Consider the following 461373-nt stretch of genomic DNA (forward strand, 5'->3'; position numbering starts at 1 on the left):
TGATCATTGTTTTAAAGCCGCAGAAGGAGTGGAAGACCAAAAAATCTTATGATGAGCTGGCAGACGAAATATCAGAAAGGCTAAAATTGATTCCCGGGGTATTCTTTGAGAAAAACCAACCGATACAGATGCGCTTTAATGAACTGATGACAGGCGTCCGGCAGGATGTCGCGGTGAAAATTTTTGGTGAAAACCTGGATTCTCTTGCGGTTTATGCCGATAAAGCGGGCAAAGTAATTCAATCTGTTGATGGGGTTACTGCTCCACAAATTGAACGTACCGGAGGACTGCCGCAGATCAATGTGGAGTATGACCGTACAAGAATGGCCAACTACGGACTGAATGTTGAGGATGTCAACAATACGTTAAGTACGGCTTTCGCCGGGAAATCTGCCGGTCAGGTTTTTGAGAACGAAAGACGTTTTGATCTGGTCGTCAGACTCGACAGTCTTCACCGGACCAATATTGATGATGTCAACAGCCTGATGATCCCAACGGGTTCTGGAAACCAGATCCCGCTTTCACAAGTAGCGAATATCAGCTACAAACTCGGCCCGTCACAGATCAGCCGGGATGAAGGGAAACGCAGGATTGTCATTGGATTCAACGTGAAAGACAGGGATGTGGAAAGTGTAGTAAAAGATATTCAAACTAAGCTGGATAAGCAAGTGAAATTGCCTCCAGGGTACTACTTTACCTATGGCGGTCAGTTTGAAAATCTCCGGGCCGCAAGCAAAAGACTGATGATTGCGGTTCCGGTTTCGTTACTACTGATATTTTTCTTGTTATATTTCACATTCCGTTCTTTTAAGCAGGCTGCGTTAATCTTTACCGCAATTCCCATGAGTGCAATCGGCGGTATTTTTGCACTGCAGATCAGGGATATGCCGTTCAGTATCAGTGCGGGGATTGGTTTTATCGCCTTGTTTGGCGTTGCAGTTCTGAACGGGATTGTTCTCATAGGCACATTCAATCAATTGGAAAAGGATGGCGAAACAGATATTCTAAAGCGGGTTTTTGAAGGAACAAAAACCAGACTGAGACCGGTTCTGATGACGGCAGCCGTAGCTTCGCTGGGATTCCTTCCGATGGCCATTTCCACAGGAGCCGGAGCGGAAGTTCAGAAACCTTTGGCAACAGTGGTTATAGGTGGCCTGATCACTGCGACTTTCCTTACGCTATTTGTTCTCCCGATGCTGTATATTATTTTCAGCAGCCGGTTCAACCGGAAGAAAATGAAGATGAAACCTTTGACAGCGATTATTGTATTAGGATTTTTATTTTCCGGACAAACTTTAAATGCTCAAAATATAAAAACATTATCGGTGGAGCAGGCGACAGAAATAGCTTTGAGTAATAATTATTCAGTAAAAACGAAAGATCTGGACATTAAAGTTTCTGGAGCTTTGAAACCCACAGCCCATGAACTTCCAAAAATGAATTTCAGTGCGCAGCTTGGACAATACAACAGTCCGAAGTTTGACCAGTCGTTTTCCATTTCTCAAAGTATTCCTTTCCCGACTTTGTTTAAGGCAAGAAAGGAACTTATTGCTCAGGAAATAAAAGGAAAAGAGATCAATAGAGAAATTACTGTTAATGAGCTTGCAAAACAGGTCAGAACGTATTTTTATCAGATTGAATATCTACATTACAATCAGAAGAAACTAATGAAACTTGATAGTCTGTATCAGGATTTTATCAGGATTGCAACCGTCAGATTTAATGCAGGTGACATCAAGAAAATAGAAATCAGTACAGCAGAAACACAGAAAGGTGAGATTAATCTATTGTTAAATCAGAATAAAATCTATCTTGATAATGCTTACAGAAATTTGAAAACGCTTTTAAACACAGATGATCAGATTGAGATTCCGCTTAGTGAAAATTATCATCCACTGAAAGCAGAGTATGTGTTGGACAGCACTACAATTGCCAATCATCCAACTGTCAAAGCATTTTATCAGGAAATGGAAATTGCCGAGAGAAATAAAAATGTGGAGAAATCGCAGGGCTTACCTGAATTCAGTTTGGGTTATACGAATCAGTCAATAATTGGTTTTCATACCGTGAATGGACAGGAAAAATATTATAATGCAGGGAACCGTTTTAATGTTGCCAACATTGGTATATCAATACCGTTGACGTTTGGAGCAACCAAAGCAAGAATTCAGTCATTGGATTATCAGAAACAAATGGCAGAAACCAATGCAAAACTCCAGCAAAAGCAATTGACGGTTCAACTTGAAAATGTATTGAACCAATACAAACAGGACATTCTGCAATATGAATATTACGTTGGTCAGGCTTTGCCAAATGCCGAAAAAATTGTGAAAGCTGGTCAGCTCGGTTATAAAACAGGAGAAATCTCCTACGTAGAATATCTTTTTGCATTGCAGACCGCAACCAATATTCAGCTCAAATATCTGGAATCCATTCAGCAGGTCAATCAGTCTGTGATCAACATTAACTCTTTAATCAATAAATAATATGAAACAACATATCATCTGCATCGCCTTTGTCTTGATTTTTCTCGTAGGCTGTGGAAAAAAGGATGCTTCAACTGAAGTGGAAGGCGAAGTGAAAACCGAACAAACCGAAGAGCACGGCGAAGAAGCCCCGCAGACTATCGCAAGCCTGACCGAAGAGCAAATGAAAGCGGTGGGCATAACTCTGGGCAAAATCGAGATGAAAGAACTGACTTCTACCATCAAAACCAATGGAGTACTTAGAGTTCCCAATAATAATAAAGCGACTGTCACGTCGATGTATGGCGGAATTATTAAAACTTTGAATGTACAGATTGGGGATTTTGTAAGAAAAGGACAGGTAATTGCCTCCATTTCAAATCCGCAATACATTCAGTTGCAAGAGCAATACCTGACCGTTAAAAGCAGGATTGCATTTGCAGAACAGGAATACAGAAGACAGAAGGAATTATTTGATCATGATGCCGGCGCAAAAAAGAACCTTCAAAGTTCAGATGCTGAACTGAAAACCCTGAGAACACAAAGATCATCTTTACAGAAACAGCTTCAGATGATGGGAATCAATCCCGCCAATGTCAATAATGGAAATCTGCGATCCGGTTTAGTGATCACATCTCCCATCAGTGGAACAATCAGTACTATTTCTGCACAAATTGGAAGTTACATTGATATCTCATCGCCCGTTGCAGAAGTAATAGATAACGGTTCCCTGCATTTGGATTTGCAGGTTTTTGAAAAAGACCTCCCAAAAATGAAGGTGGGACAAATTGTTCATTTTAAATTGACGAACAACCCGGAAACCGAGTACGATGCCAAGATCTACAGCATCGGATCTTCATTTGAAAATGAAAGCAAGACCATCTCAGTACATTGTTCAGTAACCGGAAACAAGACGGGCCTGATCGATGGGATGAATATTACCGGAATCGTGAGCCTTGATAAGAGTACAACGCCTGCAGTACCTAATGAAGCGATTGTAGAAGCGGACAGTAAATATTATATTTTTATCAGAACAGACAAAAAACAGGAAGGCCGCCACAGAGAGGAAAGCGGGCATCCGGACGGAAAGAAAAGATCTGCAAAAGAACCTGAACTGACTGATTTTGAAAAGACAGAGGTGGTAAAAGGTTCTTCTGATATGGGTTACACGGCAATTACTGCAATCAATGAAATTTCAGCAGATGCGGATGTGGTTGTAAAAGGCGCATTTTTTGTCAATGCAAAACTGAGCGATCCGGGCGGGCACGAACATTAATTTTAAGATGCCGGCAATGGAGCTTAAACATATTTAAGGCCATGAGGAGAACCGGCTTTGTGATGCAGCACGCAAGGGTAGCGGTATCTGTCCGCTTACCTACCGGCGCCGGGAAAAGCCTTGTGAAATTGAGTTTTTTTAAGATTTGTAACCATAACCAAATAAGTGAAGTGAAGTGAAGTGAAGTGAAGTGAAGTGAAGTGAAGTGAAGTGAAGTGAAGTGAAATAAAATGAGCAGTCTTATTATGGCCTGAAATAGATGCAGATACTGTTTAAATATAAAATCAACCGGTAACTATCTATGCAGAAATACGCTCTCTGCCGCTTATGTAAAAGCCATCTTCCTTGAGATGGCTTTTTTCATTGTATAAATCAGATCTGGTTTTTTCGGAAAGCGTTCAGATCAGGAAATTTAATAATTATTCCGTTACCTGAAAAAATCCTGTGGCCACCTTTATGAATTCCTGAAGTTTTTTAGGAACATCAAGTTCGTCAGCTTTAGACATGCTTAGAACTTCCGCAGCTTTTTTCCCATCGGCTACAAGCTCAACCCAATGTGGATTAATGATAAGGCCGTGTCCCACAGCAGCCAGTGACAATCCCGTTTTAATGGCTTCCACTGCATCACTGCCTTGTGTGATGCCTCCTGCAGAGATTACCGGAATTCTCTGATCTACGTGATCCAGGATCAGTTTTAAAATCGTTGCCTCTCCGTTTTCATCATCCACCGGCTTTTGAGTCAGCAGATCAGCCAGTGAAACATGCAGGTAATCAATTCCTGATGCAATCAGTTTATCAATCAGAGGAAATGTATCTTTCACGCCGTAGCTTTCCGGTTCTTCAGGTGAGATCCTGAAACCAATCAGGAACGGTCGGTCTGCATACTTGTTGATCACATCCTGGATCTCCTTGATTACTTCTACCGCAAAGTTCATTCGTTTTTCCGGAGACCCACCCCAATGGTCAATCCTTTGGTTATAATATGGCGAAAAGAAATTCTGTAACAAAAATCCGTGAGCGCCATGGAGCTCTATGCCGTCAAAACCTGCTTTTATGGCCCTGTGAGTGGTTTCCCCGAATGCTTTTACCATTTTCAGGATTTCTTCATGCGTCAGTTCATGCGATACGGTTCCGCCCGCATAAAAAGCTGACGGCGTCAAGGCTACGGGACTCGCACTTACCGGGATGCCGTCAGGGATCAGTTCTGGAACAGCTTTGTTTCCTGCGTGATAGATTTGAAGTATTGCAGGGGCTCCGCCGCGTTTGGCCGCGTTCGCCAGTTTTTCAAGACCCGGTAAAAAAGAATCATCACAGGAGGCATATTCATTGGGGAAGCCAATTCCGTTTGCCATTACTCGGGTACAGCCTGTAATAACCAAACCAACGTTTCCGCTTCGGGCTTCATAATGCCGGATTTCATCATCTGCCACGGTATAGTCATCATTGCTTGCCCAGGTTGTCATGGGAGCCATTGCAATTCTGTTTTTGGTTGTGATTCCGTTTTTAAAGGTAAAGTTTTCAAATAATTGTTGGGTTTCCGTATTCATTGTCAATTTTATTTTAAGTTGAAAAAGCGGGTATTATTGATTGTCTTTTTTGATTTTAATGCAAAAGCACAGCCGGGCCAGGTTGCCTGCAGGTACAGAAATGCCGGAAAAAAAATTTAATTCAGATTATTCTCCCTGAAAGCATTGGGAGCAACTCCAACTACTTTTTTAAAAAGTCTCGCAAAATAATTTGCATTTTCAAATCCGAGCAGAAAAGAGATTTCCGAAATATTCATTTTGCCTTCTGACAATAGATTTTTAGCCTCTTTTATCAGATGGAGATGTATCAGTTCGAGTGCCGTTTTACCGGTTTCCTGTTTAAGAAGATCGCTAAGGTAGCGGGAAGATACATTCATTTTATCTGCCATATACGTAACAGTCGGCAGACCGTATTGCCTGACTGTATTTTCATTGTAATATGCATCAAGCAGCTGTTGGAATCTTCCGGCACATACTCCGATTGTTTCGATGTGGTTGATAAACTGCCTTTTATAAAATCTTTGCGAATAGGTAAGCAGGGTTCCTAGATGTGCCAGAAGGATCGCCTTGCTGTAATCATCGGTGTTGTTATGTGACTCTTTGTGCATAGTCCGGGCCAGGTTCCAGACGGTTTCCTCTTCACTGGGAGACAGATACAGGGCTTCATTGGTTTCATAATCGAAATAGCCGTAATTTTTCATCTCTTTGAACAAGGCGGTACCTGATAGAAAATCTTCTTTAATGGTTATTAAAAAACAGCCATCCTCTGATTTTACATTTTTAAAAGTAACGGTCTGATTTGGCCTGAAGAAAATCATTTTGCCCCGCTCATGGTCAAACTTTCTTTTGCCGTAAGTAATGTCCCCCGAAACAAAAGTCTGAAAAGAAATGATATAAAAATCCGCAGTGAATACAATATCCTCGATGCTTCCATCGCTTTTATGTCCAAAAGTGACGCTGAAAAAAGGATGTTCGGGGGGGTGCACCCCAATGTCTCTGTTGAAACTGCCGATGTCTTTATAATATTTCATAGCCGAAGAATATACTGTTATTTATATTGCAAATGTCGGATTTTTAATGATGTGATGTGGATACAAAAGTAGGAGGTTGCAGCACATTTTTACGAAAAACAATTTTGTTACAGCGCAGTCTGTTTGTTGATAAATTACCATTTTTTTAGATTGGTTTATTTCTAAAACAAGCCTTTCTTTAACGGCTTTCCCAAAACAGCGTCATTTAAAAATACAGAACTTAAGATGATAAAATAGGGTATGAAAGTATATTCATTTTCAGATTAAAGGCTGATTTTTATACATTATTTTGGCTTTATTTAAAAAAATATTATCTTTGCACAGCTCTTAGGATGTGTATATTTTTAATATTAAATACATAATACAAATTTTTTTTTATCCAATTTCATCTTAATGTATTAAATTATTTAATTATAATTTCACTTATATTTAATATAACATAATACAGTTATGGGTATTTTCGTAAAATAATTCACCGTCATATGAAAAGATTTAATTTTTTATTATTCCTTATTGTTTTTTTTATTAAACCCCATGAGTTTTATTCGCAGCAAATTGACAGACTGTATTTATCTTTTGCTGCAACAGGACGCGTCTATGACATAACGGGCATTACCGGTACCGTTTCACTGCCGGCTCCGCTGGCTTCACCGGCCCCTGCTAATTTAGGCGATCTCAGTAACCTGGGAGTAGGTTATGATAATCCCGGAGGAAATCCCAATTCAGTAGTGTTTATCCATTCGGATATCGCGGCTAACAGCGTGGTTTATAAAAACGGCGCGCCGGTTACCCCGGCCACTACGCTTCCCAATGCCAGCATAGGGGGAATCGGGACCAACAATGTACCGGGAAATTACTTCGGAAGGGTATACGGTTTCCAGTCCAATACCAAAACCCTGTACCCGATCTATCCTTCTGGGGCAACCGTGCCCATTACCGCCGCTACAGGCGATACCGACTGGAATACAGGAACCACGTTTGGAACTGATACGTTCTTTGATTATGAGAATAATATCTATACATTCCTGAATAATTCCGCGAATACGGCAAGATATTTATACAAAATATCCATTGCCACAGGAATTGCTACAAAAGCTTCCCAGATTACCGGCCCTGTTGCCACCATTTCCGGCATCCGGGGAATGGCTTACCTGAACGGCCTCGTATATACGGCTTCCCTTCTCGGGGCTTCCGGCGGAACAACAAATACGATCCAGATCAATACCATCAATATTTCTACAGGTGTTTCCAATACCGTGGCCACCATTAATGTCGGAAGCAATTTTGCCAACCTCGATTTGGCATCAGTCCCTTATTACGTCCCGTTTACCTTTACCTGTAACGGAGCGGCATTTCAGGGAAATTCCACATTTTCTACAGGATATGCGTCTACAAGGACCGTAAGGATTCCGGTGAGTAATGTGTACGGTCCCGGTACTTACACCATTAATGTGTCAGGTACAGATTTTGCCACCACTTCCCAGAATGTTACGATTAATACAGGCACTACCTTTATCGATGTGCCCGTTACTTACAACGGAACCGGTGCCGCAGGCCAGAAAACGGTGACCATAAGGCTGGGGAACTCTTCAACCGTCTGTTCGGTTACTGCAACCGCTGAAGCATCGTTCGGATGTAATGCCAATATGTACCTCTCACAGAGCAATACGCTGTACAGGGTCAATACCGCATCAAACCCCTTCACGTATCCTGTCGTAGGATCTTATACCAGTAATATCAACTCAATCGGAATCAACCCTGTGGACGGGCTTATGTACGGAACTGTGGAAAATACCAATACGATTGTAAGAATCAATGCTTCCGGTACGTTCACTTTGCTGGGTGCCGTATCCGGATTGCCAACCGGTGTTAATTTTAATGCCGGCGAGTTTGACCCGACAGGAAACTACTATGTGAAACAAACAGGATCCAATAATATTCTGTACCGCATTAATATTGCAGCCATGACTGCCACTTCATTAACACTCTCACAGGCTGTGAATGTTTCAGATTTTGCCTACAGAACGACAGATGCAAGACTTTATTCGGTATCTACGGATACGGACGGACGGCTTTTGTCAATTGACCTTTCAACTTCACCTGCAACCGTTGCGTTTATCGGGTCCAACAGTACAGTAACCCCTTTCGGAGCCATGTTTGCCTCATCTACCGGCGAGGTTTATGGTTCCCTCAATACCGGAGGTTTTTACCAGTTCAACCTTATCAACGGACAGAGAACACTGATCTCGTCATCTCCTGCCAGCACATCGAATGACGGCGCCCATTGTATTACTGCGCCGATTGCTTTCAGTGCAGATCTTTATACAACGATAACGGACGGCGTATCTACCTATGCACCGGGAACGTCTTTAACCTATACGGTTGTTGTCGGAAACAGCGGACCTTTCGGGGTTCAGGGGGCAACGGTTTCCGTACCTGTGCCTGCAGGAATTCCGGCAGCTAATATGACGTATACTGCTACAGGTGCCGGCGGTGCCGCCAGTCCGGTTACCGGGACACAGACCGGTGCCATTAATGATGTGGCCAATTTACCGCTGAACAGTACGGTTACTTATACCATTACGGTAAATATTCCGGTGACGTATACCGGAAATCTGACCAATACGGCTGCCGTAACCTCTCCGGTAAACAGCACGGACCCGAATACCGCCAACAATACGGCAACGGATACCAACGTGCAATCCGTTTGTTATAATCCGGTGACCAACACCGCTGCGGGAACCGATACCCGGCTTGGAATAACATTACAGAAAAACGCCAGTGTAGGGATTGGGAACTGGCCGTTTACCCGTAAGTCTGCGCATATGGCAATAGAATCCAATACACAGGGATTTGTGGTTACCCGTCTTGCAACAGCTAATTTATCAAACATCACAACACCCCAGGAAGGAATGTTGGTTTTTGATACCACAGCAAAATGTTTAAAAATCTATTCGGATGGTGTCTGGAGATGTTTCTCGGTTCCATCATGCCCTTAATAAAAAATATCAGCAATGAAAAAAGGAAAAATTTTCACAATCGCTTTACTTGCTTTTTCAGCTTCTGCATTTTCACAGGTTATTATGGGAGATGCTATAGGTACAGCAGCAAACAAAACCAGTGTATTGCTGGAATTCGCAAATACCAATAACAAAGGAATTATCCTGCCTTACGTCAGAACATTGCCTGCAGCTCCCGCACAGGGAACTTTATTGCTGGATGCCGTTAATGCGGCACAGGCGCGGGTACGGTACTATGACGGTACCTCATGGATCGATATGAGCGGACAGAACGGAAATATCACTTCCGTTATGGCCACACAGCCTGCTTTAGCGGAAACTGCCAGTGAAAAATTCATCATCGGCGCTGCCTCTTCTTCCGCAAACGGCGCCGTAGTGCTGGAGTCTGCCAATAAAGCCATGGTACTGCCCACGGTTACGGATGTCAATAACATCCCAAGCCCGTCCCCGGGGATGATGGTATACGTCAATAAAACCGGTGCTAAAAGATTGGCCGTTTATAATGGCGAAAGATGGTCATTCTGGGCGGCACAGTAAATATAAAAGAACATGAATTAACAGGGGAGTCCGGCTCAATATGAGCCGGACTCCTTTAATTTAGTCGTCAGCCGTTTAAACTTTTTGCCCTTGTATTGTATGATCGTCTTTTAGGATTTATTTTGAAGATTGTTGAAGTCACAAAGTTTTCATCTCAAAGGATATGATGGAATAAAAAAATATAAAATACCGTGATGCTTTTACTATAATTTGTATTATTCTTGCTTAGGCCTTTGTCCCGTGCCAGACCATAAAGGGAACCGGCTCTGATCATATAAAAATAAAATACGGTATGAACTTATATAATACAAAAGAGGTTGTTGATGAAATTTATTACATTGAAAAAAACATCAGGCCACTGTCACCTGAACCGACAAAAAGAATTTTAATCACCGGATCTACAGCAGGAATCGGGTTTCTTACTGCAAAAACTTTGATCATGAAGGGCTATAAGGTTGTTGTGCACGCAAGGAATGAAGAAAGGGCAAAAGATGCCAGAAGAGATCTTCCTGAAGCGGAAGCAGTTGTAACCGGCGATCTGTCGGACTTAAAGGAAGTTAAAAAGTTAGCAGGCGATATCAATGCACTGGGTACTTTCGATGTCATTATCCATAACGCAGGTGTATATGATGCCCGGAGCTCCGGCAATGCAATTCTGAATGTCAATGCTTTGGCCCCGTATATTCTAACGAGTCTGTTGAAAAAACCCAGGCAGCTTATATATCTCTGCTCAGATTTGCATCTCGGAGGAAATTTAAAGCTGCAGTCTATGCAGGATAAATCTTCTGATATCAATTATTCAGACTCAAAATTACAGGTGCTGGTTATGTCTAAAGCGGTAAGCAGAAAGTGGAGAGACGTAAAAGTTAATGCTGTTAACCCCGGCTGGGTAGCAACAAAGATGGGTAAATCAGGGGCACCTGATGATTTGCGCCTTAGCTACGGAACCTTAGTATGGCTGGCAGAAGGAACAGAGGAAGGAAGTAATGTGACCGGTCAGTTATTATTTCAAAAGAAAATTGAGAAAAATTATAACCTGGCAGCAAATGATCCGGCTACGCAAGATGCTTTACTGGAAACATATGCCAAGGTTACCGGCGTGTCTTTCCCAAACTGATAAAAATACTGTAAGATTTCCTGAGCAGAAACTCAGGAAATTTTATTTTCAATACATTCTTTCTATTTAAATGTATTAATGCCCGGATAGATCATGTTCAGTCCTGCAATAATATATTACTTCAAACCTCTGAAATTGACTTTGTTTTTAATGTCAGGATAGAGAGAAGCATCTGTTTTAAATCCGGTGAAAGTCAATACCCTGATTATATAGGTTACAAAGAAGAGTAATATCCGGAAAGTAATTTCATGGGCAAACCGAAGTTTAAAAAAATCAGAAAATCAGAATGCTCAACAGAAACTTTCATCCGTAAAAAAATGCAATCTGTACGCATTGATTATATTCATAACCCTTTTCCGGCAGCAGATTATCTGCAGGATTTTAATGATAAAACAAATATTAATACAGGCTTAATACGGTTAAAACATTATTTGGGTACTTTTGTGCAACAGCGCTTCTAACTCTTTACAACCGTAAAAAATGGATAGTTTTAACGAAATATATTCCGCATATAAGCACAGGGTGTTCTTTTTTGTGGCTAAATATGTTTCAGACGAAGAAGATATTGAAGAACTGGTGCAGGATATTTTTATGCATGTCTGGAAATATGCATCCCAAACAGGTTCTGCATCCCAAACTGAGGCAATTATCTTTAAATCTGCCAAACAGGAAATTTCCAATTTTTACCGAAAAAGAAAAATGATTTTCGTTCCGCTGGAAAATTCTAAACATACCTGTTCCGAAGAAGGCCCTGAAATTGAAACTGAAATACAGCAGGAAGACCAGCTGAAAAAAATAGAAAATCTTCTTGAACAGGTTCCCGAAAGAAGCCGTGAATTCTTTATCAAAAACAAAATCCAGAACCTGAGCTTATTTACCATTGCACAGGAAAATGACATTTCCAAAACTGCCGTTGAAAAGCATGTGAATAAAGTTCTGAAGTTCTTAAGGACGAATCTGAAGTTTTTCTGAAAAATCATTTTTCAGGTTTTTTAAATATTTCCTGATATAATAACCTGTGTTTTTTACTTTCTTAATTTGAATGTAATATTAACGTGTATGAACAAATCATTAAATGAAAAAAATACAGGTTGACGATTTCAATGCTCCTGCGTATTCTCTTATAAAGACCAAAGAATACAATGGATTTTGAAAACCAGTGGAAAGCGGTAAGCAGAGAAAACCGTACAATGGCGCACGCAGCAGACCAAAGAATCCGGAAAGGCCTGGAGCGGAGAATTCAGCTTAGAAGAAACAGGGGGAAATTCCTGGCCGTTGCAGCGGTACTTGTGCCGCTATTCATCATTACAGGGTTATATTTTCCTGGAAATGAAAAGTCCTCTCCGGTACGGAAAGAAATTGTTTTTCACACTTCAAACGAAAAGAAAAACTTTGTTTTACCGGACGGGACAACCATTATTCTTGAACCTCAAAGCGAACTGAAGCTCGCACAAGATTTCGGGTCAAAAACCAGAAGGGTCTCCTTTACGGGAAAGGCGTTTTTCAGCGTGGCAAAAAATAAAAACCTGCCCTTTATTGTTGATGCCAAAGGTTTTAAAGTTCAGGTGTTAGGCACCCGGTTTACGCTGGATCAAAAGGAAAATAACAGAGTTTATCTGCAGGAAGGAAAGGTAAAGGTAGAATACAAAGGCCATACAACCTATCTTTTGCCTAAAGAAACTTGGTTTGCCGGCAAAGACGGAATTGAAAAGCATTTCTATGACCTGGATGTGGAAAGGAAGTTTGACTTTAATGATGTGAAATTTAGTGAAGCGGTATCAAAACTGGAAAAAACATATCATATTACCATAGATTATCCGGCAGAATTCAAAAATAATATCATTGACGGAGACATTACCGGAAACCTGGATAAGGTGCTTCAGACCGTGAGTTTCCCATTTAATCTGAGAACCGTAAAAAAATCTGAAAACAGGATCATCCTGAAAAAATAATGCAACGGTAATGGGGGTTACCGATGCATTGGATAAAAACCAGTCAAATAACAACTAATTTTAAGCAAAGCTATGAAAAAAACAACAATTAGCATGATGTTGTTGGGGCTTTTGTGTGCACCACAATTGTCCTTCGCAGAGGCTAACAAATGTTTTCAACAATCCGTGAATCAACGGAAAACATCTTTAATCAAAGTTTTCGAGAAACTTTCAAGGACGCACGGCGTGAAATTCTTTTATTCTGTTTCAGACCTTAAAGATATCCAGGTGGATGATTCCGCTGTTAATTATCAGTCGCTAACAGCTTCTTTGGATTACCTGAAAAAAAATGCGGGTCTTGATTTTAACGTAAACCAGAAAACAGTAACCGTCCGTCTCAATCCGGGAATGGCTGCCAGAATCGGGCGTGAGAAAGCAATTCAGTCGCTGGGTGACGCAGCTATGGTAAAAGACACCGCAAAATCCAGAGAAAAGACAATTGACGAGGTGGTATTGGTTGGCTACGGAAAACAGAGCAGGAAAAACAATTCGGGGTCTATTTCTTCCATTGATGAAAAGCAGATGAAAGGAATTGCTTCCGGCAACTTTGGTGACATAATCGCGGGAAAAGTAACCGGAGTACAGATTACCCAGGCAAATGCAAATCCGGGAGGCGCAACATCGATCCGGATAAGAGGAATCGGAACTTTAACGGCAGGCTCGAATCCTTTAATCGTGGTAGATGGACTTCCTTTGACGGAAGGTTCAAATTTAAATGCCATCGATCCTAATTCTATTGCAAAAATTGATATTCTGAAAGATGCGGCTTCTGCCGCAATCTACGGTTCAAGAGGAGCAAACGGCGTCATCATTATTGAAACCAAGCAGGGACAAAAAGGAAGAATGAATGTTTCCTTCGATTCTTATTACGGAATGCAGATGAGAAGCGATAACGTAAAACTGGTCAATGCCTATGATATGGCCACTTTTCTGAAAGAAGCCCGGGACAACAATTATCTTTCTAAAGGAGCCAACAGAAGCATTGATGATGATACGGCCGTAAGAAAGAGTAAAGGAGCGTCTTTAAGAGAATTAATCCCTGATTACTTAGCGCCGTATCTGGCAAAACAACCGGGTTTAACCGATACCGACTGGTTGAATACCGTGATGAAACCCGCACCCATCAGCCAGACTTCTCTGAATATTACCGGAGGAAGCGATAAAAGCAAATATGCGTTCACCACCAGTTATTTTAACCAAAAAGGGCTGGTAATCGGTACCGGTTACGAAAAATTTTCTACCAGCATCAACTTATCAACGGATCTTACCGAAAAATGGAAAGTCGGGGTCACCATGACGCCGTCTTATGCAACAGGAACCATCAATGCAGGGAATTCAAGAAGCTATAATCCGGTGCAGATGGCTACAACCATGTATCCTTTTTTCAAAGTCTATAATGATGACGGAAGTTTAGCCATTTCCCAGCAGATTTTAGGAAACACTGCAACAGACGGAGCTTTGGTAGAAAATCCGGTTGCTGTACAGGAAATGACGAACCGGAAGTATACTTTATTTAAAACCTTCGGAAATATTTTTACGGAACTTGAAGTACTGAAAGGCCTGAAATACAGATTTTCCGCAGGTGGCGACTATTCAAGCTACGAATATAATTTTTTCGACCCCTCTACGGTAGGCGCATACAGGGCTGCTGCACCGGATGTTACCTTTGCCAACAGGACACAGTATACCCGTAAAAATTATTTGATTGAAAACCTGCTTTCTTACGACAGAAAATGGGGTGCCCACAGAATAGACGCGATTGGCGGACAGTCTTTTCAGCAGGAAGACAATACGCAGCTTTTTACGGAGGCAACGGCATTTCCGGACAACAGCATCAGGAACATTGCGGGCGGGACGGCTTTTAAAAATACACTTACACAGTACAAATGGCGATTGCTATCCTATTTCAGCAGGGTAAACTATACCTATGACAATAAATACAATCTGATGGCTTCCTACCGCAGAGACGGCTCTTCACGCTTTGGGAAAAACTCAAAATGGGGGGATTTCTATGCCTTTTCTGCAGGCTGGACGGTAAGCAATGAAAATTTCTTTCCTGAAAACGATCTGGTGACCGATCTGAAGCTGAGATACAGCCTGGGAAGCAACGGAAACAACCAGATCCCGAATTTCGGGGCGCTTTCTTTAATGAATCAGGAGAATTATTCTTTTGGAGGGATCTTAGCACCGGGCTATGCCACGGCTACTGCTCCCAATCCGAACATCTCATGGGAAAAATCAAGATCAAATAACTTCGGAATCGATTTTTCCCTGTTTAAAAATACGTTGAATATCTCTGCGGATTATTACATCCTGAACAGGGACGGTTTATTACTGGATGTCCCCGTTCCACAACAATCGGGCTTCAGCACCTCGCTTCAGAATATCGGGAAAATAAAAAATTCCGGTTTTGAACTGCAGATTGCTTCAAAAACCTTTACTATCGCTAAAGATTTTACCTATTCGGGAAGTTTCAATTTTTCAGCCAATAAAAATGAAGTTTTAGCCCTGGCCAACGGCCAGAACCAGATTATTACCGGAGAAAATAATTTCTCCATTACCAAAGTCGGCGGTTCCATTGGAGAAATGTATGGATACAACATCATCGGAATCTATAAAAACCAGGCAGAGATCAGCAGTTCGCCTCATATCACCGGAACATTGGTGGGAGATTACATTATGGAAGATTTAAATAATGACGGCAGAATTGATGTGAATGATAAAAGAAGTTTCGGAAGCGGAGTTCCAAAATATATCATTGGATTTAATAACAATTTCAGGTACGGAAATTTTGAATTAAGCTTCTCTTTATACAGCGAAATCGGGAAGAAAATCTACAATGCAGATGCAGTCACTACTTTAGAATCCGGTGAAGGATTTGGAATGGCGTCACAGTATTATTTTGACAACAGATACAATGCGGTAAGCAATCCGGAAGGTTTTTTCGGAATGCCCAATATGAATTTTTCAAACAATAGAAAAGAAGCAAGAACATCCAATCTTTATTTCAAAAATGCCGATTATGTGAGATTGAGATCGCTTCGTCTGGCATTCAACTTATCACAGTCAATGCTTAAAAACATCGGTATCGAAAACGCACAGATATACCTTGTGGGAAACAATATTATCACCCTCTCAAAATATAAAGGAATGAACATCGATGCGACCTCTGACAATGTTCTTACACAGGGTTTCGATCAGGCGTATTATCCGGTGGCTAAAATTTATTCTATGGGCTTTAATCTTAAATTTTAAAATCATGAAAAAAATATTCATTACAGTATTCAGTCTTTCAATCATCTGTTCCTGCTCATCTGACCTTTTGGATGTGAACCCTGAAGCGCAGAAAGTTTCTTCACAATTCTATACCAATTCCACAGAAATTGAGCAGGGTATCATTTCCGTGTATGGCGCTCTTCAGTATACAGGCCAATATCAGTTGGGGATGCCTGCTTTGGGAGAATTGCCTTCAGATAATACCTATGATGAGGTTCCCGCCAATGATGCCTTTACATACGGTGAGCTGGATTTTTTCACCATTCAGCCGAATAACAGCCTGATTGCCAGTGCCTGGAAGGATAATTATATCGGAATCCAGCAGGCAAATATTATTCTGACAAGAATTAAGGGAATTCCTGACATGACAGACGCACTGAGGAATACAAGAATTGGTGAAATGAAGTTTCTTAGGGCACTGATGTATTTTAATCTGGTCAGGACATTTGGCGATATTCCGTTGGTTTTGAAGGAGACGACCAATGTCAACGAATATTTTGGTCAGCCGCGAACTCCCGTTGCAGAAGTATATTCAGCGATAGAAGCCGATTTGAAGGAATCCATTGATCTTTTACCGGCAGCTGCAACGCAGAAGGGCAGGGTAACGAAAGGGGCCGCTCTGGGGATTTTGGGCAAAGTACTGTTGACCCAGAAGAAATTTACGGAATCTTTAACCTATTTAAATCAGGTGGAATCTTTAGGGTATCAGCTTTTAACGGATGTTACCAAAATCTTTGACGTTGCCAACAAAAACAATAATGAAATTATTTTCGATGTGCAGTTTGCCTCAGGATTAAACGGAAATTCGGAAGGAAGCACGGCCTTCCAGATGTTCAGCCCTTCCGGATCGGTTTCCGGGGCAAAAGGGCACAATCTGCCGACTAAAGAAGTATATAATCTTTACACAGCGGGAGACACAAGGCGTCCGGCGTACATAGGGCTCACTTCGAGCGGAATCCCTTACAGTAAAAAACTGGTAAAAACATCCAATACCATTGCGGATGGCGGAAGCAATTTCGTGGTCCTGAGATTAGCCGATATTTTTCTGATGAAGGCAGAATGCTATGCTGAACAGAATGATTACCCCAATGCCAATTTATATTTGAATAAAATAAAAACCAGGGCCGGGATTCCCAATGTGAATCTCTTCACCAAAGAACTTTTGCTTAATGAGATCGACCATGAAAGAAGGCTGGAATTTGTAGGGGAAGGGCACCGATGGTTTGACCTGCTGAGAACCGGAAAAGCCATCCCGGTGATGAAAGCACATTTTACCGGCAATCAGGGCTACAGTACGGCACAAATTGACGCGCACCACCTGTTGATGCCGGTTCCGCAGGGCCAGATCAATACAGATCCTGCAATTAAACAGAATCCGGGATACTGAAAAATTTGACATCCATTTTAAAAAATTAAATTTCAAAACTATTTAAACCTAAAAGAATCCTTCCCGGGCCGTCAGTATAAATTTTTTCAGATCTGCCTTCCCGGGTCGGGACTTTATTAAAAAAATCAAGAAGATATGCAAAATCATAAATTACTTTTGCTGCTGTTTATTGCAGCTTCATCATTTTTCCAGGCACAGATTAAAAAAGTTTCCCTATCTGAATTTCCTGATGACAGGGTAATGGTGGTTGCCCACCGTGGCGACTGGCGGGAAGCTCCGGAAAATTCGGTATGGGCAGTAAAAAAAGCTATTGAAAAAGGCGTTGATATGGCCGAAATAGATCTTGCCATGACCAAAGACAGCGTTCTTGTCCTCATGCATGACAATACCATAGACAGAACCACAACGGGAAAAGGAAAACCATCTGATTTTACATTGTCCGAAATTAAAAAGTTTAACCTGAGGGACGGACTGGGGGTGGAAACCCAGATGAAAGTCCCTACATTACAGGAAATTCTGGAAATTTCTGACGGAAAGATCCTTTTGAATCTGGATAAAGGTTTTGATTATATCAAACAGGTTTACCCGTTGGTGAAAAAACGCAATATGCTTGATCAGATCTTATTTAAAGGACATGAATCTTACGCAGAATTCAACCAAAAATATGGCGGCATCAAAAATGAGATTCACTACATGCCGATTATAAAGCTGGGTAACAGCGAAGATCTCAAAAAAATTGAAAATTACATGCGCAGTTACAGAGTGTACGGTTTTGAATTTACCGTGGGGATGACGGAAAAGAACCTGATTGATTTTAAAAAGCTGAGGAATAAAAAAATTAAAATCTGGGTAAACTCTTTATGGCCCCATCACAATGCAGGGAACAACGATGATCTGGTACTGGAAAATGCAGATGTGTATGATTGGTACATCAATAAAGGGGTAAATATCATCCAGACCGATCGTCCGAAAGAATTGATTGAATATTTAAAGAAAAATGATCTTTATTATTAACGGGCAAGCATCTGGAACCGGCAAAAGCAGGGATACCAAATCCTGTATCAAAGCGAAATGAGGCTTAACGTTTAAAGACCGGTAAGCTGGTTTATTTTCCGTTTTTTATTTTCCACTGGAACGGAATCCCGGCAACCCTGTTATGTATTGAATGATTTCAATCGGGAGGCATACAATAAATCAGCTGAATGGTTTACCTTTATATCATGAAAATTCTAATTATTGAAGATGAAATTGAACTGGCAGCCAGTATCGCAGAATATCTTTCGGGTGAGGAATACCTATGCGAGTTCGCTTCAACGTTTTCAAATGCAATGGATAAGATTGACGTGTTTGAGTATGATTGTATTGTGCTGGACCTTATGCTTCCTGACGGGAACGGGCTAAAGATCCTGGAAGAACTTAAAAAGCAGGAAAAACAGGATGGCGTTATTATTGTTTCCGCGAAAAATGCCTTGGAAGACAGGATCAGCGGCTTAAAAATGGGGGCTGATGATTACCTCACGAAGCCTTTTCATTTATCTGAACTGATGGCCAGAATTTATTCCATCATTCGCAGGAGGAATTTTAATAATGCCAATATTGTCAGGCAGGATGAACTGCAGGTTGATATTCTTGCCAAAACGGTATTTATTGATAATCAGCCGGTAAGCCTTACCAAAAAAGAATTTGACCTGCTTATCTATTTCATTGGCAACAAGAATAAAGTAATTTCCAAAAGTACACTGGCTGAACATCTTTCAGGTGACCTGGCTGATATGCTGGACAGCCATGACTTTGTGTATGCCCATGTAAAAAACCTGAAGAAAAAGCTTTATGATTCAGGTTGCAGGCATTACCTGAAAACAGTTTACGGCACCGGCTATAAATGGATTGAAACTGCTGAAAATTAAACATCATTCATTCATTATTCATCATTAAATTATTATGTATTGAAACCCCTGTTAAGCAAGACCACCAGGCCTTTCCTTGTCTATGTCCTGATTATTCTGGTCATCAGCATCCCCGTATATTACCAGGTAATTGACCAGATCTGGAAGGCTGAACTTGATGAACATAATAAAACCATCGCCCAGAAAACAGCTTATGAGTTCAACCATTTAAAACTTACGGACGAAGAACTTAAGAAAAGCATAGCGCTCTGGAACCGCATACAGCCTGAGACCGATATTAAAGAGATAAAAGGCAATCCCCCGCAGCAGGATATCTATTCCACTACCGAAAAAACGAAGCCTTTTGCCGCGGAACCGGAAATTGAGCGTTACCGAAGATTGGAGACCGTAGTCTATTTAAACGGCAGGCCCTTTGTCTTTATGGTACAGACAAATATTGAGGAAACAGAAGAAACTATAGCCGTGATTGCGCTCACTACCGTTTTTTTCTTTGTTATGATCGTACTGGGCCTTTTAATACTCAACAGGAGACTTTCCGAAAGCGTCTGGAAACCCTTCCGCCAGACTTTGGAAAATCTGAAAGGTTTTAACCTTAACCATCAGCAGAGTCCGGTTTTTGAAAAAACAGATACCCTGGAATTTGAAGAACTGCACCAGTCTTTACACGCACTTATTGCACAGAATATTTCTGCATTCAGGCTGCAGAAGGATTTTACGGAAAATGCCTCCCATGAACTGCAGACGCCCCTGGCCATTATCAGGCAGAAACTTGATGTGCTGATGCAGAACAAAGACCTCACCAGGGATCAGTACCATATTGCGGAAGATATACACAAAGCACTGTCACGCAGCTCAAGGATCAATAAAAACCTCTTGTTGCTGGCAAAAATAGACAACAGCCAGTTTGATAGGTCAGAAACAGTACGGCTCAACCTCTTGGCAGGGCAGGGCATTCATCTTCTGGCAGAGCACTTCAACCAAAAAAACATACAGGTCCGGTCTGATATCTATCCTGAAATCCACACCCAGGGAAATGCTGATTTAACGGAAATACTCATTACCAATCTGCTGATGAATTCCATCCGGTATACGGCAGGCGGCGGTTATGTCTCTGTAACTTTGAGGGAAGGCCTGCTCCAGGTATCCAACACAGGGAATGAGCCGCTGGACCGGCAGCAGCTGTTCAAAAGATTTTCGGGCAGTGCCTCAGGAACCGGAACGGGCTTAGGCCTGGCCATCATCAAAGAAATCTGTCTGTTCCATAAGTGGGATATAGATTACCGGTTTGAAAATAGCAGGCATATTTTTACCATTATCCTGTAAATTCTAAATATATTCAAAATTGGGATCATTTCTTTGCTTTTTAATTAAGCAGAAATATGATTACAAAATCAAATATCCGGAAATCGTACGATCAACTTATTCACGGAAGGTTTTCAGCCTTTTTCAGTATCCTGGCGCTTTATCTGATTTTATGCCTGGTTATAAGAACCCTGTTTTTGGTATGGTCGTGCAAAAATGCAGAATTGAACGTAATGTATATCATCCGTGCATTTTCAACGGGGCCCCTTTTTGATCTGATGATGGGACTGTTTTACCTGTCGGTATACGGAATTTACCTCTTTCTGTTACCCAGGAGGTTTACAGGGTCTCTGTTTGATAAAGCCTTTACCTTTTTTTATTTCTTCCTGCTTTTTATGATTATGTATTTCAGCTTACTAGCGGAAATCCCTTTCTGGGATGAATTTGGGGTAAGATTTAATTTTATCGCTGTTGATTATCTTATTTACACCTATGAGGTAGTGGAAAATATCAACCAGTCTTATCCATTGCCGCTCATTGTTTCAGTACTGGCGGGCTTGGTTGTGGTTACCTTCTTCGCTTTATTCAGGCTCAGGGTTTTCCACAGGGCTTTTACGGATAAAATTCCATTTTCCAGAAGATCGTTATACTTTTTCCCTGTTGTACTGGTAACCGGGCTTCTGAGTGTTTTATTAAATAACAAGCAGGCCGATTTTAGCAATAACCTGGTCGTTAACGAACTCGGGAAAAACGGTGCATTTTCATTTATTTCTGCATTCCGGTCAAATGAACTGGATTATGATGTGTTTTACCCGAAGCTTTCCCATAAGGAAGCATTTTCGCTGGTTAAGAAGGACCTGTTACAGGCAAACCAGCGATACGCCACACAAAATTCTGACGATCTTTCAAGGTTTACCAAAGGCAGCGGCAGCGAAAAGAAGCCCAATATTATTTTAATCGCTATTGAAAGCTTTAGTGCTGATTTTCTTGCTGCTTTCGGCAACAGGGACCATCTTACGCCGAACTATGACCGGCTGGCCGGGGAAAGTATTTTCTTCACCAATCTGTATGCAACCGGCACGCGAACCGTCAGGGGAATGGAAGCGCTTACACTGTGCATCCCGCCAACACCCGGCAACAGCATCGTCAGGAGGCCGGATAACGGGCATCTGTTTTCCATTGCTACAGTCCTGGAAGAAAAACGTTACCAACCCTATTTTATCTATGGTGGGGACGGCTATTTTGACAATATGAATAATTTCTTTGGTGGCCAGGGCTTTGATATTGTGGACCGCAACCGGGGAAACCCGCTCTCTGACGGTATCAGAACTGCAAGATTTGCTATTCCAGACAGTGAAGTAAGTTTTGAAAATGCGTGGGGAATCTGCGATGAAGATCTTTACAGGCAGTCTGTAAAATATGCTGATAAAAGCAGCAGGGAGAACAAACCGTTTTTTCAGTTTGTCATGACCACTTCCAATCATAAGCCTTATACTTTCCCTTCCGGAAAAATCAGCCTCCCGCAGGGGGACAGGAATGCAGCTGTACAGTACACCGATTATGCTTTAGGGAAATTTATTGCCGCCGCGAAAAAGAAAGCCTGGTTTAAAAATACAGTTTTCGTTATTGTGGCAGACCACTGTGCCAGCAGTGCCGGAAGGTGGGAAATTAATATTGCCCGGCACCATATACCGGCCATTATCTACAACAGCGGGGAAAAGCCTGGGGAAATTAACCGGCTGGCCTCTCAGATCGATCTGATGCCGACTTTATTCGGTTATCTGCACTGGAACTATAACACCAGCCTGTACGGCAAAGATATTAACCAGATGGGTACAGGGCAGGAAAGGGCCTTTATCGGTAATTACAGGACATTGGGTATGCTGAAGAATAATCTGTTTACCCAGATCAACGACCGAAAGCAGATTAAACAATTTACGGTATCAGGCAAAGACCGGTCATTGTCTGAAGTGAACTATAAAAATGATGATCTTGTAAAGGAAACGATATCCTTTTACCAGACCGCCAGTGAGAGATTTAAAAACGGGAAAATGAAAGTGCATTAACCCGCCTTCAGGAGCATGCTTCAGAAATAAATTACATCAGGTACCGGCTTTACGTCATAATTATTTAACGTTAACCTTTTTTATATGAAAACAGTATTCATCAGTTTGCTCATATTTACCACGTGCATTCAGAATCTATGCGCACAGGACAGCCTTGCCAATACCCGGTTGCAGGATTCCGTCTCTCCTTTAAAAAATAATCTTCAGGATCCTGTATACAGGTTGAGCTATAAAAAAATGATCGTACCGGCCGTTTTTATCTCTTATGGTGCCGCAGCTTTAAGCATCAGGAGCCTGAAAAACTTAAATGAATCTACCCGGTTTGAAATAAGCGAACATCAGCCGGACCATATCAGGCTGGATAATTATACCCAATTTGCCCCTGCAGCGCTGGTATACGGCCTAAATGCAATGGGTATACAGGGAAAGCATAACCTGCAGGACCGGAGCATCATCTACGGAACTTCTTTGCTGATCACCACGGCAGTTACGTTCCCTGTAAAAAATACCGTAAAGGAAGAAAGGCCGGACCGATCCAACAACCTGTCGTTTCCATCCGGTCATACAGCGGTAGCTTTTGCCTCCGCACAATTTATGTTTCGTGAATATAAGGATACGGACTTCTTATTGGGTATTTCCGGATATTCCTTCGCGGTCTTCACCGGGGTATACAGGATGCTCAACAATAAGCATTGGCTGGGAGATGTGGTTGCAGGCGCGGGAGTCGGTATTTTATCTACTGAACTTTCTTACTGGCTGTACCCGAAAATCAACAGCCTCCTGACAGGGAAAAATAAAAATTCCCATACGGTGATTATGCCGTATTATCAGAATGGGAATGCCGGGATCGGCTTCATAAAGAATTTTTAATCCATATAATCGATGCTTCTCCATAGTATCCTCCTTTTTATGGGAACCATTATTGCCTTCTGGGTGAGTGCCATCTGCGGAGGCGGCGCCAGCCTGCTTTTGATCCCCATCCTGAATCTGATTCTTCCGGGTTCCGTGGTCCCTTTTTCACTGACCGTCGGAACCTTTGCCGGCTCAGCTTCAAGAATAGCCGTCTTCAGAAAACACATTAAATGGCCCATCTTCCTGTGGTTTGTTCCTTTTTCAATTCCTGCAGTAGTGCTGGGAGCCTGGCTCATCAAATTTGTCAACCCGGATTATCTGCAGCTGATCGTTGCCTTTTTTTTGATTTTAAACCTTCCGGAATTATTCAGATCCGGAAAAATTGCAGAAAACGGAAAATATCCCAAATTCTTACTGATCATCCTTGGCTTTTTTGCAGGTTTTGTTTCAGGGATTACAGGGGCAATCGGCCTGCTTTTCAACCGCTTTTACCTGAAATACGGATTGAGCAAGGAGGAAATTATAGCTACCCGTGCGGCTAATGAAATAGTTCTGCATTTCATTAAGCTCATTATCTACATCACGATCGGCCTATATTCCAAAACAGCCTTGTGGCTGGGCTTAACAATTGCTGCGGCAACAGTTATTTCTTCCTATACCGTTAAATATATCCTGCCTTACTTAAGTGAGGCCCTGTTTCGGAAAATCGGTTACGGAGCCATGGTGTCTGCAGGCATGATTCTTATGGCAGGAACGGTAGAAAAGATTATTGCCCGGGATAAGATTTCCGTTTCCAGGATCAGCCGTAATCATGAAACCGAATCTGTCATTTCTTGGAGAAACACGGATTTTGTCATTGAGTTTGCTTTTGACGACGGGTTCGAAGTGGAAAGGCCGGTACAGCCGGAAGAACTTCCTGCTCTGCTAAAGCAAAATTATTACCATCTTGAAGAACATTATGACCGCATCCATCTGGAAAAAGTGTTCACGGTTACCCAAAAGCCAGAATATGAATTTTACTGCTATAAAAAAGGGCAGCTGGAAAAGTTTACATATACGGATGAAAACCGTTAAATTCATCAGGATGATGAATGTCGTTTTTTGGGACGCCGCTTTTTTATTTCCACAAATTTCCAATAACCTGTACGATCAGGAATAACAGCAACAAGGTAATCATTAACAGAAAACTGGTAATAAAAAATCAGTGTAATTCTGCGATGGCTTAACCGTCATATGCATCAAATGCTTTTTGCTGCCTATAAATACAGCCTGTGTATGAATATTAGTAAAAAAATGAGATTCCATTGATATAGTGCAACAATTATCATATGAACACGACAGCCCGTTCTTGCCCATCCTGAATGTCAAAGCACAATAAAATCAATTTAATTTTTAATTAATTAATTAATTAATGTTTTACGATAATTAATTATATATTTGCATTAACAAATTAATTGATTATCTTATGAATCACAGTAAGAACATTTCAAAGGTGCTGTATTATTTATGCATCTTATTATCGGCAGGCTATCTCCTTACGTTCATCTATTCGGTATTTTGCCTGTTAACCGGTTTTGCCGTTACTCCCTATAAGGAAGATCTGTATCTGCATATTAATTATCCTTTTACAGAACAGCCATTTCTAAACATCGAAAACAATTATCCCTATATCACCTTATCGTTTTTACTCGTCTTATTAACATACGGTATCTTTTTCTGGTTGTCAGCAAAGGTGTTCAAAGTTTTCTTTCAGTCGAAATTATTTACCGCGGAAAATATATTACACCTTAAAAGATTTTACAGCTATAACATTTTCTTTCCGCTCCCTATTGTCATTACGACAAGTTTTTTTGTGGAAGTAGAAAGCATGATATGGGGACTTGTTTTCATCCATTTCATGTTAGGAATTTTCTGTTTTTTCCTTGCCAATATTTTTAAACAGGGGTTACATTTACAAAACGAACAAGATCTATTTATATAAAAATGCCAATTATCATCAACTTAGACGTTATGCTTGCCAAACGAAAAATGCAGAGTAAAGAATTGGCAGAGAAACTGGGCATCAGTACGGTAAACCTCTCCGTTCTTAAAACGGGAAAAGCAAAAGGTGTGCGTTTCGATACACTGGAAGCAATCTGTAAAGCGTTGGAATGCCAGCCCGGAGATATTCTGGAGTACAAAGAAGAATAATTAAAGATTTCAGCAAGCTTTTGTGACTTTCAGTTTAAAAGCTTTGCCATAAACATTTTTACATACAACCTGAAAAGCAATGGGAACGTTGCCAGGATTTCTGTTACCTAAAATCAATCTTATGAACACCTTAATCATCAACAATCTAAACCTCACTTACAAAAATGGTTTTCAGGCCATTAAAGACATTTCTTTAAAGATAGAAAACGGTATGTTCGGTTTATTGGGACCTAACGGAGCCGGAAAATCATCTTTAATGAAGACCATCGTAGGCCTGCAGAAGCCGACTTCGGGAAATATCATCTTCAATGGCGCTGATATTTCTGAAAATCCGGATGGCATCAAAAAAAATCTCGGATTCCTCCCTCAGGATTTCGGCGTTTATCCCAAAATATCGGCTTACGATCTTTTGCAGCATATTGCCATTTTAAAAGGAATTACAAACAGTTCCGAAAGGAAACACCAGATTTTAAACCTGCTGGAAAAAGTCAATCTTTCCGATTTTAAAAACAAGGAGGTTCATACCTTTTCCGGAGGGATGAGACAGCGTTTCGGCGTTGCACAGGCCCTGCTGGGAAATCCTAAAATCATTATCGTTGACGAACCGACTGCCGGTTTAGACCCTGAAGAACGAAACCGTTTCAATTCATTGCTCAATGAGATCAGTAAAGATGTGATTGTCATTCTTTCGACCCATCTGGTTGAAGATGTGCGGAATCTTTGTTCAGAAGTTGCCATTATCAATCAGGGTAAACTTCTCAGGCAGGGAAATCCAAACGAACTGATTGCTGAACTGGAAAACAAAATCTGGTCAAAGGCTATAGATAAAGACCAGTTGGAAAGTTATCAGTCCAATTATAGAATCATCAGTCAGCAATTAATTGAAAGAGAATTGTATATCACTGCATTTTCGGAACAGCAGCTTCCTGACTTTATGCCCGTAAATCCTTTATTGGAGCACGTTTATTTTAACACGCTTACTCAAAAACCTTAGTTATGAATGCTTTATTTTTATTCGAAGCCAAACGCATCATCAAGCGCTGGCCTGCATACCTTGTTGCCTTAATTTTAATATTAACCGGCATTTTTTGCGGAAACCAGTTCAATCTTACGGTTGGAGAAGGGATTTATTTAAATTCTCCTTACACCATTGGTTTTATGACGGGATTGTTGAGTCTGGTCATTATCTTTTTTGCGGTCATTTATGCCGGCCAGGTTCTTTTTAAAGACCGGGATTCAAAATTCGATATTCTTATTTTCTCGTATCCATTTTCAAAACGAACTTATGTACAGGGGAAGTTCCTTATTTTTTTTCTACAGACTTTCTTAAGTTTTGCATTCTTAATGATCGGATTCGTAACCGGACAAAATTTGCGTACAGGAAGTGAAATCCAACCTTATTTTAATTTCTGGCATTATTTCTACCCTCTTTTGATCTTCGGAGGAATCAATTGTTTCATAGTATGCAGTTTTTTGTTTTTCATCTCGTTTACCACGAAGAAAAAGCTTCTGGTTGTCGTTGGCGGGTTGTTTCTTTACGTTTTGTATATGATTATTCTGGTGTTTTCCAATTCGCCGTTTATGGCAGGAAGCTTGCCGCAATCATTGGAAACACAGCAATTATCGGCACTGATTGATCCTTTTGGAATCTCATCTTACTTTTTTGAAGCAAGAACCTTATCCGCTCAGCAGAAGAATGAATTGATTGTTCCTTTTTCAGGTTACTTATTGATCAACAGAATCATTTTTCTGATGATCTCAATGCTGTTTTTGATATTGACTTACAGATTGTTTTCATTCTCCATGCTTTCTCAAAACAAAAGTAGAAGCAGGAATAAAAACCAGATAACCGGTGTATCTTTTCATCATACCTTAGGGCAGTTTACAACCACAGAATCAGGATTTGGAATTTCTGCCGGGATAAAGTCCGTTTTGTCGTTTGCGAAAATCGATCTCATTTACCTTTTTAAAAGCATCACCATTGTTGCCGCTTCCATATTGCTTTTATTTTTTATCGGAATGGAAATGTACGCCGAAATCGAAAAAGGAATCCGCCTTCCCCAGAACTATGTAAGTTCAGGTTTGATGTCGTCTGCGATTTCGGAAAATTTCCATTTGTTTGGGATGCTGATTGCTGTTTATTTCATCAACGATTTGTACTGGAGAAGCCATTCATCGGGATTCTCACTGATTGAAAAATCCACTTATTTTTCTAAAAGCAAACTGAGCGGGCATTTTCTTTCCATCAGTATTTTACTTTTCTTCTTTACGGCTGTCTTGATTTTGGAAGGTTTGGTATTTCAGCTTATTTACAACTATTTTTATATTGACTGGAATGCGTATTGGGGAACAGTGCTTTTCAATGCTTTTCCGCTGATTCTTCTCTCAGCGTTTATGTTATTGATTAATGACAATATCAAGAATCGGTTTGTCGCTCTGGGCGTCTCTGTTCTTGCGGGTTTTACTTTTGCAGGACCGGTATCAAAAAAGATCATTTCCTATCCGCTGTTGAGGGTTTTTTCAGATTATAAAGGCGTTTACAGTGATTTTAACGGATATGGAATCTATGAATCGGCTTTCGCAGAAAGGCTTTTATTCGGATTAGGTCTGGTAGCTTTTTTATGGCTGATGAATGAATCGATTAAAACCAGAAAATGGAATGTCAGACAAATCATTTTCACAGTCATTTTATTATCTCTCGGAATCTTTACAGGAAGCCTTTTTATGAAAGGCTACATTCCACAAAATGAAAATGAAAAATTAGTACAATCGGCTCAATACGAAAGGAAATTCAAACACTATGAAAATCTCACACAGCCAACGATTACAGATGTAATCACTGAAATTCAGCTTTATCCGTCTGAAAGATCCTATAAGATCAGCGGAACATATAAATTGGTCAATCAGGCCAATAAACCTGTTACCAGGATTTTAATTAATTTCCACCCGGATCTCAACATTGAATCTGCAGTTTTTCGCACAGGTTCCGAATCAAAGAAGATCGGTCAGGAAATCACTGAAATTTCTTTACATAAACCTTTGCAACCCGGAGAAACGGCAGATCTTGATTTTAAAATTTCCTATTATTGGTCGGCAGTTAATGGTCACGATTCATTCAATTCAATTATAGAAAACGGATCTTTTATGAGAATCAGCCGGTATTTTCCAACGTTCGGTTATCAGGCGTCCAAAGAAATTGAAGATGAAGGAAAACGCACAGAATTTAAACTGGGGAAACAATCGGAATTAAAAAAATTGGAAGCTCCTGAAGTATTTAAAAAAGATTTCATCAACCTTGATATGACCATTTCCACAGAAAAGGGCCAGACCGCTGTAGGAACAGGAGATCTGATTCAACATTTTGTTAAAAATAAAAGAGCCTGTTTCCGGTATAAAGCTGAAAATGTTCCTTTCCGTTTCGCTGTTTCTTCTGCAGAATACCAAACGAAAACTACCGTTTACAAAGGAATAACCATCAATATTTTTTATAATCAAAAACATCCGGAAAATGTGAATCATCTGATTGAAAATGCGAAACTCACTTTAGATTACTGCAACCAAAATTTCGGTAAGTATCCTTTCAAAACCGTCAACTTTGCAGAAATTTCTTCCTTCACGAAAGGTTTTGCAGCAACCGCTTATCCTTCCTCTGTTTTTATGACGGAAGACATGCTGTTTCACGCCAATATTCATGCAGATCAGAATCAGGATGTCATCAATGAGCTTGCAGGACACGAACTTTCGCACCTCTGGTGGGGAAACAGCCGGATTGATCCCGACGACAGAGAAGGCGCAGTAATGCTGACCGAAACCTTGGCCATGTATACCGAAATGATGCTTTACAAAAAAATGCACGGAAAAGAGAAAATGATAGAGAAGGTAAATATGCACCAGCAGATTTATGACAATGAAAAAGGCTTGTCAGAAAACCAGCCTTTATATAAAGTTACCGGTGAAAATACGCACATTTCTTATTCAAAAGGCTCGGTAATCATGGTGAAATTAAGCGAATTGATCGGTGAAGACAAAGTAAACGCTGCCCTTCACAGTTTTCTTCTGCACAATCAATATCCTAAAAAACCCACCGGTTTGGATTTACTGGAAGAGTTTTATAAGGTAAGCCCTGATGAAGAGGTGAAGAAAAAAATCAACGTTTTATTCAGATCAAAATAAATTTTAAACTTATATGTCCAGGAGTCTTAGTAATGATGGTTGTCATTGGATTTCCTGGAATCCGGAGCAGAGCGTACTGTTCAATTTATTTATAAAACAGTACAAGAGATCAGGTTATATTCGTTTAAAATACTGAAATATTTATAAAATCAGCAGGATATGCCGGGAATCGGTTGAATATAGCCTTGTTCCTATACCTGAGATTCCTGCTTTTCCCTTGCTGATAAAGGGAATGTTACAGGTGAAGAACATAAAAAAGTATATCAGTTAAACGACTTTCTGAACTCCAGAGGGGAAAGATTGGTCTTGGTCCTGAAAAGTTTGCTGAACGACTGCGGGTGTTCAAAGCCCAATGCGTAAGCAATTTCCGAAACGGACAGGTTTGTTGTTGATAATTTTTCTTTTGCTTTTTCTATAATGGCATTCTGGATGTACTGCTGGGTGTTCAGCCCCGTCAATGAGCTCAGCATATCACTCAGGTAGCGTTGCGACAGCCTGAGTTCCGTGCTGATATATTTCACGGACGGCAAACCGTTTTCCAGACTGTATTCTTCAAAATAGCGGTTTAAAAGTTTGTCCAAAGATGTTATGATGTCATGGTTAACTGCCTTTCTGGTGATAAACTGCCTGTTGTAAAAACGGTTGCTGTAGTTCAGTAACAATTCTATCTGCGACACCAGCACATCCTGGCTGAAACTGTCAATATTGTTATGTAATTCATTGGTGATCGTAACCAGTAAGCTGGCTATGACTTCTTTTTCTTTTGCCGATAAAAATAAGGCTTCAGAAACATCGTAAGAGAAAAAGCCATACTGATTGATTGTTTTTCCCAACGGATGATTCCGGATAAAGTCCGGATGGAAATACAAAGCCATCCCTTCATAGCTTTCCAGGTCTTCCGGGGGAAAAACAATTTGTTTCGGCTTCAGGAATGCCAGTCCGCCTTCTTCAAAATCGTAATATCCCTGTCCGTATTTTATGTGTCCCCTAAAGCTGGGCTTAAAGGAAATCTTGTAGAAATCAAGACTTACTTTCTGCCCTTTCGGAAATAGTTCAACCGAAACCGTATTGTAATCAACCAATGCAATCAACGGGTGCAATGGCGCAGGAAATCCCAGCATGCGCACAAGCTGAGAGATGCTTTTAATGTGATTGATGTCAGGTTCCTGTTGCATTTTCTTTTTACGAATGTAATCAATTTTGTTTTGACGGGCGAATTACAATGTCGCCAACTTCAACATCGCTTGGTTGGCTTACTGCATAAATTACGGCATTGGCAATGGCTGTGGGATCTATGGCAACCTGGTCCATTCCCTGCTGGACAGCTGTTTTCATTTCTTCGTTTTTAATGTGGTTTGCAAAATCCGTTTTTACGAATCCGGGCGAAATGCCTGTAATGCGCATGGTTCCGTCTGATTCCTGACGAAACGCTTCTCCAATTGTACGGATGGCATTTTTAGTTCCTGCATAAACGCCCTGCATGGGGACAATCTTTATTCCTGAAGTTGAAATGATATTAACGATATGTCCCGACTGCTGCTGCCTGAAAACGGGAATCGCAGCCGCCATCCCGTATAAAACCCCTTTCAGGTTAATATCGATCATTTCTTCCCAGCCGTCAAGGTCCAGCGCGTCAACTCTGCTTAACTGGCTGATCCCTGCGTTGTTTACCATGACATCCAATTTCCCGTACTGCCTGACTGCTGTATCCACCAGTCTAACCAGATCGGCTTTGTTCTTTACATCGATTTGAGCAAAGATGGCGTCACCCCCTTTGCTTTTAATTTCTTCAGCAATTTGTTGCAATTGTGCCGTCCGTCTTGCCCCCAAAACAACCTTTGCGCCGTTTTTCGCCAATTCTACGGCGATGGCTTTACCGATTCCGCTGCTTGCACCGGTAACAGCAACCACTTTTCCTTTGATATTTTGCATTGCTGTAAGTTTGTTATTTGTCTATCTGTTTTTCTAAAAATTCAGGATAGCGGTTGCCCGCAAGCGTGATTCCATTGACTGTCGTATTAATTTTTGCAAGTTCATCAGCTGTTAATAGGATATGTGTGCTTCCTATGTTTTCCTCCAGCCGATTCAGTTTCGTAGTCCCTGGGATGGGTACGATCCAGGGCTTTTGAGCCAGCAGCCAGGCCAATGCCAGCTGTCCGGCAGTAACATTCTTTTGCCGGGCAATTTCAGAAAGCGCATCCACCAAAACCAGATTGGCTTTTATATTTTCTTCGGTGAAACGGGGAAGTATATTTCTTCGGTCGGCATCCTCTAATTTTGAATTTATGGCACCTGTGAGAAAGCCTTTACCCAATGGACTGAATGGAACAAAGCCAATTCCCAACTCTTCCAAAACGGGTATGATTTCCTTTTCCGGTTCGCGCCAGAACAGAGAATATTCGCTCTGCAATGCCGATACAGGTTGAACGGAATGGGCTTTCCGGATCGTTGCAGCACTCGCTTCAGATAAACCGAAATATTTTACCTTGCCTTCCTGTATCAGGTCTTTTACGGTTCCTGCAACATCTTCTATCGGAACATCAGGATCAACCCTGTGCTGATACAGCAGATCAATGTAATCTGTTTTTAATCTTTTTAAAGAGGCTTCGGTTACTGCTTTTATCGTTTGGGGCCTGCTGTCTAAACCTACTGCCGGCCTGGCCTCTTTACAGCCAAACTTTGTGGCGATTACCACGTCTTTTCTGTAAGGCTGTAATGCCTCGCCAACAATTTCTTCATTGGTGTACGGTCCGTAAGCTTCTGCGGTATCAAAAAATGTAATTCCTCTTTCAACTGCATTCTGAAGTAAGGTTATGGCATCTTTTTTATCAAGACCTTTGCCGTCTAAAAAGTTTAAACCCATACAACCGAAGCCCAACGCGGAAACTTCCAGTCCGCTATTTCCCAATTTTCTTTTTTGCATTTTCCTTTTTTTAATTATTCCTGAAACTGATTTTATTTTCTACTGCAAAATTCATAATTATTGTTCTGTAAAAAGTAGCCGGATTGGTATGAGTTGTAGTTGGATTATGTACACTGGATTTTAGGGTTAAGTTTTGTCTTGTAGTCAGATATTAAGTGATTACTACATCTGAATCGCTTATCTATAACACAATGTCAGGTTCTTAAATCAAAAGCAGGATTGTTTTTTAATTTGGTTTGTTATTAACGTTTCGGGCTTTGCAATAGTAGGGCAGACGCCACACGCATGTTCAATCTTGCGTAAAAAGCTGAATTGAAGAACGACAGTCAGCTACCTTATTTCTCAACAAAGTATTCAGGGGAATTTTGATGTTATGGTAAATAAGCATTGTATCATTTATATTGTATTCCACAAAACGGACAGGCCGCGGATGGGCCTCAGAGATCTCTAGCTGATATGCTTTCATCATCTTTGTCACTATTGGATCGTGATAATGGAGTAGTGGAAAGAAATATAAAAAGCAATGTAATTAGTCTCATCCGGATATTTTTACTGTATGACTGATATATACAGATAAAATAATTTTATTGCTGATCGTAAAATTAAAATGTTACTGCTCAATAAAGCGGTCTTTATTGCCTTTTTAAGGGATAATTTCACTTCGTTAAAACTTTCCGGATCTGGAGACAGTTATTCCTGAAGCTGTGCTTTAATAAACAAACGGCTGAAATCATTTTTGTGGATGTAATGGATCATTCATCTTGTACACCCATAAGGTAGATGAACAGCGGACCGGGATTCCGCAGGAGAAACCTGCACATCTTTTCAAAAGATATTACAGGACGAATTGCGAGGGACAGAAATTTACTGGATTGGAATTAGGTTCGGTTAGAAAATTACCGGCAGGGACGTTAACATTACCCCGGACCTTTATCTCTACAATCAATTTACCTTCAGTCATATATAGTCACTGATCTGTTTGTGGAAAAGTTAAGCGGCAGGCTGCTGCATATACAATCTTTGGAAGACTTATGCTTGTACAGTAGCATTAGCAAAGCATTTTATATCTGTTATATTGCTCATTGCCCATTTTTTCCCTGATGTAATCATCCTCAATTATATTTCTTTTATTGTTAATAAACCGGATAAATGAAGAGGTTTTCTGGCATTCTTTCATACCTTTTGACTGCATGGCACTTCTTAATTTTTCATCCGTTATTTCATTCAGCCATTCTTCATAATCATGTTCCGAAACATTTACCTGGAGATCATAATATAAATAAACGGCATTGGTATAGGAAATCTGTAAAGTGTGATATTCTTTATTATTTTCAGCAAGGTATTTAAGAAAAAATTCCTGCTGGGTATTATTATACGGTAAAGGGTGTTTTGGGTGTATCATGTATTTCAGTTTAATATTTCATTATTAAATTCAGTCTTTTACCTTATCTGTAATTTTTATGCTAAATTATTGATTATGTGATAACGAATTATTTAATTCCAATAGATAAAATTAGATGACGTAATAATTTAATTCTACTTTAAGGATATGATTTTTTTTCTAAGAAGATAATATACTTGACTATAATTCATTCATTTAGATTAAGCAAGCATGAAAATTGACATGAAATTTAAAATGTTGGATACATTGAAAAGATAACCCTGATTTCAGCTCTATATTTTGATCGGTTACTCTGTCAGTTGGTTTTTTAATTATTTTTAGTCAGGCAGGTTATATGCATTTTATATTTACGGGAAAACAACTTTCATTTTCTGATACCACAGAATATTTTACAGCCGGTTCATATTTTCAGGAAATAGAGAATTACCTTGTCGCGGGATTGCCATCTGTTGCCTTTTTAAATCATTATACATTCCTGCGTACCTATCCATTTACATTATGGTATGGCTTCACGGGTCACTTCAGGTCAACAAGCACAAAGCATTTCACATAACAGAATAGGTATAAATTGTAAGTCTGTAAAAGGGCCGGGCATACCAGTAACCGTACGCTGTTGTCTCGCTACAAATACAGATTCTTTTCCCAGACCATCAAAACTGCTGAAGATGCGATAGTAAGGCTGATTCTGTCCAGGCTTTAACCTGTGATATGTCTGAAGCCGGCATCAGGAATTCATAGAGGTACAGATCTTCTGCATAATGGGATCTTTCCTGGCTTTCCGGTTCCGGGAATTTTAATAATCTTTCTAAATACTAACTACTAACTGCAACTGCCAGTATTCCTTTGAAGCATGCGGGTATTCCGGTTTCTTTCAATAGAATCTTATCTGTATATAGTTAATATTGAGTTAAATAAATAGTGTATGCAATTTCTATAAACTATTTTAAATAAGAAACTTTATCATCTAAATTTCTGATATCTTTTCTGATCTGCAGAAACATATCCTGCAGATTGTAATTTTCATGATAATCCGGCTGAAAATCTTCCGGAAAAATCCCGGAGGCATACTGCCAGATTTCTACAATTTCTTCTGAAGGAATATCATAGGGCTGGTAAAAAGGGTTATCGGCGGCCACGGTTACAGCTCTTTTATTTCTTTGCTTAAACCTTTTGTAGGATATGCCTTCATTAAGGGTAACAAAAACATAGCTTTTATCCGGCTTCAGGTCTTCTATGTTCTCAACATATTGCCCGATGATATAAGAACCGTCTTTAAACGGCGGCATCGAGTCCCCCTGTGCCGGGAAGGCCCGGTATTTCCCGTTTGTTAGGAAAGGCAGGGAGATCTGCTGCAGGCTTTCGATATACTCCGGATCGCTGTACCCCGATAAATAGCCCATGGAAGCTTTCTGGGTGACAATCTCAATATAATTGTTTCCATCCCGGTCTATGACCACCGGCAGGACAATTCGGTTGTCAGGCAGCTGCAGAATATCCTCCAGTGGATATTTACGGATATCGACAGTCAGGAGCAGGTCGATACTCAGGTTGTAATACTTGGAAATCCGGATCAGTACCTCGTAAGGAGGCTCCGACCTCCCGTCTTCATATTTGGAATACCTGACGCGGCTCAGCAATACGGCATCTGCCGTTTCCTGCTGGGTGGCTTTCTTTTTAGCCCTTAAAAGCCTGATGTTATCTGAAAAAACTGACATTGATACAATTTGTATCAGCAAATATACAAAAAATGATACAGATAGTATCTAGTTTTGTAAAATGAACCGTGCAATTGTACATATGGACCTGGATGCATTTTTCGTATCCTGCGAAACACGAAGCAACAGCGCCCTGAACGGCATCCCCCTGATCATAGGCGGGGGCGACCGCGGGTTGGTGGCTTCCTGTTCCCATGAAGCGCGGAAGTTGGGGGTACGCTCTGCTATGCCCATCCGGATGGCACTCCGGCTCTGCCCAGAGGCCAAGGTCATTAAAGGGGATTATGAGCTGTATTCCAACCTATCGCATACGGTAACTGAAATTATTCAGGAGAAAGTCCCGGTGATGGAAAAATCAGGCATCGATGAATTTTATCTGGACCTGTCCGGGATGGACAGGTTTTTCGGCTGTTACCGGTGGACGCAGGAAATTGCGGCGGCCGTTACCAAAGAAACGGGGCTTCCGCTCAGCTTTGCCTTGTCTGCAAACAAGACGGTTTCAAAGATCGGGACCGGCGAGGCTAAACCCGGCGGGAAGCTGCAGATTCCGGAGCTGGATATCCGCCCTTTCCTGAACCCTTTATCGGTAAAGAAAATACCGATGGTAGGGGACAAAACTTTCCGGCTGCTTTCAAGGATCGGGATCCGGACGATCCATACCCTTTCCGAGATGCCGGTCCCGGTCCTCAGGCAGATGATCGGGGAAAGCGGGAAAGACCTCTGGAAAAAAGCCAACGGGATCGATGAAAACCCTGTGGTCCCGTATTCTGAGCGGAAATCCATTGCTACGGAACAGGTCTTTGCCACTGATACCATTGATATCCCGGAATTAAAAAGGATCCTGAGCGGCATGTCGGAAAAGCTGGCCTACCAGCTGCGGCAGGAAAAATGGCTCACTTCTACCGTGGCAGTCAAGATCCGCTATGCCAGTTTCGATACCGAAACCCGGCAGAGCCGGATAGCTTATACTTCTGCAGATCATACCCTGTCACGGGTAGCCCTTGAGCTTTTTAACCGGCTATATACCCGGCGGATGAGAATCCGGCTGATCGGTCTCAGGTTTACAGGCCTGGTCCACGGGAGCCACCAGATGAACCTGTTTGAAGACACTGAAGAACAGATGAACCTGTACCAAACCATGGATGAACTTAAAAACCGGTTCGGGGCAGGTGCTGTCGGCAGGGCTTCGGGTTTTGATTTTGAAAAATAAACAACACTAAACTTTTTTATTATGTATCTTAATTGCCATTCTTTCCACAGCCTGCGTTACGGGACCTTATCCGTAGAAGAACTTGTACAGAAAGCCAAAAGCCTGGGCATCAAAGAACTGGTGCTTACGGATATCAATACCGTTACGGCTGTTTACGAATTTAAAGATGAATGTGAAAAGGCCGGGATCAGGCCCATTGCGGGAATGGAAGTCAGGAAGGAAAACAGGCTGCTGTATATTGCCGTGGCCCGGGAATTTTCCGGGATCGGGGAAGTGAACCGTATGATGACCGCCCATAACTGCGACGGGCAGGAGCTTTCGGAAAAGGCACCGGATTTTGAAAATGTATCGGTTATTTATCCGCTGGAGAATATTCCGGCGGTACTGAAGGACAATGAATATATCGGGATCCGGGAGGAAGAACTGAATTTACTGATCCGGCCTGAACTGGAAAAACAGATCGGACGGATGGTCATCCTTCAGCCGGTGACTTTCAGTTCCCAGAAAGAGTACAACCTCCATCTGATCCTCAGGGCTATTGATAACAATACGCTCTTATCCATGCTTTCAGAACAGGATATCTGCCGGAAATCAGAATACCTCAGGCCGGAAGGAGAGGTCAACAGTGCCTTTCAGTACCATCCTGAGATTATTGAAAATACCAAAAAGCTGCTCAGTGCATGCAGCTTTGAATTTGAGTTCGGCAAAGTCCGTAACAGGCAGTGTTATACGCGGTCCAAAGCCTCCGACCTTAAAATGCTGCGTAAGCTGGCCTATCTGGGACTGGAGAGGCGCTACGGGCTTAATCATAAAGAAGCGCAGGAAAGAGTAGATCGGGAACTGAAAGTGATCGACAACCTGAATTTCTGTTCCTATTTTTTGATCACCTGGGACATTATCCGTTACAGCAACCGTATGGGGCTGATGCATGTAGGGCGGGGGAGCGGGGCCAATTCCATTGTCAGCTACTGCCTGGGCATTACCGATATCTGCCCTTTGGAGCTTGACCTTTATTTTGAGCGGTTCCTGAACCTGAACCGCAATTCGCCGCCGGATTTTGACATCGACTGGAGCTGGCAACACCGGGATACCATTCTGGAGTATATCTTTGACCGTTACGGAAAAGAGCATGTGGCATTCTGCGGGACCAATGTACAGTTTAAATACAAATCGATCTTGCGGGAAGTGGGCAAGGTGTTCGGCCTCCCTAAAGAAGAGCTTGACGGCCTGGCCAATAATTCTCCGTACACCCATGACCTGAACTCCGTTGTGAAGCACGTCCACCGGTATGGTGCCATGATGGAGAAATTCCCGAACCAGCGGAGCATGCATGCCTGCGGAATCCTGATCTCCGAAGAACCGATCACCAATTTTACCGCCCTGGAAATGCCCCCGAAAGGCTTCCCTATCGCACAGTTCGATATGGACACAGCCGAAGATATCGGTCTTGAAAAGTTTGATATCCTTTCCCAGCGCGGACTCGGCACCATCAATGATACGGTGGAGCTTATTAAAAAAACCAGGGGCATTACCGTGGATATCCGGGATACCACCTTATCAAAAAACGAAGCAAAGGCAAATGAATACTTGGCTGCAGGGAACACCATCGGATGTTTCTATATTGAATCCCCGGCCATGCGCGGGCTTTTGAGAAGGCTGAAATGCGAAGACTACCGGATCCTGGTGGCCGCTTCCTCAATCATCAGACCCGGCGTGGCGCAGAGCGGAATGATGCGGGAGTATATTTTCAGGCACAACCATCCGGACCGTTTTGAGTACTTTCATCCGGTGTTTGAAGAAAACCTGAAGGAGACCTACGGCATTATGGTCTACCAGGAAGACGTCATTAAGATTGCGCAGTATTTCGGAGGGCTTGACTTGGCGGACGGCGATATCCTCCGCAGGGCCATGAGCGGGAAAGAAAGATCGATCAAGAAGCTGCAGGAAGTGAAAGCCAATTTTTTTGCAAAATGTAAGGAACGAGGACACTCTGAGGCACTCACCACAGAAGCGTTCCGGCAGATCGAATCCTTTGCCGGGTATTCCTTCTGCAAGGCACATTCCGCATCCTATGCCGTGGAAAGCTACCAAAGCCTGTACTTAAAAGTCTATTACCCGCTGGAATTCATGGTTTCGGTGATCAACAACCAGGGTGGCTTTTACCGGACTGAGGTATATATCCATGAAGCCCGGATGTCCGGTGCAAACATCCAGGCGCCCTGCGTAAATGAAAGTGATTTCCTGACCACACTGAAAAATAAAGATATCTATCTTGGGTTCATGCTCCTGCAGGGGGTGGAAACGAAAACAGCGCATAGAATAGCTGAGGAGCGGGAACGGAACGGAAAATACCGGTCACTGCAGGATTTTATCCGTCGGGTACCTGCAGGCACTGAAACCGTACAGACGCTGATCTTTATCGGCGCGTTTCGCTTTACCGGCAAGCCTAAAAATGAGCTGCTGGTTGAAGCCCGGATAATATTTACCAACTTCAGGCCTGAAAACCGCGGGCTTATGCTGATTGAAGAACCGCTGCAGCAGTACAGGCTTCCTGAACTGAAAAGGGCGCCTTTTGAGGATGCCTTTGATGAAATCGAAATCATCGGGTTTCCGGTTTCCTGCAGCCCTTTTGATTTATTACAGACGGAATACCGGGGCTCGGTATTTGTAAAAGACCTCCCGCTCTACCATAAGCGCCAGGTAAAGATGCTGGCCTACCTGATTTCCAGGAAACACGTCCCTACCAGAAAAGGAGCTATGTATTTCGGGACCTGGATCGATGCGAACGGCGAGTATTTCGATACCGCCCATTTCCCGGACAGCCTGAAGGAATATGATTTCAGGGGCGGCGGATGCTACCTGCTGCTCGGCACCGTGGAAATTGATTACCATTTTCCTACCGTTACCATCCACAAGATGGCAAAAATGCCGATGATCCCTGATCCCCGGTATGCTTATGACCTGGAAATGCAGTACGATGTCCATAAACGGATCAGGGAAGATGTCAGTATGACCTCAAGAATGCCGTATCCGCAGGCCCAGGAAATCAACATGCCGAGGCAGAAGTTTAAACGTTGAATAAATAAAGTGTATAGGTGATTTTAGCATATTATTTTGCCGGTATACTTTGAAATCTAACGGCAGTCTGTTAAATTAATTCCGGTTTAATAAAGCTATTGTAATGCTGAACTTAATGAAACCAGCTGGATGATTTGTGAAATCCTTTTTATCACTGCTTTATTTTTCTGCTTATGGAATTTCAGGTAAGTTTAAAAACCCTGTAATTTCCAGACCGACATTTGTTAAAATATTCTTTTGATCGGGAACAGCTGTATATAACCTTAACATCCGGATTCAGGTTCCGGATGCCCGTAAGCAAATTTAAAGAGGCAAATTAATATCCGGGTTACTGTATTGAATTATCAGGCCTTGAGCTTTCATTAGAAATACAAACAGTCCCACTCACTATCGGTGATGATGAAATTACGTCAGCTACTTCAGGTACTGATCAACTTCATACATCCAAAGATTTCCGTTTTTATCCAAATCCGGTAAAATCAGCATCAGATATAGAAAACGACAGCCCGATAAATAAACCGGAATTATTTGCTTTAACAGCAACAGGACAGCATGTTTTAAGCAAAACCGTAAATGCCAGGTCTGTTCAGGTTGATTTATCAGATTTACTTACGTTTAAGGACATGCATATCGTTTTGGGATCTGTTTATATTTCAATGCCATCATCCATAATATCATTGGTTTTTAAGATTATTGTACGCTGCCGGGCTAACCGGTTTTATAAATGTTCCGTCACATTAAGATACGGTGGCAGCCTTAATGGACGCCTGTAATTTTCAGAAGCATCAGACCTATCTGTCTTTTTTCTGTTAAACCTAAACAAAAAAACTCTTTTGTATTATTTTAAGGCAGGTACGGTATTTGAAGCTGTTAAAAATACCTGACAGTGGCCTGTAGCATTAAATTATTGCCTACCACATCATCAAAAAAATAAATTATGAAGATATTAAACAATTTTTGGGGAATACTTAAAGGAACTTACAAAGACTGGAGCGCACGCGATTTAGGCACGGAAGCCGCCAGCTTGGCATACAGCGCCATTTTTTCAATCCCGGGTCTTCTGATTATCGTGATCTGGATTACGGGAATTTTCTTTGGCGAAGAAGCGGTACGCGGCGAGATTACAAAACTCATCGGAAGCATGATGGGAAAAGATGTGGGGAAGAGCCTGGAAGAAATGGTTGTAGGAGGCATGGTGGATAAGAAGAACGTGGTGATGAAAATCATTGGGATCGTTACGCTTGTCTTTGGTGCCACATCATTGTTTTTTCAGTTTCAGAAATCCCTCAACAAGTTGTGGGATGTGACGGCTGCACCGAAAAAAGCGTGGGAAAAATACCTTCTTGACCGCGCGAATTCCCTGGGGATGATTGTTGTTATTGCATTCCTTTTGCTGATTACCCTGCTTTTAAGTTCTTTTATCGGTCTTGCCAATGATTGGGTGATCCGCCGTTTCGGCCTTGAAACCCTTATTCTTGTAAACGTCATCAATATTGTGGTGGGTCTGCTGGTTACCCTCTTCCTTTTCGCAGCTATGTTCAAAATCCTGCCGGATGTTGAACTGCAGTGGAAATCGGTCTGGGTAGGAGCGGCCGTAACAGCGGCACTTTTTACGCTGGGAAAATATATCCTGACTTTTTATTTCGATAAATTCAACCCCAGTTCCTCTTTCGGTACGGCAGGAACCATTATTTTACTGCTTCTCTGGATCAATTACAGCTTCCAGATTATTTTTTTCGGGGCAGAGTTCACCAAAGTATATACCAAAACAATGGGCTATAAGCTTAAGCTTTCAAAACATGCAAAATGGAGCCCTCAGATCGTTCCGGAAGAAGATGCTAAAGAGGTGGTATCCGGTATTGAATCTTCGCACGATACGGCAAATAAAACAGCGAATGATACCATGGTTTAACTAACCAATCAGTCCTGCTGCTGAAAACAGTATTTACAGTAGAGATTATTAAGGATTTGTGAATATCCGGAGCCCATGTGTAATGATAAAAAGGAAAATAATTCCTGTTATCTGCAGAGGGAGGGTCTTTTTTATCCTAAGGTCTTAAATTAATTCAGTTCAATCTCCGCCCGGTCATTCGGGCGGAGATTTTTTATACCGCAGGCTGCAATTGTATTTCTTTCCGGCAGCTGATTTATTTTTACGGAAAATCCGGCAGGCATCAGGGAAAACTTACGGTGATAATGTAAATGCCGTATCCTTATTTTCCGTCAGTCAGGATCCCGATTTCAGCGGCTGTGCAGACATTCCCGGATACCAGTCCGGCAGCCGTAAAGCGGATATAGCGGGCCGCAACCGTTTCCCTGAATACTACCTGCTGTTCCACGGGGTTTGCCTTGATGTTAGAAAATTCCCCTTCTGCTGCACACTGCCAGTGTACACCGTCCGTACCGGTTTCAATCCGGTAATGGCTTACGGTTCCGCTTACGTTTCCGTCCTGGCGGGGAAGATAGGTGAACCCTCTCAGGTTCTGATTTTTGCCGGTATCAATCACCATCTGTACAGGTGCTGACGGAGAATGGACCTGGGAACTGATCCAGAACGTTTCCGGATGGTCATCAACAGCATAGACCGCCGGATGTGCCGTATCAGAAGACAGTGGCTGTATGATTTTCCAGCCTGATTTTACGGGACCGAATGCAAGGAAAGCCGTTTCACTCTGCCGGCTGCCGCGAACGGATATTGCTTTTACCGTTCCGTCATGAACCATTATGAAAGGTTTACGGTACCGTAAAGATTTTGAAGTGGGAGCCATGCCGTCAAGCGTATAATAAATGACGGAAGAAGGCTGAGGGGAGGATAGGGTGACTTTTCCTTCAGAGCTGCGGCGGATTACAGGCTTTTCAGGCATTTCGGGTTCATTGTACAGTCCGAAATCACTTAAGGCCACTGCAACGGGAGACTGGGTAATCTTGAGTTTCACTCCCGCCGTGGTAATCCTTTTCGGAAGGCGGATAAGCCGGTTGGGCCCGATGCTGGTGGAGGCGGCAATCTTTTCCCATTTCCCGTTGAGGAGCGCTTCCAGGGTAAAAGCTTCTATGCGCTGCCCCAGCTTTATATTCTCCCGCAAACGGATGACGTTGAACGTTTTTTCAGCAGGCAGCATGACCGTGAGTTCAGGCAGGTGTACTTCGTCATCGGTGGCCCAGTACGTATACCGGTCCGGGTCGAGCAGATGCTGCGGTCCGTATCCAGAGAGATTATTTCCCCTGACATTACTGGCATGCAGTGCCGCCCCTTCCGCAAGATTCAGGGCAAAAGTCTGTTTGAGGAGCTTTCCGAACTGCCGGAGCGAATTTACATCTTCGGGATTCAGCAGGCCTTCCGGGTTGGGTGACAATCCCAAATCAAGGCCGGCTCCTCTGCCGACACTCCTGTAATAGAGGTCCAGCAGTTCGGCGGGTGTCTTTACCCGGCTGTTTTCGCGGGCATGATAAAACCATCCCGGGCGAAGGGATACATCACACTCAGCAGGCATCCAGTAGGTTCCGTTGCGTGTACCTTCGGTTGCCATTTCATATTTGGTGAAGCCGTTGGCCGGCTTCTTTCCGTCTTCAGGGCTCTGCGGGTCATATGTAGCCCAGCAGGTTTCCCCGGCATGCCCCGCTTCATTTCCCACCCACCGGACATCCGGGCCTGCATCCCCGAAAATCACGGCTCCCGGCTGCATCTTCCGGGTAATGGCCCAGGTGGAGTCCCAGCCGTAATACGCAGCGCGATCAATTTTCCGGGTCTCGCGGGTATTTCCGTAATATCCGTCTCCGCCGTTGGCCCCGTCATGCCAGGAAATAAAAAGGTCGCCGTAACGGCTGTACAGTTCCCGGAGCTGTTCCCGGTACAGGTCAACATATTCCGGCGTTCCGTATAACGGGCTGTTGCGGTCCCATGGGGAGCAGTAAATCCCCATTTTCATCCCGAGTTTTTCACATGCTTTTTGATATTCTTTTACCATGTGCCCTTTTCCGTTTTTCCACGGGCTTTTGCGGATGCTGTACTCCGTGGTTTCCGTAGGCCAGAGGCACAGGCCGTCATGATGCTTGGCCACGACGATCACGCCTTTGAATCCGCCCTCTTTTGCCGCGGACACAATCTGCTCCGCATCAAACTTAGAAGGATTGATCAGCGAAGGGCTTTCATCCCCGTACCCCCATTCCCGGTCGGTATAAGTCCCGGTGCTGTAGTGGATGATGCAGTACATTTCCATTTCATGCCACCTCAGCTGTGCTTCGGAAGGCAGGGCACCGTAAGGCGGCAGAGTATCCTGGGCACGGCAGGGCAGCATGCCTAAGACTAAGATAATACCGGCTGTAATGATCCGTTTTCTCATGGTTTTTCATTGTTGGGATTATGGTCATGGTCCAGCATCGGGTGATCTGATGAAAGGAGCTTTGTGTGGCTGCTTTTCAGCTCATCAAAAACAAGTACTTCATTTTTCCCTTTTCTGAGCCAGGAAGCGGGCACGTAAATGGTCTGTTGCGGACCGATATTCCAGTATTTGCCCAGGTTATGTCCGTTCAGGAAGACAAAGCCTTTTCCAAAATTGCGCATATCCAGATATGTGTCGCCCAACTGCTGAAGGGTAAAAGTACCTTTGTATAGTACCGGACGGCTTTCCTTCATATCCATTTTTTCGCTGAAGGAAAATTTTCCTGTGTTTTTAAAAGGGAAACAATACATTTCCCATTCGGATATCTCCTGGCCGTCAACAGAAACGGATTCTGTAATCCCGTGGCGGTTATCATTGAGGAAAGGGCCGTAGTTGATGCGCCCGTTATTTTCCACCCACAGATCCAGAACGGACTCCGTAGAAATTCCGGTCAGATCCATAGTATTCTGGTTCAGCCTCCGGTCAAGGCTTCCTTTATAGCTGCCGTTTATATACACTTGGGCATAGTCCCTGAGCTCCTGAAGCTTCAGCAGTCCTCCTTTTTTGATCCGGGTGCGGTATAAAACAAAACCGTAAGCCTGGTCCAAGTCTTCAAAAGATAAGGGTTTGTCGGAACGCCGGGGCAGCGGAAGCTGACTGAACAGGTCTGCATACTGTTCCAGTGTAATATCCGGGATTCTGATGGCGGGTTTCTTAACAGGGACCGGCGGCAGTGACTGCCCTTCAGGAAGATATCCGGCAATCACCTTCCTGAAAGCATGGAATTTTTCGGTAGGGTTCCCGGCCTCATCGAGCGGCGCATCATAATCATAACTGGATACCTGTGGCGAATAAGGCATTTCTTTGTTCATATTCGCCCCGTTCATAAATCCTCGCGTGGTACCGCCGTGGAACATATACATATTTACGGATATTCCGGCGGCCAGCAGCTTATCCAGTGTTCTGGCCGATTGTTCTGACGATACATCCGCATGCTTTTTGCCCCAGTCGTCAAACCATCCGGGATACCATTCCGCCACATAGTATGGCCCTTTTCCATTATGGTAGGTATTGATGAGTGCCTTCACCTGTGCCGGATCCTCCAGTCCGTTAACGGCCGGAAGGTAACCGGGCAGATAGCCGGCAGGCATTTTTTCGGCACCGTCGCAGGTAAAAAGGATCCCGTCGAACCCCGCTTCCCTGAAGATCTTCCGGTTAAGGTCCATATAGTTTTTATCATCACTGTAGGACCCGTATTCGTTTTCGATCTGGATCATCAGGATATTGCCGCCGCGGGTAACCTGAAGCGGAATCAGCTGCTTCGCCAGTGCTTTGATATAGCGGGTATAGGCTGCTATAAATTTAGGATCGGTACTCCTTACTTTCATATCCCGTTCTTTCAGGAGCCACCAGGGATACCCTCCGAATTCCCATTCCGCACAGACGTACGGACTGGGGCGCAGCACCACCCACAAGCCTTCCTCACGGGCCGTCTTTACAAATTCGGCGATATCGCTGTTCCCGCTGAAATCATAGGTTCCCGGGGTTTCTTCATGCACGTTCCAGAATACATAGGTGCCTATCGTATTAAGGCCCATCGCTTTGGCCATCTTCATGCGGTCGCGCCAAGATTCCCTGGGGATGCGGGGGTAATGCATTTCCCCGGAGATCATCTGCAGGGGCTTTCCGTCCAGCAGGAAGTCGGATTTACCGAGGGTAAAAGTATGGCGGCCGGGCTTCTGGCCGTAAGAAAAAGTTCCTGCGCAGGAAAAGAACAGCATACACAGTATCGCATACAGTCTGTTCATATTTTTTGGTACCATATAAGATTCAGGCTTAATTGATTTCATCGTTCACCATACTGCAAATATAAACATGTGGTACTGAAGATACATTACTATTTTATATTTTTCAGCTCAATATACGCTTCCCTCAAAACAGCATCATTTAAAACTACTGTTTTTACAGATGGAAGCGCAGATAGGGCAGTTTGGATGTACATCAGTTCTCAAAGATAAAGTATGTCAAAAAAAAGCTTTCACTGTACAAAAATTACAGTAGAACTTACCTTTGAATATACGGTAATGAAAGATATGACTGCAGAAAAGCTTAACAGGATGGACTTAATTTCCCGGAAACTTTTTAAAAAAATATATTATCTCTTTTCAAAGCCTGTAAAATAACCGGCATTAAAAAAACTACCTGATCCATTAACCGGGCAGACATAATCCGGCCGGCTTACTCAGAGTACTTAGTATAAAGATAAGATTTATATTAATTATCAACAATTAATTTAATTTTTTGAAATGATTTATTGTTTTTTTGGTTTTAACAGGGCGGGGATTTTTTATGACAGGCCTCCGGCTGCAGTGCATTGTTGATGTAGGTGAAGGGCTTTCAGTGTTAGCTGCCATTGTTAATTATCCTTGGTGAAGAATGACAGAACCTGATGGTGGTGGTGATGCCTGAAGCTTTTGAAGACAAAGGCGGCCATGCCGTTATTTTTACCTATTTTTAAATGCACTTAAAACCATATGTTATGCTGCCCAAATACCGTTACCTGTTCTTTGCTGCTGCAGCCATTCTGGTCCTATCTGCGGGAACACTGCTCTTTACTTTGCTGTCCGGCAGTGACCCGGCTCCTGATTTTGAAGAGAAGAAAAAAGACCTGAACGGCATATTCTCCACCTATAACGGGAAAGTGTATGCCCTGGTGCCGAGCAACGGTTATTATGAGGTCAGCGGTGCCCGTCCGGAAACGTTCAGAATCCTGTCCGGTGAATACCGGGATTCCCATATCGGTTATGACGGCCGGTATGTCTATGCCGGAAACCTCATCCTGAAAGACTTACGGCCGGACCGGACTATTGCGATCGGGAATAATTATTATACCGACGGCACCACCACCTGGTACTGCAGCGGTATTTCGGAAACCGACGAATCGTTGGGTGCTCTTGCTTACACCATACAGTTTACCGGTTACCGGTGGGGCCTGAATGCGAAGCCGCAGAGCTACCGGTATCCCTCAGTGGAGCTTCCCAAAGGCGGAAAGTATCAGCCCAGGCTGGGCCAGGACATCGCAGTCAGCAGCCGGCAGGCATTCTATAAAGGACTGCCGATGCCTGAAGCAGATCCCGGGCAGTTGAGGCCCCTGATGATTCAGTACCGGGAGAGAGGCGAACGCCCCGGCGTTGATTATTTCACCGACGGAAAGCGGGTGTACTACCACCATCAGCTTCTGTCGCTGGCTTACAGTCCGGATCTTTATGAATTGGGGATTGAAGGGGACCTGCCCTCAAGAAATACCTATCTGTTGGATCACCGGAGCGGAAGGGTATATGTGGACGACCAGCCATTTGATCCGTCGAAAGCCCCTTACCGTTTGTTGGGCAGGTCGCTGATCCATTCCGCTCACGTTTTGTTCACGGCGAAGGACGGTCTGTATTTCTACAATGCAGAAAATAAAGAAACGGAACGGGCCGGCGACCATCCTTTCGGGCAGCAGCCGGTAGAAGAGATGGCACCGGACGTATTCAGGAGCGGGGACAAGATCTATTACCTCTCGGTATCAGAAAGCTGGGGCCGGAAAACGGGGCTCCAGAACCGCAGGACCCATCTTCAGGAACTTGATGGTGTCAGGGCTTCGGAACTGCGTAAGTTCCCTGGCGGAAATCCCGCTTACGGAAGTGTATGGCAGTCGGGCCACCGGTATTTTTATTTTGATGCGCTTGGAAGCTCGCAGCTGATGCAGTCAGCACTTTATGAAATCAAGGATGCCTCCGTTGCCCGGCAGTTGACCGCTGCAGCTGACCTGCGGAGCGATGACCTCCGTGACCTCATGGATTCCGGGGCACTGAAAGAGGCGGGGAGCACCACCGTGGTTACGGCCACCACCGATTACCGGAAATTCGGGAACCTGGCGTACTGGATCATCGGCGGCATCGTGCTGATTCTCCTCCTCAGTTTAACCATGAAAAATAAGAAAAAGGCCTGATCCAGTAGAGCCGAATCCCGGAAGCCTGTGAGAAAGGGCATAAAAGACATCTATTCCGGGGCTTGCGCTGCCCCTAAACCTGAAATCTGATTCCGGCAATACCTCTGCGGCAGGATACTTGTATTGGATGTGTGGTATCAGGATAAAGTCGGGAAAAGGGGCATCCCTTTCGGGCACTTTAGGCTGATCCTTAACCCACGACACCATTAATTTAAATTATATCCATATGGAAAAAATTATCGGCATTCTCGCAGGGAGCCTGCGCAAAGAATCATTCTCAAAGAAAATAGCCCAGGCCATCGTACCGCTGGCCCCGGAAGGCTACCGTTTTGAAATTATTTCCCTGGACGGGCTGGAAGTCTATAACCAGGATTTCGACGACCACAATGAAGTTCCGGAATCTTACAAAGTTTTCCGGGAAACCATGCACCAGGTGGACGGCGTTATGTTCATCACGCCCGAATACAACCGTTCCGTGCCCGGTGTCCTGAAAAACGCCCTCGATATCGGTTCCCGGCCTGCCGGCAAAAGCGTTTGGGACCAAAAGCCTGCCGCCGTCTTCAGCAATTCCCCCGGCAACATTGCCGCCTTCGGGGCCAACCACCACCTGCGGCAGAGCCTCGTCTTTCTGAACATGCCGGTCATGCAGCAGCCGGAAGTCTACCTCGCAAAAGCCAACGAGCTATTCGATGACAGCGGGCCCCTGAAAGAAGGGGAAACCAAAAAGTTTATCGAAGAAGCGGTGGAGGCTTATATCAAGTGGTTTGATAGGAATGCGGTAAGTAAGTAAGGTATTTTTGTAAGCACACAAATTTTATAATAGTCCGGTAGTTTACCGGGCTGTTTTTTTTTGAAATAAGCGTATCGTATCGTCGTGCTGTGATCATTTATTTACGGATTCCCGTAATGGTGAGAATTGATTTTTTATTTATATTTGGGAAAACTTTAACCAATGAAAAATTTCTTTTTCTGTAAAAAGATTATATAATGCTCTCCTGAAAATTAAAATTTTCTTTATAATATCATCTATATAGTAATTTCATTTATAAAGTCTAATTTAAATAGGAAAATATTTTTTATTTATATTTGAAAAATAAAACTAAAAACGTTGACTCAACCTAATCAAAACCCAGAACAAAAAGCCCGCGACCAAATTGATGCCATGCTAAAAGAAGCTGGCTGGCACATACAATCAAAGAATGATATCGATTTTAGTGTAGGATTGGGTGTTGCCATTCGTGAATATCAAACCAGTGTTGGCCCGGCCGATTATGTGCTTTTTGTTGATCGAAAACCTTTGGGATTGATAGAAGCCAAAAAGGAAGATGAAGGTCATCGGCTTACTGTTGTTGAGGAACAGTCAAAAGAATATACAACTGCAGCACTTAAGTTTTTCAAGAATACAGAAGGTTTAAAATATATCTATGAAAGTACGGGCGTTGTTACCCGCTTTACTGATTATACTGACCCAAAACCTCGGGGCAGAAATGTTTTCAGTTTTCATAAGCCGCAGACTTTGCTGGAGTGGTCGAAAAGAGAAAAAAGTTTAAGAGGAAGGTTTGCTAATTATCCGGTGTTGGATGAGACAAATTTGCGTCCTGCACAGATTATTGCCATTAATAATTTAGAAAAATCATTTAAAGGAAACCGACCAAAAGCCTTGATTCAAATGGCGACGGGTGCCGGAAAAACCTTTACTGCCGCCACTTTTATTTACCGCTTACTGAAATTTGCAAAGGCTAAACGCATTCTGTTTTTAGTCGATACCAAAAACTTAGGCGAACAAGCCGAGCAGGAGTTTAGGGCATATCAACCGCAGGATGATAACCGCAAGTTTACGGAGCTATACAATGTGCAACGATTGACTTCCAGTTATATCGCTAAGGAAAGTCAGGTTTGTATTTCTACCATTCAGCGGATGTATTCTATTTTGCAGGGCGAAGAAATGGACGAGGATGAAGATTTAGTCAATCCCAATGAAAATTCAGGCTGGATAGAAAAACAACTGGCAAAAAAAGATGCCATTCCGGTTGCTTATAATCAAAAAGTTCCCATCGAGCAATTTGATTTTATTATTATTGATGAATGCCACCGTTCTATTTATAACCTTTGGAAACAGGTGCTGGATTATTACGATGCATTTCTGGTGGGCTTAACCGCTACGCCTTATAAAAGAACCTTTGGTTTTTTTAATGAAAATGTGGTAAGCCAATATACTTACGAAGAATCTGTCATTGATGGTGTGAACGTTCCTTACGATGTTTATTTAATCGAAACCGATATTTCTACAAGAGGTGCCTTGATAGAAAAAGGATGGTTTGTAGACAGAAGAGATAAATTATCAAGAGCCAAGCGCTGGCAACAGGAAGATGAAGACACCGCTTATTTGCGCAATGATTTAGATAAAAAAGTGGTCAACATCAGCCAAATCAGAACGATTATTACGGCTTATAAAGACGCGTTGAGAAAAGATATTTTTCCCAATCGTTTTGATGAAAATGGTGAATATGAAGTACCTAAAACTTTGGTCTTTGCCAAAACCGACAGTCACGCCGATGATATCATCAATATTATAAGAGAAGTGTTTGATGAAGGCAATGATTTCTGTAAAAAGGTAACCTATAAAATAGAAGAAGACCCAAAATCGGTGCTGAACCGTTTTAGAAACGACTATTATCCGCGTATTGCCGTTACGGTAGATATGATTGCTACCGGAACCGATGTAAAACCTTTGGAGGTATTGCTGTTTATGCGGGATGTGAGAAGCATCAATTATTTTGAACAAATGAAAGGGCGTGGTACCCGTACCATTTCTGCCGATAAATTAAAACTGGTGACCAAAACTGCCGATGCTAAAACACACTTCGTGATTGTAGATGCAGTAGGTGCCACAAAATCTAAAAAGACCGACAGCCGTCCACTGGAACGTGCGCCAACCATTCCGTTAAAAGATTTGTTGCAAGCTGTGACGATGGGTGTGCAGGAAGAGGATGTGTATCTTTCGTTGGCTAACCGATTAATTCGTTTGGAAAAACAACTTACCGATGCCGAAAAAGAAAAAATACAGGAACTCGCAAAAGGCAAAAGCTTAAAGCAGATGACCCGCGAACTGATTGAGGCTTTTGATGCCGATGTTATTGCCGATAAAGCAAAAGCCATCATTGCACAAATACCTGTTGATGAACGTACGCCTGCAAAAGAAGCAGAAGCCAGAGCCGAAGCGCAGGAAGCTTTGTTGAGAACTGCGTCACTAACCTTTAACGGCAAACTTAACGACCACATCGATAATGTGCGCAAACAGCACGACCAGATTATTGACCATATTAATCTGGATGAAGTGACCAAAGCAGAATGGGACACTGAATCGGTAGACAAAGCTAAAGCCTTGATTAACGATTTCAACGAATACCTGAAAGCCAATAAAGACGAGATACAGGCGCTGAGTATTTTTTATGACCAGCCTTACAACCGCCGCAACATTACTTTTAAAATGATAAAAGAGGTAATGGACAAACTGAAACTGGAAAAACCGCTGTTGGCTCCGGCTCACGTTTGGACTGCCTATGCGGGGATAGAAGAAGTGAAAAGCGACTGCCCGAAAGATGAACTCACAGCATTGGTTTCTTTGATTAGAAAAGTGTGTGGCATAGATGAAGAGCTGAAACCTTTTGATAAAACCATTGACGAAAATTTTAAGCGTTGGATTTTTGCCCAAAATGCCGGACAGCACAACCGCTTTAGCACCGAGCAAATGGAATGGCTGCGAATGATTAAAGACCATATTGTAAGTTCGTACCATATTGAACTGGATGATTTAGATTATAACCCCTTTGACAGCAAAGGCGGAAGAGGAAAGATGTACCAATTGTTTGGTAACGAAATGGATAGTATTATTAACGAATTAAATGAAGCATTAGCTGCATAATGAGAGAAGATTGGATAGAATGCAAATTTGGAGATATCATAACTTTTAAAAATGGATACGCATTTAAAAGTACAGGGTATTTAAAAAGTGGAATTCCAGTTATAAGAATTGGAGATATTAAAGAGAATGAAGTTCTTATTGAAAATGCAATTTGTGTCGATGAAAATAAAGATTTAAAAGAATATGAAATAGTAAAGGATGATATATTAATTGCCATGTCAGGAGCAACAACTGGTAAGTTTGGTCGCTATAATCTAAATGACAAAGCATACTTAAATCAACGAGTAGGCAATATAAAACCCATATCGGATAAATATATTTACAAATCATTTTTATATTATTTATTAAGTCAGCTTAAGAGAGAAATAGAAAAGAGTGCTTATGGTAGAGCACAACCCAATATTTCTTCAAAGAAAATTGAAGAACTAACTATTGCTTTTGCGCCCCTTCCCGAACAACGAGCCATTGTTAAAAAATTAGAAAGTTTATTTAGCAGTTTAGATACGGGTGTTACCGATTTAAAAAAAGCACAACAGCAATTAAAAATTTACAGGCAAGCGGTTTTGAAAAAGGCTTTTGAGGGGGAGAAAAGAGAACAGAAATTAATTAATATTTCTGACGCACTTGGTGGATTTGCTTTTAAAAGCCCGGATTTTTTAGAAAAAGGAATTTATCAAGTTATTAGGATTGGAAATATTAGACCTGATTTAATTAGGTTAGATTCTAATCCTATTTTTGTTAATGAACTAAATGATAAGACAAGAAAATATCTTTTAAAAGATAATGACATTGTTATATCACTTACTGGAACAAGAAATAAAAGAGATTATGGCTTCTCAGCTTTAGTTAAGAATGAAAACCTTTTACTGAATCAGCGCTTGGCTGCGATAAGGTTTAATCAAGATTGCAATCCAAAGTACTATTTGCATTACTTTTCTACTGATTATTTTAAAGATGATTTCTTCTCGGCAGAAACTGGAAATACTGGGCAAGGAAATGTTGGAATGAATGCTATCAAAGAAACTTTAGTACCATTCCCTTCGCTTTTAGTTCAAAACGAAATTGTCAAACAAATAGAATCCCGTTTATCCGTCTGTGATTCCATAGAACAAAACATCAAAGAAAGTTTATTAAAAGCTGAAGCCTTGCGCCAAAGCATTCTTAAAAAAGCATTTGAAGGTAATTTGTTAACCGCACAGGAATTGGAAGAATGTAAAATGGCAAATGATTATGAACCTGCGAGTGTGTTGTTGGAAAGGATAAAAAAAACCAAGAACAGTAGTTTTTTAGTTTGATTGTTAATTTTTTTATTAGTTAATTATCAATCAAGTGATTAGAATAATTTTACAACTTATGAATCTACACCAAAATAATAGCACATCTTATGAATAGACTAATAATTCAAGAACAACTTTCTACATCATTAGCCGTTTTCGGTAGCAAACTAAGTATCTTAAGTTCAAATAATGAATTTTCTTGGAATATATTAGCAGAAAGCATATTTATTCCATTTTTGAATGTTGTATTAGATTGCAATTTAAAAAATGAAAATATAGAACAATTTACTAATGTTCCATCTATTGATTTGGCGGACAGAAAAAAAAGAATATGTGTTCAAATTACATCAACCGGAAGCTTTTCTAAAGTTAAAACTACATTAGAAAAGTTTTTTAACAATTCTTTAGAGAATGATTTTGAAAAACTATACATTTTAGTTTTAAAAGAGAAAAAAGGTTTTGAGATAAACGAAAGTCAAAATGAACAATTAAATGATATTATTCAAGATCGAATTGAGTTTAATAGTAACGTAAACATTTTAGATTTTGGGAAGTTGTATGTGTTAAGTCAGAGAATTGAAATTGACGTCTTAATAGAATTAAATCAAAAAATTGAGAAAGAGTTGGGTGATTTAAGTTCACAGCTCATCAAAAATAGTCCTGTAGTCACATTATTATTTGATGACGAGATTGTTGAAACTGCTTATAAAATTGTAAAAGGTTTATTAGAGCGTGATATGCGAATAAGATATTTTTCTGAAAAATTAGAAAAAGAAATTGAAAAACGTGGTTTAAAATCCGATTACTGTCAGCGTTTATATGATGTTTCTAAAGATAGTATCGCAACATTAATTCTATCAACAGCAAATTTTATAAAGAGGATAGACAAAAATCAAATATCTTCTTTTGAAAACGAAACTCTTAAGAATCAACATTTAAAGCATATATTGGTGAAATTTGATTATCATTCATTTAGTACCTATGATTGGATATCGCCTATTGTTCGTAAGGGAACATATCAAGATCTTAATTTTATAATTAATTTTGCTAGTAATGAACTTCATAAAGTAAATCAAGTAATCGAAATTCAAGATTATTCTGATTTTGAGACAATAATAAAATTATACGATAGTAGAGCAAGTTTTGCAGAGGCAATTAGCGCTAAAAATTCCAAAAAGAAAATTGGATATAAACTTTTGCCTGCTACGGATAATGTTATGGGGGTTACGACATACTACTTATTTATACCTAAAGGAAGTTCTATTACACCCACTGCAGAACAGTTCTTTGCTGACAATCCCATGTTAAAATCTAAAAAAGATAACATTCTACTTTTTCTGCCGAAGGAGAGAAATCAAATTCGATTAGACGAAAGATTAAATAATGCAAAAAAAGTCTTTAAACCGAAAAGAGCATTTTACATTGATGAATTCATTAGTGAACATTGTGCAAGGGGACTGATGGATCAAGACTTAAGTAAAAAATTCAATTCGACAAAGAATTTCATTCAACCAGAATTAAAAGCTATAGAAGGAGAATTATCGGATTTTGATCAGATTGAAAACTGGATAATGTCTGATTTCGATCCTATTTTGGTAATCACTGGAGGCGGAGGCATAGGAAAAACTACATTGGCAAGAGAGATTGCTGATAGATATTATGAAATAAACACGAATGCTAAGATAATTTTTATAGAAGCTTCAAATCCTCAAGTTATAAATAAGTTAACTGGATTGTCACAACGCAAAAATCTAGATTTATATGATTTTTATGATGCTATGGATACAAGTTCCAAGATAAGTAGAGATTTATTTAGAGTGACAATTGATAACGGAAATCTGCTTTTAATTATTGATGGTTTAGATGAAGTATTTTCTAGAATACCTGACTTTGATGTGGAATATTTTATTAAAAGCGTCAGCAATGATTTTGTAAAACAGATAGGTGTTGGCAAAGTTTTATTGACTTGTCGAACATATTTTTGGAAGGAGCAGATTTCTAAAGAAAATAGCATAAATCATTTTGAAATCGAACCATTCAATATTGAGCATGCAACTTCTTTCTACGAAAAGAAATTCACTGATGAAAAGCAAGTGAAGAAGGCTCTAAAATTATTAGCAGATCTAAATATTGAAAGAGAAGGAAATAAAAAATTTTTACCATTTGTAGTTGATATTGTTGGCGAAATAATAGAGTCTGACAACGAAATTTTAGAGATTCAAGACGATGAAAATTTAAGTTACTTAAATACTAAGAAACAAAATGATTTTATTGTTTATAGAATATTAAAAAGAGAAAAGATTAAGATTGGAATTGACATTGATAGCCAAATACAATACTTAATACATCTAGCTGTTAATTATGGGGGTGTAATAAAAACAGAGGATATAAAAAAACTATATAACTCAAACTCAAAATTCAATATTGATGACGCGAAACTTGAATCATTAAAATCTCACCCTTTGATTAACGTTAATAATAATCAGATAGGTTTTAAATATGATTTTTTTGAATTATTTTTTAAAACAATCTATCTCTCTCAATTTATCTCAATAGAAAATACTGAAGGAATTAATAGACATGTAGTTGAAATATTATTGCAAGAGGGTAAATTTGGATCGAGTTTATTTTATGAAGTTGCAAAACGAAAGGAAAATAATTGGAATGAAAATGATATATTAAAGATTTCAGATCTAATAGAATCAGTAAATAATTTTGACTTTTCAGTTTATAGGGATGAGGTACAGGTGAAACACCAAATTAAATCATCTTTTTTTGCGTTATCACTCGTCAATAATCAACTAAATTTCAATAATCAAACAGTAACAAATACTAATCTGCTTAAATTGATGTTTGGAACTAATACAACTATTAAAGGCTTATCACTGGTTAATTTTGGTATTCTTGATGGAAATATTAAGTTTGATTTTTCTGATTTACAGTTCGAAGATGCATATTTTGACTCCTATGACTCATTCTGGGAATGTAAATTCAATGAGAAAACAGTTTTTATTGATTCAACATTCTTAAACATGGCTGAGTATTCTAGGTCAAGTTCCAGAGGAATATCACATCAGATTTTCATAAATCCAAGACATGATTTGACCTTTGATAATTATTTTCAAGATCAAGATCAGGATGATGCATCTCTGAGAAAAAAGATTGTACATTCATTATCTAAATATTTCAAAATATTTTATGGAAATGGCGTATTGCATGACAAAGGCAATAAATCTGTTATTAATATACATTATCATTCTAAATATAGTAAAAATCTGCCATTAAATATTATTGAGAAAGTCCTAATCGAATCAGGATTTTTAACAATTGTGTTTGAAAGAACCAAAAAAGAAGATGTTTCTTCTATTGACCAAGAATTTACAGAGGATGTTGTTAAATTTCTCCATGAAGGTGTTGAATCCTTAAAGATGAAGAGAGTGATAGACTTAATGTGCTTATCCAACGCTAAAAAAAATTAAAATGACAGAAGCAGCAATAGTATCAAAAATATGGAATCTGGCTAATGTAATGCGCCACGATGGAGTTGGGTATGGAGATTATTTGGAACAAATCACCTATCTGCTATTTCTTAAAATGGTGGATGAATTAAATAAACCACCTTACAACAGGAACCTAAAATTACCACGACTGAAAGATGTAGAAGGTAAAGAAGTGGAAGGCGCAGAGGTTTGCTCGTGGGAGAATTTAGTGTCAAAAAACGGTGCAGAACTGGAGTCTTTTTATATTCAGGCATTGCGTTCACTTGGAACGGAAAAAGGAATGTTAGGACAAATCTATGTAAAGAGTCAAAACAAAATACAGGACCCTTCTAATCTGCAACGCATCATCACGATGATAGGCAAAGAAGAGTGGAGTTTGATGGGCGCTGACGTAAAAGGTACTATTTATGAAGGTTTGCTGGAAAAGAATGCAGAAGATACAAAATCGGGAGCAGGACAGTATTTTACGCCAAGAGCATTAATCAGAACAATGGTAGCCTGTGTACAGCCTAAACCAATGAAAACCGTGATAGACCCGGCTTGCGGTTCAGGCGGTTTCTTTTTGGCAGCTTACGATTGGTTAACTGAAAACAATAAATTAGACAAAGACGAAAAATTGTTCTTAAAGAACAGTACTTTTCACGGCAATGAAATTGTAGCAAGTACACGCAGAATGTGTCTGATGAATTTGTATCTTCACGGTATCGGGGAGATAGATGCAGAGCCATTGGTCAAATCTAACGATGCACTGATTGCAGCCTAAAGTCAGACTTACGATTATATTTTAGTCAATCCACCATTCGGTAAAAAAAGCGGAATGACCGTTACCAATGAAGATGGGGATATTGAAAAAGAAGATATTAGCTACAACCGTCAGGATTTTTGGGAAACCACGAGCAATAAGCAGTTGAACTTTTTGCAGCACATCAAATCCTTGATGAAGATTGATGGGGAAGCCGCAGTTGTTTTACCTGACAATGTTTTGTTTGAAGGCGGAGCCGGAGAAGAAATCAGAAAGCAACTTTTAAAAACAACAGAATTGCATACGATTCTACGCTTGCCGACAGGTATTTTCTACGCCAATGGTGTAAAAGCAAATATTTTATTCTTCAATAACAAACCCGCCAATAAAGAGGCGTGGACCAAAGAAGTTTGGTTTTATGATTACAGAACCAACGTTCATCACACCCTAAAGAAAAAGCCGTTGGCAGAATCTGATTTATCAGATTTTGTAGAATGTTACAATTCATCCAACATCCACAAGCGAAAAGAAACCTGGAGTGAAGAAAACCCCGATGGTCGCTGGAGAAAATACAGCTACGATGAAATCATTGCCAGAGATAAAACAAGTTTGGATATCTTTTGGGTAAAAGACAAAAGCTTAACCGATTTGGATAATCTGCCTGATCCTGATGTTTTGGCACTGGAGATTATTGATAATATCGAGGCAGGGTTGGCGAGTTTCAGAGAGATTGTGAGTGAGCTGGAGAAGGGTGAAGAAATAAAATAAATAAACAAAAATGAAAGCATTTATATCTTACAGTCATAAAGACGAATCTTATTTGGAACGTCTTAAAGTGCATTTGACCCAAATGAACAGAGATGGACTGATCAGCGAATGGAACGATAAGGAAATACATGCCGGCAGCAGCCTGGATGATAGCATCAGTGATGCGCTTACTTCTTCCGAGCTGTTCCTTGCATTGGTAAGCCCGGATTATATAGCGTCAAACTATTGTTATGAAAAAGAATTTAGAACAGCTTTACAAATGCACGAAGAAAAAAAGCTGATTGTTGTCCCCATTATTGTAGAACCCTGCGATTGGCAGAACGCACCATTTGGTAAAATAAAATCTTTGCCTAAGGACGGTAAAGCGGTAGCAGAATGGACAAATGCCAATAATGCTTTTTTAAATATCATACAAGAGTTAAGACGATTATTAAATTCGTCGAAAGCATCAGTTCCCGTTCAAAATATCCAAGCTGTCGGAACAACTGAAAAGGTAGTAAGGGACTATAAAGTTAAAAGGACATTTAGCGAAGTTGATAAATACAGTTTCAGAGAAGCCAGCTATAAAGAAATAAAAAACTATTTCAATTCTTCTATTTTAGAATTGGATTCCCTGGAAAATCTGCAGGCTCTTTTTACCAATGACGGAAAAGGTTTTTTTACTTGCCTGATCTCAAACAGGGCAAATAACCAAGACCGATATTTAACAGTACAGATAGGAGGTGAGGGACAAAGACATTATGGTGATTTAAGCTATTCATTTTCCGATCAGATCAGTACCAATTCAATACAGATGGATAAGGTGTATAGAATTGACTATGATGATTATCATCAGTTTTGGACTAAAAACTCTCCGATGTTTGGTTATTCAGGTGATTTAGACAAGCAATTAACGGCTCATCAGGTTGCGGAAGAAATCTGGAACGAATTCATATCGCAAGTAGGGGTTTCGATAGGATAAATGAAATTTAAATAATTACCTATTTAATTAAATTATACAATTTGGGTGAAAGTTTAAAATTCTATGGATAAACATATAAAATTATTACAGTAATACTGATGATACGTCGAGTTCTTTACTGGAGTAATTAGGATAAACAATAAAAACTAATAATTATGAATTACTGGAAATTAGGTTGCAGATGGGGAGCCAAGCGTTTAGGCTTCCCACTATTCCTGGATATTTTACAAAAACACAAGATGGTCATTAGCTGGGAAGATAGAGATTATGGAATAAATAATCCTATTTTATTAACAGATGGACATACCTCTCTTGCATTTGCTATTACTAAGTCTGCGGCTAAAACTTTAAATGAATTCCCCCATATTATAGAAGATTTAGAAGAAAAGAAAATCTCTATGGATTATGGTCTTAGAATTTATGACGCAGATATTAAACTTATTCCTGAACATTTACAATTTCAATACAGTTTAGTGCAGGGAATTTGTGAAATACAGCAGCAGGATGCTATTAATAAATTTAAAAAAGTCATAAGTCAGAGTACAAAGTTGGAAAATTTTGTGCAGGAAGTAAATTTACTTAATTATAAAAAGCAAATTATCTTACAAGGTCCTCCAGGAACCGGAAAAACCCGTGAAGCTAAAGAATTAGCACGCCAAATGTTGGGTTTGAACAATATATCAGATTTAGAAAATAATGACCAATTTAAGCTGATTCAGTTTCATCCTAGTTATACGTATGAAGATTTTGTAAGAGGAATTGTCGCTAAACCGGATGATGAAGGAACTGGATTAATCTATGATGCAGAAAATCGAATATTTGCAAAGTTGGCTAAGGAAGCTTCAATAAATTTTTATAATAGTTCAGGCAACGAAACAAATAAAGTTTCAGACGTTTGGATTGAGCAAAATTTTGAAGATTTTAAAAATGACATAGAAGGAAACCTTAATGAAGAAGGCTTTGCTTTATCTGATAAAATTAATATTTTTAAAGTAAGAGGAAAGGACTTTTTATATGGTAGAGATTGGAAAACTCCTGGACATTTGAAATTTGAAGAGTTTAGAAAACTTATTAAAGCCGTCCTTAATCAAGAAATTACCTTACAATCTCCAAAACTGGACAAAGAGAAGTTTGTACACTCACATTACAGATTCACTTACTATAATTCTCTTTTACAAAAATTCTTTGAGAAACATCCATATAATACAGAAAGTCAAAATGTAGATCCTAAAAATTATGTTTTGGTAGTCGACGAAATCAATCGTGCTAATCTTTCTTCAGTTTTAGGAGAATTAATTTATGCTTTGGAATATCGAGGTGAGGAAGTAGAATCTATGTACGAAGTTGGCGGATCACAAAAACTAATCCTTCCTCCAAATCTTTATGTTATAGGAACAATGAACACAGCAGATAGAAGTGTAGGTCATATTGACTATGCGATCAGAAGAAGATTTGCGTTTGTAGACGTTCTACCTAAGAATTTAAAAAAAGAAGATGGGCTGGAAAATTTTGATGAGACATTATTTACACAAGTTAAAAGTTTGTTCACAAAAGATGAGTACCAAACAAATTCAGATTATCTTGCTGATGAATTTAAACCGGCTCAAGTAGCGCTTGGACATTCTTATTTTATTGATAAAACAGAAGATGGAGGTTCAATGGATATCCGCTTAGAATTTGAAATAAAACCCATCCTCAGGGAATATGTAAAAGATGGAATTTTAAAACCGAGTACTTTAGAAATAATTGAAAATCTTGGAAAATAAAATACTGCTTCTTAAAGAGCACAATCATTTTTATTATAGCGGATGTTGTCAGGAATATCTAAAGGAAGTTTATGATTGGAAAGATCATTTCGCTACTCCCAAATCATTTCTTTTCAGGAATAATGAAAATGCCGTATGTTTTAAAGTTTCAGCAGATGTAAAAGAAAATCAGATTGACTTCTTACAATTTGAAACATCTTATTACATTGGCTTGCAATATATTCCTGAGTGGAATATGCCTTTATTGGTAGAGCCGAAGATGAATAATGATAATCATCAGCTGAATTTTATCAAGATGTTGACCGAAGCATTGCAGGAACCAGAGAACTTTAATCACCTGGACGGATTGATGGAAGTGGATTTCAATTCTGAATGGATTGAAGTGCCGTCAAAACACAGGGTTGAACTGACTCCTTTTCTGATTATTCAGTTTTTGATGGCAGTCAAACAGATTGTTATAAAGGGCTTAAAGAAATCATATTACCAAAAGACTGAGAATCTCAGAAGCAGAGTAAAAGGTAAGATATTGGTCGGTCAGCAATTAAAACAGAATGTTTTTAAACATCGACTTACTCATACCGTATGTTCTTTTCAGGAATTTGGTTTTGATACGGAAGAAAATCGGTTTCTCAAATATGTTTTGCAGATTATTTACTCGTATGCTGGAAGCTTAGAACCTGTTCTCAAAGTTCAGGTATTAGAATTGGTACATTATAATTTTGCTGCTTTTCAACAGGTGAACAGTAAGAAATTTACATCTTATGACAAAATAGAAAGTAATCCCTTTTATAAGGTTTACAACAATGCATTCGGCTTGGGAAATCAAATTTTGAAAATGATAAGCCATAGCTATGGAAGTATAAGTAGTGATAACAAGAAACATCCGCCGCACTGGATCGATATGAGTAAATTATTTGAACTATATGTTTTTAAAAAACTCAGAGAAATATTTACCGGCGCCAATGAGGTGAAATATCATGAAAAGAAGCATTATCAGGAATTGGACTTTATCATCAATGAAAATAAAGAGAATGGAATAAAAGCGGTAGTGGATGCCAAATACAAACCCCGTTATAAAAATGGGAGTCCTGCCAAAGAAGATGTAAGGCAATTGTCTGGATATTCCAGATTGAATAGTGTTTATGAAGAATTAGGAATTAATGATGATCAGGTTATTCCAGTGTATATTATTTATCCGAAAGGCTTAGGAGAAATATCAGATAATCAGAAAAAGCAAAGTGAGGATATTGAAATTGATTCTAATAATCTGATCAAAACCATTTTACAATCATCTGTTCAAGAAGTGAAAGCTTACAGGAAAATGTATATGCAGGAAATTCCGTTGGAAACTTTGCCATTGAAAGAACAGTAAAAAATCATTTTAGTCCAATCAATTATGCCCCACCACCACAACATCGCCCTCCTCGAAGACAACTCCAAGCATCTGGAAAAGCTGGAAGCTTATCTCAGCAAGATTCCCAATGCCAGGATTGTGCTCAGGATCCTCCAAAAACTAAAAAATAATTATTAATCTTTTAATCTAAGAATTATGGCAAAGAAAACAATTAAACCACAGGATAACGAAGCAAATATGTCTAATCCAAACAAAGGAACACCAGAAACTAATAGGCAGTATGATCAAAACCAAGGGAATCGTGGGAAACAATTAGACGCTAATAATAAGAGTAAATCTTAGCACCTATGCAATAACCTGAGAACGCTCGCAGGTTGTTTTTATGTTAAACAAATTTGTATTTATGAGAGGCTCAATACTTTCAATTACCTATCTTGCAGCTTCAACCGCATCCCATGGCCTTAAAATACTACCTCATCATCATAACCCTCTTTACATTCCTGTCATTCGGATGGGATAAGCGGCTGGCAAAAAACGGACAGCGCAGACTGTCCGAAAGTATTTTGCTGATCCTCACATTTTTGGGAGGTACCTTTGGAGCATTGCTCGGGATGACTTTTTTCAGACACAAATACGCCAAAAAAACATTTATCCTCAAATGGGTATTGGTGGTTGCAGTACAGTTGGGTCTTATTTTTATTTTGAAAGAACATCTGACGGATCAGCGATAAGTAATTTTTTTATTTATCCTGAATAAGTTTTTCCAGCTTTTCGATCATTTCTTTTTGCTGTTGAAGCATGCGCTCATATAACTCTACCATTTTATCAACGGGATTAAATGTACACTGGATGTTTTCAGCGGTTGCATGTGCTATTGATCCATCATGAAATGTATTCGAAATAATATTAATTGCCTGCTCCTCATCAAAATTCTGAAAAGCCTTTACAGGAATTTTTAAAACCTCCGATATTTTTTGCAGCAGGGACTCATCCACCACTTCTTTTTGTTCCAGTATAGAGATTTTCTTCTGGTTCCAGTCTTCGCCCAGGTCAAAGGCCAAAGCTTCCTGCTTGATGCCCAGCATTTCCCTGAAGCGTTTAACGTTGCGTCCCTGATGTATTTTCTGTTCCATGTGTTTTTATTTTTATCAGCGTAAATATACGGCGGTTCCGGTAAAATCCGTAAGGTAAAATAAAAAATTATTCCGGTAAAAATCCTGATTTCCCTGACTATAATATCCGTTTCGGGAATAGCATACCTGCCTGAAATTTACTAGTCACCGGTTCTCGATACAAATTTCTACTCGAATTGGCGGACAATGATAGTGCACTGTTTTGAAGCAAAAAGGTTTTTACACCGTCACTTCGAGTAAGGGAGCAAAGCGCAGTGTATCGAGAAGTAGTTGATTAAAGACAACTTTTAGTTGACAGTTCACCGATTCTCGATACAAAATTATTTTTCAGATAATTTTTACTCGAACTGACGGATAATGATAGTACACTGTTTTTAAAGCAAAAAGGTTTTTAATACCGTCACTTCGAGTAACGCAGCGAAGCGGAGTGTACCGAGAAGTTGTTAATTAAAGACAACTTTTAGTTGACAGTTCACCGGTTCTCAATACAAAATTATTTTTCAATAATTTCTACTCGAACTGACGTCTGCGGTTTATCAATCGACGTGATTGTTTATTTTAGGTTTAACGACCATTAAACTTTCAGCGTCAAGCAAATTGAAAAGAAGAGGGCCGCTAAAAAAAGTTTTATGTCCGAAGCGCGGCGGTAATAGTGATCAACAGACCTATATTAAATCCGCACAAACCTAACAAAGTGGTTCGACGACCAATGGGAGTCAATTTTTAAACTTTTTCAGCGTAGGCTCAATTTGTAGCGTAAAAAGTTTTGGGGTCTTGATCTTTTGGTTCTTTTGTTTCAAGACAAAAGAATATGTGAATTAATAGCACCAACTTCTCGATACAATTTTTCTTCGAAAAATCACTCGAAGAGACGGCAGCAGCCCATCAATCAACGGAATTAGCTTATCTGGAAGTATCTGATTGACATTTTTGCGGTTGGTCGTTCACCGGTTCTCAATATAAATTTCTTCAGAATTTCTACTCGAACTGACGCAATAAACAAGTTGAGCACGCAAGACCTTCATTTCAGCAGAAGACCATTAATTCAAAATCCCGGAAACCGGGATCCGTACCGCATACTCGCTCCCCAGGTACCGCGGATCACCATGCTTCTCAGACCAGAACCCGTCCAGGACATCGGAACCGATGCAGCGGTACACAACAGTCCCTTTGTAGCGGTGGTGATCCTCGCCTTCGTAGCTGAAATTAATGACTAAAATCCCGTCTTTGTAAAACCCGGTGCCATGCTGCTCATGGTCGCCGATCAGCCATTCGGCAATGATGCGGTGGTTTTCGTCAAGGGATAACGTGAGGATCCCCTGATAAGAGGAGGATCCCGGTGCCTCCTGGTTGCTGCTCCGGACAGTGTAGCTGCCCTCCAAATCCTGTACGGTCATGTGCTCTGTTTTTGTATTTTGTTCTGCAAATTTAAGAGAGTTTTCCGGGATAAACCCGTTTTTTCATCAACGGCAAAGCGGAGGTAAGATAGTTTACTGTTGTTTTTTTAGATTTGTCCTCATGCTGTATGCCGTATCCATCATCAATACAGTCACTTTTGCCCTCTTCGGCATTGACAAACGGAAGGCCGTGAAGCACCGTAAGCGGATACTGGAAACTTACCTGCTCATGCTTACTTTCCTGGGCGGAACTGCAGGGGCCACTATAAGGATGTTTGCATTCAGGCATAAAATTTCAAAGCAATCGTTTTTATTGAAACAAGTTTAATTATCATTATTCAGGGCATAATGCTTTATTTTTTGAACTGGTATTTTTAAGAATTATTATAATCTGATGACGCTTAACCGCTGATGCCTGCGGCGTTTTTGTTTAAATATTGATTTTCCGGCTCTGATTTTTTCCTTTAAATCATATACTCATTGCCCAGCATAGAGATGGCTGAAAAGTACGGTGTTTTAATTTCCTCATTATGAATTTGTTAATAAATAAAACTTCATGATGAGTTTTTAATTAAAAATCACTATTTTTGCACCCGTAAAAATCTTTTATGCAAAACATTAGAAATATTGCGATTATCGCACACGTTGACCACGGGAAGACGACTTTGGTTGACAAAATCATCCACGCTACCAATATTTTCAGGGAAAATCAGGAGAGCGGGGAATTAATTATGGATAACAATGATCTTGAAAGAGAAAGAGGGATCACGATCTTATCCAAAAATATTTCTGTTACTTATAAAGGCACGAAAATTAACGTAATCGATACACCCGGTCACGCCGATTTCGGTGGTGAGGTAGAAAGGGTATTGAAAATGGCAGACGGGGTTATTTTGTTGGTGGATGCCTTTGAAGGACCAATGCCGCAGACAAGATTCGTGCTTCAGAAAGCACTGGAATTAGGATTAAGACCGTTAGTGGTAATCAATAAAGTAGACAAGCCGAACTGCCGTCCGGACGAAGTTCACGATCAGGTATTCGACCTGTTCTTCAACCTTGAGGCTACCGAAGAGCAATTGGATTTCCCTACGTTCTACGGTTCTTCAAAACAGGGCTGGTTCAATACTTCCCTGGAGCAGACCGAAGATATTTTCCCGTTACTTGACGGTATCTTACAGTATGTTCCTGCGCCTAAAGTAGCGGAAGGGCCGCTTCAGATGCAGATTGTTTCCCTTGATTTCTCTTCTTTCTTAGGAAGAATTGCAATCGGGAAAGTAATCAGAGGGGAGATTAAAGAATCCCAGTGGATCGGACTGGCACAGGCAGACGGGAAAATCGTAAAAGGAAAAGTAAAGGAATTGTACGTTTTCGAAGGATTAGGAAAGAAAAAAGTAGCCGAAGTAAAAGCCGGGGATATCTGTGCCGTAGTCGGTTTTGACGCGTTCCAGATCGGTGATTCATTCGTAGACCTTGAAAACCCTGAGCCATTGCCGAGAACAGCGATTGACGAGCCTACGCTGAATATGACATTCTCTATCAACAACTCGCCTTTCTTCGGAAAAGACGGTAAATATGTAACGTCCAATCACCTGAAAGAAAGACTGACGAAAGAACTGGAGAAAAACCTGGCATTGAGGGTTCAGCAGACCGATGATGCCAATACGTTCCTGGTTTTCGGTAGAGGGATCCTTCACTTATCCGTTTTAATTGAAACAATGAGAAGAGAAGGATATGAAATGACCATCGGTCAGCCGCAGGTAATCCTGAGAGAAGATGAAAACGGACAAAAACTGGAGCCTTACGAATCTTTGGTGGTGGACGTTCCTGAAGAATTTGCTTCAAGGGTAATCGACCTGGCTACCCAGAGAAAAGGGGACCTTCACATCATGGAAACCAAAGGGGAGATGCAGCATATGGAATTTGAAATTCCATCAAGAGGTCTGATCGGATTACGTTCCCAGATGCTTACGGCTACTGCCGGTGAAGCCATCATGGCGCACCGTTTCACGGAATACAAGCCTTTCAAAGGAGCCATTCCGGGAAGAAGCAACGGGGTACTGATCAGCAAGACCCAAGGGCCTGCTACGGAATATTCCATTGCCAAGCTTCAGGATAGAGGTAAGTTTTATGTTGATCCGGGTGAGGAAATCTACGCAGGGATGATCATCGGGGAACAGAACAAGCCTGGTGACCTGGTGGTAAACATCGTGGAAGCAAAACAGCTGAACAACATGAGGGCTTCCGGAAAAGATAAGGATACCGGTGTGGCGCCTAAAATTTTATTCTCACTTGAAGAATGTATGGAATACATCCAGGGCGATGAAGCCATCGAGGTAACCCCGAACTTCATCCGTATGAGAAAGAAAGTGCTTTCTGAAGAAGAAAGAAAAAGAACGGAAAGATCTGCGAAAGCATAATCAACCGGTCAAAAATTAAAACATACGGTTCTCTGCAGCATTTATGCTGATGAAGGCCGGTGACCATATTAACCTTCCGGCACAGGGCCGGAAGGTTTTTTATGGATATATTGTAAATCAAACTGATTGTATTCTGGAACATAATCAGCCATCCTTCTTAAATAAAGCACCTGGTTTAAATCCAGGATTGCCTGAAGTCTGGACAGCATTACAAAAAAGCAGGAACCGTTTGGGTTCCTGCTTTTTTGTATATTTATTTTTAGTGTATCTGTACTATTTGCTCCAGAATGTCCATTCCCTGCCATTGTATACCGCAAGCTGGTTATTGGAAGTAACGTACACAACCATACCTGCGCTTGGATTGACAATATCGCGATAAGAGTTGACCCTGGGCAGTATCATCGCTTTATTCGTGTCAGCCAGTACAAGGATGCCGTTGGTGGTATCGGCAGGCGTTCCGCCGATCCGCGTACCGGCCGTGCTGATTTCCGGATCCGCGTCGGGTACATTAAGTACAGCTGGGATTCCGGCTCCGTTGGATAGGTCAATCCAGCCGGATATGGCGGTTGCATCCGCCGCTGTCCCGATGCCGTATTTCAGTTTCTGGTCTGAGCTGTCAAAGATCATGGTCCCGGGTACGGAGGCCGAGAGCGTTGTGGTATTGGTTACCCATGGCAATATCATTCCCTTGGTGCCGCCTGTGGCATTTCCGAACTCTATTGATACAAATTCATTGGCAGGAGAAGCGGACGGACTGGTTTTACCCACCGTAATCTGTCCGGAAAGCAGTGCCGCCGCACATGCTGCTGTTGCAGTTATAATTTTTTTCATAATGGATTTATTGGTTAAAGTCGTCACAGGTTTGGTTTGTATAACAATTCCATGAAGAACCGTCGTAAAGTTTAAGGCAGTTCAGCGTGGTATCAAACACCATCATCCCGGCTACAGGCACTGCAATGGCAGAAATCTGTGCAGTGGTCAGCCTGTTGATAACCAAACCTTTGGTCTTGGCATCCAGTGCAGCATAAGCCCCGTTCATTTTCATCGGCCAGTTGCCGTTAGCGGTTCCCGCTCTTCCCAATGATGTGATGCCGAAAGTGGTGGGTGCTGCAGTTCCAATGGTAACAGCAGGGCGGAAGCAACGGCTGCATTCAGGATCTCCCTGCGCGATCAGCTTGCTGGTTCCGATATCCTGGCCCACCGTCATGGTAGGAGAACTCATCACACCCGCTGAATTACTGGGGTTGGAAGTTGCATTGTAATTGTTCCCGGCACCGTTGACCAATTGCGGGATCCCGTTGGCGTTTGTCGAAGTACTGATTACCTGTGAAGGCGTTCCCGGAGTGGAACCGTCAAAAGTCACCTTGATCTGTCCTCGGTAAGCATAATTGGGATCTGTGGTGGGAAGGGTAAGCGGGTGTACCTGGTTATAACGGACACCGGCACTGCCTTCCAGCGCATCCGGGCAGCCGTCTTTGTCAGAATCCGTATCCAGGCGGTCTACCACTCCGTCGTCATCCGTATCCAGGTCTACCGGAAGCTGGGAACATACATTGGTAAACCTGATGCTCTGTTCATTGACGGCTCCTCCTGTTGATGCCGTATAGCCGAAGTAGACTTTGCTTACCCCTCCGAAATAACTCGTTATCGGGTTAGCGGCAGGAAATGTATAAGATCCCGCGAGAACTCCGCTGACCGTATAGGAAAGTGTTTTTGAAGGAAAATCCCAGGTTACCACAACCGTATGCCAGACACCATCCTCAATATTGCCCAGGTCCACCGCGGTGGTCAGCATTCCGTTGACCTGGTCGGCCGAAGTCCAGATCTGCCCGTGATCATTGGGGATGTCACCAAGCACCGGCCCGTTGTCATAAGTGTCGATTTCAAGCACGATTCCGTTGGCGATTCCCTGGGCGCCGATTCCCTGGCCTGCGCCTCCCGATGCATCAACACCGTCAGGAGAGTTCTGGAATACGGTAGCCAGCCCGTCGGCCCCGTTGTCGTCCGTTCCAAGATAAGCATCATATGTCAGGACAAAACTCCTGGCGAAATTTACTTTTCCGTAGGTCCATGCCTGGCCGGACTGGTAATTGGTGGCAGCGGTGATACGGATCTCCTCATTATTGATCTGGACTGCGCTTCCGTCCAGTTTGAAGATGTCGGAGATTTCAGCATTCAGCCCCCGTTCAACACAATCCGGAATGCCGTCATTGTCGTCATCAAGATCTATGGAATTCGGGATTCCGTCCCCGTCAGAATCCAGGGTTTGTGCATGCAGTGAACAGCCTGAGATAATTAACAGGATAACACATAAAGATTTAAATTTTTTTGTCATATAAAGTGATTTGGTTAAATTTTTTTTACATTTTGCAAAAATATCAATTAAATTGTAAAATATACATACCCAATCATTGAAAAAATAGATTTACCTACTTGGGCATTAAATATTTATTGCTTAATTTCAATGCAGGCCGAACCCAGCTTAAAATGTAATCCGTATCAATGATACTGTCATGTATTTAGAAAGACCGGCAGACACAAGATTCCTGATTTAAAATGTACTTGAGAAAAAACAGAGAAGTAAGTATCCACTGCAACTGCGGCTGAATTTTTGTATAAAACCAACCATGAGCCGGCTAAAACATTTATTTTTTCTTACAGCAATGGCAGGGATTATTGTTTCCTGTGACGGACTGAAAATGACCAAAAATATTTTCGAAACCTCTGAGCGTGCCAAATACGAGCGGAGCTTTTCAGGAGCCGACAGCCTGATGGCCCAATGGAAATCCGGCTTTACGGCAGCTGCATCCAGCAAACTCAAAATAACGGACGGCACCTCGCTGACCATAGCTCCACCAGGCAACGAAGTTCTACATGCGGCAGGCTACTCCCTGGAACTGAAAAAAGGTGACCTTCTGGTGATTGAAGCCGTAACCGCAACTCCGGAATCAAAGATCTTTACCGATATCCTGGAAGAAAATACCGATACAGACAAGCCGGAAAGCGGTCTGCTTAAAAATAACCGTTTTACCAGATTTACTGAAAACAGCGGCTGGCATAAAATCATCATCCAGCCTGAAATAGGGTACCGCGGAACCCTGGAGCTGAAGATCTATACACAGCCGTCCCTTGCTTTCCCTGTAGCCGGAAAAGCCAACCGTGATGTACAGAGCTTCTGGGGCGCGAGCCGTGACGGCGGAGGCAGGAGCCATGAAGGGGTGGATATTTTTGCATCCCTCGGAACACCGGTAGTTGCCGTAACCGACGGGTTTGTGACCCGGACCGGAAACCAGGGCCTTGGAGGAAAGCAGGTCTGGCTGCGGGATGGTGTATTGGGGAATTCCTATTATTATGCCCATCTCGACAGTGTAATGACAACGGATGGCAAACAGGTAAAAACCGGCGATACTCTCGGCAGGGTAGGGAATACAGGAAATGCCGCAGGCGGGCCGACCCATCTGCATTTCGGGATTTATACAGCAGGCGGAGCCGTAGACCCTTATCCTTATATCCGCAAACGGGAGGCTCCTGCATTTAAAAACGGTTCAAAAAACATTTCAGGACAATCTATTAAATCCGGGACCACGCTCCGTACGGGCCCGGGTTCCCAATATGATGCGGTGATAAAAGCAGAGCGTAAGACATCCGTAAAAGTACTCGCCGCCATCGGGTCATGGTGCCACGTCAGGATCCCGGATGGTACGGAAGGTTTTGTTTCTGCTGAAAGGATACAGCAGTAAAGAAAATTTCTGTCAGATTCATTGTTTCTGTCTGTCAATTTTCTTGTTTTATTTCTTCTTGTTTGAAATTAAAAACCCTCTTCCTGTTCAAATAAAAAGAATAATATTATTTTTGTGCCATGAACATCCGGAATATCAAGCAAACTTTCTTTTTTCTTTCCGCAGTGACAATGGCTTCCTGCGCTTCACAAAAAGCCAATACCACCGTAAGGAAACCGGTTAGGGAATCTAAACCTGCCGCTCCTGTAAAACCTGTAACAGCAACTGCTGGAGTAACTATACCTGCAGAAGAGGTTTTCCGAACCAGCCTTCCTGAAATTAAAAGGGAATTCCGAGGTGCCTGGATTGCCAGTGTAGCGAACATCAACTGGCCGTCAAGAAATAACCTGACTGTTGACCAGCAAAAAGCAGAAGCCATTAAAATGCTGGATCTCCTTGAAGAGAACAATTTCAATGCTGTCATTTTTCAGGCCAGGCCTTCTGCAGATGCCCTGTACACCAGCAGTATAGAACCCTGGTCATACTTCCTGACCGGACAGACTGGCAGGGCGCCGTATCCGAATTATGACCCTCTCCAGTTCTGGATTGAAGAAGCCCATAAAAGAGGAATGGAGCTTCACGTATGGCTGAATCCTTACCGCGCCCATCACAGCAACGGCGGTTCCGTCAATAGCCTGTCCATGGTCAATAAGCTTTCCGATATTGTGATCAGGCTGAGAAACGGGATGTACTGGTTTGATCCTGCCAACCCAAAAACCCAGGGCCATGTCTCGAATGTGGTAAAGGATATTGTAAAAAGGTATGATATCGATGCCGTACATTTCGATGATTATTTTTATCCGTATGCTACCTATAACAACGGTACCGACTTCCCGGATTCTGCCAGCTGGAATGAATATGTGCGGAACGGCGGTACTTTAATCAGAGCCGACTGGAGAAGGGATAACGTAAATAAATTTGTGGAAAGGATTTATAAGGAGATCCATGCAGAAAAAAACTATGTGAGATTCGGGATCAGTCCGTTCGGGATCTGGAAGCCCGGATATCCGCAGGGCGTGGTGGGATCTTCGCAGTATGACGAACTGTATGCCGATGCCAAATTATGGCTGAACAAAGGCTGGGTAGACTATTTTTCGCCGCAGCTGTACTGGCCGGTGGAATCCAAAGGACAGCCTTTTGAACCTTTGCTGAGCTGGTGGAAATCTGAGAATATATTGAACCGCCACCTCTGGCCGGGATTAAATACAGTAGAGGTAAAAGCTTCTGACCGTCCCACAGAAATTAAGAACCAGATTGAAATCTCCAGGCAGGTACTGGGCAATGATGCCGGGGAAATCCACTGGAGCATAGCAGGACTTACAAAAAATGCAAATATGCTTCCTGCCCTGAAAAACGGGCCCTATAAGGAAAAAGCCCTGGTGCCCAAGACGCCGTGGCTGAAAACGGTTCCGATCCAGGCACCCACCTTATTTATCAATGATAACGGCAGTTCCGCACAGGTAAGCTGGAGCACTAAAAATATCAGCCAGGTCTTCCAGTGGGTCCTGTTTACCCAGTACAGCGGAGTATGGGAAACGGAAATCCTGACACTGGAACAGCTCTCCAAAGAAATCCCCAAATCTAAAGACGGCAAAATCCTTAATGCCGTAGCGATCAAAGCCATCGACCGCCTGGGCAATGAAAGCGACTATACGGCGAAGAAAGTAAAATAGCTTATTCAAAGAACAGTAAATAGGTAAAAATTCCCTTCCTTACATTGACATACCAAAATAAACCGGCCCATGTGAAAATGAGCCGGTTTTATTTTAGAATAACTATAAATTATATGTGTAATATCCATCATTTCAGCAGTTTATAAATAGGATTTATTCTGTTCCCCGGAATGCATGGGTCACGGAACCATTTTTGTACTATGATCATGACAATCATTAAAATAACATGCAATTATGAATACCAACAGACTTTCACCCAGGCTCGAACAGGCACTCAGTGACCAGATGAATACAGAAGATTTACAGTCCCGCGTATATTTTTATTATGGGATCTGGGCTGCTGATAAAGGGTACGGTGGAATTTCAAACTTTTTATTCCGTCATGCCCAGGAAGAAAGGGACCATGCCGTAAAATTTATGCAGTATGTGCTTAACAGAGGCGGAAAACCGAAAATTAAGGAGCTTCCTGCACCGGGTGAAGAACCTACAAGCCTTACCCATTGTTTCGATCTTGTTTTCAAGCATGAGGTAGACAATACAACATCAATATATAATCTGGTTAACATTGCATTTGAAGAAAAAGACTGGGCTTCCTGGAACTTTCTGCAGTGGTTCGTAAAAGAACAGATTGAAGAAGAGACATTTGCGATGAACCTGATTGATAAGTTAAAAATAGCCGGAGGAGACAGGGCAAGTGATGAATCCCTGTTCAGCCTTGATAAAACACTTGAATCCCTGCCAGATGATGCTGAGCAGGCACAGGATGCTACAGGAGCCAATCCGTAAGAATAAAACCAGATGAAATAAATTTTTGATGATCTGCCGGTATGCCGGCAGATTTTTTTATTATGAAACTCCCTTTAAAATTACTATCTTTGCACACCTTTATTTTTAACATGCAAGAAGCCGGAAGCCGATTGCTAAAAGCTAAGAAAATATGAAATGTGGAATCGTAGGCTTACCGAATGTTGGTAAATCAACCCTTTTTAACTGCCTGAGCAATGCCAAAGCCCAGTCTGCAAACTATCCTTTCTGTACCATTGAGCCTAACCTCGGAACGGTTTCCGTACCGGATCACAGGTTATTCGAGCTGGAAAAAATCGTAAAGCCTGAAAGGGTGCTACCTGCTGTGGTAGAGATTGTGGATATTGCAGGCCTTGTAAAAGGGGCAAGCAAAGGGGAAGGGTTGGGTAACCAGTTCCTGGCCAATATCCGGGAGTGCGAGGCGATCATCCATGTATTAAGATGCTTTGATAACGGGAATATCATCCACGTAGAAGGTTCCGTAGACCCGATGCGCGATAAGGAAATCATTGACATAGAACTTCAGTTAAAGGACCTGGAAACGATTGGGAAAGCTGTTGATAAAGCAAAGAAATTTATCAAGTCCGGGAAGAAAGAAGACATTCTAGCGTATGAAACCCTTCAGAATCTTCAGAAATTTCTGGAGGATGGTAAGAATGCAAGGGAATTTGCAATGGATGATACCACAAAAGTTATTATCAGTGAAGTTCAGCTGCTGACCAACAAGCCAGTGCTCTACGTGTGCAACGTAGATGAAAACTCAATTAAAAACGGAAACGACTGGATTCCTAAGATTGAGGAAATGGCTAAAAATGAAGGTGCCGAAGTGGTAGTACTGGCGGCACAGATTGAAGCCGACATCAATGAACTTGAAACTTTTGAGGAGAGAGAAATTTTCCTTGATGAACTGGGACTTACAGAACCGGGCGTGAATCGTCTGATCAGAAAAGCCTATGACTTACTGAAGCTTCAGACGTATTTTACAGCCGGAGTGAAGGAAGTAAGAGCCTGGACGATCGGGCAGGGCTGGACCGCTCCGCAGGCTGCAGGAGTAATCCACACCGATTTTGAAAAAGGGTTCATCCGTGCGGAAGTCATCAAATTTGATGATTATATGACGTATGGTTCCGAAGCCAAAATAAAAGAAGCCGGAAAGCTTTCCGTAGAAGGAAAAGAATATATCGTGAAGGACGGTGACATCATGCACTTCAGGTTCAACGTATAATATAGGAATATTAAAGTTAGTTATATAAGAAAGGCGCTTTCAACATGATGTTGAAAGCGCCTTTTGCATAGATTTAAATTACGGAATGATCTGACATTGTAACTTTCCACAGAATGGCCCGTACTTTTTATATTCTCCATTTGTCATATCAATACCTATTTCTTCTCCTCCTGTGATTGACCGCAGTTGTTTTTTGTCTGATTTTTTTCCATCGCTCAAATTCTGATGCTTCATAACGAATAATTTTTAAGGACTTGACCGATGCTCATTCAGAAAATAAAGACATACCTCTCACATCTCATAAAAAAGTTACAAGGCAAAACCCAAATGTTTTATTGCTGAAAATAACTTATTGCTTACATTTGAATGTACAGTCCCTGACTATGAAAAAATAGTCTGTCCTATATATTTGAAGAATATTTTCCCCATTAAGAAATTAAACTTTTCATGATGAAAATAATATATTTTATTGCTTTTATTTTAATGTTTTCATGTTCCCGAAATGTTGAAGACCGATGTTTTGCCAATGATTACGAGCAGATTTTCAAATCATATACGGAGAAAGAGCCGTTTACGGTAAAAGAGATCCTGAAGCATAAGCCCGATTATATCGAAATAACAGATCTCAAAAAATATCGGACTTTTAAAGAAGACAGTATTCAATTAAGGCATCAAGACGAATCAGAAGAACTGTCAGAGAAAAGATGGAAAATCCATGAGGAGGAATATGAAATTTTTAAAGCAAAATTTTCGGATCAGTTCTTATTCTCCCATAAGCAGCAGACCGGCAATATTACCTATGCTCTTGGAAACAATGATCTGGGATCCTGGTTGCTGAAAATTGAAAATAATAAATCCTATGCGTATTTCTTGGGATTAAGTTTTAGTCATTACTATATTAATGATATTCAGGATAAATCTATTATAGAAAATGGTTTCCTTCAGTTGCAGGGAAGCTTGGTAAAAATTGTAAAAGTTGCCGGGTTACCCGGATATGACGATTATTCGGCAATAGGTGACGGGAAATTATTTAAAATAAGTTTAAAAGAGCTGACAAGAGATTCTGATGATGACGGCTATAATGATATCTTCGAGCAAAGTTTCGGGCTGAACCCAAACAGCAAAGATACTGACGGAGACGGCATGAGCGATTTTGTTGACCTCAACCCTATGTTTGCATCCGTGAAAAATAAGTTTACGGAACTTTACGAATTATTGCTTCCCACTTATGCGCACACTACTGTTGATTTGAAAGAACTGCATTATACATTTACTGTTTTTGAGAGCGATTGTGACTATTTCCATCAGGTCAGCCCGGATGAACGGATTTTATTTATACCCGAAAGTGAGAGACGCAAAACCTTTTACGTAAATATGACAGATGTTACCAGAGGCAATATTTCCAAGATCAGGAAAGATAAAGCCAATCCGGACAGATTTTATATCTCAAAGTCAGGAAGCAGTTTTGAAAATGATTATGCAGCCGAGTATAAAAACGGCAAATGGATTTTAAAAATTATAGGTGGAATTATTATTTAATTTTTACTATAATGGTTGTATATTTGAATTTTACAAACCGGAATGATGGAAAAAACCGCTCATACCTCCCACAGCTCCCTGGAAGATTTCTATCAGGAAATGACCCACAAGCTTGGCATTGGAATCGACAGTATCCTACCGAAAGGGCTGCAGAAAGAAATCGGCCACTTTAATGTGTTTGATATTGCCCAGACCATTCGGCAGGTAAAACTAACCTCCCAGATGCCTTACAACAGGAGAAAGTACTACAAGATCAGCCTGATCCGCGGAAAAAACAGGGCAGAATATGCCGATAAAATTATCAAAATTAAAACCAATGCGCTGTTGTTCGCTACTCCGAAAGTACCCTATCACTGGATTCCCGAAGATACCGAACAGTCAGGGAGCTTCTGTGTGTTTACCGAAGATTTTTTGATCAAAGACAAACCGTACAATACACTGCAGGACCTGCCGATTTTCCGGCCCGGGTCCGTTCCGCTTTTTGAGATTGATGATGAGCTGGCTGATGAAATAGAAGTTCTGTTTGCAAAAATCAAAAAGGAGATCGCTTCCGATTATGTTTTTAAATATGACCTGATCAGAAACTATGTGCTGGAGCTGGTGCATTACGGCCAGAAGCTGCAGCCTGCTGCAAAGCTTTCTAATTCAGGTGATGCTTCCCTTAGGGTGGTTTCCCTGTTTATTGAGTTGCTGGAACGGCAGTTTCCCATAGAATCGCCGGATCAGCAGCTTCAGATGAAAACAGCGAAGGATTATTCAGACCGCCTGTCCGTTCACGTAAACCATCTGAATAAAAAGCTGAAAGAAAGCACCGGAAAAACTACCACGGAAATCATTGCAGAAAGAGTGGTGCAGGAAGCTAAGATCCTGTTAAGACAGACCCGGTGGACAGTTTCGGAAATAGCATATGCATTGGGATTTGAAGAGATTGCGCATTTCTCGAATTTCTTTAAAAAGAAAACTTCAATGACTCCATTGGAATTTCGTTCGTGATTTGAATTTTACAAATTACCGTTTGATTAAAGCAAATATTTGCATCCGGGAAATGCTGAACTTTGCGGTATTAAAACCAATTAAAAAATATGGAAACTAAAAGAAAAATTGCATTAGTTACAGGCGGAAGCCGCGGCCTGGGAAGAAATTCTGCCATAAAAATCGCGGAAAAAGGCCTGGACGTCATCATTACGTATAAAAGCAACCGGGAGGAAGCTGAAAAAACAGTAAGTGAAATTCAGGCGATGGGTAGAAAAGCCATTGCCTATCCGCTGGATACTAAAGATATGAAGAGTTTTGATGCCTTTGTGAAAACCGTAGGCGATCATCTGGAAGAAAATACCGGCAGCAGGAACATTGATTTCCTGGTGAATAATGCAGGAACGGCTTTGTATTCCCCGATAGCCGAAGTTACTGAAGAGCAGCTGGATGATGTAGTGGATATTCATTTTAAAGGCGTGTTTTTCCTGACACAGAAATTTTTGCCCTTCATCAACGAACAGGGCGGAATTATCAATGTTTCTTCCGGTCTTGCAAGGTTCGCGCTGCCGGGATCTTCTGTATACGGTTCAGTAAAAGCCGGCGTTGAGATGCTGACAAGATACATGGCCAAAGAGTTGGGACCGAAAAAAATTAAGGCGAATGTAGTGGCTCCAGGTGCTATTGAAACTGATTTCGGAGGCGGAAGAACCCGTGATGATGAACAGGTGAACGCCATGATTGCAGGGGCTACCGCATTGGGCAGGGCAGGAGTCCCGGATGATATCGGGGGTGTAGTGGCTTTTCTCTGTACGGAAGAAGCACGCTGGATCAACGGGCAGCGGATCGAGGCTTCCGGCGGGATGTTCTTATAAAAAAGACGGTGGCTGGTATACCCTTGCCACCGTTTTTATTTATAGTTTTGACAGATTTTCCAGTGCTCTTTCCAGTGTTTCCTCTTTTTTTGCAAAACAAAGCCGGATCACATGCTCGTTCTTTTTATTTTTATAGAATGAAGAAAAGGGCACACTTGCTACTTTATGGGTAGCCGTCAGCTCGCGGGCAAATTCAAAATCATCTTTATTATCTGAAATCCTGTCATATTTCAAAGCCTGGAAATAAGTTCCCTCGCAGTCCAGCACTTCAAAAGGTGTATTGGCCAGTCCCTTTCTTAAAAAATCCCTTTTTTTCTGAAAGAAGCTGTTAAGATAAAGGTAATGATCCGGATTTTTCATGTATTCTGCCAAAGCCAGCTGAAGCGGTGCATTCACGGAAAATACATTAAACTGGTGGATTTTCCTGAATTCATCCGTCAGGTTCTTCGGAGCGGCGCAATATCCGATTTTCCAGCCGGTCACATGAAAAAGCTTGCCGAAAGAAGCTACCATAAGGCTTCGCTCTTTTAACTCGGGATACCGGCAGATGCTCAGATGCTGTTTTCCGTCAAACACGATATTTTCGTATACCTCGTCACTCAGGATCAGTATCGAAGTTCCTTTTACGATGCCGATTAATTCCTGAAGGTCCTGTTCCTTTAAAATCTTTCCTGAAGGATTGTTCGGATTATTAAGAATAATCATTCTCGTCTTTTCGTTTACCAGCCCTTTTACGGTAGTCCAGTCGATTTCATATTCCGGCGCTTTCATCTCGAAACGTTTTACAATGCCCCCGAAAAGTTCCACCGTAGGTTCGTAACAGTCATAGGCCGGCTCGAAAATAATGACTTCATCATCTTTTTTTACAAAAGCGGCAATTGTGGTAAAAATAGCCTGTGTGCCGCCTGCTGTTATGGTGATTTCAGATTCAGGGTGGTAAACGGCCTGATGGCTGTTTTCAATCTTTCCGGCAATTTCTTCCTTCAGGTTCATCATGCCGCCCATCGGCGCATACTGATTGAAGCCTTTTTTGATGAAATGTTCTGCATGCCCCAGCAGTTCAGGATCCGACATGAAATCCGGAAACCCCTGGGAGAGGTTGATCGCTTCATGTTCCTGGGCCAGCTGCGTCATCTGGCTGAAAATGGTAGTTCCTACATCGGAAAGCTTGGATAATGGAAGTTGTATCATTAAAATGAATTTATACCGAATTTAATTTAATTTTTGAAATAATCGGTAAAATGCCGGAGGGTAAATTTTTCAGTCTGCTTAATTTTTTACATTATTCCGGCATATGGTTTAAATCAATGGACAGAATTTACCGGCATGGCAAAGCTTAAATGATTACAATCAATAGATTATAAACCTGCAGACCCGGTTAAAAATTTTCAGGGAAATAATTTCGGAAAAGATCACACCTGTGATGAAGCTCAACATGCAGACAGAAAGGCTTTCAGAAGATAAGAGATGCAGTTTATTCAGGCAATGGAACAACTTTGCGGGCAAGTACTGTAGGAAATTGTAATAAATTAAAAAATAATACGTTATATTTGTATATAATCCGGTAATGTGCCGGAATATTTTACAAGCTCCTTATTCCAACACCCGATTTTAGCATATCTGTTTGTTCGCGTTAGGTAGATCAAACATACAATATGTCACAAAAATTAAAATTTTCATCAGCCTGCGGTTCAGGTTTTTACGCAACCGTCCGGAGCAGGGTAGACCAGTTTTTTATTCAGCATCAGCTAAGCCAGCATGCCAACGCGCAAATGTGGGGCAAGACTGTATTTTTCCTAACGGGGTTCACAGGAATTTACCTTGTCATGATTACAGGGCTTTTGTCTTTATGGGTACTTCTGCCGCTTGCAGCAGTATTGGGCATGTTCAGTGCTTTTGTAGGGTTCAATGTCTGCCATGATGCAATACACGGCGCGCTTTCCGGAAATAAAAGAGTGAATAAAATATTCGGGTTTATCTTTAACCTGATCGGTGCCAATCCGTATGTCTGGAGCATAACCCACAATGTGGTTCACCATACCTATACCAATATTCCCGGGCATGATGAAGACATTGAGGTAGCACCGGGATTGATACGGATTGCTGAAGAAGACGAAGTAAATTCCATCCAGCGGTACCAGCATTGGTATGCCTTTCCTTTATACAGCCTGGCCTCTCTGTCATGGGTGTTCCGGAAAGATTATGTGAAATTTTTCCAGAAAAAAATAGGTGCGCACAAGAACAAGCACCCGAAGCGGGAGTATTTCAATTTGTTTTTCTATAAAGCACTGTATTACTTCCTGTTCATTGTACTGCCCTTACTGGTGCTGGATATAACTTGGTGGCAGTTCCTGATCGGCTTTCTGATTCTGCATATTGCCGAAGGCTTAACGATGGGACTGGTCTTTCAGCTGGCCCATGTGGTTGAAGGTACTGATTTTCCGGTGCCTAATGAAACCGGACAGATGGAAGAGGCGTGGGCAGAGCACCAGATGCGCACAACAGCCAATTTTGCAACGCACAATAAGCTTGCTGCATTTTTTCTCGGCGGGCTGAACAGGCAGATCGAGCATCACCTGTTCCCTAAAGTATGCCACATCCATTACGGGGAAATATCCGCTATTGTAAAAAAGACTGCCATGGAGTTCAATCTGCCTTACATTGAAAATAAAAGCTTTTTATCTGCGCTGCGCTCGCATTTTTTAACGCTGAAAAGATTCGGCAAAGAGGCAGCTGCTCATTAATGATTAAATGCAGCAAGGATTTACAGAGCTTGTATAAGCAGAATCAACAGATTGATTACCGCTTGAAAATAAAAAGTCTGCCTTATGCATAAGGCAGACTTTACTATCAGAGAAATACGCTATTTTGAAATCAGAAGTTTGTAAGGATATATGACCTTTCCTCAATCCTGAGGTTTAATGAATTGATTTTAAGACTCTCGCAGCCTGGTCCGCCTTCTCATCGGATTCACTTGGACTTGAGGTATAACCGGCTGACAATATCTTTATAAAGAGAGGATGATGCCGGTGCAGTTATAATTTAAAAGCTAAATCCTAAGCCATCGAGGCCGGCCTGGGATTTAAGCAATTATTAATTTAGGATATTTTTTAATCCTGAACCATCATTTTTTTGCTGTCGATATTTTTACCGCCGACAGTCATCTGATAGACGTAAGCTCCTCCCTGCAGGCCGGTAAGGCTGATGCTTCCGTTTCCTTTTTCTTTCAGGGCAATGGTTTTTACCAGCTGGCCGGAAATATTATAAACCGAAACCGATGCATCACCTGATTCTTTAGGAAGGTAATACCTGATGCTGGTTTCACCTCTGGCAGGATTGGGTGCATTCTGATATAATTTTGCTTCACCGGAGCCTGAACTCAGGTCAGCGCTTACTTTATTCAGCTTTAATAGTTCTTTCAGTTCCCTGATTTCACTTTTAAGCACGTCGATCTGATCCTGAAGCCCTGCTTCTTCCTGACCTGCGGTTTTTGTAATGATGCTGCTTGCCACCATGACATTTCCGTTGGCATCCACTACCAAAGCCCTTCCGCTTCCGTTGGGCAGGTTCTGCAGCCTTACCGTTCCTACCGTATGGAAATTGGCTGTAGGTGCGATTGTTCTTATACCGACCTGCTGGTCTTTGATGAGCATGGTAGGCGTGGTGGAAACTCCTAACATGATGGAATTGGGAATATTATTCGTCAGTTTTGATCCTCCGCCGCTTCCAGAACCGATGACAAAAGATCTGTTTCCAGCGGCAATCAGGTCGATCCCGAGTCCCGCTGAATAGGGAGATTTAAGTTCTACGCCCACCCCGATGGCGAACTGGTTGGCATCCATAATCGTATTTACCCATCCCAATGCAACGGATTTCCCGGCTTGGTTGATGATGCGGTTTCCCTGGCCTGCTACAATGTTGGCGCCTCCTGCGTCAGACAGGTCGTTCTGCCATCCGCTGACCATGGAACTGTTGGCATTCGAGCCTAAAACATTTCCTAAACCGGCAACAATACTTCCTTTCGCTTTGGCAATATTGGTATTGTTGGAGCTTTCCACAAAGAAGGATCCTGACTCATTCAAGAGTGCCTGCCCCGGGTTTGAACTGCCTCCGTCCACCCTTAGGTAAAGCGGTGCGGAATCAATGGTCCCTACGTAGTTGGAGCTGTTGATCCCGAAGTTTCCGTTAACGTCCCAAAGCTGGGCATTGACGGCTGCTGTTGAGAAAATCATCGCTGCTGCGATCAGACTTTTCACATGGAATAGACTTTTTTTCATATTGGTAATATTTGATATTTGATTGACTCAAAAGTACCAAAGTATTATCCGTCAGCCTATTCCAAATGATCAAGTGTTTTTAACAATTGAGCAAGTGTCGATTTTTTTCAAATAAACGGGATATATTTATGCAATGGCGTGTAAAAATTCATGTTTCTTTCGTATTGATACATCCAGTACTGAATTATCGGTCATTACTACCTGCCCGCCTTTTCCTTTGATGTATTCCTTCAGGTGCTCAAGGTTGATCAGATGTTTGTGATGAATCCTGAAAAAATTGTATTCGGAAAGGTGCTTTTCAAAATCATACAGTGTTTTGGAAACCATCACCTTTGATTTGTCAGATAAGTAAATAAAAGTATAATTGGAATCTGCCTCGCAGCGGATGATTTCATCAATATTTACCCTTTTGAAACCCTGAAGGGTAGGAAGGTTGATCTTATTGTGAATAACATTGCCCAAAAGGGCTGCTCTCTGTCTTTTCAGGTTTTCGACCGCTTTGTTGACGGTAATGACGAAATCAAGGTTTTTTACAGGTTTCAGCAGGCAGTCGGTAACCCCTTTTTTAATGGCCTGGATCGCTGCGGTTTCAGAATCGGTAATAAAGATGATTGAGGAGAGGCTTTCCCTGAATTTCGAAAGCATTTCAACAGCTGTTTTATCTGGCTGCAGGATATCAACAAATAAGAGGTCCGGGGAGTTTTTACAGAGGTAATCGTACGCGTGCTGTATACTGTCTGTCCGGAGGTCGATTTCAAATTCCGGGAATTCGTCTTTCAGCAGCAGCGCAATCTGCTCGCCGTTGTTTTGCTCATCAATAATGCAGGCATGGAGCGTGTTTTTCATGGTGTTTTCGGTTTGTTGTTTTTATTTAAAGTTTGTTCATCCTAAGTCATGGTCATTTGTATTTATTTTTGTTATGCATAGCAGCTAAAAAAGATCAGGCTGATTTTTTTTATAATGCAGATGTACCGTAACATTCTCTTTTTCACCTGGTATTGAATAATGTAAATATAGCTTTTCATTGATAATTATACAATACTTAATGATAAATATTAGTAAAAAATGAATTAAAAATTTCGGATAATTTTTCACAATTTCGTACTTTTGTATGTTTGCTGAAATAACATATGTCACAAGAAACAAATCCAATCTATTCCGAAGATAATATCAGAACCCTTGACTGGCAGGAACACATCCGCCTCCGCCCCGGAATGTATATCGGGAAACTGGGAGACGGCTCTTCCGCCGATGACGGGATCTACATCCTGCTTAAGGAAATCCTGGATAATTCCATTGATGAATTCAGGATGAAATCCGGTAAAAGGATTGAAATAAAAGTAGATGACGGTAAAGTTACGATCCGGGACTTCGGCCGGGGAATTCCGCTGGGAAAAGTAGTGGATGCCGTCTCAAAAATGAATACCGGAGGTAAATATGACAGTAAGGCCTTCAAAAAATCGGTAGGGCTTAACGGGGTAGGGACCAAGGCAGTCAATGCGCTTTCCGAATATTTCCGCGTACGGTCTTTCCGCGAAGGAAGAATGAAAATTGCCGAATTTTCCCGTGGACTGATTACAGAAAACCATGAGGAGAAGGATACTTCAGACCGCAACGGTACGGAAATTTCTTTCGTTCCGGACGGGGATATTTTCCTTAACTTCAAATACAGGAAAGAATATATTGAGCGGATGCTGCGCAATTATGCGTACCTGAATCCCGGGCTGAAGATACTTTTCAACGGTGAAACGTTCTTTTCTGAAAACGGACTTAAAGATTTGCTGGATGAAGAGCTGGAAAGTGAAACCCTTTATCCTATTGTTCATTTAAGGGACAGCGATATAGAAGTTGCCATCACGCATACGGATAAATCCCAGACGGAAACCTATTTCTCGTTCGTCAACGGGCAGAATACTACGCAGGGAGGTACCCACCTGAATGCGTTCCGTGAAGCGTACGTAAAAACCATCCGCGAGTTTTTCAATAAAAACTTTGATGCGTCCGATGTAAGGAAATCCATCGTGGCGGCAATCTCCATCAACGTGGAAGAACCTGTGTTTGAATCCCAGACCAAAACAAAGCTGGGATCAAATGACATGGGCCCCAACGGACCCACGGTCAGGATATTCATTATCGATTTCCTGAAAAGCAAACTGGATAACTTCCTGCACAAAAACCCGGAAGTGGCAGAGGCGATTCAGAGAAAAATCCTGATCTCCGAGCGTGAAAGGAAAGAGCTTTCCGGAATTCAGAAACTGGCCAGGGAAAGGGCTAAAAAAGTCTCGCTCCATAACAAGAAGCTCCGCGACTGCCGGCAGCATTACAATGACCAGAAAAACGAAAGAAAAGGCGAAACACAGATCTTCATCACCGAGGGGGACTCCGCTTCGGGATCCATCACAAAATCCAGGGATGTTGAAACACAGGCTGTATTTTCCCTGAAAGGAAAGCCGCTGAACTGTTACGGATTGACAAAGAAGGTCGTGTATGAAAATGAAGAATTCAATCTTCTCCAGGCCGCTCTGAATATCGAGGAAAGCCTTGAGGATCTGAGATACAACCAGGTTATTATCGCTACGGATGCCGATGTGGACGGGATGCATATCCGCCTGCTGATGATTACGTTCTTCCTGCAGTTTTTCCCGGACCTGATCAAGAACGGGCACCTTTATATTCTCCAGACCCCTCTGTTCAGGGTAAGAAACAAAAAGGAAACCAGATATTGCTACTCTGAGCAGGAAAGAATCAAAGCACTGAATGAATTAGGCAAAAATCCGGAAATTACGCGTTTCAAAGGTCTGGGAGAGATCTCACCTGACGAATTCAAGCATTTCATCGGGAAAGATATCCGCCTGGAACCGGTAGTGGCAGGAAAAGACCAGACCATAGAACAGCTGCTGGAGTTCTACATGGGGAAAAATACCCCGGACCGCCAGTTGTTCATCCTTGAAAATCTGGTGGTTGAAGATCCGGATATCAATAAAAAAGAAATCCTGAGTGAAGCTGAAACCGCTGATGAAATTAACTGATATCCTGATTTTGTACAGAAATTAAAAAATGCTAAAACAAACCAAACCAATACTATGAGACTCAGCAACCGTAACAAGACTTCGGTTTACAGCTTCGTCAACACCCTGCTGATCATGTTTTTAATTGCAGGAATAGGAGCTTATTTTTTAGAGGAATACAGATTTGATATTTTAGGGAAAGAGAGTTTTTTCCTGATTCTTGTGCCGCTCTTGCTGATCCTTTTTTATTACCTGAACGGAAGGCAGATATTTGAGTATGACAGTGACGGGGAGGCCCTCCATTTCAGGAACAGGAATATTGTCCCTTTCATACAGAAACCGCTAAGCGACGAGTTCCCGAAATACAAACTGCTGAAATACGAGGTAATCGATATGTTTTTCATGAAAAGGTTATACATTACCATCTCCAGCAAAAACAGCGGTTCAACCATTTTAAAGTATGAAATTTCATATCTTACCAGAAAAGAAACCAGTGATTTAAAGTTCTCATTAAATAAAGTGGTAAAAACCAATAACGAGAAAAAGAGTTAACAATACATGATGACAGAAGAAAATCCGCAGGAAGGTGAAAGCTTAAAGAAGGTTTCCGGGCTGTATAAAGACTGGTTTCTGGATTATGCTTCTTACGTAATTTTAGACCGGGCCATCCCGTCGGTATATGACGGTTTCAAGCCTGTTCAGCGAAGAATCATGCATTCCATGCGCGAGCTGGAAGACGGGCGTTACAATAAAGTAGCCAATATCGTAGGGAATACCATGAAGTATCACCCGCACGGCGATGCGTCCATTACCGATGCAATGGTGGGCATCGGACAGCGGGAACTGCTGATCGATACCCAGGGAAACTGGGGGAATATCTACACCGGGGATTCTGCAGCCGCAGCAAGATATATTGAAGCAAGGCTGACCCCTTTTGCGCTGGAAGTGGTATTTAATCCCAAAACTACGGAGTGGGCCAAATCCTACGACGGAAGAAACAATGAACCGATTGATCTTCCGGTAAAATTCCCTTTGCTGCTCGCGCAGGGTGTCGAGGGAATCGGGGTAGGGCTTTCCACGAAAATACTGCCCCATAATTTCAATGAGCTGATCAATGCTTCCGTAGCCCATTTAAAAGGAAAAAAGTTTGAACTTTTCCCTGATTTCTTAACGGCGGGTTACCTGGATGTTTCCGAGTACAATGACGGCCACAGAGGCGGAAAAGTAAGGGCACGGGCGAAAATTTCGCCTTTGGATAAGCATACCCTTATGATCACGGAGCTTCCGTACTCCAAGACGACCACCGACCTGATTGATTCTGTTCTGAAAGCCAATGAAAAAGGCAAGATCAAAATCAAAAAAATTGAAGACAATACTTCAGATAAAGTAGAAATACTGATCCATCTTCACAATGATGTTTCACCGGATAAAACCATTGATGCCTTGTACGCTTTTACAGACTGCCAGGTGACGATTTCACCCAATGCCTGTGTTATTGTAGGCGACAAGCCGATGTTCCTGAATGTATCTGAAATCCTAAGGAGAAATACGGAGCATACGGTATCGCTGCTTAAAAAAGAACTGGAGATTGAGCTGCATGAATTGCAGGAAAGCTGGCATTTTTCTTCCCTGGAAAGGATTTTTATTGAAAACAGGATCTACCATGACATTGAAGAGGTGAAAACCTGGGAAAATGTCCTGAAAACCATTGACAAAGGCCTTAAGCCTCACACTAAGCACCTGTTGAGAGCTATAACGGAAGAGGACATCCTGAAGCTGACTGAAATCAGGATCAAAAGGATTTCAAGGTTTGACCTGGATAAGTTCAAAGAAAATATTGCTGCCCTGGAAGGCAAAATAGAGCAGGTAAAACACCATCTGGGGCATCTTATTCAGTATGCGATCGATTATTACCTGAACATCCAGAAAAAATACGGAAAAGACCGGCAGCGAAAAACGGAACTCAGGATTTTTGATACCATTGATGCAACAAAAGTTGCCGTGGCCAATGAAAAGTTCTACGCCAATTTCGAGGAAGGCTTTATCGGGACGTCCCTGAAAAAAGACCAGTACTTATTTGACTGTTCGGATATCGATGATATCATTACGTTCAGGAAAGACGGAAGCATGAAAGTGGTGAAAGTGGAAGCCAAGACGTTCATCGGCAAAGATATCCTCCATGTAGCGGTCTGGAAGAAAAACGACAGGCGTACGGTTTATAATATGATTTACCGTGAAGGACGTGACGGGCCCTATTATATGAAACGCTTTTTCGTAACCGGCGTTACCCGGAATACGGATTACCCTTTGGCTTCAGATAAAAAAGGCTCGGAAATGTTGTATTTTTCAGCCAATCCCAATGGTGAGGCAGAGACCGTAAGTGTGCTCATGAAGCCCAACCCGAGAATCAGAAAGAGCAAGATGGATATCGACTTTTCTGAACTGGCCATCAAAGGGCGTGACACAAAAGGGAACCTCGTTACCAAATTCTCCATTAAAAAAGTAGACCTGAAAGAAGAAGGGGTTTCTACACTGGCCCCGAGGAAAATCTGGTTTGATGATACGGTGCGCAGACTGAATGCAGACGGCAGGGGATCTTTGCTGGGAAATTTCAAAGGTGACGACAAAATCTTAACCATCAATACAAACGGCGAAGCCAAACTGATTTCTTTTGATCTCGGAAACCGTTTTGATGACCAGTATCTGGTCCTTGAAAAATGGCGCCCGAACCAGCCGGTTACCTGTATTTATTTTGATGGTGAAAAGGATATTTATTTCATCAAAAGGTTCTTATTGGAAAACACGCCGAACATTCAGACCTTTATGCCTTCCGAACACCCGAAATCATTCATTGAAACCATCATCGTTTCAAACGGTTCAACAGCCGAAATCATTTTTGCCAAAGACAAAGGCAAAGACCGCGAGCCTGAAACCGTGAATATTGATGAATTTATTGCTGTAAAAGGGATCAGGGCCATCGGGAACCAGTTTACGAAGTTCAAGGTAAAATCCATCAATTTTACCATCCCTGAACCGGAAGAAGAAGAGCCTGAAGCCGATGAAGAACCGGAACCTGCAGGCGGCTCCGAAGAGGACGGTACCATCGGGGATCTGTTTCAGAGTGAGGACGGTGCATAAGTAATTTCAGCCGGTGTAAAAAATATCTGCTTAAAAAAAGTTAAATAAACAAAAGAAGACCGGTTTAACAGCCGGTCTTTTTTGTTTATTCAATCTTATCAGATTTACAGGTTTTGACATCTAGGGCATATTCCGCTGATTACCAGATTATAGTTCCTAACTGTGAAATTTTTCGGAAGTTGGATTGCCGGTGTAATATTTTCAATGCATAGCACGGTTTTGCAATTTTCACAGTTAAAATGAACATGATCATGACTATGATGGTCTGTATGGCATATATTGTTGCATTTTGCGAAATTTACGACCCCGTCCACATTAGTTATTTTATGAATATTTCCTTCTTTTTCAAGGCGTTCAAGTACTCTGTATATAGTGACGCGATTACAGAGATCTCCTATTTTTCTTTGGATATCCGCATGGGACAAAGCAACCTCCGAACCGTTGATGATATTCAGGATCTCAGTTTTTGCGTGGGTATTTCTGATCTGTTTCATATATTTCGGAAGGATTAATTGTTTATACAGTAATACAAATTTACGGATAATTTTAATGTAACCTGCCTTGATGAAATCTGCTGCTGAACTGTAATAACATTTATTTGCGGACATTAGTTAAGCATGGATCGCAGAATAATTAAATTCCATCACATCGCATAATGTAATGTTAATATTAATTCTTTAATGCGACTTTGTTTCATTAATTGTTTTTTGCTAGATTTGTATCCTTAAATTTTTTATATGAAAACAGTTTTATTGACAAGTATTTTTATGGCATGCCTTTTTGATGCCCAATCCATACAAAATCCCTGTACTTCAAACCTGGGTGGTGACATAGATCCTTCCTTTATTGAGATAAAGATTAATTCTACCCCTTTTAGTCATCAGACGTTTTCTTCATCAGGCATTTTTTATCATGATTACCCGGCCTCGGGAAATACGACAGCAACGCTCACGGCCGGGCAGACGTATCAGATCTATACTTCTACCTCTTCAGAAGCTGTAATCGGTATGTGGCTCGATACCAACCAAAATAATATTTTTGAAGCGCAGGAGTATAAGCAGCTGGTCAATTCCATGAACACCCAGAATACCGTCTCCTTTACTGTACCTGCCTCTTCTGCCAACGGAAATACAAGGATGAGGATCCGATCCAGGGCTTATGGAAGTGCCATCAACCCAGGAAATTTACTGTACCTGCCTCTTCTGCCAACGGAAATACAAGGATGAGGATCCGATCCAGGGCTTATGGAAGTGCCATCAACCCAGGAAATGCATGCTCGTCATTCGGATCCGGAGAAACAAGGGATTACACTGTAAATATTTTGGGAACACAACTCGGAACAAAGGAAATTTCTTTGGGTAACAATATTGAAATTTATCCTAATCCTACAGCAGATCTTTTACATATCCAAGGCAAAGAGTTTATATTACTTTTAGAAGTCTATAATATGGAAGGCAGAAAGATTAAAAGGCAGACTATTAATAATTCTAATATAACCATTGATGTTTCCGCATATGTGCCGGGAGAATACCTTGTAAAGATTTTTACCCGCACAAATAACAGAACATTTAAAGTTTTCAAAAATTAAGAACCTGTCCATTGTAACGTGGGTAATTTTGTATTTTCAGACCTTTTAAAAGCTAAAAAGGCTAGAGGAAGAGGAGGTTTTAAAGAATAGCATAAAACTTGCGTAGGAAATATAGAAATTAAACGTTAAAAATGAATATCCTTATTTTAATCATCGTCATTACGGCCATTATAAGCTTTGCCGCACCAAACGGAAGCAGCAATTTTGAGAAATATAAATTCAATGTAGGAGCAATCAGCAACCGGAAGGAATACATCCGTCTGCTTTCGGCAGGATTTCTTCATGCTGATCTCATGCATCTGATATTTAATATGTTAACTTTGTATTTCTTCGGTCCGGTAATTATTCAGGGATTCGGAAACTTCGGTTTTCTGCTTATTTACTTCGGATCCATTTTACTGGGAAATATATTTTCACTGTTTATTTACCAGAAGCAGCCCTGGTATTCCGCCATCGGAGCAAGCGGCGGGGTTTCAGGCATTTTATTTGCCGCCATCGCCATGATGCCGGATATCGGAATCTACATGTTTTTTATTCCAATTCCTATTCCTGGCTATATCTTCGGTCTGGTATATTTCGCCTATTCGGTTTATATGATGCTGAACCCAAGCCAGCATGACAATATCGGGCATGCTGCGCATTTGGGAGGTGCATTTTTCGGGCTGGTCTATGCTGTGCTTACCCAGCCTCAGGCTGCAGTAGCAAACTCTTTATACATCGGTATTATGGCATTGCCGCTGATCTATTTAAGTTATGAAATCTTTGTAAGGAAAAGGATCGGATAATCATTCTCTTTATAAAATGAAAGTCAGCAGATCCGGCATATTCACTATACTGTTTCCATACGGTGTAAATGCTTATGAATATCCCTGATTTTTAAAAGATTCATTTTGATCGAGGTTATTTTTAGTTTGAATCGTGTCGGTAAGTACATGCGACGATGAACTTATGATTAGGAACAATCCTGAAATGAGTTTTTTCATAAGAATCGGTTATTTAAATTTAATTATAACTGGAAAGCGGTCAGGGTCTGAAGATATTCTGCATAAATTTATATGACACAGTATATCACTATATTTGATCAGGAAATTAAAAAATATTTAACATTAAGGCACCTTATTAAGGTGCTTTAATGTTAAATAAAAAAACTGATAACTATAAATACCTACTATGAATAGGTTTTAATATCTTTAATCTAAATGCGTTTTTAGCGCTTACTAAACCTGCCGCGGTGAATGCGCCTGATTCAGGAAAAACTAAAAAGCTTTAAGAATGAAAAAGATATATCTCCGGAGAGCATGGCAAAAACATTAGAAGTTTCTGTAGAAGAGATCAAAGATTAAATTGCAAAATTTCCTTTTCAATTTGATAATTCTACTTTATATGATCAGTCAGGAAGTAACATTCATTATTACAATGTTGCTGATTTCTTTATAGAAACTCAAAAAAAATACATCAGAAAATCAGAAGAAATAAAAATTTTAAAGAAAGAAAATGAAACACTGAAATTCAGAATAAAATAATCAGCAATTAATTTATTTGCTTCCAAAAATAAATCTGTCATTCTCAGGGAAGTTTTATATAAAAATATCTTCAGAAAATTCAAAGGTTTTGAAACTCAATATCAGATAGCCAATGTCACAGGCGTTATTGTTTCATTTTTTGAAAAACAAAAAGCCGCCCCAAAAACTGGGACGGCAGGCCATATAAAATAATCAATTTTACTTTTTAATAATCTTGTGCGCTGAGCTTCCTTTATCCGTTTTAATCCGGACAAAATAAAGGCCGCTTTGAAGGCTGCTCATATCAATGGTTTTGTTATTGCCTCTGATATGTTTTACAGTATCTCCCGCACTGTTGGTTATTGTCACCTGTTCAACCGTATCCGGAACAGTAATGCTGAAAAAGGTTTCAACAGGGTTTGGATAAATTGTAACATTTTCTGCAACCGTATTTTCCTGAGTGGACAAAACTGAGGAAGCATATTGGGTTTTAATGTAGAACAGGTTGGCCACACTTCCTTTTGTGATGGAGTGGGATCCTGCAGCTACCGTTGGAATTGATACGATTCCCGAAGAAGCCGTGTAAGAAACATTATCCACCTTCACCGTTCCGCTGAATGAAGGATCGAAAACCAGTGTTAAGGATGATGCCGCAGCCGTGGTGTATGTGATTCCTGTTGCTGATTCTAATTTCAGGCGTTTTGTCAGGGTTAATCCGTCGTACGTTGCCATACCGTCGGTAGAATTGATATTTGCAGACGTGAAGGTATAAAATGAACTGGTAAGGTTAGAAACAGAGAAATTGTGGATTTCATTTCCCTGAGGGTTTGTCCCTGACCCTGGCGTAACTGAAATGCTTCCTGTTCCTGAAACGGCTGTTCCGGCTGTACCAGAGGTCATTATTGTGAAATCAAGGTCAGCGGTAGGCGTTCCTGAAACCGTAACCGTTTTGGCTGAAGCATTTTTAACAAAGCTGATTCCGGAAGCCGGTAAACCTGTAACCGCTGCATCCGTTGCTGTTCCGCCCCACGTAAAGACCATAGGGGTAATGGCCGTTCCTGCTGTGACAGCCTGGTCATTGTTTGAAGGAACAGCAAGGGTCTGGGAACTTGCAGAGGCTGAAGAAATTCCCTGTACATAGACCAATGAAGAGACATAGTTTTGCAGCACGGCCATTAATCCGGTATTTACAGAAGAAGAGGTATCATCGTTGGCATTGCTGAAAGTCCAGCTGATATCTCCACCGGAAACCCTTCCGGAATACTGCATGACCTTATCTTTTGCAGCCGTCGGGGAATCCGGGACCAGAGTATTGACATAGAGCGAATTATCTGTATCAAAGTTGTTATATGTACCGTTCCCCTGGAATGCCTTGATGGTATTTCCGAGCACTTCATTTCTTGAAGCAGATACATAAGCATCAAAATGACTGGCTGCTGTTGCCGCATTATAAGGAACGAAAGCCGTCTGACCGGTCATGTAGTTGTTGAATGCCTTCACCACACCGCCGTTTTCACCCGAAAATGTTCCGGGAGCGCCATTGGCAACGTCTGTTCCCTGTTTTGAAGTAAGAATCGGGTATTTTGCATTTCTGAAATAATTTCCCTCCACGAAAACCGAAGAGCCCAGGGTAGAACCTACTCCATATTTAGAATTTCCGTCATAGTAATTGTTGTAGACGTGGGCAGAATAATAGCGCACTCTCGGATGTCTTGAATCTGAATGATCAAACCAGTTGTGGTGGTAAGTGATGTAAAGGCCTGCGGTCGTTCCTTCACTTAAACCCAGCAAACAGCTTTTTCCGTTATCCCAGAAATGGTTGTAGGAAAAAGTGACATAGGTGGATTTTTTAGCATCCAGCGCCCCGTCGCCTTTTTCCTGATCGGCATCAGAACCGGGAGCACCATAAAACAAGTCGTTATGGTGGGCCCAGATATAGCTGTTATTCTGCTGTAAGCTGAGGTTATCACCTTCCGAAGCATTGGTCAGCATGAATCCAAGATTTCTCACTTCTATATTGGTTGCGTTTTTAATACGGATTCCCCAGCCGTTTACCAGTGCATCATCACCAACACCCTCAAAAGTAATTGAGCTGGCATCGATATTTTTATTTTCAATCACGGCATCGCCATTCAGAAGATAACCGGGATCTGTTACATTTCCCAACAGTCTTATGGCCAGAGGCCTTGTATCCATGCCTTTTTTGAAACCGTCCAGAATACTCTGAAGACCGACACAGGGATTTGCATTGGCTCCTGTAACATTCAGTGAAACTGTGTTTTTAGTATCCTGTGTCACGTAGATGACCACAGCGTTTGCTTTTAAGGTTCCATTCAGGTTGTAAGCTCCCGGAACCCTGGCATTGTGATGGGCAAATCCGTTTCTGTCATGAGCAAGAACGGTCACCGTACCGGAAACCGCAGCCGCACCCTCTACATTCCCTGTTACCGGGACCACTTTAACCGTATAGTTTCCGGCGCTTAATCCTAAAATATCCGCCCTGAAATAAGTGCCGTAGCTTCTTATAAGCTGTGTATCAATAGGTTTATCGGTAAATCCGCCTCCGGTATAATACACTTTGTAGCTGTCAGCCCCGTTGACAGGGTTCCATTTGACATAAGCAGATTCAAGCCAGCCTGTTGCCTGGGTAATGGTTACCTGTGCTTTCAGAAGGAAAGGACTGAAAAGCATCACAAAATAGATCAATATTCTTTTCATAGATTAGTAATTTTTTGGTTGTTTTAAAATGAAATATTTAATGTGTAATCGATTACACACAAATATATGTAAATAACCATTACAAATCATTTGGCGGTGAAATTCATTTGAAAAATGTCTTTCAGGGTCCGGTTTTAAAGGGATTCCGTAATTATTTTAGAAATATGTTAATCGTATAACCAGGTGGCAATAACATCATACCCATTTCCTGAAAAATGAATAATTAAACAAAGAAAAGGTTTAATTAAGAAATTTATATTTGAAAAAACAAAAAAATCCGGTCAAGGTAATTAACCGGATTTTATCCTGACTATTGACAGGCTGGAAACAGATTTTTTATAATGGGAGTTTATAATTTTCAGATAGGTACGTTTGAAATTTCCGGCTGATTATTTTTCACCAAAAACAAACCGGTCATTTCCCGATAAATCCTGGATTAGGGCAGCCTCCGTGAAATTACGGTACAGTTCCAGCGTTTCAGGGCCTAATTTCTGATTGATTTCCAAAAACAGCATCCCGTTTTCATTAAGGTGTTTTTCAGCATCTTCTGCAATCTTCCGGTAAAAGATAAGCGCATCGGAAGTAGGGGAGAAGAGGGCCATTTTCGGTTCAAATTCCTTCACGGAATCAGCAATTTCTTTTTCTTCTTCGATACCGATGTACGGCGGGTTTGAAATAATGATGTCAAAATTTTCATTCAGGCTGTAAGTAAGGTAATCTGCTTGGATAAAATTTACGTCCAGCTTATGGAACGCTGCATTTCTCCCGGCTGTTTCCAGGGCCTTTTCAGAAAAATCAACGGAAGTTATCCGGGCTTTTGGAAAGTGTTTTTTTAACACCAGAGGAATTACTCCGCTGCCCGTTCCGATGTCAAGGATTTTTATATCCTCCCTCCATAATTTTGAGCTGTGGATGTTCTTGATCGCCAGTTCCAGCAGCTCCTCGGTTTCAGGCCTGGGGATCAGTACATGTTCATTTACAAAGAATGTCATGCCGTAGAATTCGGTTTCACCCAGGATGTGCTGGTACGGCTTCTCGGTTTTCAGTTCTGAGATTACGTGCAGAAGCTTTTCTTCATCATCCTGCAATAGTGCCTGGCCGGAAAATTTCCTTTGATAAAAAGGATTGAGCCCTACGATTTTTCCAATAAAAACAGAGCACAAAAAAGCACTTTCCGAATCTATGTATATTTCCGAAAGCTGTTCCCTGAAATATTTTTTAAATTCTCCTACTGTCATCTATCTTGTAAAAACCAGTTTTGTATCCGTTGATTTTTCTTCATCAATCATGTAGCCTTCATAATTGAATGCCTTTACATCATTCAGGGTTTTGGCATTGGTTTCCGCACAGAATCTTGCGACCATGCCCCGGGCATGCTTGGTATACACCACAATGGTTTTGAGTTTTCCCTCCTTCAATTCATAAAACTCGAAATCAATAATCTGATGACGGATTTTTTTACGGTCGATGGCTTTGAAATATTCCTGGCTTGCCAGATTCAGGACAATCTCATTCTTTTTGAGTTCGGAATTCAGCTGATCCGTTATTTTATCCCTCCAGAATTCATACAGATTATTGTATTCATCGAACTTGAAAGGGCGTCCCATTTCCAGGCGGTACAGCATAACTTTATCAGAAGGTTTTAAAAGGCCGTACAGGCCTGAAAGGATCCTGTGGTTTTTCTGTAAGTAATCCACAGCACTTTTATCCAGTGTCTTGGCATCCATGCCTCTGTATACCTCACCTGTAAAAGCATACAGGGCAGGAGCGGATTGTTTTGCCGTAGGTTTTGCATCCCATTTCTGGTTTCTTTCCCAGTTTTCGTCCGCCAGTTTAGGCGAAATTTCCATCAGTTCAGAAAGATATTTCGGGGATTTGTGCTTTAAATGGGAGTGTATGTAAGCTGCGTCATCAATGAATTTAGGAGTCGTGATTCTCAACAGGTCCGTTGAATTTTCGGTGTTCATTAATTTGGCGGGCGATGTTATTATTTTCATAAGGTTACAATACAGATAAATGTTTAACGTTAATAAAATTCATGACCATCAGTGATACGAAATCATACATGAAGTGACAGATGATGAGAATTTTTATATTTGAATACCGTTTGTAAAAAACAGCAAAAACAGCTCCGATAAAAAACGGGACCAATACCTGGCCTATCGTTCCGTAGGTACTGTGGAGGATCCCGAATAAAACGGCAGGAATCAGGATTCCGGAATAGCGACTGCTGTATATATTTTCAATCCGCGGCTGCATATAGCCGCGCATCAGGAGTTCTTCCACAACACCTGCCGTAAGGCAGGTTATTATGATTAACGAATAATTGTTCCTGAAAATCAGAGCCAGGCGCATCAGCTGGCTGCTGTTTTTTTCATGGGTTGAAATTTTAACAAAAGTATTAAGAAGTGCACCTCCTAATAGGCAGATAAAGTACAGGCTGATTACGGCTCCGATGTAAAAAAGTACAGAATAGGATTTTTCTTTCCAGAGCAGGAAATACTGTTTCTCAACAAAAAGACTGTACAGGAAGACAATGATGGCCACCAGCCACAGGATCATCCGGGAATAAAAAAACTTCTCTGAAGTAATCTCTGCTGTTCCCGCCATCATATTGACAACAGGAAAGATGTAAAGCATAGCCGCAGCCAGCAATACAAACGTAAGCAGGATGCCCAAGGCATATTTTCCGTTAAGACTCATAAATTAAATAAATAAAACCACAGCTGATTCCGGAGGATAAGCTTATTTTTAAATATCTCCCTTTCCCTGTCTTATGATTTCAGGTTCTCCTGAAGTAAGGTCCACAATGGTAGAAGCGATATTATCGCCGTATCCGGAATCAATAACGATATCTACCAGATGACCGTACTTTTCTGCAATCAGTTCGGGATCTGTGGAATATTCAATGATTTCATCATCGTCCTTGATGGAAGTGGAAGCAATCGGATGCCCTAACTTCTCAACAATAAGTTGCGGAACCGGATGGTCCGGAACCCGGATCCCGATTGTTTTATGGTTTTTATAGGCGAGCGGTAAACTTTTATTGGCTTCAAGGATAAAGGTAAAAGGCCCCGGCAGGTGGCTTTTCAAAAACCTGAAAACGGAAGTGTTGATAGGCCTTGTAAAATCTGAAAGGTGGCTGAGATCATTACATATAATGGAAAACTGAGCCTTTTCAAGCTTAAGCTTTTTAATCTGGGCCAGCTTTTCCATTGCTTTTATATCAAAAATATTACAGCCCAATGCATACACCGTATCGGAAGGATAAATAATCAGTCCGCCGTTATTTAATGTTTTAACCACCTCATCGATAAGGTTTTCCCGTGGATTCTCAGGATATATTTTCAATATTTTTGCCATACCCCAAAGATACGAATATTAAAATAATTTTCATAAAAGTCTTTAATAGTCAAGAAAAATTAGGATTTTAAAAATATTGTCGTATATTTGCAGTCCAATAACGCGGGATGGAGCAGTAGGTAGCTCGTCGGGCTCATAACCCGAAGGTCATCGGTTCGAGTCCGGTTCCCGCTACTAAGTTAGTGCTTTCGGTAAGCACTCTAAAGATACACCGCGGGATGGAGCAGTAGGTAGCTCGTCGGGCTCATAACCCGAAGGTCATCGGTTCGAGTCCGGTTCCCGCTACTAAGTTAAGTGCTTTCGGTAAGCACTCTAAAAATACACCGCGGGATGGAGCAGTAGGTAGCTCGTCGGGCTCATAACCCGAAGGTCATCGGTTCGAGTCCGGTTCCCGCTACTGCAGAAAGAGTATTACAGATTTGTAATACTCTTTTTATTTCTCCATACAGTGACTTTTACATCATGCTTTTAATGGCTTAATTTATGCAGTTGAATAAACATATCATTAATAAGACAAGCGTATGTATAAGAAAATCCTTGCAGGTTTAGGAGGTGCCGTTGCACTCAGCCTGCTGCACGAAGCCATCAGGAAAAATTTTGACAATGTCCCGGAGATCAATAAAGTGGGGGAAGAAGCTTTAAATAAAGCGCTGGATAAAGTGGATATGAAGGTTACCAATCACGAACAGCTGTATGCGGCTACATTAGCCGGTGATGTCATCGGGAACGGGATGTATTACGCAGCTACGGCTACTACCGGTTTCAATATTGCTTCCGGGGTTTTAATGGGACTGGGTGCAGTAGCCCTTCCTGAGAAAATGGGACTGGATGATGCCCCGGTTGCCGAGAATAACCAGAAAAAAATAATGACGGTTGCCTATTATCTTTTCGGTGCGGTTGTTACCAAACTAATTTACGATAAAATTAAGTAACTGAATACCGGATAATTAAAAATGCCACAAATTAATTTGTGGCATTTTACATTTTCTTAAGGGCTGAAGCTTTATGCACCGCTGATTTCCCTGTCTTTTCACTCATTACTTCATATTGCGGTTCTTCTTCAGACGCACGGCGCTGCCTGTTCATAAACGTAAAATCCTTTGTATGGATGTGGGTAATCTTTCCGTGGGTTTCCCCGAAGCTGGAATTCCATCTTACCATATCTCCTTTTTTTAAACTGCTCATTCTGGTTGTTTTTGAAATAAGTTCAGATGATTCACTTATCATGCCATAACTATTGATTTGCTGTTTATTTCCGTCAGCGGATACAAAAAATCCCGCTTTGGACAAAGCAGGATTATTATTTTAATGATATTAATTCTGTTGAAATTATTCAGCTGCCAGCTGATTGAAAGGCTTAAGCGCATTATCATCAGCCATGGTCTGGCCTATAAATTCTTTTTTCTGGCCTCTTTTCATCCTGTTGGCTGCATCGCCTCCGCTAAAATAAGAATCATTCAGTTTTGTGGTGACTTCAGCAGGGTTGAATTCAAATTTTGTATCGCCTTCTACACCAAGGTAACCGTTCTTTCTCGTCAGGTTGGTAATATAGTTGTTGTAGTTGATCAAAGTGCCTCTGAACATAGAGGTATGGTATTCCATACACTTTTTGGCTTTCTTGGAAGCGTTGTTAAGGATACAGTTGTTCATGTTCCCGCGGTACAGGCGCCATTCCAGTTCCACTTTCCCGTATTCTTTGGCTAAAGCTGTTTTTCCGTTCGCAAGGATATTCGGATCGCTTTCTTTTTCGCTTATTTCCTTTAAATGCTTGATCACTAACGGAACGGTATTTTCAATTTTGTTTTTCGCTTCCCCTACCGCACTGAAATCCGCTGCCGGAGAACCTTTCTTCTGGGCTGTAGTAAAGTTAAAAATGAATAGCAATAGTACAATTAATAAATGATATCTTTTCATGAGAAATTTTTAAAGCACTAAAATAAATATATTTTCTGAGTTAAACCGACTTCATTTTAATTTTATGTAATAAAAATTAACAACTTTTAAGAATTTCAGCTCCAATCATCAGCTTTGCTGTAAAATGATCAGGCAGTAATTTAACTTTTTGAAAATGTAACAAATCTTATGAAAATTTATTAATCTGGTTATCAGTTGATTAAATGAATTCTGTTTTTATCACTAAAAAAATAGTTGTCCGTATTGATTTTATTTCTACATTTGTATCACTAAGGAATTAGTGATACGGATTATTTGAATCTGTATGAGAATAATGATAAATTAAAAGGATATGAAAATTCAGACATTGACAAAAGCAGAAGAACAGGTAATGCAGTATTTATGGAAACTCGAAAAGGGATTTCTGAAAGATGTTCTGGATCTTTTCCCGGAACCGAAACCGCATACCAATACCGTTTCTACCATTTTGAAAGTATTGAAAGAGAAGGAATTTGTAGACTACCGCGTATACGGAAGGCAGCATGAATATTTTCCGCTGGTTTCAAAGGAACAGTATTCCGGGAAAACCATGAAAAGCCTTGTGAAAAATTATTTTAAAGGCTCCTACAAAAGTGCAGTTTCATTTCTGGTGGAAAAAAACGAAATGACGGTAGAAGACCTTGAACTGTTGCTAAGCGAACTCAAAAACAAAGATTAACAGCCTATGGAAACTCTGCTTCTGTATTTTGGGAAAGTTATTGTATGTTCCGGTATAACATTTTTATACTACCGGCTGTCTTTAAAGGACAGGACGTTTCATCACTACAACAGATTTTATCTTTTGTCTGCGATGCTGATTTCGATTCTGCTGCCATTAATAAAGATAGAGGACTTTACGATTGAAGTAAGCAGCAGCGTCTACCGCCTGATTGATAAAGTACATAATTTTAATAACTACAAAAACACAGCATATGATCACATTTATTTTAGGATTATTTTTTCAGCTCTGGGATTCATTTCTTTCTTCTTTCTAGGAAGATTCATCTACGGGATTGTCAGGATCGGGCAGCTTAAAAGCCGGTTTCCGAAAGAGCATTTCGGCGGGATCAACTTTTACCGGACCAATCTGGCTGAAGCACCGTTTTCCTATTTCAGAAATCTGTTCTGGAAAAATTCCATTATGCTGGACTCGGATATCGGAAAGCAGATTCTGAAGCATGAAATGGTACATATTGAGCAGAAACATTCTTTCGATAAAATTTTTATCGAGATCATTACGTCAGTATTCTGGTTCAATCCTTTTTTTTACCTCATCAGAAAAGAAATCAGTTTAATTCATGAATACCTGGCGGATAAAAAAGCCGTCAGGCAATCGGACACCAAAGCATTTGCGCAGATGCTCTTAGCCAGCCACTTTTCCGGAACAGCGTTGCCGGCAACCAGTCCGTTTCTTAGTTCAAACCTTAAAAAACGCCTTAAAATGTTACAGAAACCAAAAACCAGATTCGGGTATGTGCGTAGAATTTTTGCATTGCCGGTCGTATTTTCAGTGGCCTTTGCCTATATGGTAAACGCGAAAAATCAGGAAATCAAAGCAACGAATATAGAAATCGAGAAAACCGTTTCCCGGATTGAGAAACAACAGGATGCGCGCATTAAAACGGATACCGTGACACCTGATGCTTCAAAAACACGGACAGCAGTAGTTCCCGGTGTCTCTAAAAGATCAGCCGATGAAAAGAAAATTGCAGATTTGAGCAAACAGATCCAGGAGCGTACCGCAACCTTAAAAAAGCTTAGTCCTGAAAGCAAAGATTATGACAGTTACCTTGAAGAAATAGGAAAACTATCCGGAGAGATCGGTAAAATTGCAGGCTCTGAAAAATTTCTTAAATCTGTAATGGTAATAAAAACGGACGGCAGGGATGTAAATATCAACGAATATTTCAAATCTGCGGAGTGGAAGGATAAAATCAGGAATATTGGAAATATGAAATATGAAGAAATACCGGAACTGCCCGAAATTCCTGAACTTAAGGTTGACCTTCCCGATCTTCCGCCGTTAGCGGTAAATATACCCAATACACCGAAAGTACAGATCTATTCTTTCAGGGACGCAAAAAATGGGAAGTGGTCCCCTGAAATGAAAAAAACATTCAAATTATCACGAACGGGAAACAACGGATCTGCTGCAGATGTCAGGAAAAGAGCCGAGCTGGAAAGGAAAAGGGCGAAAATTGATTCTAAAATAGCAAAGGTTTATAAAGAGCGTATAAAGTTAGAAGCTGAAAGAATGGCTTTGAACGGAAACAGAAAGGCTATGGTATTCAGCAACACGTTTAAAAACTTTCCGGAAGGTAAAATGTTAAGGATCAATGCTGACAACATCATAATCAACCAGGGTAATCAGACGTTGAATGCTTCAGGTATCAAAAGCATTGACGGAGCCGATAACATGAGGATATATTTTGACGGCAAAGAAGTTACAAAGCAGGAACTGGAAAGCTTGAATCCTGATAAGATTAAAAGCATGAATATCAACAAGAAAAAGGTTGACGGCGGAGAAACCTCCGGAGAAATTCGTATTGAAACTAAAAAATAACCATAAAAACCCGAATATAGCTCCTGTCAGTACTGCAAATTTCAGACTTGTTGTGATGTGCTGACAGGGCTTTTTTATTTAATCAAACAAAACAAACAGACAAACAAACAGCATTTATGAAAAATATACTACTGCTCTTTTTATTTTTAAGCATAACCACCGGTGCACAGAACCAGCGTTTTACCTATAACTACCAATTCATCCCGGATTCCACCAACGTTTCTGATGTTAAAAGCGAAATGATGAATCTGGATGTCTCAAAATCCGGATCTAAATTTTACAGCTATATGGTTTACCGCTCAGATTCTCTGATGAAAATTGATCTTGAAAGGCAGATGGCATCTTCGGGATCGATTAACGTTAAGTCTGATGACCGGAAAGGCCTGGTGCGGTACACGGTCTCAAAAAAATACCCAAAGTATGAAGTCTTTTTGCACAACAGGATTTTAAGGGACCAGTACAACGTTTCTGAAGAAAGGCCGATGATATGGAAAATAACTTCAGAAAAACTGAAAATCGGGGAATGGTCAGCGCAAAAAGCAGAAACTGACTTCGCCGGAAGGCATTGGTATGCATGGTTTACCACAGATATCCCGATTCAGGACGGACCTTATAAATTTCACGGGCTTCCCGGGCTTATCGTAAAAATGGAAGATAAGACGCTGTCTCACCGTTTCACTTTGCAGGCTGTGCAAAACATCAGTTCCATTCCGGAAGAGATCTTCGGGACTAATGAAATTCCGGTGAATGCCAAGCAGTACAGCAAACTTTTAAAAGACTACGAAAGCGATCCTACAAAAGGGCTTAAGCAAATGCAGATGGGCGGAGCGATAATGATTATGAAAGACGGGCAGAATGCCAGCATGAAAAACCAGGAAGAGCGCATCAAAGAAAGAATGAAAAAGGACAATAATAAAATCGAACTTGAAAATATTTAGAATAATGAAAATTGTTTTTACAGCATTATTTTTAGTTACAGGACTCAGCATTTTCGCACAGAACCGGTTTTTCTATGAGTACAAATACATTCCGGATTCCAGCAACAGGGAAGACGTCAAAACGGAGATGATGCTGCTGGATATTGATAAAAACGGCTCCAGTTACTACAGCCGCGATAAATTCATTGCCGACTCCACATCAATGGCAAACCTTCAGAAACAGCTGAAGGGCGGATCCGGAAACCTGAATGTCAACCGCAAAGACAATGCCGGACAGGTAGGCTATAAGGTAACGAAATCATACCCCGACTATAAAACCTTCCTGATTACCAGAGTTTCCATGGATCAGTATAAAATCATAGAAGACCGGAAACCCGAATGGAAGATCCTTCCGGAAAAACAGAAAATCGGTGCGTACAATGCCCAGAAAGCAACAGCCAGCTATGGCGGCAGGGAATGGGTTGCCTGGTTTACTACAGAAATCCCGTTCCAGGACGGGCCTTATAAATTCTACGGGCTTCCGGGACTGATTGTACAGATTGAAGATACTACAGGCTCACACAGGATGACTCTACAGGGCAACAAGAAAACCGAAGCTTTCGCAGCCCTCAGTGAAACGGAACTGCCGGGAAATGTAAAGATCATGGGAATCGGAGGGAAGGAAATTGAAGTAACCGAAGACCAGTTTAAAAAAGTATGGAAAGCCTACGTTAATGACCCTTCCAAGAACATGAGGGAAATGATGATGCGGAACGGCGGAGATAACAATAACACCCGGGTTACCTTTAAGGTGCAGACACAGGACGGAAGAGAAATCACAGATCAGAACCAGGTATTCAGGGAAATAGAGAAAAATACAAAAGAATCTCTGGCCAAAAACAACAATCCCATAGAACCGGATCTATATAAGTAGAATATGTAATTTTATTGAAAGCAGGGTGAAAGTCATTTTTCATCCTGCTTTCTTTTTGCTATATTTAATCAATACATCTTAAACGTCAAACATAAAATAAGAATTCATGACAGAAAAGGAGAAATGTGAAAACGGGCTTTTATACGATGCCAATTACGATCAGGAACTGATTAATGAACGGATGGCAGTTAAAGACCTCTGCCTGGAATACAACCGGCTGAAAAATTCCGATACGGAAGCAAGAGGAACACTGATCAGAAAGATTGTAGGGAAAACAAAAGACAATATCTGTATCGAGCCCAGTTTCTGGTGCGATTACGGTTATAATATTGAGGTCGGGGATCATTTCTACTCCAATCATAACCTGGTGATCCTGGATTGTGCTAAAGTGACCTTCGGGGACTATGTGTTCATAGGCCCGAACTGCAGTTTTTATACCGCAAGCCATCCGCTTGACGTAAAGCAGAGAAACCAGGGCCTGGAATCGGCTCATCCCATTAAGGTGGGCGATAATGTATGGTTCGGAGGGAACGTTGTCGTTTTACCTGGAGTTACGATAGGGAATAACTCCGTAATCGGGGCAGGCAGTGTCGTGACGAAGGATATTCCTGATAATGCAGTAGCCGTAGGAAATCCCTGCAAGGTTATAAAGACGGTTGAAAACTAAAAAATGAATTAATAAACCGGGGCGCGGAAACAAAGTTTCCGCGCCCCGGTTCTATTTCAAAAATGCGGTTATGCTTACGCTAATTTCTGGGAATCTGAAATAAACTGGGCCAGTCCGCTATCTGTTAACGGATGTTTCAGTAAACTCAAAATCGGAGGAAGCGGCGAGGTGATGACATCGGCACCAATCTTCGCACAGTCGATAATGTGCATAGAGTGACGGATAGAAGCTGCTAAAATCTCAGTTTCGTACATATAGTTATCGAAAATCAGTCTGATTTCCTGGATCAGGTTCAGTCCGTCTGTTGAAATATCATCCAGCCTTCCCAGGAACGGAGAAACGTAAGTTGCGCCTGCTTTCGCGGCCAGCAATGCCTGTCCCGGAGAGAAAATAAGGGTACAGTTGGTTTTGATCCCTTTATCTGAAAAATATTTTAATGCCTTGATCCCGTCTTTGATCATCGGGATTTTTACCACGATATTCGGGTGGATCGCTGCCAGTTCGTCACCTTCTTTAATCATTTCTTCGTACGTGATGGAAAGTACTTCCGCAGAAATGTCTCCGTCTACGATTTCGCAAATGGCTTTATAATGGTTTTTAATTGCTTCAGATCCCTGAATGCCTTCTTTGGCCATCAATGAAGGGTTTGTGGTTACCCCATCAAGGATTCCAAGGTCTTTTGCTTCTTTAATCTGCTCTAAATTAGCAGTGTCAATAAAAAATTTCATTTGTTTACAGATTTATCTGGTGCAAAGATAAACATTCCTTCCTGAGTGTAAAATTTATTTGGTTAAGGTTTCATGCAGATAAATTAATCGTATTAAATGCGATCATTTAAAACAGCTAAGTTTTTTAAGATTATATGAATTTCTTATAATTTAAAGCTCCTTATGGTCATTGTATCAGCTTTATGAAAATGAAACATAAAAGAAGACCCTGAAATTTCAGGGTCTTCTTTTATTATGAATTCAGGGCTTTGCTGAGTTTTACGGCATCCTGGTTGGAAGGATCATACTGTAGCGATTTGGCAATATAATCTTTTGCTTTGTCAGGATTGCCCTGCTGTTCCGCAAAAGCGACATAGAAGTAGGCATATGCCAGGTTTTTCCTGTTCTGCTCAACCTCTTCAGGTTTTACCGTGGCAATGTATTTTTCATAGGCAGCTTTTGCATTGGCATCGTCTTTAGCTGACTGGTATGCATAGGCCTGGCTGTAATATGAAGGTGCCCAGTCCGGCAACAGGGCGGATATTCTTTTCCATGTATTAACGGCATTGGCCCAGTCTGATGCTTCCTGATAAGCTGTAGCAAGTTTGGCTAACGCCTCTGTATCTTTTGGATTGGTCTCTATTTGTTTTTTAAGTTCTTCTACAGCCGGATTTGAAGTCTGGCTTGTTGCCGTAGCTGTAGCAGCAGCACTGTCCGTCTGGGTGGTCTGGGCACTTGTAAAGCCGGCAGCTCCGATAAACAGTAAGGCCAGAAAAAGATTTTTGATATTCATTTTAGTCGTTTTCATAATTCCCGTATTTAAAATTCTGTAGTTTTGAAGTCCAATAATAATTCCGCAAATGTCCGGATTTTAGAACCTTTAAGTTTTTTTTGAAAATATTAACAACACTCGTGTTTATTTTATATTAATTTTTGATTCGTTGCGGTTTAACTATCTTTGTTACTTAAGAATTTAATCAAGGAAATGTCTATGAATATCATACTGGCTTCAACCTCCACCCTTTTCGGGGGGGAATATTTAGCATATTTAAAAGAAGAAATCATCAGCTTATATGAAGGAATTGATGAACTGGTTTTTATTCCGTTCGCAAGGCCAGGTGGGATTTCCCATGATGACTATACGGCAAAAGCCCGTTCTTTCTTTGAAACAATTGACATTAAAGTGAAGGGGCTGCATGAATTCGATGATACAGTTGAAGCAGTGCATAACGCAAAAGCTTTTTTTACAGGGGGCGGAAATACCTTTCTGCTGGTTAAAACCCTTCATGAAAAAGGACTGATGACTGTTCTGAAACAAAATGTGGAAAGCGGCAAACCTTACCTAGGCTGCAGCGCAGGAAGCAACATCGTCGGACAGAACATGAAAACAACGAATGATATGCCGATTGTTTATCCGCAAAGCTTTGATTGTATGGGGCTTGTTCCGTTCAATATCAATCCGCATTATCTGGATCCGAACCCGGGCCTGAAACACAACGGTGAAACCCGGGAAACCAGAATCAAAGAATTTTTAACGCAAAATGATACAAAAGTTGTCGGGCTCCGTGAAGGAAACTGGATCAGGAGAACCGGAAATAAAATTACGGTGGAAGGAACTGAACTGACCCGGATTTTTGAACAAGGAAAAGAGCCTTATGAAATAGAAGCAGGCTCAGACTTATAAATTACTTTGATTATATTTGAATACAGAATGCGATACCGTACAGGGTAATAGTGAGAAGACTGAACCAACCGGCCTGACGAAGCATCTGCATTCAGAAAACAGAACCTTAATGAGAAAAACATTCGCCGTCCTTATCGTCATAGTATCAACACAGATTATTTTTGCCCAGAATGTTGCTCAGAAACTGGAGGCCGCTGCGAAAAGCCTGATGGAATCTTCTGCGGCCGTTTCATCCAGCCTGTCCTTGTATGTTTCTGATGAGAACGGAAACCTTATTTATGAATACCAGGGAAACAAAGGGCTTTCCACAGCATCGACACAAAAAATATTTACTGCAGCTGCAGCTTTGGAAACCCTTGGTAAAAATTATACTTATAAAACAACTTGTGGCTATTCGGGCACAATTTCAGGAGGAACCCTGAACGGCAACCTGTTTATTTCTTCCACCGGAGATCCTACCCTGGGAAGCTGGCGGTACGACGGCTACAAACCTGAAAACTTCAAGCAGAAATTAACTGCTGCCATTAAAAAATCCGGGATTACCAAAATTTCCGGTGACCTGGTAATTGATGATGCTTATTTTGATCACCAGACCATTCCCGGAGGCTGGCCTTGGGACGATTTAGGGAATTATTACGGAGCCGGGGTATGGGGCATTAACTGGCGCGAGAACCAGTTCGATATCAACATCAGCGGAACGGAATTCAAAAGCTTTTCCTATCCGTTGGAAGGGGTAAAGTGGCTGAATGACCTGAAAGTGGCCGGCAGCTCAGACCAGAGCCTGATTTTTACGGCACCGCATTCTGATGTGGCATTGATAAACGGAACTTTACCTCCAAAAACAGTTACGGTTTCAGGGGCCACGCCGGATCCGCCGTTACAGTTAGGCATTGAAGTACAGCAATGGTTGAAGGAATCAGGAATTGCATTTTCAGGGAAAGTAATCACAAATTCCCGACTGGAAATTGAAGGGAAGAAACCGATGGGATTCCCGAAAAGCAATACCATTCTTACTTATGAATCGCCTGCGCTGGATAAAATCGTTTATTGGTTTTTAAGGAAAAGCATCAATATGTACGGTGAAACGTTAATCAAAACATTAGGGAAAGAGAAAAAAGGAGATCCCGGCTTTAAAAGCGGCGTTGCTTTTCTGAAAGAGTTCTGGAAATCAAAAGGGATTAACCCGAACATGATCAATTTTGCAGACGGAAGCGGACTTTCGCCACAGAATTATGTTTCGGCAAAAGCGGAAGTACAGGCTTTGTTGTATGCTAAAAAGCAACCGTGGTTTGACGTATATTACGAAGGATTCCCGACCCAGGACAACGGGCTTAAAATGAAAAGCGGAACCATGAGGGATACAAAATCTTTTGCAGGCTGCCATACCTCAAAAGACGGGAAGAAATATGTGTTTTCAATCATTATTAACAATTATCAGGGAAGCGGGAGCACGGAGCTCCAGAAAATCCTGAATGTTTTAAAATAAACTGTTTTGAGGAAATCAATACTGTCAAGGCTTAATAACTGGATTATTTTCGTGCTGATGACCATTGTGGTATTAACGGTGGTTATTGCTTCAACCGTCCTGATCAATTTTCTTCGCAAAGAGGAAATCAAAAGGGTGGATATCTTGGTAAGCGCAGTGAAATTCCAGCAGGAAGCCACCACGCCGAATCTTGAGGTCCAGGGACTGATTCTCCAGATTTACAGCTCCAATACGACCATACCGGTAATCATCCTGGATAAGGATAACCAGATCATCGAACATAAGAATATTCCTCAGGAAATAGAGAATAATCCTCAGGAAATTGTAGCGTTTGCCAAGAAAATGGCAAAGACCTATCCGCCGATAGAACTTAAGTTCCCCAACAATAACAACCAGTTTGTTTATTATGACAATTCCCCTTTATTAAATAATTTACGCTATTCGCCTTATATTTTAGGATTTTTCATTCTGTGTTATTTCCTGTTCTCGTTCTGGTTTCTGAGAACGATCAAAAAGACTGATGAAGGCTATCTCTGGGCCGGACTGGCCAAAGAAACCGCACACCAGATCGGGACCCCGCTGTCATCCATGATCGGCTGGATGGAAATTATGAAGCTGGACACTCCGGAATCCGAAGGCGTACATGAGATCGAAAAAGATATTGAACGGTTAAGGACAATCTCCGAACGGTTTTCCAAGATCGGTTCTGTGCCTGAGCTGAACGACCGGGATTTTAACGCCACCATCCGGGAGAACTACGATTATCTGAAAACAAGGATTTCAAGAAAGATCAATTTCGGGTTGCACCTTCCCAATTATAATATTTCGGTTCCCCACAATAAGATCCTGATCAGCTGGGTGATTGAAAACCTGGTTAAAAATGCCGTTGATGCCATGAAAGGGGTAGGGTCAATTTCCATGACGGTAACCGAACGCAACAAATATATTATCATTGAGGTAAGGGATAACGGAAGCGGAATGACAAAACAGCAGGCCAGCAATGCATTTAAGCCCGGGTATTCAACTAAGAAACGCGGTTGGGGACTTGGCCTGTCACTGGCCAAAAGAGTGATTAAAGAATACCACAATGGCGACATTAAAATTGCGCAGACTGAAGTAGGAAAGGGCACCACTTTCAGGATTACAATCAGGAAAGCTTAAAGATTATCATCATTTTAGTCATTTAAAGGAAAGATAATAAGTCTGATGATATAACTTTCGGGCATATTTTCATGTATTTTTAATCTAAAAATAAGAGAAAATAGCTATGAAGCGGCTGAAAATTTTTATGGAGTTCCGATCTTATTTTCAAAACAAAAAAAAGCGGAGAATTTTTCTCCGCTTTTTTATTGCTTAATGGTATGTTGAATTGAATGAATCACTTTTTCCCTGTGAGCCACTGATCCTGCAGTTTCTGCTCCGCAGCAGTAGGATTTGCTTTGAAGTTAAGAGTTTCCATCGTCATTTTATCCAGAATAGCTTTCCCTTTAAGATCGATCTTCTCAGATGCTGCGCCGTTTTTTCTCAATACGGTTACTGTTACATTCTGGCCTTCCTTAATCGTTTTGGAATAATTGATAAAGTCTTGGATATTCTGTACATTGATGGTTTTTCCGTCCAGGGCAACAATTTCGTCGGTAATTTTAAATCCGATGCTTTTTGAGAACGGCGATAATGCAGAGCTCTCATCAAATATAAACGTATTGTTCTTGTCATTATAACCGGTCTGGTTCGGGTCTTTGATAAACCAGAAGAGAGGCGGTGTTTCCTGCTTTTTCATTTCCACGCCTACCATGTTCAGGTATTGTGCGTAAGGAGTCGGCTGGTCTCCCGCAATGTATTTGTTGTAGAAATCTCTTACCTGCGGATATCCGGTAACCGCTACCAGTTCGTCAATCAGCTTGTCATCCTTGAACGGTTTGTTTTCCCCGAATCTCTGGGACAGTTTCCGGATCATATCCCGGTAGCCCATTTCACCGTTAGACAGTTTTCTTAATTCAATATCAAGGCACATCGCCAGCAGTGTCCCTTTTTCATAAACGTTTCTGTACTGGTCTTTGTATTCATCCTTAAGAATGTTTTTACTCATTACCGTAAAAGGCATGGTATCGTTGTAATTCTTGGAATTGGTAATTTTTTCATTGATCCTCTGCAGGAACTCGTTTTTCGTAATCAGCCCTTCCTGGATCTGGAACAGGTTGGCAAAATATTCCGTTCCGCCTTCGTACATCCACAGGTGCTGGGACATTTTCGGGTCTGCATAATCAAAATAATGGATTTCTTCAGAATGCGTTTTCAGAGGGTTCACCGTGTGGAAGAATTCATGGGAAACGACATCCGTAAGCGTTTTGTCGATGGCTTCCTTCGGCATCATCTCAGGCAGGACCACACTGGTGGATTCATGGTGTTCAAGTGCCCCGAAACCTTTGATCTGAGGCCCTTCGGTTCCTGCCAGATACAGCATGATCGCGTATTTCTTATTGGTGTTCATGTCACCGAGGAATTTTTTCTGAGCCATGACCATTTTTTCAAGATTATCCTTGAAATCAGCAGCTTTATATTTCCCGGATGGGGAATAGACACCCAACACCAGATCCATTCCGCCGGCATTAAAGGTGGTATAATCCGGTTTCGTGTACATCAGCGGCGAGTCGGTAAGCTTGGCATAATTGGCCAAAATGAACGTATCGGTAGATTCAGACTTATCCTGATCAACCAGTGCCGTAGTCCCGTAAAAATCTGCCGGTTTCTGAATCACGAGCTGGTAAGGAACATCCTGCATATTATCAATATATCCTACAAAGCCATGGGTGTTGACCAGGTATATTTTTCCCGCTTCAATATCCGTTCCTGACGGTGAAAATACCGCTTTATGTTTTGACGTATCCGCTTCATCATCAAAGCTGTCATTCACCAGATACGTAACTTTGGTTAAATTCTGGGCATTTTTAAGAGAATAGGTATTGTCACCTGCCTTGGTAAAAGCGAGTTCTTTTCCTTTATTGTCGAAAAACTTAATGCCTTCCACAAATCTTCCGTAATCATCCACGGAATAGGTTCCCGGAACGGTTTTCGGAAAATGGAATTTCACATCCCCTGATTTCATTTTGGGGAAGTCCATGGTAACGGCAACCTGGTCGTTTTTTACGTTCACCAGGTCAATGGTGGTTTTTATTGACTGGGCATTTGCCAGAAAAGCAGTCAAAAAGCCTAAACTGAGGGCTGTTTTTTTCATTGGGTTTTATTTATACAGTAGTTAGTTGTGTTCAGGGGGTATTTTGTTACAGCCAGCCGTGCTAAATTTTTCTTAAAGCAAGGCGGCTTCTTCATGATGAAAAATAAAAAGTAAAACAGCGTCTGCCGTTTTATCTTATCTTATTTTATTATTGTACTTTTTTATAATTGATATAATAATTGGGGTTGAATGCTACGGGAGTTCCCTTTTTCAGCTTTACGGTCTGCCATTCTTCTGTAGGGTTGATGGTCTGTTCTCCATCGATTCTTACAGGGAGCTTCAGCCCTTTTACAACCTGGGTGTAGCGAAACTTCAGTTCTTCCCCTTTCTGCGAATACTCTAACACCGGTATTTTCGTAGTTCTCAGATACTGGTTGAACACGCCTGAAAAATCAATTCCCGCTTTCTTGGAAATATAGTCCTCAACCTGCCGGGTAGTAACCGTCTGATGGTAAAAATCTTTATTGAGGCCTCTCAGGATCTGTCTGAATTTATCATCGTTGTTGATAACCTGGCGGATCGTGTGGAGCATGCTTGCCCCTTTCGGATACATATCCCTGCTGCCTTCGTTCCTTACCCCGTATTTTCCGATAATCGGAATGTCATTGGCAATTATATTTCTGATTCCCAGGGCATAAAGTTCCGCCGATTTTTTATCCATATAGCGCTCGGTGAACAGAACCTCAGAATAATTGGTAAAGCTTTCATGGATCCACATATCCGCCTGGTCCTTTGCCGTGATATTATTGGCAAACCATTCGTGGCCGCTTTCATGGATAATAATAAAATCCCAGTTGAGCCCGACACCCGTGTCCGAAAGATCCCTTCCCATATATCCGTTCTGGTACCCGTTTCCGTAAGCTACACTGCTCTGGTGCTCCATGCCTAAGTAAGGGGACTCCACCAGTTTGTAGGAATCTTCATAAAAGGGATAGGGCCCGAACCAGTATTCAAAGGCGGAAAGCATGGGTTTTACCTGCTGGAACTGCTTTTTTGCTTTGTCCAGGTTATAATCCATCACCCAGTAATCAAGGTCGAGCTTTCCTTTTTCGCCGTTAAAGGTATCTTTAAAATTCACGTATTTCCCGATATTCGGGATGATAGAGTAGGCATTGATGGGGTTTTTCACTTCCCATGTATAGGTAGTCTTGTCACCGGTTGTTTTTTTGCCGGTCATCCTTCCGTTCCCGATTCCAACCAGATCTTTCGGCGTAATGATCTTCATGACGATTCCCTGGTCCGGCTCATCGCTCCAGAGGTCTTTTACCGGCAGCCAGATTGAAGCGCCGATCCCTTCATCCGCCACACTCATCCACGGGTTTCCTCTTTCATCCTTTGTGAATACCCAGCCGCCGTCCCACGGGGCTCTTTTAGCAATCACCGAGTTTCCGGAATAGGTAACATCAATCGTATATTTTTCTCCTTTTTTAAAGGTTTTATGGCTTTTGATCCAGATGAAATCACCGTCCTGCCTGTAATCCGCTACCGGGAAGCTGGCTTCCACCTTATCAGCTTTCATCGGCTGCTGCAGGTCAACCTGGAAGGTAGGGTCTGTCACATCTCTAATGATCTCAAAACTGATGATATTGTTTCCTTTAATGCTCTTTTGTGCAAAATCCGGCTCCACGGACAGGTCATATTTCTTCACATCCCAGAAATTGCGGAATTTGGTATCGGAACCTTTCAAGGTATCCAGAACCGTATAAGTGTCTCTTTCATAGGTTTGACCGAAAACCAATACCGAAGCAAATAAGAGCGTATATGAAAATTTTTTCATCTGAATTAAATTAATTGACTAAAATAAAGAATTAATCGACGCCAAAATAATTTAACATCAAAAATCTATTCTGATAAGACGGAAAATACAGCGTTTTTTTACAGGTTACAATATACATATCCGTATTGATTATGATACTGAAATTCCTGTTCACCGGAGAAGGGTGTAAGTTTTCAGTAAATTTTAGACAGAATATTACTTTTTAAGCCGTGGCCGGTAAATTTTTAAATACTGATCAGATTACAATCAACAAAAATCCCGCAGAATCAGTCTGCGGGAATATATTTTAAAGCTTCAGTACAGTATCTTATTTATTTCTTAACCGGTAGGATTCCGGCAGCCTTCTGAACCTTTTTGTAGGTGTATGAGCACATCAGGATGCTGAATTCATACAGGAAAAGAAGCGGCAATGCGGCCATCAGCATACTCAGGACATCCGCAGGGGTAATAATAGCAGCCACTACCATAATCAGGACAATGGCATGCCGGCGGTAGGTTCTCATAAACACCGGCGTCAGAATTCCTATGGTCGTAAGGAAATAAATAAGCACCGGAAAGAGGAAAATAACACCCATTCCCAATACTACCTGTAAAAACAGCGTAGTATAATCACTCAAATCATAAAGCGGGATAATAATATCCGAAATCTTAAAAATCACCCCGAAATTAACAGCAAAGGGGAGGATTAAATAATATCCGCACAAAACGCCCATCATGAAAAGGATCCACACGGAGTTGATGATAAAAATGGAGTTTTTTCTTTCTTTGGGATGCAGTGCGGGGCTGATGAACCTCCACAGTTCCCAGATGATATAAGGGAATGCCACAACAATGCCTCCGAAAATAGAAACGGCCATCATCACATTAAACTGCTGATAGAGCTTGCTCGCACGTACGGGAAAATCTTTGGGAAGACGGATGCTTTCTTCACCCAGGATCATCCTGGAAAAATGGTTCACCATTTCAAAAGTCAGAAAATCGTTTCTGGTAGGGCCAAAAAACACATGGTCCATAATCCAGTTGATATTATAGCCGATAATAAATGCGGCAACGATAATTGCGATAATCGAACGGATGAGATGACCTCTTAATTCACCAATATGCCCAAAGAAGGACATGTCTTTAACATCACTCACAGAATAATATTTTTACGGATTCAAATGTATGAAAAAAGTTTTAGTAAAGCAGGACGTTTTACAGTTTAAAGTTTTACAGACAAAGTATTGAACAGTTAGTGAAATCATTCGTAATTCCCGGATCCTAAATCACAGCTTCTTGTTTCAATGTTCATTTCAGTTAATAATTCATCGGCAATTTTGTTTATTTTTATCCAGCGTTTATCCGAATTGAGATCAACTTTCTCTAAAAACCATTCGTCCTCACTGATTGTTGACGCTGCTTCTTTCAGCCGTAAAAGTTTTAGCACGGCCGTTTTTTTGATCAGGCCATTTCTCAGCATACTCTTAAAGATTCCTTCTGTAAAGACAAATTCCATATCTTCTTCCAGTCTTCTGAATGGAAAATCCTCAGATGTAACGGCATTGAACTTTTCAGTATTATAAGTGCTCAGAATTAAAACTTTTATCAGGATCTTAAAATAATCAGCAGAATTTTCATCAAAAGTTTCATCTGAGAAATGATTTGGGATTTTCTCCTGCTTTTTCTTTCTCGTGATGTAATAAGTCTGCGGCTGGTTATTGATATAACCTCTTAATAAATAGATCGAAAGGCCTGCGAGAACGAATAAAAAGTACATAACAGAGTTTAGTTGATTCCTTCATCCAAAAGCTTGTGCAAATCGATAATACCGAAATATTTTCCATTTTCAGTCACAATCAGTTGTCCGATATTATTGTCTTTTAAAATTTTCATGGCTTCTTTTGCCAGAGCGTTTCTTTCGATCGTCTTCGGATGGGCAGACATAATGTCTTTAGCCAGAACCTTTGAAATATCATCGCCTTTCATCAGCATCCTTCTTAAATCGCCGTCGGTAATCACGCCGATAATCCGGTCTTCATCAGTCACCACGGTAATTCCGTGCCTGGATGAGCTGATGGAAATAATAACATCTTTTACCGTTTCCTGTTCGGTAACCTGCGGTTTTTGGGAAGACAGGAAATCGTCTACTTTAGAAATCAGGTTCTTCCCCAGGCTTCCGCCCGGATGGAATTTTGCGAAATCATTGGCTTTAAAATCATTCATTTCCATCAAAGAAACCGCAAGGGCATCGCCAAGGGCCATCTGAAGGGTAGTTGAACTCGTAGGAGCGAGTTTATTCGGGCATGCTTCCATATCCACATGGGTATCGAGGACAACGTCTGAAAATTCCGCGAGCTTGCTGTTCCTGTTTCCCGTCATGGCAATCATGGCGGAAGAATATTCTTTAAGATACGATACCAGGTTTACAATTTCCGGTGAGTTTCCTGAATTAGAAATGCATAAAACCACATCCTGCTTCTGGATTACGCCTAGGTCCCCGTGGATGGCTTCCGAGGCATGAAGAAACTGTGAGGGCGTTCCGGTGGAATTCAGCGTAGCTACGATTTTATTTCCCACATGGGCAGATTTTCCGATGCCTACAACAATCAGTTTGCCTTTGGCAGCATGTATGATTTCTACGGCTTCTGCAAATTGGTCGTCAAGTCTGCTTTTTAGTTTTTCAAGTTCAGAAATTTCAATTTCCAGGGTTGTTTTTGCAATTGAAACGATGTTGGCTCTCTCCATTTTACTTTTTGATAGATCTGTAGAAACGCTTAGAAAATAGTGTAATTCTACAAGAGTTCTGAATATAAATTTTATTTTTAATCCCTGTGTTTGCTTTTGTGTTAAGCAAAAAATGTATAACTTTGGGATAGATGCAAATTTAGCAATAGAAAATTAGATGAGCGCAAAAAAAGCCAATTTATCAGGCGAATTGAAGAAATATTTCGGGTTTTCTACTTTTAAAGGCCAGCAGGAACAGATTATTGAGGACCTTTTGGAAGGTAAGGATATATTTGTACTGATGCCTACCGGAGGTGGGAAGTCCTTATGCTATCAGCTTCCGGCTCTTATTTCAGAAGGTACGGCAATTGTAGTTTCACCTTTAATCGCGTTAATGAAGAACCAGGTGGATGCCGTAAACGGCCTTTCATCAGATGATGGTGTGGCCCATGTTTTAAATTCATCATTAAACAAAACACAGACAAAACAGGTATTTGATGATATAAAAAGAGGAAGGACAAAACTTTTGTATGTTGCACCTGAATCCCTGATTAAAGAAGATTACCTGGAATTTTTAAAAGAGGTGAAAATTTCTTTTGTGGCCATTGATGAAGCCCACTGTATTTCAGAATGGGGGCATGATTTCAGGCCGGAATACCGGAACCTTAAATCAATTATCGATAAAATTGCGGATGTGCCGGTTATCGCGTTAACTGCTACTGCAACGCCTAAAGTCCAGGATGATATCCAGAAAACACTGGGGATGACGAATGCACTGGTGTTCAAAGAAAGCTTCAACAGGCCCAATCTTTATTATGAGGTACAGCCTAAAGTGAATATAGACCGATCCATCGTTAAGTTCATCAATCAGAATAAAGGGAAATCAGGAATCGTGTACTGCCTCAGCCGGAGGAAAGTGGAGGAGTTTGCCCAGCTTTTACAGGTAAACGGAATCAATGCGCTGCCTTACCATGCAGGCCTCGACCAGAAGATCAGGGTAGCAAACCAGGATAAGTTCCTGATGGAGGAAGTGGATATCATTGTAGCCACCATTGCATTCGGGATGGGCATCGATAAGCCTGATGTGCGTTTCGTTATCCATTATGATTTCCCGAAATCCCTTGAAAGCTATTACCAGGAGACCGGACGTGCAGGCCGTGACGGAGGCGAAGGCCACTGCCTTGCCTTCTATGATCCTAAAGATATTGAAAAACTAGAGAAATTCCTTGCCCAGAAACCGGTCTCAGAACGGGAAATCGGGCTGCAGCTGCTGAACGAAGTGGTGGGCTATGCCGAAACTTCCATGAGCAGGAGGCAGTATATCCTTTGCTACTTCGGGGAAAATTTTGATCCGGTGAACGGAGACGGCGCCAGAATGTGCGACAATTCTACAAATCCGCCTAAACTTAAGGATGCAACCAAAGATCTCATAAGAATACTGCAGCTGATCCGTGACACAGGAGAGAAATTCAAGTCCAAAGACCTGATTTCCGTGGTTACCGGAAAAGAAAATGCGGTAACCAAATCTTATAAGCTTGAGCAGACCTCTTATTTCGGTTTCGGGAAAGAGGAAAAAGACAACCATTGGAAAACGGTTTTAAGACAGGCAACGGTCCAGAGCTTTTTACTGAAAGATATTGAAACGTACGGGGTCTTAAAGATCACGGAAAAAGGGAAACAGGTCCTGAGCGGAGAACTTAAACCCTCATTTTTAATTGCCGAAGACCGGGAATTTGACCTTACCCAGAGCAAAGCGGAGAGCGACCAGATCCAGATGCAGTCCGGAGGCGGATTAGACCAGAACCTGTTCACTTTATTAAAGGAACTCAGAAAAAAGGTGGCCAAAAAGTACGGCATCCCGCCTTATACCGTGTTCATGGATCCGAGCCTTGAGGATATGACGGTTCAGTACCCGGTTACCTTAGAAGAAATTGCTAAAATTTACGGAGTCGGAGAAGGGAAGGCCAAAAAATACGGTAAAGAGTTCGCAGATTTCATCAGTACCTATGTAGAAGACAACGCCATTGAGCGTACCCAGGATATGGTGATGAAACAGGTGGCCAACAAATCCAGCCATAAGGTTTTTATCATCCAGAGCACGGATAAAAAAATTGATCTTGAAGATATCGCCAGAGCCAAAAACCTTTCGATGGATGAGCTCCTGAAAGAAATGGAGCGTATTGTTTACCAGGGGACCAAGCTTAATATTGATTATTATATTGAAGATAACTTTGATGAAGATATTGTAGACGGCTTCATGGAATTCATGAATGAATCCGAAAGCGACAGCATGAAGGTTTTGCTGGATGAATTCGGTGACGAGCTTTCCGATGAAGAGGTAAGGATGCTGAGAATAAAATTCATCAGCGATGTTGCCAACTGAGCATTAACAGATTTTAAATAAAAGGAATTTTTCTGAGAAGAGTTTCTTTTTGTTTATAGATCGGTTTTTCTCAAAAGATGCAAGGGCATCTGTAATGAACAGGATTAAAGTAATTTTTGCCGGCGATAAAATCTGCTGTTGATCCAAGAACAAAACTTTTTTACTAATTTTACACTGATGAAAAAGATTTCTGTTATGTTTATTCTGCCGGATCTGGAAACCGGAGGCGCAGAAAGAATTGTTACCACCATTGCCAACCATCTTTTGCGGGACCGGTTTGAACCTAAGATCCTGCTTCTGCGCAAGCGGGGAGGATATCTCAGTCTGCTGAGAGAGGATGTGGAGATTATCGATGTGAAAACAGAAAGAATCAGGCATTCCTTAAAACCTATCTTACGGGAAATTTACCGCAGGAAACCGGATATTGTATTCTCAGGCTTTGGCGAAGTAAATGCCTATCTGTCTTTATTTATTAAGGTTTTCCCGAAAACGAAATTCATTGCCCGGGAAACCAATGTGGTAAGTGAGCACGTAACCCGGAAAGAAATAAAGTTTTTCTATAATTTTTACAATAACTATCAAAAGATCATTGCCCAGAGTGATGATATGAAAAATGATCTGATTGCGCAGTTCAATATCAAACAGCACAAGATTGTCAAGATCAATAATCCCGTTGATTTTGATTTTATTGATGCCAGGCTTAGAACTTCCGTAAGGCCTGAAAGTTTCAGGCATAATTACAAAAACATTGTAGCCATCGGAAACCTGTCTGCCAGAAAGGGTTTCGATAACCTGCTGAAAGTATTCTCAAGGCTTAAAAATGAAAATATCCTGCTGCATATTCTGGGTGACGGCAAAGACCGGGATATGCTGCACCAGATGAAAGATTTTCTGGGACTGGACCAGGTTATTTTCCACGGAAAACAGGAAAACCCGTATCAGTTCCTGAGACATGCCGATCTGTTCATTCTGTCTTCGAGATACGAGGGCTTCCCGAACGTCCTGCTGGAAGCCGGAGCCTGCGGAACCTATTCCCTGGCCAATAACTGTCCGGGCGGAATCAATGAAATCATTCAGGACGGGACCAACGGAGAAATTGCGGATATTGAAAACCATGAAGATTTTGCACAGAAGATTATCAATGTCCTGCATCAGAGCCATGAAAGAGATTCCATAAGGGATTCCATACAATCAAGGTTTTCAAAAAACATCATTCTGAGTGAATATGAAAAGGTTTTACTGGATCTGATGAAATAAATAAATAAATAAATAAATAAATAAGTAGGATGAATGGGTTTGATGAATTAAAGCGGAACAGATACGTCAAAAAGATGCATTCCAATGCTATTTTTGTGATTACCGGTCAGATTGAACGTGAAGAAATATCAAGATAATCAGTTAATATCGTTCATCAGATTATGATAACAGAAGGTGTTTCTTTTTCAGGGATCGTTGCTGCATTTTTCTGCAGCGCACTGCTGCTCTCTAAAAAGAAAAATCTTTCATCTGACTTTTATCTTATGGCATGGTTGTGGGTGGCAGCTGTTAATTTAGCCTACTACCTGTTTCCGGCACTGCTTCCTGACCAGCTACAGCCTTTTGGTTTTGCCCTTCCGGTTCTCAGCGTGGGAATGCTTTATCTGTATGTTGTTTCCCTGACATTTAATATAAAATTCCGGCTCAGTTATTTTATAAAACATTCCCTTTTCTTTATTCTTTACAGTTCGGGGCTTGTTATTTTTTCGGCCTTTTGTGAAAAGATAGCATTTAAGAATGGCATCCCTTATTTTATGAATAGACAGTCAAGGGGAATGCTGGATTTCCTGACTTTTCCTATGGCCGTTGTTCCGGTGGTTTATATTGTTTTGTGCTTCCTGGCGCTGAAAAAATATCAGAAAAAGCTCCCTGAATATTATTCCGCACTGGAGAAAATAAGCCTCAATTGGCTGAAATATATCTTGGTTTCCTTAATTATCCTTTTCATCAGTGTTTCTTTAATCATTGCATTAGGTTCAAAGTTGAAATCCATTCCTCCGGACAAGATTTTTAAGATCGTTGCTGTTATCCAGAGTTTGTATGTATGGTGCATTATTTTTTTCAGCCTTAGGCAGAGCCTTATTTTTAATCAGCAGGTGGTTATGGACGATTCCGCTGCAGATAAAAAGGATATAAAAACAGACTCAAAGGATAAAAACCGGTCAGCTGAAATTTCTGAGAGTTTGCTGATGTTCATGGAAACAGAACGTCCGTATCTGGATGAAGAGCTTAGTCTGCAGAAATTATCGCTTCTGGTAAATATTTCTGCCCACCGGCTTTCTGAAGTAATTAATCAGGATCTTAATACCAATTTCTACAGATTGATCAATGCATACCGGGTGGAGGAAGTGAAGAAAAAATTAAGAAATCCTGAATTTGATAAATATTCTATTCTGGGAATAGCCTTTGAATCCGGATTTAATTCCAAATCAACGTTCAATAAGATCTTTAAGGAGGAAACCGGTATGACACCGTCCGAATTTAAGAAGTCCGGATCTTCCGAAAAGAGTCCTAACCGGTAACTTAGGACGATTCAAGAGGTATTTAAGAGGATTTTTGCCATAAAAAAAGTATGGATACACCTCTTCATTTAACGAACATTATTGTTCATGTTATCACCGGGAGCATAGCACTTGCAGTAGGGTTTTTAATCTTATTCAAAATCAAAGGAACACCTCTGCATCAGAAGCTCGGGTATCTTTTCACACTGTGCATGGTGATTGTTGTAACCACAGGAGTTTTTGGCGTCATTGTATTTAAAAGGAACCTTTTTCTACTGCTTATTACTATTCTGGCGGGCTATAATACCTATTCGGGTTTCAGGATCTTAAAGGAAAAAACCAATCGTTTTTATTTGAAAGATCTCGCGGCAATGCTGGCAGCGCTGGCCATAGCAATCATTTTTACATATTATCTTAGGTTAATCGGTTTTTACTGGGATCCAGTAGTCATTTTTTCAGGGGTCGGATATCTGTTAATGGTTATTTCTTATGATATTCTCCGGTATTGTATTCCGGCGTCACGATATGGTAATTTGTGGCGTTATGAACATTCAAGTAAAATGATAAGCGCGGTGGGAGCTCTTTTTTCAGCATTTATAGGAACGCTTATGCCGGATTATAAACCGTACAGTCAGATTCTTCCTTCATTATTTATGACATTGGTAATGATTTTTTTTAACATTCAGATCTTCATAAGGTTAAAAAGGATAAAGTGACCGCCCTGTTTAACTTTGAAACTTATTCATTGCTTTTTACTAATTTTACCCTTTAAAAATATCGAATGAAAATCCCGAAAATAGGATGTGCCTGTGAAAAACCCGACTCGAACTATACCGAATACAGAAGCTCTGAACTCGGCATAGACCCTACCAACGGAAGATACGCGGAAGTATCCGTTCAGCAATGTAAGCTCTGCCAGAGAATATGGATCCGTTATTTTGTAGAATCTGAAAGCTTTTCAAAATCGGGAAGATGGTACAAAGGGATCGTTTCAAAAAAAGACCGCCCGCACATTACCCCGGAGAATGCTGTTGATTTTCTGGAAAGCCTGGAGTGGTACGTATACGGAGGTTCCTATTTTGAAAGCACGGGAACATTCGGGCAGGGTAAAATGAATGTAGATTTATAATTTTACGTGATGCAAGGGACATATTTGTCAGAACAGTTTTGCATTCATCATGATTCCTGATCCCTGATGAACGTCAGCCTTTTAAGAAATTTTGACGAATCTCAGTTGGGCACTTGGTAATTAATCAGTAAATTTGTAAGCATTAAGAAAGTTAATAATAACAAATTCATAAAAATAACATGAGTCAATTCGATGTTACCGTAATCGGTTCCGGTCCTGGTGGTTATGTTGCTGCAATCCGTGCCGCACAGTTAGGTTTCACAACAGCAATTATTGAAAAATATCCAACCTTGGGCGGTACCTGCCTTAATGTAGGATGTATCCCGTCTAAAGCACTGTTGGACAGCTCTGAGCATTTTGAAAATGCCAAGCACAATTTTGCCGGTCACGGAATTATTATCAATGAGCCCCGGGCTGATATTGCAAGAATGATCGAACGTAAGAATGAAGTGATCAAGCAAAATACGGACGGAATCAGCTACCTGATGAACAAAAACAAAATTACTGTTTTTGAAGGCGTGGGAAGCTTCGAATCTGCCACTCAGATCAAAGTAACGAAAAACGACGGTTCTGCGGAAACCATCGAATCCAAATATACCATTATCGCTACCGGTTCCAAACCGACTTCTCTGCCTTTTATTACGTTAGACAAAGAAAGAGTAATTACGTCTACGGAAGCTTTGAACCTTAAGGAAATTCCTAAGCATTTAGTGGTAATCGGCGGCGGGGTGATCGGTCTTGAACTGGGTTCTGTTTACCTGAGACTGGGTGCCCAGGTAACGGTGGTTGAATTTATGGATAAGATTATCCCTGGAATGGATGGTGCTTTAAGCAAGGAACTTACCAAAGTCCTTAAAAAGCAGGGCATGAAATTCATGCTTTCTACTGCCGTTTCTGCCGTGGAAAGAAACGGGGATACCGTAAAAATCACAGCCAAAGACAAGAAAGGAGAAGAAGTAACCGTTGAAGGTGATTACTGCCTTGTTTCTGTAGGAAGAAGGCCTTTCACAGACGGGCTTGGCCTGGAAAAAGCAGGTGTTGAGCTTGATGAAAGGGGCCGGGTGAAAATAAACGACCATCTGCAGACCAATGTTTCCAATATCTATGCAATCGGAGATGTGATCAAAGGAGCCATGCTGGCGCATAAAGCGGAAGAAGAAGGTGTTTTCGTAGCTGAAACGCTGGCCGGGCAGAAACCTCACATCAATTATAATTTAATCCCGGGCGTTGTTTACACATGGCCTGAGGTTGCCGGGGTAGGTAGAACCGAAGAGCAGCTGAAAGAAGAAGGTGTAGCCTACAAAGTAGGGTCTTTCCCGATGAGAGCATTGGGAAGAAGCCGTGCGAGCGGGGATGTTGACGGACTGGTAAAAATTATTGCCGATGAAAAAACGGATGAGATATTAGGAATGCACATTATAGGAGCCAGGGCGGCGGATCTTATCGCAGAAGGGGTTATTGCTATGGAATTCCGTGCCAGTGCGGAAGATATTGCAAGAAGCTCACATGCGCATCCGACTTATGCAGAAGCGATTAAAGAAGCAGCATTGGATGCTACGGCAAAAAGGCCGATCCATATGTAAGATCTGATTAAAAGATTTAATCATTTAAATAGTTAAGAATGAAGAGAGGCCTTTGTCTCTCTTTTTTCATATATTCAGTTAAAATTTTTTTATGAAAAGCAGGTTTTTCCTTTTTTTGATGGTATGTTCCGGGCTAGCATCAGGCCAGGATATAAAACCCATTACAAAAGCGGTTGCAGAGATCAGCCAAATTAAGAATTATAAGGTTAAAACGGTTCCGAATTCCTATTTTACAGATCAGGGAAAAACCACTGATAACGGGATTGAGCTGAAAGGGTTTTACAGCAACGGACAGCTCAGGAAAATGGAGCATTTTGCAGGCCTTTCCGCATGGAATATCGTAACACAATACTTCCTCTCAGAAAAAGGCGAACTGATTTTTGTTTATTCAAAAAAGTACCGGACCCTGAATGAAAACGGATCCATGAAGAAGCCTGAAAAGATATCGGAAGCACGATATTATTATATTCGTGGCAAGCTTGTGAAAAAGCTTAAAGTTCCTGCTGAACAGGACCCTGAAACCAATTACCTGTATGAGGCAAAAATACTTGAAGAAGATTTAAGGCGATATAAATAGGTTGAAATTTCCAATTTCCGTACCTTTGTCAGCTAATTTATCATTCAATGCAAATAGGAAAGACACAGACTTTAAAAATTTCAGAAAAAAACAGTTCAGGATGGATTTTGGCCGACGAATCAGGCGAAAAGGCTTTTCTGCCTAAAATTTTCACTCAGGATGATAAGGAGGTTGATGATGAAATTGAGGTTTTTGTGTACCAGGATGACAGTAAATTAAAAGCCACTACAGAAATCCCTTTGGCAGAAATAGGGGAATTTGCCGTAATGAGCTGTGTTCAGAGCCTTCCGAGCGGGGCGTTTATGGATTGGGGGATCATCAAAGATTTATTTATCCCTTACAAGCAGCAGAAAACAAAAATCATTGAAGGAAAAAGATATCTGGTTTACCTGTATATTGATGATGAACTCGAACTGATTACCGGGACTACGAAATTCAAAAGGAACCCGCAGTACGAAGATCTGCCTTTCGCAAAGGGCGATAAAGTGGAGCTGTTAATGATGAACGAAAGCGAACTGGGCTGGAATGTGGTGATCAATAAAAAATACATCGGATTGATTTATACTTCTGATGTGTTCAAAAAGCTCTATCCTTTATCCGAAGAAACAGGCTACATAAAGGCCATCCGTGAAGACGGGAAAATAGATGTTTCCTTACAGCCTGAAGGTTTTGAAAACATTGATGAGTTCAAACAGAAAATCCTGAATAAGCTGGAAGAAAACTACGGTTTGCTTTACCTTTCAGACAAATCAACCCCCGAAGAGATTAAAGATGAGCTTCAGATGAGCAAGAAGAACTTTAAAAAAGCCATCGGCGGACTGTATAAAGATAAGGTGATTGATCTTTCAGAAGATAAGATCAAGTTATTATAACAAAATAGATAAAAATAAAAACGGGCAGAAAATTCTGCCCGTTTTTATTTGTTTGTCATTTTGATTATTCCCTGTTCTTAATCAAAAGCCAGCCGGTATACAGCCTTCCGTCTGACACTTTAACCGTGTACCAGTAATTGCCTGTCGGAACCTGTGTTCCGTTTAACTTTCCGTCCCAGGACATCGGCTTTTTGGTGGTTGCTTCTTTAAATACCGGGAGACCTTTTCTGTCGTAGACATTTACTTCGGTTCCCGGGTAATTTTCAAGTCCGGCAATTTTCCAGTGGTCGTTATACCCGTCGCCGTTCGGGGTAAAAGCATTCGGGATACTGAAAATCGAGAAACGTTTCTGGCCGATGATACACCCGCCTTTGGTTCTCACATATACGGTATATTCGCCTACGGGCAGATTCATGAATACATTTGAATCCTGCCAGGTGAAATTGTCTAAAGAATATTCAAAACTTCCTGCCGCAGAAAGAATAACCGTTGCAGTACTGTTGCTGATATGAACAGCTGTAATTTCCGGCAAAGCGGTATAGTTTACCTGAACAGAACCTGTATTCTGGCAGCCTAAACTGTTGGTTACCGTCACCGAATAATTCCCCGGTGCAGAAACAGTAACAGACTGGGTGATTTCGCCTGTACTCCACAGGTAAGATGAATATCCGCTTCCGGCATCCAGGACAACGCTTTTGCCGTTGCAGAAATCAACTTTTTCAGGAAGGTTCACCTTCGGCTTAGGGTTCAGGGTTAAGTTTAGCCTTACCACTTTAAAACATCCGTCCTGTGTGGAAACTTTCACGTGAATGATGGTGGTGCCGATGTTTAAGCTGTAACCGGAAGGGTTTGCAATGGCATTTCCTGCATCGTCCGTATACGCAAATGTATAAATACCAGGATTGGCAATAATATCATCCTGATAAGAAGTCAGGTTAACCGTCATTGATCCTCCTGTGGTACTGTTGCAAAAGATTTCTGAATAATCATTAGCCGGTACATTATTCGCGGAAAGGGTTACGGAAACAGCAAGCTTCTCAGATTCACATGAATTCAGGGTCTGGGTAACAAAATAAGTAGCACCGTAGACCAACGGAGTGGTTAACGGCAGAAGGTTTCCTGCTGCATCATAGAATTTTAAAGCAGTACCTGTAACGGCCAGATTCGCTAAAGTCGGATTTGCAGAAGCACAGAAATCCTGAGCTGTATTTCCTGTCGGCTTTGGGGTTTCATTTATCGTAACCTGAATCGAAATGGTATTACTTTCACATCCATTGATTGTCTGGGAAGCGTAATAAGTCTGCCCGTTTACCAATGGAACGGACGGGGCTAAAAGCATTCCTGCTGTATTATACCATTTGATGTTCTGTCCGGTAACCTGAATATCCGGGATCTTAGGATTATTGGTTTTACAAAAAGTCTGCTGCGTATTTGTCGTGGTTGGCAGGGCCGGAGCGGTTACAGTTACATTTTGGTTTTGTGTTGATGTATTTCCGTTTCCGTCATTATAAGTCCAATGGATAATATATGTTCCCGGAAGCGAATAGGAAAGAGGATCTGTTGTTGTGGCTGTAATGGTCCCGGCACAATTATCCGTTGCTGTCGGAATAGCTGAAACAATCGTATGGCAATCTCCTGTTATGTTGGGAAGCGTTGCTGTATTTGGAATTGGGGGAATGTTATCACCCACAACAACGTTTACGGTAAAACTTCCGTCACAGGCTCCTGAACCTGTAACCTGGCAGGTGTATGTTCCTGCATTGGCTGCAGTTGCATTTGGAATTGCCGGGTTTTGCTGGGTTGAGGTATATCCGTTTGGTCCTGTCCAGCTGTAAGCTGCTCCGCCTGTCGCATGTAATTGCAGGGTTGAATTGGCACAGACAGGAGAGTTGGATGACACAACAGCAGAAGAAGTGCAATCCTGAAATTTAGCGATAAACATATCACTTCCTCCTCCCGGAGTTTGTTGAAAAGTTCCTGGGGTTGCAATGCCTGATGTATTTCCTCCTGACATTCCGGTTAAATAGATAGCGCCTTCATTATCTTTTATAACTTCACCCTGCTGTGTTGCTCCGTTTCCGGTATAATAAGTTCCCCACTCTTTAATATTATTCTGGTTATACTTGATCATAAATGTAGATGTATACGTCGCAGGCATTCCCATATAAGCTCCCGGTGTTGAAATATCCGGTTGTCCGTTTGAGTGTAAACCTGTGAAGATAACATTTCCGGACGTATCTGGATAGGCCAAGAGTTGAAGGCCAACCGGAAAATCAAAATAACTTTTTAAAATGGTATTAGCAGCTAAATTTATTCTCCATATCCCGGGCTGTCCCAAAGGAAAAGCCGTTGTTGAATATTTTCCGGGAAGAATTAGTATATCATTCACGATTCTGCCTTTTATCACAAATTCATCTCCGGTATTCCCGTAATAACTTGATCTTAAAATGGTGTTACCGGATTTTGAAAGTTTTATATAAATACCGTCTGATCCTCCTCCTTTTACCGGTTGAAAAGCATTTACCATTGGAATATCTGATGATAGAGTGGCACCGATTATGTCAAGATGATCAACTGAAGACATAATTTGTAAAATTGAAGTGGAGCCGTCATTTTTGCCGAAATAGGTTGCCCAATCTGTATTTCCGGTAGTTGCATTGACAGAGGCTAAAATACCATCAGTATATCCTAACGGTGTGGACTTTGTTGCCTGCATGGCATTTACCGTTGGAAAATCTAAACTGAAAGCGTATCCGCCGATATATACATGGTTTTGATTGTAAGAAACACTGTAAAGCTTATCCTGACTGCTTGAAACAAACTCTTTTTCAAAAACCAGGCTTCCGTTATTATTAAATTTTACCAAAACAATATTGTCATTATAAGCTGCTCTCTGGACGGCTCCTCCTGCATAAATATTAAAGTTTTCATCAAAATCAGCATCCATAAAATAGTCTGTCATCCCAAAGCCATAATAGGTTCCCCAAAGTTTTTGTCCGTTCTTGGTTACTTTTATCAGAAATGCATCAGTTCCTCCGGCCATATTTTGCTGATAAGTACCGGAACTTGCAAAATTATTATAGCTTGTTGTAGATCCGATGAGATAGCCCGTGTTCTGGCTGTCGGTTCTAATCCTCCCATAATCATCACCCGTCCCCCCAACATGGCTTCCCCAAATTCTCGTAGGAACAGGATCAATAACAATTGTCTTATCAGAAGTATTAATCGGCGCATTAAATCCAAAAGTCTGGTCTCCAAGGTCTTTAAAAGAAACATCGATGTTTTCTTTTTTATCTGAAGAAATCCAGCTGTTAGGAATATTCTCAAACATTTCACCAAAACGGACTTTCATTAAAAGCTTGTTATCTTTAACAGAAGTTGGAGCCCCGTTAAATTTCATTTTAATATCTGAAATTTTTCCGCCGGGATTAATGATGAAATTATATTCAACAGGCTTCAGCGTATCGTCAGGTTTAAAAAAGACCAGATCAATATTCGGATAAATATTTTTATAGGAGATTTTTCTGTAACGGTGAACATCTGTTACACCTTTGGGCTTGTTTGGAATATTGTAATAATTGTCATAATCCATAGACTTTCCTTGCGCAATAATCTTTACCTCTTTATTTGAGTTAATTAACTCAATGTCAATCCTGTGAAATTGGTTTTCATAAAGAAATTCATCATAATAATAGTCTTTTGCAACAACCGATTGGTCTTTTCTAAACTTTGATGAATTAGGGTTTACCGTTTTCTTTGTTTCATATACGTCATAAGAAAATCCGTTTTTTCTCAGCTGAACATTCAATCCCTGAGATAAGAAAAGATATTTGACATCCGGATTTGCTTCTCCTTCCTGATCGATGATCTGGCCTTTGTTTTCGTAAAAGAAATAATCATTGTTTTGAGAGCTTATTTTTTGTGAGAACAGCAAGCTACAGGAGAATACGGTAAAAAGAAGCAGGATTTTTTGCATCGGTTATTAATTTTCGGCAAATATATAAAAACGCTCTGTTTATTATAGATTAAGAACCATTAATCTGATGATAAACTTCTGAAACATGATTCATCTCATACAATTTTGTTTAATTATTTTGTTTAACAATTTTGTCAAAACATATGATTGGTTTATATTTGCACAAAATTGTTTAACAAAAATGTCAAAACAAGAAAAAAAAGACCAGACCCAGGAACTGATAAAGGAGACTGCAAAGAATTTATTTTTTGTGCAGGGGAAATTTAACGCCACAACGCAGGAAATTGCAGATGAAGCCGGCGTAAACAGGACACTGATTAATTATTATTTCAGATCAAGGGATAACCTGATCCAGATTATTTTTGATGAGGCGCACCGGGTGGAAAAAAAGAAATCTGAAATCATCATGACTTCCGATCTTCCTTTTAAAGCTAAAATAGCACAGTTTATTGAGGGAAGCTTGTCAACAAGCCTTCAATATCCTTATCTGGAAACCTATATTGTTTCACAGATCAATAAAGGAAGCTGCCACAAAAGAGATGTGGAAGAAGATGAGCTAAAAAAGCTTTATAAAGATATTGAAGAGGAAATGGAGCTGGGGAATATAGAAAAAATGGCACCTGTACAGTTTCTGCTGAACATGATCTCACTTCTGGTATTCCCGAGTGCCGTCCGGCCTTTATTTTTAGAAAACCTGATGATTACCGATAAAGAGTTCGATAAGATCATTTCAGAACGGAAAGGGATCATTCTCAATATGTTATTCAAAAAATAAAAAAGGTTAAAGTATTTTAAAAAATGATCCGTCATGCAGAAAGCATTGAAGAAGTAAAATTGCATTAAAAAATAAACGAAGTTAAAATTATGAAAAGAAAACGTATAACTGCAGATAAGCTGAAAATCGGGATAGCTGCTGCATTTATGATTTTCGGTTTTTCATCGGTGTCTGCACAGCAGCAGGTTTCTCTACAGGAAGCCATCAAACAGGCACTACAAAACAAAGCAGAAGCTAAAAAAGCTGCTTTACAGATTAAAAAAGCCGAATATAAAATTGATGAAGCGCGGGCCGGCGCTTTGCCACAGATCAGTGCCACGGCAGGCCTAACCTATAATCCGGTTATCCAGGAATCTCTGCTTGAATTCGGAGGAGAGAGGATCAGGGCACAGCTGGGGCAGCCATGGAGCTCAACCGCATCTGTACAGGTTCAGCAGGCAATTTTTGACCAGCGGGTTTTTACAGGTCTTAAGGCGGCAAAATCCACGAGAGAATTTTACGTTTTGAATGCCCAGTTAACGAATGAGCAGATCATCGAAAATGTAGCCACAGCTTATTATCAGGTCTTTGTACAGGAAGAAAACCTTAAAACCGTTGAGGCCAGTTATGCAAATACGGAAAGGGTGAGGAATGTGATAAAAAGCCTTGTAGACAACGGCCTGGCGAAATCCATCGACTTAGACAGAACAAATGTTCAGCTGACGAATATCGGGTCCAACAGACAGACACTGGTTAACTCTGTGGAGCTTTCAAAGAATGCTTTGAAGTTCTATATGGGTGTTCCGATCAGTACCGATATTGAACTTGAAGAAAAAACCATTGAGCCAAGGCCTGAGCTGGCAGCATCTGTTGTAAACCTGGATGACCGTACTGAAGTGAAAGTTTTAGAGAAAAATAGAGAGCTCCTGATATACAATAAAAAAGCAACCGAAGCCTATTTGTACCCTACAGTCGGTTTGGTAGCCAATTACGGCTGGGCCGGACAGGGAAGGAGGTTCCCGCTTACCAACGGCATCAACAGCGGCGTATTGTGGAGTGATTATTCAGCTATCGGACTGAACATCAATATCCCGATTTTCACCGGCGGTTCCACAAAGGCAAAAATCAATCAGGCGGAAATCGATATCCAGGATCTTGACCTTGATATCCAGAATACCCAGCTGAGCTTAAGCCTGGATTATAAAAATGCAGTGACCAATATTGAGAATACACTCATCAACATCGAAAGCATGAAAGGCAACGTAGGCCTGGCCGAAAGGGTTCAGCAGAATACACAGTCCAATTACCAATATGGCCTGGCAACGCTTACCGAAGTTCTGGATGCTGAAAATGCACTGACCCAGGCAAAACAGAATTATGCCAATGCATTGTTGGATTACAAACAGGCGGAAATTAAATTAATCAAAGCAAAAGGAGAATTAAACACACTACAAAACCCGTAACAGTTATGAAGAAAACTTTAATATATATCATCGTAGCGGCTGTACTTATCGGTCTGGCAGCCTATAAAATTGTTGATAATAAGAAAAAGCAGGAGACAGAAGTAAAAGAAGTGGCCAAGCAGGTTGACAAAATCAATGTTAACGTGATTACCGTTTCAAGAGAAAATATTAATACTGATTATTCCGCAAACGGAACTTTTATCCCAAAGCAGGAAATGCAGCAGTCTGCTGAAATTTCAGGGCGTATCGTAAACGTTCTGGTAAAAGAAGGCTCAAGGGTAGGAGCAGGGCAGGTATTGGCGACCATTAAAAGGGATGCCATTGAAGTGGATGTTACCCAGGCGCAGAATAACCTGCAGAATGCCATTTCAGACAACCAGCGTTACGAAAATGCATTCAAAACAGGCGGTGTTACCAAACAGCAGGTTGACAACTCAAGGTTACAGCTGAAAAATGCACAGGCAGCATTGAGGGCTCAGGGTGTAAGGGTAAATGATGCCAGCATCCGTGCAGGGATCAGCGGTACCGTTAACAAAAAAATGGTGGAACCGGGAATGGTTGTCGCTCCGGGAACGGCTTTATTTGAAATCGTAAATATCAACAGCTTAAAACTTTCGGTTCTGGTTGACGAAAGCCAGATCGGAAGAATACAACTGGGCCAGGAAGTTGCTATCAATGTAAACGTTTTGCCTGAAGAATCTTTCAGCGGAAGAATTACATTTATCGCTCCTAAAAGTGATGCATCTCTCAATTTCCCTGTTGAAATTGAAGTTCAGAACAGAGGAAACCTGAAAGCAGGGATGTATGCCACCGCTTTATTTAAAACAAATAACGGCGCTGAAACTCAGAATATGTTAACGGTTCCTGCAGAAGCTTTTGCAAACGGGGTAAGTTCAGGACAGATTTTTATCGTTCAAAATGGAACGGCTAAAATGATCACTGTAAAAACAGGGAAAGTGTACGGCGATAAAGTACAAGTCATCAGCGGGCTGAACGGTGGTGAGCAGGTAATTACGAGCGGACAGATCAACCTTGACAACGGGTCAAAAATCAATATCGTAAAGTAACAGAAGAATGAAGTTAGCAGAAATATCCATCAAAAGACCTTCCCTGGTCATCGTATTATTTACGATTCTGACATTGGGAGGTTTATTAAGCTACTCCATGATGGGGTACGAGTTGATTCCGAAGTTTGAAACCAACATGGTAACAATTTCCACGGTTTATCCCGGAGCTTCGCCTTCTGAGGTGGAAACTTCGGTAACCCGAAAGATTGAAGACGCCGTCGGTTCTTTGGAAAACGTAAAAAAAGTAGAATCTTCTTCTTACGAAAGTTTATCGGTAATCATGGTTCAGCTGAACACGGGAGCTGATGTAAACTATGCTTTAAATGATGCTCAGAGAAAGGTAAACGCTATTTTAGCAGACCTTCCGGAAGATGCAGATCCGCCTTCACTTCAAAAATTCTCTCTGGATGATTTACCGATCATGACGCTGAGTATTTCAAGTGATAAACTGAACAGCAAAGAGCTATACGACCTTTTGGATAAAAAGGTGGAACCGGTTTTCTCCCGTGTAAACGGTGTGGCCCAGGTTGACCTTGTCGGTGGACAGGAAAGGGAAATTCAGGTGAACCTGGATGAAAAGAAAATGCAGGGTTACGGCGTTGCCATATCAGATGTACAGCAGGCGATTCTTTCTTCCAATTTGGATTTCCCGACGGGAGCTCTGAAGACGAGAACTTCGAGATCTACCATCAGGCTTTCAGGAAAATACAGAGATATTGCCGAAATGAACAGTCTTGTAGTATCCAATAAAAACGGAGCTCAGGTTCGTTTATCAGACATTGCAACGGTTTTCGATACGCAAAAAGATATTGAAAAGGTAGCGAGATTCAACCAAAATCCTACCATTTTACTTCAGGTGAAAAAACAGTCTGATGCCAATGCAGTATCAGTTTCTGAAGCCGTGCAGAAGACAATTGAGCAGGTTCAGAACAATTATAAAGTTCAGGGGCTGAACGTTGCTATTGTAGATGACAACACAGACTTTACCCTTGAGGCCGCAGACCACGTGATTTTCGATTTATTCTTGGCGATTATCCTGGTGGCAGTGGTAATGCTGTTATTCCTTCACAACATCAGGAATGCATTTATTGTAATGGTTTCGATTCCGGTATCGTTGATTGCAACGGTGATCGGGATGTATCTGATGGGCTATACGCTAAACTTAATGAGTTTGCTGGGGCTTTCACTCGTTGTAGGTATTCTTGTAGATGATGCGATTGTGGTATTGGAAAACGTTTACCGCCACATGGAAATGGGGAAGAGCAGAATCCGTGCAGCATACGACGGAGCTTCGGAAATTGGATTTACCGTAACCGCAATCACAATGGTAATTGTGGTGGTATTCCTGCCGATTGCAATGAGTTCAGGTCTGGTTTCAGACATCCTGGCGCAGTTTTGTGTCACGGTAGTTATTGCCACACTGTTCTCATTACTGGCATCATTTACCATCATCCCATGGTTATCTTCAAGATTTGGAAAATTGGTTCATTTGACCGGTAAAAATCCTTTCGAGAAATTTATTCTCTGGTTTGAAAAGCAGCTGGATAAATTCACGCACTGGATTACAGGAATTTTGGAATGGGTTTTAAAAACAGGTTTAAGAAGGGTTATGACTGTTGTTCTTACATTTGTACTTCTGATTGTTGTGACAATGGGATTAATGGGTGGCGGATTTATCGGGGGAGAATTCTTCCCGAAAATGGACAGAGGTCAGTTCCTTGTTCAGATGGAATTGCCTAAAGATGCTTCCGTTGAAAAAACAAACCAATTGACTTTACAGGTTGAAAAATATCTGAGAAATGATAAAGATGTAGTCGATATGATTACTACAGTTGGTCAGCAGTCATCAGGTTTCGGTGGGGCGCAGGCAACTTTATACCAATCAGAAATTCAGGTAATTCTGGTTGATAAATCTGAACGTAATGAAAGTACAGATATTAAATCGGCTAAAATTAAAAGAGCTTTAGAAGAAAAATTCACCGGAGTTGAGTTTAAAACAGCACCAATCGGATTAATGGGAGCAGATGCCGCACCAATCGAAATGGTAGTTACTGCTCCTGATAATGCAACGGCAAACAAAGAAGCCAACAGAATTCTTGCTTTGCTTAAAAAAGTTCCGGGCGCCGTAGATGCAGAATTATCTTCTGACTCAGGAAACCCTGAAGTGCAGGTGAATATCGACAGAGATAAAATGTCTTCTTTAGGTTTAAATCTTTCAAGTGTCGGGCAGACCATGCAGACTGCATTCTCAGGAAACACAGACGGAAAATTCAGAGCCGGGGAATACGAATATGATATCAACATCCGTTTTGGAGATGCCAACAGACAGTCAATTGATGATGTAAGAAACTTAATGTTTACCAATCCATCAGGCGAGCAGATCAGATTGAGCCAGTTTGCTGATGTGAAAATGGGATCAGGGCCAAGTTTGCTGGAGCGTAGAGATAAAACGGCTTCCGTAAAAGTGAAATCTAAAGTGGTAGGTCGTGCAATGGCTGATGTTGCCAACGAATGGGCAGACCAGTTTATGACAAATGAAAAAACAAAACCAGCCGGAGTAAATTACCTCTGGAGTGGAGATATGGAGAACCAGACAGAAGGTATGGGTACTTTAGGAATCGCTTTACTGGCGGCTATTGTACTGGTTTATCTGGTGATGGTTTCGCTTTATGATTCGTTTGTGTATCCGTTCGTGGTATTGTTCTCCATTCCTCTGGCATTGATCGGGGTAATGATTATCCTTGCCATTACCGGAAATACCATCAATATCTTTACGATGCTGGGGATGATTATGTTGATTGGTCTGGTAGCGAAAAACGCAATTATGATTGTCGATTTTGCCAATATGAGAAAAGCAGCAGGTGCAAGTACGCATGACGCTTTGATTCAGGCTAACCATGCACGTCTCCGTCCGATCTTGATGACAACGATCGCAATGATCTTCGGTATGATCCCGATTGCGATTGCAAAAGGGGCAGGAGCGGAGATGAACAACGGATTGGCCTGGGTAATCATCGGTGGTCTGACCTCATCATTATTCCTTACCTTAATTATTGTTCCTACGGTTTATTCACTATTCGATTCAATGTTGAGAAGAATGGGTAAACATGAAACAGTTGATTATGAAGCTGAAATGAAAGCAGACTATGAACATAAAGAATTAAGTGAAGACGGTTACACCCCGAAACACATAGATTAACCAATATACCAACCTTAATTAACCTGAATCCGCATCAATTTGATTGATGCGGATTTTTTTATGTACAAAAAATTGTTTCGCTTTTACCAAGTTTCTTGCCATAAGGATTTATGAAAAAAAATTACAGTCTTTTTAGAATTCCAGGATTTTATAGTTCTTTCTTTTATTAATGATTTTTCTGTTTGCCTTCAGGTCATAATCGCTGAACTCGATAAGTACCGCATCATTTTCTTTATCGAGAAAACAGGATATCCTGCCGTTTTCAGAAAAATCAAAATCCATTGTGCATGCAGATTCTATCTTTTTATTTTTAAGATTATAAATAATTAGATTATTTTCTTTCTCTTTTGTTACTACCGTAATGGTATCTTTCAACGGGGACAGCCCCCATGAAAAAAAATGGTTAATCTGTTTCTTTAAAGTTTCTTCCAGCATAAATGTTTCATGGGTTTCAAGATTTTTACAGAAGGTATCACTAATTCCTGGTTTTGAATAAAAAATGCCATCAAAAGAATCAAAATGACCGGCATTGAAATAGCGGTCTTTTCCAGTCAAAAAAACTTCTTTTCCGCTAATCAGGTCTATGCTTGCAATGACCTGTTCATAAGGATCGACTTCCGAAAACCATTTTACAAGAATAAGACGGTTGTATTTTTTAGACAAAATATTATGACAGAAAATCTCTCCTCCGTAGATCGCATCTCTGAAAATTTCCTTCCGATTATTCAGTACCGCGATCTGATAAAAAGGAGGTCCCATCCGGATTTCTCCGGCATAAGTGCTCTGAATACAGACATTACCATCTTTAATATTACTGTCAAGATAAAATGGATAGAGATTTAAAATAGAACTGATATATTCTTTGTTTTCTATAACCCTTGTATTGATGTGAGGCTTGTTTTTAAATATTGTTATCAACGTTTTCTTTCTTCAGATTTGATTAAATCAGGATTATCTCAGATATTCAAAACACAGGTTTAAAGACGCTGTGATATGCTGCTCCAGTTCCAGGTCATTTTCCAGGGGATAATGGAATTCTTTCGGATTCACGAAAACATTATTGTATTTCGTCCGTTCACTGGCTCCGTCTACGTCAATATTTAAGGGTTTTGCCCTGTTCACGGTGGGCAGGCCTTTGGACGTAATCTTGGATTCCACACATCCAACCAATGCGCCTCTTCCCAGAATGTCAAAGCATATCGCGGTATAAATTCCGTTGGGAACGGCTTGTCCGGGCGGCAAGATACAAGCGTACAGGACATTTGGGAAATTGCTGAAGCCTTTGGATATTTTCACGGAAAGCTCAGTGTCTTTGAAAGTCGGATACCGGTTTTCAAGCTCGGTTTTAAAATCGAGGAGTGTATCGCGGATATTTCCTAACGCAGGATCAAAGACCCTCAGCGAATGCCCTTTGATCGCCGGATTGACCTGCCTGAATTCGCAGATGGAATTGAAATAATAAATCATAGGATGTAAGTGAATACGAATATAGGCATATTAAAAAAACTGTAATCATTACTTTATAAAGTAAATAAGAAAGACTTCCGGAATCAACCGAAAGCCTTATTATTTTTATTTATGATGTAGAAAAGAATTAATCTGCCATTACCTCACCGGATTTCCTGTAGATGAACTTTCCGTAAATATGCCTTCTGGCAAAACGGCTGGCCGAATCTGAATTTACCATTTTGATGTATACATTCCTTGGCACCCCGATATATTCGAACATTTTCCCGTTCAGGTGCTGAACTTTCAGAATCTGTTTCTCCAGATAGAAATCGGTGATGATGGAGGTGGTAATCGTTTCCGTGTATTCTTCCTTATATTTTTCCTGCGTTTCCGGGTTGATGCTTACCAGAAAATGATAGGCTTCAATGATCGATTTGCTTTTCTCTTCCGCTTCCAGCTGCCCAGCTTCGTCATTTACAAATTTATCAGGATGCGTATCTTTCATCGCATTTCTGTAGATGGTTTTCAGATCTTTCAGGGTAGCGGTATTGTCTACGCCTAAAAGTTTTCGGTGTTCGCCAATTCTTTTCATACTATATAATCCTTATTTCGGGGTGCAAAATTAAGCTTTTAAATTGTAAAAGTGTAAGTTATTCATAATTAATTCTTTATTCTTTTTCATAAACAGTAGCAATAAATTTTGCAGGTATCCATTCTCCCTTTTTACTGTTCTTATCTTTTAATTCTCTAAATAAAATATAAGGACCGTCAATTGTCATAGTATATTGATCCCGGTTTTTTAAATTAAATTCATTTGCAACATATGAAATACTAAATTCCTTTCCATTAACAAGCTTTTCAATTTGTGGTCTTAAATAATGATCAATAGCTCTAGGAGAGGAAAACGTTTCATTTTTAGGAAATTGTAGTTCAAAAGAACCCTCATAAAGAAATGTTGGTTTACTTATATATAAAGTTTTTTCTTGTTTTAATATTTCAGTATTAAACTTATTGAATTCTTGTTCATTTTTAAATTCCTGTTCATACCATTTATAAGTCAAAGGATATTTTTTTGCTAATTTTCCTAAAATAGAAACATCGAATTTATAACTTTTTCCATTCATGTGTACATTATGGAGCGCTGGGCTAATGGAAATTCTATGAAATTCTTTATTTGCCCTAGTTAAAAGAATAGTGAAATTATTTTGTTCCCATTCATTCTTGGTAGTATCACCGTATTCAACTGATTCAATTAAAGAATCGATTACTTTTTTATCTGTAATTAAAAAGTTATATTTTTTGTAGATTTTATTTTTATCCCATTTAGGATACATTCCAATTATTTTAACTGAATCTGTATTAACTAATTTATCAAATTTTAAGATTTTGTTTTGACTATGAATATTTTGGCTAAATGCTAAAATAATAAACAAGATTGTTTTCTTCATTTCTGTTTTTTAATTAGACTCTCCAAATTTATTTATTTTTCAGCCTTTAAAAATTAAATTATCTTTATAATTTGAATTCTTCTTGAGAATCTCCAATATTTTTGGGACCATCTAAATAGAGAAAAATATTTTCCTTCTATCTTAATTATTACAAAACCTCCCTCTTCAACACATCAATCTGCTTCCCAATAAACCCTGCCTTATCCTTTTTCACCTCTTTTAAAATCATCGCCTGGCTTTCAGGAATAATCGAATATTTTTCTGCCCAGAGGTTGATTTCAATCAGCAAAGGCATAAGGTCGATCCCTTTTTCGGTGAGTTTGTACAGGACTTTGGCTTTGCTGTCAGGATGGTCCTGTTTGGTGATGATGCCGTTCTGTTCCAGCATTAGGAGGCGGGAAGCCAGGATATTGGTCGCTATTTTTTCGTCGGATTTCAGGAAATCCCCGTAGGTACACTGCTTGGAAAACATCAGGTCCCGTACAATCAACAGAGACCATTTGTCTCCCCATACATCCAATGAGCTGCTGATCGGGCAGTCTGATCTCTTTTTTGAAGTTGACATAAAAATAAAATTAAATAATTAAAATAAATACTTGCATTTTGAAAGTAATTACATAGATTCGTACTTGCGAAACACAAGCAAATTTACTCAATTAAATGCAAAGTACAATGGAAAATCCACTTTTTAAACATTACGGAAACAATACCTTGAATCTCAGTAATCGCATGGTCATGGCTCCGATGACCCGAAGCCGTTCAGACAATCCCGAACATAAAGCCACCGGACTCACTGCAAAATATTACCGGCAGAGAGCAACAGCAGGGTTGATCATTACGGAAGGCACCTTCATCAGCCCGGAAGCGGTAGGTGTTGTCAATGTGCCCGGAATCTATACTCCGGCACAGATTGAAGGCTGGAAACTGACGACGCAAGCTGTTCATGAAGAGGGCGGCAAAATATTCGCACAGCTTTGGCACACAGGAGCCTATTCGCATCCTGATTTACACAACGGCAAAAAACCGTTGGCTCCGTCCGATGTCAATCCTGAACAGCAGATTTTTACGGCAAAAGGATTTCAGCCATCGCACAAGCCTCAGCCGATGACCACAGAAGATATCAAAAGAACGGTAAACGATTTCAAACAGGCTGCACTCAATGCTTTTGAAGCCGGTTTTGACGGGGCAGAGCTTCACGGGGCCAACGGATACCTGCTGCAGCAGTTTTTCAGCAAGAACAGTAATTTAAGGACCGATGAATACGGCGGTTCCGTAGAAAACAGGGCAAGGATTCTGTTTGACATCCTGGATTCGATAAAAGAAGTGGCCGACATCAGGAAAATCGGAGTCCGCCTAAATCCTTCACTCAACGGCATTATGGGAATCCTGGTGGATGATGAAACCATTGAGCTGTATCATTATATCGTTAACCGCCTCAATGATTATGATCTGGCATATATTCACCTGATCGAGCCCTTTACCGATGTTTCAGGTAACGCCTATGCAATACAGGAAGTGGCAAAATATTTCAGAAAAATATACAGCGGAACCATTATCATCAACAGGGCTTTCACCAAAGAGACAGCCACAAAGGTTCTGCAGGACGGCGATGCCGATCTGGTATCTTTTGGAGTTCCGTTTATCGCCAATCCGGATCTGCCGGAACGTTTCAAAACAGAGGCGCCGCTTAACCAGCCGGACCAGGCAACATTTTATACCCCCGGCGAAAAAGGATATACCGATTACCCGGCGCTGAACAATTAAAAAGATCCGGGCGAACGGCCGGGCTTTCCGCTGTATCTTTTGTTGCACAAAAGGATGCCGCTGCAATCCCTGTCGCAATCCCACAACCTATCAATATTTGACATTCAAACAGACAAAAAAATGAAAACAACAGGAAATACAGTATTCATCAGTGGCGGAAGTGCCGGAATCGGCTTGGCCATCGCAAAAAAACTTCATGCGGAGGGCAACATCATCATCATCAACGGCAGAAATGAAGAACGCCTTCAGAATGCTTTAAAAGAACTTGCGGGCGCAACAGCAATTCAGGGTGATCTGTCTTTGGAATCAGACAGGCTCCGGATTACAGAAGAACTGAAGACCAACCATCCCGGACTGAATATAATCATCAACAATGCAGGGGCAGCATTCGCCTATCTGTTAAACGAAACCCGGAATGCCCATGAAAAGGCTGCTGCTGAGATGAATACCAATTACTTCAGCATCATTCATTTTACAGAGCTTTTGCTTCCTCACCTGCTACAGAAAGCAGAGGCTGCGGTAATCAATATTTCTTCTATATCCGTTTTCGGAAGCCATAAAATGTTGCCGACCTACGGGGCCACTAAAGCTGCCCTGCACAGTTACACGGTTGCTTTGAGGCAGACGTATGAAGAACAGGAAAATATCCGGATTTATGAAGTTTACCCGCCGTTGGTAAATACGGAATTCTCTGCAGAAATCGGAGGTGCCAACGGGATCCCGCCTTCTGAAGTTGCCGATGAACTGTTGGCTGCGCTGGAGAAAAATCAGTTTGACGTTCCGGTAGGGGATGCCAAAAAGTTTTTTTCACAAAAACCTTCATAAGCAGATATCTAATGTCACTCTTCATCAGAAAATTTTTATTGATATGGCATTCCTGATGAAGCGTTTCTAAACTTAATCAATCAATCATGGAATTAAAAGGAAAAACGATTCTGATTACCGGCGGAGCTTCCGGTATCGGCCTCGAAGCAGCAAAACAGTTTCTGGAAATCGGGGCTAAAGTTATAATCACAGGGCGTAACCAGGATAAACTGGACAAAGCCAAAAAGCTGTATCCTGAATTAACAGCCATAAAAAGCGATTTGGCCAGTCCTGCTGATGCTGAACTTCTTTACAGCAGAATAAAAGAATCGGGAGGGATTGATATTCTCTACAACAATGCAGGCGTACTGGTTCCGACGTCCAATTTGGGTAAAGCAGACGATAAGCACGCAGAAAGTGCGGCTTATGAAATGGAAATTAATTACCTGGGCGTCATAAGGATTAACAATATTTTTATGGATATGCTTAAATCAAGAAAAGAAGCGGCCATAATCAATACAACATCCATTTTAAGCATGGTCCCTTCTCTGATTGAAGCGACTTATTCATCCTCAAAAGTGGCGCTTGCTTTTTATACGGTCTCACTTCGTGAACATATGAGGATTATCGGAAGCAGTTTAAAAATATTTGAATTGGTCCCGCCATTGGTTGCTACAGAAATGACTGCAGAACGGAATGATAAGAAAATAACTTCCGAAGAAATGGCAAAAGGCCTTATCAAAGGATTACAGGGAGATGTTTACACCATTCGTGTCGGAGACGCAAAAATATTTGATCCAATCCGAAGATTTTTCCCAAAACTGGCTTTTAAGATTATAAACCCAAAAAAGACCGATCAATTTTTAAAATAAAACCCGGAATATGAAAGCATTCAGCATCAGCCGTTATCAAAAAGAAAGTCCGCTTGAATTGGCAGACCTTCCGGAACCGGTTATAAAAGACAATGAAGTTTTAGTTGAGATTCACGCCGCCGGTGTCAATCTTTTGGATTCAAAAATAAAGAGCGGTGAATTTAAACTGATTTTGCCGTATAAGCTGCCGCTGGTTTTAGGCCACGATGTTGCCGGCATTGTTGTAAAAGCAGGAGCCAAGGTGAAAAACTTCAGAGTGGGTGATGAAATTTATTCAAGGCCCTCAGATTTCCAGATCGGCACTTTCGCAGAATATATTGCTATTCATGAAAAAGATGTTGCTTTAAAACCTGAAAACCTTTCAATGGAAGAAGCGGCTTCAATTCCACTGGTCGGATTGACAGCATGGCAGGTTTTGGTTGAGAAATCAAAGATGCGGAGAGGACAGAAGGTTTTTATTCAGGCTGGATCCGGCGGCGTGGGAACATTTGCCGTTCAGCTTGCGAAACATTTGGGAGCAGCCGTGGCAACGACAGCGAGTGAAAAAAGTTTTGAATTTTTAAAAAATCTAGGTGCAGATGTTTTGATCGATTATAAAACACAGGATTTCGAAGATATTTTAATTGATTATGATGTGGTGCTAAACAGCCAGGACAGCAAAACACTCGAAAAATCTTTTAATGTGGTAAAGCCCGGTGGAAAAGTTATTTCAATTTCCGGCCCGCCCACACCTGCGTTTGCAGAAGAGAAAAAGTTACCCTGGTATATGAAACTGGCGACCCGGTTTTTAAGCAGTAAGATCAGAAAAATTGCCAAGAAGCGGCATATCAGCTATTCTTTTCTGTTTATGAGAGCCAGCGGGGCACAGCTTTCGGAAATCACCGGCCTGATCGAAGCCGGAAAAATTAAACCGGTCATTGATAAAGTTTTCTCTTTTGATAAAACCAATGATGCCTTAGCCTATGTTGAAAGCGGCCGCGCCAAAGGAAAAGTCGTGATAAAGATGAAATAAGGTCTAGCTGACTTTAAACGTTATTCGATTATAGAATTCAAACCTGATCAGATTCAAATCAGGGCAATACGCCCTGATTTATTTATCGTAACTCAGATTTATTTTAACTAAAACTATTGTTCCTGCATGATCTGCTTTCCTAAAACAAACTTTAGTAAATCTGTATTTATTCAGCCCTTTGATAAATATGCGTAAGTTTAGCATTCTTAATGAAATCCTCAACGGAAGTATTTTTGTTGCTGTTTTTAGAAGTAAGCTCAAAATAGTAAGCCATCATACTCGGGAATTTCGGATCGTTACACTGCACCTTAAATCTTCTTACTGACGGGTCAGAACTTAGAAATACCAGTTCTGAAACATTGCTCAGTTTAATATTATTGACTTCAAAAGCGTCTTTCCAGTTTTTCTGCAGCTTGGCAAACCTTTTCTGCGTCCGGTCACTGTCTTCATTTTCAAATTTATCAATCTGGTAATCGGTTAACAGCTGCGGATAAACCAATCCCTCCTGCAAGAGTAATTTAACAGTTTTGTCTGACGCATTATAAAAAATGATTTTATCGTCAAAAAGAACCTGGTTGTTATTAACCGTGATCTTTCCTGCGAATTTTTTATAATTTTTCTTTTTATAATCATTTTTAAAATGTTCGGTAACGGCTTTGTCTTTCGGGCCTGCTTTTTCTGTTTTCTGTCCGAAAACAGGAGCTGCTAACAGCAATGATAAACTTATGGTATATAGAAATTTCATATTTTTTGATTCAAATGGGTTTATTCTTGATCCTATAAAACGTTTTTAAGCCTCAGATATTGCAGCAGCATAATGGTTTTTGCATCTTTCATTTCCCCGGAATCAATCATTTTCAGGGCTTCCTCAAACGAAAGTTCCAGCACTTCAATATTTTCCCCCTCATCATCAAGTCCGCCGCCGTCTGTAATTTTCATTTCCGTTAAATATTCGGCAATAAAAAAATGAAGGATTTCCGTTACGGAACCCGGCGACATATAGGCTTCGAATATTTTTTCAATATGGGAAATCTTATATCCGGTTTCCTCTTCTGTTTCCCTTCTGATGCAGTCTTCAGGATCGTCATTATCCAGCAGTCCTGCACAGGCTTCAATCATCATTCCCGTCGGATTTCCGTTGATAAAGGTGGGCAATCTGAACTGGCGTGTTAAGATTACTGTACCGGCAGCCTTGCTGTACAATAGAATAACGGCTCCGTTTCCCCGGTCGTAGGCTTCACGGCTTTGCTGTTCTGTGGTCCCGTCTTTTTTCCGGATATTAAAGGTTACTTTTTTCAGCGTGTACCAGTTGTCTGATAAGATTTCGGTTTTTTCTATATGTACGTTTTTATCTTGCATAGGTTTTATAATATGGATTAAATTATTTTATGGCCGGTTATTTTTTAATAAATCTTCCAGCGCTTTTTTTAAATCCGGAAATTCAAACCGGAAGCCTGTTTCAAGGATTTTTCCGGAAGATGCTCTTGAACCTTTGAGTACCGCATCAGACAGTTCACCGAATACCAGTTTTAATACAAAAGCCGGAACATTCGGCATGAATAACGGCTTCTTGAGTATCTCCGCAATTTTTTCCGTAAGCTCTTTATTGGTAGTATGTTCAGGAGCCACGGCATTAAAGGCACCCTCCATTTCAGGATTCTTTAAAGCAAATTTATACATACTGCAGATGTCCTTAATATGGATCCACGGCATATACTGTTTTCCGGTTCCCAGCGGTGAACCTATTCCCATCTTTATGGTCGGAAGCATTTTCTTTAAAGCCCCGTCCTTTTCAGACAGTACAACAGCTGTTCTGAACTTGATCACCCGTTCAGCGATATTATGTTTCTTAAATGCATCGGCTGCTTTCTCCCACTGCACGACAACATCGCTTAAAAAGTCATTTCCCGGGCCGTCTTCTTCAGTAAATATTTTCTCTGTGGTCTCGGTTCCGTAATAGTTGATCCCGGATGCTGAAATAAATGATTTAAGCCTGATTCTTTTTTGTTCCAAAGACTTTAAAAGCAGGCCGGCAGAATCTATACGGCTGGAGATCAGTTCTTTTTTCCTTTCATCAGTCCATCGTTTTTCAGAAATATTAGCTCCTGCCAGATGAATAATATGCGAAATCCCTTCCAGGGCTTTTTCATCAAGGGTTCCTTTGCTGAGATCCCATTCAAAGTCATGGCCATACCTCTTTTTCCGGGTCAGGAAACGGACGGTATAATCATTTTTAAGCTGCTTTGACAGTTCGCGTGCAATCAGCCCGCCGGCTCCGGTAATCAGGATAATTTCCTTCATATCAATTAAATCATTTGGTTTAATATGCGTTTTTACGACTGCTTTTTTACAATCAGTACAAAATCTTCATCCAGAAGTTTATAGCCATAGTCATAGATAAATTTATATTCAGAACCGTTTTTATAAACCTTGAGATTGGTGAAATACTCAAAATCAAAACCCAAGCCATCAAGTTTTGCCTTTGTTACTTTTGTTTTTCCCTCAGTATTTACTTCGGTAAGAAGTCTGTAATTTCTGCGCAATTTGTTGTTGATATTCCGCATCAGGTTGCTGGAGTCTTTGTTCTGCTTATTGTTATAGGCATTCCGGCAGGCATCGTTGCAGAACTTTTTATCTGACCTTCCGATAATTTTTTCGCCGCATTCGAGACAGTTCATCTTTTTATTTTTTCATTTTGTGCATGTGTATGTTTTCTTTTAAGTGGTCTCCTGAATAGGGAATGGACAGGATATCTTCTGGTGGATGTGATATTATTGAAAAAAAGGGCAGCAATCAACAGGATGATACAGCCTGTAAGCACCGGAGAAAGTACATACCCATATCCCAGTTCAGGAATTTTCCCTGTGGAGCTTACTGCAATCAGCGCTGTTGCTCCGCCGGGCGGATGCAGCGTTTTGGTATACTGCATCAGGACAATGGAAAAAGCAACGGCCAGCGGTGCAGAAAGCCAGATAATATCCGGAATTAACTTGTAAACGGTAACACCCACCAATGCCGAAATAATATGTCCGCCCACGAGGTTCCTGGGTTGGGCCAGCGGGCTCTGGATGGCGCCGTAAATCAAAACACTCGAAGCACCGAAAGAACCGATGAGGAAAATATTTTCTGTTACAGATAAGGTATGCGACTGAATAAAAGCAATAATCCCGATTCCGAAGAAGGCTCCCAGAAAAGACCAGAAATGTTCCTTGTAATCTACCAGGGTCTCCCGGTAAATCACATATTTTGAAACCCTCAATGTCCTTTTTATCGTCTTCCTCATATCACCAAAGATACATAATTATCCGCTTGAAAACGGATGAGTTTTACCTGATGAAAAATTATTCGTTTGCAAACGACTACAAACGGATTTAAATAATTTTATACCGACTCAGGTTTGTTTTTTCTTCAACCTTTGTCCCAGAGATTTGAGAAAAAAGTGAATGTCTCTGATCTGAATATTACTATTAACATTAAAAATTAAAGTTATGTCACTAAGAAACAAAGTAACATTAGTAGGTTACACAGGAAAAGAAGTTGAAATGATCAGCTTTGAAAACGGAAATTTAAAAGCAGCTGTATCTTTGGCTACAAGCGATTACTACACTAACGCAAAGGGGGATAAGGTGGAAGAAACACAATGGCACAGCCTCGTTGCTTTCGGGAAAACCGCAGAGATTTTTCAGAAATATGTTACCAAAGGAAAAGAGATTGCAGTGGAAGGCAAGCTGACCTACCGGTCTTATGATGACAAAGACGGTATAAAAAGGTATATCACGGAAATAAAAGTAGATGAAATCCTGCTTCTGGGAGGTAAATAATTTAAAATGCCTAATCATGAAAGTGAAAATATTTAAAATCAGATTACCGGAAGAATTCCTTCACAAGGACCAGAAAGCCCTGGATGCTTTTCTGATAGCCAAAGAAATCATAAAAGTAGAAACTGCTTTTGTGAACGATGAAAATTACTGGTCTGTTGTATTGTATTTTGAAGAGCTGAAAGCTACGCAGGATGTGGTAAAAGATGCAAAAAGCGTCAAATATTCCGCAGACAGTGAGGAACTGAATGATGACGAAGAGAAAATTCTGGATGCCCTGAAGCTTTGGCGCTCCGAAAAGGCCAGGGAAAACAATCTCCCGACCTATTTCATTGCTACGAATAAAGAACTGACTTCGGTTGCCAAATACAAACCGGCCAAGAAAGAGGAACTGCTTGAAATCAAAGGTTTCGGAAAACATAAAATAGAAAATTACGGAGAAGAGATCCTGGAAATATTAGAAAGTACCTGAAGGTAGAAACACAAGTGATGCGAGATGATGGTGATGATGAGAGCTGGAAGATTAATTTCTTTCAGCTTTCTAATATCTTATATCTGTAGTAAAAGTCTTTTCAATTCCTTATTTTTGCAATCTTTATACATATTAACTATCATTTATCAATTATATAATGAAACCAGGTTTAGCAAAAGGCACAAGAGATTTCACCGCATTGGAAGTTTCAAGAAGAAGGTTTATCATCAATACATTACAGAAAAATTTTGAACTTTTCGGGTTTCAGCCTCTGGAAACGCCAAGCTTTGAAAATCTTTCTACCTTAACCGGAAAATATGGCGAAGAAGGGGACCGTCTGATTTTCAAGATTTTAAATTCAGGAGATTATACAGCAAAAACAAATCAGGAAGACTGGGAAAATAAAAGCCATCAGAAGCTCACTTCACAGATTTCAGATAAGGCCCTCCGTTATGATCTTACCGTACCTTTTGCAAGATTCGTGGCCATGAACTACAACCAGCTTACGTTTCCTTTCAAGCGTTACCAGATCCAGCCGGTTTGGAGGGCCGACCGTCCGCAAAAGGGAAGGTTCAGAGAGTTCTATCAGTGTGATGCAGACGTTGTGGGAAGCGAAAGCCTTTTACAGGAAATAGACCTTGTTCAGCTGTATTTAAAATCATTTTCAGATTTAAAAGTACCGGTTACCATCCATATTAACAACCGTAAAATTCTTTCCGGACTGGCAGAATATGCGGGAATTACTGATAAATTAATCGACTTTACTGTTGCTCTTGATAAACTTGATAAAATCGGGAGAGACGGGGTAGTAAAAGAATTACTGGAAAGGGAAATCAGTCAGGAATCAATCGATAAGCTTGATTTCCTGTTTACGCAGTCTGACAATGCACTGGAAAACCTTCAGCTGCTGAAAGAAAAATTTACCGGAAATGAAACTGGCTCAAAAGGTGTTGAGGAATTGGAAACGGTCATTACACAATCTTTACAGCTTGGTGTGGATATTCAGCAGTTGGTTTTTGATATTACACTGGCGAGAGGACTGGACTATTATACCGGAGCTATTTTTGAAGTCAAAGCCAATAATGTACAGATGGGATCCATCGGCGGTGGCGGAAGATACGATAACCTGACGGAAGTTTTCGGTGTAAAAAATATTCCCGGAATCGGTATTTCTTTCGGACTGGACAGGATTTACCTGGTGATGGAAGAGCTGGGGCTTTTCCCTGAAGAAGCGGCTTCTAACATTGAATACCTTTTCGCAAATTTCGGAGGTGATGAATCCCTGGAAGCCTTAAAGTTAATCAGGCAGCTGAGAGAAAAAGGAATTTCTGCAGAGTTGTATCCCGAGAATGCAAAAATTGGAAAGCAATTTACGTATGCAGAAAAGAAAGGCATTAAAAACCTGGTATTTTTAGGTGAGGAAGAAATTAAAAACGGAAACGTAACTTATAAGAATCTTGAAGCCGGGGAACAGAAAACCGTTTCTCTGGAAGAGTTCTTATTCTAAGTTAAAAAAAATCAAAGCATTATTAATTGACAATGCTTTGATTTTTTTAATACTTACTATTATTCCAATGGTCATTAATCCAGTTTCTGATATTCAATTGACTATGAATATTGCCTGGAACTTCATATCTGATCATTTTTTCAAGTTTTGTTGCAGACGGCTTTGTACTTAAATTCCATAAATCACAAAGTTTATTTATGAAATAAAGAATTTCATAACCTTCTTTTCTATTTAATAGCGTACTGTCCGGTTCACCGGTAGCTTTTGGATTGTCAGGACTTATTGCAGTCCATGAATAATCTGTAAAATAAAGATCGCTTTTTGTAATTAATGCCATAGTAAAATTTTATTTAAATGTAAACTCATATAAGTCGGCTTTCTTATGGATTACCGTATTTTAGAAAGATTTATATTTCAGATCTTTGAAGTTTGGTTTGAGCATACCAATGAAATAACTTAAAGATATTTCATTCATTTTTGACCCATTAATCAGATATAATTTTGTATTTTGGAATATTATAAAACTAAAACCGGATGAACAATATTTGCGGATTGTGCGGAACACCTTTAACCTCTATGGATACGCTTTTGGGTGAAAATAAACTGGCAGACGGACATATTTTATGTAACAAATGCCTGAATCAGGCTACTGAAATCAATAAAGATGTTGCCGGTAATCTTAAACAGCTTTTTCTTCCTGAGATCCGGGGAATTATTCTTCAGGGTAAAATAGGGGGATTTGAAAAGCCGGACGCTTCACACGTTGCTGATTTTAAGAATAACGCCGATGCCACCCCGAATTTCGGATTCGGAGAGGCAACAACCAGGCTGGACAGCATTCAGGACCAGATTGTAGCACTTAATGCAAGACTCAGTATTTTTGCCAATGCAGAAGTAAAGGAACTGGTAAATGTCCTCGACGGAGATGAGAAATTAACGGCAATTGCCGAAGGGCTGACGATCCCTGACAAAGTGGAAGGGCTTATTTTCTCTACCCAGAAAAGGGTTGTCTTCATCGATAAGAAATTCTTCGGCAATGTACAGAAGGATGAATATCTCTATCAGCATATTTCCTCTGTGGATCACCTGGAAAGCCTTCTTTATTCAACGCTCAAAATATTAACCAAAGGCGGGTCTGCTGCAGAATTTAAGCTTCATAATAAAAATGATGCAAGAAATTTCTGTAATGCCGTACATGCCTATATCAACGGGCCATCAGGGAAACAGCCTGTCCAACAACAACAACAACAACAACAACAACAAATCCGGGCTTCATCTTTCGATATCTATAACCTGTCCGCTTCAGAATCCGTATTCCCGCAGAACACTCCGAAACCTGTTCAGCAAAGTTCATCAGACGTAAAAAAAGAATCAGCTGAAGTTATTTTTGAGCAGCTGGAAAAGCTTGGAAAATTACGTGAAATCGGAGTTTTGACGGAAGACGAATTTGCAGAACAGAAAAAGAAATTACTGGAAAGGCTTTAAAATAGAATTTCAAAATCGTATTTTACATTAAATATCAAAATTATGAATGATCATTGCGGATTGTGCGGAAATATACTGACATCGATAGATCGCATGCTGGGTGAAAATAAGCTTTCAGACGGCAATGTCCTCTGCAACACCTGTCTGGAGAAAGCCAGTACATTAAATCAGAAATTGCTGTACGACCTTCACCGTTTCAGTATTGATGATGTTAAAAAACTGATGCAAAACGGGACCGTAATAACAGATGCAGATCAGGTTAGCCAATCCCAGTCACATGAAATCATTCATGCTGAAAACCCGTCTGCAGCTTCCTCTGATCAGACAGATCTGATGCCTGATGACAGGGGTTTTTATAAAAGGAGATTGACAGAAATAAGGCACCAGCTGAAACAGGTTAATGCCAACCTTTCTATGTTTACCCGCGGGGAAATCAAAGAGCTGCCGAATATTCTTGCCGCCGACGAACCTGTTTTAGCCATTACAGATGCCCAGTTTTTGAATACGGTAGATGCAGGGATTCTGCTGGTAACTCCTAAAAGAATTGTTTCTGTTTCCAAAGCCATGTTTAAACCGGTAAAAGTTAGTGAGTTTAACAATGAAACCATCAATGAAGTAAGCTTTGTAAAGAATTTTATATCTCCTGTTATTAAAATACACACCAATGAAAAAATTGTCGAATTTGAATGTTTTTATGATAAACAGGACGCAGAAATTTTCTATGGCTTCATTGAGAAAATCTACAATCAAAAAAAGTTTCAGAAACAGCAGGATTCCATAAAAGCCGTTTCTACCGATATTGTTCTTGAACAGCTTGAAAAACTAGCCCGATTAAGAGAAAACGGAATTTTAACGGATGAAGAATTTGCAAAACAGAAGCAGAAACTTTTAGAAAAATTATAGTGTAAAAGATAATATTGCTTATCCTATTGTTCTTTTTGAAATATAAGTCCTGAAAAAATTACTAATTTAACGGTTAGTATGTAAATGGATTGCCTGGCCTGAATATAATCATGACCATTTCAATAAAAAGCCTGTTATAGGAATGTATGAAGGCACCCACGAAGATCAGTCTGCAGATATCCTTCAGGAGTTGCGTGACGCGGAACCATCCTTTGATGTATTGCAACGCCTGATCAATAACGGAAGGGCAATAAATCATAAAGCACTTTAAAGAATTCAACCGGTTCCCCTGGCCGTATTTCCTGCATGCAAAAGAGTTTAAGGAGAAGGGGAAGTGGAGAATTATGAAATTCAAAAACAGCATATCCTTAGTCTATACCATCGGCGCAGAAAAAAAGCCATCACAATAAAATATTGCGATGGCTTTCCTTATATATGAATGTTAAAATAAACTAGTATTTATTTACTTAACTAACAGCTCCCTGTGCTTTATTTACAACATCATCAGCTTTATCCTGAGCCTGTGAAGCTACATCATTCGCTTTGTCCTGAACCTGAGAAGCCACACTATTGGCTTTATCCTGAACTTGAGAAGCTACATTGTTAGCTTTGTCTTTTAAATCACTGCTCCATTTGTTAAGATTATCTTTAGCAGTATTGATTTTATCTTTTACCATTTGCTTATCTTCATCAGAAGAGTTTTTGTATTTCCAGTATGCTAATGCACCAATACCCACTAATGCTAATAAACCTTTTGTTTTATTTCCCATGATTTCTATCTTTTAAATGTTAATATTAAATTTGTTATGGTCAATCATGTAAAATGTGTGCCAAAAAAAACAAACGACTTATAAAATAATGTTAAAGTTAATTAAATACTTCGCAGTTCTCTCCGTCAAAACTTGCGAAAACCATGGTAGGATGGGAATCCTGATGGTAAATATTACCTTTGTTGTCAACGGCAATTGCACCGGCAAAACCATCAATGGTTTTTAATTCATCAAAAGTTTTTATAAATGCATCTTCCAGGGACAGTCCGTCAGTTACCCGTGTTACAATTTTTGCAGCTGTTGCATTGCTTACGATATCTTCCCCGACTCCGGTACAGCTTACCGCACAGGATGAATTGGCATAGTTTCCGGCTACCGTAGCAGAATCTGAAATTCTTCCCGGAAGCTCAAAGCCTTTTCCCCCGGTAGATGTAGCGGCAGCTAATTTTCCGTCTTTGTCAATGGCTACACAGCCTACAGTCCCTTTTCCTCCGTTTTTCAGTTTTTCTTCATATTCTTCCCGTCTTTTCGGGATTTCAGTGGAAAAATTTTCGAAGCCATGCTCGGAAGCATATTTTTTTGCTCCGCTGCCTCCCAGGATACGGTCATCTTCCTGCATCAGTTCCCGGGCGACAAAAACCGGGTTTTTTACATCCTGGATATTAATAACGCCGCTCATTTTCTGGGTCTCACCATTCATTACCGCTGCACTCATCCGGATGATCCCATCGCCTTGGATCTGGGAACCTGTGCCGGCATTGTACAGTTCATTATTTTCCAGTAGTGAAACGGCATAAGCAACCGTGTCCACTGCAGAATTGCTCTGCAGATATTCGAACGCATTCTGCACAATCTCTTTTAAAGAATTCTGTTTGGCAGTTTTCACTTCGTGGCTTTGGTCGCTTTCCGAGAAAAACCCGCCGTGGATGATTATTTTCATAGGTATTAATGGATTGGTAATATTGATGTTAGTAAGAGAACAGATCATGATTCTTGAGATAATCTCTGATTTATTTTCAGGAATTAAAGTCAAAGATCCTGCGGAATCGGGTTATACTGGGAATTTTCAATGGTTAACGTTTTCGTGGTTAAGTCATAATGATCATTCATAGACATTACATGAACCGTTAAGTTATCAATGGAAATGGGTTCGCCCAGGTTGATGTTCGTAAGGTTGGTGTCTTTAATAAACCGCCCGTCCACAAGGATTACCAGTCCGGAACCAACCGCAGTCATCACATCGTTATGGATAAAAAGCCCTGTATCTTCTCCCAGACCGATGCCCAGCGTTCTCGGATTGTTTACAACTGCCTGAAAAAGCCTGCCGATTCTTCCCCGCTGCACAAAGTGGGTATCAATAATAACATTATCGATCAGTCCCAAACCCTGAGTGGTTTTGATTTCCCCTTTCAAAAGCGATTCTGAACTGCTTCCCTGATAAATCATATTTTCGGAAGCCGCCGCGGCACCGGCAGAAGTCCCGGAATAGATAAAATCCTGTTCCTGGTATTTTAATAAGATCGTGTCGTGAAACCGGGTCCCGCCTAAAATAGACGTCAGCCTCAACTGGTCTCCTCCCGTAAACATCACAACATCCGCAGCATTGGCCCGGGCCACAATAGCGTCAGAATTGGCTTCTTCACGGTTGTGGATATCCAGGACATTAACATTCTTGGCACCTAAAAACTCAAATGCCTTCTTATATTCCGAGCCTACAATCTGAGGGATCTGTGAGGCCGTTGTAATAACTTCAATAACAGAATTTTCCTTAAGCTTAGATTCATTAATGATTTTTCGGAGTATTCCCCTTTCAAAGAAATTCAGGTTTTTTTCTATATTCTGATCAAAATCGGTTTCAGCAAAACTGCCTTTGTTGACAGCGCCACCGATAACAATTAATTTTCCAACAGGTTTCATCATAGAGTGCAAAGTTAGAAAATAATTAAGAGGTGAAAAAATCCACAGCAGGTTTAATTCGGTTTTGAGGATTTTAGAATTACTTTAATTTTTAATTTATTTTTTATAAATGTTTAATCATGGTATGGTTTCATTTAGGGTTTTGCATTATCTTTGATTTCTGATGGACTTATCGTTAACTATTAAAAATGCAAATAGACTATGAAAATTGAGAAAATACAGGCATTGCGCGGCCCTAATATATGGAGTATCAGAAGAAAGAAGCTGATACAGATGAGGCTGGATCTCGAAGAGCTGGAAAATTTCCCCACCAATAAGATAGACGGCTTCAGGGAAAGGATTGAAAAACTGATGCCTTCATTATACAGCCACCGATGTTCCGAAGGCTGCGAAGGCGGTTTTTTCCACCGCGTGGAAACAGGAACCTGGATGGGGCATGTTATTGAGCATATTGCATTGGAAATACAGACGCTGGCCGGTATGGAAGTAGGTTTCGGAAGGACGCGTGAAACAAGGACGCCGGGCGTTTACAATGTTGTATTTAATTATATCGAAGAAAATGCAGGAATCTATGCAGCGGAAGAAGCAGTGAAAATTTCAGAAGCTTTAATTAAAGGTGAAGAATATGATTTAAATGCCTGTATCCAAACCTTAAAGGAAATCCGCGAAAAAGTCCGCCTGGGCCCTTCTACAGGAAGTATCGTACAGGAAGCGGTTTCCCGTAAGATACCATGGATCCGTTTAGGTAAAAATTCTCTTGTCCAGCTGGGATACGGTGTAAACCAGCAACGTTTTCAGGCCACAATTACCGGTAAAACAAGCTCTATTGCAGTAGATATTGCATGCAATAAAGAATTAACCAAAAGAATGCTCCATGATGCCGCGATCCCCGTGCCGACAGGCGACCTGATTATGGACGAAGAAGGCCTGGACAGCGTCGTAAGGGCCATAGGCTATCCGGTTGTGATAAAGCCGCTGGACGGGAACCACGGAAAGGGCTCTTCCATCAATGTCAATGACTGGGAAGCGGCAAAAGTGGGCCTTGAACATGCTCAGCAGTTTTCCCAGAAAGTAATTGTTGAAAAATATATTACAGGCTATGACTTCCGGGTACTGGTCATCAACAATAAAATGGTCGCTGCGGCCAGACGAGTGCCTGCCCATGTGGTAGGGGACGGCGAGATGAATATTCAGCAGCTGATTGAAAAAGAAAATAAAGACACCCGAAGAGGTTATGGGCATGAAAATGTTTTAACCGAAATCCAGGTTGATAAAGATACTACGGAGCTTCTTGAAAAGCTTCATTATAACTTGGAAACCATCCCACAGAGAGGGGAAGTGGTATACCTGAAATCAACAGCCAATCTTTCTACAGGCGGAACTTCCATTGACGTAACGGATATGGTGCACCCTGAGAATATTACCATGGCTGAAAGGATTTCAAAAATCATCGGTCTGGATGTATGTGGAATCGATATTATGGCACAAAACCTTACGCAGCCTTTAAAAGAAAGCGGAGGAGCCATTATTGAAGTCAATGCTGCTCCAGGATTCAGAATGCATCTTGCACCGAGCGAAGGATTACCTAGAAACGTAGCTGCACCCGTTGTTGATATGTTGTATCCTCAGGGAAAACCTTTTACCATCCCGATTATCGCTGTGACAGGTACCAACGGGAAAACAACCACTACAAGGCTAATTTCACATATCGTTAAAAGCAACGGCTACAGGGTAGGTTTTACCACGTCGGACGGGATTTATATCCAGAATACCATGCTTACCAGAGGCGATACTACAGGCCCGATGTCTGCTGAATTCATTCTGAAGGACCCTACGGTGGAATTTGCCGTTCTGGAAACAGCCAGAGGCGGAATCTTACGCTCCGGGCTCGGTTTTTCGCAATGTGATATCGGTGTTTTAACAAACATTGAAGAAGATCACCTCGGATTGAATGACATCCACAACCTGAAAGACCTGACACGGGTGAAAAGAGTGGTTCTCGACAGTGTAAAGAAAAACGGCTGGAGCATCCTGAATGCGGACAATGAATATTCCATGAAAATTGTAAATGACCTGGACAGCCAGGTAGCTATTTTCAGCATGGATGAAAATAATCCCTACATCCAGAAGTTTGCAAAAGAAGGCAAAATTACCTGTGTATATGAGGAAGGTTTTGTAACGATCAAAAAAGGAGACTGGAAGATCAGGATCGGGAAGGCCAAAGATTTCCCGATTACAATGGAGGGGAAAGCTAAATTTATGATAGAAAATGTGCTGGCCGCAAGTTTATCCTGCTACCTCTACGGCTTCGGAATTGAAGATATTTCGAATTCCCTGCGTACTTTTATTCCAAGCGCACAGCTGACCCCGGGAAGGCTGAATGTTTTTAAATTCAAGAATTTTAAAGTACTGATCGATTTTGCACATAACCCTTCAGGCTACAAGGCCATTGAAGATTACCTTAAAAATGTTGAGTCCACAAAGAAAATAGGGATTATTTCCGGAGTGGGAGACCGTCGCGACGGTGACATCAAAGAATGCGGGAAAATTGCCGGCAGGATGTTTGACCATATTATCATCAGAAACGAAAAGCATCTTCGCGGAAGAACGGAAGATGAAATTAACGGACTGATTATTGAGGGAATGCAGTCTTCAGGAAGAAACGTCAGCTATGAAACTATTCCCAAAGAAATCGATGCTCTGAAGCATGCGATGGGAATGGCAGAAGAAGGGACTTTCATTACAGCCCTGAGCGATGTGATTTCAAATGCGATCGAGCTTGTACAGGAGTACCAGACAAAGGAATTGCTGGAAGAAGACAAGGCGTAAGCCGTAATCTGTAATATAAACAATAAGATAAAAAAATATAAAATCCTTTCAGCATTTAAACGCTGAAAGGATTTTTATTGTTGAATAAATCAATCAGGGACTATTCCTCTGCAAAAAATGCATTGGAACTGCCGATCCAGATGGCATCTTTTTTATTGAAATCCACATTCACCATATCGGCTTTCGTCATTCTCCCGAGATTTTGCAGTAAAATAGGACGTTCATCTTGCTCCCTCCAGATGTAAAGCAGGCGGATTTCCGCTTTTGAAAATGATCCGTTAATATCTTCAAAAACAGGTTCATAGGTTACTTTCCTCTGTAGAATATAATTTTGCTGATCTTCAATAGCATCGGTAATTTCTTTGGTCGGATGTAAATTGACTCCGCTTCCGGCAAATGAGAACAGCGGTTTAAGGACAAAATCTTCAAGGTTTTCACCGTCCGGGAATTCATGAAGGAAATAACTTTTCGGCACAAACTGATGTTTTAAAAACGGCAGTAAAAATTTAGAGATTTTAAAGAACCAGTTTGGATGGGTCACCCAGGTTATGTCTACTTCTTCACGGAAATCAAACTCGGTTTTAAGATCAGGGATCCGGTCTAGTTCATCAAAAATCACACGGTTGTAAATTCGTTTGATCTCAGTTAATTTACCGTCATTTTCATAAAACAGCTTTCTGCCTTCTTTTTTTATCCGGGTAAGGCAGACGGTTTTTATTCCCAGCAGTTTCTCAGTTAAGAGGAAGTCGATGACTGTTTTCTGCTTTTCAGGATAAATTTCCAAGAGAATCACATGCTCGGACTTTTCTTCTCCGATAATCAGTTCCTTGATATAATTTCTGAACTGTTCGTGGGGCATCTCATTGCGGATCTCCGACAGAAAGGGGTACACGTCACAGAATGTATCTTCAAAAATTTCCTGGAAGGCATATAATGAAGGGAACGCCTGCAGCTCAATCAACTGGGGCTCGATGTCTCCGTTTTCATTTCTGCAGATCCCGAAATCAATCGTAAAAAAATGAGGCTGATCCGTATCATCCGGTACCCGGCAGTTATCAGGGACTGCTCTCTGCAACGTTTCTTTAGGCAGGGATCTGATCTGGTCAATAATACTGTCGCTGGCATCCAGTAATTTTGATTTGAATTCTTTGGTCAGGAACATCGGGCTTTCGGAAATCCTGAAGGCCGGTTCCAGACCGCTTTTCTGCTTGAGGATTGCTTTTACCTGATCATATTTTTCCTGTGAGAATTCCTGGTTGAACTGCTTTCTGTATTTCGGGATCATACTTTTCTTTGTGATTTTAATTTTAAAATGCTTTTAAACCATCGTTCCAGCTTGTTTCAGGATATTTTCTTTTGCAAACTGTAGAAATCCAGGAATAATCTGAGCCTGGGTTAAAAGGATCTTGTCAGGATCATCGATCCGATCAACGGTTTCAAGGTATTTTTCCATACCGAAGCTGTCAATCATCGCCTGTTTGTTTTTTTCATCTTTCAGGTTTTCGATCATTCCCGCAGGGTTGGCTTCAGGATGAAACTGGGTGCCGAAAATCTCTTCTGAAAAACGGATGGCCATTACGGCCCTTTCAAGATGAATATGCGGACGGAATTTTTCGATGCCGACGATTTTCATTCCCAGCGCTTCAATACGCAAATGGTCAGGTTCAATAAACTGGTAGGCTCTTGAATCCACAGCATAAAAAGGGTCCGGAAGGTTTCCGAATAAAAATTCCTGCCTGCCGTCTTCGGTTTTATGAACCGGCATTACGCCGAATGAATATGACTTTCTTTTGCGGATATTCCCCAGTTTCCAGTGGATGCTGGCCAACTGGAAGGAGTGGCAGATCAGAAAGAGATATTTTTTGGATGCATGGGAAGCATTGTGTTCAAAAATCTGATCCAGAAAATCAGAAAACCGGTCTTCCCATTCCAGGCCTTCCCTGTGAGGGTCTCCCGGGCCTCCTGAAGATATGAATATATCAAAATCATGAATATCAGGGATCTCATTTTTAAAACGCACATCAAAGGTACTGACTGTCACGTTTTCACTGCAGTTTTCCTTAAATGCTTCTGAAATCTCTGTTATGTTTTTAAAGCCCTGATTGACACGGTTGTTGTTCATGTCCAGCAAAGCCATTCGAATATCCTTCATACCAAACCTTATATTTTTACAAAATTAATCAAAATGTTACCATGCATTTTCGTTATGTGTTATGCCGTACTCTGTTTCTGAAATCATGTAATCCACTACTTTCGTCAGTTCTCCTGTTTCCTTCAAAACCCTGAGCTGACGGTCTGCACCGGTACCGTGTTCCAGGATTTTCCAGGCATATTCCACTTCTTCCCTGCATCCAAGGTCATCTACCACATCATCGATAAACTCAAGCAGTTCTTTCAGCAGATCCGGATAAGGCACAGATTCTTCCTTGCCGAAATCAATGAGATGGGCTTCAATTCCGCTTTTCGAAGCCCTCCATTTATTTTCATTCAGCAGTAACCTGCGGTAGCTCCTGAAGCTTAAGTTCTGTTGGTGAAGCTTATAAATCTTGGCTACCAGGCTCTGCATAATGGCAGCCATGCAGACGGTTTCATCAATCCTCAGCGGCATATCACAGATTCTGAACTCAATGGTAGGGTAGAACGGGTGAACCCTCAGATCCCACCAGATTTTCTTGGCATTATCAATGGTTCCCGTTTTTACCAAAAGGTCTACATAACTGTCAAATTCAGCCAGGGAGTTGAAGAAGCTCGGGATCCCTGTTCTCGGGAACTTTACGAAAATTTCCTGTCGGTAGGATTTGAAGCCTGTATTTCTTCCGATCCAGAAAGGGGAATTCGTGGATAATGCATAGACATGCGGAAGAAAATAACGCATGACATTCTGAATTCTTACCCCTTCTTCACGGTTGGGGATCCCGATGTGGACATGAAGCCCGAAAATAAGGTTTCCGCGGGCCACATCGCCCATGTCGTCTACAATTTTGTTGTAGCGTTCCCCGTTGGTAATCGTATTATGCTCCCAGTTTGAAAAAGGATGCGTCCCGCCGCCGGAAACCCGGAGGCCCTGTTCATGGGCCGTCCTGATCAGGTGTCTTCGCAGGTTGGTCAGTTCCGTTTTGGCCTCCTGAATATTCTGGCAGATGCCCGTTTCCATTTCAATCATGGACTCATGCATCTCATGTTTCAGGTTTTCACTTAAAACGGCTTTCCCGCCTTCAATGATCTTTGAAACATGAGATACCAGATCCCTGCTTTCAACATCAATAATTTGATATTCTTCTTCAATTCCGATCGTAAACTGATGCATGGTTTGTGCTTTTAATTGTATGTTCTTATTGTACAGAATCCTTCACAAAAGTTCCCCAGGAAATATTCGGTTTTCCGGGAACATATTCTTTCGCTTTTTCAACAGCCAGTTTCGCAGCATGTTCTACAATCCATGCGAAATTCTCTTCACCTACTGCATTTCTGTCGGCATCCGGAGCCGGGTTACAGAAGTCGATGGCATACGGAATCCCGTCTTTTACCGCAAATTCAACGGTATTGAAATCATAGCCAAGCGCCTCATTCATTTTAACAGTGTAATCATGGATGGTTTTCAACAGCTTTTCCCGTTTCTTACCTTTTGTCTTATGCGTGGTTGCATATCGTAAATGCGGTTCATTTCTCGGTTCGTAAGGCATGATGTGTACATATTTTTTGCCTAAGCAGTACACCCGGTAATAATCCTCAAAAATGATTTCTTCCTGCACCATCATAACGAGCTGCTCTGTCTCACCTAATTTATTCCACAGGTCTTCCGGGCTTTCCACACGGTAGACATTTCTCCAGCCGCCGCCGTCATGGGGCTTCATATAAGCCGGGAACCCTACATAATCGAAAATATAATCCCAGTCGTGAGGGAACTTCAGGTTTCTGAAAGAGGTTTCCGAAGTATTGGTCGGCCTTTCATGTGAAGGCAGCAATACCGTTTTCGGAAGCGGGATTCCGAGCTTGGACATTAAAGCATTGTTGAAAAATTTTTCATCTGCGCTCCACCAGAACGGATTATTGATGACATAGGTCCCGTTCAATGCTGCATTTTTAAGATAAGCCCTGTAAAAAGGGACATCCTGGGAAATCCTGTCGATAATGACTGCATACCCGTAATCTTCTCCCTGTTCCAGCTTATCAATAGTTACCGGTTCGGCAATGATTTCTCCGCCTCCCAGTTCATTTACTTTATCGATAAAAGCCCAGGGAAACGTATCTTCCATACCGAATAGAATTCCAACCTTTTTTGCCATAACTGAATGTTTTTTAATATTTTATGTTTGATTATAATTTTTTACGAAAAGAATGTTCCGATGAAAGTAGGGAAAACCATGCGCCACAACGGCCAGTCGTGGTTGATCCATCTTCTTTCGTCATACCAGAAATCAATTCCTCTTGCCGTTAAGACTTCTGCCATTTCGATATTTTTGTCTTTACAGATATCCTGGTCTGAAGTGCTTAATACAATATGCATATGCCTGTATTTCCAGGCCTCGTCATTTTTCACAAATTCTTTCGGGCAGTTGAAGTAAACCAGGTCATCAGAATACCCGTCCATGAAATTCCGGATGCTGAAAGCTCCTGAAAGGCAGAATAAATGCGAAACGACATCCGGAAATCTGAAGGCGAAATTGGCAGCATGATACCCGCCGAAACTTGCACCTGCCACGGCGACCCGGTGCGTCTTGTGGAGCTTTTGTATGTAAGGGATGAATTCCCTGATCAGAAACTGTACATATTTTTCATAATTACGGATTCTCTGCTGCGGAGAAATGTTTTCATCGTAAAAGCTCCAGCTATCGATGGTCTGGATGTTATACAGCTTCACTTTTCCCTGTTCTACAAACCAGTTGATACTTCCGTTGAGATGGAAATCATGGTTCTGTGTATATTGCCCCTGAGAAGTGGGGAACATAATGATTGGATGACCGTAATGTCCCGTTACCTCAACTTTAAGGCTGGTTCCTAAAATGTTTGAATAATAATCCGTATGTTCTATCTGCGGCATTTTTTTTTATTTTGAATGATACTTTTGAAATTATATGAATTTAATAAATTCAATTCCTCCTGGTTAGCCGTTTTTAACAATATCTAATACAATCGTTTTAGGTCTTGGATGTTCTAAAACAATATTTTCTTTAAATTGCCATTCTGAACCAGGCTGATTTGCATTTGTGGAATCAACAAATTTGTAATAAGCTTTGCTTTCCTACTTTTCAGATTTAATTGGTTCTAATTTACTTATTAAATCCGATTCTTCAGGTAGCTTAAATTTTATAAAATCAATAATTTCCTTAATATTAATGTCTCTGTTCATTGAAATTATGAACTGGGTTTGCTTTTCGGAGGAAGGATGCTGAGCATTTCCGAATGGATCTTTTCCGCAGCTTTATCCAGGCGTTCTTGAATGATCTGAGCGCTTTTTGATTTGTATACGATTCCTGCGTGATGTTCGATCGGCAGGAATTTTACGGCCTCCTTGCATTCAAACTGACGGTAATCTGCCTCTTTATCTTTGATCAGAGCGATGATTAATCCTGAGTAATAAGCGGTGGATTTCGGGATTTTATATTTTTTTTCCCTGAGTAAAGCATTTTCTATTTTTGCCCATTCCCGCCAGATGTTAATATTGCTTGAGGCTTCCACCAGATCAGGAATATGCGCGCCTCCGACTCTTGAAGAAGTCTCCAGGAAGTAATAAGTGCCGTCTTCTTTGCTGCGGATGAACTCTGTATGTGTGGCCCCGTTCATCAGTCCGAAACTGGAAAGTACTTTGGTGTTGGCTTCTTTAAGCGCTTTGTATTCACCGGATGATTTTCCCAGCGTTTTTGTCCTGAATACGCCGCCTTCATGCGAAACTTCCATAGGCGGGGCGAGATATTTTGAAGCGGATGTAAAAACAATTTCTTTATTAAAAGTAAGGCTGTCTACATGGTACACATCCCCGGGCTTAAAGCTTTCCAGCAAAAACAGATGCCTGTCTTCTCCCAGATGTCTCAGGGCATCCCAGAGGTCTTCCTTGGAGTTCAGTTTTTTAATTCCTGAAGCGGATGCTTCCGAACGCGGTTTCAGTACCCATGGAGCAGGAACTGTATCTGCAAAATCGTTTACCTCATCATTATTGAAAACTGCCGTAAACTCAGGGACATTGATTCCCGAATCTTTTGCTTTCTGCCTCATTGCCAGTTTATCCCGGAAATAACGGTGCGTGGTCTGTCCCATTCCCGGGATCCGGAAAGTTTCCCTGATGAGGGCCGCTTTTTCCACATCGTAATCGTCAAGTGCAATTACCGCATCCACTTTTCTGGTCTGCATCAGGTGGGAAAAGCCTTGTACAAGGTGATCCAGGTTCCACACGGAAGGTTTTATTTCAGGCATGTAGAAAATTTCATCAATAGCATGCCATGGCCAGTTTTTATCTTTAAGGTTTTCTGAAGTTATTAAGATAACGGTATTACCGAGTTTATTCATTTCATCCATGAAGTCATAACCCTTGTAATAGCACGAAATACATACTATCGTTTTTTTCTCCATATAATGTTTATTAGCTTTTGGTGAATTTTCAAAAATAAAAGTGTTTTTTAATTAAACACTTACCATTGAAATGCAAAATACAATAGGTATTTGAGAATTCCTCTATCAAGTATACAGAGATTTTTTTTAATAAACTAATTTTTAGTGATAATTTTCGATTAAATCTGCCAGTAACTGGACTCCGAATCCGGTTGCCGCTTTCTCTTTTGCATATCCTACAGTACCGAATGCAACACCTGCAATATCGAGATGTGCCCATCTGGGATGGTCTTCTGTAAACTGCTCAAGAAATTTTGCCGCTACAATACAGTCTCCGATCGGTTTCATGGAAATATTTTTAAGATCGGCAACATCAGACTGGATGTCATCTTTCCAGATGTTCCAAAGCGGCAGGTTCCACAGCCTCTGGTTGGTTTTGTCGCCGGTTCTGATCAGGAGGTCCTTCAGTTCGTCACTGTTGGAAAACAGTGCCCCGCAGGTATCCCCGAACATTCTTACTGAACTCCCGGTAAGCGTGGCAAGGTCAATCAGGAAGTCTGTCTTATAGTTTTTTACCAGGTAGGAGAGTGCATCTGCCAGAACCATCCTGCCTTCTGCATCGGTGTTCAGAACTTCAATCGTTTTGCCGTTATAGGCGGTAACGACATCACTCGGAAGGAAGGCTTTTTCAGAAACGGCATTGTCTGTTATGGGCAGAACAGCAATGATATTTACCGGCAGCTGCATTTCCGCGGCATAAATAAGTGTTCCTAAAACCGCTGTTGCCCCGCCCATATCGGATTTCATGTAATGCATGTTATCCGGATTTTTTAAAGAAACCCCGCCGGTATCAAACAAAACACATTTCCCGACAAGACCGAAAGTGGTGGCATTTTTAACGGTTGTCCTGTATTCCAGAATGGTGAACGCAGCATCGTAAGCACTTCCCTGGTTAACGGCGAGATAAGCACCCAGGCCCAGTTCCTCGCATTTTCTCCTGTTAAAAATCGTATATTTTAAATCGTGCTTTTTTGCAAAATTTTTAAGGTAGGCACTCAGGATATCAGGTTTCTTAAAGTTGGCAGGTTTGTTCAGCCATTCCTGGCAGGCCGTCTGCCCGTTGCTTAAAGCTTCGGTTTTCCGGCTGATATGATCTAATTTTTTCTGACTCAGATTTTCAAAATGAAGCTCAAATTTTGCATTCCAGAATGCATGGTCTTTTTCGAATGGATAATGGTAAGTTCCGTTCAGCAGGCCTTTAACGAGTTCCTCAAACTGCTTTTCGTTCATGAAATCTGCTACCACAAGGGTAGGTACTTCCTGCAGGTTTTTTTTCTGAGCTTGCGAAAACTTAACAGCCACCTGCTGGATTTCAAAATTCTGAAGCGTAGATGTCCCGATACCGATGAAATAGGCAATGCCTTCTTCATGGGTATGGATGAAAACTTCATTTTTCCTGCCGGTGAAGAACGTGGAAATATTTTTATTGAAATTTTTCCCGGTCTTTATCCATTCTTCTTCAGTAAATATATGGAAGATCTGAGTATAGGATTTATTTTTTTTATTGATGAGTTTCATGCCTGTTAATTTTTAATGCTTTGCTGATGGGGCTTTACTTCCACCGGATTTTCTGTATTGTTGTAAAAAAGCCATTCGATGGCCCTTGGGAATTCCTGGGACCAGTAAAATTCACTGTGGGTGCCTTCAGGATTGATGTTCGTACGGAATTCAAAATCAAACAGGTTTTTCTTTTCCCACCGTTTGAGGTACTGCTCAAAGACCTGGATCCTTTTCACCATTTTGGAACCCTCCTGTTCGCCGCCGTAGAGGTAGATTTTAGTACTGAAAGGAGTCCTGAAATTCATCATCGGAAAGTTGTTGTTCGGCTCTACCCAGAGAGACGGTGAAAAAATCAATAATTTGGAATAGACTTCAGGATAGAGAAACCCGCTGTAAATACTGATCAGGGCACCCAGGGAGCTTCCCCCGATGCCCGTGTTCTCACGGTCTCTTTTGGTACGGTAGTTCTGGTCTACAAAAGGTTTTAAGGTATCGGTAATAAAACGGATGTACTTTTTCCCTTCCGAACCGTTGGCCACATGATCATTATCGAAGATGTATTCTTTGACCCTTTCCTCGCTGCCGTGTTCTATGGCAATAATGATAATGTCCCCGCGGCCGTATTCTGCAAGAATAGAAAGCTTTTTGTCGATTTCCCAGTTGCCGTACCCGCTCCCTTCATTAAAAAGGTTCTGGGCATCCTGAAGGTACAGCACGGGATAATTTTTATCCGAAACATAATAATCATAAGGCAAAAGCGCCCATACTTTGCGCGAACGCTCCAGCTGCGGAATATAAAACGCTTCCGAGATAATTTCTGCAATCGGGAAAAATTCCTTTTTGAAAGGCCCCCAGTTAAATCTCCAGTTTTCTACTTTATCCGCAGTTTTCCCTGCATATTTTGATGCTTTTCTGTTGGGGGTAATGTTCCCGTAGGAATCCAGTTCCACATTTTCCCAACCGCCTTTGGCAAACTTATATTCGATATGATCCGGCAAAACCTGCGGGTCAATTTCAATATAATAATTCCGGGCGTCTGACTGCTTAAGCTGAAAGCGGTAATCCTTAGGGTTCCAGTTGTTGAAATTTCCTGTAATAAAGATCGCTCTGTCATCATTCGCTTCCGTATAAAGTTCAAACCTCATCATGCGTGTTTAAAATTCTGAGTGCTAAATTTATAAAAAAAACTTTTAAATCTCATTACCATTAAAGCCTTAAAAGGTGATTAAAAATTAATATATTTGATCAATACAAATCATAGTGTGCGGTTAATATAATAATAACTTCATTAATAATTAACACGCACTGCTGTTTGTTTTGGTACTTTCAGAAAATATAAAATTAAATCAAGCCGTAATGAATTCGGTTAAGACACATACACTTTTTACGGATCATGATATTTACCTTTTCAAGAAAGGCAGTCATTACAAACTCTATGAAAAATTCGGGGCATATTCCGTTGAAAAAGACGGCGTAAAGGGAGTTTATTTTTCCGTGTGGGCTCCCAATGCGAAGAAAGTTTCGGTGATTGGGAATTTCAACAGCTGGGACGCTCAGGAGCATATCCTGTTTCCGAGATGGGACAAATCCGGCATCTGGGAAGGGTTTATTGCGGGTTTAACCTGGGGGACGCTGTACAAGTACGCGATAGAAACTGCCCTGGGGGAAATTCTTGAGAAAAGCGACCCTTATGCATTGAGCTGGGAGCAGAGCCTCCAGGCTGCCTCACTGGTCTCCACCACCTGGTATGAATGGGACGACAAGGAATGGATGGAAAACCGCTGGAAAAACAACAGCCTGAAATCGCCTGTTTCCGTCTATGAAGTTCACCTGGGTTCGTGGATGAGAAGTCATGATCACCCTGAGCGTTTCCTGAGCTACCGCCAGATTGCGGAAAAATTAGTTCCTTACCTCAAAGAAATGGGGTTTTCCCATGTAGAATTTATGCCGGTCATGGAATATCCGTATGACCCCAGCTGGGGCTACCAGATTACCGGTTTTTTTGCCGCAACATCACGCTTCGGGTCCCCGCAGGATCTGATGTATCTGATTAACGAGCTCCACCGGAATGAAATCGGGGTAATTTTAGACTGGGTTCCGTCCCATTTTCCGGGTGATGCCAACGGGCTGCACCGGTTTGACGGTTCTTTCCTGTATGAGCATGAAGATCCCAGAAAGGGCTTTCATCCCGACTGGAAATCCTATATTTTCAACTACGGAAGAAATGAAGTAAAATCCTTTCTTGTTTCCAATGCGATGTTCTGGCTGGACAGGTACCATGCAGACGGTTTGCGTGTGGATGCGGTAACCTCGATGCTCCACCTCGATTATTCAAGAAAAGAAGGCGAGTGGGAGCCCAACATATACGGAGATAATGTAAACCTTGAAGCCAAAGCGTTTCTACAGGATTTCAATAAAGCGGTTTATAAAGAGTTCGGAGACCATATCATCACCATTGCAGAGGAAAGCTCGGATTTCCCGATGCTGACCAAGCCTGTTCATGACGGCGGCGTAGGTTTCGGAATGAAATGGATGATGGGCTGGATGCATGACACATTGGATTATTTTAAAAAAGATCCGGCAGAAAGGAAATTTTACCACCATAAGCTCACCTTTGCTTCGATGTATATGTATAATGAAAATTATATGATGCCTCTGTCCCACGATGAAGTGGTGCACGGAAAAGCAAGTATGATCTATAAAATGCCTGGCGACGAATGGCAGAAATTTGCGAATCTCCGGGCCCTGTATGTTTACATGTTCACGCATCCCGGTGCCAAGCTTTTATTCATGGGAGATGAGTTCGGGCAGACCGGGGAATGGAACTTTACCCGCAGCCTGGACTGGCATGTGCTGCAGTATCCTGTGCATAAGGGCCTGCAGGCCCTGGTTAAAGACCTGAACCACCTCTACAGAAACGAAGCCGCTTTTTATGAAAACCAGTTTGACAGCAGCGGTTTTGAATGGGTGGAAGCTGACGATCAGGAAAATTCAGTGTATATCTACTTGAGAAAAGGGAAAAATAAAGATGACGTTTTTATGGTTATCCTTAACTTAACACCGCGGGTTTTAGATTATAAAATTGGAGTGGAAGCCGGAAGCCGGTGGGAAGTCGTCTTTAATTCAGATGATGAAAAATATGCGGGAAGTGGTGTAAAGCCGGATATTTTTGGTGAACAGCCCGAAGCGTATAAAGGATATCCGAAATCAATCAGCATAAAGCTGTCTCCGCTTTCAGGCATGATTTTAAAGAAAAAAGGCAAAAAATACACACAGAGCAGAATTAATAAACGCAAAAGATAAAGCAGAACAATGATCATATATCATCTAAGCACGGAATGTTATCCGGTTGCAAAAGTGGGGGGATTAGCCGATGTAGTAGGGGCTTTGCCTAAATATCAGAATAAAATTAACGGAATTGATGCCAAGGTGGTAATGCCGTGGTACAATAAGCCTTTTGTCTCAGATCATGAATTTGATATCGTTTTTGACGGTTTTATCCATCAGGGGCCTAATATGCTTCAGGTTCAGGTATTGAAAGAGAAATCCGATACCTTGGGATTTGAGCTGTATCTGGTCAGGATTCCGGGATTGCTGGACAGAGATAACCCATATGGATACCAGGATGAAAATTTCCAGTTCCTGGGTTTTCAGCACGGCGTACTGCACTGGCTGAGCGCGATGCAGATCCGTCCCGATGTTTTGCACTGCCATGATTACCACACGGCACTTGTACCCTTTATGGTTGAAAACTGCCCTGAATTTTCTTTCCTGAAAGGTGTTAAAACAATCGGGACCATCCACAACGGTGAATACCAGGGAATGATGAGCTGGGAAATGGCGGATTATATGCCTGGATTTGACCGGTACCGATGGGGACTGCTGGACTGGAACGGGCTGATCAACCCTTTGGCGAGCATGATCAAATGTGCACACAGTTTTACAACAGTTTCCCAGGGATACCTTGAAGAACTTTTTACTACCTTCAGGGGATTGGAAAGCCTGGTGCGTTACGAATCCGGAAAGGCATACGGAATTATCAACGGGATTGATGCGGAAGTATGGAACCCTGAAACCGACCCGATGCTGGATTTTAATTTTAATCCTAAAAATGCGGTTGTACAGAAAAAGAAAAACAAGAAAAACCTTTGCAAGGCATATGGCTTAAGGCCGGAACTTCCCTTATTTGCTTTTATCGGGAGGTTTGCTACGGAGAAAGGAGCTGATTTACTGCCTGATATTGTTTCGAGAAGCATTAAACAAAGTTTCGGAGGCTTGAATATCATGATCCTGGGTTCCGGAAATTCCTACATAGAAAATAAGCTGAAAGAATACGATTATACCTACACCAACTTTGCTTTGGATTTAGGCTACAAAGAACATCTTTCCCATCAGATTTATGCTTCGGCAGATTTCTTACTCATGCCGTCAAGGGTTGAGCCGTGCGGACTGAACCAGATGTACGCCATGAAATACGGCACAGTTCCGATTGTTTCCTATACGGGGGGCCTGAGAGATACGGTGCAGGACATTTCAACAGGAGGCGCAGGCATCAACTTTACGTATCCCGGAGTAGATGACATTATCCATGCAATAAGCAGGGCTTTAATGCTCTATAACCAGAAAGGAATGATGGAAAATCTTGTCCATGCCAATATGGGTTTTGACTTTGCCTGGGAAAAGTCAGCGGAGAAATATATCGCTTTATACAACAGTTAGACAAAATCATGAAAAATATATCCTGTATAGGGGTGTTTGGTTTAATGTTTGCCGTTCCCATTGGGATCGGTGCCCAGAACAATATGCCGATGACGGTATTGCATAACCGGCAGGCAGCAGTGAATGAACAGCAGCGGCTTAACCGTTTTATTGAATCCAGTTACAGGAATTATTCTTCTGATTCTGAAATGCGGTTAAAAATGAGTTATAACCAACTGTCGAGGATCGAAGAACGGATAAAGAAGATAAACGCAGAAATTGCAGAAGAAAAAGCCGGGTACGGACAGACAACAGATCATGAAGAAAAAATAATCCGCCGCAAAGCCAGATTGGATAATCTTTACAAAGATAAGTCTAAAGTTCAAAACAGGATAGACCGGTTGGAATCATCGGGCAGGAAAACGGAAAAAATAAAAACGGATACACTAAAATAAATTAATATTAACTCAAATATAAAAACACAGCATAATTTATGAACCGCAATGTTATATCCATTGTTTTAGGGGGTGGCAGAGGAACTAGGCTTTTTCCTTTAACGTATACGAGATCAAAACCGGCCGTGCCAATTGCAGGCAAATACCGTCTGGTAGATATTCCTATTTCCAACTGCCTCAACTCGGGGATGAATAAAATCCTTGTTCTGACGCAGTTTAACTCAGCGTCATTAAATTCACACATCAAGAATTCCTATCATTTTGACATTTTCAGCAAAGGTTTCGTGGATATCCTGGCAGCAGAGCAGAACGTGGAAAATGAAAGCTGGTATCAGGGAACAGCCGATGCCGTAAGACAGTCGATGAAGCATCTTGAAAAATATGATTATGAGTATATCTTGATTCTTTCCGGTGACCAGCTGTATCAGATGGACTTCAAAGAAATGCTTGATTTCCATATTGAAAAAGGCGGTGACGTAACCATTGCTACCATTCCCGTCAATGCCAAGGATGCAACAGGTTTCGGAATCTTAAGTTCCGATGATGAAGGCAATATCACTTCTTTTGTTGAAAAGCCCGGTTATGATATGCTAAACGGCCTGCAGTCTGAAGTATCAGAAGAAAATAAACATGCGGGAAAAGAATACCTTGCTTCCATGGGGATCTATATCTTTACGAAAACGATCCTGAAAAAAATGTTTGAGGACGGAGCCGGGGACGATTTCGGGAAAGATATTATTCCCAATTCAATTGGGAAATATACTACATTAAGTTATCAGTATGAAGGGTACTGGACAGACATAGGAACTATTGAGTCATTCTACGAGGCCAACCTGGATCTTTGCCAGGACTTCCCGCAGTTCAATCTGTTTTCCGCTTCGCCTATTTATACCAGAGCTAGGATGCTTCCTCCTTCCAAAATAAATGGGTCTTATGTAAGTAAGGCGGTTTTCGGGGACGGATGCATCATTATGGCTGATAAAATTGAAAATTCAGTGATCGGTAACAGAACGAGAGTAGATAAGGGAAGTACCATCGTAAATTCCTATGTGATGGGTGCGGATTTTTATCAGGACACCCTTGAAATTGTGAGTAATGACAGGGAAGGACGTCCCAATATGGGGATCGGAAAGTACTGTTATATCGAAAAAGCGATTTTGGATAAAAACTGCCACATCGGTGACAATGTCAGGATCATCGGCGGCAAGCATCTCAAAGACGGCGATTACGGAACGCATTCGGTGCAGGATGGCATTATTGTAGTGAAAAAAGGGGCGTATCTCAACCACGGTACCCACATTGGATAATTTAAACAAACATACCGCAGAAGTGATCAATATATTGGTCACTTTTGTTATTTGTATTACATTTGTACGATGCGTTTTTTTAAGATCATAGCGGTACTGATAGTGTTGATGATCGGGGCTTATACGGCTTCGATGTATTATTTTGTGGATGAAAGCAAGGATTTCAGGGTAGAAAAGGAAATTGATTATCCCGTTGAGAAAGTTTTCAGCCAGTTCAACAACCTCCAGAACTTTACCCGATGGAATAATTTCTTCACCGGTTCCCCTACCATCGATATCGATTACTATACGCCTTATGAAGGCCAGGGAAGTTCCATCAGCTATACTGATCCGAAAAAAGAGACCGATGGCGAAATGTTTATCCGTTATGAAAACCCCAATAAAACCCTGAGATACCAGCTTTTCGAAGACCGCAATGAAAGTCCTACCCTGGTGGATGTGAAATTTAAAGCGGTTTCTGCGGAAAAAACCAAAATCACATGGATTGTACATACCCCCAAATTATCAGTTTTAAAACGGGTCGGAAACTTCTGGACTGAAGACCGGTTTGCCGAAAATATTGATAAAAGCATGGCAAACCTTAAAAATTCCTTGGGAAATAAAGTAGAGAAAGACAACCAGATGGCAGCAATAAAATATGACAGCATCATGGTTGAGAACGAAGAAGAAAAACTGTTGCTCGGGATCAACGTCAGTACCTCTAATAAGAAAGACGCACTGTACCGGAATATCGTAATGAATTATAATAAAATGTATACTTATACGACGATGGATCTGGGCAAAAAAGATGATGAATTCGGTTTTCCTGTGCTGATTACGGATGCGGATAATTACAAAGACAAGGAAGTATCGTATTTCCTTGGGGTCCCTTTATCCAAAAAGTTTGGCATAACGGACAATAACTTCAGTTTCAGGACGCAGAATCCTACCCGGAATTATGTAATGTACTACAAAGGTAGTTATGAGGCAAGGGTAAAAGCGCTGCAGCAGTTAATCCAGAAAGCCAAAAAAGATGAAATGCGGTTTAATGACATCCGCCAGACTTTCCTTGAACGCCCGGTAGAAGATCAGCAGGTCAATATGAAGCTCTCATTATCAGTATTTAAGTAAATCTCCCGGAATTCTTCCGGAATAAATCTTTTATGGTTTTTTAATAGTTTAAAGGCTGTTCTACCTCGGTTTTTTTTATTAAATTTGAAGATTAATTCTACTAACAAATTTTAATAAAAGATAAACTGTAATAATGGACAGATTTTCATTCCTAAACGCAGCTCATTCTCAGTTAATTGAGGATTTATACCAACAATATTTAAAGTTCCCGGACTCTTTAGAACCATCATGGAAGGCCTTTTTTCAGGGCTTTGATTTTGCGTTGGAGAACTATGGGGATGATGATGATATACAGTATATTCAGACTTCTGCAGCTCCTGCGCCTGCAGCACAGCAAATTTCCCAGGCCGCTACCGGTGGCGAAGTACCGGAGCATATCAAGAAAGAATTCAGGGTGGTAAACCTTATTGAAGCATACAGGAGCAGAGGCCATCTGTTTACACAAACCAACCCTGTAAGAGAAAGAAGGCACTATACCCCAACACTGGACATTGAAAATTTCGGCCTGAGTAGCGCGGATCTTCAGACAAAATTCAACTGCGCTCTTGAAACAGGGATGAAAGAGCCTGCCACTTTGCAGGAGCTTATCAAGCACCTTGAAAATATTTATTGTGATTCTATCGGTGTAGAGTACATGCACATCAATAACGTTGAAGAGAAAGATTTTATTAAAAAATGGATTCAGGTTAATGAGAACCATCCCAGTCTTTCAGCCAACGAAAAAACAGAAATCCTGTTAAAATTAAACCAGGCGGTAGCATTTGAAAATTACCTTCATACAAAATTCGTAGGGCAGAAGAGATTCTCTCTGGAAGGAGGTGAAACATTGATCCCGGCTTTGGACCAGCTGATCTCAAAATCTTCACAGCTGGGTGTTGATGAAGTGGTGCTGGGAATGGCCCACAGAGGAAGGCTGAATGTGTTATCCAATATTTTCGGTAAATCGTACAAGCAGATTTTCTCTGAATTTGAAGGAAAGGAATTTGAAGAAGATGTCTTTTCCGGTGATGTGAAATACCACCTGGGTTCATCCAAAACGGTTAAAACCGCTTCCGGCGAAGAAGTTTCCATCAATTTAACGCCAAACCCGTCTCACCTTGAAACAGTGGCAGCCCTTGTGGAAGGGATCTGCCGTGCGAAGGTAGATAACAAATACAAAGGAGATTACTCTAAAATATTACCGATTGTCATCCACGGGGACGGTGCTATTGCCGGACAGGGAATTGCTTACGAAGTGGCCCAGATGATGACGCTGGAAGGTTACAAAACCGGAGGTACGGTTCATATAGTAGTCAACAACCAGGTTTCTTTTACCACCAATTATGCGGATGCGAGATCTTCGACTTATTGTACAGATATTGCCAAAGTAACGGAATCTCCTGTAATGCACGTAAACGCAGATGATGCGGAAGCAGTGGTCCACGCGATCCATTTTGCTGCAGATTTCAGGGCTAAGTTCGGTAAAGACGTATATATTGATTTACTGGGATACAGAAAATACGGTCACAATGAAGGGGATGAGCCGAGGTTCACGCAGCCTAATTTATACAAACTGATTTCAAAACACCCGAACCCGAGAGAAATTTATAAAGACAGGCTTCTTAAAGACAGCATAACTTCAAATGACGTTATTGCTAAAATGGAAGCTGATTTCAAAGGGCTTCTGGATAAGGATTTTGATGCCTCCAAAGAAATCGAGAAAAACATAATGGATGTTTTCATGTCCGAAGACTGGACGAAATACCCGATTGCAAAAAGAGGTGCCGTTCAGGAAGCTGTTGATACGAAATACGACCTGGAAAAACTAAAAGAACTGGCGATTAAAATGTCGACACTTCCTTCTGATAAAAAATTCATCAATAAAATTACCAGGCTTTTTGAAAACAGGATCAAAGCAATCGAAGGGAATTCTCTAGACTGGGCTTTGGGAGAATGGCTGGCCTATGCCACCCTGCTTACTGAAGGCCACAACATAAGAATTTCCGGTGAAGATGTGGAGAGAGGAACATTCTCCCACAGGCATGCGGTAATAAAAACAGAGGATACCGAAGAAGAATACGTCCCGTTACGACAGGTTTCCGAAAGCCGGTTTGATATTTTCAATTCCCACCTTTCCGAATATGGTGTATTAGGCTTTGATTACGGCTATGCAATGGCTTCTCCGAATACACTTACCATTTGGGAAGCTCAGTTTGGGGATTTCGTTAATGGTGCCCAGATTATTGTAGACCAGTACCTGGCCGCAGCAGAGGAGAAATGGAAGATCCAGGACGGACTGGTGATGTTGTTGCCTCACGGATCGGAAGGGCAGGGTGCAGAACACTCTTCAGCCAGACTGGAAAGGTTCCTTACCCTTTGTGCCAATGAAAACATGGTGGTGGCAAATATTACATCGCCGGCCAACTATTTCCACCTGTTGAGAAGACAGCTGAAATGGCCTTTCAGAAAACCGCTGATCGTAATGAGCCCGAAATCCCTGTTGAGACATCCGAAAGTGGTTTCCCCGCTTGAAGATTTCTCAGACAAAGGGTTCCAGCCAATTTTAGACGATCCTACTGCAGATCCTGAGAAAGTGGAAAAACTGGTTCTCTGTTCAGGTAAGCTGTATTTTGAACTGCTTGCTAAAAAAGAAGAACTGAATGCTGAAAATGTTGCCTTGGTAAGATTCGAGCAGCTGTATCCTCTTCAGGCAGATGCCATTGAAGCGGTATTCAGCAAATACGGAAACAAAACATCCATCGTCTGGGCTCAGGAAGAACCGGAAAACATGGGCGCCTGGTCTTATATCTTAAGGAACTTCAGAGATACCGGAATTCAGGTAATAGCTCCGGTTCCAAGCGGTGCCCCGGCTCCGGGAAGCCATAAAATGTTTGAAAAGAACCAGAACCTGGTAATCAACAGGGTATTTGACAGAGACGATGCTCCGGCAAAAAGACCTGTAACAGCTTAATTTAAATAATAATCAATCAATAAAAAATAAAAAATACGATATGTCAGTTTTAGAAATGAAAGTTCCTTCACCGGGCGAATCAATTACAGAAGTTGAAATTGCAACCTGGCTTGTGAAAGATGGTGATTACGTAGAAAAAGATCAGCCCATCGCTGAAGTGGATTCAGATAAAGCGACACTTGAACTGCCTGCTGAAGAAAGTGGTATTATTACTTTAAAAGCTGAAGAAGGAGATGTGGTACAGGTAGGACAAGTGGTGTGTTTAATTGATAGGGATGCTGCAAAACCTTCAGGTGATGCGGGCGCTGCTCCGGCTGCTGAAGCTCCGAAACAGGAAGAGGCCCCGAAAGCGGCTGAACCGGCTAAACAGCAGGAAGCTCCGAAACCTGCAGCACAACCACAACCTGTAGCGGCTGCAGCCCAGACCTATGCAACCGGTGCTCCGTCCCCGGCTGCCAAGAAAATCCTTGACGAAAAAGGAATCGATGTCTCACAGGTTTCAGGTTCCGGAAGAGACGGAAGGATTTCTAAATCTGATGCTGAACTGGCAGCGGTTCCTGCATTGGGAGGAAACCCTGTGAGTGCTACAGGATCCAGGTCTACAACCACAACCAAACTTTCCGTTCTCAGAAGAAAAATTGCTCAGAGACTAGTTTCTGTGAAGAATGAAACGGCAATGCTGACAACTTTCAATGAAGTTGACATGTCTGAAATTTTCAGACTGAGAAAACAATATAAAGAAGAATTTGCCCAGAAGTACGGAGTAGGGCTCGGCTTCATGTCTTTCTTCACGAAAGCGGTAACCAGAGCTTTGCAGATGTATCCTGATGTAAATGCATCAATAGACGGTGATTTCAAAGTAAATTATGATTTCTGCGATATTTCAATTGCTGTTTCCGGTCCTAAAGGACTGATGGTTCCGGTATTGAGAAATGCTGAAAATATGTCTTTCCAGAGTGTTGAAGCTAATATTAAAGATTTGGCTATCAAAGTAAGAGACGGAAAAATTACGGTTGATGAAATGACAGGCGGTACTTTTACCATTACGAATGGCGGTACTTTCGGGTCTATGCTTTCTACACCGATCATCAATCCTCCTCAGTCTGCGATTCTGGGTATGCACAATATCATCCAGAGACCGGTTGCTGTTGACGGGCAGGTGGTAATCCGCCCGATGATGTATGTGGCCATGTCTTATGACCACAGAATTATCGACGGTAAGGAATCTGTAGGTTTCCTTGTAGCGGTAAAAGAAGCAATTGACAATCCGGTAGCCGTTTTAATGGGCGGAGACGAAAGAAAAGGTCTGGGTCTGTAATCAATCAGGCTAATTGCATATAAGTTACGGTCTCGCCTCAAAAAGGCGAGATTTTTGTATCTCTTATTATAAATACGAGCATGATGTTTTCACAGACTACCTCAAATATCAAAGTTTCAGTAATTCCTGAATATGATAGCAAGAACAGTTACCCCTCGGAAAACAGATATGTTTTCAAGTATAATATCACGATCGAAAATGACGGGGATTTTCCGATAAAAGTACTGAAAAGAAAGTGGCTTATTTTTGATGTGGGTTTTGGGTTTACAGAAATTCTCGGCGATGGGGTCATCGGTTTAACACCTGAAATTCCTGTAAATGAAAATTTCACTTATTTTTCAAATGTCATGCTGCGTTCAGGAGTTGGCCATATGAGCGGAAAATACCTGGTAAGAAATACAGAGACCGATGAAAATTTTGAAATAGATATCCCCAAATTTAACTTGCTGTCTGAAATATTGAGCAATTAATTAAGCCCGGTGTATTTAATAATTGTGAATTTTAATAATAAATCTAAAGCTTTTTAATTTTTAGTTTCATGTAATCTGATACTTCATCATTACTCGTCAGGAGCAGTTTTTCAAAAGCCAGTAAAGAAATTTTGGCGCATACTTCGGCATCATCTCCTGCTCTGTGGTGATTGAATTTTATATCATGGTATTCCGCAAGGTTTTTCAGGCCGTATTTAGGCAGATAATTCCATGATTTCTTTGCCAGCTGGATGCTGCACATATAATTCATTTTTGGCGTAAACATGCCATAATGATTAAGGCAGCCCCGCAATACTCCGGCATCAAAACCTGCATTGTGGGCAATCATTAAAGTTCCGTACATCATTTCCTCAACTTCATACCAGATCTCATCAAAAGTGGGTGCATCTTTCACATCATCCGGAATGATTCCATGCACGTCTACGTTAAAAGGGCTGAAATAGGGAAAGCTTGGCGGTTTGATCAGCCATGTTTTTGTTTCCACGATTTTAGAATCCTGTACGATGCATATGCCCAGCTCACAGGCTGAGTTTCTTTCATGGGTGGCTGTTTCGAAGTCCAGTGCACAAAAATCCATTAGATTGATTTAAATTGTTTGAATTAAGGCTATTTTCTTCCTAAAAAATGTTTAAAGATCAGCCATTCGGACTGGTAAAACTTTTTTTTCTGGTGCTTCTGCCGGCGCTTCCACGTTCCCGGCACCTGTAAATAAAATGAGGAATGTGCCCTCCCGACAGCCCAGAAATGAGTGAGTCCGTATTTGTATCCGAAGTAGGCCGCAGCAAACCCGTCAAGGCAGAGCCTTAAAAAAAGAGTACTGATCAGTTTTGGGAAAGGAAGGTTCTTCAGCATCATAGACAAGTTATTCCTGATATTCAGGAATGTTTTTTGAGGGCTTTGCTTATTCAACGTACCGCCTCCGACATGGTAAACTTCAGATTGCCCGGTATAAAAGATTTTCTTTCCCGAATTGATTAACCTCCAGCAAAGATCAATTTCTTCCTGATGTGCAAAAAACCGTTCGTCAAAACCGTTCTGTTCCCAAAAGTCTTCCGTCCGGATAAATAAGCAGCAGCCGGAAGCCCAGAAGATTTCCGCTTCATCATCATACTGTCCTTTGTCTTCCTCTATATCATCAAAGACCCTTCCCCTGCAGTACGGGTACCCCAGGTTATCGATTAAGCCTCCTGCAGCACCGGCAAACTCAAAATATTTTCTGTTGTCAAATGATAAAATCTTAGGCTGGACGGCTGCAATTGACGGGTCTTTTTCAAATACCTGCAGAACAGGTTCAATCCAGTTTTCGGTAACTTCAACGTCAGAATTCAGTAAACAGTAATAAAGATAAGGATCATTGATCTTTTTTAATCCTTCGTTATAGCCTCCTGCAAAGCCGTAATTTTTATTGTTACGGATAATTCCTACCGAGGGAAAATGAGTTTCTAAAAATGCAGCTGAATCATCTGTAGAAAGATTATCAATGACATAAATATCTGCATTTTTAGAAAACCGGACAACCTGAGGAAGAAACTTTTCAAGCCAGTTCTTTCCGTTCCAGTTTAAAATGACAACGGCTAACTTTTGGGACATGCGATCTGTTTTTTAAGAATCAAAATTTTTAATGGCATCCTGATATTTCCATTTCCTATGTGACCAGAGATAATTATCAGGGCGTTTATGAAGCGTATTTTCCAGCAGCTTATGGAATTTTTTAACGACTTCGTGCTCTACAAATTTTTCTCCGTCGGGCTCGATTCTGTGATAATTTATCTGATAGAATCCTCTTTTTACCTTCTTCATCTCACAGTAAATGAAAACAAGATCCATCCGGGTGGCCAATTTATCGTATCCCGTAAAAACCGGGGTCCTCTGGTTCAGGAATTCCAGTCCGTAGGTAATATGCGAAAAATGAGGGGTCTGGTCTGCCACAAATAGATAGACAGCATTACCGTCGTTTTTGGATCTGAAGATACGAAGAATAACTTCTTTGGCTTCCAGTGCTTCATTACCGAATTTGTTCCGGATCATTTTCATCTGGTCTTCCCAGAAACTGCTTTTCACCCTCCGGTATACGGGATGGCTGTGTTCCTGAGGAACAATGGTTGCCAAAGCATTCATCCATTCCCAGTTAAAGACATGCCCGGCGAGCAGGATAATATTTTTCCCTTCTGTTTTGGCATCCTGGAAAAGTTCCTGGTTGATGTGCTGCATCCTTACCCTGGCTTCCGTTTCAGATATAGTGAAAGATTTAATGGTCTCCACAAGATAATCGGAAAAATTTCTGTAGAACTTTTTCCTGATCGCTGCAATTTCTGCATCAGATTTTTCAGGAAAAGAATTTTTAAGATTCTGGGTAATTACTTTTTTTCTGTACCCGACAAAATAATAGTTCAGAAAGAACATGATATCCGAAAATATGTATAATATTTTCAGCGGAAGCTTTGAAATTAAATTTAATATCTTGATCAGGAAATTCATAAAACAGGCAAATTTACGGATAATAAAATTATGGTTCTCTTTTTGCAGGCAATAAGTATTATTTTTTTATTTTTATGATATGAAAAAAGTATTGTTAACAGCATTTTTAGGATTCAGCAGTATTGCTTTTTCCCAGGAACTCAAAGATAAACCCGACGAAGCAAAGAAAGCGGATAAAACTTTATGGGTACAGGCAGACCATGCAGAAATGGATGCTAAGAAAAAAGCGGCAGAAGAGAAGGCGGGGCTGCCTAAGCCCTATGACCCGAAAGCTGATGCAGAGAAAGACATCCGCAGCTTAATAGCGAAAGCTAAAAAAGAAAAGAAGAACATCATGATCCAGGCAGGGGGAAACTGGTGTATCTGGTGCTTACGATTCAATAATTTTGTGCAGACTACCCCTGAACTGAAACAGATCGTAGATAAGAATTACCTGTATTACCATCTTAATTATTCTCCGGATAATAAAAATGAAAAGGTTTTTTCTGGATATGGAAATCCCGGGGATAAATTCGGATATCCGGTTTTTATAGTCCTTAACAAAGAAGGGAAACAGATTCATATCCAGCCTAGCGATGTTCTTGAAGAAGGGAAAGGATACAGCCTGCAAAAAGTTAAAGACTTTCTGGAACAGTGGAAAGCCAACTGATAAAAAAGAAGCCGTCTTCCAAGGAGACGGCTTTTTATATGGCGATAAATCGCTTTTTTATTAAGCTTCTTCAGATTCGGCAGGCTTAGCTTCTTCTTTTTTAGGAGCAGCAGGAGCTTGTGGAGCAGGAGGAGCGTCAGATACGATATCGAATTCGAAATTGTACTCAACGTTTCTGTGCAGTCTGATGTTAGCAGTTACTTTACCTGTTCTTTTGATTGTGTTCCCAGGAATTTTGATGTATTTCTTGTCAACAGAAACTCCGGCTTTGGCAAGAGCAGCAGAAAGATCTGCATTGTTGATAGATCCGAATAATTTGTCACCAGAACCTACTTTTGCAGGAATAGTAATAGAAGTTTTCTTTAATTGATCTACTACACCGTTTGCTGTAGCGATTAATTTAGCTTCTTCTTCTTTTCTGGCTTCCAAAGTAGCTTCCAGAGCTGCTTTGTTTTTAGGTGTAGCCAAAAGTGCGATACCTTGAGGAAGCAAGAAGTTTCTAGCATAACCAGGCTTTACACTTACCGTGTCAAATTCAAGGCCTAAGTTTTCTACGTCTTTTTTTAGGATAATGTCCATTGTTGTTGTCCTTTTTTAGATCTTAGAATTATCTAAAATCAAGTTAGAATTAATTATTTATTCAGCAACAAAAAGCCAGAAGCGATGCGCTAATGGCTGATTGCAATTTTTATTTCAATAAGTCAGCTACGTATGGTAGTAATGACAAGTGTCTTGCTCTTTTGATTGCAGCAGAAACTTTTCTTTGGTATTTTAAAGAAGTTCCTGTGTATCTTCTTGGTAAGATTTTACCCTGCTCGTTTACGAACTGTAATAAGAAGTCAGCATCTTTGTAATCAACGTGCTTAATTCCGAATTTTTTGAATCTACAATATTTCTTTTCAGATTTTGTATTGATATCAAGCGGAGTAAGGAATTTTACTTCAGATTCTCCTCCAGCTGAGGCTTGTTTAGCCATATCATCTATTGCCATGTCTTGTCTTTTTTAAATAGGGGTTAATAATTAAGCTCTAGCTGCTTTTACTTTTGCTCTTCTTGTTACAGCATACTCAATAGCGTGCTTGTCGAGTTTTGTAGTCAGGTAACGGATTACTCTCTCGTCACGTTTGAATGCCAATTCCAGATCAGCTACTACAGAACCTTCACCTTTAAATTCGATTAAAGTGTAGAATCCGTTTTTTTTCAATTGGATAGGATAGGCTAATTTCTTTAATCCCCAGCTTTCTTTAGCAACGATTTCGCAGTTCTTTTCTTTGATAAGATCTTCAAATTTTTTCACTGCTTCCTCCACCTGTGCGTCAGATAGAACGGGAGTTAAAATGAAAACAGTTTCGTAATTGTTCATAATGTAAATGAATTTGTTATTTATTTCGAGGTGCAAAAGTAATGAATATATTTATAATAAGCAATATCTCACTTAATTTTGTTGATGTTTCTAATAGGTATTTCTGGAAGTACAGAAATGATATACCACTGAACAGTCTGACGCCATATAATTTATAAAGGACTGGTTTGGTTTATTCAATCTGATATGTTAAGCCTCAGTTATTATAAAACAAAAACCTCCGGAACATCCGGAGGCCTTATTTTGAAGCCGGTAAAAATTACTTATTACCAATTTTTGCTCTTTATATTTCCGTATTCAGATCCCAGTTTTGTAGGTAATCGTGAACATGTTTCAGCATCATCCCGCCTAAGGATCCGTCTACCACCCTGTGGTCATATGAGTGAGACATGAACATCAGCTGGCGGATGGCAATTACATCACCGTCCTTAGTCTCAAGAACAGCAGGTTTCTTAACGATGGCCCCGATTGCCATAATGGCAACCTGCGGCTGAGGAATGATAGGGGTTCCCATAAGGTTCCCGAAGCTTCCTACATTGGAAATCGTGTAGGTTGCACCCTGGGTATCTTCAGGTCTCAGTTTTTTGTTTCTCGCTCTGTATGCCAGGTCGTTGATTGCTTTTGCCAATCCTGAAAGTGACAGCTGGTCAGCATTTTTGATTACGGGAACGATAAGGTTTCCGTCCGGTAAAGCCGTTGCCATACCGATATTGATGTTTTTCTTTTTAATGATGTTATCTCCGTTCAAAGAAACATTGATCATCGGGAAATCCTGAATCGCTTTTACAATCGCTTTCACGAAAATCGGCATGAATGTCAGTTTCTCGCCTTCACGTTTTTCAAAAATATCTTTATGCTTATTTCTCCATTTTACTACGTTGGTAACGTCTGTTTCTATGAAAGAAGTTACGTGCGGGGCAATATGTTTGGCTTTCACCATGTTTTCAGCAATGATTTTTCTCATTCTGTCCATAGGAATGATCTCGTCACCTGCCGCAACCGGAATGGTAGAAGCCGGAGCTGAAGTTGCAGTTGCAGTTGCTGTCGGCTGCGGAGCGGAAGCAGGCTGTTGTGCAGGTACTGCCTGCGGAGCCGGCTGATTTCCCCTGTTGCTTACATAAGCTAAAATATCTTCTTTGGTAATTCTTCCTTCCAGACCGTTTCCTTTAATGGATTTAAGTTCAGTTTCGGAAATATTTTCCTGCTGTGCAATTGATTTTACCAGGGGAGATAAATATAAATCTCCGGAAAACTCCTGTCCTGATGCAGCAGGCTGTAAAGGCTGTTCAATAGCATGTAAAGTCTCGGTATCAGGTGCAGCAGCGGCTGTTTCGGTCTTTGTTTCTTCCGAAGCTGTGTTTCCGCCTTCTCCTTCAATCTCTAAAATAGCAATAGCTTCACCTACCTTGGCAACCTCGTCTTTCTGTTTCAGGATCTTTACGATTTTCCCCGAAACCGGTGTCGGAACATCTGAATCTACTTTATCGGTTGCAATTTCCACTACGGAATCGTCTTCGTTTACACGGTCACCTTCACTGAACAACCAAGTGATAATTGTCGCTTCCATAACGCCTTCGCCCATGGAAGGAAGCAATAATTTGTACTCTGCCATTTTTAATTTTTAGATTTTGACAAATATATAAAAAAAAACGATTTTTTTATGAAATATTAAATGTTAGAAAAATTCAATATAAATATTTTCTCCCATGTTGAGTCCGAACAAAGTCTTGGCCCCGTTATTTTTACTTCCTTTGTAAATGGTAAGCTCCAAATGCTGGCTGTCATTGAAGATTGCCGCAGACTGCCCATGGAATTCAGTTTCCCTGTCCCAGTCTGAAACCACTTCCGTATGGCTCCCGAATACCTTTGAAAGGGCAAGATTCCTGAATTTTATGGTGAAACTTTCATATCCTTTCCCAATGGTTTCAAATAAATCTTTATTGATATTTGAGATTATATTTCCGAAATTATCAATATACATTACCTCGCCGATAATCATCTTTTCAGAATCATTATAAACCGGTTTTGGAAACATGAGCTGCTTTGCAGAATCAATTTTCCGGCCGATTACCTCCGGAAGCCCGCCATTGGCAAGGTGCACAGCTGCAGGAACGAAAACATCACTCGATGTAAAACTGACAATATCATCAAACCTGTTATTAAGGGTGATCTCATAGATGGCCTCGGGCTTGATGTCAAAAAAAACAAGGCTCACCAGCCCGTTATCAGCAGCAATAAAATAATGCCCGTCTGCTTTACAGACGATGTTTTTCCGGGATTTATGGTGAAAACTGTCAACAGAAAGTATATGGATGGTTCCTTTCGGGAAATGTTTATAGGCGTTTCTTACAATATAAGAAGTCTGTACAAGGTTAAATGCCTGGATTTCGTGGCTGATGTCAACAATATGAACATCCTGATTCAGAGAAAGGATGCTGCCCTTTACAGCGGCAACTCTGTAATCCAAATTTCCGAAATCTGAAGTAAGTGTGATAATTGACATGGAATTTTTTCTGGAATAATAGAAATGCAAATTTATCTAAAATAAAAAGAAAGCCGGGACGATTGTGGAAAAGAATTTGATATAAATTTCAAAAAAAGCTTTACATTTAAAATCTAAATTAATAAATACTGCATGTTTGAATTAACATATGATTTGGAAGATATCGATGCGAAAATCTTCTATGGAGTTAATAACCAATATTTCAATGTCATTAAATCTACTTTTCCCACGCTTAAAATTACAGGCAGGGACCATCATATATTTGCCATGGGAAATCAGGAAGCCCTTGATATCTTCAGACAGAAACTTGATGATATTGTCGGGTTTATATCCAAAAACAATTCTATCGGCCTGAAAGATGTCGAAAATATCCTCAATATTAAAGACGAAAACGAAAAACAGCTGGTTTTTGATCAGGACATTATCGTAAAAGGCGTCAATGGAAAAGTTATTAAGGCAAAGACCACCAACCTTAAAAAACTGGTAAAAGAAACGGAGAAAAAAGATATGGTTTTTGCAATAGGCCCTGCCGGGACGGGGAAAACCTATACAAGTGTAGCTTTGGCAGCTAAAGCATTGCGAGATAAATCGGTAAAAAGAATTGTATTGACAAGGCCGGCAGTGGAAGCGGGGGAGAGCCTGGGTTTTTTGCCGGGCGACCTTAAAGAGAAGCTGGATCCTTATTTACAGCCTTTATATGATGCGCTCCGTGATATGATCCCCCATGAAAAGCTGGAAGGTTTTATAGAAAAGAAAATAATCGAGGTGGCGCCGCTGGCTTTTATGAGAGGAAGAACCCTGGATGATGCATTTGTAATCCTGGATGAAGCACAGAATACCACACATTCCCAGATGAAAATGTTTTTAACCAGAATGGGAATGAACGCCAAGTTTATCATTACCGGAGACCCGAGCCAGGTCGACCTGCCTCCGAAACAGCAATCCGGCCTGAAAGAAGCCATGAGGATTCTGAAGGATGTTAAGGAGATCGGGTTTGTACACCTTACGGAAGAAGACGTCGTAAGGCATCCTGTAGTGAGGAAAATTATATTGGCTTACAACAGCGAGGATAAAAAACAAAAAGGCGAATAATTTAATGTAATGACATTGCTGATTAATAAGCACAGGACGATTTATCGTTCTGTGCTTTACTTTTTAATATGAAAAGTCATTTGATTTTGATATTTGAAAAAAAATGCTATTTTTGCCCCGGATTAATTAAAAACTATTTAATACTATGAAAAAATTTATACTGATGGCAGCTGTGGCTGTAATGGGAATAAGTGTGAACGCCCAGGAATTTAAATTCGGGCCTAAAGCCGGTTACTCCTTATCGATGTTAAAATCAGAAGGTGATGGAGAATCTTACAAATTTGATTCAAAATCTTCTTTTTATGTTGGTGCTTTAGCTGAATATAAATTCAGTGATAAGTTTGCTGTACAGGGAGAGGTTTTATATTCTCCTATTGGTGGTAAACAAGAAGAATCTGTTACTTATTCTGAAATGGGAGTTACAGTAACAGGGACTGAAAAGAGTGATTTTAAACTGGGAACTGTACAGATCCCTGTTAGCGCAAAATATTATGCGACTGAAAATTTAGCTTTTGGTTTAGGTGTTAATTTTGGAATTATTACTTCTGCAAAAGTTGAATTAACGGCTACACTTAGCGGAAACGCACTAGGACAAGCGTTTGAGGAATCACAGGGAACTACTGAAGATATTAAGGATGAAGTAAAATCTTTAAATCTTGCTCCATTTGTTGGCGCTGAATATACCCTGGAAAATGGTTTATTCTTCGATGCAAGATATAATCTGGGAGTATCTAACCTTATCAAAAATCCTGAAGGAAATGAAACATTAAAAAACAGTTTCTTTCAGATTGGTGTAGGTTTCAAATTCGGTGGCAACTAAGAATTTATTTTACTAGAGAATACAGAGCGGTACATTTTGTACCGCTTTTTTTTATGTCTGTATGTATTGCTTTTCCTGAACAAATATTTCTGATGGACTTCTGATAACATTTTCCAGCAGCTGTTTAAAGTCGGAAATAAAAAAGAGCTGATCCTGATTATAACGTATAAAGCTGACCTGTTATATGCTTTTTTTGTAAATTCAGGTATCAGGAGTACGCCGTTCAGCCCTATTCAGATAAAATCAATTTTTTTTTAAATCAGTCATATTGAGCTCCCATTGAAGAATCTGAGTTTTTATGTCATGAAAATTATGAAAAGCCGGGAAGCCCGTGTTTACTGGGATTACAGCTGAAAATTACCAATATTTTCCGATGATATTAATCACATTAACAAATTTTAATATTCGATACTGCTGCTGTACATTTGCCCTCAGAAAGTATTAAATTTTTAAAAAATGAAAAAAGTATTATTGGCAGGTGCGGTTGCACTTTTCGGTTTATCCAATGCTCAGATTGCCAAAGGAACTGTTTATCTATCAGGACAGGTAAACTATTCTTCTGTAGACAACAGAGAAAACAACGATGCTAAAACTGAAAATCTAAGAATTATTCCTACTGCGGGTTTCTTTGTAGGGAACAATGTAGCTGTTGGTTTGGGAGTTGGATATAAACAATCTACTGATAAAGTTACACTTACACAGTTCTCAGGTCCTTATACACTTAAAACAGTAGGCAAATATACGGAAGATGCTGTTGTTGTAGCTCCTTTTGTAAGAAAATACTGGACAATTGCAGATAAGTTATACGTCTTCGGACAGCTGGAAGTTCCTATGGAATTCGGAAATTACAAAACGGAAGCTACCCGCACATTCACAGATAATGTAAATAACGGAGTTGAGAATCAAAGCGTCTCCACAAAGACAAAATATACATCTGTAGGTGTTAATATCAAGCCAGGTTTGGATTATTTCTTAAATAAGAACTGGTCTATTGAAGCTACAATCGGTGAATTTGGCTTTAATACTTATAAGCTGGATGTTGATGGTGCTGACAACCGCAACGATTACAGATTCGGTTTGAACTTATCTTCGGTAACATTCGGAGTTAAGTATGTTTTTGCCAAATAATAAACAAAGCATATACGTGTAAAGTCCTGGGATCTTATTCCAGGGCTTTTGTTTTATTACCCCCATATCATGTATAACGGAAAAACCATTAATATGGTAGTAATTTCGCTGAAAATATAAGTGTATACCGAATAAATTATATATTTTTGCACAGCTTAAAAATCCTTTGTTACCAAGCCAAATTACCGTCAAATAACATGAGAAAATAACGAGGAACGATAAGTGATATTCCGGATCAGACACGTTACCGTATTATTTCCGGTTGATGGTATACGGAATAAATAAAGATCAGATAAATTATATTTTAAATAAATAACTATGAAAAAACTATTATTGGCAGGTGCTGTTGCACTTTTCGGTTTGTCAAATGCTCAAATGACCAAAGGGGACTGGGTATTCAGTGGAAATACCGGTCTTGGTTTCAACAGTATTGATACCAAAACTAAAGTAGAAGGCCAGACATATGACGGTGCTAAAGTGAGCACATTTTCTGTGACTCCGTCTGTAGGGTATTTCGTTATTGACAAATTAGCAGTAGGGATTGATTTAGGCTTTACAAGCATCACAACAAAAGAAGAAGGTGATAAATCTACAATCTCCAACTTTTCTGTAATGCCGACTGCAACTTATTATTTTATGAACAGCAGCAAATTGGTTCCTTTCTTAGGGGCAGGTATCGGATATGCATCCGGCAAAACAAAAGAAACATATTCTAATGTTTCACAAGAATTTACTACTAACGGTTTAGCATGGAAAGTAAAAGGAGGGGTTACTTATATGGCTACACAGTCTCTGGGTATTAATTTAGGGGTATCTTTCGATCAGTTTGCTAACAAAGAAACTTATTTCGGAACTGAATATAAAAATACAGTTAACACTTTTGGTGTAAACGTAGGTTTCTCTTATTTCCTTAAAGCCAAGGCTCAGAAATCTGATAAATAAGAATTATTTTTAAGATCAATAAAAATCCGGTTCGTTTCTGAACCGGATTTTATATTTTGATATAATGATAATGAAAATAAGTAATTTTATTTTATTTTACTAAAACCATTCTTTCTGATTTTGAACATAGGTCCTGTCAAATTCTTCATCAGATTTGGTCAGGTAGATTATACCCTCGATAAATCCGATTATCCCAACGATTCCGCAGGTTACCAATCCTAAAACCAATTGAATGATCCCAGCTTTTGTGTAACCCAGGTAAAACTTATGAATACCAAAAGTACCCAACAGCAGTCCTAAAATACCGGCAGCTACTTTCTTCTCAGATCTGTAAGGCTGAAGATAATTTCCTTGTCTTTCATTAATTTCCATATAATTTTTTTTGTAGTGTTTTTATTTAATTGATGGTTGGGTAGCTTATTTACCGAACATTCCGCCCATTCCGGGCATATTCGGCATTTTACTCATCATCTGCATCATCTGTTTTCCCTGAGGCCCCTGCATCATCTTCATCATTTTGCCCATCTGGTCAAACTGCTTCATCAAAGCATTTACATCTTCAATTTTTCTGCCGGCTCCTTTGGCAATCCTGTTTTTTCTCTGGGTATTGATAATGGAAGGCCTCCTTCTTTCGTCCGGCGTCATTGAGTAGATAATTGCTTCGATGTGTTTAAAGGCATCATCGCTGATTTCCACATCTTTGATCGCTTTTCCAACGCCCGGAATCATGCCCATCAGGTCTTTCATATTCCCCATTTTCTTGATCTGGTTGATCTGCTTCAGGAAATCGTCAAAACCAAACTCGTTCTTGGCAATTTTCTTATGGAGTTTTTTCGCCTCTTCTTCATCAAACTGCTCCTGGGCTCTTTCTACCAGGGAAACAACGTCTCCCATTCCCAGGATCCTGTCGGCCATCCTTTCCGGATAAAAAAGATCCAGAGCCTCCATTTTTTCCCCTGTGGAAATAAATTTGATCGGTTTCTCCACTACGGAACGGATGGTAAGTGCCGCTCCGCCACGGGTATCGCCATCTAATTTAGTTAAAACAACCCCGTCAAAATTTAAAGTTTCGTTAAATGCTTTTGCCGTATTCACAGCATCCTGTCCGGTCATGGAGTCAACCACGAATAACGTTTCGCTGGGCTTGATTAAATAATGAACGGTTTTGATTTCATTCATCATCTGCTCATCAATCGCCAGACGGCCTGCCGTATCCACAATCACCACATCGTGGCCGTTTGATCTGGCAAAATTAATCCCGTTTTCAGCAATTGTGGAAGGGTTGGTTGAACCTTCTTCCGTGAAAACAGGAACCCCGATCTGTCCGCCCAGTACTTTAAGCTGGTCGATTGCAGCCGGACGATAGACATCACAGGCTACCAAAAGAGGTTTTTTATTTCTTTTTGTTTTCAGATAATGAGCCAGTTTCCCGGAAAAGGTGGTCTTACCGGAACCCTGAAGGCCGGCAATAAGAATCACCGACGGCTTTCCGGAAAGGTTGATGCCTTCCTGGGAACCTCCCATAAGGTCTACCAATTCATCATGAACGATTTTTGTCATCAGCTGTCCCGGAGTGAGCGAAGTGAGAACATCCTGTCCCAGTGCTTTATCCTGAACTCTCTTGGTAAGATCCTTGGCAACTTTATAATTAACATCGGCATCTACCAATGCTCTCCGGATCTCTTTTACGGTTTCCGCAACATTGATTTCCGTGATTTTTCCTCTTCCGGAAATATTGTGAAGTGCTTTGTCTAATTTATCCTGTAAGCTGTTAAACATATGTATTGTAAATTATAGGTCTGCAAAAATAAGGAAATTTTAGAATATCCAAAGTCTTTATTTTGTAAACTATTAAACACTGTGTGTAGGCTTCCCATTTTCAGTACTATTCAAAAGTAGTAATTTCTGTTAATATTTTGTTGTTGTTGTTTAATGTGGGAAAGTGGTCAGGAAACAGCCTTGGGTTTGCCTTTGCTTGCTGTCCATTTTTCCACATCACAGGTGATAAACCACCCAATGCATCGTGCGGACGATAATGGTTGTAATCTTCAACCCATTCTTGCGCTACCTCTCTTACTTCATCCAGACTTGAGAATAAATAGGCGTCCAAAACTCCTTCTCTGAATGATTTATTAAACCTTTCGATCAAAGAATTCTGCGTAGGTTTCCCCGGCTGAATGTAAGCAAACTTGATATCATTCACCAAACTCCAGGTCTGGATAAGGTGAGAGATAAACTCCGGCCCATTGTCCATCCTTATGGTTTTTGGCTTTCCATAATGGTTTACTAAGTGTTTCAGAATCCAGACCACACGGCTGCTTTTGATGGAATAATCGGCTTCTATGTGCAATACCTCACGGTTGTAATCATCTATAATATTAAAAGTCCTGATTTTTCTTCCGTTTTCTAAAACATCACTCATGAAGTCCATACTCCAGCTTTGGGTAAAACCTTCCGGAATGGACAGTGGTTCCTTTACTCTGGTGATCTTCCGTTTTTTGGATTTTCTCCTTAAGGATAATACTGCCTGTTTATAAATCCTGTGAAGCCTTTTATGATTTACCTTCACGCCTTGGTTACGAAGCCTATGGTAATATTTCCAGAACCCGTCACGGGGATGACTTTCTGTCAACGACAGCAACTGTCTGTAAAGCACCGTGTCATCTTTGATGCTTTTATAAGCCACAGAACTCCGGCTAATCCCAAGTATCCGGCACGCCCTGCTGATACCTATTTCTGACTCTGCCTGCAGTTCTTCAATTAAAATTCTTTTGTGGCAGGGCTTTAAAGCTTTTTTCAATAATATACCTTGCTGCTTCTAAGTCCAGGGCAAGGTTGGCGTACATCCTTTTCAGCTTCGCATTCTCTTCTTCCAATTGCTTGAGTCGTTTTAGCTCACCGGATTCCATCCCACCGTATTTGCTCCGCCATTTATAGAAAGTCTGACGGCTGATGCCGTTTAAACGGCATAATTCCTCACTGCTGGTTCCTCCATCGTAGTCCTTCAAAATCTTAGCTATCTGCTCAGGACTGAATCTACTCTTTTTCATATTCTATTTACAATTTAAAGTTAATAATTTTATACTTTTAAACTGTACTGTTTTTCGGGGAGCTTACAACATACCTATTAAATTTATATAGAGAAGTTTAAAGATTAGAAGAATAAGAGGAGGTATAAGTTTATCAGAAACGGCATATGGTATAATTTGTTTTACCGGGTATACAATAATGGTCAGCTTATGGTAATGTGGTTTACCCTATTTGATAATCATATAATTTGAAAAAGATAGGCGAATGGCTTCAATCCATTCAGATTATGAGTGCAAATAAAATATTTTTCTCTCCCACAAACATTATATTGGTTAATATTTTATGTAAACCATTTAATTAATTGAATTTCAGTGTTTTGTGAAATATCATCTTTAATAGCAAAATGACATTTATATTTATGATTGATAAGTATCTCTTTTAGAGAGTAGATATTACTATTTATTTCAGCCTTATCGTTATTTATTTCAAAGGAATTAAGGTCAATGCTTAAACCATGTCCTGAAGCCTTAAGAATCGCTTCCTTTTGTGTCCATAAAGATATAAAATCGGAAATAGCATTTTGAGAAACGTTTATATAATCCCATTCGAACTTAGTGAGAAAATTTTTAAAATCATTAATATTGATATCTTGTAATTTTTCTATATCAATACCTATCTCATTTATATCTGTAACAACGCAAATAACAATATCATCACTATGTGAAATATTAAAAAAGACCTGTTCTTTTTCAAAATAAGGTTTTCCGTTTACATTATAGGCTAAATGTTTAATACTTAAATTTAAATCAAATGTTTTAAGAAGGATGCCTAATAGTAGACGCCCTATTATTGATGCCTGCGTATCCTGCCAATTTTTATATTTTAAAACTTTCTCTTGAAAGTCTAATGGCATTTCAAGGAGGTAATTATTTAGAAAAAAAGGATGATGTTTTTTATCAAGATAAGAATATAATATTTTTAGCATTTTTATTTAACAGATAATATTCCTGAAAAAATAAAATATCTGACCCTTTGAATTAATAAAAAGTCAAGCCGTTCGAGAAAGTCATCCATATCTTTTGATCCCGATTGCCGTGAAAATACAATGAGATTTTCATAAGGTTGTGATAGAAGAAAAGATTTTAAGTCATTAATAGCTTTTTCTATTTGGATCGGATGGCGGAAAGTGCTTAAAATGATACTTTCCAATCCTAAATAATACTCGTTTAATTCATTTTTTTCGTTAAGCATAATGATATATTCACAATCATCAGCATCTTTCTGTAAGTTTTGCTTTAAGAATTGTTTGTCTGAAGCATAAGTCCAATTCCATTTGCTATGATTTACATGTACATTTTTTGATATTTCTGCAGGTTGTTGCAGTAACCAATGGTCATCATGGTCTAAAAACCTAAGAGATTCTTTTTTATGCAGAAAGTTCTCAATGTATTTATTTATATTAGACTCTTTATCAGAAGTTTTAATATTGTATCTTTTCTTTTCCAGAAGATAAATGTCTTGTAATTGATAAGCAATTTTTGTTCCTTTAAAATTCTTTAATACATTCTCCACAAACTCAATAAAGCTATTGGTTTCCGGAATGTTTTTAACTTCTGTATTAAGATATTTACTTAATATTCTGGGAAGTGATTCCTGTAAAAAATCCAGAGTTCTTTTAAAAAAATGAGATAATATGATAATTCTTACTTCTGTAAGCTCATTAAATGAAAGTTCATTAGTTTTTATTGGGCCATATTGAAAAGGTTCCAGTATATTTTTTGAATCAATATTATTATTTAAAAGTTTTAAAAAGAAGTATACTTTTCCCAGTTCTCCAAATAGAAGTCCTCCAGATAGATCGTCAGGAGTTAAACTTTTGTTAAAACTTGTAATAATGGATTCTAATTGTAACCGATTACTAAATGAGTTATTGGTTTTGTATTGTTTTAAATAAAATAGACCAATACCGCTGAGACCATTGAATAATGATGTATTTTTTAGTGTGACTAGAGCTTCCTCTGGCATGGGGGAAGTATTGTATTGTTCCCATGGAAGCAAAATACCTAATAAACCTTGACTCCAGCTGTTTTCATATGTTGGAACAGAAAGTGAGGATTTATTTTCAAGATATTGATTAATAAATGTAGAGAATACTTCATTGTTCAAAATATCTTTTTCAAGGTTTTCGAAATTATTCTGTTGTTCATTCCAATGTGAATGGATATACTGATCAATGTTTTTAATAATATAGTTGATTCCAGCATTTTCTGAAATACTGTTGATGGTTTGTAGTGAATATCTTATACCTGCTGCTCCAAAAGCAAACCCTACAGAGTTTTTTATATTTATTTCTTCATATTCTTTCCAAGATATTCCATTTTCAGAAACTTCACAACGATTTAATAACTTGAGATAAATTAAACTAATGTACTCAAGGACCTTTTTGTCACCAGTAAGATGATAAAGGTTTACAAAGGTCAGTAATGTCCCGACCCTACCATTAAAAATATAGTCGCTTGTATAAGCGGAGTTTACAAATTCTTCAATATTATATGGCTCAATAAGTTCTAGACTGTAATTAAGATATTTATGATCATTAGTAATTTCAAATAATTGAATCAATGTATAAATCACTCCGGATCTTCCAGTATAAAGGGAGTAATCCTGTGAGGGATTTTGACGACAATAAGCTAACAAATCGTTAACCATTGTTTCAATTTTGTCCAGACTTATAATTCCAAGATGATAAAATTCTGTCATAATGAGGATAATCCCACTATAACCACTGCATAAGCTTTCAGGAGCTGTATAAGTAATGAAATTATTGTTTTTCTGATATTGATCTTCCCAGTTTTTAGGGGTAAGAGATGCTAATTGTGAACATATTTTATTAAGAAATTCTAATAGATCTTTTTTTTCCTTGTGATCTATTATATTTCCAATAGCCTCATTATCTATTATACTCATGTTTTATAATTGCTTGGTCCTTAGTAGATTAATTATTTCATAGTAATATTCTGGAAAATCATTTAAAAGTCTGTGTTCCAAAATTTCATTGATTGTTGGCAGACCTTTATAAAATCCTACAGTATGAATAAAGCTCACTGTATTTGGAACTTGAGTGAAATTAGCAATACCATCAAATGATGGATTGATATCTGAAATGAAAGGATTGACTGTTTTATTTAATTTTTCAGCTAGAGCATTGAATAAAAACTGTTCGTAAACTGTATTGAACATTCCGATATCAATTTTTTCCAAATGTGAAATATTCCTATCAATAAACTCAAATGCACAATGTGTATATTCCTTAAAAAATTCGATGTCATTTCCTCCAAATAACCCAGCATTTACCGAAATTATTTTATTGTTTTTCTCTATAGAATCAAATAAGACTTGAGGAACATAGTCAAAGTTTTCCTTCAACTCATTAAAAACTTTATCATAAAAGAAAAAACCTTTTTCAAAGTTTTGGACTATTAAGCTAGATGTTTCCAGTGATGAAGGAAAAGGTTTATAAATATAAATATCACTATCAATGTGAATAAAGGGCTCTGTCTGTATTTTATATGCATGTAATTTTCCAACTGCCCAGAGATCCGGATGATAGTGATTGAGTTCATCAAGAACTACCGTAACGTTTGTATAAGGAAGTTTAAGTTTATTGATTAGAATGTCATATCCTTTTTCATCTGTAACTAGTTCTACTTTTTCATAAAACTTTCTTAGCTGTAAACAACTTAAAGCCCAGCTCATATAATTGTGTTTTTTCGTAAGCCATCCTCCTTTATTTCTGTCAGTAGAATTAATTTTATTATTCTTAAAAGTTGGTTTTGTCCAAAAGCTTTGAATTATCTTCATGAGACGGTTAAAATTATGCGCCAAAAATATAAAATTATTTTTAATTAAAAAGTGCTGTAATTCAAAAGAGATTTATATTTTTGGGGCGAGAAATTAATTCTCTGCATTATAGAGATAAAAGGGAATGGAACTTAACATAATATCATGCCGTAGAGAATTAATCTGGATTTATAAGGCACATATTCGGTATGAAAAAAAAACTAAATGAAGATTTAAATTCGATCGCAAATGATACGATGGAATTCCTGAACGAAATTGCAAATAGTTATCCTTCTGCTATTTCTTTAGCCTCAGGAAGACCAGATAGTAGATTTTTTAATCTTGAAAAAATTGATTACTATATCAATACTTACCTCAATTTTATTTCTGAAACAAAGAAAAAACCTCTGAATGCTCTTCTTTCAAACTTAGGGCAGTACAGTGAAGCCAGTGGAATTATCAATGAAATAGTTAGTAAATACTTATTGGTAGAATATGGATTGGAAACTGCTCCAGAAGATCTTCTTATCAACGTAGGGACACAGGAAAGTCTCTTAATTTCAGTTCTTACATTATGTAGCAAAAACAATGATGTTATAATTGTTGAAGATCCCTGTTATGTAGGGATAAAAAACTATGCCCTTATTGCAGGTTATGAGATTTCTGGAGTAAAGCTAAATGCAGACGGAATGTGTCTGGAAACTTTGGAAAAAAAGATTCTTAAATTTCAGGAAATAGGCAAGCATGTCAAAGTAGTATACGTTGTTTCTGATTTTCAAAATCCTTCCGGAATCAGAATGTCTGTTGAGAAAAGGAAACAAATAATTGAATTAGCTGAGAAGTATGATTTTTTTATCCTTGAAGATAATGCCTACGGAGATTTTTGTTTTGTTAATGAAATGTATCCCACATTAAAGAAATTAGATAAGTACCGGAGGGTAATTTATCTGCACACATTTTCTAAACTTATTTACCCTTCTGTGCGAATAGGTGTAATGGTTGCGGACTATAGATTTGAGGATGGAAGCAGATTAAGTAATCAGCTGAAAAAGGTGAAAGGCTATACTACAGTCAATACTTCTTCTATCAATCAGGCTATTATTGCCGGGATTTTAATAGATAATAATTTTTCATTAAGGAAGTATAATGAAAAAAAGATAGAAAACTTAAGAGAAAAGAAGATACTGACTTTAGATGCTTTACATAAATGTTTTAGGACTAATAATGAGGAATGGTGCAAAAATGTAAAATGGAATGACCCGGAAGGAGGTTTTTTCATGGTCATTGATCTGCCATTTGATGTAACAGAGCATGATGTTATAGCCTGTGCTGAGAGATTTGAAGTGATTTTTACACCGATGTTTTTTTTTCAATTAGATGAAATTAACACGAAAAATATAAGAATTGCATATAGCAATATTAAAGAAGATAACATAATAATTGCAGTTGAGAGACTTTACAATTTTTTTAAAAATAAGATTGAGAATGGAAAAACAAAATATTGAATCCGAACTTCACAATATCAAAATTGAGTTTGTTGAGTTTTATGTTGGAACTGCAAAAGCTGTTGTGTACTGGCATGTTAAAGCATTAGGCTTTAAGGTAATTGCATATTGTGGCCCTGAAACAGGAAATACTGAAAAGGTTTCTTATTTAATTACAAAAAATGACATCAAATTAGTAATTACATCAGCCATTAACCCCATTTCACATCACATACTGTCTTATGTAAATTTACATGGTGATGCAATTAAACGAATTGGTATCAAAGTCAACGATATTACTACTTATTTTAATAAATCTGTTTCAAAGGGAGGAATTCCGATTGAGGGGCCTCAGGCTTTAAGAGGTGATAATGGTATTGTAGAGTATGCTGTTTTAAAGCTATTTGATGATAATGAAATATTTCTGATAGATAATAGCGGATATTTTGGTGATTTTATGCCGGGATTCATAAATGTAAAAGCTGATTGGCTGGATATTGAAGAAGAAAATTCAGAAATATGTGAGATTGATCATATTGCATGTGCTTTAAGGATAAATGAAATGTTTCTTTGGGAGAACTATCTGAATAATATCCTTGCTTCGAAGACTATTGAAGAGTATGATGAAAGAAAAACCATAGATAGTGATAAGAAAATAGGGATGTATTTAAAAGCTTTACAAACCCAAAATAAGAAAATAAATAAAGTATTGGTTGAACCTGAACTCAATAAGAAAAACCAGGTTCAATTGTATATCACTGAAAATTATGGCTCAGGGATTCAGCATTTAGCATTTAAAACGAATAATATCTTTAAGACTGTTGAGGTATTAAAGAGGAACGGCGTAAAGTTTAATAATTATCCCGATTCCTACTACGTATCCTTACAGCAGAAATATCCCGATCTGGATATCCAAGATCTTAAAAAATATGGAATCCTGTGTGACGTCGACGAGAATTCTTTGTTATTACAGACCTTTACATCTCCTATTGGAGACAGGCCAACTTTTTTTTATGAGTTTATTCAGAGAGTTAATGATTATGATGGTTTTGGATTAAATAATATACAGGCATTGTTTGAAGCACTGGAAAGTGAAATCATAAAATAACCCTATGAATAATATAAGATCTGGGCTTTATGAATTGAAATCAATTGTCGGAGCTGAAAGTATATTACCCTATAATGAGTCGGATGAGCATCCTGTAGAAAAAGATTATTTTGACACTCAAAATCCATTGGCAGTTATTGTTCCCAATAATGCAGATGAAATTTCAAATATTATGAAATTTTGTTATGCAAATAATTTGAAAATAACCATTAGAGGAGGAGGAAGCAGTGTGAATGGTGGGGTAATGTCATGTGGAAGCGATATTATTTTATCACTAAAGAAGCTGAATAATATTATAGAGATCAATGAATTCGAAAGAATAGCAGTTGTAGAAACAGGTGTTGTAACAGAAGTATTACAAAAAGAAGTAGAGAAGTATGGATTAAGCTTTCCTCAGAATATCAGCAGTGCAGGAATGAGCTTTATTGGAGGCAACATTGCCATTAGAAGTGGAAGTCCGAAATCTTTTAAATATGGTACAACAGCAAATTATATCCTCAATTTAGAAGTAGTACTTCCTAATGGAGAGATTATATGGACAGGGAAAAATGTTAAAAAAGATTCTTCCGGATATAACCTAACGCAACTTTTTACAGGCAGTGAAGGTACGTTAGGGATAATTACCAAAGCCGTTATTAAACTTATTCCATTGAAAAAAGAATGGCTTTTCTTTATTCCATTTTCATCAGTAAGTCTTCTGTATGATTTTATTAAAGAAGTACTCACATTGGGTCTGAATCCTTCAAGTATTGAATTTTTGGACGCAAAAGGTTTTGATCTGGTTTGTAGTTATCTTAAAGATACAAGAATGAAGCTGGATGCCGGATCTTATCTGTGGATGGAGTTTGAAACTGAAGTATGGCAGTCAGACCTTCCTGAATTAGAAATTATCAATCAATTGATCTTTAAATATTCTGACTATGATGTTTTGTTGGCCGAATCCTCAAGAGAAAGGGAAGATCTCTGGAAATATAGAAATAAAATAGGAGAATCCTGTCTGGACTATTGTGAGTTTGTAGATTATGATTTTTCTATTCCGTTTTCTGTTTCGCAGGAAGTATATGAAAAAATAACAACACTTCTTGATGAGTTTAATTTTGAAGGAATAATAGTTGGACATATTGGCGATGGAAATTTCCACATCAATGTTTTTAGGGATAGAAATTTATCCTCAGAAGATTGGAACTCAAAAATCAACCAATGTTTTATAAAGATAACTTCTGTCATCGTAGATTTCGGAGGTAGTATACCTGGTGAGCATGGTGTAGGTTACCTGAATAAAAAGTATTTTAACCTTTCGGTTGGTGAAACACAGATAGGAATAATGAAAGAAATTAAAAAAATTTTTGATCCTCAGGGCATTTTAAATTTTGATAAAATATTTTAATAAACATTGAACACTACAACTAAAATTTTAGCTTTACCTTTTGCGGGGGGAGGGAAACACTCATTTTATCGGTTTGCCGAAAAAGTTCCCAATTTTCATACTTTAGAGTATCCCGGGAGAGGGACTCGATTTAATGACCCTTCTATTGACGATATAGAACTTTTGCTTGAGGATTTATTGCAAGTTATTTTACCTCATATAAATGCTTCCCATAAATATTTTTTGTACGGGCATAGTATGGGAGCGCTACTGGCCTATCTGATATCTCATAAAATTGAACGAAAAGGGTTAAAATTACCTTCTAAACTAATTGTTTCTGGCAAAAATTCTCCTTGCTGTGCAAGAAAACGTGAGAAAATTTCAGATTTATCTTCAGATCTATTTTGGGAAAAACTGAAATCTTATGGCGGAATCTCTGATGAAATTATCGCTAATGAGGACATTCGAACCTATTATGAGCCTATCATTAAATCAGATTTTAAAATCGTGGAAAATTTTGAATACAAGCAGATGAAGCCTTTGTCAATACCCATTGACGTATTCTATGGTGATAACGAAGAGGTAGAAGATTATGAGATTATAAAATGGCAAGATAAAACATGTAAAAATGTTAATATCAAAAAGATGAAAGGAAACCATTTTTTTATATATAAACATGAACCTTATTTAGTTCAATACTTTAACAAATTACAGACAATCATTTAAAATTTATATATGATAAAGATATCCAGGAAAAGAATACTTATGCTTTTTCTTTTTTCCATACCTAATACTATTTTTAGCTTTTTAATGCTTCATATCATAAATAGTGTTGTTACAGATGGCGTTTCTATTATTAAAGAATATAAGGGAATCGTCTTTTTTCTAATGGCAATATTATCGTATATATTTACACTTTTATTTCAAAAAAGGCTCATATTTCTTTCCAAGAATTTTGTGTACGACAATGAATTAAAAATATTCCAGGCATTGCAAAAAACGTCTTTAGATAAAATTGAAAAACTGGGAACAGAGAGAATATACAGTATTGTTGAAGATATTAGAGTGTATATATTTTTACCGGATACAATGGTTACAGCATTAAATTCTTTTTTAACACTTCTGGTCTATATAGGATATCTTATTTATATATCGAGCTTTTCTACAGTTATTATTGTGATTCTGCTGATTTCTATGATTACGTGTCACATTATAGTCGGAAAACGACTGTCTAAAAAGGTTGAAGAAATCAAGAAATTTAATGATAAATACTTCAAATTTGTTGAGGATGCTATTAAAGGGTTCAAACAGTTTAAAATAAGTAAAACAAAAACACAGAACTTATACAAAAAATTTTTAAGACCCAATAGAGAGGCTGCAAAAAAGAAAGATATTATACTATCTAATAATTTCGTAGGAATAAATCTTCTTAGCCAGTATGGGTTATACTTTATTTTAGGGACTATTTTATTTGTTTTACCAGCTCTCAATATCCTTGAGAAAGATAAAATAAACTCCTTTTTAGTGGTATTTCTATTTATTTTGGGTCCAATCATGACTTTGGTTTCGACACAGGAGTTTTTTACCAGAATTTTTACTGCTGAAAAGCGTATCAAAGATTTTTTCAAAGATTTTACAGAAGAAAAAGAATTGAATATTACTTCTAAAATTAACCATTTTGATAAATTGGAAGTTAAGGACCTTTATTTTGAATATGGAGATAATGAAAATAATTTCGCATTACAATCTATTGATTTTTCAATTAATAAAGGAGAAGTTATTTTCATTGTAGGTGGAAACGGTTCGGGGAAAACTACATTTATGAATGTCCTTTCGGGGCTATATAAGCCTACAAATGGGCAGATTTTACTGAATAATCAGACCATTGATAATAATGACAGTAACTATAAAGATATCTTTTCAATAGTTTTTTCTGATAGCCATTTATTTTCCGAAAATTATAATGACTTTTCATTGTCTAGAAATAGTAAATTCAGTGATTTTTTAGAACTCATGAAGCTCAAAAATGTCGTTAAATACAATGACGAAGATTTTTCTATTCCACCATTGTCTTCCGGACAAACAAAGAGAATGCTTTTGATTTTGAGTTTATTAGAAGAAACTCCAATCATTCTCTTGGATGAATGGGCTGCGGAACAGGACCCCTTTTTTAGAAACTATTTCTATAAAACATTGTTACCTATGCTGAAAGAAGAAGGGAAAACCATAATTGCCATAACTCATGATGACGAATATTTTGATATAGCGGATAAGGTTATAAAATTTGAATATGGTAAAATACTATAAATAAAACTAATAAAAAAAACATGGAACTTACTTTATCTCAAAAGGATATATATAACGAACAATTTTTATTTCCTGATTTGCCAATCTATAATATCGGAGGTAAAATTGAAATAAAAGGTTTTATTTGTATTGATTCTTTATACAAAGCATGTAATCAATTTATAGAAGATCATGACTCTTACAGAATGATCATCAAAGAAGGCCCGGAAGAACCACAAATAGAGTTTTTAAAGCATTATGATTTTCAGGTATATTATAAAGACTTTAGTGGATTGGATGATGCTAAAACGGAGAAAGATGAGTTTTTGAAGAAAGAGTTTTTAACACCATTTATCTTTAAAGATGAAAAGCCATTAAACAGATTTATTTTAGTTAAAACTTCTGAAGATTTCCATTGCTTGTTTATTTACTATCATCACATAATTACAGATGGTTGGGGATCCTCACTGATGTTTCAACGTATTGTCCAAAACTATAATGAAATTGTGACTTATGGAAAAACGATCACTAGTTATGATTATAAATATGAAGACTATGTAGTAGAAGATAATGAATATCAGAAGTCGGATACTTTTGAAAATGATAAAAATTACTGGAAGAATAAATTCATAAACAATAGATCTAATCAAATTTTTGAAAAAAAGAGCAGCAGTGCTAACCTTTTTAAGAGTGAAAGGGAGGAACTGATTATAAACAGGACTTTTTATGATGAATTGATAAAATTTTCTGCAGATAGGAATACTACTTTTTTTCATTTTATCCTTGCGTCATTATTTTCATATATCGGAATAAGTCGTTCCTTAAATACAATGACAATAGGTATTCCAACACTCAATAGAAACAGTCGCAGATACAAAAATACGGCTGGGCTTTTTGCAGGAGTATCTCCATTGAAAATTAGTTTAAATACTGACGAAACATTTACTGATCTTTTAAAAAAAATTTCTAAAGAACTTAGAGAAGATTATCGTCACCAAAGATTTCCTCTGGGAAAATTAATGAACGAACTGAACATATCATCTGATCTCAATGAATTGTTTAATATTGTTCTATCCTATGAAAAGCATGATTATTCATATGATTTTATTAATACAAAAACAGAAGTAATTCCTTTTAATCATGGCTTGGAAAGGGTAGCTCTTGCTATCTACATACGAGAATCAGATGATAAAGAGGATGTGAAAATCCATTTTGATTATAATCAAAATTATTTAAACCAAGAGGAAGTTTCTAACTTCAAGGACAACTTTTTTTTCTTTATTAAAAATATTCTTACTGATTATGATAAATCAGTAAAAGAATTGTCTTATCTCATTCCATCAGATTATGATAAGCTTGTATATGGCTTTAACCAGATCAAGGCTGATTATCCTAGAGATAAAACGGTTATTGATCTTTTTGAATCCCAGGTGCTGTTGAATCCTGATCATACGGCCTTGATATACGATGACCATACCCTTAGTTACCGGGATTTGGATGAACGATCGAATCAGTTTGCCAACTATCTTCGCAGCCAGTATAGTATTGGCAGAGAAAACCTTGTTGGAGTTCAGCTTGAAAAATCTGAGGATTTTATTATTACAATTTTAGGGATTTTAAAAGCGGGAGGAGCCTATGTACCTATCGATCCTTCGTATCCTTCAGACCGTACCAGTTATATGATAGAGGACAGTGGTTGTAAGGTTGTTATTGATGGTGAAGTCGTTTTAAGATTTAAGGATATTGAGTGCGATTATTCCGTCTTATCTCCTGAGCACAGTAGGTCTCCTGAAGATCTGGCCTATGTTATTTACACTTCCGGATCTACGGGCCGTCCAAAGGGCGTTATGGTAGAACATGGAGGCTTGGTCAATATGGTTCTGAGCCAGATCCGTGAATTTGGAGTTGTAAGCAGCGATGTTGTTTTCTTTTTTGCGTCCATTGCTTTTGACGCTTCTTTTTCAGAGATGATGATGTCTCTGTTAAGTGGATCTAGTCTTTTTATTCCGGATGATACAGCTATCAAGGACAAGGAAAAATTTGTTCAGTTATTAGGATCTTCCAAAGCAAGTGTGATTACGCTTCCTCCTGCCTATTCGGAAAGCCTTTCGTCTGAAGACTTATCAGGTTTAAGAGTTCTTATTTCAGCGGGGGAGTCCGCTCATATAGAAAAAGGGCTTTCTTTGTCCGGTCACTTATCTTATTTTAATGCTTATGGGCCAACCGAGTGCTCTGTATGTGCGAGTATCTATCGTCTTTCAGTTGATGATGGCTGGAGAAAGTCTATTCCCATTGGTCGTCCTATTTCTAATACTCAGATGTATATTCTCTCCGAGAATGATAGTCTTTGCCCAATAGGGGTAGTAGGAGAGATCTGCATTTCGGGAGTAGGCGTAGCGCGAGGTTATTTGAACAATGAAGTATTAACTTCTGAGAAGTTTGTATCGAACCCTTATCTTTCAGGTTCCAGGATGTATAAGACCGGCGATTTAGGTCGCTGGCTGGTAGATGGGAGTATAGAGTATATAGGAAGAAAAGACAGTCAGGTTAAGATCCGGGGTTACCGAATTGAGCTTGGTGAGATCGAGCATGCGCTTCAGGGTCATGCTGATGTGACAGGGAGTGTAGTTTTGGTTGTAGAGAATGGGGAAGGTCATAATGATTTGGCTGCTTATTTTACGGGTTCCAGTGCAGTAACGAGTTCCGTTCTTCGGGATCACTTACGTGGGCTTCTTCCGGAGTATATGCTTCCGGGTCATTATATCCATTTGGATTCTTTTCCTTTGACGAGTAATGGAAAGCTAGACCGGGGAAGTTTACCGGATGCCTTTGGATCTTCATTGGGTTCCGGTGTTGAATATGTTTCAGCCCGTAATGAAACAGAGTCAAAGCTTGTTGCTATCTGGGAGAATGTTTTAGGAAAGTCTGGAATAGGGATCAAAGATAATTTCTTTGAGCTGGGCGGTCACAGTTTGAAGGCTGCCCGTTTATCAGCTTTGATTCATCAGGAGTTTAATGTAAAAATTTCGTTACAGGATATCTTTACCGAATCTACGATAGAAAAACAAGGTATATTGCTTGGCGGTAGTGATTCAGAAGAATATGTTTCTATATCGAAAGCTCCTGATCTGGATTTTTACCCTTTATCTTCGTCTCAGCGTCGTTTATGGATTTTGAGTCGTTTTGAGGGTTCTGATGGCGCTTATAATATTCCAGCTGTATTCCGTCTTACGGGGGATTTTGATGTGTCTTCATTAGAGAAGTCCTACTTTGGCTTGTTGTCCAGGCATGAGATCCTTAGAACTGTTTTCCGTGAGTCCTCGACTGGCGAGGCTTTTCAGTTGGTTCTACCAGAGGTATTGACTGAAAGTTTTGAACATTTGGTGTTTGATTTTGCATCAGAAAAGGCTGCCATTGATGCTACATTATCTCAGGAGACGGGTCGTGTTTTTGATTTGTCTTACGGGCCATTGATTCGTCTTACCATTCTTGAAGACCGTTCCGGTGAGGGCTATATTTTCTGTTTGGTGATGCATCATATCATCAGCGATGGGTGGTCTATGGATATCTTAAAACGGGAATTATTCACTTTATATAATCATTTTCAATCGGGTCGTGTTGCAGTATTACCTCCTTTAAGTTTACAATACAAGGATTATGCATTCTGGGAACAATCCGAGCTGGAACGATCTGCGGTTCATTCCAGAGTTTATTGGCAGACTCAGCTTTCAGGAGAGCTTCCGTTGCTTCATTTGCCCTCAAAAGGGACCCGCCCTGTAGTGAAAACCTATAATGGTTGTCATGTTTCAGGGTCAATATCAATAGAGATCCTTTCCTTATTGAAGCAACTCTCATTGGATAACGGAGGTACACTTTTCATGACGGTTTTGTCTGCTGTAAAAGTTTTATTATATCGTTATAGCGGTCAAAAAGACCTTATTATTGGTACTCCGGTTGCTGGTCGTGACCATGCGGACTTACAGGATCAAATAGGTTTCTATGTCAATACCTTGGCGCTTCGCAGCCATATTGAAGGAGAAGAACGCTTTATAGATTTTCTTTCCTCAGTTCGTGAGATGACCCTATCCGGTTATTCCCATCAATCTTATCCTTTTGACCGTTTGGTTGATGACCTTAATGTTGTTCGTGACCTAAGCCGTAACCCTGTTTTTGATGTTATGCTAAGTTTTCAGGATTCTGGAGATGGGGGTACTAATAATTCCGCTGAAACATTGGAAGGAGTACTTCTGGGCTCTTATACAGATTCCAGCTATGCTATAAGTAAATTTGATTTAGATTTTAGCTTTTCAGAAACTTCTTCAGGTCTTTCCATTGGTTTGGGTTATAATACTGATATTTATGAAAAGAGTTTTGCAGAGAAGTTGCTAAAGAGTTTAGAGATTCTATTAAGCTCCATCTGTCATTCTCCTGAGACAAGGATTGATCAACTTGAGATTCTGGGATCAGAAGATCGTTATCTTCTTACCGAAGGTTTCAACCAGACCGCATTGGAGTATCCTCAGGATAAAACCGTTCTTGATCTTTTTGATTCTCAGGTAGTATTGACTCCCGACCATAGAGCATTGGTTTTTGAAGGACATGAGTTGAGCTATCGTGAACTTAATGAGCGCTCGAATCAATTTGCAGACTATCTTCATATGCATTATAGTATTGGCAGAGAAGATTTGGTGGGTGTTCAATTAGAACGATCTGAGGATCTTATTGTTGCGATTTTGGGGATTCTTAAATCAGGAGGTGCTTATGTTCCTATTGATCCTTCTTATCCTTCAGACCGTATTGCGTATATGATAGAAGACAGTGGTTGTAAAGTCAATATTGATTCCGAAGAATATCTTTTGTTCAATCTGGACAAGGCTAATTATTCTATAGCGAGTCCTAAGGCTAATCCTATCCCTACAGATTTAGCCTATGTGATCTATACCTCCGGTTCAACGGGGCATCCAAAAGGAGTTATGGTGGAGCATGAGGGTCTGATGAATTTATTATCCCATGTCACGACAGCTTTTCCTTTGTCTAACCAGTCTTCAGGGCTTTTTCCCTTGTTAGCTTCCAATGCTTTTGACATCTCATTATTCGAGTTGTTTTATCCTCTTTTGCAGGGAACCGGAGTTTTGGTTGTAGGGAACGAAAAGAGCAAGGATGTAGGTTATCTTAAGGATCATCTGGGAGAGATAAGTTCCTTGCATACGGTTCCTGCTTTAATGAGTGAGCTTCTGTCTCAGGTAAGAGCTATGGACTCTCATGCAGAATATTCTCATATCGATTATATATTCATTGGAGGAGACAAGGTTACTACCGGAGTATTGCATGATATCCGCAAAACATTTCCTAATGCAAAAATAATCACCCTTTATGGGCCGACGGAATGTACTATTTTTTTATTGACACGCAGTTATACGGGATCAGGAGAGACCTTTAACGGCTCCTTGTTAGGTCGTCCTGTTTCCAATACTCAGGTTTACATACTCTCTGAGGGAGATTCACTGTGTCCTGTGGGAGTAGTTGGAGAGATTTGTATTTCAGGAGTAGGTGTGGCGCGAGGTTACCTGAACCGTCCAGATCTTACCCTGGAGAAGTTCGTTTCTAATCCTTTTGTTTCAGGTTCCAGGATGTATAAGACAGGTGATTTAGGTCGTTGGCATTCCGATGGGAGTATTGAGTTTTTAGGACGTAAGGATAATCAGGTTAAGATCCGTGGTTACCGAATTGAGTTGGGTGAGATCGAGCATGCACTTCAAAATCATCCTGAAGTAACAGGGAGCGTCGTTCAGGTTGTGGAAAATGGAGAAGGTCAGAAGGAGTTGGCAGCTTATCTTACAGGCTCTGGTGAATTAAGAGGTTCGGACCTGCGTGATTATTTGCGCATGAGTCTTCCGGAGTATATGCTTCCCGGTCATTATATCCAGTTGGACTCTTTTCCCTTGACGAGTAATGGAAAAATTGACCGGGGGAGTTTACCCGATGCCTTTTCCTCATTAGGTACGGGCACAGAATATGTTTCAGCCCGTAATGAAACAGAGTCAAAGCTTGTTGCTATCTGGGAGAATGTTTTAGGAAAGTCTGGAATAGGGATCAAAGATAATTTCTTTGAGCTGGGCGGTCACAGTTTGAAGGCTGCCCGTTTATCAGCTTTGATTCATCAGGAGTTTAATGTGAAAATTTCGTTGCACTTATTCTTTGAGTTGAATAATATAGAGTCAATAGCTCAATATCTTACCAAAGAACAAAGTAAAAAGAAATGGTTGGAACTTAATTTATCTGATAATCAGGAGGATGATTTTATTGATGAAGTATTTTTATAATTATCTAATTTATGGAAGAATTATTTGAACTCTTATATAAAGAGTCTATATATATCAACTTAATAGATGATAAATTGTCTGTTAAAAGTTACAAAGGAAAGATCAGGAAAGAAATTATTGATAAAATATCACTGCATCGGGAGGAAATAATTTCCTACCTTATGTCAGTAGATGTTTCTTATCGTACTATTTCTAAGGCTCCTGATCTGGAATATTATCCTTTATCTTCATCTCAGCGCCGTTTATGGATTCTGAGTCGTTTTGAAGGAGCAGATGGAGCTTACAATATCCCTGAAGTCTTCAGGATTTCGGGCGATTTTGATATAGCTTCCTTAGAAAAGTCTTACTTTTCGTTATTATCAAGACATGAGATTCTCAGGACTGTTTTCCGGGAATCAGCAGAAGGCGAAGTTTACCAGCATATTCTTTCAGAAACTCCTGATGATAGTTTCCAGCATTTGGTTTTGGATTTTGAAAAAGAAGGAAACAAAGTCTCTGAAATTATCTTATCAGAATCCAATCGTATTTTTGATTTGTCAGAAGGTCCTCTGATCCGTTTTAGGGTTCTTGAAGATCAATCAGGCGGCGGTTATATATTCTGTTTGGTGATGCACCATATCATCAGCGACGGTTGGTCCATGGGGATCTTAAAAAAGGAGTTATTCACTTTATATGATAGTTTTAAAGAAGGACATCCAGTAGTATTGTCTCCTTTAGCTTTACAATATAAGGACTATGCATATTGGGAGCAGTCAGAGCTTGCAAATAGAGTTTCGTTGTCTAAATCTTATTGGCAGGAACAGTTTTCAGGAGATTTGCCTGTTCTTAATTTACCTTCTAAGGGATTGCGGCCAGTTGTAAAAACCTATAACGGTGCTTATCTTTCAGGTTCCGTTTCTGAAGATATTCTTTCAGGTTTAAAAAAACTCTCTTCAACGACCGGGAGTACTCTTTTCATGACTATTTTATCCGCTGTTAAGGTTTTATTATACCGTTACAGTGGTCAGAAAGATTTAATTGTTGGTACTCCTGTAGCGGGTCGTGACCATGCTGATCTTCATGATCAGATTGGTTTTTATGTCAATACCTTAGCCCTTCGCAGCCATATTGAAGGTGATCAACGTTTTATAGATTTCCTATCCGAAGTGCGTGAGATGACGCTTTCTGGCTATGCTCATCAATCGTATCCTTTTGACCGTTTGGTTGATGATCTGGATATTGTACGTGATATGAGCCGTAATCCGGTTTTTGATGTTATGCTTAATTTCCATGATCAGGAAAGCGGAAATACAGATCGTTCTGTTGATCTTTCTGAAGGAATGTCTGGTAGTTCTTATGAGGGAGTTTCTTACGCAGTCAGTAAATTTGATTTAGACTTTAGTTTTTCCGATAATGGTTCAGGTCTTACCATAGGCTTGTGTTACAACACTGACATTTATGAGCGTAGTTTTGCCGATCGTCTGATAAAGAGCTTAGAGCTTTTATTGGTTTCTATCAGTGATTCTCCTGATCTGGGTGTTGATCAGCTTGATATTCTGGAGAAGGAGGAGCGTTATGCTGTTACCGAAGGTTTTAACCGGACCAAGGCTGATTATCCTAGAGATAAAACAGTTATCGATCTTTTTGAATCCCAGGTGCTGTTGAATCCTGACCATACGGCCTTGATATACGATGACCATACCCTTAGTTACCGGGATTTGGATGAACGATCGAATCAGTTTGCCAACTATCTTCGCAGCCAGTATGGTATTGGCAGAGAAAACCTTGTTGGAGTTCAGCTTGAAAGGTCCGAAGATCTATTAATTACGATTTTTGGGATTCTAAAATCAGGAGGTGCTTATGTTCCTATTGATCCTTCGTATCCTTCCGATCGTACCAGTTATATGATAGAAGACAGCGGTTGTAAGGTCGTTGTAGATTCAGAAGAACTGCTGTTATTCCATATGGAAAGGTCGTCGTACTCTGTTACTTCACCTGATTGTCATCCCCATCCTTCGGATTTGGCTTATGTTATTTACACATCCGGATCTACGGGCCGTCCAAAGGGCGTTATGGTAGAACATGGTGGTCTTGTTAACCGGTTGGATTGGATGCAGGGAGCCTATAGTTTATCCAGCTCCGATACCCTTATTCAAAAGACGAGTTATTCTTTTGATGTGTCGGTTTGGGAGCTTTTATGGTGGAGTTTATACGGTTCCAGACTATCAGTTCTTCCTCATGGAGAAGAGAAGTCCGCTGAGTCACTGGTTTCGAACATTGCTTCAAATGAAGTTAGCGTGATACACTTTGTTCCCTCAATGCTGGAGACGTTTTTATATTATTTAGATGCTCATGTGGAAGCATTAGAAAAGCTTAAAAGTCTGAAACAGGTTTTTGTGAGTGGTGAAGCCTTAACACTTCATCAGAACAGTGAGTTTTTCAGATTGTTGCCAGATGTTGGCTTGATGAATTTATACGGACCAACAGAAGCCACAATAGATGTTACGTATTTTGAATGTCATGCCGGTTTTGAGAACAGTATTCCCATTGGTCGTCCTATTTCTAATACTCAGATGTATATTCTCTCCGAGAGTGATAGTCTTTGCCCAATAGGAGTAGTAGGAGAGATCTGTATTTCGGGAGTAGGCGTAGCGCGAGGTTATTTGAACAATGAAGTATTAACTTCTGAGAAGTTTGTATCGAACCCTTATCTTTCAGGTTCCAGGATGTATAAGACCGGCGATTTAGGTCGCTGGCTGGTAGATGGGAGTATAGAGTATATAGGAAGAAAAGACAGTCAGGTTAAGATCCGGGGTTACCGAATTGAGCTTGGTGAGATCGAGCATGCGCTTCAGGGTCATGCTGATGTGACAGGGAGTGTAGTTTTGGTTGTAGAGAATGGGGAAGGTCATAATGATTTGGCTGCTTATTTTACGGGTTCCAGTGCAGTAACGAGTTCCGTTCTTCGGGATCACTTACGTGGGCTTCTTCCGGAGTATATGCTTCCGGGTCATTATATCCATTTGGATTCTTTTCCTTTGACGAGTAATGGAAAGCTAGACCGGGGAAGTTTACCGGATGCCTTTGGATCTTCATTGGGTTCCGGTGTTGAATATGTTTCAGCGCGTACTGCTCTTGAAGAAGTATTGGTCTGTGTATATGAAGATGTTCTTAAAAAATCTCCTGTAGGAATCAGGGATGATTTTTTTCTTTTGGGAGGCGATTCCATTAAATGTATTCAGATTGTATCTCGTCTTCGTCAGAAAGGTTATAGCTGCGAGGTTAAGGATATTTTGTTGTATCCTGTGATTGCTGATTTAGTTTTACACGTGAAGGCCCTTAGCCGCTTTACAGATCAGGGACTTGTTTTTGGGGATGTTTCTCTTACCCCTATTCAGAAGGATTTTCTGGAAGGGTTTTATTCAGATAAAGACCACTTTCATCAGTCCGTATTATTAAAAAGCCGTGATTGTGTTGACCGTTCCCTATTAGAACAAACCCTTTATTCGCTGTTTGTACATCATGATGCCCTTCGTATGGTATACCGCAAGGATACCGTGTGGCATCAGTTTAACCGTGATGTTTCCGATATCATGCTGGATATTGAGGAGTTTGAAGTGCATGATGATGCTTCCTTTTCCCAGGCATGTATTGCAGTCCAGTCCGGTATCCGTATAGAAGATGGTCTGCTTTTTAAGGCAGGCCTGCTCAGGTCTTCTGCTGGTGATTACATTTTTCTTGCGGTTCACCATCTTGTAGTAGATGGAGTTTCGTGGCGTATTCTATTTGAAGACTTAGTGACATTATATAGTGGTTATCAAAAAGGGTTAAAAGTAGTTGAACTTCCCTTAAAGACCGATTCCTTTAAACACTGGTCAGAGAAGGTATATGAATATTCGAATAGCCGTGAGCTTGAACAAGAGGTTATTTATTGGGATTCTGTTTTGGGCAGGAAGGTTGATGCTGTCCCTGTAGACCATCCTTCGGGGAGTAAAAAGAACGCTGATACAAGACTGGTAAGTTTTAGTTTAGATAAAGAAAATACAAATCGTTTACAAACGGAGTGTTTCCGTGCGTATAAGACGAATATCAATGATATATTAATAGCATGTCTGAGTTACAGTGTAAGCCGTTATTTTGGATTAAATTGCCTGTCGTTGAAGATGGAGGGTCATGGTCGGGAGCCTATAAGCTCTGGTTTAGATATCAGCCGTACGGTTGGTTGGTTTACCTCTGTATATCCTGTTGTACTACCATTTTCCAACGGGCGTAGTTTATTGGATCATGTTATAGAAGTCAAGGAAATCCTTCACCGTGTACCTAATAAAGGGATCGGTTATGGAATATTAAAACATATAAAAGGAGTAGATTATCCTGTAATCGGAGATGTTTTGTTTAATTACCTGGGTGATTTTGGTTCTGGGCTGGCATCAGAGGGAGGAGATAGTATGTTTGAATTTTCTCGGCGCTCATGGGGAAAAGACCAGAGTCTGGATGAAGAACGCGATAGTGTTCTGGATATCTCCGGAATGATCATCAATGATGAATTACAGTTGGGAGTCTCTTACAGTTCAGGTCAGTACGATGCCGGTACCATAGAATCGTTATGTTCTTTATATCAATCTACCCTTATCAGTTTGATTGATATTTTGTCGGGAGAATCTGTTCAGTACCTGACGCCTGTGGATCTTACCTATAAAGATTTAAGTATTTCTGCAGTTAAGGAGTTGAATACAGGAGTTGATTTAGAGGATGTGTATGGCTTAGCACCCCTTCAGCAGGGCTTATTTTACCATTGGTTATCTTCTCCCGGCGATTCAGTTTACTTTATTCAGATGAGTTATCGTCTTTCCGGTGGCCTGGATATCGAATTATTGAAAGAGAGTTATAGGGAGCTTATCCGCCGTTACTCTGTTTTGCGTACCGTTTTCAGTGATGATTTGAGTGATATTCCTCTTCAGGTGGTGAAGAAAGATGGATTTGCTGATTTTCATTATGCAGAAATTGGTTCAGGGCCTGAGGCGGATTTTTTCTTATCAGATTACAAGCGGAATGATATTGCCAAAGGTTTTGACTTATGCCATCAGAATCCGATGCGTTTATCTATTTTAAAGTGTGGTGAGGATGTGTATGAGTTTATCTGGAGTATGCACCATATCCTTATGGATGGATGGTGTTTAGGGATCTTAATAGGTGACCTTCTTCATATCTATAATGCATTGAAGAGTGGGTCTTCACCTTCATTAAAACCGGTGAATACGTATGGTACTTACCTTTCGTGGCTTGAGAGTGTTGATCATGAAGCGAGTCGTTCTTACTGGCAGGGTCAATTATCTGGTTACAGTGGTATTTTTGGAATTCCCAAGGATTGCAGCTTCGTTGCATCAGGATCTGTTATAGAAGAGTTGGATTTTTCTTTGGATAGAGCAACGAGTATTCTTCTCAAATCGGTTTGTACAGATCTGGGGATTACGGAGAACACTTTTTTCCAGTGTGTTTGGGGCGTGTTACTTGGTATCTATAACGGAGGTTTAGAAACTGATGTTGTGTTTGGTTCGGTAGTTTCCGGTCGTCCTGGCGATCTTGATGGTATTGAGGATATGGTAGGATTGTTTATCAATACGATTCCTGTCCGTGTTCGGGCAGGTGCAGATTCTGTATTTTCTGAGACTGCGAAGGCTTTACATTTTGATAGTATTTCCTCAACAGGTTATCATTACAGCCAGCTGGCAGATATTCAGGGTGAGAGTGAGCTTGGTAAGGCTTTGTTTGACCATATCCTGATCTATGAGAACTATCCGGTTCAGGAGATGGTAGGTCAGGGAATGAGTAAAGCCCCTGAGTTAAAGATTTTGGAAACTCATAATGTAGAACAGACAAACTATGATTTAACAGTAGTTATTGTTCCCGGAAACACCCATTCCTTCAAGTTCAGCTATAATCCAGGGGTTTATAGTCAACAGACTATGGAGCAGCTTAAAGGACATTTGTTAAAGTTGATCAATGTTTTAGCATCACAGCCTGACCTTCCGCTAAGTTCACTGGATATTATAACAAAGGAGGAGTATTATTTATTGACCGAAGGTTTTAACCGGACCAAGGCTGATTATCCTAGAGATAAGACGGTTATTGATCTTTTTGAATCCCAGGTGCTGTTGAATCCTGATCATACGGCCTTGATATACGATGACCATACCCTTAGTTACCGGGATTTGGATGAACGATCGAATCAGTTTGCCAACTATCTTCGCAGCCAGTATAGTATTGGCAGAGAAAACCTTGTTGGAGTTCAGCTTGAAAAGTCTGAGGATTTTATTATTACAATTTTAGGGATTTTAAAAGCGGGAGGAGCCTATGTACCTATCGATCCTTCGTATCCTTCCGATCGTACCAGTTATATGATAGAGGACAGTGGTTGTAAGGTTGTTATTGATGGTGAAGTCGTTTTAAGATTTAAGGATATTGAGTGCGATTATTCCGTCTTATCTCCTGAGCACAGTAGGTCTCCTGAAGATCTGGCCTATGTTATTTACACTTCCGGATCTACGGGCCATCCCAAAGGAGTAATGATTGAGAACAGAAGCTTAATGAATTATCTTTTCTGGGGGATGAATTATTATCCTCAGGGTGATTTCAGTGTTTTTACATCAGCATCATTTGATTTAACGTATACAGGAATATTTCTTCCTCTTATTACCGGACACACACTTACTATTCTGGAAAACAATTTTTTAGGAATAGAAGATGATCAGAGTTGTAATTTTGACAGTATAAAAATCACGCCATCCCATTTTGAAGCCTTGGGAGAAAAGCTGCGATCCAATACCGTAATTTTAGGAGGTGAGAAACTTACTTGTGATCAGGTTAATCATTTTTTTGTCAATAATACAAACGCTCATATTTATAATGAGTATGGCCCTACAGAAGCTACAATAGGCTGTACGATCTATCACTTAGATTCATTCCATCAGTGCAATTCTAATATTCCTATTGGGCGTCCCATTTCCAATACCCAGATTTATATTCTGTCGGAATCAGGATCCTTGTGTCCGGTAGGAGTTGCAGGAGAGATTTATATTTCCGGTTCCGGTTTGGCCCGCGGTTATCTGAATCGCCCTGATCTTACCTCTGAGAAGTTTGTAGCGAACCCTTATCTTTCTGGGGAGAGGATGTATAAGACAGGAGATTTGGGCCGCTGGTTGCCTGACGGAAATATTGAATATATAGGAAGAAAGGACAGCCAGGTTAAGATCCGGGGTTACCGAATTGAGTTGGGTGAGATCGAGTCTGCGCTTCAAAATCATCCTGAAGTAACAGGGAGCGTCGTTCAGGTTGTGGAAAATGGAGAAGGAGAAAAAGAATTGGCTGCTTACCTTATAGGTTCTTGTGAATTGAGAGGTTCTGATTTGCGGGATTACTTACGAACCAGTCTTCCTGATTATATGCTTCCCGGTCATTATATCCAGTTGGACTCTTTTCCTTTGACGAGTAATGGAAAGCTAGACCGGGGAAGTTTACCGGATGCCTTTGGATCTTCATTGGGTTCCGGTGTTGAATATGTTTCAGCACGTAATGAAACAGAGTCAAAGCTTGTTGCTATCTGGGAGAATGTTTTAGGAAAGTCTGGAATAGGGATCAAAGATAATTTCTTTGAGCTGGGCGGTCACAGTTTGAAGGCTGCCCGTTTATCAGCTTTGATTCATCAGGAGTTTAATGTAAAAATTTCGTTACAGGATATCTTTACCGAATCTACGATAGAAAAACAAGGTATATTGCTTGGCGGTAGTGATTCAGAAGAATATGTTTCTATATCGAAAGCTCCTGATCTGGAGCATTATCCTTTATCTTCGTCTCAGCGCCGTTTATGGATTCTGAGTCGTTTTGAAGGAGCGGCTAATGCTTATAATATACCAGTGGTATTTAAGCTTTCGGGCGATTTTGATATAGCTTCCCTACAGAAGTCTTACTTTTCGTTATTATCAAGACATGAGATTCTCAGGACCGTTTTCCGGGAATCAGCAGAAGGCGAAGTTTACCAGTATATTCTTTCAGAAACTCGTGATGATAGTTTCCAGCATTTGGTTTTGGATTTTGAAAAAGAAGGAAACAAAGTCTCTGAAATTATCTCATCAGAATCCAATCGTATTTTTGATTTGTCAGAAGGTCCTCTGATCCGTTTTAGGGTTCTTGAAGATCAATCAGGCGGCGGTTATATATTCTGTTTGGTGATGCACCATATCATCAGCGACGGTTGGTCTATGGGGATCTTAAAAAAGGAGTTATTCACTTTATATGATAGTTTTAAAGAAGGACATCCAGTAGTATTGTCTCCTCTAGCTTTACAATATAAGGACTATGCATATTGGGAGCAGTCAGAGCTTGCAAATAGAGTTTCGTTGTCTAAATCTTACTGGCAGGAACAGTTTTCAGGAGATTTGCCTGTTCTTAATTTACCTTCTAAGGGATTGCGGCCAGTTGTAAAAACCTATAACGGTGCTTATCTTTCAGGTTCCGTTTCTGAAGATATTCTTTCAGGTTTAAAAAAACTCTCTTCAACGACCGCGAGTACTCTTTTCATGACTATTTTATCCGCTGTTAAGGTTTTATTATACCGTTACAGTGGTCAGAAAGATTTAATTGTTGGTACTCCTGTAGCGGGTCGTGACCATGCTGATCTTCATGATCAGATTGGTTTTTATGTCAATACCTTAGCCCTTCGCAGCCATATTGAAGGTGATCAACGTTTTATAGATTTTCTATCCGAAGTGCGTGAGATGACGCTTTCTGGCTATGCTCATCAATCGTATCCTTTTGACCGTTTGGTTGATGATCTGGATATTGTACGTGATATGAGCCGTAATCCGGTTTTTGATGTTATGCTTAATTTCCATGATCAGGAAAGTGGAAATACAGATCGTTCTGTTGATCTTTCTGAAGGAATGTCTGGTAGTTCTTATGAGGGAGTTTCTTACGCAGTCAGTAAATTTGATTTAGACTTTAGTTTTATAGAGACAGATTCAGAATTATCCATCAGATTGTGCTATAATACTGATACTTATGATAAAGATTTTGCAGACCGTCTGCTCAGAAGTTTGGAAATTCTGTTAGCATCCATTAGTAAGTCATCAGAAATAGAGATTGAGAAACTTGATATTCTGGAAGCTGAAGAATGTTATCTTCTTACCGAAGGTTTTAATCAGACGAAATTAGACTACCCAGAAAATCAAACTGTAGTAGATCTTTTTGAATCCCAGGTTTTATTAAATCCTAATCATACCGCCTTGATATACGATGACCATACCCTTAGTTACCGGGATTTGGATGAACGATCGAATCAGTTTGCCAACTATCTTCGCAGCCAGTATGATATTGGCAGAGAAAACCTTGTTGGAGTTCAGCTTGAAAGGTCCGAAGATCTATTAATTACGATTTTAGCGATCCTAAAAGCGGGAGGAGCCTATGTCCCTATTGACCCATCTTATCCTTCAGAACGTATCGATTATATGAAGGAAGACAGTGGCTGTAAGGTGGTTGTGAATTCAGAAGAACTTTTATTGTTCAAAATGGAAATGGATGATTATTCCGTTTTAGCTGTTGAACATAAAACAAACCCTGAAGATCTGGCTTATGTTATTTACACCTCTGGTTCTACGGGGCTTCCTAAGGGGGTAATGATAGAACATAGAAGTGTTGTCAATTTAATGCATTGGCATATAGAAGCATTTAATATTACAGAACATAGCCGTTCCGCTTTATATTCAAGCTTCAGCTTTGATGCTTCTGTATGGGAACTGTTTCCTTATCTAATCAAAGGTGGAACAATACATTTATTGAAAGATAGCCTAAGGACAGATCTTTCAGCATTAAACCAATATATTGAAGAAAAAGGAATTAATATAACATTTTTTCCAACAGCAATCTGCGAACAATTCTATAATTTTAATAATAAGTCATTATTAAAAGTTTTAACAGGTGGAGATAAGCTGAAACATTATAGTGAAAAAAGTTTTAAAACTTATAATAATTATGGCCCTACGGAGAATACAGTAGTGACAACTTCATTCGAAATAGATAAGGAATACTCTAATATTCCTATTGGTCGTCCCATTTCCAATACCCAGATTTATATTCTGTCAGAAGCAGGATCCTTGTGTCCGGTAGGAGTTGCAGGAGAGATTTATATTTCCGGTTCCGGTTTGGCGCGCGGTTATCTGAATCGCCCTGATCTTACCTCTGAGAAGTTTGTAGCGAACCCTTATCTTTCTGGGGAGAGGATGTATAAGACAGGAGATTTGGGCCGCTGGTTGCCTGACGGAAATATTGAATATATAGGAAGAAAGGACAGCCAGGTTAAGATCCGGGGTTACCGAATTGAGTTGGGTGAGATCGAGTCTGCGCTTCAAAATCATCCTGAAGTAACAGGGAGCGTCGTTCAGGTTGTGGAAAATGGAGAAGGAGAAAAAGAATTGGCTGCTTACCTTATAGGTTCTTGTGAATTGAGAGGTTCTGATTTGCGGGATTACTTACGAACCAGTCTTCCTGATTATATGCTTCCCGGTCATTACATTCAGTTGGACTCTTTTCCATTAACGACTAACGGTAAAATTGATTATAATAATTTGCCCGATGCCTTTGGTTCTTCCCTGGGTTCCGGCGTTGAATATGTTTCAGCACGTAATGAAACAGAGTCAAAGCTTGTTGCTATCTGGGAGAATGTTTTAGGAAAGTCTGGAATAGGGATCAAAGATAATTTCTTTGAGCTGGGCGGTCACAGTTTGAAGGCTGCCCGTTTATCAGCTTTGATTCATCAGGAGTTTAATGTAAAAATTTCGTTACAGGATATCTTTACCGAATCTACGATAGAAAAACAAGGTATATTGCTTGGCGGTAGTGATTCAGAAGAATATGTTTCTATATCGAAAGCTCCTGATCTGGAGTATTATCCTTTATCTTCGTCTCAGCGCCGTTTATGGATTCTGAGTCGTTTTGAAGGAGCAGATGGAGCTTACAATATCCCTGAAGTCTTCAGGATTTCGGGCGATTTTGATATAGCTTCCTTAGAAAAGTCTTACTTTTCGTTATTATCAAGACATGAGATTCTCAGGACTGTTTTCCGGGAATCAGCAGAAGGCGAAGTTTACCAGCATATTCTTTCAGAAACTCCTGATGATAGTTTCCAGCATTTGGTTTTGGATTTTGAAAAAGAAGGAAACAAAGTCTCTGAAATTATCTCATCAGAATCCAATCGTATTTTTGATTTGTCAGAAGGTCCTCTGATCCGTTTTAGGGTTCTTGAAGATCAATCAGGCGGCGGTTATATATTCTGTTTGGTGATGCACCATATCATCAGCGACGGTTGGTCCATGGGGATCTTAAAAAAGGAGTTATTCACTTTATATGATAGTTTTAAAGAAGGACATCCAGTAGTATTGTCTCCTTTAGCTTTACAATATAAGGACTATGCATATTGGGAGCAGTCAGAGCTTGCAAATAGAGTTTCGTTGTCTAAATCTTATTGGCAGGAACAGTTTTCAGGAGATTTGCCTGTTCTTAATTTACCTTCTAAGGGATTGCGGCCAGTTGTAAAAACCTATAACGGTGCTTATCTTTCAGGTTCCGTTTCTGAAGATATTCTTTCAGGTTTAAAAAAACTCTCTTCAACGACCGGGAGTACTCTTTTCATGACTATTTTATCCGCTGTTAAGGTTTTATTATACCGTTACAGTGGTCAGAAAGATTTAATTGTTGGTACTCCTGTAGCGGGTCGTGACCATGCTGATCTTCATGATCAGATTGGTTTTTATGTCAATACCTTAGCCCTTCGCAGCCATATTGAAGGTGATCAACGTTTTATAGATTTCCTATCCGAAGTGCGTGAGATGACGCTTTCTGGCTATGCTCATCAATCGTATCCTTTTGACCGTTTGGTTGATGATCTGGATATTGTACGTGATATGAGCCGTAATCCGGTTTTTGATGTTATGCTTAATTTCCATGATCAGGAAAGCGGAAATACAGATCGTTCTGTTGATCTTTCTGAAGGAATGTCTGGTAGTTCTTATGAGGGAGTTTCTTACGCAGTCAGTAAATTTGATTTAGACTTTAGTTTTTCCGATAATGGTTCAGGTCTTACCATAGGCTTGTGTTACAACACTGACATTTATGAGCGTAGTTTTGCCGATCGTCTGATAAAGAGCTTAGAGCTTTTATTGGTTTCTATCAGTGATTCTCCTGATCTGGGTGTTGATCAGCTTGATATTCTGGAGAAGGAGGAGCGTTATGCTGTTACCGAAGGTTTTAACCGGACCAAGGCTGATTATCCTAGAGATAAAACAGTTATCGATCTTTTTGAATCCCAGGTGCTGTTGAATCCTGACCATACGGCCTTGATATACGATGACCATACCCTTAGTTACCGGGATTTGGATGAACGATCGAATCAGTTTGCCAACTATCTTCGCAGCCAGTATGGTATTGGCAGAGAAAACCTTGTTGGAGTTCAGCTTGAAAGGTCCGAAGATCTATTAATTACGATTTTTGGGATTCTAAAATCAGGAGGTGCTTATGTTCCTATTGATCCTTCGTATCCTTCCGATCGTACCAGTTATATGATAGAAGACAGCGGTTGTAAGGTCGTTGTAGATTCAGAAGAACTGCTGTTATTCCATATGGAAAGGTCGTCGTACTCTGTTACTTCACCTGATTGTCATCCCCATCCTTCGGATTTGGCTTATGTTATTTACACATCCGGATCTACGGGCCGTCCAAAGGGCGTTATGGTAGAACATGGTGGTCTTGTTAACCGGTTGGATTGGATGCAGGGAGCCTATAGTTTATCCAGCTCCGATACCCTTATTCAAAAGACGAGTTATTCTTTTGATGTGTCGGTTTGGGAGCTTTTATGGTGGAGTTTATACGGTTCCAGACTATCAGTTCTTCCTCATGGAGAAGAGAAGTCCGCTGAGTCACTGGTTTCGAACATTGCTTCAAATGAAGTTAGCGTGATACACTTTGTTCCCTCAATGCTGGAGACGTTTTTATATTATTTAGATGCTCATGTGGAAGCATTAGAAAAGCTTAAAAGTCTGAAACAGGTTTTTGTGAGTGGTGAAGCCTTAACACTTCATCAGAACAGTGAGTTTTTCAGATTGTTGCCAGATGTTGGCTTGATGAATTTATACGGACCAACAGAAGCCACAATAGATGTTACGTATTTTGAATGTCATGCCGGTTTTGAGAACAGTATTCCCATTGGTCGTCCTATTTCTAATACTCAGATGTATATTCTCTCCGAGAATGATAGTCTTTGTCCAATAGGAGTAGTAGGAGAGATCTGCATTTCGGGAGTAGGCGTAGCGCGAGGTTATTTGAACAATGAAGTATTAACTTCTGAGAAGTTTGTATCGAACCCTTATCTTTCAGGTTCCAGGATGTATAAGACCGGCGATTTAGGTCGCTGGCTGGTAGATGGGAGTATAGAGTATATAGGAAGAAAAGACAGTCAGGTTAAGATCCGGGGTTACCGAATTGAGCTTGGTGAGATCGAGCATGCGCTTCAGGGTCATGCTGATGTGACAGGGAGTGTAGTTTTGGTTGTAGAGAATGGGGAAGGTCATAATGATTTGGCTGCTTATTTTACGGGTTCCAGTGCAGTAACGAGTTCCGTTCTTCGGGATCACTTACGTGGGCTTCTTCCGGAGTATATGCTTCCGGGTCATTATATCCATTTGGATTCTTTTCCTTTGACGAGTAATGGAAAGCTAGACCGGGGAAGTTTACCGGATGCCTTTGGATCTTCATTGGGTTCCGGTGTTGAATATGTTTCAGCCCGTAATGAAACGGAGGCTAAGCTTGTTGCTATCTGGGAAGAAGTTCTGGGAGTACCAAGTATTGGGGTAATGGATAATTTCTTTGAGCTGGGCGGTCACAGTTTAAAGGCCGCCCGTCTGTCAACATTAATTCACCAGAAACTCGACGTAAAGATCTCATTACAGGATATATTTACAGAACTTACAATAGAAAAACAAAGCGTGTTGATAAATAATATTAAAATCATTAGCAGAGAAAAGCTATCTGCAAACACAAAGAATAGAATAAAGATATGATTATCAATAATTCTATATTAATAAACGAATACCAGTATAACATTGATTTAACAGAAGATAAGAGATGAAAGAATTATTAGAAAGATTAAATTCTTTAAATATTAAAGTAGCCCTTGAAGAAGGAGAATTATACTTAGATTCAGATGAATTAATATCAGACAGTTTAATACAAGAAATAAAGGATAATAAAAAAGAAATAATAGAATTTATAGAACGGTTCTCTTCCTCCGCTATTTCTTATGGTCATATTCCTTTAGCCCCCGATTTGGAGTATTATCCTTTATCTTCATCTCAGCGCCGTTTATGGATTCTGAGTCGTTTTGAAGGAGCAGATGGAGCTTACAATATCCCTGAAGTCTTCAGGATTTCGGGCGATTTTGATATAGCTTCCTTAGAAAAGTCTTACTTTTCGTTATTATCAAGACATGAGATTCTCAGGACTGTTTTCCGGGAATCAGCAGAAGGCGAAGTTTACCAGCATATTCTTTCAGAAACTCCTGATGATAGTTTCCAGCATTTGGTTTTGGATTTTGAAAAAGAAGGAAACAAAGTCTCTGAAATTATCTCATCAGAATCCAATCGTATTTTTGATTTGTCAGAAGGTCCTCTGATCCGTTTTAGGGTTCTTGAAGATCAATCAGGCGGCGGTTATATATTCTGTTTGGTGATGCACCATATCATCAGCGACGGTTGGTCCATGGATATCTTAAAAAAGGAGTTATTCACTTTATATGATAGTTTTAAAGAAGGACATCCAGTAGTATTGTCTCCTTTAGCTTTACAATATAAGGACTATGCATATTGGGAGCAGTCAGAGCTTGCAAATAGAGTTTCGTTGTCTAAATCTTATTGGCAGGAACAGTTTTCAGGAGATTTGCCTGTTCTTAATTTACCTTCTAAGGGATTGCGGCCAGTTGTAAAAACCTATAACGGTGCTTATCTTTCAGGTTCCGTTTCTGAAGATATTCTTTCAGGTTTAAAAAAACTCTCTTCAACGACCGGGAGTACTCTTTTCATGACTATTTTATCCGCTGTTAAGGTTTTATTATACCGTTACAGTGGTCAGAAAGATTTAATTGTTGGTACTCCTGTAGCGGGTCGTGACCATGCTGATCTTCATGATCAGATTGGTTTTTATGTCAATACCTTAGCCCTTCGCAGCCATATTGAAGGTGATCAACGTTTTATAGATTTCCTATCCGAAGTGCGTGAGATGACGCTTTCTGGCTATGCTCATCAATCGTATCCTTTTGACCGTTTGGTTGATGATCTGGATATTGTACGTGATATGAGCCGTAATCCGGTTTTTGATGTTATGCTTAATTTCCATGATCAGGAAAGCGGAAATACAGATCGTTCTGTTGATCTTTCTGAAGGAATGTCTGGTAGTTCTTATGAGGGAGTTTCTTACGCAGTCAGTAAATTTGATTTAGACTTTAGTTTTTCCGATAATGGTTCAGGTCTTACCATAGGCTTGTGTTACAACACTGACATTTATGAGCGTAGTTTTGCCGATCGTCTGATAAAGAGCTTAGAGCTTTTATTGGTTTCTATCAGTGATTCTCCTGATCTGGGTGTTGATCAGCTTGATATTCTGGAGAAGGAGGAGCGTTATGCTGTTACCGAAGGTTTTAACCGGACCAAGGCTGATTATCCTAGAGATAAAACAGTTATCGATCTTTTTGAATCCCAGGTGCTGTTGAATCCTGACCATACGGCCTTGATATACGATGACCATACCCTTAGTTACCGGGATTTGGATGAACGATCGAATCAGTTTGCCAACTATCTTCGCAGCCAGTATGGTATTGGCAGAGAATCTCTTGTTGGAGTTCAGCTTGAAAAATCTGAGGATTTTATTATTACAATTTTAGGGATTTTAAAAGCGGGAGGAGCCTATGTACCTATCGATCCTTCGTATCCTTCCGATCGTACCAGTTATATGATAGAGGACAGTGGTTGTAAGGTTGTTATTGATGGTGAAGTCGTTTTAAGATTTAAGGATATTGAGTGCGATTATTCCGTCTTATCTCCTGAGCACAGTAGGTCTCCTGAAGATCTGGCCTATGTTATTTACACTTCCGGATCTACGGGCCGTCCAAAGGGCGTTATGGTAGAACATGGAGGCTTGGTCAATATGGTTCTGAGCCAGATCCGTGAATTTGGAGTTGTAAGCAGCGATGTTGTTTTCTTTTTTGCGTCCATTGCTTTTGACGCTTCTTTTTCAGAGATGATGATGTCTCTGTTAAGTGGATCTAGTCTTTTTATTCCGGATGATACAGCTATCAAGGACAAGGAAAAATTTGTTCAGTTATTAGGATCTTCCAAAGCAAGTGTGATTACGCTTCCTCCTGCCTATTCGGAAAGCCTTTCGTCTGAAGACTTATCAGGTTTAAGAGTTCTTATTTCAGCGGGGGAGTCCGCTCATATAGAAAAAGGGCTTTCTTTGTCCGGTCACTTATCTTATTTTAATGCTTATGGGCCAACCGAGTGCTCTGTATGTGCGAGTATCTATCGTCTTTCAGTTGATGATGGCTGGAGAAAGTCTATTCCCATTGGTCGTCCTATTTCTAATACTCAGATGTATATTCTCTCCGAGAATGATAGTCTTTGTCCAATAGGAGTAGTAGGAGAGATCTGCATTTCGGGAGTAGGCGTAGCGCGAGGTTATTTGAACAATGAAGTATTAACTTCTGAGAAGTTTGTATCGAACCCTTATCTTTCAGGTTCCAGGATGTATAAGACCGGCGATTTAGGTCGCTGGCTGGTAGATGGGAGTATAGAGTATATAGGAAGAAAAGACAGTCAGGTTAAGATCCGGGGTTACCGAATTGAGCTTGGTGAGATCGAGCATGCGCTTCAGGGTCATGCTGATGTGACAGGGAGTGTAGTTTTGGTTGTAGAGAATGGGGAAGGTCATAATGATTTGGCTGCTTATTTTACGGGTTCCAGTGCAGTAACGAGTTCCGTTCTTCGGGATCACTTACGTGGGCTTCTTCCGGAGTATATGCTTCCGGGTCATTATATCCATTTGGATTCTTTTCCTTTGACGAGTAATGGAAAGCTAGACCGGGGAAGTTTACCGGATGCCTTTGGATCTTCATTGGGTTCCGGTGTTGAATATGTTTCAGCGCGTACTGCTCTTGAAGAAGTATTGGTCTGTGTATATGAAGATGTTCTTAAAAAATCTCCTGTAGGAATCAGGGATGATTTTTTTCTTTTGGGAGGCGATTCCATTAAATGTATTCAGATTGTATCTCGTCTTCGTCAGAAAGGTTATAGCTGCGAGGTTAAGGATATTTTGTTGTATCCTGTGATTGCTGATTTAGTTTTACACGTGAAGGCCCTTAGCCGCTTTACAGATCAGGGACTTGTTTTTGGGGATGTTTCTCTTACCCCTATTCAGAAGGATTTTCTGGAAGGGTTTTATTCAGATAAAGACCACTTTCATCAGTCCGTATTATTAAAAAGCCGTGATTGTGTTGACCGTTCCCTATTAGAACAAACCCTTTATTCGCTGTTTGTACATCATGATGCCCTTCGTATGGTATACCGCAAGGATACCGTGTGGCATCAGTTTAACCGTGATGTTTCCGATATCATGCTGGATATTGAGGAGTTTGAAGTGCATGATGATGCTTCCTTTTCCCAGGCATGTATTGCAGTCCAGTCCGGTATCCGTATAGAAGATGGTCTGCTTTTTAAGGCAGGCCTGCTCAGGTCTTCTGCTGGTGATTACATTTTTCTTGCGGTTCACCATCTTGTAGTAGATGGAGTTTCGTGGCGTATTCTATTTGAAGACTTAGTGACATTATATAGTGGTTATCAAAAAGGGTTAAAAGTAGTTGAACTTCCCTTAAAGACCGATTCCTTTAAACACTGGTCAGAGAAGGTATATGAATATTCGAATAGCCGTGAGCTTGAACAAGAGGTTATTTATTGGGATTCTGTTTTGGGCAGGAAGGTTGATGCTGTCCCTGTAGACCATCCTTCGGGGAGTAAAAAGAACGCTGATACAAGACTGGTAAGTTTTAGTTTAGATAAAGAAAATACAAATCGTTTACAAACGGAGTGTTTCCGTGCGTATAAGACGAATATCAATGATATATTAATAGCATGTCTGAGTTACAGTGTAAGCCGTTATTTTGGATTAAATTGCCTGTCGTTGAAGATGGAGGGTCATGGTCGGGAGCCTATAAGCTCTGGTTTAGATATCAGCCGTACGGTTGGTTGGTTTACCTCTGTATATCCTGTTGTACTACCATTTTCCAACGGGCGTAGTTTATTGGATCATGTTATAGAAGTCAAGGAAATCCTTCACCGTGTACCTAATAAAGGGATCGGTTATGGAATATTAAAACATATAAAAGGAGTAGATTATCCTGTAATCGGAGATGTTTTGTTTAATTACCTGGGTGATTTTGGTTCTGGGCTGGCATCAGAGGGAGGAGATAGTATGTTTGAATTTTCTCGGCGCTCATGGGGAAAAGACCAGAGTCTGGATGAAGAACGCGATAGTGTTCTGGATATCTCCGGAATGATCATCAATGATGAATTACAGTTGGGAGTCTCTTACAGTTCAGGTCAGTACGATGCCGGTACCATAGAATCGTTATGTTCTTTATATCAATCTACCCTTATCAGTTTGATTGATATTTTGTCGGGAGAATCTGTTCAGTACCTGACGCCTGTGGATCTTACCTATAAAGATTTAAGTATTTCTGCAGTTAAGGAGTTGAATACAGGAGTTGATTTAGAGGATGTGTATGGCTTAGCACCCCTTCAGCAGGGCTTATTTTACCATTGGTTATCTTCTCCCGGCGATTCAGTTTACTTTATTCAGATGAGTTATCGTCTTTCCGGTGGCCTGGATATCGAATTATTGAAAGAGAGTTATAGGGAGCTTATCCGCCGTTACTCTGTTTTGCGTACCGTTTTCAGTGATGATTTGAGTGATATTCCTCTTCAGGTGGTGAAGAAAGATGGATTTGCTGATTTTCATTATGCAGAAATTGGTTCAGGGCCTGAGGCGGATTTTTTCTTATCAGATTACAAGCGGAATGATATTGCCAAAGGTTTTGACTTATGCCATCAGAATCCGATGCGTTTATCTATTTTAAAGTGTGGTGAGGATGTGTATGAGTTTATCTGGAGTATGCACCATATCCTTATGGATGGATGGTGTTTAGGGATCTTAATAGGTGACCTTCTTCATATCTATAATGCATTGAAGAGTGGGTCTTCACCTTCATTAAAACCGGTGAATACGTATGGTACTTACCTTTCGTGGCTTGAGAGTGTTGATCATGAAGCGAGTCGTTCTTACTGGCAGGGTCAATTATCTGGTTACAGTGGTATTTTTGGAATTCCCAAGGATTGCAGCTTCGTTGCATCAGGATCTGTTATAGAAGAGTTGGATTTTTCTTTGGATAGAGCAACGAGTATTCTTCTCAAATCGGTTTGTACAGATCTGGGGATTACGGAGAACACTTTTTTCCAGTGTGTTTGGGGCGTGTTACTTGGTATCTATAACGGAGGTTTAGAAACTGATGTTGTGTTTGGTTCGGTAGTTTCCGGTCGTCCTGGCGATCTTGATGGTATTGAGGATATGGTAGGATTGTTTATCAATACGATTCCTGTCCGTGTTCGGGCAGGTGCAGATTCTGTATTTTCTGAGACTGCGAAGGCTTTACATTTTGATAGTGTTTCCTCAACAGGTTATCATTACAGCCAGCTGGCAGATATTCAGGGTGAGAGTGAGCTTGGTAAGGCTTTGTTTGACCATATTCTGATCTATGAGAACTATCCGGTTCAGGAGATGGTAGGTCAGGGAATGAGTAAAGCCCCTGAGTTAAAGATCCTAGGATATGAACAGAAAGACTATAATAATTATAATCTGACTGTTTCTATTGCTCCTGGTGCTGAGTTCTCTTTTAGATTTAGTTATAACGCACGGGTATACAGTAGTTTTATCATGGAGCAGCTTAAAGGACATTTGTTAAAGTTGATCAATGTTTTAGCATCACAGCCTGACCTTCCGCTAAGTTCACTGGATATTATAACAAAGGAGGAGTATTATTTATTGACCGAAGGTTTTAACCGGACCAAGGCTGATTATCCTAGAGATAAAACAGTTATCGATCTTTTTGAATCCCAGGTGCTATCAACGCCTGATCATATTGCTTTAGTTTTTGAAGATTGTGAACTTAGTTACCGGGATTTGGATGAACGATCGAATCAGTTTGCCAACTATCTTCGCAGCCAGTATAGTATTGGCAGAGAATCTCTTGTAGGAGTTCAGCTTGAAAAATCTGAGGATTTTATTATTACAATTTTAGGGATTCTAAAAGCGGGAGGAGCCTATGTACCTATTGATCCTTCCTATCCTTCAGACCGTACCAGTTATATGATAGAAGACAGCGGTTGTAAGGTTGTTATTGATGCGGATGAATTATCATTATTTAATATGAGCTATTCATTATATTCCCGGAATGTACCTATTAGTGATATAAAAATCAATGACTTGGCGTATGTCATTTATACTTCCGGATCTACTGGACTACCCAAAGGGGTAATGGTTGAGCATAGAAGTGTTGTCAATTTAATGCATTGGCATATAGAAGCATTTAATATTACAGAACATAGCCGTTCCGCTTTATATTCAAGCTTCAGCTTTGATGCTTCTGTATGGGAACTGTTTCCTTATCTAATCAAAGGTGGAACAATACATTTATTGAAAGATAGCCTAAGGACAGATCTTTCAGCATTAAACCAATATATTGAAGAAAAAGGAATTAATATAACATTTTTTCCAACAGCAATCTGCGAACAATTCTATAATTTTAATAATAAGTCATTATTAAAAGTTTTAACAGGTGGAGATAAGCTGAAACATTATAGTGAAAAAAGTTTTAAAACTTATAATAATTATGGCCCTACGGAGAATACAGTAGTGACAACTTCATTCGAAATAGATAAGGAATACTCTAATATTCCTATTGGTCGTCCCATTTCCAATACCCAGATTTATATTCTGTCAGAAGCAGGATCCTTGTGTCCGGTAGGAGTTGCAGGAGAGATTTATATTTCCGGTTCCGGTTTGGCGCGCGGTTATCTGAATCGCCCTGATCTTACCTCTGAGAAGTTTGTAGCGAACCCTTATCTTTCTGGGGAGAGGATGTATAAGACAGGAGATTTGGGCCGCTGGTTGCCTGACGGAAATATTGAATATATAGGAAGAAAGGACAGCCAGGTTAAGATCCGGGGTTACCGAATTGAGTTGGGTGAGATCGAGTCTGCGCTTCAAAATCATCCTGAAGTAACAGGGAGCGTCGTTCAGGTTGTGGAAAATGGAGAAGGAGAAAAAGAATTGGCTGCTTACCTTATAGGTTCTTGTGAATTGAGAGGTTCTGATTTGCGGGATTACTTACGAACCAGTCTTCCTGATTATATGCTTCCCGGTCATTATATCCAGTTGGACTCTTTTCCTTTGACGAGTAACGGTAAAATTGATTATAATAATTTGCCCGATGCCTTTGGTTCTTCCTTGGGTTCCGGAAAAGGATATGTTGCAGCACGCAACGAGACGGAGACCAGAATTATTTCTATCTGGGAAGAGATACTAGGGAAACAGGAGATAGGAGTCATGGATAACTTCTTTGAATTGGGAGGGCATAGTCTGAAGGCAACACGGCTATCCTCTATGATTCAAAAAGAATTTGATATCAAGATTTCATTACAGGAGATATTAGCAGCAAAAAATATCGAAGAATTAGCAATAATGATTAATGAATATATAGAGCTATTAAAAGATAATAATAGAAAATCAGAAATTATAATTTAAACTTATGAACATGAATACAGATAAATATTACCTGAGGCCTAATGTTGTGATAGAACCTTTAATAGAAAGATGGTATGCTTGGGCTCACCTGATTTCACCTGTTACAGCAGGTTTAAATGTTACGCACAGGCATATGGAAATAATGAACTCCTATATAGAGTCTCCTGAAGAGCATGAAAGTATGGTGAAAAATCCAAAGATGCTGGGTGGACCTTTTATGGATTATAAAACAAACAGAGTTCAGGATATTAAAGAATTGCTTGGGAAGACAATGATTGACCAGAGAGAGGTTATAAAATTGTCATTAGCCATAAAGAAAATGAATGAAATTTTACAGAAAGATGCGAAAGGACAGTCATTGGAAGATATTTACACTAAAGTTCCCGCCGTACTGAAAGGATATATAGAACTTGTATATGATCTTAACGGAAACCCGTCTTTCAGATTTTTTGAAAACCTTTTATATAAAAGTAATTTTTACAGTACCAATACACAAAGTATAGCACTGTGGACCACAGAGAATGATTCTCGCCCTTTCTGCTTAAGTACACCAAGACTGAATGAAGAAGGAGTATTACACTTAAATTTACCATTTGATCATCCTTTTATTGATGAATTCAGCAAGATGAAAAGAACTCCCAAAAGTTATGAGGAAATAAGAGGTTTAATTGGAGATCTTACAGAAAAAGAGGAAGAATTATTTCAAAGCTTTTTTACACAGAAAGAAGCTTCTCCTTATAAAGAATACAAAGGGGATAAAGTTCGTATGCGTTATTTTGGACATGCTTGCATCTTAATAGAAACAGATACTGTAAGCGTTCTTGTAGATCCTCTTATAAGTTATTATGGATATACTTCAAGTGTAGAACATTTTTCTGATTATGATTTACCCAAAATTATTGATTACGTATTGATTACTCATAATCATCAGGATCATATTTTACTGGAAACACTTCTCCCGCTAAGACACAAAATCAGAAATATCATTGTACCAAGATCAGGAAATGGAAACATACAGGATCCTAATGTAAAATTGATGTTTAATAATATCGGATTTGAAAATGTAATTGAAATAGGTGAACTGGAATCTGTTAACTTCCATGATTGCCAGATAACAGGTATTCCATTTATGGGAGAACATAGCGATCTCGATATTCCGTCAAAAACATGTTACCATATAAAAGTAGATGAATTTACCCTGATGTTTTTAGCTGATTCCCGTGTTTTAGAAAAACGAACATATGAGCATGTAAAAAATTATATAGGAGAGGTAGATGTGATCTTCTTGGGAATGGAATGTGATGGAGCCCCTTTAACTTGGTTATATGGCCCCTTGATGCTTAGTGAAATCAGTCGAGAACATGATCAGTCGAGAAGATTATCAGGCTCAGATTTTAAAAGGGGTATGGATCTGGTAGACGTTTTTAACCCATTGGAGGTATATGTATATGCTATGGGACAGGAGCCATGGTGTGAGTTTATAAGCAGTATAAAATATACAGATGAATCAAATCCTATTGTGCAGTCAAATCTATTAGTAGAAACCTGTAATAATAAAGGTATTATAGCAGAAAGGCTATATGGTGAAAAGGAAATTTTATATAGTAAAAAGTCTGTAAGAAAATGAATGACATCAAATCTCTTTTACTTTCATTAAAAAGAAATACAATAGATATAACATTAGTAGGTGATAACTTAAAAGTATCTTACGATGATGAAGAAAAAATGAGTTTATTCTCGAACAAAATAAGGGAGAATAAAGATCGTATTTTGAAGTTTTTGAAAGAATCTTCCTATCATTCTATTCCTTCTGCACCTTCTTTGGATTTTTACCCTTTATCTTCGTCTCAGCGTCGTTTATGGATTTTGAGTCGTTTTGAGGGTTCTGATGGCGCTTATAATATTCCAGCTGTATTCCGTCTTACGGGGGATTTTGATGTGTCTTCATTAGAGAAGTCCTACTTTGGCTTGTTGTCCAGGCATGAGATCCTTAGAACTGTTTTCCGTGAGTCCTCGACTGGCGAGGCTTTTCAGTTGGTTCTACCAGAGGTATTGACTGAAAGTTTTGAACATTTGGTGTTTGATTTTGCATCAGAAAAGGCTGCCATTGATGCTACATTATCTCAGGAGACGGGTCGTGTTTTTGATTTGTCTTACGGGCCATTGATTCGTCTTACCATTCTTGAAGACCGTTCCGGTGAGGGCTATATTTTCTGTTTGGTGATGCATCATATCATCAGCGATGGGTGGTCTATGGATATCTTAAAACGGGAATTATTCACTTTATATAATCATTTTCAATCGGGTCGTGTTGCAGTATTACCTCCTTTAAGTTTACAATACAAGGATTATGCATTCTGGGAACAATCCGAGCTGGAACGATCTGCGGTTCATTCCAGAGTTTATTGGCAGACTCAGCTTTCAGGAGAGCTTCCGTTGCTTCATTTGCCCTCAAAAGGGACCCGCCCTGTAGTGAAAACCTATAATGGTTGTCATGTTTCAGGGTCAATATCAATAGAGATCCTTTCCTTATTGAAGCAACTCTCATTGGATAACGGAGGTACACTTTTCATGACGGTTTTGTCTGCTGTAAAAGTTTTATTATATCGTTATAGCGGTCAAAAAGACCTTATTATTGGTACTCCGGTTGCTGGTCGTGACCATGCGGACTTACAGGATCAAATAGGTTTCTATGTCAATACCTTGGCGCTTCGCAGCCATATTGAAGGAGAAGAACGCTTTATAGATTTTCTTTCCTCAGTTCGTGAGATGACCCTATCCGGTTATTCCCATCAATCTTATCCTTTTGACCGTTTGGTTGATGACCTTAATGTTGTTCGTGACCTAAGCCGTAACCCTGTTTTTGATGTTATGCTAAGTTTTCAGGATTCTGGAGATGGGGGTACTAATAATTCCGCTGAAACATTGGAAGGAGTACTTCTGGGCTCTTATACAGATTCCAGCTATGCTATAAGTAAATTTGATTTAGATTTTAGCTTTTCAGAAACTTCTTCAGGTCTTTCCATTGGTTTGGGTTATAATACTGATATTTATGAAAAGAGTTTTGCAGAGAAGTTGCTAAAGAGTTTAGAGATTCTATTAAGCTCCATCTGTCATTCTCCTGAGACAAGGATTGATCAACTTGAGATTCTGGGATCAGAAGATCGTTATCTTCTTACCGAAGGTTTCAACCAGACCGCATTGGAGTATCCTCAGGATAAAACCGTTCTTGATCTTTTTGATTCTCAGGTAGTATTGACTCCCGACCATAGAGCATTGGTTTTTGAAGGACATGAGTTGAGCTATCGTGAACTTAATGAGCGCTCGAATCAATTTGCAGACTATCTTCATATGCATTATAGTATTGGCAGAGAAGATTTGGTGGGTGTTCAATTAGAACGATCTGAGGATCTTATTGTTGCGATTTTGGGGATTCTTAAATCAGGAGGTGCTTATGTTCCTATTGATCCTTCTTATCCTTCAGACCGTATTGCGTATATGATAGAAGACAGTGGTTGTAAAGTCAATATTGATTCCGAAGAATATCTTTTGTTCAATCTGGACAAGGCTAATTATTCTATAGCGAGTCCTAAGGCTAATCCTATCCCTACAGATTTAGCCTATGTGATCTATACCTCCGGTTCAACGGGGCATCCAAAAGGAGTTATGGTGGAGCATGAGGGTCTGATGAATTTATTATCCCATGTCACGACAGCTTTTCCTTTGTCTAACCAGTCTTCAGGGCTTTTTCCCTTGTTAGCTTCCAATGCTTTTGACATCTCATTATTCGAGTTGTTTTATCCTCTTTTGCAGGGAACCGGAGTTTTGGTTGTAGGGAACGAAAAGAGCAAGGATGTAGGTTATCTTAAGGATCATCTGGGAGAGATAAGTTCCTTGCATACGGTTCCTGCTTTAATGAGTGAGCTTCTGTCTCAGGTAAGAGCTATGGACTCTCATGCAGAATATTCTCATATCGATTATATATTCATTGGAGGAGACAAGGTTACTACCGGAGTATTGCATGATATCCGCAAAACATTTCCTAATGCAAAAATAATCACCCTTTATGGGCCGACGGAATGTACTATTTTTTTATTGACACGCAGTTATACGGGATCAGGAGAGACCTTTAACGGCTCCTTGTTAGGTCGTCCTGTTTCCAATACTCAGGTTTACATACTCTCTGAGGGAGATTCACTGTGTCCTGTGGGAGTAGTTGGAGAGATTTGTATTTCAGGAGTAGGTGTGGCGCGAGGTTACCTGAACCGTCCAGATCTTACCCTGGAGAAGTTCGTTTCTAATCCTTTTGTTTCAGGTTCCAGAATGTATAAGACAGGTGATTTAGGTCGTTGGCATTCCGATGGGAGTATTGAGTTTTTAGGACGTAAGGATAATCAGGTTAAGATCCGTGGTTACCGAATTGAGTTGGGTGAGATCGAGCATGCACTTCAAAATCATCCTGAAGTAACAGGGAGCGTCGTTCAGGTTGTGGAAAATGGAGAAGGTCAGAAGGAGTTGGCAGCTTATCTTACAGGCTCTGGTGAATTAAGAGGTTCGGACCTGCGTGATTATTTGCGCATGAGTCTTCCGGAGTATATGCTTCCCGGTCATTATATCCAGTTGGACTCTTTTCCCTTGACGAGTAATGGAAAAATTGACCGGGGGAGTTTACCCGATGCCTTTTCCTCATTAGGTACGGGCACAGAATATGTTTCAGCCCGTAATGAAACAGAGTCAAAGCTTGTTGCTATCTGGGAGAATGTTTTAGGAAAGTCTGGAATAGGGATCAAAGATAATTTCTTTGAGCTGGGCGGTCACAGTTTGAAGGCTGCCCGTTTATCAGCTTTGATTCATCAGGAGTTTAATGTGAAAATTTCCTTACAGGACATCTTTACCGAATCTACGATAGAAAAACAAGGGATATTACTTGGAGGCAGTAATTCAGAAGAATATGTTTCTATATCGAAAGCTCCTGATCTGGAGCATTATCCTTTATCTTCATCTCAGCGCCGTTTATGGATTTTGAGTCGTTTTGAAGGAGCAAATAAAGCTTATAACATGTCTGAAGTTTTCAGAGTTTCAGGTGATTTTGATATAGCTTCTCTACAGAAGTCTTACTTTGCCTTATTATCCAGACATGAGATCCTTAGAACCATTTTCTATGAATCAGCTGAGGGTGAAGCCTATCAGTATGTTCTGCCAGAGATTCAGGTAGATAGTTTCCAACATCTTATTGTTGATTTCGAATCGGAGGAGATTCTTCAATCCATTATTTCTCAAGAAATAAATCATATTTTTAACTTATCTGAAGGTCCTCTTATTCGTCTTACCATTCTTGAAAATAGTTCGGGTTCTGAATATATTTTCTGTATGGTAATGCATCACATTATTAGTGATGGCTGGTCTATGGGAGTGTTAAGACAGGAACTTTTTTCTTTCTATAACAGCTTCAGGGAAAAGCAAAATATCGAAGTCCCATCTCTTCGTTTACAATATAAAGATTATGCCTTCTGGGAGCAGTCAGAGCTTAAAGCTCGAGGGGCATTGTCCAGATCTTATTGGCAGGAACAATTGTCAGGAGAATTACCTGTACTTGATTTACCCTCTAAAGGATCTCGTCCTGCTATAAAAACCTATAATGGAGAGTATGTTTACGGTAATGTTTCTAAGGAAGTTCTTTCTGGTTTAAAAGAAATATCTCTTAACGCTGGAAGTACATTTTTTATGATGGTTCTATCCGCCGTCAAGGTTTTATTATACCGTTATAGTGGTCAGAAAGATTTTATTATAGGAACCCCTGTTGCAGGCCGTGATCATGCCGAGCTTCACAATCAAATTGGTTTTTATGTCAATACCTTAGCCCTTCGCAGCCGTATTGATGGAGATCAGCGCTTTATCGATTTTCTTTTAAAGGTCCGTGAGATGACACTTTCTGGCTATGCTCATCAATCGTATCCTTTTGACCGTTTGATTGATGATCTTGATTTGGTACGTGATATGAGTCGGAACCCGGTTTTTGATGTTATGGTAAATCTTCAGGATCCCGAAGAAGGAAATATATCAGATGACTTTTCTGAAAAGATCTTGGTGGACTCTTATAACGGAACATCTTATAGTGTAAGTAAATTTGATTTAGATTTTAACTTTATAGAGGCAAATTCTGGATTATCAATAGCATTATGTTACAACACTGACATTTATGAGCGTAGTTTTGCCGATCGTCTGATAAAGAGCTTAGAGCTTTTATTGGTCTCTATCAGTGATTCTCCTGAGCTGTGTGTTGATCAGCTTGATATTCTGGAGAAGGAGGAGCGTTATGCTGTTACCGAAGGTTTTAACCGGACCAAGGCTGATTATCCTAGAGATAAGACGGTTATTGATCTTTTTGAATCCCAGGTGCTGTTGAATCCTGACCATACGGTCTTGATATACGATGACCATACCCTTAGTTACCGGGATTTGGATGAACGATCGAATCAGTTTGCCAACTATCTTCGCAGCCAGTATGGTATTAGCAGAGAAAACCTTGTTGGAGTTCAGCTTGAAAAATCTGAGGATTTTATTATTACAATTTTAGGGATTCTAAAAGCGGGAGGAGCCTATGTACCTATCGATCCTTCGTATCCTTCCGATCGTACCAGTTATATGATAGAGGACAGTGGTTGTAAAGTCGTAGTAGACATTGAAGAACTTCTATTGTTCAAAATGGAAATGGATGATTATTCTGTCTTATCTCCTGAGCAGAGTAGGTCTCCTGAAGATCTGGCCTATGTTATTTACACTTCCGGATCTACGGGCCATCCCAAAGGAGTAATGATTGAGAACAGAAGCTTAATGAATTATCTTTTCTGGGGGATGAATTATTATCCTCAGGGTGATTTCAGTGTTTTTACATCAGCATCATTTGATTTAACGTATACAGGAATATTTCTTCCTCTTATTACCGGACACACACTTACTATTCTGGAAAACAATTTTTTAGGAATAGAAGATGATCAGAGTTGTAATTTTGACAGTATAAAAATCACGCCATCCCATTTTGAAGCCTTGGGAGAAAAGCTGCGATCCAATACCGTAATTTTAGGAGGTGAGAAACTTACTTGTGATCAGGTTAATCATTTTTTTGTCAATAATACAAACGCTCATATTTATAATGAGTATGGCCCTACAGAAGCTACAATAGGCTGTACGATCTATCACTTAGATTCATTCCATCAGTGCAATTCTAATATTCCTATTGGGCGTCCCATTTCCAATACCCAGATTTATATTCTGTCGGAATCAGGATCCTTGTGTCCGGTAGGAGTTGCAGGAGAGATTTATATTTCCGGTTCCGGTTTGGCCCGCGGTTATCTGAATCGCCCTGATCTTACCTCTGAGAAGTTTGTAGCGAACCCTTATCTTTCTGGGGAGAGGATGTATAAGACAGGAGATTTGGGCCGCTGGTTGCCTGACGGAAATATTGAATATATAGGAAGAAAGGACAGCCAGGTTAAGATCCGGGGTTACCGAATTGAGTTGGGTGAGATCGAGTCTGCGCTTCAAAATCATCCTGAAGTAACAGGGAGCGTCGTTCAGGTTGTGGAAAATGGAGAAGGAGAAAAAGAATTGGCTGCTTACCTTATAGGTTCTTGTGAATTGAGAGGTTCTGATTTGCGGGATTACTTACGAACCAGTCTTCCTGATTATATGCTTCCCGGTCATTACATTCAGTTGGACTCTTTTCCATTAACGACTAACGGTAAAATTGATTATAATAATTTGCCCGATGCCTTTGGTTCTTCCCTGGGTTCCGGCGTTGAATATGTTTCAGCACGTAATGAAACAGAGTCAAAGCTTGTTGCTATCTGGGAGAATGTTTTAGGAAAGTCTGGAATAGGGATCAAAGATAATTTCTTTGAGCTGGGCGGTCACAGTTTGAAGGCTGCCCGTTTATCAGCTTTGATTCATCAGGAGTTTAATGTAAAAATTTCGTTACAGGATATCTTTACCGAATCTACGATAGAAAAACAAGGTATATTGCTTGGCGGTAGTGATTCAGAAGAATATGTTTCTATATCGAAAGCTCCTGATCTGGAGTATTATCCTTTATCTTCGTCTCAGCGCCGTTTATGGATTCTGAGTCGTTTTGAAGGAGCAGATGGAGCTTACAATATCCCTGAAGTCTTCAGGGTTTCGGGCGATTTTGATATAGCTTCCTTAGAAAAGTCTTACTTTTCGTTATTATCAAGACATGAGATTCTCAGGACCGTTTTCCGGGAATCAGCGGAAGGCGAAGTTTACCAGCATATTCTTTCAGAGGCTTCGTCAGATAGTTTTAAACATATAATATTGAATTTTGAGTCAGATGCTTCGCTTCTTGATTCAATTGTTTCTAAAGAGGTTAAATATACTTTTGATTTGTCAGAAGGTCCTCTGATCCGTTTTAGGGTTCTTGAAGATCAATCAGGCGGCGGTTATATATTCTGTTTGGTGATGCACCATATCATCAGCGACGGTTGGTCCATGGATATCTTAAAAAAGGAGTTATTCACTTTATATGATAGTTTTAAAGAAGGACATCCAGTAGTATTGTCTCCTTTAGCTTTACAATATAAGGACTATGCATATTGGGAGCAGTCAGAGCTTGCAAGAACATGGTCAAGTTCTAAATCCTACTGGCAGGAGCAATTATCAGGAGATTTGCCTGTTCTTAATTTACCTTCTAAAGGAACCAGACCTTCTGTAAAGACTTACCGTGGAGAAAATGTTTATGGTTTTATATCCGAAGCAGCCTTTTCGGAGTTGAAAAAACTCTCTTCAACGACCGGGAGTACTCTTTTCATGACTATTTTATCCGCTGTTAAGGTTTTATTATACCGTTACAGTGGTCAGAAAGATTTAATTGTTGGTACTCCTGTTGCAGGCCGTAACCATGCTGATCTTCATGATCAGATTGGTTTTTATGTCAATACCTTAGCCCTTCGCAGCCGTATTGATGGAGATCGGCGCTTTATCGATTTTCTATCCGAAGTCCGTGAGATGACGCTTTCTGGCTATTCTCATCAATCGTATCCTTTTGACCGTTTGGTTGATGATCTGGGTATTGTACGTGATATGAGCCGTAATCCGGTTTTTGATGTTATGCTTAATTTCCATGATCAGGAAAGCGGAAATACAGATCGTTCTGTTGATCTTTCTGAAGGAATGTCTGGTAGTTCTTATGAGGGAGTTTCTTACGCAGTCAGTAAATTTGATTTAGACTTTAGTTTTTCCGATAATGGTTCAGGTCTTACCATAGGCTTGTGTTACAACACTGACATTTATGAGCGTAGTTTTGCCGATCGTCTGATAAAGAGCTTAGAGCTTTTATTGGTTTCTATCAGTGATTCTCCTGAACTGGGTGTTGATCAGCTTGATATTCTGGAGAAGGAGGAGCGTTATGCTGTTACCGAAGGTTTTAACCGGACCAAGGCTGATTATCCTAGAGATAAAACAGTTATCGATCTTTTTGAATCCCAGGTGCTGTTGAATCCTGACCATACGGCCTTGATATACGATGACCATACCCTTAGTTACCGGGATTTGGATGAACGATCGAATCAGTTTGCCAACTATCTTCGCAGCCAGTATGGTATTGGCAGAGAAAACCTTGTTGGAGTTCAGCTTGAAAGGTCCGAAGATCTATTAATTACGATTTTTGGGATTCTAAAATCAGGAGGTGCTTATGTTCCTATTGATCCTTCGTATCCTTCCGATCGTACCAGTTATATGATAGAAGACAGCGGTTGTAAGGTCGTTGTAGATTCAGAAGAACTGCTGTTATTCCATATGGAAAGGTCGTCGTACTCTGTTACTTCACCTGATTGTCATCCCCATCCTTCGGATTTGGCTTATGTTATTTACACATCCGGATCTACGGGCCGTCCAAAGGGCGTTATGGTAGAACATGGTGGTCTTGTTAACCGGTTGGATTGGATGCAGGGAGCCTATAGTTTATCCAGCTCCGATACCCTTATTCAAAAGACGAGTTATTCTTTTGATGTGTCGGTTTGGGAGCTTTTATGGTGGAGTTTATACGGTTCCAGACTATCAGTTCTTCCTCATGGAGAAGAGAAGTCCGCTGAGTCACTGGTTTCGAACATTGCTTCAAATGAAGTTAGCGTGATACACTTTGTTCCCTCAATGCTGGAGACGTTTTTATATTATTTAGATGCTCATGTGGAAGCATTAGAAAAGCTTAAAAGTCTGAAACAGGTTTTTGTGAGTGGTGAAGCCTTAACACTTCATCAGAACAGTGAGTTTTTCAGATTGTTGCCAGATGTTGGCTTGATGAATTTATACGGACCAACAGAAGCCACAATAGATGTTACGTATTTTGAATGTCATGCCGGTTTTGAGAACAGTATTCCCATTGGTCGTCCTATTTCTAATACTCAGATGTATATTCTCTCCGAGAATGATAGTCTTTGTCCAATAGGAGTAGTAGGAGAGATCTGTATTTCGGGAGTAGGCGTAGCGCGAGGTTATTTGAACAATGAAGTATTAACTTCTGAGAAGTTTGTATCGAACCCTTATCTTTCAGGTTCCAGGATGTATAAGACCGGCGATTTAGGTCGCTGGCTGGTAGATGGGAGTATAGAGTATATAGGAAGAAAAGACAGTCAGGTTAAGATCCGGGGTTACCGAATTGAGCTTGGTGAGATCGAGCATGCGCTTCAGGGTCATGCTGATGTGACAGGGAGTGTAGTTTTGGTTGTAGAGAATGGGGAAGGTCATAATGATTTGGCTGCTTATTTTACGGGTTCCAGTGCAGTAACGAGTTCCGTTCTTCGGGATCACTTACGTGGGCTTCTTCCGGAGTATATGCTTCCGGGTCATTATATCCATTTGGATTCTTTTCCTTTGACGAGTAATGGAAAGCTAGACCGGGGAAGTTTACCGGATGCCTTTGGATCTTCATTGGGTTCCGGTGTTGAATATGTTTCAGCCCGTAATGAAACGGAGGCTAAGCTTGTTGCTATCTGGGAAGAAGTTCTGGGAGTACCAAGTATTGGGGTAATGGATAATTTCTTTGAGCTGGGCGGTCACAGTTTAAAGGCCGCCCGTCTGTCAACATTAATTCACCAGAAACTCGATGTAAAGATCTCATTACAGGATATATTTACAGAACCTACAATAGAAAAACAAAGCGTGTTGATTGAAGCACATTCAATTAAAAATAATATAGTGGAGAATGACTCTGATGACAGAGAGGTATTTATTTTTTAAAAATAAAAGTATATGATAAAAAAGGAAGTTTATTCAATATTAAATTTTCTAAAGAAAAATGGAGCTTCTGCATATGTAGAAGAGGGAAAATTAAAAATTTTAGCAGCTAAGGAAATTCTGAATAAAGAATTGTCTGAAAAAATATCATTGCATCGGGAAGAAATAATTTCTTTCCTGATGTCTAATGTTTCATACACACATATTCCTTTAGCCCCCGATTTGGAGTATTATCCTTTATCTTCATCTCAGCGCCGTTTATGGATTCTGAGTCGTTTTGAAGGAGCAGATGGAGCTTACAATATCCCTGAAGTCTTCAGGATTTCGGGCGATTTTGATATAGCTTCCTTAGAAAAGTCTTACTTTTCGTTATTATCAAGACATGAGATTCTCAGGACTGTTTTCCGGGAGTCAGCGGAAGGCGAAGTTTACCAGCATATCCTTTCAGAAACTCCTGATGATAGTTTCCAGCATTTGGTTTTGGATTTTGAAAAAGAAGGAAACAAAGTCTCTGAAATTATCTCATCAGAATCCAATCGTATTTTTGATTTGTCAGAAGGTCCTCTGATCCGTTTTAGGGTTCTTGAAGATCAATCAGGCGGCGGTTATATATTCTGTTTGGTGATGCACCATATCATCAGCGACGGTTGGTCCATGGGGATCTTAAAAAAGGAGTTATTCACTTTATATGATAGTTTTAAAGAAGGACATCCAGTAGTATTGTCTCCTTTAGCTTTACAATATAAGGACTATGCATATTGGGAGCAGTCAGAGCTTGCAAATAGAGTTTCGTTGTCTAAATCTTATTGGCAGGAACAGTTTTCAGGAGATTTGCCTGTTCTTAATTTACCTTCTAAGGGATTGCGGCCAGTTGTAAAAACCTATAACGGTGCTTATCTTTCAGGTTCCGTTTCTGAAGATATTCTTTCAGGTTTAAAAAAACTCTCTTCAACGACCGGGAGTACTCTTTTCATGACTATTTTATCCGCTGTTAAGGTTTTATTATACCGTTACAGTGGTCAGAAAGATTTAATTGTTGGTACTCCTGTAGCGGGTCGTGACCATGCTGATCTTCATGATCAGATTGGTTTTTATGTCAATACCTTAGCCCTTCGCAGCCATATTGAAGGTGATCAACGTTTTATAGATTTCCTATCCGAAGTGCGTGAGATGACGCTTTCTGGCTATGCTCATCAATCGTATCCTTTTGACCGTTTGGTTGATGATCTGGATATTGTACGTGATATGAGCCGTAATCCGGTTTTTGATGTTATGCTTAATTTCCATGATCAGGAAAGCGGAAATACAGATCGTTCTGTTGATCTTTCTGAAGGAATGTCTGGTAGTTCTTATGAGGGAGTTTCTTACGCAGTCAGTAAATTTGATTTAGACTTTAGTTTTTCCGATAATGGTTCAGGTCTTACCATAGGCTTGTGTTACAACACTGACATTTATGAGCGTAGTTTTGCCGATCGTCTGATAAAGAGCTTAGAGCTTTTATTGGTTTCTATCAGTGATTCTCCTGATCTGGGTGTTGATCAGCTTGATATTCTGGAGAAGGAGGAGCGTTATGCTGTTACCGAAGGTTTTAACCGGACCAAGGCTGATTATCCTAGAGATAAAACAGTTATCGATCTTTTTGAATCCCAGGTGCTGTTGAATCCTGACCATACGGCCTTGATATACGATGACCATACCCTTAGTTACCGGGATTTGGATGAACGATCGAATCAGTTTGCCAACTATCTTCGCAGCCAGTATGGTATTGGCAGAGAATCTCTTGTTGGAGTTCAGCTTGAAAAATCTGAGGATTTTATTATTACAATTTTAGGGATTTTAAAAGCGGGAGGAGCCTATGTACCTATCGATCCTTCGTATCCTTCCGATCGTACCAGTTATATGATAGAGGACAGTGGTTGTAAGGTTGTTATTGATGGTGAAGTCGTTTTAAGATTTAAGGATATTGAGTGCGATTATTCCGTCTTATCTCCTGAGCACAGTAGGTCTCCTGAAGATCTGGCCTATGTTATTTACACTTCCGGATCTACGGGCCGTCCAAAGGGCGTTATGGTAGAACATGGAGGCTTGGTCAATATGGTTCTGAGCCAGATCCGTGAATTTGGAGTTGTAAGCAGCGATGTTGTTTTCTTTTTTGCGTCCATTGCTTTTGACGCTTCTTTTTCAGAGATGATGATGTCTCTGTTAAGTGGATCTAGTCTTTTTATTCCGGATGATACAGCTATCAAGGACAAGGAAAAATTTGTTCAGTTATTAGGATCTTCCAAAGCAAGTGTGATTACGCTTCCTCCTGCCTATTCGGAAAGCCTTTCGTCTGAAGACTTATCAGGTTTAAGAGTTCTTATTTCAGCGGGGGAGTCCGCTCATATAGAAAAAGGGCTTTCTTTGTCCGGTCACTTATCTTATTTTAATGCTTATGGGCCAACCGAGTGCTCTGTATGTGCGAGTATCTATCGTCTTTCAGTTGATGATGGCTGGAGAAAGTCTATTCCCATTGGTCGTCCTATTTCTAATACTCAGATGTATATTCTCTCCGAGAATGATAGTCTTTGTCCAATAGGAGTAGTAGGAGAGATCTGCATTTCGGGAGTAGGCGTAGCGCGAGGTTATTTGAACAATGAAGTATTAACTTCTGAGAAGTTTGTATCGAACCCTTATCTTTCAGGTTCCAGGATGTATAAGACCGGCGATTTAGGTCGCTGGCTGGTAGATGGGAGTATAGAGTATATAGGAAGAAAAGACAGTCAGGTTAAGATCCGGGGTTACCGAATTGAGCTTGGTGAGATCGAGCATGCGCTTCAGGGTCATGCTGATGTGACAGGGAGTGTAGTTTTGGTTGTAGAGAATGGGGAAGGTCATAATGATTTGGCTGCTTATTTTACGGGTTCCAGTGCAGTAACGAGTTCCGTTCTTCGGGATCACTTACGTGGGCTTCTTCCGGAGTATATGCTTCCGGGTCATTATATCCATTTGGATTCTTTTCCTTTGACGAGTAATGGAAAGCTAGACCGGGGAAGTTTACCGGATGCCTTTGGATCTTCATTGGGTTCCGGTGTTGAATATGTTTCAGCGCGTACTGCTCTTGAAGAAGTATTGGTCTGTGTATATGAAGATGTTCTTAAAAAATCTCCTGTAGGAATCAGGGATGATTTTTTTCTTTTGGGAGGCGATTCCATTAAATGTATTCAGATTGTATCTCGTCTTCGTCAGAAAGGTTATAGCTGCGAGGTTAAGGATATTTTGTTGTATCCTGTGATTGCTGATTTAGTTTTACACGTGAAGGCCCTTAGCCGCTTTACAGATCAGGGACCTGTTTTTGGGGATGTTTCTCTTACCCCTATTCAGAAGGATTTTCTGGAAGGGTTTTATTCAGATAAAGACCACTTTCATCAGTCCGTATTATTAAAAAGCCGTGATTGTGTTGACCGTTCCCTATTAGAACAAACCCTTTATTCGCTGTTTGTACATCATGATGCCCTTCGTATGGTATACCGCAAGGATACCGTGTGGCATCAGTTTAACCGTGATGTTTCCGATATCATGCTGGATATTGAGGAGTTTGAAGTGCATGATGATGCTTCCTTTTCCCAGGCATGTATTGCAGTCCAGTCCGGTATCCGTATAGAAGATGGTCTGCTTTTTAAGGCAGGCCTGCTCAGGTCTTCTGCTGGTGATTACATTTTTCTTGCGGTTCACCATCTTGTAGTAGATGGAGTTTCGTGGCGTATTCTATTTGAAGACTTAGTGACATTATATAGTGGTTATCAAAAAGGGTTAAAAGTAGTTGAACTTCCCTTAAAGACCGATTCCTTTAAACACTGGTCAGAGAAGGTATATGAATATTCGAATAGCCGTGAGCTTGAACAAGAGGTTATTTATTGGGATTCTGTTTTGGGCAGGAAGGTTGATGCTGTCCCTGTAGACCATCCTTCGGGGAGTAAAAAGAACGCTGATACAAGACTGGTAAGTTTTAGTTTAGATAAAGAAAATACAAATCGTTTACAAACGGAGTGTTTCCGTGCGTATAAGACGAATATCAATGATATATTAATAGCATGTCTGAGTTACAGTGTAAGCCGTTATTTTGGATTAAATTGCCTGTCGTTGAAGATGGAGGGTCATGGTCGGGAGCCTATAAGCTCTGGTTTAGATATCAGCCGTACGGTTGGTTGGTTTACCTCTGTATATCCTGTTGTACTACCATTTTCCAACGGGCGTAGTTTATTGGATCATGTTATAGAAGTCAAGGAAATCCTTCACCGTGTACCTAATAAAGGGATCGGTTATGGAATATTAAAACATATAAAAGGAGTAGATTATCCTGTAATCGGAGATGTTTTGTTTAATTACCTGGGTGATTTTGGTTCTGGGCTGGCATCAGAGGGAGGAGATAGTATGTTTGAATTTTCTCGGCGCTCATGGGGAAAAGACCAGAGTCTGGATGAAGAACGCGATAGTGTTCTGGATATCTCCGGAATGATCATCAATGATGAATTACAGTTGGGAGTCTCTTACAGTTCAGGTCAGTACGATGCCGGTACCATAGAATCGTTATGTTCTTTATATCAATCTACCCTTATCAGTTTGATTGATATTTTGTCGGGAGAATCTGTTCAGTACCTGACGCCTGTGGATCTTACCTATAAAGATTTAAGTATTTCTGCAGTTAAGGAGTTGAATACAGGAGTTGATTTAGAGGATGTGTATGGCTTAGCACCCCTTCAGCAGGGCTTATTTTACCATTGGTTATCTTCTCCCGGCGATTCAGTTTACTTTATTCAGATGAGTTATCGTCTTTCCGGTGGCCTGGATATCGAATTATTGAAAGAGAGTTATAGGGAGCTTATCCGCCGTTACTCTGTTTTGCGTACCGTTTTCAGTGATGATTTGAGTGATATTCCTCTTCAGGTGGTGAAGAAAGATGGATTTGCTGATTTTCATTATGCAGAAATTGGTTCAGGGCCTGAGGCGGATTTTTTCTTATCAGATTACAAGCGGAATGATATTGCCAAAGGTTTTGACTTATGCCATCAGAATCCGATGCGTTTATCTATTTTAAAGTGTGGTGAGGATGTGTATGAGTTTATCTGGAGTATGCACCATATCCTTATGGATGGATGGTGTTTAGGGATCTTAATAGGTGACCTTCTTCATATCTATAATGCATTGAAGAGTGGGTCTTCACCTTCATTAAAACCGGTGAATACGTATGGTACTTACCTTTCGTGGCTTGAGAGTGTTGATCATGAAGCGAGTCGTTCTTACTGGCAGGGTCAATTATCTGGTTACAGTGGTATTTTTGGAATTCCCAAGGATTGCAGCTTCGTTGCATCAGGATCTGTTATAGAAGAGTTGGATTTTTCTTTGGATAGAGCAACGAGTATTCTTCTCAAATCGGTTTGTACAGATCTGGGGATTACGGAGAACACTTTTTTCCAGTGTGTTTGGGGCGTGTTACTTGGTATCTATAACGGAGGTTTAGAAACTGATGTTGTGTTTGGTTCGGTAGTTTCCGGTCGTCCTGGCGATCTTGATGGTATTGAGGATATGGTAGGATTGTTTATCAATACGATTCCTGTCCGTGTTCGGGCAGGTGCAGATTCTGTATTTTCTGAGACTGCGAAGGCTTTACATTTTGATAGTGTTTCCTCAACAGGTTATCATTACAGCCAGCTGGCAGATATTCAGGGTGAGAGTGAGCTTGGTAAGGCTTTGTTTGACCATATCCTGATCTATGAGAACTATCCGGTTCAGGAGATGGTAGGTCAGGGAATGAGTAAAGCCCCTGAGTTAAAGATTTTGGAAACTCATAATGTAGAACAGACAAACTATGATTTAACAGTAATTATTGTTCCCGGAAACACCCATTCCTTCAAGTTCAGCTATAATCCAGGGGTTTATAGTCAACAGACTATGGAGCAGCTTAAAGGACATTTGTTAAAGTTGATCAATGTTTTAGCATCACAGCCTGACCTTCCGCTAAGTTCACTGGATATTATAACAAAGGAGGAGTATTATTTATTGACCGAAGGTTTTAACCGGACCAAGGCTGATTATCCTAGAGATAAGACGGTTATTGATCTTTTTGAATCCCAGGTGCTGTTGAATCCTGATCATACGGCCTTGATATACGATGACCATACCCTTAGTTACCGGGATTTGGATGAACGATCGAATCAGTTTGCCAACTATCTTCGCAGCCAGTATAGTATTGGCAGAGAAAACCTTGTTGGAGTTCAGCTTGAAAAGTCTGAGGATTTTATTATTACAATTTTAGGGATTTTAAAAGCGGGAGGAGCCTATGTACCTATCGATCCTTCGTATCCTTCCGATCGTACCAGTTATATGATAGAGGACAGTGGTTGTAAGGTTGTTATTGATGGTGAAGTCGTTTTAAGATTTAAGGATATTGAGTGCGATTATTCCGTCTTATCTCCTGAGCACAGTAGGTCTCCTGAAGATCTGGCCTATGTTATTTACACTTCCGGATCTACGGGCCGTCCAAAGGGCGTTATGGTAGAACATGGAGGCTTGGTCAATATGGTTCTGAGCCAGATCCGTGAATTTGGAGTTGTAAGCAGCGATGTTGTTTTCTTTTTTGCGTCCATTGCTTTTGACGCTTCTTTTTCAGAGATGATGATGTCTCTGTTAAGTGGATCTAGTCTTTTTATTCCGGATGATACAGCTATCAAGGACAAGGAAAAATTTGTTCAGTTATTAGGATCTTCCAAAGCAAGTGTGATTACGCTTCCTCCTGCCTATTCGGAAAGCCTTTCGTCTGAAGACTTATCAGGTTTAAGAGTTCTTATTTCAGCGGGGGAGTCCGCTCATATAGAAAAAGGGCTTTCTTTGTCCGGTCACTTATCTTATTTTAATGCTTATGGGCCAACCGAGTGCTCTGTATGTGCGAGTATCTATCGTCTTTCAGTTGATGATGGCTGGAGAAAGTCTATTCCCATTGGTCGTCCTATTTCTAATACTCAGATGTATATTCTCTCCGAGAATGATAGTCTTTGTCCAATAGGAGTAGTAGGAGAGATCTGCATTTCGGGAGTAGGCGTAGCGCGAGGTTATTTGAACAATGAAGTATTAACTTCTGAGAAGTTTGTATCGAACCCTTATCTTTCAGGTTCCAGGATGTATAAGACCGGCGATTTAGGTCGCTGGCTGGTAGATGGGAGTATAGAGTATATAGGAAGAAAAGACAGTCAGGTTAAGATCCGGGGTTACCGAATTGAGCTTGGTGAGATCGAGCATGCGCTTCAGGGTCATGCTGATGTGACAGGGAGTGTAGTTTTGGTTGTAGAGAATGGGGAAGGTCATAATGATTTGGCTGCTTATTTTACGGGTTCCAGTGCAGTAACGAGTTCCGTTCTTCGGGATCACTTACGTGGGCTTCTTCCGGAGTATATGCTTCCGGGTCATTATATCCATTTGGATTCTTTTCCTTTGACGAGTAATGGAAAGCTAGACCGGGGAAGTTTACCGGATGCCTTTGGATCTTCATTGGGTTCCGGTGTTGAATATGTTTCAGCCCGTAATGAAACGGAGGCTAAGCTTGTAGAGATTTGGAAGAGCGTTTTAGGAAAAAAAGAGATAGGAGTAAAAGATAATTTCTTTGAATTAGGAGGACATAGTTTGAAGGCAATTCAGATGATAAATGTTATTAGAAAAGAATTTAATTATAAATTGCCTGTATCTGTACTGTATGAAAACCACACTATTGAGCTAGTAAGCAAGGCGATTGTAGTTAAAGATAATTCAAAGGTATTGGTTAAAATGAATCCAAAAGGAAGTAAAAAACCTTTCTTCTTTGTTCCAACCATCATAGGAGATGTTTTTTCATTTCATGCATTATCTGAACTTCTAGGAGAAGATCAGCCATTTTATGGGTTTCAATCACCTAATCTGTATCTGTTAAAAGATCAAACCTCATATTCTATTTCAGAAATAGCGGGGAAAATAATTTCAGAAATGCGGAAAATAGATACAGAAGGACCTTATACAATAGGTGGATATTCATATGGAGGACTCATTGTATATGAAATATGTGCTCAGTTACAAGATCAGGGAATAAAGTTGGATGAAGTTTTCTTTATTGACTGTAAACCACCACAAGAAATTAAAACAATAGATCGTTTTGAAATAGAAGATTCTATAGTTTCTTTTTGTAATATGATTAATTTTATGAATAGTACCAGGAATAAAGCCAACTTAGCAATAGATCTTGATAAAATAGAGAAGGAGACATTAGAAAATCAATTTTCCTATCTTTATGATAGTCTCATAAATCTTGGTTTTTTGTTTAGCAGAGAAATGTTGGAATCCTATGTCTATGAATATATGCGGAGCGTACAAAACACGATAAAATATACGCCCCCTCATATTAAAATTGATGCTGGCATTAAATTAATAAAATCTTATGATAAAGGAAATGAAGCAAATGATTACGGTTGGAAAGATTTCTCATATGAAAATAAATTAATGACTATAGAGATAGATTGTGACCACTTAGAACTTCTTAATAAAGAAAATATCTTAAAATATATACATATCTTAAAAAAGTAATTTAAATGAATATTATAATAACAGGAGCAAGTAGAGGAATTGGATATGATACTGTGTTAGAATTCAGTAAAAATAATAAAAACCAGATTATTGCAATATCAAGAAATATATCTGAACTGGAAAAATTAAAACAAAAATGTTATGAACAATATGAAAATAGTATTCACATAATAGAATATGACATTACAGATGACCAAGCTATATTAAAACATAAATTAGAAGAATATGAAAAGATAGACATAGTAATAAATAACGCAGGCTTATTAATCAATAAACCATTTTTGGATTTATCAATTGAAGACTGGCAGGAAACATTTAATGTAAATCTATTTGGTGCAGTTAAAGTTATTCAGACTGTTTTTGATAAAATAATAAAAAGCGAGTATGCTCATGTCGTAAATATAGGGAGTATGGGTGGAATAAGTGTTGCACAAAAATTTGCAGGATTATCGGCTTATTCCAGTAGCAAAGCAGCTTTAGGGAATCTTACAGAATGTTTAGCGGAAGAATTTAAAGATCATAATGTATCTATTAATTGTATCTGTTTGGGAGCAGTAAATACGGAGATGCTAAGATTGGCTTTTCCTGATTGTACAGATTCTTTTAAAAGTGACGATATAGCAAAATTTATTTGCGATTTTTCATCTAATTATGCAAAATTATTTAATGGGAAGATTATTCCAATTTCATCTTCTACTCCATAAAAAAAGATTATAAGTATTAAAATATGAAAGTTAAAGTTTCAAGACGGGCAACATTTAATGCTGCCCATCGATTACATAACAATTCATGGACTGAAACAAAAAATAAAGAAATATTTGGAAAATGTAATAATCCATATTTTCATGGACATAATTATACCCTGTTTACATCTGTGATAGGGGAAGTCTGTAAAGAAACCGGCTTTGTTATAGATTTAGGCTATCTGAGTAGTTTAATCAATGAATTAATTATTGACTATTTAGATCATAAAAATTTAAATTTAGAAATCATTGAATTTGAGGATTTAAATCCAACCCTTGAAAATATGTTGATTGTTATATATAATAGATTAAGAAATAAGATTGATAAAAAATATTATCTGGAAGTTAAGCTGTTTGAAACAGAAAATAATTTCGCCGAAATTTCTGATTCTGCATAAGACAATAGTTTTTTATGTTCGGATATAGCTTTTTTACTTTTTAATATTATTTGTATTATAAATGTTTAATTTTATTTTTGCAGAATGAATCTTTTAGACGGTTTTATAATTGCATCGCTAATACTAATTTTAAATATTATCATATACAGAATATTTATAAAGTATATGTATGGTACTCCTGATGCAGGAATGAAATTTCTGACAGTCAATATTTCAAAAGATATCATCTGGCTTGTAATTTCTTTATTAATTATCGAGAAAACAAAATCAAATTTTTTATTTATTGTCATGTGTTTTATCGTCGCATCTATCCTTATATATGTACCGGTTATAAAAAGGATTAACAAATCATAATTTTTGATGATAAATATCAATTTTTAATATTGGTAAAGTTTAATAAAATCAATATATTTGCACACGATTAAAAAAGAGATATGAATAGAAAAGTTTCTTCATTATTTTTCGCATTTTTATTTGTGTTTATAAGCAGTTTTGCTACTGCACAACACGAGTCTGAGGGAGAAAAATTAGCAGAGAAGGTAGAGCGAACGGAAGAGGATAGGCCCTTCAATGCTACCAAAATGATCATGGAACATATTGGTGACTCTAACGAATGGCATTTATGGACTACTAAAGATGAAAATGGAGAAGAGCATCACACCTCTATTCCTTTGCCTATAATTATTAAAGATAATGCAGGATGGCATACTTTCTTATCTAAAGATATCGCTCACGGGCATGAACACGATGGATACACATTACATGATGGTCAGGTTGTTTCAACTAAAGGAGTAGAAAAAGCGACTCTTTTTGCAATGATTTCAGGAAAGCAAAAAGCAGATAATGTTTTCTTTGATATGTCTATTACAAAGAATGTAGCATCTATGTTTCTGTCAGTTATTTTTATGATGGTTATCTTCATAGGAATGGCCAGAAACTATAAAAAGTCTAAGCTTCCTAAAGGAGCAGGAAAGTTATTCGAACCAGTAATTGTATTTATCAGAGATGAAGTAGCTATCCCAAACATCGGTTCGGTTAAATATAAAAGATATATGCCTTATTTATTAACAGCATTTTTCTTTATCTGGTTCAACAACCTATTCGGATTGGTTCCTTTCTTTCCGGGCGGATCCAATCTTACAGGCAATATCGCAATTACTGCAGTTTTAGCCATCATAACATTATTAATTACATTGTTCAGTGCTAATAAAGATTATTGGAAACATATCTTTATGCCACCGGTTCCGATCTTGTTATACCCGATCATGGTTCCTATAGAGATTATCGGGATCTTTACAAAACCGTTTGCTTTAATGATGCGACTTTTCGCCAATATTACAGCAGGGCACATTATGATCCTGGCAATTATCTCATTAATCTTCATTTTCAAATCTCCGTTTTTGGGGTTTGCATCCGTGCCATTAGCATTATTTGTTTCTGTACTGGAATTATTGGTAGCCGCATTGCAGGCATACATCTTTACAGTATTATCAGCATTGTTTATCGGTATTGCGGTTGCAGAACATGAGCATGGTCACGAAGAACACGCACACTAATAAAAAAAGAAAATTAAAATAATTTTAACTAATATAATTTATTTATTATGGATTTATCAACTGGAGCAGGATTAATTTACGTAGGTATTGGTTTAGCAGTACTAGGTGTAGGTCTAGGTATCGGAAAGATCGGTGGTCATGCAATGGATGCTATCGCTAGACAACCTGAGCAGGCTGGTAAGATTCAAGGAGCAATGCTTATTGCTGCTGGTCTTATCGAAGGTGCTGGTCTTATCGCAATTATTTTTGGTGCTTTCATCAAGTAATTGTAATAATTATCCTCAAAAAAATATTCTTAGCAGCGAAGCGGTTGGCTGCTGCTAAGAATTTTAAAAACAATCCATAAAATAACACTTAAAAAGAATTTACAGATATGGGAATTATTGAACCTGGAATTGGACTTTTGTTTTGGATGACCCTTACTTTTGTTATCCTATTGTTTCTTCTTGCGAAATTCGCTTGGAAACCAATTGTTAATGCAGTAAATGAGAGAGAAACGTCTATTGTTGATGCCCTTAACCAGGCTACATTGGCAAGAAAAGAAATGGAAACCTTAAAAGAGGATAACGAAAGAATCATTCGTGAAGCTAAAATCGAGAGAGATGCGATCCTTAAGGAAGCAAGAGAAATTAAAGACAGAATTGTAGGTGAAGCTAAAGATACAGCCAAAGCGGAAGGCGATAAATTAATCGAAGCTGCGAAGCAGACCATCAATGCAGAGAAAAATGCTGCCATGGCTGATATTAAGACCCAGATTGGTGTTTTATCTGTAAATATTGCAGAATCTATCCTGAAGCAAAAGCTGGACAACAGCGAAGCCCAAAACGAATTAGTTCAGAATTATCTAAACAAATCAAACCTTAACTAAGAATGCTTACATCTAAAGTAGCTAAAAGATACGCACAGGGTTTGCTTGATTTCACAAATGAATCAGGCCAGACTTCTGCTGTATTTTCTGAAATGAAAGATGTGGTGAAGTTAATGTCTCAGTCTCCGGATCTGAACAAATTCTTCCTTACGCCTTATATTGACAGCAAAAAGAAAGTAGAGGTAGCAAAAGAGATATTTAAAAGCTTATCTGCTTCTTCTCAGAATTTGATTACGCTGGTCATCAGACACGGAAGAGAAAACCAGCTGAAAAATATCGCACAGGAATTCATTAATAAAGTTGAAGATATCAACGGGGTGGAAAGGGTAACACTTACCACGGCAACTGAACTTTCCAAAGAAAACATGGACCAGATTTTAAAATCTACCAACCTTGTGAAAGCAGGTTCTAATTTTGATCTGAAGGTACATGTAAGACCTGAAATCTTAGGAGGCTATATTTTAAGAGTGGGCGATCAGCAGATCGATGCTTCCGTAAAGTCTAAGCTTAACAGTATTAAAAAAGATTTTCATTTAAATTAAGAAAAAAACAACCATACAATGGCAGAAATAAATCCGGCAGAAGTATCTGCGATCTTAAAACAGCAATTGGCCAACTTCGACACTCAATCCAACGTTGAGGAAGTAGGTACAGTTTTAACCATCGGTGATGGTATTGCTCGTGTATACGGGTTAGAAAACGTACAATACGGAGAGTTGGTGAAATTTTCTAGTGATGTAGAAGGTATTGTACTTAACCTTGAGGAAGACAACGTAGGGGTTGCTCTACTGGGTGAAAGTAAACTGGTAAGAGAAGGTGATACCGTAAGAAGAACCAACAGAATCTCTTCAATCAAAGTAGGAGAAGGCATGTTAGGAAGAGTAGTGGATACCCTGGGTAACCCTATCGACGGTAAAGGTCCTATTTCCGGAGAATTATATGAAATGCCTCTGGAAAGAAAAGCACCCGGCGTTATCTTCAGACAGCCGGTAACCGAGCCTTTACAGACCGGTATCGTTGCGATCGACTCTATGATCCCTGTAGGAAGAGGACAGAGAGAGCTTATCATCGGTGACAGACAAACGGGTAAAACCACGGTTGCCATTGATACGATCATCAACCAAAGAGAATTCTTTGATGCAGGAAATCCTGTATATTGTATATATGTTGCCATCGGGCAGAAAGCTTCTACCGTAGCACAAATCGTTAAAACGCTTTCTGATAAGGGTGCTTTGGCATACACGGTAATCGTTGCGGCCAACGCATCAGATCCGGTTCCTATGCAGGTATATTCTGCAATGGCAGGAGCATCGATCGGTGAGTTCTTCAGAGATACCGGCAGACCGGCATTGATCATTTATGATGATTTATCCAAGCAGGCAGTAGCTTACCGTGAACTTTCCCTTCTTTTAAGAAGACCACCGGGCCGTGAAGCTTATCCTGGAGACGTTTTCTATCTTCACTCAAGATTGTTGGAAAGAGCAGCAAAAGTGATTGCTGATGATACCATCGCAAGCCAGATGAATGATTTACCTGAGTCTTTAAAACCAATCGTAAAAGGAGGCGGTTCATTAACGGCACTTCCGATTATCGAAACCCAGGCAGGTGACGTTTCCGCGTATATCCCAACCAATGTAATCTCGATTACAGACGGACAGATTTTCCTGGAGTCTGACTTATTCAACTCAGGGGTTCGCCCGGCGATCAACGTGGGGATCTCTGTATCAAGGGTAGGAGGTAACGCCCAGATCAAATCAATGAAAAAAGTGTCCGGTACTTTGAAATTGGACCAGGCTCAGTATAAAGAACTGGAAGCGTTTGCTAAATTCGGTTCAGACCTTGATGCTTCCACTTTGGCAGTAATCTCCAAAGGGGAAAGAAACGTGGAACTTCTTAAGCAGCCGGTAAACTCTCCGCTTCCTGTAGACAGCCAGGTAGCTATGATTTATGCAGGTACTGAGAATTTAATGAGAAACGTTCCTATTAGGAAAGTAAAAGAATTCCAGATCGAATACATTGCTTTCTTAAGATCCAAACACCCGGAAACCATGGCTGCGCTTAAAGCAGGTAAAATTGATGATTCCATCACAGGTGTTCTTAAGCAGGCTGCTAATGATTTAGCTTCTAAGTATAACTAAAAAAAATTCAATGTTTAAGGTTTAGACTGAGTTTAAACCTTAAACTTAAGACCTTAAACCTTGAACCAAAATAATGGCAAACTTAAAAGAAATACGAGGCAGGATTACGTCAATTTCATCTACGATGCAGATTACACGTGCTATGAAAATGGTTTCAGCTGCGAAACTGAAAAAGGCACAGGATGCAATCGTCATGTTAAGACCTTATTCTGAAAAACTTCAGGAGCTTATCCAGAATGTAAATTCAAGTTCGGATCCTGATCAGATTTCTGTGTATGCTCAGAAAAGAGAAGTAAAAAAGGTGCTTTTCATCGCTGTTACTTCAAACAGGGGACTGGCTGGTGCTTTCAATTCTTCCATCGTAAAAGAGCTTAACATACAGTTTCAGAACAATTCCCAACATGAGATTGAAGTTCTTACAGTAGGTAAAAAGGCTTTTGATGCCGTAAGAAGAAACCGTACCGTATATGCCAATGCAAGCTCGGTTTTTGATAATCTGAATTTTGACATCGTTGCAAACGTTACCGAAGGGGTAATGACCAGCTTCAGGGAAGGGAAATTTGACGAAGTTTATGTAATTTACAATAAATTTGTCAATGCAGCGACTCAGGAAGTAACCACAGAGCAGCTTCTTCCGATCTCTATGCCGGAAACGACGGAACCTCAGGTGGAAACAGATTATATCTTCGAGCCGAACAGGAAGGAAATCCTTGATAACCTGATTCCTAAATCAATTAAGACACAGGTATTCAAAGCTGTGCTGGATTCTGTTGCATCAGAACACGGAGCGAGAATGACGGCTATGCATAAAGCAACAGACAATGCTCAGGAACTGAAAAATGATCTTGTGATCTTCTACAACAAAGCGAGACAGGCTGCCATCACAAACGAAATCCTTGAAATCGTTTCGGGAGCGGAAGCCCTGAAAAACTCATAAGCATTTATTTTAATATAAATATAAAGCATCGTGTACCGCGATGCTTTTTTTGTTACTTTTATTTTGTCTATCTTTGCCATTACAAATTTTATATTAATTTCTAAATGGACTCGGACATAGTCAGGCTTTTGCTAGCCTTATTTCTTGTTTTACTAAATGGCTTTTTCGTAGCCGCAGAATTTTCAATTGTTAAAGTTCGTTACTCACAGATACAGATCAAAGCCGCAGAAGGGAACTCTATGGCAAAGCAGGCGGAACATATCATCAAGCACCTTGATGAATACCTGTCGGCCACACAGCTGGGGATCACACTCGCTTCGCTTGCCCTAGGTTGGGTAGGGGAAAGTGCCCTTCACCACGTGGTTCAGAATATTTTCAGTTCCTTAAGCATAGATTTGGCTGAGACTACCATTACCACCATTTCCGTGGTAACCAGCTTTGTGTTGATTACCGTGATGCACATTGTATTCGGTGAGCTTATTCCAAAATCAATAGCCATCAGGAAATCGGAAGCTACGACAATGGCTACTGCTGTGCCTTTGAGGGTTTTTTATACCGTTTTCAAGCCGTTTATCTGGCTGATGAATTTGATGTCAAACACCTTTTTAAGATTGGTTAAGATCCATCCGGCTTCAGAACAGGAAATTCACTCAACGGAAGAATTGCAGCTTTTGGTAAAGCAGAGTGCCGACAGTGGGGAGATTGAAGAAGAGAACTACGAAATCATCAAGAATGCATTTGACTTTACAGATCATTCCGCAAAGCAGATCATGGTTCCGCGCCAGAACATTACGTCCATGGACTTTGAAGAAGATGTGAATGAGATCATCAACAAAATCATGGACAGCGGATATTCGCGTATTCCCGTATATGTAGATTCTATAGATAATATAATCGGTATTTTATACACCAAGGAAATTATCAGGGAATTTGTCAAGAGAAAAGGAGAACTGAATCACGACGACCTGAGAGAACTGATGCGGGATGCATTTTTCGTGGTCGGAAGTAAGAAAATTTCCGATTTATTAAAAATATTCCAGCAGAAAAAGCAGCATTTGGCGATTGTTATCGACGAGTTTGGCGGAACCGAAGGCATTATTACCCTTGAAGATATCCTCGAAGAGCTGGTAGGGGAAATTCAGGACGAAGAAGATGATGAAGAAAAGATCGTTGATAAAATAGGCGATGATACGTACTGGATCCAGGCTACGCAGCCATTGGACGAGATCAATGAATTCTTACCTGTAAAACTTCCGCTTCCTGAAGAAAGCGAATACAATACCCTGGCCGGATTTATTCTGCATGCCCTGGAAGATATTCCGGAAGAGAACCAGGAGTTTGCCCTTGAAAACTACCACTGTAAAATCCTGAAAATGAATAATAAAAGCGTGGAGATGGTTGAGCTGGTCTATCAGGAACCCAATGACGTCAGTGACCAGGCAGAAAAAATAGGAGAGGTTTAATATAAGAAGCAATACAATGATTTTTTATAACAGTATAAAAGATTACGAAGATCCGAAACGCCAGTACGAAGAAGAGGTACTTGTTTTGGATGAAACAGATGAAATCTACAAGCTGGTTTTGCATAATGACGACATCCATACCTTTGATTATGTCATTGACAGTCTGATCGAAATATGCAGGCACACGCCGGAACAGGCAGAACAATGTACTATGCTGGTTCATTTTAAAGGCAAGTGTACCGTAAAAACAGGGGCAATGGACCTTCTGAAACCCATGCATGAAAAATTGCTGTCACGCGAACTGACCAGCGAAATAATATAGCATACAGCCCTGACCGTTGGTCGGGGCTATTTGTTTTCTCAATCATCGATACCCATTAAACACTACATTTTACAATCTCCGTTGTTACATCTTGTCTAAAACAGTATATTTGTAAAAACTATAAAGAAACAAAAAACAATGCTTGTAATAGGAATTGCCGGGGGTACCGGATCCGGCAAAACTACAGTTGTTGATAAGATTATCCAGCAGCTTGATATCGAAGGAATGAACATCCTTTCCCAGGATAATTATTATCACGACAATCATAATTTGACGCTTAACGAAAGAGAAGCCCTGAATTACGACCATCCGAAGTCCATAGATTTCGAACTGATGCTCAAACATGTAAAAGCATTGAAAAACAATGAAACGATAGAGCAGCCTATTTACAGCTTTGTTACCCATTCCAGAACCGGAGACCATGTAAAAGTGGAGCCTAAAAATGTACTGGTGGTAGAAGGGATCCTGGTTCTTACCAATAAGGAATTATTAAAGGAATTTGACCTCAAAGTGTTTGTTCATGCAGATTCAGACGAAAGGCTGATCAGAAGGATCAGAAGGGATACCCAGGAAAGGGGGCGCGACCTGAATGAAGTGCTTCACCGCTACCAGACCACTTTAAAACCGATGCATCAGGAATTTATCGAGCCTTCAAAAAATGAAGCCGATCTGATTATCCCGAACATGAGGCAGAATTCAGTAGCCATTGATTTTTTAACAACCGTTATCAAAAATTCGCTGAGGAAACATTAAAATGAAAGAAAACAACCTTATTAAAGATATTCAGCCTAAATCTGAGACCATTAAACTTATTCAGGAGTATGTCCTGAACAAATATACCATTACCATCTGCCTGTTCCTGATCTGGATGGTTTTCTTTGATAAGACTTCTTTTCTCGTTATCAATGAACTGAACGGCGAAATCGATAAATACGAAGAACAGCTTCAGTATTATAAAACAGAATACGAAAAAAATGATGCTTTTTATAAAAAGCTGATGAACAATAAATCTGAAAAAGAAAAATACGCAAGGGAAAACTATTTCATGAAAAAACCGAACGAAGAGATCTTTATTCTGGTCGTGGACAGTACAAATATTGCGAAAAAATAGTTTGGCAGCATAAAGGACGGCTCAGATTCAATTTATTGGCAACCATTCACAAATTTTAAACAAGACTATGTCAGATACAGCCTGGGAAAATTTAGTAAAAAAACAGCTTAAGACAGAAGATATATACTCCGTTCTTACCAAAGAAAACCTGGAAGGAATCGAGGTAAAACCCTTTTACGATTCAGTTTCCGATCCTTTGGTAAACCTGCCTAGAATTGAAGAAAGTACCCATCTGGTAGCAAGGTATCATGAAAGCTTGGAAGAGGATGTTTTCGCATTCCTTCTGGACCATAATGTTGAAAACCTTGAGCAGAAGGCAATATTTGTGAACGATGTTGATCTCGCTGGACACATCAGTCCGAAAGAAGAAGACCAGTATTTTTCTCTGATTGACGTTTTTGATGAAAAAAAAGCGGAGATTGATGACCAGCTGGTGAAAGAATTACGGGCGAAACAATTCAGGAGGAATATCTGTATTGATATTTCCCTTCACCAGAATGCCGGTGCCTCCATCTGCCAGCAGTTGGCAATTGCTCTGGCAAAGACGAAAGAATTAACGGAACTTTACGGCCCTGAAATTTTAGAGAAGCTGATCTTCAGGATCGCCGTGGGAGGAAATTATTTCTTCGAAATGGCAAAATTAAGAGCCTTTAAAATCATCTTTAATCAGTTTTCAAAAGAATATGATTTGGATGAGATTCCTTATATTTTCGCAGAAACTTCATTGAGGAACAAAGCCGTTTCAGATCATGAAAATAACCTGATCCGTTCCACCCTGGAACTGGCTTCCGCCATGATTGGCGGTGCCGATGCCGTATTCAGCAACAATTACCTGGTGGATGAAAGCACGGATATTTCTGAAGAAATTTCATTCAAACAGCAGATTGTCTTGGCCTATGAAAGCATTATCAATGTTTTTGAAGATGCCTCCAACGGCAGCTATTATGTGGAAGATGTGACACGGCAAATGGCTGAAAAATCATGGGCTCTGTTTGTTGAAATGGAAGAGGCAGGCGGTTATCTGGAGCTTCTGAAGCAGGGAGTTATCCAGAAAAAAATCTATGACCATGCTGTTGAAGAACAGAAATGGGTGGAAGAAGGGAAAATAAAACTGATCGGGGTTAACCTGTACCCTAAATCAAACGTTAAAAAGTCTGTGGAAGAGCTTTACAGTGAAAAGGAAATTAAAGCGGTCCGCTGGGCTGAAATGTTTGAATAATAATCATGAAAGAAAAGCTGGCCGATCTGTTTGAATATACCTGCCATTTCAATAAAGAAATGATTGCGGTTATTTCTGAGAATATTTCCGGAATTGAAGAAAAAATAATCAGCCTGATTAATCACACGCTGAATGCCCAGCAGGTCTGGAACTCCCGAATCTTAGGAGAAGCACCTTTTGAAGTCTGGCAGGTCAATCCTTTTGAAACGCTGGAACAAATCAATCATCTGAATTTTAAAAAAAGCATCGGGATTCTTAATGATTTCGATCTTGATCAGAAAATTGCGTATCATAATTCCAAAGGGACAGAATTTGAAAATACCGTTTTTGAAATGCTTTTTCAGGCTATCAATCATTCCACCTATCACAGAGGACAGATCAACTCTTTATTAAAACAGAACGGCATCGAACCTTTGCTGACTGATTATATTTTTTATAAAAGATAGATTTTAAATATTTCACGTTAATTTTTGAAATCTGTGGAAAACAAACTGCTGAATAAAGAAATCCAGGAATACATCCATGCAAATCTGAATACAGATCTGCATGCATTGCTGCTTAAAAAATCTCCGTTTCCGGAGTTCTCCATGCAGGAAATCGTTCAGCAGATCAAAGGGAAGCAGGTAGCACAGAAGAAGTTTCCGTTTCTGCTTAAAGACGGCATTATTTTTCCGCCGCAGCTTAATCTGGAGCAGTCGTCTTCAGAAAAAACCGCCCGGCATAAAGCTGAAATCCTTCACGGTAAAAAGTTTATCGACTTAACAAGCGGATTTGGTATTGATGCCTATTATCTGTCCCGTAATTTTGAAGACGTAACGCTTGTTGAGCAAAATACGGAACTTTTGAAAACCGTAGAGCATAACTGGTCCGTTTTAGGAAGAAAAGCGGCTTTTATCAATCAGAAGCTGGAAGATTTCCTTCAGCAGAACAAAGAAAAATTTGACGTTGTTTATCTTGATCCTGCCCGCAGAGACACGCATAAAAATAAAGTTTTCCTGCTGGAAGATTTATCGCCGGACATTCTGGAAATTCAGGGGAAACTACTCGCTGTTTCAGACCAGGTAGTAATTAAGCTGTCTCCGCTGATCGATCTGAAATATCTTGTTTCGGTATTACCGTACCTGTTCAGGATTGATATTATTGCCGTGAAAAATGATGTGAAGGAAGCGGTTGTTTTTCTTTCCAAAGATAAATCAGGTGAACCTCTGTGTCATTGTATTAATTTAGAAAGCGCAGAACCGGATTTCAGCTTCACGTTCGGAGAAGAAAAAAATGCCTTATCAGCATATTCCGATCCCGAAAGCTTTATTTACATTCCCAATCATTCCGTTTTAAAAGCAGGTGTCTTTAATTTGATTTCAGAAAGATTTGCCCTGAAGAAACTCCATCCGAATACCCATATTTATACATCGCATCACAAGGCTGAAGGCTTTCCGGGAAGAGTGCTTGAAATGGAAGTTGTTGATGCCAAACAGATTAAAAAGAAAAGCCGGTACAATATTATTTCAAAAAACCATCCTCTGACACCGGAACAGATCAGGAAAAAGTACAGCCTAAAAGACGGCGGGGAAAACTACCTTATCTTTACACAATCCGTAAAAGGGAAAATAATTTTAAAATCAGTCTAAAAATGTTGCCGTAAAATGCATTATTTCTTAATTTTGGGCAATTAAAAATTAAACATGAAATCGTTTGCCGTTAAAATAGATACTTACTGCAATAATGCGATTCCATATGACCTTTAAAAAATAAATTTTACATATGAAAAAATTAGTTATCTGTTTAGCCGTTGCTGCTGTTGCCGTAAGCTGTAAGAAAATCCAGGCTGGCGGAAATAAAGACGTTATCAAGCTGGAAGAAGGAGTAGACCGGTATTCTGACGATGAGCAGACAAGCGGCGAGCAGGATAATCTTTCCGACTACAGGGGAGACGCACACGACGGGCATGAAACGCCTGTAAAAACAGATACTGCAGGTGCACCGGCACATAAGCCGGAAGACGGAAGGCATTCTGATGCCACTCCTATACCAGAGGGATCCCAGACTCCGAAGGCTGAACACTAATTACTGAAAATACAAAAAATGTCCTGCAGAAATGCAGGACATTTTTTTTTGATCCCCCTTTATTCATTGTTTTATGTCCATGGTCATAACGATTCAGGAAAATTATCTGATTTTGTTTGTTCCTGAGGGGCAATTTTTTTACTTTTAGCAAAATAAAATTTTAGAATGCAAGAGACCTTAAATTACATCAACGAAAACAAACAGCGTTTCGTGGATGAGTTATTTGAATTGTTGAGAATCCCTTCTATTTCTGCAGATCCTGCCTACAAAGATGATGTACTGAAATGTGCCGACGTTGTAGCCGGATACCTTAAAGATGCCGGTGCTGACCATGTGGAAGTCTGCCAGACAAAGGGATATCCTATCGTATATGGAGATAAAATTTTAAACGCAAACCTTCCGACAGTGTTGGTATATGGCCATTATGATGTTCAGCCCGCAGATCCGCTGGAATTGTGGACCAAACCTCCTTTCGATCCCTATATTGAGAAAACTGAGCTTCACCCTGACGGAGCAATTTTTGCACGCGGTTCTGCAGATGACAAAGGCCAGTTTTTTATGCATCTTAAAGCTTTTGAAGCCATGATGAAAACCAATACGCTTCCCTGCAATGTTAAATTTATTTTAGAAGGTGAAGAGGAAGTGGGGTCAGTAAGCCTAGGGGATTTTGTTAATGATAACAAGGAAAAGTTAGCCTGCGACTGCATCCTGATTTCAGATACGCATATTTACAGCAACGAGCAGCCGACGGTTACTACAGGATTAAGAGGTTTAAGCTATGTGGAAGTTGAAGTGGAAGGTCCGAACAGAGACCTGCACTCCGGTCTGTACGGAGGCGCAGTTCCGAACCCGATCCATGTGCTTTCCAGAATGATCGCCAATCTGATTGATGAGGACGGACATATCACCATTGACGGCTTCTATGACAATGTAGAAGCAGTTTCCAAAGCAGACAGAGCTGATATGAATAAGCTGAAAGACAATCCTGAAGAATTCAGAAAATCCATCGGATTAAGTGGTGTGGAAGGCGAAAAAGGATATACCACACTTGAAAGAACCTCCATCCGTCCTACACTGGACTGTAACGGAATCTGGGGCGGCTATATCGGGGAAGGAGCGAAGACCGTGATCCCTTCCAAAGCTTTTGCCAAAATTTCCATGCGTTTGGTGCCGTATCAGACGCCGGAAGAAATCACAGAGAAATTCACAGCCTATTTTAAGAAAATCGCTCCGGATAATGTGAAAGTGAAAGTAACGCCGCATCACGGAGGCATGCCATACGTTTTACCTACCGCAACCAAAGAATTCTCAGCCGCAAAACAGGCGATGGAAACCGCTTTCGGAAAAGAAGTGCTTCCGTATAGAGGAGGCGGAAGTATTCCCATTACGGCCATGTTTGAGCAGGTATTGGGTGCTAAATCCGTTTTAATGGGATTTGGGTTGGACTCAGATGCGATTCATTCCCCGAATGAACATTACGGACTGTTCAATTTCTATAAGGGTATTGAAAGTATTCCGCTGTTTTTTGAGAATTATGTGAAGTAAAAACAATTTTAATCCCTAAAAAGAGATTTTAATGTTAAAAAATTTTTGTTATTCAGTAAAAAAAAATATCTTTACTGAATAACAATAATAGATATTATGAAAAAAATTTTTACATCTTTAGCTGCATTAATATTTGCAGGAACTGCTTTTGCTCAGGTGATTACACAAAGTTCTACGCCTACTACAGTTAGTGCTACAGGTTCAGTTGCCTGTGGTAGCCAGGCAAACGGCTATACTGCTGATAATGCTTATATGAGGGTTTTTAAATTGTCAGATTACGGGATTAATTACACGTACAAAATTACCAATGTTGCTTTTGGAGTTCAGACGGCTAACTCTTCATTTCCGGTTGAAGTAAATGTTTACAACTGGACAGGAGGGACATTTCCGACAGGAACTGCTACTTTATTGGGAACTTCAAACGTGAATATTACCACTGCAAGTGCTGGTACAGTAGTAAATACAGGGACCGCGTTAAATGCTAATGTTCCAACGGGTGGTACTTTTGTCGTTGAAATTTATCATGACGGTGATGTAACCCCTCCACAGTCTTTCTATATGGGAACAAATGCAGGTGCACAGACAGGTCCGTCATATCTTTCCTCTGAAACATGTGGTATATTGACACCTACAGCAACGGGCACAGGCGGATTGGCTGCATTTTCAACAGCCAGATGGGTAATGACTGTTACAGGACAGAATGCTACTTTAGGAACAACTGAAGTTATTAATTCAAGAGATCTTCAGATTTATCCGAATCCGGTTAAAGAAGTTCTTAAATTTAAATTTGCTAATAATTTAAAATCCGAGTCTATTGAAATTCATGATATGAATGGCAGGGTAATAACTTCAATTTCTAATAATAAGAATGTTAATGAAGTAAATATGTCAGCTTATACAACCGGTAATTATATACTGAGAGTAAAGGCAAGCGACGGTAAAGTATATATCCAGAAAATCATTAAAGAATAATTGCTGACAAATGTTAGTTAGTAAAAACGCTCCGATTGGAGCGTTTTTCTTATTTTTAGGAACTAAATCTAAAATTATGATAGAAAATAAAGTTGCTTATATTACAGGCGGAACAAAAGGAATCGGTTTCGGGATTGCAAAGATTTTACTTGAAAACGGTGCTTCAGTAGCATTTTCGGGAAGGCAGAAAGAAGAAGTGGAAAAAATAGAACTGGAACTGAAACAATATTCAGATCATATTCTGGGCATCGTTTCCGATGTAAAGAGCCTTGAAAGTGAAGTAGAAGCTGTCAATCGCATCAAAGAAAAATTCGGGAAGCTGGATTTTGTCATTGCCAATGCAGGAATGGGCGTTTTCAAGCCGGTGGACCAGTTGACGGCAGAAGAATGGAATGACATGATTGAAACCAATCTGACAGGCGTTTTCTACACACTGAAAGCTTCCGTGGAAGAACTGAAAAAAACGGAAGGGTACTACATTACCATTGCCAGCCTGGCAGGTGCGAATTTCTTTGAAAACGGATCAGGATATAATGCTTCAAAATTCGGAGTGGTGGGCTTTACCCAGGCTGCCATGATCGATTTAAGGAAGTATAACATCAAATCAACGGTTATTATGCCCGGTTCCGTAGCTACCCATTTCAATGGAAACGTCCCGTCAGATAAAGATGCCTGGAAAATCCAGCCGGAAGATATGGGCAATCTGGTTCTGGACATTTTAAAAATGAATCCTAGGGTTTTACCCAGCAAGATTGAATTCAGGGCAACGAAGCCGGCCAACTGAAACATCTAATGCGCTGAATAATAAATTCATAAGTATTATGCATGCATAATATATTTTTTATTTATATTAGCAGGAGAAATTTAAATAAAAACCCGGTATAAAATACAGGGTTTATACTGAAAGAGACAACAGAAAAGTATACATGAAACCGAAATGTTTCATAGCGCAACGAAAAATTTAAAACAACATATATGAAAATATTAGTTTGTATAAGTAGTGTTCCGGATACTACTTCCAAAATTAACTTTACAGCAGATAAATCTGCTTTCGACAAAAACGGTATTCAGTGGGTGATCAACCCGTTAGATGAGTTTGCACTTACCAAAGCCGTTAAGCTTCAGGAATCACAGGGTGCTACGGTAACGGTAATCAATGTAGGGGATGCTGTTACGGAACCGGTTATCAGGAAAGCGCTGGCCATCGGGGCCAATGATGCGGTAAGGGTGAACCTTGACCCCAAGGACAGCTATTCTACAGCAAAAGAAATCGCTGCCGTGGCTCAGAACGGCGGCTACGATCTTATTCTTTGCGGTAAAGAATCCCTTGATTACAACGGAGGTTCTGTTCCGGGAATGGTAGCACAGCTGCTGAACCAGCCTTTTGTAAATGCATCCGTAGGTCTTGATATAAACGGAACTGAAGCAACAGCCGTAAGAGAAATTGAAGGCGGGAAAGAAACCATCTCCGTAAAATTACCGGCAGTTATTGCAGGGCAGAAAGGGCTGGTGGATGAAAAAGATCTGATCATCCCGAATATGAGAGGAATTATGTCAGCAAGGACAAAACCTTTGCAGGTGGTGGAAGCCACTTCTTCTGAAGTGAAAGTTCAGGGTGTTTCCTATGACAGCGTTCCGCCGAGGGCAGCCGTGAAAATGGTTTCTCCGGATAATCTGGATGAACTGGTAAGATTGCTTCACGAAGAAGCGAAGGTAATCTAAAAGTTGGAAGCCGGAAACTCAGAAAAAGGAAGTTTTAATTCAGCTTTTGATTTCCATCTTTTCAATTATTAAATTTTTTAATCTTTAAATTAATTTAAAATGGCAGTATTCGTATACGCAGAAAATATAAACGGAGTTTACAAAAAAGCGGCTTTTGAAGCGGTTTCCTATGCCAGATCGGTAGCAGATCAGACAGGTGAAACGGTTACGGCAATTTCTGTAAACCCTACGGATTCTTCAGATTTATTGTATAAATACGGAGCATCGAATGTAATCAATATCAAAGACGAAGGTCTTAAAAACTTCTCGGCAAAAGCTTATGCACAGGCTGTAAAAGAAGTGGCAGACGGAAACATTATTGTTTTTCCTCACACCACCGATGCTTCCTCCATTGCTCCGATGCTGGCAGTAATGAACGGCTATTCTTTAATTACCAATGTCCTGGAAGCTCCGGAAAGCGTTGCTCCGCTTCAGGTGAAGAGAAGGGCATTTTCAGGAAAAGGGTTTATGTATGCCAAAGCGGAAGGAACAGGTGTGATCATCACCGTTTCACAGAATGCTTTCGGAGTTAAGGAAAATCCGGTTTCAGGTTCTGAAGAAGTAAAGGAATTATCTGTTGCCAATGAAGATACGAAAGTAATTTCTCATGAACAGAGTTCAGGGAAATTAGATCTTAAAGAAGCGGAAATCGTCGTATCTGCAGGAAGAGGGATGAAAGGTCCTGAAAACTGGGGAATGATCGAAGACCTGGCAGGCGTTTTGGGAGCGGCCACGGCCTGTTCCAAACCGGTATCAGATATTGGATGGAGGCCCCATGCGGAACACGTAGGGCAGACCGGTAAATCCATTGCCCCGAATCTGTATATTGCAGTAGGGATTTCAGGTGCCATCCAGCACCTGGCAGGGGTAAATTCTTCCAAAACAATCGTTGTCATCAACAGTGATGCTGAATCCCCGTTTTACAAATCGGCAGATTACGGTGTTGTAGGGGATGCTTTTCAGATTATTCCTGCTTTAACAGAGAAGATCAAAGCACTTAAAGGATAAAATACCATTATTGCATTTGCCTTTCAGATCAGTAATGAATTTAAAATCATAATGAAGTTAATTCACGTATAAAAGCCCTTCCCGGGCTTTTATTTTTGCTTAAAAAGTAAAAAAAATTTTGAAAATTAATCTATATTTGTAGCCATGGATTATAAACAGCTAATTATTCGCGGAATATCGTACAGCCAGACTCAATCCGGGGCGTACGCATTGTTATTGGAACATGAAGAAACACACATAAAATTACCTGTTGTTATAGGGAATTTCGAGGCGCAATCCATTTCCCTCGGTCTTGAGAAAGACATTCATCCGCCCCGTCCTCTTACCCATGATTTGTTTACAAAATTTATCGTTTCTGCCAATTATGAGCTGGTGTCTGTAATTATCTATCAGATTGTAGACGGCGTGTTCTTTTCAAATATCAATTTTAAAAATAAAAGCAACGAAGAAGAGCTGATTCTTGATGCCAGGACCTCTGATGCGGTGGCCATGGCCGTAAGGTTCGATGCCCCGATTTTCACTACCCAGCAGGTGCTCAACGAAGCCGGGATCCTCTTGGAACTGGAAGATGCATCCAAAGAAGAACAGCCGTTTTCAGAAACGGTTCAGTCTGAAGATAATTTAAAATCCGTTTCCATGGAAGAGCTTCAGAAATTACTGGAGGAAGCCGTAAAAGAAGAAGACTTTGATACCGCCCTGGAGATCCAGGAAGAAATCAAAAGAAGAAAAAAGAAAATCGATTAAGATACTATATATACAATGAGTTTAAAATTACGATTGACCGTCCTTAGTTTTCTTCAGTTCTTCGTTTGGGGAGCCTGGCTGATTACCATAGCGAATTTCTGGTTCGGCACAAAACACTGGGATGGTGCACAGTTCGGTGCTGTTTTCGGAACCATGGGGATTGCTTCCATTTTTATGCCGACTATTACCGGAATTATTGCCGACCGGTGGATCAATGCGGAACGTATTTTTTCAGTTTTACATATACTTTACGGGATCGTACTTTTCATTCTTCCCCATTCAGCAGATCCTGATTCCTTTTTTTATACCATGCTTCTGGCCATGTGCTTCTATATGCCGACCATTGCCCTTGCTAATTCCATTTCCTATACAATTCTTAAGAACAGTGATCTTGATGTGGTTAAAGATTTTCCGCCGATCCGTGTCTGGGGAACCATCGGGTTTATTGTGGCGATGTGGATTACCAATCTTACCGGAAATAAAGCTACGGAAGGCCAATTCTATATTGCCGGAGGCGTGGCGGTCTTCTTAGGGATCTATGCCCTGACATTGCCAAAATGCCCGCCGCAGAAACTGATTGATAAAGATGCTCCTTTAACGGAACAGTTAGGGCTTAATGCCTTTAAACTGTTTAAAGATTATAAAACCGCATTGTTTTTCCTGTTCTCTATGTTGCTGGGCGCTGCGTTACAGCTGACGAATGCTTACGGAGATGTTTTCCTGAGTGAGTTTGAACATTTCCCGAAATATTCCGACTCTTTTGTTGTACAGAGGTCAACCATTATTATGTCGATCTCCCAGGTTTCCGAGACATTATTTATATTGGCGATTCCTTTCTTTTTAAAACGGTACGGGATTAAAAAGGTAATGCTGATTTCAATGTTCGCGTGGGTGTTGAGATTCGGTTTTTTTGCATACGGAATTCCTGAAGGATACGGATTAAGCTTAATTGTTCTCTCGTGTATTGTGTACGGGATGGCATTCGATTTCTTTAATATTTCGGGATCTCTTTTTGTGGAAACTACTACAGATAAAAAAATCCGTTCTTCAGCACAGGGACTGTTTATGATGATGACCAATGGTTTCGGAGCTGTTTTCGGAAGTTATGCAGCAGGCTGGGCAATTGATAAATTCTTTACCCATAAATTTACCACGGCATTGTCTCTGTCTACATATTTAGAGACCACGCCTGATAATCCTACTTTTTTGGAAATTCTGAAAAAGAGTTTCAATGCAGTCGTTAATCCGGACGGTACCCTGTCATCAGCTGTTATGGTAAAAGACTGGCATAATATCTGGCTTTCATTTGCAGCATATGCCTTGATTCTGGCTGTTCTGTTTGCTGTTCTGTTCAGGCATAAACACAACCCGGCAGAAATTTCGGAAATCAAACATTAATTTTATATCATTAATAACTGATAAATTAAATTGCATTTTTTTAAAAGTGCAATTTTTTTTGTCTTTAAGGCAACCTTTTAGAAAATAGTGCGTCTTACAGATAGAAACTGAAACATGAGGAATCTGGAAAAGAATTTTAAACTGGCAAAAGAACAGGACCGAAGAGGGCAGAAAGCTCTCTACGAAATGTTTTCAGCAAAAATGCTGGCCATTGCAAATTCTTATGTCAACAACATCCACGATGCAGAAGATATCCTGATGAATTCCTTTTTTATCTGCTTTTCTAAAATTGACGACTGCAGGGAATGGAAAAGCTTCCAGTTCTGGCTGAGGAAGATTGTGGTGAATAATGCCATCAACTTTATCCGCAAAAGTAAGAATATTCTGTATACTGATGTAGAAGTTGAAGAAATTGGAAATGTTGACCAGACTTGGGACGAAGAAGAAATGGAGGAACTTAATATGGAAGAGATCTTTTCTGAAATGCCGGACGGCTACAGGCTGATTTTTAACCTGTATGTTTTCGAAGAGAAAAAGCATCACGAAATTGCAGAAATCCTGAATATTTCTGAAGGCACCAGCAAAAGCCAGCTGAGCAAATCTAAAAAATGGATTGTAGATTTTTTAAAAAAAAGAAAAGATGAAAAAAAATATGCTGAATAAATGGAAGTCTGATTATGAAGGACTCGAAATAAAACCTTCAGCAGATCTCTGGGACAGGCTGGATCATCAACTGGACAGTCATCAGAAAAGCGAACCCAGGTCTTACGGGCAATGGTGGAAGTATGCTGCCATCATATTCCTGATGATTTCTGTGGGAACGGTGATTTATTTTAATGGATATAAAAACAGGATTGATGATAAACAAACAAAGGTAATGGCAAAAAAAGTCTTTAAGAATAAAATAAACCCGGTAAATGTAGATTCTGAGCGCCAGAATACACTTCCAAATCAGGAAGTTCTTGAAGGAAAAACAGATCAAGTCATAGCAAAAGTTACGGAAAATAACAATCCTGAAATTCCTGTTCAGAAGAAAGAAGAAATAAGGAATCAGGACCGGGATCAATCCCAGACTCAGGTTTTCGTACAGCATCATACAGACAAGGCGCTGCCTGAAATCATCATCAATAAAAATGAAAAAGCAGCAGAATTTACTCAGAATCCTGTTGTTTTAGCAGAAACAAAAAAAGCAAAACCGGGTTACATCAATGCAGATGAACTTCTTCTGGGAAGGGAATTTGAAAAAACCCGCGAGAATACAGCTAAGGAAGAAAGGAAATTTGGCGTATTCAGATTGAAAAAAGTCGTTCCGAATGTAGACAATGTCACCGTCCTGGGTGTGAAAGTTTACATCGATCCAAAATAAATATCAGACATTTTAAAAATTATAATACTGTTCATATAAAAGAGCAGTGCCTAACCTTGACTAAAAGTTAAAAAACATATGAAAACTAAATGGGCATTAATGACTGCCGTACTGGCATTTTCCTACACTTTTGCACAGGAAAGACCGATGAGTCCGCAATTAAAAAGCTACTCGAAAAAAGTTGACAGCATTGTGGTTTCAGAAAAAATGAAAATGAATACCGAGCTGGATGAACTGGATAAAAACTATAAGGAGAAAAAAATAACCTCCGATGAAAAGCAGAAGCAGAGAACAGAAATTGCGGGGAAGTATGAAGAAATTATCAATGATAAGATAACCGCTCAGCAGGCAGATCTTGAAACAGCCACCCGGGAAACAGTAAAGGATATCGTGATGGGAAAATCAGGAGATCAGTCACTGGATCTTTTCTCTCAGAATAATGCCGTGCTTACCCTAAAATCATCCCGCGACAGGACGATTAAAGAACTTCTGAACACCTTCAATTTTAATGTCAGTTATGGTATCATGAATCTTACCCGGTCGGCTTCATCACTGGCCATCGGTAATGATGAATCCCGGATTAAAGTAGGCCGGTCCGGTTCTTCGCAACTGGAATTCAGATTAACCCGGCAGTTGGGATCCTTAACATCCCCGGTATTCTACAGAATCGGTTTAGGATACAGATTAGATGTCCTTGCACCGGAAAAGCCGAAAGTATTTGTACAGGACGGTAAACATGAACTTTATGTAACAGACTTCCAGGGCGGAACTCTGAGAAAATCCTATCTCAGAAACTATTATGCTGTAGTGCCTTTGGATTTTGTTTTTGTCCTGAATCCAAAATATACGGTTGAGAACAATGAAAGAATGCTTGATAATTCTAGAGGGAATTTAAGGTTTACTGCAGGGATTTACGGTGGCATCAGGGCCTCCACACAGAACTATATATTTTATAAGGATGAAGAAGGTCATAAGGTAAAATACAGAGAAGAAGCATCTGATGCGCTCAACAGGTTCCTTTTCGGGGGGAAACTTTCACTGGGATACGGTGCATTAAATATTTTCATCAAAAAAGATTTTACGCCGATATTTAATGATCATGCAAAAATTAACAGTAAATACGGCATCCAGATAGGTTTGGAGCTTCTGTACATAGATTTTTAATATCAATGGATCATATAGCAAAACACATTTTTACGAATGTGTTTTTTTTTGTACTTTGGTGCTTTAAGAATTATGAAAAATATTCAGTTATTAGGTTTGTTGATGGTAGTCGTGGGAAGCTTTCTGCCCTTGGTTCACATTCCTGTTATAGGAAACTGGAACTACTGGAAACTTGATCATTTTCTGGCCGCCGCATGTTGGATTCTTTCTGCAGGCGCCTTATTCGGGATTGTAAACAACAGAACAGGAGCGGCAAGAATTTTTGCGGTTCTCCTGATTCTCCTGTTTTCATTTACCTTATTTGCCGTCAGGTATCAGGCTTCTGAGTATTTCAGCTTTATGCCTTTTGCATCATGGCAGGACAAGCTGGTCGGGATTGTAAAAATAAAGTGGGGCTGGATTGTAGAATTTTCAGGGGCTCTGATCATTATCCTGGCAAAAAATAACAAAGCGGACAGGTAATTCAGAACACTGAATAATTAAGTTTAAATTAAAAAGAATTAAAATAAATATATACTATACACATGAAAGAGGTATTCATTGTTTCCGCAGTAAGAACCCCGATGGGAAGTTTTATGGGAAGTTTATCAACAGTGCCAGCTACAAAATTAGGGTCGGTTGCGGTAAAAGGAGCACTAGACAAAATCGGCCTGGATGCGAAAGAGGTTCAGGAAATTTATATGGGGAACGTTTTACAGGCGGGAGAAGGGCAGGCCCCGGCCCGTCAGGTTGCCATAGGCGCAGGCCTTTCTGTTGAAACGCCTTCCACTACGGTAAATAAAGTATGTGCTTCAGGAATGAAAGCCGTAACCATGGCTGCCCAGGCCATCAAAGCCGGTGATGCAGACGTTATTGTGGCAGGAGGAATGGAAAACATGTCTTCCGTTCCGCATTATTACAATGCAAGGAATGCAACGAAATTGGGAGATATAAAAATGCAGGACGGAATGATGTTGGATGGCCTTACGGATGTTTATAACAAAATTCCTATGGGCGTCTGTGCAGAAAAATGTGCGGCAGACTATAATTTCTCAAGAGAAGATCAGGATCAGTTTGCTATTGAATCCTACACCAAAGCTGCCAAAGCATGGAGTGAAGGAAAATTTGCCGATGAGATTGTTCCGGTTGAGATCCCTCAGAGAAAAGGAGATGCCATCATTTTTTCTGAAGACGAAGAATACAAGGCCGTGAAATTTGATAAAATCCCTACACTTCCTACTGTTTTCAAAAAAGAAGCAGGCACGGTGACGGCAGCCAATGCCTCTACGATCAATGACGGTGCCTCTGCATTAATATTGGTTTCCGGAGAAAAATTAGAAGAATTAGGCCTTAAGCCACTGGCAAGAATTGTTTCTTATGCTGATGCTGCCCAGGCACCTGAAGATTTCACGACTGCACCGTCTAAAGCATTACCGATTGCGCTTAAAAAAGCAGGTCTGGAAATTGCAGATATCGATTTTTTTGAATTCAATGAGGCATTTTCTGTAGTTGGCCTTGCCAATAATAAAATTTTAGGGCTTGATGCATCTAAAGTAAATATCCATGGAGGAGCAGTAGCTTTGGGTCACCCGCTGGGAAGCTCAGGATCGAGAATAATCGTGACACTGATTAATATTTTAAAGCAGAACAACGGGAAATATGGTGCTGCAGCCATCTGTAATGGCGGTGGTGGTGCTTCTGCCATTGTTATTGAAAATATCCAGTAACTATTATAAATATGATACGATAAAAACATCCGGAAGTTCAGGCTTCCGGATGTTTTTTCTTTTCAGGCAGAAAAAATATCCTGAATGGTATGTACTAAAAACAAATAAAAGCAGTACAATAAATCTGATAAATCAGACCGGAAAAGCATCCGTATTTTAACACAACAATAAAATTTATCCTAAACAAAATAAAAACCACCGAATATGCGATGGTTTTTCTATTTTTGTGCTACTAATATATATTTGAAATGTCTGAAATTGAGCATCTGCAAACTCAAAACATAAAGAATAACCCGAAAATCATGAAAGCATGGGCAGTCTATGACTGGGCCAACTCGGTGTATTCTTTAGTTATTACTTCTACTATTTTCCCGATTTATTATTCCATTCTTACTACGGCCTACGAAAAGAAGGAGTACGTAGAGGAGACAAAAACCTGGATTGATGTACCGGTACGGCACATGATCAAAATTTTCGGGAAAGAATACCAGCCGGATGCCGTTTACGGATATTCACTGACCATCTCTTTTTTTATCGTTGTCCTGTTGTCGCCGTTTTTGTCTTCCCTGGCAGATACCATCGGAAATAAAAAATCTTTCCTTCAGTTTTTCTGTTACCTGGGAGCTACTTCATGTATGGGGCTGGCCATGTTTACCGGAATGCACAATGTCTTCCTGGGGCTGCTCTTCAGCATTACCGCCAGTGTAGGGTTCTGGGGAAGCCTGGTGTTTTATAATTCTTTCCTGCCGGATATTGCAACACGTGATAAGCAGGATGCACTCTCTGCAAAAGGGTATGTGTACGGATACATCGGTTCCGTAGTCCTGGTGGTCATCTGTTTATTGCTGATTCAGGTTTTTGCCAAAGGTCCGGAACAGCAGTTGTTGTTTACCAGGATCAGTTTTCTGTTTACCGGAGCATGGTGGTTCGGCTTTTCGCAGTATACCTTCAAGCATCTGCCTCAGTTTGGTGATGTAAAAGAAAAGCTTCCGAAAGACCTGGTTTTATTGAATTATAAAAACATTTTTCAAAAGCACGAAGACCAGGGAGGTTTCTTTGAAGTGTTGAAAGACAATATGAGCTTCTACAAAGACATTGCCAGAGAAAGTTTTCATGAACTCTTCAAAGTCGGAAAAGAACTTTTCAGACACAGGAACCTGAAATTCTTTTTATCAAGCTTCTTTTTTTACAGCGTAGGGATGCAGACGATTTTCCTGATGGCTACATTATTCGGGAAAAGCGAAATCAATCTTCCGCAGGATAAATTAATCGGGACGCTATTGATTATACAGATCGAAGCCATTATCGGGGCAGTGGTTTTCTCAAGATTATCAAGGAAAATAGGAAATAAAAACGTTATTTCAATTGCCATAGTTCTATGGATTGTTGCCTGTATCTGGGCATATTTCCTGAATAAGGAAAACCCAACTGTAGAATACCAGTTCTATGGGGTAGCAGCAGTGGTGGGTCTTGTCATGGGCGGCCTTCAGGCGATGTCACGTTCTACCTATTCTAAATTACTACCTGAAAATTCTATGGAAAATACAACATTTTTCAGCTTTTACGATGTTCTGGAAAAAATTGCCATCATTGTAGGAACCTTTGTTTTTGCTCTATTTATTGATAAATATGATGCACTGATCCGAATTTTTGCAAAGATTGACATCACGCTTCCTTCAGCATCCGGGATGAGGTTCGCCGCTTTCTCAATGGCACTGTTCTTTTTCGTAGGGCTGGTTTTGATCCGGTTCATGAAACTGAATACACAGAAAAAGTAATCAGAAAATAATCTTAAAAAGGACGCTTTAAAAGCGTCCTTTTTTTGTATAAGCCCATGGCAATATTGTATATATTATCTGTTAATAAGCAATTCTGGTAAATATAAAATTTTAATTCAATTAAAATAATAATAGAAATTCACAATACATAGATTTTTTTTGTTAATTTGTAAATTCTAATTAATTGTAACAATGATAAAAAAGATTCTATTATTTTGTATTTTCCAGTGCATGGTGCTGGGCTTTTGCCAAAACCTAAGGCCCATTGCCCAAAAGGTTTCCGATTACCATGCCCAGAAAAAAAACTTTGAAAAATTTGATCTGTTTACAACAGATAACGCATCAGACAAATTAGCTGAATATAAAAGGTCAGCTACAGACATTTCCGTGATCCGTGTTGATCATAAGCAGTTAAAAAAACTGGTTTACGAAAAGCCGGAATACCTGGAAGTGACTTTCCCCTTTGATGGGAAACAGATTACCATGGAACTGTACAAAAACCAGATTTTCACCAATGATTTCAAAGTAACCACCAATACGGGAGAGATCGTAAATTATACTCCCGGAGTTTATTACCAGGGAATTGTAAAAGGAGACAGCCGGTCCGTTGTTGCCTTCAGTTTTTTCGATAATGATATCGTAGGGGTGGCTTCTACGCCGGAACTGGGGAATATCATTGTAGGAAAAGTAAAAAAATCTGAAGACTTTGTCAGCTATTCAGATTCAAAATTAACGGGGATCAATCCTTTTGTCTGCGGAATTGACGAACTGGCCGAAAACCATAAGCAGAAAGTATCTTTTGATCCGGATGCACAGAAAAATACCGGAAAGGCACTGACGCAGAACTGTGTCAGAGTATATTATGAAATTTGTTACACCCCGTATGTAAACAACGGTTCCAGCACAACGACCACTTCAAACTGGCTGACTGCGATCCATAATAACATATCTACACTTTATAATAACGACGAGGTAAGAATTGCCTTGAATGAGATCTTTATCTGGACTACTGCAGATCCTTATACCGGAGCACCCAATGCCAATCTTGCAAGCTTCAGGGCAAACAGGCAGACCTTCAATGGAGATCTGGCACACCTGGTAAATCAGCCTTCCACCACAAGTGTGGCATACGTAAATTCCCTGTGTACGACAAGCCGCCATGCTTACTCAGGAGCTTCCCAGACGTACAATAACGTCCCGGTTTATTCATGGACAATCATGGCAATGACCCACGAAATGGGCCACAGCTTAGGTTCTCCGCATACCCATGCCTGTGCATGGAACGGAAACAATACGGCTATTGACGGATGCGGCCCGGCAGCAGGTGCAGGCGAAGGCTGTAACGGTCCCATTCCTTCTACTACTATAAAGGGAACAATTATGAGCTATTGCCACTTAATTTCAGGAGTCGGGATTAATTTCACCAACGGGTTCGGTCCGCAGCCGGGTGCTTTGATCAGAAATACCGTAGATTCCAAGGCGTGCCTGGGAACCAACTGTACAACGGCCTGTTCCACAACCATCACCGGGCTTTCCGTTTCAAACATTACGCAGATTTCTGCCAATGCCGCATTTACCGATGCTACGTCTGCTTCATGGAAATATAAGCTGACGAAATTTGACGGAACCCCGGTATCAACAGGGAATACTTCCACGCAGTCTTTCAGCTTTGCAAACCTTCAGCCGGCAACTTATTATTTATTATCCGTAGGAACAAACTGTTCTGCAGGATACCAGAGGACACAATTGTTCATGACGGATGCCAACTGGTGCGGCGGAACTTCCTTTACCGATACAGGAGGAACAGCAGGAAATTACGGTGATAACCAGACAATCGTAAAAACATTCTATCCGAGCTCAGGCGCATTAACCATGAATTTTACGGAATTTTCTCTGGAAGAAGACTATGATTACATGTATATTTACAATGGCCCTTCTACAAGCTCGCCAATGTTTGCCACAGGAAATGCTTTAACAGGAACTGTAGTGCCCGGGTCTTTTACATCAACACACCCTTCGGGGGCAATTACCATAAGATTTGTTTCAGATCCCGGGGTAAATGAAAGCGGCTGGAAAGCGAATTTTTCATGTGCAGTGCTGGCAGTGGAAGATGTGAATACGAAAGATAATTCAGTTAGTATTTATCCGAACCCGGCGAGAAATACCATAACGATTTCTTCCAAGGATGCTTTAAAGTCATTTAAAATGTATGATGAAGCAGGAAGGCTGATTAAATCAGAGTCTTCTTTAAAAGGAACCAAGCTTGATATTAATATTTCTGCTGTACAGACCGGAAATTATGTGGTTACCATAGAAACGGAAAAACAGAAAGTCACCAAGAAACTGATCAAACAATAAGTAATTCAACAATCCATAGAAAGCCTGATTTTTATCAGGCTTTTTTCATATACCTTATTGGCCATTGAAATCAGTGATCTGCTGTTTTAAAATACATCAGAATTCGGCGTGGATTTTGCATAGATTCAGCAGAATAATCATAAATTTGCAGAAATTTATTTACCCTCATAAACATAAAAATGACGAACCCTTTATTTTACGCAAAAATCATTTTGTTCGGCGAGTACGGCATGATTGAAGATTCTCAGGGGCTGGTAGTTCCTTACAGTTTTTATAAAGGGGCGCTGAAGTTTTCAGATCTCGGTTCTGAATTTGAAAAAAAATCAAATCAGCATCTTCATAAATATTCGGATTTCCTTTCCGTACTGGATCTGTCAGACGAATTTAAGCTTGATATTGGAACATTTCAGGAAGATATCCAGAACGGGCTTTTCTTTGATTCCAACATTCCGCAGGGGTACGGCGTAGGAAGTTCGGGTGCATTGGTAGCTGCAATTTTTGAAAGATATTCAGTCAGTAAATTGAATCCTGAAAATATTTCCAAAGATAACCTGAAACAGTTAAAAGCTGTTTTTGGAGAAATGGAGAGCTATTTCCACGGTAAAAGTTCAGGTATGGATCCTTTGATTTGTTACATGAACCTTCCGATTCTCATCGAAAACAGGGAGAACCTGGATAAAGTGGCCATTCCGGACGGTGAAAAAGGGAAAGGCGCAATTTTCCTGATCGATTCAGGAATTACCGGCGAAACGGGACCGATGATCCAGATTTTCTTTGAAAAAATGAAGACTGAAGGGTTCCGTAAAACCTTAAAAGAAGAATTTATCCGTTACAACAATGCCTGTATTGATTCTTTCCTGAAAAAAGATATGAATCCGTTTTTCAGAAACCTCAAAAAGCTTTCCTATTGGGCGTATGAGCATTTCCGCCCGATGATTCCGGAGAGCATCTTCAATATCTGGAAAAAAGGGCTGGATTCAAATGCGTATTATCTTAAGCTCTGCGGAAGCGGCGGCGGCGGTTATATTTTAGGCTTTACCAAAGATTACGAAAAAGCAGAAAAAATGCTTGACGGCTTCCAGAAAGAAGTAATTTACAGATTCTAAACTGTTGTGGATGAATTCTGAAAAAGAAACTTTCCAACAGAAAAATTATATCAAAAAATCTTTTTTTTACAGATTTTCACAATTTGTGGGCTTTCTTCTGGGAGCCCGCTTTTTTGTTGCCATCCTTCTTATTTTTGCATTGTACGTATCAACATTCTTCCTGTTCAACCAGGATGAAACGTTCAGGAAATTTGTTTTTGATTTTAAGGTACACGGCATTATTTTCTGTACGGTCCTTACCATCCTGGCCGGCGGAATCATCAACCAGTTTTACGATTTTGAAAAAGACCATATTGTAAAACCTTTCCGGACGAGGATCCAGAGCTTCATCAAACAGAAGTACTTCCTGTATGCTTATCTGTTTTTAAGCATGGTTTCCCTTGGCGTGGCGTGGACGATCTCGCACCGTGTTTTTGTTTTTTTTGTAGTTTACCAGTTTTTCATGTGGCTGTACAGCCATAAGCTCAGCCGCCTGTTAATTTTAAACAACTTTACTTTTGTAAGCCTTACCCTGTATCCGTTTTTCGGGATGATGGTGTATTATGAAACCTTTTCAAAGAAGGTTCTGTTAATGGCCGTATTCCTGTTTTTGATTCTTCTGTGCATTGATATTGTAAAGGATACATTAACGAAGAGCGTTGATAAAGCCTTTGGCTATACGACAATCCCGAATCATTTCTCAAATAAAACCACAAAAACAATCATTGTTTCACTGCTGGTCATTACCATGGCAGTGTCGATGAAGATAACAATGAGGACAGGGATTTCCGGGTTTATGGCCTATTATTTTACAGGCGGGATGTTTGTTATAATCCTTTGTATTTATCTCATTCTTAACCACTCCAGGAAAAGCAAATTCCTGACACTCAATATTCTGAGATTTTGGGTTTTTGCAGGAATTATTGCCATGCTTGTCAATGGGATTGAAGGTAAATTATAGAAAAATTTCTTTAAAAAACCTTCTCTAATTGCTACATTTGCAAAACCTAAAATTTATATAAATAATGCCCATTTTTAACGATACTAAAGTTGCATTTGCGGACAAAACCGATGCACAGTTAAAGAAAGCGTACTGGATGTTCAGGATGATTGAACAGCCTTCCCTTACGAAAGTAGGAACTTCCGTGCTTAATTTCACGGTCCATCATAACTTTCCTTTTGTTGGTGGAATTGTAAAAAACACCTTATTCGAACAGTTTTGCGGCGGTGAGACCCGTGAAGAAAGCATGAAAGTTGTAAAGCAGCTTTTCAAAAGAGGCGTGGGAAGCATTTTTGATTATTCCATTGAAGGTAAAGAAGATGAAGAAACCTTCGATGCAGTTTGCCGTGAGATCAAAGATATCGTAAGGTTTTCTGTAGGAAATCCTGCAATTCCTTTTATTGTTTTCAAGCCGACGGCTTTCGGAAGGATTGACCTGTATGAAGCAGTAGGAAAAAAAACGGAACTTACTTCAAGCCAGAAAGAGGAATGGGAAAGAGTGGTAAAAAGGTTTGACGAAGTCTGTAAGTTATGCCATGAACATGACAAGAAAGTAATGGTAGATGCAGAAGAAACATGGATGCAGGACGCGGCAGATCACCTTTGCGAAGAGATGATGGAAAAGTATAATCAGGAAAAACCTATTGTATGGAATACCATCCAGATGTACAGAACGGGAAGATTGGAATATATGGAAAGCCATCTTCAGCGGGCAGAAGAAAAAAGATATTTTATCGGGTACAAAATGGTCCGCGGCGCTTATATGGAAAAAGAAAGAGCCAGGGCTGCAGAAAAGGGATATCCTGATCCGATCCAGCCGAATAAAGAGGCTTCCGATAAAAATTATAATGCAGGAATTGATTTTGTCATGAACCACCCGGATAAAGTTTCAGCATTCTTCGGGACCCATAATGAAATTTCTTCTGAGCTGGTCATGGATAAAATGAAAGCCAAAAATATTGAAAACGGCAATCCGCATATTTATTTCGGTCAGCTTTACGGGATGAGCGACAATATTACATTTTACCTGTCTGATAAAGGGTATAATGCCACTAAATACCTTCCTTACGGACCTGTAAAAGATGTGGTGCCTTACCTGACAAGGAGAGCCCAGGAAAATACTTCGGTTGCAGGGCAGACCGGAAGGGAACTCGGACTGATCAAGAAAGAACTTGAAAGAAGAAACCGCAGATAAATAAGCATATCTTCCTTACATAAAACAGCCCGGTCATTTGATGATCGGGTTTTTTACGGCTCAAAACTCTCAAACTTTCCGTTGTCATAAAAAATAACAATACGCTTGATGTTACCCTGTTGGTTCCCAATAGCTTGAGTTAATATATCATCAGATTTCTGATTCTCTAATCGCTGAGAATCGGTTATTTTTTCCTGTACAGGGTCTTGTACATCTGCAGACGATTCTCGCAGATTTATTTTTGAAGGCTCCGGATCACTCTCTTCCGTTCCGAAATCCTTATCGCTATTGATCATGGTAAAAAGATCGGGAAGTGATGTGGGTATTGCTTTGTCTTCCTCAATAACCTCAACAGGTTCATCAGCCGGTTCGATGATTTCTTTAAGTTCAGACTTCAGCATTTCACCTTCACCGGTTACCAACCAGTCCCATAAGATCTCCGGAAACCTTGATTTTATTTTTATGATAAATTCAAGGGACGGCTTATTTCTTCCTGAAGTAATGTGAGAGATAGAAGAACGCTGCACATCAATCTCATCTGCAAACTCAGATGGTGTAAGGCCTGAATATTCGATAACCTTTGAAATTCTTTCATTTAAACCCATAAAAACAGTTTGTAAATCACTTTACAAATGTAAACATTTAATTTACAAATGCAAAATACAACTGTAAACAAATGTAAATTGTTGAAATATACAAAAGTAAACCGCTTAAGTATATGATAAACAAATATTTATAATATAAGCAAAATTTTCATGGATTTTTTATTCAACATATTTTCCCCAGATTATTAACTTCGGATCCTCACTTAAAGTAATGGATGAAGTAGGAGCAGATATCTTTTACTTCATTTGCTCTAGCCTGTAAGAATGCTCTTAACCGCTTTGAACAGGTATTTTACAGTACATGAACAGATCAGAAACATAATGAATTGCTAAATATCTGATTTATTATGCTATTTAGAAGGCATGACAAAGGTAAAGTGCTTAAATCGTAAGCTATACTCTTTCTACAGGCAGGATACAGAGATTTATCATAAGCCTGAATTCTTTTGTGGCTGATATAAGTTACATTTTTAAATTCTCGTAGGATAAGCATCAAAAATAGCAGTTACATTTCTAAATTATCAACAATTTACAAATGTATACAGTTGTAAATAGAAATTTTTCCACACAATAATTTGTTTAATCTATTTACGCCCAAATGTGAATAAACTGTATATTTATGACTTAAAGTCATGTTTAAATTATAGTTCAGTTAAAATTCATAAATCACTCATTTACAGTAATTTAATTGTATATTATTAAATTATGTGCAATCCACAATATTACCAACAGACATATTGTCATTTTACGGTGTTTAATAGGATTACGCATGTTAATTTTAATTTTACAGTCAAAAATGTTAAATTTGATTTTTGTAAACAATTGTCAATGAAATTTGAAGCGCTCTATCAGCAAACCCCCGATTTCCCAAATCGCTATATTTCTCCTGAAAAATTATTTTATTACTTACAGCACAATCTCAGTGATAATATTCAGGAGATCGCAACATCCTATCTTAATAAGCCTATTTATCAGTTGACGGTAGGTTCAGGAGATATTCATATATTGGCCTGGTCACAGATGCACGGAAATGAATCCAATGCTACGCATGCTATGCTGGACCTTTTAACTACGCTTGAACTGGCTCCGGAATTAAAAGATAAACTTCTCAGTAAAATACAGCTTGACTTTATATTTATGCTTAACCCTGACGGTTCTGAAAAATGGACCCGGCTGAATGCAGCAGATATAGACCTGAACAGGGACTTCCATAATGAATCCAGTAAAGAAATTAAATTTCTGAAAAATGCAGCGGCTTCTAAAAAATACAACTATGCCCTGAACCTTCATGAGCAGAGGACGATTTTTACGACAGACGGAATTCATCCGGCGACCCTTTCATTTCTGGCACCTTCCGAAAATATTGAACGCACCGTCACGGACAACAGAAAAAAATGCATGGCCGTTATTGCTGAAGTTTACACTCAGCTTAAGGAAATGATCCCGGGTCAGATCGGAAGGTATTCTGATGAATTCTATCCGGCTTCCACAGGTGATAATTTTATCAGAGCCGGAATGCCGACTATTTTATTCGAAGGCGGGCATTTCGCAGATGATTATACCCGGAAGGAAACCCGTAAATATTATTCGGTTGCCCTTTATTATGCTTTGAAAGCAATCACCGAATTAAATTCAGGGACAGAGGGCTGGGAAACTTATCTGGAAATTCCGGAAAACAAAGAGACGCATTACGATATCATTTACCGCAATGTCAAACTGAATACCGCGCATGAATGTATTTTAGATATAGCAGTCCAGTATAAAGAAATTAAAGAAGAAGGAAAGGATGAAATATCCTTCGTGCCGTTTGTTATGGAAGTAGGAGATGTAAAGCAGCGGAAAGGATGGAAGGAAATTGACTGTACCGGAAAAAAGTTTATTTCTGAAAGCAAGTATCCGAAACTGGATGCAGAAGTAAACTTTACCATTGAAGACTGAAAAAGCGGAACAATTAATTGTTCCGCTTTTTGTTTGATATCCGTTACAGATTATTCGATCTGTTATATTTTTAAGAATAGTAAAATAGTGAATAATTAGTCAACCACTTTAATACCGTTTGCGACAAATCTGATTTCTTCCTTCGGAGCAGTAATTGCGTCAATTTCAGCCTGAGGTTTCTTTGCATCTTCTGCATAATGTTTCTGCTCGTCAACAGAAGTTACTTTTCTTTCTGCCATACCTTCCAGAACAACGTTTTTACCTTTTAAAGCAGTAGGAACAAAAAATGCATAATCTTTCATTTTCACGAAAAACTGGGAATTGTCTTCAGTCTGTATCGTTAGCCAGCATCCTTTTTTCTCACACACATCAGTTACCTTACCTTTTACAGCAACGTTTTCAGCTTTCTTATTTTCTTTCTTAAGCTTCTTGCTTAATTTTTCAACTGAAACAGCCTTGGATTCCGCATTAGAAGCAACGCCGCCGCCGTACGTATCACCGATTACCGCATTTCCTGCCGGAGGACCGAATTTTTTAGATTCCTGTGCAAAAGCAAGAGCTGAAGTACTTAAAGCTGCTGCCAATAATAATGCCTTGAATTTCATTTTTAATATTTTTTTCAAAAGTACTAATAAAATCTGAATCATGAATTGATAAAATCATACCCTATCTTTAAATTACAAATAAACGCTGCAACCAACCGCATAATTATTTATATTTGGTAACTACTAAACTTCACTATGCAGAAAAAACTACAACTCTGGGACGCCATTATGCTGGTGATGGGCTCCATGATCGGAAGCGGGATCTTTATCGTGAGTGCCGATATGATGCGGAACTTAGGCTCAGGATTCTGGCTGGTCGTTGTCTGGGTAATTACAGCAGTGATGACGGTGGCAGCGGCCATAAGCTACGGAGAACTTTCTGCACTGTACCCTAAGGCCGGCGGGCAGTATACGTACCTTAAGGAAATTTTCGGGAGAAGGATGGGGTTCCTGTATGGCTGGGGATTATTTACCGTTATCCAGACCGGGACTATTGCAGCTGTGGCTATGGCATTCGGAAAGTTTACCGCATACCTGGTCCCGGCTTTAAATGATGCGGCCCCGATTTTTCAGAGCGGCGAGTTTAAGATTACCTGGATCCAGATGCTCGCAATCGCAATCATTCTCTTGCTTACCTATATCAATACCCGAGGTGTGGAAAGCGGGAAACTGCTGCAGAATATTTTTACCGGTTCCAAGATCATTGCCTTGCTGGGATTGATTGCGGCCGGATTTATTCTTGTTGATATATCTCATCTTGCCGAAAACTTCAGCCTGGGGACAGACGCTTTCAGCAACCTGGAAAAAGATATTTCCGGGAATTTTCTTCAGGAAGGCTGGGAACCGATTGGCGGAATGACCTTAATGGGAGGGATTGCCGCTGCAATGGTAGGCTCCGTATTCAGTTCCGTGGCATGGGAAAGCGTGACTTTCGTTTCCGGGGAAATTGAAAACCCAAAAAAAAATGTTGTCAAATCCATGATTTACGGAACGACTGCCGTAATGATTCTGTATATCGCAGTGAACTACGTATACCTGAATGCCCTGGACAGGGATTCCATTGCCTTTGCGGAAAATGACAGGGTAGCGGTTGCCGCTTCCCGCTTTATCTTCGGCTCTGCCGGAACGGCCATTATTGCCGTTCTGGTGATGGTTTCAACATTCGGGTGCAATAACGGGCTGATCCTGGCAGGGGCAAGGGTGTTCCAGACCATGGCGAAAGACGGTATGTTTTTTAAGCAGGCCGAAAAGAACAATGCCAGTCAGGTTCCTGCCAATGCACTGTGGATGCAGGGGATCTGGGCTTCCGTCCTGTGCCTGAGCGGACAATACGGTAATCTTCTGGATATGATTTCTTTTGTGATCGTCTTATTTTATATGATTACCGTTTTCGGGGTTATTTACCTGAGAATAAAACAGCCGGATCTCGAGAGGCCTTATAAAACCTGGCTTTATCCCTTAACGCCGGCCATTTATCTGCTGATCGGGACGTGTTTCTGTATTTTGCTGCTTATCTACAAACAGCAGTATACCTGGCCGGGGTTCGTCATGGTGCTGCTTGGGCTGCCGGTGTATTACTTTATCAACCGGAATGAAAAAACCAGAAAGTAATCTGCTATTCAAGCCTTATTTATTTTACGTAAAGGATTAATTTCGGGAGCCTGATCCTGCTTTCCGCTGTATCTTTTTGCCTGCGCTGATTCCTTGCAAAAAAGGATGCCGCTTCAATCAGGGCTAGGGTGGAAGCCTTCAATCAGCATTTATCATTAATCGCATATAATCCTTAACTGAATTGTATATGATCGACAGAAGAATATCCGTTAATCAGCAATATCTATAAGTGGACTTATTTATATCTTTTATGTATAAGTAATTATGCTTATATTTGCAAAATGATAGCGGTCATTACCGGAGATATTATACATTCACAGCAGGCTGAAACAGAGGTTTGGATTACCAGACTTAAACATCTTCTCGCAAACTGGGGAAGCGCTCCGCAGACGTGGGAAATCTACAGGGGAGACGAATTTCAGTTCAGGTGCAATATCAATGACGCGTTCTGGCGGTTCTTAGCCATCAAATCATTAATAAAAAGTCAGGAAAATTTAGACGTAAGGATTGCCATAGGCATCGGTGAGGAAAATTTCTCATCCGAAAAAATAACGGAATCCAACGGAACAGCGTACGTGCATTCAGGACGGTTGCTGGACGACCTGAAATCCAACGGCCATACCGTATCCGTAAAAACATCCAGCGACTCGGTGGACAGGGATTTGAATATCCTGCTGAAATGGTCATCAAAAGATTTTGACAACTGGACTGTGGCTACTTCAGAAATTATCCATGAGATGATCATGAATAAAGACAGTACACAGGAGGACCTGGCAAAGAAATTTGCCATTTCACAGTCATCGGTAAGCCAGCGGCTCAAACGCGCGAACTATGAGCTGATCGTAGAAACCAATCAATATTTCAGAAAGAAAATTTCAGAACTGTAAGAATGATTTTCATTAAACTCATATTGGCTCATCTACTCGGAGATTTTGTTCTTCAGCCGGATTCCTGGGTTGCAGATAAAGAAAACCGTAAACTGAAGAGCCCTTACCTCTATTTTCACGTTCTGGTCATTACCACTTTAAGTTTTATCTTCCTCTGGGATCCGGGACTTTGGTGGGTAGCTGCTGTAATCGGGATCTCGCATGGTATTATTGATGCGGCAAAGCTGAGTTTCCAGACCGTTAATAATAAAAAAAGCTGGTTTTTCATTGATCAGGCTTTGCATTTAGCGGTTATCGGTGCTGCTTCACTGTATTTTCATGAGTTCACTTTTGAATTTGTAAGAAATCAGAATTTGCTGAAAATACTGATGGCTGCCTTGTTTCTTACCTTACCGGCTTCGGTTTTTATAAAAATCCTGCTGTCATCCTGGACGCCCGTTCCGGAAACCCAGGGTAATATCCAGACCGAATCCCTTTCAAGTGCCGGAAAATACATCGGGATTTTAGAACGTTTACTTGTTTTCACCTTTATTATGGTTAATCACTGGGAAGGGGTAGGCTTTATGGTGGCTGCAAAATCGGTGTTCAGGTTCAGTGACCTCGCCCAGGCCAAACAGAGAAAGCTGACGGAATATGTCCTGATCGGTACGCTTTTGAGTTTCGGAATGGCCGTTCTGACAGGAATTTTAATTAAACAATAAAATCAATCTAATATAAAACAGGAACCGCAGGTTTTACGGTTCTTTTAAAAAGTAAAAATTATGAGTCAAAAGAAAGAAATGTTGTACGAGGGTAAAGCAAAACAGGTATTTGCCACCGATAATCCTGATGAGGTAGTGGTGCGTTTCAAAGATGATGCCACTGCATTTAATGCTCAGAAAAGAGGATCTGTAGATCTGAAAGGTGAAATGAACAATGCCATCACCACTTTGATTTTTGAATATTTAAATGAAAAAGGGATTAAGACTCATTTCATCAAACAACTGGACGAAAGAGAACAGCTGGTAAAAAAAGTATCCATCATCCCTTTGGAAATGGTGGTGAGAAATTACTCTGCCGGAAGCATGGCTCAGCGTCTGGGCGTGGAAGAAGGAATTAAGTCTCCGGTAACCATTTTTGATATCTGCTATAAGAAAGACGAATTGGGAGACCCGCTGATCAATGATCACCATGCGGTATTTCTGGGAGCGGCTACTTATGAAGAGCTTAACGAAATGTATGCACTGACCAACGATATCAATACCATCCTGATTGATCTTTTTGACAGAATGAATATCATCCTGGTGGATTTCAAAATTGAGCTCGGCAAAACGTCAGACGGCGAAATTATCCTTGCAGATGAAATTTCCCCGGATACCTGCAGGCTTTGGGACAAAGATACCATGAAGAAACTGGACAAAGACAGATTCAGAAGAGATCTTGGCGAAGTTACCGAAGCATATGTGGAAATCTACAACCGACTTAAGAATCTGCTTGGTAAGTAAATTTTAGAAGTTTGAAGTTAGGTATTAGAGGTTGGTATGAAATTGCACCGGATAGAAAGAAGACCTTAAAGTCCGGACTGAGTCAATGGATTTTGTAAAAGAGGTTTATTTGGGTTCAGCCAATTGCCGGGTGAGGAAAAATTTGGGTTAATGTCCCAAATCAGAAGGTCTGCAGTTTCAATTCCGTCTAATATTGGAGAAGGGGCAGGAAGGAATAATGAGAAGGAATTTTATCAGTTTTCTGGAATTGCATTTGGTTCAGCCTATGAATTACAGATCCGGCTACAGTTATTGATAGATTCAAATTTTATTTCCGAAACTAAAATTGTTCCCTTAAAAGAACTTTTAGCTGAGATACAGAAAATGATTTATTCATTAAAGACAAGTTTAAAATTATAATTGAAGTTAACTTAGACTAATTTCTAACATCTAACTTCTAACTTAGAAAAAATAGAAATGAAAAGTTTAGACATTCATAAAAGTGAATATTTAAAACAATTTGAAACCGGGACCTACGGAAGGAACCTTTTCAGGACTCAGGAAGAAGAAAGGCTGGATGCTCCGAATGAGGAGTGCGGCATCTTCGGAATGTATTCTGATAATGACCTCGATACGTTTTCTCTTTCACAGTTCGGGCTTTTTGCGCTTCAGCACAGAGGCCAGGAAGCATGCGGTATTTCTGTTTTAAAAAACGGAAGGATTACCAACATGAAAGATGAGGGCCTGGTTCTGGATGTGTATAAGGAAATTGAACATCCTGAAACTTTTATGGGAAATTCTGCCATCGGGCATACCCGTTATACCACGGCAGGCGATAAAAAGAAATACAATTTTCAGCCTTTTTTCGCAAAGAACGAATATGACCAGATTATTCTTTCCATTGCACACAACGGTAACCTTACCAATGCAAAGGAATTGAAAGCTGAACTTGAAGCAGAAGGGGTCGTATTCAGGGCAACTTCAGATTCTGAAGTTATCTTAAGGCTGATCCAGAAAAACCTTGACCTCGGGCTTCGTGCAGCGATCAAGATAACCATGGAAAAAATTGAAGGCGCTTATTCTGTAGTTGGGATGACCCGGAATAAATTTTTCGCTTTCAGGGATTTCAATGGGATCAGACCGCTGGTTTTGGGAGCTATTGATGCCAATTCATATGTTGTGGCTTCAGAATCCGTAGCACTGGACGCCGTAGGTGCTCAGTATGTCCGTAATATTCTGCCGGGAGAGATTGTGTACACCAATGAAAACGAACCGGGGAAACTTCATTCCTACATGGCAGATGAAGAAAAAGGGAAGCAGAGGATCTGTTCTTTTGAATATATTTATTTCGCAAGGCCGGATTCTTCCCTGGAAAACATCAATGTCTATGAGATCAGGGAGAAATCCGGAGAGAAAATCTGGCACCAGGCACCTGTGGATGCTGATGTGGTGATCGGGGTTCCTGATTCAGGGGTTCCTGCTGCCATCGGCTTTTCCAAGGCTTCGGGAATTCCGTTCCGTCCGGTTCTGATCAAGAACAGGTATATCGGAAGAAGCTTTATTGTCCCGACCCAGGAAATGAGGGAAAGGGTAGTGAACCTCAAGCTGAACCCGATTATTTCTGAAATCAAAGATAAAAGAGTGGTCATTATTGATGATTCTATTGTCCGCGGGACCACTTCAAAAAGACTGGTTAAAATTTTAAAGGATGCAGGTGTGAAGGAAATCCATTTCCGAAGCGTATCCCCGCCGATCATTGCACCTTGCTATCTTGGGATTGATACCCCTTCCAAAGATGATCTTATTTCTGCCAACATGACCACCGATCAGCTTAAAGATTATCTGGGCGTAGATTCCCTGGAATTTTTAAGCGTAGACAATCTGAAAGAAATCTTAGGTTCTGCCAACCACTGTTTCGGATGCTTCACAGAAGAATATCCCGTAGCAAAAGGGGAAGAAGTGGAATTATTCAACTAAATTATAACAATCTGCTATTACCATAAAACAGAAAAGGTCAGGCTCTTGCGAGCCTGACCTTTTTATTGAAATCAATTAATTGGTTGATTATATATTAAAATTTATAATTTAATCCCAACTGGAATACCCTGTGCGTATTGATATTCTTCTGCATTTCGTTCATCGCACCGGAATTATCGGCAATATGCGTCAGGCTGTTGATGTACCTTGCATTGATTCCTAAATTAGGAGTAAAATAATATCCAAGACCGATAGCCAAACCAAGATTGAATTTTTTGATATCATCTTTATTGATATCTTCGGAGTTAGACTGTGTCTGGCTTGTAGTGGTATCTAAAATGCTCGTAGTAACGGTTTGCTGTCCCTTGTTCTTACCGTCCAGGAAATAGCTTACTTCAGGTCCGGCTTCAAGATAGAAATTGTCTGCCGGCTTCATCTGCAGCATTACCGGTACAGAAATGTAGTTTAAAGTAGTGGTAAATTCCTGTTTAGTTCTTACTGTAGTGAAACCGGTGGTAACTTCATTATCAAGAATTACACTTTTTGCGCCTATCTGGTTATATAATACTTCCGGTTGAAGGGCAAATTTCTGAGATAAAGGAATATTAACAAAAACACCTGCATTAAAGCCAAGCTTCTGATTTTTTGAATTAAGCTGCTGTTCGCTGAACTGAGAAGCATTCCCACCTCCTTTGATACCGAATCTTACAGGCTCCTTTTTATTCAAAGGCATCTGTGAAATTTGTGCCGATGTTACTTCCTGGGCAAATACTAAGGTTCCTGCAACTAATGCTACTCCTAAAAATAACTTGTTCATAATTTTATTTTTTACTATTTTAAACTTTCTGCCTGATTGTTCAATCAGACATGAAGTACTTAACAAAATGCTTGCCAAACATTTAAGTGTTTGATTTTCAAAATAATACATCTCGATAAATATCTGTTTTAAATCCCGCGTATTGGATTTAATATAATTAACGATCCGTATTTATGCAAAAAAAAACCTAATTCATAAGAAGATTAATAAAGAATGATTTGCTGTTGTAGGTTCTCTTCAGATAAAGTTGAATTATGAACAGGATTTAATAATCAGTATCATCCACTTCTTAAATATATAGTTACGGTGAACTTCTTCCGGTTTCACCGGAGTATGATGGCAGGCTTTTATGCCTATGATCATTCCATAAAAAAAAACCGGACTTAAAATCCGGTTTTATATTTAAATCTTTAATTTGATTCTTAGAATTTAAAAGCTAAACCAACCTGGAATACATTGTTTCTGATCGCATCAGAATTATTTGGTCTGTCTTTAGCAATATCTGTAAGACCGGCAACATATCTTGCAGTAATACCGATGTTATCTGTAAAATAATAACCTGCACCAAGACCAATACCGAAGTTAAAAGTACTGAAATTATCTTTATAATTACCTGATTCAGAAATTACATTGTTGTTGGTTTCGTTTTTAGCTTTGTTTTTTGCACTCACCATAAAACCGAATTCCGGACCTGCTTCTACATATAAGTTTGGAATCAGGTTATACTGCAACATTACAGGTACAGTAATATAATCAAGGTGATTGGCGTAAGAATACGTGTTGTTTCCGATTCTTGTATCATATTTATCGCCATACTGAGAATATAAAACCTCCGGCTGAACGCTGAACATACTTCCTACCGGAATGTTTGCGAAAACACCTGCATTAAAACCGATTTTAGATCCCTGATCTTCCAAAGAGCCGTTATCTGAAAGTGAAGATACGTTCATACCTGCCTTAATACCAAATCTTACAGCACTGTCAGGAGACATGTTAGAAGTGGTAGTGGTAGTAGTGGTAGTCTGAGCAAATGCTAATGAACCAGCTGTTAATGCCATTCCTAAAATTAACTTTTTCATAACTTTAATTTTTAATAATTTAATTTCTAATATTTAAATTTTACTACTTGTCATTATTATGACAGGTACTTTCTCTCAAATTACTTGCCAAAAAATGCAGCTATGATAAATATCAGTAAAAGAAATACCAGCAAAACAGGCCAATTTTGATTTTATGATGCTTCAAATCAATATATTAAATCTTTAATTAAACAATTGTTTAGAAATGATCTAAATTATTGAGGCGGAAGACATGTCACAAATTTTATGCCCTTATTAAAAAATGGCGTTATGCATCGTTCAGTTTCCTGTAAAATGTGAGTGATTCCGAAATGCTTTTACGGCTGCATTCATGGTCAAAAATGCAGGCTCCGATTCCCGACAGCAAAGAAAAGAGAATGGTGTTGCCGGCATTCTTCTTATCATTTAGTAAAAGATCGAAAATGTCATCATCACTAAAATCACTGATGTCAAGATATGGATAGTATTTCTGAATATTCCCGATAATCAGGTCACAGTCTTCCGCGGAGATCAGACCTTCCGCAAAAGAAAGGTAAGCTTCCGTAATCATACCCATGGCAACAGCCTCGCCATGCAGGACCGGGTTTTTCTGGTTCAGATACAGACTTTCAACAGCGTGGCCGATCGTATGCCCGAAATTCAGGGTCTTCCTGATGTTTTTCTCATGGAAATCCTGACGGACGACATCCTGTTTGATGTCCATCGAAGTTTTGATATGGGGAATGATGGCTTGTGCATCCAGCTTCTGCATCCGGATAAGGTGTTCCCAATGGATTTTATCTGCAATGAGCCCGTGTTTCAGCATTTCCGCAAACCCGCTTCTCAGTTCTTTGAAGGGCAGTGTTTCCAGGAATTCAGGATAGACAAAAATGTGTTCCGGGAAGGTGAAGGTACCCACCATATTCTTATAATGCATCAGGTCAATCCCTGTTTTTCCTCCTATGGCAGCATCGCACATGGATAAAAGGGTAGTGGGGATATTAATGAACTGGATCCCTCTTTTATAGGTAGAGGCAACAAAACCGCCCATATCCGTAATCACGCCGCCGCCCAGGTTGATCACCAGTGCTTTCCGGTCGGCCTGCATTTCCGTAAGAATTTCCCAGAGCTGGTTCGCCGTCTGGATATTTTTCATTTCCTCGCCTGCTTCAATCTCCAGGATTTCAAAGGCAAGATCGGTTTCCATATTCCCGAGCAGGACAGGGAGGCAGTATTCATGGGTGTTTTCATCCACCAGAATAAAGATCTTGCTAAAGGACTTTCTGTCCAGGAATTCGTTTAATGAAGAAAAATTATCGTCTGTTATCGTGATCATTTTCGGATTTTCTGTAGGGTTATTTATACAACTATATAACAAAGTTATGATTCTTAATTTTTAACTCGTTGGTAAATATACTATCTTTGCAGAAATTTTTAGAAATGAGCAGAGATAATAATTCAGGAAAACCCAAAAGACCAAGAAGTTCAACAAGAAATAATTCTGATGATTCTCGCGCTTCCAGATCCGGAAATTCTTCAGGGTCAAAACCTTTCAAAAAGCCATTTCCAAAGGCCGGCGAGAGAAATTCTGATTCAAGGGGCGGCAGTGACAACAGTTACGAGAGCCGTATGGAAAAGAAATACTCAAAAATTGAAAAAGAACCTTTTATTACCAATCCGGGTGAAGAGAAAAAGTCATTTGCAAAACCGGCTTCCAAAAGAGGCGGCAGCAGAAGCAATGCTTTCGATGCCCGGGATAAATATGAAAGAGGCAGCTTAAAATACGGCAGGAGACCTTCCGCCGGTGATGAGAAAGACGACCGTGCGAAATCTTTTGTACAGAAAAGAAGGCTGAATAAAATTGAAAAAGATATTCATAAAGATACCATCCGTTTAAATAAATATATCGCCAATTCAGGAATCTGCAGCCGCAGGGAAGCTGATGACCTGATTGTTCAGGGGTTGGTGGAAGTAAACGGAAAGGTAGTAAATGAAATGGGCTACCAGGTTCAGAAGACAGATAAAGTAGTGTTCGACGGGCAGAATATCACCCCGGAAAAGCCTGTGTACGTCCTGCTGAATAAGCCGAAAGGGTATATCTCTACCACAAAAGATGACAAAGCCAGAAAAACCGTAATGGACCTTGTAGCCAATGCTTCGCCGTACCGCGTTTTCCCTGTAGGAAGATTAGACCGTTCCACAACAGGCGTTATTCTTCTGACGAATGACGGGCACATGACGAAAAAACTGACGCACCCGTCATTCGATGCCAAGAAAATCTACCATGTGACGCTGGATAAGAAGCTGAGCCATGAAGATATGAAGCTCATCGTAGAAGGAATCCGTTTGGATGAAGGTATCGCGGTAGTGGACCAGATTTCTTTTATTGAAGGCAAACCGAAAAATGAAATCGGGATTGAAATCCATATCGGCTGGAACCGTGTCATCAGAAGGATTTTCCAAAGGTTAGGATATGAAGTGGAAGCGCTGGACAGGGTAATGTTTGCCGGCTTAACGAAAAAGAACATCAAGAGAGGGCACTGGAGGATCCTTACGGAACTGGAAGTGAACAATCTTAAAATGCTTTAATTAAGTGATGAGTTATGAGTCATAAATTTATTTAAAAATGGGCATAACAACAATAATTTCATCCTGAATAAATAAAATTCCGCAGATAATCTCTGCGGAATTTTTATTTTTACCAAGAGTTTATAAAACGATAAATTAACTCATAATTCATAACTATTGTTATCCTAAAACGGTTACGCCTTTCTGGATCATTTCATAGATTGCATCCCTTCCGTTATCAGGCTTAACATTTACAGCACGGGTACCGTTAAAATGGAGGCAGGTGATATAGCCTTCAGCAACAGCATCGGTACAGGTGAATTTCACGCAATAATCCATCGCGAGGCCTGTAATTTCCAGTAGCTGGATATCATGATATTTCAAAAAATCATCCAGACCGGTTTTCATAAAGTGGTTGTTGTCCTGGAAGCCGCTGTAGGCATCAATTTCCGTGTTTTTGCCTTTCTGAATGATATGGGTAACTTTGTCCCTGTTCAGGTCTTTGTGGAATTCTGCCCCGAAAGTCCCTTGGATACAGTGGTCCGGCCACATAAACTGCGGAACGCCGTTCAGGATAATGCTTTCTCCCACCTTTCTGCCGTTGTTGCTTGCAAAACTTTTATGATTGACAGGATGCCAGTCCTGAGTCAGTATAATCTGGTCATATTCATTTTCCTCCATTAAGGCATTGATGTACGGAATTACCTCATTGGCTCCCGGAACTGCCAGTGCGCCGCCTTCACAAAAATCATTCTGTACATCGACGATTATTAATGCTTTTTTCATATTTAAATTCTCGGATATTTATAATCTTATCTTACAAAATTAACATTCAAAAAATTGTCCAAAGAAAAATTATCGGACAAATAGGCATCTTATGCATAAAATCCGTTGCTTGTTCAGTTTATGGATAAAAAACCAGCTTCAATAGCTTATCTTTGCAGCAAATAAGTATTTTATGTCATTTGAGTCTTTAGGATTATCACACAACATCATCCGTTCCGTTAACAAACTGGGCTATCTGAAGCCATTCCCGATCCAGGAGCAGGCAATACCCGTTATTTTACAGGGAAAAGACCTGATGGGAATCGCACAGACAGGTTCCGGAAAGACTGCCTGTTTTGTGATGCCTATTTTGGAAAAACTACAGAATGAAGAAGGAAAGAAAGACCGTAATATTCAGGTCCTGATATTGGTGCCTACCCGTGAACTGGCCATCCAGATTGATGAGGTGTTCAGGAGCTTTACGGAAAACCTGAAGCGTGAAATCCGTACCATGGCAGTATACGGCGGCGTTTCCATTAATCCGCAGATGAAAGGAATGTTCGGGGTGGAAGTCCTTATCGCAACCCCCGGCCGGTTACTGGACCTGATTGACCACAATGCACTGAGCATTTCAGGAATCCGGCATCTGGTAATTGATGAGGCGGATAAAATGTTCCAGCTGGGCTTTGACGAGGAAATGAATAAGATTTTTGCACTGATGCCCGTCATGAAGCAGACCATATTGTTTTCGGCCACCTTAAATGATAAGGTTTCTGAAATGAAGCAGCGCCTCTCCATTGACCCTACAGTTATTGAAGTAAAGAAAAAAGAGGTTGAGATTGACCACATCGAGCAGGTGGCTTATCATGTTTCTCCGGAGAACAAAGGCCCTTTCCTGCGTTACCTGATTAAAGAAAAAAAGGTTGAAAAAGCCCTTATTTTTGTTTCGTCAACAAAATCCGCGGATAATTTAGTGGAAAAACTGAAGAAGAATAAAATAAAAGCAGTCGCTGTTCACAGCCAGAAGTCACAGGGTGCCCGAAGGAATAATTTAGAGGAGTTTAAAGTAAACGGAGCCCAGATCCTGGTAGCAACCGACTTAATCGGAAGGGGTATCCATATTGAATCGCTGCCGTGCGTGATTAATTATGAACTGCCGCGTTCCCCGTTGGATTATGTTCACCGGATCGGAAGGACGGGCAGGGCTGACGAAACAGGAACAGCCATCAGTATCCTTACTGATGACGAGTTGCAGCATTTCCGGGTAATCCAGAAGAAAATGGGCAAGAAAGTGACGTTACAAAGGACGGAAGGTATTGATTTACATGGATATTAATGCATTAACGGCATGATAAAAAGCTTCAGTTTTAACGGAATTAAAGCTTTTTTGTTTCAGATTCTCAATTTTTAGTAAATTTACAGAAACGAACTCTCAAAACCGGCCAAAAACATTGGGCAAATCTGTATATGAAAGAGGAATCTCAGTATCATCCGGAATTGCTTCTATGCATTAAATATTATATTAATAATGAGCGATTTAGAATACAAAAAATTTCCGATCGGGAAATTTGAATATCCTGAAAATATCTGTGATATTAAACTGGATGAATACATAGCCGCAATCAGGGATTTTCCGGGCAGGCTGAAAACCCTTATTAAGGATTTCAGTGAAGATCAGTTCGATACGCAGTACAGGCAGGGCGGCTGGACGGTAAGACAGGTTGTCAATCATCTTGCAGACAGCCATATCAACAGTTTTATCCGTTTTAAATTAGCCCTCACCGAAGATAATCCTTCTATAAAACCTTATGATGAAGCAAAATGGGCCGAACTGCAGGACAGTGTAAGCATGCCCGTGAAAGCATCCATGAAAATGCTTAAAGGGACGCACCAAAGATGGGCGGTATTACTGAAAACCATGACAAACAAACAGTTTGAAAGAACTTTTCATCATCCTGAGCATAACAAAAACTATAATCTGAGAGCCTGCCTTGCCCTGTATGTGTGGCACTGCAAACATCATTTTGCCCACATCGAAAATCTGAAGAAAGAAAAAGGCTGGTGAAAAAAAGTCTTCACAACCCGGTACATTTTGATGAAATCCTCGGCAGGATCAATCAGTTGTCTGAAAATTCATCAGCAAAATGGGGAAAAATGGAGGTAGGCCAGATGATGAAACACTGCGGTTTCGTTCTTCAGGTACCTTTGAAAAGAATTGAGCTTCCAACAGTCAACCCACTGTTCAGTGCAATCGGTATCATCGCAAGAATGGAAATGCAGATTTTTAACAACGGAATTCCCAGAAATATGCCTACTTTTCGGAAACTTATCATTAATTTTGAGTGTAATTTTAATGAAGAAAAACAAAACCTCCTGAAAATACTTGATGAATACAAGATAAGCTCCCAAAGTGATAATCTTCCCGGCAGGCACGCGCTTTTCGGAAGAATGAAGAAAAAAGACTGGGGTTTTATGGAATACAAACATCTGGACCATCACCTAAAACAATTTAATGTATGAGTTTTTTTGATAAAATTTTTAGCGGAAAAGAAGACAGTTCAGATAAAAAACAGATCTGGAACTATATTGAAAGTGAAGACGATCTTAAAAAAGCAGTTGAAAATTCCTTTCACCATAAAATCGGGATCTTCAAGCATTCCACAAGCTGCTTTATCAGCAAAACGGTCCTGAAAAATTTTGAAAAGGAAATCAATGCGCTCGAAGAGAAGCCGGAATTATATTACCTGGACCTGTTGGCATACAGGGCGATTTCAAATAAGATTTCTGCAGATTTCGGTATCAGGCATGAAAGTCCCCAGTTTCTGGTTATTGATAGAGGAGTGGTACTCAATGACGCTTCACACCAGCATATATCGGCAGACCAGATTGCATAATGAAAAATATTACTAATTATTTATCAAAAGTCCTGAATGTTCCTGTAGAAAAGGTGAACATGTGCACCCTGCAGTATGAAACGAAAAAGATTCAGAAAAACCAGTTTCTTTTACAGTACGGCGAAATCTGCAGATATATTTATTTTGTAGAAAAAGGACTGCTTAAAATGTACTCCATCGATAAAAACGGTAAGGAACATATTATTCAGTTTGCCCCTGAAAGCTGGCTGATTTCAGACAGGAGTAGTCTCTATTTCAATGAAAAATCACTGTATTATATTGAAGCGGTCGAAGACTGTGAAGTGCTTTTGCTGCAGCCTGATTTCATCAATAAAATCATAGGGGAATTTCCCAACAGCCTTGAGAAAAGCGATATTCTGATCCAGAAGCATATCAAAAGCCTCCAGGACAGGATCAATTCCCTGTTAGGAGAAACGGCGGAAGAACGGTATATGAAATTCATCAGGATGTATCCTGACCTTTTACTGAGGGTTCCGCAGTGGATGATTGCTTCTTATCTCGGGATTACCCCTGAAAGCCTGAGCCGTGTGAGGAAAGAACTCGCCAGAAAAAATTTTGTTCCGGACAGTAAGTAGCCATACCTTGCCTTACATGCATAATAAATCCCTATTATTCTATAATCTTCAATAACTACTGATAAAGATTATATTGATGATAAATGATATGACTTTTATTTTTCTAAATAAAATAAAATAATACATTTAAAAGCTGTTATTCAGATTTATTCTTGTACAGATTTGCATTTTATTTTTAACAGTTACTTATCCTGTGGCTAATGAGGATACTTACAAACACTAACATTAAGAACAGCTGACATAGTTATCAAAGAAGAAATTCTGCAATCAATAGGAGCAATTACCAGAAGGTACAGGCCTTCGGAAATTATTTTCAGTGAAGGGGATGTTCCCGATTATTCTTATCAGGTCATGGACGGAGAGGTAAAGCTTATAATTACAACGATGAAGGGAAAGAAATTATCCGGACACTTTTAGAAGACGGGAAGAGTATAGGGGAATCCCTGCTTTTTATAGATAAGCTTTATCCGATCATCAATACAGAAAATCGCAAAATTTTATATTAACCGGTTTTCGTATTGGATTTCGATCAATAAAGAATACAAATTCTGTTACCAATTATCCGATATGACTTGAGTCATAAAAAAAATGAGCGATTACCATGTATATTTGAATAGTAATTTGCCTATATTCCTAAAGCCTCAGTTGAGGAACTGTAAAAATGCTTCTGCGTTTATACCAATTTATTTTAATGAAAACGATCCATTGCCGTCTGATATTTAGTTATGGCCTGCATAAGATATTCTCAATATTAATATAAAGACAGATAATCTTACAGAAATTGCTGAAAAGATTCATCAATTCTGATACATGCTGTGAAAATGGTATATGATAAGACTGAAGTCATATAAAGCTCGTCTGTTCTGTATGGTTTATTTAAATGAATACTTATTGTAAATCAGTAGTCATTTAATAATTATTTGAGTTTTGTACAAAGTACACCACTAAAAACATTAAAATGATGAAAGACTACCGACCAACAGATGAAAAACCGGATCATCCGGATGCTTATAAAACTTCCGACAGCCAGGAAAAAAATGACCACTAACAAGGTCTTAAAATGAATAATGAACGGAATAGCCTGACCGTTTGAAACAGAGGATCCTCGCTTTTGGAAGACTTCATTTTCAGAGAGAAAGTGACACGTTTCGACCAGGAAAGAATCCCTGAGAGAATAGTCCACGCAGAACCTCTTTACAAAACAGTAATGTCTGCGAAAAAAAACGCATTGACCCTGCCATTGTTACAGCAGAAGACAGCGATACAGCAGCAAAATTTATCCGGGCTATTGCCAGCCACAGGGTCTGGGATCTTGAACCGGAGCGCAATCCCCGGGATTAAAAATAATTAAAATCATTCATTCACAACACACTAAAATATTATATTATGAGAGCAGCAGTTATTCACGGACCGGGAGTCATCAAATGTGATACAGTAAATGATCCCATCATTAAAGAATCAACAGATGTTATATTGAAAGTAACCTCCACAGCTATCTGTGGAAGTGACCTTCATATGTATTCAGGAGGAATCCCGCAGGCACGCCCTATGGTTATGGGACATGAGTTCATGGGAATTGTAGAGGAAGTAGGACAGCGCATTACCAACCTGAAAGTAGGTGACCGCGTGGTAGTCCCTTTCCCGATTTCCTGCGGAAGCTGTTTCTTCTGCCAGCATGACCTTCCTACGGCATGCGAACACAGCAACCCGGAGCATTACGGCCCTGAAGGCGGAATCATAACTGAAAAAGGCGGAGCGATGTTTGGCTATTCAGATCTTTACGGAGGCTATGACGGCGGACAGGCACAGTATGTAAGGGTTCCATATGCACACATCGGCCCCCGGAAAGTGCCGGACAACCTTACCGATGAGCAGGTTCTGTTCCTCACCGATATTTTCCCTACCGGCTACACAGGTGTAATGTGGGGAGACCTGAAAGGCGGAGAAACCGTGGCAGTTTTCGGTGCAGGCCCCGTAGGATCAATGTCAGTAAAAAGTGCGATCCTTCATAATGCCAAAAAAGTAATTGTTATCGATACCCAGCAGTACAGACTGGATCAGATTAAAAAACTGACCGGCTGTGATACCATCTTATGGGAAAACGGTGAAGATGTTATTGAACAGATCCGTGAAATGACAGACGGCCGGGGTGCAGATCTTTGCATTGAAGCCGTAGGTTTTGAACCGGAGCGGAATTTACTGGACCGTGCAAAGGCAGTAATCAATTTTGAAAAAGGTTCCATAAAAGTTCTTGAAGCCTGTATGAGTGCCGTGAGACGCGGTGGGATTGTTTCCATTTTAGGTGTTTATCCCGTAAATTATGACAATTTCAAGCTTGGACAGATTTTTGATAAAGGAATTACTGTAAAGGCAGGTCAGTGCAACGTTCATGCGATCATTGATCAGTTAATGGACCATGTTCAAAGCGGGCGTGTGCAACTGGACGATATCATTACTCACCGTCTTTCCCTGGAAGATGTTTCCAAAGGTTATCAGATTTTTGATAAGAAAGAAGACGGGTGCGTAAAAGTTGTTCTGGACCCCTGGAAAAAATCACAATTTTAAGTTTATAACACACAACACAAAATAGTATAATTATGGAATTTCAAAAAAGTCTTCTCGAATACATCAGCCAGTCACTTATGACTGCTGATGAGACCATTGCCATAGCGGAAGGCGTCACTTCCGGATGCCTGCAGCTTGCTTTTTCACAGATGCCCAATGCCCCGCTGTTTTATAAGGGCGGGCTTACTACCTATACCATGCAGGAGAAAGTAAAACTTCTGAAAGTAGATGCCCGCGAAGCTGAGGAATGCGATTGCGTATCTGAAAATATTGCCGAAACAATGGCCTTAAACGTGTCCAGGCTCTTTGAATCTGACTGGGCTATAGCCACTACAGGTTACTGTACCCCGGTCAGGAATTCATCCTATAAAATCTATACATTTTTCTCCTTTGCCTATAAAGGAGAGATTGTAATGACCAGAAAGCTGGAGCTACACCCTAAAACACAGGCTCTGAATGCACAGCTGTACTATACTGAATTTATTTTGGGATGCTTCAAAAGTGAAATCAACCAGTTGATGATTTTAAAATAGTTTGATATGGATCGTAAAAACCAGTATGCTCTGATTACCGGATCTACCAGCGGTATCGGTTATGAACTGTCTAAACAGTTTGCTGAAAACGGGTATGACCTTGTGATGGTAGCCAGAAACCATGATGAGCTGAAAGCGAAAGCCGATGAATTTAAAAGTTATGGCATCAATGTTATTACAATGGCTAAAAACTTGTTTACCCAGGAGGATGTGTATTCCCTGTATTCAGAGCTGCAGTTAAACGGCATCAGCCCGGAAATCCTGGTGAATGATGCTGGGCAGGGTGTTTACGGAAAGTTTCAGGATACGGATATCCACCGTGAAGTCGATATCGTCAATCTTAATATCGTATCAGTCATTATATTAACCAAACTCTTTATAAAAGACCGCTTACCAAAAGGATCAGGAAGAATCCTGAATTTGGCTTCCATAGCCAGCAAGTCTCCCGGTCCGTGGCATTCGGTATATCACGGGACTAAAGCATTCATCTTATCATGGTCTGAAGCCATCCGCGAAGAACTTAAAGACTCCGGTATTACGGTAACTGCGCTTCTGCCCGGGCCTACGGATACGGATTTCTTTAATAAAGCAGACATGAATGAAAGCAAAGTCATGGATGACAAAGACAGCTTTTCTTCACCGGAAGAAGTTGCCGTTGACGGATACAATGCACTGATGAACGGGGATGATAAAGTAATATCAGGATTAAAAAACAAAATAAACATAGCCATGTCCAATATGTCCACAGACCGCATGGCAGCGCATAATATGTCCGAAATGCAGAAGCCGAAAGCCGAAAATTAAGTTTTTTTATGAAGAAATTAAAATTAGAAAATAAATCTGTCCTTATTACCGGTGCCGACAGTGGAATAGGGAAGGCTGTTGCCTTGCTGTTTGCTGAAGAGGGAGCCGATGTTGCCATTATCTATCATTCCGATGAAGAAAATGCCCGGAAGACAAAATCAGAGATCGAGTCATTAGGAAGAAAATCATTTATATTCCAGGGAGATGTCAGTGATTCTGAATTTTGTCATGAAGTAACACAGAAAGCAGCTTCCGAGTTGGGAGGAATTGACATCCTGGTGAATAATGCCGGGACACAGTTCCCTTCCAAAAATATCGAAGACCTTGAGGAAGAAAATATCAGGACTACCTTCAATTCCAATATTATCGGAATGATTCTTTTAACGAAGGCTGTATTTCCTCACTTAAAACAAGGGAATTCCATTATCAATACCACTTCTGCCGCAGCTTATCAGGGACATCCGGAACTGCTGGATTATGCTGCAACAAAAGGAGCTATTGTTTCTTTCACGCGTTCACTAGCCCTGCAGGCCAAAAAGAAAGGCATCCGGGTCAACGCTGTGGCACCGGGTCCGGTTTTCACACCGCTTACGGAAGAAACTTTCGGAGATGAAGAAGATGATCTGAGCAAACCGCCTTTTGAAAGAAAAGCAACCCCGGAAGAAGTGGCATCAAGTTTTCTGTTTCTCGCCAGTGATGACGCCGCGCAGATTACAGGGCAGGTGTTCCATCCCAACGGCGGGTTAATTGTTAACGGATAAAAAACAGAAGTAAAATTATGTACAGAGACGGAGCAAGAAAAAGCATCTGGCAGGAAGAGATCAGGAGGTTTTCATCAGACGCTGTCCTTAACCAGGCTTTTGATGTAGCCATAGTCGGAGGCGGCATTACCGGTGTTTCAACCGCTTTAAAACTTCAGCAATCGGGAAAAAAATGTATCCTTCTGGAAGCTTCAAACATCGGGTTCGGAACTACAGGCGGAGCGACTGCCCATCTTAATAATTTTTTTGACACTACCTATAACGAAGCCATCAGCAGTTTTGGTCTTGATAATGCCAGATTATTGGCTGAAGTCGGAACAGAAGCCATCGGCATCATACAAAATAACATCCGCAGCTTTAATATCGACTGTGACTTTGAAGAGAAATCTGCCTATCTCTTTGCACTGGATAAAGAACAGCAAAAACAGTTGAAAGATATCGTAGACGGTGCCTCAAAAGTAGATGTGGAAATAAATTATACGGAAGAAATTCCTTTCCCTGTTCCTTTTAAAGAAGCAGTGGTTATTCCGGGGCAGGCCCAGTTCCATCCGGTAAAATATATTAAGGCTCTGTGTGAAGCATTCCAGAACCTGGGCGGAATTATTCAGGGAGACTGCCTTTGTGAGAACCATGATGAACACGAAGAAGAAATAATCTTGAAAACTTCTAAAGGGGAGATCCGTGCAGAACATGTGGTTTATGCTACCCATATCCCGCCGGGCATGAGCCTCCTTCATACGACCAATGCACCGTACCGGAGCTATGCCATCGCTTTCAGTTTAAAAGACAACGCCTATCCGGGAGACCTGGGATATGATCTTGCGGATCCCTATCATTATTACAGAATCCAGGAAATTGACGGTGAAAATCTGCTGATTGCAGGAGGCGAAGACCATAAAACCGGGCATGAAGAAGATACGGGCGCATGTTTTTCAAGGCTTGAAAATTATGTACGCCAATATTTCAATGTAGACACGGCACGGTACAGCTGGTCCAGCCAGTATTACGAACCTGCCGATGGTTTTCCGTACATCGGGAAACTTCCTTCGAGCAAAGGAAAAATATTTACGGCTACCGGCTTCAGTGGTAACGGAATGATATTCGGGACTATTACTTCCAAGATTATTACGGACCTTATTGTAACGGGAAGCAGCAGGTATGAAAAAATGTTCAGCCCTTCCAGAATAAAACCGATTGCAGGCTTTACCGAATTTGTAAAGGAAAATGCCGTTGTTGCCTATGATTTTATTAAGGATAAGCTTTTTGCAGAAAAAATAAGCTCTTTAGCCGAAGTAAAGGAAGGAGAGGCAAAAGTGGTAAAATATGAAGGTGATTCGTACGCGGTATACAAAGAAACCAACGGCAAAATGCATCTGATGAAAAGCACCTGTTCCCATGCTCTGTGCGAAGTACGGTGGAACAGTGCCGAGCTTTCATGGGACTGCCCCTGCCACGGATCAAGGTTTAACGTAAACGGAAAAATGCTTACAGGGCCTGCGGTTAAAGATCTCCCGAGAATAGAATCTGAATCTGAACTGTAAATATATGTCTGAAAAAAGATTTTTATACCGGAACAGCCTGAGCATTGTTGTGATCGCCCTTATGCTTATATGCCTTACAGGTCAGTTTATCACCGGGTGGAACACGCACAACGCGGAACTGGCGGAACATGGGAAACCGTTGCTGGATGCAGCGGAATACATGCACAGCGGACATTTTATACAGGCAACTTTTGAAAACTGGGAAAGCGAATTTTTGCAGATGATGCTGTATGTTCTTTTAACCGTCTCATTGAGGCAGAGAGGGTCAAGTGAATCTAAATCCCTGGAGGGTCAAGAAGATGTTGACCGGGAACCTGTGTCGCATCCTGATGCGCCATGGCCGGTAAAAAAAGGAGGCATCTGGCTGAAAATATACCGGCATTCTTTGTCACTTGCTTTTGGTCTCTTATTTATGCTCTCTTTTTTACTCCATTTTTACGGAAGCCTCAAAGATTTTAATGAAGAACAGATGGCAAAGGATAAACCTATTACCACAGCAGTTCATTATATTGCTGATTCCAGGTTCTGGTTTGAATCCTTCCAGAACTGGCAGAGCGAATTTCTTGCGGTAGCTTCTATTGTCATTCTTTCCATCTGGCTCCGCGAGAAAGGTTCACCGGAATCCAAGCCCGTGGATATGCCTCATAAAGAAACACCTTAGTTTATTATATTCCTCAGTCATTCATTCATTTTTCCTGTCACAATTTACAGAAAAGAGACTGCCTTTATTTTAAGACAGTCTCTTTTGTTTTTGTGATGTACGGTTGTTTGGTTATCTAACAGCAGTTTCCGGATCAAACCCTTGCATTTCCTTCGACACCATCAGAATTATCAGTGGTATTTCCGGTAACAGCAGCCGCTACAAAAGTGAAAAGGCTTACCAGCTTACCAGCTTTCGTATCCCAATAATAAGAATCCTTCGGCTCTACACGGATAATGGAAACATTAGGATCGTCTTTTCCGTTTTCAAACCATGCTTTTGCCATTGGAGACCATTTGTCTTCAATGGTTGAACGGTCCTTGTAAATCGTTGCGTTTCCGTATACGGAAAGGTACTGGTAATCACTGTTGTTCATGAAAAACAGCTGTACTCTTCCGTCTTCTTTAATTTCAAAATTCTTATTGCTCGTATCACTGCTGATAAACCAAAGGTTTCCTTCCTCATCCGTTTCCTGTAAAGACATCGGGCGTGAATTGATAGGGTATTTATCCAGTTCCGTACAGAACATGCAGACTTTTGCGCTTTCTGATAAATCCTTGATTTTTTTAACGGCATCCTGATGCGTAAGATTTTCTGTTGACATAATTTTATATTTTAGTGATTAATTTCTAACAGTATATATTGAATTACTCTTTCCTATTCAAAAATCCGACCATAACTAAATACCACGGAGAAAAATTACAGCCAGACCTGTAATGCAGTCGATACAGATCATTCGGAGCCTGTTTGAACCATTTAAAATTTAACCGAATCAGCATTATTACAGAATCAAGGAAAGCACAGGTGATGTAAAATCTTCAGGCATTTAAAGAGTTCCGGCTTCAGACCTATTCAGATTTAAGGTTGCAATCAGCCATTATTTCCGGTACAGAATTTTTCATGAAACCACAACAGCCCGAAGAGATATAATGAATGCAGCAGCTGGGATTCAATGGCCTGCCAGTTTTCAACGGAACTGCTTCCCAGAATCAGGATGCTCATTAACGTCAAGCTCGCATACAGGGTATATCTGGTTTTATAATTTATCAGCAGCAGCAGTCCTACCACCGCTTCTGCAACAGGCAGGAAATAGCTGAACGGAAGGATTAAGGCTTCGGGGATTGCTGATTTTTCCATCGTTTTCAGCATCCATTCACTGAAAGCCTGAAGCTTAGGCAGTCGCACCAGCCCGTGGCCCAGTAAAGAAACAGCAACCGGAAGCCGTAAGAAGAAAAATATGGTTTTGAAATCTTTCATTGTTATTCTTTTTAAGTTCAGCTAAGATCATTAATTACATCATCAGGACTTATTTTTGAGGTAATTAATAATTCCGATCACATCATCTTTCCCGAAACCGGCATCATGAGCCGATTGGTAAGTTTCAATCAGTGTTTCAGACAGGGGAAAATCAGCACCTGCATTTTTCGCCAGCAGGATATCTTTTAACATCAGGTCCAGAGCAAACGCGGGATCATAAGTATTATTTATCAGTAAAGGGGTCTTCACTTTTGTAGCACCGCTCCCGCTTGCGCTTTCATTGATGATTTCCAGCATATCTTCCCGTGCAATCCCGAGTTTCTCCGAAAAAAGGACCGTTTCCGCCAGTCCCTGGTAAATGGCTGAAATAAAATAGTTAACGGATAATTTTGCGGCAATTCCTTTCCCGTTTCCGCCCAGGTGTTTAATGCTTTTCCCAAGCTTTTTCAGGTAGGGTTCAGCCCTGCGGATATCCTGCTCTTCGCCGCCTGCCATGATGATCAGCGTCCCTTCAGCTGCAGGCTTTGTGCTTCCCGCTACCGGGGCATCAATAAACCCGGCTTCTTTTATTATTACAGCGGCAGATATTTCTTTCGTTGTTTCAGGAGAAATGGTGCTCATATCAATGAACAGTTTTCCTGAGATATCCTGCGCCAAAATTTCCTCATATACTGCTTTTACAGCAAGATCATCGGTGAGCATCGTAAAAATAATATCACTGTTATCAACTGTTTCGGAAACCGTATGGCAGACAATGGATTTCGCCTTAAAATCTTCAGCCTTTTCAATCGTACGGTTGTAAACGGAAAGTACTGCGCCTGACTGTTCTAAATTTTTTGCCATCGGATGCCCCATATTCCCCAGTCCGATAAACCCTAATTTCTCTTCTTTCATTGTATTGGTAATTAATTGAATGATTGGTTAAGATAAATAATGTTATCCTGATAAACAAATGCGGCATCAAAAACCCGACCAGTCTATTTCAGCCAGTCTGTTTAAGTACTTATAAATAAGTGCAGATGAATAATAAATGTATTTTAATATCATTTTTCATCCGTTAAGTTTTTTTAAACGGTAAATCTTACGGAATTTTGCAAAAAAAACAATGAAGATTATAGACATTGAAAGCTGGAACCGAAAGGAACATTTTGAATTCTTTTCAGCCATGGCAAGCCCTTATTTCGGGTTCACTACAGAAGTGGAGTGTACGGCAGCATATGCAAAAGCCAAAGAAAAAGGCCATTCTTTTTTTGCAACCTACCTGCATGCTTCAATGGTTGCCGTTAATACTGTTGATGAACTCAAACTTCGTATCGTTGGGGAAAATGTCGTAAGGTATGATATCATTAATGCCGGAACTACCATTGGAAGGACAGACGGTACTTTCGGCTTTGCTTATGTGCACTTTTCAGAAGATTTTAATACATTCAATGCCGAACTTCAGAAAGAAATCAGTGAGGTACGGAACTCTGCCGGGATCAGACTGAACAACGGGAAGCTGGGCAAAGACCTTATCCGGCATTCAGCCATTCCCTGGAATTCTTTTTCAGCCATCCTTCACCCGACCCCGCTTGACAGAACCGAATCCGTCCCTAAGATTACGTTCGGGAAATTTGCTGTAAGAGAAGGCAGGTATTATCTTCCGGTCTCTGTGGAAGCCCATCATGGCCTTGCAGACGGATTTCATCTTGGAAAATACCTTGCAGAATTTCAAAAACAGCTGGAACAGTAAGTTTATCATTCTTTACCGGTTCATATTTTTCCCTTAAGCTATAAAGGAACTGTTTTCCTGTCTCGATTTTCTTGTGTTGAAAGCATAAACCTGATGTTTTGTTTCCGCAGAAAAAATCAATTCACAGATAGCTTATCATACTTTTATGTTTTCGGAAAAGCTAACGGTTGATCATTGTGCCGGAAAATTAATGATTTCATGCCCAGAACTGTTTAAAAATATTAAATCAAAAAAAGGATAACATCCGTTTCAGATCGGTGGTTTTCCGCTGCAGAAAGAAGCGGGGTTATTTTTTGTTCCGGCGTAATTAATTTATTGACAAACAGTTAAACAGAAGTTAAACACTGAAAAAATAATTCATTTTTTTTAAATGTATTGATTACAATCATAAAAACTGAGACAATAATAGTCTAGTTTTGTTGTCGGATATGTAACGCGCTTTGTTTCAGATCAAGAGATAAAATTCCAAAAGCACGCGTGGTATGTGTGTGGTATTTTAATTAAAGGAAATTTTAATCATTTTTTATTTCTTTGTTCTTAAACATGGCGTAAAAAGTATATGTTTTTGTAATACGTTTTAATTTTAAAAATACAAGAAAGTTAGTGTACGGCAAAAACGGCAGATTTCCAAAATGATAAGATAATAAAAGCTTCAAACATACGGTACGCAGGCTCTATCATCAGGTAAAGCAGGGTACTGAGAGTGAGTTAATACTGTGCTGTAACAAGCAACAGAAACAGAAGAGATCAGAAAATATTATGAAAAACGAAAAAACTGAATTTAATTTAGAAGATTTAAACCAAAAAATTTTTGTACAGGACGAAATTCTGGCACTGGCAAAAGAAAATTCCCCGAGGCTGTTAAGCAAGTTCAGATTGGTAGATCCTGATTTCTTTAATACGTTATCATCTATTCAGCCCAATCTTAAAAACTCAGAATTGATTTTTTGTATTTATCTAAAACTCAATTTAACGACAAAAGAAATCGCAACCTATACATTCGTTACGCCGAAAGCCATACAGAACCGTAAAAACAGGCTGAGGAAGAAACTTAATATTGCATCAACAGTTGATATCTACAAATGGTTTAACGATCTTTAAGCCATTTTTTACTTCAGAATCCAATGGCCGGTATTGCAGTCCGGCATTTATTCCGCTTAATCTTTTTATTTCTTTTTAAACCCTCTTTGTTCTGATAAGCTAAGCTGTCTCTGTCTTTTTGACTGTTACCTGCTCTGTCACCCGTTGATTCAGCAGAGGTTACCTTGCGTAAATACTTTTCCGTGGGATAAGGGACGCAGGGTTGCAGTATTTAATCTGAATGCATAATTTTGAAAAGAATTTAACAGCCAGCTTTAAATGATAAGAATTACCGGCGAACATCATTTTGCCATCGACAGGACACTTTTCGTTTTCGCTCTGGATGCGGAAGCAGGTAACGTATTCAACGACAAAAATAAATTGATTACAGGCATCGGCAAAGTAAATGCGGCGATGGAACTTACCCGGGAAATCCACCGCAACAGGCCGGAACTGATTGTCAACCTCGGTTCTGCGGGAAGCCGGAGTTTCAGGAAAGGGGAGGTGGTCTGCTGTACAAAGTTTATCCAGCGGGATATGGATGTAAGAGGCCTGGGTTTTGAAAAATATGAGACGCCGCTTTCAGGCATTCCGCCCGTCCTGGATTACGGGCTTGTAAAAGAAGGCCTGCCACAGGGCATCTGCGGAACCGGGGACAGTTTTGAAATGAACCATGCGGAAACCGATTATACTATTGTAGATATGGAAGCCTATCCCCTGGCTCTGATTGCCATGAAGAGTGACATTCCTTTCCTGTGCCTGAAATACATCTCCGATGATGCAGGAAGCGAAGCAGCGGATGACTGGGCAGTCCAGGTTCACCTGGCTTCGGAAGCATTCAATAAAATTTTATTTTAATAATACAGATGATATGACACCAATTATTATTAAGAAGGTTTCAGCTGAACAACTGGAAGTTCTGCAGGGTATAGGAAAAGAAACATTTTACGAAACGTTTGCCAAAGACAATGCTGAGGATGAAATGCAGAAATACCTTGAGGACAGTTTTTCCGTTGAAAAACTGTCCCGGGAACTGAATACGGCAGACTCCCATTTCTTTATCGCTTGGGAAGAAGATAATCCGATCGGTTATCTTAAAATAAATGCCGGGAAAGCCCAGACAGAGCTTCAGGATGACGCTTCAATGGAGATTGAAAGGATTTATGTGAAAAGTTCCCACCATGGTAAGAAAGTTGGACAGCTTCTGTATGACAAAGCATTGGAAGTCGCACTTGAGGAAAAGAAACAGTACCTCTGGCTTGGTGTATGGGAAGAGAACCTCCGTGCAGTGAACTTTTATAAGAAGAACGGTTTTGTGACATTTGACAAGCATATTTTCAGGCTGGGAAGCGAAGAACAGACTGACCTGATGATGAGAAAAGATTTAGCCTGAACTTAAATTTCATAAATTTCAGCATCCGTAAAAACGTAGAATTTCCCGTTTTTAGGGATGTTTTTTGTATCCAGGCCTGTAAATTCACTGAAAGCAGGAAGCAACAGCTGTTTATCCGTCAGAACAAAACACGGCAGCCTGATTTTCTTCACTGCCGAACGGATCATAAATCCCGGATGGATATGCCCGGTGATCTGGAGATTCGGATGTTTCTTCTCAAAATCATGGATGAATGTGAAACCGTTAAGCTCCAGAGACTTTGACTTATGGTTCAGGCACAATTTAGATTCCAGTGTTTTTGAGATCCGGTCATGGTTTCCTTCGATGAGGTAAAACCCTAAATCCGGATATTGACTTCTCCAGGTACAGAACTCGTCCACATCAGAATTGTCGCCGGCATGCAGTAAATCGCCAACTACCACAAACTTTTCAGGCTGGAAATATTCAATCAGGCTTGATAACCGTTCCAGGTCATTCTTCATGATCTGGTTTGCCAAGGCAATACCGCTTTTTCTGAAGTGTGCTGTTTTCCCGATATGGAGGTCTGATAAAACCAGTGTTTTTTCTGCGTCCCAGAACAAGGCCCTCTGGTTGGTTAAGGTAAAGATTTCGTTTTGTACCGTTATATTTTTTGTTGCTATTTTCATTTTTCAGATCTGTTAATCATTCTTCATGTATTCAGTTTCCATCATTATCTTACTTTCTTGGCCTGCTGAATCAGTTTCTGGATCCTGGAATCCAGATCTTCACTGGAAAGGGTCTGCCGAAGACTGTCGACCTTAATCGGGAAGCTTAAAGGCGTAAACGAGGCTGCATATTTGAGGATAATTTTTGATTTTTCAATTCTTTTAAAAGCTTCTACCAATCTCTGTTCCTGCAGCTGCATATTGAAGACTTCCGTGTAAGCCTGCCTGACGAGGAAATTATCAGGGTCGTAATCTTCCAGTACCTTAAAAATAAGGCCTGCCGAACTCTGCAGTGATTTGTTGGAACGCTGCTTACCGGGAAAATTCTGGACAACCATGCCGGAAATCACGGCAATATCACGGAACTTGCGCCTTGCCATTTCCGCCGAATTGATGCTTGATATTACATCGTTCATCAGGTTGTCACGGGTCAGGATCCGGTCCAAGTTTTCCTCCGTCAGCGGAATTTCCTTATCACTGAACAGTTCAAAACCGTAATCGTTCATCGCCATTGAAAAGGAAATGGGAGCAAGTTTTGAAATCCGGTACGCTACCAGTGCGGCCATTACTTCATGAACCAGCCGTCCTTCAAAAGGATACATAAACAGGTGATAGCCTTCCCTGTTTTTAATCATTTCAACAAGGAACTCGTCTTCTCTTGGGATATGCGAGCGTTCTTCCTGGTTGGCCAACAGAGGATGGAGGAATTTAAGCTCTTTTTCAGATGCTTTGGGATTGAGGGCGCCTGATAGTTTTTCACGAAGGAAATGCCCCAGGTTAGAGCTTAAGGGCAGCCTTCCGCCCAGGTAGCTCGGGGCAAATGCTTTTCCTTTGGAGGCCCGTACGAATACCGTCATATCTTTGATCATCGCCACTTCCAGCACCCTTCCCGCAAGGATAAATTTATCTTCTTTCTTTAATCTCGAAATAAAATATTCCTCTACCATCCCGATATAACCGCCGGAAATGAATTTTACCTTCAGCATGGCATCGCTTACAATCACGCCCATATTCATACGGTGGAGCATCGCAATCCGTCTTGAGGTGACTTTGTACAGCCCGGTTTCATCAATGACTACTTTATGGAACTCTTCATAGCTTTTCAGTGCTTTCCCGCCGATGGTTAAAAAATCGATGATACCTTTCCATTCTTCCTCATTCATTTCCCGAAAAGCAAAAGTTTCTTTGATCCTGGGATACATTTCATCGGGATAAAAACCGTCTCCGACCGCCAGGGTCATCATGAACTGAACGAGAACATCAAAACAAAGCACCTGCGGGTCACGCGGTTCGATCACATTGTTTTTCACAGCTTCCTTAAGGGCAGCAACTTCAATCAGCTCCAGGGAATGGGTAGGCACACAGTAGATTTTTGAAGTTTCAAAAGGGGAGTGCCCGCTCCGTCCCGCCCGCTGTAAAAACCGCGCAACCCCTTTTGCAGAACCGATCTGGATTACGGTATCCACGGGCTTAAAATCAATTCCTAAATCCAGTGATGAGGTGGAAACGACTGCTTTCAGTTTACCGGAGCTCAGGTTTTCTTCAATCCAGATTCTCAGATGGGCATCAATAGAACTGTGGTGGATGGCAATCTGCCCTGCAAAATCAGGATAGGCGTTCAGCAGCAACTGGTACCACATCTCGCTCTGGCTCCTGGTATTGGTAAAGACAATTGTGGAAGTGGAGTTTAAGATAATCGGGACTACTTTATCAGCAAGTTTATGCCCCAGGTGTCCTGCCCATGGTAAAATCTCCACTTCATCCGGAAATACCGGCACAATATCTATTTTCTTTTTTTCTCTGGCTGTAACCGTAGTTTTTCTGATATGGTACGGAATCAGGATTTCCATGGCTTCATCAAGGTTCCCGATGGTTGCCGTAATGCCCCATATTTTTATTTTGGGAACATAGCTCCTGAGCTGGGAAATACCAAGCTCCATCATCACCCCGCGCTTTGATCCCAGCAGCTCATGCCATTCATCTACGACAATAACCTTTAAACTTTTGAAAAAACGCTGATGGTTTTTCTGCCCGAGCAGCAAATGCAGGCTTTCCGGGGTAGCCACTAAAATTTCAGGCATGTTTTTAACCTGCTGCTGACGTACTTTAGGATCCGTATCGCCGTTCCTTATGCCTACCATCCAGTCCAGCCCGATTTCATCAATGGCTTCCTGCATGGCTTTGGCAATATCTTTTGAAAGGGAACGGAGCGGGGTGATCCAGATCATTTTCAGCCCTTTCTCATATTTTTCGTGGTGGTTAAGGAAATCCGTAATCAATGCTAGAAAAACGGAATAGGTCTTTCCGAAACCGGTAGGGGCAATTACCATTCCGCTGTATCCGCTCCCGAATTTACGCCATGTCTCAGCCTGGAATTTGAAAGGGGAATTCCCTTTATCCGCCATCCAGTTCTGAATGACGGTAAATCCGTTGGTATTTTCAAAAGCCGCCAATTATTTTATCGTGATTTTTTAATGCAGTATCTGCCGTTTCAGGTAAGGTTTTTTATTCAATTTGCAGTATTTCTTTATTTATGCATTCAAAGAAATTACTGAATAAGTTTTTTTATTTCTTCCAGATCATCAATTTCATTAACTGTCTTGTCTTTCCGCCATCTTAAAATCCTGGGAAAACGCAGGGCAACTCCGCTTTTATGCCGGCTGCTGAACCCTATGCCTTCAAAAGCGATTTCAAAGACCAATTCAGCCTTTACGGTACGCACGGGACCGAATTTTTCAATCGCATTTTTGTTCACAAATCGGCTGACTTCCATAATTTCTTTATCAGTAAGCCCGGAATAGGCTTTGGCTATGGTCACCAGCGCATCACCGTTCTTTACCGCAAATGTGTAGTCTGTGTAGTAAGCACTTCTTCTTCCGCTTCCTTTCTGCGCATAGATCATTACTGCATCGATGGTTAACGGATTAATTTTCCACTTCCACCAGTCGCCTTTTTTACGCCCGGAATGGTAGAAGGAATCTTTCTTTTTCAGCATCAGCCCTTCACTGTTGATTTCGCGGGAACTTTCCCTGATCTGGTTTAAGTCATTCCAGTTTTTAAAACTAATAACTTCGGACAGCTTAATATGTTCTGGGGCTTCATTCAGCAGAAGTTCTTCCAGCATGGCACGCCTTGCGGAAATAGGTTTCTCCCGCAGGTCATTGTTTTCCAGTTCCAGTATATCATAGGCAAAAACCTGGATCGGAATTTCGGAAAGCATTTTTTTGGTTAATGTTTTCCGGTTCAGCCTTTTCTGGAGCTCATTAAAGTTCAGGACTTTATCATCTTTTACCGCCAGGATTTCCCCGTCAATAACAAAATTGCCCTTCATCTGCTGAATTGTTTCCGCAATTTCCGGGAACTGTTCGGTAATGAGTTCTTCACCTCTGGACCATATAAACACTTCGTCATTCCTTCTGATGATCTGACCGCGGATCCCGTCCCATTTGTATTCAACCAGCCATTCATCCGGAGTTCCCAGATCTTCCGGCTCTTTTTCCAGCGGATAAGCCAGGCAGAAAGGATAGGGCTTTGAATTGTCGGGATTGATATTTTCTGCGGAAATAAGTTCCTGGAATGATGCTTCTTCCGGCACCCATTTTCCCATCAGGCTGTGCATTAATGTGCTGGATTCCTGGTTTGAAAACTTGGTCAGTGCATTGATCAAAGTCTTATCCGACACCCCGATCCGGAAGCTCCCGCCCAGTAATTTATTGAATATCAAGCGTTCCGTATAGTCGAGCCCATTCCAGGAATGCAGGACAAAGTCTTTTTTATCGTCATCTGACTTTCCTTTTAAACCGATGATGTCATTCATCCACTGGGAAAGGGTACGCTCTATTTTTTCAGTTGGCGGCGGAAGAATCAGTGAAATGGTTTCACCGAGGTCTCCCACCGAAGAATGGCTTTCCTGAAAAAGCCAGAAGGGCAGCCCGGTAATTTGAAGTGCCCATTCTTTCATATAATTGGTATTGACATTCCGTTTGGGCCTCTTGCCTGTAAACAATGCAATAAACCATACCTTGTCATCATCCGGTGCACGTTCCAGATAGTCAATGATGGCATCGATCTTGGCGTTGGTTTTATTGGTGCTTTCGAGGGCATTGATCAGTTCTGCGAAATGCTTCATAATTTAAAATATAATTTCCGGTAATCGATTCTTTAACAATTGGGGCTATTATAACCTTTATTCATAAACTTTCTCTATTGCTTTCTTTATTGAAAAAAGATTTTGTTCAGGTCGTTTGTACAATCTTTTAAAGTACTGAATCATTCCTTGGGTTGAGATGCAGATGCTTCGGCAGTTTCTTCCTTCTCGGTTTCCTCTTCATCATCGCCATACAATGTCTCTACGACATCCGCTTTTATCCCGATTTCATTTAAATATTTTGAAAAAACTTCGGTCTGCCCATGCGTAACATGAACGATTTCTGCTTCCGTTGCTTTTATGGCCTGTAACAGGCCGCCCCAATCTGCATGATCGCTCATGGGAAAGCCGGCATCCGCGCTCCGCCATCTTCTCGCCCCGCGCACCTGCATCCAGCCTGAACAGATGGCCGTGGCGGGATTCGGGATTTTTTTAATTACATTGCTGTCCAGTAAAGCAGGCGGAACGATAACAATGTCATCCTGTACATGCTTTATACTTTCCCTGAAATCCGGCACTTCATATTCCGGGAGCGTAATGCCTGCATTTTCAAAAGCTTCATTTAATTTTCCGATAGAGTAGTGAACATGGATTTTCCCAAGGCCTTCCACCGCTTTCATGATCCGCTGAGCTTTTCCGAGGGAATATCCGATAAATACGGACGTTTTCTGGTTTTCCTTGTTTTTAAGCACCCAGTTCTGCATTCTCTTATTCAGGTCATCCACTTCCAGCCAGTTGTAAATCGGCAGCCCGAATGTGCTCTCACTTACAAATTCATGGCACTTTACCACTTCAAAAGGCGTACTCAATCCATCATACTGAACTTTATAGTCTCCGGAAATAACACTTACATAGCCTTTATATTCCAGACGGATCTGTGCAGAGCCGATGATATGGCCTGCCGGATGAAACGATACCTTTACGCCGTTCATATTGATGACTTCGCCGTATTCCACACTCTGGCATTCGATGTCTTCACTGATCCTTTTATAGAGGATCGGTTTTGTAAAATGGTGGCATAGGTATTTCTTCATTCCCCACCGGGCATGGTCGGCATGGCCGTGCGTGATTAAGGCGAGATCTACGGGCCTCCAGGGATCAATATAAAACTTCCCCTGCGGACAGTAAATTCCTTTATTGGTAAATGTAATCAGTTTCAATAGTGCGGATTTGGATTTTACCATTCAAAAACCTAACCAATCATTTAAAAATTATGATTTTAATCTTCTCAATCGGGTACCTGACGGATTGATGTCAGTCTCAGGTTATCCGGAATGATAATCACAACAGCTTTTTGACCGTCCCTGAGATAATATCAATGCTTTTTTCGGCTTCGTCCAGATTAAAATTTCCAAATCCGAGCCTCATGGCCGTCAGTTCCTTATTCTGGTAAAGCAGAGTTTTCGGAATAAACAGGTTGTTCTTTGAGCATTCCCGGCTCAGCTTCATCAGGTTGACCGGAAATTTCCATTCTGCCCAGACGGCAAGTCCGCCCGAAGGCTTCTGAAAACTGATCCATTCCCCCATTTTTTCCTCAAGAAGCAGGGAGAAATGGTCTCTTCTTTCGCGGTAAATTTTAAGGGATTTCTTCAGGTACCGGTTGATTTCGCCTTCGGCAATCATTTCACCCAGGACATGTTCCATCAGCACATCGCCCTGCCGGTCTATAATTCCCAGATACTTACGCATTTCCGCCATCAGGTTTTCGGGAGCCACAATAAAGCCTGTCCGGAAACCGGGAGCCAAGGATTTCCCGAAAGAACCGATGTATACCACCATGCCGTTCGTATCTGCACTGGCCAGGGGCAAAATGGGGCTTTTATCATAATGGAATTCATAGTCATAATCGTCTTCCAGAATGATAAAGCCGAATTCAGCAGCAAGGTCCAGGAGTTCCAGCCGGCGATGGGCGCTTAATGTAACGGTTGTGGGATAATGGTGATGTGGGGTAAGATACAGCATCCTGACCTTTTGTTTCTCACAGATACTCCTTACTTCATTCACATTTATTCCATGCTCATCAATCGGGACGGAACGGATATCCACTCCGGCTTTCTGAAAAATCATATTGACTGAAAAATAGCTCAGTTCGCCTACCAGAACTATATCGTCCTGTGCCAGCAGTATTTCTGAAACAATGTAAATACTCATTTCCGTGCTTCTCGTAATCAGAAGATTGCTTCTCGAAATCGGCAGGCCTCTGGACAGATTTAAATATTGGGAGAGATTCTTTTTAAAGAATTCACTTCCGTCGTAATTGTACTGGCCGATCTTATGGGCTTTCCGTTTTAACGTTGCACTGTAGATTCTGGATTGCTGGTCAACCTGGGTCAGACGGATATCGGGGATGCCGTCGTTGAAAAGGTAGTCGCAGCCTGAATGTTCAAAGGGATTGTCCAGAATATTGGAGGTCTTAAAAGAAAATCCCGCTGTTTTTGGATAGTTTCCGAGATGGTCCTTTTCAAATTTTTTGATTTTTAGTGGCTGTTCCCTGTCTTTGCCGATCACAAACGTCCCTTTATTGGGATATGTTTCTATCCAGCCCTGAGCCATTAATTCTTCATAGACATTGACTGCCGTATTCCTGTGGACTTCGAGAATCCGGCTCAGGGACCTTGTTCCCGGAAGTTTCGTGCCGAAAGGAAGATAGCCCCGCTGTATGGCATTCACCAGCTGGCCGGCCACCTGCAGGTATACGGAAATATCGGAATCTCGATCAATCGTAATAAAACTTTTATAAGGAATTTCAACCGGACTATCCATAATATTAAAACCGGCACCATTCAGCCATCCGGCAATATACTAATTTTGGAATCAAAATAAAATCTATGGAATTCTACAGCCTTATCGAAAGAATTGTTCAGGATCCCCTGACACATGCACGATGGCTCAACACCCTTTCATTCATGGAAAATGCCGGGGCCAGAAAAATTTCCGCCTGCGAGCACCCTGCTCAGGTAAATATCATTCAGCTGAAACATGCCTGCGAAGAACACCGCCATGCCTATTACCTGAAAAAACAGATCGGAAAATTGGGTAGCGGACTGTGTACGGCTTACGGGAATGATGAACTGCTGGCTGCGGCGGCAACAAGGCAGTACCTGCATGCTTTGGACATTAAAGCCTGCAAATACCTGAAAAAACATTTTACCCTGACCCAGGAAAAGCTTAAATATGCAGCCTATCTTTTTGTAACCTATGCCATTGAGGTCCGTGCCGATGAACTGTACCCGGTTTACCAGGATGTTCTTACCAGGGCATCATCAAAGGTGATGGTAAAATCCATAATTCTTGAAGAAGAAGGCCATCTGGAAGAAATGGTTTCGCAGCTTAACGGGTTTTCCGGAACATGGCATAAGCATGCCGAAAATATAGTACAGATGGAAAAAGAGCTGTATGACGCATGGATTAAGGCCATCATCCATGAAGTGGAAATCCCTGATCATGCATAACGGGCTCCAACACCTGCAGGATGCGCTTGATAAAAGGGAAAAGAACGGGAATTTAAGGGTATTGCAGCCAAGAACAGGAGGTATTGATTTTTACTCCAATGATTATCTGGGGCTGGCAGGGAATGAAGAGCTGCAGCAATTGCTGTTGAAAAAAATCATTCAAAATCCTCAGCTGCTGTCAGGCAGTACGGGTTCCAGATTAGTCAGCGGAAACAGCGATCATACAGCCGAAACCGAACAATGGATAGCCAGGGAACACCGGTATCCTTCCGCACTGCTTTTTCCTTCAGGGTATCATGCCAACCTTGCTTTATTTTCAACAGTTCCGAACCGGCATGATACTGTTATAGCCGATGAAAAAATCCATCGTTCCGTACATGATGGCTGTACATTATCGTATGCTAAAAAGTTAAAATTCAGGCACAATGACCCTGAGGATCTGGAAAGGATATTAAGCAGGCAAAAAGGACGCTGTTATATTGCCATAGAAAGCCTTTATTCCATGGATGGGGATGTTGCCCCGATACAGGAAATCGCCGGGGTCTGTGAAAAGTACCGGGCAGGCCTGATTGTAGATGAAGCCCATGCTTTCGGGATCTTTGGGTACGGCCTGGCAGACCGGTATCAGCTCCGGAACAAAGTGCTCGCAACCGTTATTACCTACGGCAAAGCTTTGGGCATGCATGGTGCCGCGGTTCTAAGTACCGGTTTAATAGTATCTTATCTGATCAATTTTGCCTCTCCGTTCATTTATACAACTTCAGCACCTGATGTGCAGTGGATCGGTATAAAAACAGGATATGACTTCTTAAAAAAGCATCCTGAAAGGTCCGCAGGACTTCAGAAAAACATCAAGATTTTCCGTCAGCAGAGGCTGAATTCGATTTCATCAGAAGGAAGTCCCGTTCAGGCAGTTTTAATTCCTGATACCCGGAAACTGAAAAGCCTGCAGAAGACATTATATGATAAAGGACTGCTAACTTATGCCGTATGCAGCCCGGCGGTAAAGGAAGGGTCTGAACGTCTCCGTATCTGTATTCACAGCTTTAATACAGAAGAAGAAATTATAAAGCTCACAGGAATTATCAGGGACATTCTATAAGTCACATGAATCAATCTTCTGACATTTATTTAAAGCAGGGTATAAGATCAATCTTAATACCGAAACTAATTATGAATTTTAATTTTCTGATATGAAATTATTTATAACCGGAATAGGGACTGAAGTGGGGAAAACCGTATGCTCGGCCATTTTGACGAAATATTTTAACGCTGAATACTGGAAGCCCGTTCAGTCGGGAGACCTCAGGAATTCCGACAGCATGAAAATAAAAGAATGGACAGGAAATGATACCGTTTGCCATCCGGAAACATACCGTTTTAAGCTGGCCGCGTCACCTCACCAGTCAGCCAAAGAAGAAGGGGTGACAATAGATCTACATAGATTTAAAATCCCTGAGACTTCAAATCCTATGATTGTGGAAGGAGCCGGAGGCCTGATGGTACCGCTTAATGAAGATTATTGCATGATTGATCTGATTAAAAAACTGGATCTTCCGGTGGCTTTGGTGGCAAGGAACTACCTGGGCTGTATCAATCATACGCTGTTGTCGGTAATGGCCCTGCAGCAGCATGCAGTGCAGCTGAAATACCTGATCCTTAACGGGGATTTTCCGCCGGATACAGAGCATATTATCCGCGGGCATCTTCCGCCTGAAACTTCCGTGGTAAGAATTCCTGATCTTGAAAAAATAACAAAAGAACATATAGAAAGTATTACAAAACAATTATCACAAAAAAGATGGATCGAAAAATAATAAGAAACGACTGGACAAAAGAAGAAATCAGGGATATCTATAATCTTCCGCTCATTGAGCTGGTCTACAAAGCGGCTACCGTTCACCGGCAGTGGCATAATCCTGAAGAAATTCAGATGTCAACCCTGCTTTCGATAAAAACCGGCGGCTGCCCGGAAGACTGTTCCTATTGCGGGCAGGCAGCGCGCTATCATACCAACATCAAGGTTCAGGCGTTATTGACTACAGAAACGGTGATTGCACATGCCCAAAAGGCGAAAGACACCGGCTCATCCAGGTTCTGTATGGCCGCAGCATGGCGGGAAGTACGGAATAACCGTGATTTCGACCGGGTGATCGATATGGTAAAAGGCGTTAATGAGCTGGGACTGGAGGTTTGCTGTACCCTGGGAATGCTGACCGAAGAGCAGGCAGTCCGCCTTCAGCAAGCCGGTCTGTATGCCTACAACCATAACCTTGACACTTCTGAACAGTATTATGAAGAAATCATTTCCACCAGAACGTTTGACAACCGTATCAACACCATCAATAATGTCCGGAAAGCCGGGATTACTGTCTGCTCAGGAGGGATTATCGGGTTAGGTGAAACGCATCATGACAGGATTTCTATGTTGCTGACCTTATCTACCATGCCGAGGCATCCGGAATCCGTTCCGATCAATGCACTGGCAAGAGTAGCAGGGACACCGCTTGAAGACAATGAAAAAACCGATACCTGGGAAATGGTAAGAATGATCGCCACGGCAAGAATCATAATGCCTTTCTCTATGGTCCGGTTGAGCGCAGGAAGAGTTGAAATGACGGAATTTGAGCAGGCCTGGTGTTTTATGGCAGGCGCAAACTCCATCTTTACCGGTGAAAGGGAAACTTTGCTCGTCACCCCGAATCCGGGCGTTTCAGAAGATATGCAGATGCTCGAAAAATTAGGCCTGAAGCCAATGAAGAGAGAAAAACAGGCTGCTGAATAATGAATCATGTGTTTACGCATATACATACTCATTCATAAATCACTTACTTTAAAAATCCATGAACTTACAGCAACGCGATAAAGCGGTCAACTGGCACCCGTATACCCAGATGCAGACGGCAGCCGATGCCATCCCTATTGTAAAAGGAAAAGGTGTTTATCTTTTCGATGATCAGGGAAATAAATACATTGATGCTGTTTCTTCCTGGTGGGTTACACTTCATGGCCATGCGCATCCTTATATCGCCGGGAGAGTAGCTGAGCAGCTGCATACGCTGGAACAGGTTATTTTTGCAGGATTTACCCACAAGCCGGCAATAGAGCTTTCGGAGAATTTACTAAAACTCCTTCCTGAGAACCAGAAGAAAGTGTTCTATTCTGACAACGGTTCAACCGCAGTGGAGGTTGCGCTGAAGATCTGTATACAGCTTGCCCATAATACCGGAACGAAAAAAACAAAAATCCTGGCCTTTAATAATGCTTACCACGGCGATACGTTCGGGGCCATGTCCGTAAGCGGAAGGAGCGCCTGGACAAAGCCTTTCGGCGACATGCTGTTTGAAGTGATTTTTATCGATGCGCCGGCTCCGGAAAATCTTGAACATTTAAAATCCGTTATCAAAATCCATGCAGATGAGGTAGCCTGCTTTATCTACGAGCCGCTGGTTCAGGGAGCTGCCGGAATGCTGATGCACAGGGCAGAAGATCTGGATGCAATGATGAAATTCTGCCGGGAACAGGGTATCCTTATGATTCAGGATGAGGTTTTTACAGGCTTTGGCAGGACGGGAAAACTGTTTGCCGCAAATTATCTTTCGGAAAAGCCGGACATCATGTGTTTTTCAAAAGGCCTGACCGGCGGAACCATGCCTATGGGAATTACCACCTGCTCACAGGATATTTTCGGTGCATTTTTATCCGAAGACCCGTATAAAACCTTGTTTCACGGCCATTCTTTTACCGCAAATCCCCTGGCATGCACTGCAGCCCTTGCCAGTATGGAATTATTACTTGATGAAGCAACACAGGCGGATATTCAGCGGATTACTGAACAGCATGCTGATTTTTCAGTTATTTTGAGCCGGCATCAGCAGGTTGATCAGGTAAGGCAGACCGGAACCATCCTAGCCTTGGAAGTTAAGAACAGCCGGCAGACTTCCTATTTCAATGAAACCGGAAAAATGCTGTATCATGAATTTCTGTCAAGAGGGATCATCATGCGCCCCTTGGGAAATGTAATATATCTTGTTCCGCCTTACTGTATCACACGGGAAGAACTGGAATTTGTTTACACCAGTATTACAGAAGTGCTTGATGCTTTAAAATAATGATTAAGCATTGCAGCTTTGCTGTATACTCGCCAATAGACATTGTGCTTCTTGACATAGAAAGACTGATCAGCTGTGATATGATGCATGAAGACAGACCGGCCATATTTCTTAATCCTGAAAATCAATCATGCTCCTGTTTTGTTGAAACGTATCAGGTTCGGGAAAGAAGCAGATTTTGTTAAAAGCTTATTCCTGAAACGGCTTGACAGATGATGGTAACTTTTCCTTCGCAGAAGAAAACAGGAACCTCTGTTGGTTAACGACATATTCATTGGCTTATTTTTTGAACCCCAGACAGTAAATAAATTGTATGGCATCTTCATTACTTTTGCAGTTAGAATGGAAGGAATTTTTAATGGGACAGGAAGAATGGTCATTTCTTCTGGAAATCGTTTTGAGGACCTTTATCATGTTTTTAACGATCATTATCGGCCTCAGGATATTAGGAAAGAGGGGAGTAAAGCAGCTGTCACTTTTTGAACTGGTCGTGATCATCGGGCTGGGCTCTGCAGCAGGGGACCCGATGTTTTATAAGGAAGTGGGGATAGCGTCTTCCGTCATTGTTTTTATGGTGATTATCCTGCTTTATACTTCGGTAACCTATATTATAGGAAAAAGTAAGTTTTTTGAAAAATTGCTGGAAGGAACATCCATCTGCCTGATCGAGAAAGGCGAATTTTCCATTGAGAATTTTAAAAAGGAAAATCTTGGAAGTGATGAATTTTTTGCGGAGCTGAGGCTGAAAGGCATTTCACATCTCGGTCAGATCGAAAAGGCTATTGAAGAGGTCTCGGGAGAGATCAGCGTTTTTTACTTTGAAGACCAGGAAGTAAAATTCGGGCTTCCGATTATGCCCGGATCTTTAGAAAACCCGCTTAAAAGCATAAACAGCAAAGGTTTTTATTCGTGTACGTTCTGCGGACATACGGAAGAGAAGGATACCGGCAATGCAGGCCGCTGCTGTAAATGTGAAAAAGACAAATGGGTAGGAGCCAGTAATATGAAAAGGGTAACTTAAATAAACGAAAAGGCTTCCCGAAAGAAGCCTTAAAAAAAACACAAATGATGAAAAAAAATTATTTCGATATACAAATATAATTAATATACGTCTTATGTTAAACATAGCATGACATCCATTTATAAAATCTATTGATAATCATGATCACTATTTTATCCCGCATTCAGCTTTTGCGAACTGATAGAAATTCCGAATGCCAATAAGGCCACGATTCCCAAAACAAGAATTTTTACCGGATTACGCATCATTCCGGAAGCTTCTTTATTTTCTGTTTTTGCATTCATAACATTTTGTTTTATTGGAAATAACCATCAAATACCACACCAACTAACGATGATTAATAGTATGCAGTTAATTTCTACATTCAGATAAATAGTTTAAAGTCAGTGCTATGTCGTTAAATCAAATTATATCCAGTCAATAGAAACCTGATTATGCTTTATAAAAATCCCTTCCCGAAAAATCGGAAAGGGACACACCTAACATTAAGAAATTTCCTCAGTCAATAAACAATGTTGCTATTGCCTGGGCATCACTTCCCGTTAATATTTCATCATAAGCTGCAGAACCTGCTTCCGGACCGAAAGCTGCAGCCGTATTAAACCCGGCCTGTACGGTAACACCTTCTCCTGCATATACAGGGTTGGTTGCTGCCGGCATGTTTCCGCCGTTAGCCAATTCAATCCAGCCTTTGTTTGCTCTCATCCTTCTTACCTGTGAAGCATGTCTTGCTTCTACGGAATGGATCTGTAAAGCAGCCTGTAATACGGTTTTGTTGGACATTACATTTCCTGCCTGCCCTTTGTACGCTCTTACGCCGGTATCTTCAAACGCCTGGGCCAGTACCAGGAACTGATTATAGTCTGAAAAAGGAGAAAATGCTCCGTTTACCGTAAAATCGAATGTAGGTTTGGCTCCCGGAGTTTGTCCAAGTGAAGTCAGTGTACTTTTCAGAAAAGCAACGTGAGCACTTTCATGCTTGGAGATCTGCATGAAAACCGGACGGTCAGTACTTGGGATTAACCCAGCCGTTGAAAGTCCTTTAGTATAATATTCATCTTCCAGGTATTCCAGTACCAAAGCAAGCTGAAGTGCATCTGTTAATGCACTTTTACCGGCATTTCCGGGTACGGTTGCAGTAGTAGCGGTGGTCTGTGCTTTGGCAGAAGTAGTCATTAAAGCACCCAACCCTAAAGGAATAGAGGCAACTGCTGCTTTTTTACCGAATTGGGATATTTGGGAAAGTGTTTCCAGCCTTGATGCTTCCGTTGTGAAGAATTTATCGTCAGATAATCTATCTAGTAATTTTAGAATGTTCATAATGTAAATTTTTGTGAAGTGAATAAATTAACCGATTCCTTGTTCTTTCCAGGTAAACGGAGTTTTAAAGAACCCGCCTGCTGCCGTTACAACGTCTTTAGGCTCTTTTGCAACATCAAGACCGTTAGTAGGGTTCACTACATCATCCCCTGAAAACGCTGCGGTTCCCGGATTGATAAGGTCTCTGATTGCAGCGGCATGTCTTGCTTCCACGGAAACAATTTTCCCTGCAATAACAAGATAGTCTACATTGGTAATGTACTTTCCTGCACCGTTGTAAGCTGCTACCCCTGTATCTTCAAGTGCTTTTGCCGTAGCAAGTACGGAATTCCTGTCACTGAAGTTCACATTGGGATACTGGAACTCAAGCGTAGGAAGAACATTGGAAGTTGCTCCGGAAATCGCTGCCTTAAAGAAATCCCTGTGGATCACTTCATGGTGGTAAAGATCCGTAAAGATCTGTTTTTCGGCATTGGAAATCCCGGTATAGAAATTATTAACCACTTTGGTATAGAAATCCGCCTCAAGCTGTTCCAGTGCATACGCATAGTTAAGGATACCCACGTCGCCTTTTCCCAGGTCGAAGACATTGTTGTCAACAAACTCAAAGTCGTTGTCATCACATCCGATCAGCGTAAGCCCGGCCATTGCCAGCCCCACACCACTTAATTTTAGAAAGTTTCTTCTGTTCGTATCAAGGGTGGCTCCCTGATTAGAAACACTAATTGTTTTTTTCATAATATAATCTGTTTAAGTGAGAATTTTATCTTAATTATGATAGAGAAAAAACAGCATAAAAGAATTATGCTGTTTCACAACTAACAAACCATTACGGCATTAAAACCGTGTCTATAACGTGAATGACCCCATTTGACTGATTAACATCAGCTATTGTAACTTTAGCATCATTTCCCTTAGCATCTCTTATATACAGGTCTTTTCCTTTTGTCCAGAACGTCAATTGTTCGCCCTCTACGGTTTTCATCATTGCCTTTCCGCCTTTTGAATTAACGGTAGTCATGATTTCTTTCGCATTGAATTTCCCCGGAAGGACATGATAAGTTAAGATCTTGGTAAGCATTGCTTTGTTTTCAGGCTTTACCAGGTTTTCCACAGTTCCTTTGGGAAGTTTTGCAAATGCCGCATCAGTAGGAGCAAGAACCGTAAAAGGCCCCGTACCCTGTAAGGTTTCTACCAGCCCTGCTGCTTTAACGGCAGCCACCAGTGTTTTATGATCTTTGGAATTTACTGCGTTTTCAATAATATTTTTAGAAGGATACATGGCAGCACCGCCTACCATAACCGTTTTTTCTTTTTTCATCTGTGCAGCTGCATTTCCGCTGAAAGCGAATGATAGAGCAACCATTCCTAAGACTGCGATTTTTGATTTTGTCTTCATTATTTTATTTTTTAAGTTATCTTATTAATTTATATGCAATTCAATTGCCGTTGTTATAGTCATTTACGAGAGTGGTTTCAATTCAGATTTAAAATTTTCAATATTTTTTTTAAACCGTTAATAATCAGCAACTTATTTTTTAAATTTAATTATCTTTTTTATTAAATTATTAAAACTTGTTAATATTAAGGACTTTTTGTTGTGAAATAGTAAACAATTGTTTAATTTTGTTGGGGTATTTAAAATTTAATCTTACCGCATGGTAATGTTTAATTTTTTCAGTATATTTGAAAAGAAAATTATTCGCTATTAAAACAAACTATTCGGAAGAGCAACTTATCGTTTTATTACAAGAAAAAAACGAAAATGGTTTTCATTACCTGTATGACCACTATTCCGGTGCGTTATACGGTATTATACTCCGGATCGTTCAGTCAAAAGATTATACCGAAGACATTATTCAGGATGTGTTTGTAAAAATCTGGAATTCTATCCATCAATATGACTCGTCAAAAGGACGGTTCTATACCTGGATGATCAATATTGCCAGAAATACTGCTATAGATTATTTAAAATCAAAAGGTTTCCAGAACGAACTTAAAAACCAATCTCTTCCGGATTTCGTATATAACTCTGCAGAGCTTTCAACGACCCATGACGCTTCAGATTTTATCGGCTTCAGTAAAGTGCTTGAAAGTCTGGATGTAGACAAAAAGGAACTTATCGACCTGGCATATTATCAGGGATATACCCAGAATGAAATTGCCGAGAAGCTCAAGATTCCGCTTGGGACTGTAAAAACCAAGATGCGGAATGCACTGATGAAATTAAAGGATTTGTTAAAAGATTATCAATAAATTGAACACTAAAGAATACATATCATCCGGAATCATAGAATCTTATATTCTAGGTCTTGCTTCTACAGAAGAAGCAGGTATTTTGGAGTGTGTGATGAAAAACAATGCTGAAGTAAAAGCTGCTTTTGAAGAGGCTCAGAAGACAATGGAAGCCCTTGCTAATGCCCAGGCAGTAGCTCCTCCCGCAGACCTGAAATCCAAAATCTGGGAAAAGCTACAGAAGGAGCGGACCGTTGAAGACCATCCGCCGGTATTCTCCGTAGATATTCCTGCAGCAAAACCGCAGGAAGAGATCAGAATACAGCGCACCGGGAACTGGAAGGCCTATGCCGTTGCTGCCATGGTTTTGTTCCTGGTCAGCGTAGCCGGAAACCTGTTCTGGATGAATGACCGCGCTAAAACACAACAACAGCTGACCGCAATACAGAGCGAAAAGCAGTCCCAGGACGTGGCCATGCAAAAAATGAACCAGAAAATGGAGATGTTTACCAATCCTGAAATGAAGGTTGTGATGCTGAAAGGCGTTGAAAAACATACAGATTCCAAAGCGACGGTATTCTGGGATAAAAAAACAAAAAAAGTCTATCTGAATGCGGAAAACCTTCCTAAAGCTCCTGAAGGCATGCAGTACCAGCTTTGGGCTATTGCCGATGGAAAGCCGGTAAATGCCGGCATGTATACCGAAGATAAGGACATCAGAACAGCACTTGCCAGCATCCCGGATGCACAGGCTTTTGCCATTACCCTGGAAAAACAAGGCGGAAGCCCGGTTCCTACAATGGAGAATATGTATGTGATGGGAGAAATTTGACTTCAATCATAAGATAAAATATAAAGATCAGCTATAAAAGCTGGTCTTTTTTGTTGTCGGAAACCCTGGTTCAATAAGATATCTTTATCTCAAACAAAGTAAATTTCTTATCTTTAAGTTTATCAATCATTATTTTTATGAAAAAACAAACAATAAAAAATACCGATCTGTCAGTAGCACCGATTAATTTCGGCGGTAATGTTTTCGGATGGACACTGGACGAGAAACAGTCTTTTGATATTCTGGATCAGTTTACAGAAGGCGGTTTCAACTTTATAGATACTGCAGACACCTATTGCTGGTGGGTAAACGGAGAAGGCGGGCAGTCTGAGGAAATCATCGGAAAATGGATGAAAAACCGCGGCAACAGGAATGAACTGGTGGTTGCTACAAAGGTAGGTTCTGAAACAAAGGAACATGGCCATGACATCAGCAGGAAACACATCCTGAAATCTGTGGACGAATCTTTACAGCGTCTCCAGACCGATCATATTGATTTATATTACACTCATTTTGATGATAACAAGACACCGGTTGAAGAAACTTTGTCTGCCTATGATGAAATTATAAAAGCAGGAAAGGTACGCTATATCGGTGCTTCAAACCTGTCACCGGAAAGGCTGAAGGAATCCTTTGAAGTTTCCCGGGAACATCACCTCCCGAAATATGTAGCCCTGCAGCCGCATTACAATCTTGTGGAACGGGAAAAATTTGAAACCCAGTATGCTTCATTGGTCCAGGAATTTGACCTGAGCGTTTTTACCTACTGGTCACTTGCCTCAGGATTTTTAACCGGAAAATACCGTAGTGAAGATGATTTATCAAAAAGCCAGAGAGGAGAAGGAGCCGGGAAATATTTAAATCCGAAAGGGCTAGAAGTCCTGAAAGCTTTAGACCTGGTCAGTTCGGCCCATGGGTCAGATCCGGCAGCCGTGGCATTAGCCTGGTTACTGGCAAATCCGCTGGTCACGGCCCCGATTGTAAGTGCTACAAGTGCATCCCAACTGAAAACACTATTTGCCGCACCTCAGCTGGAACTCAGCAATGAAGATGTCGAGCTTCTGAATACAGCAAGCCAATAACTGAAGAAACATAAATAAAACCGTTCAAATAAACTTTGAACGGTTTTTTATGTTGATCGATTTAGAATGTTAATCGGAATATTCTTTTAACAGCTGGCGGTAGCTCGTGAGAATGGTAGACTTAGAAATAAACCCGATAAATACATTGCGGTCATTCACAACCGGTAAATTCCAGACTCCGGTATCATCAAACATCTGAAGAATTTCCAACGGCTTATTTTCAGGATGAACCACCGCCGGAGGGGCTTTCATAATCTGTATAATCGTGGCTGAGATTTCTTCACTGCTGAACAGGTACGGGCGGATATCGTCCAGGGTGAGAATACCCCGAAGGATCTTACCATCATCCACCACGGCAAAAATGTTTTTGGTACCGTTTTTTACCAGCTCAAACAGGTCCGTAATCGGAGCATTCTCATGGATTACCTGCGAATAACGGTCAATAAAATCTTCTGTCTTCAGTGAAAACAGCAGGTTATTGTCATGCTTATCTGTAAAGATTTTCCCCTGGTCTGCCAGAGATTTAAGCTCCGGGGAAATCGGGGAGAACCATTTTGCAATCAGGTATGATATGATGGCCACAATCATCAACGGAATAAAAAGATCATACCCGAAGCTTGATTCCGCAATCAGGAAAATGGCGGTTAACGGTGCATACATCACGCCGCTCATGGCTCCGGCCATCCCTACCAGTACCAGGTTGGTAACAGGAACTTCCTCAAAGCCGAGCTGCTGGCAGATAATTGCAAACAAATAGCCTACTGTTCCGCCCGCAAAAAGGGAAGGCGCAAAATTCCCTCCGTTTCCCCCGCTGAAAATGGTGAACGACGTTGCAAATGCTTTCAGCAAAAGAACCAGGACCAGGAAAATGATAATCGTGAAATTCCTGATTTCAAAATACCTGAAAAAACTGTTCTCTATAATGGTATGCGTATTCCCGTTGGTAAAAGCCTTCACCGTGTCATACCCCTCACCGAATAAAGGCGGGAACAGCACACAGAGCATGGAAAGGACTGCGCCACCGAACATGGCTTTTCTCAGCGGCGACATCTTCAGCCCGCTGATAAAGTGTTCCACTCTTTTAGAAATAATGACAAAATACCGGGCGTACATGCCTGTTACAATCCCTAAGGCAAAGTAGTAAGGAAGGTTCCTGTAATTGAAAGCCTCCCGCGTATAAAACCGGAAGAGCACATCTTCCTGAAGCAGGATCCTGGATAATAAGCTTCCGCAGACCGCTGCTACCACCAACGGGATAAAATCGGTAAAGACCACTCCTGTAAGCAGGATTTCAAAAGCAAACATAATCCCTGCAATCGGTGCATTGAAGGCAGATGCAATTCCTGCCGTAGCGCCTGCGGCCAATAATAGAGTACGTTCTTTGTAGCTTAAACGGTAAGTGCGGGCATAATTTGAGCCGATGGCTGCTCCCGTAACGGCTATGGGGCTTTCAAGGCCTGCAGAACCTCCGAGACCAACGGTAACCGCGCTCTGCACAATTTGGGAATACATTTTAACAGAAGATACGACACTGGAATTTTGCGCAATTTCATACAGAATCGCTCCGATTCCTTTCCGGTCCTGGCCTTTGAATATCGTCATAACGATCATTACCGTAAGTACAATCCCTAAAAAAGGGAAAATAATATAAAATAAAATCTGGTATTCAAAATGAACCTTTGTCGTTATAAAATGGTGGATGTTATGCACCAGCGTCTTCAGCAGTACGCCGGCCAGACCCGCCGTACAGCCCACAAGAATCCCGGAAAGCACCAGGAACTGGTTCCTGCTGAGCCTGTTGTTGAGCCAGTGGAGAATCAGTTCATAGCTGCGGGCCTTTTCAAGTCCGTATTTCCGGAAATCCCTTTTAAACTTTAAAAAACTGAGAAACTTTTTTTTGTGATGAATATTCACCTGTCTGAAGATTTAAACTGTAACCGAATTGCCGCAGTTCCGTAAATTTATGAAATATATCATAAATAATAAAATTTACCTTTGCTCGCCTGTTTCTCTTTTAGGCCTTAAAATTAAACGGATGGACGGATTATTCGTGATAAAAAGCCTCAGCCAGTTAAATGCAAGGCGCACTTTGCTCCTGAATGTAACCAGCGGGATAATATGGATGAAAAGCCATGTAAGCCATGCTATAAACCCTTTATAAGAAAACTTCCGGAGGTCTACCACCGCATCGAACTTTGAAATGATGGCCATGCTTCCTTTATTGTTATAAGTAAAAGGTTTCAGTTCCTTTTCATTTTCAATCCTCCTGAAATTTTCAGCTAAATTGACCGATTGCTGAATGGCTACCTGCGCCAGCTGCGGATGGCCCTTCGGGTATTCTTCTTCGGTAAGCTGCAGGGCAATATCACCCAAGGCGAAGATATTAGCAGTTCCTTGTACTTTGTTATAAGCATCTACCAGCAATCTCCTGCCTTTTCCCACGCTTTCCTGCGGAATCCCGGGTACTTCTCTGCCTATGACACCGGAAGTCCAGATCAGGGTTTCCGTTTCAATGGTTTTTCCGTCGGCAAGGATCACTTTTTTATCGACATAATCTTTTACGGCAACATTCAGGAGGATTTTCACGCCCAGTTTTTTAAGCCTTTCATAAGCAGCTTCCTGTGCCATTTTGCTCATGGGGGAAAGAAGTGTCGGGAGGGCATCGATCAGATAAATATTGGAAAGCCCGAGCTTGATTTCAGGGTATTCCTTTTCAGCAATGTATGTTCCCATTTCGGCAATCATACCCGCCAGTTCCACGCCGGTAGGCCCGCCGCCGGCAATGACGATATTCTGCAGTTTCTGTGCTTCTCTTATATTTTTATTGCGAGCCGCTTCTTCAAGCGTAAGCAGCATATGGTTTCTGAGGTACAATGCCTCATCAATAGTTTTCATAGAAAGGGCACACCGCTGTACATTCTCCATCCCGAAGAAATTGGTTTCCGTTCCCAGCGCCAGTACCAGGTAATCGTATTTAAGTACTCCGGCATCGGTTTCCAAGGTATTGCTGTCATGATCAACTTTCACAAGACTTCCCATATGAAAACCGACATTTTTATAATTTGAAATCATTTTCCGGAACGGATAACTGATATTGGATGCCTCGATAAACGAAGTGGCTACCTGATAGATAAGCGGGGGGAAGAAATGGTAGTTATTTTTGTCAACTAAAGTAATGCGGAACCGGTTGTCATTAACCAGAGATTTGATAAGGTTGATCCCTGCAAATCCTCCGCCTACGATAACGATGTGCTTTTTCATGTATTATATTATTGAAAGGTGTACTGGTATGGCTTCAAGAATAACGCCAAAGCCTTTGATGTGGTAGATTTACTGCATAACGTCTGGAATGGGCTTATTTAAAAATAAAATTATAATACCATCCGGTTTTCATAACAGAGATATATGGCTGGATCAGATGAATTTCACTGCAGTTTATAACAGCCTTATGCTGAAGATTGTTTTAACTGCACGATGTTTGTACTTTGTATAGAACCAAAATCTTAAACAGCAGAATATGAAAACAGACATTTTAACGGAAAAACACAGGCTCGGATTGGGTGGAGTAGCCATTGGAACGGCTTTTGAGGCCCTCACAGACGGAGAATCTGATGAAGTTTTGCAAAAATCCTGGGATCTGGGGATCAGATACTATGATACGTCGCCATGGTACGGACTGACTAAAAGTGAAAGGAGATTCGGAAATTTCCTTCATGGACAGAACCGGGATGAATTTGTTTTTTCAACAAAAGTGGGAAGGCTGTTTACCGAAGTATCCGAAGATGAAGTACCGCCTACCATGTGGCAGGACCCTTTATCTTTTGATTTCAAACATAATTATACAGCCGATGCGATAAAAAGATCTATTGAGGAAAGCCTGGAAAGAACCCGGCTGGGCCATATTGATATTGTTTATGTTCACGATTTATCCGAAGACCAGGTAGGTGACCGTTACCCGTATTTTTTAAAGCAGGCCAGGGAAGGTGCATTTAAAATACTCTCAGACTTACGGGATCAGGGTGTGATCAAAGCCTGGGGAATGGGTGTAAACACGATTGAACCTATTTTAGACTGCCTGGATTCAGCGGATCCTGACATATGCCTTTCCGCAACCCAGTATTCTATCCTGGAGCATGAAGATGCAGTTGACCGGCTGCTTCCGGCCGTAAAAAAAGCCAGGATCCAACTGGTTTCCGGAGCCGGTTATAATTCAGGGTTTATTAACGGGAGGCCGAGATACAACTACAAAGACGTAATTCCGAAAGGAATGACGGAGAAACGTGAAAAAATAAGTAAGATTGCAGAAAGATATGAGGTCGGTATTGTTGATGCTGCCCTGCAGTTCGTACTTGCAGCCGATGAGTTTTCCTCTATCATTCCGGGAGCAAGCAGACCGGAGCAGGTGGAAAGCAATGTAAGTGCCCTGAATAAAAATATTCCTCCGGATTTCTGGAAAGAACTTAAATCCGAGGGCTTGATCTATGAAAAGGCACAGGTGCCCGGCTGAATCTGATCTTAATCACATACAACCTCCTAAGTATATAGGAGGTTTTTTATTGGATAATGATGTCTGTAATATCGCTTCAGTAGAGACTTCGATCTTATTTTGTGTCTTCTTCATGCAATATCACTACCTATATAGTTATATTTGTTATATTTGTGCCTTGAAAAATCTTGATATTTAAAATAACAGTCAATCAAAAAAACATGAAAAAATTAATTATGACGTGCAGTCTGGCAGCCGGTTTATTTCTAACTTCAAACCTTGTGAACGCACAGCAGAAAATCGGCCACGTTAATTCTGACGATATTTTCTCCAATCTTCCGGAAGCAAAGACCGCAGAAGCTTCTCTGGATACTTTCACAAAAACCAAGCAGACTGAGATTGAAAAGCTGATCTCCTCTTATCAGACTAAGCTGAAGGCAGCCCAGGATAAGGAAAAAACAATCAGTGAAGCCAATAAAGAAAGTGTCATCAAAGAACTAACCGCTGCCCAGACCGAATTGCAGGCGTTAGGAAAAGATATTGAAGCTGCCCGTACCAAAGCGGCGCAGGATGTTTCCAAAAGGCAGTCTGAACTTTTTATGCCGATTCAGAAAAAGGTAAGCGGGATGATTTCTGCAGTAGCCAAAGAAAAAGGACTGGCTTATGTGTTTGATGTAGCTTCTTCACAGGGAAACAGCGGATTGGCTTATACGGATGGCGGTGAAGATATCACTCCGGCAGTAAAATCAAAGCTGGGTGCAACCGCTGCGAAACCGGCTGGTAAATAATTCTGCATTATCATTATGTAAGATAGCTGCATAAAAGAAAAGACAGGTTTTTAAACTCTTAAACTGTAACCGGATTAGTGCTACGCCTGCTTACAATAAACCTAAAATAAAAGGCCGGAAACAAAAGATATGTATCTTCCTGTTTCCGGCTTTTAATTTTTTACGTTTTACGCTGATCTAATCAATCAAGGGGTCTACGGCCTGATATAAGATTATAAAGAACGACAATAATTGCGATAACCAGCAATATGTGAACTAAGTTTCCTGTGCCTATTCCGGGAACAATGTTAAGCATTCCCAAAAGCCATACTACAATACAAATAACTGCGACTAACCATAATATACTTCTCATGACTAAATAATTTTAATGTTGTTTGATTGGTATTATACACATATTGTGCCCTTTTTCTTAAAATCTCATAAAACAGATACCACATGGGTAATTGCACCTTTATTTATGTAATAAAAATAACCTGATTATCAGAGCACTCCGAAATGCATCAAAGCTTTTTCAATGCCGTGGTGGTCTACATCTTCCGTAACATAATCGGCAATTTCCTTTACGTGGTCATTTGCATTTCCCATCGCGACACCTATTTTAGTGCATTTCAGCATCGTGATATCATTTCCTCCGTCTCCAAAGGACATGGTTTCCGACATATCAATCCCAAAATGCCTGCAGAAGTGCTCAATACCGTTCTGTTTGGTAATACCGCCCGGATTAACATCTGCAAAGAGAGGAGTCCATCTTGAGCTTACAGAATCCGGCATTATACTTTCCATAAAGCCCTGCTCATTTTCCGGCCCCAGGAAAATATTGGCCTGCAGTACATTTTCCGTATCAATATGGTTTTTATCGTGGACCGGCGGTACCGGAAGGTCAATATGCGAATACATCCCGACGAGTTCAGGAGTGGCATCACTAATCTCAACTTTGTCTTCATACATCAGGGAATAGCTTAAAGGATATTTCCGTGCATATCTGATCAGACTGTTGATATCTTCCTTACTGATCGCTTTTCTGAACATTATTTCTCCTTCAGCCGTCACACAGTATCCTCCGTTAAAGGTAATAAAGCCGTCAAAAGTAATGGATTTGATAGGGTCAAGCGAATTAATGGACCGCCCGGTGGCCACAATTACTTTGATGCCTTTTTCACGGAGCTGCCTGATGGCATGCTGTGCTGATTCGGGAATTGTATTGGTTTTAAAACTGATCAGCGTGCCGTCGACATCAAAAAATACGGCTTTTATCTTAAGGTCATGACTTATATTCATTATTGAATTTTATAATTTGATTTGCGTTACACCAAAAGTACGGACAATGTTTTATTAAACTGCGGACACCTGTTTTAAATTAATCTTAAAATAAAACTGAACGGTATCACAACAGCTATTATCTTCAATTGAAGAGGCGAGTATGAAAAGTAATGAAATTCATCAATATCATTACGGTACAGAGCTAAGGTATAATTCTTGTACAGTCATCGGTACACCAAAATATCTATTATGAAAAATAAAGAAGAAGTATCTGTATTAAATGACCTGCTGCACATTATCAATGACAGGAATGAAGGGTTTTCCAGAGTGGAAGGCAAAGTATGGGAGAATTATCCTGATGTAAAAGCAGAATACGCACGTATGAATTCCCTGGGAACAATCATGAAGAATGAGCTGATCAACCTTATTCAGGATGACGGCGGAACCCCGGATGATACAACAACGGCAGCAGGCGCACTGCACAGAACATGGATTGATATCAAGAATTCATTTACCATCGGCAATACGGAAGAATCTACTATACAAAATGTTGTTTTCGGTGAAAAGGCAGCTTCTGATGCATATCAGAGTGCAATAGACAGCGGAAAACTTTCCGGGGAAAGCCTTGATATCGTTTCCGAACATCTGAAGCACATCAAAGATTCTTATCACCAGTTCAAAAGAATGACCGAATATAAAGATTAAACAATCGATTTAAGTTCAGACAGGCTTTAAACCGATAAAATATACGGCCGTCCTTTTCAGGGGCGGCTTTTATTATGCCTGAACCCAGATGCATTTCTGTTTTATGAAATAAAAAAGTTGCCCTACAAATCTGTAAGACAACCTTCAATAAAATAACGTAAACAAATGAAAATATTTTATTTGGCTTTGCTGTTAAGGTTGGTATCTGCCACCTTTGTCAGAAGCTCATCACATTTTTTTTCTTCTTTCAGAGTTTTTAAAAGATGCTTAAGGCATTCTTCTTCTCCTAAAACTTTTGCAAAAGCAGCCAGTGTCCCGTAAGTAGCAATTTCATAATGCTCTATCTTTTGCGCTGCTGCAATAATTCCTGCATCTCTTACCGTTCCCGGTTCAGTTTCTTCCATGATGCTTTTCCCTTCATCAAGCAGTCCCTGCATGGCATCACATTTTTTTGCCTGTGCCTTTTCACCTAAGGCTTTAAAACATTCTTTGAGCCTTTCAATCTGGGTTTCTGTTTCAGAAATATGGTTTTCGATGGCACTTTTAAGCTTTTTGTCGGTAGCATTTTTCATCATGACAGGCAATGCTTTCACCAATGCTTTTTCTGCCCAGTAAATATCTTTCAACGAATCTTCAAAGAGGTCTTTAAGTTCTTTGGCAGCTCCTTTTTTAGCCGGGGTCTTTGCTGATGCCTTTACTGGGGTTTTGGCAGCAGTTGTTTTGGATTTACCGGATGCGGCGGTTGTTTTTTTAGCAGGTGTCTTAGCTTCCATAGTAATTATATTATGTGGTTGTTGGTTAAACAGCTAAGTTGCAACTATAAGACCATCTTTAAACGCAATGCCAATATGTGGTACTAAAAGTTTCATATAATATAACTGTTACCAAAAAGAGACTTCCCACAAAGGTCAGCCCCTTAAAAAGAAAGCAAAAATGGAGTTTAAAAACAACAAATAAGGGTATGCACAGCATCTTAAGCTGTGCTGTTATTCAAAATCCACAAATCCTTCAGCAATCGTTTTCCACTGTATTTTTGAAAACCCGAATATGCCTCCGAAAGCAATTAAGAGATTCCTGATCTTATCCGTAAGGGAAGCATCGAGATTAGGTTTTTCGTTACGGCCGTAAACCCCGACTTTCAGAATGTTACCTTCCTTGGAAATCCTGATGTTTGATGTGGATGCGCCGCTGTAAAAATGCACAATATGGCTCTTCAGCTTGCCGGGTTGCTTAGAAGGCCTGCAGACCATCAGATAGGATTCCGGACCAATGGTATTGTGTAACAGGTCTGTAATCTCCACCCAGTCGTAGCCATTGGCTTCACTGGTGCCGGGGCCCGGAATAGCAATCCTTATAAAATCGCCCTTTTGGGGAATGCGGCTGACAGCCTGGCCGGAGAGATCAAAATGTTTGAATTCGGCAGAAGCGTTCTTGTTGTAACTTTTCCATTTATTGATAGAAAAAAAGCGTTTTTTCAGTACCTCGAACTTTTCATCGATTTCTGAAGCACTGCATTCTTTTATACTTTCACTGTCGTGAAATCCTCCGCTTTTCTGTAAAGAAACTCCCGGGACCTGTTTCGGTTTCATACGCTTGTTTATGTAGGTGTGGGAACAAAGTTAGCATCTACCGGGCGGAATTGTTATGAGCAGGATCACATTAAAGGTATATACAGCATACAATCCCATTATTATCTTCAATTTACCTAAAGGCAAATTGTTGATCTATATTGTCAAAGATAGTCTGGCTGTAAAGGGTCATTTTTTAATTATAGTTATATTAATGTGTTTTGGATAATTATAATTCAGGTATGCTATTCATTTTTAACCGTATGGTTCTTAAAATCATCTGAAAACAGCATAAAGACCTGCTGATATATAAAATAAAAGTGAATACGGCAGGAAATTTGCACGAAATCCATCAATTACATACCACATCACAAAATATTTTAATATATGAAAATTAAACTTTCTCATCTGATGATTGCTTCATCCATGATGTTAGCCAGCTGTTCAGAAACCATTAATGAAAATCCTTCGGATCCGGAAACAGGAACAGGGCTTCCATCTGTGGAAACCAATCAGGCCAATACCAATTATGCACCTGCATTTGCCGGACAGACAAGGGTGAACGGTGTAAAGACAGCAACACCTTATAAAAGTACCGTATTATCCTCTGCATTATCTTCACCCTGGGGAATTACCGGTCTGCCTGACGGAAGGCTGCTGATTACGGAAAAGGGTGGAACCATGCGTATTGCAACCGCTACCGGAACACTAAGCAGCCCTATTACAGGTCTTCCTGCTGTTAATACAACAGGGCAGGGTGGTTTACTTGGCGTATGCGTAGATCCTCAGTTTTCTTCCAACCGTATGATTTACTGGGTATTTTCTGAGAATGTAGCCGGAGGAAATCAGACTTCTGTTGCCAAAGGAAAATTATCAGCATCGGAAACAACTGTTGAAAATGTCAGTGTTATTTACAGGGCAAGTCCTGCCGCCAATGTAGGAGGTTTACATTACGGAGGCCGGATTTTATTTGACAATACCGGAAACCTGATGATCAGTACGGGCGAGCGCTCAGATTTATCTACCAGACCGTTAGCGCAGTCAGTTACCGCAGCATTGGGTAAAGTGGTGCGCATTACCACAAGCGGTCAGCCGGCTTCCGGAAACCCGACATTTACCCAGTCAGGAGCTTTGCCTGAATTATACAGTATGGGACACAGAAATCCGCAGGGCCTTGCCATTCACCCGGTTACGGGAGAATTATGGGAGAGCGAGCACGGACCAAGGGGCGGAGATGAAATCAACCGGGTTCAGGGAGGTGCCAATTACGGATGGCCAACCATAACGTACGGAATTGAATACAGCGGTGCAGTGATCGGAAACGGCATTCAACAGCAGTCAGGGATGCAGCAGCCTGTGTATTACTGGGATCCTGTGATTTCCCCAAGCGGAATTACATTCTATAAAGGAAACAACATTCCGGAATGGCAGAATAACCTTTTTGTGGCTGCATTAAGCGGTAAGCATATTGTAAGGCTGGTCATCAATAATAATACAGTGACAGGTGAAGAAAGATTACTGGCAGACCAGAACCAGCGTTTCAGGGACATTACACAGGGTACAGACAGTGCGCTGTATGCGGTAACGGACGAAGGCAAACTGTTCAGGATCTCAAAACAGTAATTGGCAACAGTATCTAAAAAGGCTTATCTTAGGATGAGCCTTTTTTAGCCTGAAAATAAGATAGTTATACAGGCAACAGAATCAATTCTGAATTTCTAAAGTATATGCAATTTAACATAATATAAATTATAGGATTTTTTATAATTTACAATAATATGGATATGTTGGTGTTTAATATCCTTATTGCTCATTATAATACACCAAAGACAAAATATCCATATAAACGTTTTTAATAAGCCATATCTATTTATAATTGCCACAAGCCTGATTCTAAATAGTTATGGCTTATTAATAAATTTGCTCCAACAGAAAGTGTTATAATCATTTCTAAATAAACATCAGCTGTAAATAAAAAAATAGAAATTATTAATGGTGAGCCTGACGTTACAAATTACCCTAAATATACAGACGAATATATTTTCTCCGGCTGTATTGCCTGAAAACTTAAAACGGCTGAGTTTCCGTTACGATTGCCAAGCCTGAAAATAATGTTATTGGTTAGGCTTCAGAAATGGCATTGAACTTTTAATCTAAGAACAATATTGCAGGTTTCATATATTGGAAAATCTTCTGTAAAGCTTTTAGGCTGGAGCTACCTGAAGATTTAGATGAAATATTTCCGATAATATTATGTTAAATAGAATAGAATAATCAATCTGGTCTTATTTAAATTTACAGTAAACTTATCCTCTTATAGGAATACTATTGTTATTTTAGCAGGATCGAATATAATTGAACATAAACAACTAAGGATATGAAAAAAGTGATTTTATTAAGCTCGTTTGCGATTTTACTGCTGAACTGTAATAAGAAAGCAGAAGCACCGGTGCCTGAACCGGCATCTGCAGATACTGCAGCTATTGTAGAGAAAAGCGTTGATACGCTGGGTGCAAAATCTTCGTGCTACATGGGCGTAACAGGAAAGGATACTGTTTTTGCCAGCATTGATGATAACCTGGGAACAATAACCGGGAAGATACGGTACAAAAACAATGAAAAGGACAGTTCTATAGGCAACGTAACAGGCTTCAAATCAGGAGACACATTAAAACTTACCTACGAATTCCAGTCTGAGGGCGCCACCAGCAGAAGGGATATCTATTTTATTCAGAAAGATAACATCTTAACGGAAGGGATAGGTGAACAGAAAGATGACAACGGGCAGATGAAATATGCAAGCGAAAGCAAAATAAGCTATAAAACAGGGCAACAACTCAAGCCGGCTGATTGCAGTCTCGTTACAGAAGCACTGAATAATAAAAAATAACCTCAAAAAAATTTTTGACTCCCCTACTTTACTTCCTGATTATCAAATATTTAATAGTCTAAATTTCAAAAATAAGCTTTATAAGCATGATTATTTGCATTATCTCTCTTTATTAGTAACAATGCATTGTGATAACAATTATGCGGGATTTAAGCCCTGCAAAAAACAGCCCTGCCGGCTGTTTTTATGCTTCCGGGATTTCACTTTGTATCATTTCTATGAAACCGCTCACCTCTTCATCACCGGTGTTCCAAGAAGTAATAAGCCGGATCGCCGAAAAATCAGCATCGGTTTTCTTCCATACATAGAAATCAAACTTCTGGGAAAGCTTCTCAATTAAACCGTTGCTTAATATCGGGAAAATCTGGTTGGTGTAGGTATCTGACAGGAACTGTACTCCCCTTTCCCCCATTGCTTTTTTAATTTTCATGGCCTGCTGATTGGCATGTTTCGCGAGGTCAAAATAAAGGTCATTTTTTATCAGTTCCAGAAACTGGATGCCCAGTACCCTTCCCTTTGCCAGCAATGCACCTTTCTGTTTGATGTTGAAAGCAAAATCCTCTTGCAGATCCCGGTTGTTAATCACGATTGCTTCTCCCAGCAGAGCCCCGTTTTTAGTACCTCCAAGATAAAAAATGTCTGTCAGCTCAGCCACTTTTTCCAGGGTAAGATCACTGGTTTCAGCGGTCAGCCCATGCCCCAGCCTTGCCCCGTCCATAAACAGGTACAGTTTATTTTCCTTGCAGAATGCAGAAAGTTTTTCCAGTTCATGTAAAGTATAAATGGTTCCCAGCTCTGTAGAATTGGAGATGTAAACCAGTTTTGGCATTACCTGGTGCGGTACATTCCTGTGGCTTTCAAGAACAGCAAGAATGTCTTCCGGCGCCAGTTTTCCGTCTTCTTTTTCAATGCTCAGGATTTTATGGCCTGTGGCTTCAATCGCTCCCGTTTCATTATTCAGGATATGTCCTGTGGAGGCGGAAACTACACACTGGTAAGGTTTCAACACAGAAGAAATAACAATTAAATTAGCCTGGGTGCCGCCGGAAACGAAATAGATGTCAGAATCCCGATTATTGATTCTTTTCTTAATTAATTCTTTAGCCTGTAGAGAATACTCATCTTCTCCGTAACCTGCCTGCTGATTGAGATTGTGATCTGAAAGCGCCTGTAAAATCTGAGGGTGGCAGCCTTCGGAGTAATCGTTTTTGAATGAAAATTTCATACTGTAAAATTAAAAAAAAGTAAAATAAACAAGCATCTATAATTCATAATATTTTGTTAGATTTGTCATTAAAAACATCTAACATTTGAAAGCAACACTTACGGAAGAAAACTATCTGAAGGCTTTGTTTCACGTGGTTGACCAGGAAGGCAAGGTCACGATTAATGAACTCAGCAAATTTTTATCAGTAAAAATGCCGAGCGTCAATAATATGATGAAAAAGTTCGCGGAAAAGAACTGGGTCATCTATGAAACCTATAAACCTCTGATTGTTACCGAGAAAGGCAGGCGCGAAGCAGCCCTGGTGGTAAGGAAACACAGGCTTACCGAAATGTTCCTGGTTAAAAAAATGAATTTCGGCTGGGAAAATGTGCATGAAATTGCCGAGCAGCTTGAACACGTCCACTCCACTGTTTTTTTTGATAAGATGGATGAAATTCTTGATTATCCTAAATTTGACCCGCACGGCGAACCCATCCCAGATAAGGACGGAAACATTATTGCGCAGGATCTGCAGAAATTAAGCTCCTGTAAGCCTGGCGAAACGGTTGTCTTTACTTCGGTTACGCTTTCTGACGATTCTTTTCTTAATTACCTTACAGAACGTAGCGTATTCCTGAATAAAAAAATCAAAATTGTCAAGCTGGAAAGTTTTGACAAGTCCATGACCGTTGAAGTAGACGGAAAGCAGGAAATCCTGAGCCGGAAAGCAACCGATAAAATACTGGTTAAAAAATAAATCTCCTGATCCGGCTTATTACAATAAACTGTTTTTGAGAATTTCAGAAACCCGTTCAATTTCTTCCGGCGTATTGAAATAATGCGGCGATAACCTGACGATCCCGTTGATATTTTTATTGGTAAAATCAATCAAAGCGGAATTTTTATACGTTACGGAAAAGAAGATGTTGTTTGCTTTCAATACTTTCTGGATATGCTCGAGATCACCATCAGGCCCGGAAAACGTAATGATGCTGCTCAGGCGGGTTCCCCAATCCCAGACTTTAAAGCCTGCGCTGTAAAGATTTTGTCTTATTTTCCCGGATAATATGGTATTGTAGTCTTCAATATTCTGTAAACCGATGCTGTTGGCATACTGTACAGCTTTCGTAAAACCAAGCAGTGAAGCATAGGAAACTTCCCAATGCTCGAATCTTTTGGCCGTCGGAAACAGTTCATAATCATCATATGCTATCCAGTCAGCCCCTCTCATATTCAGCAGCAGCGGTGCATATCCCCGTTCTAAAACCCTGTCCGAAACATACAGGAATCCGCTTCCCCGTGGCCCTCGCATAAATTTCCGTCCTGTGGCCGTTAGAAAATCACAGCCTGTTTTTTCAACGTCTACTACCATCTGACCTACCGATTGGCAGGCATCCACCAGATACAACACATCATACTGCCGGCAGATCTTTCCGACTGCTTCTATATTCTGGATCAGCCCTGAATTTGTGGGAATATGGGTAACTGCCACCAATTTAGGATCATATTTTTTAATTAAATCTTCAAAATCTTCCAGGTCCAGCTCATGATCAGGCAGGTTCTTCATTCTGATGATGTTGACCTTTAATTTTTTTTGCAGCGAAATAAAAGTAATCTGATTGGAAATATAATCGTCAATGGTTGTAATAATAACATCTCCTTCTTTAAACAGAATGCTCGACAATGCTTTTGTAAAGGCTTCCGTCGCACTCGTTGCAAAAGCAATATTGGGAGGCCTGCAGTTGATCAGTGCAGCGGTTTCTGTATAAAACTGATCCAGTAATGCTGAATTTCTGTTCGCCACTTCATATCCTCCGCACTGTTCTTCCTGGTGGAGGTAGTCCGTCATTGCATCCGTTACCACATTTGGCATTAAAGAGGAACCTGCATTGTTCAGGAATATTTTACCGTCCGTTAATCCTCTGGTATCTTGTCTTATCTTATTAATGTTCATTTTTATCGATATTTAAATTACGCTGACAGAGAAAGAATCTGTTTTTATGATTACTACTACGTAATAGCAGAATTAAATTTTAAGCCAGACTATCTTGCACAAAAAATCCCGAAATTACGGTAACGGGATTTATATTTTAGAGTGGCTTTTGAATTAATCCAACACGCTCCAGCCCCTTTTCGGACTGTTGTTTGAAGAAACTTCCTGCTCGTTAACAATGATGTTTTCTTTTCTCTGGCCGATGTAATCCAGTTCGCTCAGTTTGGCGAAAATAATTTCAAGGCTCCTTAACATCTGCTGGATGTAAAGCAACGGCTCCCCGCAGTTGTGGTGGTCATAATTTGTTTCTGCCACTACGGAAAGCTGATTCAGCAGCGTGTGAGGGGCAATTTCGCTCCATTCAAGACTGTAGTTCAGCATTTCTTCAAGCTCTGCCGGCACCAGTACCTGGGTGGCATTGTATAAACGGAGTGCCAGTTTCGCAAAAGATTCAATTAAAAATACCGGCGGCTGGTAAGGCGTGATGTTCCTGAACTGGAAATACATGTCTCCGAATATGGTAACCATGGTATTGCACAGGAGCTTAACATTCTGAGCCAGTGCGGTATTCTGGTTTTTATGTGACGCCTTCTGGATAATCTTAAAAGCATACTGCTGCAGGTTTCCTACTGATTTTGCAAAGCTGTTGTAATAATCCAGCAATGCCGGGTGGCTCTGCACCGAGGTGCACGGCGGGATAAAATTGGTATCTACCTGGGCGATATTCCCTTTGAAATCCACCTTTCCGATAATCAGGTAATTCCCTCCGGAATAGCTGCTGTTCAGGGAAGTTACGGGAAGCAGCTCCATATGGTGGTGAGGCTGCGTATTAGGATGTCGCGGCGGAAGCTCCTCCGGATCAATATCTCCGAACGGCACCTTGTTAAAAGGATTTACAGAAATTAAAATATAATATTCACCGTCTGCCTGCTCTTCTTCCATGGATTTGGCCAGTGATTTTACACTTACCCTCCGATCATTCAGTTCTATCCTGTATCCGGCCATGGTAACGGCACTGCAGTGTTTGATTACGAGCTGGACATCATTGGTGGCTGTATTATGGACATCAAAAATAGTTCTGTCCGTAAATTCCTTTGAAATCGGTAAAAGTCCGTAATTATACATGTTGATTCCCAACGAACTGGAATCTCTGATGGTATCAATTAAAAAATTATCCTGGTCATTAAGATGTCTCTGGGAAACTTTCATCCCGTCAACCCAATTGATGGCAAAATGCTTGATAGGCTGTATCATATTCAATATTTTTAAACAGTGGTTGATTGCGGTCTTTTTATTCCTTCCTCTTCATGCTGGATTACCCTCTTGCAGATAACCACATCATTTTCTGAAATGCTGTTCTGGGTAATATCCTGATCGAAATCTATATATTTCCTGAAGCTGAAAAATGATTTCTTGGTATAAAAGATCCAGTAATAAGGCTCTCTGACCTGATCTGAAAGATGGATAATGGAATTCGGGTTTTTATGGTTGTAATCATCCACAACACGGTAAAACCAGTCCCCGAACGTTATCCCTGTGGGTAAAGTCTTGGCTTTGATCCTGAACCGGTTTGCGTCTTCCAGGTTTTTACTCAATTCTACGTTCAGTACCATCAGACGGTCAAAATCAGCACCTTCAAAATCGGGCAGCCTCTGTTCCGGAGAATACCTCCAGGTCTTGTAAATATCCACAGGGATACTGATTAACTGGATATAGCAGTAATGGAAAACCAGAGGGACCGCAAAGATAAAAATACTGGTTGCGGCCATGACCGGATATCCAGTACTGTTACTCATCAGATTGAAAATCAGGTAAAATAGGTAGCCTCCGAAACCGATGCACGTAATCGTAAGAACAGATTCAAACAGGATACTTTTGGTAAGTGATGTAAAATGCTTCTTAAAATACCTGTCTGATAAATTGACATGGATAATCCCAAGAATAAGATAGACAATCTGTGCGATCAGGTACCAGTAAGGGTTGAAAAGATTTCCTGTAAAGCCGGAAATCCCCGGAATGGCAAGGCACAAACTGCAGAGCAGAACGTAAATAATAATGGTCCTGATCTTGATAGCGGGCTGACTTCTCCTGATGGCACTTAAAATAACCATCATGATTACCGCAAATAAAGGCATTAGAATATACCTTAAAAAGATTCCTTTTACTGAAGAAATTTCCATGTTTCTTTCGGGTTAATATTTTTTTATTGGTGAATGTAAATATAGTTAAAATTTTTACAGGAATGTAGAGTAACCGAGCCGGCTTGCATTTCTTTCGTCATTATCAAGGGCAAAAGAATATTCCTGCTTTTCGGTGATGAAATTTTCTTCCACTTCCACATTTACGGGCAGAAAATAATCATACATAGCCTGCAGCACTTTCCGGAATACATTTCCCTTAATGTATTTTTTCATTTCCCCGTAAGGAATCGGGCCGATATTCACCACCCAGTTTCTCTGTCCGTCCATATGGCTTCCGCTCGGGATGTAAGTGACACCCAGCCTGGAATTTCCCAGCAGCATAGAGTCGTCATGCTCTTCCACCCGTTCTATGACATTCGGTGAGAACGTGACATTTACCGGAATTTGCAGGAAAGCGCTCATGCACCGTTCAAACCATTTTTTATCCCCCCGTATCTGATGGAAAAAAGGCAGGATATAAATGAAAATATAAGCATTCTGCTTATCCATCATCTTGATCAGAGGCCACAGCTCACTAACGGTATTCAGCAAGGCATCCGTATCGCTTGAGATATCAAAATCAGATTCCTTAATCAGGGCGCTGATTTCAGTAAAGAATATTTCCAACTCAAAAGGCTTGAAAAATTTCCGGGCATCCTCTTCTACCCTTTTCTGCTTCCTGATCTCGCGGACAACGGTTTCTACATTCTTTCTTGAAGCTCCCAGTGACGGCGGGTGGAAAATTCCTTCCGGGAGATAATCATAAATTCCTTCCCGGTATGTGTCTATCGTAAAGACTTCCTCGTCAAAACCCAGGTAACTGCTCGAAATACTTTTGATATCTTTTAAATAGGCCCGGTCATTGATTCCGATCCGGTCAATAAAAATATTGCTTACGGCTCTGTGGTATTTTAAAAGGTTAACGGCAACAGCTTCAGCCTTGAAGTCTGTCTGCAGCTTATTGTAATGCATGTCTACAATATTATTCTCATACATAGTGCTTGCGGTGATTTTGGCTTGTAAAAATAACAGATTCCGGCAACCTGAAAAATGTTTTACTCTTAATTTCCATTTTAAAAATACAAATTAATTACCATTAAAAATAATATTATCCTGCAGAAATACTCAAAATTTCTTTTCATATGGCTAATCATAAGATTAACAGCAGCAAATACGGTCCAGGAAGAAGTTTAATAATTCGTTAAATTTATAAATCGCATCCCTGCCTTTATTTACCAACCTGAAATTAACTGTATCTTTGCAGCCTGAAAATGTTATTTACAATGAAAAGTATGTATTCTAAAATTCTGGTGCTGGCTTTTGTGGCATCTTCCCTGTATTCTTATGCATGGGGTCTTACCGGACACAGAATTATCGCGGAAATCGCAGAGAACCATCTTTCCGGAAAGGCAAGAAGGGAAATCAAAAAAATCATGGGACAGGAACGTCTGGCATATTGGGCCAACTGGCCGGATTTTATTAAATCTGATACTACAGGGGCATGGAAACAGGCTTCAGCATGGCATTATGTGAACATCGATCCGCAGACTGATTTTAAAATTTTTGAAGAAAAGCTGAAAGCACAGGCCGGCCCGAGTTTATATACGCAGGTGAATACCCTGTCCAGCCAGATCAAAGATGTGAAAACGTCTGAAAAAGACAGGAAAATCGCCCTGATTTTCCTTATCCATATTATGGGAGACCTTTCCCAGCCGATGCATGTAGGAAGGGCTGAAGATTTAGGCGGGAATAAAATCAATGTTACATACTTCGGGGAAAAGACCAATTTACACTCGGTTTGGGACGGTAAACTGGTGGACTCGCAAAAATACAGTTATACCGAATATGCTAAACTGCTGGATATAAAATCTGGTGACGAAGTAAAACAGATCCAGAAAGGGACACTGGAAGACTGGCTGTTTGATTCCCATAAAATTGCGAACAGGATCTATGCACAGACTCCAAATGATTCAAAACTGGCTTACGATTACCAGTACAGATTTAATGAAACCATGGAAAGGCAGCTTCTGTACGGAGGCCTGAGACTGGCGAAATTGCTAAATGACCTGTATTGATAATTAATTTTTATCATTAATATATTATACCATAAGCGGAACCTCGGTTCTGCTTTTTTCTTTGTCAATATAATTAAACTAAAACGGAGAAGATCTGTTGAAGCTTTAAGCTGAAATCGGTTAAAAGGAATTCCCGGTACGATTTTTTCAAACCTTTAAGAATTAATGGAAGGTAATTCCGGGTTACGAAAACAGAGGCATAATTTACGACTAATTTTCTGATTTCAATTTAAATAAATGTAAATTATTGTAACCGGTGTAACCTTTTTGTTTCTTCAGACGTATAATATAATAGAAACTCTTTTTGAGGATAAAATAGATGAGACAATTAAAAATCACTAAGCAGGTAACCAACAGGGAAACTGCTTCATTAGACAAGTATTTGCAGGAAATTGGTAAAGTGGAACTGATTACTGCGGACGAAGAGGTAGATTTGGCACAGAGGATCCGTGCCGGGGACAGAGCAGCATTGGAAAAACTGATCAAAGCCAACCTTCGTTTCGTGGTTTCCGTATCCAAACAGTACCAAAATCAGGGTCTTTCTTTGCCGGATTTAATTAATGAAGGTAATTTAGGACTGATGAAGGCAGCAAAAAGGTATGATGAAACTAGAGGTTTCAAATTTATCTCTTATGCGGTTTGGTGGATTCGTCAGTCGATTTTACAGGCTTTGGCAGAACAGTCCAGAATTGTAAGGTTGCCGTTGAATAAGATCGGTTCTATCAATAAGATCAATAAAGCGTATGCCCACCTTGAACAAGAAAATGAAAGACCGCCTTCTCCGGAAGAGCTGGCTGAAGTTCTTGACATGAGTGAAGAAGACATCAAGGAATCCATGAAAAACTCTGGAAGGCATTTGTCCATGGATGCACCTTTGGTAGAAGGTGAAGATTCTAACCTTTATGATGTACTGCGCTCCGGAGAATCTCCAAGCCCGGATAAAGACCTGATGCTTGAATCCCTTCAGATTGAAATTGAAAGGGCATTGAACACTCTGACACCGAGGGAAGCTGACCTGGTAAGATTGTATTTCGGACTAAACGGAAAACACCCGATGACGCTGGAAGAAATCGGTGAAACTTTCGACCTGACAAGAGAGAGAGTCCGCCAGATCAAAGAAAAAGCGATCAAAAGGCTGAAGCACAATACCCGAAGCAAGATTTTGAAATCTTATTTAGGTAAATAAGTAAAACTTTAACGGAATAATGTATAGGCGGAGCTTGATTTTCAGGCTCCGTTTTTTTATAAAAATTTTCCAGTATCTTCAACCTGTCGAAACTAAATTAAAATACAATTCAAAATAAACCATGAAAAAGATATTCATTACATCTACGCTGTTCTTATCCGTTATTTCATGTCAGGAAAATAAACAGGCTGATAATGATACTGTAGAACAGGCTGTTGAAAATACAGAATCAAGCTTTTCTATAAATCGGATGAGCAAATCCAAAGCCATAATCGATGGGATCTATAGGGAAAAAATTAAAGATGATGAACGTCTTAAAGACTTTCACAAGAGGTTTTTATCATTGCAGAATGACAGTAGAATAATGAAGGATCTGTATGATGACGTGATAAGATCATCTGAAAATTATTATGCTGATGCAAATATGCGAGCAAAAAATATCATGGATTCTGCGTTACAGAAAGAAGTTTTAAATCTTTTAAAAAACAGCTCAGAAAAATACGATGTTAAAATCAATAAACTGAATGCACTTAAAATTCAGGTAAATTTCAATGTTATACAACTTAATTCTTTTTATGACATTTATAAAATTAAAAAAACACTTCCTGAAATTGAAAAATATCAGGAAACCCATCCCTTGGAAACGGACAGTTTAGAAAATTTCATTAGTAAGCAAAACCAATTCTTAAACGAATTGAAAAATTTAAAATAATGGATTCAATCTCAATTATCGGGGCAGGAATCGGCGGGCTTACGCTTGGGAATGTCCTGAAACAGCTGGATATTGATTTTACGGTTTATGAATCTGCCCCGGAGATCAGGCCTGTCGGAGCCGGGATTATGATGGCTGTAAATGCCATGCAGGTGTTCGATACACTGGGATTAAAGGAAAAAATCGAGAACGCAGGGAATAAAATTCACGCCATTTCAATAACGGATGAAAATTTAAGGCTTATTTCCAAAACCGATGTCCTTGCCCTTGAAAAGAAATACAACTCCTGCAACGTGGCCATCCACAGGGCAGAACTGCAGAAAATCCTGGCAGAAGCCATAGGTTTTGAAAGGATAAAACTAGGGCATTCCCTTCGGTCAATTGAACAGCAGGAACGGTATGTACTTAATTTCAACAACGGAAACCATGTTGAAAGTACTGTCGTTTTTGGTGCAGACGGAATCCATTCAAAAGTCAGAACGCAGATTATAAAAAGAGGTAAAATCCGAAATGCAGCACAAAAATGCTGGCGCGGGTGGGCAGATTTCACCCTGCCTGAAGAATATGAGCACGAAGCTTTTGAAATGTGGGAAAAAGGGAAACGTTTCGGTTTTGTGCAGATGTCAGGTAATAAAGTATACTGGTATGCGGTTGTTAATAACAGCATATATAAAGATTCCCATACGGCAGCTGAACATTTCAAAGGCTTCCATCCGTTGGTTTTACAGCTGATTGAGGCTACTCTGCCGGAAAATACCATTCTAAATGACCTTACTGATCTCGTCCCCATCCCTAAATGGTATGCGGACAATCTATGCCTGATTGGTGATGCGGCCCATGCCACCACTCCGAACATGGGACAGGGTGCCTGCCAGGCCATTGAAGATGCCTATATCATCGGTAAACTTCTGGAAAACAGTAAAGATTTCAATTCCGTTTTCAGGGAATTCCAGGAAATAAGAAGGAAAAAAGTGAATCAGGTCGTCAGCACCAGCTGGCACATCGGCAAGTTTTCACAATGGGAAAAAGCTACCTTTTTAAGGAACTTCCTGATGAAATCCATCCCTGAAAGCATTAACAAAAGATTGGTAGAACAGGTGATAAAATTAGAACGGTAAACAGGCATCGCAAATTCTGTGTATTTAAAAAACATAAAAATAGATTTTTATCTATTGGAAAACAGAATAAGAGCATCAGAAATACGACTCTGCTTTTCATAATATTCCGGCCTTTTGGAACAGTATCGCCTGAATTAAAGTGCATTCAAACGATACCGTTTGTTATTAAGGAAATTTAATTAGTTAACCGTAGACTTTACATTGCCGCAGGTAAGCATGGATTTTCCGTAGTAAGGATTTACAATCTGCTTTTCATTGCTCAGCCAGCTTCCGTCAGCCATCGGACAGTACTGGATATAAACCGGCTTTTCCGACAGCTTAAATTCTTTTGTCAGCACGATCATGTGATCGGAAAGAGTGAAAAAAGTTTCTCTCTGGGCTGCAATATTCTTGGCATCGGAAATCAAGGTTGCCTCTTTTTTAAGGGTGGTAAGATTGCCTTCAGAAATTATTTTATGATCGATGGCAGAAGCGGTTCTGATAAATTCTGTGGCTGCTTCAGACGTTTTAGCTGCATCATCAGAAGCCAGTGCAGATTTTATAGCGATGTAATTCTGATACAGTCTGGAAACCTGTACGTCTTTTTTAGACTGTGCCGTAACTGAAATAACGGAAAATAAAGAAAATACTGCTGTAATGATATATTTTTTCATTGATTTAAATTTTAGAATAATTAGAATTTTAATAAAAAGATTAAAAGTTATTGCATAATACGACAGGCCATGTCGTCTGTAATGATAAGAAAATCAAAAGGCTGAGCAATTCTAAATTCTGAAATGACAATGATGGATGAAGACCGGAACCGACTGTTTTTCCGGAGGCGCATTGATCCGGACCTGCGTAAATTTTGCAGCTGAAAAAGACCGGTCAGCAAAGAGAAATCCGTGACCCTCGATTTTATGAATCTGTTTTAAAAAGTCGATTTTAAGAAAATCAGATTTCTGGGAATCATCTGTTTTTATGATTTTGATTACGGTTTTGCAACAGTCTTTTTTGGTTTTAACCCCACATTTGCTACAAAGATCATCGGTTTTCTGACTGACAGAAGCAAATTTGTCCATGCAATAATGAACACTGAACACGGCTCCGGAAGAAAATCCAAAGTAGAATACAGAAAACAATATAGCAAGAATCTTTTTCATTTAGGCAAAGTTAAAAATATATGTGGTATAGGTCTTATAAAATTATAGATTCCTGTACAGAATTCAGAAAAATATAAAACCTCCTGGATTCAGGAGGTTTTACATATTAATCTTTTATTTTCCGCTGGCTTTACAGATGAGTGGAAGATGAATTTCCCAATCTGTTATGGAAAGCCTGCTTTATTTAATTTTAAATTCAAGTTTTACATTAAAAAACCTGCCGGTCAGGCGTACAGGAACCGGATACATTAAAGTTGTATTGGCATCAGTAATCCATTGGTTGGCCACCGTATTTCTGATGTTGAATGCATTGAAAACCTGAACGCCTAATGTCAGTTCTTCAAAATTACCCCAGAAACCGTATGTTTTTGCATTTTCCTTCCGGTCGATAAATACTTTTGAAAGTCCGATATCTACCCTTTTATAAGAAGGCAGTGTCCTTTGATACTGGTACGGGTCGGTAAGCACAGGAGCACCTGTAGGAAGTCCCATGGCATACACCAAGGTCAGGTTTACCCTCATGGATGGGAATTTAGGCATATAATCCTGATAAAACATGGCGAATCTCAGCCTTTGATCTGTCGGCCTCGGGATATCACCTTTGTTGTCGATATTTTCGAATACCCTGGCATAACTGGCCGATAACCAGGAATCAACACCCGGTACAAATTCCCCGAACAGGCGGGTATCAATCCCGTATGCATACCCTGAAGCATTGTTTTTCCCGGTGTAACGGATCCTTACGTTATCCATGTAATACGGGATCAGGTCGTTCATCTTCTTATAATACAGTTCTGTCGTCAGCTTGAACGGCCTGTCATCAAAATAAAATTCGTAGTCATTTGCCAGAATGGCCTGGATCGAGCGCTGGGATTTTATATCAGCATTAAAATTGCCTTCTAAATCCTTGATTTCTTTATAGAAAGGAGCCTGGTAATAAACACCTCCCGAAAGCCTGAACAGCATGTCCGTATCCCATTCCGGTTTTACGGCAAACTGAGCCCTTGGAGAGAAAATGGTTTCATTGTTAAAACTCCAGTGCGCTACCCTTGCGCCTGCGTTGACAAATACTTTATTGCTGCCCCAGAAAAATTTCTGGGAATACTGGGCATAGGCAGAAAAACGCGTCGGCTGGATGTGGTTCCTCCCTGCAATATTGTACATCAGCTTCAGGTCTCCGGCATTCCGCGGATCAATAAATTCTTCGTGCGGAAGGCTGTATCCGGCAGAATCTACCAGTTTCCATTCGTTGGTAAGGTCTTTCAGATTCTCTTTTTCATATTTAAACCCTACTTCAATATCAGTATTGACATTTGGTGAAAAACGGGTCCTGAACTGGGCACCGTATGTTTTTACGAATAAGTCATTTCTTGCATGTTCAATCTGCCCGCCTGCATCATAGGAAGTAACAGGCTCGCCCGTAACAGGATCAAAAGTCTGTAAAACATAGGCTGATGCGATAGAATAATATTCCCTTTCACGGTTCTGGTAGGAAAAGGCATCCAGTGTAAATCTCCATTTGTCAGACGGCTTATAGTTCATCGAAACCGTTCCCATCATATTTTTATACTTGTCATCTTCCCGCCCTCCATAGGCAACATTAAGCTTAAGCGGCTGCTGGAGGCTTCCGAAATCAACTTCCCTTTCTTTAGGGATCATTTCATAATCATTCTTGGAATAATACCCGATGAATGAAACGTTGAATTTCGGGCTGAAGTGGTAATTGAGATACGTCTGGAAATCCATGTATTTAGGATTAAAATCGGTATCTTCCTTTAACGTATTGAGGACAAGGTTCGTATTCCTGTATCTTCCTGAAAACAAAGCAGTAAATTTCTTATTGTCTTCACTGTCTTTTCCGGATGCAAAACCGGCAGTAAGCCTTCCGCCGATCAGACTTCCTTCTCCGGAAAGCTCAAATTTTTCAGGCTCGCGGTAGTAGATATTTAAGGCTGAAGACATTTTATCGCCGTATCTCGGTTCAAAACCTCCGGCTGAAAAGTTTACGGTTGATACCATATCAGGATTGATGATGCTTAATCCCTCCTGCTGGGAATTCCTGATCAGGAAAGGTCTGTAGATCTCAATATCATTGATGTAAATAAGGTTCTCGTCATAGTTTCCGCCACGCACCATATATTGCGAAGAAAGCTCGGTATTGGAGTTTACGGAAGGCAGCGTTTTGATAATCCCTTCAATACCTCCGGAAATGCTCGCTACATTCTGGGCATCTTTCGCTGAAATTTTAACGGTAGTGAGGTCTGTGGTTTTTCCTGTTACCTTTTTCTGGAAAACAACTTCTTCAATGGAGGAAGTTCTCATTGTATCCTTTTTTCTGTTCTGGGAAAATAATAAGGCAGGAACCAAAAGGCTCAGTGGTAAAACTAGTTTTTTCAAAAGAAATGTTTTAAAATTTCAAACGTGAATATATACAATTTATTTTAACTTATTTAAACTTTCTTTAACATTTGAAAACAGAATATCAAATACCATAAAATCCTTTGCTGAAAGGACTTTATATTTTCAACTTAAATAAGTCTGAATTGATAAAAAATTATAAAATGGCTTCCCTCACTCTTGTCAGTTTCTGCAACAGGTCTTCCAGGAGATCCAGTCTCAGCATATTAGCTCCGTCTGACAAAGCGGTCTCAGGGGTTGGATGCGTTTCTATAAAAATACCGTCTGCACCTACGGCAATACCGGCCTTGGCAACAGTTTCTATAAGCTCCGGCTTTCCTCCGGTTACGCCGGAACTCTGGTTAGGCTGCTGTAAAGAATGGGTTACGTCCAATATAACAGGTGCATACTCTCTCATGGTGGGAATTCCACGGTAATCAACGATCAGATCGGTATACCCGAAAGAATTTCCCCTTTCAATAATCGCCACTTTCTGATTATCAGAATCTGTAATCTTCTGAACGGCAAATTTCATGGATTCGGGAGAAAGGAACTGTCCTTTTTTCAAAGAGACACATTTTCCTGTCTGTGCTGCGGCCACCAGAAGATCCGTCTGGCGAACCAGGAATGCAGGGATCTGCAGTACGTCTACATACTGGGCTGCCAGTGCAGCATGTTCATTTTCGTGAATATCCGTAGTGGTGGGGATATTAAAAGCCTCGCCTACTTTTTTAAGAATCTCCAGGGATTTTTCTTCACCAATCGTTGTAAAAGAATCTACCCTGCTCCTGTTTGCCTTTTTAAAGCTTCCTTTGAAGATATACGGAATATTGTATCTGTTGGTGAGTTCCATAACTTTTTCGGCAATTCTTAGGGCCATATCTTCGCCTTCAATAATACAGGGGCCGGCAATGAGAAAAAAGTTTTTTGAGTCCTTGTGATGGATATTATCTAAATACTGAATCATTTTTATTTTTATTAAAAAAGTTCAGTAAAAGTAATGAGAAAACTTCAGAATCGGAAATTATTTATTGCTAAGAGTAATTAAAAACATCCTGCATCAGAGCAGTATAAAAAACAGTAATGATTATAAACAATATAAAAAACAAAATTAGATAAAGGTAATAGTTTTCTACTTTAAATACTTTTATTAAAAGTAAGTGAGCAAAAAAAATAAACAGAAAATACCCGGCAAACGTTATGATCCCTTCCAAAACAGAATTGCCTCCTTCTGCTAAACAATACAATATGGTGAGAAGAATTATGGAGACCAGACTGGCAGAAAGTCTTTTCATTAAGCTTGAATGTGCAGGAAAAACAAGATAAAAGAAATTGGCCAGAGCAAACATAATCAGAATAAAAATCAAGCCTGTCAACATTAAAACTTCTTTACAATCTTCTCAAAGGTATTGATATTCCGGCTGGTGAACTGGTCTTTCAGGTTTTTCCTGCCTAAAATTTTCCCGAATGCTGAATCTAGAGTATTGCCTTTCGGGACCTGCCAGCAGAATGTACCGTTTATAATTTTTGCTTCTTCATGCGCGGTTTTCAGTGCTGTCCTAAATTCTGACATCAGAATATCTTCAATTCCTTCATTTCCGATAAATACATATGAATGCAGCTTTTCATCTTTCTCAAAGGGATTTGACTTCCATACCGCTTCCGTTTCCGGTTGCGACCTTATAAACAAAAATGCTTCATAGGAAAAATGTTCAGACATAGCCTTTTCAAGGGTAATTTTCAGATCTGCTGCCTGCTTATCGGACGAAAAAACAATATTTCCCGAAGCAAGTACAGAAACAGGGTTCTCCATTCCCGCATTTCTGAAAACCTGACAGACTTCCGCCATTTTCATATTTGTCCCTTTTACATTGACGCCGCGAAGGAATGCACAGTATTTCATAGTTCAGGTTTTAGTTTAGAGGAATCCGGTTTTAGTTTAATCAATTCTTTCGTATAAATTATAATCGGTTCCGGAAGGTTTTAAAATATAGATTTTCTCTAAAATTTTACTGCCGCTTTTCAAATGGTCTTTTATGCGGAACTCTTTTAACAGTTTATAATGAAGCCTGAAATATTCTGCATCTTTTCTTAAGTACAGATCATCATAAGAAAGTAGATATTTCGGCTGTCGCTTCTTTACCGTATTGATCCAGAAATTTGGTTTGTCTTTCTTAATTTCCTGCTGAACTCCTTTATCAACCAGCCCTACTTCATCAATTGCCCTTAACCCGGAAAAATAAGGCACATAACCGGCAGGCTCAAGGAAAATCCACTGGTTTTTATCTTTTTCATAATCGTTCAGGAATAATCCGATCGTTCTCCTGTAGTTCCATTCCCCGTTTCCGGTGGCGATGGAATGGACCGTCTGGAAGGCCAGCATAGGAATCATGTAAATGACAATCATTGCCGTAAGCCAAAGGTTTCTCTTTACTTTTTGTTCAAGGACGAAAATCAGCACCGGCACAAACAGCAGGATCTGCGGAACCCAGTAATACCAGTCGAAAAGGCTCTTTTGTGAAAGAAAGACAAGCTGTTTCACCCATCCGAAAATAAAGATCATCCAGAGGAAATAATTTCTTTTTTCTTTCTGGCGGATTAAATAGATAAAGCACAATATTTCGAAAATCAGCAGCACAATGGTCAGCGGGTTAAAATCTCCCGGAAGCTTCAGCATTCCCCAGAAATTCCCGAAATTTGAGGTGAAATAATCTACATTCTGTTCCCATGTAAAAGCTTTATCATAAGCAAGCTTCTTCGCAATAATGGTATTGTTGACAATTTCACCGAAGTAAAACCAGTTGAACGCCACGGTAGCGGAAATCCCAAGGATTCCTCCCAGAATATAATTCCACCTGATCTTTCTGGTCCATAAAAGATCCGTTAAAAATACAATTCCCAGAAAAATAACGGTATCGATACGGGTAAATAAAATCAGTACCGGCAGGAGAATAAATGCCCATTTTTTGCCTTTGTGAAAGCCATAATACAGTAAAGCCATTTCCAGGAAGAAAAGGATGCCATATTCCATTCCGAGGATGGAAATTTTAATGGCAGGCGGCAATATTCCTATTAAAAATATAAAAAGAGCCTTATGCCAGGGATTTTTCAGCAGCAGGTGCGAAAGAAACAGGCTCCCGACTGTGAAAAGAACCGAATTAAAAATAAGAAGCGGCGCAATGAAGTATTCTTTGCCGAAAACAACATTAAAAAACCACGAAACAAAAACGTAGAGGTGGGTAGTGGATGCCGAAATTTTTACCGGGCCGTTAAAACCGATGACTCCGTAATCCAACAGGTTCTGGGCTACCCTCCAGGTGATAAATGCATCTTCCTGGATATAGTGGGTAAGTAAAAATAAAAGCTTAAAAACAACGGTAAACAATACGGCATACCACGGGATTATTTTACTTTTTGTGTCTGTCATTGTGCTTCTTTGATTCAGCAAATATAACCTTAAAATTTTTGAAGCACAATACATAAAAAAACGGAACCGAAGTTCCGTTTTAAGTTTTGTTATTATTGGGTTGCTTTGATAATGGAGTTGGTAATCTGACTTTCCTTTTCTTTCGAATAAGTAGAATCAAAAGGTTCCATAATATCAAACAGGTACTGGTAAAACGGCGTGATTTTCTGAACCTGCTCAGATTCGTTCATCGCCTTTTCCTTGCCCATTTCCTTAAGGTTTTCAACAAAGGTGTTGAATTTCTTATCGATTGGTTCTATGGATTTTACAAGGTAATCATATGCTTTGTCTTTCTTTCCGATTTTCGTATACGCATCGGTAACGGCAGAAACTACCAAGGAATATTCCATCGGCTTGGTCCTGATCTGCCTTTTCAGATAGCTCTGGTCTGCTTTGCTTAAGCTCATGTAATAATCATATTCTTCAAAAATTCCTTTTTTAAGCACTTCTGCAAGCTTCAGTCCTTTGGCTTCCTGTCCTGAAACAATGTAACCATAGGCCATTGAGCTTAATGAACGCGGGTCATTGTATTTCTGTGCCGGAATTTCTTTTGAAGCCAGATCCAGCATTTCAAGAGCTTTCCCTTTTTGCCCGATGGCAGATAAAGCTGCAGCAGCCCTGCTGGCCGATGCCCTGTAGCTCATGATGTTAGACGTTGCAGTCTCATCAAAATGGGTATTCAGATCCTTAAAGTTGCCCCATCGGTAGTTTTTCACGATGTTGTATAAAGAATTGGCATCTACCCTTCCCATTTCTCCGTCCGGCGTCTGCGGCGAATGGATCGGGATCAGCCTGTAGCTGAATCCGTCAAACTGAAGGTATTCGTCAAGATAGAAAATATTTTCGCTGTCATAAATTCCTCCCGAAGAGAAATTGATCGGCTTTTTCCAGTCGAAATTGGCCAGGATATCCAGCATGATCAGGTTATTCTTATATAAAGTATTGGATTTATAGGTGATCATGATCTGGTTCACCGTACTGGCAAGATCTGCCTGGTTGATGATCCCCGCCTGCAATGCATTTGCCTTGTTTACAGGTAAAATAAATTTATTCACAGGTAAAATATTGTATTTCTCATATTTCTCTTCACCGAAATACATTTTAAGAAGTTCGTTTTTCGCAGGAGAAGTATATTTAAGAAAGCTGATTGCTTCCTTCATGGTCATTGAATCCTGAGTAAGATATTTCCTGAACTCCGCAAACTCCGTTGCCGGAGCTCCCTGTTCTTTCAGCATCGAAAACAGCCCTTCCCAGTCATCCTTTTTCATCATATAGATCTGGTCGTTTACGCCGTCCCTGTAATCTTCGTGGGTAAGCACACCCGGAACCGGAGCCGCATTGTATGTCCTTCTCTTGATCTGATCAATGTTCCATGGGGTTGAGGCCAGTGTAAAGTTAACTACTTTTACATCATCTCTCAACTGTTCGGTTTCCTGGATTGCCCATACCGGATAGGTATCATTATCACCGTATACAAACAGGATATCGTTTTTAGGCAGCGATTTCAATACGGAGTAACCGTAATCATAAGAAGTATAGCGGTCATGCCTGTCATGTACATTATAGTTCTGGAATCCCATCATAAAAGGAACGCCCAGTAAAACCACACCGGCCATTATATTGGCAGCACTTGATTTTACTTTAGACTGTAACAGCCAGAGAACAGCGCCTGCTCCCAATCCGATCCAGATGGCAAAAACGTAGAACGACCCTACCATGGCATAGTCTCTTTCCCTCGGTTCAAAAGGTTTTACACCCGTGTAGAAAACAATTCCCACGCTCATCAGTATAAAAATGGAAAGCATGGCATAAAATCTTCCGAAATCCCTGTTCAGCTGGAAAAAGAATCCGATTAAGCCTAACAACAGAGGCAGAAAGAAGAATTTTACCGTACTTTCATTCTTGAATTTAGCAGGCATCTTATCCTGGTTGCCTACAATCGTATTATCAATAAAAGGGATTCCGGAAATCCAGTTTCCTCTCGTGCTTTCCATATTCCCTTCAAGGTCATTCTGACGGCCTACATAATTCCACATCAGGTATCTTAAAAAGTAATACCCGTTCTGGAACGTAATGAAATAATCCATGTTCTGTGCCAGCGAAGGCTTCTGGATCGTAATCAGGTTATACGGTTTCACCTTTAAATAATCGGAAGCCGTAATGGTTTTGTTTTCATATTTCTGCCTTAGCTCGTCAAAAATCTGCTTGGCTTCAGGGCTGTTGGCAACATCTTCATTGGCATAGTTGAATGAAAAATCCGGTGCGCCGTACATTGAAATGTAGTTGGCCATAACGTCTTTATCTTCATTAAACATCCTTGGCATAAAACCTACATGCGCTTTATTGAAAACGTATTTAAAACGGTCACCGGTTTTTCTGTACGTTCCCGTCTTTTCATCTTTTTCGTATGTTTCTCCGGTTTTTATGGTATTGAAACTTCCGTCTTCTTTTTTCTCAATCCCGTCTGAAGTAAGGAAAGCCGTATAGTTCTGTCCGTAAATGGTAGGCCAGTCGCCGTACTGCTCACGGTTGTAATAATCCAGCATGCCGATGGCATTGTCCGGGTCATTAAGGTTCATCGGCGGGTTGGCATTGGCCCTGATCGGGATTACCATCCAGCAGGAAAATCCGATCATCATAAAAACAACGGATAGAGCAATCGTCTGATACAGGTTTTTCCTAAGTTTCTGTGAGTAGTTAATCAGGAAGTAGCACAGTGCCACCATCAAGATAAACCCGGCAATCGTTCCCGAATGGAAAGGCAGGCCTAACCCATTCACAAAGAAAATCTCAAGCTTCCCGAACAGAGTCATGATCAAAGGGAAAATCCCTTTGAAGACGATAGCCAGGATAACCAGCGTGATCACATTGGCCAGGATAAAGTTCTTCCAGGTAAATTCGTATTTTCTGGCGTAATATATAAAGCATACGGCAGGAATTGCCAGCATACACATCATATGTACGCCTACAGAGAGCCCTAAGACAAAGAAGATCAAAATAATCCATCGCTCATTGTCAGCAGCCTGGTATTCATTTTCCCATTTGGTAATTAACCATACCAGCAATGCAATGAACATTGAAGCCATTGAATAGACTTCCCCTTCCACGGCAGAAAACCAAAAGGTATCTGAAAAAGTGAAACATAATGCCCCTACCACCCCTGCAAAAAGAATAGAAGTTTCCTGATGCTTTGTAACATCTTCAAAATCCTTGTGAAGAAGCCTTCTTACGAGGTGCGTAATCGTCCAGAACAGGAACAGGATGGTGAAGGCACTAAACAGTGCAGACATCCCGTTGATGACAATAGAATAATTTTCGCCTTTTCCTAAAGCAAAAATGGCTGCCACAGCACCCACGATCTGGAATAATGCTGCACCGGGGGCATGCGTTACTTCAAGTTTCACTGCTGAGGAAATATACTCGCCACAATCCCAAAAACTGAAATTGGGTTCTATGGTGGACAAGTATGTGATAAATGCAATGGCGAAAATCACCCATCCGAGAACGGTGTTCCACTGCCTGAAAGTCCAATTTTTCATAGTTTTAAATCAATTACGCGAAAATAGGGCTTTTATATGATTTTACGTATGTTTTAACAAAATTTAAAGGTTTTGGCTCGTTTTTTGAGAAGTTTGATTTTTGGAAAGAAAGCTTGAAAAATAAATTTATTCTTTTAAAACATCAGAAATCAAACAAAAGTTTAGAAATAAATTTATTTTTTTGTATTTTTGCCGACAGATTTTTATTGGAAAAATAACAAATAATGAGTAATGTTTACGATAATATACTTGGCCTAATAGGAAATACTCCTATGGTGAAGCTTAACACTGTGACGAAAGATATTCCTGCAACCGTTTACGCCAAGTTAGAATCATATAATCCTGGACATTCCACTAAAGACAGAATCGCATTTCATATTATAGAAAACGCTGAAAGAAAAGGTTTATTAAAAGAAGATTCCGTAGTGGTAGAGACTACATCGGGAAACACAGGATTTTCAATTGCAATGGTCTGCATTATTAAAGGATACAAATGTATCCTTGCCGTAAGCGACAAAACAAAGCCTGAAAAAATTGCCTATCTTAAAGCCTTGGGAGCTATCGTATATATCTGCCCGGCAAATGTTCCTGCCAATGATCCAAGATCATATTATGAAGTAGCCAAAAGAATTGCTTTGGAAACCCCGAATTCTATTTATATCAATCAGTATTTCAATGAACTGAATATTGACGCACATTACCAGTCAACAGGCCCGGAAATCTGGGAACAGACACAGGGTAAGATCACTCATCTTTTTGCATGTACGGGGACCGGAGGAACGTTATCCGGATCTGCCAAGTTCTTAAAGGAGAAAAATCCCGATATTAAAATCATCGGTGTTGATGCAGACGGATCTATCTTAAAAAGCTATCACGAAACGGGAGAAATCCATAAAGAAGACGTTCACCCTTACCAGATTGAAGGAATGGGGAAAAACCTGATCCCTTCTGCCCTGCTCTTTGATAAAGTAGATGAATTTGTAAGGGTAAATGATGAAATGTCAGCATACAGAACCCGTGAAATTGCCTTGAAAGAAGCCATTATGGGCGGATACACAACTGGCGCTGTAACCCAGGGGCTTATCCAGTACGCACAGTCTCATGAGCTTACCGCAAATGACCTGGTAGTATTAATCTATCCTGACCACGGATCCAGGTACATTACCAAAGTATACAGCGATAAATGGATGGCCGAACAGGGATTCATCAATAACTGTGTTCACAATTACGATGAAGTCTTCAAGACTGAGTTCATCAAATAGATAAGGAATAAAGAATTTATACAAATGAAGCCTTTTTTGTAATTACAAAAGGCTTTTTTACTTAAAAAAACAGTAATACAATGTTGGATATTTTTGACAGAATAAAACAAAACCCGGGACCTCTTGGACAATTTGCAGATTATGCTGAAGGATATTTTGTTTTCCCTAAACTGGAAGGGCCGATCGGTCCGAGAATGAAGTTCCAGGGAAAAGACGTGATTTTCTGGAGCGCAAATGATTATTTAGGACTTTGCAACCATCCGGAAGTACTGGAAGCCGATGCCAAAGCTGCCGCAGAATTCGGGATGTTTTACCCGATGGGGGCAAGAGCAATGTCAGGTGAAACCCAGCAGCACCAGCAGCTGGAGAAAGAACTGGCGGAATTTACCCAGAAAGAAGCTGCCTATCTGCTTAACTTCGGATACCAGGGAATGGTGTCTGCTATTGATGCTTTGGTGACAAGACATGATGTGATTGTTTATGATGCGGACTCCCATGCCTGTATTGTAGACGGTGTACGTCTTCACATGGGGAAAAGTTTTACATTCAAACATAACGATATTGCAAGCTTAGAGAAAAACCTGGCACGTGCTACCAAAGTAGCTGAAGAAAACGGAGGCGGGATCCTTGTTGTTACAGAAGGTGTTTTCGGGATGCGCGGCATGCAGGGGAAACTGAAGGAAATCTGTGAACTGAAGTCAAAATTCAATTTCAGGCTTCTGGTGGATGATGCACATGGTTTCGGAACTCTGGGAAAAACAGGAGCCGGAGCTGGTGAAGAGCAAGGCTGCCAGGATCAGATTGATATTTATTTTTCTACTTTTGCCAAATCAATGGCCGGTTTCGGGGCATTCCTGGCGGGAGATCAGACGATCATCAGGTTCTTAAAATATAACCTTCGTTCCCAGATTTTTGCCAAGTCCTTAACCATGCCAATGGTAATTGGGGGATTAAAAAGGCTTGAGCTTTTAAGGACGCGCCCGGAAATCAAAGATAAATTGTGGGAAAATGTATACAAGCTTCAGAACGGCCTGAAAGAAAGAGGCTTTAACCTTGGTAATACCAACACCTGTGTTACGCCTGTTTTTATTGAAGGAACCACAATTGAAGCTACCCTTTTAGCAAAAGATTTAAGAGAAAACTACGGAGTCTTTACATCCGTTGTAGTCTATCCGGTAATTCCGAAAGGAATGATCCTGTTAAGATTGATTCCTACTGCTTCACATACCGATTCAGAAATTAATGAAACGTTAAAAGCCTTTGAAGGCATCCGTGAAAAGCTGATTTCCGGACGGTATAGGGAAATGGAGAAAGAAATGAACATCGAATACAAGCAAATGTAACCGATTATCAGAATAATAGTAAAAACAGCTGTACGAGGGTCGTACAGCTGTTTTTTTGTGATAAAAATTTAAAATAAAACCAATATGACAATTCCAAATTTTTAACATATTTTAACTAATATATGCAGTAATACTTTCAAATAGCGTTATATTGTGTTAAAAATTAGGCTCTTAAGTCAGGTAAGGGTAAATTTGCCCTCATGATTTCAGAACATACAATTATGAAACACAATGTTAAGTACTTAAGAATTGTAATTTTGAGTTTGGTGTTTAGTTTAATTTCTATTGTCGGTAATGCACAAACGCATACCTACTTAGAAAGAAATAAAGCAATTGCATCTGAGCTTTCCTTGAAATACGGTATTCCGGTTTCAATTATTCTTTCCATAGCATTTGTTGAGTCCGGCGGAGGAACAAGTAAAAACTCCACTACGTACAATAACCACTTTGGCATTGTGGGCAGCAATAATCCTCAATCAAGATACAGAAGTTTTTCTTCAGTGAGAGAATGCTACGAGGCATTTTGTAAGTTAGTCGTTAAGAAAGACTATTATTCAGCTTTAAAAGGAAGCGGTGATTTTTCCAAATGGGTAAAAGCCATTGCATCTGCAGGCTACTCTACCCGCCCGAAGGAGTGGATGAAGAGAATCAATCTGATCATCACAAAATACAGCCTTTCGGGCCTTTAAAATAAACAGAATCCATAATTTATAAGCTCTTTAAAAAGGAGCTTATTTTTTTTCACATTTATATTGTAAAGACTGATTTATCTGATTAAATTAGCCGGACAAATTTCCTTACGTTTTATGAATCCAAACAGAAATTGGAGGGTAATGGTTTTACTCTCCCTGTGCTTTGTTATTTACATGTTTTCATCGGTACTCATGTATGTTTTTAATATTAAATGGAAACCTTTGCAGAATGTAAATCTGCTATCAGAAATCATACATCCTGAAAAATTAAATGACGGTATTCGGGCAGGAGACAGTTTAGCAGACCCATCTGAACGAGGCAACCGTGCGAAGGATTTTGAACTTTACAAGAAGCCGGACCTTATTACCGACTTTACAAAAGGAGACAGCATTACCTCGTTGATGCATTTTGCAGAAAAACTGGCCGAACTGAAAAAAACAAAAAAAGGGAAGATCAGAATTGCCTATTTTGGGGACAGCATGATTGAAGGGGACCTTCTTACCCGCAAACTGCGGAAGCTGCTGCAGGGTGAATTCGGGGGAGCCGGCGTTGGCTACCTGCCTGTTCAGAGTAAAGTGGCTCCGATACGTGAGTCTGCAGAAATAAAAGCCGGAGGATGGAAAACCGTTAACTTTATGGAAAAAGGAGCCAAGAACATGTATATTTCCGGATTCAGCTTCAGCGGAACGGGAAACAGCCATTTCACAGATAAAACCCTGACCATTGGTACGAAAACCGGTAAATTTTTAATTTTCGGACCGTCACAGGGAAATGCCTCTATAAACTATAACGGAGCCAGCATTCTGCTTAACGGCACACAGCCCGTAAACCGGCAGCTGCTTGCCAATGACACGGTAAGGTCATACTCCCTGAAAAGCAATACGTCTTCATTGCCTTATTACGGGGTTAGCTTTGAATCTGACAACGGGATTATCGTAGACAATTTTTCTTTCCGCGGAATTACAGGCGTTGAATTCAAAAAAATTGATGAACATTTTCTGAAGGCTGTCCAGGCACAGAACCATTATGACCTTATTGTCATGCAGTACGGGGTGAACCTGCTTTTCAGACCGGATGATACGGATTATTCTTATTATGTAAAGATCATGACGCCTACCCTTGTGAAATTTAAAAGCGCATTTCCTGAAACAGATATCCTTATGGTGAGCACTGCAGACCGGGCGTTCAGGTACAACGGCGAATTCCAGAGTGCAAAAGGCGTCCGCAATCTTGTGGAAACCCAGGCAAAAATGGCCTATGACAATAATCTCTCTTTCTTTAACCTTTTTGAAACCATGGGCGGCGAAAACTCTATTGTGGCATGGGCCCAAAGAGAGCCTCCCCTTGCCAATAAAGATTATGTACACCCCAACGGGAAAGGAACCGATATCCTGGCAGAAAAACTGTACCATGCCATGATGAAAGACTACAAAAATTATACTGCTAAAAAAAGATCTGCACAATGAACCACGTAGAGGCACTATTTTCAACTTTTGACTGGAAAGCATTTTTGCATCAGTTTGTCTATGACAGTAAGAATCCCCTGCTGTTCAACAACGGATTTTTTGTATACTTTTTTACGCTGTTTATCATTCTTTTCTATGTGTTAAGAAATAACTTCACGGCAAGAAGGTATGTTTTTACGTTTTTCTCGCTGTATTTTTTCTATAAAGCAAGCGGATGGTTTGTAGGGCTCGTCATTGTCTCTGCGATTGTTAATTACATCATTTCCAATGGCATATACAAAAGTCCGCAGAAAGCCCGGAAAACAGCACTCCTGGTTCTGAGTATTATTTTTAATCTCGGTCTTTTGTTCTATTATAAGTATACCAACTTTTTTATTACGCTTTATAATGAATTTTCAAGTGCAGAAATCCATCCGCTGAATATCCTACTGCCTATCGGTATTTCATTTTTCACCTTTGAAAATTTAAGCTATACCATTGATGTATACCGGGGGGATTTCAAGCCGGCAAAAAAGTTTACGGATTATCTATTGTTCCTGTCTTTTTTTCCGAAGCTGATGATGGGGCCGATTGTGCGTGCACATGATTTTGTGCCGCAGATCAACCAGCCTTATTTCTTATCGGAAAAGGATTTTGCCATGGGCTTCTATCTCATTATTTCAGGACTGATTAAAAAGCTGATTATTTCCGATTACATTACGCTGAACCTGGTTAATTATATATTCGACAATCCTTCCCTTCACGTGGGTCTGGAAAATCTCTTTGCCGTATATGGCTATGCCATGGTGATCTACTGTGATTTCAGCGGCTACAGTGATATTGCCATAGGGATTGCGCTTTGGCTCGGGGTAAAAATCCCTGCGAATTTCATGTCGCCTTACCAGAGCAAAAACATTACGGAGTTCTGGAGGCGGTGGCATATTTCCCTTTCTTCATGGCTTAAAGATTACCTGTATATTCCGTTAGGAGGAAACCGGAAATTCTCGCTGGCATCCGTTATTTTTGTGTTGGCATTCCTGTGTGGAACGTACTTTACTTCCGTTGGATTATTCAAACTTGCGCCTTTATATGCAGGGCTGATTACCTTGCTGATGCTGGTTATTTTTGTACTTCCGGCGATTATTACCAGAAACTCAAAAGGGATTGCCGCTAACTTCAATCTCCTTACTACCATGCTTTTAGGCGGATTCTGGCATGGGGCAAGCTGGAATTTTATTATCTGGGGAGCCATTCACGGCATCGGTCTGGGCGTCCACAAGATCTGGATGCTTACCACAGGAAAAGCATTTTCAGGATTTAATAACAATATAGTGTACAGGATACTCATGGGCCTGGTTACCTTCCACTTTGTATGCTTCGGATGGATTTTCTTCAGGGCCGAAAACTTTGACACCGCGATTTCCATGCTGAAACAGATATTCTATAATTTTGATGCCAGTGCTTTTGCCCCGTTTTATGATAACTACAAAGAAGTCTTGGGTATGATTGTCCTGGCCATGGCAATCCATCTGATTCCTGAAAATGCAGCCGAAAAGTTTATTTCAAAGAGAGGGAGCATCCCTTTACTTGTATACATTGTTATCTTTTTTGCGTTTCTGCTGGTATACGGTTATTTCAAGTCTGCAGAACAGGTGCTCCCTATTTACCTTCAGTTTTAGAAGATTCTGCTTACTGCGTAATTTCAGAAAATGCCTTCCAGATAAGTTCGGCCTGGTTTTCATAACCGGGCTTAACGAAATGTACCCCGTCTGCAGCAGCTTCTTTTTTTAGCTGTGCTTTTTTAAATGATCCTTTCCCGCCGCTGGCCTGATAAAGATCAAAGAATGCAGCATGGTTCTGTACGGCACTTTCCCTGAGCCAGCTTACGATTTCCGGGACACGAGACTGTTTCGGTATATTGTCCGGCGGGGAAACCAGCAATACCGGAAGCGACGCATTTTCTTTACGGAATTTTGTGATGAGTTCCGTAACGGCATATTGAAATTCGTCCTTGCTTATCGGGGCAAACGCTTCATTGGTTCCCAGGGCAATGATCAGGATATCAGGATTCAGGGTAACCAGCTGCTGTACCTGAAGCGGATATTTCAGAAAATCTGCATACGTGGCACCGTTAACCCCTACCGTATTAAAGACAACCCCTTTGTCTGTATTTTTTAAAAACTGGAATCCGTAAAATATATTTCCGGCAGGACTGTCGGAACGCATTAAAAATACCTGTTGCGGCTCCTTTATGTTAATTTCTGTTTTAAATCCTGTCAGTTTCTGGCGGGCAACCGGCTCAATCTGATTTTCAAAATCGGCATTATAGACCAGATAATTCCTTTCTACTTTATAACTTCTTCCTTCTGCAGGATGTAAGATCCCGGTTCCGTTTATCTGTCTCAGCCTCGTGGTGGTGGTATTATACTTCGAAACAATTTCATGGAATGTTTCCCCGGCAATAGCCGTATGGCTCAGGGTTTCTTTCTTTTTCTCAATGAAATTTTTGAGAGGCTGGGCTTCCCTGTACAGTGTTACTTCATTACCGTCCATCTGCACATCATGGTAAATAACAACCCTATCAAAAGCATCCTGCGGATTTTTAAAACTGAGCTCCAGAAAAGAATTTTCTTTATTCCCGATCACAAAGCCGCCGGCCCCGATCTGCGGAAACAGCTTCTGCTCATGCACCAGCCTGAAGGTTTCCCAAGTACAGTTACTGGCTGAAGTGAAATCGTCTGACCCGTTGGTATTGGCCACCGTATAAGGAAAAACCATCCCGCGCCCCGCATTTCCGTACTGGTCCTGGAACTTTTTCCTCAGGTAAGCAGTAAGCCAGTCTGCCTGGATATGGGAATCTCCCATCAACAAAATCTGGGAAACTTTATTCTGCTTCAGTTTTTCCGTAAAAGGTTTTAAGGTTTCTGCATGTTCAATCTGCTGTGCCTGCATTCCTGCTGAAAACAGTAACAACAGGATGCCTAAATTTCTGCCCGTAATTTTCATACCGTGAATTTATAAATTTTTCTGATAGAGCCATCCCATAATCTAAAATAAGTCAGTCTTAATTTTAAATATTAACTTTGCAAAAAATTTCCTTTTGAAAGACCTGCTTCTTATTACGCCTCCTTTTACCCAGCTTAATACGCCTTATCCTGCTACAGCTTATATCAAGGGTTTCCTTAATACCAAAAATATTTCGAGCTTCCAGATGGATCTGGGCATAGAAGTGATTCTTAAATTATTTTCAAAAGACGGCCTGGAAAACATTTTCAGTTCAGAAATTAATATTCAGGGCAGTTCAGAAAATGCCCAGAGGATTTTTACGCTGAGAGACGAATATATAAAGACAATTGACCAGGTGATTGCTTTCCTTCAGGGCAAGACCCATACACTGGCAAGACAGATCTGTTCCATGAACTTTCTGCCTGAAGCTTCCCGGTTCAATCAGCTGGATGACATGGAATTTGCATTCGGGAACATGGGGCTTCAGGATAAAGCCAAACACCTGGCTACCTTATATTTAGAAGATCTTTCTGATTATATTGTTGAGCATATAGATGCAGATTTCGGGTTCAGCAGATATGCAGAACGGCTAGGGAAAAGTGCCAATTCCTTTGATGAACTGTATGCCAAAATATCCGGAAACACAACCTTTATTGATGATGTTACACTCAAAATCCTGCATGAAAAACTGGAAGCTGTCCAACCTAGACTGGTCTGTTTTTCGGTCCCGTTTCCCGGGAATTTATACTCCGCTTTCCGGTGTGCAAAGTTAATTAAAGAATATTTCCCCCACATTGAAACAGCAATGGGCGGCGGTTTTCCGAATACGGAACTGAGAGAAATAAAAGATCAGCGGGTATTTGAGTTTTTCGATTTTATTACTTTAGACGACGGCGAGCTTCCTCTGGAACTTCTTTATGAGCATGTTTTTCATTCCGGAGAAAACGGTAAATCTGAGTTTAAAAGGACATTTTTAATTGAAAACCAGGAAGTCGTTTATAAAAACAATTCGAAAAGGCCTGATTATAAACAGGCAGATATCGGGACTCCGGATTACACAGATTTACAGCTGGACCGGTATATTTCCGTTATTGAAATTGCCAACCCGATGCACAGCTTATGGAGCGACGGCCGGTGGAACAAGCTGACCATGGCGCACGGATGTTACTGGGGGAAATGTACGTTCTGTGATATTTCCTTGGATTACATAAAAATCTATGAACCGATTTCCGCTAAAATACTGGTAGACAGAATGGAAGAGCTGATCAAAGCAACCGGTGAAAACGGATTCCATTTTGTGGATGAAGCCGCTCCGCCGGCGCTGATGAGGGAAGTGGCACTGGAAATTCTGAGAAGAAACCTTATCGTTACCTGGTGGACGAATATCCGTTTTGAAAAAAGTTTTACCAGAGATTTATGCTTTCTGCTGAAACTTTCCGGTTGTGTAGCAGTTTCGGGTGGGCTTGAAGTAGCCAGTGACCGCCTGCTGAATCTTATTGATAAAGGAATTTCTGTGGAACAGGTAGCAAAAGTAACCCGGAATTTTACAGAAGCCGGGATTATGATCCATGCCTATCTGATGTACGGATACCCTACCCAGACCATTCAGGAAACGGTTGATTCCCTGGAAATGGTCCGCCAGATGTTTGAAATGGGAATTTTACAGAGCGGCTTCTGGCATCAGTTTGCCATGACTGCGCACTCGCCTGTCGGCCTGAATCCGGAAGAATTTGGAGTCACTCCTTTAAAACAGGAAATTCTATTTGCAAATAATGATATTGATTTTACCGATAAAACCGGGATTGACCACGGCAAATTCAGTTTCGGATTAAAAAAATCACTGTTCAATTACATGTACGGTATTAACTTTGAAATCCCGCTTCAGGAGTGGTTTGACTTTAAAATTCCGAGAACCAGTATCGATCCTGACTATATTCATGACTGTCTTCTGGAAGATGAGGATTTTAAGTTTAAAAGCAATGCAAAAATCATTTTTATTACTAAAAACGTAATCGCTGAGAATCGCTTAAAAACAAAAAAGAAATACATTTACCCGTACACGAAGATTACAGCCCATTTAAAAACCAATACGGTAAGCATAGAATTGGAACAGGAACAGGCAGAATGGCTGATAAAAATGTTTAAGGAACATTCTACTGAAAATCAGAAAAAGGTTACGCTTCAACAACTTAAGCTTAATTTTGAAGAAAATTTTGAAAATTTTGAATTATTCTGGTTTTCAAAACCGATGCAGCAACTGAAAGATAACGGTATAATCCTGAGCCTGTAATTTTTTAAAAATTTAAGTCAGAATTCAGAAACTCATGATCTGTAGTTCATCATCATGATTAAATTAACGCAAATCTCCAAGATTTTAGTAACGGCTTTCAGAATCAGAAAAGAAAGTTTAGCAGAATTTAAGGTCAATGCGTTTTATTCAGCAGAGAGAACATTTTTCTGATAACGACAGGCTTTGAAAACCATCTAATCAGATTCATTAATTAAAATTCAGACTTCACAACAATATTAAAATTTTTGCTGAATGAAAAACTTAATGAAATTTTAATAAGGATAAAATCAAGTTTTATTTTTCAACGCCGTCTTTGGTAACTTCACCGACAATTACTTTTTCCTGGATTTTAATAAAATTCGGATCCATCATCGCCATGCGTTCTGCCAGTGCTTTATAAGTGGGAAATTTTAGAAGTGCTGCACGCCCGGACATTTCCCTGTAAACGGTGAATGTTTTTCCGCCGGCGGATTTGAGTTGTTTGGTGGTGGTAATATATTTCCCAATGTATTTGCTCTTGGCATCATAAATTTCAATATCGACAAAAGTTTTATCGGTAACGGTATCATCTGACCCGAAGCTTACGGGTAAATTGGTGAAATATCCCACCGGCTTTCCGTTGCTGAGGATTTCGCCGACATTGTTAACGGTGATATTCAGTTTATCGATCTTACTTCTTGTTGTATAGGCATCTTTGGTTTTGCTGTCCAGTTTCCGCTTCGGATTATTTTTAAAAAGCTCATCCAGGTTTTTAATATTGATTCCTCTTTCATCAATTATCTTGAATCCCTTTATTGAAGTATATACCGCCGATTTCTCTTCACCCGAAAATGCGGACGGAGAAATATAATCCAGCTCAAGTGTTTTTTCCTGATTATAAATCCTGTTTAATTTAATGTAGCTGTCCCGTACGGAATCAACAATACTTTTATCTACAAATTCCACCGTATACACCGGATTTTCCTTAAGATCCATAAAAGTGTAGAGGCTGCCTTTGTTGGTAATTTTGGCCACATGTATTCCGTCCATAGTTACAATACCTCTTTTGGTCTTGATATTCTGGGCGTTTAAGATCATGCCCAAAACAGTAAATAAAATAATCAGACTCCTTTTCATAAACCGGTTGCTTCTTACATACATAAAAAAAAGTGTAACAAAGTTACACTTTCTTGAAAATATATTTAGCTCTTCCTTTAATTATTCACAAAGGATAATTCCTTTATTATGATTAAATTCTACAACACCGCTTGTGATAGGATAAGAAAAAACAGCGTCTTTCTCATTTTCTTTGGTAAAATATTTTGTATACGTTTCGTTGATAGACTTCGTATATAATTTTACGCTACCTCCGACTAAAGAAGAAACAATTCCTGCGTGGTTGGTCATGATGTGGAATTCACCATCTTTCCCCGGCAGCAATACAGAATCTACTTCTCCTTCAAAAACTACGTATTCTGGTGTTAAAATTTTTATATTCATTTCTTTAGATTTGAAGATTTCAGATTTCAGATTTCAGACAACATTAAAGTCTCATGTCTTGAACCTGATACCTTGTGTCTAATTTATTAAGCGTTATCAGCTAACATTTTTTGTCCTGCTTCAATGGCTTCTTCAATGGTTCCTTTTAAGTTGAAAGCAGCTTCCGGCAAATGATCCAATTCACCGTCCATGATCATGTTGAATCCTTTGATGGTATCTTTGATGTCTACCAATGATCCCGGGATCCCTGTAAACTGTTCTGCTACGTGGAAAGGCTGAGACAAGAACCTCTGAACTTTTCTGGCACGGTACACTACAGATTTGTCTTCTTCGGAAAGTTCTTCCATTCCTAAGATCGCGATGATATCCTGAAGCGCTTTGTATCTCTGAAGGATTTCTTTCACTCGCTGTGCACAGTCATAATGCTCTTCCCCGATAATTTCCGGCGCAAGGATTCTTGAAGTAGAAGCCAATGGGTCTACTGCCGGATAAATACCTAATGAAGCAATTTTTCTATCCAGTACCGTAGTTGCATCCAGGTGGGCAAACGTCGTTGCCGGAGCCGGGTCAGTTAAATCATCCGCAGGTACATAAACTGCCTGTACTGAAGTAATGGATCCGTTTTTGGTTGAAGTAATTCTTTCCTGCATCGCACCCATTTCAGATGCAAGTGTAGGCTGGTAACCTACTGCAGAAGGCATACGGCCAAGAAGTGCAGACACCTCAGAACCTGCCTGCGTAAATCGGAAGATGTTGTCTACGAAGAACAATACGTCTCTACCCTGTCCGCTTTCTCCACCATCTCTGTAGTATTCAGCTAAAGTAAGACCGGAAAGGGCTACTCTCGCTCTTGCTCCTGGCGGCTCGTTCATCTGTCCGAAAACGAATGCTGCTTTAGAATCTTTCATAGCTTCAAGGTCTACTTTAGAAAGATCCCATCCTCCATTTTCCATAGAATGCATGAAATCATCACCGTATTTGATAATTCCTGATTCAAGCATTTCTCTCAAAAGGTCATTTCCTTCTCTCGTTCTTTCACCTACCCCGGCGAAAACAGAAAGACCTCCGTGTCCTTTTGCAATATTGTTAATCAACTCCTGGATCAATACTGTTTTACCTACACCGGCACCACCGAACAACCCGATTTTACCTCCTTTTGCGTAAGGCTCAACCAAGTCGATTACTTTAATACCTGTAAATAAAACTTCTGCAGAAGTTGAAAGCTGATCAAATTTCGGAGCTGGCCTGTGAATAGGAAGGCCACCTTCCTTAGATATATTTTGAAGTCCGTCGATAGCATCCCCAACCACGTTGAAAAGTCTTCCGTTTACAGCTTCACCGATTGGCATTGTGATCGGATTTCCGTATCCGATTACGTCCTGCCCTCTCTGAAGACCGTCTGTAGCATCCATTGCAATACATCTTACCGTATCTTCACCAATATGTTGTTCTACTTCCAAGACTACTTTTTCACCGTTTCCTTTTGTAATTTCCAACGCGTCATAAATGCTCGGAATTGCTTCCACATTTGAAAAGACTACGTCGATTACAGGACCAATAATTTGAGAAATTTTTCCTTTAATTTGGTTTGCCATTGCTAAATTTTTTCTTGGTGCAAATATAACGATTCTTCATAAACCTACAATTGGTAAAAAAAAGATTTTTATCATACTTTTTACTAATTTTCCCAAGCTTTAATTTGAATGTAAAACAATACAATATTGCAGGGAAATATTGATAACCGGTTATATCAATACATTGTTACATTATTTCTATATTTGCAGTCAAATTTTTCCGTTTTGAAAGTTTTCAGAAATTTCACAGATTATACTTCCCACAGGCCTTTAGCACTATCTTTAGGAATGTTTGACGGGGTCCATCTCGGGCACAAAAGCATTATTGACACCCTGATCAACGTGGGCAAAAAAAATGATCTGGAAACGGCAGTACTTACTTTCTGGCCGCATCCGAGGTTTATTTTTAATCCGAATGAAGACCTGAAGCTGCTGAATACCGTGGAAGAAAAAAAATTCCTGATGGAAAAATACGGCATCGGCAATCTGTTCCTGAAAGAGTTTGATGAAGAATTCCGGAATCTGACAGGAGAAGAGTTTGTACGCCAGATTTTAATTGAAAAACTGCATGTGAAATACCTGATCATCGGATATGACCATTCATTCGGGAAAAACAAAAGCGGCAACTTCGAACTGCTGCAGAAACTGTCGGAAGAACTGGGTTTCGAAGTGGAACAGATGGAAGCCGTCAACATCCATGAAAACAATATCAGCTCTACCAAAATCAGGAATGCCCTCTCCGCCGGAGATATCAAAAAAGCCAATGAAATGCTGGGTTACTCCTACGCTGTTTCCGGAACGGTGGTTCACGGTAAGAAAATCGGAAGAACGATAGGTTATCCTACGGCTAATATTGATACGGATTCCATTAAACTTTTGCCGAAAAAAGGGGCATACATTGTGGAAGTTTGGATTAAAGGCAAGGAATATAAAGGAATGCTGAGCATCGGTACCAATCCTACTGTTAACGGAGAAAAATTAACCGTCGAAGTATATATTCTCAATTTTAATGAGGATATTTATGATGAAGAAATCACCGTGAAATTCAGGGATTTCCTTCATGATGAAATTAAATTTGAAGGACTGGAAAAATTAATCGAAAGGTTGGATGAAGATGAAAAGCTGACCGAGAATTTTATCTTTTAACATTTAATTACCTAGCTCCAGCGGATTTGCGTATTTCCGGTTTTCTTCTCTTTGTTTTTCTCTTTGTCTTATTATTTCCTGTCCTTTTATAATGGTGGTTCCATAGCTTGCATTAAAATTAGCATTCGCATTTTTTACCGCTTCTTTCAGTTTCAGTTGCGTCGTTTCTATAGCTCCGGTATATCTTGTTTTCTTGATATTGATTACTTTGCCCTTTAATTGAGAGTTGGATACGGATTTTACCAGTTCAAAATCATAATCTCCTTTATCATCTGTTATTTTGATAATCAATCCGGGTAATCCGCTGAATTTCATCGGACCATACGGAAAAGGGATTTTGGACGAGTACCATGCGATCCAGTTTCTGCCTTTAAAGTTAACTTCCGCTTTTTTACAAGTAATGGTATTGATTATTTTTGTTTCATCCACCAATTTCCAATTCTTTATTACCGGTTCTTTATAAGTGAGTAACGCCATTCCTGCATAGTCGAAATATTGTATATTTTCATTGGATTGTATGATGGTAAAGTTAAAATTCGTTTTTGGAATTTCTACTCCTTTTTTCCAGCCAAGCGTTATACTTCCGTCAGGATTATGGGTCGTAGTTCCTGAATTCGCCATTACCGAGTCTCCTTTTAGTGATACAGTACTTGCATAAAATGAACGATGATCGGCTATCTGTAATGAATAAAGCTCTTCATATCTATCATCAGTTCGTGTGTCGAATTTACCCTTTAACTGGTAGATGAACTCACCGCGTAAAGAATCCTGCTTATATGATTGGGCATATGATAGAATACTGTAAAATATGATGAATAGCTGAAATAGTTTTTTATTGTAATGCATAAGGTAAGTGATGCTTTCATTATAAAATTGCACTTATAGTGTAATAATTTTCACTATAAGTGCTTAAATTTAGATTAATTAGCCTAAATGTTGACTGTCGTCACCAGAATATGTCGGTGTCGGGCAATTAATTGCTTCCACCCTATCGCGCCATGCATCTGCTTCTGCAGGAGTCCAATCTTGAGTCGTTGTAGCCGTTATACCACATTTAGTTTCTGCAATCCAAACTTGTGGTAATTTTCCACCTATAACTTCGTTGAGGTCTTTTCGAGATAATTTTTTAAAATTTTTCATTGTGCTAAAATTTTTGATTACTAATAAATTTATATTCAAACTTACTGCGCAATAGTTTAACACTTCAAAGAAAAAAATAAAAAATGAAATTTACAACACCAATTATCACTTTTTATTGATAAATTTATTATGTTAATAATCTATACATTAGATACTTATAACCTTTTATAAACTGTAATCTATGAAATATATCCAATTATTTATATAATATTTTAATTTTAAATATTCTCAATTTCTTCTTTTGCTTTTTTAGTCAGAGATTTAAATACCAGATCATAAGAATGATCGATTATTTTTAGAAGCAGTTCTCTTTTCAGACCATCTAAAGAAACGGAATTCCAATGGGTTTTATTCATATGATAAGCTCCTGTAATCTGCGGATATTGTTCTCTGAGCTCCGAGCTCCATTCCGGATTGGTTTTTACTGCAATTGTCAATGGCTGCTTTTCCAGTGACATGAGCAAAAACATTTTTGTCCCCACTTTCAGGACAAGGGTTTCATTGTCAAACGGAAAACTTTCCGTTACTCCTTTTTTAGCAAGGCAGTAGTCTAGAACTTCGTTGGCATCCATAGATTGATGATAAGTGATTAATGATGACTGATATTAATTTCAAATTTAGTAATTTTAAGAAACAAACATCATTACACAAAAAATATTGTATGAAAGCTCTCGTCATCGGTGCTACAGGCGCTACAGGAAAAGATTTGGTTAAACAGTTGCTCAGTGACCGTGACTTCGAACAAGTCGATATCTTTGTAAGAAAGCCTGTTAATATCCAGGATCCTAAAATGAAGGTACATGTGGTAAATTTTGATCAGCCTGAGGAATGGAAACATAAAGTAAAAGGTGATGTGGCATTTTCCTGCCTGGGAACCACCTTAAAAGCTGCAGGAAGCAAGGAAGCCCAGCGAAAAGCAGATTTTGACTACCAGTTTGAATTTGCAAAAGCAGCGAAAGAGAATCATGTGGATGATTATATTCTGGTTTCTTCATATGGCGCAGACCCGAAATCTAAAATTTTCTATTCCAAGATGAAAGGCGAGCTGGAAGAAGCGGTCAAGGAACTGCATTTTGAGAAAATCACCATTTTCAGGCCGGGAATGCTGGACAGAAAGGATTCTGAACGGGCCGGTGAAGTATTGGGCGGAAGAATTTTGAAGTTTGCCAACAGATTAGGCCTTTTGGAAAGCCAGAAACCCCTCCCAACGGATGTTCTGGCAAAAGCCATGATCAATTCATCTAAAATCAAAAGCAACGGATATTCCAGTATTGAGCTGGGCAATATTTTCGGTTTTGCAGAGAAAACCAATGAACAGCATTAACGCTTAAGTTATTACCATTGATTTTATATCCGGCAATTTAAAATAGAATAAAATCTGCGACGAATAATACTGTAAAACAGATTTAAATATATTCTAAAAAAAGCAGCTCCACTCAGTTTAATATTAAAATTATTATATTGAGTGGAGCCGCTTTAATTAATTTTATGACTGAAAAATTTACTTCAGATACTTAGTGATGGCTTCATCAGTAGGCTTTGTTGAGCTTACAAAAGAATCGATCAGTTTTCCGTTTTCATCAATCAGGAATTTAGTGAAGTTCCACATGATGGTCGAGTTTTTCACACCGTTCAGTTCTTTTTCGGTCAGGTATTTAAAGATCGGAGCGGTATCACTTCCTTTAACGGAAACTTTTGCCGCCAGCGGAAATGTTACCCCAAAGTTTTTCTGGCAGAATGCACCGATTTCCTTATTGGTCCCCGGTTCCTGGCCTCCGAAATTGTTTGCCGGAAATCCTACGACTACCAGTTTGTCTTTATATTCCTGCGCTACTTTTTCAAGATCGGCATACTGCGGCGTAAAGCCACATTCTGAAGCAGTGTTGACGATAAGGATTTTCTTTCCTTTAAAATCGGCAAAATTAATTTCCTTGCCTTCTTCCAGGGCCGGAACCTTGTAATCATAAATTGATTTCCCCATAAGTTCTTTGGTTTTAGCTTTAGACGCTTCGCTTTTTTTCTGTGCACAGCTGTTAAAGAATGCAACAAAAGAAAGGAGCATTATAAATAATCTTTTCATACTATTTTTATTTAATTTAGAATTTAAACGTATTCGCAGGAAATACTTTATTGATGTCAATCCTGTTGATCATCATCACGTAATCTCCGTCTTTTTTGGTACTGGAAGATTCTATCCTGAAAGGCATCGAAAGGTTTCCCACTTTTTTGTATTCCGAATAATCCAGGGTTTCTTCTTTTTTTATTTCCCTTAGCAGCATATAGGTCCGGGTATCGAAATAATACATGTTTTTGTTGACATTCTTTGTCAGCTCAACTTTGTGACAATAGATGCTTCCGATCTTTTCCTTTCCCAGGTATTTCGCTTCAAACCCTTTGTTTTCCCAGTCGATAAAATCGTTATCAAAGCTTTCCGGAACATATCCTGCATACTCCTGGACTTTGTTGTTGGCATAGTTCATCGCATAGCCTTTGGATCCGTCATAGCCTTCTATAGCCGTATCTTTTCCGCTGATGGTAATCACTGTTTTTGTAAGATTCGGGCGCTGCTGGTAGATTTTTATCGGATATTCATCTTTAACCCCCAAAATAACTTTCCCCTGAAGCACTACTGAATTCAACAACTTCCAATTGGTTAAGCCTCCGGATAATTCTATATTTTTATCGATGATTTCCTTTGCAGTCTGCGCAAAAGACCATTGGGAAAATACCAGGACGAAAACTAACAGTAATTTCTTCATTCAATTTATTTATAATTTCAAATATAAGCTTTTATTAATTCATGATGTATGCGTTAATCAGAAAGTAATTTCCTTGCTTTTTCCAGGTCTTCAGGCGTATCGATCCCTACCCCGATAAAATTGGTTTCTATCATCTTGATTTTCATGCCGTATTCCAGGTAACGGATGCATTCTATTTTTTCTGCAATTTCCAGAGGCTTCATCTCCAGTTTTGAAAACTGGATTAATGCATGTTTTCTGAAAGCGTATACCCCGATGTGCTTAAAATAGCTTGCCTGATAAGAAACTTCCCTGTGAAAAGGAATGACAGACCGGCTGAAATAAAGGGCAAAACCGTTATTGTCCGTAATCACTTTTACATTATTCGGGTTTTCAATCTCTTCTTTTTCAGTGAGCCTGATTTTTAATGAAGCTAAAGAAATTTCCTGATTTTCATCATTGTGGAATACTTCAATCAGCTGTTTCAGCGGTTCTAATTTAAGGAATGGCTCATCTCCCTGGACATTGATCACGATATCACAGTCGATATGCTGCACGGCTTCCGCAATGCGGTCGCTTCCCGTTTCATGCCGGCCGGTCATTACCGCTTTGCCGCCGCTGCTCACAATCTCATCAAAAATAATTTCCGAATCCGTTGCGACAAAAACTTCATCAAAAAGTCCTGTTTCCAAAACATTCTTATAAGTTGTCGAGATGACGGTTTTTTCTCCGAGCATCTGCATCAGCTTTGCCGGAAAACGGATGGCTTCGTAACGGGCAGGTATTACTGCGATGATTTTCATAGGTTGAATATAATAGATTAATCTTTGTAAAAATAGGCCGTTTCAGGCTTTCCTTTCAATTTCATGCCATGAAACCTGGCTCTGATGATGTTACTGGCGAGAAGCTTAAGTTCAATAGAAACAAAATCCGGATCATAATTATATTTATCATAGGCAGAAGGCTTGATAATCTTAATAAACAGCCTGTAATTAATGGAATCTTTAGTTTTATAGGTGAATCCGTAATTATAAAACGGCAACCCGTCAAACCTAAATAACTGAGACTTTTTATCAAATTCAAATCCTCTGAACCTTTCGAACTGTGAACTGCAGTTTCTTAACAGGCTCCATTTTGAATCTGAAACTGGTTCGATTGGATCTCCTTTCCTTTTGACAATAAATTCACTTCCATCGATCAGTCCTGGATATATCGCATACTTGTTTTTTTGATAATCAGCTTATTGACCTTTTTATCCGGCCCTAAATCCAGTTCTAAAACTTTTACACTGTCTTTATCTTTGATGATTTTAGCATCACAAACCCCGTATTTGCTGGAAAACGTATAATTGTTAAGATAGGTCTGCTTTAAAGTAATAGAATCACATGCTTTATCGATAGGATAAAGCACGTAATCTTCTTTTTTACAAGAAATTATAGTACTGCTTAATAGTACTGTAAAAATAATTTCTTTAAAGCATCTCATAACGGGTCTTATTTCAAGGCATTCAGAGCCTTTTCCAGCTTCGGCATCATTCCTGAAATTTCTTCAGTTGCCAGGCCACCTACAGAAGCCCGGAACCACGGCTCGGATTTTTCTTCCCCGAAAGCAGAGAAAGGAACCAGAGCTACTCCGGCATCATTAATCAAATAGAAAACAAGATCGGAAGAATTTTCAATAAGGGAACCGTCCGGTTTTGTTTTTCCGATATAATCCAATTTAATGGTAAGGTAAAGTGCGCCCATCGGTTCAATACTGTCTGCAGCAAAGCCTTTTCCTTTTAAATCCTGAATCCCGGCATGAAGAACCTTTAAACTGGCTTCCAGTTTCCCTTTGAAATCTTCTACAAAAGTATTGACATCATCAGGGTTCTGAAAATATTTTGCCGTTGCTTCCTGTTCCGGTTTAGGAGCCCATGCTCCAACGTGTGTCAGTAAAGCTTTCATTTTATCCATGATATGGGCAGGACCGAATCCCCAGCCAACACGAACGCCTGTTGCGGCAAGGCATTTTGAAATACCGTCGATATAAACGGTATATTCTTTCATTTCAGGAAAAAGCGATACCGGATCTACGTGTTCCGCCCCGAAAGTAAGGTTAGAATAAATCTGGTCATACATCAGGTACAACGGCTTTTCACCTTCGCTTCTCTGTTTGTTCTCTGCTATAACCAGCTCACAGATTTCTGACAGCTGTTCTTTGGTAAACATGGTGCCGGTAGGGTTTAACGGTGAGCAGAGTGCCAACAGGACGGCTCCTGATAAATGAGGCTTCAGATCATCAGCTGTAGGAAGGAAATTATTTTCAGGTGCTGTTTTCACTTCTACAGCATCAGCAGAAGTAAGGTATGCGTAATGGTTGTTATTCCATGAAGGGACAGGATAAATCACTTTATCGCCTTCGTCTACAATGGTCTTATAAACTGCATAGATCAGAGGTCTTGAACCGGCTGTAATTAAAATATCATTGGCTGAATATTCTAAATTCCATCTTGTTTTCAGGTCTTTTGACACTTCTGTTCTCAAAGATAAAAGTCCGTTAGCCGGCGGATAATTCGTCAGATTATTCTGATACGCTTTCTGAATCTCTTCCTTTAACTTTGCAGGAATAGGATAAATATTAGAATTCAGATCACCGATGGTAAGGTTTGCTATTTCTGCTCCTTTTGCCTTTAAATCATTTACTTCGTTACCAATTTTTACAATTTCAGAACCAATCAGGTTCGCCGCTAATTTTGAAACTTTCACTTTACTTTTATTTATTGTTACTTTATTACTGTTATAAATTATAAGCTATTAATTTAATTTCAGGTCGTTTTTTACCTGATTAATTTTCTCTTCCAAAGAGACTAATTTGTCTTTAAAGTCTGATTCGGAAGCAACAGAATCTTTTACTGAAATATAGAACTTGATTTTCGGTTCTGTCCCGGAAGGCCTTACGCAAACTTTTGTGCCGTCCTGCGTATAATAGATCAGGACATTTGATTTAGGAATGTCATTCATTACCAGTCTTTCATTCTTTGAAACCACAAAATTGGTCTGTTCCTTGAAATCCTTCACTTCTTCCACCGGAGAACCGGCCAGATGTTTCGGAGGGTTTTCGCGGAAGTCCTTCATCATATTCAAAATCTCTTCTGCCCCGTCTTTTCCTTTTCTTACCAGGTTGACCAGTCCTTCATAATACATTCCGGTTTCCTGGTAAATCTCAATCAGATACTGGTACATAGTCCTTCCGTTGGCTTTGCACCATGCTGCAATTTCACATGCCAGTACAATGCTTCCGCATGAGTCTTTATCACGTACGAAATCCCCGGTCATAAATCCGAAGCTTTCTTCTCCGCCGCAGACAAACTGTTCTTTTCCTTCCGCCTCGCGGATCATCTTGCCGATCCATTTGAAACCTGTCAATCCGGCCTTGCACTGCACTCCGAATTTCTGGGCAATATCAAAGAAAATATCAGAGGTTACAATCGTAGAACCGATAAATTCGCTACCGGTAATCCTTTCCTGTTTTCTCCATTCGTTCAGGATATAGTAGGTAAGGATTGTATTGCACTGGTTCCCGTTCAGCAGCTGCATTTCGCCATCCAGGTTTCTTACGGCGATCCCCAGTCGGTCACCGTCCGGATCAGTCCCGATTACGATATCGGCATTGGTAATTTTTGCCAGGTCCATCGCCATTTCCAGTGCTGCCGGCTCTTCGGGGTTCGGGGAATCTACGGTCGGGAAATTTCCGCTTGGGATCATCTGTTCCTTTACCAGGTCTATTTTTTTGAATCCTGCTTTCTGCAATGCTTTAGGAACGGTGGTATAGGTGGTTCCGTGGATGGATGTGAATACGATATTCAGGTTTTCCTTCCCCACATTCTGATAGGTAGAGTTTTTGATACAGGCATCAATGTACACGTCATCCTGCTGCTCCCCGATCCATTCGATCAGGTTATCATTGCCGCTGAATTTAATTTCATCAAATTTTACAGAAAGTACTTCACTGATGATCGCTTCGTCATGCGGCGGAACAATCTGCGCTCCGTCATTCCAGTATACTTTGTATCCGTTGTATTCCGGCGGGTTATGTGATGCGGTAAGGACAATCCCTCCGTGGCACTGCTTTTCTCTTACGGTAAATGACAATTCGGGCGTAGGCCTGTGGTCTTTGAACAGCAGGACTTTGATCCCGTTTGCCGTTAAGACATCGGCAACCAGTTTACCGAATTCTCTCGAGTTATTCCTGACATCGTATGCAATGGCTACTTTTATTTGTTCATTGGGAAACTGCCTGATCATGTAATTGGCAAGTCCCTGGGTAGCCTGACCTAATGTATATTTATTTAAACGGTTGGTCCCGACACCCATTATTCCCCGCATTCCTCCGGTTCCGAATTCCAGTGCCCTGTAAAAAGAGTCCTCCAGGTCCGGTGAATTGCCTTCAATTAAAAGTTGAACCGCACTTCTTGTTTCGTTATCAAATGATTCATGCAACCAAAGTTTTGCTTTTTCTAATGTTGTCATAGGTGTATCTTGTATTCTTGGGCCGGAAGTTAAGGAATGGGAGACGGGAAGCCTTCCAGCTTTAACTCCCAGCTTCCTGTTGTGATTATTCTTTTATTTGGTTCCTGAATGCTGCAATCTGATTTATAAGACTGTAGCTTTCATTGTATATTGGATTTAAATCTTTTTCTGAAATATATTTCTGTTTCCTGATTTATAGAAACACGTATCACTCACTTCAGCTAAAGAACGGATAAGTATCCTAAAAGCTATCTATCTATCTTAATCCAGTTTCTTATTTTCAACACGCGTATCCCTGTCTATTTTAAAAGCCCGGATCGGGTCATTGTAATAGATAAATTTTGCGGTATTCTGAACATGCCCCTTCAATGAATCCAGCACATTGACTTCTGCATAATTCCCGTTTTTAGAATCAATGTTCAGGTTTTCAATTTTCCAGTAAGGAGCGATAAGGCTGGCCGTATCGGAAATTTTAATCAAAACGTCTTTGCTTTGCCCCAAAAAGTTGGCACGGCTCCGGTTCAGCATTTCAACTTCTGCCCTCCTGGTGTTCACTGACCCCATAAATGTAGCATAATTTTTCAGATTGAGCCTAAAATTATCCGTCTTAATTTCACTTGAAATATTCATTTCCACAGAATCGGCAATGGCTATTTTTTCCAGGTTGTATTTTGAATAAACCGTTATGTTATAAAAGTCCACCCCTTTTGTGCCGCGCTTTTCTTTAATGGAAAGTGTTTTGTCATTGACATCAACGTCAAGATTATCTGCTACGTTAGGATAGGTTTCTATCTCTACAAAGTTCTTGGTTCCCCGCGCATAGAATACACGGAATTTCCCTTCCAGATCAAGATTTACAAATTCCGGGACTTCCACATCTTTCCGTTCGATGGTTCCTTCAGGAGAAACTTTCCCGCAGGAAACTACCGTCATCAAAAGAAATGTGTACAATATTTTTTTCATTTATTTAAACTACAACTATATTAGTTTGCATATCTATTCTAAAACCATGTTCACGTTGAAAGGATTTTTTAAATTCATTATCAATTACTACAAATTTTCCTTTCTTCTTATGATTACAACCAAATACTTTTTTATGGACAAACAACTTCAGTTGTTCAGGGTGAAATTCTTTTAAAAAATTGATTGTACTTACCAACTGACCAAGCATTTCACCAGCATTTAAACTTTTTTTATCTTTCAATTCTATTAAGTATAAATGTCTATCAGTCATTAACATTCCTTCACATCTTCCTCTTCCTTTAAATTCATGATCATGAATAACACACTTGTCGATAGCTATAAATATAATATCATAACCTTCCCCATTGTTTCCTCTATCATTTATAACTTCTGCCTGCCAGGTCTCTTTATCGGTTTCAATTATATATACAGGAGTTCCGTCTTCATTATCATTTAATCCGAAACTCCTTTTATTCTTTGGAATCTGTTTGCATTTTTCTTCAAAAAAATTTATCATAACTGTTCTTCCAATTCTAATAATTTATCAAAAAGATCATTACTTTTTTTTAATCCGATATTTAAAAAGTTATTATCTGACGGAATTCCTTCAAAATTAGGAAGTAATCTTAAAGTTCCACTTTCTTCATTCATTTCATAAATAGAAATTTCAAAAGGATCAATAAATAAATCTGAAGATAAAATATCTTTCAATTTTTTTTCAACAATATTATTTTTACTTTTGACAGCTTTATTAAATAATATATGTCCCTCAATCATAATTCCTATAAAGCTCATTAAATAAGGACTGTGAGACGTAATAATTAATTTATTTCCAAGAATCTTATTATTGTTTGATACTAAATTTTTAATGATCTCAAATTGTGAATATGGAAACAAATTCTGCTCCGGTTCTTCAACAATATTAAAAAATACATTTTTATTAAACTTACTTGATAATGTAGAGATTGTAATACGTTTTTGTTCATCAGTCAAATTTTTATCAGACCAAATCTTATCAACATTCAATCTAAATCTAAACTGTTCTTCAATGCTCATAGATTCTCTGTGACCAACCTTGGAATCAACAGAATTTGCTAAATAATTTGTAACTAAAAAAAGTGGAATTGAAGATTGAAAACCACTAGAAGATTCAGTTAAAAAAACTTTATAATCAGAACCTTTTAAATTTACAACATCATTTAATTTATCATATTCAATTGACAAATTATTTATGGGAAAATCAATCGAATTCTTTAAAGCATTTTTTGCATTATTAAATTCTGTAAGAAATTCATTTAAAGCATCTGAAGATAGTTTTAATTCATTTGGGGTTTTTACATAAGAGATAAAATTTCTTTCAGAAGGAATATACATTATTTGCGGCAAGCGATAATCACCATTAAGATTTATAGCTACCGTAAAATTATCATCTTTATAATAAAAACTATATGCATCTCCAATATATTCAATTGTTGTTTTTTTATCTATCCAAAAATAATTTTCTAATCTATGATAAGTTAAAAAATGATTTTTAAATCTATTTTTTCGCGTCAACCACTTTTCATCAAAATCTCCTCTGGTTAAAGCTTTTTCGATCCACATAAAGGTTGATACCAATTTAGCAATTGTACTTTTTCCTGATCCTTGATTACCTATGAATATAGTATTTTTAGAAATTTTAATCCAACCGTCATTTTCTAAAAGTCCCTCTTTTATAGGTCCAAAATTTTTAATTCTGATCTTCATAGCTAATATTTTAAATTACTTCATCAATATTATAGTTCTTGTGCTCTCTGTTGGTCCTGATGATCATTTCCCCCAGGAAGCCTGCAATAAAAAGCAATGTTCCCATAATCATCATGGTTAAGGCGATAAAAAACCACGGATTATTGGTAATCAGGTGCCCGTAAATTCCTCTGGCCACATCAATCAGTTTTGAAAGCCCCAGCCATAACGCCGAAAGAAAACCTACGATAAACATGATTGTTCCCACGGCACCGAAGAAATGCATTGGCCGCCCGCCGAAGCGGCTTACAAACCAAAGGGTTACCAGATCCAGGAAACCGCGGATAAACCGTTCCGTACCGAATTTAGACGTTCCGTAAGGTCTTGCCTGGTGCTTCACTTCTTTTTCCGTGATCCTTCTGAAGCCTGCATTGGCTGCCAGAACCGGAATGTACCGGTGCATATCCCCATAGACGTCAATGGTTTTCACCACCTGTTTTTTATAAGCTTTCAACCCGCAGTTGAAATCGTGAAGCTCAACGCCTGAAACTTTTCTTGCCGCGGCATTAAATAATTTCGAAGGGACATTTTTCGTCATGACATTGTCAAATCGCTTCTTTTTCCAGCCGGAGACGATATCATAATTTTCAAGGACCACCATATTGTACAGTTCAGGGATTTCTTCAGGAAAATCCTGTAAATCCGCGTCCATGGTAATAATGACATCGCCTTCCGTTCTTTCAAAAGCGGCATGCAGTGCCTGCGATTTCCCATAGTTTTTAGAAAATTTAATAGCGTGAATCTGAGGGTGCTGCACCTTCAGGTTTTCAATAATACTCCATGAAAGATCGGTGCTGCCATCATCTACAAACCAGATTTCGTAGGATAAGCTGCTGGCCTGGCAAACGGTATCGATCCTTAAAAAAAGCTCTTCCAGAGAAGCCTCTTCATTCAATAGCGGAATAACTATGGATAAATTCATTTAATCTTGATAAAATTATTCTTGGTTTTCTGTTTCCTGATAGACTGTTCTCGTTCTGAAAAACGCTCCGAAAAACAAAGACAAAACTACGTAAAATATAAGAATTGCCGCAAAATATCCTGAAAAATGACTTACAGTAAGCATATCTTTTCCTTTAACGGCTTCAGGGGTAAAACTTTGAAGTCTTTCATTGTATTTCTGGTCCAGTTCGTCTATATCTTTCTGGTGTTTCAGAATTTTTCTTGCGGACGTATATTCTTTATCCAGTTCTGATTTCTGGCGGGTCACATACTGGTAATTCAGCAGTTTTTTTGAATCGGTATCTACAAAATTAAGGTATGCATACATGCTTAAAACCGAAAGGATGCCTCCGACGAACATGGGTACAAAAGCTCTTTTGAATGCATCTTTAAAACTGACCACCCGATGGCTGTTCCAGTATGATTTTACAGACCAGAAAGCAGTACCGGCATACAGCACAGGTAATACGAAAGCATTGGCTTTCAGCGATATATCGAAATAATCGATTCCCGAGTAAAAAGAATACACTACAAAAAAGACGGTCATTGTAGCGATAAAAAGTATAATTCCTAATGTTAATGGACTTTTTGTCATATGTAATTTTTTAGAAAAAAGTTGAAAATTTATTCCGTTACCTTTCAGCTGTTTAGCGCTGTTACTGCATTTTTTCGACTGTTTTTCTCTGATAATATTTTCAGGTTTGTAAAATATTCCTATCTTTGCAACGGCAAGTCCTAAACAACCAGCTCCTGAGAACCCTCCAGGGTGGGAACGCAGCAAAGGTAATTGGTCGTAGCGGTGTGATTTAGGTAGCTTGCCATTTTTTTTGTTTTAAACTGAAGTAAGGTAATTTGAGGATTATCTTTTTTTGTTTTTATATGCTTCAGCATTTTAATTTCAGTTTTCAAATTACCTTCTCCTTTATTTGTTATTTAAAATTCAAATGTTTCGCCCAGCGCAGGTAAAACAAGCTCTACATTTTTATCTGCAAAATGCTTCTGTGCTTCTTCATGGCTGATTTCAATTGCCGGAAACGTATCAAAATGACATCCGATTACTTTTGAGGTTTTCAAAAGCTCTGCAGCTGCAAAAGCCGCTTCTTTAGGCCCCATGGTATAATGGCTGCCAACAGGAAGAATGGAAAGGTCCAGATTGCCATACAGTTTCGGGAACAGCTCCATATCTGCCATAATACCGGTATCACCTGCCATGTAAAAATTTTTACCTCCAGGCAGCCTGAAAATATATCCTACAGGAACGCCTCCGTAGCTTCCGTCAGGGAAAGAACTTGTATGGTGGGCCGGAACCATGGTAATGGTAAGATCATCGATTTTTGCCGATCCTCCTAAGTTCACATCGTCTGTATTTTTTGCATTTTTAAAATACCCGCAGATTTCAGGGACAGCAATAACAGTAGCTTCAGGATGAAATTGTAAAACTTCTTCTACATCTGCCACATGGTCTCCGTGAGCATGAGTCAGCAAAATGTAATCAATTTTCTGAGCAGTGATATCAAAACCCGATTCCGCTTTTTTATAATTGTAAAAAGGGTCGCTTAAAATTGTTGTGTCTTTGTACGTAAACAAAAAACAGTTTTGTCCTAAGAATTGTATTTTCATTTTAATTTATTTATTATTTTTTAATTAATTTTTGTTTCTCCGAAATTAAAATAGTACAATGTAATTGTAATAATCCGGAATATTAAAACAGATATATAAGATTTTTTTTTCTGATGACAGACACAGTGGCTGTGGTTATGAGATTCGGCCCTATTATAATTCCGAATACAATGGATAAAATACCCTGTCAAGCGCGGATCCATTGAAGCTGTTAAGCATTCTTTGTAAACAATGAAACCGCACTTACAAAAGAAATATCGGATAACTAAAAAAATACTAATCCGTTTTATCCATTTTTTATTTAACTGAAAAAATTAAGCCCGAAAGCCGTAAGAACAGCCATTACAAAAGTCATGATACCCACCTGTTTCAGGAACGGATCAAGTTCCCTCGGATTTTTTACGGCCATAATCTGTCTCCGCAGTTTCATTAACGGAAGAAGTAAAATCATAACGATAAAAACATAGTAATTCTGAGTCTGGAAAAATCCGTTAACCCCGAAAAATACGAGCATCAGAATCAACGGAAGCTGCAACAGGACCATTTCGTAGATCATGGCATTTTTAAAGCCGATCCTTAAGGCAAGGCTGTTTTTCCCTGATAAACGGTCGCTTTCGATGTCTCTCATGTTATTCAGGTTCAGGACAGCCATGCTCATCATCCCGATGGCCGTTCCCGGCAGCAGCATATCCCAGCTGAATGTCTTTGTGAAGAGAAAATAACTTCCGCATACTGAAACCAGGCCGAAGAAAATAAACACGAAAAGATCACCTAACCCCATATATCCATAAGGTTTTTTTCCTACCGTATACCCGATTGCCGCCAGAATACTTGCCACTCCCAGCCCGATAAAAATATAAAATTCATTCATATATCCAGGGATAAAAGCAACATACAGAAGGGCAACCGTTGCCGCAAATGACAAGATAGATAAAAGGATAACCGCGCTTTTCATTTGTTTAGCCGTAATTTTTCCGGACGCCACGGCTCTTGATTCTGCCTCTACAGCTCTTTTTGCATCGGTGCCTTTTATCCCGTCTCCGTAATCATTGGCATAGTTTGATAACACCTGATACAGCAGGGTCACTAAAAGCGCCAGGGCAAAAATTTTCCAGTCCCAGGTTCCGCCTTCACCGTACAGCCTCCATTTTGCGATGAATGAACCCATGATGATCCCGCTTAACGAAAGCGGCAATGTTCTAAGCCTTGCGGCTTTTATCCAATCTGACATAATTTTATAAGTGATGGGTAATGAGTAATAAGTAATGCCGGTATTGCTGATTAATTATTACCAATTACTGATGTTAAGAGATCCACTGATCTTTTCCAAAGTCCGGCTTTCTTTTTTCCAGGAATGCATTCCTTCCCTCCTGTGCTTCTTCGGTCATATAGGCCAGGCGTGTCGCCTCACCTGCAAAAACCTGCTGCCCCACCATTCCGTCATCGGTAAGGTTCATGGCAAATTTCAGCATCCTGATCGAGGTCGGGGATTTGGCCAGGATTTCCTGTGCCCACTCGTAAGCGGTATCTTCCAGTTCGTCGTGAGGAATTACGGCATTTACCATTCCCATATCCAGAGCTTCCTGCGCGGAATAGTTTCTCCCTAAAAAGAAAATTTCACGGGCTTTTTTCTGCCCCACCATTTTGGCAAGGTAGGCAGAGCCATAGCCGCCGTCGAAACTGGTTACATCCGCATCCGTCTGCTTGAAGATCGCATGTTCTTTACTTGCCAGCGTCAGATCGCAAACCACATGAAGGGAATGGCCTCCGCCTACTGCCCATCCCGGGACTACTGCAATCACCACTTTCGGCATAAAACGGATCAGACGCTGAACTTCGAGGATATTCAGACGGTGCCTGCCGTCTTCACCCACATATCCCTGATGCCCTCTCGCTTTCTGGTCTCCGCCGCTGCAGAATGCCCAGCCTCCGTCTTTCGGGCTCGGCCCTTCTCCTGAAAGAAGGATTACTCCTATGGAAGGATCTTCTGAAGCGTCATAGAAAGCATCGTATAATTCGGAAGTTGTTTTGGGTCTGAAAGCGTTGCGAATTTCCGGTCTGTTGAACGCAATTCTCGCTACACCATTACATTTTTTGTAGGTAATGTCCTGGTATTCCCTGGCGGTTTTCCACTCGATCATTTTTGTAAAAATTTTTCTCAAAGATACGGAATTGCAGAGAATTTCAAGGTTGATTTTTAAGGATAATGCATGGAAATCAACAGTAATTTCAAGACTTGGATATTTTATTTAACAACAATATTATTATAATCAGAAAATTTAATACTGCTGTTTTATATCAAACTTGAAAACAATTGATTATAAACAAGTTATGGATTTTAATCTTAAGTGTGGATTAACCGTTATTTCCTGGCCGGCATTGTTTTTCGTTTTAAAAAATGCCACTAAAAAACCGGAACAAAATGCTCCGGTTTGTATATTTAATCCTGGTCTGGCCGGATTATTTCGGCTGCTGTGCCTTAAGTTCTGTTTCCTTAACTTTCATTTCATTGTATTTAGCCGTATTCTTAGTGGTGTTGTAGATGTCTTTTAACACCTGAACACTATTGATATCGGCAGGTACAGCCTGGTACCATTTTTCAGCATAAGGGGTTGCTTTCATGAACCTTTCCTTTCTGGCTTCAATTAACCTGGTTGCTTCATCCGGCTTGGTTTTTCTCACCGCGTTGATATCGGTTACCGCTTTTTCATCGTCCCCGATTACCGTATACACAAGGTTCTGGTAAGCATTGGAAAAATCAGGTTTAAGATCAATGGCTTTCTGGAAAGAGGCAACAGCTTCGTTTGCCGTCTCAGGATTTTTACCCTGAAGCACGCCTAAGTTATACCAGTTGGTGGCATCGTTAGGGTTTTTAGCCAGCTGCTCTTTTAAATTCGCCATGAATTTATCCGTATTTCCTGAAGCGTATAACGCTGTTCCCTGGTATTCTTTTAACTTAGCGTTATTCGGAAACTTGGCCAGGCCTTTTTCAATAATCGCCAAAGCTTCGTCGTTTTTCTTGGCGTTCAGCAATAGGGTTGACATTGTTTCATAAAGGTCTGCTTCCACACTTGGAGACTGTTCCGTTTTGAAATCAGAGTAATCTTTGGATGAAGATTTTTTCAGCAGTTCCCAGGTAGCTTTATCATAGCTTGATACCTGGCCCGTTTTGTTTTCTTTCGCCGTATAGGTAGTTTCCACGCCTGTATAACCCGAGTTGATCAGGTCTGAATAGATTTTTGTAGCCTGGTCTATATCATTTGCCAAAGCATAATTAAGACCTGAATAATACATATACACTTTATTATCCTGACCACTTGTTTTAAGCAAGTTGTAAACTTCCATAAACTTAGGGGCAGCAGCTGCATAGTTTTTTGCACCGTACGCATCCATTGCCGCTTTGTTAGCTTCCTGTAGCTTAGCGTTTGCATCTCCTGCCTTCTGCCCGAAAGCAAAAGCTGATGCTACGATAGCCATACCTAAAATTAGCTTTTTCATAATCACTATTTTAAATTAATTGTATACTATTGTTCTTGAGAATCAGAATTTTCATTTCCCTCTGCAGGGTTCTGGCCTTCTTCAGCCTGAGGTATTTCTGTATTGTTTTCCGGACTATCCGCCGAGGCCTCTGCTCCTTCTTCACTTTCTTCAATCACTTCTTCCACCTCTTTGTCCATTTCTACTTTTGCAATGGCTGCAATTTCGTCATTTTTCTTAAGGTTGATCATTTTTACGCCCTGTGTATTCCTGCCCATCACCCTCATTTCATCCATGTTCATACGGATGGCCACACCTGATTTGTTGATGATCATCAGTCCGTCTTCGTCCGTTACATTCTGGATAGCGATCAGGTTTCCTGTTTTTTCGGTAATATTCAGGGTAATTACGCCTTTTCCACCTCTGTTGGTTTCTCTGTAGTCCAGCACTGCAGTTCTTTTTCCGTATCCTTTTTCAGAGATCACAAGAACCGTTTCATTTTCAAGATCATTGACTACAATCATGCCGATGGCTTCATCATTATCTTCCATGCTGATCCCGCGTACCCCGATAGAGCCTCTTCCCACTTCTCTTACTTTTTCTTCCGGGAAACGGATACATTTACCGTTTTTGGTTGCAATCATAATCTGGGACGTTCCGTTGGTAAGGTAAGCCCCTAACAATTGGTCATTGTCCCTGATTTCAATAGCATTTACCCCATTAATTCTCGGCCTCGAATACGCTTCAAGCGAAGTTTTCTTGATGGTCCCGTTTTTCGTCACCATCACCACGCTCATCTGGTTGACGTATTCCGAATCTTTTAAGTTATTGGTCCTGATGTATGCTTTGATCTTATCATCCGGCTCAATATTGATCAGGTTCTGGACAGCGCGTCCTTTGGATGTCTTGGAACCTTCAGGGATTTCAAACACCCTCAGCCAGTAACACCTTCCTTTTTCCGTAAAGAACAGCATGTACTGGTGGTTGGTTGCGGAAACGATATACTCCAGGAAATCTTCGTCCCTTGTGGTAGCCGCCCTGTTCCCTACGCCGCCTCTGCTCTGTATTTTATATTCTGAAAGTGAAGTTCTCTTGATATAGCCTGCGTGAGAAATGGTAAGAACCACAGATTCGTTCGGGATGATGTCTTCAATTGACATTTCACCACCTGAAAAATCGATTTCCGTTCTTCTTTCGTCACCGTATTTTTCTTTTACTTCAACCAGTTCATCTTTAATAATCTTAAATCTTCTCGGCTCATTAACCAGGATATCTTCAAGATCAGCAATTTCTTTCATAATGGTGTCATACTCATCACGGATCTTGTCCAGCTCCATCCCTGTAAGACGGGCAAGACGCATATCAAGAATAGCCTGGGCCTGGATGTCAGAAAGTTCGAATTCTGTAATCAATCCTTCTTTTGCCGCCTGAGGATTCGCACTGTGACGGATAATAGCAATGGCTTTATCCAGTGAGTCCTGCGTTCCGATCACTTTCATGAAACCTTCAAGGATATGCGCTCTTTCCTTGGCTTTTCTGAGTTCATACTCAGTTCTTCTGACAATGATTTCGTGTCTGTGCTCTACGAAATGATGAATAATATCCTTCAGGTTCAGCTGTTCCGGCCTGCCGTGTACCAAAGCAATGCTGTTGACACTGAAAGAAGTCTGAAGAGAAGTATATTTGTATAATAAGTTTAAAACCACATTAGGGATCGCATCATTTTTAAGTTCGTAAACAATACGAAGTCCCCGCCTGTCGGATTCGTCCCTGATCTCATAAATTCCCGGAATCTTGTCATCTTTCACCAGGTCAGCTGTTTTTGAGATCATCTCTGCCTTATTGACCTGATATGGAATTTCGTTGACAATAATAGCATTCCTGTTGCCGATTTCTTCAAAAGCTACTTTTGCTCTTAAAACGACCCTTCCTCTGCCGGTATGGAAAGCATCTCTGACACCGTCGTATCCATAAATAATACCTCCGGTAGGGAAATCGGGAGCAATGATATGCTGCATCAGCTCATCAATGGTAATTTCTCTGTTGTCAATGTAAGCACAGATCGCATTAACCGCTTCGGTTAAGTTGTGAGGTGCCATATTGGTGGCCATCCCTACTGCGATACCTGAAGTTCCGTTTACCAGAAGATTCGGGATTTTTGAAGGCATTACTGTCGGTTCCTGTAAACTGTCGTCGAAGTTATTCTGAAAATCCACCGTTTCCTTGTCCAGATCCGAAAGAATCTCATCAGAGATCTTTTTTAACCTTGCTTCGGTATAACGCATTGCTGCAGGCGGGTCGCCGTCCATGGAACCGAAGTTACCCTGGCCGTCCACCTGGGGATAACGTAGGCTCCAGTCCTGTGCCATTCTTACCATGGCATCATAAACGGAAGAATCTCCGTGCGGGTGATACTTACCCAAAACGTCCCCAACAATTCTCGCGGATTTTAAATATTTCCTATTAGAAAAAACCCCCAGTCCATACATACCGTAAAGTACTCTTCTATGAACAGGTTTTAAGCCGTCTCTTACATCAGGTAACGCTCTTGAAACGATAACCGACATCGAATAATCGATATAAGACGACTTCATTTCATCAACAATGTTGATAGGAATCAGTCTTTCTCCTTCTTTTTGCATAAACAATTTTATTATAATGATAGTCAGACCCTTAGCAGTACGCCTGAAAATTATCTTTTTGTATTTTTAATTGACGGGCTAATTTACGAAAAATTTGCCGATTTTTACGGGAAAATTTACGCATACAATCTTAAAAAATCATAAAATATGAGCATGCTGAGCATAACCTTCCACTGTACAAAAGATAATCTTGCTGAATGGGAAATTTACATGAATGAAACACTTGTTTTAATGGCGGAAAACCTGATGGATGTTAATAAATATATCCTCTCCGAAGTACACAGCGATTATATTGATGAAGGTAAAAATTATAACCTGCTTCTCCTTTTTGATAATCAGGAGGTAAGGGAAGATTTTGTTAAAAGCGAACTGCAGAATATTTCGGAACGGATTGAAATGAAATTTGGACAGGAAGTGATGATTTTCAATACTTTTCTCAATACAAAAACCTCAAGAATGTAAAAGATATAACAGGGCATACAATATATACACCCTGTACTGATTAACCGTTAAATGCATAAAGCCCGGAATGATCCGGGCTTTTTAATTCATCTTACCTGCCGTGGTGAGGTGGTCTCGGAGGTCTTGGAGGTGCCGGCGGATGGTGTAAGCATGAAGATACAACGGCAGCCATAGCCACAATCATCACTAATTTAGATACGTTTTTCATAACTTTTTTTTTAAATTCAGGGTAGAGTGATCAAGACAGATGCCAATTGTATGATCCGGAGCAAAACTTACGGTATAAAAGCAGAAGCACTGAAAATTCAGTGCTTCTTTTTCTTTTTTCTCATATTATCTGTGATGCCTGTTTCCGTGTCCGTGTCCGCAAACCTGGTGGCACCTTTGTTCCCTATGGCCCTGCTCCCCTTCTTTCATATCTATTTATTCTCTTCGTATGCTTGGCGGCATCCCTGAACAATACGTGAAAATACTTTTATCATCGGATTAGTTGTATTGATTTAAAGGTATATCAGAATATTGAAATTAATCCTAAACTAAAAATTTGTAAATTCACAAACCAACCGTCAAAGCCAATTATGAAACCATTATTTTTACTGCTGAGCATCTGTTTTATTTTCACAGGCTGCAGCAAAACAGAAAACCACACTGATCAGAATATCACTCAACGCATCCATCAGTTTTACACCACGTACGGCGCAGTCAGTGAAGAACTTTATGACAAACCTGTCAATGAAGACCTGTTTTCCCCTGAACTGAAAAAGGCACTTCATGATGCGGTCAATGCATCCAATGCAGATATGGAAAGAATTAAAAAAAGCAAATACCCGGACGACAAGCCTATGCTGCTGGAAGGCTCCGTTTTTACCAGCCAGTACGAAGGGTTTACTTCATACAAAATAAAGAAAATCCATACAGCAGATCCTTCGGATCAATCAGTAAAAGTAGATGTTGAGCTTGAAAATGCGGCGTTTTCGCCTAAAACGGTCTGGACTGATCAGGTACAGCTGGTAAAAACTGACGGCACCTGGAAAGTTGACAATATTTATTTTGGCGATAATCCGGATATAAAAGACCTGAAAACAAGTTTGCGGAATTTTGTTTCCGATGCAGAATAGCTGTACAATAAAAGCCGCCCCGTTTGTTGGGGCGGCTTCATTTTTAAGGGCATGTACCGATCGGGACGGTGCTGCATACTGTTTTGTTCAGCCGTTCACAATACACGCAGTATTGTTTAGGCTGGCCGCCGTACACGGATTTCAGATCGGCTTTACTGAGTTTCTTTAAATTTTTCATATTATTCTAATTGTATTGGTTGCTATCTATAAACGCAGGCTTTCAACAGTTATTATATTCCCTGTATAAAATATTCACAATCCGGTGTTTTAAAATTTAAAAACCATACAGAATTCTGTATGGCTTCTACAATATAAAATATTATGAATTTTAATTATCTGTTGTCAATTTCCAGTGTCACAGGCATCACATAAGTATAAGCCATCAGATCAGCAGTAGATGTTTTACGGCCTGTTTTGTAATAAGAACCCCTCAATACATTTTCAATTTCCTTACTTACGTTTTTACAGTCTCCTTTGGAACGGACATTTACAATTTTTCCATTGGGCGCGATTTCAAATTTCACTTCGGAATTTACAACCCCCTGCTTATAATCTCCATTGGTAAAGTCGAAATTATCAATCAGCATTTCCCTGATCTCTGTAAAGGCATCATTTTTATACAATTTAACTTCCTGGATGGTATTGGTATTCGTATCGGTTGTCTGTGCCTGAACCGTACTGAGGACGGCCACAGATCCGCAAACTAAAAGTGAAGCAAAGAATATCTGAATTTTATTTTTCATAACATCTGATTTTATAGATTGAACTTATTTTGTTGTATCTCTTTATCAAAGTTATGAAATAATTCATATTAAATTAATAATCAGTTAACATTCAGTTAACATAAAAACATATTTAACTGATTATCAATAATATAAATTTTAAAAATATTGAAAATTTAATATTGAAACTTAAATCCGGACGTAAAAAAGGCTGAATTTATAAAATTCAGCCAGATAATATTTGACAATCCTTCAATGATTCGCGTGCTTCTTAACAGCAATTTGAATAAGCACAAATCTTTAGATTTCCTTAATTTCAAAGAATTTTGAGTTTCTTCCATCCTCCCGCGATAAAATATTCATAGCTTTATTGCATTTCCTTCTTCAAAAACTTTCCGGTAAGACTCTTCTTAGACTTCACAATTTCTTCCGGTGTTCCTTTAGCAATGATTTCCCCGCCGTGTTTCCCGCCTTCCGGGCCTACATCGATAATATGATCGGCCAGCTTGATCACATCCATATTATGTTCAATGATGATGAATGAATTCCCCAGTTCTACCAAACGGTTGATGGCCTCCATCAGGATTTTAACATCTTCAAAATGCAGTCCGGTCGTGGGTTCATCCAGGATGTACAAGGTATTTCCAGTCTGCCTTTTGGCCAGTTCCGTAGCCAGCTTGATGCGCTGCGCCTCTCCTCCGGAAAGTGTAGTCGACTGCTGACCCATCGTGATGTATCCCAGCCCAACATCCTGCAGCGTTTTTACCCTTGCAAAAATTTTGGGAATCGGCTGGAAAAAATCTACCGCTTCATCAATCGTCATTTCCAGTACATCAGAAATTGATTTTCCTTTATAACGGACCTCCAGGGTTTCCCTGTTGAAACGTTTCCCGTTGCAGGTTTCGCAGTGCACGTACACATCCGGTAAGAAATTCATTTCAATGACTTTCAACCCGCCGCCCTGACAGGTTTCGCATCTACCGCCTTTCACATTGAAAGAAAATCTTCCCGGCTTGTACCCACGGATTTTGCTTTCCGGCAGTTCGGCAAAAAGATTCCGGATATCTGTAAACATTCCCGTATAGGTCGCCGGGTTTGAACGCGGCGTCCTCCCGATCGGCGTCTGGTCTACGTCCACAATTTTATCAATATGCTCAAGGCCTTCTACTTTCTTGTATGGCAAAGGCTCCTGGACTGCTCTGTAAAAATGCTTGTTGAGGATCGGGTATAAGGTTCCGTTGATCAGTGAAGATTTTCCGCTTCCGGAAATTCCTGATACCACCACCAGTTTCCCTAAAGGAACATCAAGCGTGACATTCTTAAGGTTGTTTCCGGTGGCTCCTTTCAGGATGATATGCTTCCCGTTCCCGGCACGTCTTTCCGTTGGAATTTCAATTTTTCTTTTCCCGTTGATGTACTGAGCCGTTATGGTATCCGCTTTGATAAGGTCTTCCGGTTTTCCCTGCCAAAGGATTTCGCCTCCGAATTTCCCTGCTCTCGGCCCGATATCCAGTACCTCATCAGCTTCCATGATCATATCTTTGTCATGTTCCACTACCAGTACGGAATTCCCGATGTCACGCAGGTTTTTCAAAGAGCTGATCAGCCTTTCATTGTCCCTCTGGTGCAGCCCGATACTCGGTTCATCAAGAATATACAGGACATTAACGAGCTGAGACCCGATTTGTGTCGCCAGGCGGATCCTCTGGGATTCCCCTCCGGAAAGGGTTCTTGAACTCCGGCTCAGGCTCAGGTAATCCAGGCCGACATCCAGTAAGAACTGAAGGCGGGTCTCGATTTCTTTTAAAATCTCGTGGGCGATAATGGCATTTTTTTCCGAGAATTTACCACGGACATCCGCCAGCCATTCCTTCAGATCAATTAAACTCAATCCATTGACTTCAGCGATATTTTTTCCGTCGATTTTAAAGCTTAAGCTTGAGGGCTGAAGACGGGTTCCTTTACATTCCGGACAGGTTTCTTCCGTAGTAAAGTGTCTTTCTAATAAAATCGCTTCGTAGGACTCCCTTTCTTCGATAAGTTCTTCTATGAAGGGAACCAGCCCGTCAAAACTGATCTTGATTTTTTTGGTAATGCCTGCGTATCTTAAGTCTTTGTTAAATTCTTTATGGCAGCCGTTATAGATATAGTCCAGGGCTTCTTCTGGGATATCTTTAAAAGGCGTGGTAAGGCCCAGCCCGAAAATCTCCAGGATGCTTTTAATCTGGGCAAGGATCCATTTGTTGGATTTTATGTCTTCCAGCGGCAGTAAGCCTCCCTGATTGACTGACAGCTTAGGATTCTCAACAAAATGATCGGTGTTGATTTTCTTGATCATCCCGAGTCCTTTACAACTCGGGCAGCTTCCTTTCGGTGAGTTGAACGAGAATGTATTGGGTTCCGGCAGCGCAAGGGAATGCCCGGTCTCGGCATCCATCAGGTTTTTAGAGAAATATTCAATATCCCTGCCTCCCAGCTTCTGGATTCCGATAATGCCGTCTCCCATATCCATTGCTGTACGAAGGGATTTTTCCATTCTGCTTTCGGAAGCACTTTCACCGATAATCCATCGGTCAATGACAATATCAATATCATGGGTTTTATAACGGTCCAGTTTCAGGTCATATTCAATATCCTGCAGTTCGCCGTCAATTCTTGCCTGTCCGTAGCCTTTTTTGGCCATTTGTACAAAAAGCTCATGGTAATGCCCTTTTCTGGAACGGACAACCGGTGCCATCAGCATAAGCTTTTCACCGCTGTAATTCTGTTTGATGGTCTCCAGGATCTGGTCTTCGGTATAGCTTACCAGTTTCTTCCCTGAAGTCTGAGAATAGGCATCCGAAACCCTTGCATACAGGAGTCTCAGGAAGTCGTACAGCTCGGTAACGGTTCCTACTGTAGAACGCGGGTTTTTGTTGGTCGTTTTCTGCTCAATGGCAATAACAGGGGAAAGCCCTTCTATCTTATCCACATCCGGACGTTCCAGCCCTCCCAGGAACTGCCTTGCATAAGCGGAAAACGTTTCAATGTAACGGCGCTGCCCTTCCGCAAAGATCGTGTCAAAAGCCAGTGAGGATTTCCCGCTCCCGGAAAGCCCGGTAATTACAACCAGTTCGTTGCGTGGAATTTTAACGTTGATGTTTTTAAGGTTGTGCTCGCGTGCACCGTAAACTTCAATATATTCTGTTGATTTACTCATAATTTGGTGTGATCCTACATGAAAATCACGCAGTGCAAAATTACGGAATTTTATGGAATTTCCGGTGTTAAAAAATGTTAGAATGGTCAACTGAACCGTACAGGAATTTTATTCCGAAAGAATGGTCAGTTCCGATATGTTTGCATATTGATTTAAGCAGGACTTATCTATTCTGAAAACAGAAATCATTAAAACCTGTTTAAAATTACTACAGACAATCGTTTAGGCAGGTTCTTAAAATAAAGAAAAAACCGGTAAAATATCACCGGTTTTGCTTATAATTTCAGGATTTAAAAATCAGCATCTTCATTGGTGATTTTCACCCGGTATTCTATGCCGTCTATGGCTTTGGATATAATCTGGTTCCGGAGAATATTGGCCATGTTTTCCCAGTACGCCCTTCCGTAAAAAGTATAATTCTGCGGAATGATTTCTACCTCAACAGTCCGGATGAATCCTTCTTTAGGCTTATTGCTGATCATGGTTCCCCGTTTTACACGGACTTCTTTCAGTTCATCTTTCATCATCATCCTACAGTAATTCTTTACGTCCTCCAAAGAAATAATCTTATCCCTGGTGGTCAGTGCATATTTGTAAGCCTGAATACTGTCGGTTCCTCTCTGCTCTTCGGCTCCGCCAATGGTTTCGGAAAGAAGGACCAGGGTCTGTGATTTCAGCTGGTTAGACAATTCCGTCCCGGGACGCATATGGTTGGCCAATGTACTGTGGGTAATCCAGAAAGAAGCATAGGTATGGTCTGTTTTTTCCACCGGTTCCATGATCACATAATTCAGTTCCTGCTTAACACTTCTCCTCGCATTATTCACTTTCTGCACCATTGATTTCATCTTATCCGACATTTCGCTTAAGACCCCTTTCACATTATCCCTGTTCAGTAAAGAGAATGCTGCAATTTCATCCCTCGTCAGCTCAAGCACGTTGGCGATCATGTCTACGGCATTCCTGTTTGTGAAGCGTTCCATGCCTCCTTTTCTCACGGTATAGAGGCCTTTTTTCAGGTCATCGGTCGGCGTAAAAGGTATTTCCGTATATTTCCTTCCTTCGCCGTCCTGCACTTCATCAACATACAAAAAATATTCGCCTTCATCGGTTACCAAGGGAATGTTGTTCCCCATGATGTCTAGGCTGTATTCTGTTTTTTTCCAGCCCCGGTTATAAATCGGGAATGCATTCAGCACAAAAGAGAAATTATCTAAAATCTCAGAGGAAAACTGAGGCGGAAAGTCTAAAGTAAGCCACAGATAGCGTTTTCCATCAATGTACTTCGTGATTTCTTCTTTATAATCTACAAAAGCAAGATTTTCCGGAAGCTTTCCGGGTTCTGAAAACAGGCGGTCAGACAGGCCCGTAATTTCTATGAATTTATGGCGGTAAATGCTTTTTACATCTTCAATCAGCTTGTTCCGGATAGACTGTTCGTGGAACATCTGTTCATATCCGTCCTGCTGGTTACCGGTAAGATAAGTCAGCCCTTCCCTTACAAAGAGCGGATTTCCGTTGCTCGAAACCGTAATATACGGCAGCAGTTTATAAGTAAAGTCAAGATGCTCAAACGCGGGATTGGAGCAGTAAATGCTTACATACTTGGGAAATGTCTCATTGGAATATTTTGTAACATCAATGCCGATGGTCACTTTCCTGTAATCTTCCGGCCTTCCCTGAAACCTTGCAATCGGGATTTTATTCAGCCGCTCGTCTATGCTGTAGCAGGTATTTCCTACAAACATAATGGCAGTCTGTACATTATTGATTTTAACATTCCCTACCGGTGTAAACGGGATATTGATCTGTTTGTCAGATTCCGCTTTGATGGTGGAAGTCATTTGCTTTCTGAAGAAAAACTCTGTGTGTTCCAGCAGGATTTCAGATGATTCATAAGGCTGCGTGAAGGCAACGGCATGTGCGGGAACCGGATGGGTATAAATAGAAGGGGTAAGTAATTTCGCCAGTTTTTCTAAAATTCTGGCATTTACCGTCTGTATTTCGTTATTCGCTTTAAAAACTTCAGTGCTGAAGGCATCGATCAGCAGCTTCACAAAAGGATCCAGGGACTGCGGGCTTTTTAATCCCCATACTTTGGTTGCGTTCTGAAGCATTCTTGCTTTTACGGATTCTTTGGAATAGATATTCTGGTCTAAGTTCATAATTCTGGTTACCGTTTATAATCTTTTAGTCAATCGACATCGGGCTCAAAAACAATTCTGTGGAAAAGCTGAAACGCTCTCCCGTAGCTTCCATTTTTGCATTGACGGCTATTTTTACTTTTTTCTTGATTTCTGTATGTTCTTTAGTATCGTAGCTGTGCTCAACGATCTGGAGATGGGCATCAATCTGGGGCTGTACAATCCTCTGTTCATATTCCTGGATCTGCCTTTTTAAGCTTTTTATGAATACGTTTTCCCATACTGCACTGGTGATCCCGTTATCAAATTCCAAGCTCCAGACATCATTCCCATAGTTTTCATCATACCGGTTCTCTCCTTTTTTGGTTGTAATCAGCAGCATAATATTGTGGGCAATACTTTCGCCCATGTCACAGGTATCAATGCTTCCGCCTTCCGTCATAAGGGTTGACGGCACAAATGGCATTCTGTAATTCGGTGTATCCATGATTCGGCTTCTTTATGGTTCATTTGTCATTCGCACGTATGCGAAAGAAATACCAATTTAAACATTTTTTACGAGATACAATACAGGATGATCTTTTAAATTACCTTATAAAGTCCGGGGTTTTTAAACTTTGTTTAAAAACCCCGGACCGAAACCTTATAAAATTGTAAGGTTCTAATTATTGAAACTTTTTCTATTTCTTAATAAATTGATAAACCCGGTCATCCAGTTTCAGCAGGTAAGAGCCGGCCGGAATCTCCTGAACCGGAATGCTTTTTTTGTTTTTGAAAGGCTGACTTTCACGGTAGATCAGCTTTCCGGAAAAATCCAGGATCTGTGCAGACCTTACATAATCAATCTTTCCGGTAACGAAAATATGGTCATGAACAGGGTTCGGATACAGCCTGAAGTCATTTCCTGATGAACTTACCTCACCTGCAGAAAGTGTTCCCAGATTCTGGCAGTAATTGCTTGCATAAGCATCCCATTCACTGATGTTGAATGTTGCTGACGGCTGATTAACCGCCGATTTCCTGTACAGGGAAACATTGCTTAAGACCGAAGAATTATTTACACCTACCGTCCCGATGGCATCAACGGAAGTACCTTTATACCTCAGCTCCAGGTACTGGCTTCCCGAATAGGTCATCTGCGGAGCCGCCGTCACGAATCTGGACTGATCAGTCGTATAGCAGGAAAAGTTTGAATTGGGATTCAGTACAACAAATGTTTCACTGTTCTGTACCACACCTTCCAGCTCATAAGGAGCCGGAAAATAATAATTGCTTCCGCTCGGAAGCTGAATGGACAGCCTGTATTCGCTTAAGTTCACAGGATGCCCTGTTTTATTGGTAATTTCCAGGCCTTTATTGTCCGCAGTTCCTTCTAAGTATTTGGAGATGAATAAATCTTTTGCATATGCATCCGTCATTAAAGTTGTTGCAGAAACCGTATTGCTGTCCGGAGACAGGAGATATCCGTTATTATAAGCCTTCACCGTGAAATCATACGTTGTGGAAGGCATTAGATGATCGATGCTTACCGAAGAATTTTTTGTTGAGGCTACCAGAGTTCCGTTCTGGTAAACTTTATACCCGATAACATCATTACTTGTACTGGGAGCCCAGCTTAACGTGGTAAAATACGCACTGTTCTGAGTAACTGCAAGGTTAGACGGTGCCTGCGGTGGTGCTGTATCCGGAGCCTGTCCCCAGATGGCGGTTGCCCATGACGGATTGTCAATAAACGGATTCCTGTTTTTCTGCAACCCGTACACTGCATTGTTTCTGTCGATTTCACGCTGTGAAACAGGATCCTGCTGGTGCCATTGCAGAAGCATGGCGATATAAGCCGGATCAAAGGCCCTTTCTTCGGTTCCGTCCAGCGGATTGGTATCGGATGCGGGGTTTGCATTATTATTAAAATTAAAAGTACCCAGTTTTCCTTCATACCTTACGGCAAAGTACAGCAGGCTTCTGGCTATATCACCTTTGAACTCATTAACCGGTTCATAGACACGTCCTGTATAGGCCACTCCCGGAATGGCACAGTTCCCGATCCTTGAAGAATTGGTAAACGTATAATAAATGGTAGAACCTACGGTTCCGTACGGGTAATTGCTCCTTAACTGATTAATCCTTGCATCGGTAGGCACCACGTAAAACAAATCTGAATACATCGGGTAATTGCTATAAAATGTACTCTGGGGCATCATATGCTCCCGGTTCCAGCCCAGGCCTTCCGCATTGGCACTCCCGATGATATCAGCGCTTGTGTATTCATAAGCATCCGGCCCTGCCGGGATTTCAGAATAAATATCCAGGAAAAAAGTGGTATTCGTGGAACCGTGGTCATAATACCGGTCAAGATCCGTCTGGTTGTAATAGTTATTCAGATCACCATAATGCCAGTTGATGTTTTTTGCAGAAATGATATCATGAAGTTTTGATTTCAATGAATATCCGGTGAGCCCTGCAGCCCCGGAATAATATCCTGCCGGCGCCTGGGCGGCAAAATGTGATGAGATAAAAAGTATAGGAAGTAGAATTTTTTTCATGCCTTAAAATTAAAAGGCTAAAATAGTTAATTAATCAACTCGGATTTCTGAATTTTTTATTAAAAGATTATTAATTTTAAGAACACAAAAAGTTGAGTATTAATTTTTTGACTGTTAAATTTTATGGTCCAAATAATTTTTTTGGGCGTTCCGTCAATTTGGTTATCTTTGGGAATTAACTATTATCTATATGAATACAGAGACTATTGACAACATTAAAATGATAGCTGAAACAGCAAGGGAATTTGCTGAAAAGAATATCAGGCCTAATATTATGGAGTGGGATGAAAGCCAGACTTTCCCTAAAGATTTATTTCATGAATTAGGAGAAATGGGTTTCATGGGAATTGTTATCCCTGAACAATACGGAGGTTCCGGTCTCGGTTATCACGAATATGTTACGATCCTGGATGAGATCTCTCAGGTAGATCCTTCAATCGGGCTTTCTATAGCGGCACACAATTCACTTTGCACCAACCATATTTATGAATTCGGAAACGAAGAGCAGAGAAACAAATGGCTTCCCCAGCTGGCTTCCGGTAAAGTAATCGGAGCATGGGGGCTTACTGAACACAATACTGGTTCTGATTCCGGAGGGATGTCTACCACTGCCGTAAAGGATGGTGATGAATGGATTATCAACGGTGCTAAAAACTTCATTACCCATGCGATTTCCGGAGATATTGCCGTGGTTATGACAAGAACCGGTGAAATCGGAGCTAAGAATAACTCAACGGCTTTCGTTTTGGAAAAAGGGATGCCGGGTTTTTCTTCCGGTAAGAAAGAAAACAAACTGGGAATGAGGGCTTCGGAAACCGCAGAACTGATTTTTGACAATGTACGTGTTCCGGATGCTTACCGTTTGGGAGAAGTGGGAGAAGGTTTCAAACAGGCAATGAAAATCCTGGATGGCGGCCGGATCTCTATCGCAGCTTTAAGCCTCGGAACAGCCAGAGGGGCCTATAAAGCAGCATTGAAATATGCTAAAGAAAGACACCAGTTCGGTAAATCCATTTCGGAATTCCAGGCCGTGAACTTCATGCTGGCAGATATGGCAACTGAAATTGATGCTTCTGAATTGCTGATCCAGAGAGCGGCAACACTGAAAAATGCCAAGCAGAAAATGACGAAAGAAGGTGCTATGGCTAAGTTATATGCTTCGGAAGCCTGTGTAAGGATCTCAAACAATGCAGTTCAGATCTTTGGCGGATACGGATATACCAAAGATTTCCCTGCTGAAAAATTCTACAGAGATTCTAAACTTTGTACGATAGGAGAAGGAACTTCAGAAATCCAGAGACTGGTAATCGGAAGAGATATCACGAAATAATATTTCAGAAAATTAGACTTATATCATTTAATAAGTGAATAGCATCCGTACATACGGATGCTATTTTATTTTTATGAGAAAATAAGACAGCAATAACATACCATGACCCGCATATCTTTTTATATAAAAACTCTAAAATTTTCTTAAAAAATTTGATATTTCATAAGCAATTTTTTATTAGATTTGATATTTCACAATCTAAAGAGAATTTATATGAAAAAACAATTATCCTTGATCGGGATGCTTTTTCTATCAGGCATTTCTTTCGCGCAGACCGACCGCCTGTGGTCTGCAGATTCAAAAAAAACATCTTCAGAAGTTTTTGAAAATAAAAAAAATATCATAAACCCTAAAATTTACAGCCTGGATCTCAACCGCTTAAAAGCTGTTCTTGCAGAAGCACCAAAAAGATTGGGCGCAGGAGAAAAATCAGAGGTTGTTATTTCTTTTCCGAATGCTGAAGGAAGAATGGAAAACTTTAAAGTAAGGGAAAATTCCAATTTCGATCCTCAGCTGACTTCAAGATACCCGGACATCAAATCTTACATCGGAGAAGGTTTCGGGGACTCAAATTCTACCATATATTTCAGCATCTCCCCGCTCGGGCTGTCATCCATGGAAATTTACGGTGATAAGTCTGCAGTTTTTATCGAGCCTTATGCCAAAGACCTCTCTACCTATGTGGTTTATAAAAAATCAGATAAAAAAGATGATTTAAACACATTTGAATGTACCGTCATCGATGTTGCCCAAAAAGGCATTTCAAATATGAACAACCTGGCTGCAAGGCCGAACGCGGATGATGCAAGGCTGAGGACATTCAGGCTGGCATTATCATGCACGGGGGAATACACTTCCTATTTCGGAGGGACAAAAGCGAATGCACTGGCAGCCATGAACAATACGATGACGCGTGTAAATGGTGTTTTTGAAAAAGATTTTGCTGCAAGAATGGTCCTGATCGCCAACAATGATGCGGTGATTTATACCAATTCATCCACCGATCCTTATTCTGCTGCGGCCCAGATGGACAACTGGAACTCCCAATTGCAGTCTACCCTCACTTCGGTAATCGGTGAAGCCAATTATGATGTCGGGCACTTATTCGGAGCTTCCGGCGGCGGCGGAAATGCAGGATGCATCGGCTGTGTGTGCACCAACGGCTCTAAAGGAAGCGGGTATACTTCACCGTCAGACGGCATCCCTTCAGGCGATAATTTCGATATCGATTACGTAGCGCACGAATTGGGGCATCAGTTCGGCGGCAACCATACATTTTCAAATACCAATGAAGGGACCGGCGTGAACATGGAGCCGGGATCCGGATCAACCATCATGGGCTATGCGGGAATCACCGCCCAGGATGTACAGCCGCATTCGGATGCGTTCTTCCATGCCATCAGCATTCAGCAGATTACCAATAATATCAAAGCCAAAACCTGCCCGGTAAGCACCAGCACAGGAAATTCCATTCCTACAGCCAATGCCGGTTCAGATTACACCATCCCGAAAGGAACCCCTTTCATGTTAACCGGAACCGGAACGGATGCCAACGGTGATGCATTGACTTATATCTGGGAACAGATTGACAATGCTTCATCTTCACAGACGGGAACAGGTTCCGCAGCGAGTGCCACCAAGGCTTCCGGTCCTACTTTCAGATCCTGGACGCCAACGGCTTCTCCGGTACGTTATTTCCCGAGGATGGCTTCCGTTTTGGCAGGAAATACCACCACGGCAGGCTCTGAAATTACAGTTGAAGCTTTATCGAATGTAGCCAGAAACTACAATTTCAGATTCACTGTTCGGGACAACAGGGCGGGAGGTTCAGGAAACAATTCCGATGACGCCGTGATTACGGTAAACGGCACTGCCGGGCCTTTCAGTGTAAGTTCACAGAATTCGGCAACTACATTTTCCGGAGGAACTTCCCAAACCATTACCTGGAATGTGGCAGGCACCACTGCCAACGGTGTTAATGCCGCCAATGTGGACATCTTATGGTCTGCTGATGCAGGGACGACCTGGACAACGCTTCTGGCAGGAACGCCAAACGACGGTTCCCAGGCAGTAACCATCCCGAATGCATCCACGACTACAGGAAGGATTATGGTAAAAGGTTCCAACCATATCTTCTTTGATGTCAACAACGCCAATATTACAGTAAATGCAGGCTCCGGGACTGTAGATGTTACAGCACCCACCGCTCCTGCCCTTTCAGCTTCCGGGACAACCTCCACAAGTACAAACCTTTCCTGGTCCGGCGCAACGGATGCCGTTGGCGTTACAGGATATGATGTGTATCAGGGCCCATCTTTGATCGGCTCTACTGCTTCAACAGCCTATACGGTGACCAGCTTAAGCCCGTCCACAACGTACAGCTTTACGGTCAGGGCCAAAGATGCAGCCGGAAATGTTTCAGCGTCCAGTAATACAGTGAGCGTAACCACTTCTGCAGGAAATACGGTTTCTTATTGTGCTGCTTCAGCAACCAATACAGGCGACGAAAGAATCGGGAATGTAAGATTCGGAACGATTAACAATACTTCTTCGGGAACGGCAGGGTATGAAAACTTCACTTCTGTTTCTACAAATGTTACCAGGGGAAGCGCGTATGCCATTTCTGTAACTCCTGTATGGACCTCAACGGTTTACAACGAAGCGTATGCGGTTTATATCGACTATAACGGAGACGGGGATTTTGCCGACAACGGAGAACTGGCCTGGTCAAAAACAGGATCTGCAACAACGCCTGCTACCGGATCGGTTACCATTCCTTCAACGGCAGCCGTGGGGACTACAAGAATGAGGGTAATGATGCAGTACAACTCGGTTCCTTCATCATCATGCGGTTCTTATACCTACGGGCAGGTGGAAGATTATACTTTAAATATCGTTTCCTCAGGCAGAGGCGAAATATCTGTTCAGGATGTATTGACCGATGTGAAACTATATCCTAATCCTGCAAAAGATATCTTACATATTTCAAATACGACAAATGAAGATTACAGAATCTTCGATATGGGTGGAAAACTAATTAATTCAGGAAAACTCGAAAGAGGATCGGTGAATGTAAGCAACCTGATCAAAGGTGCTTATATGATCAGGATCGGAGAAATCTCCAAAAGATTCATTAAAAACTAATCACCCGCTCAATTAACCATTAAGAAAAGGCTGTCCGGAAACAAAACGGATAGTCTTTTTTATTACAAATGATCAATTATTTTCTTTATTAACTCATCAGTACCCTCATTTTGATGCTGCGCACGAAACATCTGAAACACCTCAGATTTAATTATAAACAGATTCCTTTCGTGTTCTTACTAAAAAACTAACCTCTAATTTTAGCTTCTGACTTCTAAAAATTTTATATTTGCTTTAAATAATAAATATTCATGGATAAAATTGACAGTCTGAACCAGGTAGCAGAATTCCACACCACTTTTAAAGCGCCCATTTTGGAAACACCGCAGATTCCGTCCCCGGAAAGATGCAGCCTAAGAGTTGAGCTTTTACAGGAAGAATTAAATGAACTGAAACAGGCCATCGAAGATCAGGATATCGTAGAAATTGCCGATGCGTTATGTGATCTGCAGTATGTATTAAGCGGTGCGGTCCTGGAATTCGGCCTTGGCAGTAAATTTGCAGAACTGTTCAGCGAAGTTCAGCGTTCCAATATGTCCAAAGCCTGCGACAATGAAGAACAGGCCCGGGAAACGGTTGAATTTTACAAAGCGAAGGAAGTTGATTCTTTTTATGAAAAATCAGGAGAAAAATACAATGTATACCGAAATTCAGACCATAAAGTCCTGAAAAACAAGTATTATTCTCCCGCTGATTTAAAGACCATTATTGAAAAATAATATGAAAAAAATACTTACAAATATTGCTGTTGTTTCATGCCTGGCCTTTACGGCCCAGCAGGCCGATGCACAGAAAGTAGTGGTAAACCGTGAGGTGGAAACAACCAATGACGGCAAAATGCTTCTCGGAACCCAGTTGAAAGAGCAGCTTTTAAAAGCGCCTTATGCAGACTGGTACGTAAAAGAACATGATGAATATGCCGTAGACCAGAAAGCGATCAGTGAACTGAAAAAAGGAAAGATCAATTCTTACAATATTACGGTTTTTATGGGAACATGGTGTGAAGACAGCCACAGGGATGTTCCGAGGTTGATGAAGATCCTGGAGGAAGTAAATTATCCCGACAGTAAAATCACCATTATTGCGGTCAACCGTAAAAAAGAATCTCCTTCAGGGGAAGAAAGCATCTACAACATCCAGAAAGTCCCGACCGTTATCGTTGAAAAATACGGTAAAGAAATCGGAAGGATTATAGAAATGCCCAAAACAGGATATATTGAAAGGGATCTTGTAGAAATCCTGAAAAAGGATGATAAATCGGTGATTAAGGAAATTTTTAACAAATAAGGTTTGAAAAATATTAAGATCATACTTTCGTTTCTGGCCGGAATTATTCTGATGGCCATTCTTTTCTTCAGCTTCAGATCATGTTTTAACATCAGCAAGAAGACGGAGAACTCAGATTACTACATTCTGACCAACCAGATTTCCAAAATGAATAAAATGGTAGTCCTGGAACAGAATGTTTCATCCATGCAGAAAACCAAAATGGGCTATGAACTTTTTGGCAGGGAAATGAGCAGCAACAGCATTATTACATATACTAAAACCAATGCTCAGGTTTCCTATGATCTTAATAAAATGAAAATAGAGGTAGATTCGGTCAACAGAAAATTAATCATCACAGAACTCCCTGATGCTGAGGTAAGAATTACTCCAAGTGTTGAAATCCAGTCGCTAGACGATTCCTTTTTCAACAGGATTTCAGAAAAAGATATCAAGAACGTGACAGCAAAGGCAAAAACTACGGCTATCCAGTCGATTGATCAGAACAAGCTGAGGAATGAAGGACGCCAACAGCTGATGGAAAACCTCAATACCATATTTGTCCTGGCAAAGGCTCTAAAATACAGCATTGAAGATAAAACCGGGAAAGTAGGCGTGCTGCCGCTCTAAAAAGGTAATCGTCAAATAAGATAAACCCTAAAAAAAACGGATTATATTAACCGAAGCATCTTCACGGTTTGGCAAACCCTTTGAATACATAACTGTAAATAAAAAATAAAGCAATGGATTCAAAAGATAATACCCCAAAAACAGAGTCAGCCAACAATGCAGAAACCAGGAAGCAGAATGAGGATTTTCAAAATATCCCGGCTTCATCCCAGAAGACCAATCCTTCAGACGTAGATAAAAAGGATATAAAAAAGTCTTCTGAAAACAATCCTTCGGGAAAAACAGATAATATAGAAGAATAGATTCTAAATCAGCTTTTATACTGAACCGCAAAAATGACCGGTAATTATATTCCGCCATTTTTGCGGTTTTCTTTTTGCTGATGGAATTATTCTATACACCTTCTTCTAATCCTTACATTTTGTCCGATATATTTTTTATTTTCAAATATTATTACATCATATAAGCAGATAATAGCTCTTTATTTTCTGCTTAATAAATATGAGTATCCAAATATCATGTATTTTGGTATTAATTCTCATCTATATTAGGTATTGTTACCATATTTTGTTTAAAATTTCGTATTTTTGCCTCTTATAAATTTCTCAGTAAACAATGATAAAAATTACACTTCCGGACAACAGCGTCAAAGAATTCGAAGCAAAGGTTACTCCGCTTGATGTGGCAAAATCTATAAGCGAGGGATTGGCTAGAAATACCATTTCCGCAATTGTAAATGACAGGCAGGTGGAAATCACCACACCTATCACCACAGATTCTACGGTACAGTTGCTGACCTGGAATGATGATCTTGGTAAGAAAGCTTTCTGGCATTCTTCTGCCCACCTTCTGGCGCAGGCCATCCTTGAATTTTATCCTGATGCCAAGCTTACGATCGGCCCTGCCATTGAAAGCGGGTTTTACTATGATGTAGATTTCGGCGGCGAAAGCTTATCCGAAAAAGATTTTGAGAAAATAGAGAAAAAAGTATTGGAAAATGCCAAAAAAGGGTCAACATTCTCATTGTACCCGGTTTCCAAGGAAGAGGCATTAAAAACCTATGCGGATAATCCTTATAAAGTAGAGCTGATTTCCAATCTTAACGACGGAGAAATCACCTTTGTAACACATGATAATTTTACAGACCTCTGCCGTGGCGGACATATTCCCAATACAGGCATTGTAAAGGCGGTTAAAATCTTGAATGCCGCCGGCGCATACTGGAGAGGAAATGAAAAAAATCCTCAGCTGACCAGGGTATACGGCATTTCTTTCCCGAAACAGAAAGAATTAACCGAATATCTGGAAAGGCTGGAAGAAGCAAAAAGAAGAGACCACAGAAAACTGGGTAAAGAACTTGGAATTTTTGCTTTCTCTGAAAAAGTGGGTGCCGGATTGCCGCTTTGGCTGCCAAAAGGGACGTCTTTGAGAAAAAAACTGGAGGATTTCCTTTCTGCAGCGCAGAAAAAAGGAGGTTATGAATTTGTAATGACCCCGCATATCGGCGCAAAGGAATTATATATAACCTCAGGGCACTGGGATAAATATGGAGCAGACAGCTTCCAGCCGATCAAAACGCCGAACGAAGGGGAGGAATTTCTGCTGAAGCCGATGAACTGCCCGCACCACTGCGAGATTTACAAAACTTCACAATGGAGCTACAGGGATTTACCGAAAAGGTATGCTGAATTCGGGACGGTTTACCGATATGAGCAGAGCGGAGAGCTTCACGGGTTAACAAGAGTCCGCGGGTTTACCCAGGATGATGCCCACATTTTCTGTACCCCGGATCAGCTGTTGGGAGAATTTGAAGCGGTAATCGATCTCGTTTTGTATGTTTTCAAATCCTTGGGTTTTGAAGATTTCATGACTCAGGTTTCATTAAGAGACCCTGAAAACAGGGAAAAATACATCGGTTCTGACGAGAACTGGGAAAAAGCAGAAAATGCAATCATCACGGCAGCTGCAAACAAAGGTTTGAGAACGGTTGTTGAATATGGCGAAGCGGCATTTTACGGGCCTAAGCTGGACTTCATGGTAAAAGACGCTTTGGGCAGGAAATGGCAGCTTGGAACCATTCAGGTGGATTATAACTTACCAGAACGGTTTGATCTTCACTATATCGGAAATGACAATGAGAAGCACAGGCCGGTGATGATCCACAGGGCACCTTTCGGTTCCATGGAACGTTTTATCGCAATCCTGCTTGAAAATACAGCAGGTGATTTCCCGTTGTGGCTAAGCCCTGACCAGTTTATTCTTCTTCCGATCAGTGAAAAATATGTAGATTATGCCAAAAAAGTTTCACAATTTTTAGAAAATCACGATATTAGCGGCCAGATTGACGAAAGAAACGAGAAGACCGGTAAAAAGATCCGTGATGCAGAATTAAACAAAATACCGTTTATGCTGGTAATCGGTGAAAATGAGGAGGAAAATGGCACAATTTCTGTACGAAGACGTGGTGAAGGTGACTTAGGGGTCATGAGTATGGAGGATTTTGTTTCTTATTTCAAGAAAGAATCAGCAGTACAGAAATAAGATTTGAAAATCGAATGATTTAAAAGATTGGCGAAATGCACATTCATTTTTTAATTATTCAATTTTTAAGTCTTCAGATAAAATTTATACTAACCAATAAAATATATTACAATAGCACAAAGATTTAACAACAGGGGCCCACAAAGACGTCCTGTACAGGAGGACTTACACTTGATCAACGATAAAATTCGTGTGAGAGAGCTTCGTTTGGTGGGCGATAACGTAGAGCCGGGAATTTATCCGATTGAAAAAGCAAAGCAGATTGCTGCAGAACAGGAATTGGATTTAGTAGTAATTTCCGATAAGGCTGAACCGTTTATTGCAAGAATATTAGAATATAAAAAATTCTTATATGAGCAAAAGAAAAAACAGAAGGAACTGAAGGCAAAACAAATCAAAGTAGTGGTGAAAGAGATCCGTTTCGGACCTCAGACCGACGAACATGATTATGAATTCAAAAGAAAGCATGCTGAAAAGTTCCTGGAAGAAGGTTCAAAATTAAAGACTTACGTATTTTTTAAGGGACGTTCTATTATCTTTAAAGACCAGGGGGAAATCCTGCTTTTAAAACTGGCTCAGGAACTTGAGCACGTTGGAAAAGTAGACCAGCTTCCTAAGCTTGAAGGAAAAAGAATGATCATGATGATGAGTCCTAAAAAACCAGCTAAATAATCAACAGCAGATCATTGTGATCTGAAACCATCATAACAATATCAACCTCAAAGAAATTTGAGGTTTTTTTATTTAAGATTCCGTAAAATGACAAGGTCTGAAAAACCTTTAGATTTATCAACCTGTTTTAAATCAATTCGGAAACAAATTTCTTTCAGACTTTTATCATTATGCAGATCACAAGGGACAAATCCTGTGTAACTTATTTAAAAATACTTATGTCATTTTAAGTGTCTGCTGAAACCCGGTGATTAAAGTTGACGTTAAAAAGAAATCAATCATTCTTAAAATTTAATGGTCCTTTATACCCTTAAAAATTGCTGCTACAAAAATTAAGGGTGTAGTGTACCGTTCTGATAAATTTTAAATAAGGATGATAATATTTTTACTTTTTAAGTAAGCCGGTCTTTAATCCGGGTTAAATAAAATTTCAGAAGTTTTACAGCCGGATCCGAAATCAACGGAAATATTCTAAACAAATTTAGACTCCTCTATCTGCTTCCCGCTGCAGTACTAATAATAAAATTCTTTTATACAAATCTCACTTTTTTTTAGTAATTTTGCAGACTATTATTCCTGACCCAGATCAGGAGCCAAAACAGATATTGATAACAAAACAATAAAAAAGCAGAACAATGCCAAAATTAAAAACGAAATCAGGTGCTAAAAAGCGTTTTGCTCTTACCGGAAGCGGAAAGATCAAAAGAAAAAATGCTTACAAAAGCCACATCTTGACTAAGAAAGAAACGAAACAGAAGAGAAATCTTACGACGACTTCTTACGTAGCTAAAGTGGACGAGAAAAGCGTTAAACGCCAATTAGCCATCAAGTAGTTTTTATAAATCCATATTCGGTTTATAAGAATTCAAAATTCAACAATTTAACCCTGAAATGGAGCAGCCAAGTGCAATGAAACAGTTTGCCGCACATTTCAAAAAAACAATTTAAATTATGCCTAGATCAGTAAATGCCGTAGCTTCCAGAGCTCGCAGAAAAAAAATCATTAAACAAGCCAAAGGTTTTTTCGGTAGAAGAAAGAATGTTTGGACTGTAGCTAAAAATGCCGTGGAAAAAGCAATGCAATATGCTTACCGCGGTAGAAAAGAGAAAAAGAGAAATTTCAGAGCCCTTTGGATCATGCGTATCAACGCCGGAGCCAGAGAGCACGGAATGTCTTACTCTCAGTTTATGGGAGCTCTTAAAAAGAACAACGTAGAGCTTAACAGAAAAGTTTTAGCCGATTTAGCAATGAATCACCCTGAAGCTTTCAAAGCAGTTGTAGATCAAGTAAAATAATGTAGAATTTTTTGTTATCAATATAAATCCTGAGTTTTTTGCTCAGGATTTTTTTATTATTTACATTTGTTTAATATTAAATGCATAATTTTTTCTAAGGTGAAAAAAATAACTACCCTTCTGCTTATTTCATTGGCAGCCTATAGCCTACAGGCTCAAACGCTGATCCAGGCCTATAAAAACAGAGCAGACCAGGTCTCGCAGACCAATATTACTACCCTCTTACAGGAATTTCAGACCCTTGGCGTAAAAACCACAGGTTCGGCAGCCAATACCAATACGCTGAACTGGCTCAAAGCCAAATACCAGTCCTACGGATATACGGCAAGCCAGATTACGGAAGACCCATTTACCTTCGGGAATAATGTAAACTCAAAGAATTTGATCATTACCAAAACAGGCACTACATATCCCAATATCTACGTCATCATCTGCGGCCACTATGATACCATCACAGGCCCCGGTGTAAGTGATAACGGAAGCGGAACCTCGATTATCCTGGAAGCAGCAAGGATCTTAAAGAATATTCCGACTGAATATTCCGTTAAGTTTATCCATTTTTCCGGTGAGGAACAGGGCCTGCTGGGAAGCGCGCATTATGCAGACAATGTGGTTTTCCAGAACAATGTCCGCCAGCTGAATATAAAACTGGTCTTCAACATTGACCAGGTGGGAGGAAAAATCGGGAATACCAACAATGCAATCAAATGTGAAAGCGACCAGTCCGGTCTTGCAGGTAACAATGCACAGTCTCTGGCATTTACCCAGCAGCTGGCTAATTGTACGGCACTTTATTCCCCGTTACAGACGGTAATGTCGAATACCTATTCTTCCGATTATATTCCTTTTGAACAGAACGGAGATATCATTACCGGCTTTTATGAGAACACAAGGAGCTTTAATGAACATACGGTGAACGATACTTTTGCTAATGTAGACCCAACCTATGTATTCAATGCAGGAAAAGCAGCGGTAGGTGCATTACAGCATTTTGCCGTGGCCAGTACAAGTCTTTTAGGAACCCATGAAACTCCGGTAAATGAACTGGAATCGGTAAAGGTTTATCCTAATCCGGCAAAAGATATACTGAACATTGAACTGCCGGAGAACATCAAAATATTCAGGGTACATATTACAGATCTGAGCGGGCGCTTACTGATTGTTAAAGAAAATGAAGCGAAGATTGATGTTTCAGGTTTAACTGCCGGTACTTATCTGTGTACCGTTAAGGCCGGTGATACAACAGCCGTAAGGAAAATAATTATCGAAAAATAGTTCAATCAGTCTTTATAAAAACTTAAATCCCGGGCAAAAGTCCGGGATTTTTTATGGGCATATAAATATCTTTTTTTTACCGGCCAGACCAGACCAGACCGTATCTGCATCAGAAGAAGATGAATTATTATTTTAAAAAATTAAAAATAACTCCTTACTGCGACATTTTCCATACCCATCAAGTTTATATATATCATCTGAAAATTCCAGCTTGAATCAGTGTTAATAACATCCCTTTGTAAGAGGGATTTTTAATGTAAAGATTATTACTTTTTTCAAGAATGAAAATCAGTCCATGAGCTTGTGGTTCTTAGATAAAATCATTACGACAGCATTATATTTATATTAAGTTTTTTATCATGAGTATGGATTACGTTATTTAATTATAACTCTTTATCTGATGGAAACATGAAATTTTCAGATCCTTTATAATCAAATAACGGGATTCAATACCGATTAATAAAATTTTGATTTTCAATAACTTAACTTATTAAGTACCTTGATGGCACCTCTGTTTTTCAATAAATTTCCCATATATCGTTTTATTTGCAAACGTTATTCTTGCCAGCATCATGGCGTATGATCCATTTATAAACTTAAAAATTTGAAGAAATGAAAAACATTTAATTGCATTTTGTTTTGCTGCATGTGCTGCGGCTTCTGCCCAGCAGAAAAATTCCATTAAAATCAATCCGGTTTCGGTAGTTCTTGGCGGAGGAAGTGATCTTGTTTACTATGAAAGAGTGGTAAGCGGGCATTCAAGCGTAGGGGTAAGTGCCGGATACGGGGAATTTAAAATCAATCCTTACAAGTATAATTTTACGGGAGGAAATGCTTTTTACCGATATTATACCCAAGAGGCGCTACAGGGACTGTTCTTTTCCGGATCGGTAGGTTTCGGAGGTGGCCGCACCAAATATACCTTGAACAAAAAAGAGATGAGGGATTCTTATAATGCATTTGATGTGAGTGCATTGGTGGGGTATCAGTGGCTGTTTAAAAGTGGGTTCACCATTGATGTATAAGGAGGAGCTTCTTATTTATCGCTCAATTACAAAGAAGATAGAAATATGCCTAAACCCAACGATGCCAAAGCCAGCGGTATCATTCCTAACCTGGGGGTAGGCCTGGGATATTCATTTTAGCCGTTAATCAAATACTTAAGAACAAAACCTATTATGAAACTGAAAATAATTTTCATTGCACAGCTGGTAAGCATCGCTACAGTCGCGCAGACCGCAGAAGACAGGCTGATTATTAGAAAATCATCAGACCAGAACAGTCTGCATGCATTAAAACAGAAAAACGAAGTGACGAGGTACTGCATATCCTGGATGACGATCTATCGGTAGAAGCGCGTATTGTAAAAGCCAGAACCCTGTACGGCCTGAGCCTGGTCGTCAGTAACCCGGAACAGTCAGACCGTTATTCGCATCAATGCCAGCAGATTTTACGCCAGATCCCAGAAAAGGAATATGGTGCCATTAAAATGATTTTCAAGTTCAAATCTTATTTTTATAACGTAAGAGGGGAAATTTTTTTAGAAAGAAAAAACCTGGATTCAGCACAGTACTATCTTTTCAAGGCCTATCACTATAGTTTCAAAGAAGGTTTTGTCCATAAAAATAGATTCCTTAACTCCATAGGAAATCTGTACTATGCAAAAGGCGACCAAAAGAAAGCACTGGAATATTATCTGAAAGCTTTGTCTGACATCAACCGGTACAATAAAAACTCTTTTTCAGCAAATGGCCCCGGCCTGCTGAAAAGTATTTATACGATATACCATTCTTTGGGAGATGATAAAAACTACCGGCTCTATTATGAACAATACCAGGCTGCTCATGAACATTTTTCCAACCATCTGAACAATGAGGTATTGGTAACTACAAATACCCTGATCGGCGAAAAAGTATCTGAACATGCAGAGGAAAAACAATACCGGAACCTGTGGCTGGTCGTTGTCATTGTTTCTGCCGGAGGTCTCCTGGGCTTTTTCTTCTATTATCATGCCAAAACACAGCGTAAAAAAGATCTTATGATCAGGCAGAAGGAAACTGTTCTTTTAAAAGCCGAGCAGGAAACTTCTACACTTTCAATGAAAGTGGGAGATGCCCTGAATGAAGTTTTGGAAGCTGCAAAAAAAAACCTTCCCGAATTCTGGTCGCTGTTTCAGAAGCTGTATCCTGATTTCAGTAAAAAAATATTATCCGCAAATCCGGATATCAAGACCTCGGAGCTTATTTTATGTGCCTATACTTTCTTGGGATTTACTACGAAAGATATTGCTGTGTATACCTTTAAAGCAATTCAGACCGTTAAAAACAACAAACACAATCTGAGAAAAAGGCTGTACATTCCTCCCAAGCAGGATCTCAATATCTGGCTGCGGGATTTTTATCAGTCATAACCGTTTTTTCAGGGTAAAGTACCTTGATGGTACCCGGTTCATTTGCCAGGATTGCTGTGATGGACTTACTTTGCAATCAGTAAAAATTCATTATTAGTTTTTAAGAGGGGAGTTAATTTTTTTTAATTAATCCATCAGTGAAGTCATGTTTGGTCTGCAAGTCATATTGTGATCCTATCTGTACTTAGCCGTAAGCGCTAAGACCCTGTCAGACTTTTTTTCCGCTCCCCTCTTTTTATTTCATTCTTTCTAAAAGTATTTTTTCAATATCTTCAAGCTGTGTCCCTTTTGCCTTCAGTAAAATCAGAAAGTGGTACAAAAGATCAGCTGCTTCGTTTTTAAACAGGTTTTCATTGTCATCCTTTGCTTCGATCACCAGTTCTACTGCTTCCTCTCCTACTTTCTGGGCTACTTTGTTGATGCCTTTCTGAAATAATGAGTAGGTATAAGAATCTTCTGTTTTCTCATCAATCCTTTGGCTGATTTTGGACTCCAGTTCATAGAGAAAACCTTTGGTTTCTTTATCCCCGAAACAGCTGAAGCTTCCCGTATGGCAAACTGTCTTTCCGGGAACTGCCTTTATGAGTACCGTGTCCCGGTCACAGTCAACAGCCATGCTTTTTACGGCAAGGAAATTCCCGGATTCTTCGCCTTTGGTCCATAACCTGTTTTTGGAACGGCTGAAAAAGGTCACCACCTGTTCTTTTTCTGTTTTCTCATAAGCTTCCTGATTCATGTATCCCAGCATAAGTACCTGCAGGGTATGGTCGTCCTGGACAATAACAGGAACCAGTCCGTTGCTTTTATCAAAGTTTATATTCATCGTACTGCTATTTTTTTAGATTTTAGTTCATTCTTCAGGTTCCTGATCCCAACTTCCCCGAAGTGAAAAATGCTGGCAGCCAGTGCGCCTGTTGCTTTCGTTTCTACGAAGACCTTTTCAAAATCTCCGGTTTTTCCGGCACCGCCTGAAGCAATGACAGGAATGCCGATGTTTTCAGAAACCTCTTTTGTAATCCTCAGGTCAAAGCCGTTTTTCATTCCGTCTCCGTCCATCGATGTCAGAAGAATCTCTCCGGCTCCCAGTATTTCTGCTTTTTTTGCCCAATCCAGGGTTTTAAAACCGGTGATTTCCCTTCCGCCTCTGATGTGTACCCAATCTGAACCGTTGATGTGTTTTGTATCAATGGCCACAACAATACACTGGCTTCCGAATTCTTTTGCCAGATCAGAAATCAGTCCGGGGTTTTTAACGGCAGAAGAATTGATGCTGATTTTATCGGCTCCGGCTTCCAGCAGTTTCCTGACATCTTCAACGGTTGAAATGCCACCGCCTACCGTGAAAGGAATACTGAGCTCCCGCGCAATATTTTTCACCAATTCAGCAAACGTTTTGCGCTCTTCAACGGTTGCGGTAATATCCAGGAAAACCAGTTCATCGGCTCCGTCATTTTCATACTTTTTGGCCAGTTCAACAGGGTTTCCGGCATTCCGCAGACCTTCAAACTGAATGCCTTTAACCGTTGTCCCGTCTTTGATGTCCAGACAGGGTATGATTCTTTTTTTTAACATTTTTATTTTGTTGTAATTAATCGGTATGGTTTATTTTTAATCAAACGGTTTTACCGGATTTAATCAGGCATCTATAAATTCCCGGAGCTCGTCCAGACTGATTTTACCTTCGTAAATCGCTTTCCCGATAATGGTTCCTGAGCATCCTATTTCTTTCATCCGGTATACATCTTCCATTTTTGAGATCCCGCCGCTTGCTACCAGCTGAACAGAAGTACTGGATAAAATATCCTGATACAACACTTCTGAAGGCCCCTGTAACATCCCGTCTTTGGCAATATCGGTACAGATCACATGCTGAATTCCTTTCTGCTGATACTGAAGAATGAAATTAATAACATCCTCATCACTTTCCTCCAGCCAGCCTGAAGTTTTTATTTTCCGGTCTTTGCAGTCGGCGCCCAGAATAATCCTTTCGGCTCCAAATGTTGAAATCAGGTTAAAGCAGAATTCCGGATCCTGAACGGCAATGCTTCCGATGGTAATCTGTTCTGCCCCGGCACTAAAAGCGGTTTCAATATCTTCCGAAGTCTTCAGCCCGCCGCCGAAGTCTATTTTTAAAGACGTTTCCCGGGCAATGGTTTCCAATATTTTGTGGTTGACGATATGCCTGGATTTCGCCCCGTCGAGATCCACAAGATGAAGGAACTGAATTCCAGAAGCTTCAAATTCTTTAGCTACTTCTAACGGATTTTCGTTATACACCTTCACGGTATCATAATCACCTTTTGAAAGCCGTACACATTTGCCGTCAATAATATCAATGGCTGGAATAATTTTCATCATTTAATATTTAAAAAGTTATGTAACAAACGGCTTCCTGCACTTCCGGACTTCTCCGGGTGAAACTGCACGGCGTAAAAATTATCTTTCTGCAGGGATGCGCTGAACGGCAGGATATAATCACAGACCGAAGTTGTATATTCGGATAATTCACAATAAAAGCTGTGGACAAAATACACATCATTTTCTTCTTTACTGTCCGAAAAAAGGTTTGATTTAAAATCTGAAAGTGTATTCCAGCCCATATGCGGAACAATATTTTCAGCAGGAAATCTCTTAACCTGGATATCAAAAATTCCCATTCCGGCTGTATTGCCTTCTTCATTACTCGCACACATGAGCTGCATTCCCAGGCAGATCCCCAATACCGGCTGCTGTAATGCCGGGATCAAGAGGTCCAGGCCCTTTTCTTTCAGCATCTTCATCGTAGACGAAGCTTCACCCACGCCCGGGAAAATCACTTTGTCTGCATTTCTGATCACCTCGGGATCATCAGTAATTACCGACCGGGTATTCAGCCTGTCCAAAGCATTCTGTACGGAATTTACATTTCCGCCGTTGTATTTTATAATAGCAACCATATCGTTTTATAAGCTTCCTTTTGTTGATGGGATGTTAAAGTTCTGACCGTTCTGCTGTACCGCTGCTTTTATTGATTTTGCAAATGCTTTAAAAACAGATTCTATTTTATGGTGCTCATTGTCACCGTCTGCTTTGATATTGATATTGCACCGTCCCGAGTCAGTAAAAGATTTAAAGAAATGATAAAACATTTCAGTAGGCACATCCCCTATTTTATCTCGTTTGAAATCTGCATCCCACACCAGCCACGGGCGTCCTCCGAAATCAACGGCTACCTGCGCCAGGCAGTCATCCATAGGCAGCAGGAAACCATATCTTTCAATTCCTTTTTTCTTTCCCAGCGCTTCCAGGACGGCCTGTCCCAATACAATTCCGGTATCTTCAATGGTGTGGTGTTCATCAACCTGCAGATCTCCTTTTGCCTTTATTTTCAAATCTACATTGCCGTGTCTGGCAATCTGTTCCAGCATATGGTCAAAAAAATGAAGCCCTGTTGAAATGTCAGACAAACCATTTCCATCCAGGTTAATTTCAATTTCAATATCCGTTTCATTGGTTTTTCTCGATACTTTTGCTTTACGCGGAACCTGTTTCAGATAAGAATAGATTTCGTTCCAGCTTTCGGTGGTCAACGCTGCATCTTCATTTTGAACGGCACTGATAAAGATGGCTTTTGAATTCAGGTTTCCCGCCAGCCGGATATCGGTCAGCCTGTCCCCGATCACGAAAGAATTTTCCAGGTCATAATCACCGTAAATATATTTTCCCAACATTCCGGTCTGTGGTTTTCGGGTCGGCTTATTTTCGTGCTCGAAACTTCTGTCAATTAAAATATCACTGAAGACAATCCCTTCATTTTCAAAAGCCTTGAGCATCTTTTCATGAGGTTTGATAAAATCTTCGTAAGGAAAGCTTTCGGTTCCCAATCCGTCCTGGTTGGTGATCATGACCAGCTCATAATCCAGTTCATTGGTAATTTTTGACAGGTTTTGAAAGACACCCGGATAGAATTCAAGCTTTTCCAGGGAATCCACCTGGAAATCATGTTCCGGTTCAATAATCAGTGTCCCGTCACGGTCTATAAACAATACTTTTTTCATAATTCAATATTTTGTAAAACGGCAATCAGTCTTTTATTTTCTTCTCTGGTTCCTACATTGATTCTGATACAATCCGGAATCTGTGGACTTCTCTTACTGGTTAAAATTTCCTTTTCCAGCAGCTGTTCATATACTTTATCTCCATTTTCAAACCCAATCAGAAAGAAATTAGCCTCGCTGGGATATACTTTTTTTACACAGCTGATGTTTTCAAACTGATCTTTCAGCCAGGATTTTTCAAGGAGAATATTTTCTATGTTCTGCATTAACGGTCCGAGGCTGTCAATTGTTTTCAGGACCATGTCCAGGCTTAATGAGTTGATATTATAAGGCGCTTTTACTGTATTAATAAGTTTGATAATTTCTTCAGATGCATAAGCCATGCCTACCCTTGCGCCTGCCATTCCCCAGGCTTTCGAGAAGGTCTGAAGGACAATAAGGTTCGGATACTTATTCAGCAGTTCAATACATGATTTCCTGCCGGAAAATTCAATGTACGCTTCATCCACCACCACAATCCCGTTAAAATTTTCAATATAAAATTCCAGGTCTTCAATGCTGTTCCCGGTAGGATTGTTCGGAGAACACAGAAAAAAAATCTTTGGCTGATCATTATTTATCAGGTTTAAAAAATCATCTTTTGCGATATCGAAATTCTCATTTAAATCCAGCTTTACGACTTTATTTTCATTAATCGAGGCATAAAAATCATACATGGCAAAAGAAGGGTTCATCCTCAACACTACATCTTTTTTAGGTTCACAGAAAATTTTGATGATCAGATCTATCAGTTCGTCGCTCCCGTTGCCAAGGGCAATGTTATCAGGAGAAACATTTTTCATGACAGAAAGTTTCTGCCTCAGTTTCTTCTGTGTGGAATCCGGATAACGGTTCAGGCTTCCGAATGGGCTTTCATTGGCATCCATAAAAACAGGGCTGCCAAATTCATTATGGTCCCTGAAACTGGTGTACGGCTTAAGTTCCAGGATATTTTTACGCACGAAGCGGCTGATGTTAAATGCTTTCATTCTGTTGTTTTAATCTTATGGAAACGGCATTTTTGTGAGCGAGAAGCCCTTCTGCTTCCGCCATGACTTCTATGGTTTTCCCTACATTAGACAATCCTTCAGCAGACAGGTGCTGAAAAGTGATTTTCTTGACAAAGCTGTCCAGGGAAACACCACTGTAATTCCTGGCAAAACCGTTTGTAGGAAGGGTATGATTGGTTCCGCTGGCATAATCCCCGGCACTTTCGCAGGAATAATTCCCCAGGAAAACCGAACCGGCATTTTCAATTTCCGGGATGTATTTTTCAAAATCTTTTACTGCCAGAATCAAGTGTTCGGGAGCATAGATGTTGCTGAATTGCAAAGCTTCTTCAATGGATTCCATTAAAATAAAATGACTGTTTTTTAAAGATTGCCGGGCCATTTCGTTTCTCGGAAGATCCCTGAGCTGTTTTTCTGTTTCCTCAACCGTCCGGTTAAGAACCGTTTCATCTATTGTCACAAAGATAACCTGGCTGTCGCTTCCGTGCTCTGCCTGGGAAAGAAGGTCTGCTGCACAAAACTCCGGAACGGCAAACTCATCGGCAATAACCAGGACTTCACTGGGGCCGGCAGGCATGTCGATGGCGACGTTGTAATTCTGCGCATATTCTTTTGCAGCCACTACATACTGGTTTCCGGGTCCGAAGATTTTATACACGTCCGGAATGCTTTCAGTCCCGAATGTCATGGCTGCAATGGCCTGTGCCCCGCCTGTTCTGAATATTTTACGGACTCCGCAAAGCTGTGCCGCGTAAAGGACTGCCGGGTTGATCTGCCCGTTTTTATCCGGGGGCGTACATAAAATAATTTCCTTGCAGCCTGCCAATTGTGCCGGAACCGCCAGCATCAGCACAGTAGAAAACAAAGGTGCTGTTCCTCCCGGAATATAGATCCCGACTTTTTCAATTGCCCGGTTTTCCCTCCAGCAGGCTATTCCTGCCATTGTTTCTATTTTCTGAATTTCAGGATTTTGCGAAGCATGAAATTTTGTGATATTCTCTTTAGCCTGCTGGATTGCAATTTTCAGTTCTTCCGGCAATGTATTTTCAGCATTTTTCACTTCCTGTTCAGACACCAGGACCTGGTCAACATCAGCCTTGTCAAATTTTTTATTGAACCCGATTAATGCCCGGTCACCGTTCCTGCGTACTTCTGCAAAGATCTCCGATACGGTTTCTGTAAGTCCTGCCCTTTCTAACACCGGCCTTTTCACCAGTTCCGGCCATATATTCTTCTGTGGATATTTTGAAATGTTCATCTTATATCACCATTTTATCAATTGGAATTATTAAAATATCCTGAGCACCTTTGTTTTTGAGTTCATCAATAACTTCCCAGAACCGGTCTTCGTTAATCACGGAATGGATGCTGCTCCACCCTTCCTGCGCGAGGGGAATAACCGTCGGGCTTTTAAGAACCGGTAGGGCTTCAGAGATGATTCTAATTTTATCGTTCGGAACATTCATCAGAATATATTTTGAATTTTTTGCTTTTAAAACGGCTTTGATCCTGAACAGTAATCTGCCGAGAACAGCTTCTTTTTCATCATTCAGGCTGAAGGTTTTCGCCAGAACGGCTTCGGATAATAAAAGGGTGACTGTTTCCCTGAGACCGTTCTTAAATAAAGTGCTTCCTGAACTCACAATATCACATATTCCGTCCGCAAGGCCGATATTCGGGGCAATTTCCACGGAGCCTGAAATGACATGGATATCGGCTGAAATATTGTTTTCCTGAAGAAAGGTTTTAAGGGTATTGGGATAGGAGGTAGCAATTTTTTTGCCCTGGAAGTAACTGAGCTGATCTGTTTCCACCTCTTTCGGAACGGCTAATGAAACGCGGCATTTTGAAAAACCGAGCTTCTGGACAATCTCGATATTCTTGTCTTTTTCCGCGAGGAGGTTTTCGCCTACAATGGCAATGTCTACCACCCCATCTTCCAGATACTGCGGGATATCCGAGTTTCTCAGGTACATGATTTCCAGAGGAAAGTTGTCTACAGACACTTTGAGCTGGTCTTTTCCGTTATTGATGAAGATTCCGCAGTCTTTAAGGAGCTGAAGGGATTCTTCGTAAAGCCGTCCGCTTTTCTGTATGGCAATTTTTAATTTACTCATTTGATTTTTATTAATGCCTGAGTAAATAAAACGGGTGGATGGTAAAGATTTTCCGGGATGAATTCAGAAACAAAAAACCGCCTGTTTACTCAGACGGTTTTTAATTATTTTGATTTCTAACATATCGTATCGATCAATCAATTCCGTCTAGCAGAGATGATGATGATAATGATGTACTGTTAAAAAATTCGGTTTCATTGTTGAAATGTATTTTGCAAATGTAGGACTTATTTTGAAACATCCAAGGATTTTATGAAATAATTTTTCGGTAAAGCGCCATCAGATGACCGGCAATCGGTTCATCATTGAATTTCTGTACGAACTCGAAACCCTTATCCGCACGACGCTGCCGCTCAGATTCATTGTTCCATAGAAACTGTATTTTGGCTGAAATATCGGCTGCATTTCCGGGATTGATATATACGGAATCCGGTCCTCCCGCCTCAGGAAGGCAACTCGTATTGCTGGTGATGACAACCGTTTTTGAAAACAGGGCTTCAATTACCGGAATCCCAAAGCCTTCAAACAAACTCGGGTATACGAAAATATCTGCTGATTTATAGATTACCGCCAGCTCATCCATGGAAACGCCTTCGAGAAAATGAACTTGGTTTTCCATCTTATTTTTCCGAATAAACTGCAGGATGTTCCTAAAGTATTTTGTCTTTCTCCCCACCACGACCAAAGGAATCCCTGTATCTTTTACGGCTTTAACAATGTTCAAAAGGTTCTTACGCTCTTCAACGGTCCCTACGTTTAAGATAAAACGTTCAGGAAGATTAAATTTCTCTCTGGTCTGAAGGATCAATTTATCAGGCTGCTCTTCTTTAAATGCCTGATGGCAGCCCTGGTAGATCACTTCAATTTTACTTTCAGGAATGTTAAGAAACCGGATGACATCCTGTTTGGTCTGCTCGGAAATCGCTATAATCCGGTCTGCTGAATCAGCTGCTTTTTTAAATTTCCAAAAATGGATTTTACGGTCGAAAAAAGAATAATACTGCGGATATCTCATAAAAATGAGATCATGGATGGTAACCACTTTTTTAATCGGGGCCTTATCCCATTTCAATGGCAGTTCACCGGATAAACCGTGAAAAATATCGGCATCCTGTTTTTGGGCATCCTTTCCCATTTTCAGCTGCCGCGACATCATTCCGCCTGAGGTTTCCACGAACCGGACATTAGGGTTTTCCATGATATTCTTCCCTCTCTCCGACTGGTTTTTATTAAGCAAAACATACTCGTTTTCAGGAAAATATTTTGCCAGAATCCTTACCAGATCCCTGGAATAGTTGCCCAATCCGGATGTGTTGTGAAAAAACCTTTTGGCATCGTAAGCAATCTTCATAACTGAATCTGTTTTTGGAATTCCTGGAAGGTTCCGAAGGAATAATTTTTACTTTTAAGCCATGAAATAAATTCATCGAACCTTTCTACCATATCGTTTCCTGAATTTTTTATGGTAAAGCCGGGTAATTTAAAGACTTCATCTTTAATTTCCGCAAATTCCCAGGGGTGGAAATAGATATTTAAATACCGGTCTTTCTTTAACGTATCTGAAGCCAGTTTCCTGTAAAAAGAAAGAGGAAAATTATGAAAGCTCAGCCAGAATAGCGGAATCCTGAAATTAGGGGACACCGAAGCCGGGATCTGGGTAACATTCCCTTCTTTAAAATACGTCCTGGAAACGTTGAGATTATTATATCTTCCCGGAAGAAATGTAGGGTTAACGGATGAATTATAAGCATAGCCTGCATCTTCTACCGCATTTTTACTCACCGGCATCATTCTCGGCATCCTGAGACCGGTTACTTTTGCAGAAAACAATTCTTCCAGCCTTTCTTTGGATTCCTTCAGGTGCCTTTCTTCAAAATCCGAGTGGAACCAGGTGTGGGAAGCCAGTTCATGGCCATCATCCAATAACCTTTTGATCAGGTTTTTACTGTTCTCAGCAAAAACTACGGTTGAGAAAAAAGTGGCCTTTATCTGATGCTTTTTAAGGATATCCAGAATTTTTTCCAGTCCGGCCTGTGAGATGGAAATCTGTTTTTCAAACGGGATCTTACCTTTGTATTCCAGTGGCATATCAAATTCCTCAATGTCAAAACTCAATAAAACCATGGTTAAAAATTTTTATTTTTGATGATGTAGTTCGGTCTTTCTTTTACCTGTTTGAAGATTTTGCCCAAGTAGATTCCTATAATCCCTAAAATGATCAGCTGTAAACCGCCGAAAAAAACAATGGTCATAATGAGGGATGCCCAGCCTGAGATCTCCGTTTCCGTAATAAATGAATGGATTACGTAAATACCATATCCTACCACAGAAAGCCCTGAAAACAGGAAGCCCAGATATGCCGCGATATAAAGCGGCTTTACACTGAATGCCGTGATGCCCGTAAAGGCAAACGTAACCATCTTCTTCAGGTTATAGCTGCTCTGGCCTGACAGTCTTTCATTGGCTGTAAATTCTATTCCGGCCTGCTTAAAACCCATCCAGCTTGTTAATCCCCGTAAAAACAGGTCATCTTCATTAAAGCGTCTCATCACTTCTACGGCATTGGCATCCATCAGCCTGAAATCTGAGCCGCCGCCTTTTGTGAGATTGACATCGGATAACTTAGAAAGGATTTTGTAAAAAAAATCTGAGGTTCTCCTTTTAAACATAGAAATTTCTTTGGGGTATTTCCTTACGGTGAATACAATATCATTGCCCTCTTCCCATTTTTTAATCAGTTCCGGGATCAGCTCCGGCGGATGCTGGAGGTCGCCGTCCATTGAGATCACTGCGTTCCCATAGGCATGGTCCATCCCGGCTTTTACGGCAGGCTGATGCCCGAAGTTCCTTGAAAATTCAATAAATTTTACTTCATCATATTTTTGAGACAGTTCCTCTAATTTTTGCTGGGTCTGATCCCTGCTTCCGTCATTTACAAAAATTATTTCAAAATCATAATCGCTCAGTCCGGAAAAAACCTGCCTGATTTTTTCATGAACCAAAGCCACATTTCCTTCTTCATTATGGGCAGGAATGACGATTGAAATCTTTTTCATAGGATTATTTGAGGCTGTAGCTTTTTTCGAAATCTTTGGTCATAAGTTCATAGATTACCCTGATCCAGATGACAATGCAAGGTACAGCTTTTAAGGAGTATTTGATGATATAATTCTTTTTTACAAATTTCGGGAACAGGTCTGAAGTTGAAAAACACGTAAAAATAATAACGAATACCAGCAGACCGATAATGAAAGGCGTTCTTTCCTTCTGCAGGAAAAACCAGATCAATACCCCTGTAACGGCAATAATATAGGTAGGGGATTCTGAACTTGAACTGAACAATACCAGAAACAGTAAAGTGGAAGCCAGGATCATCAGCTGGAATGCATAATTTTTATACTGCTGGATCCTGATATAAGGCAAAGCAAAAAGCGGCAACCCGAACGCCAGAAATACGATATTGGAAATGGAAGCATCCCCTAAAATCCTTCTGAAAAAGCCCATCAGTGAAATATCCTGCATATTTCCCAGGGTCTGGTTTGCACTGTTCTTTTCAATAATCGACTGGTACCAGTCCGAATAGCACTGTACGACAAAATGCGGGCTTGAATAGACCATAGGCAGCGCAAAAAATACACAGGCGATGATCAATCCTGAAACGATAAATTTTGTTTTGTTCTTAATAAAGAAGAACTGGGACAGCCCTACAATCCCGTATATTTTAACAAAAACCCCTATTAAAATGGCGGTAACGGATTTTGTTTCTTTCCTTTCGTAAATGTAGACTGCGGACAGAAGGAGAAGCCCCGTCAATGCAATGTTGAATTGCAGGCTTAGGGCTGCCGTAATGTATTCCTGAAGACAGAACAGGGCAAAGAGCGCCTTTTTAGCATCGGAAAAAGGAAGCTTATGAATGGCATAAATGAAAACAAAAGTATTGGCAGCATTCCAGAGGGTAATTCCCAGCCAGTCAGGCATCAGAGCAAAGGGCGCAATGAGTATGCTGAAAAAAACACCGTAATGGTTCATATCGAAAAACCGGTCCGGGTATTCCGTAAACAGATTGGTCTGATCCAGTGTATTGAAAAATACGCTTTTGAAAATCAGGTAGTTGTTGATTGCGTAGCTTCCCCTGAAATATTTGGAAAGTGCCGTAGCCACGGCTATAATAAGATAAACCCCAAATATGTATTTAGGGTTTAGCAGTATTTTAAGAAACTTATCTTTCAAAATGGTGAAGTATTGGTTTATAATGGTGTCTTAAACAGCTACATTATTATCTCTCAGTGCATCATTTAAAGAAGTTTTTTTATCGGTAGATTCTTTTCGCTGACCGATGATGAGTGCGCACGGCACCTGGTATTCCCCTGCCGGGTACTGCTTGGTATAGCTTCCCGGAATGACCACGGAACGGGCAGGAACCCTTCCTTTGATCTCTACAGGCTCAGGGCCGGTAACATCAATAATTTTTGTAGAAGCGGTCAGGACGACATTCGCTCCCAATACGGCTTCTTTTTCTACGTGAACCCCTTCTACCACGATACATCTTGAACCGATAAAGCAGTCATCCTCAATAATTACCGGAGCAGCCTGAAGCGGTTCCAAAACACCACCGATCCCTACGCCGCCGCTCAGGTGGACATTTTTACCGATCTGTGCACAGCTTCCTACTGTTGCCCACGTATCTACCATTGTCCCTGAATCCACATAAGCTCCGATGTTTACGTAAGAAGGCATTAAAATAACCCCTGACGCCACAAAAGAACCTTCTCTTGCAATGGCGTGCGGCACTACCCTTACTCCTTTCTCCGCATAGTTTCTCTTCAAAGGAATTTTGTCATGAAATTCAAACGGGCCTACCTCAATCGTTTCCATTTTCTGAATCGGGAAATACATCACTACTGCTTTTTTCACCCATTCATTCACCTGCCATCCGTTTTCTGTAGGCTCGGCTACGCGAAGGGTTCCTGAATCCAGCATAGAAACCACTTCTCTAATGGCTGTCCGGCTGTCTTCATTCTGCAAAAGGTCTCTGTTGTCCCAAATATTTTCAATGGTTTGTTGTAACGACATTATGTGTAGTTTAAAATTATTCGCGCCAAAGATACAAAAAAAGTTCAGGAAAATATTTTGAAAGTATCTGTATAAGCAGTTAAAATGTCTGTGTAAAAAATATTTGCTGTTATCAATTATGGCTTTGACTCTTCAATATAAATCTTTATACCTGCTTTTCCGAAATTTTTCAGAGATTGATCTAACAATCTCTTTTCATGGACTGTTCTCATATTCTTCCATATTTAGAAATGATCCTGAAACCTGACCAGTAACTCAAGGATTCAATAATGTCAATCAACAGTTTGGGCCGTTCATTTATTTCTTAAAAAAGCATTATTCCCCGCAGAAATTACAATATTCTCTGTGCGTGCAGATAGGCTTTATTCCAGTATGCCTCATTTAAAGATGATATGATTACTCCTTTTGTGGTTGAGGCATGGATGAATTTCACCTCGCCTTTGTTTCCGATATCATGAACGATCCCGACATGGGATACGCGGCTTCCCCCTGCTGTTGAAAAAAACAAAAGGTCGCCGGGCTTCACTTCCCGGATGTCAATTTTCTTTCCTGTCTCTGCCTGGTCTGATGATCTTCTGGGAAGCAGGTAATCGTTTTCTTCAAACACTTTCAGTGCAAAACCGGAACAATCGAAGCCGGAGGATGTGTTGCCGCCGAATTTATAGGGAGCGCCGAGGTATTTTTCAGCATCTTTTAAAACCTCACTGATTGATCTCGGAATACTGCCGTTAAAATCGGAATCAAGTTTACGGAGGTTTTCGGTCTTGGGCACAGACGGTGAGATCTGCGGGTTTCTTTTGACCGCAATCTTTTTTGAACTTCCGCACGAAACAGAAATGGTGGAAGCAATGAGCAAAGCATAAATGGTTTTTAGTCTTAAATTTCCATGATTCAGGCTGTTCTTCATATTTCTTTTGTTTTCTGCTCTAAGGTGCTTACAAATATAATAAATTATGTTTTTGCCATGCTTAATCTACGGTGGGAATAGGGCAAAAAAAAGCTATTCCGAAGAATAGCTTTATATAATATAACCGATATACATTTTTATTTGGATGTCTTTTCACCTTTCCAGGTTCCTGATCTTGTAGGCGTCGGAACCGAATTGGTCCAGCTGCCGTTTGCTTTCTTGTCTTCTCTGGTCAGCGTTCCCCTGAATTCTCCGTCCTGAGGCATCCCTACTGTTGCCGTTAATTCTCCGGATTCGCTAAGCTGTCCTGAAATGGAATAATTCTCAGTGCTCTGGTCTGAATGCATAGTCCCCGTTACTTTTCCATCGGTGGCCACAACAATGTTCCAGCTGCCTTTCTCGGTGCCTTCATAGGTTCCGGCCCAGGTTCCGATAAAATCATAAATGGTGTCTTCATCTTTACTACAACCAATAAATAAAAAAGCAGTCAATAAAAGTAAAAATATTTTCTTCATAGTCTATAAGTAGTTTTAGCACTTAACGGTTTATCCGGACTGATTAATGTCAGCAATAACCGGTAGGCTTCAAATATACGTTTTTGAATGGTGACAAATATAGAATTTTTATTTGATTTAAATACTTTTTGGATCTATCAAAAATAGTATTCTTTGATAAAAATCATGCTATGGTTGAAATTACTGCACTTTTTTGCCGTATATTATCTTTTATCAGGTACATATTTTAAAATAACATTGCTTTTTTGACAAAAAGAATCCTGGATCCGAAAAAAATATTCCCGACAAAATGCCGGGAATATTTTGAGTTCCTTATTGTTTATTTTTAATAGTTGTCTTTTTACTTACAATTATTGTGCCAAAATTTCATTCAGATATAATATTTATCGAAAAAATTTTGCTGTCTACTCCAAAGCTTCTTTAAAAATGATAATTTTATATTTTATATCGACTTTATCTTTTATGTTAAATATGCGCTAACTGATTCAGCTGATTTTTTTTTATTTAAATCTGTGTAATTACCAAAATTCGCAGCAAATCATATTTTACAGCTAAATTTAAATAGTTCTTTATATCTGTAAAATTAATAAAGCCCTTCGAATGAAGGGCTTTAAATAAGAGGTGGAGAATACGGGATTCGAACCCGTGACCTTTTGACTGCCAGTCAAACGCGCTAGCCAACTGCGCCAATCCCCCGTGATGCTTCTGTTTTGAAGCGGTACAAAAGTAAGTATTTAAAATAGATCTGCAAATACTTTTGTAAATTTATTACTAAATATTTTAGTGTTTTCCGGTTAACATATACACAATTTGAAATTAGTAATTAATTATCAGGTATTTATAGATTCATAAAATTTCAAGCTTAAGGCCAATAAAAAACGCGTGTCATTTTTGACATGCGTTTTTCTGCTATATTTTCAGGATGAAATTACTTCCATCCGCCTCCAAGTGCCTGGTAAAGCTCTACGCCGGCGCTCATTTTATTGTATTGTGCATTGGCGATATTCAGTTCTGCATTTAAGGAATTTACACTGGCATTCAATACTTCAAGATAATTGGCCATCCCGTAATTAACCAGTTCCTGAGAATATTCAACTGAATTCTTATAGGCATTTAATTCTTTCTGTTTTAACTCAATAAAAGAATCCTGCACCGAGAATACCCTGATGGCATCAGAAACTTCTTTTCCTGCATTAAGGACTGCTTTCCTGAAGTTCAGATAAGCCGTTTCCTGATTGGCAAGGCTTACATCATAATTGGTCCTGATTGCTCTTCTGTTTAAAATCGGCTGTGCCAAACCTCCCACGACATTGGCGAACAAAGAATTTACGCTGAATAAATGGTCAATGTCAACAGACTGCACGCCCCCGCTGCCGGTAAGCCTCAGAGTCGGGTAAAACTGTGCTTTGGCAGCATTGGTCAGTTCAAAGGTATTGATCAGGTTATATTCTGCCCTCATTACATCCGGGCGGTTAGCCAGCAATTGCGCCGGATATCCCAGTTTCACATCAATAGGAAGCTGCTGGCTCTCAAGAGTAGACCGTTCGATGGAACGTGAAGGCTCGCCCATCAGCAGGCTCATCGAGTTTTCCAGAAGATTGATCTGGGTATCAATGTCAATCAGCATTGATTTTGCATTGAATACAAGGGCCTCGCTCTGCTGAACGGCAACTTCAGTTAACGTTCCCGCTATCTTGAGTGCTTTTGTCGTTTCAAGATTCCTTTCACGGAGCGCAATGGTTTCGGTAATGATCCTCTTTTGGGCATCATATGTCAGCAACTGATAATAAGATGAAGCAATATCGGCAACCAGATCGCTTTTTACCGCTTTATGGGCTGCAACTGTGCTTAAGTAAGCTGCCAGCTGGGCCCGTTCCTGTGATTTCAGCCTGCCCCAGATATCAGCTTCCCATGCGATATTGGCGGTAATATCATATTGGTTGACATACCTTCTTGCCCCGATGATCTGCCCGAACTGCGTATTGATAGACTGTGTCTGGAACGTATAGTTAGGTCCTACCGATAAGGTAGGCTGGTAAGCTGCTTTGCTCTGTTTCAGATAAGCTTCTGCTGAAGCAATGTTCTGCAGGGCAATCCTGATGTCCAGATTATTATCCAGAGCTTTGGAAATATGGCCCTGGAGGATCGGGTCGGTAAAAATCTGTTTCCATGAAACATTGGCGATATTGGTGCTGTCCGAAGGCAGCATATCAGTACGGTACAGTTTCTCATCCACCACCTGTTCCGGCCTCTGGTATTCTTTTCTTATCATACAGGATGATACCGCTGCAAGAACAGTTACTGAGAAAGTGATTCCTTTTATAATATTTAAAATACTCTTCATTGTAGTAAATAGAAGTTATAAAATCCGGAAACCAGAAGCCGTTGAATTCCTGACTGCTAATTTCCCGATCATTAATTTATTCTGCTAGATTAATATCTTTTTGCTTAATCGGTTTTATTTTTTCCTGTAAAGTCTGGAAAACCACATACAGTACCGGGATTACAAATACCCCTAAAATAGTCCCGATCAGTAATCCGATTGAAGCACCGGTTGCAATCGACCTGTTACCTACGGCACCGATCCCGCTCGCCAGAACCAACGGAAGCAGACCAAAGATAAAGGCCAGCGAGGTCATCAGGATCGGCCTTAATCTTGCTTTCGCCGCGTTGATCGCAGACTCTACAATGGTTTCACCGTGATGCCTTCTCTGGACCGCAAATTCAATAATCAGAATCGCATTCTTAGCCAGTAACCCAACGAGCATGATCAAGGCAATCTGGAAATAAATATTGTTTTCCAGTCCCATGATTTTCTGTCCGAAGTAAGCTCCCATTACCCCAAGCGGAAGTGAAATCACCACCACCAAAGGTAAAATATAACTCTCGTACTGAGCAGAAAGAATAAAATACACAAACACAAGACTTAAAGCGAAGATCAGCAAAGTCTGAGACCCGGAATTTAATTCTTCCCTGGTAAGGCCTGTAAATTCAACATCATAATTCTGGTCAAGTGTTTCCTTTGCCACTTCCTGTACCGCAGTAATAGCATCCCCGGAACTGAATCCGGCTTTATTTGCTCCGGTAATTTTTACGGAAGTAAACAGGTTGTAACGCCCTACCGACTGCGGGCCATACGTTTTGGTCAGCGTAACGAACTGTGAAATCGGCGACATCTCCCCGGAACTGGTTTTGATATAATACTGGTTAAGATTATCCGCGTCTACCCTGTCTTCAGGAAGTGCCTGGATCATTACCCTGAACTGTTTCCCGTATTTGGTGAAGTCAGCTCCGTAAATCCCGCCGATATATCCCTGCATTGTCGAAAGAATATCATTCACCGATACCCCTTTTTGCTTTGCCAGAGGAACATTGATCTCCATCATATACTGAGGATATTTTGTATTGAATGAAGTCTGGGCAAATTCAATCTCAGGCCGCTGCATCAGGTTCCCGATAAATTCGTTCGTTTTTGCATCCAGCTGGGCAAAATCACCGCCCGATTTATCCAAAAGCACCATTTCAAAACCTGCACTGTTACCGAATCCCGGCACACTCGGCGGCTGGAAGAATACTACCTTTGCATCCGGCACTTTTCCTGCCAGGCCAAACAGACGCTTGGATATTTCTTCTGAAGATAATCCGTCACCTGTCCTGTCGTCAAAAGGTTTTAATTTGATGAAGGCAAGACCATTGTTACTTCCGTTTCCGGAAAGCAGTCCCCTACCTGTAGAAATGGTCACATTCTGGATTCCCGGAATCTGCATGGCATTTTTCTGCAGCGTCTTCAGGACATTGTATGTTCTTTCCATTGATGCCCCCGGAGGAAGCTGTACGTCGGTAAAAATAATACCCCTGTCTTCCGTAGGTACAAAACCTTTCTTCATGCTGCCGTTTGCCCAGTAAATAATACCTCCGGTAATAACCAGGATAACCAAAGTCACCCACTTGTGCTTGATAAGAAAATTAAAGCCTCTTCCGTAACGTTCCGTAGCTGTTTTAAAGCCGATATTGAATTTATAAAAGAATTTCTGGATGAAATTTTTATTCTTGTAATCCTGATGGTGATCTTCATGCGGCTTCAGGAACAATGAACATAAAACCGGACTTAATGTCAATGCATTAACCGCTGAAATGATAATGGCAATAATCAGCGTGATCCCGAACTGCTGGTAAAATACACCGGTAGGACCCGTAATAAAGGTAACCGGAATAAATACCGCCGCCATTACCAAAGTAATTGAGATAATAGCTCCTGTGATTTCATCCATCGCTTCAATGGTTGCTTTTTTAGCATCCGAGATCCCGTTTTCCATTTTGGCATGGACCGCCTCGACGACGACAATGGCATCATCCACCACAATACCGATAGCCAGTACCAGGGCGAAAAGCGTTAAAAGATTTAATGAATATCCGAAAAGATTCAGGAAGAAGAATGTTCCCACAATGGATACCGGAACCGCAATGGCCGGAATCAAAGTGGACCTGAAATCCTGTAAGAAAATATACACAACGATGAATACCAGGATAAATGCTTCTATCAAAGTATGGATTACTTTTTCAATGGATGCATCCAAAAATTCATTGGTATCAAAGTTAAAGGTATATTTTACGCCTTCAGGATAAGTGCTTTCATTGTCTTTCAGCTGTTTTTTGATGTTCTCAATAATTTCCTGGGCATTGGATCCCGGCGTCTGGAAAACCCCCATACTGATGGACGGGTTATCCCCGTTTTCACCGATTCCGCTGTATGACAAGCCTCCCAGCTCCACTTTTGCAACATCCTTCAGCATTAAATTCTGCCCGTCGGGAAGAGATTTGATGATGATATCGTCATACTGCTCCTTTTCACTGAATTTGCCTACATATTTAATGATATATTCAAAAGAGCTTCCGCTGTTCTGTCCCAAAGATCCAGCCGCAGCTTCCCTGCTCTGGTCATTGATGGCAGTAGTCACTTCAGTGGGTGTAATCCCGTAGGCTGCCAGTTTAGCCGGATCAAGCCAGATCCTCATGGAATAGTTTTTCCCGCCGAACACGTTGGCTTCCCCTACTCCGTTGATCCTCTGAAGATCCGGAATAACGTTGATATTTAAAAAGTTCTGAAGATAGACATCATCAATATTTTTATTTTCCGAATAGAAGGAAAGGTACATCAGGGCACTGGTCTGCTGTTTCTGCGTAACCACCCCGGAACGGGTAACTTCACTTGGAAGCAGCGGGCTCGCCCTGGCCACACGGTTCTGAACGTTCACAGCGGCGATATCTGCATCTACTCCCTGCTTAAAGAATACCTGGATCTGGGCTGAACCGTCATTCCCTGCTGTAGAAGTAATATAGTCCATTCCTTCAACCCCGTTGATCTGTTCTTCAAGAGGTACAACCACACTCTTCATTACCGTTTCAGCATTGGCCCCGGTATAATTTGCCCTTACACTTACCGTTGCCGGTGCAATATCAGGATACTGTGTCACCGGCAGCGAGATCAATCCCAAAACCCCGAGAATCACAATCAAAATGGAGATTACGGTAGATAAAACCGGCCGGTTGATAAAATTTTTAATCATGTTAGAATTTCGGTTTTATAGATTGAACAAGGCTATCCATTTTTACGGGTTTCGGCTTTACGGCGGTTCCCGGCTTTAAAGCACCTACGCCTGCCGCAACAATTTTTTCGCCTTTATTTATTCCGGACTTGATAAGCGCCATATTTTCTATCCTGTCGATTACATTGATCACTACATTTCTCGCCGTGTCGCCTTTATCCACTTTGTAGACGTAGACAATACCCTGCTGCTCATACGTAGCACTTTCCGGGACTACCAGTACATTGTCATAGGCTTTCGGCAGCCTGATGGTTCCGCTGTTCCCGTTGCTCAGCAGTTTCTGGGCATTCGTAAAGCTTACCCTGAATTGTATGGTTCCCGTAGTAGGATCAATCTGTCCTGTAATGGCTTCGATCCTGCCTTTTTCAGGGTAAAGGCTGCCATTGGCAAGCTGCAGCTCAACCATCGGCAGGTTTTTAATTTTTTCCGGCATGGTAGCACCTTTGGATTTTTCAAGAAAATCAAAATATTCCTTTTCATTCATGGAAAAGTAAGCGTATATGCCTGATGTATCTGAAATCGTGGTCAATGCCGACTGGTCAGTAGGCCCTACCAAACTCCCCACTTTCAGCGGAAGTTTTCCGATTACGCCTGAAATAGGGGCGCGGATCACGGAATAATCGATATTGGCAGCCACTCCTTTATAATTGGCAACTGCCTGGCTTCTGGCCGCTTTTGCCTGCTGTACCTGAGCCTGAGCCTGGGCTAAATTCGCTTGTGCCGTCTGCAGCTGAACGTTGCTGATGATATTTTTTTGTACCAGCGGCTTCAGTTTGTTCACTTCTACGTTAGCAGCACTTACGGCAGCCTGAGCAGCCGCGATATTGGATTCAGCAGCGCCGATTCCCGCCTTGGAAGCAGCGGCATTTTCAGTAAGAATATTGGTTTCCAGACGGAACAAAGGCTGGCCTTTGGTAACATACTGCCCTTCATCCACCAGCACCTGGGTAATATATCCCTGGATTTTGGCACGTACCTCATTATTCACCCTTCCCTCTATGCTGGCAGGAAATGTCTGGTAGCCGACTATATTTTTTGTCTCCACATTAACGACAGGGTAAGGCTTAGGGCCTTCCTGTTTGGGAGCTTCTTTTTTGCAGGCAGTTAAGGAAAGTGCCGCAACAGAAAGTATAAATAGCTTATTATTCATATTATAGTTTATTAAGAGATTCCTGAATATTGATTATATTTTTATTTAAAAGTGCTTTGTACGCTTCCATCTTTTCGTCATCACCCTCAACCTCATCATTTTTCTTTTTAAAATGGTCTAAGTCATCCAGTAATTTTAATTCGTCTTTCATTTTCTGTACAATTTTTTCAAATCTTAATTTCTTATAGCCGTCATTGATAAAAAAATATCTTTTCCTTTCATCCATTTTATTGTGGTCTACAATAAGCTCCGCATTCAGCAGCAAGGTAATGCTGGTAGAAACCGAACTCTTGCTTGCACAAAAGACCTCGACAAACTCGTCAAAAGTTATGCCTACCTTATCATAATCAAACAACAGATATGCATAGATTTTTGAAGCCAGCGGAGGTATGCTGAAAACAGCACCGTAAAACTTAACGGCTTCCTGGAAAATTTTCTTATCAATTTCTATACGCTTATGCATAGTATATAAATTTGACGCAAAAATATAAATTAGTTCTGAACTAACCGAACAAACTTGATAGAGTCTGTATATAGCTTACGGTTTAAAAATTCAATGGCTTATTTTTAAATAAGTTTAAATAATAATCTTTTCAAAGGCTTTTCTCATTCCGCCTGCCAGAAAAACTTCGCCGCAGTAGCTGTAGCCTTTGCTTTCCAGAATTCTGAGCATTGCCGTATTGTCAAAATTGGTATCCACTTTTACACTCTGGATTCCGTGGGACCTTGTAAAATCTTCAATCAGGTCAAACAGTTTCTTTACCATGCCTTGTCCTGCAAATTTCCTGTCGACGGCAACACGGTGCACCACAACAAATTCCCCGTTGCTCAGCCAGGCACCGTCAATAGTATTGTAGGCAGGTTCGTCATTAAGGATCAGCGCTGTGTATACTGCAATTTCTTCATTTACGGTCATCACATATCCGAAATCTTTTTCGATATCGCTTTCTACAGTTTGCAGGTTAGGATATCCCTGCTGCCATTGTGTGCTTCCGTCCTGTTTTCTTCTTTCAATTGCCTGCTGTATGATGTCCCAGATTGCATCGCGGTCTTCAGTTTCTGCTTTTCTTAATCTGATTTCTGAATTCATGCTGTAAAAATTTGTTGATAAAATGATACTTCACTATATTATGTTAATCTAGGAGTATTAAATGCAGATGGCTTTGCATCTGATAACACCTCAATTAAAAAAACCGAAAACTAATTAAAATTAATTTTCGGTTCGAAGTAGTAAAATTTAAAATTATGAAATTGTTTATTTGTTTTCGCTTTGCTGCAGGTAGGCATCGATAATCTCAAATGCTCTTTTTTCGTCCTCCAGATCTACCATTACCTTTAACGATGTAGCCGTTGGTGTAGTGGTAAAAGTAAGATAATTGTTTTCAACTTCATTGGTGATCTGCCCGTCATCCAGTTTGGATTTTATCAATTGGATTTCTGCCGGTTTGTCGCTTTCAAAAACTGATACTCTTGTACTTCTTTCCATGTTCTATCTCGTTTAAGTATCTAAATTTATAACATTTTTTCGAAAATTACAAGTCTGAAGTTTAAATTTTGTTAATATTCTGTTCGATTTTATCCAGTGCAAGCCGGATTTCTTCTTTGGAAACATTGAGGTGCGGCCTGAAGCGAAGTGACTGTTCACCACAGGCAAGAATGATCATCCCGTCACGCCAAAGCTCCTCTCTCAGAAGGTTTCGTTGCTCAGGGGTAGGCAGATCAATGGCGCACATCAATCCCCTTCCTCTGGCATTCGTCAGTTTCCCCGGATATTTTTGTTCTAATGTTCTAAGCCCTTCCAGTAAATAATCTCCGACGATCCGTGCATTTTCTACCAGGTTTTCCTTTTCAATAACTTCCATCACCAGCTGGAACCGGAGCATATCAATGAAATTGCCTCCGAAAGTGGAATTGATCCTTGAGCTTTCCCTGAATACATTATCCGGTACTTCGTCAAATTTTTCCTTATTCGCCAGGATTCCGCACACCTGTGTTTTTTTACCGAAAGAGATGATATCGGGTTTTGCTGTAAAATGCTCAAAGGCCCACATTTTTCCGGTCATTGCAATACCGGTCTGCACTTCATCATAGATCAGAAGAATTTCGTGCTCGTTGCAGATATTTCTCAGACCCATTAAAAACTCATCTCTGAAATGGTTGTCGCCACCTTCTGCCTGAATCGGTTCGATGATGATACAGGCCACTTTATTAGGATTCATCAGAATGGCTTCTTCAATATTCAGCAAAGCCAGTCTTTCATTCTTTATGGTTTCTTCTAAATTTTCCTCCGTGATCGGGAAGGTTAATTTTGGGTTTAAGATCCTCGGCCAGTTAAACATCGGGAAATACTGGTATTTTCTCGGGTCAGACGTATTGGTTAAGCTTAACGTATAGCCGCTTCTTCCGTGGAATGACTGCCTGAAATGAATACAGATCCCGGCTTCGGTATCAAGATCTTTTTCAAAGTTCTTTCTTGTTTTCCAGTCGAAACATGCTTTCATGGCATTTTCTACAGCCAGAGAACCGCCTTCAATGAAAAATGCATACTGAAGCTCCTCAGGGATGGCTACCCGCTCAAAAACTTCAAGGAAATGCGCATATTCTTCAGAATAAACATCTGCCAGTGTGGGTTTATTGACTGCCATTTTCCCCAGCCATTCTGATTTTTCCATCAGGTAAGGGTGGTTGTATCCGATAGAAGCTGAGGCGAACATGGAAAACATATCCAAATATTCCCTGTTGGTCAGCTTATCGTAAAGCCATGACCCGTGGGATTTTTCAATATCCATTACGAAATCAAAACCATCTGCCAGGACATGCCTGCCTATTGTTTCCTTAACTTTATTTGCCTGTATATCTATTGTTGTCTGTTCCATTTTTGCTTTGAATTGAAATTTACTAAAAGATTGAACCTGAAATCAGAATACCCTGAATCGTTAATGAGTCAATCTTCCCGTTTTAAATAGTTGAAAATACTTATAAATCAAATTTGATTCCCTGTGCCAAAGGCAGGTTAGCGGTATAATTTATGGTATTGGTCTGGCGTCTCATATAGTATTTCCAGACGTCTGAGCCTGATTCTCTTCCGCCTCCGGTTTCTTTTTCACCGCCGAAAGCCCCGCCGATTTCCGCACCGGAAGTCCCGATGTTCACATTGGCAATCCCGCAGTCTGAACCTGCGTGGGAAAGGAAAAGCTCCGCCTCTCTCAGGTTCTGCGTCATGATGGCTGAAGATAATCCCTGTGGAACATCATTCTGGATTGCAATGGCTTCGTCTAAAGTACCGTATTTAATCAGGTATAAAATCGGGGCAAACGTTTCATGCTGAACGATTTCATAGGAATTCCGGACTTCGGCAATACATGGCTTTACATAGCATCCGGATTCGTATCCTTTTCCGTTCAGTACTTCGCCTTCGACCACGAAGTTTCCGCCTTCCTCTTTGCATTTCCTGATGGATTCCTCATACTGTGTAACTGCAGTGGTATCGATAAGCGGGCCTACATGGTTTTTCTCATCCAGCGGATTCCCGATCTTCAGCTGGCCGTATGCTTTTACCAGTCTGTTTTTCACTTCGTCATAAACATCTTCATGGATGATCAGCCTTCTTGTTGAGGTACATCTCTGGCCGGCAGTTCCTACGGCTCCGAAAACCGCTCCGATGATTGACATATCAATGTCTGCATCTTTAGAGATGATGATGGCATTGTTGCCTCCCAGTTCAAGAATTGATTTCCCGAATCTTTCGGCAACTTTTGATGACACCATTCTCCCAACCCTTGTGGAACCGGTGAATGAAACCAGGGAAACCCTTTTGTCATCTACTAATTTCTGCCCGATTTCATGGTCTGCAACCAGAACACTTGAAATCCCCTCACCAAGACCGTTTTCTTTTAGTACCTCGTTCATAATATTCTGGCAGGCAATGGCACACAGCGGCGTCTTTTCAGACGGCTTCCAGATGGTCACGTTTCCGCAGATCCACGCCAAAGCGGTATTCCATGCCCAAACAGCCACCGGAAAGTTGAATGCGGTAATAATCCCCACAATCCCCAGCGGATGGTACTGCTCATACATTCTGTGGCCCGGTCTTTCAGAATGCATAGTATACCCGTGCAGCTGCCTGGATACCCCAACGGCAAAATCGCAGATGTCAATCATTTCCTGAACCTCGCCCAGCCCTTCCTGCAGGGATTTGCCCATTTCATAAGAAACAAGCTTGCCCAAATCATCTTTATATATTCTTAATTTCTGGCCTAACTGCCTTACGATTTCACCTCTTTTAGGAGCCGGAATGAGCCTGAACTCTTTAAAAGCTTTTTCGGCAGCTTCAGTTACCCTGTCATAATCAGATACCCCGGAAGTTTTTATTTTGGCAATCAGATTGCCGTCTACCGGAGAATAACTCTCTATTGTTTTGCCTGAAGCAAAATATTTCCCGCCTGATGAAGTCCCTTTGTTTTCTTCTTTAATCCCCAGATTTTTGAGTGTTTTTTCGATTCCAAAATCTTTTACTTTTTTAGACATAAAAATTTTACTTTTCGTTTTCCCTAAAGTTAAAAATATTAAGCGAACTGCAAAATTTTAATTTTAGCGTGTTTTTTTATTTGGACTAATTACAAACATGTTTATCTTTGTAAGGTAATCATTTGAATTTCAGAAATGGAAAATAATAACACGATACAGGAGCCGGCAGAAGAAAAGAAAACCTCTAAGTGGAAGAGCCTGGTAAAGAAATTCGGTATAGGCGGCATCATATTTTTTACTGTGAAAGGGATCATTACTTCTACCCTTATTTATTTTCTCGGGAAAAATTTCTGGACGGTTATCAGCAATTACTTTTCAACGATATTTGAGTAACCTAACCGGTCATATCAATTAAAATAAGAAAGCAGGGAAAATTTCCCTGCTTTTGTTTTTGTCTTGAATGAAGAAAAGCATGAATCTGTTATTAATCATTTCCTGCTTACATTAACCTTTATCAACTTCTAAAATGTTAAACATAAAAAATCCCGGAAATTGCTTTCCGGGATTCATTATATCTGCTTTAAAATTATTTTTTATTCAGAACCCTGAACTTGAAATAAGATGCTGCTGATAATGCCAGCATCGTTCCGAGCCCGATGTATACCCACGCCGGAACCGGAACCGGATCTCCAGCTGCGTATGAGTGAAGCCCGCTCAGGTAATAGTTTACCCCGAAGTACGTCATCACCATAGAACAGAAAGCAAACATGGTAGCTACGTGGAATGCCCATCTGCTTCTCAGCCCCGGAACCAATCTCATGTGCAGTACAAAAGCATATACCATGATAGAGATGAATGCCCAGGTTTCTTTAGGGTCCCAGCTCCAGTATCTTCCCCAGGATTCGTTGGCCCAGATTCCTCCCAAGAAGTTTCCTACCGTTAAAGCAAATAACCCGATGGTCAAAGACATTTCAGAAACGATAACCAGTTCTTTAAGTGTCGTATCATGATGGATTCTATAGTTTTCTTTATTGGAAATGATGTAAAATACCAGACTGATCACGGCAATAATCATCGACAGGGCAAAGAAGCCGTAACTGGAGGTAATAATCGCTACATGGACAATCAGCCAGTATGATTTCAGCACGGGAACCAGCGGCGTAATCTGCGGATCCAGTGCAGATCCTCCGTGTGCAAACCCCATCATGATAACGGCTACCATAAATCCGGCGGCAGGAATCAGTGCATTGGAATTCCTGTACAGGACCAGTCCGGCCGTAATACCCACCCACGAAATGAAGATAATGGCTTCGTACCCGTTGCTCCACGGTGCATGCCCGGAAATATACCATCTGGCAACCAGCCCGAGGAAATGGCAGAGATACCCTACTGCCCCAACGGCAACAATCCCTTTAATAATTTTATTTAAATTTTTAGAAGCTTTAAATAATTCCACAAATCCTAAAACCAGCAGCAATCCTCCGATCAGCGTATAGAAAATCAGCAATTTGAAGTTGATGTTTACTTTATTCATGAACACCTCAAGATCAACTTTGGATTTTGCAGGGACCACTGCTTTCCCCCATTTCTGCTGGTATTCTGAAAGCTTAGCCAGTTCTGCATCTGCCTTGCCCCAGTTCCCGGTCTGTTGTGCCTGTAACACTTCTGCAAAATAAGGCCCCATTACTTTTTGGGATTCAACATCCGGCTCCATTTTCTGGTCCAGCCAGGAATGCCATGTGTGGTTGGCATCGTTTTTCACAGGGACAATCCTCATGAACTGGCCGCTGAAAAACTCGTTAAAGATCTGCACCCTTTCGTTGACCGAAATTACTTCCTTGTCATAATTGGTCTGTTCAGCCGGTTTTTTACGGAACGCGGTATTGTAATCCTGTTCCAGGATATAGGATAAGTTCCCGTTGGCATCAGCCGGGAAAAGGTTCATCAGTGAAGTATAACCTTCCTCGTCGGCCTTTGTTTTATTTTTTAATTCATCGCCGCCTTTTGTCCCCACTTTAATCATCGGAACCATAGTCCAGCTCGGTGTATCCGTATTTACGGAAAGGAACCACTGATTGGCGGTCAGGGATTTTCCGTCCGTGCCCTTGAACTCGTCTTTCTTGTATAACTTCCTTAAAACATCAAGAGCCTCGGTATTGATCGGGACAATTCTACCTTCGAAGTTCTGAACCAGAAGATACCCGAATTTATCCGCATGTTCCTTATCGATTTTATTTCTCGCAATAATTTCATCGGCAGAGATCATTTTCATTTTGCTCAGCGGTGCAGCCAGTGAATTCTGCTGGGGTCCCTGCTGAACCTGTGCGGATTCCGGTGAGGAAGCATGGCTGTGGCTGTTATCTTCCGTATGGACATGTTCCCTGCTTCCATCCGTTGTTCCGTGGGTTTCAATTTTCTGGGCGGTTAAGCCTAGGCTTAAAAACAGCAGGATTATCGTTGCCGCCCGTTTTTTATTCACGTCTTTCAGCATTTTGTTCAGCTTCCAGAAATGGGTCCCTTTCCAGAAGAAAATCGTGAACAGGCCTCCGAACAATAAGGCATACCCGATATAGGAAATCAGCGTCCCCCAGAAATCGTGGTTAACGGAAAGTACGGTACCCATCCGGTCCGGATCAAAGCTGGACTGGAAGAAACGGTATCCTTTATGGTTTAAAACGTGGTTCATATAGATTTTGAAAGGCGTCTGCCTGCCTTCATCAATAATTTTAATATGGCTTTCGTAAGCACTCGGGGATGAACTTCCCGGATAGGTCTCCATGACGAAATCATCCAGTTTAAGTGCGAAAGGGGTATTATAGATCTTTGGTCCGAAGCCGATCATAATGTTCAGCCCGTCCATGGCAATCTGCTTGTATGCATTGGGGTTCCCTTTTTCAACGGACAGATCAACCAGCTGTTTTGTTTTCGGACCCTGAACTTCAACCGTCAGCACATCCGGAACATTCTGGTCTTTCTTGCGGTCACCTTCAAAGGCCAGCAGTTTCCCTTTCTTCAGCCCTTCCGGAACAACCAGTTTCAGTTCGTTGATGGTGTATAAGCTTCTCAATGCCAGCGGCTGGAATTCGTCTTTTGCCGTACTTCCTGTAGCCTGGGTAGCCATCGTCATGTAGGTGGCATCCACCGGAGTCTTGATCATCAGCTTCCCGCCGTCATTCCTGAATTCTACGGCACCTTCAATCGCCCTGTTGAATGTAACCAAAGTCCCGTTGATGGATTTTGTTTCACCCGGCTTGATATAGATATTCTGCCTTCCTGTATTCCCTGTAGAAACCAGATGAAGGTATTCTGCACCGTTCGGGTCAGCAATTAAGCTGTCTTTTTTTCTCTGAACATAATCTTTGGCAACCACCTTTATATTTTTCCCGTGGAAATCATAGGTGGCTTCCAAATCTTTATGCAGCGGAGACATCAGGTACGGGATATCCTGATAATCCAGGGCATCGCCTTTTTCTTCAATCTTGATCTTCAGGAAATTTTTGTCGGTAACAATCTCATTTGATGTTTCCCCTTCCCTGATATGCATGGTGCCTTCAAAACTGATATACCGGGTTACCGCACCGCCGATGAAAATCAACACGAAGGCCAGGTGAAATACCAGGACCGGCCATTTTTCCCTTCTCCACAACCGGTATCTTGCGATATTGCCGATGAAATTGAGAATGAGCAGGAACATGATAAGTTCAAACCATTTCGCTTCGTAAATTAATGCTTTTGCCGTTGGAGTTCCGTAGTCATTTTCTAAGAACGTTGCATATGCCATCGCAAATGCATACACCAATAACAACACAGCCATTGTTCTGGTCGAGATAAGAATATCCTGGAGCTTCTTCATGATATATATACTTGATGGGCAAAAATAAGGATGATAAACTACAAAGACGTTAAAAAAAGCTGTTTTTTATCATTTCAGACAAGCTATGCGTTATTTTGAAACGTTCTTAATAAGACTGGCTTTTATTATTAAAAATTCAATTGAATCACGCTTGTACAGAAAAAAATCTGTAATAAAAAACCCGCGTTCATAAGGATATTGCTGCACATTTATCCGGAGCAGTTATTTTATATATAAAAAATGATAATTATGGTATAATAATCTTTTTAACCGTAACAGTTCAGTTGCTGCCTGCTCCATTTTTAAAACAAAAAAGATTCCTTTACTATAGAAAAAACATTAAATTTGCTCACATTGATATTATGGACAAGAATACACCAAAACAACAGCAGGAATCGCCTGAAAAGGGCAAATTTTTATCAAAACCAAGGGTCTTTCTCGGGCTTACATGCATTCTTTTTTCTGTAGTGCTTACCTTTTCATTTGTTTCTTATCTGATGAACTGGCAGGCAGACCAGAGCCAGGCGGGAACCATGCTCGATAAAAGCATCCAGTCCTCCAATCTTTTCGGAAAACTGGGCGACTGGCTCGGAAATATTTTTATTTTCGAAAGTATTGGTGTGGCTTCATTTATCATTGCGTTTTTATTTCTTGTATTCGGAACGTTGATTCTGAAAAAAAGAATGTTCAAACCGTGGAAAACAGTCGGGCACTCCCTGTTTTTTATCTGCTGGCTTCCGATCCTGTTCGGAGCATTAACGAAAGGCCAGGGTGTATTGAGCGGTGTGTACGGTTACCAGATTATGGATTCCCTTGATGCCATTATAGGATCCGCAGGGCTTTGGATGGTTTTGGCGTCGAGCATTGCCTTGTATTTTATCCTGGAATTCAATCTCCGTCCGAGTTCCATCAAGTCAAAACTGAATGACATCAATGAAAATACCATCGGCAGGGTAAAATCTATGATGCCGAGCTCCGATGAAAATTTTGAAGCGGATGAGGAGCTTATTGAAGAAGCCGGTATTGCTGAAGAACCTTTACCTAAAATCAGGGTTACTGAAAAAGTAAGACCTAAAACCATTGCGCCTGAACCTGTAGCTGTAACCGTTCCGAAAGGATTCCCTGAAGTCCCGGTTTCTGCGGATCTCGATACCATCGTGACCCCGAACAAGACTTCTTTTGATGAAGAGAAAAACGATTTTTCGCAGCCTTTGAATATCAACCTTAACCTCAGCTCAAAACCTGCGGTGCCTACTTCCAGCCCCGAAGAAGCTTTTGACATCAGACCTTCTGCTCCGCCGGCAGCCCCTGTACTGGCCCCTGCACCCGAGGAGGAGATTAAATTCAATGTAGAAGTGGCCAAGGTAGTCGATATCCTGGATGATTCAGACAGAAAATCCAATGAACTGGTACAGAGACACGGGCTGTATGACCATAAATTGGATCTGGCCAATTTCCAGATGCCTACGGTTGACCTGTTACAGGATTACGGGAATGAAGAAATTTCCATCAACAAAGATGAATTAGAAGAAAATAAAAATAAAATTGTCGGCCTGCTTAAAAACTTTAATGTAGGCATTGCTGAAATCAAGGCAACCATCGGGCCTACCGTAACGTTATATGAGATCGTTCCGGAAGCGGGAATCCGTGTATCGGCCATTAAAAAGCTTCAGGATGATATTGCGCTGAACCTTTCGGCTTTAGGCATCAGGATCATTGCACCGATGCCGGGGAAAGGGACAATAGGAATCGAGGTTCCGAGAAAAAATCCTACTATGGTTTCTATGCGTTCGGTGATTGCCTCGCATAAATTCCAGAATACGGAGATGGACCTTCCGGTAGTTTTCGGGAAGACGATTTCCAATGAAATTTTCATGGCGGACCTTTCAAAAATGCCCCACCTGCTGATGGCGGGAGCTACAGGCCAGGGTAAATCGGTAGGGATCAATGCCATCCTCACTTCCCTACTCTATAAAAAGCATCCGAGCGAACTGAAATTTGTGATGGTGGATCCTAAGAAAGTGGAGCTTTCATTATATTCAAAAATCGAAAGGCATTATCTGGCAAAGTTACCGGATTCTGATGATGCCATTATTACGGATACCAACAAGGTAATCAATACGCTGAATTCCCTCTGCGTAGAGATGGACATGAGGTATGACCTTCTTAAAAATGCATTCTGTAAGAATTTAAAGGAATACAATAAAAAATTCGCAGAAAGAAAATTAAACCCGGAGAACGGGCACCGCTACCTGCCGTATATTGTTTTGGTGGTGGATGAGTTTGCGGATCTGATCATGACCGCCGGAAAAGAAGTGGAGATGCCGATTGCCAGGCTGGCGCAGTTAGCCAGAGCGGTAGGGATCCACCTGATTGTAGCGACCCAGAGACCGTCCGTCAATGTCATCACAGGGATGATCAAGGCCAACTTCCCTGCGAGGGCAGCATTCAGGGTAATTTCCAGTGTAGACTCCAGGACAATCCTGGATTCTCCGGGTGCAGATCAGCTGATCGGTAAAGGGGATATGCTGTATTTCAACGGAAACGAAATCCTAAGGCTTCAGTGTGCCTTTATAGATACGCCTGAGGTGGAAAGGCTGGCAGAATTCATCGGGGAACAGAAAGGCTATTCTTCCGCGTTCCTTCTTCCGGAATATGTTTCTGAAGATGCTACCAGTACTGTCGGCGCTTTTGATCCGAATGAAAAGGATGCTTTGTTTGAAGAGGCGGCCAGAATTATCGTATCTACGCAACAGGGTTCTACTTCCATGCTTCAAAGACAGCTGAAACTGGGATATAACAGAGCCGGGAGGATTATGGACCAGCTGGAAGCCATCGGGATCGTAGGCGGTTTCAACGGTGCAAAAGCAAGGGAAGTACTCATCAGCGACCTCCATTCTTTGGAACAGTTTTTGGAAGACATGCGCAGTTAACGGAAATCTATGATCAGTTTAACTTTTATCATGTAAGCAAGTCTAAAGATTAAAGAATTAAATAAAAATGAAAAATATTATTTCAAAAATTGTTGTAAGCAGTCTGGTAGTAGGTGCCGTAGGTTTTACCAGTGCCCAGAAAATTGATGCAAAAGCAAAAAAAATATTGGACGATATTACGGCAAACTATAAATCTAAAAAGAATACGTATTTTAAATTCTCTTTCGGAACCGGGACCAACGGCCAGACATCCAAAACGGAGCCGGGAATCTATTATGCAGCCGGAGACAAGTATAAACTGAAAATCATGGAAATCGAACAGATTTTCGACGGAAATAAAATTTACAACATCAATACGGAGGATACTGAAGTTACCGTAGCAAAACCAAACGGCAGCAGTTCTATGTTCTCCCCTATCAATTACCTGTCTTCTTACAGAAACGATTACAACGTTACCTATAACGGCAAGAAAAATATAGACGGCGTAAATACTGATTTTATTAAACTGACTCCCGTAAAATCAAACGGGATCAAATATGTCTATCTTTATGTTGATTCGGCAAAGAAACAGATGGTAAAGCTTGAACAGCACGGCAGCAATAATGATATTGCAGTAATTACCATTAAGGATTACAAGGAAAACCAGAACCTGGATCCGGGAATGTTTATTTTCGACAAGGGTAAATATAAGAATTACCTGGTTACAGAATTGTAAAATGAATTATTACGATCTGCAAGACGGAGAATAACCCTTTACAGAAGATATTTAAGAGTTTTACAGAAAACCTGATTCATTTAATTATAAAATTTCATAAAATATAGGAGCCGCAAAGGAAACTTTGTGGCTTTTTGATTAATTTTGGCAGATGTTTAAAATATTAGACCGGTATATTATAAAAACTTTCTTCGGACCGTTTATTTTTATATTCAGCGTACTGTTTTTCATATTTATTGTCAATATCGTGTGGGTTCAGTTGGGCCAGTTTATGGGCAAAGGATTAAGCTCATGGCAGATCCTGAAGCTGCTGTTCTATCTTGGCGTAAGTGTAATCAGCATGGTGTTGCCGCTTACCATTCTCCTGGCCAGTATTATGGCATTCGGGGAATTCGGGGAACGGTACGAGCTTGCTGCTATGAAAGCAGCCGGAATCTCTCTGACGCGTGTTATGCTTCCCCTGTTGGGCGTGACGGCCGCCATGGCAGTTATGCTTTACTTTTTTTCCAACAATATCATCCCGGATTTTCAGAGGAAAGCAAAGAACATGCTCTTTAATATTGCCCAGACAAAGCCGGCACTGAATTTTACTCCCGGGCAGTTTATTGATCAGATTCCTGGATATATGGTAAAGTTTGATAAAATCGTCGGGGAAAACGGCGAAAATATTGAAGGGGTCTTCATTCATAAAAAAGCAACCAGTTATGAAAATCAGCGGTCTATTGTAGCTGAAAAAGGAAGGTTTGTTCCTGCAGCCAACAAAAATTACCTGAAGCTGGTGCTCTATAACGGTTATGTCTACGAAGATAATTTTGCCGGGAAAAGTGAAAATGTCCGTTTAAAACAGCCGGACCAGGCGATTAAATTTGATTCCCTGATTTCTCATTTTGATGTCAGTGAAATTATCAACAGAGCCATTGAAGAAGAAAAAATAACGGACGATTATCGTTTCCAGACCTTTAACCAATTGAATACAACCATTGATAAAACCAAGAAGGACAATGATAAATTCTTTACCAATGTCAACAATGATGTGCTGAGCCAGACGAATTCCGTGATAGGCTATATGGATTCCAAACAGAACAGGTCAAAAGTAAAACCCAAACAGCTCCTGAAACTGGATACGCTTAAAAAGGAGAAGAAACTTGAAATCATCAGAAATGCGTACAGCAGGCTGGACAACCTGAAAAGCACACTGGATTCCAAAAACAAGGAAATTGATCCGGGGGTTAAATATTACGGCAAAGTGGTTATTTACCAGCAGCGGATTGTTACCTATTCATTTACGTGTATTATTTTCTTCCTGATCGGGGCCAGCCTCGGTTCTATTATCAGGAAAGGCGGTATGGGGCTTCCCGTCATTATTGCCATTGTTATTTTCATCATTTTTTATATCATCAATGTGGGGACGGAAAATATGTCATGGTCCGGTAAAATAAACCCTTATCTGGGTGCCTGGATCCCGAATATTGTACTCTTCCCGTTCGGAATCTGGATGACCTATAAGGCATTGACGGATTCCCAGTTATTTGATGCTGAAAAATACAAAGCACTATTTAAGCCGGTTACCAGATTGTTTGTTAAGAACAAAGAACATGAAAGATACCAGTAACAGATATTCAGAATAACGTTAGTTAAGACCCGGAAATTTCCGGGTCTTTTTTATGGTACATTAAAATTCTTTTTTATTTGAATATAAAAATTACCTTTGCCGCAATTTAAAGATCAACCTATGAAAAAACTATTACTTGTTGGATTGTTCAGCCTGGCGTCACTGAATGCGTATGCCCAGGATGAAAACACGGAGTACGAAATGAGAGCCGGCGAAAAGCCCGGTTATATTATTGATAAAAGCGGAAAGCAGATTGAAGGCATTGTGAGGCTGGCCGGCAGTGAGATGAGCCCATGGACCAATCAGAAAAAAGTGAAGTTTATTGCTGCTTCCGATATCGACAACTCTAAAAAAAGACAGAAATTCAAAACCCTTGATACGGATGACCTGAAGGGATACATGGCCATTGACAATAATACCGAAAGGCGTTTTGAGGCGGTTAAGTATACCAATACAAAAGAAGGATTCAATACAGCCAACGGAGGGCTTAGCGGTGGATTGAAAGCGTTTAACAACCTTACGAAAAGCACCCAGTTCGCAGAAGTTGTGGCTGACGGAAAAATTAAAGTATACCGATTATACGGTTTCCCCACTACTTTTTCAGCGGGCGGACAGGTTGACGTAGCGGATAAAGAAAATAAAAGAATGCGGGAAAACCCCTCTTATATCTATTCCAAAAAAGGAGGGAAAGCGGAAGAACTGACCCTGGCCAAGGCCAAGATGATCGTGGCAGACTGCCCTGTGGTAAAAGGGAAAATCGCAGCCGGAGAATACGGTTCTCTGAAAACCGACACCAAGCAAAGGTCCGGTTTAGGAAAATTCATCAAGAATGAAGTGGACAAAGCCATGTCTGACAACCTTTCTATTGTGAATGAAGTGATCTACGATTACAATGAGAATTGTAAATAACCAAATCAACCGTCAAAAAACATACAGAAAAACAGCCTCAACTATCGGGGCTGTTTTTTATTCTCCCTTCCTTTCCTTATTTGCACGTTTTTTGTAAAATACAGATAACCAAACCGATTATTTTTATGAAAACCTCACTTCTTGCCTTGAGCCTTATATTAATGATCTCATGCAAAAAGGAAACCCGCCCGGATGTTCAGAAAACTGATGTTTCAGAAGATGGTATATCCATGAAAAACAATCGTCGTACAGCATCGGATGACGCTATAAAATCTGTGGAAGACATTAAAAAAGAATATACTGAACTGAGCAGTCTTCTGGCTTCAAAAAAACTGGATTCCAGCAGCTTTACCTATTTTTGCAACGATAGAGAAGGTGAAGTAGTTTTGTATAAACAGAACGATAAAATCATGATGGTGAAGGATTTTTATTCTGAGCACAGCCATTTTTCTTCATCCACACAGTATTTTATTAAGAATGGCCAGGTCTTTTTCATTTTTCAGGATGAAACTTTGTGGAATTTTGACGGTGGCACTCCTGAGAAGCCGGAAACAAAAGACGACATTACAGAAAAACGGATGTATATATTGAACAATAAGATCGTGCAATGCCTGGAAAAAACCTATTCTGTGTATTCCAAAGGCAATAATCAGGATCCGGGCAAGATGGCCAGCCGGGAAACGCAATGCGATATTTCAGGACTGATGAAAAATTACCAGGCAATCATCAGGAATAAAGATAAAAAGGCGAGGCCGGCTGCCTGTAAAAATAAAACCGGCTCCTGAAAAAGAGCCGGTTTTTATATTCATGAACTGAACATCATACCTTCATGATTTCAGCTTCTTTCGTCTTAAGAAGGTCATCACAAGATTTCACATATTTATCCGTAAGAGTCTGAATATCTGCTTCCACGCCTTTGATGAGGTCCTCAGAAACGCCTTCCAGCTTTTTAAGTTCTTTAATACCGTTCTGTCTTGCGTTTCTTACCACAATTTTCGTGTCTTCAGTTTCTCCCTTAGCCTGTTTTGCAAGATCCCTTCTGCGTTCTTCCGTTAAAGGCGGAACATTAAGAATAATATTGATTCCGTTATTAGAAGGCGCGAAACCTAAATTTGAATTGATGATGGCCTTTTCAATATCATTGATTGCTTTGGAATCCCAAGGTTGAATAGAAATCGTCATTGCATCCGGAACAGATACATTCGCAACCTGGTTGATGGGAGTCAGTGATCCGTAATATTCCACCATAACATCCTGAACCATATTCGTAGACGCGCGTCCGGCCCTGATTCTCTGAAATGCATGATCAAGGTGCTTCACAGCTGCTTCCATGTCGTGTTTTACAGACTCTACTATAAGATCTAATTCTTCCATTATATAATAAAAATTTGATAGATTACACATTTATAAATAATTGGTGATAAGTAATAAGTGACAGATAATCTTAAGTTTCTGAAATTTAATCTTTACTTTAACCGGACTTAATTGCAGATTCCTGTTACCTGATGCTTAACATTACAAATCAACTAAAGTACCAACATTTTCCCCGTCTATGATTTTTTCCAAATTACCGATTTTGTTCATATCAAAAACAATGATCGGAAGCTTGTTTTCGTGGCTCAGCGTAAATGCCGTCATATCCATCACCTTAAGGTTTTTAGCATAGACTTCATCAAAAGACAGCGAATTGTATTTTACCGCATCTGCATTTTTTTCCGGATCACTGTCGTAGATTCCGTCTACCCTCGTTCCTTTCAGAATAACATTCGCATCAATTTCAATGGCTCTTAATGTGGCGGCAGTATCCGTTGTAAAGTAAGGATTTCCGGTTCCGGCCCCGAAAATAACTACCCGGCCTTTTTCAAGATGCCTTACCGCTCTCCTTTTAATGAAAGGTTCAGCCACTTTATCCATTTCAATGGCAGACTGGAGCCTTGTTCTGATGCCTGCATCTTCCAGCGCTCCCTGCAAAGCCATACCGTTGATCACAGTGGCCAGCATTCCCATATAATCGCCCTGAACGCGGTCCATGCCCTTTGCTGCGCCCGCAACACCACGGAAAATATTTCCTCCTCCAATTACAATAGCGACTTCACAGCCTTTATCCACTGCTTTTTTAATCTCATTTGCATATTCCTGCAGCCTTTCATTGTCAATACCGTATTGTCTGTTACCCATTAAGGCTTCACCACTAAGTTTGAGAAGGATTCTTTTATATTTCATCTTAAATTTTAAATAACTTTTTAGCTGTGTCAGTTTCGTGTAGAATTTGACTGTGCAAATATAATCATTAATAATATTCATTTTTGCATATCGATTATAAATTTTAAGAGCACCTTATTTACACGTTTGAGGTTTAGGATTCCGTTATACTTTAGCCATAACTGCAGTAATTCACTGCCTTTTCAGGAACAAATCCTCTTATTTCCTGTTTTATATAAAAAGTACCAGGATAAGATGTGATGTGATATAATGTGATGAGTTAAATTAAATCATTGTTAAACAATTGATTAAACAAATTTTACAATTATATGTACCCTAGAAATCAACTCTTTTTTAATGAATCAAAAAAGCCTTCTGAATTAAAGTAAGGCATCCATTGAAGAGGATTACAATATTTAATAACAAATAATGCGTGAAATATTTTGAAAAGTACGAAAAAGGATTATTTTTGCATTACTAATAAACTGAGTTGAAGAAAATTGTCATTTTTTCATTATTTCTGTCAGGAATTGTTTCTTATGCACAAACAGGAACAAACGTTTTTCCGTTTTTAAATCTTCCTGTATCTGCCAGACAGGCTGCTTTAGGCGGTGATGCCATTTCCATAAGAGATCATGATGTATCCTTTGCCATTGCAAACCCCTCTTTGTTAAATAAAGATTCTGATAACCAGCTTTCTTTAAATGCCAGCGCCTATCTTGCAGATTCCAAGTACGGGACCATTACTTATGCCAAGGACTTTGACAACGGCCACATGGCAACCGTCAATGCAAGGTACATGAACTACGGAGATATCCCCAGGACCGATGAAAGCGGTTTCGAAAACGGAACGTTCAATGCTTCTGATGTAGCCGTAGGGGCCGGCTATGCCTACCAGTTTGAAGAAGACTGGACCATCGGCGGAGGACTGAATTTCATTACCTCAAAAATCGACAGTTATACATCTTCCGCGATCTCAGGAAATGCTGGGGTTACTTACCATAACAGGAAAAATAAAGAAACGGCTTCCCTGGTATTCAGGAATTTCGGGTATCAGTTCAAATCCTTCAACGGGACAAGGGAAAACCTCCCGTTCCGCATTGATATAGGATATACAAAGACTTTAAAAGCCATTCCGCTGGCAGTTACCATTACGGCTCATGACTTACAGGAGTTTGATATTTCGTCTCCGTATAATGTAAACGGCCAGGAAGTAAATGCAGGCAGAAAGATTGCCGACCACTTTTCCCTGGGTGCAGAACTTTTCCCGGAAAAAGGTTTTAACATCAGGCTGGGATATAATGTGAAGAGAGGAAATGAGCTTGCGGTGGCAGACCAGAGAAACTTCTCCGGTATTTCTGCAGGATTCGGAATCAAGATTTCAAGGTTCCGTGTGGATTATGCCCATGTACGGTACCATAATTCTTCCAATGCCAATCAGATCGGGGTTTCTATAGACCTTACCAGCCGGGCCGGTGAATAAATCATTTGCGTACCGCCTCATCTGAATTT

At 40.3% G+C, this 461373-nt stretch carries 372 protein-coding genes, 4 tRNA genes, 1 other RNA gene and 2 pseudogenes (1 of these 379 cut by a window edge); 217 read left to right on the plus strand and 162 right to left on the minus strand.

Annotated elements, in window-relative coordinates; genetic code table 11:
• Positions 1-2486, plus strand: partial view of a CusA/CzcA family heavy metal efflux RND transporter gene (locus SD427_RS08365; protein WP_320560820.1) — the 3' portion only. Its footprint begins 1879 nt before the window's first position; 2486 of the gene's 4365 nt are visible here — the last part of the coding sequence; its start codon lies off the left edge, out of view; it ends in the stop codon at positions 2484-2486.
• A 1-nt stretch (position 2487) separates the two neighbouring features.
• Positions 2488-3741, plus strand: a complete 1254-nt coding sequence (locus SD427_RS08370; protein WP_320560821.1) for an efflux RND transporter periplasmic adaptor subunit — start codon at positions 2488-2490, stop codon at positions 3739-3741.
• A gap of 419 nt (positions 3742-4160) precedes the next feature.
• On the opposite strand, the gene SD427_RS08375 is transcribed toward SD427_RS08370, so the two are convergent.
• Positions 4161-5288, minus strand: coding sequence for an NADH-dependent flavin oxidoreductase (locus tag SD427_RS08375; RefSeq protein ID WP_320560822.1), 1128 nt, complete (start codon positions 5286-5288; stop codon positions 4161-4163).
• A 116-nt stretch (positions 5289-5404) separates the two neighbouring features.
• Entirely contained in the window at positions 5405-6298 is an 894-nt protein-coding gene (locus tag SD427_RS08380) for a helix-turn-helix transcriptional regulator (protein WP_320560823.1), read from the minus strand.
• Positions 6299-6780: 482 nt separating this feature from the next.
• On the opposite strand from SD427_RS08380, the gene SD427_RS08385 reads away from it, so the two are divergent.
• From SD427_RS08385 to SD427_RS08465, 17 genes are all read left to right on the plus strand, one after another.
• Positions 6781-9297: a DUF11 domain-containing protein gene (locus tag SD427_RS08385; protein ID WP_320560824.1), complete on the plus strand. Its 2517-nt coding sequence runs from the start codon at positions 6781-6783 to the stop codon at positions 9295-9297.
• A 15-nt stretch (positions 9298-9312) separates the two neighbouring features.
• Positions 9313-9855 (plus strand): hypothetical protein, encoded by a 543-nt coding sequence (locus SD427_RS08390; protein WP_320560825.1) that lies wholly within the window; start codon positions 9313-9315, stop codon positions 9853-9855.
• A gap of 292 nt (positions 9856-10147) precedes the next feature.
• The gene (locus SD427_RS08395) at positions 10148-10972 is read left to right on the plus strand and encodes an SDR family NAD(P)-dependent oxidoreductase (protein WP_320560826.1); all 825 of its coding nucleotides are present in this window, start codon (positions 10148-10150) and stop codon (positions 10970-10972) included.
• A 480-nt stretch (positions 10973-11452) separates the two neighbouring features.
• Positions 11453-11944, plus strand: a complete 492-nt coding sequence (locus tag SD427_RS08400) for an RNA polymerase sigma factor (protein WP_320560827.1) — start codon at positions 11453-11455, stop codon at positions 11942-11944.
• A gap of 170 nt (positions 11945-12114) precedes the next feature.
• A complete protein-coding gene (locus SD427_RS08405) occupies positions 12115-12924 on the plus strand; it encodes a FecR family protein (RefSeq protein WP_320560828.1) in 810 nt (269 codons plus the stop codon).
• Between the two features lie 72 nt (positions 12925-12996).
• Complete coding sequence (locus SD427_RS08410; protein WP_320560829.1) at positions 12997-16218, plus strand: SusC/RagA family TonB-linked outer membrane protein; 3222 nt, start codon at positions 12997-12999, stop codon at positions 16216-16218.
• 4 nt (positions 16219-16222) lie between these two features.
• Positions 16223-17626, plus strand: a complete 1404-nt coding sequence (locus SD427_RS08415; protein ID WP_320560830.1) for a RagB/SusD family nutrient uptake outer membrane protein — start codon at positions 16223-16225, stop codon at positions 17624-17626.
• Positions 17627-17761: 135 nt separating this feature from the next.
• On the plus strand, positions 17762-18640 hold the full coding sequence (locus tag SD427_RS08420; protein ID WP_320560831.1) for a glycerophosphodiester phosphodiesterase family protein: 879 nt from the start codon (positions 17762-17764) through the stop codon (positions 18638-18640).
• A 206-nt stretch (positions 18641-18846) separates the two neighbouring features.
• Positions 18847-19533 (plus strand): response regulator transcription factor, encoded by a 687-nt coding sequence (locus SD427_RS08425; protein WP_320560832.1) that lies wholly within the window; start codon positions 18847-18849, stop codon positions 19531-19533.
• A gap of 39 nt (positions 19534-19572) precedes the next feature.
• Positions 19573-20856, plus strand: a complete 1284-nt coding sequence (locus tag SD427_RS08430; RefSeq protein ID WP_320560833.1) for a HAMP domain-containing sensor histidine kinase — start codon at positions 19573-19575, stop codon at positions 20854-20856.
• Positions 20857-20912: 56 nt separating this feature from the next.
• A complete protein-coding gene (locus SD427_RS08435; RefSeq protein WP_320560834.1) occupies positions 20913-22901 on the plus strand; it encodes an LTA synthase family protein in 1989 nt (662 codons plus the stop codon).
• A gap of 84 nt (positions 22902-22985) precedes the next feature.
• Positions 22986-23771, plus strand: coding sequence for a phosphatase PAP2 family protein (locus SD427_RS08440; RefSeq protein WP_320560835.1), 786 nt, complete (start codon positions 22986-22988; stop codon positions 23769-23771).
• Between the two features lie 12 nt (positions 23772-23783).
• Positions 23784-24827: a sulfite exporter TauE/SafE family protein gene (locus SD427_RS08445; protein WP_320560836.1), complete on the plus strand. Its 1044-nt coding sequence runs from the start codon at positions 23784-23786 to the stop codon at positions 24825-24827.
• Positions 24828-25218: 391 nt separating this feature from the next.
• A complete protein-coding gene (locus tag SD427_RS08450) occupies positions 25219-25734 on the plus strand; it encodes a DUF2975 domain-containing protein (protein WP_320560837.1) in 516 nt (171 codons plus the stop codon).
• Between the two features lie 2 nt (positions 25735-25736).
• Positions 25737-25943 carry a helix-turn-helix domain-containing protein gene (locus SD427_RS08455; protein WP_034966009.1) on the plus strand — a complete coding sequence of 69 codons (207 nt, stop codon included), beginning with the start codon at positions 25737-25739 and terminating at the stop codon, positions 25941-25943.
• A gap of 121 nt (positions 25944-26064) precedes the next feature.
• Entirely contained in the window at positions 26065-26937 is an 873-nt protein-coding gene (locus tag SD427_RS08460; protein WP_320560838.1) for an ABC transporter ATP-binding protein, read from the plus strand.
• Between the two features lie 2 nt (positions 26938-26939).
• Complete coding sequence (locus SD427_RS08465; RefSeq protein WP_320560839.1) at positions 26940-30116, plus strand: M1 family aminopeptidase; 3177 nt, start codon at positions 26940-26942, stop codon at positions 30114-30116.
• 263 nt (positions 30117-30379) lie between these two features.
• On the opposite strand, the gene SD427_RS08470 is transcribed toward SD427_RS08465, so the two are convergent.
• The 5 genes from SD427_RS08470 to SD427_RS08490 form a co-directional block, all read right to left on the minus strand.
• The gene (locus SD427_RS08470) at positions 30380-31291 is read right to left on the minus strand and encodes a helix-turn-helix domain-containing protein (RefSeq protein WP_320560840.1); all 912 of its coding nucleotides are present in this window, start codon (positions 31289-31291) and stop codon (positions 30380-30382) included.
• A gap of 19 nt (positions 31292-31310) precedes the next feature.
• On the minus strand, positions 31311-32048 hold the full coding sequence (locus SD427_RS08475) for an SDR family oxidoreductase (protein WP_320560841.1): 738 nt from the start codon (positions 32046-32048) through the stop codon (positions 31311-31313).
• A 13-nt stretch (positions 32049-32061) separates the two neighbouring features.
• Complete coding sequence (locus SD427_RS08480; protein WP_320560842.1) at positions 32062-33039, minus strand: aldo/keto reductase; 978 nt, start codon at positions 33037-33039, stop codon at positions 32062-32064.
• Positions 33040-34087: 1048 nt separating this feature from the next.
• Positions 34088-34441 (minus strand): hypothetical protein, encoded by a 354-nt coding sequence (locus SD427_RS08485; protein WP_320560843.1) that lies wholly within the window; start codon positions 34439-34441, stop codon positions 34088-34090.
• Positions 34442-35379: 938 nt separating this feature from the next.
• Positions 35380-36156, minus strand: coding sequence for a LexA family transcriptional regulator (locus SD427_RS08490; protein WP_320560844.1), 777 nt, complete (start codon positions 36154-36156; stop codon positions 35380-35382).
• A gap of 61 nt (positions 36157-36217) precedes the next feature.
• Between SD427_RS08490 and SD427_RS08495 the strand changes: the two genes are divergently transcribed.
• The 3 genes from SD427_RS08495 to SD427_RS08505 all read left to right on the plus strand — a co-directional run bounded on the left by SD427_RS08495 (position 36218) and on the right by SD427_RS08505 (position 42356).
• Complete coding sequence (locus SD427_RS08495) at positions 36218-37366, plus strand: DNA polymerase IV (protein ID WP_320560845.1); 1149 nt, start codon at positions 36218-36220, stop codon at positions 37364-37366.
• A gap of 21 nt (positions 37367-37387) precedes the next feature.
• Positions 37388-40444 (plus strand): DNA polymerase III subunit alpha, encoded by a 3057-nt coding sequence (locus tag SD427_RS08500; RefSeq protein ID WP_320560846.1) that lies wholly within the window; start codon positions 37388-37390, stop codon positions 40442-40444.
• Positions 40445-41381: 937 nt separating this feature from the next.
• Complete coding sequence (locus SD427_RS08505) at positions 41382-42356, plus strand: YihY/virulence factor BrkB family protein (RefSeq protein ID WP_320560847.1); 975 nt, start codon at positions 41382-41384, stop codon at positions 42354-42356.
• Between the two features lie 301 nt (positions 42357-42657).
• Here SD427_RS08505 and SD427_RS08510 read toward each other — a convergent pair whose 3' ends face one another.
• On the minus strand, positions 42658-44784 hold the full coding sequence (locus SD427_RS08510; protein WP_320560848.1) for an alpha-L-fucosidase: 2127 nt from the start codon (positions 44782-44784) through the stop codon (positions 42658-42660).
• Complete coding sequence (locus SD427_RS08515) at positions 44781-46631, minus strand: beta-galactosidase family protein (RefSeq protein WP_320560849.1); 1851 nt, start codon at positions 46629-46631, stop codon at positions 44781-44783. The genes SD427_RS08510 and SD427_RS08515 overlap by 4 nt, the downstream gene beginning before the upstream one ends.
• 731 nt (positions 46632-47362) lie before the next feature.
• Between SD427_RS08515 and SD427_RS08520 the strand changes: the two genes are divergently transcribed.
• The 12 genes and pseudogenes from SD427_RS08520 to SD427_RS08575 all read left to right on the plus strand — a co-directional run bounded on the left by SD427_RS08520 (position 47363) and on the right by SD427_RS08575 (position 63841).
• Positions 47363-48817 (plus strand): DKNYY domain-containing protein, encoded by a 1455-nt coding sequence (locus tag SD427_RS08520; RefSeq protein WP_320560850.1) that lies wholly within the window; start codon positions 47363-47365, stop codon positions 48815-48817.
• Between the two features lie 226 nt (positions 48818-49043).
• A complete protein-coding gene (locus SD427_RS08525) occupies positions 49044-49607 on the plus strand; it encodes an NADPH-dependent FMN reductase (RefSeq protein ID WP_320560851.1) in 564 nt (187 codons plus the stop codon).
• A gap of 318 nt (positions 49608-49925) precedes the next feature.
• Positions 49926-52742 carry a type I restriction-modification enzyme R subunit C-terminal domain-containing protein gene (locus SD427_RS08530; protein WP_320560852.1) on the plus strand — a complete coding sequence of 939 codons (2817 nt, stop codon included), beginning with the start codon at positions 49926-49928 and terminating at the stop codon, positions 52740-52742.
• Entirely contained in the window at positions 52742-54037 is a 1296-nt protein-coding gene (locus tag SD427_RS08535; protein ID WP_320560853.1) for a restriction endonuclease subunit S, read from the plus strand. Before SD427_RS08530 ends, SD427_RS08535 begins: the two co-directional genes overlap by 1 nt.
• Positions 54038-54126: 89 nt before the next feature.
• On the plus strand, positions 54127-57498 hold the full coding sequence (locus SD427_RS08540; RefSeq protein ID WP_320560854.1) for an SMEK domain-containing protein: 3372 nt from the start codon (positions 54127-54129) through the stop codon (positions 57496-57498).
• A gap of 49 nt (positions 57499-57547) precedes the next feature.
• Positions 57548-59029, plus strand: a pseudogene (locus SD427_RS08545) (N-6 DNA methylase).
• 10 nt (positions 59030-59039) lie between these two features.
• Entirely contained in the window at positions 59040-59990 is a 951-nt protein-coding gene (locus tag SD427_RS08550; protein ID WP_320560855.1) for a toll/interleukin-1 receptor domain-containing protein, read from the plus strand.
• A 155-nt stretch (positions 59991-60145) separates the two neighbouring features.
• The gene (locus SD427_RS08555; RefSeq protein ID WP_320560856.1) at positions 60146-61756 is read left to right on the plus strand and encodes an AAA family ATPase; all 1611 of its coding nucleotides are present in this window, start codon (positions 60146-60148) and stop codon (positions 61754-61756) included.
• Positions 61746-63128, plus strand: coding sequence for a 5-methylcytosine restriction system specificity protein McrC (locus SD427_RS08560; RefSeq protein WP_320560857.1), 1383 nt, complete (start codon positions 61746-61748; stop codon positions 63126-63128). The genes SD427_RS08555 and SD427_RS08560 overlap by 11 nt, the downstream gene beginning before the upstream one ends.
• A 24-nt stretch (positions 63129-63152) precedes the next feature.
• Complete coding sequence (locus SD427_RS08565; RefSeq protein ID WP_320560858.1) at positions 63153-63287, plus strand: hypothetical protein; 135 nt, start codon at positions 63153-63155, stop codon at positions 63285-63287.
• 18 nt (positions 63288-63305) lie between these two features.
• Positions 63306-63452, plus strand: coding sequence for a hypothetical protein (locus tag SD427_RS08570; protein WP_320560859.1), 147 nt, complete (start codon positions 63306-63308; stop codon positions 63450-63452).
• 113 nt (positions 63453-63565) lie between these two features.
• Positions 63566-63841 carry a DUF1294 domain-containing protein gene (locus SD427_RS08575; RefSeq protein WP_320560860.1) on the plus strand — a complete coding sequence of 92 codons (276 nt, stop codon included), beginning with the start codon at positions 63566-63568 and terminating at the stop codon, positions 63839-63841.
• A 9-nt stretch (positions 63842-63850) separates the two neighbouring features.
• Here SD427_RS08575 and SD427_RS08580 read toward each other — a convergent pair whose 3' ends face one another.
• A complete protein-coding gene (locus tag SD427_RS08580) occupies positions 63851-64243 on the minus strand; it encodes a helix-turn-helix transcriptional regulator (RefSeq protein ID WP_320560861.1) in 393 nt (130 codons plus the stop codon).
• A gap of 1040 nt (positions 64244-65283) precedes the next feature.
• On the minus strand, positions 65284-65640 hold the full coding sequence (locus tag SD427_RS08585; protein ID WP_320560862.1) for a hypothetical protein: 357 nt from the start codon (positions 65638-65640) through the stop codon (positions 65284-65286).
• Between the two features lie 121 nt (positions 65641-65761).
• Here SD427_RS08585 and SD427_RS08590 point away from each other — a divergent pair, with 121 nt between their 5' ends.
• Entirely contained in the window at positions 65762-65968 is a 207-nt protein-coding gene (locus SD427_RS08590; RefSeq protein ID WP_320560863.1) for a DUF1294 domain-containing protein, read from the plus strand.
• Positions 65969-66248: 280 nt separating this feature from the next.
• Entirely contained in the window at positions 66249-68057 is a 1809-nt protein-coding gene (typA, locus tag SD427_RS08595; RefSeq protein WP_320560864.1) for a translational GTPase TypA, read from the plus strand.
• Between the two features lie 273 nt (positions 68058-68330).
• Here typA and SD427_RS08600 read toward each other — a convergent pair whose 3' ends face one another.
• Both SD427_RS08600 and SD427_RS08605 read right to left on the minus strand, forming a co-directional pair.
• Entirely contained in the window at positions 68331-68888 is a 558-nt protein-coding gene (locus tag SD427_RS08600; protein WP_320560865.1) for a hypothetical protein, read from the minus strand.
• A 7-nt stretch (positions 68889-68895) separates the two neighbouring features.
• The gene (locus SD427_RS08605) at positions 68896-70392 is read right to left on the minus strand and encodes an L-type lectin-domain containing protein (RefSeq protein ID WP_320560866.1); all 1497 of its coding nucleotides are present in this window, start codon (positions 70390-70392) and stop codon (positions 68896-68898) included.
• Positions 70393-70684: 292 nt separating this feature from the next.
• On the opposite strand from SD427_RS08605, the gene SD427_RS08610 reads away from it, so the two are divergent.
• The 4 genes from SD427_RS08610 (at position 70685) to ychF (ending at position 75538) form a co-directional block, all read left to right on the plus strand.
• Positions 70685-71797, plus strand: a complete 1113-nt coding sequence (locus SD427_RS08610; protein ID WP_320560867.1) for a M23 family metallopeptidase — start codon at positions 70685-70687, stop codon at positions 71795-71797.
• 119 nt (positions 71798-71916) lie between these two features.
• Complete coding sequence (locus tag SD427_RS08615; protein WP_320560868.1) at positions 71917-73509, plus strand: glycoside hydrolase family 10 protein; 1593 nt, start codon at positions 71917-71919, stop codon at positions 73507-73509.
• A 234-nt stretch (positions 73510-73743) separates the two neighbouring features.
• Complete coding sequence (locus SD427_RS08620) at positions 73744-74295, plus strand: ferritin (protein ID WP_320560869.1); 552 nt, start codon at positions 73744-73746, stop codon at positions 74293-74295.
• A gap of 151 nt (positions 74296-74446) precedes the next feature.
• Positions 74447-75538 (plus strand): redox-regulated ATPase YchF, encoded by a 1092-nt coding sequence (gene ychF, locus SD427_RS08625; RefSeq protein WP_320560870.1) that lies wholly within the window; start codon positions 74447-74449, stop codon positions 75536-75538.
• A 78-nt stretch (positions 75539-75616) separates the two neighbouring features.
• On the opposite strand, the gene SD427_RS08630 is transcribed toward ychF, so the two are convergent.
• On the minus strand, positions 75617-75772 hold the full coding sequence (locus SD427_RS08630) for a hypothetical protein (protein WP_320560871.1): 156 nt from the start codon (positions 75770-75772) through the stop codon (positions 75617-75619).
• 213 nt (positions 75773-75985) lie between these two features.
• On the opposite strand from SD427_RS08630, the gene SD427_RS08635 reads away from it, so the two are divergent.
• The 3 genes from SD427_RS08635 to SD427_RS08645 all read left to right on the plus strand — a co-directional run bounded on the left by SD427_RS08635 (position 75986) and on the right by SD427_RS08645 (position 78924).
• Entirely contained in the window at positions 75986-77077 is a 1092-nt protein-coding gene (locus SD427_RS08635) for a hypothetical protein (RefSeq protein WP_320560872.1), read from the plus strand.
• Between the two features lie 45 nt (positions 77078-77122).
• A complete protein-coding gene (locus tag SD427_RS08640; protein WP_320561035.1) occupies positions 77123-78070 on the plus strand; it encodes a helix-turn-helix transcriptional regulator in 948 nt (315 codons plus the stop codon).
• Between the two features lie 89 nt (positions 78071-78159).
• Complete coding sequence (locus SD427_RS08645) at positions 78160-78924, plus strand: SDR family NAD(P)-dependent oxidoreductase (RefSeq protein ID WP_320560873.1); 765 nt, start codon at positions 78160-78162, stop codon at positions 78922-78924.
• Between the two features lie 39 nt (positions 78925-78963).
• On the opposite strand, the gene SD427_RS08650 is transcribed toward SD427_RS08645, so the two are convergent.
• Positions 78964-80115 (minus strand): methionine aminotransferase, encoded by a 1152-nt coding sequence (locus SD427_RS08650; protein ID WP_320560874.1) that lies wholly within the window; start codon positions 80113-80115, stop codon positions 78964-78966.
• Positions 80116-80579: 464 nt separating this feature from the next.
• Between SD427_RS08650 and SD427_RS08655 the strand changes: the two genes are divergently transcribed.
• On the plus strand, positions 80580-81668 hold the full coding sequence (locus SD427_RS08655) for an acyl-CoA desaturase (RefSeq protein WP_320560875.1): 1089 nt from the start codon (positions 80580-80582) through the stop codon (positions 81666-81668).
• 366 nt (positions 81669-82034) lie between these two features.
• Here SD427_RS08655 and SD427_RS08660 read toward each other — a convergent pair whose 3' ends face one another.
• Together SD427_RS08660 and SD427_RS08665 are read right to left on the minus strand one after the other, a co-directional pair.
• A complete protein-coding gene (locus tag SD427_RS08660) occupies positions 82035-83201 on the minus strand; it encodes a T9SS type A sorting domain-containing protein (protein WP_320560876.1) in 1167 nt (388 codons plus the stop codon).
• Between the two features lie 126 nt (positions 83202-83327).
• Complete coding sequence (locus SD427_RS08665) at positions 83328-84047, minus strand: LytTR family DNA-binding domain-containing protein (RefSeq protein WP_320560877.1); 720 nt, start codon at positions 84045-84047, stop codon at positions 83328-83330.
• A 284-nt stretch (positions 84048-84331) separates the two neighbouring features.
• Between SD427_RS08665 and SD427_RS08670 the strand changes: the two genes are divergently transcribed.
• The 3 genes from SD427_RS08670 to SD427_RS08680 are packed head-to-tail and all read left to right on the plus strand — an operon-like array spanning position 84332 to position 89347.
• The gene (locus tag SD427_RS08670) at positions 84332-86230 is read left to right on the plus strand and encodes a DNA topoisomerase IV subunit B (protein ID WP_320560879.1); all 1899 of its coding nucleotides are present in this window, start codon (positions 84332-84334) and stop codon (positions 86228-86230) included.
• Positions 86231-86284: 54 nt separating this feature from the next.
• On the plus strand, positions 86285-86761 hold the full coding sequence (locus tag SD427_RS08675; protein WP_320560880.1) for a hypothetical protein: 477 nt from the start codon (positions 86285-86287) through the stop codon (positions 86759-86761).
• A 6-nt stretch (positions 86762-86767) separates the two neighbouring features.
• Positions 86768-89347 carry a DNA gyrase/topoisomerase IV subunit A gene (locus tag SD427_RS08680; protein ID WP_320560881.1) on the plus strand — a complete coding sequence of 860 codons (2580 nt, stop codon included), beginning with the start codon at positions 86768-86770 and terminating at the stop codon, positions 89345-89347.
• Between the two features lie 104 nt (positions 89348-89451).
• Here SD427_RS08680 and SD427_RS08685 read toward each other — a convergent pair whose 3' ends face one another.
• Entirely contained in the window at positions 89452-89955 is a 504-nt protein-coding gene (locus SD427_RS08685; protein ID WP_320560882.1) for a Fur family transcriptional regulator, read from the minus strand.
• A gap of 129 nt (positions 89956-90084) precedes the next feature.
• Here SD427_RS08685 and SD427_RS08690 point away from each other — a divergent pair, with 129 nt between their 5' ends.
• The 3 genes from SD427_RS08690 (at position 90085) to SD427_RS08700 (ending at position 91720) form a co-directional block, all read left to right on the plus strand.
• Positions 90085-90573 carry a GEVED domain-containing protein gene (locus SD427_RS08690; protein ID WP_320560883.1) on the plus strand — a complete coding sequence of 163 codons (489 nt, stop codon included), beginning with the start codon at positions 90085-90087 and terminating at the stop codon, positions 90571-90573.
• Positions 90570-90935 (plus strand): T9SS type A sorting domain-containing protein, encoded by a 366-nt coding sequence (locus tag SD427_RS08695; protein WP_320560884.1) that lies wholly within the window; start codon positions 90570-90572, stop codon positions 90933-90935. The genes SD427_RS08690 and SD427_RS08695 overlap by 4 nt, the downstream gene beginning before the upstream one ends.
• 131 nt (positions 90936-91066) lie before the next feature.
• Positions 91067-91720: a rhomboid family intramembrane serine protease gene (locus tag SD427_RS08700; protein ID WP_320560885.1), complete on the plus strand. Its 654-nt coding sequence runs from the start codon at positions 91067-91069 to the stop codon at positions 91718-91720.
• A gap of 936 nt (positions 91721-92656) precedes the next feature.
• Here SD427_RS08700 and SD427_RS08705 read toward each other — a convergent pair.
• The 5 genes from SD427_RS08705 to SD427_RS08725 form a co-directional block, all read right to left on the minus strand.
• The gene (locus SD427_RS08705; protein ID WP_320560886.1) at positions 92657-95155 is read right to left on the minus strand and encodes a T9SS type A sorting domain-containing protein; all 2499 of its coding nucleotides are present in this window, start codon (positions 95153-95155) and stop codon (positions 92657-92659) included.
• A 389-nt stretch (positions 95156-95544) separates the two neighbouring features.
• Positions 95545-96393, minus strand: a complete 849-nt coding sequence (prmC, locus tag SD427_RS08710) for a peptide chain release factor N(5)-glutamine methyltransferase (RefSeq protein WP_320560887.1) — start codon at positions 96391-96393, stop codon at positions 95545-95547.
• Positions 96394-97152: a peroxide stress protein YaaA gene (yaaA, locus tag SD427_RS08715; RefSeq protein WP_320560888.1), complete on the minus strand. Its 759-nt coding sequence runs from the start codon at positions 97150-97152 to the stop codon at positions 96394-96396.
• Between the two features lie 4 nt (positions 97153-97156).
• Complete coding sequence (locus SD427_RS08720; protein WP_320560889.1) at positions 97157-97858, minus strand: type II CAAX endopeptidase family protein; 702 nt, start codon at positions 97856-97858, stop codon at positions 97157-97159.
• Between the two features lie 48 nt (positions 97859-97906).
• Positions 97907-98518, minus strand: coding sequence for an L-threonylcarbamoyladenylate synthase (locus tag SD427_RS08725; protein WP_320560890.1), 612 nt, complete (start codon positions 98516-98518; stop codon positions 97907-97909).
• A gap of 101 nt (positions 98519-98619) precedes the next feature.
• Between SD427_RS08725 and SD427_RS08730 the strand changes: the two genes are divergently transcribed.
• The 4 genes from SD427_RS08730 (at position 98620) to SD427_RS08745 (ending at position 99450) form a co-directional block, all read left to right on the plus strand.
• Positions 98620-98692 (plus strand) — tRNA-Met (locus tag SD427_RS08730).
• Between the two features lie 38 nt (positions 98693-98730).
• Positions 98731-98803: transfer RNA gene (locus tag SD427_RS08735), tRNA-Met, on the plus strand.
• A 39-nt stretch (positions 98804-98842) separates the two neighbouring features.
• A tRNA-Met gene (locus SD427_RS08740) sits at positions 98843-98915 on the plus strand.
• 124 nt (positions 98916-99039) lie between these two features.
• Complete coding sequence (locus SD427_RS08745) at positions 99040-99450, plus strand: hypothetical protein (RefSeq protein ID WP_320560891.1); 411 nt, start codon at positions 99040-99042, stop codon at positions 99448-99450.
• A 46-nt stretch (positions 99451-99496) separates the two neighbouring features.
• Here the strand turns inward: SD427_RS08745 and SD427_RS08750 are convergent, their stop codons facing one another.
• Both SD427_RS08750 and SD427_RS08755 read right to left on the minus strand, forming a co-directional pair.
• A complete protein-coding gene (locus SD427_RS08750) occupies positions 99497-99703 on the minus strand; it encodes a DUF2945 domain-containing protein (protein WP_320560892.1) in 207 nt (68 codons plus the stop codon).
• Between the two features lie 144 nt (positions 99704-99847).
• Positions 99848-100432 (minus strand): hypothetical protein, encoded by a 585-nt coding sequence (locus SD427_RS08755; RefSeq protein WP_320560893.1) that lies wholly within the window; start codon positions 100430-100432, stop codon positions 99848-99850.
• A gap of 331 nt (positions 100433-100763) precedes the next feature.
• Here SD427_RS08755 and SD427_RS08760 point away from each other — a divergent pair, with 331 nt between their 5' ends.
• The 5 genes from SD427_RS08760 (at position 100764) to SD427_RS08780 (ending at position 105531) form a co-directional block, all read left to right on the plus strand.
• A complete protein-coding gene (locus tag SD427_RS08760) occupies positions 100764-101129 on the plus strand; it encodes a BlaI/MecI/CopY family transcriptional regulator (protein WP_320560894.1) in 366 nt (121 codons plus the stop codon).
• A gap of 6 nt (positions 101130-101135) precedes the next feature.
• The gene (locus SD427_RS08765) at positions 101136-103013 is read left to right on the plus strand and encodes a M56 family metallopeptidase (protein ID WP_320560895.1); all 1878 of its coding nucleotides are present in this window, start codon (positions 101136-101138) and stop codon (positions 103011-103013) included.
• Between the two features lie 116 nt (positions 103014-103129).
• Positions 103130-103951 (plus strand): GLPGLI family protein, encoded by an 822-nt coding sequence (locus SD427_RS08770; protein ID WP_320560896.1) that lies wholly within the window; start codon positions 103130-103132, stop codon positions 103949-103951.
• A gap of 4 nt (positions 103952-103955) precedes the next feature.
• On the plus strand, positions 103956-104864 hold the full coding sequence (locus SD427_RS08775; protein ID WP_320560897.1) for a GLPGLI family protein: 909 nt from the start codon (positions 103956-103958) through the stop codon (positions 104862-104864).
• Positions 104865-104970: 106 nt separating this feature from the next.
• Positions 104971-105531: a sugar O-acetyltransferase gene (locus SD427_RS08780; RefSeq protein WP_320560898.1), complete on the plus strand. Its 561-nt coding sequence runs from the start codon at positions 104971-104973 to the stop codon at positions 105529-105531.
• Positions 105532-105605: 74 nt separating this feature from the next.
• On the opposite strand, the gene fsa is transcribed toward SD427_RS08780, so the two are convergent.
• Both fsa and SD427_RS08790 read right to left on the minus strand, forming a co-directional pair.
• Positions 105606-106259: a fructose-6-phosphate aldolase gene (gene fsa / locus SD427_RS08785; RefSeq protein ID WP_320560899.1), complete on the minus strand. Its 654-nt coding sequence runs from the start codon at positions 106257-106259 to the stop codon at positions 105606-105608.
• A gap of 232 nt (positions 106260-106491) precedes the next feature.
• On the minus strand, positions 106492-107046 hold the full coding sequence (locus SD427_RS08790) for a tetratricopeptide repeat protein (RefSeq protein ID WP_320560900.1): 555 nt from the start codon (positions 107044-107046) through the stop codon (positions 106492-106494).
• 183 nt (positions 107047-107229) lie between these two features.
• On the opposite strand from SD427_RS08790, the gene pepE reads away from it, so the two are divergent.
• The 3 genes from pepE (at position 107230) to SD427_RS08805 (ending at position 110569) form a co-directional block, all read left to right on the plus strand.
• Positions 107230-107922 carry a dipeptidase PepE gene (gene pepE / locus SD427_RS08795; RefSeq protein WP_320561036.1) on the plus strand — a complete coding sequence of 231 codons (693 nt, stop codon included), beginning with the start codon at positions 107230-107232 and terminating at the stop codon, positions 107920-107922.
• A gap of 109 nt (positions 107923-108031) precedes the next feature.
• The gene (dacB, locus tag SD427_RS08800; RefSeq protein ID WP_320560901.1) at positions 108032-109408 is read left to right on the plus strand and encodes a D-alanyl-D-alanine carboxypeptidase/D-alanyl-D-alanine-endopeptidase; all 1377 of its coding nucleotides are present in this window, start codon (positions 108032-108034) and stop codon (positions 109406-109408) included.
• 6 nt (positions 109409-109414) lie between these two features.
• Positions 109415-110569, plus strand: coding sequence for a HAMP domain-containing sensor histidine kinase (locus SD427_RS08805; protein WP_320560902.1), 1155 nt, complete (start codon positions 109415-109417; stop codon positions 110567-110569).
• Positions 110570-110786: 217 nt separating this feature from the next.
• On the opposite strand, the gene SD427_RS08810 is transcribed toward SD427_RS08805, so the two are convergent.
• The 5 genes from SD427_RS08810 to SD427_RS08830 all read right to left on the minus strand — a co-directional run bounded on the left by SD427_RS08810 (position 110787) and on the right by SD427_RS08830 (position 117144).
• Positions 110787-112643: a peptidase M61 gene (locus SD427_RS08810; protein ID WP_320560903.1), complete on the minus strand. Its 1857-nt coding sequence runs from the start codon at positions 112641-112643 to the stop codon at positions 110787-110789.
• A gap of 148 nt (positions 112644-112791) precedes the next feature.
• Positions 112792-114420, minus strand: a complete 1629-nt coding sequence (locus SD427_RS08815; protein WP_320560904.1) for a M1 family metallopeptidase — start codon at positions 114418-114420, stop codon at positions 112792-112794.
• 311 nt (positions 114421-114731) lie between these two features.
• Positions 114732-115556 carry a twin-arginine translocase subunit TatC gene (gene tatC, locus SD427_RS08820; RefSeq protein ID WP_320560905.1) on the minus strand — a complete coding sequence of 275 codons (825 nt, stop codon included), beginning with the start codon at positions 115554-115556 and terminating at the stop codon, positions 114732-114734.
• A gap of 104 nt (positions 115557-115660) precedes the next feature.
• A complete protein-coding gene (locus tag SD427_RS08825; RefSeq protein WP_320560906.1) occupies positions 115661-116176 on the minus strand; it encodes a hypothetical protein in 516 nt (171 codons plus the stop codon).
• A gap of 8 nt (positions 116177-116184) precedes the next feature.
• On the minus strand, positions 116185-117144 hold the full coding sequence (locus SD427_RS08830) for a KpsF/GutQ family sugar-phosphate isomerase (protein WP_320560907.1): 960 nt from the start codon (positions 117142-117144) through the stop codon (positions 116185-116187).
• 157 nt (positions 117145-117301) lie between these two features.
• Here SD427_RS08830 and recQ point away from each other — a divergent pair, with 157 nt between their 5' ends.
• From recQ to SD427_RS08870, 8 genes are all read left to right on the plus strand, one after another.
• Positions 117302-119506 (plus strand): DNA helicase RecQ, encoded by a 2205-nt coding sequence (gene recQ, locus SD427_RS08835; RefSeq protein WP_320560908.1) that lies wholly within the window; start codon positions 117302-117304, stop codon positions 119504-119506.
• Positions 119507-119683: 177 nt separating this feature from the next.
• A complete protein-coding gene (locus tag SD427_RS08840; protein WP_320560909.1) occupies positions 119684-120763 on the plus strand; it encodes a glycosyltransferase in 1080 nt (359 codons plus the stop codon).
• A gap of 161 nt (positions 120764-120924) precedes the next feature.
• A complete protein-coding gene (locus tag SD427_RS08845; protein ID WP_320560910.1) occupies positions 120925-122064 on the plus strand; it encodes a helix-turn-helix domain-containing protein in 1140 nt (379 codons plus the stop codon).
• Between the two features lie 50 nt (positions 122065-122114).
• Positions 122115-122759, plus strand: coding sequence for a hypothetical protein (locus SD427_RS08850; RefSeq protein ID WP_320560911.1), 645 nt, complete (start codon positions 122115-122117; stop codon positions 122757-122759).
• Positions 122760-122824: 65 nt separating this feature from the next.
• Positions 122825-123172: a hypothetical protein gene (locus tag SD427_RS08855; protein WP_320560912.1), complete on the plus strand. Its 348-nt coding sequence runs from the start codon at positions 122825-122827 to the stop codon at positions 123170-123172.
• A 179-nt stretch (positions 123173-123351) separates the two neighbouring features.
• Entirely contained in the window at positions 123352-124755 is a 1404-nt protein-coding gene (lpdA, locus tag SD427_RS08860; protein ID WP_320560913.1) for a dihydrolipoyl dehydrogenase, read from the plus strand.
• 91 nt (positions 124756-124846) lie between these two features.
• On the plus strand, positions 124847-125332 hold the full coding sequence (locus SD427_RS08865) for a hypothetical protein (protein WP_320560914.1): 486 nt from the start codon (positions 124847-124849) through the stop codon (positions 125330-125332).
• Positions 125333-125379: 47 nt separating this feature from the next.
• A complete protein-coding gene (locus SD427_RS08870; protein ID WP_320560915.1) occupies positions 125380-126204 on the plus strand; it encodes a S1 RNA-binding domain-containing protein in 825 nt (274 codons plus the stop codon).
• A 64-nt stretch (positions 126205-126268) separates the two neighbouring features.
• On the opposite strand, the gene SD427_RS08875 is transcribed toward SD427_RS08870, so the two are convergent.
• Entirely contained in the window at positions 126269-130180 is a 3912-nt protein-coding gene (locus tag SD427_RS08875; RefSeq protein ID WP_320560916.1) for a T9SS type B sorting domain-containing protein, read from the minus strand.
• Positions 130181-130361: 181 nt separating this feature from the next.
• Here SD427_RS08875 and SD427_RS08880 point away from each other — a divergent pair, with 181 nt between their 5' ends.
• From SD427_RS08880 to SD427_RS08895, 4 genes are all read left to right on the plus strand, one after another.
• The gene (locus tag SD427_RS08880) at positions 130362-130955 is read left to right on the plus strand and encodes a TetR/AcrR family transcriptional regulator (RefSeq protein WP_320560917.1); all 594 of its coding nucleotides are present in this window, start codon (positions 130362-130364) and stop codon (positions 130953-130955) included.
• Positions 130956-131044: 89 nt separating this feature from the next.
• A complete protein-coding gene (locus SD427_RS08885; protein WP_320560918.1) occupies positions 131045-132397 on the plus strand; it encodes a TolC family protein in 1353 nt (450 codons plus the stop codon).
• A gap of 5 nt (positions 132398-132402) precedes the next feature.
• Positions 132403-133464 (plus strand): efflux RND transporter periplasmic adaptor subunit, encoded by a 1062-nt coding sequence (locus SD427_RS08890; RefSeq protein ID WP_320560919.1) that lies wholly within the window; start codon positions 132403-132405, stop codon positions 133462-133464.
• 7 nt (positions 133465-133471) lie between these two features.
• A complete protein-coding gene (locus tag SD427_RS08895; protein WP_320560920.1) occupies positions 133472-136663 on the plus strand; it encodes an efflux RND transporter permease subunit in 3192 nt (1063 codons plus the stop codon).
• A 132-nt stretch (positions 136664-136795) separates the two neighbouring features.
• Here SD427_RS08895 and SD427_RS08900 read toward each other — a convergent pair whose 3' ends face one another.
• The 5 genes from SD427_RS08900 to SD427_RS08920 all read right to left on the minus strand — a co-directional run bounded on the left by SD427_RS08900 (position 136796) and on the right by SD427_RS08920 (position 140125).
• Complete coding sequence (locus SD427_RS08900; RefSeq protein ID WP_320560921.1) at positions 136796-137581, minus strand: hypothetical protein; 786 nt, start codon at positions 137579-137581, stop codon at positions 136796-136798.
• 33 nt (positions 137582-137614) lie between these two features.
• The gene (locus SD427_RS08905) at positions 137615-138130 is read right to left on the minus strand and encodes a hypothetical protein (RefSeq protein ID WP_320560922.1); all 516 of its coding nucleotides are present in this window, start codon (positions 138128-138130) and stop codon (positions 137615-137617) included.
• Positions 138131-138257: 127 nt separating this feature from the next.
• The gene (locus SD427_RS08910) at positions 138258-138704 is read right to left on the minus strand and encodes a KTSC domain-containing protein (protein WP_320560923.1); all 447 of its coding nucleotides are present in this window, start codon (positions 138702-138704) and stop codon (positions 138258-138260) included.
• A gap of 76 nt (positions 138705-138780) precedes the next feature.
• Positions 138781-139560, minus strand: coding sequence for a hypothetical protein (locus SD427_RS08915; RefSeq protein WP_320560924.1), 780 nt, complete (start codon positions 139558-139560; stop codon positions 138781-138783).
• A 148-nt stretch (positions 139561-139708) separates the two neighbouring features.
• Entirely contained in the window at positions 139709-140125 is a 417-nt protein-coding gene (locus tag SD427_RS08920; protein ID WP_320560925.1) for a helix-turn-helix domain-containing protein, read from the minus strand.
• 107 nt (positions 140126-140232) lie between these two features.
• Here SD427_RS08920 and SD427_RS08925 point away from each other — a divergent pair, with 107 nt between their 5' ends.
• From SD427_RS08925 to SD427_RS08940, 4 genes are all read left to right on the plus strand, one after another.
• The gene (locus SD427_RS08925; protein ID WP_320560926.1) at positions 140233-141324 is read left to right on the plus strand and encodes an alkene reductase; all 1092 of its coding nucleotides are present in this window, start codon (positions 140233-140235) and stop codon (positions 141322-141324) included.
• Between the two features lie 120 nt (positions 141325-141444).
• Positions 141445-142149: an SDR family oxidoreductase gene (locus tag SD427_RS08930; protein WP_320560927.1), complete on the plus strand. Its 705-nt coding sequence runs from the start codon at positions 141445-141447 to the stop codon at positions 142147-142149.
• An 86-nt stretch (positions 142150-142235) separates the two neighbouring features.
• The gene (locus SD427_RS08935) at positions 142236-143000 is read left to right on the plus strand and encodes an SDR family oxidoreductase (RefSeq protein WP_320560928.1); all 765 of its coding nucleotides are present in this window, start codon (positions 142236-142238) and stop codon (positions 142998-143000) included.
• Positions 143001-143010: 10 nt separating this feature from the next.
• Positions 143011-144012 carry an NADP-dependent oxidoreductase gene (locus SD427_RS08940; protein ID WP_320560929.1) on the plus strand — a complete coding sequence of 334 codons (1002 nt, stop codon included), beginning with the start codon at positions 143011-143013 and terminating at the stop codon, positions 144010-144012.
• Between the two features lie 166 nt (positions 144013-144178).
• On the opposite strand, the gene SD427_RS08945 is transcribed toward SD427_RS08940, so the two are convergent.
• The 5 genes from SD427_RS08945 to SD427_RS08965 are packed head-to-tail and all read right to left on the minus strand — an operon-like array spanning position 144179 to position 147295.
• A complete protein-coding gene (locus SD427_RS08945; protein WP_320560930.1) occupies positions 144179-144757 on the minus strand; it encodes a hypothetical protein in 579 nt (192 codons plus the stop codon).
• Positions 144758-144789: 32 nt separating this feature from the next.
• Positions 144790-145371 carry a GDP-mannose pyrophosphatase NudK gene (nudK, locus tag SD427_RS08950; RefSeq protein ID WP_320560931.1) on the minus strand — a complete coding sequence of 194 codons (582 nt, stop codon included), beginning with the start codon at positions 145369-145371 and terminating at the stop codon, positions 144790-144792.
• A 27-nt stretch (positions 145372-145398) separates the two neighbouring features.
• Positions 145399-146313 carry a TIGR01777 family oxidoreductase gene (locus SD427_RS08955; protein WP_320560932.1) on the minus strand — a complete coding sequence of 305 codons (915 nt, stop codon included), beginning with the start codon at positions 146311-146313 and terminating at the stop codon, positions 145399-145401.
• 32 nt (positions 146314-146345) lie between these two features.
• Positions 146346-146690 (minus strand): hypothetical protein, encoded by a 345-nt coding sequence (locus SD427_RS08960; RefSeq protein ID WP_320560933.1) that lies wholly within the window; start codon positions 146688-146690, stop codon positions 146346-146348.
• Positions 146687-147295: an HPP family protein gene (locus tag SD427_RS08965; RefSeq protein ID WP_320560934.1), complete on the minus strand. Its 609-nt coding sequence runs from the start codon at positions 147293-147295 to the stop codon at positions 146687-146689. Before SD427_RS08965 ends, SD427_RS08960 begins: the two co-directional genes overlap by 4 nt.
• Positions 147296-147500: 205 nt before the next feature.
• Here SD427_RS08965 and SD427_RS08970 point away from each other — a divergent pair, with 205 nt between their 5' ends.
• The 3 genes from SD427_RS08970 to hisS all read left to right on the plus strand — a co-directional run bounded on the left by SD427_RS08970 (position 147501) and on the right by hisS (position 149809).
• Positions 147501-147833 (plus strand): single-stranded DNA-binding protein, encoded by a 333-nt coding sequence (locus SD427_RS08970; protein WP_320560935.1) that lies wholly within the window; start codon positions 147501-147503, stop codon positions 147831-147833.
• 16 nt (positions 147834-147849) lie between these two features.
• Positions 147850-148302 carry an HRDC domain-containing protein gene (locus SD427_RS08975; protein WP_320560936.1) on the plus strand — a complete coding sequence of 151 codons (453 nt, stop codon included), beginning with the start codon at positions 147850-147852 and terminating at the stop codon, positions 148300-148302.
• Between the two features lie 157 nt (positions 148303-148459).
• Complete coding sequence (hisS, locus tag SD427_RS08980) at positions 148460-149809, plus strand: histidine--tRNA ligase (protein WP_320560937.1); 1350 nt, start codon at positions 148460-148462, stop codon at positions 149807-149809.
• A gap of 46 nt (positions 149810-149855) precedes the next feature.
• Here the strand turns inward: hisS and SD427_RS08985 are convergent, their stop codons facing one another.
• On the minus strand, positions 149856-150146 hold the full coding sequence (locus tag SD427_RS08985) for a hypothetical protein (protein ID WP_320560938.1): 291 nt from the start codon (positions 150144-150146) through the stop codon (positions 149856-149858).
• 197 nt (positions 150147-150343) lie between these two features.
• Between SD427_RS08985 and SD427_RS08990 the strand changes: the two genes are divergently transcribed.
• Positions 150344-151294, plus strand: coding sequence for a PH domain-containing protein (locus SD427_RS08990; protein WP_320560939.1), 951 nt, complete (start codon positions 150344-150346; stop codon positions 151292-151294).
• A 42-nt stretch (positions 151295-151336) separates the two neighbouring features.
• Positions 151337-152197: a PH domain-containing protein gene (locus SD427_RS08995; protein ID WP_320560940.1), complete on the plus strand. Its 861-nt coding sequence runs from the start codon at positions 151337-151339 to the stop codon at positions 152195-152197.
• A gap of 467 nt (positions 152198-152664) precedes the next feature.
• Here SD427_RS08995 and SD427_RS09000 read toward each other — a convergent pair whose 3' ends face one another.
• The 3 genes from SD427_RS09000 to SD427_RS09010 all read right to left on the minus strand — a co-directional run bounded on the left by SD427_RS09000 (position 152665) and on the right by SD427_RS09010 (position 154884).
• A complete protein-coding gene (locus SD427_RS09000; RefSeq protein WP_320560941.1) occupies positions 152665-152967 on the minus strand; it encodes a YtxH domain-containing protein in 303 nt (100 codons plus the stop codon).
• A 97-nt stretch (positions 152968-153064) separates the two neighbouring features.
• On the minus strand, positions 153065-153907 hold the full coding sequence (locus tag SD427_RS09005) for an isoaspartyl peptidase/L-asparaginase (RefSeq protein ID WP_320560942.1): 843 nt from the start codon (positions 153905-153907) through the stop codon (positions 153065-153067).
• Between the two features lie 89 nt (positions 153908-153996).
• Positions 153997-154884, minus strand: a complete 888-nt coding sequence (locus SD427_RS09010) for a cyanophycinase (protein WP_320561037.1) — start codon at positions 154882-154884, stop codon at positions 153997-153999.
• 201 nt (positions 154885-155085) lie between these two features.
• Between SD427_RS09010 and cphA the strand changes: the two genes are divergently transcribed.
• Positions 155086-157713, plus strand: coding sequence for a cyanophycin synthetase (gene cphA, locus SD427_RS09015; RefSeq protein WP_320560943.1), 2628 nt, complete (start codon positions 155086-155088; stop codon positions 157711-157713).
• A gap of 100 nt (positions 157714-157813) precedes the next feature.
• Here cphA and SD427_RS09020 read toward each other — a convergent pair whose 3' ends face one another.
• The 8 genes from SD427_RS09020 to SD427_RS09055 form a co-directional block, all read right to left on the minus strand.
• Positions 157814-158998 (minus strand): hypothetical protein, encoded by a 1185-nt coding sequence (locus SD427_RS09020; RefSeq protein WP_320560944.1) that lies wholly within the window; start codon positions 158996-158998, stop codon positions 157814-157816.
• 33 nt (positions 158999-159031) lie between these two features.
• Positions 159032-159865: a glutamine amidotransferase-related protein gene (locus SD427_RS09025; RefSeq protein ID WP_320560945.1), complete on the minus strand. Its 834-nt coding sequence runs from the start codon at positions 159863-159865 to the stop codon at positions 159032-159034.
• Positions 159866-159901: 36 nt separating this feature from the next.
• The gene (locus SD427_RS09030; protein ID WP_320560946.1) at positions 159902-161020 is read right to left on the minus strand and encodes a carboxylate-amine ligase; all 1119 of its coding nucleotides are present in this window, start codon (positions 161018-161020) and stop codon (positions 159902-159904) included.
• Positions 161021-161045: 25 nt separating this feature from the next.
• Positions 161046-161999: a hypothetical protein gene (locus SD427_RS09035; protein WP_320560947.1), complete on the minus strand. Its 954-nt coding sequence runs from the start codon at positions 161997-161999 to the stop codon at positions 161046-161048.
• Positions 162000-162040: 41 nt separating this feature from the next.
• Positions 162041-162754: an alpha/beta hydrolase-fold protein gene (locus SD427_RS09040; RefSeq protein ID WP_320560948.1), complete on the minus strand. Its 714-nt coding sequence runs from the start codon at positions 162752-162754 to the stop codon at positions 162041-162043.
• 314 nt (positions 162755-163068) lie between these two features.
• Positions 163069-164280, minus strand: coding sequence for an ATPase (locus tag SD427_RS09045; protein WP_320560949.1), 1212 nt, complete (start codon positions 164278-164280; stop codon positions 163069-163071).
• Positions 164281-164421: 141 nt separating this feature from the next.
• Positions 164422-165837, minus strand: a complete 1416-nt coding sequence (locus SD427_RS09050; RefSeq protein ID WP_320560950.1) for a leucyl aminopeptidase family protein — start codon at positions 165835-165837, stop codon at positions 164422-164424.
• Between the two features lie 5 nt (positions 165838-165842).
• The gene (locus SD427_RS09055; protein WP_320560951.1) at positions 165843-166964 is read right to left on the minus strand and encodes an alpha/beta hydrolase-fold protein; all 1122 of its coding nucleotides are present in this window, start codon (positions 166962-166964) and stop codon (positions 165843-165845) included.
• 211 nt (positions 166965-167175) lie between these two features.
• Between SD427_RS09055 and glgB the strand changes: the two genes are divergently transcribed.
• From glgB to apaG, 8 genes are all read left to right on the plus strand, one after another.
• On the plus strand, positions 167176-169122 hold the full coding sequence (glgB, locus tag SD427_RS09060) for a 1,4-alpha-glucan branching protein GlgB (protein WP_320560952.1): 1947 nt from the start codon (positions 167176-167178) through the stop codon (positions 169120-169122).
• Positions 169123-169131: 9 nt separating this feature from the next.
• A complete protein-coding gene (locus SD427_RS09065) occupies positions 169132-170538 on the plus strand; it encodes a glycogen/starch synthase (protein WP_320560953.1) in 1407 nt (468 codons plus the stop codon).
• An 8-nt stretch (positions 170539-170546) separates the two neighbouring features.
• Positions 170547-170972: a hypothetical protein gene (locus SD427_RS09070; RefSeq protein ID WP_320560954.1), complete on the plus strand. Its 426-nt coding sequence runs from the start codon at positions 170547-170549 to the stop codon at positions 170970-170972.
• 38 nt (positions 170973-171010) lie between these two features.
• Positions 171011-172279: a glucose-1-phosphate adenylyltransferase gene (locus tag SD427_RS09075; protein WP_320560955.1), complete on the plus strand. Its 1269-nt coding sequence runs from the start codon at positions 171011-171013 to the stop codon at positions 172277-172279.
• A gap of 69 nt (positions 172280-172348) precedes the next feature.
• Complete coding sequence (locus SD427_RS09080; RefSeq protein WP_320560956.1) at positions 172349-173389, plus strand: SRPBCC domain-containing protein; 1041 nt, start codon at positions 172349-172351, stop codon at positions 173387-173389.
• 133 nt (positions 173390-173522) lie between these two features.
• On the plus strand, positions 173523-176339 hold the full coding sequence (locus SD427_RS09085; protein WP_320560957.1) for a 2-oxoglutarate dehydrogenase E1 component: 2817 nt from the start codon (positions 173523-173525) through the stop codon (positions 176337-176339).
• A 40-nt stretch (positions 176340-176379) separates the two neighbouring features.
• On the plus strand, positions 176380-177657 hold the full coding sequence (odhB, locus tag SD427_RS09090; RefSeq protein ID WP_320560958.1) for a 2-oxoglutarate dehydrogenase complex dihydrolipoyllysine-residue succinyltransferase: 1278 nt from the start codon (positions 176380-176382) through the stop codon (positions 177655-177657).
• Positions 177658-177737: 80 nt separating this feature from the next.
• A complete protein-coding gene (gene apaG / locus SD427_RS09095) occupies positions 177738-178127 on the plus strand; it encodes a Co2+/Mg2+ efflux protein ApaG (RefSeq protein WP_320560959.1) in 390 nt (129 codons plus the stop codon).
• Positions 178128-178170: 43 nt separating this feature from the next.
• Here the strand turns inward: apaG and SD427_RS09100 are convergent, their stop codons facing one another.
• From SD427_RS09100 to SD427_RS09110, 3 genes are read right to left on the minus strand one after another with little or no spacing between them, the layout of a single operon-like run.
• Positions 178171-178725: a 3'-5' exonuclease gene (locus SD427_RS09100; protein WP_320560960.1), complete on the minus strand. Its 555-nt coding sequence runs from the start codon at positions 178723-178725 to the stop codon at positions 178171-178173.
• Between the two features lie 29 nt (positions 178726-178754).
• Entirely contained in the window at positions 178755-179738 is a 984-nt protein-coding gene (locus SD427_RS09105) for a glycosyltransferase family 2 protein (protein ID WP_320560961.1), read from the minus strand.
• A 12-nt stretch (positions 179739-179750) separates the two neighbouring features.
• On the minus strand, positions 179751-180626 hold the full coding sequence (locus SD427_RS09110) for a lysophospholipid acyltransferase family protein (RefSeq protein ID WP_320560962.1): 876 nt from the start codon (positions 180624-180626) through the stop codon (positions 179751-179753).
• A gap of 79 nt (positions 180627-180705) precedes the next feature.
• On the opposite strand from SD427_RS09110, the gene SD427_RS09115 reads away from it, so the two are divergent.
• Positions 180706-181275: a thioredoxin family protein gene (locus SD427_RS09115; protein WP_320560963.1), complete on the plus strand. Its 570-nt coding sequence runs from the start codon at positions 180706-180708 to the stop codon at positions 181273-181275.
• A 60-nt stretch (positions 181276-181335) separates the two neighbouring features.
• On the opposite strand, the gene rplI is transcribed toward SD427_RS09115, so the two are convergent.
• From rplI to SD427_RS09140, 5 genes are all read right to left on the minus strand, one after another.
• Positions 181336-181854 (minus strand): 50S ribosomal protein L9, encoded by a 519-nt coding sequence (gene rplI / locus SD427_RS09120; protein ID WP_320560964.1) that lies wholly within the window; start codon positions 181852-181854, stop codon positions 181336-181338.
• 109 nt (positions 181855-181963) lie between these two features.
• The gene (gene rpsR / locus SD427_RS09125) at positions 181964-182266 is read right to left on the minus strand and encodes a 30S ribosomal protein S18 (protein ID WP_027385529.1); all 303 of its coding nucleotides are present in this window, start codon (positions 182264-182266) and stop codon (positions 181964-181966) included.
• Between the two features lie 30 nt (positions 182267-182296).
• Positions 182297-182638 carry a 30S ribosomal protein S6 gene (gene rpsF / locus SD427_RS09130; RefSeq protein ID WP_027385528.1) on the minus strand — a complete coding sequence of 114 codons (342 nt, stop codon included), beginning with the start codon at positions 182636-182638 and terminating at the stop codon, positions 182297-182299.
• A gap of 283 nt (positions 182639-182921) precedes the next feature.
• The gene (locus tag SD427_RS09135) at positions 182922-184250 is read right to left on the minus strand and encodes a dihydrolipoamide acetyltransferase family protein (RefSeq protein WP_320560965.1); all 1329 of its coding nucleotides are present in this window, start codon (positions 184248-184250) and stop codon (positions 182922-182924) included.
• Between the two features lie 63 nt (positions 184251-184313).
• A complete protein-coding gene (locus tag SD427_RS09140) occupies positions 184314-185141 on the minus strand; it encodes an SAM-dependent chlorinase/fluorinase (protein WP_320560966.1) in 828 nt (275 codons plus the stop codon).
• Positions 185142-185273: 132 nt separating this feature from the next.
• On the opposite strand from SD427_RS09140, the gene SD427_RS09145 reads away from it, so the two are divergent.
• The 4 genes from SD427_RS09145 (at position 185274) to SD427_RS09160 (ending at position 189123) form a co-directional block, all read left to right on the plus strand.
• Complete coding sequence (locus tag SD427_RS09145; RefSeq protein ID WP_056215700.1) at positions 185274-186233, plus strand: PhoH family protein; 960 nt, start codon at positions 185274-185276, stop codon at positions 186231-186233.
• 145 nt (positions 186234-186378) lie between these two features.
• Positions 186379-187053, plus strand: a complete 675-nt coding sequence (locus SD427_RS09150; RefSeq protein ID WP_320560967.1) for a porin family protein — start codon at positions 186379-186381, stop codon at positions 187051-187053.
• A 456-nt stretch (positions 187054-187509) separates the two neighbouring features.
• Entirely contained in the window at positions 187510-188181 is a 672-nt protein-coding gene (locus tag SD427_RS09155) for an outer membrane beta-barrel protein (RefSeq protein WP_320560968.1), read from the plus strand.
• Between the two features lie 318 nt (positions 188182-188499).
• Positions 188500-189123 (plus strand): OmpW family outer membrane protein, encoded by a 624-nt coding sequence (locus SD427_RS09160; protein WP_320560969.1) that lies wholly within the window; start codon positions 188500-188502, stop codon positions 189121-189123.
• 99 nt (positions 189124-189222) lie between these two features.
• Here the strand turns inward: SD427_RS09160 and SD427_RS09165 are convergent, their stop codons facing one another.
• The 6 genes from SD427_RS09165 to SD427_RS09195 form a co-directional block, all read right to left on the minus strand.
• Complete coding sequence (locus SD427_RS09165) at positions 189223-189495, minus strand: TM2 domain-containing protein (RefSeq protein WP_320560970.1); 273 nt, start codon at positions 189493-189495, stop codon at positions 189223-189225.
• Positions 189496-189540: 45 nt separating this feature from the next.
• Complete coding sequence (gene ffh, locus SD427_RS09170; protein WP_320560971.1) at positions 189541-190902, minus strand: signal recognition particle protein; 1362 nt, start codon at positions 190900-190902, stop codon at positions 189541-189543.
• A 106-nt stretch (positions 190903-191008) separates the two neighbouring features.
• Positions 191009-192173, minus strand: a protein-coding gene (locus SD427_RS09175; protein WP_414017713.1) for an IS3 family transposase whose coding sequence is annotated in 2 segments (ribosomal slippage) — positions 191009-191921 and positions 191920-192173 — 1167 coding nt in all. Because the reading frame shifts where the segments join, the coding sequence is not laid out codon by codon here.
• 320 nt (positions 192174-192493) lie between these two features.
• Positions 192494-193138: a 4'-phosphopantetheinyl transferase family protein gene (locus tag SD427_RS09185; RefSeq protein WP_320560974.1), complete on the minus strand. Its 645-nt coding sequence runs from the start codon at positions 193136-193138 to the stop codon at positions 192494-192496.
• Positions 193139-193140: 2 nt separating this feature from the next.
• A complete protein-coding gene (locus SD427_RS09190) occupies positions 193141-195120 on the minus strand; it encodes a lanthionine synthetase LanC family protein (protein ID WP_320560975.1) in 1980 nt (659 codons plus the stop codon).
• Between the two features lie 3 nt (positions 195121-195123).
• Entirely contained in the window at positions 195124-196014 is an 891-nt protein-coding gene (locus SD427_RS09195; protein WP_320560976.1) for a DUF6734 family protein, read from the minus strand.
• Between the two features lie 188 nt (positions 196015-196202).
• Here SD427_RS09195 and SD427_RS09200 point away from each other — a divergent pair, with 188 nt between their 5' ends.
• The 44 genes from SD427_RS09200 (at position 196203) to SD427_RS09415 (ending at position 282219) form a co-directional block, all read left to right on the plus strand.
• Entirely contained in the window at positions 196203-197498 is a 1296-nt protein-coding gene (locus tag SD427_RS09200) for a PLP-dependent aminotransferase family protein (RefSeq protein ID WP_320560977.1), read from the plus strand.
• Positions 197479-198585: a 4-hydroxyphenylpyruvate dioxygenase gene (hppD, locus tag SD427_RS09205; RefSeq protein WP_320560978.1), complete on the plus strand. Its 1107-nt coding sequence runs from the start codon at positions 197479-197481 to the stop codon at positions 198583-198585. Before SD427_RS09200 ends, hppD begins: the two co-directional genes overlap by 20 nt.
• Before the next feature lie 4 nt (positions 198586-198589).
• Positions 198590-199972, plus strand: a complete 1383-nt coding sequence (locus SD427_RS09210) for an FAD-binding oxidoreductase (RefSeq protein ID WP_320560979.1) — start codon at positions 198590-198592, stop codon at positions 199970-199972.
• A 6-nt stretch (positions 199973-199978) separates the two neighbouring features.
• Positions 199979-200677, plus strand: a complete 699-nt coding sequence (locus SD427_RS09215; protein ID WP_320560980.1) for a thioesterase II family protein — start codon at positions 199979-199981, stop codon at positions 200675-200677.
• Between the two features lie 9 nt (positions 200678-200686).
• On the plus strand, positions 200687-202258 hold the full coding sequence (locus SD427_RS09220) for an ATP-binding cassette domain-containing protein (protein ID WP_320560981.1): 1572 nt from the start codon (positions 200687-200689) through the stop codon (positions 202256-202258).
• Between the two features lie 20 nt (positions 202259-202278).
• On the plus strand, positions 202279-208560 hold the full coding sequence (locus SD427_RS09225; RefSeq protein WP_320560982.1) for a non-ribosomal peptide synthetase: 6282 nt from the start codon (positions 202279-202281) through the stop codon (positions 208558-208560).
• An 11-nt stretch (positions 208561-208571) separates the two neighbouring features.
• Positions 208572-222644 (plus strand): non-ribosomal peptide synthetase, encoded by a 14073-nt coding sequence (locus SD427_RS09230; RefSeq protein WP_320560983.1) that lies wholly within the window; start codon positions 208572-208574, stop codon positions 222642-222644.
• A 64-nt stretch (positions 222645-222708) separates the two neighbouring features.
• A complete protein-coding gene (locus SD427_RS09235) occupies positions 222709-230487 on the plus strand; it encodes a non-ribosomal peptide synthetase (RefSeq protein ID WP_320560984.1) in 7779 nt (2592 codons plus the stop codon).
• Positions 230488-230497: 10 nt separating this feature from the next.
• On the plus strand, positions 230498-232114 hold the full coding sequence (locus SD427_RS09240; protein WP_320560985.1) for an MBL fold metallo-hydrolase: 1617 nt from the start codon (positions 230498-230500) through the stop codon (positions 232112-232114).
• Entirely contained in the window at positions 232111-241737 is a 9627-nt protein-coding gene (locus tag SD427_RS09245; protein ID WP_320560986.1) for a non-ribosomal peptide synthetase, read from the plus strand. The genes SD427_RS09240 and SD427_RS09245 overlap by 4 nt, the downstream gene beginning before the upstream one ends.
• 12 nt (positions 241738-241749) lie before the next feature.
• Positions 241750-250320, plus strand: a complete 8571-nt coding sequence (locus SD427_RS09250; RefSeq protein ID WP_320560987.1) for a non-ribosomal peptide synthetase — start codon at positions 241750-241752, stop codon at positions 250318-250320.
• 5 nt (positions 250321-250325) lie between these two features.
• Positions 250326-251024 (plus strand): SDR family oxidoreductase, encoded by a 699-nt coding sequence (locus tag SD427_RS09255; protein WP_320560988.1) that lies wholly within the window; start codon positions 250326-250328, stop codon positions 251022-251024.
• Between the two features lie 23 nt (positions 251025-251047).
• Positions 251048-251461 carry a 6-pyruvoyl trahydropterin synthase family protein gene (locus tag SD427_RS09260; protein ID WP_320560989.1) on the plus strand — a complete coding sequence of 138 codons (414 nt, stop codon included), beginning with the start codon at positions 251048-251050 and terminating at the stop codon, positions 251459-251461.
• A 434-nt stretch (positions 251462-251895) separates the two neighbouring features.
• A complete protein-coding gene (atpB, locus tag SD427_RS09265) occupies positions 251896-253017 on the plus strand; it encodes a F0F1 ATP synthase subunit A (RefSeq protein ID WP_320560990.1) in 1122 nt (373 codons plus the stop codon).
• Positions 253018-253064: 47 nt separating this feature from the next.
• Positions 253065-253283 (plus strand): ATP synthase F0 subunit C, encoded by a 219-nt coding sequence (locus SD427_RS09270; RefSeq protein ID WP_007844726.1) that lies wholly within the window; start codon positions 253065-253067, stop codon positions 253281-253283.
• Between the two features lie 107 nt (positions 253284-253390).
• Positions 253391-253885, plus strand: a complete 495-nt coding sequence (locus tag SD427_RS09275; protein WP_320560992.1) for a F0F1 ATP synthase subunit B — start codon at positions 253391-253393, stop codon at positions 253883-253885.
• Between the two features lie 2 nt (positions 253886-253887).
• Positions 253888-254427, plus strand: coding sequence for an ATP synthase F1 subunit delta (atpH, locus tag SD427_RS09280; protein WP_320560994.1), 540 nt, complete (start codon positions 253888-253890; stop codon positions 254425-254427).
• A gap of 18 nt (positions 254428-254445) precedes the next feature.
• Positions 254446-256023: a F0F1 ATP synthase subunit alpha gene (gene atpA / locus SD427_RS09285; RefSeq protein WP_320560995.1), complete on the plus strand. Its 1578-nt coding sequence runs from the start codon at positions 254446-254448 to the stop codon at positions 256021-256023.
• A gap of 73 nt (positions 256024-256096) precedes the next feature.
• Positions 256097-256960, plus strand: coding sequence for an ATP synthase F1 subunit gamma (gene atpG, locus SD427_RS09290; protein WP_320560996.1), 864 nt, complete (start codon positions 256097-256099; stop codon positions 256958-256960).
• 104 nt (positions 256961-257064) lie between these two features.
• Entirely contained in the window at positions 257065-258423 is a 1359-nt protein-coding gene (locus SD427_RS09295) for a hemolysin family protein (RefSeq protein WP_320560997.1), read from the plus strand.
• A 16-nt stretch (positions 258424-258439) separates the two neighbouring features.
• Complete coding sequence (locus SD427_RS09300; RefSeq protein ID WP_320560998.1) at positions 258440-258745, plus strand: ATP-dependent Clp protease adaptor ClpS; 306 nt, start codon at positions 258440-258442, stop codon at positions 258743-258745.
• A gap of 138 nt (positions 258746-258883) precedes the next feature.
• Positions 258884-259498, plus strand: coding sequence for a uridine kinase (gene udk / locus SD427_RS09305; protein WP_320560999.1), 615 nt, complete (start codon positions 258884-258886; stop codon positions 259496-259498).
• A gap of 1 nt (position 259499) precedes the next feature.
• The gene (locus SD427_RS09310; RefSeq protein ID WP_320561000.1) at positions 259500-259856 is read left to right on the plus strand and encodes an FtsB family cell division protein; all 357 of its coding nucleotides are present in this window, start codon (positions 259500-259502) and stop codon (positions 259854-259856) included.
• Positions 259857-259923: 67 nt separating this feature from the next.
• Positions 259924-261075: a methylmalonyl-CoA mutase family protein gene (locus SD427_RS09315; RefSeq protein ID WP_320561001.1), complete on the plus strand. Its 1152-nt coding sequence runs from the start codon at positions 259924-259926 to the stop codon at positions 261073-261075.
• Positions 261076-261080: 5 nt separating this feature from the next.
• The gene (locus SD427_RS09320; RefSeq protein ID WP_320561002.1) at positions 261081-261521 is read left to right on the plus strand and encodes a DinB family protein; all 441 of its coding nucleotides are present in this window, start codon (positions 261081-261083) and stop codon (positions 261519-261521) included.
• A gap of 33 nt (positions 261522-261554) precedes the next feature.
• A complete protein-coding gene (locus SD427_RS09325) occupies positions 261555-262703 on the plus strand; it encodes a class I SAM-dependent methyltransferase (RefSeq protein ID WP_320557523.1) in 1149 nt (382 codons plus the stop codon).
• 133 nt (positions 262704-262836) lie between these two features.
• On the plus strand, positions 262837-263139 hold the full coding sequence (locus tag SD427_RS09330) for a hypothetical protein (protein WP_320557524.1): 303 nt from the start codon (positions 262837-262839) through the stop codon (positions 263137-263139).
• A gap of 165 nt (positions 263140-263304) precedes the next feature.
• Entirely contained in the window at positions 263305-264684 is a 1380-nt protein-coding gene (locus SD427_RS09335) for a dipeptidase (RefSeq protein ID WP_320557525.1), read from the plus strand.
• Positions 264685-264780: 96 nt separating this feature from the next.
• Positions 264781-265656, plus strand: a complete 876-nt coding sequence (locus SD427_RS09340; protein WP_320557526.1) for a T9SS type A sorting domain-containing protein — start codon at positions 264781-264783, stop codon at positions 265654-265656.
• A gap of 76 nt (positions 265657-265732) precedes the next feature.
• Positions 265733-266440: an SDR family oxidoreductase gene (locus SD427_RS09345; RefSeq protein ID WP_320557527.1), complete on the plus strand. Its 708-nt coding sequence runs from the start codon at positions 265733-265735 to the stop codon at positions 266438-266440.
• A gap of 191 nt (positions 266441-266631) precedes the next feature.
• Entirely contained in the window at positions 266632-267378 is a 747-nt protein-coding gene (locus SD427_RS09350; RefSeq protein ID WP_320557528.1) for an electron transfer flavoprotein subunit beta/FixA family protein, read from the plus strand.
• 99 nt (positions 267379-267477) lie between these two features.
• On the plus strand, positions 267478-268425 hold the full coding sequence (locus SD427_RS09355) for an electron transfer flavoprotein subunit alpha/FixB family protein (RefSeq protein ID WP_320557529.1): 948 nt from the start codon (positions 267478-267480) through the stop codon (positions 268423-268425).
• Positions 268426-268569: 144 nt separating this feature from the next.
• Positions 268570-269169, plus strand: coding sequence for a bifunctional nuclease family protein (locus SD427_RS09360; protein WP_320557530.1), 600 nt, complete (start codon positions 268570-268572; stop codon positions 269167-269169).
• 15 nt (positions 269170-269184) lie between these two features.
• Entirely contained in the window at positions 269185-270567 is a 1383-nt protein-coding gene (locus SD427_RS09365) for a nucleoside permease (RefSeq protein ID WP_320557531.1), read from the plus strand.
• Positions 270568-270681: 114 nt separating this feature from the next.
• Positions 270682-271230: a sigma-70 family RNA polymerase sigma factor gene (locus tag SD427_RS09370; RefSeq protein ID WP_320557532.1), complete on the plus strand. Its 549-nt coding sequence runs from the start codon at positions 270682-270684 to the stop codon at positions 271228-271230.
• On the plus strand, positions 271208-271933 hold the full coding sequence (locus tag SD427_RS09375) for a hypothetical protein (protein WP_320557533.1): 726 nt from the start codon (positions 271208-271210) through the stop codon (positions 271931-271933). The genes SD427_RS09370 and SD427_RS09375 overlap by 23 nt, the downstream gene beginning before the upstream one ends.
• A gap of 78 nt (positions 271934-272011) precedes the next feature.
• Positions 272012-273097 (plus strand): hypothetical protein, encoded by a 1086-nt coding sequence (locus tag SD427_RS09380; protein WP_320557534.1) that lies wholly within the window; start codon positions 272012-272014, stop codon positions 273095-273097.
• A gap of 72 nt (positions 273098-273169) precedes the next feature.
• The gene (locus SD427_RS09385; RefSeq protein WP_320557535.1) at positions 273170-273559 is read left to right on the plus strand and encodes a hypothetical protein; all 390 of its coding nucleotides are present in this window, start codon (positions 273170-273172) and stop codon (positions 273557-273559) included.
• A gap of 62 nt (positions 273560-273621) precedes the next feature.
• Positions 273622-274803, plus strand: coding sequence for an acetyl-CoA C-acyltransferase (locus SD427_RS09390; RefSeq protein WP_320557536.1), 1182 nt, complete (start codon positions 273622-273624; stop codon positions 274801-274803).
• Positions 274804-275051: 248 nt separating this feature from the next.
• Positions 275052-276581, plus strand: coding sequence for an MFS transporter (locus tag SD427_RS09395; RefSeq protein WP_320557537.1), 1530 nt, complete (start codon positions 275052-275054; stop codon positions 276579-276581).
• A 192-nt stretch (positions 276582-276773) separates the two neighbouring features.
• Positions 276774-278939, plus strand: a complete 2166-nt coding sequence (locus SD427_RS09400) for a T9SS type A sorting domain-containing protein (protein ID WP_320557538.1) — start codon at positions 276774-276776, stop codon at positions 278937-278939.
• A 179-nt stretch (positions 278940-279118) separates the two neighbouring features.
• Positions 279119-280045, plus strand: a complete 927-nt coding sequence (locus SD427_RS09405; protein ID WP_320557539.1) for a mevalonate kinase — start codon at positions 279119-279121, stop codon at positions 280043-280045.
• Positions 280046-280055: 10 nt separating this feature from the next.
• Positions 280056-280985: a UbiA family prenyltransferase gene (locus tag SD427_RS09410; protein WP_320557540.1), complete on the plus strand. Its 930-nt coding sequence runs from the start codon at positions 280056-280058 to the stop codon at positions 280983-280985.
• A 64-nt stretch (positions 280986-281049) separates the two neighbouring features.
• Positions 281050-282219: a proline dehydrogenase family protein gene (locus SD427_RS09415; protein WP_320557541.1), complete on the plus strand. Its 1170-nt coding sequence runs from the start codon at positions 281050-281052 to the stop codon at positions 282217-282219.
• 53 nt (positions 282220-282272) lie between these two features.
• On the opposite strand, the gene SD427_RS09420 is transcribed toward SD427_RS09415, so the two are convergent.
• Positions 282273-282824 carry a helix-turn-helix transcriptional regulator gene (locus SD427_RS09420; protein ID WP_320557542.1) on the minus strand — a complete coding sequence of 184 codons (552 nt, stop codon included), beginning with the start codon at positions 282822-282824 and terminating at the stop codon, positions 282273-282275.
• Between the two features lie 828 nt (positions 282825-283652).
• Between SD427_RS09420 and SD427_RS09425 the strand changes: the two genes are divergently transcribed.
• Positions 283653-284762, plus strand: coding sequence for a M14 family zinc carboxypeptidase (locus tag SD427_RS09425; protein ID WP_320557543.1), 1110 nt, complete (start codon positions 283653-283655; stop codon positions 284760-284762).
• A gap of 95 nt (positions 284763-284857) precedes the next feature.
• Here the strand turns inward: SD427_RS09425 and SD427_RS09430 are convergent, their stop codons facing one another.
• Positions 284858-285367 carry a DUF4920 domain-containing protein gene (locus SD427_RS09430; protein WP_320557544.1) on the minus strand — a complete coding sequence of 170 codons (510 nt, stop codon included), beginning with the start codon at positions 285365-285367 and terminating at the stop codon, positions 284858-284860.
• A 135-nt stretch (positions 285368-285502) separates the two neighbouring features.
• Here SD427_RS09430 and SD427_RS09435 point away from each other — a divergent pair, with 135 nt between their 5' ends.
• The 6 genes from SD427_RS09435 (at position 285503) to purF (ending at position 291245) form a co-directional block, all read left to right on the plus strand.
• Positions 285503-286918, plus strand: coding sequence for an APC family permease (locus SD427_RS09435; protein WP_320557545.1), 1416 nt, complete (start codon positions 285503-285505; stop codon positions 286916-286918).
• Between the two features lie 281 nt (positions 286919-287199).
• Entirely contained in the window at positions 287200-287805 is a 606-nt protein-coding gene (locus SD427_RS09440) for a SatD family protein (RefSeq protein WP_320557546.1), read from the plus strand.
• A gap of 2 nt (positions 287806-287807) precedes the next feature.
• On the plus strand, positions 287808-288506 hold the full coding sequence (locus SD427_RS09445; RefSeq protein ID WP_320557547.1) for a DUF3307 domain-containing protein: 699 nt from the start codon (positions 287808-287810) through the stop codon (positions 288504-288506).
• A gap of 60 nt (positions 288507-288566) precedes the next feature.
• Entirely contained in the window at positions 288567-289289 is a 723-nt protein-coding gene (gene purC, locus SD427_RS09450; protein WP_320557548.1) for a phosphoribosylaminoimidazolesuccinocarboxamide synthase, read from the plus strand.
• A gap of 150 nt (positions 289290-289439) precedes the next feature.
• Positions 289440-289688, plus strand: a complete 249-nt coding sequence (locus SD427_RS09455; protein WP_320557549.1) for a four helix bundle protein — start codon at positions 289440-289442, stop codon at positions 289686-289688.
• Between the two features lie 57 nt (positions 289689-289745).
• Positions 289746-291245 (plus strand): amidophosphoribosyltransferase, encoded by a 1500-nt coding sequence (gene purF, locus SD427_RS09460; protein WP_320557550.1) that lies wholly within the window; start codon positions 289746-289748, stop codon positions 291243-291245.
• Between the two features lie 94 nt (positions 291246-291339).
• Here the strand turns inward: purF and SD427_RS09465 are convergent, their stop codons facing one another.
• The 3 genes from SD427_RS09465 to aroB all read right to left on the minus strand — a co-directional run bounded on the left by SD427_RS09465 (position 291340) and on the right by aroB (position 294456).
• Positions 291340-292062, minus strand: a complete 723-nt coding sequence (locus SD427_RS09465; RefSeq protein ID WP_320557551.1) for a porin family protein — start codon at positions 292060-292062, stop codon at positions 291340-291342.
• A 422-nt stretch (positions 292063-292484) separates the two neighbouring features.
• On the minus strand, positions 292485-293141 hold the full coding sequence (locus SD427_RS09470) for a porin family protein (protein WP_320557552.1): 657 nt from the start codon (positions 293139-293141) through the stop codon (positions 292485-292487).
• A gap of 268 nt (positions 293142-293409) precedes the next feature.
• On the minus strand, positions 293410-294456 hold the full coding sequence (gene aroB, locus SD427_RS09475; protein ID WP_320557553.1) for a 3-dehydroquinate synthase: 1047 nt from the start codon (positions 294454-294456) through the stop codon (positions 293410-293412).
• Between the two features lie 293 nt (positions 294457-294749).
• Here aroB and SD427_RS09480 point away from each other — a divergent pair, with 293 nt between their 5' ends.
• Positions 294750-295709 carry a pseudouridine synthase gene (locus SD427_RS09480; RefSeq protein WP_414017722.1) on the plus strand — a complete coding sequence of 320 codons (960 nt, stop codon included), beginning with the start codon at positions 294750-294752 and terminating at the stop codon, positions 295707-295709.
• A 159-nt stretch (positions 295710-295868) separates the two neighbouring features.
• On the opposite strand, the gene pncA is transcribed toward SD427_RS09480, so the two are convergent.
• The gene (gene pncA, locus SD427_RS09485; protein WP_320557555.1) at positions 295869-296474 is read right to left on the minus strand and encodes a bifunctional nicotinamidase/pyrazinamidase; all 606 of its coding nucleotides are present in this window, start codon (positions 296472-296474) and stop codon (positions 295869-295871) included.
• A gap of 172 nt (positions 296475-296646) precedes the next feature.
• Between pncA and SD427_RS09490 the strand changes: the two genes are divergently transcribed.
• The 13 genes and pseudogenes from SD427_RS09490 to SD427_RS09545 all read left to right on the plus strand — a co-directional run bounded on the left by SD427_RS09490 (position 296647) and on the right by SD427_RS09545 (position 306808).
• The gene (locus tag SD427_RS09490) at positions 296647-297789 is read left to right on the plus strand and encodes a DEAD/DEAH box helicase (RefSeq protein WP_320557556.1); all 1143 of its coding nucleotides are present in this window, start codon (positions 296647-296649) and stop codon (positions 297787-297789) included.
• Between the two features lie 192 nt (positions 297790-297981).
• The gene (locus SD427_RS09495) at positions 297982-298518 is read left to right on the plus strand and encodes a YfiT family bacillithiol transferase (protein ID WP_320557557.1); all 537 of its coding nucleotides are present in this window, start codon (positions 297982-297984) and stop codon (positions 298516-298518) included.
• Positions 298515-298973 carry a DUF1569 domain-containing protein gene (locus tag SD427_RS09500; protein WP_320557558.1) on the plus strand — a complete coding sequence of 153 codons (459 nt, stop codon included), beginning with the start codon at positions 298515-298517 and terminating at the stop codon, positions 298971-298973. Before SD427_RS09495 ends, SD427_RS09500 begins: the two co-directional genes overlap by 4 nt.
• The gene (gene ytxJ, locus SD427_RS09505) at positions 298970-299347 is read left to right on the plus strand and encodes a bacillithiol system redox-active protein YtxJ (RefSeq protein ID WP_320557559.1); all 378 of its coding nucleotides are present in this window, start codon (positions 298970-298972) and stop codon (positions 299345-299347) included. The genes SD427_RS09500 and ytxJ overlap by 4 nt, the downstream gene beginning before the upstream one ends.
• Positions 299347-299943, plus strand: coding sequence for a Crp/Fnr family transcriptional regulator (locus SD427_RS09510; protein ID WP_320557560.1), 597 nt, complete (start codon positions 299347-299349; stop codon positions 299941-299943). Before ytxJ ends, SD427_RS09510 begins: the two co-directional genes overlap by 1 nt.
• 309 nt (positions 299944-300252) lie before the next feature.
• A complete protein-coding gene (locus SD427_RS19065) occupies positions 300253-300360 on the plus strand; it encodes a hypothetical protein (RefSeq protein WP_414017723.1) in 108 nt (35 codons plus the stop codon).
• 631 nt (positions 300361-300991) lie between these two features.
• A pseudogene (locus SD427_RS09515) lies at positions 300992-301129 on the plus strand (catalase); the annotation flags it as partial.
• 200 nt (positions 301130-301329) lie between these two features.
• Positions 301330-302508 (plus strand): zinc-dependent alcohol dehydrogenase, encoded by a 1179-nt coding sequence (locus tag SD427_RS09520; protein WP_320557561.1) that lies wholly within the window; start codon positions 301330-301332, stop codon positions 302506-302508.
• Between the two features lie 32 nt (positions 302509-302540).
• Positions 302541-303041, plus strand: a complete 501-nt coding sequence (locus SD427_RS09525; RefSeq protein ID WP_320557562.1) for a nicotinamide-nucleotide amidohydrolase family protein — start codon at positions 302541-302543, stop codon at positions 303039-303041.
• 6 nt (positions 303042-303047) lie between these two features.
• A complete protein-coding gene (locus SD427_RS09530) occupies positions 303048-303845 on the plus strand; it encodes an SDR family oxidoreductase (protein WP_320557563.1) in 798 nt (265 codons plus the stop codon).
• 8 nt (positions 303846-303853) lie between these two features.
• Entirely contained in the window at positions 303854-304606 is a 753-nt protein-coding gene (locus SD427_RS09535) for an SDR family oxidoreductase (RefSeq protein ID WP_320557564.1), read from the plus strand.
• Between the two features lie 17 nt (positions 304607-304623).
• Positions 304624-306147 carry an FAD-dependent oxidoreductase gene (locus tag SD427_RS09540; protein ID WP_320557565.1) on the plus strand — a complete coding sequence of 508 codons (1524 nt, stop codon included), beginning with the start codon at positions 304624-304626 and terminating at the stop codon, positions 306145-306147.
• 4 nt (positions 306148-306151) lie between these two features.
• A complete protein-coding gene (locus SD427_RS09545; protein ID WP_320557566.1) occupies positions 306152-306808 on the plus strand; it encodes a DUF6766 family protein in 657 nt (218 codons plus the stop codon).
• Between the two features lie 133 nt (positions 306809-306941).
• Here SD427_RS09545 and SD427_RS09550 read toward each other — a convergent pair whose 3' ends face one another.
• The 3 genes from SD427_RS09550 to SD427_RS09560 all read right to left on the minus strand — a co-directional run bounded on the left by SD427_RS09550 (position 306942) and on the right by SD427_RS09560 (position 308998).
• The gene (locus tag SD427_RS09550; RefSeq protein WP_320557567.1) at positions 306942-307451 is read right to left on the minus strand and encodes a pyridoxamine 5'-phosphate oxidase family protein; all 510 of its coding nucleotides are present in this window, start codon (positions 307449-307451) and stop codon (positions 306942-306944) included.
• A 266-nt stretch (positions 307452-307717) separates the two neighbouring features.
• The gene (locus SD427_RS09555) at positions 307718-308104 is read right to left on the minus strand and encodes a MauE/DoxX family redox-associated membrane protein (protein WP_320557568.1); all 387 of its coding nucleotides are present in this window, start codon (positions 308102-308104) and stop codon (positions 307718-307720) included.
• A 42-nt stretch (positions 308105-308146) separates the two neighbouring features.
• A complete protein-coding gene (locus SD427_RS09560; RefSeq protein ID WP_320557569.1) occupies positions 308147-308998 on the minus strand; it encodes an NAD(P)-dependent oxidoreductase in 852 nt (283 codons plus the stop codon).
• Between the two features lie 211 nt (positions 308999-309209).
• Between SD427_RS09560 and SD427_RS09565 the strand changes: the two genes are divergently transcribed.
• The 4 genes from SD427_RS09565 (at position 309210) to SD427_RS09580 (ending at position 312309) form a co-directional block, all read left to right on the plus strand.
• Complete coding sequence (locus SD427_RS09565; RefSeq protein WP_320557570.1) at positions 309210-309836, plus strand: chloramphenicol acetyltransferase; 627 nt, start codon at positions 309210-309212, stop codon at positions 309834-309836.
• A gap of 759 nt (positions 309837-310595) precedes the next feature.
• Positions 310596-310937: a helix-turn-helix transcriptional regulator gene (locus SD427_RS09570; RefSeq protein ID WP_157844667.1), complete on the plus strand. Its 342-nt coding sequence runs from the start codon at positions 310596-310598 to the stop codon at positions 310935-310937.
• Positions 310938-311195: 258 nt separating this feature from the next.
• Positions 311196-311774, plus strand: a complete 579-nt coding sequence (locus SD427_RS09575) for a nucleosidase (RefSeq protein ID WP_320557571.1) — start codon at positions 311196-311198, stop codon at positions 311772-311774.
• Positions 311775-311787: 13 nt separating this feature from the next.
• Positions 311788-312309 (plus strand): GNAT family N-acetyltransferase, encoded by a 522-nt coding sequence (locus tag SD427_RS09580; protein WP_320557572.1) that lies wholly within the window; start codon positions 311788-311790, stop codon positions 312307-312309.
• Between the two features lie 2 nt (positions 312310-312311).
• Here the strand turns inward: SD427_RS09580 and pdeM are convergent, their stop codons facing one another.
• From pdeM to SD427_RS09605, 5 genes are all read right to left on the minus strand, one after another.
• On the minus strand, positions 312312-312956 hold the full coding sequence (gene pdeM / locus SD427_RS09585; RefSeq protein ID WP_320557573.1) for a ligase-associated DNA damage response endonuclease PdeM: 645 nt from the start codon (positions 312954-312956) through the stop codon (positions 312312-312314).
• 44 nt (positions 312957-313000) lie between these two features.
• A complete protein-coding gene (locus SD427_RS09590; protein ID WP_320561038.1) occupies positions 313001-315400 on the minus strand; it encodes a ligase-associated DNA damage response DEXH box helicase in 2400 nt (799 codons plus the stop codon).
• A 143-nt stretch (positions 315401-315543) separates the two neighbouring features.
• On the minus strand, positions 315544-317124 hold the full coding sequence (locus tag SD427_RS09595; RefSeq protein WP_320557574.1) for an ATP-dependent DNA ligase: 1581 nt from the start codon (positions 317122-317124) through the stop codon (positions 315544-315546).
• Positions 317125-317264: 140 nt separating this feature from the next.
• Entirely contained in the window at positions 317265-318302 is a 1038-nt protein-coding gene (locus tag SD427_RS09600) for a ligase-associated DNA damage response exonuclease (RefSeq protein ID WP_320557575.1), read from the minus strand.
• A gap of 121 nt (positions 318303-318423) precedes the next feature.
• Complete coding sequence (locus SD427_RS09605; RefSeq protein WP_320557576.1) at positions 318424-319905, minus strand: PLP-dependent aminotransferase family protein; 1482 nt, start codon at positions 319903-319905, stop codon at positions 318424-318426.
• A 65-nt stretch (positions 319906-319970) separates the two neighbouring features.
• Here SD427_RS09605 and SD427_RS09610 point away from each other — a divergent pair, with 65 nt between their 5' ends.
• From SD427_RS09610 to SD427_RS09635, 6 genes are all read left to right on the plus strand, one after another.
• Complete coding sequence (locus tag SD427_RS09610) at positions 319971-320594, plus strand: hypothetical protein (RefSeq protein WP_320557577.1); 624 nt, start codon at positions 319971-319973, stop codon at positions 320592-320594.
• Positions 320539-321696, plus strand: coding sequence for an aminotransferase class I/II-fold pyridoxal phosphate-dependent enzyme (locus tag SD427_RS09615; protein ID WP_320557578.1), 1158 nt, complete (start codon positions 320539-320541; stop codon positions 321694-321696). The genes SD427_RS09610 and SD427_RS09615 overlap by 56 nt, the downstream gene beginning before the upstream one ends.
• A 91-nt stretch (positions 321697-321787) precedes the next feature.
• Positions 321788-322411 carry a dethiobiotin synthase gene (gene bioD, locus SD427_RS09620; protein WP_320557579.1) on the plus strand — a complete coding sequence of 208 codons (624 nt, stop codon included), beginning with the start codon at positions 321788-321790 and terminating at the stop codon, positions 322409-322411.
• The gene (gene bioB, locus SD427_RS09625; RefSeq protein WP_320557580.1) at positions 322396-323379 is read left to right on the plus strand and encodes a biotin synthase BioB; all 984 of its coding nucleotides are present in this window, start codon (positions 322396-322398) and stop codon (positions 323377-323379) included. Before bioD ends, bioB begins: the two co-directional genes overlap by 16 nt.
• Before the next feature lie 58 nt (positions 323380-323437).
• The gene (bioA, locus tag SD427_RS09630; protein ID WP_320557581.1) at positions 323438-324706 is read left to right on the plus strand and encodes an adenosylmethionine--8-amino-7-oxononanoate transaminase; all 1269 of its coding nucleotides are present in this window, start codon (positions 323438-323440) and stop codon (positions 324704-324706) included.
• Between the two features lie 313 nt (positions 324707-325019).
• Positions 325020-325727, plus strand: a complete 708-nt coding sequence (locus SD427_RS09635) for a DUF421 domain-containing protein (protein WP_320557582.1) — start codon at positions 325020-325022, stop codon at positions 325725-325727.
• A 152-nt stretch (positions 325728-325879) separates the two neighbouring features.
• Here SD427_RS09635 and SD427_RS09640 read toward each other — a convergent pair whose 3' ends face one another.
• The 4 genes from SD427_RS09640 to SD427_RS09655 all read right to left on the minus strand — a co-directional run bounded on the left by SD427_RS09640 (position 325880) and on the right by SD427_RS09655 (position 328446).
• A complete protein-coding gene (locus tag SD427_RS09640) occupies positions 325880-326011 on the minus strand; it encodes a hypothetical protein (protein WP_320557583.1) in 132 nt (43 codons plus the stop codon).
• Positions 326012-326225: 214 nt separating this feature from the next.
• Positions 326226-327047 carry a ferritin-like domain-containing protein gene (locus SD427_RS09645; RefSeq protein ID WP_320557584.1) on the minus strand — a complete coding sequence of 274 codons (822 nt, stop codon included), beginning with the start codon at positions 327045-327047 and terminating at the stop codon, positions 326226-326228.
• Between the two features lie 27 nt (positions 327048-327074).
• Complete coding sequence (locus tag SD427_RS09650) at positions 327075-327785, minus strand: ferritin-like domain-containing protein (protein ID WP_320557585.1); 711 nt, start codon at positions 327783-327785, stop codon at positions 327075-327077.
• 91 nt (positions 327786-327876) lie between these two features.
• A complete protein-coding gene (locus SD427_RS09655) occupies positions 327877-328446 on the minus strand; it encodes a fasciclin domain-containing protein (RefSeq protein WP_320557586.1) in 570 nt (189 codons plus the stop codon).
• Between the two features lie 287 nt (positions 328447-328733).
• Here SD427_RS09655 and SD427_RS09660 point away from each other — a divergent pair, with 287 nt between their 5' ends.
• The 3 genes from SD427_RS09660 to SD427_RS09670 all read left to right on the plus strand — a co-directional run bounded on the left by SD427_RS09660 (position 328734) and on the right by SD427_RS09670 (position 331196).
• Positions 328734-329303: an RNA polymerase sigma factor gene (locus SD427_RS09660; RefSeq protein WP_320557587.1), complete on the plus strand. Its 570-nt coding sequence runs from the start codon at positions 328734-328736 to the stop codon at positions 329301-329303.
• Position 329304: 1 nt separating this feature from the next.
• Positions 329305-330114, plus strand: a complete 810-nt coding sequence (locus SD427_RS09665) for an anti-sigma factor (RefSeq protein WP_320557588.1) — start codon at positions 329305-329307, stop codon at positions 330112-330114.
• Between the two features lie 137 nt (positions 330115-330251).
• Positions 330252-331196: an aldo/keto reductase gene (locus SD427_RS09670; RefSeq protein WP_320557589.1), complete on the plus strand. Its 945-nt coding sequence runs from the start codon at positions 330252-330254 to the stop codon at positions 331194-331196.
• 69 nt (positions 331197-331265) lie between these two features.
• Here the strand turns inward: SD427_RS09670 and SD427_RS09675 are convergent, their stop codons facing one another.
• Entirely contained in the window at positions 331266-333110 is a 1845-nt protein-coding gene (locus SD427_RS09675) for a chloride channel protein (RefSeq protein ID WP_320557590.1), read from the minus strand.
• A 75-nt stretch (positions 333111-333185) separates the two neighbouring features.
• Positions 333186-334457 (minus strand): NAD(P)/FAD-dependent oxidoreductase, encoded by a 1272-nt coding sequence (locus SD427_RS09680; protein ID WP_320557591.1) that lies wholly within the window; start codon positions 334455-334457, stop codon positions 333186-333188.
• Between the two features lie 256 nt (positions 334458-334713).
• On the opposite strand from SD427_RS09680, the gene SD427_RS09685 reads away from it, so the two are divergent.
• Together SD427_RS09685 and SD427_RS09690 are read left to right on the plus strand one after the other, a co-directional pair.
• Entirely contained in the window at positions 334714-335703 is a 990-nt protein-coding gene (locus SD427_RS09685; protein ID WP_320557592.1) for an aldo/keto reductase, read from the plus strand.
• A gap of 200 nt (positions 335704-335903) precedes the next feature.
• Positions 335904-336470 carry an OmpH family outer membrane protein gene (locus SD427_RS09690; protein WP_320557593.1) on the plus strand — a complete coding sequence of 189 codons (567 nt, stop codon included), beginning with the start codon at positions 335904-335906 and terminating at the stop codon, positions 336468-336470.
• Between the two features lie 181 nt (positions 336471-336651).
• Here the strand turns inward: SD427_RS09690 and SD427_RS09695 are convergent, their stop codons facing one another.
• Positions 336652-336822, minus strand: coding sequence for a lmo0937 family membrane protein (locus SD427_RS09695; RefSeq protein ID WP_056216866.1), 171 nt, complete (start codon positions 336820-336822; stop codon positions 336652-336654).
• 128 nt (positions 336823-336950) lie between these two features.
• Positions 336951-337748, minus strand: coding sequence for a Cof-type HAD-IIB family hydrolase (locus SD427_RS09700; RefSeq protein ID WP_320557594.1), 798 nt, complete (start codon positions 337746-337748; stop codon positions 336951-336953).
• Between the two features lie 231 nt (positions 337749-337979).
• Between SD427_RS09700 and SD427_RS09705 the strand changes: the two genes are divergently transcribed.
• On the plus strand, positions 337980-338435 hold the full coding sequence (locus SD427_RS09705) for a PA2169 family four-helix-bundle protein (RefSeq protein ID WP_320557595.1): 456 nt from the start codon (positions 337980-337982) through the stop codon (positions 338433-338435).
• Positions 338436-338611: 176 nt separating this feature from the next.
• Here the strand turns inward: SD427_RS09705 and SD427_RS09710 are convergent, their stop codons facing one another.
• Together SD427_RS09710 and SD427_RS09715 are read right to left on the minus strand one after the other, a co-directional pair.
• The gene (locus SD427_RS09710; protein ID WP_320557596.1) at positions 338612-339208 is read right to left on the minus strand and encodes a ferritin-like domain-containing protein; all 597 of its coding nucleotides are present in this window, start codon (positions 339206-339208) and stop codon (positions 338612-338614) included.
• A 213-nt stretch (positions 339209-339421) separates the two neighbouring features.
• On the minus strand, positions 339422-340024 hold the full coding sequence (locus tag SD427_RS09715; RefSeq protein WP_320557597.1) for a hypothetical protein: 603 nt from the start codon (positions 340022-340024) through the stop codon (positions 339422-339424).
• Positions 340025-340390: 366 nt separating this feature from the next.
• Between SD427_RS09715 and SD427_RS09720 the strand changes: the two genes are divergently transcribed.
• A complete protein-coding gene (locus SD427_RS09720; RefSeq protein ID WP_320557598.1) occupies positions 340391-341626 on the plus strand; it encodes a PQQ-dependent sugar dehydrogenase in 1236 nt (411 codons plus the stop codon).
• A gap of 754 nt (positions 341627-342380) precedes the next feature.
• On the plus strand, positions 342381-342893 hold the full coding sequence (locus SD427_RS09725; protein ID WP_320557599.1) for a hypothetical protein: 513 nt from the start codon (positions 342381-342383) through the stop codon (positions 342891-342893).
• Between the two features lie 184 nt (positions 342894-343077).
• Here SD427_RS09725 and SD427_RS09730 read toward each other — a convergent pair whose 3' ends face one another.
• A complete protein-coding gene (locus SD427_RS09730; protein ID WP_320557600.1) occupies positions 343078-344118 on the minus strand; it encodes a threonine aldolase family protein in 1041 nt (346 codons plus the stop codon).
• An 85-nt stretch (positions 344119-344203) separates the two neighbouring features.
• Here SD427_RS09730 and SD427_RS09735 point away from each other — a divergent pair, with 85 nt between their 5' ends.
• Complete coding sequence (locus SD427_RS09735) at positions 344204-344857, plus strand: metal-dependent transcriptional regulator (protein WP_320557601.1); 654 nt, start codon at positions 344204-344206, stop codon at positions 344855-344857.
• Positions 344858-344875: 18 nt separating this feature from the next.
• Here the strand turns inward: SD427_RS09735 and SD427_RS09740 are convergent, their stop codons facing one another.
• The 4 genes from SD427_RS09740 to SD427_RS09755 all read right to left on the minus strand — a co-directional run bounded on the left by SD427_RS09740 (position 344876) and on the right by SD427_RS09755 (position 349269).
• Complete coding sequence (locus SD427_RS09740) at positions 344876-346054, minus strand: aminotransferase class V-fold PLP-dependent enzyme (protein ID WP_320557602.1); 1179 nt, start codon at positions 346052-346054, stop codon at positions 344876-344878.
• 153 nt (positions 346055-346207) lie between these two features.
• A complete protein-coding gene (locus tag SD427_RS09745) occupies positions 346208-347347 on the minus strand; it encodes a hypothetical protein (protein ID WP_320557603.1) in 1140 nt (379 codons plus the stop codon).
• Positions 347348-347358: 11 nt separating this feature from the next.
• On the minus strand, positions 347359-348273 hold the full coding sequence (locus SD427_RS09750) for a TssN family type VI secretion system protein (protein ID WP_320557604.1): 915 nt from the start codon (positions 348271-348273) through the stop codon (positions 347359-347361).
• Positions 348274-348327: 54 nt separating this feature from the next.
• Positions 348328-349269, minus strand: coding sequence for a type VI secretion system baseplate subunit TssG (locus SD427_RS09755; RefSeq protein WP_320557605.1), 942 nt, complete (start codon positions 349267-349269; stop codon positions 348328-348330).
• A 287-nt stretch (positions 349270-349556) separates the two neighbouring features.
• Between SD427_RS09755 and SD427_RS09760 the strand changes: the two genes are divergently transcribed.
• The 4 genes from SD427_RS09760 (at position 349557) to SD427_RS09775 (ending at position 353364) form a co-directional block, all read left to right on the plus strand.
• Entirely contained in the window at positions 349557-350348 is a 792-nt protein-coding gene (locus tag SD427_RS09760; protein ID WP_320557606.1) for a S1/P1 nuclease, read from the plus strand.
• Between the two features lie 319 nt (positions 350349-350667).
• Positions 350668-351534, plus strand: a complete 867-nt coding sequence (locus SD427_RS09765; protein ID WP_027385416.1) for an RNA polymerase sigma factor RpoD/SigA — start codon at positions 350668-350670, stop codon at positions 351532-351534.
• A 121-nt stretch (positions 351535-351655) separates the two neighbouring features.
• Positions 351656-352246: a hypothetical protein gene (locus SD427_RS09770; RefSeq protein ID WP_320557607.1), complete on the plus strand. Its 591-nt coding sequence runs from the start codon at positions 351656-351658 to the stop codon at positions 352244-352246.
• The gene (locus SD427_RS09775; RefSeq protein ID WP_320557608.1) at positions 352246-353364 is read left to right on the plus strand and encodes an FAD-dependent monooxygenase; all 1119 of its coding nucleotides are present in this window, start codon (positions 352246-352248) and stop codon (positions 353362-353364) included. Before SD427_RS09770 ends, SD427_RS09775 begins: the two co-directional genes overlap by 1 nt.
• A gap of 179 nt (positions 353365-353543) precedes the next feature.
• On the opposite strand, the gene SD427_RS09780 is transcribed toward SD427_RS09775, so the two are convergent.
• The 7 genes from SD427_RS09780 to SD427_RS09810 all read right to left on the minus strand — a co-directional run bounded on the left by SD427_RS09780 (position 353544) and on the right by SD427_RS09810 (position 363908).
• The gene (locus tag SD427_RS09780; RefSeq protein ID WP_320557609.1) at positions 353544-354017 is read right to left on the minus strand and encodes a DUF3347 domain-containing protein; all 474 of its coding nucleotides are present in this window, start codon (positions 354015-354017) and stop codon (positions 353544-353546) included.
• A 111-nt stretch (positions 354018-354128) separates the two neighbouring features.
• Positions 354129-354506 (minus strand): HYC_CC_PP family protein, encoded by a 378-nt coding sequence (locus SD427_RS09785; RefSeq protein ID WP_320557610.1) that lies wholly within the window; start codon positions 354504-354506, stop codon positions 354129-354131.
• A gap of 180 nt (positions 354507-354686) precedes the next feature.
• Complete coding sequence (locus SD427_RS09790; RefSeq protein WP_320557611.1) at positions 354687-356903, minus strand: TonB-dependent receptor plug domain-containing protein; 2217 nt, start codon at positions 356901-356903, stop codon at positions 354687-354689.
• Positions 356904-357060: 157 nt separating this feature from the next.
• The gene (kdsA, locus tag SD427_RS09795; protein WP_320557612.1) at positions 357061-357870 is read right to left on the minus strand and encodes a 3-deoxy-8-phosphooctulonate synthase; all 810 of its coding nucleotides are present in this window, start codon (positions 357868-357870) and stop codon (positions 357061-357063) included.
• Between the two features lie 411 nt (positions 357871-358281).
• Positions 358282-358806 (minus strand): DUF1697 domain-containing protein, encoded by a 525-nt coding sequence (locus SD427_RS09800; protein ID WP_320557613.1) that lies wholly within the window; start codon positions 358804-358806, stop codon positions 358282-358284.
• Between the two features lie 36 nt (positions 358807-358842).
• Positions 358843-360330 carry a hypothetical protein gene (locus SD427_RS09805; protein ID WP_320557614.1) on the minus strand — a complete coding sequence of 496 codons (1488 nt, stop codon included), beginning with the start codon at positions 360328-360330 and terminating at the stop codon, positions 358843-358845.
• A gap of 92 nt (positions 360331-360422) precedes the next feature.
• A complete protein-coding gene (locus SD427_RS09810) occupies positions 360423-363908 on the minus strand; it encodes a DUF2723 domain-containing protein (RefSeq protein ID WP_320557615.1) in 3486 nt (1161 codons plus the stop codon).
• A gap of 224 nt (positions 363909-364132) precedes the next feature.
• Between SD427_RS09810 and SD427_RS09815 the strand changes: the two genes are divergently transcribed.
• From SD427_RS09815 to SD427_RS09835, 5 genes are all read left to right on the plus strand, one after another.
• Positions 364133-365170, plus strand: coding sequence for a cysteine synthase family protein (locus SD427_RS09815; protein WP_320557616.1), 1038 nt, complete (start codon positions 364133-364135; stop codon positions 365168-365170).
• A gap of 83 nt (positions 365171-365253) precedes the next feature.
• The gene (locus SD427_RS09820; protein ID WP_414017724.1) at positions 365254-366513 is read left to right on the plus strand and encodes an aminotransferase class I/II-fold pyridoxal phosphate-dependent enzyme; all 1260 of its coding nucleotides are present in this window, start codon (positions 365254-365256) and stop codon (positions 366511-366513) included.
• Positions 366514-366734: 221 nt separating this feature from the next.
• On the plus strand, positions 366735-367202 hold the full coding sequence (locus SD427_RS09825) for a glucosaminidase domain-containing protein (protein ID WP_320557618.1): 468 nt from the start codon (positions 366735-366737) through the stop codon (positions 367200-367202).
• Positions 367203-367319: 117 nt separating this feature from the next.
• Positions 367320-368672: a hypothetical protein gene (locus SD427_RS09830; RefSeq protein WP_320557619.1), complete on the plus strand. Its 1353-nt coding sequence runs from the start codon at positions 367320-367322 to the stop codon at positions 368670-368672.
• Entirely contained in the window at positions 368669-370330 is a 1662-nt protein-coding gene (locus SD427_RS09835; RefSeq protein ID WP_320557620.1) for an MBOAT family O-acyltransferase, read from the plus strand. The genes SD427_RS09830 and SD427_RS09835 overlap by 4 nt, the downstream gene beginning before the upstream one ends.
• Before the next feature lie 10 nt (positions 370331-370340).
• Here the strand turns inward: SD427_RS09835 and SD427_RS09840 are convergent, their stop codons facing one another.
• Positions 370341-371657, minus strand: a complete 1317-nt coding sequence (locus tag SD427_RS09840; protein WP_320557621.1) for a GDSL-type esterase/lipase family protein — start codon at positions 371655-371657, stop codon at positions 370341-370343.
• 94 nt (positions 371658-371751) lie between these two features.
• Between SD427_RS09840 and SD427_RS09845 the strand changes: the two genes are divergently transcribed.
• Positions 371752-373947 carry a B12-binding domain-containing radical SAM protein gene (locus tag SD427_RS09845; RefSeq protein ID WP_320557622.1) on the plus strand — a complete coding sequence of 732 codons (2196 nt, stop codon included), beginning with the start codon at positions 371752-371754 and terminating at the stop codon, positions 373945-373947.
• A gap of 294 nt (positions 373948-374241) precedes the next feature.
• Here SD427_RS09845 and SD427_RS09850 read toward each other — a convergent pair whose 3' ends face one another.
• The 3 genes from SD427_RS09850 to atpD form a co-directional block, all read right to left on the minus strand.
• Positions 374242-375063 (minus strand): hypothetical protein, encoded by an 822-nt coding sequence (locus SD427_RS09850; protein ID WP_320557623.1) that lies wholly within the window; start codon positions 375061-375063, stop codon positions 374242-374244.
• A gap of 81 nt (positions 375064-375144) precedes the next feature.
• Positions 375145-375426: a F0F1 ATP synthase subunit epsilon gene (locus SD427_RS09855; protein ID WP_320557624.1), complete on the minus strand. Its 282-nt coding sequence runs from the start codon at positions 375424-375426 to the stop codon at positions 375145-375147.
• A gap of 86 nt (positions 375427-375512) precedes the next feature.
• Positions 375513-377021 carry a F0F1 ATP synthase subunit beta gene (atpD, locus tag SD427_RS09860; protein ID WP_056216577.1) on the minus strand — a complete coding sequence of 503 codons (1509 nt, stop codon included), beginning with the start codon at positions 377019-377021 and terminating at the stop codon, positions 375513-375515.
• 204 nt (positions 377022-377225) lie between these two features.
• Between atpD and SD427_RS09865 the strand changes: the two genes are divergently transcribed.
• Complete coding sequence (locus SD427_RS09865; RefSeq protein ID WP_320557625.1) at positions 377226-378146, plus strand: bifunctional riboflavin kinase/FAD synthetase; 921 nt, start codon at positions 377226-377228, stop codon at positions 378144-378146.
• A 3-nt stretch (positions 378147-378149) separates the two neighbouring features.
• Here the strand turns inward: SD427_RS09865 and SD427_RS09870 are convergent, their stop codons facing one another.
• The 3 genes from SD427_RS09870 to SD427_RS09880 all read right to left on the minus strand — a co-directional run bounded on the left by SD427_RS09870 (position 378150) and on the right by SD427_RS09880 (position 379858).
• Complete coding sequence (locus SD427_RS09870) at positions 378150-378992, minus strand: GLPGLI family protein (protein WP_320557626.1); 843 nt, start codon at positions 378990-378992, stop codon at positions 378150-378152.
• A gap of 78 nt (positions 378993-379070) precedes the next feature.
• A complete protein-coding gene (locus SD427_RS09875) occupies positions 379071-379286 on the minus strand; it encodes a bacteriocin-like protein (RefSeq protein ID WP_320557627.1) in 216 nt (71 codons plus the stop codon).
• Positions 379287-379504: 218 nt separating this feature from the next.
• Positions 379505-379858 (minus strand): MmcQ/YjbR family DNA-binding protein, encoded by a 354-nt coding sequence (locus tag SD427_RS09880; protein WP_320557628.1) that lies wholly within the window; start codon positions 379856-379858, stop codon positions 379505-379507.
• Positions 379859-379947: 89 nt separating this feature from the next.
• Between SD427_RS09880 and SD427_RS09885 the strand changes: the two genes are divergently transcribed.
• Positions 379948-380610, plus strand: coding sequence for an NAD(P)H-binding protein (locus tag SD427_RS09885; protein WP_320557629.1), 663 nt, complete (start codon positions 379948-379950; stop codon positions 380608-380610).
• Between the two features lie 177 nt (positions 380611-380787).
• Here the strand turns inward: SD427_RS09885 and SD427_RS09890 are convergent, their stop codons facing one another.
• From SD427_RS09890 to SD427_RS09945, 12 genes are all read right to left on the minus strand, one after another.
• Positions 380788-381366, minus strand: a complete 579-nt coding sequence (locus tag SD427_RS09890) for a glutathione peroxidase (protein WP_320557630.1) — start codon at positions 381364-381366, stop codon at positions 380788-380790.
• Positions 381367-381382: 16 nt separating this feature from the next.
• Entirely contained in the window at positions 381383-382045 is a 663-nt protein-coding gene (locus SD427_RS09895; protein WP_320557631.1) for a histidine kinase, read from the minus strand.
• 53 nt (positions 382046-382098) lie between these two features.
• The gene (gene kdsB, locus SD427_RS09900; protein ID WP_320557632.1) at positions 382099-382827 is read right to left on the minus strand and encodes a 3-deoxy-manno-octulosonate cytidylyltransferase; all 729 of its coding nucleotides are present in this window, start codon (positions 382825-382827) and stop codon (positions 382099-382101) included.
• Positions 382828-382844: 17 nt separating this feature from the next.
• Positions 382845-383066, minus strand: a complete 222-nt coding sequence (locus SD427_RS09905; protein WP_320557633.1) for a hypothetical protein — start codon at positions 383064-383066, stop codon at positions 382845-382847.
• A gap of 155 nt (positions 383067-383221) precedes the next feature.
• Positions 383222-383434 carry a hypothetical protein gene (locus SD427_RS09910; RefSeq protein WP_320557634.1) on the minus strand — a complete coding sequence of 71 codons (213 nt, stop codon included), beginning with the start codon at positions 383432-383434 and terminating at the stop codon, positions 383222-383224.
• Positions 383435-383517: 83 nt separating this feature from the next.
• On the minus strand, positions 383518-384771 hold the full coding sequence (locus SD427_RS09915) for a pyridoxal phosphate-dependent aminotransferase (protein WP_320557635.1): 1254 nt from the start codon (positions 384769-384771) through the stop codon (positions 383518-383520).
• Between the two features lie 48 nt (positions 384772-384819).
• A complete protein-coding gene (locus SD427_RS09920; RefSeq protein ID WP_320557636.1) occupies positions 384820-386535 on the minus strand; it encodes a phospho-sugar mutase in 1716 nt (571 codons plus the stop codon).
• A 261-nt stretch (positions 386536-386796) separates the two neighbouring features.
• Positions 386797-387498 carry a GIN domain-containing protein gene (locus tag SD427_RS09925; protein WP_320557637.1) on the minus strand — a complete coding sequence of 234 codons (702 nt, stop codon included), beginning with the start codon at positions 387496-387498 and terminating at the stop codon, positions 386797-386799.
• A gap of 4 nt (positions 387499-387502) precedes the next feature.
• A complete protein-coding gene (locus tag SD427_RS09930) occupies positions 387503-388015 on the minus strand; it encodes a hypothetical protein (RefSeq protein WP_320557638.1) in 513 nt (170 codons plus the stop codon).
• On the minus strand, positions 388012-389244 hold the full coding sequence (locus tag SD427_RS09935; protein ID WP_320557639.1) for an ATP-binding protein: 1233 nt from the start codon (positions 389242-389244) through the stop codon (positions 388012-388014). Before SD427_RS09935 ends, SD427_RS09930 begins: the two co-directional genes overlap by 4 nt.
• A gap of 10 nt (positions 389245-389254) precedes the next feature.
• Positions 389255-390205 (minus strand): glycosyltransferase family 2 protein, encoded by a 951-nt coding sequence (locus SD427_RS09940; protein WP_320557640.1) that lies wholly within the window; start codon positions 390203-390205, stop codon positions 389255-389257.
• A gap of 15 nt (positions 390206-390220) precedes the next feature.
• Positions 390221-390820, minus strand: coding sequence for a DUF4199 domain-containing protein (locus SD427_RS09945; RefSeq protein ID WP_320557641.1), 600 nt, complete (start codon positions 390818-390820; stop codon positions 390221-390223).
• 131 nt (positions 390821-390951) lie between these two features.
• Between SD427_RS09945 and ffs the strand changes: the two genes are divergently transcribed.
• Positions 390952-391049, plus strand: an RNA gene (ffs, locus tag SD427_RS09950) — signal recognition particle sRNA small type.
• A gap of 109 nt (positions 391050-391158) precedes the next feature.
• Here the strand turns inward: ffs and SD427_RS09955 are convergent.
• The 5 genes from SD427_RS09955 to gyrA all read right to left on the minus strand — a co-directional run bounded on the left by SD427_RS09955 (position 391159) and on the right by gyrA (position 397964).
• Positions 391159-391845 (minus strand): metal-dependent hydrolase, encoded by a 687-nt coding sequence (locus tag SD427_RS09955; RefSeq protein WP_320557642.1) that lies wholly within the window; start codon positions 391843-391845, stop codon positions 391159-391161.
• A gap of 301 nt (positions 391846-392146) precedes the next feature.
• A complete protein-coding gene (gene menA, locus SD427_RS09960) occupies positions 392147-393076 on the minus strand; it encodes a 1,4-dihydroxy-2-naphthoate octaprenyltransferase (RefSeq protein WP_320557643.1) in 930 nt (309 codons plus the stop codon).
• Positions 393077-393149: 73 nt separating this feature from the next.
• Positions 393150-393986, minus strand: a complete 837-nt coding sequence (locus tag SD427_RS09965; RefSeq protein WP_320557644.1) for a 1,4-dihydroxy-2-naphthoyl-CoA synthase — start codon at positions 393984-393986, stop codon at positions 393150-393152.
• A gap of 319 nt (positions 393987-394305) precedes the next feature.
• Positions 394306-395343, minus strand: a complete 1038-nt coding sequence (locus SD427_RS09970; RefSeq protein WP_320557645.1) for a hypothetical protein — start codon at positions 395341-395343, stop codon at positions 394306-394308.
• 26 nt (positions 395344-395369) lie between these two features.
• Positions 395370-397964 (minus strand): DNA gyrase subunit A, encoded by a 2595-nt coding sequence (gene gyrA, locus SD427_RS09975; RefSeq protein WP_320557646.1) that lies wholly within the window; start codon positions 397962-397964, stop codon positions 395370-395372.
• A 153-nt stretch (positions 397965-398117) separates the two neighbouring features.
• Here gyrA and SD427_RS09980 point away from each other — a divergent pair, with 153 nt between their 5' ends.
• On the plus strand, positions 398118-398426 hold the full coding sequence (locus tag SD427_RS09980) for a DUF4286 family protein (RefSeq protein ID WP_320557647.1): 309 nt from the start codon (positions 398118-398120) through the stop codon (positions 398424-398426).
• A gap of 578 nt (positions 398427-399004) precedes the next feature.
• Positions 399005-399544 (plus strand): DUF3828 domain-containing protein, encoded by a 540-nt coding sequence (locus SD427_RS09985; RefSeq protein ID WP_320557648.1) that lies wholly within the window; start codon positions 399005-399007, stop codon positions 399542-399544.
• A 43-nt stretch (positions 399545-399587) separates the two neighbouring features.
• On the opposite strand, the gene SD427_RS09990 is transcribed toward SD427_RS09985, so the two are convergent.
• The 6 genes from SD427_RS09990 to SD427_RS10015 form a co-directional block, all read right to left on the minus strand.
• Entirely contained in the window at positions 399588-399722 is a 135-nt protein-coding gene (locus SD427_RS09990) for a bacteriocin-like protein (protein WP_320557649.1), read from the minus strand.
• A 154-nt stretch (positions 399723-399876) separates the two neighbouring features.
• Positions 399877-400287: a hypothetical protein gene (locus tag SD427_RS09995; RefSeq protein WP_320557650.1), complete on the minus strand. Its 411-nt coding sequence runs from the start codon at positions 400285-400287 to the stop codon at positions 399877-399879.
• Positions 400288-400633: 346 nt separating this feature from the next.
• Entirely contained in the window at positions 400634-403465 is a 2832-nt protein-coding gene (uvrA, locus tag SD427_RS10000) for an excinuclease ABC subunit UvrA (protein WP_320557651.1), read from the minus strand.
• Between the two features lie 290 nt (positions 403466-403755).
• Positions 403756-405630, minus strand: coding sequence for a type VI secretion system baseplate subunit TssF (locus tag SD427_RS10005; RefSeq protein WP_320557652.1), 1875 nt, complete (start codon positions 405628-405630; stop codon positions 403756-403758).
• A 25-nt stretch (positions 405631-405655) separates the two neighbouring features.
• Complete coding sequence (locus SD427_RS10010; protein WP_320557653.1) at positions 405656-406096, minus strand: GPW/gp25 family protein; 441 nt, start codon at positions 406094-406096, stop codon at positions 405656-405658.
• Between the two features lie 193 nt (positions 406097-406289).
• Positions 406290-408152: an endonuclease gene (locus SD427_RS10015; RefSeq protein ID WP_320557654.1), complete on the minus strand. Its 1863-nt coding sequence runs from the start codon at positions 408150-408152 to the stop codon at positions 406290-406292.
• Between the two features lie 190 nt (positions 408153-408342).
• Between SD427_RS10015 and SD427_RS10020 the strand changes: the two genes are divergently transcribed.
• The 14 genes from SD427_RS10020 to SD427_RS10085 all read left to right on the plus strand — a co-directional run bounded on the left by SD427_RS10020 (position 408343) and on the right by SD427_RS10085 (position 422716).
• Entirely contained in the window at positions 408343-409482 is a 1140-nt protein-coding gene (locus SD427_RS10020) for an acyl-CoA dehydrogenase family protein (protein WP_320557655.1), read from the plus strand.
• A gap of 213 nt (positions 409483-409695) precedes the next feature.
• Positions 409696-412626, plus strand: coding sequence for a reprolysin-like metallopeptidase (locus SD427_RS10025; protein ID WP_320557656.1), 2931 nt, complete (start codon positions 409696-409698; stop codon positions 412624-412626).
• A 251-nt stretch (positions 412627-412877) separates the two neighbouring features.
• Positions 412878-413345: a nucleoside triphosphate pyrophosphohydrolase family protein gene (locus tag SD427_RS10030; RefSeq protein ID WP_320557657.1), complete on the plus strand. Its 468-nt coding sequence runs from the start codon at positions 412878-412880 to the stop codon at positions 413343-413345.
• A 1-nt stretch (position 413346) separates the two neighbouring features.
• Positions 413347-413913: a thioredoxin family protein gene (locus SD427_RS10035; protein WP_320557658.1), complete on the plus strand. Its 567-nt coding sequence runs from the start codon at positions 413347-413349 to the stop codon at positions 413911-413913.
• A 3-nt stretch (positions 413914-413916) separates the two neighbouring features.
• Positions 413917-414522, plus strand: a complete 606-nt coding sequence (locus tag SD427_RS10040; RefSeq protein WP_320557659.1) for a DUF4230 domain-containing protein — start codon at positions 413917-413919, stop codon at positions 414520-414522.
• 113 nt (positions 414523-414635) lie between these two features.
• Positions 414636-414824 (plus strand): hypothetical protein, encoded by a 189-nt coding sequence (locus tag SD427_RS10045; RefSeq protein ID WP_320557660.1) that lies wholly within the window; start codon positions 414636-414638, stop codon positions 414822-414824.
• 313 nt (positions 414825-415137) lie between these two features.
• Positions 415138-417063, plus strand: a complete 1926-nt coding sequence (thrS, locus tag SD427_RS10050; RefSeq protein ID WP_320557661.1) for a threonine--tRNA ligase — start codon at positions 415138-415140, stop codon at positions 417061-417063.
• Positions 417064-417234: 171 nt separating this feature from the next.
• Positions 417235-417735 (plus strand): translation initiation factor IF-3, encoded by a 501-nt coding sequence (gene infC, locus SD427_RS10055; RefSeq protein ID WP_185116279.1) that lies wholly within the window; start codon positions 417235-417237, stop codon positions 417733-417735.
• 635 nt (positions 417736-418370) lie between these two features.
• A complete protein-coding gene (gene rpmI, locus SD427_RS10060; RefSeq protein ID WP_027385360.1) occupies positions 418371-418568 on the plus strand; it encodes a 50S ribosomal protein L35 in 198 nt (65 codons plus the stop codon).
• Between the two features lie 118 nt (positions 418569-418686).
• Positions 418687-419031 carry a 50S ribosomal protein L20 gene (rplT, locus tag SD427_RS10065; RefSeq protein ID WP_027385359.1) on the plus strand — a complete coding sequence of 115 codons (345 nt, stop codon included), beginning with the start codon at positions 418687-418689 and terminating at the stop codon, positions 419029-419031.
• Positions 419032-419130: 99 nt separating this feature from the next.
• Positions 419131-420306, plus strand: coding sequence for a M28 family peptidase (locus SD427_RS10070; RefSeq protein ID WP_320557662.1), 1176 nt, complete (start codon positions 419131-419133; stop codon positions 420304-420306).
• A gap of 743 nt (positions 420307-421049) precedes the next feature.
• Positions 421050-421331, plus strand: coding sequence for a hypothetical protein (locus tag SD427_RS10075; RefSeq protein ID WP_414017688.1), 282 nt, complete (start codon positions 421050-421052; stop codon positions 421329-421331).
• A gap of 153 nt (positions 421332-421484) precedes the next feature.
• The gene (locus SD427_RS10080) at positions 421485-421658 is read left to right on the plus strand and encodes a hypothetical protein (protein WP_320557663.1); all 174 of its coding nucleotides are present in this window, start codon (positions 421485-421487) and stop codon (positions 421656-421658) included.
• A 137-nt stretch (positions 421659-421795) separates the two neighbouring features.
• Positions 421796-422716 (plus strand): hypothetical protein, encoded by a 921-nt coding sequence (locus tag SD427_RS10085; RefSeq protein WP_320557664.1) that lies wholly within the window; start codon positions 421796-421798, stop codon positions 422714-422716.
• 235 nt (positions 422717-422951) lie between these two features.
• Here SD427_RS10085 and hisIE read toward each other — a convergent pair whose 3' ends face one another.
• The 24 genes from hisIE to SD427_RS10205 form a co-directional block, all read right to left on the minus strand.
• Positions 422952-423539 (minus strand): bifunctional phosphoribosyl-AMP cyclohydrolase/phosphoribosyl-ATP diphosphatase HisIE, encoded by a 588-nt coding sequence (gene hisIE, locus SD427_RS10090; protein WP_320557665.1) that lies wholly within the window; start codon positions 423537-423539, stop codon positions 422952-422954.
• The gene (gene hisF, locus SD427_RS10095; RefSeq protein ID WP_320557666.1) at positions 423536-424288 is read right to left on the minus strand and encodes an imidazole glycerol phosphate synthase subunit HisF; all 753 of its coding nucleotides are present in this window, start codon (positions 424286-424288) and stop codon (positions 423536-423538) included. Before hisF ends, hisIE begins: the two co-directional genes overlap by 4 nt.
• Positions 424289-424351: 63 nt before the next feature.
• Positions 424352-425071, minus strand: a complete 720-nt coding sequence (gene hisA / locus SD427_RS10100) for a 1-(5-phosphoribosyl)-5-[(5-phosphoribosylamino)methylideneamino]imidazole-4-carboxamide isomerase (RefSeq protein WP_320557667.1) — start codon at positions 425069-425071, stop codon at positions 424352-424354.
• Positions 425071-425652, minus strand: coding sequence for an imidazole glycerol phosphate synthase subunit HisH (hisH, locus tag SD427_RS10105; RefSeq protein WP_320557668.1), 582 nt, complete (start codon positions 425650-425652; stop codon positions 425071-425073). The genes hisA and hisH overlap by 1 nt, the downstream gene beginning before the upstream one ends.
• 6 nt (positions 425653-425658) lie before the next feature.
• Positions 425659-426753 (minus strand): bifunctional histidinol-phosphatase/imidazoleglycerol-phosphate dehydratase HisB, encoded by a 1095-nt coding sequence (hisB, locus tag SD427_RS10110; RefSeq protein WP_320557669.1) that lies wholly within the window; start codon positions 426751-426753, stop codon positions 425659-425661.
• Complete coding sequence (gene hisC / locus SD427_RS10115; protein WP_320557670.1) at positions 426750-427781, minus strand: histidinol-phosphate transaminase; 1032 nt, start codon at positions 427779-427781, stop codon at positions 426750-426752. Before hisC ends, hisB begins: the two co-directional genes overlap by 4 nt.
• Positions 427768-429060, minus strand: a complete 1293-nt coding sequence (gene hisD, locus SD427_RS10120; RefSeq protein WP_320557671.1) for a histidinol dehydrogenase — start codon at positions 429058-429060, stop codon at positions 427768-427770. Before hisD ends, hisC begins: the two co-directional genes overlap by 14 nt.
• A gap of 1 nt (position 429061) precedes the next feature.
• On the minus strand, positions 429062-429919 hold the full coding sequence (gene hisG, locus SD427_RS10125) for an ATP phosphoribosyltransferase (protein ID WP_320557672.1): 858 nt from the start codon (positions 429917-429919) through the stop codon (positions 429062-429064).
• Between the two features lie 250 nt (positions 429920-430169).
• Positions 430170-431270 carry a glycosyltransferase family 1 protein gene (locus tag SD427_RS10130; RefSeq protein WP_320557673.1) on the minus strand — a complete coding sequence of 367 codons (1101 nt, stop codon included), beginning with the start codon at positions 431268-431270 and terminating at the stop codon, positions 430170-430172.
• Positions 431267-432043 carry a polysaccharide deacetylase family protein gene (locus SD427_RS10135; RefSeq protein ID WP_320557674.1) on the minus strand — a complete coding sequence of 259 codons (777 nt, stop codon included), beginning with the start codon at positions 432041-432043 and terminating at the stop codon, positions 431267-431269. The genes SD427_RS10130 and SD427_RS10135 overlap by 4 nt, the downstream gene beginning before the upstream one ends.
• A gap of 2 nt (positions 432044-432045) precedes the next feature.
• Complete coding sequence (locus SD427_RS10140) at positions 432046-432975, minus strand: glycosyltransferase family 2 protein (RefSeq protein WP_320557675.1); 930 nt, start codon at positions 432973-432975, stop codon at positions 432046-432048.
• A gap of 4 nt (positions 432976-432979) precedes the next feature.
• Positions 432980-434149, minus strand: coding sequence for a glycosyltransferase family 87 protein (locus SD427_RS10145; RefSeq protein WP_320557676.1), 1170 nt, complete (start codon positions 434147-434149; stop codon positions 432980-432982).
• Positions 434150-434179: 30 nt separating this feature from the next.
• Positions 434180-434992 (minus strand): 2,3,4,5-tetrahydropyridine-2,6-dicarboxylate N-succinyltransferase, encoded by an 813-nt coding sequence (locus tag SD427_RS10150; protein WP_320557677.1) that lies wholly within the window; start codon positions 434990-434992, stop codon positions 434180-434182.
• A gap of 331 nt (positions 434993-435323) precedes the next feature.
• Positions 435324-435899, minus strand: coding sequence for a C40 family peptidase (locus SD427_RS10155; protein ID WP_320557678.1), 576 nt, complete (start codon positions 435897-435899; stop codon positions 435324-435326).
• 137 nt (positions 435900-436036) lie between these two features.
• On the minus strand, positions 436037-436414 hold the full coding sequence (locus SD427_RS10160) for a hypothetical protein (RefSeq protein WP_320557679.1): 378 nt from the start codon (positions 436412-436414) through the stop codon (positions 436037-436039).
• 622 nt (positions 436415-437036) lie between these two features.
• Positions 437037-437110, minus strand: a tRNA-Ala gene (locus SD427_RS10165).
• Between the two features lie 232 nt (positions 437111-437342).
• Entirely contained in the window at positions 437343-438758 is a 1416-nt protein-coding gene (locus SD427_RS10170) for an efflux transporter outer membrane subunit (protein ID WP_320557680.1), read from the minus strand.
• A 76-nt stretch (positions 438759-438834) separates the two neighbouring features.
• The gene (locus SD427_RS10175) at positions 438835-441981 is read right to left on the minus strand and encodes an efflux RND transporter permease subunit (RefSeq protein ID WP_320557681.1); all 3147 of its coding nucleotides are present in this window, start codon (positions 441979-441981) and stop codon (positions 438835-438837) included.
• 1 nt (position 441982) lies between these two features.
• The gene (locus tag SD427_RS10180; RefSeq protein ID WP_320557682.1) at positions 441983-443170 is read right to left on the minus strand and encodes an efflux RND transporter periplasmic adaptor subunit; all 1188 of its coding nucleotides are present in this window, start codon (positions 443168-443170) and stop codon (positions 441983-441985) included.
• Position 443171: 1 nt separating this feature from the next.
• A complete protein-coding gene (locus tag SD427_RS10185; RefSeq protein ID WP_320557683.1) occupies positions 443172-443633 on the minus strand; it encodes a transcriptional regulator in 462 nt (153 codons plus the stop codon).
• 114 nt (positions 443634-443747) lie between these two features.
• Positions 443748-444260: a GNAT family N-acetyltransferase gene (locus tag SD427_RS10190; protein ID WP_320557684.1), complete on the minus strand. Its 513-nt coding sequence runs from the start codon at positions 444258-444260 to the stop codon at positions 443748-443750.
• 165 nt (positions 444261-444425) lie between these two features.
• Positions 444426-444656, minus strand: a complete 231-nt coding sequence (locus SD427_RS10195; protein WP_320557685.1) for a DUF2007 domain-containing protein — start codon at positions 444654-444656, stop codon at positions 444426-444428.
• A 61-nt stretch (positions 444657-444717) separates the two neighbouring features.
• Positions 444718-446046: an L-lysine 6-transaminase gene (lat, locus tag SD427_RS10200; protein WP_320557686.1), complete on the minus strand. Its 1329-nt coding sequence runs from the start codon at positions 446044-446046 to the stop codon at positions 444718-444720.
• Between the two features lie 100 nt (positions 446047-446146).
• Positions 446147-447697, minus strand: coding sequence for an aldehyde dehydrogenase family protein (locus tag SD427_RS10205; protein ID WP_320557687.1), 1551 nt, complete (start codon positions 447695-447697; stop codon positions 446147-446149).
• A gap of 135 nt (positions 447698-447832) precedes the next feature.
• Between SD427_RS10205 and SD427_RS10210 the strand changes: the two genes are divergently transcribed.
• Positions 447833-448030, plus strand: a complete 198-nt coding sequence (locus SD427_RS10210) for a hypothetical protein (RefSeq protein ID WP_320557688.1) — start codon at positions 447833-447835, stop codon at positions 448028-448030.
• A gap of 193 nt (positions 448031-448223) precedes the next feature.
• On the opposite strand, the gene ccsA is transcribed toward SD427_RS10210, so the two are convergent.
• Positions 448224-451490: a cytochrome c biogenesis protein CcsA gene (gene ccsA / locus SD427_RS10215; RefSeq protein WP_320557689.1), complete on the minus strand. Its 3267-nt coding sequence runs from the start codon at positions 451488-451490 to the stop codon at positions 448224-448226.
• 362 nt (positions 451491-451852) lie between these two features.
• Here ccsA and SD427_RS10220 point away from each other — a divergent pair, with 362 nt between their 5' ends.
• From SD427_RS10220 to SD427_RS10240, 5 genes are all read left to right on the plus strand, one after another.
• Positions 451853-454423 carry a DNA translocase FtsK gene (locus SD427_RS10220; protein WP_320557690.1) on the plus strand — a complete coding sequence of 857 codons (2571 nt, stop codon included), beginning with the start codon at positions 451853-451855 and terminating at the stop codon, positions 454421-454423.
• A 67-nt stretch (positions 454424-454490) separates the two neighbouring features.
• On the plus strand, positions 454491-455138 hold the full coding sequence (locus SD427_RS10225; protein WP_320557691.1) for an outer membrane lipoprotein carrier protein LolA: 648 nt from the start codon (positions 454491-454493) through the stop codon (positions 455136-455138).
• A gap of 151 nt (positions 455139-455289) precedes the next feature.
• Positions 455290-456750 carry an LptF/LptG family permease gene (locus tag SD427_RS10230; RefSeq protein WP_320557692.1) on the plus strand — a complete coding sequence of 487 codons (1461 nt, stop codon included), beginning with the start codon at positions 455290-455292 and terminating at the stop codon, positions 456748-456750.
• 120 nt (positions 456751-456870) lie between these two features.
• Positions 456871-457659: a hypothetical protein gene (locus tag SD427_RS10235; RefSeq protein ID WP_320557693.1), complete on the plus strand. Its 789-nt coding sequence runs from the start codon at positions 456871-456873 to the stop codon at positions 457657-457659.
• A 125-nt stretch (positions 457660-457784) separates the two neighbouring features.
• Positions 457785-458444 (plus strand): hypothetical protein, encoded by a 660-nt coding sequence (locus tag SD427_RS10240; protein ID WP_320557694.1) that lies wholly within the window; start codon positions 457785-457787, stop codon positions 458442-458444.
• 34 nt (positions 458445-458478) lie between these two features.
• Here SD427_RS10240 and frr read toward each other — a convergent pair whose 3' ends face one another.
• Both frr and pyrH read right to left on the minus strand, forming a co-directional pair.
• Positions 458479-459033 (minus strand): ribosome recycling factor, encoded by a 555-nt coding sequence (gene frr / locus SD427_RS10245; protein ID WP_320557695.1) that lies wholly within the window; start codon positions 459031-459033, stop codon positions 458479-458481.
• 141 nt (positions 459034-459174) lie between these two features.
• Positions 459175-459882, minus strand: coding sequence for a UMP kinase (pyrH, locus tag SD427_RS10250; RefSeq protein WP_320557696.1), 708 nt, complete (start codon positions 459880-459882; stop codon positions 459175-459177).
• A 469-nt stretch (positions 459883-460351) separates the two neighbouring features.
• Here pyrH and porQ point away from each other — a divergent pair, with 469 nt between their 5' ends.
• A complete protein-coding gene (gene porQ / locus SD427_RS10255) occupies positions 460352-461344 on the plus strand; it encodes a type IX secretion system protein PorQ (protein WP_320557697.1) in 993 nt (330 codons plus the stop codon).
• The last annotated feature ends 29 nt before the right edge of the window (positions 461345-461373 follow it).

Origin of the sequence: Chryseobacterium sp. JJR-5R (assembly GCF_034047335.1) — a bacterium.
Lineage (GTDB): Bacteria > Bacteroidota > Bacteroidia > Flavobacteriales > Weeksellaceae > Chryseobacterium.

What these genes read in the sequence shown, in the direction of transcription:
- SD427_RS08370 (WP_320560821.1), top strand. Translation starts at nt 2,488, where the DNA reads ATGAAACAACATATCATCTGCATCGCCTTTGTCTTGATTTTTCTCGTA.
- SD427_RS08375 (WP_320560822.1), bottom strand. Translation starts at nt 5,288, where the DNA reads ATGAATACGGAAACCCAACAATTATTTGAAAACTTTACCTTTAAAAAC.
- SD427_RS08380 (WP_320560823.1), bottom strand. Translation starts at nt 6,298, where the DNA reads ATGAAATATTATAAAGACATCGGCAGTTTCAACAGAGACATTGGGGTG.
- SD427_RS08385 (WP_320560824.1), top strand. Translation starts at nt 6,781, where the DNA reads ATGAAAAGATTTAATTTTTTATTATTCCTTATTGTTTTTTTTATTAAA.
- SD427_RS08390 (WP_320560825.1), top strand. Translation starts at nt 9,313, where the DNA reads ATGAAAAAAGGAAAAATTTTCACAATCGCTTTACTTGCTTTTTCAGCT.
- SD427_RS08395 (WP_320560826.1), top strand. Translation starts at nt 10,148, where the DNA reads ATGAACTTATATAATACAAAAGAGGTTGTTGATGAAATTTATTACATT.
- SD427_RS08400 (WP_320560827.1), top strand. Translation starts at nt 11,453, where the DNA reads ATGGATAGTTTTAACGAAATATATTCCGCATATAAGCACAGGGTGTTC.
- SD427_RS08405 (WP_320560828.1), top strand. Translation starts at nt 12,115, where the DNA reads ATGGATTTTGAAAACCAGTGGAAAGCGGTAAGCAGAGAAAACCGTACA.
- SD427_RS08410 (WP_320560829.1), top strand. Translation starts at nt 12,997, where the DNA reads ATGAAAAAAACAACAATTAGCATGATGTTGTTGGGGCTTTTGTGTGCA.
- SD427_RS08415 (WP_320560830.1), top strand. Translation starts at nt 16,223, where the DNA reads ATGAAAAAAATATTCATTACAGTATTCAGTCTTTCAATCATCTGTTCC.
- SD427_RS08420 (WP_320560831.1), top strand. Translation starts at nt 17,762, where the DNA reads ATGCAAAATCATAAATTACTTTTGCTGCTGTTTATTGCAGCTTCATCA.
- SD427_RS08425 (WP_320560832.1), top strand. Translation starts at nt 18,847, where the DNA reads ATGAAAATTCTAATTATTGAAGATGAAATTGAACTGGCAGCCAGTATC.
- SD427_RS08435 (WP_320560834.1), top strand. Translation starts at nt 20,913, where the DNA reads ATGATTACAAAATCAAATATCCGGAAATCGTACGATCAACTTATTCAC.
- SD427_RS08440 (WP_320560835.1), top strand. Translation starts at nt 22,986, where the DNA reads ATGAAAACAGTATTCATCAGTTTGCTCATATTTACCACGTGCATTCAG.
- SD427_RS08445 (WP_320560836.1), top strand. Translation starts at nt 23,784, where the DNA reads ATGCTTCTCCATAGTATCCTCCTTTTTATGGGAACCATTATTGCCTTC.
- SD427_RS08450 (WP_320560837.1), top strand. Translation starts at nt 25,219, where the DNA reads ATGAATCACAGTAAGAACATTTCAAAGGTGCTGTATTATTTATGCATC.
- SD427_RS08455 (WP_034966009.1), top strand. Translation starts at nt 25,737, where the DNA reads ATGCCAATTATCATCAACTTAGACGTTATGCTTGCCAAACGAAAAATG.
- SD427_RS08460 (WP_320560838.1), top strand. Translation starts at nt 26,065, where the DNA reads ATGAACACCTTAATCATCAACAATCTAAACCTCACTTACAAAAATGGT.
- SD427_RS08465 (WP_320560839.1), top strand. Translation starts at nt 26,940, where the DNA reads ATGAATGCTTTATTTTTATTCGAAGCCAAACGCATCATCAAGCGCTGG.
- SD427_RS08470 (WP_320560840.1), bottom strand. Translation starts at nt 31,291, where the DNA reads ATGCAACAGGAACCTGACATCAATCACATTAAAAGCATCTCTCAGCTT.
- SD427_RS08475 (WP_320560841.1), bottom strand. Translation starts at nt 32,048, where the DNA reads ATGCAAAATATCAAAGGAAAAGTGGTTGCTGTTACCGGTGCAAGCAGC.
- SD427_RS08480 (WP_320560842.1), bottom strand. Translation starts at nt 33,039, where the DNA reads ATGCAAAAAAGAAAATTGGGAAATAGCGGACTGGAAGTTTCCGCGTTG.
- SD427_RS08485 (WP_320560843.1), bottom strand. Translation starts at nt 34,441, where the DNA reads ATGATACACCCAAAACACCCTTTACCGTATAATAATACCCAGCAGGAA.
- SD427_RS08490 (WP_320560844.1), bottom strand. Translation starts at nt 36,156, where the DNA reads ATGTCAGTTTTTTCAGATAACATCAGGCTTTTAAGGGCTAAAAAGAAA.
- SD427_RS08495 (WP_320560845.1), top strand. Translation starts at nt 36,218, where the DNA reads ATGAACCGTGCAATTGTACATATGGACCTGGATGCATTTTTCGTATCC.
- SD427_RS08500 (WP_320560846.1), top strand. Translation starts at nt 37,388, where the DNA reads ATGTATCTTAATTGCCATTCTTTCCACAGCCTGCGTTACGGGACCTTA.
- SD427_RS08505 (WP_320560847.1), top strand. Translation starts at nt 41,382, where the DNA reads ATGAAGATATTAAACAATTTTTGGGGAATACTTAAAGGAACTTACAAA.
- SD427_RS08510 (WP_320560848.1), bottom strand. Translation starts at nt 44,784, where the DNA reads ATGAGAAAACGGATCATTACAGCCGGTATTATCTTAGTCTTAGGCATG.
- SD427_RS08515 (WP_320560849.1), bottom strand. Translation starts at nt 46,631, where the DNA reads ATGAACAGACTGTATGCGATACTGTGTATGCTGTTCTTTTCCTGCGCA.
- SD427_RS08520 (WP_320560850.1), top strand. Translation starts at nt 47,363, where the DNA reads ATGCTGCCCAAATACCGTTACCTGTTCTTTGCTGCTGCAGCCATTCTG.
- SD427_RS08525 (WP_320560851.1), top strand. Translation starts at nt 49,044, where the DNA reads ATGGAAAAAATTATCGGCATTCTCGCAGGGAGCCTGCGCAAAGAATCA.
- SD427_RS08535 (WP_320560853.1), top strand. Translation starts at nt 52,742, where the DNA reads ATGAGAGAAGATTGGATAGAATGCAAATTTGGAGATATCATAACTTTT.
- SD427_RS08540 (WP_320560854.1), top strand. Translation starts at nt 54,127, where the DNA reads ATGAATAGACTAATAATTCAAGAACAACTTTCTACATCATTAGCCGTT.
- SD427_RS08550 (WP_320560855.1), top strand. Translation starts at nt 59,040, where the DNA reads ATGAAAGCATTTATATCTTACAGTCATAAAGACGAATCTTATTTGGAA.
- SD427_RS08555 (WP_320560856.1), top strand. Translation starts at nt 60,146, where the DNA reads ATGAATTACTGGAAATTAGGTTGCAGATGGGGAGCCAAGCGTTTAGGC.
- SD427_RS08565 (WP_320560858.1), top strand. Translation starts at nt 63,153, where the DNA reads ATGCCCCACCACCACAACATCGCCCTCCTCGAAGACAACTCCAAGCAT.
- SD427_RS08570 (WP_320560859.1), top strand. Translation starts at nt 63,306, where the DNA reads ATGGCAAAGAAAACAATTAAACCACAGGATAACGAAGCAAATATGTCT.
- SD427_RS08575 (WP_320560860.1), top strand. Translation starts at nt 63,566, where the DNA reads ATGGCCTTAAAATACTACCTCATCATCATAACCCTCTTTACATTCCTG.
- SD427_RS08580 (WP_320560861.1), bottom strand. Translation starts at nt 64,243, where the DNA reads ATGGAACAGAAAATACATCAGGGACGCAACGTTAAACGCTTCAGGGAA.
- SD427_RS08585 (WP_320560862.1), bottom strand. Translation starts at nt 65,640, where the DNA reads ATGACCGTACAGGATTTGGAGGGCAGCTACACTGTCCGGAGCAGCAAC.
- SD427_RS08590 (WP_320560863.1), top strand. Translation starts at nt 65,762, where the DNA reads ATGCTGTATGCCGTATCCATCATCAATACAGTCACTTTTGCCCTCTTC.
- typA (WP_320560864.1), top strand. Translation starts at nt 66,249, where the DNA reads ATGCAAAACATTAGAAATATTGCGATTATCGCACACGTTGACCACGGG.
- SD427_RS08600 (WP_320560865.1), bottom strand. Translation starts at nt 68,888, where the DNA reads ATGAAAAAAATTATAACTGCAACAGCAGCATGTGCGGCGGCACTGCTT.
- SD427_RS08605 (WP_320560866.1), bottom strand. Translation starts at nt 70,392, where the DNA reads ATGACAAAAAAATTTAAATCTTTATGTGTTATCCTGTTAATTATCTCA.
- SD427_RS08610 (WP_320560867.1), top strand. Translation starts at nt 70,685, where the DNA reads ATGAGCCGGCTAAAACATTTATTTTTTCTTACAGCAATGGCAGGGATT.
- SD427_RS08615 (WP_320560868.1), top strand. Translation starts at nt 71,917, where the DNA reads ATGAACATCCGGAATATCAAGCAAACTTTCTTTTTTCTTTCCGCAGTG.
- SD427_RS08620 (WP_320560869.1), top strand. Translation starts at nt 73,744, where the DNA reads ATGAATACCAACAGACTTTCACCCAGGCTCGAACAGGCACTCAGTGAC.
- ychF (WP_320560870.1), top strand. Translation starts at nt 74,447, where the DNA reads ATGAAATGTGGAATCGTAGGCTTACCGAATGTTGGTAAATCAACCCTT.
- SD427_RS08630 (WP_320560871.1), bottom strand. Translation starts at nt 75,772, where the DNA reads ATGAAGCATCAGAATTTGAGCGATGGAAAAAAATCAGACAAAAAACAA.
- SD427_RS08635 (WP_320560872.1), top strand. Translation starts at nt 75,986, where the DNA reads ATGATGAAAATAATATATTTTATTGCTTTTATTTTAATGTTTTCATGT.
- SD427_RS08640 (WP_320561035.1), top strand. Translation starts at nt 77,123, where the DNA reads ATGGAAAAAACCGCTCATACCTCCCACAGCTCCCTGGAAGATTTCTAT.
- SD427_RS08645 (WP_320560873.1), top strand. Translation starts at nt 78,160, where the DNA reads ATGGAAACTAAAAGAAAAATTGCATTAGTTACAGGCGGAAGCCGCGGC.
- SD427_RS08650 (WP_320560874.1), bottom strand. Translation starts at nt 80,115, where the DNA reads ATGATACAACTTCCATTATCCAAGCTTTCCGATGTAGGAACTACCATT.
- SD427_RS08655 (WP_320560875.1), top strand. Translation starts at nt 80,580, where the DNA reads ATGTCACAAAAATTAAAATTTTCATCAGCCTGCGGTTCAGGTTTTTAC.
- SD427_RS08660 (WP_320560876.1), bottom strand. Translation starts at nt 83,201, where the DNA reads ATGAAAAAAAGTCTATTCCATGTGAAAAGTCTGATCGCAGCAGCGATG.
- SD427_RS08665 (WP_320560877.1), bottom strand. Translation starts at nt 84,047, where the DNA reads ATGAAAAACACGCTCCATGCCTGCATTATTGATGAGCAAAACAACGGC.
- SD427_RS08670 (WP_320560879.1), top strand. Translation starts at nt 84,332, where the DNA reads ATGTCACAAGAAACAAATCCAATCTATTCCGAAGATAATATCAGAACC.
- SD427_RS08675 (WP_320560880.1), top strand. Translation starts at nt 86,285, where the DNA reads ATGAGACTCAGCAACCGTAACAAGACTTCGGTTTACAGCTTCGTCAAC.
- SD427_RS08680 (WP_320560881.1), top strand. Translation starts at nt 86,768, where the DNA reads ATGATGACAGAAGAAAATCCGCAGGAAGGTGAAAGCTTAAAGAAGGTT.
- SD427_RS08685 (WP_320560882.1), bottom strand. Translation starts at nt 89,955, where the DNA reads ATGTCCGCAAATAAATGTTATTACAGTTCAGCAGCAGATTTCATCAAG.
- SD427_RS08690 (WP_320560883.1), top strand. Translation starts at nt 90,085, where the DNA reads ATGAAAACAGTTTTATTGACAAGTATTTTTATGGCATGCCTTTTTGAT.
- SD427_RS08695 (WP_320560884.1), top strand. Translation starts at nt 90,570, where the DNA reads ATGAGGATCCGATCCAGGGCTTATGGAAGTGCCATCAACCCAGGAAAT.
- SD427_RS08700 (WP_320560885.1), top strand. Translation starts at nt 91,067, where the DNA reads ATGAATATCCTTATTTTAATCATCGTCATTACGGCCATTATAAGCTTT.
- SD427_RS08705 (WP_320560886.1), bottom strand. Translation starts at nt 95,155, where the DNA reads ATGAAAAGAATATTGATCTATTTTGTGATGCTTTTCAGTCCTTTCCTT.
- prmC (WP_320560887.1), bottom strand. Translation starts at nt 96,393, where the DNA reads ATGACAGTAGGAGAATTTAAAAAATATTTCAGGGAACAGCTTTCGGAA.
- yaaA (WP_320560888.1), bottom strand. Translation starts at nt 97,152, where the DNA reads ATGAAAATAATAACATCGCCCGCCAAATTAATGAACACCGAAAATTCA.
- SD427_RS08720 (WP_320560889.1), bottom strand. Translation starts at nt 97,858, where the DNA reads ATGAGTCTTAACGGAAAATATGCCTTGGGCATCCTGCTTACGTTTGTA.
- SD427_RS08725 (WP_320560890.1), bottom strand. Translation starts at nt 98,518, where the DNA reads ATGGCAAAAATATTGAAAATATATCCTGAGAATCCACGGGAAAACCTT.
- SD427_RS08745 (WP_320560891.1), top strand. Translation starts at nt 99,040, where the DNA reads ATGTATAAGAAAATCCTTGCAGGTTTAGGAGGTGCCGTTGCACTCAGC.
- SD427_RS08750 (WP_320560892.1), bottom strand. Translation starts at nt 99,703, where the DNA reads ATGAGCAGTTTAAAAAAAGGAGATATGGTAAGATGGAATTCCAGCTTC.
- SD427_RS08755 (WP_320560893.1), bottom strand. Translation starts at nt 100,432, where the DNA reads ATGAAAAGATATCATTTATTAATTGTACTATTGCTATTCATTTTTAAC.
- SD427_RS08760 (WP_320560894.1), top strand. Translation starts at nt 100,764, where the DNA reads ATGAAAATTCAGACATTGACAAAAGCAGAAGAACAGGTAATGCAGTAT.
- SD427_RS08765 (WP_320560895.1), top strand. Translation starts at nt 101,136, where the DNA reads ATGGAAACTCTGCTTCTGTATTTTGGGAAAGTTATTGTATGTTCCGGT.
- SD427_RS08770 (WP_320560896.1), top strand. Translation starts at nt 103,130, where the DNA reads ATGAAAAATATACTACTGCTCTTTTTATTTTTAAGCATAACCACCGGT.
- SD427_RS08775 (WP_320560897.1), top strand. Translation starts at nt 103,956, where the DNA reads ATGAAAATTGTTTTTACAGCATTATTTTTAGTTACAGGACTCAGCATT.
- SD427_RS08780 (WP_320560898.1), top strand. Translation starts at nt 104,971, where the DNA reads ATGACAGAAAAGGAGAAATGTGAAAACGGGCTTTTATACGATGCCAAT.
- fsa (WP_320560899.1), bottom strand. Translation starts at nt 106,259, where the DNA reads ATGAAATTTTTTATTGACACTGCTAATTTAGAGCAGATTAAAGAAGCA.
- SD427_RS08790 (WP_320560900.1), bottom strand. Translation starts at nt 107,046, where the DNA reads ATGAAAACGACTAAAATGAATATCAAAAATCTTTTTCTGGCCTTACTG.
- pepE (WP_320561036.1), top strand. Translation starts at nt 107,230, where the DNA reads ATGAATATCATACTGGCTTCAACCTCCACCCTTTTCGGGGGGGAATAT.
- dacB (WP_320560901.1), top strand. Translation starts at nt 108,032, where the DNA reads ATGAGAAAAACATTCGCCGTCCTTATCGTCATAGTATCAACACAGATT.
- SD427_RS08810 (WP_320560903.1), bottom strand. Translation starts at nt 112,643, where the DNA reads ATGAAAAAAACAGCCCTCAGTTTAGGCTTTTTGACTGCTTTTCTGGCA.
- SD427_RS08815 (WP_320560904.1), bottom strand. Translation starts at nt 114,420, where the DNA reads ATGAAAAAATTTTCATATACGCTCTTATTTGCTTCGGTATTGGTTTTC.
- SD427_RS08825 (WP_320560906.1), bottom strand. Translation starts at nt 116,176, where the DNA reads ATGTACTTTTTATTCGTTCTCGCAGGCCTTTCGATCTATTTATTAAGA.
- SD427_RS08830 (WP_320560907.1), bottom strand. Translation starts at nt 117,144, where the DNA reads ATGGAGAGAGCCAACATCGTTTCAATTGCAAAAACAACCCTGGAAATT.
- recQ (WP_320560908.1), top strand. Translation starts at nt 117,302, where the DNA reads ATGAGCGCAAAAAAAGCCAATTTATCAGGCGAATTGAAGAAATATTTC.
- SD427_RS08840 (WP_320560909.1), top strand. Translation starts at nt 119,684, where the DNA reads ATGAAAAAGATTTCTGTTATGTTTATTCTGCCGGATCTGGAAACCGGA.
- SD427_RS08845 (WP_320560910.1), top strand. Translation starts at nt 120,925, where the DNA reads ATGATAACAGAAGGTGTTTCTTTTTCAGGGATCGTTGCTGCATTTTTC.
- SD427_RS08850 (WP_320560911.1), top strand. Translation starts at nt 122,115, where the DNA reads ATGGATACACCTCTTCATTTAACGAACATTATTGTTCATGTTATCACC.
- SD427_RS08855 (WP_320560912.1), top strand. Translation starts at nt 122,825, where the DNA reads ATGAAAATCCCGAAAATAGGATGTGCCTGTGAAAAACCCGACTCGAAC.
- lpdA (WP_320560913.1), top strand. Translation starts at nt 123,352, where the DNA reads ATGAGTCAATTCGATGTTACCGTAATCGGTTCCGGTCCTGGTGGTTAT.
- SD427_RS08865 (WP_320560914.1), top strand. Translation starts at nt 124,847, where the DNA reads ATGAAAAGCAGGTTTTTCCTTTTTTTGATGGTATGTTCCGGGCTAGCA.
- SD427_RS08870 (WP_320560915.1), top strand. Translation starts at nt 125,380, where the DNA reads ATGCAAATAGGAAAGACACAGACTTTAAAAATTTCAGAAAAAAACAGT.
- SD427_RS08875 (WP_320560916.1), bottom strand. Translation starts at nt 130,180, where the DNA reads ATGCAAAAAATCCTGCTTCTTTTTACCGTATTCTCCTGTAGCTTGCTG.
- SD427_RS08880 (WP_320560917.1), top strand. Translation starts at nt 130,362, where the DNA reads ATGTCAAAACAAGAAAAAAAAGACCAGACCCAGGAACTGATAAAGGAG.
- SD427_RS08885 (WP_320560918.1), top strand. Translation starts at nt 131,045, where the DNA reads ATGAAAAGAAAACGTATAACTGCAGATAAGCTGAAAATCGGGATAGCT.
- SD427_RS08890 (WP_320560919.1), top strand. Translation starts at nt 132,403, where the DNA reads ATGAAGAAAACTTTAATATATATCATCGTAGCGGCTGTACTTATCGGT.
- SD427_RS08895 (WP_320560920.1), top strand. Translation starts at nt 133,472, where the DNA reads ATGAAGTTAGCAGAAATATCCATCAAAAGACCTTCCCTGGTCATCGTA.
- SD427_RS08905 (WP_320560922.1), bottom strand. Translation starts at nt 138,130, where the DNA reads ATGATTTATTATTTCAATTCCATCTGCGAATTCAGGCAGGTCAATCCG.
- SD427_RS08910 (WP_320560923.1), bottom strand. Translation starts at nt 138,704, where the DNA reads ATGAAAAGAATTGGCGAACACCGAAAACTTTTAGGCGTAGACAATACC.
- SD427_RS08915 (WP_320560924.1), bottom strand. Translation starts at nt 139,560, where the DNA reads ATGAAGAAAACAATCTTGTTTATTATTTTAGCATTTAGCCAAAATATT.
- SD427_RS08920 (WP_320560925.1), bottom strand. Translation starts at nt 140,125, where the DNA reads ATGTCAACTTCAAAAAAGAGATCAGACTGCCCGATCAGCAGCTCATTG.
- SD427_RS08925 (WP_320560926.1), top strand. Translation starts at nt 140,233, where the DNA reads ATGGAAAATCCACTTTTTAAACATTACGGAAACAATACCTTGAATCTC.
- SD427_RS08930 (WP_320560927.1), top strand. Translation starts at nt 141,445, where the DNA reads ATGAAAACAACAGGAAATACAGTATTCATCAGTGGCGGAAGTGCCGGA.
- SD427_RS08935 (WP_320560928.1), top strand. Translation starts at nt 142,236, where the DNA reads ATGGAATTAAAAGGAAAAACGATTCTGATTACCGGCGGAGCTTCCGGT.
- SD427_RS08940 (WP_320560929.1), top strand. Translation starts at nt 143,011, where the DNA reads ATGAAAGCATTCAGCATCAGCCGTTATCAAAAAGAAAGTCCGCTTGAA.
- SD427_RS08945 (WP_320560930.1), bottom strand. Translation starts at nt 144,757, where the DNA reads ATGAAATTTCTATATACCATAAGTTTATCATTGCTGTTAGCAGCTCCT.
- nudK (WP_320560931.1), bottom strand. Translation starts at nt 145,371, where the DNA reads ATGCAAGATAAAAACGTACATATAGAAAAAACCGAAATCTTATCAGAC.
- SD427_RS08955 (WP_320560932.1), bottom strand. Translation starts at nt 146,313, where the DNA reads ATGAAGGAAATTATCCTGATTACCGGAGCCGGCGGGCTGATTGCACGC.
- SD427_RS08960 (WP_320560933.1), bottom strand. Translation starts at nt 146,690, where the DNA reads ATGAACTGTCTCGAATGCGGCGAAAAAATTATCGGAAGGTCAGATAAA.
- SD427_RS08965 (WP_320560934.1), bottom strand. Translation starts at nt 147,295, where the DNA reads ATGAGGAAGACGATAAAAAGGACATTGAGGGTTTCAAAATATGTGATT.
- SD427_RS08970 (WP_320560935.1), top strand. Translation starts at nt 147,501, where the DNA reads ATGTCACTAAGAAACAAAGTAACATTAGTAGGTTACACAGGAAAAGAA.
- SD427_RS08975 (WP_320560936.1), top strand. Translation starts at nt 147,850, where the DNA reads ATGAAAGTGAAAATATTTAAAATCAGATTACCGGAAGAATTCCTTCAC.
- hisS (WP_320560937.1), top strand. Translation starts at nt 148,460, where the DNA reads ATGAAACCAGGTTTAGCAAAAGGCACAAGAGATTTCACCGCATTGGAA.
- SD427_RS08985 (WP_320560938.1), bottom strand. Translation starts at nt 150,146, where the DNA reads ATGGCATTAATTACAAAAAGCGATCTTTATTTTACAGATTATTCATGG.
- SD427_RS08990 (WP_320560939.1), top strand. Translation starts at nt 150,344, where the DNA reads ATGAACAATATTTGCGGATTGTGCGGAACACCTTTAACCTCTATGGAT.
- SD427_RS08995 (WP_320560940.1), top strand. Translation starts at nt 151,337, where the DNA reads ATGAATGATCATTGCGGATTGTGCGGAAATATACTGACATCGATAGAT.
- SD427_RS09000 (WP_320560941.1), bottom strand. Translation starts at nt 152,967, where the DNA reads ATGGGAAATAAAACAAAAGGTTTATTAGCATTAGTGGGTATTGGTGCA.
- SD427_RS09005 (WP_320560942.1), bottom strand. Translation starts at nt 153,907, where the DNA reads ATGAAAATAATCATCCACGGCGGGTTTTTCTCGGAAAGCGACCAAAGC.
- SD427_RS09010 (WP_320561037.1), bottom strand. Translation starts at nt 154,884, where the DNA reads ATGAAACCTGTTGGAAAATTAATTGTTATCGGTGGCGCTGTCAACAAA.
- cphA (WP_320560943.1), top strand. Translation starts at nt 155,086, where the DNA reads ATGAAAATTGAGAAAATACAGGCATTGCGCGGCCCTAATATATGGAGT.
- SD427_RS09020 (WP_320560944.1), bottom strand. Translation starts at nt 158,998, where the DNA reads ATGATCCCGAAATACAGAAAGCAGTTCAACCAGGAATTCTCACAGGAA.
- SD427_RS09025 (WP_320560945.1), bottom strand. Translation starts at nt 159,865, where the DNA reads ATGAAGGATATTCGAATGGCTTTGCTGGACATGAACAACAACCGTGTC.
- SD427_RS09030 (WP_320560946.1), bottom strand. Translation starts at nt 161,020, where the DNA reads ATGCATCAGTTTACGATCGGAATTGAAGAAGAATATCAAATTATTGAT.
- SD427_RS09035 (WP_320560947.1), bottom strand. Translation starts at nt 161,999, where the DNA reads ATGGCAAAAAAGGTTGGAATTCTATTCGGTATGGAAGATACGTTTCCC.
- SD427_RS09040 (WP_320560948.1), bottom strand. Translation starts at nt 162,754, where the DNA reads ATGCCGCAGATAGAACATACGGATTATTATTCAAACATTTTAGGAACC.
- SD427_RS09045 (WP_320560949.1), bottom strand. Translation starts at nt 164,280, where the DNA reads ATGGAGAAAAAAACGATAGTATGTATTTCGTGCTATTACAAGGGTTAT.
- SD427_RS09050 (WP_320560950.1), bottom strand. Translation starts at nt 165,837, where the DNA reads ATGAAACTCATCAATAAAAAAAATAAATCCTATACTCAGATCTTCCAT.
- SD427_RS09055 (WP_320560951.1), bottom strand. Translation starts at nt 166,964, where the DNA reads ATGAGGTTTGAACTTTATACGGAAGCGAATGATGACAGAGCGATCTTT.
- glgB (WP_320560952.1), top strand. Translation starts at nt 167,176, where the DNA reads ATGAATTCGGTTAAGACACATACACTTTTTACGGATCATGATATTTAC.
- SD427_RS09065 (WP_320560953.1), top strand. Translation starts at nt 169,132, where the DNA reads ATGATCATATATCATCTAAGCACGGAATGTTATCCGGTTGCAAAAGTG.
- SD427_RS09070 (WP_320560954.1), top strand. Translation starts at nt 170,547, where the DNA reads ATGAAAAATATATCCTGTATAGGGGTGTTTGGTTTAATGTTTGCCGTT.
- SD427_RS09075 (WP_320560955.1), top strand. Translation starts at nt 171,011, where the DNA reads ATGAACCGCAATGTTATATCCATTGTTTTAGGGGGTGGCAGAGGAACT.
- SD427_RS09080 (WP_320560956.1), top strand. Translation starts at nt 172,349, where the DNA reads ATGCGTTTTTTTAAGATCATAGCGGTACTGATAGTGTTGATGATCGGG.
- SD427_RS09085 (WP_320560957.1), top strand. Translation starts at nt 173,523, where the DNA reads ATGGACAGATTTTCATTCCTAAACGCAGCTCATTCTCAGTTAATTGAG.
- odhB (WP_320560958.1), top strand. Translation starts at nt 176,380, where the DNA reads ATGTCAGTTTTAGAAATGAAAGTTCCTTCACCGGGCGAATCAATTACA.
- apaG (WP_320560959.1), top strand. Translation starts at nt 177,738, where the DNA reads ATGATGTTTTCACAGACTACCTCAAATATCAAAGTTTCAGTAATTCCT.
- SD427_RS09100 (WP_320560960.1), bottom strand. Translation starts at nt 178,725, where the DNA reads ATGGATTTTTGTGCACTGGACTTCGAAACAGCCACCCATGAAAGAAAC.
- SD427_RS09105 (WP_320560961.1), bottom strand. Translation starts at nt 179,738, where the DNA reads ATGTCCCAAAAGTTAGCCGTTGTCATTTTAAACTGGAACGGAAAGAAC.
- SD427_RS09110 (WP_320560962.1), bottom strand. Translation starts at nt 180,626, where the DNA reads ATGAATTTCCTGATCAAGATATTAAATTTAATTTCAAAGCTTCCGCTG.
- SD427_RS09115 (WP_320560963.1), top strand. Translation starts at nt 180,706, where the DNA reads ATGAAAAAAGTATTGTTAACAGCATTTTTAGGATTCAGCAGTATTGCT.
- rplI (WP_320560964.1), bottom strand. Translation starts at nt 181,854, where the DNA reads ATGGACATTATCCTAAAAAAAGACGTAGAAAACTTAGGCCTTGAATTT.
- rpsR (WP_027385529.1), bottom strand. Translation starts at nt 182,266, where the DNA reads ATGGCAATAGATGATATGGCTAAACAAGCCTCAGCTGGAGGAGAATCT.
- rpsF (WP_027385528.1), bottom strand. Translation starts at nt 182,638, where the DNA reads ATGAACAATTACGAAACTGTTTTCATTTTAACTCCCGTTCTATCTGAC.
- SD427_RS09135 (WP_320560965.1), bottom strand. Translation starts at nt 184,250, where the DNA reads ATGGCAGAGTACAAATTATTGCTTCCTTCCATGGGCGAAGGCGTTATG.
- SD427_RS09140 (WP_320560966.1), bottom strand. Translation starts at nt 185,141, where the DNA reads ATGTCAATTATCACACTTACTTCAGATTTCGGAAATTTGGATTACAGA.
- SD427_RS09145 (WP_056215700.1), top strand. Translation starts at nt 185,274, where the DNA reads ATGTTTGAATTAACATATGATTTGGAAGATATCGATGCGAAAATCTTC.
- SD427_RS09150 (WP_320560967.1), top strand. Translation starts at nt 186,379, where the DNA reads ATGAAAAAATTTATACTGATGGCAGCTGTGGCTGTAATGGGAATAAGT.
- SD427_RS09155 (WP_320560968.1), top strand. Translation starts at nt 187,510, where the DNA reads ATGAAAAAAGTATTATTGGCAGGTGCGGTTGCACTTTTCGGTTTATCC.
- SD427_RS09160 (WP_320560969.1), top strand. Translation starts at nt 188,500, where the DNA reads ATGAAAAAACTATTATTGGCAGGTGCTGTTGCACTTTTCGGTTTGTCA.
- SD427_RS09165 (WP_320560970.1), bottom strand. Translation starts at nt 189,495, where the DNA reads ATGGAAATTAATGAAAGACAAGGAAATTATCTTCAGCCTTACAGATCT.
- ffh (WP_320560971.1), bottom strand. Translation starts at nt 190,902, where the DNA reads ATGTTTAACAGCTTACAGGATAAATTAGACAAAGCACTTCACAATATT.
- SD427_RS09185 (WP_320560974.1), bottom strand. Translation starts at nt 193,138, where the DNA reads ATGCTAAAAATATTATATTCTTATCTTGATAAAAAACATCATCCTTTT.
- SD427_RS09190 (WP_320560975.1), bottom strand. Translation starts at nt 195,120, where the DNA reads ATGAGTATAATAGATAATGAGGCTATTGGAAATATAATAGATCACAAG.
- SD427_RS09195 (WP_320560976.1), bottom strand. Translation starts at nt 196,014, where the DNA reads ATGAAGATAATTCAAAGCTTTTGGACAAAACCAACTTTTAAGAATAAT.
- SD427_RS09200 (WP_320560977.1), top strand. Translation starts at nt 196,203, where the DNA reads ATGAAAAAAAAACTAAATGAAGATTTAAATTCGATCGCAAATGATACG.
- hppD (WP_320560978.1), top strand. Translation starts at nt 197,479, where the DNA reads ATGGAAAAACAAAATATTGAATCCGAACTTCACAATATCAAAATTGAG.
- SD427_RS09210 (WP_320560979.1), top strand. Translation starts at nt 198,590, where the DNA reads ATGAATAATATAAGATCTGGGCTTTATGAATTGAAATCAATTGTCGGA.
- SD427_RS09220 (WP_320560981.1), top strand. Translation starts at nt 200,687, where the DNA reads ATGATAAAGATATCCAGGAAAAGAATACTTATGCTTTTTCTTTTTTCC.
- SD427_RS09225 (WP_320560982.1), top strand. Translation starts at nt 202,279, where the DNA reads ATGGAACTTACTTTATCTCAAAAGGATATATATAACGAACAATTTTTA.
- SD427_RS09230 (WP_320560983.1), top strand. Translation starts at nt 208,572, where the DNA reads ATGGAAGAATTATTTGAACTCTTATATAAAGAGTCTATATATATCAAC.
- SD427_RS09235 (WP_320560984.1), top strand. Translation starts at nt 222,709, where the DNA reads ATGAAAGAATTATTAGAAAGATTAAATTCTTTAAATATTAAAGTAGCC.
- SD427_RS09240 (WP_320560985.1), top strand. Translation starts at nt 230,498, where the DNA reads ATGAATACAGATAAATATTACCTGAGGCCTAATGTTGTGATAGAACCT.
- SD427_RS09245 (WP_320560986.1), top strand. Translation starts at nt 232,111, where the DNA reads ATGAATGACATCAAATCTCTTTTACTTTCATTAAAAAGAAATACAATA.
- SD427_RS09250 (WP_320560987.1), top strand. Translation starts at nt 241,750, where the DNA reads ATGATAAAAAAGGAAGTTTATTCAATATTAAATTTTCTAAAGAAAAAT.
- SD427_RS09255 (WP_320560988.1), top strand. Translation starts at nt 250,326, where the DNA reads ATGAATATTATAATAACAGGAGCAAGTAGAGGAATTGGATATGATACT.
- SD427_RS09260 (WP_320560989.1), top strand. Translation starts at nt 251,048, where the DNA reads ATGAAAGTTAAAGTTTCAAGACGGGCAACATTTAATGCTGCCCATCGA.
- atpB (WP_320560990.1), top strand. Translation starts at nt 251,896, where the DNA reads ATGAATAGAAAAGTTTCTTCATTATTTTTCGCATTTTTATTTGTGTTT.
- SD427_RS09270 (WP_007844726.1), top strand. Translation starts at nt 253,065, where the DNA reads ATGGATTTATCAACTGGAGCAGGATTAATTTACGTAGGTATTGGTTTA.
- SD427_RS09275 (WP_320560992.1), top strand. Translation starts at nt 253,391, where the DNA reads ATGGGAATTATTGAACCTGGAATTGGACTTTTGTTTTGGATGACCCTT.
- atpH (WP_320560994.1), top strand. Translation starts at nt 253,888, where the DNA reads ATGCTTACATCTAAAGTAGCTAAAAGATACGCACAGGGTTTGCTTGAT.
- atpA (WP_320560995.1), top strand. Translation starts at nt 254,446, where the DNA reads ATGGCAGAAATAAATCCGGCAGAAGTATCTGCGATCTTAAAACAGCAA.
- atpG (WP_320560996.1), top strand. Translation starts at nt 256,097, where the DNA reads ATGGCAAACTTAAAAGAAATACGAGGCAGGATTACGTCAATTTCATCT.
- SD427_RS09295 (WP_320560997.1), top strand. Translation starts at nt 257,065, where the DNA reads ATGGACTCGGACATAGTCAGGCTTTTGCTAGCCTTATTTCTTGTTTTA.
- SD427_RS09300 (WP_320560998.1), top strand. Translation starts at nt 258,440, where the DNA reads ATGATTTTTTATAACAGTATAAAAGATTACGAAGATCCGAAACGCCAG.
- udk (WP_320560999.1), top strand. Translation starts at nt 258,884, where the DNA reads ATGCTTGTAATAGGAATTGCCGGGGGTACCGGATCCGGCAAAACTACA.
- SD427_RS09310 (WP_320561000.1), top strand. Translation starts at nt 259,500, where the DNA reads ATGAAAGAAAACAACCTTATTAAAGATATTCAGCCTAAATCTGAGACC.
- SD427_RS09315 (WP_320561001.1), top strand. Translation starts at nt 259,924, where the DNA reads ATGTCAGATACAGCCTGGGAAAATTTAGTAAAAAAACAGCTTAAGACA.
- SD427_RS09320 (WP_320561002.1), top strand. Translation starts at nt 261,081, where the DNA reads ATGAAAGAAAAGCTGGCCGATCTGTTTGAATATACCTGCCATTTCAAT.
- SD427_RS09330 (WP_320557524.1), top strand. Translation starts at nt 262,837, where the DNA reads ATGAAAAAATTAGTTATCTGTTTAGCCGTTGCTGCTGTTGCCGTAAGC.
- SD427_RS09335 (WP_320557525.1), top strand. Translation starts at nt 263,305, where the DNA reads ATGCAAGAGACCTTAAATTACATCAACGAAAACAAACAGCGTTTCGTG.
- SD427_RS09340 (WP_320557526.1), top strand. Translation starts at nt 264,781, where the DNA reads ATGAAAAAAATTTTTACATCTTTAGCTGCATTAATATTTGCAGGAACT.
- SD427_RS09345 (WP_320557527.1), top strand. Translation starts at nt 265,733, where the DNA reads ATGATAGAAAATAAAGTTGCTTATATTACAGGCGGAACAAAAGGAATC.
- SD427_RS09350 (WP_320557528.1), top strand. Translation starts at nt 266,632, where the DNA reads ATGAAAATATTAGTTTGTATAAGTAGTGTTCCGGATACTACTTCCAAA.
- SD427_RS09355 (WP_320557529.1), top strand. Translation starts at nt 267,478, where the DNA reads ATGGCAGTATTCGTATACGCAGAAAATATAAACGGAGTTTACAAAAAA.
- SD427_RS09360 (WP_320557530.1), top strand. Translation starts at nt 268,570, where the DNA reads ATGGATTATAAACAGCTAATTATTCGCGGAATATCGTACAGCCAGACT.
- SD427_RS09365 (WP_320557531.1), top strand. Translation starts at nt 269,185, where the DNA reads ATGAGTTTAAAATTACGATTGACCGTCCTTAGTTTTCTTCAGTTCTTC.
- SD427_RS09370 (WP_320557532.1), top strand. Translation starts at nt 270,682, where the DNA reads ATGAGGAATCTGGAAAAGAATTTTAAACTGGCAAAAGAACAGGACCGA.
- SD427_RS09375 (WP_320557533.1), top strand. Translation starts at nt 271,208, where the DNA reads ATGAAAAAAAATATGCTGAATAAATGGAAGTCTGATTATGAAGGACTC.
- SD427_RS09380 (WP_320557534.1), top strand. Translation starts at nt 272,012, where the DNA reads ATGAAAACTAAATGGGCATTAATGACTGCCGTACTGGCATTTTCCTAC.
- SD427_RS09385 (WP_320557535.1), top strand. Translation starts at nt 273,170, where the DNA reads ATGAAAAATATTCAGTTATTAGGTTTGTTGATGGTAGTCGTGGGAAGC.
- SD427_RS09390 (WP_320557536.1), top strand. Translation starts at nt 273,622, where the DNA reads ATGAAAGAGGTATTCATTGTTTCCGCAGTAAGAACCCCGATGGGAAGT.
- SD427_RS09395 (WP_320557537.1), top strand. Translation starts at nt 275,052, where the DNA reads ATGTCTGAAATTGAGCATCTGCAAACTCAAAACATAAAGAATAACCCG.
- SD427_RS09400 (WP_320557538.1), top strand. Translation starts at nt 276,774, where the DNA reads ATGATAAAAAAGATTCTATTATTTTGTATTTTCCAGTGCATGGTGCTG.
- SD427_RS09405 (WP_320557539.1), top strand. Translation starts at nt 279,119, where the DNA reads ATGACGAACCCTTTATTTTACGCAAAAATCATTTTGTTCGGCGAGTAC.
- SD427_RS09410 (WP_320557540.1), top strand. Translation starts at nt 280,056, where the DNA reads ATGAATTCTGAAAAAGAAACTTTCCAACAGAAAAATTATATCAAAAAA.
- SD427_RS09415 (WP_320557541.1), top strand. Translation starts at nt 281,050, where the DNA reads ATGCCCATTTTTAACGATACTAAAGTTGCATTTGCGGACAAAACCGAT.
- SD427_RS09420 (WP_320557542.1), bottom strand. Translation starts at nt 282,824, where the DNA reads ATGGGTTTAAATGAAAGAATTTCAAAGGTTATCGAATATTCAGGCCTT.
- SD427_RS09425 (WP_320557543.1), top strand. Translation starts at nt 283,653, where the DNA reads ATGAAATTTGAAGCGCTCTATCAGCAAACCCCCGATTTCCCAAATCGC.
- SD427_RS09430 (WP_320557544.1), bottom strand. Translation starts at nt 285,367, where the DNA reads ATGAAATTCAAGGCATTATTATTGGCAGCAGCTTTAAGTACTTCAGCT.
- SD427_RS09435 (WP_320557545.1), top strand. Translation starts at nt 285,503, where the DNA reads ATGCAGAAAAAACTACAACTCTGGGACGCCATTATGCTGGTGATGGGC.
- SD427_RS09440 (WP_320557546.1), top strand. Translation starts at nt 287,200, where the DNA reads ATGATAGCGGTCATTACCGGAGATATTATACATTCACAGCAGGCTGAA.
- SD427_RS09445 (WP_320557547.1), top strand. Translation starts at nt 287,808, where the DNA reads ATGATTTTCATTAAACTCATATTGGCTCATCTACTCGGAGATTTTGTT.
- purC (WP_320557548.1), top strand. Translation starts at nt 288,567, where the DNA reads ATGAGTCAAAAGAAAGAAATGTTGTACGAGGGTAAAGCAAAACAGGTA.
- SD427_RS09455 (WP_320557549.1), top strand. Translation starts at nt 289,440, where the DNA reads ATGTCCCAAATCAGAAGGTCTGCAGTTTCAATTCCGTCTAATATTGGA.
- purF (WP_320557550.1), top strand. Translation starts at nt 289,746, where the DNA reads ATGAAAAGTTTAGACATTCATAAAAGTGAATATTTAAAACAATTTGAA.
- SD427_RS09465 (WP_320557551.1), bottom strand. Translation starts at nt 292,062, where the DNA reads ATGAACAAGTTATTTTTAGGAGTAGCATTAGTTGCAGGAACCTTAGTA.
- SD427_RS09470 (WP_320557552.1), bottom strand. Translation starts at nt 293,141, where the DNA reads ATGAAAAAGTTAATTTTAGGAATGGCATTAACAGCTGGTTCATTAGCA.
- aroB (WP_320557553.1), bottom strand. Translation starts at nt 294,456, where the DNA reads ATGATCACGATAACAGACGATAATTTTTCTTCATTAAACGAATTCCTG.
- SD427_RS09480 (WP_414017722.1), top strand. Translation starts at nt 294,750, where the DNA reads ATGGAAAAGAAATACTCAAAAATTGAAAAAGAACCTTTTATTACCAAT.
- pncA (WP_320557555.1), bottom strand. Translation starts at nt 296,474, where the DNA reads ATGAAAAAAGCATTAATAATCGTCGATGTACAGAATGATTTTTGTGAA.
- SD427_RS09490 (WP_320557556.1), top strand. Translation starts at nt 296,647, where the DNA reads ATGTCATTTGAGTCTTTAGGATTATCACACAACATCATCCGTTCCGTT.
- SD427_RS09495 (WP_320557557.1), top strand. Translation starts at nt 297,982, where the DNA reads ATGAGCGATTTAGAATACAAAAAATTTCCGATCGGGAAATTTGAATAT.
- ytxJ (WP_320557559.1), top strand. Translation starts at nt 298,970, where the DNA reads ATGAGTTTTTTTGATAAAATTTTTAGCGGAAAAGAAGACAGTTCAGAT.
- SD427_RS09510 (WP_320557560.1), top strand. Translation starts at nt 299,347, where the DNA reads ATGAAAAATATTACTAATTATTTATCAAAAGTCCTGAATGTTCCTGTA.
- SD427_RS09520 (WP_320557561.1), top strand. Translation starts at nt 301,330, where the DNA reads ATGAGAGCAGCAGTTATTCACGGACCGGGAGTCATCAAATGTGATACA.
- SD427_RS09525 (WP_320557562.1), top strand. Translation starts at nt 302,541, where the DNA reads ATGGAATTTCAAAAAAGTCTTCTCGAATACATCAGCCAGTCACTTATG.
- SD427_RS09530 (WP_320557563.1), top strand. Translation starts at nt 303,048, where the DNA reads ATGGATCGTAAAAACCAGTATGCTCTGATTACCGGATCTACCAGCGGT.
- SD427_RS09535 (WP_320557564.1), top strand. Translation starts at nt 303,854, where the DNA reads ATGAAGAAATTAAAATTAGAAAATAAATCTGTCCTTATTACCGGTGCC.
- SD427_RS09540 (WP_320557565.1), top strand. Translation starts at nt 304,624, where the DNA reads ATGTACAGAGACGGAGCAAGAAAAAGCATCTGGCAGGAAGAGATCAGG.
- SD427_RS09545 (WP_320557566.1), top strand. Translation starts at nt 306,152, where the DNA reads ATGTCTGAAAAAAGATTTTTATACCGGAACAGCCTGAGCATTGTTGTG.
- SD427_RS09550 (WP_320557567.1), bottom strand. Translation starts at nt 307,451, where the DNA reads ATGTCAACAGAAAATCTTACGCATCAGGATGCCGTTAAAAAAATCAAG.
- SD427_RS09555 (WP_320557568.1), bottom strand. Translation starts at nt 308,104, where the DNA reads ATGAAAGATTTCAAAACCATATTTTTCTTCTTACGGCTTCCGGTTGCT.
- SD427_RS09560 (WP_320557569.1), bottom strand. Translation starts at nt 308,998, where the DNA reads ATGAAAGAAGAGAAATTAGGGTTTATCGGACTGGGGAATATGGGGCAT.
- SD427_RS09565 (WP_320557570.1), top strand. Translation starts at nt 309,210, where the DNA reads ATGAAGATTATAGACATTGAAAGCTGGAACCGAAAGGAACATTTTGAA.
- SD427_RS09570 (WP_157844667.1), top strand. Translation starts at nt 310,596, where the DNA reads ATGAAAAACGAAAAAACTGAATTTAATTTAGAAGATTTAAACCAAAAA.
- SD427_RS09575 (WP_320557571.1), top strand. Translation starts at nt 311,196, where the DNA reads ATGATAAGAATTACCGGCGAACATCATTTTGCCATCGACAGGACACTT.
- SD427_RS09580 (WP_320557572.1), top strand. Translation starts at nt 311,788, where the DNA reads ATGACACCAATTATTATTAAGAAGGTTTCAGCTGAACAACTGGAAGTT.
- pdeM (WP_320557573.1), bottom strand. Translation starts at nt 312,956, where the DNA reads ATGAAAATAGCAACAAAAAATATAACGGTACAAAACGAAATCTTTACC.
- SD427_RS09590 (WP_320561038.1), bottom strand. Translation starts at nt 315,400, where the DNA reads ATGGCGGATAAAGGGAATTCCCCTTTCAAATTCCAGGCTGAGACATGG.
- SD427_RS09595 (WP_320557574.1), bottom strand. Translation starts at nt 317,124, where the DNA reads ATGAAGCATTTCGCAGAACTGATCAATGCCCTCGAAAGCACCAATAAA.
- SD427_RS09605 (WP_320557576.1), bottom strand. Translation starts at nt 319,905, where the DNA reads ATGGATAGTCCGGTTGAAATTCCTTATAAAAGTTTTATTACGATTGAT.
- SD427_RS09610 (WP_320557577.1), top strand. Translation starts at nt 319,971, where the DNA reads ATGGAATTCTACAGCCTTATCGAAAGAATTGTTCAGGATCCCCTGACA.
- SD427_RS09615 (WP_320557578.1), top strand. Translation starts at nt 320,539, where the DNA reads ATGACGCATGGATTAAGGCCATCATCCATGAAGTGGAAATCCCTGATC.
- bioD (WP_320557579.1), top strand. Translation starts at nt 321,788, where the DNA reads ATGAAATTATTTATAACCGGAATAGGGACTGAAGTGGGGAAAACCGTA.
- bioB (WP_320557580.1), top strand. Translation starts at nt 322,396, where the DNA reads ATGGATCGAAAAATAATAAGAAACGACTGGACAAAAGAAGAAATCAGG.
- bioA (WP_320557581.1), top strand. Translation starts at nt 323,438, where the DNA reads ATGAACTTACAGCAACGCGATAAAGCGGTCAACTGGCACCCGTATACC.
- SD427_RS09635 (WP_320557582.1), top strand. Translation starts at nt 325,020, where the DNA reads ATGGCATCTTCATTACTTTTGCAGTTAGAATGGAAGGAATTTTTAATG.
- SD427_RS09640 (WP_320557583.1), bottom strand. Translation starts at nt 326,011, where the DNA reads ATGAATGCAAAAACAGAAAATAAAGAAGCTTCCGGAATGATGCGTAAT.
- SD427_RS09645 (WP_320557584.1), bottom strand. Translation starts at nt 327,047, where the DNA reads ATGAACATTCTAAAATTACTAGATAGATTATCTGACGATAAATTCTTC.
- SD427_RS09650 (WP_320557585.1), bottom strand. Translation starts at nt 327,785, where the DNA reads ATGAAAAAAACAATTAGTGTTTCTAATCAGGGAGCCACCCTTGATACG.
- SD427_RS09655 (WP_320557586.1), bottom strand. Translation starts at nt 328,446, where the DNA reads ATGAAGACAAAATCAAAAATCGCAGTCTTAGGAATGGTTGCTCTATCA.
- SD427_RS09670 (WP_320557589.1), top strand. Translation starts at nt 330,252, where the DNA reads ATGAAAAAACAAACAATAAAAAATACCGATCTGTCAGTAGCACCGATT.
- SD427_RS09680 (WP_320557591.1), bottom strand. Translation starts at nt 334,457, where the DNA reads ATGAAAAAGCACATCGTTATCGTAGGCGGAGGATTTGCAGGGATCAAC.
- SD427_RS09685 (WP_320557592.1), top strand. Translation starts at nt 334,714, where the DNA reads ATGAAAACAGACATTTTAACGGAAAAACACAGGCTCGGATTGGGTGGA.
- SD427_RS09690 (WP_320557593.1), top strand. Translation starts at nt 335,904, where the DNA reads ATGAAAAAATTAATTATGACGTGCAGTCTGGCAGCCGGTTTATTTCTA.
- SD427_RS09695 (WP_056216866.1), bottom strand. Translation starts at nt 336,822, where the DNA reads ATGAGAAGTATATTATGGTTAGTCGCAGTTATTTGTATTGTAGTATGG.
- SD427_RS09700 (WP_320557594.1), bottom strand. Translation starts at nt 337,748, where the DNA reads ATGAATATAAGTCATGACCTTAAGATAAAAGCCGTATTTTTTGATGTC.
- SD427_RS09705 (WP_320557595.1), top strand. Translation starts at nt 337,980, where the DNA reads ATGAAAAATAAAGAAGAAGTATCTGTATTAAATGACCTGCTGCACATT.
- SD427_RS09710 (WP_320557596.1), bottom strand. Translation starts at nt 339,208, where the DNA reads ATGGAAGCTAAGACACCTGCTAAAAAAACAACCGCCGCATCCGGTAAA.
- SD427_RS09715 (WP_320557597.1), bottom strand. Translation starts at nt 340,024, where the DNA reads ATGAAACCGAAACAGGTCCCGGGAGTTTCTTTACAGAAAAGCGGAGGA.
- SD427_RS09720 (WP_320557598.1), top strand. Translation starts at nt 340,391, where the DNA reads ATGAAAATTAAACTTTCTCATCTGATGATTGCTTCATCCATGATGTTA.
- SD427_RS09725 (WP_320557599.1), top strand. Translation starts at nt 342,381, where the DNA reads ATGAAAAAAGTGATTTTATTAAGCTCGTTTGCGATTTTACTGCTGAAC.
- SD427_RS09730 (WP_320557600.1), bottom strand. Translation starts at nt 344,118, where the DNA reads ATGAAATTTTCATTCAAAAACGATTACTCCGAAGGCTGCCACCCTCAG.
- SD427_RS09740 (WP_320557602.1), bottom strand. Translation starts at nt 346,054, where the DNA reads ATGAACATTAATAAGATAAGACAAGATACCAGAGGATTAACGGACGGT.
- SD427_RS09745 (WP_320557603.1), bottom strand. Translation starts at nt 347,347, where the DNA reads ATGATACAGCCTATCAAGCATTTTGCCATCAATTGGGTTGACGGGATG.
- SD427_RS09750 (WP_320557604.1), bottom strand. Translation starts at nt 348,273, where the DNA reads ATGGAAATTTCTTCAGTAAAAGGAATCTTTTTAAGGTATATTCTAATG.
- SD427_RS09755 (WP_320557605.1), bottom strand. Translation starts at nt 349,269, where the DNA reads ATGTATGAGAATAATATTGTAGACATGCATTACAATAAGCTGCAGACA.
- SD427_RS09760 (WP_320557606.1), top strand. Translation starts at nt 349,557, where the DNA reads ATGAAAAGTATGTATTCTAAAATTCTGGTGCTGGCTTTTGTGGCATCT.
- SD427_RS09765 (WP_027385416.1), top strand. Translation starts at nt 350,668, where the DNA reads ATGAGACAATTAAAAATCACTAAGCAGGTAACCAACAGGGAAACTGCT.
- SD427_RS09770 (WP_320557607.1), top strand. Translation starts at nt 351,656, where the DNA reads ATGAAAAAGATATTCATTACATCTACGCTGTTCTTATCCGTTATTTCA.
- SD427_RS09775 (WP_320557608.1), top strand. Translation starts at nt 352,246, where the DNA reads ATGGATTCAATCTCAATTATCGGGGCAGGAATCGGCGGGCTTACGCTT.
- SD427_RS09780 (WP_320557609.1), bottom strand. Translation starts at nt 354,017, where the DNA reads ATGAAAAAATATATCATTACAGCAGTATTTTCTTTATTTTCCGTTATT.
- SD427_RS09785 (WP_320557610.1), bottom strand. Translation starts at nt 354,506, where the DNA reads ATGAAAAAGATTCTTGCTATATTGTTTTCTGTATTCTACTTTGGATTT.
- kdsA (WP_320557612.1), bottom strand. Translation starts at nt 357,870, where the DNA reads ATGATTCAGTATTTAGATAATATCCATCACAAGGACTCAAAAAACTTT.
- SD427_RS09800 (WP_320557613.1), bottom strand. Translation starts at nt 358,806, where the DNA reads ATGAAATACTGTGCATTCCTTCGCGGCGTCAATGTAAAAGGGACAAAT.
- SD427_RS09805 (WP_320557614.1), bottom strand. Translation starts at nt 360,330, where the DNA reads ATGACAGACACAAAAAGTAAAATAATCCCGTGGTATGCCGTATTGTTT.
- SD427_RS09810 (WP_320557615.1), bottom strand. Translation starts at nt 363,908, where the DNA reads ATGAAAAATTGGACTTTCAGGCAGTGGAACACCGTTCTCGGATGGGTG.
- SD427_RS09815 (WP_320557616.1), top strand. Translation starts at nt 364,133, where the DNA reads ATGAGTAATGTTTACGATAATATACTTGGCCTAATAGGAAATACTCCT.
- SD427_RS09825 (WP_320557618.1), top strand. Translation starts at nt 366,735, where the DNA reads ATGAAACACAATGTTAAGTACTTAAGAATTGTAATTTTGAGTTTGGTG.
- SD427_RS09830 (WP_320557619.1), top strand. Translation starts at nt 367,320, where the DNA reads ATGAATCCAAACAGAAATTGGAGGGTAATGGTTTTACTCTCCCTGTGC.
- SD427_RS09835 (WP_320557620.1), top strand. Translation starts at nt 368,669, where the DNA reads ATGAACCACGTAGAGGCACTATTTTCAACTTTTGACTGGAAAGCATTT.
- SD427_RS09840 (WP_320557621.1), bottom strand. Translation starts at nt 371,657, where the DNA reads ATGAAAATTACGGGCAGAAATTTAGGCATCCTGTTGTTACTGTTTTCA.
- SD427_RS09850 (WP_320557623.1), bottom strand. Translation starts at nt 375,063, where the DNA reads ATGAAAAGGAGTCTGATTATTTTATTTACTGTTTTGGGCATGATCTTA.
- SD427_RS09855 (WP_320557624.1), bottom strand. Translation starts at nt 375,426, where the DNA reads ATGAATATAAAAATTTTAACACCAGAATACGTAGTTTTTGAAGGAGAA.
- atpD (WP_056216577.1), bottom strand. Translation starts at nt 377,021, where the DNA reads ATGGCAAACCAAATTAAAGGAAAAATTTCTCAAATTATTGGTCCTGTA.
- SD427_RS09870 (WP_320557626.1), bottom strand. Translation starts at nt 378,992, where the DNA reads ATGCATTACAATAAAAAACTATTTCAGCTATTCATCATATTTTACAGT.
- SD427_RS09875 (WP_320557627.1), bottom strand. Translation starts at nt 379,286, where the DNA reads ATGAAAAATTTTAAAAAATTATCTCGAAAAGACCTCAACGAAGTTATA.
- SD427_RS09880 (WP_320557628.1), bottom strand. Translation starts at nt 379,858, where the DNA reads ATGGATGCCAACGAAGTTCTAGACTACTGCCTTGCTAAAAAAGGAGTA.
- SD427_RS09885 (WP_320557629.1), top strand. Translation starts at nt 379,948, where the DNA reads ATGAAAGCTCTCGTCATCGGTGCTACAGGCGCTACAGGAAAAGATTTG.
- SD427_RS09890 (WP_320557630.1), bottom strand. Translation starts at nt 381,366, where the DNA reads ATGAAAAGATTATTTATAATGCTCCTTTCTTTTGTTGCATTCTTTAAC.
- SD427_RS09895 (WP_320557631.1), bottom strand. Translation starts at nt 382,045, where the DNA reads ATGAAGAAATTACTGTTAGTTTTCGTCCTGGTATTTTCCCAATGGTCT.
- kdsB (WP_320557632.1), bottom strand. Translation starts at nt 382,827, where the DNA reads ATGAAAATCATCGCAGTAATACCTGCCCGTTACGAAGCCATCCGTTTT.
- SD427_RS09920 (WP_320557636.1), bottom strand. Translation starts at nt 386,535, where the DNA reads ATGACAACATTAGAAAAAGCAAAACTTTGGTTGCATGAATCATTTGAT.
- SD427_RS09925 (WP_320557637.1), bottom strand. Translation starts at nt 387,498, where the DNA reads ATGAAAAAAATATTGTACACATTTCTTTTGATGACGGTAGTTTCCTGC.
- SD427_RS09930 (WP_320557638.1), bottom strand. Translation starts at nt 388,015, where the DNA reads ATGATAAATTTTTTTGAAGAAAAATGCAAACAGATTCCAAAGAATAAA.
- SD427_RS09935 (WP_320557639.1), bottom strand. Translation starts at nt 389,244, where the DNA reads ATGAAGATCAGAATTAAAAATTTTGGACCTATAAAAGAGGGACTTTTA.
- SD427_RS09940 (WP_320557640.1), bottom strand. Translation starts at nt 390,205, where the DNA reads ATGAATTTATCCATAGTTATTCCGCTATTGAATGAAGAGGCTTCTCTG.
- SD427_RS09945 (WP_320557641.1), bottom strand. Translation starts at nt 390,820, where the DNA reads ATGACAAAAAGTCCATTAACATTAGGAATTATACTTTTTATCGCTACA.
- SD427_RS09955 (WP_320557642.1), bottom strand. Translation starts at nt 391,845, where the DNA reads ATGAAAATACAATTCTTAGGACAAAACTGTTTTTTGTTTACGTACAAA.
- menA (WP_320557643.1), bottom strand. Translation starts at nt 393,076, where the DNA reads ATGTCAGATTGGATAAAAGCCGCAAGGCTTAGAACATTGCCGCTTTCG.
- SD427_RS09965 (WP_320557644.1), bottom strand. Translation starts at nt 393,986, where the DNA reads ATGATCGAGTGGAAAACCGCCAGGGAATACCAGGACATTACCTACAAA.
- SD427_RS09970 (WP_320557645.1), bottom strand. Translation starts at nt 395,343, where the DNA reads ATGAAAAAGCTAATTTTAGGTATGGCTATCGTAGCATCAGCTTTTGCT.
- gyrA (WP_320557646.1), bottom strand. Translation starts at nt 397,964, where the DNA reads ATGCAAAAAGAAGGAGAAAGACTGATTCCTATCAACATTGTTGATGAA.
- SD427_RS09980 (WP_320557647.1), top strand. Translation starts at nt 398,118, where the DNA reads ATGCTGAGCATAACCTTCCACTGTACAAAAGATAATCTTGCTGAATGG.
- SD427_RS09985 (WP_320557648.1), top strand. Translation starts at nt 399,005, where the DNA reads ATGAAACCATTATTTTTACTGCTGAGCATCTGTTTTATTTTCACAGGC.
- SD427_RS09990 (WP_320557649.1), bottom strand. Translation starts at nt 399,722, where the DNA reads ATGAAAAATTTAAAGAAACTCAGTAAAGCCGATCTGAAATCCGTGTAC.
- SD427_RS09995 (WP_320557650.1), bottom strand. Translation starts at nt 400,287, where the DNA reads ATGAAAAATAAAATTCAGATATTCTTTGCTTCACTTTTAGTTTGCGGA.
- uvrA (WP_320557651.1), bottom strand. Translation starts at nt 403,465, where the DNA reads ATGAGTAAATCAACAGAATATATTGAAGTTTACGGTGCACGCGAGCAC.
- SD427_RS10005 (WP_320557652.1), bottom strand. Translation starts at nt 405,630, where the DNA reads ATGAACTTAGACCAGAATATCTATTCCAAAGAATCCGTAAAAGCAAGA.
- SD427_RS10010 (WP_320557653.1), bottom strand. Translation starts at nt 406,096, where the DNA reads ATGGATACACCGAATTACAGAATGCCATTTGTGCCGTCAACCCTTATG.
- SD427_RS10015 (WP_320557654.1), bottom strand. Translation starts at nt 408,152, where the DNA reads ATGAAAAAAATTCTACTTCCTATACTTTTTATCTCATCACATTTTGCC.
- SD427_RS10020 (WP_320557655.1), top strand. Translation starts at nt 408,343, where the DNA reads ATGAATACAGAGACTATTGACAACATTAAAATGATAGCTGAAACAGCA.
- SD427_RS10025 (WP_320557656.1), top strand. Translation starts at nt 409,696, where the DNA reads ATGAAAAAACAATTATCCTTGATCGGGATGCTTTTTCTATCAGGCATT.
- SD427_RS10030 (WP_320557657.1), top strand. Translation starts at nt 412,878, where the DNA reads ATGGATAAAATTGACAGTCTGAACCAGGTAGCAGAATTCCACACCACT.
- SD427_RS10035 (WP_320557658.1), top strand. Translation starts at nt 413,347, where the DNA reads ATGAAAAAAATACTTACAAATATTGCTGTTGTTTCATGCCTGGCCTTT.
- SD427_RS10045 (WP_320557660.1), top strand. Translation starts at nt 414,636, where the DNA reads ATGGATTCAAAAGATAATACCCCAAAAACAGAGTCAGCCAACAATGCA.
- thrS (WP_320557661.1), top strand. Translation starts at nt 415,138, where the DNA reads ATGATAAAAATTACACTTCCGGACAACAGCGTCAAAGAATTCGAAGCA.
- rpmI (WP_027385360.1), top strand. Translation starts at nt 418,371, where the DNA reads ATGCCAAAATTAAAAACGAAATCAGGTGCTAAAAAGCGTTTTGCTCTT.
- rplT (WP_027385359.1), top strand. Translation starts at nt 418,687, where the DNA reads ATGCCTAGATCAGTAAATGCCGTAGCTTCCAGAGCTCGCAGAAAAAAA.
- SD427_RS10080 (WP_320557663.1), top strand. Translation starts at nt 421,485, where the DNA reads ATGAAACTGAAAATAATTTTCATTGCACAGCTGGTAAGCATCGCTACA.
- SD427_RS10085 (WP_320557664.1), top strand. Translation starts at nt 421,796, where the DNA reads ATGATTTTCAAGTTCAAATCTTATTTTTATAACGTAAGAGGGGAAATT.
- hisIE (WP_320557665.1), bottom strand. Translation starts at nt 423,539, where the DNA reads ATGAATATAAACTTTGATAAAAGCAACGGACTGGTTCCTGTTATTGTC.
- hisF (WP_320557666.1), bottom strand. Translation starts at nt 424,288, where the DNA reads ATGTTAAAAAAAAGAATCATACCCTGTCTGGACATCAAAGACGGGACA.
- hisA (WP_320557667.1), bottom strand. Translation starts at nt 425,071, where the DNA reads ATGAAAATTATTCCAGCCATTGATATTATTGACGGCAAATGTGTACGG.
- hisH (WP_320557668.1), bottom strand. Translation starts at nt 425,652, where the DNA reads ATGGTTGCTATTATAAAATACAACGGCGGAAATGTAAATTCCGTACAG.
- hisB (WP_320557669.1), bottom strand. Translation starts at nt 426,753, where the DNA reads ATGAAAAAAGTATTGTTTATAGACCGTGACGGGACACTGATTATTGAA.
- hisC (WP_320557670.1), bottom strand. Translation starts at nt 427,781, where the DNA reads ATGAAAGCATTTAACATCAGCCGCTTCGTGCGTAAAAATATCCTGGAA.
- hisD (WP_320557671.1), bottom strand. Translation starts at nt 429,060, where the DNA reads ATGAACATTTCAAAATATCCACAGAAGAATATATGGCCGGAACTGGTG.
- hisG (WP_320557672.1), bottom strand. Translation starts at nt 429,919, where the DNA reads ATGAGTAAATTAAAAATTGCCATACAGAAAAGCGGACGGCTTTACGAA.
- SD427_RS10130 (WP_320557673.1), bottom strand. Translation starts at nt 431,270, where the DNA reads ATGAAGATTGCTTACGATGCCAAAAGGTTTTTTCACAACACATCCGGA.
- SD427_RS10135 (WP_320557674.1), bottom strand. Translation starts at nt 432,043, where the DNA reads ATGGTTTTATTGAGTTTTGACATTGAGGAATTTGATATGCCACTGGAA.
- SD427_RS10140 (WP_320557675.1), bottom strand. Translation starts at nt 432,975, where the DNA reads ATGAAAAAGATTTCAATCGTCATTCCTGCCCATAATGAAGAAGGAAAT.
- SD427_RS10150 (WP_320557677.1), bottom strand. Translation starts at nt 434,992, where the DNA reads ATGTCGTTACAACAAACCATTGAAAATATTTGGGACAACAGAGACCTT.
- SD427_RS10155 (WP_320557678.1), bottom strand. Translation starts at nt 435,899, where the DNA reads ATGAAGAACAGCCTGAATCATGGAAATTTAAGACTAAAAACCATTTAT.
- SD427_RS10160 (WP_320557679.1), bottom strand. Translation starts at nt 436,414, where the DNA reads ATGAAGAAAATATTTTTACTTTTATTGACTGCTTTTTTATTTATTGGT.
- SD427_RS10170 (WP_320557680.1), bottom strand. Translation starts at nt 438,758, where the DNA reads ATGAAGAGTATTTTAAATATTATAAAAGGAATCACTTTCTCAGTAACT.
- SD427_RS10175 (WP_320557681.1), bottom strand. Translation starts at nt 441,981, where the DNA reads ATGATTAAAAATTTTATCAACCGGCCGGTTTTATCTACCGTAATCTCC.
- SD427_RS10180 (WP_320557682.1), bottom strand. Translation starts at nt 443,170, where the DNA reads ATGAATAATAAGCTATTTATACTTTCTGTTGCGGCACTTTCCTTAACT.
- SD427_RS10185 (WP_320557683.1), bottom strand. Translation starts at nt 443,633, where the DNA reads ATGCATAAGCGTATAGAAATTGATAAGAAAATTTTCCAGGAAGCCGTT.
- SD427_RS10190 (WP_320557684.1), bottom strand. Translation starts at nt 444,260, where the DNA reads ATGAATTCAGAAATCAGATTAAGAAAAGCAGAAACTGAAGACCGCGAT.
- SD427_RS10195 (WP_320557685.1), bottom strand. Translation starts at nt 444,656, where the DNA reads ATGGAAAGAAGTACAAGAGTATCAGTTTTTGAAAGCGACAAACCGGCA.
- lat (WP_320557686.1), bottom strand. Translation starts at nt 446,046, where the DNA reads ATGGAACAGACAACAATAGATATACAGGCAAATAAAGTTAAGGAAACA.
- SD427_RS10205 (WP_320557687.1), bottom strand. Translation starts at nt 447,697, where the DNA reads ATGTCTAAAAAAGTAAAAGATTTTGGAATCGAAAAAACACTCAAAAAT.
- SD427_RS10210 (WP_320557688.1), top strand. Translation starts at nt 447,833, where the DNA reads ATGGAAAATAATAACACGATACAGGAGCCGGCAGAAGAAAAGAAAACC.
- ccsA (WP_320557689.1), bottom strand. Translation starts at nt 451,490, where the DNA reads ATGAAGAAGCTCCAGGATATTCTTATCTCGACCAGAACAATGGCTGTG.
- SD427_RS10220 (WP_320557690.1), top strand. Translation starts at nt 451,853, where the DNA reads ATGGACAAGAATACACCAAAACAACAGCAGGAATCGCCTGAAAAGGGC.
- SD427_RS10225 (WP_320557691.1), top strand. Translation starts at nt 454,491, where the DNA reads ATGAAAAATATTATTTCAAAAATTGTTGTAAGCAGTCTGGTAGTAGGT.
- SD427_RS10230 (WP_320557692.1), top strand. Translation starts at nt 455,290, where the DNA reads ATGTTTAAAATATTAGACCGGTATATTATAAAAACTTTCTTCGGACCG.
- SD427_RS10235 (WP_320557693.1), top strand. Translation starts at nt 456,871, where the DNA reads ATGAAAAAACTATTACTTGTTGGATTGTTCAGCCTGGCGTCACTGAAT.
- SD427_RS10240 (WP_320557694.1), top strand. Translation starts at nt 457,785, where the DNA reads ATGAAAACCTCACTTCTTGCCTTGAGCCTTATATTAATGATCTCATGC.
- frr (WP_320557695.1), bottom strand. Translation starts at nt 459,033, where the DNA reads ATGGAAGAATTAGATCTTATAGTAGAGTCTGTAAAACACGACATGGAA.
- pyrH (WP_320557696.1), bottom strand. Translation starts at nt 459,882, where the DNA reads ATGAAATATAAAAGAATCCTTCTCAAACTTAGTGGTGAAGCCTTAATG.